Genomic DNA, 454,098 nt, shown 5'->3' with positions numbered 1-454,098 from the left:
TGGACACCTACACCCCGCAGGGCATCGCCACCTGGTACAGCTGGGACGGCGGCGACGACCTGCTCGTCATCGGTGCCTACCGCGCCGGGCACGACGCCCACCTGATCGGCATCGACGCGAAGACCGGCAAGCACGTCGGCACGGTCGCGATCGCCGCCACCCACGCCGGCGGCGTCGCGATCACCCAGGGCTGGGCGTTCGTCTCCGGCGAGGGCGACACGATCCGCAAGTACAAGCTCTCCGAGCTGCAAGGCGGCGATGAAGAAGTCCGGCACGCCGTACCTCAAGCAGGTCGGCGAGGCCCGCAAGGTCTACGGCGCGTCGTTCCTCACCAGCTACGGCGACAACCTCTACGCGGGCAAGTTCAGCGAGACCGCCCGCGAAAAGATGTACCGCTACAAGGTGGGCACCGACGGGTCGCTGACCACGCAGTCCGGCGCGTACGAGGTGCCGACGAAGACGCAGGGCCTGATGGTGACGCGGTCCCACTTCGTGTTCAGCACCTCGTACGGCAACGACAACCGCGGCAACCTCTACGTCGTCGACGCCGGTGCGCGTGACATCGACAAGTCCTCGACCCGGTGCTACCGCACGCCCAGCATGAACGAGGGCATCACCGAGTCGGGCGGCTACGCGTACCTCGTCTTCGAATCGGGCGCCGCGCAGTACGTCGCGAAGAACCCGCGCAACATCATCCGGAACCTGCACAAGGGCAAGGTTTCCGGGCTGTAGGGCTCAGGCCGGGGACGTCGCGCGCCGCCGTCCCCGGCCGCGCTCCAGCCACCACTGGGCGACCAGCAGTGGCACCACCCAGCCCGCCCACGTCGTGATCCCGGCGATCGCCTGGCCCATCGCGACCTCGCTGCCGCCGAACGTCGTGTCCAGCTGCGGCGCGAACACGAGCGCGCACACCACACCCCAGACCCGGTTGCTGATGATCGACATGCAGAGCGCGAAGCTGCGGATCATCCACCGCCGGTGGTCGCCGAACCGCCGCGCCCGCGCCATCCGGTAGCCCTGCACGGTGCAGCCGAACCACAACGTCGCCAGCAGGACGTTCGAGACGGCCCCGACCGGGCCGAACGGCGCGGCGAGCGCGATGGCGAACCCGGCGATCGACGCCGGGATGGCGCCCGCGAAGACGTACACGCGCCCGGTGCGGCGGTGCACCACCGGGTGCTTCTGCCGCAGCCACGGCCAGATCTGCAGCGCGCAGGTGACCATCGCGATCGTCGCGAACCCGATGTGTGTCACGAGGACCGGGTAGTACCAGGAGGCGGTCGCGGGGATCCGCGATTGCGCCGGGTCGAGCCCGAGGTAGGGCGGCAGCGAGTACACCAGGAACACCGTGACGAGCAGGCCGAGCGGGAACATCCACGGGCGGCGCCACCACGGCGTCGCGCGCCGGGTTTCGCCGGGGCTCGACGGAGTTTCGGTCGTGGTCATCGGATCCCCCTGTTTCTCTTACGCTGTATCGGCACCGTATGGACCAGCGTGATCACCAGGCAATCCCGCGTGACGACAATGGGGGAGTACCCTGAAACCGTTCTAGGTCTCCGGGGGAAGTGTTCTAGTACGGATCGAGGTGTTCGTGGCCGAGCCCGCGCCCTACCTGCGGATCGCCGCGGACGTCCGGCGCCGGATCACCGCGGGCGAGCTGCGGCCCGGCGACCGCGTCCCGTCCACCCGCGCGCTGGTGCGCGAATGGGGAGTCGCGATGGCGACCGCGGCGAAAGCGCTCTCCGTGCTCGGCGAACAGGGCTGGGTGCGGGCGGTGCCGGGCAGCGGCACGGTCGTCGCCGACCGGACCCCCGCGAAGCCACCGCTGGGCCGCGCCGCCCTGGTCCGCGCGGCCATCGCGCTCGCCGACGCCGAAGGCCTCGCCGCGCTGTCGATGCGCCGCCTCGCCGCCGAACTCGGCGTCGGCCCGATGGCGTTGTACCGGCACGTGCCCGACAAGGACGAGCTGCTGCGGCTGATGGCCGACGTCGCGCTCGGGGCGGCCGAGCTGCCGGAACCGGGCCCGGCGGCGTGGCGGCCGCGGCTCGAGCTGGCCGCCCGCGCGCAGTGGCGGGCCTACCGCGCGCACCCGTGGCTCGCGCCGATCCTGCTGAACTCCCTGGTCCGGCCGCCGGTGCTGGCGGCGGGGCTGCGGCTGGTCGACTGGTCGCTGCGCGCGCTGGCGGGCACCGGCCTGCGGCGGCGGGTGAAGCTGCAGGTGGTGATGACGGTCAACGGCTGGGTCGGTGGTCTCGCCGCGAGCAACGCGTTCGAGGTGCAGGCCGAGCAGGACACCGGCATTTCGGGCGACCAGCGGCTGTCCGCCGACATGGCGCTGCTCACCGGGTACCTCGAATCGGGCCGGTACCCGGTGCTCACCGAGGTGATGACCGGCGTCGAGGACGTCGGCCTCGACGAGGCGTTCGAGTTCGGCCTGCGGCGCCTGCTCGACGGCATCGGTGTCCTGCTCGGCGAACAGCCGCCGCCCGCCTAAACTGATGGCGGTGCTGATCACCACGGAACGCCTCACGCTGCACGCGTGGTCCGAAGACTTCTTCGACGACTTGTTCGCACTGGCCCAGCTCCCGGAGACGGTCCGCTACGTCGGCACCGGCGAGCCGTGGACCCGCGAGTACACCTTGGCCAAGCATCGCGCGACGCTGGAGCACTGGGCCGCGCACGGGTTCGGCTGGTTCGCGGTGTCCGCGGCGCCGGGCTCGTTCGACGGTGTGGTTTCCCTGGTCCGCCGCGACGCGACGGAGTCGGGCCTCGGCCGTCCGGCGGTGGAGATGGGCTGGTGGATCGCGCCGTCCGGCTGGGGCCGCGGGTACGCGACGGAGGCGACGTCGGCGGTGCGCGACCGGGTCTTCGAGGCAGGCTGGGCGGATTCCCTGCTGGCGGTGTACGAACCGGTGAACAAGGCCTCGGCGCGGGTGGTGGAGAAGCTCGGGTTCATCCCGCACAGCAAGTTCACCCTCGACGGCCGGGTCGAGCAGCGGGCGGTGCTGGACCGCCCGCGCTGACCCCGCTCAGACCGGCACCGGGACGTCGCCGACCCAGCGGTGCAGTGCCGCCGCCAGTCCGTCGTCGTCCGTGCCGGTCGTGACCCAGGCGACGTGGCCGTCGGGTCGCAGCAGGACCGCGCCGATGTCCGAAGTGGACGGACTGGTCGCGGAGACCACCTCGACCCCGGCCGACCACGCGTCGAACGAGCGCGACGGCGTCAGGTCCAGCAGCACCGGCCGTCCGGCGTGCAGCAACGCGGCGAGGTGCGTCTCGCGCCCGGCGACCGTCAGCGGGACGTCGGGGGCGAGGCGGCCGAGCCACGGGTGCCCGTCCGGCTCGTACCGGGCGTCCAGTCCGGTGATGATCTCGGCGAGCGCGCGGTTGCCGTCCGGGTGCGTGGCGACGCGACGCATCAGGTCGGCCAGCGGTTCGTCGCCCGCCTCCTCGATCGCGACCTGCGCGCGCGTGTTGGCCAGGATCCGCTCGCCCGCCGCGTGCCGCTCGGCGTGGTAGGTGTCGAGCAGGCCGTCCGGCGCCGTCCCGCGGACCGTCGCCGCCAGCTTCCAGCCGAGGTTGAACGCGTCGTCGAGCGCGACGTTCACGCCGATCGCCCCGGCGGGCGGGTGGATGTGCGCCGCGTCGCCCGCCAGCAGCACGCGACCGTCGCGGTAGCGCTCGGCCAGCCGCGCCGCGTCGCCGAAGCGGGTCAGCCAGTGCGGCGCGCGCAGCTCGACGTGCCTGCCGAGCACGGCGTCGACCTGCGCTTGGAGCCGCTCGAGCGTGACGGGCTCGTACTTGTCGGCGGGCGGGTCGTCTTCCCGGACGACGACCCGGACGTAGCCCGGCCGCGGGATGACGAACAGCGTCCGGCCGTCCGGTCCGGCCGAAACCCCGTACGGCAGCTCGCATTCGACGTCGCCGAGCAGCGCGAACCACCGCGCGTCGACGCCGGGGAAGCCGATCCCGGCCTGCTTGCGCACCGTGCTCCGCCCGCCGTCGCAGCCCACCAGGTACCGCGCCCGGATCTGCTGTCCATTGTGGATTGTCGCGGTCACGCCGGAATCGTCCTGGGTGAAGGACCGCAGCTCGTGGCCGCGCCGGATCGAGACGCCCAGCTCGAGAGCCCGGGCTTCGAGGACTTCTTCGACGCGGGTCTGCGGGATGCCCAGCGAGAACGGGTGATCGGTCGACGTCCCGGCGAGCAGCAGCGGCCCGGGCAACCCGGTCGCGGGCGCGTGCGGCACCTGGTGCCCTTCGGCGACCAGACCCTCGGCGAGGCCGCGGCGGGCCAGCAGGTCCAGCGAACGCGCGTTGAGGTTGAACCCACGGCAGTACGGCGGCCGTTCCGCGTGGCGCTCGACGATCGTGGTGCGGACGCCCGCCAGCGCGAGCTCCGCGGCGACCAGCAGACCGGCCGGGCCGGCCCCGGCGACGAGGACTTCGGTTTCGAGCACGGTCTTCCCCTCAGAAGTGTTCGGGCCACGGCAGGGAGCCGGAGCGGATTTCGGCGGCGGTGGCCCGGGCCCAGTCGAGCTCGGCCTGCCACGCGTGCCGGACGAACTCGACCTCGATCATGAACAGCCGCGGCGCGCCCTTCCCGACGGTGTCGGCCAACGCCGTGTCGGCGCCTTCGATGCGTTCGGCGAGGTGGCGGGCGCGTTCTTCCAGCGCGTCGGCGGCGCGCTCCGGGCCGAGCGCGCCGAGGTAGCTCACGGCCGCGACGAATTTCGGGTACTCCGCGACCGGGACGCGCACCAGCTCGTCGAGCCAGGCGACGAACTCCTGGCGGCCCAGCTCGGTGTGCGCGTAGACGGTCCGCTCGGGCCGGTTGCCTTCGCGGACCGTCTCGACCGGCTCGATCCAGCGGTGCTTCGCCAGCGACTCCACGGTGTCGTAGAGCGAGCCGGGATTGATCTTGAAGCTCGTGTCCTTGGAGCGCTCGCGGAGCGTGGACGCCATCTCGTACGGGTGCATCGGGCGTTCCAGCAGCAGGCCCAGCAGAGCCAGCGCGAGCGTGTTGCGGATCTTGCGTGGTGGCACTAGTCGCTCCCTATTAGTCGGAACCGACTATACGGCAAGCCGTGCCGTCTCAGAAGCGGGTGTGCTCCCGCCAGTGCCGCAGCAACCCGGCGTCTCCGGAAATCGACAACGCGGGGTCGTCGGCCGCGATCCGGCCGGTCAGGGCCAGGAGCAGGTCGGTGGCGTGCCCTTCGACGACGACGTCGGCGGTGGTCCCGGCGGGCGCCTCGCTCACCTCGACCGCCGACGGTGTCCGCCGCGCGAGCCAGCGGCGCCCGGGCTCGGTGGCGTGGAAGAGCAGGGTCTGGCCGGTGCCCCGCAGCGACGTCCGGTCGAGCGCGGGGTGGTTTTGCCGGGAAAAGACCACGACCAGGTCGAGGCCCTCGGCGATCCCGTCCGCGGCCAGCTCGGGGTCGGCTTCGTACGGCGTTCCGGTCGCGAAGGCGGCGTCCGCGCGGTGGACGACGGTCTCTTGCGTCAGCCGCCGCGTCCAGAACCCGGCGCGGCGGTCGGGCGTCCACGTCGACGTCGGCGTCTCGGCGCCGACGTCGGCCACCGCGGCGACCAGCCGCCGCGCGCCGTCGACGAGCCAGCCGCCGAGTTCGCCGAAGCCCGGCGGGTCGTCGACGGTGACGGCCTCGAACGGCACGTACCCGGTCGGCCGGCTCGCGATGATCGCCGCCGACTTGTGGTAGGCCAGCCCGACATGGCAGGTCAGGTCACGCAGGGTCCAGTCGGGACAGGTCGGGACGCGCAGCTCCGGATCGGCGCCCGCGATCACCGTCCCGAACCGTGTCGCTTCCGCGACCAATGCCTCGGCCAGCCGCTCGTGGCTCAGTGCGCGCACCAGCCCACGGTAGGCCGCGCGACGGCGGACGTGGGGTCATGATCGGCTGCCCCGAAGACCGCCTCCTGGGGCTGGAGCGGCCTGCCGGAGCCGGGCCGCGCGGGTCGTCAGGTACTGCCGTTCGGCGGTGTTGGTGGTCCGCGCGGCCGCCGTGTCGTAATTCTCGACAGCGGCGGCCGCGTCCCCGGCCAGCGCCAGCAGGTGCGCGCGGACGGCGTCGAGCCGGTGGTGGCCGGCCAGCCCGTCGTCGAGCGTCGCCAGCAGGGCGAGCCCGGCGGCGGGCCCGTGGACCATCGCCGTCGCGATCGCGCGGTTGAGCGACACGACGGGGTTGTCGGTCATCCGCTCGAGCAGCCGGTACGTCCGCAGGATCCGGTCCCAGTCGGTGTCTTCGACACGCAACGCGACATCGTGCGCCGCGGCGATCGCGGCCTGCAGCACGTACTCACCGGCGTCGCCGCGCGCGAGCGCTTCGGTGACCAGCGCGACGCCCTCCCGGATCAGCGCGCGGTCCCACTTGGTCCGGTCCTGCTCGGCCAGCGGCACCAGCTCACCGGACGGCCCGGTCCGCGCCGGGCGCCGTGCGTCGGTGAGCAGCATCAGGGCGAGCAGCCCGGCGACCTCGCCGTCGTCCGGCAGCATCCGGTGCAGCAGGCGCGTCAGCCGTGTCGCTTCCGCGGACAATGCGGTGCGGTGCAGGCCGGGGCCCGCGCTGCGCGTGTAGCCCTCGTTGAACACGAGGTAGAGCACGTGCAGCACCGACCGCAGCCGGGCCTCGCGCTCACCGGGCTCGGGCAGCCGGAACGGCACGGCCGACGCCTTGATCCGCGCCTTGGCCCGGCTGATCCGCTGCGCCATGGTCGCCTCCGGGACCAGGAACGCCCCGGCGATCTCGGCCGTGGTCAGGCCACCGACCGCGCGCAGCGTCAGCGCGATCGCCGACGCGGGCGTCAGCGCCGGGTGCGCGCACAGGAACAGCAGCACCAGGGTGTCGTCGGTTTCCGCGACACACGACGGCGCCGGCTCCCGCGCCGCGGCCTCCTCCCGGCGACGGCGCGCCTGGTCGCTGCGGAGCCGGTCGGTCAGCCGGTGCGAAGCGGCCTGGACCAGCCACCCGCGCGGGTTGTCCGGCACGCCGCCGGACGGCCAGTCCCGCGCGGCCTCCAGCAGGGCGTCCTGCACGGCGTCCTCCGCGGCGTCGAAGTCGCGGAACCGCCGCGCGACGACCCCGAGGACCTGCGGCGCGAGCGGGCGCAGCAGGTCCTCGAGCCGGTTCCCGGACATCAAGCCGGCGCGCTCATCACCTGGCGGACCTCGATCGGCTGCTGGATCGGCACCCCGGCCGGCCCGGGCGCGGCCGAGGCCTGCGCCGCGATCTCCAGCGCGCGTTCCTCGCTCTCGACGTCGACGAGCCAGTAACCGGCCAGCAGCTCCTTGCCCTCGGGGTAGGGCCCGTCGGTGACGACCGGGCTGCGCCGCCCGTCGGACACGACGGTCTTCGCCAGGTCCGGTCCGGCCAGGCCCTGCGAGTCGACCAGCTCGCCCTTGTCCCGCAGCTCGGCGTCCAGCGCGCGCTGGAACTCGATGTGCGCCCGGATGTCCTCCGGCGGCCATTCGCCCATCGGCAGGTCGCACGCGGTGCCCCCGGTGTAGCTCTGCAGCAGCATGTACCTCGGCATGATCAGCTCCTTCCCGCGCCGTCGGGTGGCGCGCTCACGAGTAGGGCGGAGCCCGGCCCGCGTTCTCTACATGCTGTGTCGCTTTTCGAGCCAATTTTTCGCCAGCAGCTTCGGCGCCCGGCACAACCACGCCTCGACCGCCGGGAAGCCCCGGAAGTGCGGTGTCGTGAAAAACGACACGGGGTCGTCGGCGATCAGGGCGTCCATGATGCCGACGTCCGGCACGTAGGCGCACAGCATCGGCCCGGCGGGCGCCCGCGCGCTGAGCGCCCGCGCGCCGAGCGCCTCGAGGTCGTCCTCGGCCACCTCGGGCAGCCCGCGCGCGATCCGGCCGACGTCGTCCCAGCTGGCCACGGAGATCAGGATAATCCGAGGGGTGACGGGGGAACTGAAACGCGCACGGCTCGGGGTCTCGGTCGTGTTCGCGGTCTGCGGGGCGGCGTTCGCGACCTGGCTGGCCCGCGTACCGGCGGTGCAAGGGCAGCTCGGACTGACCACGGGGGAGCTGGCGACCGGGCTGTTCGGCCTCGCGGCCGGGTCAGTGCTGGCCCTGCTGGGCGCGGGGGCGCTGCTCACCCGGATCGGCAGCCGCGCGGCCGTCGTGCTGGGCGCGATCGTGCTGTGCGGCGGGCTGCCGCTGGTGGCGTTCGCCTGGTCGGCGCCGGTGTTCGTCGCCGCGCTCGTCGTGCTCGGCGTCGGCAACAGCCTGCTCGATGTCGCGATGAACGCCCACGCCGCCCGTGTCGAGGAAGGGTACGAACGTCCCATCTTCGCGGGGTTCCACGCGTTCTGGAACATCGGCGGCCTCGCGGGCTCGGGTGTCGACGCCCTGATGGAGGCCGCGCACGTCCCGGTGTCGGTGCACTTCCCGATCGCCGGCGCGGTGCTGCTCGCGCTCGCGCTGTGGGCGGCCCGGACGTGCTTCCTCACCGGCGCCGACCGCGGCCAGGGCGAGGCGGCGTTCGCGTGGCCGAGCCGGGCGCTGGTGCCGCTGGGCGTGATCGCGTTCTGCGGGTTCGTCGCCGAAGGCGCGGTCAACAGCTGGAGCGCGGTGTACCTCGCCGACGTCACCGGCGCGACGCCCGCGCTCGCCTCGCTGGGCTATTTCGCTTTTTCGGCCACGATGATCGCGGTCCGCCTGGTCGCCGACCGCCTGGTGGCGCGAACCGGCGCCGTGTGCTTTGTCCGCGTGGCGACCACGGTCGCCGTCCTGGGGTTCGCCGTCGTGCTCGTGGCGCCGTGGCCGGTCGCGGGCGTGGCGGGGTTCGCGGTCGTCGGGCTCGGCGTGGCCGGGATCGTGCCGATCGCGTGGAGCGTGGCGAGCCGCAAGCAGGCGGACGCGCCGGGTCGCGCGGTCGCGGCCGTCGCCGCCTGCGGCTACCTGGGTTTCCTGGTCGAGCCGGTGCTGGTCGGGGCGCTCGCCACGCGGATCGGGCTGCACTGGGCGTTGTCGTCGGCGGTCGTCGTGACGCTCGGGATCCTGGCGCTCGCGCCGTCGCTGCGGGTGCGGGAGGAAGCCGTCACCCGCTGATCCGTTCGCGCAGCAGCCGCCGGACGGCCTTGTGGTCACCTTCGACGACAATCCGTTTGTCGCCGATCGCGACATCGAGGTCGGCGGGCCGCTCGAGCAGCGCGTTGAACGTCACCGGGTCGGTCCGGAGCACGGCGTCCGGCGCGGCGGGTTCCGCCGGCTCGACGGTCAGGCGGCCGGGCTCGGTCCGGACCGTCCAGACGCGCGCGTCCAGTTCGACGCGGAAGCAGGCGGTGCCGCGCGGACGGGCCGAGCCGCGGAGGAACAGCAGCACCGACGTCGCGCCGAGCGTCGCGGCCCGGGGGAGCGGGATGCGGGAGCCCCACGAGCCCAGCGCCAGCACGACCGGCTCCAGCTCGCGCCCCCAGTCGGTCAGTTCGTAGACGGTCGAGCCCGCCGGCGGCGGCAGCTTCCGCCGGGCGACGACGCCGTGGCCTTCGAGCTTCCCGGAGCCGGTCGGTGACCAGGTTCGTGCTGGCGCCCGGCAGCGCGCGACGCACGTCGGAGAACCGCTGCGGTCCGAGCAGCAGCTCGCGCACGACGAGCAGCGCCCACCGCTCCCCGACGACGTCCAGCGCGCGGGCGATGGTGCAGGCGTCCCCGTAGCTGCGGCTCGTCGGCATGGTTCGAATGTACGACTCCGAGGTTGTTTTTAACAACCACAACGGCGTACCGTGGCCGAAAAGCGGACATCGACGCGAAGGAGCGGTCATGAGCCGACCGGTCGTCCACTTCGAGATCATCGGCACCGACCCGGCGCGGCTGCGTGGGTACTACGGCGAGCTGTTCGGCTGGGAGTTCGACACGTCGGGACCCGTGTCGGAAAAAGTGTCAGAGCCGGGCAACTACGGGTTCGTCGAGACGGACGGCATCCCGGGCGGCGTCGGCGGCGGCGCGGGGCACGAGAGTCATGTCGTTTTTTACGTCGGCGTCCCGGACGTGGCGGCGGCACTGGCGGAGGCCGAACGCCTCGGCGGCACCCGCCGGATGGGCCCGGACCGGGTGAGTGGACGCGACCTCGTGGTCGCCCACTTCGCCGACCCGCAGGGCAACGTCGTCGGCCTCGCCGGACCGGCCTGACACGGTCAGACGTCGGTGGCGGCCGCGTGCGCCCGGTCGATCGCCGCCATGTTCTCCTCGGCCCAGTTCCGCAGCGCGGCGAGCGGGACTTCAAGGGAGCGGCCCAGGTCGGTGAGCCGGTAGTGCACCTTCGGCGGCACGGTCGGCTCGACGCGCCGGGCGACCAGGCCGTCGTGGGTGAGCGAGCGCAACGTCACCGACAGCATCTTCTGCGAGACCCCCGGCATCCGGCGTCGCAGGTCGGCGAACCGCACCTCATCCGGGTCCGCCTCGGCCAGCACCTTGACCACCATCGACGTCCACTTCGTCCCGATCCGGTCGAGCAGCCGGCGCGTCGGGCAGGCGGGATCGAACAGATCGCCGCGCGGCGAGGGGGTCACCTGGAGCTCACCACCTGTCGGGAAAGTGCCGTCTTGGCCGGGCTCTGGAAGTTACCTACGGTTTTCAAGTAACCAATGGTAACCACCCCGGGAGGCATGGTGCGGATTTCCGCCAACGGCATCGAGATCAACGTCGAGGTCGCCGGGGAGGGGCCCGCGGTCCTGCTGCTGCACGGCTTCCCGCACACCTGGCGGCTGTGGACCGAAGTCATCCCGCCGTTGGCGGCGCACTTCCGCGTCATCGCCCCGGACCTGCGCGGCCTGGGCGAGACGGCCCGTCCCTCCGACGGCTACGACGCGGAAAACCTCGCCGCGGACGCCGAAGCGCTCCTCGACGCGCTCGGCGAACCGACGGCGGCGGTCGTCGGCATCGACGCGGGCACGCCACCCGCGTTCCTGCTGGCGATGCGCCGTCCCGAGCGGGTCCGGCGGCTCGTCGTCATGGAGTCGTTGCTGGGCCGCCTCCCGGGCGCCGAAGACTTCCTCGCCGGTGGACCGCCCTGGTGGTTCGGGTTCCACGCCGTGCCCGGGCTGGCCGAGACCGTCCTGATCGGACACGAGGCGGACTACGTCGACTGGTTCCTCGACGCGGGCACCCGGGGCCGCGGGGTGCCGCGGGAAATCCGCGACCACTTCGTCGCCGCGTACACCGGCCGCGACGCCCTGCGCGGCGCGTTCGCCCACTACCGCGCGATGCCCGAGTCGGCCCGGCAGATCGCGGTCACCGTCGCGAGTGGACGGCTCACGGTGCCGACCTTGGCGATCGGCGCGCACCCGGTGGGCGACATCCTCGCCCGCCAGCTCGCCCCGGTCGCCGACGACCTGCGCGCCCACGTCGTCGAGGACTGCGGCCACATCATCCCGCTGGACCGGCCGGAAGTCCTGGTGCCGCTGCTGAAGTCGTTCCTTGACCTCGACCTTGGTCGAGCTCCAAGACTGGCGTCATGACGATCTGGATCTGCGGAACCTGCGGGGTCGAACACCCCGACACCGATCAGCCTCCGGCGGGCGAGTGCGCGATCTGCGCCGACGAACGGCAGTACGTGCCCACCTCGGGCCAGGCGTGGACGACGCTGGAGAAGCTCAACGCCGACGCGCACCGCGTGGTCCACGAGGAGCTTCGAACCGGGCCTGCACCGGTTCAACCGCGAACCGGAGTTCGGCATCGGCCAGTGGACGCACCTGGTCCGGACCGAGGAAGGCAACCTGCTCTGGGACCCGCCGAACCACCTCGACCCGGCGATGGTGACGGCGATCGAGCAGCTCGGCGGCGCCGCGGCGATCGTGGCCAGCCACCCGCACATGTACGGCTCGCAGGTCAGCTGGAGTCACCGGCTGGGGCGTGTCCCGGTTTTCGTCCACGCCGCCGACCGGCGGTGGGTGCGCCGCGAGGACCCAGTGATCCGCGAGTGGTCCGGCACCGAGCGGGTCTTGCCCGGCGTGACGCTCGTCGAGGCGGGCGGCCATTTCCCCGGAGCCGCGGTCGCCCACGTCGCGAACGGCCGGGGCGCGTTGCTCGTCGGCGACACGATGCTTCCGGTGCCGGACAGCGGCTGGGTGACGTTCATGCGCAGCTACCCGAACCGGATCCCGCTGTCGGCCGGGCTGGTGCGCAAGATCGTGGACCGGCTCGAACCGTACGAGTTCGACAACCTCTACGGCCTGACCGGCGGCACGATCCTCGGCGACGCGAAAGGCGCGGTGCGACGGTCCGCCGAGCGCTACATCGCCTGGGTCAGCGGGGCGAACGACTACCTCGGCTGACCATCCGGTGCGTGGCGGCTCCGAGCCACCACGCACCGGACGTCTCAGGCGGCTGGCTCGCCGAACCAGCGGGCGAGATGCTCGTCCAGGTCCCGCTGGTCGTCGCCGATCCAGGCGACATGACCGTCGGGGCGGAGCAGGAGCCCCGGCACGTCGAGGTCCGCGGTCGGGTCGGCGAGGTGGTCGACCCTGTCCGCCCACCCGCCGACGGTCAGGCGTTCGGTGCGGTCCACCAGCAGGCCGCGGCCGCGACCGAGCAGCCCGTAGAGGCGGCCCTGCTTCACGTCGAGGTCGGGCAGGCGGCGCCCGAGCAGGTCGGGGCCGTCACCGAAGTCGTAGCGGATGTCGATGGCGGTGATCTTCCCGATCAGGTGGCGGTTGACCTCGTCGAAGTCCATCAGCTCGGCGAGCAGCCGGCGCACGGCCCGTGCGCCCGGTTCGAGCGACTGCAGCTCCATCTGGGCGCGCGTGTTGTCCAGGACGTCCTCGGCGACGGGGTGGCGTTCGGCGTGGTAGGTGTCGAGCAGGGTCGTCGGCGCCCAGCCGCGGACCTGGGCGGCCAGCTTCCAGCCGAGGTTGACGGCGTCCTGGACACCCAGGTTGAGGCCCTGCCCGCCGGTCGGCGGGTGGATGTGGGCCGCGTCGCCGGCCAGCAGCACCCGCCCGACCCGGTAGCTTTCGGCCAACCGGGTGGCGTCGCCGAACCGCGACAGCCAGCGCGCCGAGTGCACGCCGAAGTCGGTTCCGGCGACAGCGCGCAGCCGCTGCCGGAACTCCTCGAGCGTGGGCGGCGCCGTGCGATCGCTGACTCCGGCGGCGGGCACCACGACGCTGTACGAGCCCGCCCCGAACGGCCGGAGCCAGAACGGCCGGTGGGTCTCACCGACCTCGGCCACCTTGGCGGCGACCTCCGCCGGCGGCACGCCCACCTCCATCTCACCCATCAGCGTCTCGGTCCGCGAGGGTTCGCCGGGAAAACCGACACCGAGCAGCTTGCGGACCGTGCTGCGCGCGCCGTCGCAGCCGACGAAATAGCGCGCACGCAGCCGGTGGCCGTCGGCCAGCTCGACCGTCACGCCGTCGTCGTCCTGCTGGAAACCGGCCACCGCGTCACCGCGCCGGACGTGCGCACCCAGCTGGACCGCGTGTTCCTCGAGCAGACGCACGATGACCGGCTGCGGGATTCCCAGCAGATAGGCGTGCGCGGAGTCCAGGCCCGGGGGCACGGGCTTGTCGATGGCGGCGAAGAACCCGCGCGCCGGACGCTGTCTCCCATTTTCGAGCAGACGGTCCAGGAGCCCGCGCATGGCCATGATCTCGAGGCTGCGGATGTGCAGGCCGACGATGCGGACGAACGACGCGGGCTCGGTGTCCTTTTCGAGGACAAGGACCCGCACGTCGTGCAGCCGCAGCTCGGCGGCCAGCATGGCGCCGGTCGGGCCGCACCCGGCGATGATCACGTCGAAGTCGGACGGCGAAGAATCCATGGTGGTGCCTTTCGGGAGTGCCTGGTTCGAGGCGCTCCCGGCGACACCTGCGTCAGTCGCCGGCCGTGACGGGCGGGGAGAGCACCCACGTCGATACAGCGTTCATGGGTCTCACCTCCTCGGGCGGGTCACGGTCCCCCGCAAGCTACAAGCCCGGGCGGCGCCGCGTCCAACCATTTGTCCGTTCAAGCGACACGAGCCGCGCGGACGCTCACGCCGTCGGCCGCCCAGCGCCCGCGTAGTCGTCGCCGTCCCTGCGGTAGGAGTGCACCTGCACGGCCTGGCCGGTCTGCGGCGCGTCGATCATCTGCTGGTTGCCGATGTAGAGGCCGACGTGGTGGATCTTCGTCGTCGGCTCGCCGTAGAAGATGAGGTCGCCCAGCTGCGGCTCGGTCACGTGCGGCACGCTCCGGTACTGCGTGTCGGCCGTGCGCATCAGCTTGACGCCCGCGCTCGCGTACGCCGCCGTCGTCAGGCCGGAGCAGTCGAAGCCCGGGTCGTTGCCGCCGGTGCCGTTGCCGCCCCAGATGTAGGGCAGCCCGATCTTGTCGATGGCGAAGTTCACCGCGCTCAGCACCGCCGGGTTCGGCGCCGCCGAGCCCTGGCCGACCGTGCCGTAGACGTTGACCGTCGCCAATGTCCGATGAAGGAACAACGGCGCCGGCTGCAGCTTCGCGACCGCGTCCCACCACGGCTGGCCCTGCGACAGGTCCGTGCCGCCGTCGCACAGGGCGCGGCCCGTGGTCAGCGCGGCGTCGTCGATGTTTTGGACATCGGGCTTCCCGCCCGCGTAGCTCGCCTGGTACTTCGCCCAGATCGACGGCGCCAGCTGCATCGGCCCGGCGGCGTTCGCCGTCGAGACGACCTTGTCGTAAAAATCGCGCACTTCGATCGTGCCGAGTGGCTTGTCCAGCACGCCGGTGGTGCCGAACTGCCCGCCCCGGGCACGGCCGTGGTCCGTGGTCACTTTTCCGACCGCGGCGAGCGTGACCCAGGAAAGGTGGCAGCCCGGGGCGTCCTTGGCCAGCTTCGTCGTCGCTTTCGCGTAGCCGACCATCGCGCGCAACGGCACGTCGAGCCACTGGCTGGTCTTGGACGCCCAGGCGTCGAACTCGCTCGCCTCCGGCACCTTCGGCTGGGTCGGCGGCGGCGTGGTCGTTTTCGCGACAGACGTCGGCGGCGGCGTCACCGTGGCGGCGGCGTTCGTCGTCTCCTGCTGCTTCGGCGCGAACTGGACGCCGACCACCAGCGCCGCGGCGACCACGACCACCGCGGCGACCACGACGGCGGCCTTCCGGCGGCGGGGTTCGGGGGCCTCGTCCTCCTGCGGGACGACCTCGGGCTCCTCGCTCACCGGGCGGCCCCGGTCAGCCGATCGAGGACGAAGCCGCGCAGGCCGTCGAGGTCGGTGTCCATCGCGACCTCGATCGGGCGGCCGGGCGTGAACTGCGGATCGTCTTCGCCGAGCCGCCGCCGGTCGACCAGCGTCTGCCCGCGCGCCGGACCGAGGCCGCAGTCGACGTCGACGCGGTAGGTCTCGGTGCGCAGGATCCCCGGCGAGATCGCCTCCGCGACGGCGACGGCGTCGTGCATGACCATCCGGTCTTCGCCGAACACGCGCGTGTAGTGCTGCCGGTAGGTGGCGGTGAGGCCTTCGAGCGTGGCGCCGACCGGGCCGGACGCGGCGAGCTTCGCCAGCCACTCGCCGTCGACGGCGCAGCGGTGCGTGAGGTCCAGCGGCACCAGCACCACCGGGACGTCCTCCTCGACGAGCACCCGGCGGGCCGCTTCGGGGTCGCTCCAGATGTTGAACTCGGCGGCCGTCGTGCTGTTGCCGAAAGTGACACCGCCGCCCATGATCACCAGCCGCGCGATCTTCTCCGCCACGCCCGGGTGCGCCGCGAGCAGCGCGGCGATGTTCGTCAGGGGCCCGATTGGGGCGATGGTCACCGGTTCGTCGGACGCTTCGAGCAGGTCGAGCATCAGCCGGACGGCGTCGCGCTCGTCGAGGGGACGGCTCGCCTCCGGCAGTGTGTAGGAGTGGCCGGACAGGCCGTCGCCGCCGTGGACCTCTTTCGCGTCACGCGGCTTCGAATACACCAGCGGCCGCGCCGCCCCGGCCGCCACCGGCACGTCGGTGCGGCCGAACAGTTCGAGCAGGCGGCGCGCGTTCGACGTCGTGCGCTCGATCGGCACGTTGCCGAAAACCGACGTCACGCCGATCAGGTCGACGTCGGGGGACAGCGCCGCGAGCGCGATCGCCAGCGCGTCGTCCACGCCCGGGTCGGTGTCGATGATCAGCTTCGTGCCCATCCGCTCCCCTTGCCTGTGAACCCGTCCCGCACACAGGTTACGGTCACGGGCATGACGTCGATGTGGGGTGCGCCCGCGCTTTCGCGGGTGCGGGCCTGGCGGCGCGCGCGGCGCGACCCGCGGCAGGCGAAGTTCCTGACCGCCGACTCGCTGCGCTGGGTGCTGCGCAACCGCGCGTACACGCCCTGGTACCTGGTCCGGTACTACCGGCTGCTCAAGTTCCGGCTCGCCAACCCGCACATCATCCTGCGCGGGATGCTCTTCCTCGGCAAGAATGTCGAGATCCACTGCCGCCCGGGCTACGGGCGGCTGGAGATCGGCCGCTGGGTGCACATCGGCGACGGCAACGCGATCCGCTGCCACGAGGGCTCGCTGCGGATCGGCGACAAGTCGGTGTTCGGCCGCCAGAACGTCATCAACTGCTACCTCGACATCGAGCTCGGCGCGGCCACGCTGGTCGCCGACTGGGTGTACATCTGTGACTTCGACCACGTCATTTCGGACATCCACGTGCCGATCAAGGACCAGGGCATCGTGAAGTCGCCGGTCCGCATCGGGCCGGACACGTGGCTCGGCACGAAGGTCAGCGTCTTGAAGGGCACGCGCGTCGGCCGCGGGTGCGTGCTCGGCGCGCACGCGGTGGTCCGCGGCGACATCCCGGACTACTCGATCGCGGTCGGCGCGCCGGCCCGCGTGGTCCGCAACCGCGAAGACGACTACGCCGCCGACGCTGCCCGTCGCGAGGCCGTCGCGGACATGGCGCGGAAGGCGAACAAGGCCCTGCAGAAGACCCTCGGCGAGGCGTAGTTCGTCGTCGCTTTTCCGGACATACTGGCCGGGTGGGGGAGCTGCGGACCGTCTGGTCGTCGATCGTCCTGGCCCTGTGCGCGGTGGGCTTGCTGCTCGTCGTCCCGTTTCTGGTGCTGCTCGGCTTCCTGGCGAGCGTCCCGGTGTTCGGCGAGGTCGGCGACGCCGCCGGCGGCTACCTGACCTGGGCGGCTTGGCTCGGGGCGGGCCTGCCCGTGGTGGGCGTGGTCGTTTCGGCGACAACGCGGCGTCGCGGGTGGACGTGGTTCTTCGGGATCTGCCTCGCGCTGGCGGCGGTCGTCGTGGCGACGGAGTGGGCGCACGACGTCCGGCACGCCCCGCCGCCCCCGCCGGGGCCGCGCCACTGCGTCGAGCGCAGTGGCGGCGGCAACGACTGCCCGGGCGGCTGACCTACTCCTCGAAGCTCATCTCCGGCGGCGGCCGCCGGAAGCCGCGGGTGATCGCCGCCAGGACGACGACGCCGATCGCCAGCCAGACCAGGCCGAACACGAGCGCGATGCCGTCGAGGTTGACCAGCAGCCACAAATCGACCACGGCGCCGATCAGCGGGAAGACCACCCAGGTCAGCACGCGTTTCCCGGTCCGGTCGCGCAGCCACGTCGCCAGCACGCTGACGTTGACGAACGTGAACGCGGTGAACGCGCCGAAGTTGATGAACGACGTCGAGGTGCTCACGTCCAGCGCCAGCGCGACCAGCCCGACGAGCCCGGTGAGGACGATGCCGAACACCGGCGTCGCGAACCGCGGCTGCAGCTTGCCGAAGACCCGCGGCAGCACGCCGTCGCGGCCCATCGCGAACATCAGCCGCGACGCGCTCGCCTGCGCGGCGATCCCCGACGCGAACTGGGCGACGACCAGACCGGCGAGGAAGAACGACGCGAAGAGGTTGCCGCCGATCGTGGTCGCGATTTCGAACGCGGCCGACGACTCGTCGCCGAACGCGCTGCCCGGGTGGGCGAGCTGGGTGAAGTAGGCGAGGACGACGAAGATGCCACCGCCGATCAGCGCGGTCAGCAGGATCGCGCGGGGGATCGTCTTGCGCGGCTCTGTCGTTTCTTCGGTCAACGTCGTCACGGCGTCGAAGCCGAGGAAGGAGTACGTCGCCAGCGCGGCGCCGCCGGAGATCGTGCCCAGGGTGCTGCTGGGGTGGAAGAAGGGCTGGGTGCTGGCCAGCGAACCGCCGACGTGCAGCACCTGCTTGACCGAAAGAACGACGAAGAAGCCGATCACCAGCAGCTGGAAGGCCATCAGGACGAAGTTCGCCTTCTCGGCGATCTTGATGCCGAGGACGTTGAGGACCGTCGTCAGCGCGATGAACGTGATCAGCCAGACCCAGCTCGGGACGCCGGGGAACTCGGCCGAGAGGTAGGCGCCGCCGATCAGCCAGATCACCATCGGCAGGAAGAAGTAGTCGAGCAGCACCGCCCAGCCGACCAGGAACCCGGCCCGCGCGTCGACGGATTTCCGGACATAGGTGTAGGCCGACCCGGCGACGGGGTGGGTGGCGGCCATCTTCCCGTAGCTCGCCGCCGTGAACAGCATGGCGACCAGGGCGAGCAGGTAGGCCGACGGCACGGTGCCCGCGGTCGTCGTCGCGACGATGCCGAAGGTCCCGAGCACGATCAGCGGCGCCATGTAGGCGAGCCCGAACAGGACGACGCCGGGCAGGCCGAGCCGGCGCTGCAGGGCGGCCGGGGCCGCGGCGGCCGTGGTGGTCATCGGTCGTCTCCTTTTCGTGGACACCAGCGATCCGGGTCGATCCGGCCCTGGTAGAGCGGCAGGTTGAGCGGTGCGTCGGCGGGGGTGAACTGCGCCCACATGCGGTTGGTGCCGGCGGTGCCGTCGCGGCGGACGCGGGCGACGTCGTCGAGGTCGATCGTGTGCGTGAGCACGCCTTGTTCTTTTCCGGGCAACGCCGCGAGGACGTCGCCCTCGGGGCCGACGAGCAGGCTGTCGCCCATGCCGAGCGGCCCGGCCGTGTTCACGCTGGCGACGAAGACCTGGTTGACGATGGCGTTCGCCCGGGCCAGGACGAGCTCCTGGGCGCGGTCGGGCGTCGTGGTCTGCACGGGGTTGAGCACGAGTTCGGCACCCATCCACGCGAGGTGCCGGGTCACTTCGGGGAACCAGGCGTCGTAGCAGATCGAAAACCCGACACGGCCCGCGTCGGCCAGGTCGGCGACGACGAAGCGGTCGCCGGGGTCGTACGGCTCGTGCGGCCGCCACGGGAAGACCTTGCGGTACCAGCCGGCCAGCTCGCCACGCGGCGAAAAGACGAGGGCGGTGTTGAACAGCTCGCCGTTGTCGCCTTTTTCGCACACGGTGCCCGGCGCGAGCCAGATCCCCAGGTCACCGGCCAGTTCGGCGAGCTTCCCGCGTCCGCGGCCCGTGCAATGGCTGGGCGGCGGCCCGCAGCTGCTCGGTGCGCTCGTCGCCTTCGCCGTCGACGCCGCAGAGGTGCAGTTCGGGGAAGGCGGCCAGGCGCGTGTCCGGAAAACGGCGAAGGACCGCCTCGGCCTCGCCCGCGAACCCGGGGTCACCGGCCGGCCGGGGCGGTGCTTGCACGAGGGCGATCGGCAGTGGTCGCGGCATGGACGAAAAATAGTCCATCTTGAACACTTAAACAAGAGTGCTCAAGATGAGCACTTTGTGCGGTACGGTCGGTTCCATGGCGACCGCAGACCTCAGCGCGCCGGCCCTGACCGGCATCCGACGGCTGTCCGCGCTGGACACCGTCCGCGCGCGGATCGCGCTCGCCGTCGAGCTCGGGCTGCTGAAGCCGGGGGAGCGGCTGCCGTCGAACGGCGAGATCGCGCGGGCCCTCGACGTCGCGGAGATCACCGTCCGCCGGGCCCTGGAGTCCCTGGCCGAGGATGGCCTGATCGAGCGACGCCGCGGCCGGGGCGGCGGGACGCTCGTGTCCGAAAATCCGCCGGCGGAGCGCGTGCGGGAAGTCGGCGCCTACCGCGAGTCGGCCGCCGAGGTCCGGGAGCTGATCGACCACCGGCTGGTCCTGGAGGCCGGGCTGGTCCAGCTGGTCGCCACCCGCGAACCCGACGTCGAGCACCTGCGCGGTTTGGTCGCCCGGATGGACACGGCGGCGGGCTGGGCCGAGTTCCACGAGCTCGACGCCCAGTTCCACCGGGCCGTCGCCGAATCCGGGCCGCCGGTGGCCGTCGGGCAGTACGAGGTCGTGCTGGCCGAGCTGTACCGCTTCTACCTGCCCTATCCGATGGCGAAGCTGCGGGAGTCGAACCGCGAGCACGCCCGGCTGGTCGACGCGCTGGCCGACGGCGACCCCGACGCCGCGGCGCGGGTGACGCGGGAGCACGTCGGCGGCCTGCACCGGACGATGTTCGTCGGCCTCGGCTGAGGACACCGTTGTTCATTTTTGCGACACAGCCCGACGGCTCCGGCCGATCGGCGGTGATCATCGGCTGATCGGCCGATCTCCCGGCGGGCGGCGCCCGGCAGCCTGGGCCCATGTCGATCAGCCGGTTCGCCGTTCCCTTGCTCACCGCCGCGGCGTTGCTGCCCGCCGTCCCCGCGGTCGCCGCCGCCGACGGGCTCTCCTGGCACCTCTGCTCCGCGGTCGCGAAGGACTGGGATCCCGCCGACCAGCGCACCGAGTGCACGATGGTCCCGGTCCCGCTCGACTACGCCGACCCGGATGGTCGGAAAATCGACATCGCTGTCAGCCGGATCCGCGCGACCGGCGAACGGACCGGCGCCGTCTTGCTGAACCCGGGTGGCCCCGGCCAGTCCGGTCTCGACATGCCCCGCAGCATCGCCGACAGCCACGCGGGTGGCATCGGCGTCCACCACGACCTCATCGGCTTCGACCCGCGCGGTGTCGGTTATAGCGACAACCTGCCCTGCACCATCGCCTTCCCGGAGCCGGACCCGGGTGTCCCCGACAAGGAGAAGGCTCGCCAGGCCGCGGAGCGCACGGCTCGGGCGAACCGCGAGTGCGTCGACGCCCATCCCACCTTTGTCCGAAATCTGACCACGCCGACGATCGCCCGCGACCTGGACTGCATCCGCGTCGCCCTCGGCGAGGACAAGATCGGCTACTACGGCGTCTCGTGGGGCACCGCGCTCGGCGCGCAGTACCGGACGCTCTTCGACGACCACGTCGACAAGATGCTGCTCGACTCCGTCATGCCGCCGGACCTGAGTGTCACCGCGATGGACGACGGCCAGGCGGCCGCGGGCGAGAACACCTTCCACGACTTCGCGTCGTGGATCGCCCGCTACGACGCCGTGTTCCATTTCGGGACAACCGAGCCCGTCGTCGCGAAAGCCCTGCTCGACCTGCGGGCCGAGCTCACCGCGCACCCGCGTGGCGAGATCGACGGCGCCACCGTGAACGGCATGCTCGCCAACCCGCGCCGGGACTGGGCCGCGCTGGCCAAGCAGCTCGCGGAGATCCGGGACGGCGGCACAATTTCACCCGATCGTGCGACGGCTCAGACCGGGGCCCTCGGCTGGGACGGCGAGGCCCACGCCTTCAACCACGCCCAGCAGACGGCCCTGCTCTGCAACGAGTCGCCGAGCCCGCGGGACTTCGAGACCGTCTGGCGGCACCGCCTCGACCGCATGAAGCGGCTGCCGGTCGCGGGCGGCTACGGCTTGTACGAACCGATGTGCATCGGCTGGCCCCTGCCGGCGCGACCCTGGGCGTTCGCGGCGGGCAAGAGCCCGCTGGAGCTCGTCGGCCACGCCTACGAGCCGGTCACGCCCATCGGCTGGGCGATCGCGATGCGGCAGCGGATCGGCGGCGCGCTGATGACGATCGAGGACGACGTCCACGGCTCCCTGTCGTCCCTGACCTGCGCGAACGCCGCTGTCACTTTTTTCGACACGGGCCGGACGACGTCCGCGTCCTGTGCCGGGGCGCCGATCCCGGCCCCTTGAATCACATGCGGGCGCGCAGCTGGTCCCGAACCTCCATGAGGGCGAAGCCGAGCAGGTTCAGCCCACGCCAGTAGTCCGGCTTGGTCGCGTTCTTCTCCTCGCGCGCGAGTCCGCTGCCCCAGACGAGGTCCTTCTTGGACGCTTCGACGAGCACGGCGTCGCCGGTGCCGAGCAGGAACCGGCGGAGGTCGCGGTGGGCCCGGAACTTGGCCAGGTTGCCGTCGACGGCGATGTCGAACCGGTGCCGCTCCCAGACGTCCGCGTCGAACCCGGCGACCTCGCGGCCGAGCACCTTCGCCGTCTTAGGGTCGGGGGCGGCGAGGATCAGCGCCGCCTTCTCGTGGTCGCCGAACAGCTCGGCCTTGCCGGCCATCATGTAGTGCTCGGCGGTGGGGTAGCGGACACCGTCGGCCTCGAACGGGTCGAGCCACCACTGGCTCAGGCAGCTCGCCGTCACACGGCCGGACTTCGACGGCGTGTGCCCGTAGAACAGCAGGTATTCGGGCTCCGCACCCTCGTGGACTTTTTCGCGCAACGCCTCGACACTGCGGACTCCGTCAGTCATCCACCCAGTGGACCACGACCTCAGAGCAGGAAGTGGAACAGGGGGCTCCCCGGCTCGATCCGCTCGACCTGCAGTGGGCTGGCGTCCATCCGCGCCAGCAGTCCCGGGAGGTCGCTTGATCGGGCGATCTCGATGCCGACCAGCGCCGGGCCCATCTCGCGGTTGGTGCGCTTGACGTACTCGAAGCGGGTGATGTCGTCTTCCGGCCCGAGCACCTGCTCGAGAAAGCGACGCAGCGCGCCCGGCTCCTGCGGGAACCCGACCAGGAAATAGTGCTTCAGCCCTTCGTGCATGAGCGAGCGTTCGAGGATCTCGCTGTAGCGGCTGACGTCGTTGTTGCCGCCGGAGACGAGGACGACGACCGTCTGCCCCGGCTCGACCTGGACGACCGAGCCGAGCGCGGCCGCGGCGAGCGCGCCCGCGGGTTCGGCGATGATGCCGTCGGACTGGTACATCGCCAGCATCTCGGTGCACACCGCGCCCTCGGCGACGGCGGTCAGCTCGGCGCCGCTCTCGCGGATCAGCGGGTAGGTGACCGCGCCGGCCTCGCGCACGGCGGCGCCGTCGACGAACGAGTCGAGCTCGGGCAGCCGCACCGGTCGTCCGGCCGCCAACGCCGCGGCCATGCACGCCGCGCCCGCGGGTTCGACGCCGACGATCCGCACCTCGGGGTGCCGCTCGCGCAGCCAGCTCCCGACCCCGGCCAGCAGTCCGCCGCCGCCGACCGGGACGACCACGACGTCGGGGACGAATCCGAGCTGGTCGATCACTTCCAGGGCGACCGTGCCCTGCCCGGCGACCGTGCGGACGTCGTCGAACGCGGGCACCAGCGTCGCGCCGGTGCGCTGGGCGTCTTCGTTGGCCGCGGCGAAGGCGTCTTCGTACGTTTCCCCGACAACGATGACCTCGATGTGCGCGCCGCCGAGCGTCGCGATGCGTTCGCGCTTCTGCCGCGGCGTTGTCCCCGGAACGTACACACGGCCGTTCGCGCCGAGCCGACGGCACGCGTACGCCACGCCCTGCGCGTGGTTGCCGGCGCTGGCGCAGACGACACCGCGGGCCCGCACGTCCTCGTCGAGCTGGACGATGAAGTTGTACGCACCGCGGATCTTGTACGACCGGACGGTCTGCAGGTCTTCGCGTTTCACCCAGACCTGGGCGTCCACCCGGGACGACAGCCGCGCGCTCGGCTCCAGCGGCGTGCGGGTCACCACCCCGGCCAGCCGCTCGGCGGCCTTCTCGATCGTCGCCGCGGTCACCGTGTCGATGTCGTGCACCCCGATGAATCTACGACTCGCGCGACTCGGGCAACCGTTCGGCCCTCCGGGCACATCAAAGGGGTGACGAACAGGACAGGGGGCGCCGGTGGACGACTTCACCGAGTACGTGACCGCACGGTCGGGCTGGTTCCGCAAGGTCGCGTACCTGCTCTGCGGTGACTGGCACCGGGCCGACGACCTGGTCCAGTCGGCGATCACGCGGCTGTACACGAACTGGCCACGGGCGGTCCGCGCCGACAACCTGGACGGCTACGCGCGCCGGACGCTGGTCAACACGTTCCTCGCCGAGCAGCGGACGTCCTGGTGGCGACGGGTGGACCTGCGCGGCACCGACCACGACCGCCCGGCGCCCGGTCCGGACGTCGAAGCGGCGCTCGACCTGCGGGCCGCGCTGGACCGGCTGCCCGCCCGGCAGCGCGCGACCGTCGTGCTCCGCTACTTCGGCGACCTGCCGGTCGCGGACACCGCACGGGCGCTGGGCTGTTCCGAAGGGACTGTCAAAAGCCAGACCGCGAAGGCCGTGGACACGCTCCGCGAGCTGCTGGGCGAGCCGATCCGGGAGGGACGGGCATGACCGACCACGAGCTCACCACGATGTTGAAGGACCTGGCCGACGAGCCCGCGCCGCCGTCCCGGATCGACGTCGACCGCGCGCGCCGGGCCGGAGGACGTCGTCGCCGCGCGCGCACCACGGCCCTGGTCGTGGGCTGCGCCGCGGTGGTGGCGGCCGGCGGCGTGACGGCCGTGTCGGTTTTCCGGCACACGTCCGTGCCGCCGCCGGTGGCTGTCGCGCCCCAGCCCGCACCCGTCGCGCCGGTGCCCACCGACAACCCGCTGGTGGCGAAAGCGAGCTTCGGCTGGCTGCCGGAGCAGGTCGAGGGCGTCGAGTACGGCGCGGGAGGTCACGGCGACTACGCGCTGGCCATCGGCCGCGGCGAGCTGCCGCCGATGATCTGGCTGTCGGTCGCCGACCGCGAGCCGCCCGTCCCGCGTGACCTGAGCGGCACGCCGAAGCGGGTCCCGCAGAAAGTCGGCGACCGCGACGGCTACTGGCTGACGGCCGACGCGAACGACCCGCTCAACCACGGTGACAGCTACCTGCGCTGGCCGACCGCGGACGGTCGCTGGGCCCAGCTGCACGCCTACTACCTCGCCGCGCTCGACCTGCAGCGGATCCTGACGCGCGTGGCGGGGGAAGTGACGTTCGCGAACCGGGCGGTTCCGCTGCCGCTGCACGTCTCGAGCCTGCCTTCGTCGTTCCACCTGGCCGACGCCGGTCTGTGGCGCCGTCCCGACACCGACGGTGTGCCCTGGCGGGTGGTGCTGCAGTACTCGTCGAACGGTGCGCTGGTGACGATCACGGTCTCCCTCCCCGGCGGCCACGCCGACGGCCTCGGCAAGCCCGAATGCGTGACGAAGAGCGGGCTGCAGGCGTGCGTCGCGATCGACAAGGCCCAGGCCGCGGGCGTCACGGCGCACGAGCTGTTGAGCCGGATCACGCTGCTCGGCCCGGACGAGGCGAAGTGGACCCCGCACGTGATCGGCTGATCAGCCCTTCGGCACCGCCGGGTAGGGGACGAAGGTGCTGGTGTTCTCGTCGACGGTGAGCTGCTTGCCGATCGTCGGGAACGCGCGCTGCGAGCACGCCGGGCGTTCACAGACTTTGCAGCCCATCCCGATCGGCGTCGCCGCGGCGGGCTCGTCCAGGTCGAGGCCGGTCGAGTAGACGAGCCGCCCGGCGTGCCGCAGCTCGCAGCCGAGGCCGACGGTGAACGTCTTGCCCGGGCTGCCGTAGCCGCCGATGTTGCGCGACACCGTCCGCGCGATCCAGAAGTAGCTCTTGCCGTCGGGCAGGGTCGCGATCTGGGTGAGGATCTTGCCCGGCTGGGTGAACGCCTCGTAGATGTTCCACAGGGGACAGGCCCCGCCGACGCGGGAGAAGTGGAACCCGGCCGCGGACTGCCGCTTCGACATGTTCCCGGCCCGGTCCACCCGCACGAACGAGAACGGCACGCCGCGCTGCTTGGGCCGCTGCAGCGTCGACAGCCGGTGGCACACGGTTTCGAAGCCGACGCCGTAGTGGTCGCACAGCCGCTCGATGTCGTAGCGGAACCGCTCGGCCGCCGCCAGGAAGGGGCCGTAGGGGAGGATCAGCGCCCCGGCGAAGTAGTTCGCCAAACCGACCCGGGCGAGCGACCGCGCCGCCGGCCCGGAGAACGCCCACGAGTCGGCCAGCTCGGTGATCAGGTCGTCGTACTCGATCAGCGCGATCTGCGAAGCCATCCGGAACGCCTGCTGCCCGACCCGCAGGCTGGGCGCCAGCCGCAGCACCCGCGTCGCCGGCTCGTAGCGGTGCTGCTGCCCCGACGACTCGTCGATGCCTTCGCTGGTGACCTCGACGCCGTAGCGCTGCGAAAGCCGTTCCTTCAGCGCGCTGAGCACCTGGCCGCGCTGCAGCGGGATGTCGGCGGCCATCTTCTCGGCGCGTTCGTCCAGTTCGGCGACATAGTTCTCGCGCTCGTAGAAGAAGTCGCGGACCTCTTCGTGCGGCAGCGGCGCGGCGGCGCTGCCATGCAGGCCCAGGCCGTTTTCGGTGGTCAGCGCGGCGGTGTTCTCGACGGCGTTGCGGTAGCTGCGGTGCAGCTTGACCAGCGCCTGCGCGATCGCCGGCAGGTTCGTCGCCAGCTCGTTGAGCTCGCTCGTGGTGACGTCGACGCCGAGGGACTCGTCGAGCAGGGCCTCCTTGACGTCGGCGACCAGGCGCGACGTGTCGTTGTTGGCGAAGAACTCCGTGTCGACGCCGAAGGCCTGCGTGATCCGCAGCAGCACGGGGACCGTCAGCGGCCGCGAGTTGTGCTCGATCTGGTTGAGGTAGCTGGGTGAGATCTCCAGCACACGGGCGAGGTCGGCCTGGCTCATCGCCCGGCTTTCGCGAAGGTGCCGCAACCGCGCGCCGGCGAAAGTCTTCTCCATTCGTGCCCTCCTTCCCGGAAGGTTTCCGGCCCTGAACGGTTACGTGAACGGTCAAGAACGCGGATTTTCGATCACTTGCGAACCGGCGGATTCGCAAGCTTTGCAAACAGGGTACGGACCCTTCGCACAAATTGGCAAATTGGACAACTGGACCGGATTTTGCCTGCCATGCAAGGGTCAGATCAGGCAAGGCGAGCAATCGCAAACTTCGCAACACCGGGAGAACCGATGACGGAACAGGCCAAGCAGGCGGCCGCGGAGCTGGCCGCGCAGTGGGCGAACGACCCCCGCTGGGCGGGCGTGCAGCGCTCCTACTCGGCCGAAGACGTGATCAAGCTGCGCGGCAGCGTGGTCGAGGAGCACACGCTGGCCCGTCGCGGCGCCGAGAAGCTGTGGAACCTCCTGCACACCGAGGACTACATCCACGCGCTGGGTGCGCTGACCGGTAACCAGGCCGTCCAGCAGGTGCGCGCCGGTCTCCAGGCCATCTACCTGTCGGGCTGGCAGGTCGCGGCCGACGCCAACCTGGCCGGCCAGACCTACCCGGACCAGAGCCTCTACCCGGCCAACTCGGTGCCGGCCGTGGTCCGCCGCATCAACAACGCGCTGGGCCGCGCCGACCAGATCAGCTGGGCCGAGGGCAACACCGACATCGACTGGTACGCCCCGATCGTCGCCGACGCCGAAGCCGGCTTCGGTGGTCCGCTCAACGCGTTCGAGCTGATGAAGGGCATGATCGCCGCCGGTGCCGCGGGCGTGCACTGGGAAGACCAGCTCGCGTCCGAGAAGAAGTGCGGTCACCTCGGCGGCAAGGTCCTCATCCCGACCAAGCAGCACGAGCGCACGCTGAACGCCGCCCGGCTCGCCGCGGACGTGCTGAACGTGCCGACCCTGGTCGTCGCCCGCACCGACGCGCAGGCCGCGACGCTGCTGACCAGCGACGTCGACGAGCGCGACCAGCAGTTCCTCACCGGCGGTCGCACCGCAGAGGGCTTCTACGAGGTCCGCAACGGCATCGAGCCCTGCATCGAGCGCGGCCTGGCCTACGCCCAGTACGCCGACCTGCTCTGGATGGAGACCTCCGAGCCGGACCTCGAGGTGGCGCGCAAGTACGCCGAGGCGATCAAGGCGAAGTTCCCGGACCAGATGCTGGCCTACAACTGCTCGCCGTCGTTCAACTGGAAGAAGCACCTGGACGACGCGACCATCGCGAAGTTCCAGCGCGAGCTCGGCCACATGGGCTACAAGTTCCAGTTCATCACGCTGGCCGGCTTCCACGCGCTGAACTACTCGATGTTCGACCTGGCGCACGGCTACGCCCGCGAGGGCATGACCGCCTACGTCGACCTGCAGGAGCGCGAGTTCGCTTCGGAGAGCCGCGGCTACACCGCGACGAAGCACCAGCGCGAGGTCGGTACCGGCTACTTCGACCAGGTCGCGACCGCGCTGAACCCGGAGAGCTCCACCACGGCGCTCAAGGGCTCCACCGAGGAAGCCCAGTTCCACTGATCCCGGCCGCGGCCTGACGGCGGCACCCCCTCCGCCGTCAGGCCGCGTCCCTCCCTTCTTTCCTTCCCTGCACAGCTCGTGGAGGCACCCCATGGTTGATCGGCTGAACTACCGCATCGAGGTCACCGGCCCGGTCGAGGGCCGGTTCGCGGAGATCCTGACCCCGGCGGCGCTCGACTTCCTGGCCAAGCTGGACAACACGTTCGCCGGCCGCCGGCGCGAGCTGCTCGACGCCCGCCGCACGCGGCGCGAGGAACTGCAGTCCGGGGAGAAGCCGCTCGGGTTCCTGCCGGAGACCCGCGCGATCCGCGACGACGAGTCGTGGCACGTCGCCCCGACCGCGCCCGGTCTCGAAGACCGCCGCGTCGAGATCACCGGCCCGACCGACCGCAAGATGACGGTCAACGCGCTCAACTCGGGTGCGAAGGTGTGGCTGGCGGACTTCGAGGACGCGACGTCGCCGACGTGGCACAACGTCATCGACGGTCAGATCAACCTCTACGACGCCATCCGCCGCAACATCGACTTCACCACCGAGGCCGGCAAGCGGTACACGATCGGCGACGAGCCAGCGACGATCGTGGCGCGCCCGCGTGGCTGGCACCTCGTCGAGAAGCACATCCGCATCGACGGCCGCCCGGTGTCGGCGAGCCTGGTCGACTTCGGCCTGTACTTCTTCCACAACGCGCGCCAGCTGCTGGCCCGCGGCGTCGGCCCGTACTTCTACCTGCCGAAGCTGGAGAACCACCTCGAAGCGCGGCTGTGGAACGACGTCTTCCTGATGGCGCAGCGCGAGCTCGGCATCCCGCGCGGCACGATCCGCGCGACCGTGCTGATCGAGACGATCACCGCCGCGTTCGAGATGGACGAAATCCTCTACGAGCTGCGCGAGCACGCCGCCGGTCTCAACGCCGGGCGCTGGGACTACATCTTCAGCCTCATCAAGAACTTCGCCGCGCACGGCGCCGACTTCGTGCTGCCGGACCGCGCGCAGGTCACGATGACCGTGCCGTTCATGCGGGCCTACACCGAGCTGCTGGTGCGCACCTGCCACAAGCGCGGCGCGCACGCGATCGGCGGCATGGCCGCGTTCATCCCGAGCAAGGACCCTTCGGTCAACGAGATCGCTGCCGAGAAGGTCCGCGCGGACAAGGAACGCGAGGCCGGCGACGGGTTCGACGGCTCCTGGGTCGCCCACCCGGGCCTGGTCCCGATCTGCCGCGAGGTCTTCGACGGCGTGCTCGGCGGCTGGCCCAACCAGCTCGGCAAGCTGCGCGAAGACGTCCACGTCACCGCCGAGGACCTGCTCGACGTGGCCAGCGCGGGTGGCGAGGTCACCGAGGCTGGCGTCCGCGCGAACATCAACGTCGCGCTGCGCTACGTCGACGCGTGGCTGCGCGGCACGGGCGCGGCGGCGATCCACAACCTGATGGAGGACGCGGCGACCGCGGAGATCGCGCGGTGCCAGGTCTGGCAGTGGATCCGCAACGGCACGAAGCTCGAGGACGGAACGGCGCTGACCCGCGAGCTGGCGGTCGAGTACCTGAACGACGAGCTGGCGTCGGTGCGCGCCGAGCTGGGCGAGGGCAACCGCCTCGACGACGCGTACGAGATCTTCACCGAAACCGCGCTGGGCGAGAAGCTGCCGAGCTTCCTCACCACGGGTGCCTACGCGCGGTACCTCACGGACGCCCGGTAGCAGGGGCCCCGGCCTCCCCTACCTGACGAGGGGAGGCCGGATCCACACTGGTTGGGATGGTGTGGTCCGGACCGGTCCGGTGGCGGCGGCTCCCCGCCACCGGACCGGTTCATTTTTGTCCGGTCAGCAGCACCTTCGCCGCTTCGCGCGCTGTACGCGCTTCGCCCGGTTCGCCGGTGATCGCGGCGAGCACGGTCGCGCCCTCCACCAGCGAAAACACCTGATCGGCGACGCCTTGGCCGGAAATGAGACCACGGAGGTACGCCCGCACCTCGGCCTTGTGCGCGCGGATGGCGGCCGCGATGCCCGGCGCGGGTTCGCCGAACTCGCCGAACGAGTTGATGAACGCGCACCCGCGGAAGCCCGGCTCGGCGAACCAGTTCTCCAGCCACTCGAACACGGCCAGTGGGTCGTCGCCGCGGGCGTGGACGAATTCGCGCAACGACCTCCGCCAGCGCTCGTCCCGGCGCCGCAGGTAGGCCTCGACGAGGTCGGTTTTGGCCGGGAAGCACTGGTAGAGCCGTTTGAGGGAGACCCCAGAGCGTTCGCGGACGGCGTCCATCCCGACGGCTTGCACGCCGTGGGCGTAGAAAAGGTCCTCGGCGGCCTCCAGCAGCCGGTCGGTCGCCTCGGTGGAATTCATGTCACCTGCCTCTGGCGCGGAGAATGATCGTTCTCTAGTCTATCGGAAGCGCCGGAGAACGCACGTTCTCCGTGTCCGGAAGGAGACATCCCATGAGCCCACGCCCGCCGTTCCCGCCGTTCGACGAAGACACCGCTCGCCAGAAGGTCCAGGCCGCCGAGGACGCGTGGAACACGCGCGACCCGGAGCGGGTGTCGCTCGCGTACACTGAGGACTCGGTGTGGCGGAACCGCGACCAGCACGTCGTCGGGCGGGCGCAGATCGTCGAGTTCCTCACCCGCAAGTGGGAGCGCGAGCTGGACTACGCGTTGCGCAAGGAGCTGTGGGGCTTCCGCGGCAACCGCATCGGCGTCCGGTTCCAGTACGAGTCCCGCAACGCCGACGGCCAGTGGTTCCGCAGCTACGGCAACGAGCTGTGGGAGTTCAGCGACGAAGGCCTGATGCGACGGCGCGAGGCGAGCATCAACGACGTCCCGATCGCCGAGGCCGACCGCCGCATCTTCGGCCCGCGTCCGGAATCCGAACACGGCGTCCTGCTGCCGATCTTCTGATCCGCCCTGAGCGGAACCGCACCCGGGCGCGCGCCGGCGTGGTCATCATCGCGAAATGACCCAAGTGGCGTTCGGCGGCGAAGTGAGCCAGTTCTACCAGCGGTTCCGCCGCGGCTACCCGCCCGAGGTGGCCGACGTGCCGGCCGTGTCGTTCAAACTGACACGCGACGACGTCGTGCTCGACCTCGGCTGCGGCACCGGCCAGCTGACCCGCGCCTTGGCGCCGCGGGCCGGGGCGGTCCTCGGCATGGACCCGGAGGCGGCGATGCTCGCCGAGGCGCGCCGGGCGACGACCGAGCCGAACGTCAGCTGGCTGCTCGGCGCGGACACCGACGTCAGCGCGCTGTCGCCGATTTTCGGCGACAGCCGCCTGGCCGCGCTGACAGTCGCGCAGGCGTTGCACTGGATGGACCACGAGCGGCTGTTCGAGGCGGCCCGCCCACTGCTGCGCCCCGGCGGCGGCGTCGCGGTGGTGACCAACGGCGAGCCGCTGTGGCTCCAGGACGCGGCGTGGTCGGCTGCGCTGCGCGACGTCCTCGCCGACTACCTAGGCACCCCTCTGCACCGGACGTGCGGCACCGACGCGGCGAGCCAGGCGCGCTACGCCGACGCGCTGTCGGCCGCCGGATACGCCGTCGACCTGCGCGTGGTCGAATACGCGACCACGCTGACCGTCGAGGAGATCGTCGGTGGCGTGTTTTCGGCGATGAGCCCGGAGCAGCTGCCCGCCCCCGACGCGAGGCCGGCGTTCACCGAGCGCGTCCGGGCGGCGGTCGCTCCGCACGGACCACTGCGCGAGCAGGTCCGCGTGCGGATCCTCACCGGAACCCGGTGAACGGGACGAACCGATCACGGAAGGCGAATACGTACCGGCCCCTACTGTTCCGCTTATTGTTTCCCCGGGACGCGGCGCGGATGCTCGCTGGCGAGGCGCCTGTCGCGCCGTCGCCCCCGAGGAGTCCCCATGACCAGCAGGTTGAGAGCTGTCGTCGCCGCCGCGTTCGTCGTGTTTTCGTTCTCTTTCGGCACCGTCGTGACCACGGCCGTGCCCACCGCGGCGCAGCCGGAGTGCGTCCGGCCCTGCCGCTTCTGAGCCGTCCGCTACCTACAGTTCCGGGATCCCGGCCGCGACCGGCTCGAACGCGTTGCCGGTGGCGATCTTCGGCCGCGGCAGCTCGACGGGCTCGCCCGGCTTCGCGCGCCGGTAGACGGCGGCGGTCGCCTCGGCGATCCGGCCCCAGTCGAAGTCCGCGGCCAGCCGCGACTGCGCGGCCCGCGCCCGCTTCGCCGCGGCGTCGGCATCGCTGAGCACCGCCGTCACGGCGTTGGCCAATTCCGCGACATCGCCGGGGCTGAACGCCAGCCCGGTCTCGCCGTGGACGACGACCTCCCCGAGCCCGCCGGCGGTCGAGGCCACCAGTGGCGCCTTCGCGGCGGCGGCCTCCAGGGCGACGATCCCGAACGGCTCGTACCGGCTGGGCAGCACGACGGCGTCGGCCGCGGCGAGCGCCGCACGCAGGTCGCGGTCGGAAAGGTGCCCGACGAAGTCGACGGCCCGCCGCACCCGCAGCTTCCGCGACTGTTCGACCAGCTCGTCGAAGTGTCTCCCTTTTCCGGCCACGACCACACGCGTGCCGGGGTGCCGGCGCCGGATGCGGGGGAGAGCGGCCAGGAGGTCCTGCACGCCCTTCTCCCACTCGAGTCGTCCGAAATAGAGCAACAGCGGCGCCCCGGCCGGGCCGTAGACCTCGCGGGCGCGCGCGATCTCCTTCGCGGGCACCTGCCAGCCGCGTTCCTCGATGCCGTTGTGGATCACGGTGACGTCGTCGGCCTCGACCTCGAAGAGGTGCGCGACCTCGCGGCGCATGGCCTGCGAGCAGGTGATCAGCGCGTCGGCGCGGTTCGCCAGCCACCACTCGACCGAGTGAACTTGCTGGTTCAGCGGGTGCGACAACCAGCCGGAGTGCCGCCCCGCCTCCGTCGCGTGGATCGTGCCGACCAGCGGCACGCGCGCGGCCTCGGCGATCGCGATGGCCGGGTGCGCGACGAGCCAGTCGTGCGCGTGGACGACGTCGGGCTGCCAGCCGCGCAGCAGGTCGTTCGCGGCGCGGACCATGGCGTGCCCCATGGCCAGCGTCCAGGCGACGAGGTCGCGTTCGAAGGTGACGTGCATCGGGTCCTCGGCGACCCGGATGATCCGCACGCCCTCGACGACGCGGTCGGTGCGCGGGTGCGTCCCGGCGTCGGTGCCCGCGGCGTGCCGGCAGAGCACGACGACGTCGTGGCCCTGTCGGGAAAGGTGACAGGCGAGCGCGTGCACGTGCCGGGCCAGGCCCCCGACGGCCACGGGCGGGTACTCCCAGGACAGCATCAGCACACGCATGGGCAGAGGTTACTCGCGAGTCGGAAGGTGTCGGCGGCCCCCGTACTAGCCGACCGGCTAGGCACGCCGGCGCTGTGACGCGAATCACTGGCGGGCCGGGGGATCTCTGCCACCATCGGCGGGGATGACTTCTCCCGAGGACACCGGCTGGCGCCGGCTCGACCCGCCCCTGCCGACGCCGTGGTCCGCCGAGGTCGGCCCGGACGCGCCGCCGCTGCCCGAGTACCCGCGGCCGCAGCTGACCCGGCCGCGCTGGCTGAACCTCAACGGCGTCTGGGAGTACGCGGGCTGGCCGTCGTCGCCGGATGAGCCACGCCCGTCCGGTTACGCCGAGCGGATCCTGGTGCCGTTCCCGCCCGAGTCGGCGTTGTCCGGAATCGGGAGACGCGACGAGATCTGCTGGTACCGGCGCCTTTTCGAGGTCCCCGACGACTGGCTCGGCTCCCGGGTGCTGCTGCACTTCGGCGCGGTCGACCAGATGGCGAAGGTGTGGGTCAACAACCAGCTCGTCGCCACGCACGAGGGTGGCTACACGGCGTTCAGCGCGGACATCACCGACGTCCTGCGTTCATCGGGGCCGCAGGAAGCTCACCGTGCGGGCCGAGGACCGGACCGACATCGAGCCGTTCCCGGTCGGAAAACAGCGCAACGCGCCCGGCGGAATTTGGTACACGGCGTCGTCCGGCATCTGGCAGACGGTGTGGCTCGAGCCGGTGCCCGAGACCCGCGTCGAGCGGCTGGAGCTGACCCCGGACCTCACCGGCGCGACGGTGTTCCCGCAGGTCACCGGCGGTACCGAGGTCGTTGTCAGTTTTTCGACCACGGACGGCGAGGTGGCCCGCGCGTCGGCCCCGGCCGGGACGTCGGTGCGCGTGGACGTCCCCGAGCCGCGCCTGTGGACACCTGGCGACCCACATCTCTACGCACTGAACGTCAAGCTGCTCGACCGGCACGGGACGGTCCTGGACGAGGTCGGCAGCTACGCCGGTCTGCGGACGGTCGGCCTGGTCCCGGACGAGCGCGGCCGCCCGCGGATCGCCCTCAACGGCCGTGTCACTTTTTTGCACGGCCCGCTCGACCAGGGCTATTGGCCGGACGGCATCTCGACCGCGCCCACGGACGACGCCCTGCGCTTCGACCTCGAGAAGACGAAGGAGCTGGGGTTCAACTTCGTCCGCAAGCACGTCAAGGTCGAACCGGCCCGCTGGTACTTCTGGGCCGACAAGCTGGGCTTGGTCGTCTGGCAGGACATGCCGTCGCTGACGGCGACGTTCGACGGCCCGCCGGGGATCGCGCCGGACCCGGTGCCGCAGGCCCGTGCCCGGTTCGAGGCGGAATTGGCCGAAATGGTGACACAGCTGCGGGCGGTCCCGTCGATCGTCGGCTGGGTGCCGTTCAACGAGGGCTGGGGCGAGTTCGACACGGCTCGCATCGCGGAGCTGGTGAAGACCCTCGACCCGACCCGCCTGGTGATCGCGAACAGCGGAGTCAACTGCTGCTTCTCCCGCCCGGACAGCGGCGCGGGTGACGTGTACGACGACCACACGTACGTCGGCCCCGGCGAGCCCTCGGTCGGCGACGGCCGGGCGGTGGTCGACGGCGAGTACGGCGGCCTCGGCCTCGTCCTCGACGGCCACTGCTGGCCGGGCCCGCCGAACGCGTACGAAATGACGACAACGCGCGAACGCCTCACCGAGCGCTACGCGGAGGTGAGCGCCGCTCTGGAGCGAGTGGTGGCCGAGCGCGGTCTGTCCGGCGCCGTCTACACCCAGACGACCGATGTCGAAAACGAGGTCAACGGCCTGCTGACCTATGACCGCCAGGTGGTCAAGGTGGACCCGGAGGTCGTCGCGAAGTGCGTGCGAGCGGTGATCGAGGCGGGCTCGGCCCCAGCTGTCTGAGGTCGCGCTGGCCGTGGTCAATTTTCGGAGACGGCCCTGACCAGGCCATCGCGCCCGTGGTCGAGCGCCGACAACAGAGCGCCGCGCAGGGCGGCCGAGTCCGTCACCCGCCCGGCCTCCACCCTGACCGGCCCGGGCGCGACCTCGCCGACCGTTCTCCGAATTTCGGCCACGAGCCCCGGCCTGGTCCCGGCCGGGCCGCCGAGCAGCACGAGATCCGGGTCGACGATCGTGCAGATCGCGGCCACCGCCCGGCCGAGCGTCGTGCCGAGCAGCCGTAGCCGATCCGCGGCCACGGCGTCCCCGCTCGCCGCCGCGTCGAGCGTGTCCAAAATCGCGACAACGTCGAGCGAGGGCGCGTCGGCGCGGCCGAACCCCTGCCCGGCCAGCGTGTCGGCGAGCGTCGAGCCCGAGCTGTCCAGGTAGCCGATCTCGCCCGCCAGGCCGTGCGCGCCCCGGACCAGTTGGTCGCCGACATAGAGGCTGACGCCGAGCCCCGCGCCGATATAGACGTACGCGAAGCTCTTCGCCGCCCGCGCCGCGCCCTCCCGGCGTTCGGCCAGCGCGGAGAAGTTGACGTCGTTGTCGAGCAGGACGTCCCGGCCGAGTTCACCGGCCCGCAGCGTCCCCTCGGGAAACGGCGACCCCGGCAGCGCGACGACTTCGTGCGTGACCGGGTCGACCGGGTTGGCCACCGAGATCGCGGTCGCCCGCACCGGACCCGACCCGGCTCTGCCCGCGACGGTGACGGCGTCCCAGACGGCCGCAGTCATCGGCCGCCCGTCCGGTGGGTGCCGCTCGGTGGCCAGGACCGTCCCGGTCAGGTCGGTCGTCACCGTGCGGATGCCTTCCTGGTTCACCTCCGCGGCGACCACCCGGCCGGCGTCGGCGGCGAGCTCGTAGAACGTCGCGATCCGGCCGCGGCGGCCGGTCTGGTCGGTGCCGGTGGCCCGGAGCGCGCCCGCCGTCTCCAGCCGACGGACCGATTCGGAGATCGTCGGCTTCGAGATCCCGGTGGTAGCGGCCAGTTCGGCGCGAGTGGTCCGGCCGTGGACGAAAACGTGGTCGAGCACCGCGCGGTCGGTCATGGCCCGCAGCATCGCCAGGCGCGGGAGCGGCCGGTCGGGGTCGGACATCGCACCTCTTGTCGCGGGGGACGGACACGGGTTACCGTAGCCGGGCCATTCTAGTAAGGAGTCCTAACCAAAACGCGGAGGACACCGATGACCACCACAGAGCTGCCCGCGAACATGTCCGAGGCCATCTCGCGGAGCAAGCAGGAGCTGCGGGCGCGGATCGGCGACGTCGCCGGCGTGTTCGCCGAAGTCCGGGAGTGGATGCGCCGGGAGGTGGACGCGGTCGCCGCTGACCAGGACGCTTTCCCCGTTGTCCGCTTTCGCGACATCGCCGACGGGACGGTCTCGCCGAAGACGAGCGACGCCATCCGTCGCCGCGGGTGCGCCGTCGTCAAAGGCACCTTCGCGCGCGAAACGGCCGAAGCCTGGGACGCCGAGCTGGCCGCGTACCTCGCCGACAACGACTTCGCAGGCACCTACCAGGGCCCGGCCGACGACGTCTTCGCCGGGCTCGCTTCCAGTCAGCCCCAGATCTACCCCGTCTACTGGTCGAAGCCGCAGATCCAGGCCCGTCAGCACGAGAACATGGTCGCCGTCCGCCGGTTCCTCAACTCCTTCTGGCGGCACGAGTCCGAGGGCCGCGTCTGGTTCGACCCCGATCGCGACACGGCCTACCCGGACCGCATCCGCCGCCGCGCGCCCGGGTCGGCGTCGCTCGGCCTGTCCGCCCACACCGACTCAGGCTCGGTCGAGCGCTGGCTGCTGCCCGCCTACCAGCAGGTTTTCCGGCACGTCTTCGCCGGCGACTGGCATGCCTACGACCCGTGGGACGGCGCCTACCGCACCGAAGTGGACGAATATCCGTCCACGGTCATGTGCTCGGCCTTCCGCACCTTCCAGGGCTGGACGGCGTTGTCGGAAATGCGGCAAGGCGACGGCGTGCTGCACGTGGTGCCGATCCCGTCGGCAATCGCGTACGTCCTCCTTCGCGCCCTTCAGGACGACATCCCCGACGACGATCTCTGCGGCGCGGTCAACGGCCAGGCGCTCCCGGTCGGCGACAAGTACCACGACGTCCTGCTGCCCGCGCTGACTTCGATCCCGGATGTCGAACCGGGCGACACGGTGTGGTGGCACGGCGACGTCATCCACGCGGTCGCCGACGGCACGAATCCGGAGCGCTGGGGAAACGTCATGTACATCCCCGCGAGCCCGCATTGTGCGAAGAACGCCGCGTATGCCGAACAATGCGGCCGCGCGTTCCTGGCCGGCAAGAGCCCCGGCGATTTCGCGCCCGAGGACTACGAGGTGAACTGGACCGGCCGCGCCACGCTAGACGACCTCAACGCCGTCGGCCGCGAGCAGTTCGGCCTGTGACGGTGCCGCGCCGGGTGCGGGGCCCGGCGCGACACCGGTCGGCTCACGCGGGCAGTGCGGCTTCGATCGCCTTGACGACCGCCTCGTCCTCCGGCTCGGTGCGCGGCCGGAACCGGGCGAGGACCTCGCCGTCGGCGCCGACGAGGAACTTCTCGAAGTTCCACTGGACGTCGCCTGCCGCGCCCTCGGCGTCGGCCTTCTCGGTCAGCTCGGCGTAGAGCGGGTGGCGGTTCTCGCCGTTGACGTCGATCTTCTCGAACAGCGGGAACGTGACGCCGTAGGTCGTCGAGCAGAACGTCTGGATCTCCTCCGCGCTGCCCGGCTCCTGCCCGGCGAACTGGTTGCACGGAAAACCGACAACGGAGAAGCCCTGGCCGCCGAAGCGTTCCTGCAGCCGCTCGAGGCCGGAGTACTGCGGGGTCAGGCCGCACTTCGACGCGACGTTGACCACGAGCAACGCCTTGCCCGCGAGCGAGCCCAGCGTCGTGTCCTGGCCGTCGAGCGTCTTGAGCGGAATTTCGTGGATCCCCATCGCGTGAGTCCCTTTCAGTCGTGCTTCAGTGCCCGGGCGTCGAGGTGCCCGAACGGTCCGTCGTCGGCGCGGTAGGCGGCGGCCAGCTCCTCGGCCCGCGCCCGGTCGCCGCTGCGCAGCAACCGGGCCAACGCGTCGAAGCGCTCGGTGTGCACCGCCGCGCGGCGCCGCGCGTAGTCCGCCGCCGAGTCCTTCGTGACCATGAACGCCCAGTCGCTCTCCAAAGCGAGCATCGCCTCGGCCACCGCCTGGTCGGCGACGGTGTCCCGGGCCGTTGTCGGCAAATCGGCCACGAGGTCGAGGAGCCGTCGCTGCAGCGCCGCGTTGGCGTCGACCATGTCCTTGACCTGCTCGCCGTCCCAGACGCGCCAGTCCTTGCCCGAGCCCCACGAGGAGGACGGCAGGTCGATCGGCTCGCCGACGTGCCCCGCTTCCGCCGCGCCCTTCAATGTCGTCACCCGGACGCCCGCCTCGGGCAACGCGCGCAGCACGCCTTCGAGCCAGGCCGGTCCTTCGTGCCACCAGTGCCCGAACAGCTCCGTGTCGTACGCGGCGACCACGAGCGCCTTGCGGCCGTGTCGCTTTTTCAGAGAACGCAGCCGCGTCACGACCGTGTCGACGAAGTCCTTGACGTGCAGCCCCAGCACGTCGGCGGCGAGCGACGGGTCGTACGGCGCCTTGTCCGGCGGCTCGACCGTTTTCCCGGTGACGCGCGACGCCTTGAGCCCGACCTCGTGGGCCCAGGTGTGGAAGTCGCGGTAGGCGGCGTGCCCGGGGTATCCGGCCTTCGGCGACCAGACGCGGTACGTGACCTCGAGGTCCCGGCCGAACGCGAGCACGTCGGTTTCGCCGACAGGCCGCGCGGCGAACGTCTCGCCGCGCAGCGACGGGCCGTCGACCAGGAACCGCCGCACGCCCGCCGCCGCGTAGTCCTTTTCCATGCCAGGCGCGTAGCCGCACTCGGGCGCCCAAATCCCTTCGGGGCGCGACCCCAGCCGCAGTGCCGTGTCGGCGAGCCCGTGGTCCAGCGCGAACTTCCGCACCCGCGGGTCGAGCAGCGGCTGGAACGGGTGCGCCAGCGGCCCGCCGAGCAGTTCGATGGTCGAATTGTCGACCAAGGACCGCAGGATGGGGGAGAAGCCGTGCCGCCACCGGGTGCCGAGTTCCTCGGCCGCGCGCACGGCGGTCCGGTGCTCGGCCGCCGCCAGCTCGCGAAGGATCGGATCCTCCCGCCAAAGCGTCGACGCGTGCTGGGCGCGCAGCTGCCAGTGGCCGAGCCAGTCGTGGAACGCGCGGATGCTGTACGGGTCGTCGAGCTGCGCGGCGAGCACCGGGGTCACCCCGAGCGTCAGGACGTCCCGGCGTCCTTCGGCGGCGAACCGTTCGAGCAGCTCGACCATCGGCAGGTAGGAATGCGCCCACGCCTGGTAGAGCCATTCTTCGCCGACCGGCCAGCTCCCGTGGTGCGGCAGCCACGGCAGGTGGCTGTGCACGACCAGGCAGAAGGTCCCCTCGCTCATCGGCGCACCGCCACGGCGACCAGGTCGAGGCTCGCGTCGAGGTCGTCGCCGTGGATGTCGAATCCGTGGACATCGATCGCGGCGACGTCGGCCAGCAGCGCCTCCGGCCAGACGGCCTGCCCGGGCAGCTCGCCCATGACGACGTCGAGCTGGGCGTCGATGATCGACCCGCCGTAGCGTTCGTCGAGTTTTCGGACAGGCGCGCCGTGGTGCAGGCCGTGCAGGGTCTCGACCTCGAACCCGGCGTCGGTGAGCAGCCCGGCCAGCTCGGCCGGCGCCAGCTCACGGGTGTGGAACGGGTTCAGCGGGGTGTCGCTGTCCGGGGTGAACGTCAGCCGGTTCGGCGTCGTGACCAAAATCCGGCCACCCGGCCGCAGCACCCGGTGGCACTCGGCGAGGAACCCGGATTGATCCCACAGGTGCTCGATGACCTGGAAGTTCGCGACGACGTCGATCGCGGCGTCGCGCACCGGCAGGTACGCCAGGTTTGCTCGCGAAACGGACACGCCGGGGTAGCGGCGGGCGACGTGCTCGGTGGTCGGCACGTCGTAGTCGAGCGCGAGCACCCGGCGGGCCGTGGTGGCGATGAGCCCGGCGCCGTAGCCCTCACCGCAGCCGGCTTCGAGCACCGTCGCGTTCGCGCAGTACGGGAGCAGGGCGGCGTACGCGGCTTCGTGGCGCCTGAACCAGTAATTTTCCTCGGGGATGCCGGGGACGGTCCGTTCGCCGGTCAGGTGCAGCGCCTCGGCCCGGGTGGCTGGGGTGGTCACCTGCGCGACCATAGCGGGTGTCACGTCCGGCGCGGCCGTCTCGTTCCGTGGTCATGCAACGGACAATCACCCGCGTACTGCTCGTCGTCTTCGGGTTGGTCGAGGTACCGGTCGGCTTGTGGCCGCTGATCACGCCGACCGGCTTCTACCAGGACTTTCCCGGCTTCCGCACGGGCTGGGTCTCGATGGACGGCCCCTTCAACGAGCACCTCCTGCGCGACTTCGGCAGCCTCACCCTGGCCCTCGCGGCGACGCTGATCGGCGCCGCCGTGATCGGCACCACAGCCGCGGCCCGGCTGGCGTCGGTCGCAGGTCTGCTCTACAGCGTGCCGCACTTCGTCTACCACCTCGGGCACGTGTCGCATTTCGCGACAACCGACCAGGTCCTGATCATCCTGGCGACGGGGCTCACCGTGGTGGTGCCGCTCGTCCTGCTGGTCATTCCCGGGCGCCGGGTCAGTTCACCGGCGACACCGTGATGCCGAGCGCGCCCGGGCCGAGGTGCGCGCCGATGACCGTGCTCGCTTCGACGACCATGCTCTCGGCCATCGCGGGCACCCGGCGTTCGATCTGCCTGCCGATCTCGAGCTCGTGGTCGCTGGCGCCGAACCGGGTCACGGCGATGTCGGCGCGGAAGCCGCCGGACTTCTTGACCGCGAGGTCGACCATCTTGGCCAGCGCCCGGCGCGTGCCGGGGACGCGGGCCAGCGGCGCGACTTCGCCGTCTTTGACCGTGAGCAGCGGCTTGATCGAGAACGCCGTGCCGAGCATCGCCTGCGCGGCGCCGATCCGCCCGCCGCGGCGGAGGTACTCCAGCGTGTCGACGTAGATGAACTCGGTGCTGGTGGCGCACCGTCGTTCGGCGGCTTCGATGACGCGGCCGGCGTCCCCGCCGGCCGCGGCCGCCCGGGCCGCCGAGATCGCGGCGAACCCGAGGCTCATGCCGGTGGTGCGGCTGTCGAGGACGTGCACGGGGATGCGGACCTGCTGCGCGGCTTCCCGCGCGGCGCGGACGGTGTCGGACATGCGGCCGGAGATGTGGATGCTGACGATGGCGGTCGCGCCCGAGGCGGCCGCTTCCTGGTACGTCCAGAAGAACGCCCCCGGATCCGGGGGCGAAGTGGTCAGGACCTGTCCGGCTCTCAAGGCTTCGATCACGTCACCGCGGTCGAAGCGGTTTTCGTCGTCGAAGTGACCACCCAGGTTCAGCTGGATCTGGACGACTCCGATGGCCCAGCGGGAGGCGACGAGGTCGGGCAGGCAGGAGCTCGAGTCGGTGATGACGGCGATGCGCGCGGGCATGGTGGGGGAGGTTAATGCCTGACACCCACTGCGAGTAGGCCGTGGTTGGTCCGATCGGACGAACGGCAGTTCGGGTGGGGTAACCGGTCGACTACCGGGACGATGGTCCCACTAAATTGCGCATCCAGGTGAATGGCGTCACCTCGGCGGGTCCTGCGCGCCGATTGGCCCTAATCTACCGGCCAGTAGAGCACTGACCCGTGGTCGTCCGCGGGCCATGAACCGGGAGGTCGAAGCAGACCCATGACCAACATCGTTGTCCTGGTCAAGCAGGTACCGGACACCTACTCGGAGCGGAAGCTCAACGGGTCCGACCACACCCTTGACCGCGAATCCGCCGACGCCGTGCTCGACGAGATCAACGAGAAGGCCGTCGAAGAGGCGCTGAAGATCAAGGAAGCCGGCGAGGGCGAGGTCACCGTGATCTCGGTGGGCCCGGACCGCGCGACCGACGCCATCCGCAAGGCCCTGTCCATGGGCGCCGACAAGGCCATCCACGTCTCCGACGAGGCGCTGCACGGCTCCGACGCGATCGCCACCGCCAAGGTGCTCGCCGCCGCGATCGGCAAGGTCGAGGGCTACGACCTGATCATCGCCGGCAACGAGTCGTCCGACGGCCGCGGTGGCGCCGTCCCGGCGATCCTCGCCGAGCTGCTGGGCCTGCCGCAGGTCACCTACGCCCGCGAGGTCACCGTCGAGGGCTCGACGATCAAGGCCGTGCGCGAGACCGAGGACGGCCTCACCCACCTCGAGGCGAACCTGCCCGCCGTGGTCAGCGTCGGCGAGAAGATCAACGAGCCGCGCTACCCGTCCTTCAAGGGCATCATGGCCGCGAAGAAGAAGCCGGTCGAGACGTTCACCGTCGCCGACCTGGGCATCGACGCGGGCGAGGTCGGCCTGGCCAACGCGTGGTCCACGGTGACCGAATCCTCGCCGAAGCCGCCGCGCACCGCCGGCGAGAAGGTCGAGGACGAGGGCGACGGCGGCACCAAGGTCGCCGAGTACCTGGTCGGCCAGAAGCTCATCTGACAACGGTTCGAGGAGGAAGTAGAACAATGGCTGAAGTACTCGTCCTCGTCGACCACGTCGACGGTGAGGTCAAGAAGGTCACGCTCGAGCTGCTGACCGCCGCCCGCGCGCTCGGTGAGCCGTCGGCCGTCGTCGTCGGCCCGACCGGCACCGCCGCCAAGGCGAAGCAGGCGCTGGCCTCGCACGGCGCCGCCAAGGTCTATGTCGCCGAAGGCGACGACGCCGCGAACTACCTGGTCACGCCCAAGGTGGACGTGCTCGCCGCGCTCGCGCAGCAGGCGTCCCCGGCCGCCGTGCTCGTCACCGCCAGCGGTGAGGGCAAGGAGGTCGCCGCCCGCCTGGCCGTGCGCCTGGGCTCCGGCCTGATCTACGACGCCGTGGGCGTCAACGGCGACGGTGTCATCGACCAGTCCATCTTCGGTGGCGCGTTCTCGGTCAAGTCCAAGTCCGCGAAGGGCGCGCCCGTCGTGTCCATCCGCCCGGGCGCGGTCGAGGCCGAGCCCGCCGAGGGCGCAGCGGCCGAAGAGACCGTCGAGATCCCCGCCGTCGACGCGGCGAAAGCCACCAAGATCACCGGCGTCGAGCCGGTGACCGGCGGTGACCGTCCGGAGCTCACCGAGGCCTCGATCGTGGTCTCCGGTGGCCGCGGTGTCGGCTCGGCGGAGAAGTTCGACGTCGTCGAGAAGCTGGCCGACTCGCTCGGCGCGGCCGTCGGCGCGTCGCGTGCGGCCGTCGACTCCGGCTACTACCCGGCGCAGTTCCAGGTGGGCCAGACCGGCAAGACCGTGTCGCCGCAGCTGTACATCGCGCTCGGCATCTCAGGCGCGATCCAGCACCGCGCCGGCATGCAGACGTCGAAGACGATCATCGCCGTCAACAAGGACCCGGAGGCGCCGATCTTCGAGATCGCCGACTTCGGCATCGTCGGCGACCTGTTCAACGTCGCGCCGCAGCTGACCGAAGCGGTCGAGAAGCGCAAGGGCTGATTTCCCGTTCGAAGGGCCTCCCGGGACTTCCCGGGAGGCTCTTCGCGCGTTTCCGGGACCTGAGAGAAGCCTGAGAACCCGCCATTAACTGAACGTGCACTAATCGGTCATCGGATGGCACTCTCCGCGGCTTCCAACGCGCGGGTACACCTTGACCATGACGACGTCACAGCTCCTCGTCAGCACTGATCAGGCGGGTGTCGAGCTCCCCGCGGACGCTCCCCGGTACTCCCTTCTCGTCGCCCACGCGAACGAAGAAGTGGTCGCCGCGCAGAAGCTGCGTCACCAGGTTTTCGCCGAGGAAATGGGCGCGCGCCTGCACTCGCCGCGGCCCGGACTCGACGTCGACGAGTTCGACGAGTTCTGCGACCACCTTGTCGTCCGAGACGACAACACGGGCGAAATCGTCGGCTGCTACCGGATGCTGCCGCCGGAGCGGGCCGTCCAGGCCGGGAAGCTCTACGCCGACAGCGAATTCGACCTGAGCGCGATCGAGGGTCTGCGGCCGTCACTGGTCGAGACCGGCCGTTCGTGCGTGCACCAGGACCACCGCAGCGGCGCCGTCGTCAGCCTGGTCTGGGCCGGGATCGCCCGCTACATGCTGCTTTCCGGCCACCGCTACCTCGCCGGGTGCGCGTCGGTCCCCCTGGTCGACGGCGGATCCTTCGCCGCCGGCGTGTGGGACGTCCTGCGCACCAAGCACTACGCGGACGAGGCCACGCGCGTCTCCCCGCTGATCCCGTGGGACGCCTCGGGCGTCGAACGCCCGGCGCGCGCCACGCTGCCGCCGCTGATCAAGGGGTATGTCCGGCTCGGCGCCAAAGCGTACGGCCCGCCCGCGCTGGACGTCGACTTCGGCGTCGCGGACTTCTTCGTCGTCCTGGACCTGCACAACGTCGACGAGCGGTACCTGAAGTTCTTCCTCGGGGTCCAGGGATGAGCCACGCGTGGATGCCCGCGTCGCCGTGCGGCGACGGCTGCCTGACCGACGGCGACCCGACGGTCGGCTTCCCCCGGCGGGTCCTGCGCTTCACCGCGGCGATCGTGGTCGTTTTTTCGGCCATGCTCGCGACGCCGGTGCTGCTGGTGGCGCCCGTCCGGCAACGTCTGGTCCGGCTGATCTTCCGCGGCGTGCTGCGCGCGTTCGGCGTTCGGCTCGACGTCCACGGCGGCGACGACTTCCTGACCGCGCCCGCCGGGCGTGGCGCGCTGGTGGTCAGCAACCACATCTCGTGGCTCGACATCGTCGCGATCAACGCGCTGCGGCCGATGCGTGCGCTGGCCAAGACGGAGATCGCGGGCTGGCCGGTGCTGGGCGGCCTGGTCCGCCGCGGCGGCAGCATCTTCCTCGACCGCGAACGGCTGACGACGTTGCCCGCGACGATGGCGTCGCTGGCCGACGCGCTGCGGACGGGCTCCCTGGTGAGCGTCACGCCGGAGGGCACGACGTGGTGCGGCCTGGCGTCCGGCCGCTTCACGACGGCGACGTTCCAGGCGGCCATCGACGGCGGCGTCCCGGTGCGCCCGATCGCACTGCGGTACCGCCTCGCCGACGGCCGCGAGACGAGCCGCCCGGCGTTCATCGGGCCGGAGTCGCTGATCGCGTCGCTCCGCCGGGTCGCGGCGCTGCGCGGGCTGGTCCTGGAAATCCACATCTGCCCGGAAATCGCTCCCGGCCGCGCGGAGACCCGCCGCGAGCTGGCCGACCTCGCCGAGGCGGCGGTCCATTCCGCGCTGGGCACGGTGCGGATCCCGGCTCAGCGGCGCCGTCGGGCGCCGCGCCGCCAACTGGCTTCGCCTCCCGCGAAGTGATCCGGGCCCGGTCGCCGCGATCCGGCGACGGGCCCGGGTTGCGGGCCTGCCATCTTCCTGCCGATGACCGGCCCTTACCCGTGTGTTCGGTTTTGCGACACGTCAGCTGACGGCGATCGTGAGCTTCCCGCCGGGGTGCCCGTTCTCGCTCTCGATCTGCGCGGCGGCCGCCTCCACCAGCGGATAAGTCTTGCCCTGCGCGATGCCGACCCCGCTGTCGGTGACCCAACCGGCGATCCCGGTCAGCACCTCGCGCGTCTGCTCACCGCCACTCGAGAACGGGACGCCCAGCTCGAAGGCGGCACCGTCGGCGATGGTGACAATCCTGTCCTTGCCGCCCCGCAGCTCGATCGACCCCGGCAGCACCCCGTGCCCGGCGGCGTCGAAAACGGCGTCGATCGGCCCGGGCGCGGCCTCGCGCACCCGCTCCACCCAGCCGTCGCCGTAGAGCACGGGCACGACACCGAGCGCCTTGAGGTCATCGAGGCTGCGGCTGCCCCCGGTCCCGACGACGGTCGCGCCCTTCGCGACGGCGACCTGCGCGGCGAACCGGCCGACCGTGCCGCTGGCGCCGTGGATCAGCACCGTGTCGCCTTTTCCGACATCGAGCAGACCGAGGACGCGAAGCGCCGTCTCCCCGGCGACGGGCAGCGCCGCCGCGTCCGCCCAGGACAGGTTCGCGGGCTTCGGCGCCACCGTCTTCGCCAGGGCGTACTCGGCGTACGCGCCGGTCTCGGACCAGCCGAAGACCTCGTCCCCGACGGCGACGTCCGCGCCCTCGCCGACGGCGTCGACGACCCCGGCCATCTCGAGACCGGGGATGTGCGGAAAAGCGACCTGGAAGTTCTGCTGCATGAAGCCGTTGCGGATCTTCCAGTCGATCGGGTTGACCCCGGCGGCCCGCACGGCCAGCCGCACCTGTCCCGGGCCCGGTTCCGGCACCGGAACCTCGGACAGCTCCAGGACGTCCGGCCCGCCGTATGCGGAGAAGGTGATCGCTCGCATGGTTGTCTCTGCGCTCCTCGGATTCGTGACCTTCGGTGTTCGAATGTCCTCTCCCCAGAAGTCAACCCGCCGGGCGGGACCGCCGAACCACCCGGACGAGCAGTGTTCACTAGCCGGACGAGCAGGCCGCCCGACCGGCGACGCGCCTACCTTGGACGCCATGGATGCCTCGTGGTCGAATCCGCGACACGTGCTCGACGTCGTCGAGCGGCTGCTGTCGGCGCCGCGCCCGCGGGTGCTCGGCCAGTTCTCCGCCGAGCTGGGGAAGCTGATCCCGCACCACGCCGCCGCCATGCAGTCCGGCGACTGCCCGCGCAGCCCCCTCAAGGTCGTCGGCGACGAGGCGATCACCAGGACGGTCACGAGCGCCGAACTGCAACGGCTGGCCGACCGCGGCGAGCCGGGCAAGGCCCTGGTCGTCGACGGTGTCCTGGGCGGCGTCGAGCGTCGGCTGGTCCTGCTGGCGTCGATGCCACCCGTCGGCAAGGGCTCCGTACTCGTTGTCGTTCCGGAGAACACAGAGCCGCCGCGCGCCGAGCTGGAGCTGGCGGCGCGGCTGTGGCACGTCCTCAGCACCGACGCGGGCCAGCGCGCGATCGACCCCGGACCGGACATGCTGGCCAGCAACCTCGCCGCGGCCACCGCCCGAGCCCAGGCGATCACCGACCTCGGCCAAACTCACGCGGCGACCTTGACGACTCTCCTGGCCGTCCTCCGCTCCGGACGCCTCGCCGACAACGTCGCCCGCCGCACGGCCGTCGACCTCGCCGCCGACGCGCTGCTCGAGCTGAAGGGTGTCGTCGACCGCGACCAGGCCCTGTCCGAAGAACCGACAACGGCCGCGTTCTCCCTGCTCAAGACGCAGCTCGCCGACCTGGTGCGGCACACGGAGGTCGACGTCGACCTCGTCGACCCGGTCGGTGATGTGTCCCTCCCGCAGGACATCGCCCACACGGCGCGGACCTTGACGCGCGGCCTGGTGCTCGCCGCCTTGGACCGTTCCGCGACCACGCGCCTGCGGGCGTCATGGCGCGTCGACGGACCGGTCCTGCGGATCACCGTCCGCGACGACTGCCCCGAGGTCGCCGACGCGGTCCCGGCCCGCGGACTGACCGAGCGCCTCACGACCCTCGGCGGCCACTGGGAGGTCGACGCGGTGCCCGGCTGGGGCACGACGATCACCGCCGTCCTCCCGCTCGGCGTCGCCGAACCGCCGGAGCTGCGTCCCCTCGACCGGCTCAACCCGCGCGAGCTCGAGGTCTTGTCGGGAATTTCGCAAGGCCTGCGCAACCGGCAGATCGCCGAGCAGCTGCAGCTCAGCGAGCACACGGTCAAGTTCCACGTGCGCAACATCCTCGACAAGCTGGACGTGAGTTCCCGCGGCGAGGCCGCCGCGCTCGCCCGCGACCTGCGGCTGGAACCGGTGGCGCACCGCACGGCCTGAATTCGCTTGACCTCCAGGGGGCTCGAGGTTGCACGCTGTCGATCATGACCTCGACGATCGACTCGGCCCCTCGTCGCCGAAGTGTCCTGTGGAGCGCGGAACACCGGCTGACGACGATCGCGGTGCTGCTCGTGGTCACCTTGGTCGCTTTCGAGAACATGGGTGTCGCGACGGCGATGCCGACGTTGGTCGCCGACCTCCACGGCTTGTCGTTGTACTCGTGGCCGTTCACGATCTTCCTGATTTCGAGCGTGGTCGCGACGGTGCTTTCGGGCCGGGTCGGCGACCGTCGAGGCCCGGCACCGGCGCTGCTCGTGGGTCCGGTGCTGTTCGCGGCCGGCCTGGTCGTCGCGGGGACGGCGAACGGAATGCCGACGTTCCTCCTCGGCCGCGCAATGCAGGGCTTCGGCTCCGGGCTGCTCCTGGTGTCGGTCTCCCTGCTGATCGCGTTGACATTCACCGACCGGGAACGCCCGGTGATCTACGCGGCGAACGCGGCGGCCTGGGTGTTGCCGGCGGTCATCGGGCCGTCGGTGGCCGGAGTGCTGACGGTCAGCGTCGGCTGGCGCTGGGTGTTCCTCGGGCTGGTCCCGCTCGTGGTCGTCGGCCTGGTCATGCTGGTGGTCGTCGTCCGCCGGTTGCCCAGGCACGCGCCGTCCTCGGGCGGCCGCCGCGCGGGCGTACCCCAGGCGATCATCGCCGCGCTCGGCGTCGCCGCGTTGACGTGGGCGGCCCAGCACCAGTCTCTCCTTTCGTTGGCATACGGCACGGCCGGGCTCGTGGCCTTGGGCTTCGCCCTGCGGACGCTCCTGCCGGTCGGGACGCTGTCGTCGCGCCGTGGCCTGCCGACGGTCGTCGCCTCCCGTGCCTTGATCGCCGGCGCTTATGCCGGGATGGAGGCCTATCTGCCCCTGACGATGAGCGCGGTCCACGGCTACAGCCCGGCGCTGGCGGGCCTCCCGCTGACTATCACGGCTTTGGGCTGGTCGGCGGCGTCCGCTGCGCAAGGCCGGTTTCTCAACTGGTCGAGGGAGGCGTCGCTGCGCACGGGATTTTGGCTGGTCGCGGCCGGGTTGGTCTGCTTCGGGCTGGTCTCGCAACCGTGGTTCCCCGCCTGGCCGGCATTCGTGGCTTGCGCGGTCGGGGGCGCCGGTATGGGGATCGCGATGCCCGCGATTTCGGTCCTCCTGCTCCGGTATTCGCCGGAAGGCGAGCGCGGGTTCAACACCTCGGCGGTGCAGCTGGCGGACTGGGTGGGGTCCGCGCTGCTCATCGGCCTGGGCGGGGTTCTGCTCAGCGTGGTGGGCTCGGTGCTGGCCCCGTCCCCGGCGATGGCCCTGCTCACGGTGGCCTTGGTGGCGCTCGCGCTGCTGGGCGTCCGGCTGACCGGCCGGTGGCCGACGAAGGTGTGACAGCCCACTTCGAGGGCCAGGGTGGGCTTCGTCACGCGGTGGAGCGGACTACCCTGAGAAGGCGATGACCTATCTCGACCACGCGGCAACCACTCCGATGTTGCCCGAAGCCATAGCGGCGATGACCGAGGCGCTGTCCACCGTGGGCAACGCCTCCGCGCTGCACTCTTCGGGCCGCCGCGCCCGGCGGATGGTCGAGGAAGCGCGCGAAACGATCGCCGACGCCTTGGGCGCCCGGCCGTCCGAGGTGATCTTCACCGGCGGCGGCACGGAGAGCGACAACCTCGCGGTCAAGGGCATCTACTGGGCCCGGCGTGATGAGCAGGAGCAGCGTCGCCGCATCCTGTGCGGTGCGGCCGAGCACCACGCCGTGCTCGACACGGTCGAATGGCTCGAGGCCCACGGCGGCGCCGAGATCGTCCTGCTCGACGTGGACAGCCAGGGCCGCGTTTCGCCCGACGTCCTCCGTGCGGCCATCGCCGAGAACCCCGACACGGTGGCCCTCGCGACGGTGATGTGGGCCAACAACGAGGTCGGCACGGTCAACCCGATCGCCGAGCTGACCGCGGTCTGCGCCGAGTTCGACGTGCCGTTCCACACGGACGCGGTTCAGGCGGTCGGCGCCGTACCGGTCGACTTCGCGGCCAGCGGCGCCGCAGCGCTCACCCTTACCGGGCACAAGCTCGGCGGCCCGTTCGGCGTCGGAGCCCTGTTGCTGGGCCGCGACGTGCCTTGCGCGCCCCTGCTGCACGGCGGCGGACAGGAACGCAGCATCCGCTCGGGCACCCTCGACGTGCCGGCGATCGTCAGTTTCGCAACGGCCGTGCGGTCTGCCGTCGCGACGCGCACCGAATACGCGAAGCGCGTCGAGGAACTGCGCGACGGTCTCATCGAAGCCATCCGACGCGAAGTGCCGGACGCGGTCCTCAACGGCGGCGACGGCGAGCGGCTGCCCAGCCACGCCCACTTCACGTTCCCCGGGTGCGCCGGCGACAGCCTGCTGATGCTCCTCGACGCCAAAGGCATCGAGTGCTCGACGGGCTCCGCCTGCACGGCGGGGGTGGCCCAGCCGAGCCACGTGCTGCTGGCCATGGGTGCCGACCCGGCCGCGGCCCGGGGCTCCCTCCGGTTCTCCCTCGGACACACATCCACCGCCGAAGACGTCGAGGCATTGGCTGCCGAGATCGGCGGTGTCGTCACGCGCGCCCGTCAGGCCGGCCTGGCTGGGATGCGCAAGCAGACCCAGAAGCAAGAGGTGTAAGGCAATGCGGGTTTTGGCCGCGATGAGCGGAGGAGTGGACTCGGCGGTCGCCGCGGCACGCGCGGTCGACGCCGGACACGACGTCGTCGGCGTGCACCTGGCGCTGTCGGCCAAACCGGGCACCCTGCGGACCGGCTCGCGCGGGTGTTGCACCATCGAAGACTCGCATGACGCCAGGCGGGCCGCCGACATCCTGGGAATCCCTTTCTACATCTGGGATTTCGCGGAGCGCTTCACCGAAGAGGTCGTCGAGACCTTCGTCGGCGAGTACGCGGCCGGCCGCACTCCGAATCCCTGTGTCACCTGCAACGAGAAGATCAAGTTCGAAGCCCTGCTCGAAAAGGCGATGGCGCTAGGGTTCGACGCGGTCGCGACGGGTCACTACGCGCGCCTCTCCGTCGTGGACGGCGTGCCTGAGCTGCGCCGTAGCGCGGACAGTGGCAAGGACCAGTCCTACGTACTTGCTTCCCTTACCGCGGAACAGCTCAGCCACGCGATGTTTCCGCTGGGTGACTCGTGGAAGACCGAGGTGCGGGCGGAGGCGGAGCGTCGAGGCCTGTCCGTGGCCAACAAGCCGGACAGCCACGACATCTGCTTCATCCCGGACGGGGACACCAAGAAGTTCCTCGAGAACCGGCTGGGGCAGCGGCCCGGCGAGCTCGTCGACGCGGAAACCGGTGCGGTCCTTGGTCGCCACACCGGGGTGCATGGCTTCACTGTCGGGCAGCGGAAGGGCCTCGGGATCGACGCCCCGGCGCCGGACGGCCGTCCTCGGTACGTTCTGTCCCTCGAGCCGGTGTCCGGTTCCGTCAAGGTCGGTTCCGCATCCGGGCTCGGCGTAAAGGTGATCGAGGCCGATCGCGCGATCTGGCCCAGCGGTCGCCCGTTGACCGAGCCGACCGAGTGCGTGGTCCAGGTCCGGGCCCACGGCGGAATCGTCGACGCGGTCGCCGACGTGGACTCCGACGCCATGACCGTCCACCTTCGTGAACCGCTTCGGGGAGTCGCGCCTGGCCAGGTCGTCGTTCTCTACCGTCCGGACGCCGAGGGCGGCGACATCGTCCTGGGCAGCGCGAAGATCGCGGGTACGCGCTGACCTTCCGTCATGTCCGAGGCCTGATGCGGAGACGGTTCGTTCGCTTGTGGCAAAGGCGCATCGACGGTGGTGTCGTCGAGTGCACCCGGCCGGCCGGTGTCGTGACGTTCACCGTGCCGTCGGACTTGGCCGTGTAGTCCCAGCCAGGCTGGCCTTTTAGCTTGCGGTGACGCGAGCAGAACGTGACCGGCTGATCCGCGGAGCTTGGCCTCGCCTTGTGCCCGGGTCGCCTCGACCTTGCACCTCAACGCGGGACGAGTGCACCCGGGCTGTCGGCATTCCTGGTCCCTGACCCGGATGAACTCGTCGTGTGCCGGGTCGAGGGGGTAACGCGAAGGGGACAGCTCGATCGCCTGACCGGTCCGCGGATCGGTGAGAACTCGCCGCAGTGTCGTGTCGGACCCGCTGATGATGCGGCGGGCCACCGAAGCCGTGACGGGTCCGCGGCCGACCAATAGCGTCGGGAAGTCGTTCAGTCCGAGGTACGTGTCGAGGTCGATGTGCAGGAACACCTCAGTGCGCTCGCTCGGGCCGCCCGTGCCGCTGAGCAGCAGGTCCATCGCGACGTCCGCTCGGAGCTGGTCCAGAGTGCGCGGCTCGTTCAGGGTCTTCAACGTCCGAGCCGCCTGGTCGATTCGGGTGTAAGCCGCAGTCGCCTTCTCCGTCGGGATGTTGGTGATCGACAAGCGAGTCACGCTGGTGTCGTGGTGGTGCAGAGCCAGACGTCGTTCGGCGAGCCGTTCCTCGGCGCGAAGCGCGGCTCCCTCCGGATCGACCTGCGCGGCCGCATACCTCGCCGCTCGACGGACCTGGGCCGCGTTCCGTCCCGGCACGCGGTCTTCGAGTGTCGTGTCGACGATTCGCGCATGGTCGCCGGAGAGCCATGCCGTCGCGTCCGTGACTTTCATGGCACGGTAGAGGTCGAGCTTGCCGTCGCCCATGAGTTTGAGCATCCGAGGAAGCCGGTCGGTCAGCGCCTTGGCCGCGGAAACTATTGCGCTGGCACGGTGTTCGGTGACAGACAGCGCCAGTGCGACCTCCGATGCGGTGTCGGGCGCCCGTCTCCGGCGCACGCTCAGATCCGCGATCGCTCTTAGCTGAACAGCCTGCAGCTTCGAAATCTCCGCTTCGGCCTCGCGGATGAGGGTGACTATCTGTTCGTCTTTCATGCGCCGCAACGCATCCGGGTCGCTGCGGGCACCTGTGAGTGTCCGCCCGCCCTTGGTGTTCCGGGCGGCGGTCGCCGGAGTGAGCTTGCGGAGTGCTTGTGAGGATGCCATGAGCGCGACCGTACGTGCCTCGGCCAAGGAAAGTCACCGAGATTCAGAAGATTGGGTGACGAAGCGTCGCGAACGGTCCTTTCGCTACGCTCGCGACTTGACTCCCGGCGATTGTTTGGGAATCGTACGCGGGTGCGTGTACGCGCGCCACAGATCCGGGGAGGGATCCTTGAAACGTCATACGTCCTATATGGATAGACGACGATGCGTGAGGTGTCGAGTTGGTCAGCAGTCAGAGCTTGAGCTTGAAACCCGTGTGGCTCGGCACGAATCCGAGGCGCTCGTAGAACCGGTGCACTCCAGTCCTGGAGGTGTCCGACGTGAGCTGGACGAGCGCGCATCCGCGTCGCCGCGACTCTTCGATCGCCCAACGTATGAGTTCGGCGCCGAGCCCGGAACCTCTGTGGTCGGCGTGGATCCGCACTGCCTCGATTTGACCGCGGAGTGCGCCGCGCCTGGCGAGACCGGGAATGATCGTCAGCTGCAACGTGCCGACAGGTTCGTCCTCGGACACGACGACCACCAGGAGCTGATGCGGGTCCGCGTCGATCTCGTCGAAGGCGAGCAGGTATGGCTCGAGGTCGGCGGGATCGTCTCGCGTGGCGCCGAGCTGGTCGTCGGCGAGCATGCGCACGATCGGGCCGATGTCTTCGCGTCGGGCTCTGCGGATGGAGTAGTCAGGCACGGGGCCAGTATCACAGGGCGCGAGTGAATCCCTGGTAGCTGTGCTCGAAACCGAAGCGTGCGTAGAAGTCGCGGAGATCGGCGCGAGCGAGGCCGGAATCCAGGTGGAGACGGGTGCAGCCGCGTCGGCGGGCTTCGTCGATGCCCCAGGTCAGGAGTGCGCTCGTGACACCGCGCCGGGCGGCGCGGATGCCTTCGAGGAGCCCGCGGGTGGCGCCGTCCCAGGCAAGTCCTCGCAGCACGGTCAGCTGGGCGGTACCGGCGACACCGTTGTCGTCTTCGGCGACAACGAGCGTGACGTGCGGGGTGGTCATGAGTTCGCGCAGGGCGGCTGCCAGTGGTTCGCCGGGTGCGCCGAACAAGCGCACGAGCGCCTCGATGTCCGTTGCCCTGGCACGCCTGATGACATCCATTTCACCCAGTATGCAGGACTGCGGGTGGTGGTCATAGCCGCCACGAGGCGACTACTCGCGGTGTCTGATCGGAGGCGACGTCACGGCATCGTGTAGTGGCGCACCCCGTCGACGACCTGGATGGTCAATTTCCCCTGCGACGCCAACAGGTCGAGGTGTGCCGCTGTCTCGAGTACGGCGAGCATCTGGTTGAAGGAGTCCATTTCGGACAGTTTGCGGTTGCGTCGCGTCCAGCCGACGCGATTCGCCGCCTCGTATGCGGTGCTCGCGCCGGCCGCGATTTGCGAGCCCATTGTCTCGAGGCGTTGCCGGTGGTGGTCCAGCAGCTCGTCGACTCGTGTGTGCACGCTTTCCGACACGGGACCGTGTGCGGGAAGCATGCGGCGATCCGGCATCGCGCGTACCAGGCGGAGCGAGTCGATGAAGTCGTTGAGCGGCAGCTCGGCCGGGACGGGCTGGAAGCCGATCGAGGGCGTGATGTGCGGCAGCACGTGGTCGCCGGAGAACAGGAGGCCCGCTGTGTCGTCCACGAAGACGACATGGCCCGCTGTGTGCCCGGGAGTGGCGACGACGTCGAACTCGCGACCCGGCAGGATCGGACGCGGTCCCGGCGTCAGCCATTCGTCGGGCGCTTCCCAGAGGTCGGCTTCGGTGTGTCGCCGGTCCGTGCCGAACTCGCGGGCCAGTGCCTCGACGACTTCACGGGCGCCGGCTTGGTACAAGAGGTCGACCTGGGCCTCCATGGGAAGCCGGTCAGGGTTGTTGGACGCCTTGAGCGACGGCTCTTCGTCCTGGCCGAGCGCGATCCTCGAGCCGAACTCGCGGCGGAGGACCACGGCCTGCGAATAGTGATCCCGGTGTACGTGGGTCACGAGAAACTCGCCGACGTCGGCGAGCTCGGCGCCGATCCCGGAAAGCGCGTTCGCGAGCTGTTCCCTGGCCACGGTCAACGCCCAGCCCGAGTCGACCAGGACCAGCTTCTCGCCATCGGTGACCGCGTAGACGTTTACCGCGCGGAGCGCGTCGTTGGGCAGCGGCAACGGGATCCGGTAGACGCCGGCCGAAACCTCGTAGATTCCGGGCTCGGTCCAGTTCCTGTCGCTGCTTTCCGGCAACGGTTCCACGGTGACCTCCGTCCCGGCGAGACTGCGGTGTCCCGGCCTTCATTCACCCTGAGCCGTGCCGGGCCCGCTGTCCACCTGGAGGAGATGAGACACCGGTCACTCGATTCAGTCGGTGTCCTGCTTCAAGGCCGTGTCGATCGTGAGGGCCGCGGCGACCACCATGCTGGCCAGCGGATCCGGCAAGGGGCGCGGGATCTCGACGACGTAGTTGTCGGCTGTGGTGAAGGCGGCTTTGAGGAACCCGCCCCACGTCTTGGTCACCCGCGCGACCTCGGCGCCGGTGTGGTCTCGGATCGAGAAGTTCCAGGCCCGCCAGTTCTCGGCGAAGATCCCGCCGACCGAACGGCCGTCGACGACGAAACCGAACCGGATCTTGCCGAAGACGTTCTCCTGGACGATCTCGCCGATCGGTGTCTCGTCCGCCCTCGTCACGAGGAAGCGCGACTTGAACACCTTGGCCGGCCGCGTCACCTTGAGCACCGTGCTGTGGTTCGCGTCGCGGACCTCGAACTTGTGGGTCAGGAACTGGTCGTAGTTGGTCAGCAGCCGGATCGCCTTCTTCAGCGCGCTCTGGCCGACCTGGACGACGCCGCCGAGCCGGTTGCCGTGCTGGTCGAAGACGCCGAACTCGTTGGCCATCTCGATCAGCTTGGCGCGCTGGTTGACCACCAGGACGGGCTCGGTGAACAGCGTCCCGCCTCCGCCGTGCGCGCCGCCGCGGCCGCGGGTCGCGCGGCCGACCTGGGCCTGGATCCGCGCCGGATCGTGGCCGCGCTCGATGTCCAGCTCGATCGGGGCCGAGTCGCTCGGTGGCGGCACCTGCTGGGCCGGTCGGGTGTTGGCGGTCCAGGCGTGGCCGTCCCACCAGCGGTGCAGGCGCGGGTCCCGCGCGTCGGGGTACCAGCCCGGTTGCGGCGGCGAGCTCGTCATGGCCGGTCAGCCTATCCGCGCGGACCCGCTCGTGGTGCCGTTGCAAGGAAATGCGGCGAATGTCGGCATTCCACCACTCCACTGGGGTGGCCCGCCCGGCGTCGTCGGCGGGTGGTCGACCAGAATCGGTGGTCGTGAACGAGCGACTTTGGCCCAGCGGTGCCGCGACGGCGATCGGTTCGATGCCGGGCACGGACCCCGCGGAGGCCGCGGCGGTCGTGTTCGGCGAGCTGCCCGACTTCCCGCACCTGCCCGAGCTGCCGGCTCGTGGCGTCGGGGCGGACATGCTCGGCCGGACCGCCGCGGTACTGGTGGACCTGGCCGTCGACGTCGTGCCGAGCGGCTACCGGGTCGCGGCCCGGCCCGGGCACGACCACCGCCGGGCCGTCGACCTCCTCCGCTGGGACCTCGACGCCGTGCAGGAAGCGCGCGAGAAGGCGGGTGCCACGCCGCCGGTCTTCAAGATCCAGCTGGCCGGGCCGTGGACGCTCGGCGCCGGCATCGAGCTGCCCCGCGGCCACCGCGTGCTCACCGACCGCGGTGCGCTGCGCGACTTCACGTCGTCGCTGCTGGACGGCCTCGCCGGGCACGTCGCCGAAGTGCGGGCCCGGACCGGGGCGCCGGTGGTCGTCCAGTTCGACGAGCCGTCGCTGCCCGCGGTCTTGGCCGGCGGGCTGTCGACGCCGTCGGGATACGGGAGCGTCCCGGCCGTGCCGGAACCCGAGGCCCGTGACCTACTCACCACGGTGATCGAGGGCGCGCGGGCGATCACGGAACAACCGGTGATCCTGCACTGCTGCGCCGCCAAACCGCCGCTCGGTCTCCTGCGCAAGGCCGGCGCGGACGCCCTCGCCTTCGACCTCAACGCGCTCGACGGCGCGTCCGCCGAGTTCCTCGACGAGATCGGCGAGGTCTGGGACGGCGGCGCGACGCTGTTCCTCGGCGCGGTCCCGTCGACGGCACCCGCGTCCCCGCCCAGCCTGAAGGACGTCGGCGAACCGGCGTTCCGGCTGGCCGACCGGCTCGGCTTCAACCGCGCCATCCTCGCCGAACGCGCCGTGCCGACCCCCGCGTGCGGACTCGCCGGTGCGACGCCGGACTGGATGCGCCGCGCCCTCTCGCTGTCGCGCGACCTCGGCAAGGCCTTCGTGGAGCCGCCCGAGGGCTGGTGACCGAATCCGGCGACGTCGACCGCGCCCGGCAAGTAGCGTGTCGGGAAAGCCGACCAAACGAGGATCCATGCGCCTGTTCCGCCGCAAGAACACCGACACCGACCCGCCCGACCCGCGCACCGCGTGGCCCGAGCAGCACGTGCCGGACGACCCGGCGGCGGCCGCGGAGGCGTTCTGGGTCGGCTGGTTCGACCTGCTGCCGATGGTCAGCGCGGCACTCGGCGAGGGTGAGCCGCACCGGGTCGAGCACGAGCTCTGCCAGCTCGTCGAGGCGCTGCACCCGCGTTTGCACTTTTCGCTCGAACGGGGACGGCAGTCGATCTACGCCCTGGTCGTCACCGGGCAGGAGGACCCGGAGGTGCGGCCGTTCACGGACGCGTGGCGCGCCACCGCGCCGCCCGACGACGCGATCTGGGAGTACCACGACTCGGTTCCGCCGGTGCCCGATCCGACCGAGGTCACGGTGAACCTCGGCGAGCACCGGATCTCGCTGGCCGACATCCGCGTTGTCGCGCAAGTCGACGAAACCGAGCACGTCGTCGACGTCGCCGTCTTCCACCCCGGCTTCGGTGAGCTCGACGACGCCACCCGGCAGACCATGACGTTCCTGCCGCTCGACGCGACATTGGGTGAACGGCTCGCCGCCGAACGACTACGGCGCGTGGAGACCGCGGCGGTCGAACCGGCCGAGGCGATCACCCTTCTGGAGTTCCGTGAACTGGTCCGCGGACTGGACGCCGGCGGGCACGAAAATGTCGGTGCCCCCGACTAGGGTTACCACCCGTGAGCAGCACCGAACTCCCCCAGGACCAGGTCGCGGCGGTCGCCGCACCGGTGGCCGCCGAGGACGTCACCGACGTCCCGGCCGACGTGCGCGAGCGGCACGGCGCGCTCGCCGAGGAACTGCGCGACCACCAGTTCCGCTACTACGTCCTGGACTCGCCGATCATCTCCGACGGGCAGTTCGACGAGCTGCTCGGCGAACTGCAGCGGATCGAAGACGAACACCCGGCGCTGGTCACGCCGGAGTCGCCGACCCAGCGTGTGGGCGGCACGTTCTCGACCGAGTTCACCGCGTACGACCACCTCGAGCGCATGCTCAGCCTCGACAACGTCTTCGACACCGACGAGTTCCTGGCCTGGTTCGAGCGTGTCGAAAAAGAGGTCGGGCGCACCGAGTTCCTCGCCGAGCTGAAGATCGACGGCCTGGCGATCAACCTGCTGTACGAAAACGGACAGCTCACGCGCGCTCTCACTCGGGGTGACGGCCGGACCGGCGAGGACGTCACGCTGAACGTCCGCACGCTCGACCAGGTACCCGAGAAGCTCACCGGCACCGACCGGTTCCCGGTGCCCGCGCTGGTCGAGGTGCGTGGCGAGGTCTACTTCCGCGTCGAGGACTTCCTCGAGCTGAACGCGAAGATGGTCGAAGCGGGCAAGCCGCCGTACGCGAACCCGCGCAACACCGCGGCTGGTTCGCTGCGGCAGAAGGACCCGAAGATCACCCGCGAACGACGGCTGCGGCTGATCTGCCACGGGCTCGGCAAGCGCGAGGGCTTCGAGCCGCAGCGCCAATCGGAGGCCTACGAGGCGCTGGCCGCGTGGGGCCTCCCGGTGTCTCCGCACAGCAAGGTCCTGACGTCGGCCGAGGAGCTAACCGCGCACATCGCGTACTGGGGTGAGCACCGGCACGATGCCGAGCACGAGATCGACGGCGTGGTCATCAAAGTCGACGAGGTCGCGTTGCAGCGGCGGCTGGGCACGACGTCACGCGCGCCGCGGTGGGCGATCGCGTACAAGTACCCGCCGGAAGAGGCCATCACCACCCTGCTCGACATCCAGGTCGGTGTCGGCCGCACCGGACGGGTGACGCCGTTCGCGGTCACCGAGCCGGTCAAGGTCGCGGGGTCGACCGTGGCCAGGGCAACGCTCCACAACCAGGAGGAGGTCAAGCGCAAGGGTGTGCTGATCGGCGACCGGATCGTCATCCGGAAGGCCGGTGACGTCATCCCCGAGGTCCTCGGGCCGGTGGTCGACGCGCGCACGGGCGACGAGCGCGAGTTCGTCATGCCCACCCACTGCCCGGAATGCGGCACCTTGCTCGCCTACGAGAAGGAAGGCGACAAGGACATCCGCTGCCCGAACACGCGGTTCTGCCCGGCGCAGCTGCGGGAGCGGCTCTTCCACCTGGCGGGGCGCGGCGCCTTCGACATCGAGGTCCTCGGGTACGAGGCGGCGGTGGCGCTGCTCGACGCGCGCGTGGTCGCCGACGAAGGCGATGTCTTCGATTTGACCGAAGACAGCCTCGCCGAGGTCGAGCTGTTCCGGACCAAGGCGGGCGAGTTGTCGGCGAACGCGCGAAAGCTGCTCGCCAACCTGGACGCCGCGAAGGACCGGCCGTTGTGGAAGGTGCTGGTCGCGCTGTCGATCCGGCACGTGGGGCCGACCGCCGCCCAGGCGCTGGCGCGCGAGTTCGGGTCGATCGAGCGGATTGAGCAGGCGACCGAAGAGGAGCTGGCGGACGTCGACGGCGTCGGCCCGACCATCGCGCGCGCGACGCGGGAGTGGTTCGAGGTCGGCTGGCACCGGGAGATCGTCGAAAAATGGCGACGTGCCGGCGTGCGGATGGAAGAGGAACGCGATGAGTCGATCCCGCGCAACCTCGAAGGCTTGTCGATCGTGGTGACGGGCTCGCTCGACGGGTTCTCCCGCGACGAGGCCAAGGAGGTCATCATGGCTCGCGGCGGCAAGGCCGCCGGGTCGGTGTCGAAGAAGACCGCGTTCGTCGTCGTCGGTGACTCGCCTGGTTCGAAATACGACAAGGCGGTGCAGCTGAAGGTGCCGGTGCTGGACGAAGCCGGTTTCCGCGTCCTGCTGGAGCGGGGCCCTGATGCGGCGCGGGAGGTGGCGCTGCCCGCCGGCGACGAGACCGCCGAAGAAGAGACTGGGGGTTCGGATGGTTGATGTCGAGATCCGGCCGCCGCGGCCGGAGGAGTACGCCGCGGCGGGCGAGGTCACGGTGCTGGCTTATGACGTCGATGGTCACCTGGCCGGTGACGTCGGGTATGACGCGCAATTACGCGACATCGCGCGGCGGGCCGAGGAGGCCGAGGTGCTTGTCGCCGTGGACGACACGGGTGAGGTGCTCGGCACGGTGACCGTCGTGCTGCCCGGGTCGCCCTACGCCGAAATCTCGCGTCCCGGCGAGCTGGAGTTCCGGATGCTCGCGGTGGCGCCGTCGGCTCGAGGGCGCGGCATCGGCGAAGCGCTGACGCGGGCCGTCCTCGATCGGGCGCGGGCCTTGGGCATCGGCAAGGTCGTGCTGAGCAGCCTCGACGGGATGCGCAGCGCCCATCGGCTCTACGAGCGTCTCGGGTTCGCGCGTCTGGCCGAGCGGGACTGGCGGCCGTTCCCGCACATCAGCCTGATCGCCTACCAAATCGACGTCTGACCTGGCGTTCGTCGAAAAAGGGACACGCCCCACGCGGGCGTGTCCCTTTTCCCGACACGAGGCTTCTAGCCGTCGAGCACGACCGCGACGATGCCCGCGAGGTGCGCGAGCCGGGCGACCTCGGCGGCGCGGAAGTTCGGCCCGCCCGGGCGGGCGACGAGCAGTGCCTTGCCCGGCTTGCCGAGCGGCGTGGCCGCCAGTTCGGTGCCGAGTCCTTCCACGTCTCCGGGATCCAGGCTTCTTCGCTGTCGAGGACCGTCGCGCGCTCGAGCGGCAGCCAGGGCAGGTCCGTGATCGGCGTCTCGGGCGCCGCGCTGGAGGAAGCCAGCCGGACGGCGCCGGTTTCGGCGTGTTCGACGATCATCGCCCAGCCGGCGCGCACGATGCGGGGGACGCCCTCGGCCAGGATGTCGAGGCCCGACTTCGGCTGCGCGGCGATTTCTTCGACGAGTTCGAAGCTCACGGTGCGTGTCCAGGACGCCCGCGTACGGCCGGACCGCGTCCACTTCGACGCCTTCGACGCTCTCCGCCGCCGTGATCAGCGCGTCGGGCAGGCGGCCCGACGGCAGCTCGACCACCAGGTCGTCGACGGCGACGCCGCCACCGCGTTCGACGACGTCCACGCTGAGGATGTCGGCGCCTACCGTGCCGAGCGCCGTGGCGACCGCGCCGAGGGTCCCCGGGCTGTCCGGAAGGAGGACCCGGATCAGGAACGACACCACGCGCCCCTCTCACCTCTGGCGTCCCAGCCTTGCCGTGGGACGCTCGATGCCGGTCGCCGATTGTGACAGACCCACCCGGCTCGCGGGACCTGCTGTCCGCCGGGCGGGATGCGAGCGTCGCCGGACGGCACCCGGCCTGCGCCGGGCGTAACCCAGTCGAGTCCGCCCGCGCCGTCACCATAGACTTGCAGCTTCCGAGACAACCCGCACAGCACAACCCGGGAGTCACCCGCGTGCCCAACATTTCCCGAGACGAGGTCGCGCACCTCGCGAAGCTGGCCAGGCTGGCCGTGACCGACGACGAAATCGACGTCTTCGCCGGCCAGCTCGACCAGATCCTGGACTCGGTGGCCAAGGTGAGCGAGGTCGCCGCCGACGACGTGCCGCCCACCTCGCACGCCGTGCCGCTGACGAACGTCTTCCGGCAGGACGTCGTCCGTCCCGGGCTCACGCAGCAGCAGGCGCTGGCCGGGGCGCCGGCCGCCGAAGACGGGCGTTTCCGGGTGCCGCGGATCCTGGGGGAAGAGCAGTGACCGAGCTCATCAAGCTGACCGCCGCGGAGCTGGCGGAGAAGATCCACTCGCGCGAGGTGTCCGCGGTCGAGGTCACCCAGGCCCACCTGGACCGGATCGCCGAGGTCGACGACCACATCCACGCGTTCCTGCACGTCGACACCGAGGGCGCGCTGGCCGCGGCCAAGAAGGTCGACGAGGGCATCGCCGACGGCAAGGCGCCCGCGTCGCCGCTGGCCGGCGTGCCGCTCGCGCTCAAGGACGTCCTGACCACCGAGGGTGTGCCGACGACCTGCGGTTCGAAGACGCTCGAAGGCTGGATCCCGCCGTACGACGCGACGGTGACGCGCAAGCTGCGCGAGGCCGGTGTCGTGATTCTCGGCAAAACGAACATGGACGAGTTCGCCATGGGCTCGTCGACCGAGAACTCGGCGTACGGCCCGACGCACAACCCGTGGGACCACGCCCGCATCCCGGGCGGGTCGGGTGGTGGCTCTTCGGCGTCGATCGCGGCGTTCGAAGCGGCCATCGCCATCGGCACCGACACCGGCGGGTCGATCCGGCAGCCGGGTGCCGTCACCGGCACCGTCGGCGTGAAGCCGACCTACGGCGGGGTGTCGCGCTACGGGCTTGTCGCTTTTTCGTCCTCGCTCGACCAGGCCGGGCCGTGCGCCCGGACGGTGCTCGACGCCGCCCTGCTCCACGAGGTCATCGCCGGGCACGACCCGCTGGACTCGACGTCCATCGACGCGCCGGTGCCGCCGGTGGTCGCCGCCGCCCGCCAGGGCATGACCGGTGACCTCAAGGGCGTCAAGGTCGGCGTCGTGAAGGAGTTCGCCGGGGAGGGCTACCAGGCCGGGGTCGAGCGGTCGTTCCAGGCCGCGGTCGAGCAGCTGCGCGCGCTGGGCGCCGAGGTCGTCGAGGTCTCGTGTCCGAATTTCGTCTACGCGCTGCCCGCGTACTACCTGATCGCGCCGAGCGAGTGCTCGTCGAACCTCGCCCGGTTCGACGCCATGCGCTACGGCCTGCGCGTCGCCGACGACGGCACGCACAGCGCCGAAGAGGTCATGTCGCTCACGCGTGAGAAGGGCTTCGGCGCCGAGGTCAAGCGGCGCATCATGCTGGGCACCTACGCGTTGTCGTCCGGCTACTACGACGCCTACTACGGCTCGGCGCAGAAGGTGCGCACGCTGATCACGCGTGACTTCGACGCCGCGTTCGAGAAGGTCGATGTCCTCGTTTCGCCCACGACGCCGACCACGGCGTTCAAGATCGGCGAGCGCGTCGACGACCCGATGGCGATGTACCTCGCCGACCTGTGCACGATCCCGTCGAACCTGGCCGGCAACGCCGCGATGAGCGTGCCGAGCGGGCTGTCCGACGAGGACGGCCTGCCGGTCGGGCTGCAGATCATGGCCCCGGCGCTCGCCGACGACCGGCTCTACCGGGTCGGCGCCGCCTACGAGGCCGCTCGCGACGCCGCTGCCGGCGGGGCGCTCATCCACAAGGTCCCGGAGCTGGGAGGAACGAAGTGACTGCCGTGGCCGAGTTGATGGACTACGCCGACGTCATCGAGCGCTTCAACCCGGTGCTCGGGCTCGAAGTGCACGTCGAGCTGAACACGAAGACGAAGATGTTCTGCGGCTGCCCGAACGAGTTCGGCGGCGAGCCGAACACGAAGGTCTGCCCGACGTGCCTCGGCCTGCCCGGCGCGCTGCCGGTCGTCAACGGCAAGGCCGTCGAGGGCGCGATCCGGATCGGCCTGGCGCTGAACTGCGAGATCGCCGAGTGGTGCCGGTTCGCCCGGAAGAACTACTTCTACCCGGACATGCCGAAGAACTTCCAGACGTCGCAGTACGACGAGCCGATCGCCTTCAACGGCTACCTCGACGTCACGCTCGACGACGGCGAGGTCGTGCGCGTGGAGATCGAGCGCGCGCACATGGAGGAGGACACGGGCAAGTCGCTGCACGTCGGTGGCGCCACCGGCCGGATCCACGGCGCCGAGCACTCGCTGCTCGACTATAACCGCGCCGGCGTGCCGTTGATCGAAATCGTGACCAAGCCGATCGAGGGCACCGGCGAGCGGGCTCCCGAGGTCGCGCGCGCCTACGTGACGGCGTTGCGGGACCTGCTTCGCGCGCTCGACGTGTCCGACGTCCGCATGGACCAGGGCTCGCTTCGCTGCGACGCGAACGTTTCGCTGATGGCGAAGGACGCGACCGAATTCGGGACACGCACCGAGACGAAGAACGTCAACTCGCTGCGCAGCGTCGAGCGCGCGGTGCGCTACGAGATGACGCGCCAGGCGGCGATCCTCGCCGAGGGCGGTTCGATCAAGCAGGAGACGCGGCACTTCCAGGAGGCCGACGGCACCACGTCGTCGGGCCGGACGAAGGAGACCGCCGAGGACTACCGGTACTTCCCGGAGCCCGACCTGGTCCCGATCGCGCCCTCGCGCGAGTGGGTCGACGAACTGCGCGGCACGCTGCCGGAGCTGCCGTCCGAGCGACGGAAGCGGATCCAGACGGAGTGGTCGCTTTCCGACGAAGCCCTGCGTGACCTGCTGAACGTCGGCGCCGTGGACCTCGTCGCGGCGACGGTCGAGGCCGGCGCGTCGCCGGACGAGGCCCGTGGCTGGTGGGTCAACACCCTGGCCCAGGAGGCGAACGCCCGCGAGGTCGAGCTGGCCGACCTGCCGATCACGCCGAAGCAGGTGGCCGAGGTCATCGGGCTGGTGTCGTCCGGCGAGCTGACGAACAAGCTGGCCAAGGAGGTCGTCCAGGGCGTCCTCGCCGGCGAGGGCGAGCCGCGTGACGTCGTCGATAAGCGCGGGCTGAAGGTCGTCTCGGACGACTCGGCCCTGCTCGCGGCGATCGACGAGGCCCTGGCGGCGCAACCGGACGTCGCGGACAAGATCCGCGGCGGCAAGGTCGCCGCGGCGGGCGCGATCGTCGGTGCGGTCATGAAGGCGACCAAGGGGCAGGCCGATGCCAAGCGGGTCCGCGAGCTGATCATCGAGCGCGTGGGTTCCTGACCGTTTTCATGACACAGCCGTTCTCCGTCAAGAGCGTCACCTGGCGCGAGTGGCTCGGCCTGGTGGCCGGGCTGCTCGCGCTGGGTTCGACGTTCCTGCCGTGGACGATCCTGCGCGCCAGCAAACCGGACATCGAAAACATCTTGTCGCAGCTGCCGCACAGCGACGTCGTCCGCGACGCTTGGCACTCGAGCTTCTTCGCCTGGTGCCCGCCGCTGCCGTTGTTGCTGGCCGGGCTCGTCGTGGTCGTTTTCGGGAGAATCCGCACCGCGCGGGTCAGCGGCCTGCCGCACCTGTGGCTGGTGGTCGCCGCGGCGTCGCTGCTGCTGATGGTGCTCGGCTGGTTCACCCTCGACTGGGAGTTCGACGCCGACCAGCGCGGCATCTTCGAGGCCGCCGGGATCGGCATCCTTCCCGGCTTCGGGCGGTTCCTCGGGCTCTTCGCCGCGCTCCTCTCGGGCGTGGCTGCCTTTCTGGACATCCGGGCCGCGCGTGCAGAGAGCAAGCAGCCGCGGAAACGTCAGCTGCGCAGCAAGAACCGCTGACTGCCTGCCGGGCGGGTGACGCCTGGCCTGACAACGTTGACAGCGACTGCGGGCGTTGCGCGAGAAAGCGCTTTCTGAGACGGTCGGAAGCGCGTGACGATTGCACGGACGAGGCGCGAGAGCGGTCGGTCGAACTCGTGGCGGCAGAGATGTTGCTGACGTGGGAAGGGATCGCGGCGAGACGGAGGACCTGGAGAACCGCAGGGCGCCGCACCGGGGGCGATGGGCGAGAAGGAGGTCGGGTGTCGGCTCTTCGAGCACGCTTGCGGGTTGCCGTCGTCGGGGCTGGGGCCATTGCCGACAGCCATCGGGCCGCCTACCTGGCTCACCGCGACGATGTCGATCTCGTGGCCGTCGCCGACGTCGATGAAGCTCGGGCTGTCGCTTTTTGTGCACACACCGACCACGCCAAGCCCTACCTCGATCTCGGCACTCTGCTCGCCGAGCAGGAACCCGATCTCGTCTCGATCTGCACGCCGCCGGGGCTGCACGTCGAGCAGACCAAAGCCGTGCTCGCGGCCGGGGCCTGGGTTTGGTGCGAAAAACCGCCATGCCGGTCTCTGGCCGAGTACGACGAGATCGCCGCCGCCGAACGCGACGGTGGTCCCTATGTCTCTTTCGTCTACCAACAGCGGTCCGGCTCGTCCGCCGCGCACTTTCGGGGCCTACTCGCCGCTGGTGAGCTCGGGCGCCCGCTCGTCGCGCACTGCCAGACGACCTGGTACCGCGATGCCGCCTACTACTCCGTCCCGTGGCGCGGGCGGTGGGACACCGAGGGCGGCGGCCCCGCCCTGGGGCACGGCATCCACCAGATGGACCTGCTGCTCCACCTGCTCGGCGAATGGGACGAAGTGCGCGCGATGACCGCGCGGCTCGTGCACAACGTCGAAACCGAGGACGTCTCCACCGCGCTCGTCCGGTTCGAGTCCGGGGCGCTGGCGACCGTCGTTAACAGTGTCCTCTCGCCGGACGAAGTGAGCCGGATCCGGATCGACTGCGAACGGGTCACCGTCGAGCTCACGCACCTCTACGGCTACGTTGCCGAAAATTGGACATACACCCCCGCGTCGCCCCTGACCAGCGATGATGCTCGCTGGCGGGCGACAGCTGAGGACGTCGGCAGCTCGCACGCCGCCGCGTTGACGCCCGTCCTCGCCGCCTGGCGGGCGGGGGCGCGGCCTCCTTGCAGCGGGGCTGATGGGCGGCGTGTTCTCGAGTTTGTCGCTTCTTTGTACAAGGCCGCCGCCACCGGGCTCGGGGTTCGCCGCGGGGAGATCGGGCCTGGCGATGTCTTCTACCGGTCCATGGCCGGCACCCCTGCGGGAGCAGTGCGGTGAGCGCGCCCATCACCGTTACCCATCGGCATGGTGACCACGTCGCCGTCGAGGCCGGTGGGGTCCAGCTGATGTCCTATGTCTACAAACCCGACCCCGTCGCCTACGAATCGCGCAAGCCCTACACCCACCCGCTGCGCACCCTCCGCGGCCGGCGCGTCAGCGGCTACCGGCCCTCCGACCACCGCTGGCACAAGGGCCTGCAGATGACGTCGAGCCACCTGTCCGGCCAGAACTTCTGGGGCGGGCACACCTACGTCCCCGGCCACTGGTACCAGGACCTGCCCGACCGCATCGGTTCCATGCGGCACGAGCGGTTCGAAAACTTCGCCGTCGACCAGGGCCGGCTCGCCTTCTCCGAAAATCTGACATGGGTCGCCAACGGCGGTGACGCGTGGGCGCGGGAGCGACGCGACATCGTCGTTCACTCGGTCGAGCCCGACGAAGGGGCCTGGGCCATCGACTGGGCGATCGAGCTGACGAACGTCCGCGACGTCCCGCTCGTGTTCGGCAGCCCGACCACGGCCGGGCGGGAGAACGCCGGGTACACCGGGCTGCACTGGCGCGGCCCGCGTGACTTCGGTGGCGGCCGCGTCTTCGGGCCCGGTGACCTCGGCGGTGACGCCATGATGGGCGCGCGGGCGCCGTGGCTGGCCTTTGTCGGCGAACACGACGACGTCGACGCGCACTCGACGCTCGTCTTCGCCCATGCCCCCGAAAACGACACGGCCATCCACGAGTCGCACTGGTTTGTCCGATCGAACGACACGCCCATAGTCGCCTTCTCGTGGGCCTTCTTCGAGGAGTTCGCCCTGCCGCCGGGGGAGACGTTCCGCTACCGGTACCGGGTCGTCGTCGCCGATGGGGCCTGGGACCGCGGCCGGGTGTCGCGCTATCTCGCCACCCACGGATTCTGAGAGGCACGGCATGGACGATTTCGCGCTTCCGGGCGGCATCGGCGTCTCGCACCTGCGGGCCTACGACTGGGCGGCCGAAGACGGCGTCCGCGGGGGCAGCCCGCACCTGCATCTCGCCTGCACCGAGGCCTATGTCGTCACCGGCGGACACGGCGCCGTCCAGACGTTGAGCGTCGGCGGCTACGTCGAGACGCCGCTCGAAGCCGGGGTCATCGCGTGGTTCGCGCCCGGGACCGTCCACCGGATGGTGCAGGGCGGCAGCCTGCGCGTCACCGTCCTCATGCAGAACAGCGGGCTGCCCGAGGCCGGGGACGCCGTGTTCACTTTTCCGACAGACGTCCTCGCCGACGCGAGCGCGTATGCCGAGGCCGCCGCGTTGCCGAAAAACGAGCACGCCGCCCGGCGACGTCGTGACCTGGCGATTCGTGGCTATCTCCCGCTGCGGGAGGCCCTGCGGGACGGCGATCCGGAACCGCTGAGGGCGTTCCACCGCGCGGCCGTCGCGCTCGTTTCGCCGAAAATCGGAGACTGGGTGCCGCGCTGGGAGGCCGGTGCCCTGAAGGCCGCCGAGCTGACTGGCGTGCACCTCAAAGCCCTCGCCGTCGGGGACGGGCGCCACCTCGAGCACGCCGGGGTGCGCGTCGCGACTCCGTCCAATCCCGACGGCTTCGGCATGTGCGGCCGTCGCGCGGAATACGACATAGCAGGACGAGTCGACGACCAGGAAGGTCACCGATGAACCAGACCAGTCTCGGAGTGCTGCTCAACGGGGTCACCGGCCGGATGGGGTACCGGCAGCACCTGCTCCGGTCGGTGCTGGCCATCCGCGAACAGGGCGGCGTCGAGCTGCCCGACGGCCGTCGCGTGCAGCTCGAACCCGTCCTCGCCGGGCGCAACGCCGCGAAGCTCAAGGACCTCGCCGACCGGCACGGGCTGACCGCCTGGACCACCGACGTCGACTCGGCGCTGGCCGACGTCCAGATCTACTTCGACGCGCAGCTGACGTCGGCGCGGGAACCGGCCGTGCGGGCGGCGCTCGCCGCGGGCAAGCACGTCTACGCCGAGAAACCCCTCGCCGAGACGCTGCCGTCGGCGCTCGAGCTCGCCGGGCTCGCGCGCGACGCCGGGATCTGCCACGGCGTCGTGCACGACAAGCTGTTCCTGCCCGGCCTCCGGAAACTCCAGCGGCTGGTCGAAGGTGGGTTCTTCGGACGAATCCTCTCGGTGCGCGGCGAGTTCGGTTACTGGGTCTTCGAGGGCGACTGGCAGGAGGCGCAGCGCCCGAGCTGGAACTACCGCGCCGAGGACGGCGGCGGCATCGTCCTCGACATGTTCTGCCACTGGAACTACGTCCTCGAGAACCTCTTCGGCCGCGTGTCGGCGGTGACGGCGAAGGCCGTGACGCACATCCCGCGCCGGTGGGACGAAAAGGGAGACGCCTACGCGGCGACCGCGGACGACGCCGCGTACGGCATCTTCGAGCTGGAATCGGGGATCGTCGCGCAGATCAACTCGTCCTGGTCCACGCGCGTTTTCCGCGACGAACTGGTCGAGTTCCAGGTCGACGGCACCGAAGGCAGCGCCGTCGCCGGGTTGCGCCGCTGCCGCGTCCAGCACCGCTCGGCGACGCCGAAGCCCGTGTGGAACCCGGACCTGCCCGCGACCGAGCCCTTCCGGGACCAGTGGCAGGAGGTGCCGGACAACGCCGAGTTCGACAACGGATTCAAGGCGCAGTGGGAGGAGTTCGTCCGGGACGTGGTCGCCGGACGGCCACACCGCTACGACTTCTTCTCGGCCGCCCGTGGGCTGCAGCTGGCCGAGGCCGGGTTGACGTCGTCGGCGGAAGGGCGCCGCGTCGAACTCAAGCCGCTGTCCTAATCCTTGCCGTTGCCGCCGCCGGACGTGGACGGCGTGATCAGCACGACGCGGTCGTCGCTCGACACCGGGGAGCCGCCGTCCTTGTTGACCGTGCCGGCGACCGCGAGCTGCGGGTTGATCATGCTCATCCCGGCGAGCCGCCCGTAGGTCACCGGCGGCTTGCCGGTCTTGCCGTCGAGGCTGACCGTCGGCTTGCCGCTGACCGCGCCCTCCGCCGTCACCGGCAGGCTCTGCAGATTTCCGGCCAGGGATGTCCCGACCGTCACCGAACCGTTCGCGTCGATGAAGTCGGCGCACCCGGCGACACCCGGTTTGTCCGGCCACGTCCACGCCGGCGTCGTCAGCGGCTGCCCGGCCTGCACGCGGTAGAGGGCGTCCTTGTCGGCGAGGCGGTCGGTGACCCAGACGCGGCCGCCGTCGGCGGACGCGCACAGCCCGCCCGGCGCGTGCAGCCCGGCGGCCACCGCCAGGGAGCCGTTCGGGTTGCCCGCCGCGGCTTTGCCGGACGTGTCGATCCGCAGGACCTTCCCGGCGAGGGAGTTCGGGTCGGCGGCGGCGTTCGGGTTCCCGCCGTCGCCGGTCGCGACGAGCAGGGCGCCGCGGTTGTCGACGCTGATCGTGCCGCGGTTGCCGGTCGCGCCCTTCGGGATGCCCGTGAGCACCGGCTTCGCGGCTTGTCCCTTCGCGAAGCGCACGACGCGGTTGTCCGTCGCCGTGGTCACATAAGCGAACACGAGCTGGTCCTCGACGTACGACGGTGAGACCGCGAGGCCCGTGAGCCCGCCGTCGCCGGCCGCTTGGACGTCGAGCTTCGCGAACTCCGTCGCGTCCTTGCCCGCTGTCGCGAGCAGCACGCGGCCGCTCTTGCGCTCGCCCGCCAGCGCGCTCGGCGCGGAACCGTCGCCCGGCAGGCCGGCCACCGCGGCGACCGTGTCCAGGCAGGTCGCGATCACCGACGAGTCGAAGTCCTTGCAGCCCTGCGGCGGCGGCACGGGCGTGGCCGACTGGCCGGGCCGCGCCTGCTTGCCGTCGCCGCCGGAGTCCGCGCCGGGGCCCTGGACCTCGGGCGGCGACTCGGGGCTGGGCACGGGCGCGGGGCTGAACGTCTGGCCCGCGGCCGTGTCGTCGAACCGGGCACACCCGGCGGGCAGCAGGACGCCGCAGGCCAGGATCGCCAGCAGGGCCGACCGGTACCGAGTGCGCATGATCCCCCAGCCTAGGACCCGGTGCGTGAACCATGGGTGAGTACTCCTGGATTACGTTGGAGATCATGACGCTGACCGTGCTGGTGCCCGACGACGAGGGCATGTCCGTGCTCGCCGAGGTTCCGCGGGTCCTGCCCGTGCGCTACCAGTGGGGCGAGCCGGTCCCGCCGGAGGCCGCGAAGGCCGAGGTGCTCATCCCCGGCAAGCACCCGCCGGGCGAGCAGTTGTGGCGCACGCTGCCGAACCTGAAGCTGATCCAGCTGCTGTCCGCGGGTGCCGAGGACTGGGTCGGCAAGGTGCCCGACGGCGTCCTGCTCTCGACGTGCCGGGGCGCGCACGGCGGGAGCACCGCGGAATGGGTCGTCGCCGCGCTGCTGTCGATCTACCGGAAACTGGACACGTTCGCCGAAGGGCAGCGAGAGGGCCGTTGGGAGCGGCAGAGCACTGACACGCTGCAGGGGAAGCGCGTGCTCATCGTCGGGGCGGGCGACCTCGGGCAGCACCTGCGGCGACGGCTGGAGCCGTTCGACGCGCGGTGCACGATGGTCGGGATGACCGCGCGCGAGGGCGTGCACGGCGTGCGCGAGCTGCCCACGCTGCTCGGCCTGCACGACGTCGTCGTGCTGATGGTGCCGCTGACGTCGCGCACGCGCGGGATGGTCGACGCTGAGTTCCTCGCGGAGATGCGCGACGGCGCGGTGCTGGTGAACGTCGCGCGCGGCGCCGTCGTGGTCACCGATGCCCTTGTCGCCGAATTGACCACGGGCAGGCTGCGGGCCGCGCTGGACGTCACCGACCCCGAGCCACTGCCCGCCGGGCACCCGCTGTGGACGGTGCCGGGGCTGCTGCTGACCCCGCACGTCGGCGGGGCTGTGCGCGGGGTGCGGGGCCGGTCGTACGCCGTGGCCGCGGCGGAAATCGCGCGGTACGCCGGGGGCGAGCTGCCGGACAACCTGGTCCACGGCGAGTACTGAGCTCGCCAGGCCGTCGCGGATCCCCTAACCTTCGCGCGTGAGCAGTGGAGACGACTTTTCGCAGCAGCCCACCAGCCTCCTGTCGGGCGTCGAGGACGACACGGCCGACGACACGCCACGCCAGGGCGGGCTGGGCTTCGGCCTGCTGATCCTGCGGCTGGCGCTCGGCGTGACCATGGGCGCGCACGGCCTGCAGCACCTGTTCGGGCTGTTCGGCGGGCCGGGCATCGGCGGGTTCGCGCGGATGCTGGAGACGTTCGGCTACCACAAGCAGACGACGCTGCTGTCGTGGATCGCCGGCGTCGCCGAGCTGGGCGGCGGGGTGCTGGTGGTCGTCGGACTGTTCACGCCGCTGGCCGCGGCCGCGCTGCTCGGGGTTGCGGCGAATGCTGTGTATGCGAAGTTCCACGGCGGGTTCTTCGAGCAGCAGGGGCAGGGGTTCGAGTTCGAGCTGCTGCTCGCGGCTTCGTCGTTGAGCTTGCTGTTCACCGGGGCCGGGCCGATCTCGCTGGAGCGGAACACCCCCTGGCGGAAGCGGCCGTTGCCGTTGGGGCTGGTTTCGCTGCTGCTGGCCGCGGCGGCTGCCGTGGTGGTCATCGTTTTGACGCGGTAGGCGGCTGGGGACAACTTGGCGGCCGGGCGGGGCCTGTGGACAACTTCCGTGCGTGGGTCCGGAACTGTCGGTGGCCGCCGGTAGCGTTGAAACCGGGGGTCCCCCCGGCGGGCTGGGAGTCTGGGCGGGGCGATTCGGGCTCGCGCGGTGGTTCCGGGGACGGCTCGGTGGCCGCGGCGGGCTTGGGACAGTTCGGCTTCGGGAACCGGGGTCTGGGCTGAGGCAACTCGGCCTCACGCGGGGGTTCTGGGCTAAGGCCGGCCGGCTTCGTGCGGGGGTTCTGGGGTTGAGGCCGGTCGGCTTCGCGTGGTGGTTCTGGGGTCGAGGTAGCGCGGCGGTCCTGGGGCTGAGGAAGCTCGGCCTCAAGCGCTGGTTTGGGCGAAGCTCGGCCCGGCCCGGAACTTGCGGCGGGGCCGAGCCTGGGCATCCCGGACTCGCGAGCTGGGGCCTGGGGACAACTCGGCGGCCAGGGCGGGGCCTGTGGACAACTCCGGCTCGCGGGCCCGGAACTGTCGGTGGCCGCCGGTAACGTTGAAATCGGGGGTCCCCCAAGCGGCGCGGGGTCCTGGACGCCGAAAAGGCCGCCCCGGAGCGGGACGGCCTTCGCGGCTGAAGCGGGAACTACTTGTTCACGTCGCGAACCGCACCGGTGTCGGCCGACGTGGCCATCCGGGCGTACGCGCGCAGGGCCGCCGTCACCGGGCGCTGGCGCTCCTTCGGCTGCCACGGCCTCTCCGACGCCTCCATCTTCGCCCGGCGCTCGGCCAGGACCGCATCGTCGACCAACAGCTCCAGCCGCCGCTCGTGGACGTCCAGCAGGATGCGGTCGCCGTTCTCGACCAGGCCGATCAAGCCGCCCGCCGCCGCCTCCGGGGAGATGTGGCCCACCGAAATGCCCGATGAGCCGCCCGAGAAGCGGCCGTCCGTGATCAAGGCGCACTTCTTGCCCAGGCCCGAGCCCTTGAGGAATGCCGTCGGGTGCAGCATCTCCTGCATGCCCGGGCCGCCTGCCGGACCTTCGTAGCGGATCACCAGGACCTCGCCCGGCTGGATCTCCTTCTTCAAGATCGCCGACACCGCTTCCTCCTGGCTCTCCAGCACCCGCGCCGGGCCCTCGAAGTGCCACAGGTCCTCGTCGATGCCCGCGGCCTTGATCACCGCGCCGTTCTCCGCCAAGTTGCCGCGCAGGATCGCCAGGCCGCCGTCCTTCGTGTACGCGTGCTCGACGTCGCGGATGCAGCCCCCGGAAGCGTCGGTGTCCAGCGAAGACCAGCGGTTCGAAGTCGAGAACGCCTCCGTCGTGCGGACGCCGCCCGGTGCCGCGTGGAACAGTTCGAGAGCAGCCTCGGAAGGTGACGAAGCCCGGATGTCCCAGGCGGAAAGCCAAGAGTCGAGATCGGGGGAGTGCACCGACCACACGTCCGTGTTCAGCAGCCCGCCGCGGTGCAGCTCGCCCAGGATCGCCGGGATTCCGCCCGCCCGGTGGACGTCCTCCATGTGGTAGTCCGAGTTCGGCGCCACCTTCGACAGGCACGGCACGCGGCGGCCGATCGCGTCGATGTCGGCGATCGTGAAGTCGATCTCGCCCTCCTGGGCCGCCGCCAGGATGTGCAGCACCGTGTTCGTCGAACCGCCCATGGCCATGTCCAGCGCCATCGCGTTCTCGAACGCCGCCTTCGACGCGATCGAGCGCGGCAGGACCGAGGCGTCGTCCTCCTCGTACCAGCGGCGGCACAGCTCGACGACCGTGCGCCCGGCCTCCTCGAACAACGCGCGGCGCGCCGCGTGCGTCGCCAGCGTCGAACCGTTGCCCGGCAGGGAAAGGCCCAGCGCTTCGGTGAGGCAGTTCATCGAGTTCGCGGTGAACATGCCGGAGCACGACCCGCACGTCGGGCACGCCGAGCGCTCGACGATCGCGAGCCCGTCCTCGTCGACCTCCGTGCTCGCCGACGCCGCGATCGCCGTGATCAGGTCCGTCGGGGCCTGCGCGACGCCGCCCACGACGACCGCCTTGCCCGCCTCCATCGGCCCGCCCGACACGAACACCACCGGGATGTTCAGCCGCATCGCCGCGTTGAGCATGCCCGGGGTGATCTTGTCGCAGTTGGAAATGCACACCAGCGCGTCGGCCTGGTGCGCGTTGACCATGTACTCCACCGAGTCGGCGATGATCTCGCGCGAGGGCAGCGAGTAGAGCATGCCGGAGTGGCCCATCGCGATGCCGTCGTCGACGGCGATCGTGTGGAACTCGCGCGCGACGCCGCCCGCTTCCTTGACCGCGTCCGCGACGATCTCGCCGAGGTCCTTCAAGTGCACGTGGCCCGGCACGAACTGCGTGTAGGAGTTGGCGATCGCCACGATCGGCTTGCCGAAGTCGCTGTCGGTCATGCCCGTGGCGCGCCAGAGCGAGCGCGCGCCCGCCGCGTTGCGGCCGTGGGTGGTGGTCCGGGAACGGAGAGGCGGCACGGGAACTCCCAGGTCAAAGGGTGGCCGGGCAAACTGGTTCTACCAATTTACTCTTGAGGTGCCGACCCAGCTGCGCCGGGCTTGATGTCCTCGGCGTCCAGCAGTCCGCTGGGATCCGCGATCAGCCCTTCACTGACCAGCGACAGCACCGGCAGGTGCCGGGTCCGGACCGTCGGCAGCGGCACCTTCGTGTCGTCCTTCAGCACGGCCTGCACGCGTGCCTTCTTCGTGATCGCGAGGCCCTTCAACGCCGACCACGGGATGTCGCGGTGGCCGAACATCGTGCGGACCGCCAGCCCCGAACGCGTCGCGACCGTGCGCGTCCGGATGACGAACACCGCGAGCGCGATCGGGAAGATGTAGAGCCACTGCAGGTACGGGATCTCCCCGAGCGCGATCGGCGTCACGCAGATCGTCAGGAGGGCGATCGCCATGAAGGACGTGCGGGGGACGCGGAAGACGGCCTTCCGGCCCTCGTCCTGCTCTTTTTCGGCCACCCCGAAATGGTGCACCGCGGCGCGGACCGGCCCGGAGGCGGGTCGCGCGCGTGTGACGCGCGTCCACGATGCGGACACGTCGTCCCGCAGAGTTGACACCCGCGCGGCCTTCGGACTAGCGTCATCGCCGTGACACCGCTGACCGGCCTCGTACTTCCCAAGCGCGTCGACGCTTAGGGAAGTCTTTCCGCTGCGTCGACGCGCGAACCCTCGTGCGACCTTACGGTCGGCGAGGGTTTTTTGTTGCCCTAGGGAAGAGATTCCCCGCCCCACCGCACAAAACCGACCCGAACGAGTGACACCGAGACCCACGAGGCAGAACCGATGACCAGTGCCACAAATCCGACGAAGCCGGGCCCGGCACCCGGCGCTCCCGGAGCACGTCCGAAGCCGGCGCCGCCGGCGGGAACCCCGGTGCGCGTCACCGGCGCGCAGTCCCTCGTGCGCTCGCTCGAGGCGGTCGGCGCCGAGGTGGTCTTCGGCATTCCGGGCGGCACCATCCTGCCCGCCTACGACCCGCTGCTGGACTCGACGAAGGTCCGCCACGTCCTGGTCCGTCACGAACAGGGCGCCGGCCACGCGGCCACCGGCTACGCGCAGGCCACCGGCAAGGTCGGCGTCTGCATGGCGACGTCGGGGCCGGGCGCGACCAACCTGGTCACCCCGCTCGCCGACGCGAACATGGACTCCGTCCCGGTCGTCGCCATCACCGGCCAGCAGTCCCGCGCGCTGATCGGCACCGACGCGTTCCAGGAAGCCGACATCTGCGGCATCACCATGCCGATCACCAAGCACAACTTCCTCGTCACCGACCCCGCGGACATCCCGCGGACCATCGCCGAGGCGTTCCACCTGGCCGCGACCGGCCGCCCCGGCCCGGTCCTGGTGGACATCCCCAAGGACGTGCTGCAGGAGATGACCTCGTTCTCCTGGCCGACGGAGCTGCGGCTGCCGGGCTACCGCCCCACGCTGCGCCCGCACGGCAAGCAGGTCCGCGAAGCCGCGAAGCTGATCGCGAAGTCGCGGCGCCCGGTGCTCTACGTCGGCGGTGGCGTCATCAAGTCGGGCGCGCACGACCAGCTGCGGGAACTGGCCGAGCTGACCAACATCCCGGTCGTCACCACGCTGATGGCGCGCGGCGCGTTCCCCGACTCGCACCCGCAGCACCTCGGCATGCCGGGCATGCACGGCTCGGTCGCCGCCGTCGCCGCGATGCAGCGCGCCGACCTGCTGATCGCGCTCGGCGCCCGGTTCGACGACCGGGTCACCGGGCAGCTGTCGTCCTTCGCGCCGGACGCCGCGGTCGTGCACGCCGACATCGACCCGGCCGAGATCTCCAAGAACCGCAAGGCCGACGTCCCGATCGTGGGCGACTGCAAGGAGATCATCGGCGAGCTGATCGCCGCCGTGAAGACGGAGTTCGACCACGGCGGCCAGCCCGACCTGGCCGACTGGTGGACGCAGGCCGACGACTGGCGCAAGACCTACCCGGCCGGCTACGAGTGGCCGGACGACGGTTCGCTGTCGCCGCAGTACGTCATCGAGCGGATCGGCGAGCTCGTCGGCCCCGACGCGGTGTACGCCGCCGGTGTCGGCCAGCACCAGATGTGGGCCGCGCAGTTCATCAAGTACGAGAACCCGCGCACCTGGATCAACTCCGGCGGCCTCGGCACCATGGGCTACGCCGTGCCCGCCGCGATGGGCGCGCAGTTCGGCGTCCCGGACACGCCGGTGTGGGCGATCGACGGCGACGGCTGCTTCCAGATGACCAACCAGGAGCTGGCCACCTGCGCCATCGAAGGCGCGCCGATCAAGGTCGCCGTCATCAACAACGGCAACCTGGGCATGGTCCGGCAGTGGCAGAACCTCTTCTACTCGGAGCGGTACTCCAACACCGACCTCGGCACGCACAAGCACCGCATCCCGGACTTCGTGCTGCTGGCCGAGGCGCTGGGCTGCGCCGGGCTGCGCTGCGAGACCAAGGAAGACGTCGACGCCACCATCCGCCGCGCGATGGAGATCAACGACCGCCCCGTCGTGATCGACTTCGTCGTGGGGAAGGATGCCCAGGTGTGGCCGATGGTCGCCGCGGGCACCGGCAACGACGAGATCATGGCGGTCCGGGGCATCCGGCCGCTGTTCGACGACGACGAGGTTTCGGTCGAGCAGGCCGACGCCGCCGCGGAAGGTGAGCGCTGAGATGAGCGTCCACACGCTGAGTGTCCTGGTCGAGAACAAGCCCGGTGTGCTCGCGCGCGTGTCGGGGCTGTTCTCCCGCCGCGGGTTCAACATCGAGTCCCTCGCCGTCGGGCCCACGGAAAACCCCGAGGTGTCCCGCATGACGATCGTGGTCGCCGTGGAAGAGCTACCGCTCGAACAGGTGACGAAGCAGCTCAACAAGCTGGTCAACGTGATCAAGATCGTCGAGCTGGAGCAGTCGACCGCCGTGCAGCGTGAACTGCTGCTCGTGAAGGTTCGCGCCGACAACACCGTGCGCAGCCAGGTCCTCGAAACCGTCCAGCTCTTCCGTGCGAAGGTGGTGGACGTGTCCCCGGAGGCGCTCACCGTCGAGGCGACCGGGACGTCGGACAAGATCGGTGCCCTGTTGCGGATGCTGGAGCCCTATGGCATCCGCGAGCTGGTCCAGTCCGGCATGGTCGCGGTGGGACGTGGCGCCCGCTCGATCACCGCAACCTCACCGCGCTAGAAACTTTGTAAGTCAGGAAAGGAAGCAGTAACCCCCATGGCAGTGGAAATCTTCTACGACGACGACGCCGACCTCTCGATCATCCAGGGGCGCAAGGTCGCTGTCATCGGCTACGGCAGCCAGGGCCACGCCCACTCGCTGAGCCTGCGCGACTCCGGCGTCGACGTCCGCATCGGCCTGCCCGAGGGGTCCAAGTCGCGGGCGAAGGCCGAGGAGCAGGGCCTGCGCGTGCTCACCCCGGCCGAAGCGTCTGCCGAGGCCGACCTGATCATGATCCTGGCGCCGGACACCAAGCAGCGCTTCATCTACGAGCAGGACATCGCGCCGAACCTCAAGGACGGCGACGCGCTCTTCTTCGGGCACGGCTTCAACATCCGCTACGACCTGATCAAGCCGCCAGCCAACGTCGACGTCGCGATGGTCGCCCCGAAGGGCCCGGGCCACCTGGTCCGGCGTCAGTTCGTCGACGGCAAGGGCGTCCCGGCGCTCATCGCCGTGGAGCAGGACGCCTCCGGCAACGCCCAGGCGCTCGCGCTCTCCTACGCGGCCGCCATCGGTGGCGCCCGCGCCGGTGTCATCAAGACGACGTTCACCGAGGAGACCGAGACCGACCTCTTCGGCGAGCAGGCCGTGCTCTGCGGTGGCGCGTCCGCGCTGGTGCAGACCGGTTTCGAGGTGCTCACCGAGGCGGGCTACGCCCCGGAGATCGCCTACTTCGAGGTGCTGCACGAGCTGAAGCTGATCGTCGACCTCATGTACGAGGGCGGCATCGCGCGCCAGCGCTACTCGATCTCCGACACCGCCGAGTACGGCGACCTGACCCGCGGCCCGCGCGTCATCTCGCCGGCGGTCAAGGAGGAGATGAAGAAGATCCTCGGCGAGATCCAGGACGGCACGTTCGCCCGCGAATGGGTCGCCGAGGACGAGGCCGGCCGGCCGAACTTCACCAAGCTCGAGGAGCAGGGCAACCAGCACCCGATCGAGGCGACCGGCAAGAAGCTGCGCGACCTGATGTCGTGGGTGGACCGGCCGATCACCGAGACCGCCTGACGCTTTTTCCGACACACCCCGAAGGGGACGCCCGCACCGGGCGTCCCCTTCGGTGCGTTCGGTGCCCGCCTCGCTACGCTGGTGACATGAGTGAGCAGCCGGTCGACGACAAGGCGCACATCCGGCACCACCTGGACTTCACCAAGGCCGAGTGGATCCGGGCCGAGCCCGAGGGCGTCACCCTCGACGACTGCGTCGAGTACGCGTTCATCGAGCACACCGACGGCGTCACCTACACCGCGATGCGGCAGTCGTCGAAGCCGGACGGCGTCATCCTCGTCTTCACGCCGGGGGAGTGGGACGCGTTCGTCAAGGGCGTCCGCGACGGCGAGTTCGACCTGCCCGAGGACCTCGCGGAGGCCTAAGCCAGCTTCGCGGCCAGCTCGGGGATCCGGCCGAGGTCGCCCGCGATGCCCAGGTGGTCGCCGTAGTCGCGGGATTCGGCGATCAGGCCGTCGCGCACGCGCATGGCGAAGATGTTCGCGATCCGGACCGGACGGCTGGCGTACTCACCCTGGTAGGCGAACTCGCCGATCAGGACCTCCGGGTCGGTGCCCTGGTGGATGACGACGTCGGCGACCGTGAAGCGCGGATCCAGGGCCTTGCCCGCCGCGAAGTGCTCGCGCAGCTCGTCGCGGGTTCGCACCACCGGTGCGCCCGGCAGGAACGGGTGCGTGACGTGTGTCGGTTTGGCGTACAACGCGGGCAGCTCGTCCCAGCGGCCGCCCGCCACGCCGTGGACCAGCCGCTCGAAAACCGTGCCCGCGCTCTCCGGGGTGACCGGCGACAGCTCGCGCGGCGGCGCCTGCGCGTAGGCCTGGGCGAGCTGGTCGACGCCGCCTCGGATCGCCGCGAGCCGCAGGTAGTCGTGGTAGTCGCGGGAATGGACGATCAGGCCGTCGCGGACGCGCAGCACCTGGATGTTCGCCGCCGTTGTGGTGCGGCCGGTCTCCACCGACTCGGCGTCGTAGTCGTATTCGGCGACAATCACCTCGGGGTCGGTCGTTTCGTGGACGACGACGTTCTTGCGCTCGAGCCGCAGCGTCGCCGCCAGGGCTCCGGTGAACCGCTCGTGGACCGCCGCGCGGCCGCGGATCCGCGTCGGCCGCGGCACGGCCTGGGGGTGCTCGACGACGGTGTCCTCGGCGTAGAGCGCGGAGAGGTCGCCGAACCGGCCTTCGCTGATTCCGTCGGACAACGCGGTGAAGACGTCGCGCGGGGTGCTCATGGGTCCTCCCAGAAGACAAAACGGAGTCTGTAGTCCGTCTTGGACGATACGGACTACAGACTCCGGTTGTCTAGCGCAGCAGCTCGAGGGCGGCCGGCTGCCCGCACACCTCCGCCCAGGTCGCGGGGGTCGTGTCCCAAATTCCGTCACGCGCGCCGCGGTCGGCGCCGCCGTCCAGGAGGGCGCGGATGACGTCGAGGTGCCCCGACTGCGCGGCCAGGTGCAGGGCCGTGGCGCCTTCGCCGTGGTTCGGGCCGCCGAAGGTGCCCGGGTGGTTCACGTCGGCGCCGAGGTCCAGGAGCGCCCGGACGGCGTGCACCTTGCCCTGCGCCGCCGCCCACGCCAGCGCCGTGCCGCGGTAGACGTCGGCGTCCGGGTCGGCGCCGTGGGCGACGAGGGTGCGCAGCGCCTCGACGCGGTCGTTCCGCGCCGCCCACGAGAGGGCCTCGTTCTTCACTTCGGCGGGATCGTCCGTCGGCTGCCACCGCGGGAAGCCGCTGTGCGGGCGGTAGAAGCCGCGGTGGGCACCGGCGGCCGGGTGACCCGGCGTCAGCAGTTCGCCGAGGAGCCCGGCGTCGCCGAGTCCGGCCGCGACGCGCAGGTTGCCCGGCGCGAGGCTGTGCCGGGCCAGTTTCTCCGCGGCTTCGCGGTGACCCCAGAACAGGGCGACGACCAGGGGCGTGCCGCCGTCGCCGCGCGCGGAGACGTCGACCGGCGCGCCCGCGTCGAGCAGCAAGTCGAGCAGCGGCGGCAGGTTGCCGTACGCGGCCTGGTGCAAGGGTGTCCAGCCGTGGATGTTGCCGCGGGCCGGGTCCGCGCCGTGGGCGAGGAGGATCCGGCAGAGGCGCTCGTCGCAGGTCGCGCCCGCCATGCCGAGCAGGTCGTTGCCGTTGGTGCCGCGGGCGGTGACGAGCCCGGGGAACTCGCCGAGCAGCCGCTCGAGCGCGTCGAGGTCGCGGGCTTCGACGGCCCGGTACGCCCGCGCGAATGGCTCGCCACTGTCCACAAGGGACGTGACATGCGCGCGAAGTGCTTTCCAGGAACCGAATCCGTGTTCCCGGGCGACGACCGCGCGGGCGCCGTCCCGGGTGAGCGGCTGACCCCAGCGCTCGAACGGCTCCCGTGCGCCGGGTGTCTCGTCCTCCGCCGAAGCGAGCAGGCCGAGCGCGCGCTCGGCGTAGTACTCGACGTCCTGGTGGTAGGGGTGCTGCAGGGTTTCGCCGTGCTCGGTGACGCGCCGGACGTACGCCTGGAGCTTCGGCCAGCTCGGGAAACCGTGCTCCCGCGCGATCCGGAACTGCGCTTCGGACAGCTTCACGGCTTCGGCGCGCGCGAGGTCCTTCGCGCGCTTGCGCAGCTGGTCCAGGCTGGGTTTGGCGGGCAGCGTGCCCATGGTGCCTCCTTCCCTCGTCGCCCGTGGTCCGCCGGCACCGGGCAGGAAGAAGGTGCGGAGCTGGTGGTGCGGTACTGCGGGGGTGGGCTCGGCCCTTTCCGCGGACGGGACGCGGCCCTCAACCGCGCCCCGCCAGCCTACCCCGGTCAGGGCAGCAGGTCGGCCAAGCGGCGGTAGGACTCGTCCGTGCGGGCCAGGACCTGGACACAGACGTGGTCGGCGCCCGCGTCGAGGTGGGCCCGGATCCGGTCGGCGGCCGCCTGTTCGCCGGTCGCCACGACGGCGTCGACCAGGCGGTCGCTGCCGCCGTCGGCGAGGTCGTCGTCGGTGAAGCCGAGGCGGCGCAGGTTCGCCTGGTGGTGCGGGGCCTGCCGGACGTACGGGCCGACGTGCTCCCGGGCCACCTCGGGTGCCGCGTCGAGCACCACGGCCTGCTCGACGGCGAGGTACTTGGCCGGGCCGAGCCGTTCGCGGGCGAGCGCGGTGTGGTCCGGCGGGACGAAGTACGGGTGGGCGCCGTCGGCGCGTTCGGCCGCCAGGTCCAGCAGCTTCGGGCCCAGCGCGGCGAGCACCCGCCGCGGGCGCGGGTCAGGCTGCGGAAGTCCCGGTAGCTCGGCCGCGTCCATGCCGTCGAGGTACTCGCGCAACGCCGTGAGCGGCCGCGCGCCGGGCCGGTGCCCGCCGAGGCCCGCGATGAACCGGCCGGGGTACGCCTCGCCCAGCGCGCGGATGGCGCCCTCCGCCGCGAGGGGAGAACGCTGGTCGAACCGCGCGACGCCGGTGGCGACCGTGAGCCGCGACGTCGCCGCGAGCAGCAGGGCGGCCTGCGTGAACGCCTCGCGGCCCGCGAATTCGCCGAACCAGATCGCGTCGAAGCCGAGTTCTTCCACTTCGGCGGCCGTTTCGCGCAGCTCGGTGATCGGGTTGCCGTCGAAGAACCGCCAGATGCCGACGCTCATCGGAGCACCTCCGGCGCCAGCTCGACCAGGGCGTCCACAGTGGACTCGAAGGTGGCCGCGGACGGGGTGAGCAGCACGTGGTCGGCTCCCGCGTCGAGGAGTTCGCCGAGGCGTTTCGCGATGGTCGTGGCGTCGCCCCACAGGACGAGGTCGTCGACGAACCGGTCGCTCGGCCCCGCGATGTCGGCTTCGGTGTAGCCGAGCCGTTTCCAGCCCGCGAGGTAGACGGTGACGGAGTACTCGCGTGACTGCGCGACCCGGCGCCGCACGCTCTCGCGAGCGTCCTCCCGGCTGCCGAGCAGGACGGTCTGCTGGGGGATCAGCAGCTTGTCCGGCCCGAGGATTTCGCGGGCATACGGCGTGTGCGAGACGGGTTGCGCGAACGGGTGCGCGCCGTCGGCGTGGTCGCGCGCCAGCGCCAGCATGCGAGGCCCGACGGCGGCCAGCACGCGGGGAAACGCGACCGGGGAAGGGTTTTCCGCCGCGGCGGTGTCCATTTCGGACAGGTAGGCGCGCATCCGGTCGATCGGCCGGTAGTCCTCGCCGAGCTTCGCGGCTTGGAACGCGTGCCCGGCACCGATGCCGAGCACGAACCGGCCGGGGTGGGCTTGGGCGAGCGTTGCCGCGCCCTTGTACGCGGTCGTCGCGCGCCGGGCCCAGACGTTCGCGATGCCGGTGCCGAGCACGACGTCCGGTACCGAAGCGAGCAGATCGCCGAAGTGGGCGAACACCTCGCGGGTGCCGGGTCCTTCGCCGCTCCAGATCGAGCGGTAGCCGACGTCGGCGAGCCGTCGCGTCGCCGCGCGCTCGACGTCCGGCCGGGGTCGCAGGGGGGCGCTGGGCAGCCAGGCGCCGATCGCGCCGAGCCGGGCGCGCGTGTCTTCGAGCAAGGTCATCCTCGTCCCTCCAGTAATGTGAGGCTGCCTCCGGTTAATATACGGAGGCAGCCTCCGATTGGCTAGCCGGTAAGGTCGGGAGGGCGATGACCGACGTGAAGCCGATGCGCGCGGACGCCCGCCGCAACTACGAACGCCTCCTCGAAGAGGCCAAGCGCGCCTTCGCCGAACACGGCGTCGAGGCGTCCCTGGAAGACATCGCGCGCCGCGCCGGGGTCGGCATCGGCACGCTCTACCGGCACTTCCCGACCCGCGACGCGCTGCTCGAGACGCTCCTGCGGGCCCGCTTCGACGCCCAGGCCGAGCGGGCGCGCGAACTGCTGGAGCACCCCGAGCCGCTGAACGCGCTCCAGGGCTGGCTCGCCGGGCTGGGTGACGCCACCGGCACGTTCCGCGGCCTGGTGGAGCTGACGGCGGACGCGCTCAACGACGAATCGTCCCGTTTGTTCGCGTCGTGCCACGCGATGCGCGAGGCCGGTTCCCATCTAGTGGAACGTGCGAAGGAAGCGGGCGAGCTGCGCGCGGACGTCACGACGCAGGAGCTGCTTTTGTTGCTGCACGCGGCATCCTGGGCGGGTCGGCACCTGCCGGGCGAGGAGGGCATGCACCGGCTCCTGGCTCTTGTTTTCGAGGGATTGCGAGCGAGTTAACACCGTGAGAAGCCAGGGGGCGCCCCAGCGGGTTAAACTCCGGCTCGACCGGGGCACAACGACGTGCTTTGACCGTTTGTCGACACAGAGCGTCCTGGAAATGACCAGATAGTGGGAGCCGCATCGTGAGCAAGCCCAATAAGCCCGTCGTCCTCATCGCGGAGAAGCTCGCCCCCTCCGTGCTGAGCGTCTTCGGTGACGAGGTGGAGGTCCGGCACGTCGACGGCACGGACCGGTCCGCGCTGCTCGAGGCGGTGAAGAGCGCCGACGCGCTCCTGGTCCGCTCCGCCACCCAGGTCGACGCCGAGGTCCTCGGCGCCACCACCCAGCTCAAGGTCGTCGCCCGCGCCGGCGTCGGGCTGGACAACGTCGTGGTGCCCGCCGCCACCGAGCGCGGGGTCCTGGTCGTCAACGCGCCGACGTCGAACATCGTCTCCGCTGCCGAGCACGCCGTCGCCCTGCTGCTGTCGGTCGCGCGCCGCGTCCCGGCCGCCGACCAGAGCCTCCGCGGCGGCGAGTGGAAGCGCAGCTCCTTCTCGGGTGTCGAGCTGCAGGGCAAGACCGTCGGCGTGGTCGGCCTCGGCAAGATCGGCCAGCTGTTCGCCCAGCGCCTGGCCGCGTTCGACACGAAGCTGATCGCCTACGACCCCTACGTCTCGGCCGCGCGCGCCGCGCAGCTCGGCATCGAGCTCGTCACCCTCGACGAACTGCTCTCGCGTGCCGACGCGATTTCCATCCACCTGCCGAAGACGCCGGAGACCAAGGGCCTCATCGACGCCGAGGCGCTGAAGAAGACCAAGCCGGGCGTCATCATCGTCAACGCCGCCCGCGGCGGGCTGATCGTCGAAGAGGACCTGGCCGACGCGCTGCGCTCGGGCCACGTCGGCGGCGCCGGCATCGACGTCTTCGCGACCGAGCCGACCACCTCCAGCCCGCTGTTCGAGCTGGAGAACGTCGTCGTGACGCCGCACCTGGGCGCGTCGACGGCCGAGGCGCAGGACCGCGCGGGCACCGACGTCGCGAGGTCCGTGCTGCTGGCCCTGCGCGGCGACTTCGTGCCGGACGCGGTGAACGTCTCCGGCGGCGGCGCGGTCGGCGAGCACGTCCGCCCGTACCTGTCGCTGACCCAGAAGCTCGGCACGCTGCTGACCGCGCTGAACCCGAAGGCGCCGACGTCGGTGACCGTGCAGGTCAAGGGCGAGATCTCCAACGAGGACACCGGGGTGCTGCAGCTGGCCGCGCTGCGCGGGGTGTTCACCGGCGTGGTCGAGGACCAGGTCACGTTCGTCAACGCGCCGCAGCTGGCGGAGAAGCTGGGCGTGCAGGTCGAGCTGGAGACCGAGTCGGAGAGCCCGAAGTTCCGCAGCCAGGTCACCATCCGCGCGGTGCACGCCGACGGCCAGGTGCTGACGGTGTCCGGTTCGGTCACCGGCAAGGACGAGGTCGAGAAGCTGGTCGAGGTCAACGGCCGCGGCTTCGACCTGCGTGCCGAGGGCACGGTCCTGCTGGTCGAGTACGGCGACCGCCCGGGCGTGATGGGCCGCGTCGGCACGCTGCTCGGCGAGGCGGGCATCAACATCGAGGCCGCGCAGATCAGCCAGACCACCGACGGCTCCGACGCGGTGATGCTGCTGCGCGTCGACCGCCACATCGACGCGCACCTGCTCGACCCGATCGGCGCCTCGGTCGGGGCGCACACGATCCGCGCGGTGGACTTCAACTGACGTAACGCTTCGAAAGCCCCCGTCGATGGATGACGGGGGCTTTCGCATGCGGCAATCACATTCGAATAACGGAGTCCTTTGCCTACGTTAGTAGGTGTTTTGGGGCATTAGGTTCTCCCCGCGAGGTCGAACCACGCGCCGTCGAGGGCACGGCGCGGTGCCGTGCTTCACCGTCGGGGGTGCCAGGAGCGGCAGGCAGGTTCGGGTCCAGGCCTCGAGTAAGGGGACGACTCATGAGCAGATCCCGCTTACCCGCGCGCATCACCACGGCGGCCTTCGCCGTCGTGCTGGCCGCCGCGCTGGGGGCGCCGGTCGCGAGCGCGGCCGACGCACCGCTGGCCGACGGGATCGCGCCGGCGAAGATCGACGACGCGAAGCTGCAGGGGAAACTGTCGCCGCGCCTCGGTGCCGCGCAGGGCCGCGTCACCGCGTTCGTCGAGCTGGCCAAGAAACCCGCCGTGGACGCGTTCACCGACGCGCAGCCGCAGGGCAAGGAACAAGCCAAACGGGCCGCCCGCGCGGCCAAGGACGACACCGCCGCCGCCGTGGACTCCGTCCTGGGCCAGTTGCGCTCGGCCGACGCCAAGCCGCAGGTCGTCACCCGGACCGCCAACGCCGTTCCCGGCGTCGTCGTCACCGCGGACGCCGCGAAGCTGCGTGACGTCGCCAAGCGCGCCGACGTCGTTTCGGTGCGGACGGTCGTGCCGAAGACCCGCACCAACGCCAGCGCCGAGCAGCTGACCAACACGCTCGCCGCGTGGCAGCAGACCGGCAAGTTCGGCGACGGCGTCCGCGTCGGCGTGATCGACGACGGCATCGACTACACCCACGCCGACTTCGGCGGACCCGGCACGCAGGCCGCCTACAACGGCGTCGACCGCACCAAGCCGAACCCGCTCTTCCCGAGCGCCAAGGTCGTCGGCGGCACCGACCTCGTCGGCGACGACTACGACGCCGCGACGGCCGGCAAGACCACCCCGAAGCCGGACCCGAACCCGCTCGCCTGCGGTGAGCACGGCACGCACGTCGCCGGCACCATCGGCGGCTTCGGCGTCACCGCCGACGGCAAGACCTTCAAGGGCGACTACAAGAAGCTCACGGCCAAGAAGGTCGACGAGATGCAGATCGGCCCGGGCACGGCGCCGAAGTCGCTCCTCTACGCCATCAAGGTGTTCGGCTGCGCGGGCTCGACCAACGTCACCTCGCAGGCGCTCGACTGGGCCCTCGACCCCGACGGTGACGGCGACTTCACCGACCACCTCGACATCGTCAACCTCTCGCTGGGCTCCGACTTTGGCGCCCCGGACGACCCGGACTCCCTGTTCGTGCGCAAGCTCGCCGCGAACAACGTCCTCCCGGTGATCTCCGCGGGCAACGGCGGCGACCTCAACGACGTCGCCGGGTCGCCGGGCAACACCCCGGAGGCGCTCACCGTCGCCAGCACGCGCGACGCGGGCATCCTGCGCGACGCCGCCGAAGTCAAGGCACCCGCGGGCGTCGCGGGTCAGAAGACCGGGCAGTACAGCCAGAACTACACCGGCTACGACACCCTGGACGTGACCGCACCGGTCGTCGCGTTGTCCGCGGCGAACAACGCGGGTTGCGCGCCGTACTCCGCCGAGGACAAGGCGAAGGCCGCGGGCAAGATCGTCTGGCTGGAGTGGGACGACAACGACTCGACCCGCGCCTGCGGTTCGGCCGCCCGCGCCAACAACGCGCAGGCCGCCGGGGCGAAGGGCGCGCTCCTTTCGTCCACTTTGGAGCACTTCAGCGCCGGCATCGCGGGCAACGCGGCGGTCCCGATGTTCCAGTTCACCGGTTCCGCGACGGCGCCGCTGCGCCCCGCGCTGACCGCGGGCACGCTGCAGGTCCGGCTCTTCGGCGCCGGGCGGGCGTCGATCCAGACCTACGACAAGACGATCGTGGACACGCCGAGTCGTTCACCTCGCGCGGCACCCGCGGCCCGGCCGTCAAGCCGGACGTCGCCGCCCCCGGTGACACGATCACTTCGGCGTTCCGCGGCAGCGGCAACGGCCGGACCGTGCTTTCGGGCACGTCGATGGCCGCTCCGCACACCGCGGGCATCACGGCGCTGGTCCGCCAGTCCCACCCGGACTGGTCGGTCGAGGAGGTCAAGGCGTCGGTCATCGACACCGCGGGCCACGACGTCACCGACGGCGCGGGCCACACCTACGCGCCGCAGCGCGTCGGCAGCGGCCGGATCGACGCGAAGGCGGCGCTGGACAACCAGGTGCTCGCCTACGTCCAGGACGACCCGGGCGCGGTGAGCGTCAGCTTCGGCACGGTCGAGGCTTCCGGGCCGGTGACCCTGTCGAAGACGATCAAGCTGGTCAACAAGGGCGTCACGCCGGCCGAGTACTCGGTGGCCTACCAGGCGGTCAACGCGCTGCCCGGCGTCGAGTACACAGTGGACAAGCCGACGGTGAAGCTGACCCCGCGCGGCACCGCGAAGGTCAAGGTGACGCTGAAGATCACCGACCCGAAGGCCCTGCGCAAGGTCATGGACCCGACCATGCAGGCCACCCAGGCCGGGCTGGCTCGGCAGTTCGTCGCCGACGCCTCCGGGCGCGTCGCGTTCACGCCGAAGAGCGGAGCCAAGGTGCCGCTGCGGGTTTCGGTGTACGCCGCGCCCAAGCCGGTTTCGACGATTTCGACGCCGCCGTCGGTGAAGTTCACCCCGGACGCCACCCAGGCCGTGCTCAACCTGACCGGCAAGGGCGTCGACCAGGGCGCCGGCGCGCAGCGCTACCGTTCGCTGATCAGCGTGCTCGAGCTGCAGGCGGAGTCCCCGCAGCTGCCCGAGTGCGACGCGGACGTCGTCACCGACTGCACGGTGAACAACACCGCGAAGGGCGGCGACCTCCGCTACATCGGCGCGGCTTCCACCGCACCGCTGGCGAAGGCGCAGGGTGAGCCGGAGAACGCGATCCTCGCGTTCGGCCTGTCCACCTGGGGCGACTGGGCGAACATCGGCAGCAACACCTCGCCGTTCGTCGACATCGACACGACCGGAGACGGGCAGCCGGACTTCGAGACCTACGTGACCAAGGCGACGTCCACGGACGTGCTGCTGGCCGTCACGGTCGCGCTGAAGACCGGGTTCCCGACCGTGGACGTCCAGGCGGTCAACGGCCAGCTCGGCGACGTCGACACCAACGTGTTCGACACGAACGTCGTCACGCTGCCGGTTTCCCTGGCGGCGCTGGGCATCGACGCGAACGCCGACAGCCACCGCATCTCCTACACGGTCGGGGTGAGCGGTTTCTACGTCGCGCCGGGCACGACGAACGGGCTGATCGACTACGTCGGCACGCCGCTTTCGTTCGACGCGCTCGCGCCGGGCTACTCGGTGCAGGGCGGCGGCGACGCCGCGCTGGGCTACGTCGCGAAGCCGGGCACGGCGCTGGTCGTGACGCGCAACGCGGCGTCGGCCACGGCCGACAAGGCGCTCGGCCTCCTCGCCATCGAGCACCACAACGCCGCGGGCAACCGGGCGAACGTGGTCAAGGTGGACGCGGCGCAGGGCGCCCGGCCGGGGAATGAGCGTCAGCCGATCGGGGCTGGTCGCGGCTAGGTCCCGGCAAGATCGATTCGTGCAGGACCAGGGGCGTCTCCGGCGGTTCTCCGCCGGGGGCGCCCCTCTGTTGTTCCCCCGATCGGGTGTCTCACCCTGCGGGAGGATGCGGCATAAGGGTGGTGCGGCTACGGCCGTTTGTCTACGGCCGGTAACCTTCCGGCTGCTGGCGTTTTGTTGCGGTGGGCCATCGGTGCGGCCGGTGGTCCGGTCGACGGAGGTGTGTGGATGCGGCTCGCGGTGATCCCAGGTGACGGGATCGGGCCCGAAGTGGTCTCCGAGGCGCTGAAGGTGCTCGGCGAGGTAGTACCGACGGCGGAGATCACGAACTACGACCTCGGCGCCGCGCGGTGGCACGCGACCGGCGAGCTGCTCCCGGAGTCGGTGCTGGGCGAACTGCGCCAGCACGACGCGATCCTGCTGGGCGCGGTGGGCGACCCGACGGTGCCGAGCGGCATCCTCGAGCGCGGCCTGCTGCTGCGCCTGCGGTTCGAGATGGACCACCACGTGAACCTGCGCCCGGCGCGGCTGTACCCGGGAGTGCGCGGCCCGCTGGCCGACGCGGGCGACGTCGACATGGTGGTGGTGCGCGAAGGGACCGAAGGCCCGTACGCGGGGACTGGCGGTCTGCTGCGCAAGGACACGGAGCACGAGATCGCGACGGAGGTCAGCGTCAACACGGCGTTCGGCATCCGCCGCGTCGTCGCGGACGCGTTCAACCGCGCCGAGGCCCGGCCCCGCAAGCACCTGACGCTGGTGCACAAGACCAACGTGCTCGAGTACGCGGGTTCGCTGTGGTCGCGGATCGTCGAAGAGGTCTCGCTGGAGCACCCGGAGGTGACGGTCGCGTACTCCCACGTGGACGCGGCGACCATCCACCTCGTGACGGATCCGTCGCGGTTCGACGTGATCGTGACGGACAACCTCTTCGGGGACATCATCACGGACCTGGCGGCCGCGGTGACCGGTGGGATCGGGTTGGCGGCCAGTGGGAACCTCGACATCACTCGGCGGAATCCGAGCATGTTCGAGCCCGTTCACGGGTCGGCGCCGGATATCGCCGGGCAGGGGCTTGCTGACCCCACGGCTGCCGTGTTGTCGGTTTCGCTGCTGCTCGACCACCTGGGGCAGAAGGAGGCCGCTCGGCGGATCGAGGCTTCGGTGGCTTTCGATCTTGCTACTCGGGACCAGTCCTCGCCTGGGGCTACTCAGGCCATCGGGGACCGGCTTGCCGCTCTTGTGTCTTCGAATGTGCGGACCGCGGGCTGAGGTTTCTTCTTCGGGACGGCCCCGTACCCCTTGGGGGGTGCGGGGCTTTTTCGTGGCTGGGGCCGTGGCTGGGGCTGGGTGCTCGGCTTGGCTTGGTCGCGAATGACTCATTCGGGGCTTTGGCGGTCTCGAATGAGTCATTCGCGACGTTCCGCGGGGGTGGGCATGCTGCACCGGTCGCTCTCCCGGCAGCCGTCGCGCCTGCCGTGCCCGTGCCTTGGTCCGCACCCGCCGCTCCGCCGCGCCCGCGGCTTGGTCCGCGGTGCGTGCCGCGCTTGCTGCTTCCGCTGCGCCCCGGGCCTGCCGCGACTGCGCCTTGGGCCGGGTCGGCGGCGCCCGCCGGGCTTGCTGCTTCCCCAGCATCTGCCACTCCCGCCACGGTCCCGCCACCCGTCGCGCCTGCCGCTCCGCAGCACCTGCCGCACCCCGGGGTTTCGTAGCCCGGGTCCGCGGCGGCGCCGTGAATGACTCATTCACCTCATCCGAAGACCTGAATGACTCATTCAAGACGCGCGACGAGCCGCCCACCGGGAACTTGTCCCCAGCGCAGCCGTGATGTGGACAGCCAAGCCGCCGAACGGCTTTCCGGCCGGGTTTGTCGGCCGCCGCCGATAGACTGGACCGGGGTCAGCCCCCAGGGAGCGGTGGGGCTTGGTTGGTGGAGGTTCCCGGATGGTGGGAGCTTGACCCAGCTTGTGGACTTCCCCCGAAGCCCTGTGGCATGATGCGACCGTGACCAGCTTCGCGATCATTATCGACGAGCGCGCCGGACGATAGCTCCACAAGAGCCCCCGGCGCGCAACCTCTCGCACCCCTGCGGGAGGTTTTTTTGTTGCCTCGAAACGCTAGGAGAAGACCGTGACCCGCCAGGAGCCCGCCGATACGCCGCTGGGCGATGCCTTCCACCTCTACGACACGACCCTGCGGGACGGTGCGCAGCGGGAGGGCATCACCTACTCGGTGCAGGACAAGCTGGCGGTCGCGCGGCTGCTCGACGAGCTGGGTGTCGGCTTCATCGAAGGCGGCTGGCCCGGGGCTCTTCCCAAGGACACGGAGTTCTTCGCCCGCGCCGCGAAGGGGGAGCTGAAGCTCAAGCACGCGGCACTCGTCGCGTTCGGGGCCACCCGCAAGGCCGGGACCACCGCCGATGCCGATCCGCAGGTCCGGGCCCTTCTCGACAGCGAAGCCCCCGTCATCACGCTCGTGGCGAAGTCGGACTTGCGGCACATCGAACGCGCTCTCCGCGTCGACGTCGACGAAGCCTGCGCCATGGTCCGCGACACCGTCGCGTTCCTCACCAAGGAAGGCCGCCGGGTCTTCCTCGATGCCGAACACTTCTTCGACGGCTACGCGTTTTCGCCCGAGACCTCGCTCAAGGTCCTCGACGCCGCCGCCCACGCGGGTGCCGACGTCCTCGTCCTGTGCGACACCAACGGCGGCCAGCTGCCGCTCGGGCTCGCCGAAACCGTCAAGGAGATCAAGGAAAAGACCGGGTTCCGCCTCGGGATCCACTGTCAGGACGACACTTCCTGCGCGGTGGCGAACTCCGTCGCCGCGGTGCAGGCCGGCGCGACGCACGTCCAGTGCACCGCCAACGGTTACGGCGAACGGGCCGGCAACGCCGACCTCTTCGCCGTGACAGGGAACCTCGTGACCAAGCTCGGCATGGACGTCCTCCCGACCGGAGGAGCGGCCGAGCTGACCCGGGTCTCCCATGCCCTTGCCGAAATCGCCAACCTCGCCCCCTACACCCACCAGGCTTACGTAGGGGCGTCGGCCTTCGCTCACAAGGCGGGGCTGCACGCGAGCGCGATCAAGGTGGATCCGTTGCTGTACAACCACATCGATCCGTCTTCCGTCGGCAACGACATGCGGGTACTGGTCACCGAGATGGCCGGCAGGGCCAGCCTCGAGCTGCAAGGGACGTGAGCTCGGGGTCGACCTTGCCGGCCGGCCCGAGGCGCTGACCAACGCCATCACCAAGGTCAAGCGGCTCGAATCCGAAGGCTGGTCCTTCGAGGCCGCCGACGCCTCCCTCGAACTCCTCCTGCGCCAGGAGGCCGACGTGCCCGCCGAGGCGCCGTTCGAGCTTCGAGTCCTACCGCGTGGTCCTCGACCACCGCGCCGACGCCGAGGTCGTGTCCGAAGCCACGGTCAAGGTGCACGTCGGGGGCCAGCGCGTCATCGCCACCGCCGAGGGCATCGGGCCCGTCCACGCCCTCGACGCCGCTCTGCGGAAAGCCTTGAGCCCGCACCTGTCCTGGTTGGACAGTGTGGAGCTGGCCGACTACAAGGTGCGCATCCTGCAGGGCCATCCGGGCACCGACGCCGTGACGCGCGTGCTGGTCGAGAGCACCGACGGCGAACGCGAGTGGACCACCGTCGGCGTGCACGGCAACATCGTCGAGGCCAGCTGGCTGGCCCTGTGCGACGCGCTCGTCCACAAGAGCACCACCGTGGCCCCGGTCACGGAAACCGCGGACGTAGACTGACGCCGTGCGCCTAGCCCGTATTGCTCATCCCGGTGGTGTCGCGTTCGCCTCGATCGAAGGCGACGGTGACGACGCCCAGGTCCTCGAAATCGCCGAGCACCCCTTCGGCCAGCCGAACTTCACCGGCAAGCGGTGGCCGCTGGCCGACGTCCGGCTGCTCGCGCCGATCCTGCCGTCCAAGGTGATCGCCGTCGGCCGCAACTACGCCAAGCACGCGGCCGAGTTCGGCAACGAGGTGCCCGCCGCGCCGATGCTGTTCATCAAGCCCTCGACCACGGTCATCGGCCCGAACGCGCCGATCCGGCGCCCGTCGGACGTCGGCCGCGTCGACTTCGAGGGCGAGCTGGCCATCGTCATCGGGCAGCCGGTGAAGAACGTGCCCGCCGCCCGCGCCGCGAGCGCCATCCTCGGCTACACGGTCGCCAACGACGTCAGCGCCCGCGACCTCCAGAAGTCCGACGGCCAGTGGGGCCGCGCCAAGGGCTTCGACACCTTCTGCCCGCTCGGGCCGTGGATCGAGACGTCGCTCGACGCGTCCGACCTCTCCCTCAAGGCCGAGGTCGACGGCGAGCTGAAGCAGGACGGCCGCACGTCCGACCTCGTCCACAAGATCCCCGAGCTGGTCGAGTTCGTCTCCGGCGTGATGACGCTCCTGCCCGGTGACGTCATCCTCACCGGCACGCCCGAGGGCGTCGGCCCGATCGAGGGCGGCCAGAGCGTCTCGATCACCATCGAAGGCATCGGCACCCTGACCAACCCCGTCGAGAACGTCTAATCCCTCGCCACCGGCTCCATCGGCCGCCGGGCGAACGCCGGAGCGTGCTCCGGCCGCAGCCCGAGGCCGAGGAGCCGGGCCGGGAGGTACGACAGCCGCGGGAACCGCGCGAACGCCTTGATCATCGGCGCGGGCGGGCCGTTGCGCTTGCCGTTCATCACCGCGCGCACGACGCCGCGGTGCAGCAGCCGCTGCAGCCCCTGCACCAGCAGCGTCGGCGCCAGCCGCCGCGCGCGGACCTTCGCCAGGTCGGCCTGCGTGGGACGCCCCCGGCGCAGCGGTTCGGCCAGCAGCGTCGCCGCCGCGACCGCGTCCTGCACCGCCAGGTTGATGCCGACCCCGCCGATCGGCGACATCGCGTGCGCCGCGTCGCCGACGCACAGCAACCCCTCGACGTGCCACTTGGGGAGCAGGTTGAGCCGCACGTCGAGGAACTTGACGTCGTCCATCGTCTCGAGTTCGTGCACGCGGTCGGTGAACTCGGGACAGATCTGCGTCACGTTCTCCCGGAACGCCTCGATGCCCTGCTCGCGCAAGTCCTCGCCCTTCGGCGCGAGGTAGGCGACCTGGTAGAAGTCCGGCCGGGGGAGCGGCACCGCGAACCGGCGGTCGCGCATCTTCGGCAGCAGCATGCCCCCTTCCTCGCCTTCGCCGCGCGAGAGCCGGAACCACCAGACGTCGAACGGGCAGTCGTACTCGCGCGGCACCAGCCCGGCTTCCCGGCGGGCCAGCGACCACCGGCCGTCGGCGGCGATCACCAGGTCGGCGCGCAGTTCGCCGGTCTCACCGGCCGCCGTGCGGTAGGTGATGCCCGCGACGCGGCCGTGTTCGCGGACCAGCCCGGTGCATTCGGTCTCCATCCGCAGGACGAACGTCGGTTCCTTGCGCGCGCTCTCGGCCAGCAGGTCGAGGAAGTCCCACTGCGGCACCATCGCGATGTACGGGTGGGGGACCTTCAGCCGGGTGAAGTCGGCGAGCTTCATCATGTCGCCGTTCTCCTGCGGGAAGCCGGCCGCGCGCAGCTCGCTGTGCGGCAGCGCGTGGAAGCGCTCGCCCAGCCCCAGCTCGTCGAGCAGCGTCAACGTCGACGGGTGGACCGTGTCGCCGCGGAAGTCGCGCAGGAAGTCGGCGTGCTTCTCCAGCACCGTCACCTCGACGCCGGCCCTGGCCAGCAGGAGTCCCGCGACCATCCCGGCCGGTCCGCCGCCGATGACGACGCAGCCCGTGCGCTCGGTCATCTCCACCATCTCCCCATCTATTCATCGCCTGTTGAATAACTTGAGGATGCACCCGGCCGGTCCCTGCGTCAAGCGATGTGGCGGCGGATACGCTGATCGGGCTATGAGTGAGAATTCGGTGGTTCGCGCGCGCTTCTGTCCCTCGCCGACCGGCACCCCGCACGTCGGGCTGATCCGCACGGCCCTGTTCAACTGGGCCTTCGCCCGGCACAACCAGGGGCAACTGGTCTTCCGGATCGAAGACACCGACGCCGCGCGCGACTCCCAGGAGTCCTACGAGCAGCTCCTCGACGCCCTGCACTGGCTCGGCATCGACTGGGACGAGGGCCCCGAGGTCGGCGGGCCGTACGGGCCGTACCGCCAGAGCGAGCGCCGCGCGGTCTACGCCGACGTCGCGGCGAAGCTCCTCGAAGCGGGCGAACTGTACGAAGCGTTCTCGACGAACGAAGAGGTCGAGGCTCGGCGCAAGGCGGCCGGTCTCGACCCCAAGCTCGGCTACGACAACTTCGACCGCGACCTCACCGAAGAGCAGCGCGCCGCCTACCGTGCCGAGGGCCGCGCGCCGGTGCTGCGGCTGCGGATGCCCGACACCGACATCGGCTGGACCGACCTGGTCCGCGGCGACATCACGTTCCCGGCCGGCACCATCCCCGACCCGGTGCTGGTGCGCGCCAACGGCGAGCCGCTGTACACGCTGACCAACCCGGTCGACGACGCGCTGATGAAGATCACGCACGTGCTGCGCGGCGAGGACCTCCTGCCCTCCACGCCCCGCCAGATCGCGCTGTACGCGGCGCTCGAGCGCGTCGACGTGGCGGAATTCACTCCGCGGTTCGGCCACCTGCCCTACGTCATGGGCGAGGGCAACAAGAAACTGTCCAAACGCGACCCTTCGTCGAACCTCTTCAACTACCGCGACCGGGGCTTCATCCGCGAGGGCCTGCTCAACTACCTGGCCCTGCTGGGCTGGGGCATCGCCGACGACCGCGACGTGTTCGGCGTCGACGAGATGATCGCCGCGTTCGACGTCACGAAGGTCAGCGCCAACCCGGCCCGCTTCGACGTCAAGAAGGCCGAGGCCATCAACGGCACCCACGTGCGGGCGCTGCCGGCGGCCGAGTTCGTTTCGCGCGTCACGCCCTACCTCGTCACCGCGGGTGTCCTGCCGGAATCGCCGAGCGAGGAGCAGCGGGCCCGGCTGGCCGCGATCGCGCCGCTGGTGCAGGAGCGTGTGACCGTCCTCTCCGACGCCGCTCCGATGGTGCGCTTCCTCTTCGTGTCCGAAGACGCTTTCGCGCCGGAGGAAGACGCCGCGGCGAAGAACCTCGGCGAGGCTGCGCAGCCGGTGCTCGCGGCGGCCGTGGCGGCGCTCGAGGCACTGCCGTCGTGGGAGACCGCGGCCATCGAGCAGGCGCTCAAAGACGCCCTTGTGGACGGTCTGGGTCTCAAGCCCCGCAAGGCTTTCGCGCCGGTTCGCGTCGCCGTGACCGGACGGACGGTTTCTCCTCCGCTGTACGAATCGATGGAGCTGCTCGGCCGGGATGTCTCGTTGGGACGTCTCCGTCGCGCATTGGCCGGATAACCGAAAGAAGACGGTTCGCCAACTGGGAGTAGAACCGGTGAGCCGGAACAGGGGAGCGGCAATCACCTCTTTGGCAGCGTCGCGAACGCGGCGGTTGCCCTAGCCTCACTGGGTGGATTTCGCCCTGGCACCCCGGACCCCGTCGCGAACCGCCCCGCCCGCCGCGGCGGCGCCCGAGCCCTGGGCGCCGCCCGAGCTCCGGCTGGTGTGCCTGGACATCGACGACACCTTGATCGACTGCACCGCCGCGATCCGCCGCAGCCTCCACATCCTCACCGGCCGGGGCGACCTGTGGCCGCTGTGGGACCTGATCACCGAAGAGCACGTCGCGCTCGTCGTCGCCGGTGAGCTCGACTACGCGACCATGCACCAGCGCCGCACCGACTGCTTCCTCGCCGAGATCGGCATCCTCGCCGACGCCGAGCAGGTCAGCTCGTTCGAGCGCCGCCGAAGAGAGCTGCTCGACCACTCGTGGCAGCTGTTCGACGACGTCCTCGACTGCCTGGAATGGCTCCGCGCCGCCGGCCTGATGCTGGCCGCGGTGACGAACGCCTCGGGCACCCACCAGCGCAAGAAGATCGCCGACCTGGGCCTGGCACCGTTTTTCGACCACGTCGCGATCGCGGGCGAGCTGGGCGTGGCCAAACCCGATCCGGTGATGTTCCACACGGTCTGCCTCGGCCTGGGCTGCGCACCCGCCCAGGCGGTCCACGTGGGCGACAAGCTGGACACGGACGCGATCGGCGCGCACGACGCGGGCCTCGGCGCGGTCTGGCTCGACCGCGACGGCATCGGCGAGCGCGCCCCCGAGGGCGTCCACACGGTGGCCGGCCTCGCCGAGCTGCCTGAGCTGCTGGTTTCGGAGTACGCGACGATCGGCGTCCCCGCCCAGCGGCGCAGTGGCACCCCCGCGTACACGGTCCGGAACGGCGTGCTCTAGTATTTCTCCTCGTGCGGTGCTGAACCGGCGAGCCGGGGATGTACCTCACTGGGGTATGGTGTAATTGGCAGCACGACTGGTTCTGGTCCAGTTAGTCTAGGTTCGAGTCCTGGTACCCCAGCTGCGGAGAGTGACCCCCCTGCGGAGCGAGAAATCGCCTCTGGTAAGTTCTCTCCAGCAAGAAAAACAGAAAAGCCCCTGGGAAACCAGGGAAAGATCCTAAGCCCCCGTCGTCTAGCGGCCTAGGACGCCGGCCTCTCACGCCGGTAGCGTGGGTTCGAATCCCATCGGGGGTACTTCACGAAAACGGCATCGACTTCGGTCGGTGCCGTTTTCGTTGCGCGGGGTTCGGGAGCCCGGGCTCGGGTGGTGCCGGGCCGCTGCGCGCTGCTGCTTCGACGCGGGGAGCGGGGGCGGGCGATGGTGTTGCCCGAGTCGCGGCGGGGGGCCGCCGGGAGATGCTGTGCCAGGCGGCTGCGCGCTGCGTCGGTGCTGTGAACGGGGCGGGCGATGGTGTTTGCCCGAGTCGCGGCGAGCGGCCGCTGGAGGACGCTGCGCCAGGCCGCCGCGCGCCGCCCCGATGCGGTCGACAGGCCAGGCGATGGCGCTGCCCGGGTCGCTGTGCCAAGCCACCGCGCGCGAGGCACCGCCGCCGCGGCCTTGCCAGGCGGCTACTCGCTCGCCTCCAGCAAGCGGTGCGCCAGCGTGCGGAGGTGGTCGCGCAGCTCGGGTGGTTCCTCGACCACGAACCGCGCGTCGAGTCCGATGAGGACTCCCGGGACCCACTCCCACCTCTCCGCCTGGAACCGCACCCGGACCCAGCCGTCCTCGGTGGCGTTCACCCGGGCGATTCCCGGCGGCAGGCGCGACCGGATCCCTTCGGCGTCGCCGCGTACTCGGACCGATACCTGGTGGCGCCACGGTGTCCGCGCCAGATCCTCCAGGAGGTGGGCCGCCGGGTCGAAGCCCTCCGGTACCTCGAACGCTCCCTCGCGGGCCGCCGCGCGCGTTATGCGGTCCACGCGGAACGAACGCACCTCGCCGCTTGCCGAATCCGCTCCTGTCACGTACCACTTGCCCGAGTGGGCGACGATTCCGTACGGGTGCACGACCCGTTCGCTGCTTCGCCCCTCGCGGCCCGTGTAGCCGATTTCGACGGGGCGGCGGTCGCGCATGGCGTCGGCCACCCGCAGCAGCACCTCGGTCTCCGGGTGCGTCGCCGGGCGGACCGGGGCCGTGAAGTCCGCGTTGTCCAGCAACGCTTCGAGCCGCGCCGCCAGTCGCTTCGGGAGCACCCGGCGCAGCTTGGCCGTCGCGCTTTCCACCGCCGTCGCCGACGCCGTCACCACTCCCGCGCGGCGCCCGGCCACCAGCCCGAGCAGGACGGCCACCGCCTCTTCGTCGGTCAGCATCAACGGCGGCATCCGGTAACCCGGCGCCAGACGGTAGCCGCCGTAGCGGCCGCGCACCGAGTCGACCGGTACGTCCAAGTCGACCAGGTGCTCGATGTAGCGCCGCACCGTGCGCTCGTCCACCTCGAGCCGTTCGGCCAGCTCGGCTGTCGGGCGAGTCCCGCCGCCCTGCAGGATCTCCAGCAGGGCGAGCACGCGAGCCGCGGGTCGGGGCATGGAGTTCCTTGCTACCGGGCGGATTGTGACCGGTATCGACTCTAGCGCCGCCGTCACATCCCGGCGCGCCGTCCGCGGATGACGTCCGCGAGGTTCGCCACCACCACGTCGAACACCGGGTCGTCGTAGTACGCGCTGTGCCCGCGCAACGGCGACTTGGGCCGGTCGTCGTGGTCGGCCGCGAACTCGGGATCGCGCAACCGGATGTCGTGCCCGAGGCGGAAGGCCATCGCCGTTTCGACCGCGCCGTTCTCGCCCTCGTGCGGTTCGCCCGCGACCACCACGCCGGATTCCAGCGGCCCCGGGGTGGGGAAACCGGTCCACCGAACCTCGTCCGCCGGCCACGTCCGGCCGGTCGCCGGCCAGGTCAGCACCGGGCCGCCCAGTGGGTCGGTCCAGCGGAAGACGTTGTACCACCGCTGGTCGAGTTCGCTCCACACCCGCTCGATCCGTTCGTAGCCCAGGTAGGCCGGGAACACCCGCGGGTACGCCCACTGCAGCTGCGAGCCGTAGCTGACGAAGCCGATCTTGCGCAGGGACGTGCCTTCCCGCCGCAGCACGGAAAGCGCGGCCGCGCAGACGACGCTGCCCTGGCTGTGACCGGACAACACGACGGCGTCGGCGACGTTCTCGCCGAGGTACTTCGCGCGGTGCGCCGTCTCGAGCACGGCGCGGCCGCCGTAGGGCGGTGGGCAGATCGGGTGCACCAGCCGGGGCCAGAACGCGAGCAGGTCCCACACGACGCCGACCGCGGTCCGCAGCTTCGCCCCCTGCCAGGACCGGAGGCCGAGCAGCAGCAGGGCGCTGAGCAACCCGGCGAGCACCCACGCGCCGATGGTGGTCAGTTGCGGGGATTCCACGTGCTCCAGCGCCGAATCCAGCTCGTCCCGCCACGACACGACGAACGTCCGCAGCAGCGCCACGACCCCGGCCAGGCCGACGAGCACGCCGCCGCCGACCGCCAGGACCGTCAGCCCCCAGTGGTACCGGTACTTGGTGAGCGCGAGCCGCCAGACCGTGCTGACCCGGCGGACCACCCGGGGATCGGGCGGAACGTCGGCGGGGTAGTCGGCCGCGGCGCGCTCGGCGAGCCCGTCGTGACCCCACCCGCGCCACCACGCGACTCCTCCGGCGGCGAACAGCAACCCGGCCGTGGGCAGCGCGGGTGGCCAGGCTCGCCCGGTCCAGAAGAACGCCAGGGCCGCCGCACCGAACGCGGCGCCGCCGAGGAAGAGCGCGGCCGCCCGGCGCTGACCGCCGAGCGCGGCGGCCAGCGGGAGCAGGAACAGCAGGAGCCCGATCGCGAAGACACCCCAAAGCCACGCGCTGGTCCAGTAGCTCACGCCGAGCTGGATCGGCCATTCGACGTCGCGGCAGCCGCACGCCTCGGCGACGTCGGGGACGTCGCCGCGGGTGCGGACCGGCTTCCCGAGCAAGTCGGCGACGCGGAACGCCAGTCCACCGCTGAACCCCGCGGCGAGCAGGGTCGCGACGGCGGCGAGCACCCACGTGCCCCACCCCTTCCACAGCGGCCGGAAGGCGTCTTCCGTGGCCATGAGCCGCTTGCCGGCGGAGGAGACGCGCAGCCACGCACAGGCGATCGTCAACCCGATCAGCAGCAGCACCATGGCCGAAACGGCTTCGATCCGGGGCGCCGCTTCGAACCCGGCGAGCGGCGCCGGGTCGAGGTGCGTTTCGGACCACAGCGCGGCCGTCGTCCACGCGCCGGTGCCGAGCAGGTATGCGGCGCAGAGCCAGCGAAGCGGGGTCACGAACACCGGCAGCTCGACCGCGTCCCGGCCCCGGGGATCGGCTTTCAGGTTCTTCGGTTCCGGTCCCCACGCGACGACGACCAGCACGGCGAGCAGCAAGACCGAGCCGACGCCGAGCACCACGAGGTGGAGACCGTCCTTGAGCGCGAGGAAGGCGTTGAAGAGCAACCCGAGCACGGTGCAGGACGCGGCGACGTGCATCGCCCGCAGGGTCGGGGCTTTCGGGGACGTGTGCCAGAACGCGGCGTCGCCGAACGTGCCGTTCGGGCTGGCCCACGCGCGCAGGGTGCCGCGTGGTTCGTAGAGGAACGACTGGCGGCCGAACCACCAGAAGAGGAGCACGACGGCCACGGGCGGTGCCGCGCCGAGCAGCAGCCGCGGCCCGACCTCCGCGCTGGTGACCTTCGCCAGCCACGGGTTGTCCTGGAGGCAGACGACGCTGGCGGCGCACTGGTGCATCACGATTTCGAGGGACACGTACGCGACGTTCGTGACGAGCATCGAGGTGAGCACCAGGCCGAGCAGCCGCAGCACGGCGTCGGCGAACCGGGCCCCGCCGGTGCGCTTGCCGCCGGGCAGGAGCAGCGCGTAGCGCGAGAGGTTCAGCAAGGCGAACGGCGCGAGCGCGAGCCACAACGCGCGGCTGGGCGAGCCGGAGGTGAAGCGTCCCCAATGGAAGGCTTCGACGATGCGCCACCTGCGTGCCGTACCGCCCACGGGTGGCGTCGCCAGGAGCTGGCGCCTGCGGAAGAACCGGGCCATGTCGTCCCCGGCGACCCGCCGGGGCTCGGGATCGCCGAGCATGACCTCGGGTGGTGTCCCGTGCACGCCGTGGACGCGCAGTTCCACCACAACGGGTGCTGGGGTTCCGGTCATCGGCACTCCCGCTCGTCGAGCGTCGTGCCGGTAAGTCGGGGAACCCGCCCGGGACCGTTACGGCCGTGTCCGTTTCGAAAGGTTCAAAGAAAAAGGCACCGCCGGCGGTCGAGGTGGTTCTTCCTCGCCGCCGGCGGGCCCGGTTCCGCGTTGTCTCCCCAGTGTTCTGACAGCCACCGCCGTCACTTCTTGGCGGCGGCCACCTTCTTGCGCGGCGCCCGCTTGCGCGGCGCGGCGGCGGGGGTTTCGGCCTCCGCCGCCTGTGCCGTCTCGTAGGCCGCGATCACCTCGGAAGAAAGGCGGCCGCGCTCGGAAACCTCGTAGCCGTTCGCGTTGGCCCAGGCGCGGATCTGCTGGTTGCGTTCCCGGTCCGTGGTGCTCGTCGTGGTCGACTGCCCGGTCGCGACGCGGACCTTCCGGCCGCCGATGCGCCGCCCGGCGGCGATGTAGCGGGCCAGCTCGTCGCGCAGGGCGGTCGCGTTCTGGTCCGACAGGTCGATTTCGTAGGTGACGCCGTCGAGACCGAACTGAACGGTCTGGGCGGCGGTGCTGCCGTCGATGTCGTCCAGGATCTCGACGAGGACTTTCTGGGCCACGTGAATGCTCCTCAAGCTGGATGTGCGTCCGGGAACGCGACGTGTGACAACTTGCACAATGGTCGTCGTTCTTGGGTGGAGTGTATCCAGCCGGGGATCGCCGGGGCAATTTCCTGTGACCACCGGCGCCGCGGAGATCCGGGAATTCACAAGGCGACGGTAAAAAGGCGGCGCGGAAACTAGGTTCCCGACGGTGTCGTGCCCTGTTCGCCGTGGTGGTACGGCGGGTCCGTTTCGAGTGCCTCGTCGGCCATCCCTTCGGCCGGATCGGCGAGATCCGCCTCCTTGGCGGCGTCTTTGGCTTCCTGGATGTGCTGCCGGGACCGGGCGAGGTCCGCCTCGGGATCCTGGTTCTCGTTCGCGGTCATCACCACTCCTTGCCGGGGGACGTCATTTCCGACGACTACCCCGCGCGGCCCGGCGGCAACCGTCGGCGCGGTCCGGCCCCTCACCCCATCGGGTGGGGCGGGACCGGTTCCGGGTGGCTTGAACGCCGTTCTCCGCGCCGGAAACGCCGAAGGGCCCCGCACCACGTGGGTGCGGGGCCCTTCCGAGGTCGCCGGTGTTACTTCTTCTTGGCGGCGGAGGTGCGCTTGGCCGGAGCCTTGGCCGCGGTGGTCTTCTTCGCGGCGGCGGTCTTCGTGGCGGCCGGCTTGGCGGCGGCCTTCGCGCGGGTGGTGGTGGCCTTGGCCGCGGTCGCCTTGGCGGGAGCCTTGGCCGCGGTCTTCGGGGCCGCCTTGGTGGCGGTGGCCTTGGCGGCCGGCTTGGCCGCGGCGGCGCGGGTGCGCGTCGTGGTCGAGCGCGTGGTGGCCGGCTTGGCGGCGGCCGCCCGCGAGGTGGTGGCCCGCGTGGTGGTGGCCTTCGCGGTGGTCGCCTTGGCGGCGGTCGCGCGGGTGGTGGTCGAAGCGGTGGCCCGCTTGACCGGGGTGGCCTTCGGCAGCTTCTTGGTGCCGGAGATGACGTCCTTGAAGGTGGTCCCGGCGCGGAAGGCGGGCACGTTGGTCTTCTTGACCCGCACGGCCTCGCCGGTGCGCGGGTTGCGCGCGGTGCGAGCGGCGCGGGCGCGCTTCTCGAACACCCCGAAGCCGGTGATGTTGACCTTTTCGCCCTTGTTGACCGTCCGGATGATGATGTCGACCAGACCGTCAACGGCCTGCGAAGCCACCTTCTTGTCGCCCAGACGCTCCGACAGCGCCTCGATCAGCTGGGCCTTGTTCGTCATTCCAGTCCTCCATAGTGGAACTACTAGTCACGGCCCATCTCGGCCGACACTGCACACGGTATTACCAATACCGCACAAAATCCAACCGGGGGTCGAAATATTTCCTTGCGAGGGCGCTGGTTCCGCCTCCCGAGGGACCGCCGCCGGACGCCGCCCGGAACCGGCCCCGGACTTCGACCATGGCCCTGAGCAGGCAAAACTCTCCTCCCGCGCCGTCCACAGTGGTCGTCCATATAGGACCCGAGGGGTCCGCGGAGACTTTTTCCGCGACACGCCGGTGAGGGTGGCCCCGGCGTGTGTCCCCAGCCACGCCGGGCCCGATCCCGCGCAGCGATCGGGGATCGCGGCCCGCCGCCGGGGCCCTCCGCGGGCCGCCTCGGGGTCGCTCTCCGGGGTCCGCGGCGCCGCTTCGCCGTGGGGCAAGGCGGAAGTGTCCCCGGGGGCCGGGACGGAAGGCGTTGGCGGGCCTCTGGTGGGCGCGGCCGCGGCGCGAGGCCGCCGTCGACGCAGGGAAACCGGACGTGCGGCGTTCGCCGTGGCGGCAGGCGGAAGCGTCTCCGGGGCGGGGACGGGAGGTTCCGGTGGTCGCGTCCGAGGGAGGCGAACGAGGGAGCCGCCCGGGTGCGAGGCCGTCGTCGGCGCGGGGAAAGCCGAGCGTGCGGCCTTCGCTGTGGCGCAGGCGGAAGCGCGCTGGGGGCCGGAACGGGAGGCACCCGTGGCCGAGGTAGGCGGACGGGGACCGGCCTGGAGCGGGAGGCCGTCGTCGGCGCAGGGAAAAGCCCGGGCGTGCGGCGCTCGCTGGGCGCGGGCGGAAGCCCGGAGCCCGGCCGCGTCGCTTCGCTGTGGTGCGGGCGGAAGCGCCCGCGGGGGGCGGCCGGGGGCCGTTGCGGCGCAACGGCGGAACGCCGGGCCGAGCTCGGAAAGATCTTCCCCGTGGGGTGAACTCACTCGTTCGGCGCAGCCGTGGCCTGCGGGGACGGCTGCGGCGCCCCGGGCCGGAACGCCGTGTTGGGCGCGGGACTGTCGGACCGGCGGGCTAGTCTGCGGCGGGAGGAAGCCCCGGGCGGACAGGGAGAACCGTGGACCAGGAGACGCTCACCACCGTGGTCGGACGGGTGGCAGGCACCGAGGACTCGACGCCGCTGCAGTTCCACGTCGCCATCGACCCCGATGCCTATCTGCAGCTCGACGACGTCGTCGTGACCCGGCGGGAACTCCCCGGGCTCGGCCAGGTCACCTCCTACGGTGTCGTGACGCAGGTCAGCGCGCGGCACGAAGGCGCCAGCTTCGGCAGTGACGTCTTCCTGATCTCCGACGGCGTCCTGCCCGCGCAGGTGCAGGAGATCGCCGAGATCGCCACCACCCGCGTCGAGCCCGAGTGCTACGTGCCGCCGAAGCCGGGGTCCGTCGTCGAGCGCGCCGTGGGGGAGGATCGCGCACAGGCGCTGTACTTCGACAACATGACCCGCCAGGTGGCGGTCGGCCTCGGCCGGGACGGCGAACCCGTCTACCTCAACATGGACTTCCTCGACGGCACCCGCGGCGCGCACGTCAGCATCAGCGGTGTCTCCGGCGTGGCCACGAAGACGTCGTTCGCGTTGTTCCTGCTGCACTCGATCTTCCGCGGCGGCGCCCTGCCGAACGCCCACAACGCCAAGGCCCTCGTCTTCTCGGTCAAGGGCGAGGACCTGCTGTTCCTCGACACCCCGAACCGCGCACTCGACGAGAAGCTCAGGGACGAGTACCTCAAGCTGGGGCTGCCCGCCGAACCGTTCGCCTCGGTCGGCTTCTACGCGCCGCCGACACCGTCGGACACCACCGGGAAGCCTTACGTCACCGGGCGGACCTCCGGCGTCGGCGCCTTCTGGTGGACCATCGCGGAGTTCTGCGCGAACGACCTGCTGCCCTACGTCTTCGCCGACGCCGAGGACGAGCGCAACCAGTACACGATGGTCATCCACCAGGTCGCGAACCGGTTGCGGCTGGACAGCACCCCGGCGGGCAAGGACGGCGCCGCGAACGTCGACGGCGAGCTTTGCCGCACCTACGCCGAGCTCATCGACGTCATCTGCGAGCGCGTCACCGACGAGGAAACCCGCGCGAGCTGGGCGGGTGCGGTCACCGGTGCGGGCACGGTCAACGCGTTCATCCGCCGTCTGCGCTCCAGCCAGCGCGCGCTGTCCGGGCTCATCCGCGGCGACCTCGCCGATCACCCGGCGCGCAAGCTGTCCACGGAGAACCAGCAGGTGACCGTGGTGGACATCCACAACCTCGTCGAGCGCGCGCAGCGGTTCGTCGTCGGTGTGACGCTCGCCGCGGAGACCGCGCGCAAGGAAGCCGCCGGCCCGGGCGGGCTGCTGTTCACCATGCTGGACGAGCTGAACAAGTACGCGCCGCGCGAAGGCAGCAGCCCCATCAAGGAGGTGCTGCTCGACATCGCCGAACGCGGCCGGTCCCTCGGTGTCATCCTCATCGGTGCGCAGCAGACCGCCAGCGAGGTCGAGCGCCGCATCGTCAGCAACAGCTCGGTGCGGATCGTCGGCAGGCTCGACGCCGCCGAGGCTTCGCGCCCGGAGTACGGCTTCCTCCCGGCCAGCCAGCGGGTCCGCGCGACGCTGGCCACGCCGGGCACGATGTTCGTGAGCCAGCCGGAGATCCCGGTGCCGATCGCGGTCGGCTTCCCGTTCCCGGCCTGGGCCACGCGGCTTTCCGAGGCGGGGCAGGTGCCGGCCACGACGGCGGCGTCGAAGAAGTCCGATCCCTTCGCGGGCCTGCCCACGCGCGGCGCCGACCCGTTCGACGACGACCCGCCGCCGTTCTGAGACCCGGCAGAAGGAAGGACGAAGGGTGAAGTTCCTGCACACCTCCGACTGGCACGTCGGCAAGACGCTCAAGGGCCGCAACCGGCTCGACGAGCAGCGCGCGGTGCTCGGCGAGATCGTCCGGATCGCGCGGAACGAGCCGTTCGACGCGATCCTCGTCGCGGGCGACCTCTACGAGACCTCGGCGCCCTCGGCCGCGGCGCAGGAGCTCGTCGTGCGCGCCCTGATGGCGCTGCGCGAAACCGGTGCCGAGGTCCTCGCGATCGCCGGGAACCACGACCACGCGGCGACGTTCGAGGCGTACCGGCCGCTGCTGAAGGCCGCGGGCATCCAGCTGACCGGCGATCCGCGCCCGGCGCACGACGGCGGCGTGTACTCGTTCGACGCGCGCTCGACCGGCGAGCGCGTCAACGTCGCGGTGCTGCCGTTCCTTTCGCAGCGCTACGCGGTCCGCGCCGCCGAGCTGCTCGCCGGCACCCCGGCGGACAACGTCGGCCAGTACGACCAGCGCGTGCGCGACATCCTGGAGCACCTCAAGTCGGGGTTCTCCGACGGTGCGGTGAACCTCGTCATGGCGCACCTGACGGTGACCGGCGGCGCGATGGGCGGCGGCGAACGCGCGGCGCAGTCCATCTTCGAGTACCACGTGCCGGCGACGGCGTTCGGCGCCGACCCGCACTACGTCGCCCTCGGCCACCTGCACCGGCGCCAGTCGCTGCCCGCCGCGTGCCCGGTGCACTACAGCGGTTCGCCGTTCGCCGTCGACTTCGGCGAGCAGGACAACAAGAGCGTGGTGCTCGCGGTGGAGGTGACGCCCACGACGCCGGCGAAGATCACCGACATCCCGATCACCGCGGGGCGGCGGCTGCGGACCGTCCACGGCACGGTGGCCGAACTGACCGCCCGCGCCGAGGAGTTCGGCGAGGACTACCTCCGCGTCTACGTCCGTGAGGCGACCAGGGCCGGGCTGCGCGAGGAAGTCCAGGAAGCCCTGCCGAACGCCCTGGAAATCCGCATCGACCCGGAGTTCGCCGCGGCGGTGACGACCTCGGGCGGCGAACGCGCGGTGGCCGACCGGTCACCGGGTGAGCTGTTCGCGTCCTTCTGCGAAGAGCGCGCGGTCGAGGACAAGCGCGTCCAGTCTTTGTTCGCGCGGCTGCACGACGAAGAGACGAGCGGGGTGTGACATGCGGCCTGTGCTGCTGGAGATGACCGGCTTCGCGTCGTTCCGCGACAAGACCGAGATCAGCTTCGAGGACACGGACTACTTCGCGCTCGTCGGGCCGACCGGCGCGGGCAAGAGCACGGTGATCGACGCGCTCACCTTCGCCCTCTACGGATCCGTCGCCCGCTGGGACCACGAAGGCCTCGTCGCGCCCGCGCTCGCTCCGACGGCGAACCGCGCCACCGTGCGGCTGGTCTTCGACGCCGGCGGCGCGCGCTACCACGTCGTGCGGGAAGTCCGGCGCAGCGGCGGGAAGAAACCCACGGTCAGCGTCAAGAACGTGCGCCTGGAACGGCTGATCGACCCCACCGCGCTCGGCGGGCCGGAGGACGACGCCGACCCGGTCGCCGCCGACTCCGAGGTCACCCCGGCCGTCGAACGCCTGCTCGGGTTGACGTTCAAGCACTTCTGCACCTGCGTGGCGCTGCCGCAGGGCGACTTCGCGGAGTTCCTGCACGCCAAGGCCGCCGACCGGCAGAAGATCCTGATCAAGCTGCTGGGCCTGGAGGTCTACGAGCGGATCGGCCGCCGCGCCGGGGTGACGGCGGAGCAGCAGAAGCAGCGCGCCGCCGTGCTCACCGAACAGCTCGGCAGCTACGCCGACGCGACCGAGGAAGCCGTCGACGGGCTGGCCGCGCGGATGACGGCGCTCGCGGAGCTGGACGCGCGCGTGACGGCGGCCCTGCCCGGGTTGAGCGACGCGACCCGCACGCACGAAGAAGCCCGGCAGCTCGTCGCCACGCTGACGCGGGAGCTGGGCGTCCTCGACGCGCTGGAGCGCCCGGACGGCGTCGAAGACCTGGAAACCCGGCGCCAGTCCGCGGCGGATGCGGCGACGGCCGCGCGAACCGGGCTGGAGAAGGCGGAATCGGCGGACGAAACGGCCCGCGCCGCGCTGGCCGCCGCGCCCGCCCGCGCCGAACTCGAGCGGATCCGCGCCGCTCGCACGGAACTCGCCGAGACCGAGTCGGCCCTGCCTGGCCTGGAAGAAGCGGCGAAAGCGGCGTCGCGGGCGAAGGAGGCCGCGGCCGCCGCGGTGACCGAAGCCGTGTCCGCCGTCGAGACGGCCCGGAAGACGCGGGACACGACGGCCCGCGCGGCCGAGGACGCGGCCGCCGAAGCCGCGAAAGCCCGCCGGGACCGCGACCGGCTGGCCGGGGTGCGGCCGCCCGCCGATCTCGGAGACCTGTCGGCGGATTCGGCGCGCGTGGCGAAGCGCACAGCGGACGCCGACGCCCGCCTGCGTGCCGCCGAAGCCGCCGACGCCGAAGCCCGGGCCGCGCTGGCCGCGCAGCCGGACGTCGCCCCGCTCGCCTCGGCGCGCTCCGACGCCCGCACGCTCTACACGGTCTGCGACGCGCAACGGAAAGCCGCGCCCGAGCAGGCCGCTCGCCGCAAGGAGCTCGAAGCCGTGCGAGGAGCCTTCGCCCGCGCCGACGCCGAACTCGCCGCGGCGAAGACCGCGCTGGCCGAAGCCGAACGGACCGGGCAGGCCCTGGTGCTGCGCGCCGGGCTCACCGTCGGGCACGCGTGCCCGGTGTGCGAGCAGGAAGTCTCGACCCTGCCGGACGCCGGTGGTCACGCCCACCTCGCCGAAGCCCGCGAACGCGTGGAGCGGGCCGAACGGGACCGCACCGAGGCCGAGTCCGTGCTGCGCAAGCTGGAACGCGCCGTGGACCGCGACGCCGACTCCGCCGCGTCGGCGGCCGCGCAGGCGGAAGAACTGCGTGTCGTGCTCGCCGGTGTCGACGGCCCACCCGAGTCGGCGGTCCTGCGGCGGCCGGTCGAGGCGTCCTTTTCCGAGCAGGACTACGCGGACCTCGTCGCCGCGGTGCGCGAGCGGGGCGAGTGGCTGTCCGCGACGATCGAGGGCCGCACCCGCGTCGCCGAAGCCGCGCAGGCCGCGGACCGGGAACTGGCGGCGGCCCGCGCCGACCGCGCGGCGGCCCAACGCGAGGCCGATGGCGTGGCGGAATCGTTCGCGGCGGCCAGGGAAGCCCTGCGCGCGGCGCGCGATCCGCTGGTGGAGCTGGGCGCGCCCGCGGTGGACGCCGACGAGGTCCCGGCGGGCTGGCAGCGGCTGACCACGTGGGCGGCGGCCACCCTCGAAGAGCGGCGCACGGCGTTGGCCGCGCTGGAGGCGGCCGCCGAAGCCGCGGGCAAGGAAGCCGTCGTCGCGGCCGACGACCTCGCCTCCGCCGAGCGGACCGCCGAACAGCGGCGGAAACACGCGCAGGAAGCGGCGCTGGCCGAGCAGTCGGCGAGCACCGCGCTGACGACCACGCGGCAGCGTCGCGGCGAACTGGCCGGGATCCTGGAAGGCGCGCCCGCCGCCGAAGTCGTCACCGAGCAGCTGGCGAAGGTCGCCGAACTCGAGAAGGCGACGAAGGCAGCCGACGCGGACCTGCGCACCGCCCGCGCGGCCGCGAAACAAGCCGCGGAAGCCCAGGCGCGGATCGCCGAGGAGGTCGAGGCCGAACGGCAACGGCTGTCGCGGGCGCGCGACCCGCTGGTCGGCCTCGGCGCCCCGCCGATCGACGGCGAAAGCCTCCTGGGCGCCTGGGCCGCGTTGACGGACTGGGCGGCCGCACAGGCGAAAGAACGCCGGGAACGGCTCGCCGTCGCGTCGACGGCCGAGGGTGAAGCGGCCGAAGCGTTGCAGGCGGCCGAACGCGCCGTTTCCGACGACGTCACGGCGTTGGGCATCGAGCTGCCGGACGGGCCGGTGCGCGACCGCGTGCCGGTCGCGCTGGCGACCGCGCGGGCGCGCGCGGAAGCCGACCACACGGAGATGAAGCGGCGCGTGGCGCGCGTGGCCGGGCTGCGGGCCGACATCGCGGCCGCGGAGTCGGAGGCCCAGGTCGCGCGGCTGCTCGCGGACCTGCTGCGCTCGGACAAGTTCCCGCGCTGGCTGATCGCCGGAGCGCTCGACACGCTCGTCGCCGAGGCGTCCGCGTCGCTGCTCGAACTGTCCGGCGGGCAGTTCGAACTGACCCACGACAAGGGCGATTTCCTGGTGGTGGACCACAACGAGGCCGACGCCCGGCGCCCGGTGAAGACGCTGTCCGGCGGCGAGACGTTCCAGGCATCGCTCTCGCTCGCCCTAGCGCTGTCGTCGCAGCTGGGCGCGATGGCCGCGGAAGGCGCGACCAAGCTGGAGTCGATCTTCCTCGACGAAGGCTTCGGCACCCTGGACGAGGCCACCCTCGACGTCGTGGCGTCCACATTGGAGAACCTGGCCGCCACCGGCTCCCGGATGGTCGGGGTGATCACGCACGTGCCGGCGCTCGCCGAGCGCGTCCCGGTGCGGTTCCAGGTGACCCGCGACGGCACCGGTTCGCACATCACCAGGGAGGGCGCATGACGGCCGTGGCCGGGATGCACTTCAGCGTCGATTCGTGGGACCCGGGCTACGGCAGCTCGATGGAGGCCGAAGAGCTGGCGCGCTCGGGTGCCGAGGTCGAGCTGGAGGTCGAGGTGCCCATGGCGGAGTGGGCCCCGATCGACCCGTCGCCGGTGTCGCCGCCCGACGCGGTGTTGTTCGTCGACGGCGTCCGCCGGATCGACGCCCGCGTCTGGATCGACGACCCGGACGGGACGAACTCGGCGTCCATCGGGCTCTGCGCGTCCTACGCGGCCGGGGTGGTCTGCTGCTGCGACGGACGCGCGCACGTCGTCGGGACCGACGTCCGGCGCGGGGTGTTCACGGTGGCGCCGGAAGCGGCCGACATCCCGACTTCGGCGGGGGTGTACCGCGCGTTCCGCGCCGCGGCCAAGGAGGACAAGCCGCTGGCGGTGGTGCTGTCGTCGGCGTTGCAGGAGCAGCTGGCCGAGGCCGAGCTGGACACGGCGACCGCGGCCCGGCAGGCGATCGCCGGCCACGTCGGCAGCGACCTGCTGGTGGTGGACGGCCCGCTGAGCGGCCGCACGCACCTGCCGCGCGCGGTCGGGTTCATCAAGAGCCACCAGACGACGTACCTGCCCGGCGAGCTCAACGCGATGGTCGGGCAGCTCGGCCCCCACCAGCGGACGCCGGTGTTCCTGATGGGCACGACGTGGGTGCGCCACTCCTGGTACCTGCGGCTGCCGTCGGCGGGCGGGCCGCCGTGGTCGGGGGTCGTGCGGGTCGAAGCGGCGCCGCACCTCGGGCGTCCGGAGGTGGCCGAGCTGGCGAACCTCACGCAGTCCGTGCTGGGGCGGTTCGCGTCCGTGCCGTACAAGGACTCGCGGGCGCCGCAGAACCTGTACCCGATCGCGGGCCTGGAGCGCGACCTGCGGCACCGGCTCGGCGACCAGCAGTTCGTCTACCGGGCGCTGCGGCTGGCCGCGGCCCGCTGAGGCCCCGGGGCGGTGGCCTGGGGAAACCACGGCCCCGGGGGGTCCATTGTGGAGAGTGGGCCGCCGTTAGGCCGATCAGGGCTTTCTTCGGCGTCCTTCGTCCCTCGCTTCCGTCACGTCCTCCACGCGTGAGCCGCGGAAATGGTTGAGTCCACAGTCGATTTCATGTACGTGAACGGAAATCGAGTCTATGTTTCGCCGTCACGTATGCGTTAGCTTGGCCGCCGGTGATCCCGTTCGGTGGCGAGGGAGACGCGATGCGCAACGGCCGGCTGGTTCTCGCGGTGGTACTGGGGTTGTCGCTGGCGACCCCGGCGATGGCGGACGCGCAGCCCTGGCGCGACGCCCGGCAGTCACCGGACCGCCGGGCCGCGGAACTGATCGCGGCGATGACGCTCGACGAGAAGATCTCCCAGCTGCACCTGCAACCCGACGCCGAGCACCAGCGGTACGTGCCGCCGATCCCGCGGCTGGGCGTACCCGGCTTCCGGATCGCCAACGGCCCGGCGGGCATGGGCCCGGCCGACGACAAGCCGCAGAAGCCGGCGACCGCGTTGCCGGCCACGATGGCGCTCGCGTCGACGTTCGACACCGGGCTCGCGCGCCGCTACGGCAGGCTGATCGGCAGCGAGACGCGCGCGCTCGCGCACAACGTGTCCGAGGCGCCGGACATCAACATCGCCCGCGTCCCGCGCAACGGCCGGACGTTCGAGGGGATGGGAGAGGACCCGGTGCTCGTCGGCGCGCTGGCCGCCGCCGACATCCGCGGCATCCAGGAGAACGGCACGATCGCCGAGGTCAAGCACTACGCGGCGAACAACCAGGAGACCCAGCGGTTCAGCATCGACGAGCACATCGACGAGCGGACGCTCAACGAGATCTACCTGCCGCACTTCGAGCAGTCGGTCACCGAAGGCCGCGCGGGTTCGGTGATGTGCGCGTTCCCGAAGATCAACGGCGTGTTCCTGTGCGAGAACCCGGAGCTGCTGCAGGGCAAGCTGCGCGACGAATGGGGGTTCAAGGGGTTCATCCAGTCGGACTGGGGCGCGGCGCACAGCACGGTCGGGTCGGCGAACGCGGGCATGAACCTCGAGATGATCGACGGCACGTGGTACGGCGACAAGCTGAAGCAGGCGGTGCTGGCCGGGCAGGTGACCGAGCGGCGCGTCGACGAGCTGCTGCTGCCGCGGTTCCGCACGATGTTCGCGTTCGGGCAGTTCGACCACCCGCCGGTGCTCACCCCGCTGCCGACGGCCGAGCACGACGCCGCGGCGAAGGAGTTCGCCGAGCGCGGCATGGTGCTGCTGCGCGACGAACACGCCCAGCTGCCGCTCGACCCCGCGGTGCGCTCGATCGCGCTGATCGGCCCGTTCGCGACGAAGGCCAAGACCGGCGGCGGAGGCAGCTCTGCCGTCATCCCGACGTCCACAGTGGACCCGTTGCCGGGGCTGCGGCAGCGCGTGCCCGGCGCCGCGGTGACCCTCGACGACGGCAGTGACCCGGCGCGGGCGGCCGAGCTGGCCCGGAGCGCGGACGTCAGCATCGTGATGGTGGGCGACAACGAGACCGAGGGCAAGGACCGGCCGAGCCTCGCGCTGGAGGGCGACCAGGACGCGTTGGTGACGGCGGTCGCCGCGGCGAACCCGCACACGGTGGTCGTGGTGAAGAGCGGCGGGCCGGTGCTGATGCCGTGGGCGTCGAAGGTACCGGCGATCCTGCAGGCGTGGTACCCGGGCCAGCAGGACGGCGCGGCGGTGGCGGCGGTCCTGTTCGGCGACGTGAACCCGTCGGCGAAGCTGCCGATCACGTTCCCGGCGGCGGACGCGGACACCCCGGCGAACACGCCGGAGCAGTTCCCGGGCGTCGACGGCGTGGCGAAGTATTCGGAGGGGCTGCAGGTCGGCTACCGGTGGTTCGACGCGCAGGGCCGGACGCCGCTGTACCCGTTCGGCCATGGGCTGTCGTACACGACGTTCGCGTTCTCGGGGCTGTCGGTGCGGCCGGCCGGGGACGGCGCGCTGGCGACGTTCACGGTGCGGAACACGGGGCGTCGCGCTGGTGCCGACGTGGCGCAGTTGTATCTGGGCTTCCCGGCGGCCGCGGGCGAGCCGCCGCGGCAGCTGAAGGGGTTCTCGCGGGTTTCGCTGGCCCCTGGACAGGCCCAGCGGGTGACGATCCACTTGACCGCGCGCGACTTTTCGACGTGGGACACGCTCACCCACACGTGGCGGCCGGTGCGGGGCGGGTTCACGGTGTCGGTCGGGGATTCGTCGCGGTCCCTGCCGCTGCGGGCGTCACTGACGCGATGATGGCGGGTTATGGTCTTCAACGCACTCGACGAGAACGCATCCCGCCTGCCGCGTCCACCCGCGGTCAGGCTTTGCAGCCGGGCGCCGTCGCCGCCGCGGTCATCAGCTCGGCTGACTCCGTCAGCGGGGCGACCGGGTCGTAGGTGCCGTCGACGTCCTGCTGCGCCTGCTCGATGGCCTGCGCCGCCGGGTCCTGGGACGCCTCGTCGCCGGGCTTCGCGCGGTCGAGCGCGGTTTTGGCGTTCGCGGCGCGGTCGCGGGCCGTGGTGAACTTCGTGACGTACGCCTTCCGCACCTGCTCGGCCAGCGGGACCGGCGCGGGCGGCAGCGCGCTCAGCTTGTCGACGACCTCGCCGGTCCGCGTCGCGATCCCGCCGAGTTCGGCACTGAGGGCTTTCTGCGCTTCGGCGACCGAGCCCGGCTCCGGCTTGCCCGGCCCGGCTTCCTCGTTGGTGCGCTTCCGGTAGCCGTGGATGGCACCGCAGAAGCCGTCCATCCAGCTGACCGTCGCCGGATCGGCGGTGGGTGTCGCGGGCGGCGTCGCGGGCGCGGTCACGGTGACGACCGGCGCACCGGCGCCCGGCCCGCTGCACGCGGCCAGCATCAGGCAGCTGCCGAGCAGCCCGAGCACGATCTTCATGGCGTCCCCTCGCGGTCGTCCTCCGCGGGTACCACGCGCGAGGCCGCCGAATGGTTGCATCAAGCGGCGGCTCGAGCTTCGCCGAGCGCTTCCCGGCCGTCCGCGGTGAGCTCCGCCCGCGCCCACTGCCCGACGGCCACGACGTGCGCGGGCTGGATCAGGCCGGCCCGCGCGAGGGCGTGCGCGGTCGCCTGGTCGCAGCAGGGCAGGCCGTCGACGCGCAGGTCCGGTTCGCAGCTGCAGGTCAGTTCGGCCCGCCCGGCGCCGACGGCGCGCAGCATCGCCAACGCCCGCCGGTTCAGTTCGGTGACCATGTGTCTCCCCCTCCGTGGTGCTGTCCCTGAGGAGACGTGACCGCCGTCACCGAATACGCGGATTTCGCGAGGTTCCCCCGAACGGTGCACGATGACGGCATGACAAACGAGATCGGCGACCCGGCGGTGCGAGCGTTCATCGACGCGCTGAACGCGGGCGACCGCACAGCGTTCCAGGCGGCTTTGACCCCGGACGCGACGATGTCCGACGACGGCACCGACCGCGACCTGGCGGAGTGGACCGAGCGGGAGATCTTCTCCAGCCAGGGCCACCTCGAGGTCGAGCGGGCGGAGGACGAGGGCCGCAAGTTCGTGGCGAGCTATTCGAACTCGACGTGGGGCGCGATGCGGACCCGCTGGCAGTTCTTCATTCGCGACGGCAAGGTGGCGCGCTTCGAGACCGGGCAGGCCTGAACCCCGACCCGGTTCAGAGCCGTTCCTGCAACGCGTCCGCCGCGGCGAGCAGGTCCGCGGCCCAGCGCGCCCCCGGCTTGCGCCCGATCCGCTCGATCGGCCCGGAAACCGACACCGCCGCCACGACCGTCCCCGCGGAATCGCGCACCGGCGCCGAGATGCTCGCCACCCCCGGCTCGCGCTCGGCCACACTCTGCGCCCACCCGCGTCGCCGCACCTCCAGGAGCGTCCGCTCGCCGAAGACCGCGTCCGCCAGGATCGTGCGCTGCGTGTGCGGGTCCGCCCACGCCGCCAGTACCTTCGCGCCCGAGCCCGCCGTCATCGGCAGGCGGGAGCCGATCGGGACGGTGTCGCGTAGCCCACTCGGGGGCTCGGCCGTCGCCACGCACACGCGCTGGACTCCGTCGCGGCGGTACAGCTGGACGCTTTCGCCCGTCACGTCGCGCAGCTTGGGCAGGACGACGCCCGCCGCGTCGAGGAGGGGGTCCGTCGAACCGCCCGCCAGCTCGGCGAGCGCGGTACCGGGGCGCCAGCGGCCGTCCGGGCCGCGGCGCAGCAGGCGGTGCACCTCGAGGCCGACCGCGAGCCGGTGCGCCGTCGCCCGGGGCAGGCCGGTGCGCGTGCACAGTTCCGCGAGGCCGCAGGGGTCGTCCGCGACCGCCTGCAGGACGGCCACCGCTTTGTCCAGTACTCCGATACCGCTATGCTGTCCCACGACCCGATACTAGCGTCCCGCACTTTGGGAAGTCCAGCATCTGGGAAACCCTGAACTCGAGCTGCGCTCCTCCCATCGCGGCTCGCACCCGCTCCGTAAGTGCGCGCCCGAGTTCGACGACGAACCGTGGAAGGAGCCGGAGATGACCAGCCCGACCGGCAAGGCCCGCACGCTGGCGGAGAAGGTGTGGGAAAGCCACCTCGTGCGCCGAGGCGAAGGCGCCGAACCGGACCTGCTCTACATCGACCTCCACCTGCTGCACGAAGTCACCAGCCCGCAGGCCTTCGACGGCCTCCGCCTGGCCGGGCGGCCGGTGCGCCGCCCGGACCTGACCATCGCGACCGAGGACCACAACGTCCCGACCGTCGACATCGAGCTCCCCATCGCCGATCCGGTCTCGCGCACCCAGGTCGACACCCTTCGCCGCAACTGCAAGGAGTTCGGGGTCCGGCTGCACCCGATGGGTGACGCCGAGCAGGGCATCGTGCACGTCATCGGCCCGCAGCTCGGCCTCACGCAGCCCGGCATGACCGTGGTCTGCGGCGACAGCCACACCTCCACGCACGGCGCGTTCGGCGCCATCGCCTTCGGCATCGGCACGTCCGAGGTCGAGCACGTGCTGGCCACCCAGACGCTGCCGCTCCGTCCATTCAAGACGATGGCGATCACCGTCGACGGGCAGCTGCGCCCCGGCGTCACGGCGAAGGACATCATCCTCGCCGTCATCGCCAAGATCGGCACCGGCGGTGGCCAGGGCTACGTCCTGGAGTACCGCGGTTCGGCCATCGAGGCCCTCTCGATGGAGGCGCGGATGACCGTCTGCAACATGTCGATCGAGGCCGGCGCCCGCGCCGGGATGATCGCGCCGGACGAGACGACCTTCGAGTACCTGAAGGGCCGCCCGCACGCGCCGAAGGGCGCCGACTGGGACGCCGCCGTCGAGAACTGGCGGCAGCTGCGCACGGACGAAGGTGCCGAGTTCGACGCCGAGGTGCACCTCGACGCGAACGAGCTGACGCCGTTCGTGACCTGGGGCACCAACCCCGGCCAGGGCCTGCCGTTGGGCGCCGAGGTGCCCGACCCGGAGCAGATCCCGGACGAGAACGACCGCGTCGCCGCCGAAAAGGCCCTGTCCTACATGGATCTCAAGCCCGGCACGCCGCTGCGGGAGATCGCGGTCGACACCGTCTTCCTCGGCTCCTGCACCAACGGCCGGATCGAGGACCTGCGCGCCGCGGCCGAGGTGCTGCGCGGTCGGAAAGTGGCGGACTCGGTCCGGATGCTGGTGGTTCCCGGCTCGATGCGGGTCCGGAAGGCCGCCGAGGCCGAGGGGCTCGACGAGGTCTTCACCGCCGCGGGCGCCGAGTGGCGCCAGGCGGGCTGCTCGATGTGCCTGGGCATGAACCCGGACCAGCTGAAGCCCGGGGAGCGCAGCGCGTCGACGTCGAACCGCAACTTCGAGGGCAGGCAGGGCAAGGGCGGCCGGACGCACCTCGTGTCGCCGCTCGTGGCCGCCGCCACGGCCGTCCGGGGCACGCTGTCGTCGCCGGAAGACCTGCTCACCGCCGCCCGCTGACCCTTTGCGAGGAGCTCCACCATGGAACCGTTCACCCAGCACACCGGCGTCGGCGTCCCCCTGCGCCGGTCCAACGTGGACACTGACCAGATCATCCCGGCGGTCTACCTCAAGCGGGTCACCCGGACCGGCTTCGAGGACGGCCTGTTCGCCGCCTGGCGCGGCGACGAGAACTTCATCCTCAACTCCGAGCCGTTCAAGAACGGGAGCGTGCTGGTCGCGGGCCCGGACTTCGGAACCGGTTCCTCCCGCGAGCACGCCGTCTGGGCGCTGATGGACTACGGCTTCCGGGTCGTCATCTCCGCCCGGTTCGCCGACATCTTCCGCGGCAACTCCGGCAAGGGCGGCCTGGTGGCCGCGCAGTGCGAGCAGCACGACGTCGAGCTGCTCTGGAAGCTGCTCGAGAACGAGCCCGGCACCGAGGTCACCGTCGACCTCGAGACCAAGACCGTGCGGGCCAAGGACTTCACCGCGCCCTTCCAGATCGACGACTACGTCCGCTGGCGGCTGCTCGAAGGCCTCGACGACATCGCTCTCACGTTGCGCCATGCCGGTGAGATCGACCGCTTCGAGTCGGCCCGCCCGTCCTGGAAGCCGACGACCACCCCGGTCGCCGCGAGCTAGCCCGGCCGAGGGGCGGGATCGGTTGTCCCGCAAGCGATCCCGCCCCTTCCGACCGGATTCGGAACCCTCGCCAAACGGCCCTCCCGGCGCCCTCTCCGAGGCTTTCCCGGGAGGCGGAACCCGCCCCGCGCCAAGGGAAAGATTCCGCGTGCCGTTTGGAATTTGTGCTGCCTTGGTAATACCGTGTCGCTAGTCGGCCGGTGCGGCCGTGGACGGGTACTTCCTTCTGGAGGACTGGAATGGCCAACAAGGCCCAGCTGATCGAGGCGCTGACGGAGCGCCTGGGCGACAAGAAGGCCGCTTCCGAGGCGGTCGACGGTCTGGTCGACATCATCATCCGGACGGTCAACAAGGGCGAAAAGGTCAACATCACCGGCTTCGGGGTGTTCGAGAAGCGCGCCCGCGCGGCCCGGACCGCCCGCAACCCGCGCACCGGCGAGGCCGTGCGGGTCAAGAAGACCAACGTGCCCGCCTTCCGCGCCGGGACCACCTTCAAGGACGTCGTTTCCGGCGCGAAGAAGCTGCCGAAGGCGACCCCGGTCAAGCGCGCCGCGGCGAGCACCTCGGCGACGTCCCGCACGGCGGCGGCGAAGCCCGCCACCACGCGTTCGACGACGACGCGCACCCGCGCGGCGGCGGCGAAGCCGGCGACCACCCGGGCCACGGCGACGAAGGCCGCCCCGAAGGCCGCGGCCGCGAAGACGACAACGCGGGCGAAGGCGGCCCCGAAGGCGACGGCGGCGAAGTCGACGACGACCCGTTCGACGGCGGCCAAGCCCGCGGCTTCCCGCTCGACGGCGGCGAAGACCACGGCGGCCAAGACGACGGCCGCGAAGACCACGGCGGCCAAGACCACGACGGCGCGGAAGACGACCGCGGCGCGGAAGACCACCGCGGCGAAGGCCCCGGCCAAGCGAACCTCGGCCGCGGCGAAGAAGTGACCGCCCAAAACTGTCGTACCCCTGCGGTAACGTGAAATCCGGGGGTCCCCCTGGGGGGTGACCTCCGGTCGCTGAGCAGGTTTTCCGGCAGGGCCCCGCGCTGATGGGCGCGGGGCCCTGCCGCGTTTTCGGGCTCGGTGCGGTGGAGGCGATCAGGCGATTGCGGGGATGGCCGGTGCGCTTGCCCGGCGGAGCCGCGGTCCGAGGCGACTCGCGGAGTCCGGCGATCGACGGCTCTGCCACAAGAATGGCTCAGCCGCGCGAATCGGTTTCGAAGGCGACCGGCCGAAACCGATCGTCACCCACCGCCGAGTCCTGCCGTCCGAACGGGATCACCCTCTCGGCCCAACCCCGCGCCCGGGACCGGTTCCGCCCAATTTCGCAAAGTGGCTTGAGCCCCCGGCCGAGTGGTGTCACGCTGCCTTCTTCGGGGCCCGCGTCGGGCGGGGACCCGCCGCGCGCGAGGCTGACCTGGGGGCGACCACCATCGACATCCGGCTGCTCGGCCCGTTCCAGGTGCTCGTCGACGGTTCGCCGGTCGTGCTGACCAGTTCCCGGCAGCGCGCGCTGCTCGCCACCCTCGCCTTGGCCGCCGGGCGGCTCGTCTCCATCGATGCCCTCGCCCGCGGCGTCTGGGGTGAGACCCCGCCCGCGCACATCCGCGGCAGCCTGCAGACCTACGTCATGCGCCTGCGCCGCCTCTGCGGCGAGGACACCGTCGTCACCGAACCCGATGGCTACCGGCTCGTCGTCGACCCGTCCCGGGTGGACGCCCTGCGCTTCCTCCGGACCCTCGACCAGGCCGCCGCCGCCACGGAACCCGCCCGGCGGCGCGAGTTGCTCGCCGACGCTCTCGAGAGCTGGGGCGGTGCGCCTCTCGAAGGCGTCGGCTCGGCCGCGCTCGCCGCCGAATGGGGGCCGCTGCTGACCGAGCGGTACCTCTTCGCCGTCGAACAACGCATCGATCTCGACGAAGGGCTCGTCCCCGACGCGCGGCTCGTCGCCGAACTCACCGACCTCGTCGCGCAGCACCCCCTGCGGGAATCCTTGTGGGAACGGCTCGTGCGCGCACTGGCCCGGTCCGGGCGGCGCGCCGAAGCGCTCGCCCGCTATGCCGGGCTGCGCGCGTTGCTCGTCGACGAACTGGGTGTCGAACCGGGTGAAGAACTGCGCCGCCTGCACGCCGAGCTGCTCGCCGCCGATGCCGGGCCCGCCGTCCACACCGTTCCGCGGCAGCTGCCCTTCGACGTCGCCGGGTTCACCGGCCGCGGTCCCGAGCTCGCCGAACTCGACCGGCTGCCGCCCGGGGGCGCCTCCGGCATCGTCGTCATCGAAGGCACCGCCGGCATCGGGAAGACGTCGCTGGCCGTGCACTGGTCCCACCGCGTCCGCGACCGCTTCCCCGGCGGCCAGCTCTTCCTCGACCTGCGCGGCCACTCGGCCGACACCCCCGTCACGCCGGACGCCGCGCTGGCCGGGTTCCTGCGCGCGCTCGGCGTCCCGCCCGAGACCTTCCCCTCCACTGTGGAGGAACGCTCGGCCCTGCTGCGCAGCAGGCTGGCCGGCAGCCGCACGCTCATGCTGCTCGACAACGCCCGCGACGCCGACCAGGTCCGGCCGCTGCTGCCCGGCCCCGGCAACCTCGTCGTCGTGACCAGCCGCAACCAGCTGCGCGGCCTCGTCGCCCGTGACGGTGCCCGCCGGATCGCCTTGCGCTCCTTCGACGACCGCGACGCCGCCGCGTTGCTCGCCGGCAGCGTCGGGCCGCGGCGGCTCGCCGAAGAACCCGGCGCCGTCGCCGAACTCGTCCAGCTCTGCGGCCGCCTGCCGCTCGCGCTCGCCCTCGCCGGGGAACGCGCGTCGCGCTTTTCCGGCGTCTCGCTCGCCGGGATCGTCGAAGAGCTGCGCGACCAGCGGCTGCGGCTCGACACCCTGCGCGACCCCGAGGACGCCGGCACCGATCTGCGCGCCGCGTTCTCCTGGTCCTACAAGGCGTTGCGCCCGGCCGCCGCGCGGTTCTTCCGGCTGCTCGGCCTGCACCCGGGGCACGGCTTCAGCCTGTCCTCGGCCGCCGCGCTCGCCGGCGCCGACCTGCGCGAGGCGCGGGAGCTCGCCGACCAGCTCGCCGCCGCGCACCTGCTCAACCAGCCCGGCACCGACCGCTACCAGTTCCACGACCTCCTGCGCGTCTACGCCGCCGAGCTCGTCGAAACCGAGACGAGCGCCGACGAACGCGAAGCGGCTCTGCGCCGGCTCGTCGACTGGTACCTCGCGACCGTCGCCGAGGCCAACAAGCTCGTCCGCCCCGACCTGCTCACCGACGACATCACGCTCGACCCCGCGCCGGTGCCCGCCGTCCGGTTCACCCAGCACGAGCAGACCATCGCCTGGTACACCACCGAACGCGCCGCCCTCACCGCGCTCGTCGGCGTCGCCGCGAGCCACGGCTGGACCGCGCACGCCTGGAAGCTCGCCTGGCTCCTGCGCGGCTTCTTCGCCGAACGCCACGACCGCGACGACTGGATCACCACCGCGCGCACCGCCGTCGCCGCCACCCGGGACGCCGGTGAGCGCACCGGTCTCCAGTACAGCGCCAACAACCTCGGCTCGGCCTACCTGCGCACCCTCCAGCCGGACCAGGCCCTCGAAGCCCTCGAGGAAGCCCGCGCCGCGTCGGAGGACGGGGAGGGCACCGCGCTGACCGTCGCGATCCTGTCCAACCTCGCCGGTGCCTACTACGTCCGCGCCGAGTACGCCGAAGCCGAACGCCACGCGCTGCGGGCGGTCCGCCTCGCCCGCGAACACGGGCAACGCACGTTCGTCCCGCACGCCCTGCTCAATGTCAGCGCCAGCCGCATCGGCCTCCACGACTACGACCAGGCCGCCGAAGCCGCGCAGGCCGCCCACGAAGCGTTCGCGGAGCTCGGCGACCGCTACCACGCGGCCCTCGCGCTGGGGAACGTCGCCGAAGCTCTCGAAGGAGCCGGACGGCACGACGAAGCCGAGAAGGCCGGGCTCGAAGCGCTCGCCGAACTTCAAGAACTGAACGCCGACTACGGCACCATCGACGTCCGCATCACCTTGGGCCGGTTGAACCACCGGGCGGGCCGGACCCGCGCGGCGCGAGAGCACTGGGCCGAGGCGCTGACCGTCAGCCGGCGCCTCGGCGACCCCCGCGTCACGGAGATCCGAGCCCTGCTGGCGACGGTGCCGGCGGAACGGCCCCCGGCGCGGGATGCGCCGTACCCCTAGCCCGGCGCAGCCCAGCGGGGACCCGGAGCCAGTACACCAAGGTCCACTGTCACGACGCTGTCGCGAGCCGGGCGCCGGTCACGAACGGCTGGGGGAGGGGGTCGGCAACGCGCTCGCGTGGTAGTCGGCCGCCAGCAGCACCGGGCCCTCCTCGGCCGTCGGCGGTCGGAACGACAGCACCCAGAACGACCCCTTCTTGCTCGGGACCACTCCGCCGCGCGCGGCGGGCAGCTCGACGCCGTCGCGGTCCGCCAGGGCGCTCACCAGGTCCGGGATCACGCCGCCCTGGCTGCACACCACCGGCGTCCCGCCGTCGCCCGCGACCGCCAGCAGCCGCGCCACGCCCAGCACCGGGTCCGGCCAGTAGCCCTCTTCGGAGAACAACGGCTCGTGCCGGACCTCGGCGCCGATGTCGTCGGCGATCGCGTGCACGGTCTGCACGCACCGCAGCCGCGGCGCCGACAGCACCCGGTCCGGCGCGAACAGCGCCAGCACCCGGCGCACCGCCGCCGCCTGCCGGACGCCCGCTTCCGACAGCGGGCGGAGGTCGTCGTCGCCGGTCCACTCGTCGCGCTTGCCCGCCTTCGCGTGCCGCACCAGCAGGAGCGTCGTCAAGCCCACCGGGAAGCTCGCAGAACGCGCGCAGCACCCGCACGTCTTCGGCGCGCGTCAGGAGTTTCTCCGCCGCCGTCGGGTCCAGCCAGCGCAGCTCGTCGACCTCGTCGTTCGGCTCGAACTCCCCGGAAACGGCTTCCGCGGCGAAGTAGTCGACGGTCTTCGGCACCATCCCGTTGCCGGTCCGCGCGGGCACCGAGTAGGAGGTCCGGACCAGGTAGCGGCCCAGGACCGCGGCGAACCCGGTCTCCTCCCGCACTTCGCGCACGGCCGCCTCGGCGATCGTCTCGCCCGGGTCGAGCTTCCCCTTCGGCAACGACCAGTCGTCGTAGCGCGGGCGGTGCACCAGGGCGACCTCCGTCGTCCCGCCGGCAACGCGCCACAGCACCGCGCCGGCCGCCCGTACTTCGTGGGTCATCCGGCGGCCCCGTGCTGCTTCGCCAGCTCCAGCTGGTGGTCGCGGACGCGCGAACCGTCCGCCGGGAACGGCGACCACTCGCCGCTGGCAGTCAGCACCCAGCACCGCGTCGCCGGGTCCAGCGCCGAGTCGAAGATGTAGTCGAGCTGCGCGGTCAGCTTCGGGTCCTTCACCCGCACCAGCGCCTCGATCCGCCGGTCCAGGTTGCGGTGCATCATGTCCGCGCTGCCGATCCAGTGCGTGCCGCCCGCGCGGAAGTGGAAGATCCGCGAGTGCTCCAGGAACCGGCCCAGGATCGACCGGACGTGGATGTTCTCCGAAAGCCCTTCCACACCCGGCTTCAGCGCGCAGATCCCGCGGACGACGACGTCGACCGGCACCCCCGCCTGCGACGCGTGGTACAGCGCGTCGATCACCTGCTCATCGACCAGCGAGTTGCACTTGATCCGGATGCCGGCCTTCTGCCCGGCCCGCGCCAGCTCGATCTCCTCGCCGATCGCGCGCACGATGCCGCGGCGGATGCCGTGCGGCGACGTCAGGATCGTCCGGTAGGTGTCCTGGCGCGAGTAGCCGGTGAGGACGTTGAACAGGTCGGTGATGTCGGCGCCGATGCTCGGGTCGGCGGTCAGCAGCCCGAGGTCCTCGTACAGCCGCGCGGTCTTCGGGTTGTAGTTGCCGGTGCCGATGTGGCAGTAGCGCCGGATCGTCGAACCCTCCTGGCGCACCACCATCGACACCTTGCAGTGCGTCTTCAGCCCGACCAGGCCGTACACGACGTGCACGCCCGCGCGCTCCAGCGTCCGCGCCCAGGTGATGTTCGCCTGCTCGTCGAAGCGCGCCTTGATCTCGACCAGCGCGACGACCTGCTTGCCCGCCTCGGCGGCGTCGATCAGCGCGTCGACGATCGGCGAGTCACCCGACGTCCGGTACAGCGTCTGCTTGATCGCGAGGACCTTCGAGTCGGCCGCCGCCTGCTCGATGAACCGCTGCACGCTCGTGGAGAACGAGTCGTACGGGTGGTGCACCAGCACGTCGCCTTCCCGCAGCGTCGCGAAAACGCTCTTCGGCGTCTCTCGCTCGCCGAACGCCGGGTGCGTCGCCGGGACGAACGGCCGGTCCTTCAGCTCCTTGCGGTCCACAGCGGACAGCTGGTGCAGGCAGGTCAGGTCGAGCAGGCCGGGCACCTCGACGACGTCGGCCGGGTCGACGTCCAGCTCGCGCAGCAGCAGCTCGAGCATGTGCTCGCTCATGTCCTGCGCGACTTCCAGCCGCACCGGCGGGCCGAACCGGCGTTGCGCCAGCTCGCGCTCGAGAGCCTGGAGCAGGTCTTCGTCGCGGTCCTCGTCGACCTCGAAGTCGGCGTTGCGGGTGACGCGGAAGACGTGGTGCTCGGTGACGTCCATGCCGGTGAACAGCTCGCCCAGGTGCGCGGCGATCAGCTCCTCCAGCGGCAGGAACGTCGCGGTGCGGCTGGTGCGCTCGGTTTCGACGCGCATCAGGCGCGGCACGTTGCTCGGCACCTTCACCCTGGCGAAGCGCTCGGTGCCGCCTTCCGGGTCGCGGACCGTCACCGCGAGGTTGAGCGAAAGACCCGAGATGTAGGGGAACGGGTGCGCCGGGTCGACGGCCAGCGGCGTCAGCACCGGGAAGATCTGCTCCGAGAAGTAGCTGGACAGGCGGAGCTGGTCGGCGCCGGCCAGGTCGGCCCAGCCGACGATCCGGATGTCGTGCTCGGCCAGCTGCGGGCGCAGGTTCTTCTCGAACGCGCCGGTCTGCCGCTCGACGAGGTCCTGGTTGCGCTTGGAGATGTAGTCGAGCTGCTCGCGCGGGGTGAGCCCGTCCGCGCTGCGCACCAGCAGGCCGGTCTCGTCGCGGCGCTTCAGGCCGGCGACGCGGACCATGTAGAACTCGTCCAGATTGGACGCGAAGATGGCGAGGAACTTCGTGCGCTCCAGCAGGGGCTGGGACTCGTCCTCGGCCAGGGCGAGCACGCGGGCGTTGAAGTCCTGCCACGAGAGCTCGCGGTTGAAGTACCGGTCGTCCGGCAGCGTCTCGACGGCCGTCGGCGCGGCGGTGACGGCGGGCGGCGCCGACGGGACGGCGCGGAACTCCTCGGCCGCGCGCGCGTTGCCCTGAGCCGAGCTGCGGCGGCGGGTGGTCGACGGGGTCGCGGCCGCGGCCGTCGTCTTGCGGGTCCTGGCCTTCCCGGCGGTGGCACGGGCCGCCGTGTCGCGCGCGGTGGACTTAGACGGCACCTTCTTGGCGGCGGCCGGTTTGGCCGTGGCCGGCTTCTTCGCCGACTCCGAAGATCCGTTCGCCGGGTTCCGTCGCCTCCGCGGTGCGGGCGTGCCGCCGTCGTCTGTGCTCACGGCCCCCATTCTTCACTAAGCCAGGCGGAATTGCGCAGACCGCGGTGAAGGTCGGATGAACAGCTCGGAGGTGTGTTTCCCGACACCCAGCGCGCGGACGTGGGCGAGGTCCTCCGGGGTGTCGACGTCGCTGCGCAGCGTGGGAAGGACACCCTCGAGCGGCTTCGCCCCGGACGCGGCGTGGGCGCGCGCCGAACCGACGCCGAACCGCGGGGCGAGCGGGCGGCCGGGCGCGGACAGCAGCAGCGTGGTGCCGGTGCCCTGGCGGTCGGCGACGAAGGCCCGGGCGCCCGCGGCTTCGGTGATCGCGTCCGCGAGATCACCCGCGCGCAGGGCCGGGAGATCGGCTTGGAGGGCGCCGACGACGCCCGCGGGGTCGGCGGCGCGGAGCAGGGCTTCGCCGTGCCGGAACGCGGCGTTGAGGGTGCGGTCGGGGGGTTCGGCGACGATTTCGACGCCGAGGTCGGCGAGGTCGGCGACGGCCGCCGGGTCGGCGGCGACGAGCAGCACCCGCCGGACCCGCGCGGCCGAGGTGACGGCGGCGAGCGTGTCGGCGGCCAAGGCCAGTACCAGTCCGGGGTGGTGGTCCGCTTCGACGGCGCCACGCAGCCGCGACTTGCCGTCGCGGGGGTGTTTCATCGGTACGACCAGGTCCACGTCCACGTGTCCATCTTTACCCGAAACCGGGGGCGGGGGTGCGGGACCGGGCCTGGTTGTCCACAGGCGACGGGAGGTGTGGACAACTGCCCGGGCGGGCCGGCCCGCGCCGCGAACCCACCCTCCCTGGACCGCCCCGACCCGGGCGCGGCAGGATCTGGGGCGGACTTGACAGCAGAGGAGGAGATCGTGGCCCGGCGTGAGAAGGGCGGCTTCTGGGTGGGGTTGGCCGCCGCCGTGTTCTACCCGCTCACCGCGATCGCGCGGCGGGTCTACGTCGGGAACGAAAAAGTCCCGCGGCAGGGGCCCGCCCTGCTCGTCCTCAACCACATCTCGCACCTCGACCCCGTCGTCGACGCCGTGTTCGTGCACCGGCAGAAGCGCGTCCCGCGGTTCCTCGGCAAGGAGAGCCTCACCCGCGCGCCGATCTTCGGGAAGGTCTTCGTCGGGTCCGGGCAGATCCCCGTCTCGCGCGGCTCGGCCGCCGCCGGGGACAGCCTCAAGGCCGCGCACCAGGCCCTCCAGGAGGGCAAGGTCGTCGTGATCTACCCCGAGGGCACCATCACCAAGGACCCGGCCGGCTGGCCGAAGGAGTCCTACACCGGCGCCGCGCGGCTCGCGCTCCAGAACGACGTCCCCGTGATCCCCATCGCCCGTTGGGGCACCAGCCAGCTCTTCAACGGCTACACCAAGAAGTTCACGCCGTTCCCGCGCAAGACCATCACCCACAACGTCGGGGACCCGCTCGACCTGTCGGCCTACCGCGAAGGCAGCGCGCGCAGCGCCTCGAAGCTGCGGGAGGTCACCAAGGTCATGATGGACGAGGTGACGCGCCTGCTCGGCGAGATCCGGCACGAGGAACCGCCGGCGACGAAGCCGGAGGACCCCGCCTGATGCGCGCCGACGTGCAGCGGGTCACCGTGCTCGGGGCCGGTTCGTGGGGCACCGCCTTCGCGAAGGTGCTCGGGGACGCCGGTCGCGACGTCACCGTCTGGGCGCGCCGCGAGGAGGTCGCCGAGGACATCCGCGAGCGGCACGCCAACAGCGCGTACCTGCCCGGTGTCGTGCTGCCGGAGAACATCACCGCGACCAGCGACGCCACCGAGGCCCTCGACGGCGCCGAAGCCGTCGTCCTCGCCGTGCCCAGCCAGAGCTTGCGCGCCAACCTGACGTCGTGGCGCGCTCTGCTGCCGCCGGACGCGATCCTCGTCAGCCTCGCCAAGGGCGTCGAGCTCGGCACGCTCAAGCGGATGAGCGAGGTGATCGGCGAGATCGTCGGGATCGACCCCGGCGAGGTCGTCGTCGTCACGGGGCCCAACCTGGCCAAGGAGATCGCCGCCGGGCAGCCGTCCGCGTCGGTGCTCGCCTGCGCCGACCACGAACGCGCGGTCGCGATCCAGCGCGCGTGTGCCAATTCGTATTTCCGCCCGTACACCAACACCGACGTCGTCGGCTGCGAGCTCGGCGGGGCCTGCAAGAACGTGATCGCGCTCAGCACCGGGATGGCCGCGGGCCTCGGCCTCGGCACGAACACGATGGCGACGTTGATCACCCGCGGGCTGGCCGAGATGGCCCGGCTCGGCGCGAAGCTCGGCGCCGACCCGCTGACGTTCGCCGGGCTCGCCGGGGTCGGAGACCTGGTGGCGACGTGCTCTTCGCCGCTTTCGCGGAACCGGACGTTCGGCGAGCGCCTCGGCCGCGGCGAGACCCTGGAACAGGCCCAGGCGGCGGCCGGCGGGCAGGTCGCCGAGGGTGTCATGTCGTGTTCGTCGATCCGGGCGCTCGCGCTGAGCCTCGGGGTCGACATGCCGATCACGGACGCGATGCACCGCGTCTGCCACGAGGGCGTCGACCCGCGGCAGGCGGGCGCGGAGCTGCTCGGGCGGTCGCAGAAGCACGAGTGGTCCTGACCGCCCGGATGGTGGGAGCGGCTTGACCAGGGCCGACGCGACTGGGACTCTGGTCGGCATGTTCGCACACGAGACGGCCGAGCCGCGCGCCCTCATGGGCCGCCGCGCTGTCGTGTGCGCGTGTCGCTGTTGTCGGTGAACCCCGCCCCGGCCCAGCTCGACACCCTTATCTTTCCGTGAGGACCCCCATGTTCGCCGTTCCGGACAACACCCTGCTGCGTCCCGAAAACCCCGCCCTGCGCCACCCGGTGCGCGTCGCGCTCGAGGTCGCCGCCGACCGCGACCGCTGGAAGCACCTGCTGCGCTACGACCCCGACGAGCGGTTCGCGACGCTCGTCGAGAAGGACGAGCGGCAGGAGGTGTGGCTGATGAGCTGGCTGCCCGGCCAGCGCACCGACCTGCATGACCACGCGTTCGCCAGCGGCGCGTTCACGGTGGTCAGCGGGCACCTGACGGAGGCGGTGGCCCGCCGCGCGCCGGACGGCCGCGCGGTCACCGAGCTGCACCCGCTGGCCGCGGGGCAGTCCCGGGTGTTCGGGCCGGGGTACGTGCACGAGGTCCGCAACGACGGCCCGGACCCGGCGGTGTCGATCCACGTCTACCGCGACGCTGAGCGCGCGATGCGTACGTACCACCTGGACGCGCTGGGCGGCCCGGTCCTCGACTGACCGCGGCTCCGTTGTTGTCCGGTCGCCAGCACCCCAATGTGGCCTTCGGTGCGTGAGACGCAACCAAGGCCACATTGGGGCGCTTGGGCGCGGCTCAGTCGAGGTCGCCGCGGGCTCGGAACTCGCGCTCGATCTTCGGCCGGTCCGCTCCGCCCGCCAGGAGCGTGTGCAGCAGGATGCGGGACTTGCGGGCGTCGAGCCAGCCCGCCATCGTCGCGCCCAGCGCGATCAAGCTCGACTCCGATCCGTGGAAGCCGTACGTCGAGCGCAACGTCGGGCCCGCGCCTGTCCGCGACGCGACCACCACCGGCAGCTCCGGAACCAGCCGCGAGATCACGTCGGCCGTGGCCGAAGACACGTGCCCCACGCCCGTCGCCGCGACGACGACCCCGCGTACGCCCGGCTGCGAAGCCGCGTGCGCGAGGATCGCGCCCGAGTCGTCGAGACCCGCCTCGATCACCGGGACCAGCCCGGAAAAGTCCGTCCCGGTCAGCACCGGCAGCCGCGGCGGGGACGGGTGGAAGTAGTGCACCGCGTTCTCCACCACCATGCCGAGCGGCCCCGCGGGCGCCGACGAAAACGCCTCCAGGTGGCTCGAATGCGCTTTCCGGACCCAGCGCGCCGCGTGCACGTCGTCGTTCAACGTCACCATCGCCCCGCGGCCCCGGCTGCGCGGGTCGGCCGCGATCGTCAGGGCGTTGCGGAGGTTCGCCGGGCCGTCCGGGCTCAGCAGCCCCGCGTTGCGCATCGCGCCGGTGACCACCACCGGGATCTCCGACGGCCAGCACAGGTCCAGGAAGTACGCCGTCTCCTCCAGGGTGTCCGTGCCCTGCACGACGACGAACCCGTCGGCTTCCTGGGCCAGCCCCCAGTCGCGGCAGCGCAGCAGCGTCGCGAAGTCCATCGACGCGCTGCCGATCGCCGCCAGCGTCTCCGCGCGGACCTCCACCGGCAGGTCGCCGAGCGCGCCGACCAGCTCCGCCGCGCCGAACCGCGGCACCGCGCCGCCGGAACCACCCGCTGCGGTCATCGAAATGGTGCCGCCCAGCGTGGCCACCGCGATCAAAGGCATGCGGCCACCCTAATCAGCCGCCCTTGACCGCCTGGAGCGTGTAGCTCGCCGCGAGCCGCGACGGCGTTTCCTTCAGCCGCCACTCCTCGGTGACGTCGTCGCGGACCATCTGGCCCGGCAACGCTTCCCACGGCACGCTGTCGTGCTCGGTGAGCCCGGTCAGCGTGAGCCCCTGCTCCAGCAGGGCCGTGATGATCTCGCCGAGCGAGTGGTTCCACGAGTGCGTCACGCTGTTCGCGATCGGCCGGTCCACGTTCACGTACGTCCCGGGATCGTCGAACACCAGCGGCTCGGCGTGCTCGAAGTACGGGTACTTCGGGACGGCCGGGGTGGCGTCCTCGTCGAGCGCCCACAGCATCGGGTGCCCTTCGCGGATGTACAGGCGCCCGCCCGGCCGCAGCAGCCCGGCGACCACCGACGCCCACTGCGCGGCCGACGGCAGCCAGCACAACGCGCCGATCCCGGTGTAGACCAGGTCGAACCGCCCGGCGCCGAGCACCTCGACGGCGTCGTACACGTTGGCCTCGTGGAAGTCGATCACCGCACCCGCCGCCGAAGCGAGCCGTCGCGCCTCGGCCAGCGCCGTCCCGGAGAAGTCCAGACCGGTCATGGTCGCGCCCAATCGGGCCAGCGAAACGGTGTCCGTGCCGATGTGGCACTGCAGGTGCACCCCGCGCAGCCCGGCGATTTCGCCCAGGCGCGGCCGGTCGAACCGCACCACCCCGCTCAGGTGCGCCGGGTCCGAGGCGAACCGCTCGAAGGCGTAGTCCGGCGACGCGGCGTGCAGCTCGGCGCGCTCGTTCCAGTTGGCCCGGTTGAGCGCGAACGAGTCCGTCACGACGTCGCCGCCCGTTCGGCCGCGCTGCGCAGCACGCAGAACTCGTTGCCCTCCGGGTCGGCGAGCACGGCCCAGCCGGTGCCGTCGGGCTTGCGCAGGTCGTTCACCAGTGACGCGCCCAGCTTCAGCAGCCGTTCGACTTCCTCATCGCGCGGGATGTCCGGCTGCAGGCACAGGTGGAGCCGGTTCTTCACCGTCTTCGGTTCCGGCACACGCAGGAACAGCAGGTTCGTCCCGTCGTTGAGTTCGAAGCCGACCTCGTCGTCGCCGGGCTGGTCGGTGTCCGGGATCGGCTTCCCGGTGACCTCGCTCCAGAACCGGCACAGCTGGTACGGATCGGCGCAGTCGACGGACACGTTCAGCACGGACGACGGCATGGCGCTCCTCGGGAAATCGGGCACAGCGGACGTTCCCGAGTCTGGCCCACCGCCCCGGGCGGGGCGAGGCGATTTCTCAGGACGCCAGCGCGAGACCCGCCGTCCGGTGCACGCGGCGGCTGTCGTCGACGATGAGGATCTCGCAGTCCGGCCGGTCGGCCGCCCAGGTGATGCCTTCCTCGCCCATCGCGAACGCCGCCGTGGCCAGCGCGTCGGCCGTGACGAGGTCGCCGGCCACGACAGTGACGCTCATCAGCCCGGTCGCGGGCGCGCCGGACCGGCCGTCGAGGATGTGCGAGCCGCGTTCGTAGGCCGCCGACGTCGCGATGGCGCCGTTTCGCGACTCGAGCACCGCGCACACGGCCAGGGGCTGCTCGGGGTGGCGCACGCCGACCCGCCACGGGCGCCCGGGCTCCGGCTCGCCCGCGGTGACGACGTCGCCGCCCGCGTTGAGGCAGAACGTCGTCGCGCCTTCGGCCTTGAGCAGGTCGGCGGCCCGCTGCACCGCCCAGCCCTTCACCACCGCGCACGGGTCCAGCCCGCGCCCGGGCAGCCGCGCGCGGAACGCGCCGCCGGAAAGCTGTTCGTAGTACGCGCACAGCTCGAGCACCTCCAAAAGGTCCTCGCTCAGCGCGTCGGCCGTGAGCTCCGCCGCGGTCGTAGCGGCTGACCTCACTGTCTTCCTTGAAGGGGCTGAACTTCGCGTCGACGTCGCGGAACCACGCGAAGACGTCGTCGACGACCTCGGCGAAGTCGCCCTCGTCCCGCAGGTCGAGGGAGATCGGCAGGCCCATCACCTGTTCGACGCGCGTGGTCATCTGCTGCCCCGCGCGTCGATCGCCGCCTGCAACGACGTCTTGTAGGACTCGCTCGTCTCGGTCGCGCCGGTCACCGTGTCGATGTCGGCGCTCTGCGCCTGCATCGCCTCCTCCTGCAGGCGTGGCAGCGCGGTGAGCGCCCGGCCGCTGTCCGGCGCCTGCAGCAGCGTGATCGCGGTGAGCCGGGCGCCGGTGAACGTCACCTGGACCTGCACCGTGCCGTACGCGCTGGATTCGGGGGTGCCCTGCGTGGTCACCGTCGCGTTCGCACTGTCCGAAGTAGACGGAGTGGTCGTCGGAGCCGGTGCGCTGGTGCTCGGCGGCGCCTGGGCGACGGCGGCGGTGTTCTGCACCGGACCGGGCTCGAACCGCCAGACCGCGATGAACCCCGCGATCGAGAGCGCGACGACGAAAATGGTCTTCTTCACAGCGAATTCCCCCTAGGCCGCGAGGCTGAAGCGTTCGGCGTGGACCTGCGCGCTCGGCACCTTCAGCTCGCGCAGGCTGCGCAGCACGGCCGAGGTCATCCCCGGCGGGCCGCAGACGAACACGTCGCGCTCGTGCACGTCCGGCACCATCATGTGCAGGTTCGCCGGGCCGAGCATCGCCCCGCGCGGCCCGACCGCCTGGTCCGGTCCGGTGAGGACGCTGACGACCGCGCCGCGCGCCTTGGCCAGGTCGTTCAGCTCGGGCAGCAGCACGGCGTCGGCCTGGCTGCGCACCCGGTACAGCACGACGACGTGGCCGTCGATGTCCTCCAGCAGCGCGCGGATCGGCGTGATCCCGACCCCGCCCGCGACGAGCAACGCGTTGGGCCGCCGCTGGTGGATCGTGGTGAACGCGCCGTACGGGCCTTCGGCGAACACGCGCGTCCCGATCTTCAGGCTGCGCAGCGACGCGCTGGAGTCGCCGAGGGCTTTCGCCGTCAGCCGCAGGGAACGGCCGTCGGGCGCGGCCGACAGCGAGAAGGGGTTGGCCTGCCACCAGCGGTCCTTCGTGAGGAACCGCCACAGGAAGAACTGGCCCGCCCGCGCCGGCATCTTGTCCAGGTGCTTGCCGCTCATGTACACCGAAACCACGTCCGGGGATTCGGAAACCACCGCCGTGACGCGCAGCCGGTGGCGCAGGTTCCGCCACAGCGGCAGCACGACGCGCCCGGCGAGCACGGCGGCGCCGGCACCGAGCCAGAGCGTCCACCAATACGCCTTCGCCTGCTCGGAGCCCGCGAACGACTGGCCGAGCGCGATCTGGTGCGTGAACGCCAGCAGGACGGCCGCGTAGGTGTAGAGGTGGATGAAGTGCCACGTCTCGTACGCGAGCCGCTTGCGCGCGAACTTCGCCGAAGCCGCGCCGACGACGAGGATCACGGCGAACGCGACCAGTGCCCGCAGGATCCCTTCGAGCGTGTTGGCCATTTCGACCAGCTCGTCGACGACGCCCTTGTCCGAGACCTCCGCGTAGCCGAAGGTGATGAACACCAGGTGCGCCAGCAGGGTCCACAGGATCGTGAAGCCGGTCCAGCGGTGCCACGACGTCAGCCGGTCCATCCCGAGCCGCCGGTCCAGCCACGGCAAGCGCGCGACGAGCAGCAGCTGGAACGCCATCGCGAGCGCGCCGTACATCCCGGCGAGCCGCCCGATGGTGATCAGCACGTTCTGCGACACCCCGGCCTGGGCGAACAGCCACGTGACGGCGGCCACGTTGGCCCCCAGGAAGAGGAAGAGGCCGGATTTCGCGGCGATCCGGGGGCGGATCGCCGGGCGCGCGGCCTCGGCGGTCTGCGTCATGGTGGTCACACGGATCCCCCTTCGGTTCGGTTCACGAAGGCCAGCCTCGCCACGCAGCCTGTGGCGAGTCTGGGTGCCCGCTGTCGGAATCCTGTCGGCTGCCGGCTCCGCTCGCCCGCCGCGCCCGCGCCGGGAGAAGATGGGGCGGTGCAGACCTCCGACCCCGTGCGCCTGCTCGTCGTCGACGACGAGCCGCACATCGCCGACCTCGTCGCCACCGTCGCCCGGTACGAGGGCTGGCAGGCGGTCACGGCCGGGTCCGGGAAGGCCGCGCTGAGCCGGGCCGAGGAGTTCGGGCCGGACATCGTCGTGCTCGACCTGATGCTGCCCGACCTCGACGGCTTCACCGTGCTCGACCGGCTGCGCGAAGGCGGCAACGCGGTGCCCGTGGTGTTCCTCACGGCCAAGGACGCGACGTCCGACCGCATCGCCGGGCTCACCCGCGGCGGTGACGACTACCTCGTGAAGCCGTTTTCGGTGGAGGAGCTGATGGCGCGGCTGCGCGCGGTCCTGCGGCGCAGCACCGGCGTCGCGCACCAGAGCGCGCCGCGCGGTGCCGTGCTGGCGGTCGGGGACCTGACGCTGGACGAGGACACCCGCGAGGTCCGCCGCGGCGACCGGCTGGCCGAGCTGACGCCGACCGAGTACGAGCTGCTGCGCTACCTCATGCGGCGGTCGCCGTCGGTGCTGACCAAGGCGCAGATCCTCGACCACGTCTGGGAGTACGACTTCGGCGGGCGGTCCAATGTGGTCGAACTCGTCATCTCGCACCTGCGGCGCAAGCTCGACGCGGGCGAGTCGGAGCCGTTGATCCACACCGTGCGCGGCGTCGGCTACGTCGTGCGCCGGGTCCACCGGTGAAGCGCTTCTTCCGCCGGTGGTACGGCGCGTGGCAGCGCACGCGGCTGGGCACGCGGATCACGCTCGGCCTCGGCGCGCTCGCGCTGGTGGTGTTCGCCGTCGTCGGCGTCACGATGGTCGGGATCATGCACGGCTACCTCGACCGGCGGCTCGACGAGCAGCTGTCCAAGAGCCAGAACACCCAGGTGCCGCTGCTGCGCGAGACGCACGGCTCGCCGCAGTCGGTCTACTCCTGGTACTCGGCGCTCTACCACGTGCGCGACGGCGTCGCGACGCCCGAGCCGGGCGGCAGCCTGCCCGGGGACGCCAAGCAGCTGGCGAAGATCGCCGTCGAGGCGGTGAACGGCGACGTCACGCGGAACATCTACCTGCGCGACGACGGGCCGTACCGGGTGCGGGCGTGCCCGGTCGACACCGATTCGGTGTTGCTGAGCGCCGCGCCGCAGAAGGACCTGAACGGGACGGTCCAGCAGCTGATCTGGGTCGAGGTGGGCGCGTTCGCGTTCGCCTTGGCGGTGCTGCTGGTCGTCGGGCGGCTGGTGCTGCGCCGGGGCCTGCGCCCGCTGGCCGACATGGCGGGCACCGCGCACGACATCGCGTCCCACGACCTCACCGCCAACCCCGCCCTGCCGGTGCGCGCGGCGGGCAGCGGCGGCGGAGCCGAGGTGGAGGAGCTGCGGACGGCGTTCAACGTGATGCTCGCGCACATCGACACGTCGCTGGCCGCGAAGACCGAGGCGAACGAGCGGCTGCGCCGGTTCGTCGCGGACGCCTCGCACGAGCTGCGGACGCCGTTGACGTCGATTCGCGGGTACGCGGACCTGTTCCGCTACGCGGCGGCGAACGAGCCCGAGGAACGCGAGGCGCACCTGGCGAAGATCCGCGAGGAAACGGCGCGGATGAGCGTGCTCGTCGACGACCTCCTGCTGCTGGCGCGGCTCGACGCGCGGGCCGCGGAGACGCCGTTGCGGCCCGAGCGCGTCGACCTGGCGGAGCTGGCCGGGGACGCCGCGGACGCGTTCACCGCCGGGCGGCCCGACCACCCGCTGACGACGTCGCTGGCGACGGCGTTCGCCGACGCCGATCCGGTGCGGCTGCGGCAAGTCCTCGACAACCTGCTCGCCAACGCGGCCGTGCACACGCCGCCCGGAACCGCGGTGCACGTCTCCGTGGCGGCTTCCGGTCCTCAGGCGGTGGTGGAGGTGACCGATACCGGGCCCGGGATCGCGCCGGCGGATCAGGAGCGGATCTTCGACCGCTTCTTCCGCGTCGACGATTCGCGCACGCGCGGCAACGGCGGCACCGGGCTCGGGCTGTCGGTGGTCCAGTCCTTGGTGACGGCGCACGGCGGCACGGTCGCGGTGACCTCGGAACCGGCCCGCACGACGTTCACAGTCAGGTTGCCGCTCGCCCGCTCGTGAGTGAATAACAGTGTTAGAACACTGTTATTCACTCACGACCGCGGACGTGCGCCGGGACTTCCCAGCCGGGGGAGAGGTCGGCCGACGGTTCCGGCTCGCCGAAGACCGTCCGGACCGGCAGGACCCCGGCCCAGGCCGCGTCGGCGTCGCGGTCCTCCGGCTCGTCGTCCGGCCCCTCGGCGCGCATCTTCACCGACGCCTCCGCGAGGTCGAGCGCCAGGACGCTGACCGCGGCGAACTCCTTGGCGTTGACCTCGCGCGCGTGCTCCCACGAGCCGGGCGCCAGGTGGTCGGTGAGCACCTTGAGGCCGTGCATCTTCGCTTCGGGCTCGACGACCGGCTTCGCCGTCCCGAAGATGACGGCGCTGCGGTAGTTCATCGAGTGGTTGTTCACCGACCGCGAGTAGACGATGCCGTCGAGGAGCGTGACGGTGACGCAGACTTCGAGGTCGGCGGCGGTCCGGAGGCTCGACGCACCGGTGGAGCCGTGCAGGTAGAGCGTGTCGCCGTCGCGGCCGTAGCCGGTGGGCAGGACGAGGGGAACGCCGTCGCGGACGACGCCGAGGTGGCAGATGAGTCCTTCGTCCAGGACGGCGTGCAGCGCGGAGCGGTCGGTCACGGCGCGGTGCTTCTTGCGGCCGAGCGTCGTACGGGGCGTGGTGGACAGCATGCGACCAGCGTCTCCCGCCCAGTGGCATCGGAAAACGTCCACTTCTCGTACACTTGGGAAGTCCACTTGAGGAGGTCCCGTGACCCACGCCGACACCGCGCTCCCGGTGAGCCTCGACCGTTCAGCCGTGACGCCGCTCGCGGTCCAGCTGGCGGACGCGTTGCGCGAAGCGGCGGCGAGCGGGCACTTGCGCGGCGGCGACCGGCTTCCGTCGACGCGCGCGCTGGCCGGACGGCTGGGCGTCAGCCGCACGGTGACGTCGGCGGCGTACGAGCAGCTGCACGCCGAGGGCTGGATCGCGGGGCGGCACGGCTCGGGGACGTACGTGACGACTCCGCCGTCGGTCACGGCGTCGGAGGTCCCGGCGCCGACGGTCCCGGCACCCGAGGCGGCGACGCCGTCCCTGCTGGACCTCAGCCCGGGCACGCCGTGGGCGGACGGACTGGACCGCGCGGCGTGGCGCCGCGCCTGGCGGGCGGCGGCCGACCCGGACCCCCTGACGAGGGCCCACCGGGCGGGGTTGCCGGAGTACCGCGCGGCGGTGTCGGAGCACCTGCTGCGCCACCGTGGACTGGCGGCGGGTTCGGTACTGGCGACGGGCGGGACGACGGCGGCGGTGGTGGAGCTGGCGGCCGCGGTGCTGGAGCGCGGGGACGTGGTGGCCGTCGAGGAGCCGGGGTACCAGCGGGCCGTGCAGGCGTTCCGCCGGGCGGGCATGCGGGTGGTCGGGGTGCCGGTGGACCTCGAGGGTCTGCAGCCGGAGGCGATCCCCTCGGATGCGAGGGCGGTGTATTGCTCACCGGCGCACCAGTACCCGATGGGCAGCCGATTGAGCGCGGCGCGGCGGGTTTCGCTGGTGGAGCGGGCGCGGGCGTCGTCGATGCTGGTGATCGAGGACGACTACGACGGAGAGTTGCGGTTCGACGTCGCGCCGTTGCCGATGCTGGCTTCGTTGGCGCCGGACGTGGTGGCGCATCTGGGGACGACTTCGAAGATCCTCACGCCGACGCTGGGGGCCGGGTGGATGGTGGCTCCGGAGGCCATTACGTCCGCGGTGCTGGCATATCGCGATTCGACCGGGACGCGGCCTTCGCCCGCGGGGCAGCGGGTGTTGTACGAGTTCGCCCGGAACGGGGATTTGGGGCGTCACCTGCGGAAACTGCGCCGGGAGATGGCCGAGCGGCGGACGTTGCTGGCCGGGGCTTTGGCGGCGGCGGATGTTCCGGTGCGGGGGGATGACGCCGGGGCTCATCTCGTGGTGCCGTTTTCCTCGGCTTCCGTTGAGGCTTCGGTGATTTCGGCGGCTGAGCGGCGGGGGATTCGGCTGGATGGGCTCGCTCGGCATTTCGCCGGGACGCCTACTGCCCATGGGGTGGCCATCGGGTATGCCGGGTGTTCTCGGGAGGCCCTGGTGGCTGCGCTGCCTACTTTGGTGTCCTTGCTGCGCTGAGGTCGGCCCGCGCGCACTGAAGGGGACGTTCATCGCATCTGATGCGCTGAAGGGCGCCTTCGTCTCATCACATGACAGGAAAGGGCCCTTCAGCCCGCTCGCGGCCGGGCCTACGGATCCCTCGACCCACCAGACGCGCCACAGCCGCCGGGGGTTGCGCTTGACGCTTGCTCCCGGCCGTCCGGCGCACGGGGCTCGGTCTTTGTGCGAGGTCACCGGGTACGGTGGCTCACCATGAGCGAGAAGATCCGGGTGGCCGTCGTGTTCGGTGGGCGCAGCAGCGAGCACACCATCTCGTGCCTGTCCGCGGGCAGCGTCCTGGGCAACCTCGATCCGGAACGCTACGAGGCGGTCCCCGTCGGGATCACCCGGGAAGGCCGCTGGGTGCTCGGCACCGGCGACTCCGCCCAGCTCGCCATCCGCGGCCGCGAACTCCCCTCCGTCGACGACGGCCAGTCGCTCGTCCTCGCCGGGGATCCCTCCAGCCGGGGCCTCGTCGCCGTCGAGCCCGGGCGGGAAAGCGAACTGCTGTCCCAGGTGGACGTCGTCTTCCCCGTGCTGCACGGTGCCTTCGGCGAGGACGGCACCATCCAGGGCCTCCTCGAACTCGCCGGGATCCCCTATGTCGGCCCCGGTGTGCTCGCCAGTGCCGCCGCCATGGACAAGGAGACCGCCAAGAAACTCCTTGCCGCCGAAGGGCTTCCGGTCGGCACCTACGCCGCCCTGCGCCGGGGGCAGTCCACTTTGGATCGGGTCCAGCGCGAAAAGCTCGGCCTGCCCGTCTTCGTCAAGCCGTCGCGGGCCGGGTCCTCCGTCGGCATCTCGCGCGTCGCCGACTGGGCCGACCTCGACGCCGCCATCGAACTCGCCCGGGCCACCGATCCGAAGGTGCTCGTCGAGGCCGCCGTCGTCGGACGGGAAGTCGAATGCGGTGTGCTCGAGTTCCCCGACGGGCGCGTCGAAGCGTCGCTCCCCGCCGAGATCCGCGTGCTCTCCGAGGACGAGAACGCCTGGTACGACTTCGAAACCAAGTACCTCGGCGACGACGCCGAACTGGACATCCCGGCCAAGCTCGACGACGCCCTCACCGAGAAGCTCCGCGCCATGGCCGTCAAGGCCTTCCAGGCCCTCGACTGCCAGGGCCTCGCCCGCGTCGACTTCTTCGTCGGCCCGGACGGCGAGCTGACCATCAACGAGGTCAACACCATGCCCGGCTTCACCACGAAGTCGGCCTACCCGAAGATGTGGGAAGTCACCGGTGTGGACTACGCCACCCTGCTGACCACCCTCATCGAAACCGCGATCGCGCGCGGCACCGGCCTGCGCTAGGAGAACCGCAGCGGCCGCGCGGGCAGCTTCGCGGCCACCGTGTCCGACAGCTGCTGCAGCGGCCCCGTTCCGGCGCTGTCCGGCACCGTCAGCGCGGCGTAGACCTCGCGGTCCACCACGTACCACGTCGACGCGCCGTCGCCGGGCACCTGCAGCCACTGGACGCCGTTCACCAGGCGCAGCGACGCCGTCGGCGTCAGCTCGGGGGGCCGGTCCAAGCCGCAGCGCAGCACCAGCGGGTCCTGCTCGCCCCACGCCACCGTCGCCGGCGGGGCCGGGTTCGCCAGCGCGCGCACCTTCACCGCCTTGCCGTTCGACGTCAGCTCCGTCGGGACCGCGGCCAGCAGCGTCGTGCACGCCGGGGAACCCGCGGCCGGTGCGGGCACGGGCACCAGCGGCAGCGGATCGGAGGCGGAGTCCGCTGAGGGCTGCGTCAGCGCGAAGACGGCGACGGCGACCGCCAGCGCCACGGCGAGCGCGGCCGCGGTGACGAGGACCACCTTCGGCGGGGCACCGGTGTCGGAGTCAGGCACGACACCACTACACCACTGCTCAGAGGTGGACGACCGGGCAGGTCAGGGTCCGCGTGATGCCGTCCACGTTCTGCACCTTCGCGACCACGAGCTGGCCCAGCTGGTCCACGTTGTCGGCGGCCGCGCGGACGATGACGTCGTACGGTCCGGTGACATCCTCCGAGCTGGTCACACCCGGGATGCTGGAGATCTCGGCGGCCACCGCGGCCGCCTTGCCGACCTCGGTCTGGATGAGGATGTATGCGTGGACCACGGCGCGCCCTTTCGTCGGGATCGGTCAGCTCAAGGTAGGAACGTATCGCCAGCTCACGGAAAAACATAGGGCATCCGACTATCGGTGATCGACACTTGTCCCGGTAGAGAAAGCAGAGGTGACCGGTGTCACCGAACGACGGAACGGTCGCCGAGACCGGCGAGTTCGCGCTCATCCGCGCCGTCACCGAAGGACGGCGCCAGCCGCCGGGCACGCTGCTCGGCCCCGGGGACGACGCCGCCGTCGTCGCCGCCCCCGACGGGCGCGTGGTCGCCAGCACCGACGTGCTCGTCCAGGGCGTGCACTTCCGGCTCGACTGGTCGGCGCCCGAGCACGTCGGGCGCAAGGCCGTCGCGGTCAACCTGGCCGACATCGCCGCCATGGGCGCCACCCCGACCACCGTCCTCGTCGGGCTCGCCTGCCCGCCCGACACCCCGCGCGCCCTGGTGACCGCGCTCGCCGACGGCATGTGGGCCGAGGCCGAACGCGCCGGCATCGGCGTCTCCGGCGGCGACATGGTCCGCGCCGACCAGCTGGTGATCAGCGTCACCGCGTTGGGGGACCTCGGCGACCGCGAACCGGTGACCCGCTCCGGCGCCCGGCCCGGCGACGTCGTCGCGGTCTGCGGCAAGCTCGGCTGGGCCGCAGCCGGGCTCGCTGTGCTCGGCCGCGGCTTCCGGTCACCGGTCGGTGTCGTCAACGCTCAGCGCTGCCCCGAACCGCCGTACGAAGCCGGTCCGCGCGCCGCGCTCGCCGGGGCCACCGCGATGATCGACGTCTCCGACGGCCTGCTCGCCGACCTCGGCCACCTCGGCGAGGCCTCCGGCGTCGGCATCGACGTCCGCACCGCCGACCTCGAGGTGCCCGCCCGGCTCACCGAGGTCGGCGCCGCGCTGGGCGCGGACCCGCTCGACTGGGTCCTCACCGGTGGCGAAGACCACGCCCTCGCCGCGACCTTCCCGCCGTTCACCGAACTGCCCGACGGCTGGCGCACCATCGGCGTCGTCACGATGGCCGACTCGGGGATCACCGTGGACGGGAAACCGTTTTCGCGAGAAGGCGGCTGGACGCACTGGAGCTGATCTAGGCTCGGAAAGCGTGAGAATCGTTCCGGTCCCCTACGACCACCCCGACGCGGCCAAGCTCATGGCCGCGGTGCAGCAGGTGTACGTCGAGCGCTACGGCGACGAGGACGTCACCCCGATGAGCCCGGCGGACTTCGATCCGCCGCAGGGCCTGTTCCTCGTCGGCTACCAGGGTGACGAAGCCGTCGCCTGCGGGGCGTGGCGCGCCCACGACGGCCCCGAGCCGGACTTCCAGGACGGCGACGCCGAGTTCAAGCGGATGTACGTCGCCGACGCGGCGCGCGGCCGCGGCTTCGCGAGGATGATCCTGTTCGAGCTGGAGCGCACCGCGGCGCTGTGCGGGCGCAAGCGCGCCGTCCTGGAAACCGGGACCAAGCAGCCGGAAGCCATCGCCCTGTACGAATCTTCCGGGTACGTCGAGATCCCGAAGTTCGGTGTGTACAAGAACGAGCCGGAAAGCCGCTGCTACGGCAAGGACCTCACCTCGGCGTGAGCTTCAGCAGGGCCGCCGCGTGCGGGCGCAGGGTCGCCGTGACGCCGGTCCCGACGTCCTGGTGGGTCCACAGATCCCGGACGGTCCACGAGCCGGGGATCGACGCGGACACGGTCGCGGTGGTGCTGCCGGTGTTGAGCAGCACCACCGCGAAACCGCCGCCGGACAAGGGTTTCCCCCACACCTGGTAGCCGGGGCCCGAGTCGAGCCGGCGGCCTTGGCCGCCCGCGAAGTCCTGGTCGACCGCGATCACCTCGGGGTTGGCGAGCGTCGCGAGGTCGGTGTCGCTCAGCTTCGCCGGGTCGGTCCCGGCGAACAGCGGCGCGTTCAGCACCGCCCAGACGCCGAAGTGCGCGCGCGACTCGTCGGCGGTCAGCGTGCCGTTGCCGACCTGCAGCATGTCCGGGTCGTTCCAGCCGCCCGGGGCGCCACTGTGGACGGCGACGGCGGCCTGCTGGTCGATCGTCGCGAGCACCGAGTCCCAGGTCGGGATCAGGTCGTTGGTGGTGCGCCACAGGTTCGCCACCGGCCGGGCCCAGGTCCACGGCCGGGAGACGCCGTACTCGGAGATCGCGTAGACGATCGGGCGGGGGAGCGCGGCCAGCTCGTCGCGCATCTTCTCGAAGGCGGCCTCGCGGTCGAGACCGTCGACGGTGTCGGCGTTGCACCAGTCGTACTTGAGGTAGTCGACGCCCCAGCGGTCGAACGTCTCGGCGTCCTGGCGTTCGTGGCCCAGCGAGCCGATGCCGGACGCGGGGTAGGCGTCGTTGGCCATCGCGCAGGTCCGGCTGCCGGGCACGGCGTAGATGCCGAACAACAGCCCGCGCGAGTGGACGTAGTCGGCGAGGTCGGCGATGCCGTGCGGGAACCGCGCCGGATCGGCCTGGAGGGACCCGTCGGCCGCGCGGGTGGGCGCCTGCCAGCAGTCGTCGACGACGACGTACTGGTAACCCGCGTCCCGCAGCCCCGTGTCGGCGAGCGCGTCGGCCGCGTGCTTCACGACGTCTTCGGTGAGGTCGTAGCAGCGGACCTGGTTCCAGCTGTTCCAGCCCATCGGCGGCGTCCCGGCCAGGCCGTTCGCCAGCGCGGGGCTCGCGACGGACACGCTGAGCAGCCACGTCAGCACGACGAGGAGGAGCACGAGCGGGCTGGTTTTCGGCTTGGCGGCGATGCCGTGATCCAATCGCAGGGCACGTGAAACCGCGGTCACCCGGAGGCGGCATGCCGATCTACGCACTCGGTTCGCTCGAACCGACGATCCACCCCGACGCCTACGTCCACCCGGACGCGACGGTCATCGGCGACGTCCGGATCGGCGCGCACGCGTCGGTGTGGCCGCAGACCGTGCTGCGCGGCGACCACGGCTACATCGAGATCGGCGAACGCTCGAACGTCCAGGACGGCTGCGTCCTGCACTGCACCGAACGGCACCCGACGATCCTCGGGCCGTCGTCGGCGATCGGGCACGCGGTGCACGTCGAGGGCGCGACGATCGGCACCGGCTGCCTGATCGCGTCGGGTTCGGTGGTGCTCAACGGCTCGGTGATCGAGGACGGCGGCATGGTCGGCGCGGGCGCGGTGCTGTCCTACGGCTCGCACGTCAAGACCGGCGAGATCGCGCTGGGCGTGCCCGGGAAGACGCGGGAGAACAAGTCGTTCACCGCGGAAAACATCGCGATGGTCGTCGATTCCTACGTCCAGCGCGCCCGCCGATTCCGGACGGAGCTGCGCCGCCTCGACCCGCTCGGGTGACGTCGGCCACGGCCGGTAGGCTTGCCCGCCGTGACCGCACGACCGCTGCACGAGATCGTCGAGGCAGGCTGGGCGAAGGCCCTCGAACCGGTGGCCGACCAGGTGGCCGCGATGGGGGAGTTCCTCCGCGCGGAGATCGCCGCGGGCCGGACCTACCTGCCGGCGGGTGAGCACGTGCTGCGGGCGTTCAAGCAGCCGTTCCACGACGTGCGGGTGCTGATCGTCGGCCAGGACCCGTACCCGACGCCCGGGCACGCGGTGGGCTTGAGCTTCTCGGTGGCGCCGGACGTCCGGCCGATCCCGAAGAGCCTGGTCAACATCTACAAGGAATACGCGGACGACCTCGGGCACCCGCTGCCGTCCAACGGCGACCTGACGCCGTGGGCCGAGCAGGGCGTGCTGCTGCTCAACAGGTCGCTGACCGTTCAGCCCGGCAAGTCGAACTCGCACCAGGGCAAGGGCTGGGAAGCGGTCACCGAGCAGGCGATCAAGGCCCTGGCGGCGCGGTCGGAGCCGATGGTGGCGATCCTGTGGGGCCGCAACGCGCGGAACTTGCGCCCGATGCTGGGTGACGTGCCGTGCATCGAGTCGGCGCACCCGAGCCCGCTCTCGGCGCACAACGGCTTCTTCGGGTCGCGGCCGTTCAGCCGGGCGAACCAGATGCTGGAGCAGCAGGGCGCGGCGCCGGTCGACTGGAAACTTCCCTAGGTCCGCGTGTCCGGATCGGCGTGACGGCTCCGACCAGGGGTAAACGAACCTCGGAGGACACACCATGAACGTCACCTCGGCCGACGGCACGAGCATTTTCTTCGAGCAGCGCGGCACCGGCGCGCCGGTGATCCTGGTGGGCGGCGCGTTCAACGACCGGACGACCGTCGCCGCGCTGGCCGACGTGCTGGCGCCGGACTTCACGACGATCACCTACGACCGGCGTGGCCGCGGCGACTCCGGCGACACCGCGCCGTACGCGGTGGAGCGTGAGATCGAGGACCTCGCGGCGCTGATCGCGCAGGTCGGCGGCACGGCGTCGGTGTTCGGGCACTCGTCGGGCGCGGTCCTGGCCCTGGAGGCGGCCGCGGCCGGGATCGGCATCGACCGGGTGGTGGCGTACGAGCCGCCGTAAGCGACGGACGAGCACCCGCGGGCCGACGTCGTGGACGAGGTGCGCGCGCAGCTGGCGGCGGGCGACCGCGACGGCGCGGTGGCGACGTTCCTGAAGGTCGCGGGCACGCCGGAGGAGATGATCGAGGGGATGAAGCAGGCGCCGGTGTGGGGCTGGTTCACGGCGCTGGCGCACACGCTGCCGTACGACCTGACGATCGTCGGCCGGAACGCCCGCCCGCGTGACTCCCTGACCCGCATCGCGGTCCCGACGCTGGTGATCGGCGGCGGCGCGAGCGACGAGGCGCTGCAGTCAGGCGCCCGCGCGGCGGCGGAGGCGATCCCGGGCGCCCGCCACGAAACCCTGGAGGGTCAGGACCACGGAGTGCTCCAGTACCCGGAGACGCTCCGCGACCTCCTGACCGGCTTCCTCAAGTAAAGCGCCCCAAGGCGGCCTTGGTTGCGTCAGACGCACCGAAGGCCGCCTTGGGTGCGTCTGACGCACCGAAGGCCACATTGGGGCGCTTGGGGCCGGGCGCGAAAAAATGGCGGGTGCTCTCGCGAGCACCCGCCACCCAAACTTCTCGGCCTCAGCCGCGAACGACCTTGCCCGCCTTGATGCACGAGGTGCACACGTTCAGGCGCTTGCGCTGGGACACACCCACCTTGGCGTGGACGGTCTGGATGTTCGGGTTCCACCGGCGGTTGGTACGGCGGTGGGAGTGCGAGACCGACTTGCCGAAGCCGGGTCCCTTGCCACAGACGTCGCACACGGCAGCCACGTCGAACTCCTTTGGATCTGGGTCATAGAAATGAGCCCAGATGCACTGGGCAACTCGACCATAGTAACTACTGCGTTCGAAGCCCCGAGCACCGGGTCGATACGCTGCCCGAGACCGGTCAGGAGGTTACGGGGTGCGGGTGCTGGACGCGGCGGCGGTGTCGGCCTGGGCGACGGGCTGCGTGCACAGCCTCGCGAGCCTGCGGCCCGCCATCGACGGGATCAACGTCTACCCCGTCGCCGACTCCGACACCGGCTCCAACATGCTCTTCACGATGACCGGCGCCGCCGAGGAACTCGCGAAAGCGAGCCCGGAAGACGCCGCCGAAGCGCTGAAGACCCTCGCGCGCGGGGCCGTCGCCTCCGCCAAGGGGAACTCCGGCGTGATCCTCTCCCAGGTCGTGCGCGGGCTCGCCGACCGCGCCGAGGGCGAGCTGGACGGTGCCTGGCTCGCCAGGGCCCTCGGCCACGCCGACGAGGTCGCCACCGGTGCCGTGAGCCGTCCGGTCGCCGGGACCATCCTGACCGTCCTGCACGCCGTCGCGCTCGCCGTGCGCGGGGACACGGGCACGCTCGGCGAAGTCGCGCGCAAGGCCGCCGAGGAAGCCGCGCTCGCGCTGGAAAAGACGCCGGAGCAGCTGCCCGCGCTGGCCAGGGCCGGGGTCGTCGACGCGGGCGCGCGCGGCCTCGTCGCGGTGCTCGACGCGCTGGTCTGCGTGCTCACCGGCACCGCCGTCCAGCCGGAGCACCCCCTGGAGGTCCACGCGGCCCCGCACAGCGAGGCCTACGCCTGGGAGGTCATGTACCTCCTCGACGGCGTCGAGGAAGCGAGCCTGCCGACCCTGCGCAAGGAGCTGAGCGGGCTCGGCGACAGCGTCACCGTGGCCGGCGACGGCTCCGGCAGCCACGCCGTGCACGTCCACTGCGCCGACATCGGGGCCGCGATCGAAGCCGGGCTCGCGCTCGGCCGTCCGCGCAAGATCCGCGTCGAACCGCTGCTCACGCCCACGCCGATCGAACCGGGCGGCGGGATCGACCGCACGGTCGTCGCCGTCGTGCACGGCGGCGCGCTCGCCGAGCTGCTGCGCGCCGAGAGCATCCCGGTGCTGGCCGTGCCCGAGGGCGAGACGCCCAGCGTCGAGGACATGATCGGCCTGCTCAACGAGGCCGCCGGGCAGCACGTCACCGTCCTGCCCGGCAGCGTCGCCCTCACCGCCGCCGCGGACACCGCGGCCGGGCACGCCATGGCCGCCGACCGGGACGTCGTGGTCATCCCGTGCGCGTCGCCGGTGCAGGTGCTGGCCGCCCTCGCCGTGCACGACGCCGGGCGCCGCACCAACGACGACGTCGTCGCGATGGCCGAAGCGGCCGCCGCGACCAGGCGTGGCGAACTGCGGATCGCGCAGGAGGAGTCGCTAACCTGGGTGGGCCGGGCCCAGTCCGGCGACGTCGTCGGCCTGGTCGACGACGAGGTGGTGCTGATCGAGCCCGCGCCCGCGTCGGAGACCAACCTGGTCGCCGCCGCGATGAACGTGCTGAACCGGATGCTGGCGCTCGGCGGCGAGCTCGTGACGGTCCTGAGCGGGGCCGCCGCTCCGCCCGGGGTCGCCGAAGAGCTCGCCGAGCAGCTGCGGGTCGAGCACCCGGAGGTGGAGCTGGCCGGCTACGCCAGTGGCCAGGCGGACGCGGTGCTGCTGATGGGAGTCGAATAGCGAGATGGCCGGACTGCGCGACAAGCTGCCGCTGCTGCTGGGGGCCAAGACGGCGAAGGCGCTCGCCACGTCGCTGGGCATCGAAACCGTCAGCGACCTCCTGCGCCACTACCCGCGCCGCTACGCCGAGCGCGGCGAGCTCACCGACATCGCCGGCCTCGAGCTCGGCGAGCACGCCACCGTGCTGGCGCGCATCGAAAAGGTGAGCAAGCGGCGGATGAAGGCGCGCAACGGCACCATCCTCGACATGGTCATCACCGACGGAAAACGACGGCTGACCTGTGCGTTCTTCAACCAGGCCTGGCGCGAGAAAGACCTCGTCCCCGGGAAGACCGGCCTCTTCGCGGGCAAGGTGTCCGCCTTCCGCGACACGCTGCAGCTGACCAACCCCGAGTACGAGCTGTTCGAGGCCGACCGCGCCGAGGAGGCGATGGACGACTTCCTCGCCGCGATCATCCCGGTCTACCCGGCGGCCCAGGGCATGCCGACGTGGTCGATCGCCAAGTGCGTCCGCCAGGTCCTCGACGTCCTCGAGGTCGACGACGACCCGATGCCCGCCGAGCTGCGGCGGCTGCACAAGCTGTCCGGCCTCGACACCGCGCTGCACGGCATCCACCGCCCGGAGAACTGGGCGCACCTGGAGGCCTCGCGCAAGCGGCTCAAGTGGGACGAGGCCATGGCCGTCCAGCTGATCTTCGCGCAGCGGCGGTATTCGGCGATCTCGCGCCCGGCCAAGGCGAACCCGCACGTCAGCGGCGGCCTGGTGGACGCCTTCGACAAGCGCCTGCCCTTCGACCTCACCGCGGGCCAGCGGGGCATCGGCGACGAGATCGCCTCGGACCTGGCTTCCGAGCACCCGATGAACCGCCTGCTGCAGGGCGAGGTGGGCTCGGGCAAGACGGTCGTCGCGCTGCGGGCGATGCTGCAGGTCGTCGACAACGGGCGGCAGGCCGCGATGCTCGCGCCGACCGAGGTCCTGGCCGCCCAGCACGCGCGGTCGCTGCGCGAGATGCTCGGCGACCTCGGCCTGGCGGGCGAGCTGGGCGCGGCGGAGAACGCCACGAAGGTCACGCTGCTCACCGGGTCGATGGGCGCGAAGGAACGCAAGAAGTCGCTGCTGGAGATCGTCAGCGGCGAGGCGGGCATCGTCGTCGGCACGCACGCGCTGATCCAGGACCACGTCGAGTTCGCCGACCTCGGCCTCGCCGTCGTCGACGAGCAGCACCGCTTCGGCGTCGAGCAGCGGGACGCGCTGCGCACCCGCGGCTCCGGCGACACCAGCCCGCATGTGCTCGTCATGACCGCGACGCCGATCCCGCGCACGGTCGCGATGACCGTGTACGGCGACCTCGAAGTGTCCGCGCTGCGCGAGATGCCGGTCGGCCGGTCGCCGATCTCGACGACGGTCGTGCCGGTCGCGGAGAAACCCGCGTGGTTCGAGCGGATCTGGCAGCGCGTCCGCGAAGAGGTCGGCAAGGGGCACCAGGCCTACGTCGTGTGCCCGCGGATCGGCGACGAGCCGCCGTCGGACAAGAGCGACAAGCGTCCGCCCCTCGCGGTTCTGGATGTGGCGCCCGAGCTGGAGCACGGCGCGTTGCAGGGCTTGAAGATCGGCGTGCTGCACGGCCGGATGCCGCCCGACGACAAGGACGCCGTGATGCGCGCGTTCTCGGCGGGGAGCCTCGACGTCCTCGTGGCCACCACGGTGATCGAGGTCGGCGTCAACGTCCCGAACGCCACGGCGATGGTGATCATGGACGCCGACCGGTTCGGCGTCAGCCAGCTGCACCAGCTGCGCGGCCGCGTCGGCCGGGGCAGCGTGCCGGGGCTGTGCCTGCTGGTCACCGAGGCCCTCGACGGCACGGCGACGCGCGAACGGCTGGCGGCGGTCGAGTCGACCACCGACGGCTTCGAGCTGTCGCGCCTCGACCTGGAGCTGCGCCGCGAAGGTGACATCCTCGGCGCCGCGCAGTCCGGGAAGCGCTCGACGCTCAAGCTGCTTTCGCTGCTGCGCGACGAAGACGTCATCGCCGCGTCCCGGCAGAGCGCGCAGGAGATCGTCGAAAAGGACCCGGAGCTGAAGAAGTACCGGGGCCTGGCGCAGATGGTCGACGACGTCGTCGACGTCGACCGCGCGGAATACCTGGAGAAGAGTTGATCCGCCCGGCCACGGTCGCCGACGCCGGCGCGATCGGCGAGGTCCACGTGGCATCGTGGCGGGCCGCCTACGCGGGGCTGATCCCGGACGACTTCCTCGCTGGGCTCTCCGCGGAGTCGCGCGCGGCGTCGTGGGCTCGGCTCATCGGCGACGGCGGCCGGGTGCTGGTCGCCGAGGAAGACGGCGTCATCGCGGGGTTCGCCGCGTACGGCGACGGGCGCCTTTACGCGCTCTACCTGCTGCCGGAGTACTGGGGCCGCGGCCTCGGCCGGGCGCTGCACGACCGCGTCGTCGCGGACCTGTCCGGGGACCGGGCCGTCCTGTGGGTGCTGGCGACGAACGAGCGCGCGAAGGCCTTCTACATCCGGCAGGGCTGGGTGGACGACGGCGTCACCCAGACCGAGACGGTCGACGACGGGCGCGTCACGCTGGAGGAACGGCGGTTCAGCCGTCCGTTGCCGTGAACACCCCGGCTCGGGCGGCCGCCGCGGCCGCCGCGGCGGCGATGCCCGCGTCCCGCGGCGTGACGCCTTCGCGGGAGACGAACAGGCGGTAGAAGATCGGCCCGCAGGCCACGCGCACGACCTCGACGCTGTCCGTGCCCGCCGGGACCTCGCCGCGGTCGACGGCTCGCTCGACGATCGCCGCCGACCGGGCGTGGCGGTCGACGTAGAACTCGCGCAGGGCGTCCGCGGCGCGGGCGGAGAGGAACGCCGCCGAGATCGACGCCGTCGGCAGCTCGCGCTCGCCCGGCGAGGTGAAGTAGTGCACCAGCTCCAGGTTGACCTCGCGCAGGTCGCCCTCGAGCGACCCGGTGTCCGGCGCCGTCCACTCCTGCTCGGTGCCCATCAGCAGGGCCGCCGCGACCAGGCCTTCGGCGGACTCCCAGCGGCGGTAGAGCGTCGTCTTGTGCACGCCCGAGCGGTCGGCGACCGCCTCGACGGTCAGCTCCGCGTACCCGCGCTCCCCGAGCAGCTCCAGGGTGGCGTTCAGCGCGGCGAGGCGGGTCCGCTCGGTGCGGCCGCCCGGTCGTTTCGTCCCGGAAAACTCGGTTGCCAACTGCTACTCCTGTTGCGTTAGTGTGCCCAGTATGGCAGAAACCCTCGCCGTCACCGAGATCGCCGAGCTGATCGGCGACGCCGAAGTCGTCGCGATCGGCGAGAACAACCATCACATCCGCGAGTTCTCCGCGCTGCGCGACCGGCTGCTGCGCCACCTCGTCGCCGAGCGCGGGTTCACCGTCCTCGGGTTCGAGGGCGGCTTCCCGGAGGGCCACCGGGTCGACGCGTGGCTGCGCGGCGGCCCCGGCGACGTCGCCGACGTGGCCCGCGACGGCTTCACGTTCGGCCTCGGCGACTCGGCCGAGGTGCGCGGGATGCTGACCTGGCTGCGCGAGCGCGGCGACGTCCGGTTTTACGGCCTCGACGTGCCGAGCTCGGCGGGATCGCCGGTGCCCGCGCTGGAGGCGGTGCGGGAGTGCGCCCTGCGCGTGGACCCGGCGAACGTGTCCCTTGTGGACACGGCATTGGCGGCGGTCGAGCCGTACGCGTCGGTCAGCAGCGCGGTCGCGCCCGCGCGGTACAAGGAGATGAGCGTCGAGGCGCGGGACGCGGCGACGACCGCGTTGACCGTCCTCAAAGGACACGTCGAGGCGCTCGGCTACGGCGACGTCGCCGCGCACCACGCGGCGGGCGCCCTGCGCGTCGACCTCTACCTGCGTGAGCTGGACGCGCTGATGGCGGGCCGCGCGCCCGAGCCGCAGAGTTCGTCGCGGGACACGTACATGGCGGCGACCGTGCGGTTGCTGCGTCGCCTGCACCCGGGCGAGAAGATCGTCCTGATGCTCCACAACGGACACCTCCAGCGCGTGCCGTTCTCGCCGATGCCGGGCATGACGGCGCCGTCGGCGGGCACGCATCTGGCCGCGGAGCTGGGGGAGAAGTACTTCGCGCTGGCGCTCACGGCCGTGTCGGGCACGACGACCGGACTGGTCCCGGACGAGGCCGGGCGGCTCGGGTTCCGCATGTTCGAGCAGAAGCTCGAAGAACCCGCGGAGGGCAGCGTCGAGGCACTGCTGGCGGACCGGGCGCCGTGCGTGGTCGCGCGCCCGGCGGCGTCGAGCATCCGGCACGCCCACATGGCGGTCCCGGTCGACGTCGCCGCCGCGTTCGACGCCGTCGTCTGCCTGAACGGGCAGGAAACCATTTACGCGTCCGCCGCCGAGTAGGTGCGCCCGTTCGGCCGCTTGCCGTAGCGGGCGCGGAGGCGTCTCCTGCTGGTATGGCCGGGCGGAGGCGGGCGTTGATCGTCGCCAACGGCGAGTACGACAACGCGGGGTTGCAGCGGCTGGGCTCCCCCGCGGCGGACGCCGACGCCCTGGCGGGGGTGCTTTCGGACCGGGCGATCAGCGACTTCGACGTCCGGGTGGTGCGCAACGAGACCGCGCACGTCGTGCAGGCGGAGGTCGAGGACCTGTGCGCCGAGGGCCGCCCCGACGACGTCCTGCTGCTGCACTTTTCCTGCCACGGCTTGAAGGACGGGACGGGACAGCTGTTCTTCGCCGCCCGCAACACGCGTCCCGACCGGCTCGGGTCGACGGCCGTGCCCGCGCACTTCGTGCAGCAGTGCATCCGGCAGAGCCGCTCGCGCAGCATCGTGCTGCTGCTGGACTGCTGCTACGGCGGGGCGTTCGGCGAGGGCGTGGCGGTGCGGGCGTCGGGCGACGCGAACGTGCTGGACAGCTTCCGCGGCGGCCGCGGCCGGGCGGTCATCACGGCGTCGAACTCGATCGAGTACGCGTTCGAGGGCGCGCATTTGGCATCGGACGAGCCGGCCCAGCCGTCGGTGTTCACGGCGGCGCTGGTGGAGGGGCTGAGAACGGGCGAGGCGGACCGCGACGAGGACGGCTGGATCGCGCTGGGCGAGCTGTACGAGTTCCTGTTCGACCGGGTCCGCGAGCGCAACCCGAAGCAGACGCCGAGCCGGGACATCGAGATGCAGGGCGAGCTGTACCTGGCGAAGAGCAGGCGACGGCGCATCAAGCCGTCCCCGATCCCGCCGGACCTGTCGGCGGCGATCGCGGCGGAGAACCCGTTCACGAGGCTGGGAGCGGTGGCGGAGCTGCGCAGACGGCTGTCGAGCGACAACCTCGCGGTGGCGATGGGGGCGTTCGAGGCGTTGCGGGGAATGGCATCGACGGACATCCAGCACATCGCGGCGGCGGCCTCGGAGGCGTTGGGATCGGCGTTGGTGCGGACGGACGCGACGACGGTCCGCCTGTCGGCCGGGGCGGGTTCGGTCGCGACGGCGGTGGTGCGGACGCTCGGTCCGCCGGTGGCGCGCGAGGTGCGGTTCGAGCCGTCGCACGCGTGGATCCGGGCGGTGGAGACGGCCGGTGGGGCGGAGCTTTCGGTCACGGCCGGGGAGGCGGGGGTGAGGCGGGGGAAGCTCGTGGTGACCGGGCCGACCGGGGACGCGGTGGTCGCGGTGGAGATCGAGGCGCTCCCGGCGGTGGAGGAGGAGCCGGTCGCACCGCCCGAATCGAAGGCGGCGGCCGACACCACACCGGCGAGCATCGAACCGGCGCCGGGCGCGGTGGAGGCCGCGCCCCAGAAGCGTGCGGAGCCGGAGCCGGAGCGCTTGGTGGCGGCGGAAGCCATACCGGAATCGGCGGATGCCGTCGATGAGACCCCCGAGCCGATCGTGGTGGCCGAACCGGCAGCCGCCCCGATCGCGACCGGCCCGGCGGATCCCGTCGCCGGGGCCGCCGGGATCATCGCCGTCGCCGGGGCCGTCTTCGCTGTCATCGGCCTGGGCCTGCACTACCGCTACGACGAATACACCCTCTTCGACTACCGGCCCGGCATGCCCGTCTTCGTCATCCTCGTCGCGGCCTGCGCCGCCCTCGCCGGGATCCTCACCCTCGCCCCGAGCACTCGCCGCCTCCTCGGCCCGGCCCTGCTCCTCGGCACCGGCTTCGCCGCCCTCTTCGGCCTGCTCCGCTTCCTCGGCGAAGTCGTCACCCTCGCCCAAGACGGCGACTCCGACCTCGACGCGGGCTTCTACTTCCAGCTCCTCGCCCACGTCGCCTTGGTCGTCGCCGCCGCCTTCGCGTTCGCCGCCCTGCGCCGGAACTCCGGCCTCGGCGCCGGCAAGGTGACCGGCTGGGAAGCCTGGGTGGCCGTCGCGCTGGGCGTGGTCGTCGCCGGCGGGTGGGTCGTCCAGCTCGGCGAACTCGTCTCCTACGACGAAAGCGACGCCGGACGGGCCGCGGCCTACTTCCTCCTCGGCGCGGTCATCGCCGTCGCCCTGCCCGTCTTCGCGGCCGTCCTGCGCCCACGGGTGGCCGGGTGCGCCGTGCTCGCCACCGGGACCATCGGGCTGGCGGGCGTGCTCGCGCCCACCTTCGCCAGCCTCTTCGAGCACTCCTCGCTCACCTACGCCGGGCAGGCGTTCGCCGTCGCCGGGCTCGCTTTGCTGGCCGTCGACACCGTCGTCCTGGCCGTGCGGCTCCGGCGGAATCAGCCGAACGGGCGACAACCCTGAGTTGTCGTCCGCTCACCGCCGGGGTACCACGGCGATCATGAACACGCTGACAGCAGTGGCGGCGGCGGCCGTGCTCGCCGGGCAGACGGCGGCCGGTAGCGTGCAGCCCGCCCCGCCCAGCTGGGGTCTCGACCGGATCGACCAGCGCGCCGGGCTCGACCACGCCTACCACTACGCCACCGACGCCTCGGGCGTCACCGTCTACGTCATCGACAGCGGTGTCGACGCCAAGCACCCCGACTTCCAAGGCCGCGTCGCGCCCGGGCGGGACTTCCTCAACGGCGGCTCCGACACCTCCGACACCAACGGCCACGGCACCCGCCTCGCCGGGATCGCCGCCGGCAAGGACTACGGCGTCGCGAAGGGCGCGCAGATCGTTCCGGTGCGCGTGCTCGACAAGGACGGCGGTGGCGCCACCGACCAGATCATCGCCGGGATCGACTGGGTCGCGCAGAACGCCCAGCAGCCCGCCGTCGCCGTGCTCGGCATCGGTGGCGTCCCGAACGACCAGCTCGACGCCGCCGTCAAGCGGCTCGCGGCCGTCGTCCCCATCGCCGTCCCGGCGGGCAGCGAGACGGCCGATGCCAGCGGGTTCTCGCCGGGGCGGGTCGCCGAGGCCCTCACCGTCGGGGCGACCGACGCCCAGGACCAGCCGGACAAGGCGTCGAACTTCGGCCAGGACGTCGACCTCTACGCCCCCGGCGTCGACGTCCCCGGCCCGATCGCGGGCGGCACCGGCGCGGGCCCGGAGTCGGGCACGTCCATGGCGGCGGCGTTCGCGGCCGGGGTGGCCGCCCTCTACCGGGCTCAGCACCCCGAAGCAACCCCTGCTCAGGTCGACGAAGCCCTGGTCCAGGCGGCCACGACGGACGCGCTCAAGGGCGTTCCGGAGGGCACCGCCAACCGGCTCCTTTACGCGCCGCCCGGATCCTGACAGGCTGCCCCGACGGCACTCCGGCGAACCTTCCGCGACGCATGATGTCCATCACTCGGGACGGAACTCCCGCAGAGCGGGAAGAACCGGGTAACGTGCGTTGACTTACCGATCCATACGGGAAGGACCGGGCATGTTCCGCAAGGTGCTGGTGGCCAACCGCGGGGAGATCGCGATCCGAGCGTTCCGCGCCGGCTACGAACTGGGCGCGGGGACCGTCGCCGTGTTTCCGCACGAAGACCGCAACTCCCTGCACCGGCTGAAGGCCGACGAGGCGTACGAGATCGGCGAACCCGGTCATCCCGTGCGCGCCTACCTCTCGGTCGACGAGATCGTCGCCGCCGCGAAGAAGGCGGGGGCCGACGCCGTCTACCCCGGCTACGGCTTCCTCTCGGAGAACCCCGACCTCGCGCGCGCGTGCGAAGAAGCGGGGATCACCTTCGTCGGGCCGAGCGCCGAGATCCTCGAACTCACCGGTAACAAGGCCCGCGCGGTCAAGGCCGCGCGCGAGGCCGGGGTGCCGGTGCTCGGGTCGTCCGAGCCGTCCAGCGACGTCGACGCGCTCGTCGCGGCCGCCGAGGACCTCGGGTTCCCGGTGTTCGTCAAGGCCGTCGCGGGTGGTGGCGGGCGCGGCATGCGGCGCGTCGAAGACCCCGCCCAGCTGCGCGAGTCCATCGAGGCCGCGGCGCGCGAGGCCGAGTCCGCCTTCGGCGACCCGACCGTCTTCCTCGAGAAGGCCGTCGTCGAGCCGCGGCACATCGAGGTGCAGATCCTCGCCGACGGTGAGGGCAACGTCATCCACCTCTTCGAGCGCGACTGCTCGGTGCAGCGGCGCCACCAGAAGGTCGTCGAGCTGGCCCCGGCGCCGAACCTCGACCCCGAGCTGCGCGACCGCATCTGCGCCGACGCGGTCAAGTTCGCCCGGCAGATCGGCTACCGCAACGCCGGCACCGTCGAGTTCCTGCTCGACAAGCGCGGCAACCACGTCTTCATCGAGATGAACCCGCGCATCCAGGTCGAGCACACGGTCACCGAAGAGGTCACCGACGTCGACCTCGTGCAGTCGCAGCTGCGGATCGCCTCCGGCGAGACCCTGGCCGACCTCGGCCTGAGCCAGGACAAGGTCTACCTGCGCGGCGCCGCGCTGCAGTGCCGCATCACCACCGAAGACCCCGCCAACGGCTTCCGCCCGGACACCGGGATGATCTCCGCCTACCGCTCGCCGGGCGGCTCGGGCATCCGGCTCGACGGCGGCACCGCCTTCTCCGGCACCGAGATCAGCGCCCACTTCGACTCGCTGCTGGTGAAGCTCACCTGCCGCGGCCGCGACTTCAAGACCGCCGTCGGCCGCGCGCGCCGCGCCGTCGCCGAGTTCCGGATCCGCGGTGTCGCCACGAACATCCCGTTCCTGCAGGCCGTCCTCGACGACGAGGACTTCCGCGCCGGGCGCGTCACGACGTCGTTCATCGAGGAGCGCCCGCAGCTGCTCACCGCGCGGCAGTCCGCCGACCGCGGTACGCGGCTGCTGACCTATCTCGCCGACCAGACGGTCAACAAGCCGCACGGCGAGCGCCCGAAGACCCCGGACGCCACGCTCAAGCTGCCGAAGCTGGCCAAGGACGCGCAGCCCGCGCCGGGGTCGAAGCAGAAGCTCGTCGAGCTGGGCCCGGCCGGGTTCGCGGAGTGGCTGCGGAAGTCGCCGCACATCGGCGTCACGGACACGACGTTCCGCGACGCGCACCAGTCGCTGCTCGCCACGCGCGTGCGCACGAAGGACCTCCTCGCGGTGGCGCCGGTCGTCGCGAACACGCTGCCCGAGCTGCTTTCCCTCGAATGCTGGGGCGGCGCGACCTACGACGTCGCGCTGCGGTTCCTCGCCGAGGACCCGTGGGAGCGCCTCGCCGCGCTGCGTGAGGCCGTGCCGAACATCTGCCTGCAGATGCTGCTGCGCGGGCGCAACACCGTCGGGTACACGCCGTACCCGACCGAGGTGACGCACGCGTTCGTCCAGGAGGCCACGAAGACCGGCATCGACATCTTCCGGATCTTCGACGCGCTCAACGACGTCGAGCAGATGCGCCCGGCCATCGAAGCCGTGCGCGAGACCGGCTCCGCCGTCGCCGAGGTGGCGCTCTGCTACACCTCGGACCTGTCGGACCCGGGCGAGAAGCTCTACACGCTCGACTACTACCTCAAGCTGGCCGAGCAGATCGTCGGTGCCGGGGCGCACGTCCTGGCGATCAAGGACATGGCCGGGCTGCTGCGCGCGCCCGCGGCGACCAAGCTGGTCACCGCGCTGCGCAAGGAGTTCGACCTGCCGGTGCACATCCACACCCACGACACCGCGGGCGGCCAGCTGGCCACCTACCTCGCGGCGATCAACGCGGGCGCGGACGCGGTCGACGGCGCGGTGTCGTCGATGGCGGGCACGACGTCGCAGCCGTCGCTGTCGTCGATCGTGGCGGCCACCGACCACTCCGCCCGCACCACGGGGCTCGACCTGCAGGCGATCGGTGACCTGGAGCCGTACTGGGAGAGCGTGCGCAAGATCTACGCGCCGTTCGAGGCGGGACTGGCGTCGCCGACCGGGCGCGTCTACCACCACGAAATCCCCGGCGGGCAGCTGTCGAACCTGCGCACGCAAGCCATCGCGCTGGGCCTGGGCGACCGGTTCGAGGACATCGAAGCGATGTACGCGGCGGCCGACAAGATCCTCGGCCACCTGGTGAAGGTGACGCCGTCGTCCAAGGTCGTCGGCGACCTCGCGCTGCACCTCGTCGGCGCGGGCGTCTCGCCGGAGGACTTCGAGGCGGAGCCGAACAAGTTCGACATCCCCGACTCGGTGATCGGCTTCCTGCGCGGCGAGCTGGGCGACCCGCCCGGCGGCTGGCCGGAGCCGTTCCGCACCAAGGCCCTCGAAGGCCGCGCGGCGGCGAAGCCGGTCGTCGAACTGTCCGAAGAGGACCGTGCCGCGCTGGCCGCGGAACCGCGCCGGACGCTCAACCGGCTGCTGTTCCCCGGCCCGACGAAGGAGTTCGAGGCGCACCGCGAGGCCTTCGGCGACACGTCCGTGCTACCCAGCAAGGACTTCTTCTACGGGCTGCGGCCGGGCGAGGAGTACTCGGTCGACCTCGAGCCGGGTGTGCGGCTGCTCATCGAGCTGGAGGCCATCGGCGAGGCCGACGAACGCGGCGTCCGCACGGTGATGTCGACGCTGAACGGCCAGCTGCGGCCGATCCAGGTCCGCGACAAGTCGATCGCGTCGGACATCCCGGCGACCGAAAAGGCCGAGAAGGGCAACCCGAAGCAGGTCGCGGCGCCGTTCGCGGGCGTGGTCACCCTGCAGGTCGCCGAGGGCGACACGGTCGAGGCCGGTGCCACGGTCGCGACGATCGAGGCGATGAAGATGGAGGCGTCGATCACCGCGTCCGCCGGCGGCAACGTCGGCAGGCTGGCGATCAACTCCGTCCAGCAGGTCGAAGGCGGCGACCTCCTGCTGGTCCTGGAGTAACCGGTCGTGAGTGTTCAGGGCGGTTCTAACCGCCCTAAACACTCACGACCGGCCGGGCGGCGGCGATACCCTCGGCGGATGCTGATCAACGCGGTACCGCAGCGGCAGGGCGCGGCCGGACCGCGCGCGGCCGACCTGCCCGACGGCTGTGTGGCCCTGTCCGAGCTGGCCGGGCACGTGCTCGGCCGCCCCGTGCACCACGTCCGCCAGACCCGCGCGGTGTCCGAAGTGGACCGTGGGGTGTTTTCGCGCGCGGTGCTGACGGGCCCGAACCGGGCGGCGCAGCTGGCGGCGTTGGAGGCACCTGGCGGGCCGGTGCTGACGATCGGCGGCGACTGCGGCGTCGAGCTGGTCCCGATCGGCGTCGCGCGGTTCCGGTACGGGCCCGGGCTGGGCGTCGCGTGGTTCGACGCCCACGCGGACCTGAACACCGCCGAAACGTCGCCGTCGGGGGCGTTCCACGGGATGGTGCTGCGGTCCCTGTTCGGCGAGGGCGACCCGGAGTTCGCGGCCGATCCGGCGTTGACGCCCGGCAGCGTGGCTTTGCTCGGGACGCGGGTGTTCGACCCGGAGGAGCGGGCGGCGGTCGCCCGCGGGCTGGCCGTCGAGTCGGTGGAGGCGTTGACCGGCGTGGAAAGGCTGTACGTGCACGTGGACCTCGACGTGCTGGACCCGTCGGAGTTCGCCGGGCTCAACTACCCGGAACCCGGCGGCTGGACGATCGACCGGCTGGTCTCGGAACTGGCGGCCCTGGCGCGGTTCGAGGTCGTCGGCGCGGGCATCACGGAGTGCGTGGGCACGCCCCGCGAGGTCGAGGTGCTGGAGCCGGTCCTGTCCGCGCTGGGTCACCTTCTCGTGAGTGTTTAGGGCGGTTCTAATACTCCAGCTGTAGTTCGTGATCTTGCTGGAGGGGGCCGGTGAGATGGGTGCGGCCACCACGTGATCATGGTGTTTGTGAAGACAACTCAAGATCATGTGGTGGCCGCGGCTGCCAGCGTAGACCCTGCGGGGTGGCAGTCGCTGCTGGGTGAGATGTTCGTGCGGGTGGGGCACCGGTTCGCGCGGGTGGAGTCGCGTCGCCGCGCGGGGCGGTTCGTGCAGGGGCTGCTGGCCGGGCTGGTTCGGGTGAACTGCTGGACCATCGCCGAGGCTGTCGGGGACACGACCCCGCATGGGATGCAGAACCTGCTCTCGCGCGCGAGCTGGGACGTGGACGGGGTTCGTGACGACCTGCGCGAGGTCGTGGTCGAGCAGCTGGGTGATCAGGATGCGATGCTGGTCATCGACGAGACCGGCGACCTGAAGAAGGGCACCGAGTCGGTCGGAGTCCAGCGGCAGTATACGGGCACGGCGGGCCGGATCGAGAACTCGCAGATGTCGGTGTTCCTGACGTATTCCACCCCGGCCGGGCATACGTTCATCGACCGTGCAGCTCTACCTGCCTGAAAGCTGGGCCGAGGACCCCCGGCGCCGGGACCGGGCCGGAGTGCCCGCCGGGACCCGGTTCACCACGAAATCCCGGCTCGCGTTGGCCATGATCACCCGGGCGCTGGACGCGGGCGTGCGGGTGGGGTGGGTGACCGGGGACGAGGCTTACGGCAAAGACGCTGCCGGCCTGCGTGATCCGCTCGAACAACGCGGACAGGCCTATGTGCTGGCCGTGGCCTGCGACCATCGCATTCCCGGGCCCGGCAGGCAGAGCGTGCGAGCTGATGAGCGGGCGGCCGCGCTGCCGAAACGGGCCTGGCAGAAGCTCTCCGCCGGAGCGGGCGCGAAAGGCCGGCGCTACTACCTGTGGGCCCGCATCCGGCTGCACCCCGCGGGCACCACCGGTTATCACTGGATCCTGATGCGCCGCAACCGGCGCACCGGGGAGACTGCGTTCTACCGCTGTTACAGCCCCCGCCGCGTCTCGCTGGCCAAGCTCGCCCGCGTTGCCGGGCGTCGCTGGACGATCGAGGAAACCTTCCAGACCGGCAAAGAACTCACCGGCCTGGACGAGCACCAGGTCCGCACCTGGACCTCCTGGTATCGCTGGACCACGCTGGTCATGCTGGCCCACGCCTTCCTCGCCATCGCCGCCGCCCATGCCCGCCACACAAAACCGCATGAGGGCCTGATCCCGTTGACACGCAACGAGATCAGGCACCTCTACGCCCAGCTCATCCTCAAGCCAGCCCGCCGCGTCGCCGACATCCTGGCCTGGTCCACCTGGCGCCGACGACACCAACATCACGCCCGGCAAAGCCACTACCAGCGACGACACGAAAACCCAGCACCCGATCACGAACTACAGCTGGAGTATTAGAACCGCCCTGAACACTCACGACCAGGCCGCGCGGACCGCCTCCAGGGCCGTGTCCAGGTCGGTGCCGAGGTCGCGGGCCTGGGTCGCGTAGGACGTCGCGGCGGAGCGGAGCACGGCCGTCGGGTCCGGGCGGGTCGGCGGGATCGTGACGACCGTGCCGCGGGCGCGGGCCGTCGCCACCCAGCCCGCCGCCTCCAGCTCGCGGTACGCCCGCGCCACCGTGCCCGACGCCAGCCCGAGGTCGCGCGCCAGCTGGCGGATCGGCGGCAGCCGCGTCCCCTCGGGCAGAGCGCCCGCCGTCGCCGCGCGGACGATCTGGTCGTGCACCTGCCGCCAGGGCGCGACGCCGTTTTCGGTGTCGACGACGATCTTCACGCCGACGCCGGTTGCCGCCGGATCGGGGCGACGACCGCCAGGAACGCCGCCACCCCGGCCGCCACGGCCAGGAACGAGCCGAGGTTCTGCACCGGCCCGCCGATCGCGGCGCAGGTCGCGATGCCCAGCCCGATCGCCACCCGCGCACTGCGGCGGCGCAACGCCAGGTCCGCACGCGGCTCGCCGACCGCCGGGCGCCGCAGCGCCAGCAGCGCGATCGCCCACGAAACGACGGCGGCGCCCGCCGACACGGCCAGCAGCGTCCAGCGGCCGGTCAAGGCGAGGCTCACCAGCGAACCGGCGACGGCCAGCCCGCTCAGCACCAGCGCCCAGGCCGGAACGAGGTCGAGCAGCGTCCGGCGGGTGAGGACGGCTTCGCGGCGCGGGCCGCGGGACGGCCGTTGCGCCAGCAGTTCGGCGATCAGGCCGCCGAGCAGCACCGTCGTGACGATCGTGCCCGCGGTCGTGTCGCCCAGCGCCGGCGGGATCGCCAGGAACAGCCACGGGTACCAGAGCCGTCGCCGCTTGAGGTAGTGGACGGCGAGCGCGATCTCGGCGTCGTCCGGATCAGGCACGCCCCAGCGTTCGAGCAAGCGCTTACCGTGTTTCGCGCCCGGCCAGAGCACGATCAGGATCGCCAAGCCGATCAGCCCCGTCAGGAGCGCCACCCCGAGCACGTTGTCCCATGCCATGCCGGACCTCCTCGCTTGTATCAAGCACATGATACAAGCGAATACCGGTAACCGCCGCGCGGGAGGCTCGTTGAAGCCTTCGTCCCTTCGTACGCATGTGCACGGGCAAACGGCGGGGTACTTGTCAGCCAAGCGCAGCCCGGCCTGGTGAACTTGTCACAAACCTGACAAGAAATCGGTTTCCCTTCGAAGGGGTGACACGTTCGGGGCTACTTTTTCGATGTGTCCGTTGTCACCCCGCTTCAGGTGCGGGGTGCCCGGTCGCTGTGCGGTGCCGGGGTCCCGGGGCGGAGCGAAGGAGCTGCGATGTCGGTGGAGCGCGGATTCGAACACGCCGCCCCGCCCGCCGCCCTGCCCCGCAAGCTCGCCGACATCCTGCGCCCCGAACTGGCCAGCCTCGCGGCCGAGATCGTCGACGAGATCCGCGCGACCATCCCGGCCTACGCGCGTCCGCTCGACGGGCCGTACGGCAAGTCGATCCGGGCCGGCGTCGAGTACGCGATCACGCTGTTCGTCGCGCAGATCGCCGACCCGACGGTGTCGAAGGAGCAGTCCCACGAGGTGCACCACCGCCTGGGGCAGAACGAAATGCGCGAAGGCCGCAGCCTCGACACGCTGCAGTCGGCGTACCGCGTGGGCGCGCGCGTCTCGTGGCGGCGGATCATGCGCGTGGGGCGGAGAAGCGGGCTCTCGTCGGCGGTGATGTCCCAGCTGGCCGACGCGATGCTGGCGTTCATGGACGAGCTCGCCTCGGTCGCGCTCGACGGGTACCTGGAGGCGAAGGCGCGCACGGCGGGAGCGCTCGACACGTGGCGCCGCAAGCTGCTGCACCTGATCCTCGAGACGCCGCCGGCGTCGCCCAAGGCGATCGCGGAGCTGGCCCAGCTGATCGGCTGGCCGGTGCCGACGGAGGCGACCCCGGTGGCGGTCTGCCCGGCCGACGGTGTCGCCCCGGCCCGCCGCCACGCGGGTCTCGACGCCGACATCCTCGCCGAGCTGGACACGCCCGACCCGAAACTGGTGGTCCCCGGCGAGCTCGGCGGCGCCCGCTTGGCGACGCTGCAGGTGGCGCTGCCGGACTGCCGGTTGTCGATCGGCCCGTGCGTCCCGCTGGCTTCGGTGGCGGATTCGCTGCGCTGGGCCCGGAACGCGCTGCAGCTGGCCGAGCGCGGGGTGCTGACGCCGCGGCCGGTGCTGCGGGCCGAGGAGCACCTGGCGACACTGCTGGTCAACTCGGACACGGGCCTGGTCGGCACGCTGCGGCACCGGTTGTTCGCGCCGCTGGCCGACATGACGGGCAAGCAGCAGGAACGGCTGCTGGAGACGCTGCGGGCGTGGCTGGACAGCCAGGGCAACGTGGTGGAGATCGCGGAGCGCCTGGGCGTCCACCCGCAGACGGTCCGGTACCGCATGCGCCAGCTGCAGGCGACCTTCGGCGAGAGCCTCCGCGACCCGGCGGCGCGCTTCGAGATGGAGCTGGCACTGCGCGCGGGGGCGGCTCCGTTGCCGTTGCGGTACCCGGTGAGCGAGCTGCTGCCCTCGCCGCGGTCGGGTGGTTCGCGTCCACAGTGGACGCCCAGCTAGGTCGGGACGCCGTCGATCGGCACGTCCGGCTGGAACCGCCGCCGTCTCGGGGAAGGTCAGCGAGCCATCAGCGCCGGGATCCCCGGAAACGTGCACCGGTACCCGAGTACCGCAGGGCCGCCGCGACGGCCGCTCGCACCTTCGTCGTGCTCCCCCTCAGTTCGGTTTCTTGACCGCCTTCTTCGCCGCGGCGGCCGCCGAGCCTGGCACCGGCGGGTCGGAGCCCGGCGGGCACTGCGTGTGGTCCGGTTCGGTGCACGGCACCAGGTTGTAGGTGTCGACGAACGCCTGGTTGCCGCCGCCCGAGCCCATGCCGGTCAGCAGCGGGCTCAGCCGCTGGCCCCCGGCGCCGCACCCGCGGAACGCGGGCAGCTCGAAGCCCTTCTCCGGGTCGGTGCGGATGTGCCCGACGCTGAACGGGTCGTACGGGCCGCTCAGCTCGAGGGACACCGGCTTCGCCGTCACGCAGTCGGGGCCGAGGTCGAGCGGGACGCCGTTGACCTTCGCGTCGCTCAGCCGGGCCATCACCGTCAAGCTCGTGCGCAGGTACGTCTCGCCTTCGGGCGTGTCGTACAGCGAGCCGCTGATCTCGATGACCTTGCTGTCGCGGTAGTCGAGGGGCAGGAACTCGACCGTCGCGGTCACCGGCACGAACCCGAACCCGAGGAACGTCGTGGTCGCCGGCTTGAACAGCGTCGACCCGGTCACGCGGCGGTCGATGATCTCGAACGTCTCCGAGTCGACCGTCAGGATGAACAGCCCGTTGATCAGGAACGCGGGGTCGCTGACGACCTCGGCGCCCAGCTTGGCCACGGTCGACTTCGTCAGGACGCTGACCAGGCCCAGCGGCGTCGGCGGCAGTTCGAGCGGGTCGGCCAGCGCCTCCTGCGCGGTCACCCCGCCCGGGCCCGGCTTCGGCTTCGCTTCCTTGCCCGGCACGGTCTTGGGCAGGACCAGGATCTTGCCCAGCGTGGCCGGCTGACCGGCGTCGAGGGTGCACGCGATCGGCGGCGCCGCCGGGGTTTCCGCCGCGTCGGGTGCGGGGACCGCCGCGAGCGTGAGCGCCGGGGCGGTGACATCGAGGGTGACCGGGCCGACGGTGTTGATCGCGATGTCCGGCACCGCGCCGGTCGCGGTGAGGGTGACGTCGCCGGTCTCCGGCAGCGCCGTGGGCGCCACCGTCAGCGCGACCGGGACCGTGTCCGCGCGGTCGCTCTGGTGCACGGCGATGGCCGTCTTCACGCCGCCTTGGAGCGACCCGCCGTCGGGAACCAGGGAAAGCGCGACGTCGCGGGGGAGTGTCAGCTTCGCGGAGAACTCGCGGATCGTCGCCGCGGCCCCGGTTTTCGCCTGGGCGGGCAGCGTCGCCGACGTCTCGACGGTCAGCTGCCGCGGGCCGAGCGGATCGGCGAAGGGGCAGGTCACCGAGACCGACGCCGCCGCCTTCGTGTCCGGCGGGACCGCGGGGGCCGGCGCGGCCGAACCGACGCCGGTCAGCGCGCCATTCGCCGCGGACAGGAGGCCGGCGGCCGCCAGCGCGGTCACCGTGACGGAGCGGGGCCGGACTCGACGGGGCATCGGGTTCCCTGGGGTGCGTGCGGAAGCGGGACGGGGGATCCCGGTGCGGGCCCGGAGGCACCCGCACCGGGAATCCCGGTCAGGAAACGGTGATGCTCGGGCTGAACGCGGTGTTCTGCGCCGGGCTGGTCACCTTGAGGGTGCAGTTCATCGTCCACGGCGCCCAGACGCCGGTGGACTTCTTGTGGAACTCCAGGTTCGCCGACAGCGAGCTCGTCAGCGACAGCGTGGCCGAGCCCGCGGTGGCCGGCGCGGTCCAGTCCGGGACGCTGGACGTCGCGACCTGCGAGATGTTCACCGTGATCGGCCCGGTCGGCGGGTAGATCACCTCCGGGATGTTCAGCCCGGTGGCCGCCGGCTGCGACAGCGTGCCCGCGGACGCCGTGACCGGCACGGTCGCCACACCCCGGATGCCGTCGTAGCCGACCGCGGTCAGCAGCGAGTGCACGGCGGCGGTGATCGACGCCGTGCCGCCCACGTTGGCCGGGGTGACGGTGGAGCCCGCCGCGACGACGTCCGGCGCGTCCAGGTGCGCGGTGATCGCGACCGGCTGCGGCGAGATGCCGGGGAAGGTGCAGTTGTAGGTGATCCCGGCGGTCCCGCCGGCGGAGTAGGTGACGGTGGCGGCGGCCGCGGTGCCCGCGGTGAGCACCGCGATGGCGCCGATCGCGGTGGCGGTGGTGGCGATACCGGCGGACAGCCTGCTGAGTCGGGACATACCTGTCATCTCCTTTGATTCAGTTCAGTCTCGGCTTTGGCTGATCGATTTCTCGCCGCCGTTGATCCCCCATCGCGTTCGCCTGGCCCCATTGCCCCGAGCGGCGGGACGCGATTCACCGACGTGCGAGGTGGAGGTCCATCTGCCGAAATCGAGGCTACTCGCCAGTTCAGTACGGAACAAGGCTTCCGGTCCCGCCCGGGTGAGGCCGCGAACGTTCTTGTCCGGATTCGCGCAGGGCCGTCGCCGGATTTGGCGGATCGTGACAAAGAACGGCGGAAGCGGCGATCACCGTCTACCATTTGTGATCTTGCGGGGGCAATCACCGATAACGAATCCGGAGAAATGAGGCTACCGTGCCCGGTTCTGCACGTCGTGGACGAGTGTCATTCGCGTGTGCCGCATTCGCGCTGACCGCGGTCGCGGCTCTTGCCCCGCCGGCGTCGGCGGCCACGGCCGGCGGCGTCGTCGCCTGGGGCAAGCCGGACTACAACGTCACGATCCCGCCGCCCGAGGCGCTGACCGGCGTCACCGCCGTGTCCGCGGGCAGCACGACCGCGCTGGCGCTGAAGGGCGGCGCGGTGCTCGCGTGGGGCGCGAACAACTGGGGCGCCAACGAAATCCCGGCCGCGGCGACGTCCGGGGTCAGTCAGATCGCGTCCGGCTGGGGGCACGAGCTGGCGCTCAAGAACGGCAAGGTCCTGGCCTGGGGCAACAACTGGTACGGCCAGACCACGCTACCGGCGTCGGTGGCCAGCGGCGTCATCGCGATCTCGGCGGCCAACATGCACAGCCTGGCGCTGAAACAGGGCGGCCAGGTGGTGAGCTGGGGCTCGCGCACCGACGTGCCCGCCGCCGCGCAGTCCGGCGTGACGGCGATTTCCGCGGGCGGCGACCACAACCTGGCGCTCAAGAACGGCGGCGTGCTGGCGTGGGGCAGCAACACCTACGGCCAGACCACGGTGCCCGCCGGGCTTTCCTCGGGCGTGACGGCGGTGTCCGCCGGGTTCCAGCACAGCCTGGCGCTGAAGGGCGGCCGCGTCTACGCGTGGGGCCGGAACAACTACCTGCAGGCCGACGTCCCGCCGGAAGCGCTGTCGGACGTCGTCGGCATCGACGCCGGGTTCAACCACAACCTGGCCTACAAGGCCAACGGGGACATCGTGGTCTGGGGTTCGAACATCGTCGGCGAGTCGACGCCGATCACGTGCGGGCCGGTGTTCGCCGTCTCGGCCGGGGACAACGACAGCTTCGTGCTGAAGGAAGACCCGAACGCGCCGTGCTGAGCCGGGCGGGTGGCGGACCGGGGGCCCGCCACCCGCGAACGGTCAGGCGTCGCTGGCCAGGTCGAGCGAAATCGTGTTGCCCGGCCCGGAAACCAGGGCGCCGAGGGCGATGTCGGCGACGAAGCAGTTGGTGAACTCGGGGATGGTGTAGGTGCCGGTCACGGTGATGGCCGGCGCGGTGATGTCGATGTCGTGCGCGGACAGCGTCAGGTCGAGCGGGGTCTTCGTCTTGCAGCTGCCCGGCACGGTGGGCAGCGGGAAGATCGGCACGATCGGGCCGGCCCAGATGTCATAGATCTCCATGGTGGCGGTCGCGTGCGTGGTCAGGTCGCCGTCGGCGATGGTGCCGGTGGCCGGGCCGAGCGGGGTCACCTTGACCTTGGCCTTGATCCGGAAGATGCCCGCCAGCAGGGAGATGTCGGCCTGCGACGGCGGCAAGGAGAGGTCGGCGCTGAGCCCGACCGAGCCGGTCTGGTCGTCGATGAGCAGGTTGCCCTTCAGCGTGCCGGGGCCGAGCTTCATGGCGCTGCCGGTCTTCTTCACCGTGGTGGAGCCGGTGACCTGGTAGGACACCGGGATCGGGATGACCTCGGCCGACGCGGGTGTCACGACGACCCCGGTCAGCGCGACGGCGGCCGCCGACGTGAGCACGGCCAGTCTCCTCAGCTGCGTTGCCACGGACATGGTTGTTCTCCCTTTGCGTTTCCCGTCCGTTCCCGGGTGTTCCCGGAACGGTTCTCGCTGATTCGGGCGTCGGTTCAGCGCGGTTCGAGAGCCGTGATGAACCAGGTGCCGCCGGTGCGTTCCGCGGTCACGGAAAGCTGCGCGGCGGCGCTGTCGGTCGCATTGTTGTCGGCCCGGACGGCTGATTGATCGAGAAAGACGAGTAACCGCGCGTGGTCACCGGCGAGTTCCTGCACGGCGATCGCCGAAACGCGCGAAGTGAGGACGAGTTTCTGTGCGGGCGCCTTCTGCCGGACTTGCGCGAAGAGCTTGTCGTAGGAATCTTTCGCCGAGCCCCGCAGGACGGCGGCGGCCGCCTTTTCGGTGACGTCGGTGCGGTCGTAGGAATAGGAGAAGACGCGGTTGATCGCGAGGGTGACGGCGGAGGTGACATCCGCGGTGGCCCCGACATCGGTGAGGGCCAGGTTCGCGGCGGCCGGGTTGGCGGCGGTGGCGCGGGCTTCGAGGGTGAACCAGGTGCCCGCGCCGGTCAGGAGGATGGCCGCGGCCAGGAGGAGGGTGGGGAGGCGGCGCCAGGCTGGGCGGGGTTTGGCGGGGGAGGGGGCGGGCTCGGCCTCGGCGGCTGCGGGGTCGGGCTCGGCCACCGGTTCGGCTTCGGCCGCCGGGGATTCGGGCTCGGCTGCGGCTTCGCTTCCGGCGGCTGCGGCGGAGGTCTGGGCGCGGGCGGCCGGGTCGCTCGGCTCGGCGGGCTGGCTTCCGGCGGTGGCGGCCGCGGCCGAACCGCCCTCGTCGGCCGCGCGGCCGGGGGTGGCTTCGGCGGAGTCGGGCTCGACCTCGGCCGAGCCTCCCGCTAATTCGGTTCTGCTGCTCATCGACTCCCCACCGCCAGCTGGTCGAGCGCGCTCAGCTTCCACCCCTCGGGCGTCCGGCTCAGCGCCGCCGCGAAGCGGTTCCGCTTCACCGCCGGAGCCGCCCCATCCTTCGCCATCGTGATCTCCACCGAGGCCAGCATCTTCGCCGTCCCGGCGTGCTCGTCCAGCTCACTCAGCGCCGCGTCCAAAACCCGCCCCGTCGACACCGTCGCGTTCGCCGCCAACGCCTGCTTCGTCTGCGCGTCGGTCCGGGCCAGCTGGTCGTGCAGCGGCCCCGTCGACGCCGCCATCCACCGCGCCAGACCGCCGTTGACGTCGTGGTAGTCCAGGCTGTTCAGCTCCGCCACCAGCGTCCGGCCGCTCGCCAGCGCCTCGTCGCGCGCCGCTCCGTACGTCACCGCCGGCTCGTGCGCCGCCGCGTACCAGGACCAGCCTGACCAGCCCGCGAACACCGCCGCCGCCACGCACGCTCCCGCCGCTCCGTACTTCAGCGCAGCCACAGCATCTCCTCGAGGCTCGTCGACGTCGCCTGCGTGCCGATCTCCAGCGGGCCCACCGGCACCGCGTCCGGGACCGGCGGGTGCGGGGCGTTCTGGACCCCGCGCACCGAACTCTCGTCGCCGTACGGCAGCGTGCACGCCGCACCCGTGTTCAGCGGCAACGGCGAGAGGTCCGTGCTCGGGCGGTGCGCCGTCCCCTCATAGCCCTGCAGGCACGGCGGTGGGTTGTCGAAGTTCAGCACCAGGCCCATCCGCAGCTCGTGGCGCTGGTCGTCGACCGCCGACCCGACCGCCGCCACCGCGCGCGGCACCTCGGCCAGCAACGTCTCCTCCGCCGCCGTCCGGGTGCCGAACACCCGCGCCGTCGTCAGCAAGTTGGCCAGCACGATCGGCAGGCCAGGGTCGTTCTCCTTCAGCAGCGCAGAAAGCTCCGTCGCCGCCGGGGGCGCGGCCGCGATCAGGCGCCGCAGGTCGCCGTCCGACTTCGCCAGCTGCTGGGCGAACACCCGGGCGTTGCCGCTGAACGAACGCCACTCCGCCGACGAGTCGACCTGCGTGCGCAGCACCGTCGCGCCGTCGCCGATCAGCTTCGCCGTCTGCGGCAGGTGCGCGTTCGCCTGCTGGGTGAACTCCGTCGCCGAGTCCAGCAGCGTCTGCAGGTCCGGGCCCGCGCCGCGCAGGGCGTCGTCCAGCTCGTCGACCACCGTGCGCAGGTCCTGCGTCGGCACCGACGCCGTGAACGAGTCCAGGTCCGTCAGCAGGCTGTTCACCGGCAGCGGCAACGTCGTCGACTCGCGCTGGATCACCGAGCCGCCGGTCAGGAACGGGCCGCCCGCCGTGCGCGGCTGCAGGTCGACGTACTGCTCGCCGACCGCCGAGCGGTTCGCCACCACCGCGCGGGAGTCCGCCGGGATGGGCGGGGCGTCGTCGTCGATCAGCAGGTCGGCTTCGGTGCCGGTGACGGTGAGCCGCAGCTCCCCGACCCGTCCGACGGCGACGCCGCGGTAGGTCACCTCGCCGCCTGCGAACAGGCCGCCGCCTTCGGCCAGCTCCAGCTTGACCGTGTAGGCGCCGGAGCCGAACAGCCGCCCGAGCCCGGCGTAGTTCGCGCCGACGAACGCCGTCGTGGCCAGCGCGATGACGACGAACAACACCACTTGGACCCGCACCCTGCGCGTCAGCATCATCGGCCTCCCGACGGGATCGGGAGCGGCGGCAGACCCGGCGGCACGCCCTCACCGGGCTTGGGCAGCGGCACGCCGGGCGCCGGGATCATCGACGCGTAGGCGTTGATGTAGTCGCCCTTCACCGCGGGGAGCACCGAGTCCGGGAAGGGGAACGTCGGCAGCATCTGCAGCGACTGCGGCAGGTCCTCCCCGGCCGCGGCCAGCTGCCCCAGGATCGGCGCCAGCGCGCGCAGGTCCGCGACCAGGTCGTCGCGGCTGCGGTCGACGACGTCGGTGGCCACGGTCGAAAGCCGGTCGAGCGCCTGCAGCATCGAGACGAGCTGGGTGCGCTGGTCGGTGAGCGCCCGCAACCCCGGCGTCAGGTCGGTCAAGGCGCCGGAGACCTGCTCGTGGCGGTTCGCCAACGTCGCCGAGAGCCGGTTGAGGCCGTCGAGGGCTTCGGTGATGTCCGAGCGGTGCGCGTCCAGGTCGGTCATCAGGGTGTCCACTCCGGACAGGAACGAGCGGATCTGCTCCTCGTTGCCGTCCATCACCTTCGACAGCTCGCGGTTGATCGTCTGCAGCTGCCCGATCCCGCCGCCGTTGAGCAGCAGCGAAAGCGCGCCGAAGATCTCTTCGAACTCGGGGTTGCGGTTGGTGCGGTCCACGGTGATCGTGGCGCCGTCCGCCAGCCGCGCGGTCCCGGCGGTGGGCGCCGCGCCGTCCGGCGGGGCCAGCTCGACGAACTTCTCGCCGAGCAGGCTGGACTGGCGCAGCCGCGCGATCGCGTTCGACGGCAGGACGACGTCGCCGTTGACCTCCAGCACCGTTTCGGCCGTCCAGCCGTCGCCGCCGAGCCGGATCTCGCGCACCCGCCCGACCGGGACGTCGCCGACCTTCACCGCGGCCTGCGGCACGAGGTCGAGGACGTCGGTGAACTGCACGGTCACCGAGTACGGGTGGTCGCCGACGTCGGCGCCGCCGGGCAGCGGCAGGTCGTAGACGCCCTTGAACTCGCCCGAGGAGCAGCCCGCGAGCAGGAGGCAGCCGACGGCCGCGGTGGCGAGGACCCGTTTCACCGCCCACCCCCGGTGGTGTAGACGTCGCCGGTCACCGGCAGCGGCAGTGGCGTGAGGTAGTAGTCGAGGTTGCCGCGGCCGAGCAGCCGTCCGGTGTCCGGGTCGACCGCGTTGAGCACGTTCTGCACCGCCAGCGGGGCGGCGTCGAGCGTGCCCGCGAGCGCCGCGCGCTGCTCGACGAGCGTCCGGGTGGTCGTCACCAGGTTGTCCACATTGGCCTTGAGCGCGCTCCGGTTGTCGCGGATGAACGCCTGGACGTCGGCGAGCGCCCGGCCGAGGCCTTCCAGGGCCTTCGCCAGTTCGCCGCTGTTGGCGGCCAGGGTGCTCGAGATCTGCGAGAGCTGCTGGTTGACGTCGCCGACCTGCTGGTCGTTGGTGGCCAGCATGGTCGTGAACTGCTGCAGCTCGTCGACGGTGCCGAACAGGTCGCTCGAGTTCCCGGCCAGCGTGCGCGCCAGCTGGGCGAAGTTGCGGACGCTGTCGTTGAAGGCGCGGCCGTTGCCCTGCAGGTTCCGCGCCCCGGTCTTGAGCAGGTCCGACAAAGCGCCCTGGGAGTTGGCGCCGTCCGGGCCGAGGGCCTTCGACAGCGTGTCGAGGCTCGCGTAGAGCTGGTCGAGTTCGACCGGGGTCGCGGTGCGCCGCACGGGGATCGACGCGCCGTCGGGCAGCCGCGGCCCGCCGCGGGCGGGCTTGGCGAACTGGACGTACCGGTCGGCGACGACGCTGGGCGCGATCACCAGCACCGTGGTGTCCTCGGCGATGCCGACCGAGCCGTCGATCGTCATGTCGACCTGCACCTGCTCGCCGCGCGGGGTGACCGCGTCGACCTGGCCGATCCGGACGCCGAGGACGCGGACGTCGGACCCGGCGTAGACGCCGACCGCGCGGGTGAAGTACGCCGTGACGCGGTGCTGTCCGGTGCCCGAGAACACCCACCACAGGGCCGCGGTGACGACGAGGGCGAGCAGGATCGCGGCGGCGACGAACCGGCTCGTCAGGACACCGGCGCGGGTCGTGGTCAGCGCGCTCACTTCGTCCCTCCCGGGTTCTTCGGCACGGTGCACGGATCGTGGTTCTCCGGCAGGAGCCCGCAGAGGTAGGCGTCGATCCAGCGGCCGTTGCCGGTCGTGTTGGTGACGACGCGGAAGTACGGCCCGGCCAGCCGCAGGCCCTTGGTCAGGTTGTCGTTCTGCCGCTTGAGCAGGTCGGTCACCTGGTTCAGCGCCTGCAGCGCGGGTTTGAGCTGGTCGTTGTTGTCCTTCACGAGCCCGCTGAGCTGCTCGGCCAGCCGCGCCGAGCCGGTGAGCAGGTCGTGGATGGCGTCGCGGCGCCGGTTCAGTTCGGTGAGCAGGAGGTTCCCGTCGTCGATGAGCTGTTCGAAGTCGTCGTTCGAGTTCGCCAGCGTCGTGGTCAGCTTCCGCGCGTTGGCCAGGAGTTCGGCGATCTGGCTGTCGCGGCTGGACACCGTCTTCGACAGCTGGGACAGGCCGTCGAGCGCGCTGCGGACGTGCTCGGGGGAGTTGCGGAAGGTGTCCGACAGCGTGGTGAAGCTGTCCGCGAGCTGCTTGGTGTCGATCGCGCCGACGGTGTCGGCCAGTCCGTTGAAGGCGTCGGTGACGTCGTAGGGCGTGACGGTCCGGGTGCGCGGGATCGGCCGGTCCGGGTCCTGGACGCCGTCGCCGGTCGGGTTCAGCGCGAGGAACTTGCGGCCCAGCAACGTCTTGATCTTGATCTCGGCGGACGTGCGGTCGCCGACCCAGGCGTTCTTGACCCGGAAGGTGACGAGCACGTGGTCGTCGGCGAGGGCGACGTCGCGGACCTCGCCGACCTTGATGCCCGCGATCCGGACCTCGTCGTCGGGCTGCAGGCCGGCGGCCTCGGAGAACTCGGCTTCGTAGGTGGTGCCGCCGCCGACGATCGGCAGGTTGTCGTAGTTGAAGGTGACGGTCAGCAGCGCGGCCAGCGCGACGCTGCCGATCGCGCCGAGGACGATCGGGTTGCGCTCCTTGAAGGACTTCACGACTCGCACCTCGGCGTCGGGACGTACACACCGCGCGGGGGCGTGGTTTCGAGCGTGGCGCGGCAGAGGAAGAAGTTCATCCACGTCCCGTAGGAGGCGACCCGGCCGATTTCGGTGAACTTCACCGGCAGGTTGGTCAGGAAACTGTCCACATCGGACTGGTTCTGCACCAGGCCGCCCGCGAGACCCTTCAACCCGGCGATGCTCTCCTTGAGCGGCGGCCGGGCCTGCTCGAACAGCCCGGCGGTGGACTGCGTGAGGGCACCGATCCCGCTGATGGCGTCGCCGATCGCGGCGCGGTCACCGGCCAGCCCGGACACCAGCTGCCGCAGCGTGGAGACGAGGTTCGCCAGCGCGTCGCCCTTGCCGTTGACCGTCTTCAGCACCGAGTTGAGGTTGCCGATGACCTCGCCGATCACCTTGTCCCGCCCGGCGAGGGTGGTGGTCAGCGAGCCGGTGTGGGCGAGCAGGCTCTCGACGGTGCCGCCTTCGCCCTGCAGCACCTGGACGATCTCGCCGGACAGCTCGTTGACGTCGTTCGGCGAGAGCGCCTGGAACAGCGGCTTGAAGCCGTTGAAGAGATCGGTGAGGTCGAGTGCGGGTGTGGTTCGCTCCAGGGGGATCTCGCCGCCTTCCGGCAGCTGCTCCCGGGTGCCGGTGCTGCCGCGTTCGAGCGCGACGTAGCGCTGGCCGACCATGTTGCGGTACTTGATGACGGCCTTGACGTCGGCGGGCAGCCGCCGCCCCTGGTCGAGGGAGAAGCCGACGAGCGCCCGGTTGTGGTCGCTGATGTCCAGGGACTCGACCTGGCCGACGCGGACGCCGGAGATGCGGACGTCGTCGCCGACGTTGAGCGAGGTGGCGTCGAGGAACTTCGCGGTGTAGCGCTCGGTGGCGCCGACGCCGGTGTTCGTGATGGACACCGCCAGCAGCGTCGTCGCGAGGGCGGTGACGGCGATGAAGATCAGGCTCTTGATCAGCGGGGCGGCGACGTTCCTCACTTGAGCTTCACCTCCGTGCCGCGGTAGAGCGGCCCGACGAGCACGCTGCTCCACGCCGGGACGTCGGCGGTCGGCACGCCGATCGACGGCGCCACGAGCGTGGCCAGCAGCTGCTGCTCCTGCGGGGAGTTGGCGACGCCGAGGTCGCCCTGCCCGCCGGTCAGCAGCGGGTGCCCGGTGCTGCCGGGTGCCGCGGCGGCGGTGCCGGTCGTCGGGGCGACGCCGGAGGGGTAGCACCGCGGCTCGCCGCCGCCGGTGAAGCGCGGGTCGTCCCGGCCGGGCAGGTACTTGCCGCTGTCGGCGGTGACGGCGACGTCGGCGTGCAGGCCCGGCTCGCCCGTGCCCGCGCCGAGCACCTTGTCCATCGATCCCCTCAGTGCGTTGAGCGAGGCGAGGGTGCAGGCGAAGCTGGGGGAGTACTTGGCGGCGACCTCCAGCGGCGCGCGGCTGTCGGCGGCCAGGGAGATGAGGGTGTCGCGGTTGTTCGCCAGGAAGGTCGTGACCTCCTGGGACGACGACGTCACCTGCTGGTAGACCCCGGCGAGGTCGGCCTGCTTCTCCTTGACGGTGTTCAGCGTGACGGCGGAGTCGGTGAGCGCGTCGAGGAGGTCGGGCGCGATGTCGCCGTAGAGGTTCGAGACGGTGGCGAGGTCGCGGATGTCCTCGGTGAGCTGCGGCAGGTTCGGATTGAACTCCTTGAGGTAGGACGCGGCGGTGGACAGCGTCCGCCCGAGCTGTTCGCCGCGGCCCTCCAGCGCCGTCGACACCGCGGTCAGCGTCGTCGCGAGCTTCTGCGGCTGCACGGCTTGCAGGACCGGCAGCAGGTTGTCGAAGACCCGTTCCAGCTCGATCGCGTTCGCCGACCGGTCCTGCTGGATGACGTCGCCCGCGCGCAGGTGCGGCGCACGCGCACCGTCCGGAATGGACAGTTGCACGTACCGCTCGCCGAAGAGCGTCTTCGGGACCAGCAACGCCGAAACGTCGCGCGGCAGCATGTCCACCTTGGCCGGGTCGAGAGCAAGCGCTATCTCGGCACCGCGCGGCGTCGCCCGGACCTCGCGGACCTCGCCGACGAGCACGCCGCGGGCCTTGACCTGGCCGCCCGCCTGCAGCTGGTTGCCGATGCGGCTCGCCTCGAGCGTCACCGGGACCGTGCTGACGAAGTCCTTGTCGTACACCTTGATCGAGAGTGTCACGAGCACGCCCATCACCACCAGGAACAGCACGCCCGCGGTGCGGATCCCGGCCTTGCGGCGGGTTTCGCGTCTCATCCGGCCACCTGCACGGTCGTCGTCGCGCCCCAGATGGCCAGGGACAGGAAGAAGTCGAGCACGCTGATCGCGACGATCGCGGTGCGCACCGCGCGGCCGACCGCGACGCCGACCCCGGCCGGGCCGCCACTCGCACGGAAGCCGTAGTAGCAGTGGGCCAGCACCACGACGACGCTGAACACGAGGACCTTCCCGAACGACCACAGCACGTCGCCGGGCGGCAGGAAGAGCAGGAAGTAGTGGTCGTAGGTGCCCGCGGACTGGCCGAAGAACCAGACGGTGATCTGCCGCGAGGCGAGGTAGCTCGACAGGAGCCCGATCGCGTAGAGCGGGATGACGGCGAGGAACCCGGCGATCACCCGCGTCGTCACCAGGTACGGGACGCTCGGGATGCCCATGACCTCCAGGGCGTCGATCTCCTCGGAGATCCGCATCGCGCCGAGCTGCGCGGTGAAGCCGCAGCCGACGGTGGCGCTCAGGGCGAGGCCGCTCACCAGCGGCGCGATCTCGCGGGTGTTGAAGTAGGCGGAGACGAACCCGGCGAACGCCGACGTCCCGACCTGGTTGAGCGCGGAGTAGCCCTGCAGGCCGACGACCGTGCCGGTGGCGACGGTCATCCCGATCATCACGCCGATCGTGCCGCCGATGACGGCGAGCGCGCCGCTGCCGAAGCTGACTTCGGCCAGCAGGCGCACGATTTCCCGCAGGTAGCGGTGGAGCGCGCGCGGGATCCAGGCGATCGCGCGGAGGAAGAAGAGGATCTGGTCGCCGAGGGTGTCGAGGAAGCCGAACCGGCGGTCGACGGCCTCGCGGACTCTCGCGGCCGGGGTGGTCGTCACCATGTCAGCTCCCCTTCGGCGGCACGAGCTGCAGGTAGACGGTGGTGAGCACCAGGTTCAGCACGAACAGCAGGAGGAACGTGATGACCACGGACTGGTTCACCGCGTCGCCGACGCCCTTCGGGCCGCCCTTGGGGTTGAGGCCGCGGTAGGCGGCCACGACCCCGGCGACGAAGCCGAAGAGGACGGCCTTGATCTCGCTGATCCACAGGTCGGGCAGCTGCGCCAGCGCGGAGAAGCTCGCCAGGTACGCGCCCGGCGTCCCGTGCTGCATGATCACGTTGAAGAAGTAGCCGCCGAGCACGCCGACGACGCTGACCATGCCGTTGAGGAACACGGCGACGCCCATCGCGGCGAGCACCCGCGGCACGATCAGCCGCTGGACCGGCGAGACGCCGAGCACCTCCATGGCGTCGATCTCTTCGCGGATGGTGCGCGACCCGAGGTCCGCGCACATCGCGCTGCCGCCCGCGCCGGCGATGAGCAGCGCGGTGACGATCGGGCTGGCCTGCTGGATGATGGCCAGGACGCTGGCGGCGCCGGTGAACGACTGCGCGCCGATCTGCGTGGTCAGCGAGCCGATGTGCAGCGCGATCACCGCGCCGAACGGGATCGAGACCAGCGCCGTCGGCAGGATCGAGACGCTCGCGATGAACCAGAACTGCTGGATCAGCTCACGCAGCTGGAACGGGCGGCGGAACGTCAGCCGGACGACGTCGAGGCCGAGCCCGTAGAGCCGTCCGGTCTGCCGCAGCGCGGCGGCACCGGGGAACGACGCCGACGTCGCCATGCGGTTCCTTCCCAGCGGTTTCGCCGACACGGCGAATACACCCGAGATGAGCAAGGGGAAATGGTCCGAACGGCGTAACAATTGTCGGCCAGTGCACGGTCTCGGGGGTCGCCGTGTCGTTTCCTACTGGTCGGTACGCTAACGACGGCGTTGCTGGGAGACAAGAACTTGCCCGGGATCACGCGGTCACGGGCTGGTAACCGCGCATTTCTTGTCCGGCGCTGACAAACGCACCGGATCTTGTTGTCAAAGAAGGAAAAGAAATCCCGTCCCGCGCGCGGGTCAGGCCGGCCCGCTCGGCCAAGGTGGGCTGAAGGGTCCTTTCCTCGCATGTGATGCGAGGAAAGGACCCTTCAGTGCGCCAGATGAGATGAAGGTCCCCTTCAGCCCGCCCGGGTCGCGAATTCGCGGGCGCGCCGGGGTCAGGACTTGAGGCCGGCGAGGAGCTCGTAGGAGCGGACGCGGTCGGCGTGGCCGTGGACCATGGTGGTGATCATCAGCTCGTCGGCCCCGGTGTCGGCCAGCAGCTGCTCGAGTCCCTTGTGGACGGTCTCGGGCGAGCCGATGATGCTGGACCCGAAGCGGTCGGCGAGGAAGGCGCGGTCCATCTCGGTGTAGGGGTACTCCGCGGCCTCCTCGGGCGTCGGCAGCGCGATCGGGCGGCCGCGGCGCAGGCTGAGGAAGGTGAGCCCGGACGGCCCGGCCAGGAACTGGGCGCGTTCGTCGGTCTCGGCGGCGACGACGGAGACGCCGAGCATCACGTAGGGCTCGTCGAGCACGCCCGGCCGGAAGTTCTCCCGGTAGAGCTGCACGGCAGGGAGGGTGTTCTCGGCCGCGAAGTGGTGGGCGAAGGAGAAGGGCAGCCCGAGGCGGCCGGCGAGCTGGGCGCTGAAGCCGCTGGAGCCGAGCAGCCACACGGGCGGCTGGTTCCCTTCGGCGACGACGGCGTTGACCCCGCGGGCCTCCGAATGGGTGAAGTAGCCGATCAGCTCCTGCAGGTGCTCGGGGAAGTTCTCGGCCGAGAGGCCACCGGGCCCGCGCAGGGCGAGCGCGGTCCGCTGGTCGGTCCCGGGAGCACGGCCGATGCCGAGGTCGATCCGCCCGGGGTGGAAGGCTTCGAGGGTCCCGAACTGCTCGGCGACCACGAGCGGAGCGTGGTTGGGCAGCATGATCCCGCCCGAGCCGACGCGGATCCGTTCGGTGGCGTCGGCGACGTGCCCGATCAGGACGACGGTGGCGGAGCTGGCGATGCCGGGCATGTTGTGGTGCTCGGCCAGCCAGTAGCGGTGGTAGCCCAGCCGTTCCGCGGCGCGGGCGAGGTCCAGGGTGTTGCGCAGCGTCTCGCCGACGGTGTTCCCCTCCGAGACGGGGGACAGGTCGAGCACGGACAGCGGCACGTCAGGCAGTGAGCTGCACAACCGGGGTCAACGCCCCGGTGCCGCCATTGCTTCCCGCGGAGAGGGAACCGAGGAGGGCGGATGTGACGATCTTCACGGTCCCGGCCCCGCGGGGCACGCTGTCGGGTCTCCTGCCGATCCGGGCGCCGCGGGGCCTCCGAGCCGATACGGTGGGCGAACGGAAAAAGGAGGACGGGTGCCGCGGCCGGAGCGACCTTTGGATCCCGGGGACGATCTGCTGCTCGAATTCGCCGCCGATCTCCGGCGGTTGCGGGAGCGGGCCGGGAATCCGACCTACCGCGAGCTGGGCCGCCGCGCGCACTACTCGGCCGGGACCCTTTCCGAAGCCGCCGGAGGGCGGAAACTCCCCAGTCTGGCCGTCACTTTGGCCTACGTCCGGGCCTGCGGCGGGGTTCCCGGTGAATGGGAGGAACGCTGGCACGCCGTCGCCGACGAGTCGCGGCGGGACGACGCGCCCCAGGACCCCGAACCCGGGGAAATTCCGCCGTATGTCGGCCTGGCCGCATTCACCGCCGCCGACTCCGGGCGATTCTTCGGCCGGGAACGGCTCGTCGAAATGCTCGTCGCGCGGCTGGCGAGACACCGTTTTCTCGCCGTGCTCGGCGCCTCCGGCTCCGGGAAGTCGTCGCTGCTGCGGGCCGGGCTGCTGCCCGCCGTGAAGGGCCCGGTCGTGCTGCTCACCCCGGGCGCGCGGCCGCTGCAGGGGTGCGCCGTCAAGTTCGCCGCCGCGCTCGGCGTCGCGCCCGGTGCCCTGCTCGACGACTTCGCCGCGCACCCCCGCAACCTCGGGCTCGCCGCCCGCCAGCTGACCGAAGACGGCGAAGAAGACGTCGTCCTGGTCGTCGACCAGTTCGAAGAGGTCTTCACCCTCTGCCAGGACGAGCAGGAGCGCGCGCGGTTCCTGGCCGCGCTCGTCACCGCGACCACCGAGCCCGGCAGCCGGACCCGCGTCGTGCTCGGCATCCGCACCGACTTCTACACCCACTGCGCGCGCCACGCCGACCTCGCCGAGGCCATGCAGGACGCCCAGGTTCTGGTCGGCCCGATGACCACCGAGGAGCTCCGCCAGGCGATCACGCGGCCCGCCGTCGACGCCGGGTACCGCGTCGAAACCGCGCTCGTCTCCCGGCTCGTCGCGGACGCCACCGGCCAGCCCGGCGTGCTCCCGCTGCTCTCGCACGCACTCTTGGAAACCTGGCGACGCCGTCGCGGCACCACGCTCACCCTCGCCGGCTACGAGTCCACCGGCGGCATCGAACGCGCCGTCGCGCAGACGTCCGAAGGCACCTTCGCGACGCTTTCCGCCCGTCAGCAGCGGCTGGCGCGGCAGATCTTCCTCCGCATGACCGCCCTCGGCGAAGGCACCGAAGACACCAAGCGCCGCATCAGCCGCGCCGAGCTCGACACCGATGACGAGGACACCGCCGTCGTGCTCGACAAGCTGGCCGCCGCGCGGCTGCTCACCCTCGACGACACCGGCATCGAGATCGCGCACGAGGCCCTCATCCGCGGGTGGCCGCGGCTGCGCGAATGGCTCACCCAGGACCGCGAGGGCCTGCGCGTGCACCGGCAGCTCACCGAGGCGACCGACGCGTGGGAGTCCGTCGACGAGGACCCCGGCTGGCTCTACCGCGGCACCCGGCTGGCCATCGCGCGCGAGTGGGCCGCGCGCCAGGACACCGCGCTGTCGCACCGGGAACGGCGCTTCCTCGACGCGAGCCTCGCCGTCGAGCACGCCGAACAGGAACGCGACCGGCGTCGCACGCGGCGGCTGCGGCAGCTCGTCGCGCTGCTCGCCGTGCTGCTGGTGGTCGCCGTGGCGGCCACCGCCTACGCCGTGCGCGCCGAAACCACCGCCACCGACCAGCGCAACAGCGCGCTCGCCCAGAAGGTCGCGGGTCAGGCGCTGGCCATGCGCGCGACCAACCCCGCGCTGGCCGCGCAGCTCGCGCTCGCCGCGTACCGCCTCGACCCGGGCGCCGACGCGCGCAGCAGCGTGCTCGGCATGTTCACGACGCCGTATTCGACCCGGCTCACCGGGCACACCGGCCGTGTCAACACCGTCGCCCTCCGTCCGGACGGCCGCGTCCTCGCCACCGCCAGCTGGGACGGCACCGCGCGCCTCTGGGACGTCCACGACCCGCACCACCCCGTGCCGCTGGGGCCCCTCGCCGGGCACACGGGCAACGTCAACAACGTCGCCTTCAGCGCCGACGGCCGGAGCGTCGCGACCGCGGGCTTCGACGGCACCGTCCGCCTTTGGGACGTCACCAACCCGGCCCGCCCGGGGCCCGGGGTTGTCCTCGAGCGGCACCCGGGCAAGTCCTACGCCGTCGCGTTCAGCCCGGCCGGGCCGCTGCTCGCCACTGGGGACGTCACCGGCACGCTCCGGCTCTACGACACGACCGACCCCGCCCGCCCGCGGCCGGTGGGGGAGCTGACCGGGCACACGTCGTACGTCAACAACGTGGCCTTCAGCGCCGACGGTCGCCTGCTCGCCTCCGCGTCCGCCGACAAGACCGCGCGTATCTGGGACGTCGCGTCGCGGCGACAGCTCGGCGTCGCGAGCGGCCACACCGACGTCGTGCACTCGGTGGCGTTCAGCCCCGACGGGCACGTCCTCGCGACGGCGAGCGGCGACCAGACCGCGCGGCTGTGGGACGTCACCGACCCGGCGAGCCCGGCGCAGCTGTCCGCACTCGGCGCGCACAAGGCGATCGTGCGGTCGGTCGCCTTCACCGCCGACGGGCGCACCCTCGCGACCACCGGTTTCGACCGCACAGCCCGGCTTTGGGACGTCGCCGACCCGCGGCAGCCGCGTGAGCTGCCATCCCTGACCGGGCACATCGGCGCGGCCGTCTCGGCGGTGTTCAGCCGCGACGGCCGGACCCTCGCCACGGCCAGCGACGACCAGACCGCGCGGCTGTGGGACCTGCCGGGCCCGGCCATTCCGGCGCACACGGCGCAGGCGTGCCGCGTCGCGTTCGGCCGCGGTGTGCTCGCCACCGGCGGCTACGACCAGGTGGTGCGGCTGCACGACCTCACCGACCCGGCCGCATCCCGGCGCCTGGCCACGATCGGCGGCTTCGGCGACGCGGTCTGCGGCGTCGCGATCAGCCCGGACGGGCGCACGCTGGCCACCGGCAGCTGGGACCACACGATGACCGTCCGGGACATCTCCGATCCGGCCCACCCCGGGCCGCCGGTGGTGTTCAACCGGCTCCACGACGACGTCGACGCGGTCGCGTTCAGCCCCGACGGCCGGATCCTGGCGACGGCGGGCGACGGCCACACGGTCCGGCTCTGGGACCTCGCCGACCGCCTCCGGCCGGTGGAGATCGCCCGGCTGGACGGCCACGACGACGACGTCCACACGCTGGCCTTCAGCCCGGACGGCCGGACGCTGGCCAGCGCGGGCTGGGACCACACCGCGCGCCTGTGGGACGTCTCGGCACCCCGCGCCCCACGGCCGCTGGCCAAGCTCGAAGGGCACACGGACACCGTCTTCTCGATCGCCTACAGCCCCGACGGCAAGCACGTCGCGACCGCGGGCGCGGACCGCGCGGTGCGGCTCTGGACCGTCACGGACCCGGCCCACGTGCCGCCGCCGGTGGTGCTGGCCGGGCACACCGACAGCGTCCTGTCGGTGGCCTTCAGCGGGGACGGCCGCACGCTCGCGTCCGGCAGCTACGACCGCACGGTCCGGCTGTGGGACGTCGCGACGGCGGCGCCGTACGCGGTCTTCCCCGAAGAACGCGACCGCGTCTACGCCGTCCAGTACGCCCCGGACGGCCACACGCTGGCGGGCGGCGGCGCGGACGGAACGGTACGGTTGCTCGAAACCGATCCTGACCGGGCGGCCGAACGGATCTGCGCGGTCGCGGCGCCCCGCATCACCGAAGCCGAGTGGGCGGCGAGCCTGCCGGGACTCGACTACGCGCCGCCGTGCCCCTGAACAGCCGTCGGAGTTGTTCGGTGTTGTTGTTCGGCGCCGCGGTCGTGACACCGAACAACCGGAATCGGCTAGACATGCCCTCGACGTTCATTTCACCGGGGGTCTGAAGGGCTCCTTCAAGGGCACGGGAACACGCCTCTCCCGCCCCTCGAAGGGGCCCTTCAGCGTTTCGTCCCGCCGGTCCCGAGCGCCCCAATGTGGCCTTCGGTGCGTGAGACGCAACCAAGGCCGCCTTGGGGCGCTCGGGTCAAACCGCGGGGAGCCAGTCCGGGTTCGAGGCCAGCACGGTCAGCTGCTGCGTCGCCCGGGTCAGGGCCACGTACAGCACCCGCCGCCCGGTCGTCGACTCCGTGATCAGGTCCACGGGCTCGACGAGCACGACGGCGTCGTACTCGAGGCCCTTCGAGTCCAGGCTGCCGACGACCTTGAGCCGCTCGTCCGCCTGCCCCGAGAGCCAGCCCGCGACCTCCGGCACCCGGTCCATCGCCGTGATGACGCCGACCGTGCCCTCCACCGCGCCCAGCAGCTCCTTCACCGCCGCCTGGGTCGCGGACGCCAGGCCCGCGGCCTCCACCGGCCGGACCTCCGGCACCACGCCGGTCTGCCGGACGGCCACCGGCAGCTCGCCGGCCTCCGCGTGCCCGGCCACTACCTTCGCCGCCAGGTCGAAGATCTCCGCCGAGTTCCGGTAGTTCGTGCGCAGGGTGAACCGCCGCCGGGTCGTCTTGACGCCGAACGCCTGGTCGCGCGCCGAAGCCGCCTCCTCCGGGTCCGGCCACGAGCTCTGGACCGGGTCGCCGACCACCGTCCAGCTCGCGTACTTGCCGCGCCGCCCGACCATCCGCCACTGCATCGGCGAAAGGTCCTGCGACTCGTCGACGACCACGTGCGAGTACTCGTCGTAGTGCTCGGGCCGGGTCGGCGCGCCGCCCGTGCGGTCCGGCTCCACCTCGATCACCTGGCGGCGCTTGCGCTTCGGCGGCGGGCCGATCAGCACGCGCAGCTCGTCCAGCAGCGCGACGTCGGCGATGGACCAGCCCCGCGAACGGTCCGCGAAGTCCGCGGCCAGCATCGAGATCTCCTGCCGGTTCAGCACGCCCTTCGCCGCCGAGGCCAGCCGCTTCTCCTCGCCCAGCCACTTGAGGATCTGCGCCGGGTACAGCACCGGCCACCACACGACGAGGAACCGGTGGAAGTCGATCCGCTCGCCGAGGTCGGTGATCAGCTCGGCCCGGTCGATCTGCCTGCCGTCGTCCTTCGCGTGCTCCTCGGCCTTCGCGGCGAGGGCGTCGAGCAGCAGCTCGGCCGCCCGGATCCGCGACCGGTTCGGCGGCGCGCCCTGCGTGTGGGCCTTGCGGCGCACCTTCTCCAGCTCCCGCGCGGTCAGCTTGAGGACCTCGCCGCGGTAGACGATCCGCATCTCCTCCGGCGCCTCCGGCGGCGTGTCGCGCAGGGCCCGCAGCAGCACCTTCCGCATCCGCAGCGACCCCTTGACCGCGGCCAGCGGCGCCGCGTCCTGCCGCGTCGCCTCCAGGCCGTCGAGGACCTCGCCGAGCGCGCGCAGCTCGACGTTCGTCTCGCCCATCGAGGGCAGCACGCGCGAGATGTAGCTGGTGAACACCCCGGACGGCCCGATCACGAGCACGCCCGCGCCGCCGAGCTGACGCCGGTGCCGGTAGAGCAGGTAGGCCGCGCGGTGCAGGGCGACGGCGGTCTTGCCGGTGCCCGGCCCGCCGGTGATCTCGGTGACGCCGCGCCACGGCGCCCGGATCACCTCGTCCTGCTCCTTCTGGATGGTGGCGACGATGTCGCGCATCTTCTCGCCGCGCGAGCGCCCCAGCGCGGCCATCAGCGCGCCTTCGCCGACGATCTGCATGCCCTCCGGCACGGCGTCGGCGATCAGGACGTCGTCGTCGACGTCGAGCACGTTCTGGCCCGAGCAGCGGATGACGCGCCGCCGCACGACGTCCATCGGCTCCTCGGCGGTGGCCTGGTAGAACGCCGCCGCGGCCGGCGCGCGCCAGTCCGTCACGAGGTTGTCGAACTCGGCGTCGCGGATGCCGAGCCTGCCGACGTAGGTGCGTTCACCCTCGCGGTCGTCGAGGCGGCCGAAGACGAGCCCCTCGTACTCGGCGTCGAGCGACTGCAGCGTCTGGTTGGCGTGGTAGACCATCATGTCGCGCTCGAACAGCATCGACGCCTGCTCGAAGATCGCCTCGCGCTGGGCGCCCTGGCCGATTTCGTAGCCCTTCGTGCGCATCGCCTCGGCTTGGGTGCGCAGTTCGTCCAGACGGGTGTACACGCGATCGACGTGGGCTTGTTCGATGGCGATCTCGGCCCGTCTGACCCGAGGTTCCGACACGCATGGCTCCTTGACAGCTCTGGATCGCCTCCGAGGGCGAAGAACGACTCTACGCGTTGGGTGCGGCGGGGACACCCGTGTCCCGGTTCTGAGTGCCGAGCGTCATCCCCCCACAATCGGGGGGTGACCAGGATCGTGGCCGGGACGGCGGGCGGCCGGCGGCTGAAGGTGCCCCCGAAGGGCACCCGGCCGACGTCGGAACGCGTGCGGGAAGCCCTGTTCAACGCCCTCGAGACGGCGGGCGAGGTGGACGGCTCCCACGTCCTGGACCTCTACGCGGGCTCCGGCGCGCTCGGTCTCGAAGCCCTCTCCCGCGGCGCGGCCGACGCGGTGTTCGTCGAGTCCGACCGGCGCGCGGTGGACGTCCTGCGCGGCAATGTCGCGGCGCTGGGCCTGGGCGGCACGGTCCGGGCGGGCCAGGTGGAGGCGGTCGTCGCCGCGCCCGCGCCCCGGCCGTTCGACCTCGTGCTCGCCGACCCGCCGTACGCCGTCGACGCGGCCGCGCTGGGCAAGGTGCTTTCCGCGCTGGCCGCGGGCGGCTGGCTGGGTTCGGCGGCCCTGGTGGTGATCGAGCGCGCGGCCCGCGACGGCGCCCCCGAGTGGCCGCCCGGCTTCGCGCCGACGCGCGAGAAGAAGTACGGCGACACGGCGGTCTTCTGGGCGGAGTACGCGGCTGTGGCGTGAGCCACGCGCGGCAGAGCGGGCGTGGCGACCGGCGGCACGGTAGCGTCCGCGCCATGCGGCGTGCGGTCTGTCCCGGTTCCTACGATCCGGCCACCAACGGGCACCTCGACATCATCGAGCGGGCGGCCCAGCTGTTCGACGAGGTCGTCGTCGCGGTGGGGGTGAACAAGAGCAAGAAGGGCCTCTTCGAGATCGAGGAGCGCCTGGAGATGCTGCGGGAGATCACCTCGAAGCTGCCGAACGTGCGCGTCGACTCGTGGGAGGGCCTGCTGGTCGACTACTGCCGCGAGAACGACATCGCGGCGGTCGCCAAGGGCCTGCGCTCGGTCAGCGACTTCGACTACGAGCTGCAGATGGCGCAGATGAACCGCGAGCTCACCGGCGTCGAGACGCTGCTGATGGCGAACAACCCGGCGTACGGGTTCGTGTCCAGCTCCCTGGTCAAGGAGGTCGCGGCCCTCGGCGGCGACATCGAGCACCTGGTGCCGCCGGTGGTCTACGAGCGCCTCTCGGCGAAGTTCCCGAAGCTCGGGCGCTGACCCTCCACAACGGACTTCCCGCAACTCGGGCGGCCGGGTTCCCGTCGATCGGCCCCCTACGATCGTCGGGACTTGCGTGCCGACGTTCCCGAGTTCACGTTCTCGTCTTCTGACGATCATCCGATCGAGTTACGGTCCGAAAATGACCAACTACCGATCTCGCCTGGTCGCGGTCCTGTTCGCGCTCCTGGCCACGCTGTTCACGGGGGTCACCGCCGCCGAAGCGGTGACGAATTCACCGGCGGTCGCCGCGCAGAACGCCTGCGGCGACCTCGCCGGCTTCACCCACACGACGCTCTCGGCCCTGCCGCCCGAGGCGACCACGACGTACCAGCTGATCCAGTCCGACGGGCCGTTCCCGTACCCGGACAACGACGGCGTCGTCTTCGACAACCGCGAAGGCATCCTCCCGTCGTGCGCGTCGGGCTACTACCACGAGTACACGGTGCCGACGCCGGGCTCGAGCAACCGCGGCACGCGCCGCATCGTGACCGGCAGCGGCGGCGAGTACTTCTACACCGGCGACCACTACGCGTCCTTCCAGGTGATCGACATCGACGGCGGCAGCACGCCGGCCCAGTGCGGCGACCTGTCGGGCCTGACCGGCATCGGCTACTCGCAGCTCTCCGCGGCGGCTCGCACGGTCGTCGACAACGTCCGGAGCGGCGCGTCGACGGGCACGACGTACGAGAACCGCGAAGGCGTGCTCCCGGCGTGCTCCTCGGGCTACTACAAGCTGTTCGCCGTCGGCACGGACGACCGCGTGATCTCCGGCGGGGCGGGCGAGCTGGCCTACACGCCCGACCACTACGCGACGTTCAAGCGGATCGACCTGTCTTCCTGACCCCGGATGCAACGCGCCGCGCCCCCTCGTCCGTGAGGTACACCGGAAGACGGACGAGGAGGGCGCGATGCGGGCTGGGGACGACGCGGACTTCCGGGAGTTCGCCCGCGCGCGGGCCCTGGCGCTGAGGCGGACGGCGTACCTGCTCTGCGGCGACTGGCACCTGGCCGAGGACCTGGTCCAGAACGCGCTGGTCAAGCTGTACCGGGTCTGGCCGAAGATCACCCGGCGCGGGCCCGTGGACAACTACGCCCGCCAGGTCCTCCTGCGCTGCTGGCTCGACGAGCAGCGGCGCCCGTGGCGGCACCGGGAACGCCGCGACGGCGTCGTGCCGGAGCAGCCGTCGCCCGCGCCCGACACCGGGATTTCCGCGCAGCTCCTGCGCGCCCTCGCCGAAGTGCCGCCGAAGCAGCGCGCCGCCGTCGTGCTCCGCTATTGCGCCGACCTCCCGGCGGCGGAGGTCGCGGAGGTGCTGCGCTGCTCGGAAGGGACGGTCCGCAGCCAGGCCGCGCGCGGGCTCGAGACCCTCCGGGGCGTCCTCGAGCAGAGCGCCGAGAGGAGCGCGTGATGACCGACCTCGAGACCCGCCTGCGCGAGGTGTCCCTCGCCGAACCCCCGCTGGGCTTCGACCCGGACGAGGTCGCCGACCGCGCGGCGCGCCGGGGTCGTCGCCGGTCCGCCGTGACGGTCCTCGCGGTTTTGGGCGCGCTGCTGTTCTTGGTCCCGGCGAAGCAACCGGTCTCGCCCGCGGCGGGCCCGGTGCCGCCGTCGCTCGCCGAGCAGTCCCGGATCCGCGTGGCGCTCGGCGAAGCGGTCGCGCGGGCCTTGCCGGGCGTCCACGACCTGACGTTGGGCCGCGCGTCGGCGGACAGCATCGGACCGGAGCGGATGAGCGTGACGGCCGAGTTCGTCGACGCGCAAGGACGGCCCGGCAACTTCCAGCTGACCGTGCGCGGCGCGCGAGCCGGTTCGCAGGTCGTCCCGATCGAGCGGCTGTGCACGTCGGCGGGCCCGGAGTCGCACTGCGTCCGGCTGCCGCAGCCCGGCGGGGCCGTCCTGGTGCTGTCCGAACTCGTCTACAAGGACGAAAACGGCGTCCCGGTCCGCGATGGCGTCAACGGGTTCCTGTACCGCCCCGACGGTTCGACGGTGATCGTCACGGGCGGTCTCGGCTACCCGCTGACCGAGGAGCAGCTGACGCGGGTGATCACCGATCCGGCGTTCGTGCTGCCGTAGGACTCCGGCGCCGGGCGTGGGCCAGGGGGACACGCCCGGCGCCGGTCGCGTTCACCGCTTCGGCGCCGGATGCGGGCAGACTGGTCCCAGCGACAGGGGATTGGAGTTGCCGTGTACCGGGTTTTCGAGGCGCTCGACGAGCCGTCACGATCGTCGAAGAGGCGCGCGGCGTCCCGATGACGTCCAGCTGCGTGGTGCCCCGCGGCGACGTGCTCGAGCTCCTCGACGACGTCCGCGACGCGCTGCCGGGCGAGGTCGACGACGCCCAGGACGTGCTCGACAAGCGCGACGACCTGATCCACGCCGCCCGCAAGGAGGCGAGCGAGACGGTCGCGGGCGCGAACGCGGAGGCCGAGCGAGCGATCGCGGAGGCGACGGACGAGGCGGAGCGCATCCTGGCGGACGCGCGAGCCCGCGCGGAGCAGATGCTGGCCGACGCGCACGACCAGGCGGACCGCACGGTGGCGGCGGGCCAGGCGGAGTACCAGAACCTCACGGACCGGTCCCGCGCCGAGTCCGAGCGCATGATCCAGGCCGGCCGAGACGCGTACGACCGGGCGATCGAGGACGGCCGCGCCGAGCAGGCCCGGCTGGTCGCGCAGACGGAGGTCGTCCAGGCGGCGCACGCCGAGTCGGCGCGGATCGTCGACGAGGCGCACGCCGAGGCTGACCGGCAGCGGGCTGACTGTGATGCGTATGTGGACGGGAAGCTGGCCGAGTTCTCGGAGCTGCTGGCTACGACGTTGCGGACGGTCGACTCGGGGCGCAACCACTTGCGGTCGCCCGCGAACCTGCCCAACGGCGGCGGACGGCCGACGCTGTACGACTACCAGGTGTGACGAGTTTCTCAGCCGGGCCGGGCGGCGGCCCGGTCCGGAGGTCTTGAATGAGTCATTCAGGACCTCCGACGCCCTGAATGACTCATTCAAGACGTTCTCTCGGCTGCGCGCGGCCTCATGCGCTCGGGTCGCCGCGGCCGCACGTCGCAGGTCCCGAATGACTCATTCGGGACCTGCGACGTCCCGAATGAGTCATTCGCGACGCTCCGCGGCCCGACCGAGCCGGTTGTCCCCACCCCCGCCGAGATGTGGGCAACCAAACCCCGGCCTGCGGTTTTCCCGCCTTGCCGTCGGCCACCCCCGATAGACTGGCCAGGGGACGCCCCCCAGGGAGTGGCGGGGGCTGGCCGGCCCCGGTCGCCGAAGGGTCCACCCCGAAAGAGGTGGCGACCAGTGCGTACCCTGGACTGGATGTCCGAGAACAAGACCCCCCAGCTCGACGACCGCAGCCCGTGGGTGATCGACACCCGTGAGCTCGGCCGTCACGCCGGCCTCAGCCGCGCCCTGAAGCGCAGCGTGCCGGTGGAGACGCCGCTCGGCGTCCCCGATGTCATCACCATCGAAGCCGGCTCCGAGCTGGAACTCGACCTGCTCCTCGAGTCCGTCGTCGAGGGCGTGCTGGTCAGCGGCACCGCCAAGGCGACGGCGAAGGGCACCTGCGCCCGCTGCCTCGACCCGCTGACCGAAGAGGTCGAGGTCGAGGTCCAGGAGCTGTTCGCCTACCCGGGGTCGGCCACCGAGGAGACCACCGACGAGGACGAGATCCCGCGGCTGGTCGACGACAAGATCGACCTCGAGCCCATCGTGCGCGACGCGATCGTGCTGGCCCTCCCGCTGGCGCCGCTGTGCACCGAAGACTGCGCCGGGCTCTGCACGGAGTGCGGCGTCAAGTGGGCCGATCTCGAGCCCGGACACGGGCATGAGAAGATAGACCCTCGGTGGGCCGCACTGGTCGAGCGATTCGACGAGAACGCGGGCGAAAAGCCTGCGCAGGGCCCCGCTGAGCAAGCCTGACGAGCGCCCAGCTCGTTCCGGAGGAAAGTTCGCTCGCCACCGCGAGCAGACCGTCATAAGGAGATCTACTCGTGGCCGTCCCGAAGCGGAAGATGTCGCGATCCAACACGCGCTCCCGCCGCAGCCAGTGGAAGGCGGCTCCGGTTCAGCTGGTGCCCTGCTCCAACCGCGCCTGCAAGCAGCCGAAGCTCCAGCACGTCGCGTGCCCGTCGTGCGGCCAGCACAACGGCCGCCAGGTCGTCGAGCCCGCCTGATCGGGTAGCCGACATGGGGGGCAAGACGCCCGGGGGACCACCCGCCGATCCGGCGCCGTTGCTCGAAGCGCTCGGGGTCACTCTCGACCCCGAGCTGCTCCGGCTGTCGCTGACCCACCGCTCGTACGCGTACGAGAACGGGGGCCTTCCGCCGAACGAGCGCCTGGAGTTCCTCGGTGACGCGGTGCTCGGGCTGGTCGTCACCGACCACCTCTACACCACGCACCCCGACCTGCCCGAAGGTCAGCTTGCGAAGCTCCGCGCCAGCGTCGTCAACATGCACGCGCTGGCGCGGGTCGCCCGCGGGCTCGGCGAGGGCGGGCTCGGGGCGCACCTGCTGCTCGGCAAGGGCGAAGAGCTCACCGGCGGCCGGGACAAGGCGAGCATCCTCGCCGACGGCCTCGAAGCCGTCATCGGTGCCGTCTACCTCGAGCACGGCATCGAGATCGCCCGCAAGCTCGTGCACCACCTCTTCGACGGCCTGCTCGCCGAAGCCCCGCTGCGCGGTGCCGGGCTCGACTGGAAGACGAGCCTGCAGGAGCTGACCGCGTCGGCCGGTCTCGGCGTGCCCGAGTACAAGGTCGAGGACACCGGGCCGGACCACCGCAAGGAGTTCACGGCCACCGTCCTCGTCGCCGGCCGTCCCCTCGGCCACGGCACCGGGTCGACGAAGAAGGAAGCCGAGCAGAAGGCCGCCGAGACGGCGTGGCGCTCGCTGTCCGCCGAACTCGAAGCCGAGAAGCAGGCCGAGCAACCGGAGTCCTGATCAGCGGGAACCCCCGTTGACGCGTCCGCTCGCCGCTCAGTAGCGTGCTGATCATCCGCCGCGCACGTTCTCGACTGAGAGGTTCCGGCGGATGCGTCTGCTCTTCGTACCCCTGATCGCGGCGGCACTCGTCGTCGTACCCGGACAACCGGCGTCGGCGGCTCAGGTCCGCGTCACGTCGTTGTCCGCGCTGCAGTCCGCGATGGACAAGGCGAACCCCGGCGACACGGTCGTGCTCGCCGACGGCTCCTACTCCGCGGGCTCGACGCTCACGATCCGGCGCTCCGGCACCGCTTCCGCGCCCGTCACGATCGCCGCCGAGCACTCCGGCCAGGCGACCATCACCGGCTCGAAGACGTTCGCCTTCGCCAGTGGTGTGTCCAATGTGGTGCTGCGGGGCTTCAAGTTCCGCAACGGCGCTTCGCTGACCGTCCCGGCCGGCGCGTCGAACAACCGCTTGACCCGCAACGACTTCCAGCTCACGACCGACGGCAACTGGGTGACCGTCAGCGGCGACGACACGGTGGTCGACCGCAACGTCTTCCAGAACCGCACCAGCCAGGGCGTGTTCCTGCAGATCCTCGGGCCGTCCGGCGCGATGGCGAAGCACGTCCACGTGCACCACAACTACTTCTACAACCACCAGTTCACGGGGTCGAACGGCGGCGAGTCGATCCGGCTCGGCCTGAGCGACCGCCAGTCGTACACGGCGAACGCGCTGATCGAGAACAACCTGTTCGAGAAGGCGGACGGCGACTCCGAGGCGATCTCGGTCAAGTCGTCGGACAACGTGGTGCGGTACAACACGATCCGGGACAGCAAGGGCTACATCGTGCTGCGCCACGGCAACCGTTCCCTCGTCGAGGGCAACCTGCTGTTCGGCTCGGGCATCCGGTTCCACGGCAACGACCACAGGATCGTGAACAACTACGTCGCCAATTCGGGTGACCGCGCGATCGTGTTCGGGTCCGGCGACGAAGCCGACAGCGGGCCGACGAGCAAGCTGCACGACCGCCCCGACCGCGTGACGGTCGCGTACAACACGGTGCTGGGCAGCTCCTCGGTGATCGACGGCGACGGCGGGAACTACCAGCCGAAGGACTGCGTGGTCGCGGACAACATCGTGAAGGGGACGTCGGGCACACTCGTGACGCTGCCGAGCGGGTCGACGGTGAAGTACGAAGGCAACATCACCTTCGGCGGCACCGCGGGCATCCCGTCCCGGAACGTCGATCCGAAGCTGGTGAAGGACGCCGCCGGGCTCTACCGGCTGGCGTCCGGCAGCCCGGCGATCGACACCGGCGTGGGTTCCTACTCGTTCGCGGCGAAGGACTTCGACCTGCAGGCGCGGGCGGGCACCTACGACGTCGGCGCGGACGAGTACTTCGCCTCGGGAACGACCCGGGTTCCGCTGACGAAGGCCGATGTCGGGCCGGCCGCTCCGTAAATTGTCGTACCCCACGGGCACAATGACCGCATGCCCGAACTTCCCGAGGTCGAAGTCGTCCGCCTGGGCCTGCAGGCGCACGTGGCAGGCCGGACCATCCGCGAGGCGGAGGTCCTGCACCCGCGTGCGATCCGGCGCCACGCGCTGGGCGCGGAGGACTTCACGCAGCGGCTCGCCGGCAGCCGCGTCGAGGCGGCGCGGCGCCGTGGCAAGTACCTGTGGCTGGAGCTGTCCGACAAGGAGGCGCTGCTGGCGCACCTCGGGATGAGCGGGCAGATGCTCGTCCAGCCCGAGGGCGCGCCGGACGAGAAGCACCTGCGGGTCCGGCTCCGGTTCTACGACGACGGCCCGGAGCTGCGGTTCGTCGACCAGCGCACGTTCGGCGGCCTGGCGCTGGACGACGTGCACGACGTCGGCGACGACGTGCTGCTGCCGGACACCATCGCGCACATCGCGCGTGACCCGATGGACCCGGCGTTCGACCTCGACGCGGCGGTGCGCGCGCTGCGATCGAGGCGCACGGAGGTGAAGCGGGCGCTGCTGGACCAGACGCTGGTGTCGGGCATCGGCAACATCTACGCGGACGAGGCGTTGTGGCGGGCGCGGCTGCACTGGTCCCGGCCGACGGAGAAGCTGACGATGGCGAAGGGGCGCGAGCTGCTGTCGGCGGCGTCGGACGTGATGAACGCGGCGCTGGGCGCGGGCGGCACGTCGTTCGACGCGCTCTACGTGAACGTGAACGGGCAGTCCGGGTACTTCGACCGGTCGCTGGACGCGTACGGCCAGGAGGGCCTGCCGTGCCACCGGTGCGGCACGCCGATCCGGCGCGAGCCGTTCATGAACCGGTCGTCGTTCTCCTGTCCGCGCTGCCAGCCACGGCCCAGGGCCAACTTGCGTAGATAAATGGGGTGTGCCTTTCAGCTAGGATGAATGTGCCTGGCAGCTGAGGGAGTGCATCGTGGTCAAGGAGCCCGGAAAGTCGACGCTGGCCGACAAGATCGACCGGCTGTTCCACGTGGTCCGCAGGCCCGATCGGGAGCCGTACAGCAACGAAGAGGTCGCGAAGGCCTGTCGTGAGGCCACGGGCGAAAGCTTTTCGACGACGTATTTGTGGCAGCTGCGCACGGGCCGCCGCGACAACCCGACGAAGCGGCACTTGGAAGCTTTGGCACAGTTCTTCGGCGTGCCTCCGGCATACTTCTTCGACGACGAGCAGAGCCGGAAGATCGCCGAAGAGCTGGCCCTGCTGGGAGCGCTGAGGGACGCGGGGGTCCGCGACCTGGCCCTGCGAGCGGTGACGCTGTCGGCCGACGGCCTCGACACGATCAGCGACATGATCGACGCGATCGCCCGAAGGGAGGCGAGCCGCGGCGGCACGAAGAGGGAGGGCTGAGGTGGGGTCGGTCAGACGGCGACCGGAAGGCGGCCCGCGGAAGCCGATTCGCCGCGCGGCGGCCGCGCAACAAAGCGGCGGGCCCACGCGATGACTGAAGTGGTATCGGCCGAGCGGCAGCTTCGAGCGGCATCCGTGGGCCGAACGAAGCGTGCGGTCGCTGTTGCCGAGCGGCACCGCCTGGCCGCACCTGCGGGCCGAACGGTGGCCGCATGGTCGTCGTCCTTGCGCGGCGGCGTGGCGAAGGAGGGCTGAGGTGGGGGACCGGGCATCCCGGCGGCAGCCGGGCCGGGAGCTGTGGCGGCGCGCCCGCGAGGTCGCCGACGCCGTCAGCCTACCCGAGCCCTTCGATGCCGAGGCCTTCGTCGCCCACCTCGCCGCCGAACGGGGGCGGCCCATCGAGCTCATGCCCGTCAGCGCCCCCGAAGGCGCTCCGTGCGGGTTGCTGATGAGCACCGAACGCGCCGACTACATCCTCTACCCCACCAACACCACCGCCCTGCACCGGCGGCACATCCTGCTGCACGAGGTCGGGCACCTGCTCTGCGGCCACACCGGCTCCGACGCCGGCGCCGACGGGGTCGCCATCGACGCCGCCGCCGGGCGGCAGCTCATGCCGAACCTCTCGCCCGAGCTCGTCCGGCGCGTGCTCGGGCGGACCACCTACACCGAAGTCCAAGAACGCGAAGCCGAGCTCGTCGCGAGCCTGCTCGCGCAACGCGTCGTGCGGCACCGCGAACCCGCTCCCGGCGTCCCGGACGGCGTGCGCCGCTTCGACTCGCTCTTCGGCGGACGCTCCCGCCGCCGCACGCCGTGATCGAGACCCTCGCCTACCTGCTGTGCGTCGTGGGCTTCGCCGGCTTCGGGTACAAGCTCATCGAAGCGCGCCACAGCCAGCCGGTGCGGACCATGTGGTTCCTCTCCGGCTTCGGCATCTGCATCGCCGCCGGGATCGCCGTGCTGACGCCGGCGATGGCGGCGCTGACCGGCCCCGGCCCGGTCGCCGAATGGATCCTCACCCTGGCCGGTGACGAGTTCAAACTGGGCGCCATCGGCTTCGCCGTCGCCTTCACGCAGACGGTGTGGCGTGGCGAAGGCGCACGTCTCGCGCCACACGCGTTGTTCACCGCGGCGACGATGGTGCTGCTCGCCGTGTGCTTCGCGCTGTCCGAGCCGCGGCGCGTCGGTGACCAGACGGTCTTTTCCGAGGGCGGCCTGCCCTTCGCGCTCGGCGACAAGGCCCTCTTCCTGCTCTACAGCCTGGTCAGTCTCGGGCTGCTGGTCGCGGTGTTCGCCCGCAGCGCCTGGCACGCCGAGCCGGGGCCGCTGCGCGCCGGGCTGTGGCTGCTGGTGGTCGGGGTGGGCGCGGCGTTCGCGTGGACGTTCTGGGACGTCGACGACGTCCGCGACCTCGCCGAGACGGGCCGGATCGGCGCCAGGGAGGATCTGCCGTCGTCGGTGCTCGCGGCCGTGACCATCGGCTTCGTCGCGGCCGGGGCGACGCTCAGCGCGTGGTCCCCGGCGGTGGCGGCGCTGATCGGGCGGGTGCGGGCGTACCGGGCGTACCGGCGGATCGAGCCACTGTGGACGGCGTTGCGCGCGGCGGTGCCGGGCATCGCGCTGGATCCGGGCCGCGAGCTGGCGGGCGGCGCCGAATTCGCGTTGTACCGCAGGGTGATCGAGATCCGCGACGGTCACCTGGCCCTCCGAGCCCACTTCGACCCGGCCCTCCCGGCGCGAGCGGCGGAGGAAGCCCGCAAGGCGGGAGTCCGCGACATCCCGGCGACGGTGGAGGCGGTGACGCTGGCGGCGGCGATCGAGGCGGCCCGCGAGGGGCGCCGATTCGAGCCGGGGGAGGGCACGCCGGGCGACCTCGCCGAGGCCGACGCGGATGTGGCGACGGAGGCGGCGTGGCTGGTCCGGGTGAGCCGCGCCTGGCGACGAGGCGTGGTCAGCGCGGGTAGCGCGCCCCGTTGACCGTCACCCTCAGCGTGTACACCGAACTCGACGCCGTGATGAACAGCTCGTTCCCCCGCGCGCCGCCGAACGTGAAGTTCGAGCAGATCTCCGGTATCAGCAGCTTCCCGATCCGCGTGCCATCCTCGGCGAAGCAGTGCAACCCGTCGTGCGCCGCCGCCCAGACATGGCCTTCGCTGTCCACGCGAACGCCGTCGAAGCCCCCGCAATCACTCGTCGCGAAAATCGAGCCGCCCGTCAGGGAACCGTCCGGACGAACCTCGAACACGCGGATGTGACTCGGATCCTGCCGCGTGTCCGCGATGTACAGCCGTGACTCGTCCGCCGAGAACGCCAGTCCGTTCGGGCGGCAGAAGTCGTCCGCGGCGATCTTCACCTCGCCCGACGGCGAGACGCGGTACACGTGGCACGCCCCGATCTCGCTCTCCGCCCGGTACCCCTCGTAGTCACTGTCGATCCCGTAACTCGGGTCGGTGAACCAGATCGACCCGTCCGAGTGCTCGACGACGTCGTTCGGGCTGTTCAGCCGCTTCCCCTCGAACTCCGACGCCAGCACCGTGATCGCCCCGTCGTGCTCGGTGCGCGTCACCCGGCGCAGCCCCTGTTCGCAGCTGATCAGGCGGCCCTGACGATCCACCGTGTGCCCGTTCGCGTAGTTCGACGGCTGGCGGAACACCCCGACCTGGCCCGTCGTCTCGTCCCAGCGCAGCGTGCGGTCGTTCGGGATGTCGCTGAACACCAGGTAGCGCCCGGCCGGGAAGTACGCCGGGCCCTCCGTCCAGCGGCAGCCCGAGTACAGGCGCCGCGTCCACTCGTCGCCGTTGACGCGGGCGAATCGCTCGTCGAGCAGCTGGAAGTCCGTCTTGATCAGGTCCACGACCAAGATCCGAGCACACGCGGGTGCCGCCGCGACACGCCCGTTCGGCCCCTCACGATGCGCACTACTGCGCAATGCGTGGTACCTTTCCAAGCGTAAGACTGGAGGGTGCAGTGGAGATCAGTCAGCTGCTCAAAGGGGTGCTCGATCTCGCCGTTCTCGCGGTGCTCCGCGAGGAGGACGGCTACGGGTACGACGTCCTGCGAAGACTCAGGACAGCCGGCTTGGACGAGGTGGGGGACGCGTCGGTGTACGGGACCTTGCGCCGGCTCTACAAGGCCGGCCTGCTCACCTCGTACGTGGTGCCCAGCGAAGAGGGGCCGCACCGCAAGTACTACAGCCTGAACGACCCGGGGCGGCTGCGCCTGGCGGAGTCGGGCAAGACCTGGCAGAGCTTCGCGTCGACGATGAACGTGCTTTTGGGAGAGGCAGCATGAGCGACAAGCCGACCGCCGTGCGGGTGTATCTGGCGCGGGTCCGCACCGCGCTCGCCGACCTGCCCGCGAGCGAGATCGAAGAAATCCTCGAGGACGTCCGCCCGCACCTGGCCGAACTGGAGGCCGAGCTGGGGGAGGGCGCCCGCGTCGAAGCTCTCATCGAACGGCTCGGCTCGCCGGAGAGCTACGCCGCCGAGCTGCGGGCGTCCGGTGGGTACCCGCCGCCGTCGGAGGGGGCGACGCAGGTGCTCGCCACGACCACCAAGCCGAGCCTGGTCCGGCCGCGGATCGCGTTGTGGGGCCTGGTGATCTCCGCGCTGGGGCTGGCGCTCATCGCGTTCGGCGCCGCCGTCACCATCGACCCCGACGTGCTGCTGGGCCTCGGGTTCTTCGTGCCGGTGTTCCTCATCAGCCTGGCGCTGCTGCTGCGCGGCGGGGTCGACGCGGTCATGGCGCTGCCGGAGGTCACGTGGCTGCGTGGTCTCCTCGCGAAAGGCCGTGAGCAGGAGGAAACCGGCAAGGTCCTGCGGTGGCTCGGTTCGCTGAAGCCGGCGTGGTGGGTGATCTGCGCGCTCACCCTGCTCGCCTTCGGCCTGCTGCTCATGTTCCGCCAGCGCAGCGCCGTGCTGCTGCTGCCGTTCCTGATCGTCGCCGGCGCCGCGATCGTCTGGGCGGGCCCGCGGGTGCGCTCGGACCGGCGGCTGCTGTGGATCGCCGTGCCCGTCTCGGCGTTCGTCCTCGGGGGCGCGCTCGGCGGGTTCGGGGCCGCCGTCGACCTCATCGGCAAGCGGAACTCCTACTCGGGCGCGACGTCGTACTACCCGACGTCCGACCGGTACGGCAACGACCAGCTGAACTACGGCAACCACGAGATCGAGAACATCTACGCCTTCGACGCCGAGGGCAAGCCGCTCACGGAGGTCTACCTCTACGACGAAGAGGGCCGCCCGATCACGCTCACCCGCTACGGCTGCGAACGCGCGTCGGGCACCAAGCAGAAGATCGGCGAGGACAACCGGTTCCCGCGGCCGCGGATCGACCAGGGCGTCACCGACGACCAGGGCAACTACAACGGCTACTACGGCTACCGCTCGTCCTGCCGCGAGGAGGCGGGCGTGCCGTTCAGCGCCGCGATCCCGAAGGTGACGGCCCCGCCGACGACCTCGGCGTCACCCACGCCGTCGCCGACGACCAGCCCGTCGCCGACGACGACACCGACCAGGTAGGGGGATCGGAAGCGGGGTCGGGGCCGCTTCCGACACGGCGAAGGCCGCCTCCGGGGAATCCCGGGGGCGGCCTTCGGTTCTGGGAGCGTCAGTGGCCGAACGCGCTGCGCGCCGCGAGGTCCGCCAGCAGCGCGCGGCCCTTTTCGGCGTTGCGGGGCTGCGACAGGACGTCGTAGCGCCGCGCGACCAGCTGGCTCTGCGAGACGAAGCCGCGCTTGTTGCGGTTCACGGCGTAGCCCAGCGCGCCGAACAGCAGGTTGAACCCGAGGCCGGCGACGAGGCCGAGCACGATCGGCACCAGCCCGGCACCGGGGTTCAGCAGGCTGAGCACCAGGCCGAGGAACAGGCCGAACATCGCACCGGACGTCGCCGCGCTGCCGAGCACCCGGCCCCACGACATCTTGCCGGCGACCCGCTCGACGAGCAGCGGCTCGACACCCACGATCGTGACGTCGGTGACCGGGAAGTCCGCGCCCGCGAGGTGGTCGACCGCGCGCTGCGCCTGCTCGTAGGACTCGTACGAACCGATCGGCCAGCCGGTGGGCAGGGTCGGCAGCTGCGGCCGCGCCTGCTGCTGCTCGCCGAACGTGGTCTGCGTGAATGCTGTGGTCATCGATCTCACCTCTCCTGCCCCGTTCAACGTGCGGGTACCCCAGTTTCCTCCCGGGGCGCCGAATTCACAGACTCTTCTCAGCCGGGCATCACGGACATACCGGCCGGGGTCGGGACGGGCTGAAGGGGACGTTCATGGCGTCTGATCCGGTGAAGGGTCCTTTCCTCCCGTGTGATGAGAGGAAAGGACCCTTCAGCCCGCCTGGCAGCAGCTCGGCGCCCCTCGCCTCAATGGCTCAAGAAAATACCTTTGCTCCGGTTGACCCGCTCCGCCTCACCGGGTAGGAAGGACCCGCAAAGGAATCGCATCAAACCTTTGGGGCGGCTGATGGCACGCAGGCGAGGCATGCTCACCCTCGACGAGCTCCGGACGCGGGTGGACGCGGGCACGATCGACACCGTGCTCGTCGCGATCACCGACATGCAGGGGAGGCTGCAGGGCAAGCGATGCTCGGCCGAGTACTTCCTCGACGAGGTCGTCGGCCACGCCACCGAGGCCTGCAACTACCTCCTGGCCGTCGACGTCGACATGAACACCGTCGACGGCTACGCGCTCTCCTCCTGGGATAGCGGCTACGGCGACTTCGTGCTGCGTCCCGACCTCGACACGCTGCGGGAGATCCCGTGGCACGAGGGCACCGCGCTGGTGCTGGCCGACATCGAACGCGTCCAGGGTGGCCCGGTCGCCGTGTCGCCGCGGCAGATCCTGCGCCGCCAGCTCGACCGGCTCGCCGAGCGCGGGCTCGCCGCCTTCGTCGGGACCGAGCTCGAGTTCATCGTCTTCGACGACAGCTACGAAACCGCCTGGGACAAGCGCTACCACGGCCTCAAGCCCGCCAACCAGTACAACGTGGACTACTCGATGCTCGGCACCGCGCGCCTCGAGCCGCTGCTGCGCCGCATCCGCAACGAGATGGCCGGGGCCGGGCTCTATCCCGAGTCCGCCAAGGGTGAGTGCAACCCCGGCCAGCAGGAGATCGCCTTCCGCTACACCGACGCGCTCTCCACCTGCGACAACCACAGCGTCTACAAGAACGGCGCCAAGGAAATCGCCGCGCAGGAGGGCAAGAGCCTCACCTTCATGGCGAAGTACAACGAGCGCGAAGGCAACTCCTGCCACATCCACATCAGCCTGCGCTCCACCGAGGGCCGGGCCGTGCTGGCGGGCGACCACGAGCACGGCTTCTCGACGCTCATGGAGCAGTTCCTCGCCGGGCAGCTGGCCGCGCTGCACGAGCTGACGTACTTCTTCGCCCCGAACGTCAACTCCTACAAGCGGTTCGTGCCCGGCAGCTTCGCGCCGACGGCCATCGCGTGGGGCACCGACAACCGGACCTGCGCGCTGCGCGTCGTCGGCCACGGCGAGTCGCTGCGCGTCGAAAACCGCGTTCCCGGCGGGGACGTCAACCCCTACCTGGCCGTCGCCGCGCTCATCGCCGCCGGTCTGCACGGCATCGAGAACGAGCTGGAGCTGGAAGCACCCTTCTCCGGCAACGCCTACAACTCCGACCGCGGCACCGTCCCGACCACGCTGCCCGAAGCCGCCGCCGCGTTGGCGAAGAGCGACCTGGCACGCGCCGCCTTCGGTGACGACGTCGTCGACCACTACCTGAACGCGGCGAAGATCGAGATCGACGCCTACAACGCCGCCGTCACCGACTGGGAGCTGATCCGTGGCTTCGAACGTCTCTGACCCGGTCATCGGTCTCACCAGCTACCTCGAACCCGCGAAGTTCGGCGTCTGGGAGACCGAAGCCGTGCTCCTGCACCGTTTCTACGTCGACAGCGTCGTCGCGGCCGGGGGCATCCCGGTGCTGCTGCCGCCGGTGTCCGACGCCCACGAGCGTCTGGTGTCCACAGTGGACGGCCTGGTGCTCACCGGCGGCGCCGACGTCGAGCCCGCCCGCTACGGCCACGAGCCGCACCCGGCGACCTACACCCGGCCGCGGCGCGACGCCTTCGAATTCGGCCTGTTCGAAGCCGCGCGCGCCGCGGGCAAGCCCGTGCTCGGCGTGTGCCGCGGACTGCAGGTGATGAGCGTCGCCCTCGGCGGGACGCTGGCCCAGCACCTGCCCGAAAGCGCGGGTACCACCGACCACCAGCCCGCTCCGGCGGTCTTCGGCACCAGCACGATCTCGCTCAAGAACGGCAGCCGCGCGGCGGCGATCCTGGGTACGGAGACCAAGGCCCACTGCTACCACCACCAGGCGATCGACCGGCTCGGCACCGGCCTGGAAGCCGTCGGCTGGGCCGCCGACGGCACGATCGAAGCCGCCGAGGTGCCCGGTGAGTTCACCCTGGGCGTCCAGTGGCACCCCGAGCAGGACAGCGCCGACGTCCGGCTGTTCGCCGCCCTCGTCGCCGCGAGCAAGGAGAACCGATGACCAGCAGTTTCGACGTCCTCAACCCGGCCACCGAGGAGGTGGTGCGGACCGTCCCGCTGACCAGCGCGGAGGAGACCGACGCGGCGATCGAGCGGGCGCGGGCGGCGTTCCCGGCGTGGCGCGACGTCGCCCCGGGCGACCGGGCGCGGCTCCTGCGCCGCTTCGCCGACGCCGTCGAGGCCGACATCGAGCACCTCGCGCGGCTGGAAGTCGAGAACTCCGGGCACACCATCGGCAACGCCCGCTGGGAGGCGGGCAACGTCCGGGACGTCCTCAACTACTACTCCGCGGCGCCGGAACGCCTGATCGGCAAGCAGATCCCGGTCCCGGGCGGCGTCAACGTCACCTTCCAGGAACCGCTGGGCGTCGTCGGCGTGATCGTGCCGTGGAACTTCCCGATGCCGATCGCGGGCTGGGGCTTCGCGCCCGCGCTCGCCGCCGGGAACACCGTCGTCCTCAAACCCGCCGAGCTGACGCCGTTGACCGCGCTCCGGCTGGCCGAGCTGGCGCGCGAGGCGGGCATCCCGGAGGACGTCTTCCAGGTGCTGCCCGGCAAGGGATCCGTGGTCGGGCAACGGTTCGTGGACCACCCGGCCGTGCGCAAGGTCGTCTTCACCGGCTCCACCGAGGTCGGCAAGCAGATCATGGCGGGCTGCGCCGCGCAGGTGAAGCGCGTGACGCTGGAGCTGGGCGGCAAGAACGCCAACATCGTCTTCGCCGACGCCGACCTGGAGAAGGCCGCCGCGACCGCGCCGTACGGCGTCTTCGACAACGCGGGCCAGGACTGCTGCGCGCGGTCGCTGATCCTCGTGCAGGCGAGCGTCTACGACCGGTTCATGGAACTGCTGGAACCCGCGGTGCACGGCGTCGTCGTCGGCGACCCCGGTGACGAGAAGACCGAGATGGGGCCGCTGATCTCCGCTGCGCACCGGGAGAAGGTGGCCTCCTACGTGCCCGACGACGCACCCGTCGCGTTCCGCGGGAGCGCGCCCAGCGGCCGCGGCTTCTGGTTCCCGCCGACCGTCCTCACCCCGCCCGACCTGCGGCACCCGGCCGCGGCGGAGGAGGTGTTCGGGCCGGTCGTCGCCGTCGTCCGGTTCGACGACGAGGCCGACGCCCTCCGGCAGGCCAACGCCACCGAGTACGGCCTGTCCGGGTCGATCTGGACCCGCGACGCCGGCCGCGCGTTCCGGGTGGCGCGCGGCGTCGAATCCGGCAACCTGTCGGTGAACTCGCACTCTTCGGTGCGCTACTGGACGCCGTTCGGCGGCTTCAAGCAGTCCGGCCTCGGCCGCGAGCTGGGCCCCGACGCCGCGGCGGCGTTCACCGAAACCAAGAACGTCTTTCTGAGCACGGAGGAGTAATGGTCCAGCGTTTCGAAGGCCGCGTCGCGGTGATCACCGGCGGCGCGAGCGGCATCGGGCTCGCCTCGGCCCGCCGCCTGGCGAGCGAAGGCGCGAAGGTCGTCATCGCGGACCTGACTCCCGCGGAGGGCAAGGCGGCCGCCGACGAGATCGGCGGCGCGTTCATCCAGACCGACGTCACGGACGCCGAGCAGGTCGAGAACCTGTTCCACAGCACGGTCGAGCAGTTCGGCTCGGTCGACGTCGCGTTCAACAACGCGGGGATTTCGCCGCCCGAGGACGACTCGATCCTGACCACCGGGATCGACGCGTGGGAGCGGGTGCAGCGGGTCAACCTGACGTCGGTGTACCACTGCTGCAAGGCCGTGTTGCCGCACATGCAGCGCCAGGGTCGCGGGTCGATCATCAACACGGCGTCGTTCGTCGCGGTGATGGGCGCGGCGACGTCGCAGATCTCCTACACCGCGTCCAAGGGCGGGGTGCTGGCGATGAGCCGCGAGCTGGGCGTGCAGTTCGCGCGGGAGAACATCCGCGTCAACGCGCTGTGCCCGGGGCCGGTGAACACGCCGCTGCTCAAGGAGCTGTTCGCGAAGGACCCGGAACGCGCGGCGCGGCGGCTGGTGCACGTGCCGGTCGGCCGGTTCGCCGAGCCCGAGGAGATCGCGGCGGCGGTGGCGTTCCTGGCCAGCGACGACGCCAGCTTCATCACGGCGTCGCAGTTCCTGGTCGACGGCGGTATTTCCGGCGCGTACGTCACCCCGCTCTAACGCTTGGTCGGTTTCTTGACGCCGTAGACCTCCCGCAGGTAGCTCCAGGCGGCGTTGAGCTTCTTGCGCTCTTCGGAGACGAGCCGTTCGCGGCGGCGCAGCACGCGGACGGCGATTTCGGAGGCGAGGAAGGCGCCGGCGGCGAAGGTCAGTACGCCGACGATCAGGGTCAGGGCGATGACGGTGGTGGTCATGGTCACCAGCGTCGGGCGGACGTGGGCGATTTGTCCCTGCGCAAAGCTAGCGGGTTTCGTTAGTTTTGTGAGGTGACGCACTGGCGCGCCGACGAGTGGGCGGAAGCGGTCCGGACCGGCATCCGTTCTCGCGGGCTTTCCCTGGACGAGGCCGCCCGCCGCATCGGCGTCCCGACGTCGACGTTGCGCAGCTGGATCGAACACCGGCACGCGCCGAAGGTGACGGTGTTCGACCACTGGGCCCAGCTGGCCGAGGTCACCGGGCTCGGGGAGGCCGAACTGCTGCGCGTGGCCGGGGTGCTGCCGGACTCGCTGGCGTCGCCGGTGCACGTCGCGCAGGCGGCGAAGGCGTTGCGGGAAGGCATCGACCAGGCCGGGCAGTTCCTCCGGCAGGCGACGGCGCTGGTGTACTCGTCGCCGGGCACGCAGGTGGCCAACGCGATCGCGGCGTCGCCGATCGACTGGGAGATGCGGATCCGCTCGGCCAGCCGCGGCGACGAGGTCCGCGTCACCTACCACCACTACGTCGGGGTCGTGCCGCCGCGGGACTTCCCGTACTCCGACGCCGAGGCGCGGCGGATCATCGAGCACGACGTCCTCGGCGACCTGTGGCGGCCGCTCGGGCTGTACTGGCGGGTCGCGGAGGTGCACGACTGGCACGAGCCGCCGCGGCTGGTCATCCAGGTGCCCGAGCAGGAGGCGACGCGGCCGCCCGCGCCGTCGCCGGTGGTCGCCGCGCCGCCGGTGGTGGTCCTGTCGCCGATCTGGGGGTACGGCGAGCTGCTGGCGTCGCTGGTCGCCGACGGCCTCGGGTTCGGCAACGTCGACTTCCGCTACTTCGGCCTCCCCGACGCGATGGCCGACCGCGTCCGGATCACCGCGCGCGAGCTGGCCGACCCGGCGCCGCGGCTGGTGCACTCGGTGCCGCCGATCATGCTGCTGCACGGCCTGGCCGTGCCGGACCTGACCGGACGGCTCCCGGTGGTGGTCCGCTACGGGCCGCGCATGCGGGCCCGGGCGGCCCGGATCTACCGGTCGGCGCTGCTCGAAGCGGGGTTCGACGACCCCCTCGACGGGGCACGGGCGATCGAGGAGGCGATCTCGGTCCCGCCGGGGTGCGCCCACTTCGAGGTGACGCTCGCCGACGAGGACATCTTCGACGGCGACCGGCCCTCCCTGGACCGGCTCAACGACTCGGTGGCCTGGCACGCCGAGCAGATCGTCGAGCAGGTCCTGCTGGGCGCGGGCCTGCCGCCGGTCCCGCTGGGCGGGCCGCTGAAGCGCCTGGTCCTGCCCTCCGGCCGGGTCCGCCGCCCACCGGCCCTGGCCGGAAGCGTGGTCCGCCGCGTCGCCGGTACCTAGCGCCCCAAGGTGGCCTTGGTTGCGTCTGACGCACCCAAGGCGGCCTTCGGTGCGTCTGACGCACCGAAGGCCACATTGGGGCGCTTGGGGCCGGGTCGAGGATCACTGTGGCGTTGGCCGGGTGAAGTAGACGCCTCCCGGAAGCGCCGGGTACCGTAACCGCCACAACTGCAGATCGGGCCGTAGAGCCGAGGCGGGAGAGCCCTCACGAAGTCGGTGGGGCACCGAAGGAGCAAACTCCCCGGAATCTCTCAGGTACCTGCTACCGCTTCGCGCGAGGCCACTCTGGAAAGCAGGCGCACCCGCGCCTCACCCAAGGTGAAAGCCGTGTCTCCCACGGTGAAACTCTCAGGTGCCATGACAGAGGGGGAGTTCCAGCGCACCGTTGTGTGCCCGGCCCGAGGAGCTCCCGATCACTTCCACGCAGTTCGACGCCCGCCACATCGGCCCGTCCGAGGCCGAACGCGCGAAGATGCTGGCCGAGTGCGGCTACGGCAGCCTCGACGCCCTCGTCGGCACCGCCGTCCCCAGCGCCATCCGCGCGACCAAGGAACTGACCCTCCCGCCCGCCGCGTCCGAAGAGGACGCCACCGCGGAGCTGCGCGCCCTCGCCGCGCGCAACCGGCCGATGACGCAGATGATCGGGCTCGGCTACTCCGACACCGTCACCCCCGGCGTGATCCGCCGCAACGTCCTCGAGAACCCGGCCTGGTACACCGCGTACACGCCCTACCAGCCGGAAATCTCCCAGGGCCGCCTCGAAGCCCTCCTCAACTTCCAGACCATGGTCGCCGACCTGACCGGCCTGGCCACCGCGAACGCGTCGCTGCTGGACGAGTCGACCGCCGTCGCCGAGGCCGTCACGCTCATGCGCCGCGCTTCGAAGTCCAAGTCGAACAAGGTCGTTCTCGACGCCGAGTGCCTGCCGCAGACCATCGCCGTCGTGCGCACCCGCGTCGAGGCCCTCGGCATCGAGGTCGAGGTCCGCGACCTGCTCACCGGCCTGCCGGACGAGTTCTTCGGCGTCGTCGTCCAGTACCCCGGCGCGTCCGGCGTGCTGCGCGGCCGCGGCTTCTACCAGGCCATTTCGGAGTCGGCGAAGGCCGCGGGCGCGCTGTACACCGTCGCCGCCGACCTCCTCGCCCTCACCCTGATCACCTCGCCCGGCGAGTTCGGTGCCGACGTCGCCGCGGGCTCGACGCAGCGCTTCGGCGTCCCGCTCGGCTACGGCGGCCCGCACGCCGGGTACATGTCCGTTCGCTCCGGACTCGAGCGCTCGCTGCCCGGCCGCCTGGTCGGCGTCTCGGTCGACGCCGACGGCAACAACGCCTACCGCCTCGCGCTGCAGACGCGTGAGCAGCACATCCGCCGCGAGAAGGCGACGTCGAACATCTGCACCGCGCAGGTCCTCCCGGCCGTGCTGGCCGCGATGTACGCGGTCTACCACGGCCCCGACGGTCTGAAGAAGATCGCCCAGCGCGTCCACGGCCTCGCCGCGGGCTTCGCCGACGCCCTCCGCAAGACCGGCGTCGAGGTGGTGCACGAGTCCTTCTTCGACACCGTCGTCGCGCGCGTCCCGGGCCAGGCCGCCGAGGTCCACGCGGCCGCCCGCGAAGCCGGGATCAACCTCGGCCACGTCGACGCCGACCACGTCCGCGTCGCCTTCGACGAGGTCAGCACCCCCGCGATCACCGCGAAGGTCCTTCGCGCGTTCGGGGTCGAGGAAGACGTCCAGGGCGGCGTCGCGCTGCCGAACGGCCTGGCCCGCGAGAGCGGCTTCATGGGCCACGAGGTCTTCGGCACCCACCGTTCCGAGACGGCGATGCTGCGTTACCTGCGCAAGCTGTCCGACCTGGACTACGCGCTCGACCGCGGCATGATCCCGCTCGGCTCCTGCACGATGAAGCTCAACGCCACCACGGAGATGGAGCCGATCAGCTGGCGCGAGTTCGCGGGCATCCACCCGTTCGCGCCCGCCGAGGACGCTTCCGGGTACCACGAGCTGGTCGAGCAGCTGGCGGGCTGGCTGGCCGAGGTGACCGGCTACGACAAGGTGTCGCTGCAGCCGAACGCGGGCAGCCAGGGCGAGCTGGCCGGGCTCCTCGCGATCCGCGCCTACCACCGCGCCAACGGCGACGAGGCGCGCGACGTCTGCCTGATCCCGTCCTCCGCGCACGGCACCAACGCCGCGTCCGCGGTGCTCGCCGGGATGCGCGTGGTCGTCGTGAAGTGCACCGACGAGGGCAACGTCGACCTCGACGACCTGCGGTCCAAGGTGGACACCCACCGCGACACGCTGGCCGCGATCATGGTCACCTACCCCTCGACGCACGGCGTGTACGAGCACGGCATCGACGAGCTGGCCAAGATCGTCCACGACGGCGGCGGCCAGGTCTACGTCGACGGCGCGAACCTCAACGCCCTCCTCGGCCTGGCGAAGCCGGGCGAATTCGGCGGCGACGTCTCGCACCTCAACCTGCACAAGACCTTCTGCATCCCGCACGGCGGTGGCGGCCCCGGCGTCGGCCCGGTCGCGGTGCGCGCGCACCTCGCGCCGTACCTGCCGAACCACCCGCTGCTCGACGCCGCGGGCCCGGAAACCGGCGTCGGCCCGATCAGCGGCGCGCCCTACGGCTCGGCGTCGATCCTGCCGATCTCCTGGGCCTACGTCCGGATGATGGGCGCGCCCGGCCTGACCGCGGCCACGAAGGTCGCCGTGCTCGCCGCGAACTACGTCGCTTCGCGCTTGGCGCCGCACTACCCGGTGCTCTACACGGGCCAGGACGGCCTGGTCGCGCACGAGTGCATCCTCGACCTGCGCCAGATCACCAAGGAGACCGGTGTGACGGTCGACGACGTCGCCAAGCGGCTCATCGACTACGGCTTCCACGCGCCGACGATGTCGTTCCCGGTCGCGGGGACGCTGATGGTCGAGCCGACCGAGTCCGAGGACCTGGGCGAGATCGACCGGTTCTGCGACGCGATGATCGCCATCCGCGCCGAGATCGACGAGGTGGCTGCCGGTCGCTGGACCGCCGAGGAGTCGCCGCTGCGGGGAGCCCCGCACACCGCGGAGACGCTGGTCGGGGAGTGGGACAAGGCGTACAGCCGCGAGCTGGCGGTGTACCCGGCGGGTGTTTCCCGGAAGAACAAGTACTGGCCCCCGGTGCGTCGCATCGACGGCGCCCGCGGCGACCGTAACCTCGTGTGCTCCTGCCCGCCCCTCAGCGAGTACGGCTCGTGAGTGAAAAACAGTGTTAGAACACTGTTTTTCACTCACGACCACCTACGGAAGGCGACAATGTCTCGCGAAACCTCCCTGCACGGAGTCCACAAGGGACTCGGTGCGCTGTTCACCGACTTCGCGGGCTGGTCGATGCCGGTCCGCTACGCCAGCGAGCTGGCCGAGCACAAGGCCGTCCGCGAGGCGGCCGGGCTGTTCGACCTCTCGCACATGGCCGAAATCCACGTCACCGGCAAGCAGGCGGCCGACGTCCTGGACTTCGCGCTGGTCGGCAACCTCACCGGCGTCAAGCCGGGCCGGGCGCGGTACACGATGATCTGCAACGCCGACGGCGGCGTGCTGGACGACCTGGTCGTCTACCGGCTGGCCGACGAGCACTACCTGGTCGTCGCGAACGCGGGCAACGCGCAGGTCGTCGCCGACGCGCTGGCCGAGCGCGTCGCGGGCTTCGACGCGGTGGTCGACGACCGGTCCGAGACGACCGCGCTGATCGCCGTCCAGGGCCCGAACGCCGCGGCCATCCTCGGCGCGGTCACCGACGCCGACCTGGACGCGCTCAAGTACTACGCCAGCGTCCCGGCCTCGGTGAAGGGCCACGACGTCCTGCTGGCCCGCACCGGCTACACCGGCGAGGACGGCTTCGAGCTGTTCGTCGACGCCGACGAGGCACCGGCGCTGTGGCGTCTGCTCATGGACGCGGGCGAGCCGCACGGCCTGGTCCCGGCGGGTCTCGCCTGCCGCGACACGCTGCGGCTGGAAGCCGGGATGCCGTTGTACGGCAACGAACTCACGGTCGAGCAGAGCCCGTTCGAGGCCGGGCTCGGCCGTGTCGTCAAGTTCGAGAAGCCGGGCGACTTCGTCGGCCGCGCGGCCCTCGAGGAGCGGTCCAAGCAGGACGTCCCGCGCGTGCGGGTGGGCCTCAAGGGCACCGGCCGCCGGGCCCCGCGCCACGGCTACCGGCTCCTGGCCGGGGACACCGAGATCGGCGAGGTCACCAGCGGTGCCCTGTCGCCGACGCTGGGTTACCCGATCGCCATGGCGTACGTCGATCGGGCGTACGCCGAGCCCGGCACCGAGCTTCTCCGTCGACATCCGGGGCAGGATCGAGCCCGTCGAGGTCGTCGCCCTGCCCTTCTACTCCCGCGCGTAAAGGACTTTTCCCATGAGCATCCCCGAGAACCTCAAGTACACCAAGGAACACGAGTGGCTGAAGGTCGAGGACGGCGTCGCCACCGTCGGCATCACCGCCTTCGCCGCCGAATCGCTCGGTGACATCGTGTTCGTCCAGCTGCCCGAGGCCGGCTCGACCGTGACCGCGGGCGAGGTGTTCGGCGAGGTCGAGTCGACCAAGTCGGTCAGCGAGCTGTACGCGCCGGTCTCCGGCGAGGTCGTCGAGGTGAACGGCACCACATCGGACACCCCCGAGGTCATCAACTCGGACCCCTACACCGAAGGATGGCTCCTGAAGGTGCGTCTGTCCGGGGACGTGCCGGAACTGCTCGACGCCGCCGCGTACGCCGCGCACACCCAGGAGAACTGATGACGACGTTCGACCAGCACCTGTCCGAAGTCGACCCCGAGGTCGCCGCGGCCGTCGCGGACGAGCTGAACCGCCAGCAGTCCACCCTGGAGATGATCGCCTCCGAGAACTTCGCCCCGGTGGGCGTGCTCGAGGCGCAGGGTTCGGTGCTGACCAACAAGTACGCCGAGGGCTACCCGGGCCGCCGCTACTACGGCGGGTGCGAGCACGTCGACGTCGTCGAGCAGCTCGCCATCGACCGCGCGAAGGCCCTCTTCGGCGCCGAGCACGCCAACGTCCAGCCGCACTCGGGCGCGCAGGCCAACGCGGCCGCCATGTTCGCCGTGCTCAAGCCGGGCGACACCATCCTCGGCCTCGACCTGGCCCACGGCGGTCATCTGACGCACGGGATGAAGATCAACTTCTCGGGCAAGCTGTACAACGTCGTCGCCTACCACGTCGACAAAGAGACCGGGATCGTCGACCTCGCCGAGATCGAGCGCCTGGCCGTCGAGCACGAGCCGAAGCTGATCATCGCGGGCTGGTCGGCCTACCCGCGCCAGCTGGACTTCGCCGAGTTCCGCCGCATCGCGGACAAGGTCGGCGCCCGCCTGATGGTGGACATGGCGCACTTCGCCGGGCTGGTCGCGGCCGGGCTGCACCCGTCGCCGGTGCCGCACGCCGACATCGTCACCACGACCACGCACAAGACCCTCGGCGGCCCGCGCGGCGGCCTCATCCTGTGCCGCGAGGAGCTGGCGAAGAAGATCAACTCGGCGGTGTTCCCCGGCCAGCAGGGCGGGCCCCTCGAGCACGTGATCGCGGCCAAGGCCGTCGCGCTGAAGATCGCCGCGAGCGACGAGTTCCGCGAGCGCCAGCAGCGCACGCTGGAGGGCTCGCGCATCCTGGCGGAGCGCCTTTCGCAGGCCGACTGCGCTTCGGCGGGCGTGCGGGTGCTCACCGGCGGTACCGACGTCCACCTGGTGCTCGTCGACCTCGTCCAGTCCACTCTGGACGGTCAGCAGGCCGAGGACCGGCTGCACGAGGTCGGCATCACGGTCAACCGCAACGCCGTCCCGTTCGACCCGCGGCCGCCGATGGTCACCTCGGGCCTGCGGATCGGCACCCCGGCGCTGGCCACCCGCGGTTTCCGGGCCGAGGACTTCGCCGAGGTCGCCGACGTCATCGCCGAGGCGCTGAAGCCGGGCTACGACGACGGCGTGCGCGCCAAGCTGCGTGACCGCGTCGAGGCTCTGGCGGCGAAGCACCCGCTGTACGCGGACCTTTCGCGATGAGCGCGTTGCCCGAGGGCCGGAAGCTGCTGCGTCTGGAAGTCCGCAACAGTGAGACGCCGATCGAGAAGAAGCCGTCGTGGATCAAGACGCGGGTGCGGATGGGTCCGGAGTTCACCGAACTCAAGGGCCTGGTGCGCCGCGAAGGTTTGCACACGGTCTGTGAAGAAGCGGGTTGTCCCAACATCTATGAATGCTGGGAAGACCGTGAGGCCACGTTCCTGATCGGTGGGGACCAGTGCACCCGCCGGTGTGACTTCTGTCAGATCGACACCGGGAAACCGGCGGCTTTGGACCGGACCGAGCCGCGGAAGGTCGCGGAGTCCGTCCAGGCCATGGGGTTGCGGTACTCGACGGTCACCGGCGTGGCCCGGGACGACCTCGAAGACGGCGGCGCCTGGCTGTACGCCGAGACCGTCCGCCAGATTCACGCGCTGAACCCGGGTACCGGCGTTGAGTTGCTGATCCCGGACTTCAACGCGGATCCGGCGCAGTTGGCGGAGGTGTTCGGGTCGCGGCCGGAGGTGTTGGCGCACAACGTGGAGACGGTGCCGCGGATCTTCAAGCGGATCCGTCCCGGCTTCCGCTACGCGCGGTCGTTGGAGGTCATCACCGCCGCGCGTGAGGCCGGTTTGGTGACGAAGTCCAACCTGATCCTGGGCATGGGTGAGACCCCTGAAGAGGTGGCTCCGGCGATGCAGGACCTGGTCGACGCGGGGTGCGAGATCCTGACGATCACGCAGTACCTGCGGCCCTCTGCTCGGCACCACCCGGTGGACCGGTGGGTGAAGCCGGAGGAGTTCGTCGAGCACTCCCAGGCCGCCGAGGCGATGGGCTTCGCCGGTGTGATGGCGGGGCCGTTGGTGCGCTCGTCCTACCGCGCGGGACGGCTGTACGCCCAGACCAAGCGTTACCGTGGAGAAGAGCTGCCGGGCAACCTGCAGCACCTCGCCGACCAGGGCCCGGCCGCGCAAGAAGCCAGCTCGCTGCTGGCGCGATAGGAAGGGGCGGATCAATGGCGATCAGCGTCTTCGACCTGTTTTCCATCGGCATCGGCCCGTCGAGCAGCCACACCGTCGGGCCGATGCGGGCGGCACGGACCTTTGTGGACGGTCTCGGTGACGACCTCGCCTCGGTGTCCCGCGTCCAGGCCGAGCTGTTCGGCTCCCTGGGCGCGACGGGGTTCGGGCACGGCAGCGACAAGGCCGTCCTGCTCGGGCTTTCGGGTGAGCGTCCCGAAGAGATCGACACGGACACCGTGCCGGGGCGCATCGAGGCGATCCGCGAGTCCGGGCGGCTGCGGCTGGGCGGCACGCACGAGATCGCGTTCGACGAGGACACCGACCTCACCATGCACCGGCGCAAGTCGCTGCCCGCCCACCCGAACGGCATGGTGTTCCGCGCGTTCGACGCGTCGGGCTCGCTGCTGCGGGAGCGCACGTACTACTCGGTCGGCGGCGGCTTCGTCCGCGACGAGTCGTACGAGACGGACACGGTGTTCGTCGAGGACTCGACGCCGGTGCCGTACCCGTTCCGCACTGGCGCCGACCTGCTCGCGCACTGCTCGGAGACCGGCCTCGCGATCAGCGAGATCATGCTGGCGAACGAGCTGGCGTGGCGCAGCCGCGAAGAAGTCCGCGACGGGCTCCTGCGGATCTGGGCGGTCATGGCGGAGTGCGTCCGCAACGGCTGCACGCACGAAGGCGTCCTGCCGGGCGGGCTGAAGGTGCCGCGGCGGGCACGTTCGCTGCACGAGAAGCTGCTGGCCGAGGACGGCGCGGACGACCCGTTGTACGCGATGGACTGGGTGAGCCTGTACGCGCTGGCGGTGAACGAGGAGAACGCGGCGGGCGGCCGGGTGGTGACGGCGCCGACCAACGGCGCGGCGGGCATCATCCCGGCGGTGCTGCACTACTACCAGCGGTTCATCCGGCACTCGACCGACGACGGGATCGTGACGTTCCTGCTGACGGCGGGCGCGATCGGCTCGATCCTCAAGCAGACGGGCTCGATCTCGGGCGCCGAAGTCGGCTGTCAGGGGGAGGTCGGCTCGGCGTCGGCGATGGCCGCGGCGGGGCTGACCGAGGTGCTCGGTGGAACCCCGGCGCAGGTGGAGAACGCGGCGGAGATCGGCGTGGAGCACCACCTCGGGCTGACGTGCGACCCGGTCGGCGGCCTGGTCCAGATCCCGTGCATCGAGCGCAACGCGGTGGGCGCGTCGAAGGCGATCCACGCGGCCCGGATGGCGATGCGCGGCGACGGCAGCCACGTGGTGACGCTGGACAAGGCGATCAAGACGATGCGCGAGACGGGCGCGGACATGAGCGTCAAGTACAAGGAAACGGCCCGCGGCGGCCTGGCGGTGAACGTCATCGAGTGCTGACCCGTCACTTTCCCTACGAAAGCTCCGCTCCCGATGCGGAACTTTCGTAGGGAAAGTGACGCTTTTGTCAGGTGCGGCGGTCCTCCGGGTCCACCGCCAGGCGCAGCCCCACTTCGACGAGGCGCCAGCCGAGCTGCTGTCTCCTCGTCCCCGGGTGGCGGCTCGGCACGGCTCGGCCCGGCGGGCGGTTGCGCACGCCGTGGCGCAGCTCGCTCTCGCGCTCGTGGACCAGGTCCTCGGCCATCAGGAAGTGCACCGGATCGCCCCCTGCGTCGATGTTCGGTGTCCGTGGTCCCATCGTCGCCGACCGTGGCCGTCCGGATCCACCGGTTTTCCGCACCGCGAACACAGTGTGACCGCCGCGCGAGCCCGCGGCCACTCCGAAGGTGCGCCGCGGCCTAAACTCGCGGGATGGAGTCGACCTCGGTGGTGAATGCCGGCGAAGCGCTGTTCCGGCCGGTTCGCGCGGGCAACGCCTTCGAGGAGACCGTCGAGCGGCTGCTGCAGGCCATCCGGCTCGGGGTCGTCGGGGCCGGGGAACGGCTGCCGTCGGAGCGGGAGCTCGCCGAACGGCTCGGGGTCAGCCGCGTCACGCTGCGCGAAGCCATCCGGGCGCTCTCCGACGCCGGTTACGTCGAGTCACGGCGAGGCCGCTACGGCGGCACCTTCGTGCACGACACCCTGCCCGCCCCGCCGGAACCAGGCGGCGAGGTCGACGCCGTCGCCCTCGAAGACGCCCTCAGCCTCCGGTACGTCCTCGAGACCGGGGCCGCGGAGATGGCCGCCGCCCGGTCGCTCAGCCCCGCCGACCGGCAGCACCTCACCGGCACCCTCGCCGAAGCGGCCGGGGCGAGCCTCGACGACTACCGCCGCAAGGATTCACGCCTGCACCTGGCGATCGCCGAGGTGACCGCGTCCGGGTCGCTGACCACGGCGATGGCCGACGCCCGCACCCGCGTCAACCAGCTGCTCGACCGCATCCCGCTGCTGCCGCCGAACCTCGAGCACTCCAACGCCCAGCACGAGGCGATCGTGGACGCGATCCTCGCCGGGGACGCCCCGGCCGCCCGGCAGGCCATGGCGGAGCACATCGAGGGCACGGCGTCCCTCCTGCGCGCCTTCCTGTCCTGACCGGGCGGCGACGGGGTCAGCGGGTCAGGAACTCCTCCAGCCGCAGGGCCCGGCCGACGATCCGGACGTCGCCGATCCAGCCGTGGAACACGTTGTCGAGTGCGCCGCCGTACTCGTGGCCGCCGAGGAGCCAGGGGAGGCCCAGCGAGGCGATGCCGACGGAGTCGGTGGAGGGGTTGTCGGCCACCAGGGCGCTCTCGACGTACAGCTTGGTGTGGTGCCCGTCGTTGACGACCGCGATGTGCCACCACTGGTCTTCGGGCAGGCCGTGGCTCCAGTTGGTGGTCGGGTAGGTCTGGCTGAGCGGGTAGTGGTTGAACTGCACCTCACGGCCGTTGTTCGTGGTCATGAGCTGGGCCACCGGCTCCTTCGGGTCGGTGTTCTTGCCGTGCTTGCCCGCGTCGCCGGCCGCACCCCGGCGGACCAGGACGGGCATGTTGCCGTTGTTGCCGCCGTCCCAGTCGCGCGGGATCTTCACGAACGTCTCGATGGTGTAGCCGCGCTCGAACGTCTCGGTGTTCAGCGGCGCCCGCGGCCCGGTCGTGAGATACGCGCCGTGCAGCGGGTTCTTGCCGCCGGTGAACCGCAAGGCGGCGTGGCCCGGCTGGTCCGGGTGGTGGTCGTCGGTCCAGACCAGCGCGTCGGGCGCGGTGCCGGTGACGGACTGCGGCGTGAGGTCGTTGCCGCGGCCCGACAGGTCGCGCACCCGCTGCCCGGCGGTGACGGGGCTGCCGTTCGCGCCGACGCCGTCGAAACGCCAGTACGCCAGCGTGCCGGGCACGAGCACCTTCGCGGCCGGGCGCGCCGGGCGGACCGGTACCGGGATGAAGCCGGAGAAGCGCTGCTCGAAGTCGAACGGCATCGAGAAGCGGTCGACGGACGTGGTGAGCCGCGACTCCAGCGCCTCCAGGCGGTTGCGTTCCGCGGGGTCCTTCTCGAGGATCCACGGCGAGACCGTCTCGACGTCGATGGTGTTCCGGTCGAGGTCGAAGTGGTAGAGGCGCAGCATGCCGCCGCCGCTCATGTAGCGGTTCTGGTAGTTCGTGATGTGCAGGTGCACGTCGTGGCCCGCGGAGTTCTGCTTCGTCATCCGGCCCGAGGGCCAGTAGTGGCCGTTGAGCGCGAGGAAGATCTGGTCGTTGTCCTTGACCAGCGAGTCCCACACGGTCTGGCCGTAGCCGGTGAGCTCGGCGTTGTTCTCCGGATCGCCCGACTCGTACGGGTAGACCTCGTCGCCGTAGGTCGGCGCGACGATCTCGTGGCAGGTGAGGATCACGGGCAGCCGCGGGTGCCGCTTGATCACGTCGTTCGCCCACGCGAAGCCCGCGGCCGACGTGCGCCAGTCCATGGCCAGCAGCAGCCACTCGCGCCCGGCGGCGCGGAAGACGTGCGCGGTGTTGTAGCCGCTCGCGTCCGCACCTACGAACGACTTCTTGCGGCGGAACCGCTGCGGCCCCATCGTTTCCAGGTACGGCGTCGTGCCGCGCGTGTCGTCCCCGGACACGTCGTGGTTGCCCGCGAGGACGCTGTAGGCGACGCCTGCCGAGTCCAGTGTTCTGAACATCCGGTCCACGGCCTGGAACGACGTCGCGTCCGCGTCCTGCGTCAGGTCGCCGAGGTGGGCGAGGAAGACAACGTTGTCACCTTGCGCACCGCTCCGCTCGATGACGTACCGGAACGACGCTTCCTGCGGCTCCGGGTTGATGCTGTTCTGGCTGCCCCAGTAGAGGTACTGGGTGTCCGGCATGACGGCCACGGTGAACTGGCGGCTCTCGCCGTCCGGGCGCCACCGGCCGCGGTCCTGGCCGGCCGCCGCGGCGGGGACGGCGCCGAGCGCGCCCAGCGCCGTCGCGCCGACGCCGGCCAGTCCCGCCGTACGCAAGAAGGACCGCCGGTTCGGGCCCGCCTGGTTTTCGCGCATGATCTGCCTCATTCGGTTTCCGGGGAGTTCTTCGGCGTCCGGACGCTAATCCCGCCTGCTTGAGACGACGCGAACAGCAGATGGCCCGCAGCGGGGGCGCGTCTTGACAGGATTCGAACAACTCCCGTCAAAGCTCCACCGAACCTTTTCACCCGTCCGGCCGTCATCCGTTCGTGACCTTGCCGACCGAGGAAGAAGCCGAGAAGCCGGACACCCCGCGCCGTCGCCGGTGGCGGCGGATCCGGAAGATCGCCGGGTGGACCGCGGGCGCGCTCGTCGGCGTCCCGCTGATCGCCTTCTGGGTCGCCTACCTCGTGCTCGACGTCCGCAGTCCCCAGGAGGTGCTCGCCGGGCTCGACAAGACCGTCGTCCTGCAGTACTCCGACGGGTCCGAGCTGCTCAAGGTGATCCCGGCCGACGGCGACCGGACGTTCGTGCCCTACGCGCAGATCCCCGCGAAGCTGCGTGACGCGATCATCGCCACCGAGGACCCGACCTTCTGGGACAACGCGGGCTTCGACCCGACCGGCATCGGCCGCGCGTTCCTCACCGGGGTCGGCGGCGGCTCCGGGATCACCCAGCAGTACATCAAGAAGTCCACCGGCGACGACGAAGCCACGCTCGGCCGCAAGTTCGCCGAGCTCGTGCTGGCCACGAAGATCACGCAGGAGCAGAGCAAGGAGCAGATCTTCGAGAGCTACGTCAACATCATCTCCTTCGGCCGCGGCACGTTCGGCCCCGCCGCGGCGATGCACGCCTACTTCGGCAAGAAGCTCGACGACTCGATGACCTGGAGCGAAGCCGCGTTCCTCGCCGGGATGATCCAGTCGCCGTCGGTGCACGACCCGGCCGCCTCCGGCGACGCCCACGCGGCCCGGCGCTGGCAGTACGTGCGCGACAAGCTCGTCGCGCGCGGGTACGTGAAGAGCGACGAGCCGATGGCCTACCCCGGCGCCGAGGTCCAGCCGCCGTCGGAGACGCGCGCCGGCCGCGTCACCTACGACGAGTTCCACCTCAAGCAGCAGGTCCTCGCCGAGCTGGAGCAGGACGGCTTCCCGCTGGGACGGCTCCAGCAGGGCACCATGACGGTCGAGACGACGCTCGACCGCGGCATGCAGGACGCCGCGATGAAGGCGGTGCGGGACCGGCTGAAGAACGAGCCCAAGGAGTTCCGCGGCGCGCTGGTCGCCGTCGACCCGAAGACCGGCGCCGTGCGTGCCTACAACGGTGGTGACCAAGGCGTCCGCGACTACGCGGGCACGCCGCACGCGATCGGGTCGGCGTTCTACCCCTTCACCCTCGCCGCCGCCCTGCGCCGCGGCTACGGTCTCGACCAGCCGATCCCGGCCCCCGAGCGGCAGGAGTTCCTCGGGGAGACGTTCCAGTACCCCGAGGTCTGCGGCCCGAAGTGCTCGCCGTCGACGGCGATGCGGACCCAGGCGGACGGCCCGTTCATCGCGCTGGCGAAGCAGCTCGGCCCGGACGCGCTCAGCGAAACCGCGCGGCAGGCGGGCATCCCGGAGACCGTCGACGGCGTCCCGACCCTGCGCGAGAAGGACGGCTTCCTGATCGGGCCGGGCATCGCGATCGGCCGGTATCCGTTGCGGCCCTTGGACATCGCGGGCGCGTACGCGACCTTCGCCGCCGACGGCCTGCGCGCGACCCCGCACCTGGTCGCGAAGGTGCGCGACGAAAGCGGCACGGTCGTCTGGGAGCACCCGGACACCGCGGCCCCGGCGTTCGGCGACGACAGCCGCCGCATCGCCCGGGACGTCACCACCACGCTGCGCACCTCGCTGCCCGACGGCCGCCCGGCCGCGCTGCGGTTCGGCGCGGCCGAGCACGGCAACTCCCCGGACAACCAGGACGCCTGGGCGGTCGGCTACACCCCGCAGCTGGCGACGGCGGTCTGGATCGGCTCCGACGACGACCGGCGGCTCAAGGACGCCACCGGCGCCAAGCTCACCGGCGACGTCGTCCCGGCCGACATCTGGCGCACGTTCATGACCGCGGCCCACGAGGGGAAGCCGGTCCATCCGCTGGGCGATCCCGAGCCCGGGGTCGAGGCGCGCCCGCCGCGGCGGTGAGGGTCAGCGGACCAGGGCGAGGACGAATCCGTCGTGGCCCTTGGTGCCGACGGTCTGGACGGCGGTCGCGTCCAGCCGCGGCTCGCCCGCCAGCACCTCGAACATCTCCCGCGCGCCGAGGACGTTCGGGTCGGTGCTCGCCGGGTCGGCGACCCCGCCCCGGCGGACCACGTTGTCGACGACGATCGTCGTGCCCGGCCGCGCCAGGTCCAGCGCGGCGCGCACGTAGTTCGCGAGATTGGCCTTGTCGGCGTCGATGAACACGAAGTCGAACGGCCCGGTCAGCGTCGGCAGCGTGTCCAGCGCCGCGCCGACGCGGATTTCGGCGACGTCCTCGCCGAAGCCCGCGCGCGCCAGGTTGGCCTTCGCGACTTCAGCGTGCTTCGGCTCGTATTCGCAGGTCACCAGCTTGCCGCCGGGCGGGAGCGCGCGGGCCAGCCAGATCGTGCTGTACCCGCCGAGCGTGCCGATCTCCAGGATCGTCTTCGCGCCGGCGAGGCGGGCGAGCAGGTTCAGCAGCTTGCCCTGGTTGGGGGCGACGGCGATCGACGGCAGCCCGGCCGCGGCCGAGTCGGCGAGCGCCTCGTCGAGCACGGGATCGGGGGCGAGCAGCGCGCCGGTGAGGTAGTCGTCGACTTCGGCCCAGGTCTTGTCGGTCATGGCACCTCCACCGCCAATCTAGCGAAGGGGCGACGTGGGATCATGCTCACCGGACGGCCGACGGCGGGAAGGTGGACATGGACGACTACCGCGTCGTCGCGGACGCCCTCGCCGCCGACATCGAAGCCGGCCGCCTCCGGCCCGGCGACCGGCTCCCGCCGCAACGCCGCTTCGCGCGCCAGCGCGGCATCGCGAACTCCACCGCCGCCCGCGTCTACGGCGAGCTCGTCCGGCGCGGCCTGGCCGTCGGCGAGGTCGGCCGCGGCACGTTCGTCCGCGCCGCGAAGCCGCCGCCCGAACCCGCGCTCGCCGAACCGGGCGGCGCCCGCGTCGACCTCGAACTCAACTTCGCCGTGCTGCCGGACCAGTCCGCGTTGCTGGCCAAGGCCCTTGAGCCGTTGCTGCGCGACGACGTCCTCACGGCGGCCCTGCACCCGATCGGCGCGGCGGGCACCCGCGCGGCGCGTGAGGCGGCGGCCGCGCTGCTCACCCGCGGCGACTGGCGGCCGGACCCGGCGACGATCCTGTTCACCGGCAACGGCAGGCAGGCCATCGCGGCGGCGATCGCCGCGTTCGTGCCGGTGGGGGAGCGGCTCGCGGTGGAGTCGCTGACCTACCCGGTGGTGAAGGCGGTCGCGGCCCGGCTCGGCGTCGAGCTGGTGCCGATCGAGACGGACGAGTCCGGGCTCGTGCCCGAGGCCCTGGTCGCGGCCGGGCCGGTGCGTGCCCTGTACGTCCAGCCGACCCTGCACAACCCGCTCGGCACGACGATGCCCGAACGCCGTCGCGCGGAGCTGGCCGACGTCGTCGCCCGGCTGGACCTGCCGGTGATCGAGGACGGCATCTACACGTTCCTGCGCGACGACGTCCGGCCGTTCGCCGCGTTCGCGCCGGAGCGCACGGTGTTCGTCGACAGCCTCTCCAAGCGCGTCGCCCCCGGGCTGACGGCGGGGTTCCTGGTGCCACCGCCCGCGTGGACCGCGCGGCTGGCGTCGTCGGTCCGCTCGGGCGCGTGGGCCGCGTCGCGCTTCGCCGTCGAAGCGGCGACGCAGTGGATCGTGACGGGCACCCTGGCCGAAGTCGAAGCCGCGAAACGCCGTGACGCCGCCGAGCGGGCGTCCGTGGTGGCGGAGAAACTGCCGGGCCTGCGCGGCGACGCGGCGTCGTACCACCGCTGGTGGGAGCTGCCGGACCAGTGGCGCGCGGAGACGTTCGTCGCGGCGGCGGCCCGCCACGGCATCGCGCTGTCCCCGGCGGCGGCGTTCGCGGTCCTGCCGGGGCACGCGCCGAACGCCGTGCGGATCGCGGTTTCCGCGCCGCCGGTCGAGACGCTGGCCGCGGCGCTCGACGTCCTCGCCGGGCTGGCGAACGGCAGCCCGGACGACCTGGCGGCCGACTGACAGCCGCGTGCCAGCGCCGTGTGCGCCGCCCGCCAGCGGTCCGCGCCAGCCTTCGAAGGTCACCGAGAATTCGAAGGAGCACAGGGATGCACACCCCAGTCACGATCATCGGCGCCGGGCTCGGCGGGCTCACCCTCGCCCGCGTCCTGCACGTCCACGGGATTCCGGCGGAGGTCTACGAGGCCGAGTCGTCGCCGATGGCCCGGACGCAGGGCGGGATGCTCGACATCCACGACTACAACGGGCAGCTCGCCGTCGAGGCGGCCGGGCTCATGGCCGAGTTCCGCGGCCTGGTCCTGGAAGGCCGTCAGGCGATGCGGATCCTCGACCACGGCGGGACTGTCCTGTTCGAGCAGGGCGACGACGGCACGGGCGGGCGTCCCGAGGTGCAGCGCGGGGAACTCCGGCGGATGCTGCTGGACTCGCTGCCCGAAGGCACTGTCCGATGGGGACACAAGGTCACCGGCGTCCGCGCGCTCGGGGATGGCCGTCACGAGGTGAGCTTCGCCGATTCCGGCGTGGTCGTCACCGAGCTCGTGGTCGGGGCGGACGGCGCGTGGTCGCGGATCCGGACCCTGCTGTCGGATGCGCGGCCCGAGTACATCGGCGAAGCCTTCGTCGAGACGTACTTGTACGACGCCGACACCCGGCACCCGGCCACCGCGAAGGCGGTCGGCGGCGGCTCGCTGATGGTGCCCGCGCCGGGCAAGGGCATCCACGCCCACCGGGAAAGCGGCGACACGCTGCACACCTACGTCTCGCTGACCCGGCCGATGGAGTGGTTCGACACGATCGACTTCACCGATCCGGCGACGGCCGCCGCGCGGGTCGCGGCGGAGTTCGACGGCTGGGCACCGGAAATCACCGCGTTGATCACCGACTTCGACACCGCGCCGGTCCTGCGTCCCCACTACACGTTGCCGATCGGCCACCGCTGGGACCGGACGCCGGGCGTGACGCTGGTCGGCGACGCCGCCCACCTCATGCCCGCCAACGGCGAAGGCGCCAACCTGGCCATGCTGGACGGCGCGGAACTCGGCCGGGCCATCGCCGCGCACCCCGGCGACGTCGAAACGGCGTTGGCCGAGTACGAGGCGGCGATGTTCCCGCGGGCGGCGAAGATCGCCGCGGAGAGCGTCCGGTTCGGCGAGCTGTTGTCCGGCGCCGAGGGCGAGGACGTCGCCCGGACGTTGATCGACGTGTTCAGCACGATCAACGAGGCCGCGCGGGCGTCCTGAGGTCAGGGCACGTACTTGCCCACGAAGCTGCCGCAGGTGACGACGCGGCCCGTCAGCCGGTCCTGGATCGCCTTCTCCAGCCCGAGGTAGGTGAACACCGGCGTGTCGGCCGGAACCTCGGCCGGCACCGGGCCGCCCGTCGCCAGCACCCGCGTCGGCACCGTCTGGAACAGCACCAGGTAGCCGCCTTCGCGGTTGAGCGCGTCGGCTTCGGCGAGCATCCGCTCGGGCGCGTCGCCGACGATCTCCAGCGGCAGCGGCCACTCCAGCGGGAACGGGTTCCGCAGCCCGAACGCGGGGTAGGCGAAGGCGTTGTCCGGCAGGACCGCCGTGCGTGGCGCCGGGAAGCGGTCCAGGCAGCCGCGGATCTGCTCGACGTACCGGAAGGTCGAGGGGTTGGTGCGGATCCCGGCCATCGCCGGGCTGACGTCGCCGAGGTCCGCGGTCAGCCGGTCGTGCCCGAGATCGAGGTAGGCGGCCTGGTCGTGGCGGACGACGACGACCCAGCCGCAGACCGCCACCGCCGTGAGTCCCGCCGTCGCGGTCACCCAGCGCCGCGCCAGGCGGGGCCGCGGCGGGACGACGTGGCTCAGCAGCAGCAACGCCGTCAGGGCGAGGGTTCCGGTGAGCAGCGTCGGCGTGTCGTTGCCCCAGGACAGGCTGGTCATGAACCCGGTGGCGAGCACGAGCAGCCCGGCCCACGGCACCTTCCGCCGCACGGCCGCGTTCACCGGCACGCTCACCGCGACGATCCACCACAGGACGTCCGCCCAGCGCGAGGAGCCGGTGAAGCGGCCGTCGACGACCGTCCAGACCACCGCGGCCGCCCCGGCGAGCACGAGCACCCAGGAGGCGGCGCGCCCGGCCGCGCCGAGCCGGTCGCCGGGCAGCCGCACGGCGAGCAGCACGACGGCGATCGCGGCGAAGAAGCTCAGCTCCCGCACCGGCGCCTTCGTCAGGACTTCGGGGTCTTCCAGCCAGAGGCCGAGCAGGCGTTCGCCGTAGGCGGGCACGCCGCCGGTGAGCTGCTCGACCATCTCCGTGAAGCCGCCGCCGAGGCTGACCCAGGCGACGTACAGCAGCCCGGGCGCGCCGAGCGCGAGCAGGTCGAGGAGCACCCGCAGCGCGCGTCGCGAACCCGCCCGCGTCGCCGGGTGCAGCAGCAGCCAGAGCACGCCGATCACCGCGGCCAGCGCGAAGCTCTGCTTGACGAAGACGGCGCAGCCGAGCAGCACCAGCCCGCCGCGGCGGGCGAAGGCGCGGCCCTCGCGCAGGCCCGCGTCGAGCGCCCAGGCACCGCACGCGGTGAGCGCGATGCCGTCGACGGTGTGCCAGGCCATCAGCGGGAAGGCGTTGAGGTTGATCAGCGACGCGGCCGCGACCATCGCCGTCATGCCCGGACCCCAGTCCAGGACGCGGCGGCGCGTGACGAGCGTGGCGAACGCGATCGTCGCGACGATGATCTCGATCATCGACAGGAAGCTCGACCCGAAGAACAACGGCATGGGCAGCGCGTAGTCGACGACGTGCAGGACGGCGGACCCGAGCGGGCGCGCGGAGATGATGTCGGCGTGCGGGACCTCGCCGTGGAGCACGCGCCAGGCCTGGGCGAGGATGAAGCCCTGGTCGGAGGGGTGGAACCCGAACCGGCCGACGCGGAGTTCGGTGGCCAGCGCCAGCACGACGACCCAGCCGGCGTGCACCGCCCAGAGCCACCGCGGCCGCGCGGGCCGGGCGGCGGCGGACTCGGGCTCGGCGGCGCGCGCAGGACTCGCCACGTCCACGCCTGCCCGCCTTCCGCTCCCGATCACACCCGGAAAGCGATGGTAGCGGCCGCGGCGGCGACGGACATGACGAGCACGCTGGTCCGGTCCAGAGCGCCCCAATGTGGCCTTCGGTGCGTCAGACGCACCGAAGGCCGCCTTGGGTGCGTCTGACGCAACCAAGGCCACATTGGGGCGCTTGCTACCTGGCTGTGCCGATCGCGGCCGTTTCCTCCGCTACGGCGTGGCGTTCCCCAGTGCTGGATCCCATTGCGAACTCCCCAGTTCCCGAGCCCGCTCCGGTGAGCGGGACTCGCGCGAGGGTAGCGCCGCGCCCGCGTTTCGGCGGAAAACGCGGGGATCAAGCACGGCGGCGCCAGAAAAGGCGGGTCACCGCCGCCGCGACCGACGCCGGCGCGGGGCGACGCGGCAGGTCGCGCGCCTCCGGGGCCGACTCCGGCATCGCCCGGTACGCCAGGTGCGCGGCGAAGCGGGCGAGCCGCGGCGTCACGAGCGTCGCCAGCTCGGCGGCGCGGCCTTCGGGCAGGCTGAGGATCTCCGGCCGCTCCTCCAATGCCTTCACGACGAGCGCTGCCGCGCGTTCCGGGCTGCTCGACGGGAGGCCGCGGTAGCCGGTCGGGGCGATCATCGGCGTCCGGACCAGCGGCATCCGGACCGACGTGAACGTGATCCCGTCGGACAGCGTCTCGCGCCCGGCCGCCAGCCCGAACTCCTCCAGCGCCGCCTTCGACGCGAGGTACGCCGAGAAGCGCGGGGTGTCGGTCTGCAGGCCCTGGGTCGTCACGTTGACGACGTGGCCGAACCGGCGCTCCGCCATCGACGGCAGGAACCCGAGGATCAGCCGCACCGGGCCGAAGTAGTTGATCGCCATCGTGCGCTCGAAGTCGTGGAACCGCTGCGTCGACAGCGCGACCGAGCGCCGGATCGACCGGCCCGCGTTGTTCACCAGCATGTCGACCGCGCCGTGCTCGCCGAGGACGTCCTTGACCAGCGCGTCGACGGCGTCGCCGTCGGTGAGGTCGCACGGGAACGCCGTGGCCAGCCCGCCTGCCGCCGTGATCTCGTCGCGGACCTCTTCGAGCTCCGAAGCGCGGCGGGCCACGAGGATCACCTTCGCGCCCTTGCGGGCCACGGCCAGCGCCGTCGCCCGGCCGATCCCGGACGACGCGCCGGTGACCAGCACGGTCCGCCCGGCCAGGCCGTGGGTCCGGCGGGCGCGGTCGGGGTCGAGGTGGGCCCGCCAGTAGCGGTAGAGCGGCGCCGCGTAGTCGCGCAGCTCCGGCAGCTCGATGCCGCTGCCGAACAAGGCCGTCGTCGTGCGCGCGGTGTCGAAGACGACGTCCATCGTCAGGTGCGGCAAGACCTCCAGGGGCACCCCCAGCTCTTCCAGGACGGCGGCTCGGGCGGCCCGGCCGCCGGGCAGGCGGTCGACCCCGGCCGCGGCGGCCTTCGCGACCCGGCCGCCGACGCGCCGCACCACGCCGGACGGCTTGTCCGGCAGCACCGCGCGGATCGTCGGCCCGCCCGCGGCGCGCGCGAAGGCGTTGTAGACGGAGTTGAGCGCCTGCGGCCGGGCGGCGGCGAGGTGGTAGGTCGCCCCGGACGGCGCGTCGCGGTGCATCAGGTACTCCATCGCCTCGACGACGTAGTCGACCGGCACCAGGTTGGTCGCACCGAGGTCCGGGGCGGCGAGCGGCAGGCGCCGGGGCAGCGCCGCCAGCCGCGAGATGGCGGGGAGGAAGAAGTAGGGGCCGTCGACCTTGTCCATCTCGCCGGTGCGCGAGTCGCCGACGACCGCGGACGGCCGGTAGACGCGGTAAGGCAACGGCTGCTCGCGCACGAGCTTCTCGGCCTGGAACTTCGTCGCGTGGTACGGCGAACCGAAGTGCTGGCCGAGGTCGAAGTCGGCTTCGGTGAACCGCCCGGCGTGGTCGCCCGCGACCGCGATCGACGACACGTGGTGCACCAGCCCCGCGTCCGCCGCGGCCGCGAAGGCCAGCAGGTGGCGGGTGCCCTCGACGTTGGCGCGCCGGTTGGCCTCCTCGCCGGCGGTGAGGTCGTAGATCGCGCCCAGGTGGACGACGTGGTCGAGGGGTCCGAGCCCGGCGGGGTCGACGCCGAGGCGGGGTTCGGCGAGGTCGCCGACCACCGCGTGCAGCTTGTCCGCGCCCGCCCAGTCCCGGGCGAGGGTGGCCAGCCGCTCGCGGGACGTCTCCCGCACCAGCGCGTATACGGCGGTGGTCTCCGGCCGCCGCAGCAGGCGCGCGACCAGGCGTTTCCCGATGAAGCCCGTCGCGCCCGTCACGAAGTAGGTCGTCATGGCCGGTCCCTTCCGTCGTCGGGCCGACTCTAACCTACTGGAAAGTAGGAACGGTAGTTGTCAGGTTTCGGCGGTCTCTTCGGCCGTCGCGACGACGGCGTCGCGCAGGGCGGCGCGCAGCCGTCCGACGTCGAGCGGGCCCAGGACGGCCGCCTCGCCCGGCGGCGCGACCAGCACCACCTTGTCGTTGCTGACGAACACCGTCACGTCCCTTCGCCTGCCGGCCAGATCCCGGCAGCCGACCGACCATTCGCCCCGACTCATGGTCGCCGCCTCCGTTTTCCTCGTCGTGGTCGTCTTCGTGCGGGGGTGGGACGGAGGCCGCGGACCGGCTATGACGCCGGTTCACCCGATCTGCCTACTCGCGGGTTTTCTCTTGCGCTTCGCGGATTTCCCGCGTATCCCCCGGTCGTGTCCCGGCCGGTTCGGGAGTAGCGTCCGCGCCAGAGTCGACGTGGGAGGTCACTGATGTCGGAGCCGCGGAAGATCGTCATCGTCGGTGCCGGCCTCGGCGGGGCGTCCGCCGCGGCCGCGTTGCGCGAGCGCGGTTACACCGGGGAAGTCCTGCTGATGGGCGCCGATCCGCACCGTCCGTACGAGCTGCCGCCGTTGTCGAAGGGCGTGCTTCTCGGCAACACCGACGAGCCCGACTGGGTGCACGAGGAGAAGTACTACGCCGAGCACGACATCCGGTTCACCCCCGGCGTCACGGCGACCCGGGTGGAGCTCGGTGCGCGCCTGGTGCTGGACGACGCGGGCGGCGAGCACCGCTACGACCGCCTGGTGCTGGCGACCGGCTCCCGGCCGCGGACGCTCCCGGTGCCGGGCGGCGACCTGCCGGGCCTGTACACGCTGCGCAGCCTCGACGACTCGCTCAAGCTGCGGTCGGCGTTCGCCGAAGCCGAGCGCGTGGTGATCGTCGGCGCGGGCTGGATCGGCTCCGAGGCGGCCGCCGCGGCCCGCACGCACAACGCGGACGTGACGGTGGTGGACCCGGTGCCGGTCCCGCTGGCGAACGTGGTCGGCGAGACGGTCGGCGGCGTGTTCCGCGACCTGCACACGTCGAACGGCGTGCACTACCGCCTGGGCGAGCAGGTCGCGGAGATCACCGGCGGCCCGGACGGCGTCCGCGGGGTCCGCTTGAGCGGCGGCGAAGAGCTGACGGCGGACGTGGTGCTGATCGCGGTGGGCGCGGCACCCCGGGTGGAGCTGGCGCACGCGGCGGGCCTGGAGCTGGCCGACGACGGCGGGGTGTGCGTGGACGCGGGCCTGCGCACGGCGGCCCCGGACGTGTACGCGGTGGGCGACATCGCGGCCCACTTCCACCCGCGCTACGGGCGTCGCATCCGCGTGGAGCACTGGGCGAACGCGAAGGACCAGGGCGCGCACGTGGCGCAGAACCTGCTGGGGGAGAACGAACCCTTCCTGGCGTCGCCGTACTTCTTCACCGACCAGTATGACGAGAACACGGAGGGGCCGCACATCGGGTGTGAGTACCGTGGACTCGCCGACCTGGACCGTGACCGCCTGGTGGTGCGTGGTGACCTTAAGGCTTACGACTTCACGGCGTTTTGGGTGACGCCCGAGAACGAAGTCAGTGCGGCCATGAACGTCAATCAGTGGGACGATGGGGATGCACTCGCACGTCTCGTTGACGAACGTCTCAAGGTCACTGACGACCAACTCAAGACAGGCAACCTTGCCGACATTGGCTAAGCGTCCAGCTTCGTGAGTTCGAGCCTGCGCGACGCCCACTCACTCTCACGCCAAGAGGCAGGCATGGCTGCGATAGCTTCACGCGCCGTCCGGGCAGCTTCCTTGTCGTCGCCGAGAGCGTGTAGGACGAACGCCCGTTGACCGTGGAAGAACGAAGGGACGTACCAATAGGCGGACGCGGGAAGTTCGTCGCTGTCATCGGGGAGTTGGTTCACAAGCTTGTCGGCGTCGTTGAGCGCCCGCACAGCTTCGCTCTTCAAGCCGTCACGTGCCAACACTTCCGCACGCTGAAACTCCGTATATGTGCGAAGTCCGATGTTCACGCGGTCATCGCGCCCGGCCGCAGCGTTCAACGCTTCCGCGCTACGCAGGTTGTTACGGCGCAGGTTGCGATACGCGTTGAATGACAGCGCCATTGCGAGGCGTTCGGGGTCGTCAGCTTCAAGGGCAAGCACAGAGGCGCGGTCAAGGTGCTTGCGCGAGTCGTCCCAGCGCTCAAGCGGGATGCTCAACCAACCTAGGTACTGCTCAAGCTCCGAGAGAAGCCCTACGGCTTCGTTGCGCACATCTCCGCGTGAGTTCTCGGCGAGACGCGAGACCATCGAACGCTGAGCCTGCACAGTCGAGATCACGTCGGCCGCACTCGTGGCATCTTCCAAGCGCCTCACACTGGCCAGCACATCACCGATGGCAGTAAGCGCCTTGCGGTCGGTGTGGACGCGCCCTGAGAGCGCCTGAGAGACGCGCTCAGCGTCCCTGTCGGCCACGAACCCTAAGTCACGCTCTGAGGCGTCGAGGATCGCGCACAGGGCCGCGCGGATGATGGGGGAGGGACGGCGGACGATGCCACGTTCCAATTTTCCAAGGTGATTGCTGTCGAACGCTGAGAGACGGCCCTGAGGATCGTTCGCAGTCACCCACTCACGGACAAGTGCGGCGAGTTCGTCACGGCCCATCTGAGTGCCCGGGTGCAGGCGCGACGGCATGGCCTCACGGGCAAGGCGCAGGCGATCGTTTCCGCTGCTCGGCACACCCTCATCCTACCTTCCCTGAACTTCCCCCACGTCTTCCCTGCACACAGCGTCACTACGTGACGACGCTTGATGTCATGATCAAACTTCCCCACGAAGTGAGCATCGTGATCGTGTTGTTCGGCATGTTTGCTCTCCCCACTGCGGTCCTCATCGTCGGCGCAATTCGGTCACGCAAGGAAAAGAGGCAGGGCCGATGACACTTGTTCGTATCCGGCTTGCCCCTGGAACCGCGCCCGAAAGCAAGCGGGTCGTTCACCTGGTCCTGATGCGGACGTTCAACGAAGCCGTCGAAATCATGCAGGATGGGAACGTGGAAACGCTGTGCGGCGAAACCCTCGTTCTCGAACAGTGTGACGTTCTCATGGGAATTGCTGGGATGCCCTGCTTTCCGTGTCTACAGAACACGCCGAGCGAAGGTGACGACGTTCCCGAACAACGCCAAATCGAGAACGGCTTTCAACGGATGGGAGATCAAGGAACGTTCCGTATGTCCGGTGCTATCCCGTAATTCCACTAGCCCCACGCCGGCCGAAGATTGATGGAAATGCAAAGAGCCCGTCCTATGGAGCAGATAGGACGGGCTCTTTGCTATTTGGTAGGTGGTCCCGTTCCTGCCGGAAGGGAGAGGGCAACAGGAACGAGAACGTAAACGTTGGCGGGCAGGATGGATGGAAGAGGACCCGCCAACGGCGGGTGAGCGCTCAAGCCCTTTCGCGGAGGTGCGGACGCAGGGCGAAAGCTTCAACGCCATCATTACAACTGAACGGCGTTCTCGTTGAAGTGAGCAATTGCAAGCCCCTGGGTGCTCTGCGGGTAACCTGCGGCCTCTTCGGACGTAACCCACTTACCTCCGCTCAACTGAACCCAACCCGAAGCCTGTGCGATCAACGCCGACTCCGTAGCGTGCCTCTCCTGTAGCGACTGAGCGCCGAGGAAGATGTCTCGCTCCGCTAGATACGTCACCATTTCAAGCGACACAAGAGGCGCATTAGCGGGCAACTTCAACTGAGCCAACTTCGGAGACGTCTGTCCCGTGAAGTTGTAGAACGGCTGAAGATTGGCGATCGCGGCCAACTCCCACTTATCCGCAGGGAGTGCAGGGAAGAAGGTGATAGCGATCAGATTCAACAGGTTCACAAGAGGTGCGACGGCCGGAAGGGAGATACGCAGGCGCTTGTACGCGTCGATCGTTTCACGACCCTGACGCTCCCACAGAGCGGGGTTCGCAGCGAACGCATAAGGAACCGCGCACGCATCCGTAGAGATGACGCTGAACTCCTTGTTCACCTTCTTGGCTACGGCGTCGTACAACTCCTCAGCGGAGCCGCGTAGCGTGTTCTGTAGATCCTGATCGAAGTTCCTGCGTAGCTTTCCTAGCGCATCCTGTGCGGTTGGGTTCTGGAACGCAGAGTTGCGCGCGATACGCTCGACAAGGGCCGGAACATCTTCCGGTGTCGCAGCCTCAATCTCAGCCTGCGTGATCTCCTCCACCAAATCATTCAGGTACTTGTCGCGGTTTAGCTTAGCCTGCACGGTAGCGGGGAGCTTGAATCCCAGCGCCTGAGCCTGTGAAATGATGGTGCGGATGTTGTTGCTAATGCTCTGGCCTGTAAGATTGGAAAGGTCGATAGCCATTATGTGTCCTTTGTTGTGTCGTGTGCTTCGTGAAATGACCTTTTCGAGGTCTCATATATTTTCGTAGGAAGTTCGTAGTTCGAGTTCGTAGGCGAAAGGGGTACTGGTGCCCGAATGCTTGTCACAAGCCACGACGCTTGCGTGATCGCGCCTTTTCCTCTTCGGTTCGCGGGTCCAAATCATCGCGAATCCAAGGTGGAGGAACGGTGTCCAACGCCCATTGCCAGCCGTCTACGGGCGCTCCACGATCGAACGCAACGCCCTTGTCCCACTGAGAGCGATATTCGGAAAGCCAAGCGATGCGAGAACACGGAGGGCAAGCGTTCAATGCTCGACCTCGAACCTGTACAACCCGGACGGCCGCTGAGGTGCACTTATCGGTCTTCAGTTCGCACGCCGCCATTACTTATCTCCATTCTTGGGCTTAGCGCGATATGCGCGCATCCGCTCACGCTTGCACGTGCGGCAATGGCGATAATAACGAGAGTCGCGGAGCGTGTTATCTTCCGTGAATTCATGCCCATTCACGCAGGACGTTTCGTGTGCCCAATGACTTGTGCCCGACATTGCAAAATCCAGTTCCGATCCTGTGGCGAAATCTAATTCAAAACCGTACAAAATGAGGCTCCCGCTATACGGGCCGAGTAGGAGGCACCCCCGTGGGGTAATCCCCCCTGGGTGTTTCTCCGAGGTGACGTGCAATTCCTGCGTGTCCTGCACGCTGCAAAACTGCAAAAGCGAAGCGAAAAGCAGAAATGCGAATTGCTATTCTGCACATGTGCCATGCTGATGTGACCATGCAATAGGCAGCGTGTACCTGACGCGCTGTCTCTATTCTCACTCACATTCTCGTGTGCACTTACTGCTATTCCTCACGTGTGCTGTTGTGCCCGACATGTGCACGGTGGGAGGGAGCGGGACACGGGCACAATGAGCAGTGGCCTATGAGTACGTATCTGCTCCGTACGCAATGGCGCGTATTCATGTGCCCGTGAGTCTGCGATGTTGGGGGCTGAGATGCGTAGTGTGCGCCGGGCACTCTCACATATCCCCTACCCCTTTGAGTCGCGTTACTTGATACGTCCACGCTTTGAGGTAGCGATGTACATATCGTAATTGGCGCGACCGTAGTAAAGGTTCTCCAAGCGGGCATCCGTGCTATCGCCGTTCTTGAACTGAACTGACGTTCCCTTAGGGCGCTCTCCAAGGAAGGCGTTGGCGACAAGAACGTGAACCGCTCGCTGTGTCGGCACGCGGTCCTTATAGAGCGTGACCCTTACCCAAGGACGCCTGTCGCGTGGGTTCTTGAATACAGCGGCTGTGATCGCCGAACCGTAGCGACGTACACGGCCCATGTTGCTTACCTCATAGTGGGGGAACTCCGGGATAGAGCGCCACTCTTCAACGGCGTCTGACATGGCTTGCCCCCTTTCATGAGGATATGTTCGGTACCCGGGTATCGATGTTAATAGGAGACTACATTTAGGGGCCGTACTCGAATTTTGTGAATAGGATGCCGGCCTCGGGGTAGTGAAATGTGGTGATGTACGATGCCTGAATGAACAATGCGCCCGCTGTAGATACTGCGCCGTGGTACTTCACGGCCGTAGTCGCTGCAATCACTGCCGGTGCTGCTCTCATCGGTAGCTTTGTCACCGCCTGGATCACGAATAGGGAGGCTAGGAAACGCCTTGAAGCTGACCTCGGTAGCCGCCGAGAAGATGAACGAATAAAGCTGCTCTACGATCGTCGAGTTGCGCTCTACTCGGAAGTTACGAAGTTGCTTGACGAAATATCGACTCTGTACTCGCAAATTGAGAGCGCCTATGTACGCGTTCTGCAAGTCAGCTACATTCCGGACGAGACCAAAGACTCTATCTCCGAACGGATTGCAGATTTAAAGGATATCGGACGTGACTTAGGTGCTGTGATCTACACAGCCTTAATTACAGCTTCAACAGATGTTGTTCAAATCATTCAGCGTATCAAGCGGGATACCTACACCGTCGCAGAACTTATGGAAAGACTGCACTCAGCAAACCGTTGGTCTGAGATGGACTTCGACAAGATTGTGAAGTACCTGACGCATGATCATGGAACGTGCATCGTTTTGATGTCGCGTGACCTGGGTATTGATCGTAGCCAGGAAGACGAGGAGTTGCCGCCCGGGAATACTGCTGACGACAAGGAAGCGATGTTTAAGGCCGCCAAACAGGCAGGCGATGTTTGATGCCCGTGCGATACGATCTTCAGATGAACAACGCGAGCGCTGGGCCATGGTGGTTCACTGCTGTCGTCGCTGGGATCACGGCTGTTACCGCGCTGATCACCGGTCTTACGACGGCTTGGATTACTAATCATTATGCTAGCCGAAGGTCGAACGCCGATCTCCACAACACGCGCTCTCAATTTGAGAAGCAGTTAAATACGCAGCGAGAGCAGTTTGCTGAGCAGATGAGTGCGCAACGCGAGATAGAACAACGTAAGCTTGTACACGAAGCGAGGCAAAAAGCGTACCTAGAGCTTGTTGAATGCTCATATGTCATGTTTAAGTTGACGCGCACCATTGAGTTGAGCGGGGCGCGTGGAATGCCCAGCGAAGACTGGGAGAAGATTGAGCGCTTCCAAAGCGTCACGCTCGCATGTCGTGCGTTAGGCAGTGAACGTGTGCAGAACTTGGCCGACCGGTTGATGAACCGTATTGAACACTTCGGGGAAGCAGTGGGGGAGGCACGCCTAGCCGGGGACCGGCAACCGTTTGATGTGCTTGACGCCTACGAACCTGTCCGGGCTCTCTATGCAGAGGTGGCGAAAGCTGTGCGCGCGGACCTGGGAGTTCTTGATTAATCACGTATCGGCAGGAGGGAGCAGCGGGAGGCCGGCGGGCTGGTGACGCTTTTTCTCTCTGGTGACGCTTTTTGACCCCTCCTGGGAAAAGTCCCTAAGAGTGAACTCTATGGATACTTTTGCTGAGAGGGGTCAAAAAGCGTCACCGATGCCAAAAAGCGTCACCAACGCTCCGTCAGAACTGCTCCGTGTCACGCATCGCGCTCGAACCGCCACCGTCCAGATTGACGCTGATGCCGACGAATCCGCGTCCCTGGGTCTTGTGGCGCTTCTTCTCAAAACCGTTCTCAACCAACAGGTCATAGAACGTATTACGCTTCACGGCCTCACCGCTCATCTCTCGCGAGTCACAAAGGCGCTTGTATGCCGCGTACAACGCAGGGCCTGAACTCCATGCCCCGTCTTCGATCCCCACGAGGTCGCTCTGTAGGAAGTCGTCCAACGGGTTCTGGTCGGCCTTATATTCGCCTGTAGAGTCCTCGATCCCCGGGAGGCTGATCAACGCGCGGTCCCTGTAGAAGTCGACGGAGCCCGAAACCATCCAAGCGAGAATTGCCTTTCGTGCTGCGTCCGACTGCAACACAATAGGCAGCGTCTTGTCCTGCTCATGCGCTCGGAACACACGGTTGAAGCGCACCAATCGCACACGTTCCCACAACGCCAAGCCCTGTGACATGAAACGTGGCTCGTGGTTGGTGACCTGAATGATTTGGAACTGCCTTTCGTACTCAAAAGCCTTGCCGTACAGCTCGCGCCCGACGAGAGTGGTGTCACCGGTCCACTTCTTCAACTCTGCTTCGTCGACACGCATACCCTGATTTGTCTCACTAAGCAAAGCGACACGAACGCCACGCAGGCGGGAGATCTCCGTCTCCTGAGCGTTCCCACCCTGTTCGAGTGCCTGAGTGCGCACGTTGACCATGTACCGGCCGAGTACGGCCTTCACGGCGTCTACGAGCACGCTCTTGCCGTTGCGTCCCACGCCCGCCCACACGGGATAGACATGCACAGACGTTTCACCCGTGATCGCATACCCGAGGAAGCGCTGTAAGTAAGCAGCCATCTCGGGATCGTTCGGGAAGATCTCCCTTAGGAACAGGTCCCAGCGTGAGAACTGCGCATCAGGGTCGTATTCAGTGTCTACGATTCGAGTAAGGTAGTCGTCTGGGCGGTGTGGCAATAGGACGCCCGTGCGCAGGTCGATGGTTCCATTGCGGGCATTCAGGAGGTGAGCGTGGGAATCAAGCTCGCTCATCTTGCGCTTCAAACGGGGTTCTTCTTGGAGCGCAGTTTCCGCCGCAGCCCAAAATGCTGGGCGGTTCCAGTGGTTGACCGTACCCACTTGATCCTTTGAAGGCTCACTGATCAGGCGCAGATCCGACCATGACAGCTTGCACGCTTCCTTGAGTACCCACGTGATCGATTCGACGGACTCCCAAAACGTGCCGTTCCAGACGAACCATCCTGCGGCAGTGTGAATCACCTGTCCGTCAAGCATGTTCGTCAAGCGGTCGATTTGGGCGGCATCGCTTCGTGCCTCTGGCGTTGAGAGGTGATCTCGCGAAGGTGCGTAGTCGAGGTTCACGCGATCATTGATTACGATACGTTCACCGTATGTGCGTGGCTGCACGGTGTTCAACGCACGGTCAATCTTGCCGCTCAGATCCTTGACCGCGAACCCATCGATTGCTGCGAAGTCCCTTTTGATGTCCTGCACGGAGAGGACGTGATCAGGAACGCCGAGAGAAAGTGAAACGCTCGCGAAGATCATGCGTGTTGCTGTGTCATCGCGTTCGCCTTCACTTGCCATTGCTGCCGCTCCAACGTTCTCGCGATGCCAGCGCTGAACGTCTGCGTAGCGCGAAGGGTGCGTCTCGGCAAGAACGCTCGCGGTAGGAACCATATTCTTGGCGGCCGTGACTCCAACCCAAGCGGCAAGAACAGCAGCAGGCAGTTCGACGGGTTCGACGTCATAAATGACATCGTATGCACCCGCAGGCTTCTTTCCTTCGGCTTCACGAACGGTCGTCGGCGCCGCCACGTAACAACCCTTCGAGAGGAAGTCAACGCCCGGCACAAGCTTACCGATCACCTTTGCCAAGGGCTCGACCCCGGCAGGCAATGTGAAGTACAAATGCGTCCCGCCGCTGGGAGTTGCGACAGTGAACGTGTGAGGTAAGTGCCCGAAACGTTCCTCAACGGCTTCAATACTCCCGCCGTTCTGCGGGTCAATGTCGATGACGGCGAGCCCGGAGTGGTCGAGCACAACACCCACTCCGCTCGCCTGAGATAGTCGCTCATGCTCGTAGTCGCCGTGCTTTGTGTTCTGCCACTCCTTTGGCCGTACCTGTCCGTTGATGGGGAACATTGCCCACGCGTGGGCGTCGCTGAAGTCAAGGAACGTCGTGCGATCTGTCGCGGTTGTAGTCATTGATATAGTCTCTCTATGAAAGTGCGCGGAGTCAGTCCGTGCGCGTGTCGTTGTTCGTGTCTCGTAAAGGGCCGTTGTCACTTGGTATTCGTACCGCGTGACAACGGCCCTCTTGTGTTCATGGTTTGAGCCGTCTCATTCATCGTCTTCACAGTCCTCGCATACGGTGTGTTCGTCATCGGTAGTGCCGCTCTGTCCGTACGCGTCGTACGTTCGATATGTCTCGTAGGGATTCATGTCTATGCTCGTGTCTCAATTTGTGTATCTTCGGCCGGCATCGGCCTCAAGGAATTGCAGAATGTGTTCGTGTTCCTGCGCTTCACTTCAACGAGGTACAGCAATACGAAGCAAAGCCCTAATAGTGTGATCATGCGTGCCTACCGGTCAGGCAGTGTTGTAGGGCTTCACGTAGTCGTAGGATCTCGGATTCAAGTTCGCGGGTGCGGTTCCTCGAAGCTTCACGACTTCGTCGCATGGATTCGTCGTGGCAGGTCTTGCAGCGTGTGCGGCTCGCTCCATTCCTGCGCAAGTTGTCCGGGGACTTGGGATGTCCGCAGGCAAAGTTGTTCATGTCTTCTCGATTCTGTGTTGGGTGACACTCGATTGGTAAAAATGAACCCTGCCGTGTGTCAGGCAGGGTGTCTGGTGACATAGATAAACTACATGTCCGGGTACAAATTGTTTGGTGTGCCGAACTTTGGCCCGTGATCAGGCACGATTCCGCGCCGTGGTTCCATTCACGAACCACGTTCCGCACGCGGACACTCTCTCGGGGGCTTGCGCCAACGCTGCCGTCCTTTATCGTCTCGGTTCACGATGCGCTCAGTCATGCCATCACCTCACGCATTACCCGCAACCGCTCAAGAACGGCGGTCACGTCTTCAAGCGCTGTAATCGCTTCGTTCAAGTACTCCGTGGTGATGACGGGAATGCCCTCATCGTTCATCGCCTCAATGGCGCGGCCGAGGGAAACCCGGACGCTGTGCGCCGAGCTCCGGACCTGTTGCATTTCGATGATGAACGTGCGTTCCCGCGTCGTCTCTTCGTAATGCCGCACTTCGTCCGCGATGCCCTCGGGAAGTGATTCACATGAATCATCCCCGTCATCGTGAAGGTCACGGCTTACGGTGCTCTGACTGCTGCCCGTGCTCCGCGCAATCTGCCGCTGTGACATGCCCGCATCACTGAGAGCGCGATGCACTGCGGTTCGCGTGTGGACGTCTCGGATCTTCGTCAGGACGTCGCCGAACTCCTGCTCCCTGTACTCGTCCCACGACGCGTATCCGAGCGTGCGCCAATCCTCTTCCGCGAACGCCTGCGCAAGCTCTTCGTAAGCCGTGCTGAGGCTCAGTTTGATGCGCTCAGCGCGTGCCCGTGCCGACAACACGGGGCTCGGTTCCATGCTCATGTTCGTGTGCTCCCTTCCTGTCTCTGCTCCCTTCCGTGGAGCGCCGTCACCTCTTACTTGTCATTTACGGGAAGGTCACGGAGCCTGGTGAGCGCCAGGGAACCACGTGTGTTCGCTGTGTCACGTACCGTTGCCCGTTGGCCTGCCGGTGATCAGAGACTCCATTGCCGGACGATGTATGTACATGCATGGAAATATGAGCTGGGAGTATGCCGATTGGGAAATATGGTCGAACGCTGATGCATCGCCGTGACGTGGGACGATGCCGTAAATGTGAACTGCGTCACATATGCTGATGCGTTGCCTGTCTACGTATCGCCGATCCCAGTCCGTACAAACGGCGTGGGGTGATCTTGCGAAGCACGTCTCACGGGCCGCGTGAGGGGCGTTCCGGTCGTAACCCGTACCGAGTGTCAGGCGGCGATGTCCGACTGTCCTACGGGCACGACAGAGCCCCGCCGACACGTGCTCTCAGCGGGGCTCTACGTCAAGTCTCAGGCGTCGCGCTTCGGGCGGTTGGGCTTGGGTGCCTCGCCGGAGATCCTCACAACAACACCGTTCACGGTTCCTGCGTTCCCGGGCTTGGTCCACCACGGCCGGTAGGAGTCCCCAATGGCATCCCAACCCGTACGCGGAATGATCTGCAAAGTCGCAGGGTTCATGACGTCCACTCGCTTATTTGAAGGCGTGCGGTTCAGCGTGATGGTGAACCCATCTTTCAACCACCTGCGCCGTGTCGGAAGCTCGGCGGATTCGAGCATCTCCCGTGCCGTCTCGACGATGTGATCGTGAAATGTCATCGTGACGACGAGCGGTGTCATGTCACGGCGTTCGGTATCGAACTCAAGACGCGCCAACTCCAAAGCTTCAATCCGTGCCTTGACCTGTTCCGTCAAGGGGTCCGCTTCACGAGTCTGTGTCTTCGCCAACGCTTCCACTTTGCGCTGTGCGCTCTCCACGTTCTCTTCGTAACCTCGCAATGTGGCGACGACTGCGGCAGGGGTAAGGCCGCTCTTCGCTGCCTCGCTTTGAAACTCCGTCATCGTGTCCCGTGCTGCTTGCAGTTCCTTTTGTGCCCGCTCGAACTCCTCGGCGTTCGTCACTGCGGGATCGTAGCCGCGAATCTCGCTCGACATTTCGTCACGAATCTTGGCGCACAGTAGGGCGTTCAACGCTTCAACGGCTAAGGTGTCGCACCAATCGCGGCTCTTCATTACACAGTTGCTCTTACGGCACGTGTAATACTTGTCCTTCGTGCGCAGCCTCTCGCCGCAAACGCCGCACACCCCAATGGCGGCAAGCAGTGTGTTACTTGTCGGTCCCGGAGACGTTCGACGCTCGGAGTCTGTGAGTGTGGCGTACAGGGCGTAGTAGAGCTCTTCGCTGAGAATGCCCTCCCAGTTGCCTTGCACGGTGTCCTTGCCGACCTTGCGCCTGCCAATGAGTGCGGGGTTCATCAACGCTTTGCGGACACTCTGCCTGTTCCACTTGTTGCGGCGTTCGATCGCCCGGACTCGCCGCGTGTACTCGCGATCCGTTTCGCTCCACTTGTTCAGCTTCGCAAGCTCAGCAAGCTTCACCATCTCTTGCTTGCGATCCTCTGCGGCAAGCGCGTTCCACTCACGCTCAATGTCGCCGAGGTTCTTGTCTCCGGCAACGATCGCTTTAGCTGCGGCCTCAACGGCCTTGGCGTTGCGCTCATGCGGGTATTGAGTGACGGGCTCGCCAGGGTCACGCGGGGGACGATAGAAGCCAAACGGCACGCGTCCGGCGGGGGCGCGTCCGTTACGGATGGAACCTGCGATGCCCTTGCGTGAACGGTTGGAGATGCGGCGCGCCTCTTGCTGAGCGAGGAGTACTTCCAAGCCCAATTGGAAATCGTCCGCAGCGTCTTCCGGGTCGAAGTTGCGGCCCTTTACGTTGATTACAACATTGTGACGTCGGCACGCCTGCGCCAGGTTTTGGTACTCGACCTGTTCACGAGTGCCACGACTCATCTCCGACAGGATGACCATGTGAATGGTTGCACCCTCGCGGTTCAGGGTCGCAATCATGCGGTCCCAATCGTCCCGAACTACGCCACGCTCAATACCGAAGATGCTCGCGCTGTCGGTGTCCTGGAACTCATCGGTAGGCGCAATGGTCACGCCTTCACGGACGGCTGTTTGGTGCGCCTCGCCCTGCTGACGTTCGATGCTCCGTCCGCTCTCGCTGGGGTCATCTGAGATCCGGTAGTACGCGAGCGCGCGTGTCCGCTCCGACGTGACGTCGTCAGGTAGCGTGTTCATGGTCGAGTCCTCGTTTCGCCTGCTCAGAGCACCTGTGTCAGCGTACCCCTGTTCGGTTCTTACAAGGACCAGTACGACCTGGGCTGCGAGTACCGCGGCCTGGCGGACCCGGCGAACGACGAGCTGGTGGTCCGCGGGGACCTGGCGTCCCGCGAGTTCACGGCGTTCTGGCTGCGCGACGGCGAAGTGGCGGCGGCGATGAACGTGAACATGTGGGACGACGGCGACGCGCTGGGAGCGTTGGTGGACGGCCGCGCGAAGGTGACGGCGGAGCAGCTCAAGACGGCGGACCTGGCGTCGCTGGCCTGAGTCGTTCGCGGATCAACGCGTCGAGCCGCCGCCACGCGGGGGACGACGCGTTGACCGCGCCCTGCACCAGCCCCGGGATCGCGGAATCCGGCTCGTACGCGGGCAAATCCGCGCCGTACCGCGCCCGGGTCTCGGCGACGATCCGCGCGGCCAAGGCATCCACGTGCGGGTCGTCCGGTGGCACGTCGTGCAGCCGGTCGTAGGCCAGGAAAACCGCGCGCAGCTCCGGGTCGGCCAGCATCGCCGCCTGGTCGTGGAACGACGCCAGAGCCGTTTCCGGGTGGGTGGCGAACACCAGCGTCCACAGGTCGTTCTGCAGCGCCACCCAACGCTCGCTGAACCCCCAGCCGGGCAGCTCCTCGAGATGGGCCACCACCGGCGGCGGCAAGGGGGAGAGGGTGCCGCTCGCGAGCTGACGGAGCCGCTCGCGGGTGGCCAGCAAGCCGTCGATGCGGGCGGACAGGTCCGCTTCGATCCGCCGCAACGCTTCCCGGTCGCCGTCGCGGAGTTCGCGGATGCGGGCCAGCGGGACGCCCGCCTCGGCGAGCGTGCGGATCTTGATCAGCTCGACCGCGTCGGCGGCGCTGTAGCGGCGGTAGCCCGACGCGTCACGCGGGGGCTCGGGCAGCAGCCCCTTCGCGTGGTACACCCGGATCGCCTTGGTCGTCACCCCGACGTACCCGGCTAGCTGTCCGATGGTGAGCACGCGCCCATCGTCGCACTTGACCTTGCCCCAGGGGCAAGGTCGCACGATGGGGGGCATGACCGACCGCGAAACCCTGCGCGCGCTCGCCGACGCGGGCAACGAGACGGCCCTCGACCGCCTGGCCGACCTCGCCGACGCCCACGGCGACATCGCCGAGCTGAGCGCGCTGCTCGACGAAGGTTCCGAACACGCCGGAGAGCTGCTGACGCGCCGCGCGGTGGCGGCCGCGGACCTCCTGGAGCTGCAGCGAATCGCCGACGCGGGCTACGAGCGCGCGGCCGACGAACTCAAGCGCCTGCTGTCGTCTCCCTCGTGAGTGTTTAGGGCGGTTAGAACCGCCCTAAACACTCACGACAACTCGCGCCGGACGGGTCAGGGCCGTGAACGCCAACAGGGCCAGCAGCGCGAAGCCCGCCATCGTCGCCGCCATCGGGATCGCCGTGCCCGGCCCGCCCAGGCCGACCAGCGGGGTCGCCGCCGCGCCCACCACGAACTGCAGCACCCCCAGCAACGCCGACGCCGAACCCGCCGACCGCGCGTGCGAGGCCAGCGCCAGCGAACTCGCGTTCGGCATCACCAGCCCGATGCTCGACACCAGCAGGAACAACGACACCAGCAGCAGCGCCAGCGGCGCGTGGAAGACCGCCGCGGCCAGCACCGAAATCCCGCCGACCACGCCGAGCAGCAGGCCGGACCGCAGCAGCACGCGCTCCCGGACCCGCCCGACGAGCCGCCCGTTGAGCTGGCCCGCCAGCACGATGCCGACGCCGTTCGCGCCGAACACCACGCTATACGCCTGGGGACTCAGCCCGTACACGCCCTGCAGCGCGAACGACGACCCCGAGATGTAGGCGAACATCGACGCGAACAGCAGCCCGGACGCCAGCGCGTACCCCGCGAACGACCGGTCGAGCGCCAGCCGCCCGTAGGTCCGCATCACCTGGCCGAGCCGCGCCGGGGACCGCGAATCCGACGGCTCCGGCAGGAAGAACGCCACCACGGCCAGCAGCAGCGCGCCGAACGCCGTCAGGACCACGAACACGCCGCGCCACGACGTCCAGTTCAGCAGCTGCCCGCCGATCAGCGGCGCCAGGATCGGGGCCAGCCCGCTCACCAGCATCAGCGTCGAGAAGAACTTCGTCATCGCGGTGCCGGAGAACAGGTCCCGCACGATCGCCCGCGCGATCACGACCCCCGCCGCCGCGCCGAGCGACTGCACGAACCGCGCCGCGACGAGCAGCCACGCGTCCGGGCTCACCGCGCACAGCACCGAACCCACGACGTACAGGACCAGGCCCACCAGCAGCGGGCGGCGGCGCCCGAACGCGTCCGAGAGCGGCCCCAGCACGAGCTGACCCAGGGCCAGCCCGACGATGAACACGCTGAGCGTCAGCTGGACCGTGCTGTCCGCCGCGTGGAGGTCGCCCGCCATCCGGGGCAGCGCGGGCAGGTACATGTCGATCGACAGCGGCCCGAACGCCGTGAGACCGCCCAGGACCAGGACGAACTTCAGCTGCGCGCGCCGGCCGGGCGCGGTACGTTCCGCCGTGGTGGTCATCGGCCTCCTCCGGTCCCTGACCTCGACCAGCGGCCCCGGCCGCGGGACTATTCCGGCTGTGATCGGTGACACGCCGTGCTCGAATGAGCGTGAACCGATACTGATCCGACCAATTTTCCGACAATTCGCCGCTGGCTCTGGATCGAGGCCTGCGACTGCGATATACATCGGATGTCTGGTCGATGTGGGTGAAGGGGATATCCGTGCAGCTTCTGCGCCTCGGGGAACCGGGAAGTGAGCGTCCGTTCGTGCGTGCCGGCGACGGCACGACCTACGAGCTGAGCGGGCTGACCGCCGACATCGACGGCGGCTTCCTCGCCGCGGACGGGATCGCGCGAGCCACCGCCGCGCTCGCCGCCGGGGAACTGCCGAAAGCCGACGTCGAGGCGCTGCGCGTCGGCTCGCCGATCGCCCAGCCCGGCAAGGTCGTCTGCATCGGCATGAACTACCGCCGCCACGCCGAGGAGACCGGCGCGACGCCGCCCACCGAGCCCGTCGTCTTCATGAAGGCGCCGGACGTCGTGGTCGGCCCGGCCGACGACGTCCTCATCCCGCGCGGGTCGGTCAGCACCGACTGGGAGGTCGAGCTGGGCGTCGTCATCGGCAAGACCGCGCGCTACCTGGAGAGCGTCGAGGAAGCCCTCGAGTACGTCGCCGGGTACGTCGTCTCGAACGACGTCTCCGAGCGCGCGCTGCAGTTCCGCACCGCCCAGTGGGACAAGGGCAAGTCCTGCGAGAACTTCAACCCGCTCGGCCCGGCGCTCGTGCCGGCGAGCGAGGTGCCCGACCCGCAGGACCTCGGCCTGCGGCTGTGGGTCAACGGCGAGAAGAAGCAGGACTCGTCGACCAAGGACATGATCTTCAGCGTCGCCGAGATCGTCCACCACCTGAGCCAGGTGATGGTGCTGCGGCCCGGCGACCTGATCAACACCGGCACCCCCGAAGGCGTCGCGCTCGGCCAGCCCGACCCGAAGCCGTACCTGCGCGACGGCGACGTGATCGAAGCTCGAGATCGACGGCCTCGGGCGGCAGCGCCAGACCGCGAGGCAGGCCTGACCATGGCGAAGATCATCGGCATGGAGGTCCTCGACGTCCGGTTCCCGACCTCCCGGGAACTCGACGGCTCGGACGCGATGAACCCGGACCCGGACTACTCGGCCGCCTACGTCGTGCTGCACACCGACGGCGGCCCGGACGGCTACGGCCTCGCGTTCACCATCGGCCGCGGCAACGACGTCCAGGCGGCGGCGATCCGCGCGCTCGCCCCGCACGTCGTCGGCCGGGACGTCCCGGAGGACGCGGCCGCGCTCGGCGACCTGTCCCGCACGCTCGTCGGCGACTCGCAGTTCCGCTGGCTGGGCCCGGAAAAGGGCGTCGCGCACATGGCCGTCGGGGCGATCGTCAACGCGGCGTGGGACCTCGCCGCGCGGCGCGCGAACCTGCCCGTCTGGCAGTTCGCCTCCCGGATGACGCCGGAAGAGCTCGTGTCGCTCGTGGACTTCCGCTACCTGACCGACGCGCTCACCGAAGCCGAAGCCCTCGACATCCTGCGGGCCGCCGAGCCCGGCCGGGCCGAACGCGCGAAGCAGCTCGAAGCCCGCGGCTACCGGGCCTACAGCACGTCCCCCGGCTGGCTCGGCTACGCGGACGCGAAGCTCGTCCGGCTCGCCGAACAGGCCGTCGCGGACGGCTTCGAGATGATCAAACTGAAGGTCGGCGGCAACCTCGAGGACGACGTCCGCCGGATGAAGCTGGCCCGCGAGACCGTCGGCCCGGACATCCGGATCGCCGTCGACGCCAACCAGCGCTGGGACGTCTCCGCCGCGGTCACCTGGATGACCGCGCTGGCGCCGTACGACCCGTACTGGATCGAGGAACCGACGTCGCCGGACGACGTCCTCGGCCACGCGGCGATCGCGAAAGCGCTTGCCCCGATCAAGGTCGCCACCGGCGAGCACGTCCAGAACCGCGTGGTGTTCAAGCAGCTGCTGCAGGCGAACGCGATTTCGGTGCTGCAGCTGGACGCCGCCCGCGTCGGCGGGTTCAACGAGAACCTCGCGATCCTGTTGCTGGCGGCCAAGTTCGGCGTCCCGGTGTGCCCGCACGCGGGCGGGGTCGGGCTCTGCGAGCTCGTACGGCACCTGTCGATGTTCGACTTCGTGGCCGTGTCCGGCACCGACACCGACCGCACCATCGAGTGGGTCGACCACCTGCACGAGCACTTCACCGACCCGGCCGTCGTCGAGCGCGGCCGGTACCTCGCCCCGACCGCACCCGGGTTCTCCGCGCGCATGCACGACGCCACGCTGCGCCGGTTCCGCTTCCCGGACGGTCCCGAGTGGACGGAGACCGCAAGTGAGTGAATTCGAGGGCCTGGTGGCCGCCGTCACCGGAGGCGCCTCGGGCATCGGCAAGGCCGTCGCGGACTTGCTGGCCGAACGCGGTGCGCAGGTGGCGGCGCTCGACCTGAAACCCGGCGACGACGGCATCCGGTGTGACGTCTCCTCCGACGACGAGGTCCGCGCGGCGATCGACGCCGTGATGGAACGCTTCGGGCGCCTCGACATCCTCGTCAACAACGCGGGGATCGGCGCGCAGGGCGACGTCACGGCCAACGACGACGACGAGTGGCACCGCGTGTTCGACGTCAACGTCGTCGGCATGGTCCGGCTCGCCCGCGCCGCGCTGCCGCACCTGAAGAACTCGCCGTCCGCGGCGATCGTCAACACCTGCTCCATCGCGGCCTGGGCCGGGCTGCCCAACCGCGCGCTCTACTCGGCCAGCAAGGGCGCGGTGCTCTCGCTGACCCTGGCCATGGCGACCGACCACCTGCCCGACCGCATCCGCGTCAACTGCGTGTGCCCGGGCACGGCCGACACCCCGTGGGTGGGCCGGCTCCTCGACGCGGCCGACGACCCGGCGGCCGAACGCGCGGCCCTCGCGGCCCGCCAGCCGATGGGCCGCCTGGTCACCGCCGACGAGGTCGCGAACGCCGTCGCCTACCTCGCCAGCCCGCTTTCCGCGTCGACCACCGGCACCGCGCTCGCGGTCGACGGCGGCATGTACGGCCTGCGCCCCCGCGGGCCCGTCCACCACGACTAGAAGACTTCGTTTCCGCTGTCATCAAGGAGGATGCGGTGCGCGCAGTGTCATTCAAAAGCAGGGTGATCCAGGTGGCCGCGACGGCCGCCGTCTGCGGCCTCGTGCTGAGCGCCTGCGGGTCCACAAAGGACAACGCCGCGGCCCCGGCCGCCGGTGGTGGCGCGGGCGGCAAGATCGGGGCCACGGTCCCGCTGCTGACCTCGCCGTTCTGGCAGGCCTACAACAACTACGTGCCGCAGATGGCCAAGGAGGAGGGCGTCGACGTCCTCCCGACGGTCAACGCGGACAGCGACCCGGCGAAGCTGATCACCGACATCGGCACCTTCCTCAACCAGGGCGTCAAGGGCCTGGTCGTGACGCCGCTGGACTCCGCGGCCGTCGTCGCCGGGCTCAAGCAGGCCGAGAACAAGGGCGTGCCGGTGGTCGCGGTCGACGTCGCCCCCGAAGGCGGCAAGGTCGCGATGGTGGTCCGGGCCGACAACAAGGCCTACGGCACCAAGGCGTGCGACGCGATCGGCGAGAAGGTCAAGTCCGGCAAGGTCGTGCAGATCCAGGGCGACCTGGCCTCGGTCAACGGCCGCGACCGCTCGGAGGCCTTCAAGTCCTGCATGGCCTCCAAGTACCCGGGCATCCAGGTGCTCGACATCCCGGCCGAGTGGAAGGCCGACAAGGCGTCCTCCGGCCTGGACAGCATGCTGACGGCCAACCCGGACATCAAGGGCGTCTACATGCAGGCGGGCGGCGTCTACCTGGCCCCGACCCAGCAGGCGCTCAAGCGCAAGAACATGGCGTTCCCGGTCGGCGACCCGAAGCACGTCGTGCTCGTGTCCAACGACGGCATCCCGCAGGAGCTGGCCGCGATCCGCGCAGGCGAGCTGGACGCCACCGTGTCCCAGCCCGCCGACGCCTACGCGAAGTACGGCCTGTACTGGCTGAAGAAGGCCATGGCCGGCGAGACGTTCAAGCCCGGCCCGACCGACCACGGCAGCACCATCGTCGAAGTCAGCCCCGGCATCCTCGAGGACCAGCTGCCCGCGCCGGTCATCACCAAGGCCAACGTGGACGACAAGGCCCTCTGGGGGAACCAGCTGTGACCCCCGTCGTCAGCGCCCGCGGCGTGGGCAAGCGCTACGGCCCGACCGTGGCGCTGCACGACGTCAGCCTGACCGTGCGGCCCGGCGAGTCCCACGCGCTCGTCGGGCGCAACGGGGCCGGCAAGTCGACGCTCGTCTCCATCCTCACCGGGCTGTCCGCCACGGACACCGGGCACGTCGAGTTCGGCGGCGAACCGGCCCCGCCGCTGTCCAAACAGGACGAGTGGAAGGCGCGCGTCGCCTGCGTGTACCAGCACGCGATGGTCGTCCCGCAGCTGACGGTCGCGGAGAACCTGTTCCTCAACCGGCAGGCGGGCGGCGGCTTCGCGATCGGCTGGAAGTCGTTGCGGCGCAAGGCCCGCGAGCTGCTCGACTCGTGGGACGTGCACGTCGACGTCGACACCCCGGCCGGCGAGCTGTCGGTGGAGGACCGGCAGTTCGTCGAGATCGCCCGCGCGCTGTCGTACGGCGCCCGGTTCATCGTCCTCGACGAGCCGACCGCGCAGCTCGACAGCCAGGCCATCGAGCGGCTCTTCGAGCGGATGCGCCAGATGCAGGCGGGCGGGGTGACGTTCCTGTTCATCTCGCACCACCTGCACGAGGTGTACGAGGTCTGCCAGGCCGTGACGGTCCTGCGCGACGCCAAGCACGTGCTCACCGCGCCGGTCGCGGAGGTCGGCCGGGCGGAACTGGTCGACGCGATGACCGGTGAGCCGGGCGGCCTGTCCGTCCGCGACGCCGCCTCCCGCGAGGCGCTCGACGACGGCGCGGCGGAGATCCTGAGCGTCGACGGCCTGTCCGGCGACGGCTTCCACGACGTCTCCTTCCGGCTCCGCCGCGGCGAAGTCGTGGGCCTCGCGGGCAGTAACGCCAGCGGGAAACACCAGGTCGCGGAGACGGTCTACGGGCTGCGGACGCCGTCGGCGGGCACGATCCGCGTCGACGGCGCGCCGTTGCGGCCGGGCGACATCCCGGCGGCGCTGAAGGCGGGGATCGGCTGCGTGCCGCGCGACCGGCACCACGAAGGCCTGGTCCTGGAGCACTCGATCGCCGACAACGCCACCCTGTCCATTTTGGACAAGCTGGGCCGCGGCGGGATCGCGTCGCCGGGCACGCGGTACGCGAAGGCGTCGCAGGCGCTGAAGGACTACGACATCGTGGCCGCGGGCGCCGACCAGCCCGTGTCCGACCTCTCCGGCGGCAACCAGCAGAAGGTCGTGCTGGCGCGGGCGCTGCTGAGCGACCCGCGGGTGGTCGTGCTGATCAACCCGACCGCCGGGGTGGACGTGAAGTCGAAGGAGGCGCTGCTCGCGGTCGTCGACCGGGTGCGCGCCGAGGGCAAGGCGGTGCTGATCGTCAGCGACGAGCTCGACGACCTGCGCCTCAGCGACCGCGTCCTGGTGCTGCGCGCCGGGGCCGTCGTCGCCGAACACCAGGCCGGGTGGTCCGACGGCGACCTCGTGGCCGACATCGAAGGAGTCGAGCTGTCGTGACCGACGTGATGACCGATCCGAAGACGGCGCTGCCCGCGCCACCGCGGCGCCGGAAAGCGGGCTGGCTGCGGGAACTTGCGCTGCTGCCCGCGCTGGTCGTGGTGTTCCTCATCGGCGGCCTGGTCGACGGCAGCTTCGTCGGCTGGAGCAACATCGTCAGCATCCTGACCGCCTCGGCCGCGCTGTCGCTGGTCGTGCTCGGCGAGTCGCTGGTGCTGATCACCGGCAAGTTCGACCTCTCGCTGGAATCGACGATGGGCCTGGCGCCCGCGCTGGGCGCGATGGTCGTCATCCCGGCGGCGTCGGCGGGCTTCGGCTTCGAGCTGCCGGCCGCGGTCGGCCTGCTGGTGATCCCGCTGTGCGGCGCGCTCGTCGGGTTCGTCAACGGCTTCCTGATCGTGAAGCTCAAGCTGAACGCCTTCATCGTCACCCTGGCCATGCTCACCGTGCTGCGCGGCGTGCAGGTCGGCTCGACCGACGGCAAGACGCTGTTCGACCTGCCCGACTCGTTCACCAACCTGGCGACCACGACGTTCGCCGGGCTGCCGATGTCGGTGTGGCTGGCGGCGGTGCTGTTCGCGGTCGCGGGCTGGGTGCTGCGCTACCACCGCGCGGGCCGCGCGCTGTACGCGATCGGCGGCAACCGCGAAGCCGCGCGGGCGGCGGGCGTGCGCGTCGACCGGATCGCGTGGGCGGTGTTCGTCGTCGCCGGGATCCTGGCGGCGATCGGCGGCCTCGCCTACACCGGGTACGTCGGCGCGCTGGGCGCGAACCAAGGGTCGGGGATGATCCTGCAGGTCTTCGCGGCGGCGGTGATCGGCGGCGTGTCGCTCGACGGCGGCAAGGGCACGCTGGTCGGCGCCCTCACCGGCGTCCTGCTGCTGTCGTCGGTGTCGAGCCTGCTGAACTACGCGCACGTCACGGCGGTGTGGCAGGGCGCGATCTACGGCGTCATCATCCTGGTCGCGCTGATCATCGCCCGGTACGCGGGCGGAAAGCCCCAGACCTGACCCCCACCCGGTGATCATCCGACGTGTCCGGTATCCGCGCGGCCGGTCGTGAGTGAATAACAGTGTTAGAACACTGTTATTCACTCACGAGGGGCGAGGAGGTGAGTGCGTGGTGCTACGAAGCTTCTGCGGTGAGGTCGGGGGCCGTCGGGTCGTCCGCGGTGCCCAGGGCGTTGCGCAGCCACTGCTCCACGCCCGCGACGTGCACGGTCGCCCACGAGCGCGCCAGTTCCGGCTCGCGCGCCGCGATGGCCTCGTAGATCGCCGTGTGCTGTTCGCGGGTCTTCGCGACCGCGCCCTCCTGGGTGAGGCCGCGCCAGATGCGGGCGCGGGCGGTCGGCCCGGAGAGGCTGTCGAGCAGGGAGCAGAGGACGGGGTTGCCGGAGCCGTCGGCGATCTTGCGGTGGAACTGCAGGTCGTTGGCGACGAGCGCCTCGACGGTCGGCGAGTCCTCCAGCTCGCCGAGCAGCTCGCCGAGCTCGGCGATGTCGGCGTCGCTCATGTGCAGCGCGGCGAGCGCGGTCGCGGCCGGCTCGAGGATCCGGCGCACGGCCAGGAAGTCGAGCACGGTGTCGTCGCGGTGGAAGTCGACCACGAACGTCATCGCGTCGAGCAGCAGGTTCGGCTCGAGGCTGGTGACGTAAGTGCCGTCGCCCTGCCGGACGTCGAGCACCCTGATCAGGCACAACGCCTTCACGGCCTCCCGCAGGGAGCTGCGCGAGAGCCCGAGCCGCTGGGCCAGCTCGGCCTCCTTCGGCAGCCGGTCGCCCGGCGCCAGCTCGCCGGAGATGATCATGTCCTTGATCTTGTCGATCGCGACATCGGTGACGGGCATCGTGACCGCCCTCCCTGCAACAGACCTCGGATGTTTCGGTACCCAGCGTGCCATGTCCCGGCGAAGGAGTGGTGATGACCCACGGACCCGCACCGCAAAGAGTGGCGTTGCATACCCGGCTCAAGCCCGGCAAGGAGGCCGAGTACGAGTCGGTCCACGCCGTCATCCCGCCCGAGCTGGACACCGCGCTGCGCGAGGCCGGGGTCCGCACGTGGCGGATCTGGCGTAACGGACTCGACCTCTTCCACGTCGTCGAAGTCGACGACTACGCGGCGATGCGCGCGGCACTGCGGGACCACCCCGCGAACGTGCCGTGGCAGGCCCGGATGGCCGAGCTGCTGGCCGTCGAAGACGACTACTCCGGCGACGACACCGGCATCGGGCTGGTCTGGGAACTGCCGGTGAAGGAGTGACGGCGTTGGAAATCCCCCTGTCCCCGCTGGGCCTCGGCTGCGCACAGCTGGGCAACCTCTACCACGCGATCAGCGACGAGACCGCCGCGGCGACCGTGCGGCGCGCGTGGGACGAGGGCATCCGCTACTTCGACACGGCGCCGCACTACGGGCTGGGCCTGTCCGAAACCCGCCTCGGCGCGGCACTGCGGGCGTTCCCGCGCGAGGAGTACGTGCTGTCCACGAAGGTCGGGCGCGTGCTGGAGCCGAACCCGGGCGGCGCGGGCGCGCGCGACGACCAGGGCTTCGCCGTCCCGGCCGCGTACAAGCGCCGCTGGGACTTCAGCCGCGACGGCGTCCTGCGGTCCTTCGAGGACAGCCTGACGCGGCTCGGGCTCGACCGCGTCGACATCGTCTACGTCCACGACCCCGACGACCACTTCGAAGAGGCGCTTTCGGGGGCGTTCCCCGCGTTGCGCGAACTGCGGGACCAAGGGGTCGTCCGCGCGTTCGGCGCCGGGATGAACCAGGCCCCGATGCTGGCGGACTTCGTCAAGCGCACCGACCTCGACGTCCTGCTCGTCGCCGGGCGGTACACGCTGCTCGACCAGCCCGCCCTCGACGAGCTGCTGCCGCTCTGCCTCGACCGCGGTGTCCGGGTGGTCGCCGGGGGCGCGTTCAACGGCGGCATCCTGGCGACGGCCGAGCCGGGCGGCTTCTACGACTACGCCGAGGCGCCGCCCGAACTGGTCGAGAAGGCTCGCCGGATCGCGGCGATCTGCGCGCGGCACGGCGTCGAGCTGCCGGAAGCCGCGCTGGCGTTGCCGATGGCGCACCCCGCGGTGGCGTCGGTCGTCGTCGGCGCGCATGATCCTTCGCAGGTCAGCGTCAACGCCCGGCGCGCGCGGGCCGCGGTGCCGTCGTCGCTGTGGACCGAGCTGGTCGACGCGGGGTTGCTGCGCCCCGACGTCGTGATCGCCGAAGGAGTCGCATGATCGACGCGCACCACCACCTGTGGGACCCGGCGCGGCGCGAGTACCCGTGGATGGCGGGCACGGCGCTCGACCCGATCCGCCGTCCGTACACAGTGGACGACCTGCGCGCGGTGACCAAGGCGGCCGGGGTGCACGCGACGGTGCTGGTCCAGACGGTGTCGTCGCCCGAGGAGACGGCCGAGTTCCTCTCGATCGCCGAGGCCGAGCCGGTGATCGCGGGCGTGATCGGCTGGGAGGACCTCGAGGCCCCGCAGATCGCCGACCGGCTGGCCGGGCTGACCAGCCCGATAGTCGGCATCCGGCACCAGGTGGAGAACGAGCCGGACGACGAGTGGCTGCTGCGTCCCGCGGTGCTGGCCGGATTGCGGGCGGTGGCTGCCGAGGGCCTGGTCTACGACCTGCTCGTGCGTACCTCGCAGCTGCCCGCGGCGGCGACCCTCGCGGGACGCCTGCCGGAGTTGCGGCTGGTGCTGGACCACGCGGCGAAGCCGCCGATCGCGGCGGGGGAGTGGGAACCGTGGGCGTCGGGCGTGGCCGCGCTGGCGGCGCACGAGAACGTCGTGTGCAAGCTGTCCGGCCTGGTCACGGAGGCGGACTGGACCGGGTGGGAGGTCGGGCACCTGCGCCGGTACGTCGACCACGTGCTGGACGTGTTCGGCCCGGCCCGGCTGCTGTTCGGCTCGGACTGGCCGGTGTGCGAACTGGCGGCGTCGTACGAGCTGGTGCTCGACGCGGCGATCTCGCTGACGGGCTCGTTGTCGGACGCGGAGCGCCTGGCGGTGTTCGAGCACAACGCGCGGGCGGTCTACGGCTTGGATGCGGGCGGGGAGACCTCTTCCAGGGGGTAAAAGAGGTGTCCCCGCCCGCCGCTGGGGTGGTCTAGAACTCTTCGTCCCGGATCATTCCGCGCAGCCGGGTGAGGGCGCGGTGCTGCGTCACGCGGACGTTGCCCGCGGAGATGCCGAGCGCCTCGGCCGTCTCGGACGCGGAGAAGCCGACCGCGATGCGCAAGGTGAGGATTTCCTGCTGCACTCGGGGGAGGGAAGCGAGCAGCCGGCCCAGGCGGGCGCCGAGGTCGAGGCTCAGCGCGCGGGTCTCGGGCTCGTTGCCGACCAGCGGGCGCTCGGGGAGCTCGGGGACGGGCTCGGAGCGGTCGCGGGCGACGGCGCGGTAGGCGTCGGCGACCTTGTTGGCGGCGATCGCGTGGACCAGGTAGAGGAAGGAGCCGCCGCGGTCCTGGTAGTCGGGGAGCGCCTTGAGGACGGCGAGGCAGACTTCCTGGGCGACGTCGTCGGCGGAGAGGTAGGAGAGGTCGCGGCCGCCCATCCGCGCGCGGCAGTAGCGCACGACGACCGGCTCGATCATCTGGAGCAGCGAGTGGATGGCGGCCGGGTTGCCCTCGCCCGCGTCTTTGACGAGGGGGTCGAGGTCCTCCTTCGTCAGCCGCCCACTCGGCCGGGGCAATGACTCCGGAGTGCGATAATCGCGAACGACGGAGGCGGATTTCTCAGTGGTCCTCGGCGGTGCTGTCATGGTCGTCTCCCCGGCCGACCCTCGACCGTCGCTGCCGGGGGCTCCAACTCTCCGTAGCGGTTTGGTCGCAGATGCTCCGGAAGATCCGAGCTGACCTGCGCTCCGTGCGACGCAGCGTAATCGTAAGCACCTCCCCGGCCGTCAGTCCAGATTTCAACGACTAATACCCCGTTAGCAGCAGCGGTCGTGATGTTCCCGCGACCAGGCGCGGCACATTGCGATTAATCGGTTTCAGGATGTGCCGAGTTCACCCGTCAGTGGAGAACAACCACGGAAGCGGCGGTCACGGTCACGGCGAGCGACGCGACGGCGGGCAGAAGGGGACGCATGGCGGCGGGTTCGGAGGTCCGCAGGGCCCGTTCCCGCCGCGCGGCCACGGCGGCGAGCAGCACGGACGTCCCGGCGGCGAGCAGAACGGGGACGAGCGAGAACCCCCAAAGCCGCTGGGCGGCGGAGTGCAGGAGCAGGGCGGTGCAGGCGGCGGAGGAGAGGGCGGTGCGCCGCCAGGCGAGACCGGTACGTTCGGCTTGGGCGCCGTCGGGTGTGCTCACCGCGGGGTCCGCGCGGGTGTGTCGGTAGTTTTGACGTCACGATAATCGCGAACGGGCGGTATTCGGGGCGAGTTATCGGGCACCGCGGGGCTGCGCCGGTCGGCGGAGGAAGTCGGTCGCCGGGGCGGCTTGGGCCGGATGGGGGGTGCGGCGGTGAGTGCGCTCCGTGGCCATTCGGGTGACCCGGGTGCGGAGCGGGCGGCGACGCGGGTTGCGGCGCGGGCGGCTCGCCGGTAGGGGGCGGGGCGCCGTGTGGCGGTGCATCGACTCGCCGTGACGCCCCAGCGCGCTCTGCTCTCGACGGCCGAGGCGGGTTGCGATTCGGGATCGCGTTCGTCTGGCCTCGTGTCCGCGCTTGCGCCGCTCACGACAGCACCAGCAGCACCGCCGCTGCCACGATCAACACCAGCAGCCCGCCCGTCAGCACCACGATCATCCAGCTCCGCGGCAACGGCTCTCCCGCCCGCATCGCGATCTGCACCCGCCGCCACCGCGGGTACGCCGTCGCCGCCAGGACCGCCGCCAGCACCACGCACACCCCCGCCAGCACCGCGCTCGCCGCCGCGGGTTTCGGGACCAGCTGGTGGACCGCCACCCCTCCCGCCAGCAACCCCAGTGCCGTGCGGAGCCAGGCCAGGAACGTCCGCTCGTTGGCCAGCGTGAAGCGGTAATCCGGCTCGCTGCCGCCTTCGTGGGGCTTGATCTCTTCCGGGGCCACGCCCGCAGACGCTAGCCGGTCCGGGCCGTCGCGGCCTCGCGGTGGGCGAACACCCACCAGCGCAGCACCGCGAACCGGACGAAGCCGCCAACCAGGCTGGCCAGCAGGAGCGTGCCCGTTTCCTCCCAGGACGTCGGGCGGTCGACCAGCGCGTCGAGGATCGCCAGCACCGCCGACCCGTAACCCGCGTAGAACGCGAACGTCAGGATGTCCTGCAGGTGCCGCTTGCCCGCGTTGCTGCGCCGCCCGGCGAACGTCACCCGGCGGTGGAACTCCGTGTTGCCCACCGTCGTCAGCGCGATCGCGACCAGGTTCGCCACCTGCGAGCCGAGCTCGTCGCGCAGCAGCAGGAACAAAACCGCCTGGACCCCGGTTGTCACGACGCCCGCCACGACGTACCACGCCGCGTGCGTGCCGAGTTCGTGGTGGCGGTCCGGGTCGGCGGCGAGCAGCCGGTGCTCCGGTGCGCACCTGGTGGTGGCCATGATGCCAAGCTACCTTGCGTTCACAAACTTGTGAATGTGTTAAACCGGTTGAAGAAATGTGATCCCGGCGACACCGCCGGGGTTTCGGCCCCCGGCACCCCGGGTAGCTCACCGGCGATGACTACTGCCTACGCGCCGGGAGAGACCAGTGAGTGACCGTGACGCGGCCGAACCGGAAAGCTTGTCCCCCAGCGAGGCGCTGGACGAGGACGAGCTGCGCGTGGACCCGCTCGAAGAGGGCGTCGAGCCGCCCGAGCACTGGAGTGCCGCCAACCGCTACGGCACGACGCCCAGCGAGATCCGCGAAGGCGAGCCGATGGGCCAGCGCCTCGCCGAAGAGGAGCCGGACGCCGAACCCGACCCGGTGCCGGATCGCCCGCTCGCCGCTACGCCCGCGGATCAGCTCGACGAGACCGTCGAGGACGCGCCGCCGGACTTCGAGCAAGTGACCCCGGACGACGAACTGCCCCACCGCCACGCCGATCCCGATCCGGGCGAGCGGGCGGACTACGCGGGCGGCTCTGTGGCTGACGCCATACGCGAGGCTCGGCAGGGCTGATCCGCGAAGAACCTTGTTCTGCCGTCGGCCGGCGCGAGCGTCACGGCAGGCGGGTATCCGGCGGTCCGTAGCGCCGGCCTGACCAGAACAAGGTTCTCAGACTGCGCGTCCGAACGGCGGCCCCTAGCGTGGGGCACCAGTGCATCGGACCGCGACGAAGGGAAGGCCGAAGATGCTGACCGTGACCGAAGCCGCCGCCGAGGCGATCACCGCGTTGACCAGCCAGAGCGAAGGGGACGCCGGGCTCCGCCTGGCCGTGCAGAACGCCGAGGGTGAAAGCGCGCAGCTGGCCCTGTCCGTCGCGCCCGCACCCGCGGACGGCGACAGCGTGCTGGGTGCCGACGAAGGCCCGAAGGTGTTCCTCGAACCGCAGGCCGCGGCGTTGCTCGACGACAAGGTGCTCGACGTGCAGGAGGACGAAACCGGCGGGGTCGCCTTCGCCGTCCTGCCGCAGCACACGAGCTGACCGCGGCGGACGGGCCTTTCGCACCGCCGCGGAAGGTCCGTTCGCTAGCGGGACGCCCAGTTCCGCACCAGCTCCGCCGCCCGGGCCCGCAGCAGTTCCGCCGCGTGGGTCCGCGCGTGCTCGAACGACGGCGCGTGGTCGATCAGCGCGCTGATCCCGACGACGCCCAGCTGAGCCAGGCCGGCTTCGTCGAGCCGGACCCGCCCGGCGATCGCCATCAGCGGCACCCCGCGTGGCTTCGCGCGCGCCGCGATTCCCGCCGGTGCCTTGCCGTTCAGGCTCTGCTCGTCGAGCGAACCTTCGCCGGTGATGACGAGGTCCGCGCCGTCCAGCGCGCGGTCGACGCCGGTCAGCCCGGCGATCAGGTCGAACCCGGATTCGACGGTCGCGCCCAGTCCCGCGATGGCTCCGGCCGCGACGCCGCCGCCCGCCCCCGCGCCCGGTACCCGCGTGACGTCCGGCGCGCCCCCGACCTGCAGTGCGTGCGCCCACCGCCCGAGTGCTTCGTCGAGCAACGCGACTTCCGCAGGCCCGGCGCCCTTCTGCGGTCCGAACACGGCCGCCGCTCCCGAAGGTCCGAGCAGCGGGTTCGTGACGTCGGTGGCGACCGCGACCGGCACGCCTTCCAGCCGCTCCCGCACCGGGTTCAGCTCGGTCGAGGCGACCCGCGTCAGCGTGCCGCCGCCCAGCCCGACCGGTGCGCCGAACGCGTCCAGCACGCCGGCGCCGAGTGCGCCGAGCATCCCGGCTCCGCCGTCGGTGCTGGCCGTGCCGCCGACGGTCAGGACGAGCCGTTTCGCGCCGTGCACGAGTGCGTCCATGAGCAGTTCGCCGACGCCCCAGGTGTGCGCGGCCAGCGCCGTTTCCGGGCTGGGCTCGACGAATTCGATGCCGCACGCGCGCGCCGATTCGACGTACGCCGTGCCGTTCAGCACCGCGTACCGCGCCTTGACCTGCTCGTCCAGCGGGCCGCGGACGGTGAGCCGGACGATCCGGGCGCCCGCGGCTTCGAGCACGTCGAGGGTGCCTTCGCCGCCGTCCGCGACGGGACACGTGACGACTTCGGCCTCCGGCAGCGCGTCGCGCACGCCGAGGGCGATCGCGTCCGCGGCCTCGACCGCGGTCAGGCTGCCCTTGAACTTGTCGGGCGCGATGACGACCCTGGTCACGGCTTCACCTCCGTCAACGGGGGCCGCCCGGCGAGCACCGCCACGACGTTGCGGGCGGCCAGCACGGCCATCTCGGTGCGGGTTTCCACCGTCGCGGACCCGAGGTGCGGGCTCAGCACGACGTCGTCGCGGCCGAGCAGGCGCGGCTCGACCTCGGGTTCCTTCTCGAACACGTCGAGCGCGGCGCCGGCGATCTCCCCGGCTTCGAGCGCGTCCGCGAGCGCGGCTTCGTCGACGACCGGGCCGCGGGTCGTGTTCACCAGGTACGCGCCGGGTTTCATGGCGCGCAACGCCTCGGCGTCGATGAGGTGGTGCGTCTCCGGCGTCAGCGGGCAATGCAGCGAGACGACGTCCGAGCGCGCCAGGAGTTCTTCGAAGGACACGTATTCCGCGTCGGTGTCCCGCTTCGACCGTCCTGAGTAGACGATCGACATGCCGAACGCCTCGGCGCGCCGGGCCATCGCGCGGCCGATCTGGCCGTACCCGACGATGCCGAGCGTCTTGCCCTGCAGCCCGGAGCCGAGCAGGAAGCCGAGGTGGAACGACCACGGCGTGCGCGAGCGCAGCAGCCGCTCGCCCTCGCCGATCCGCCGGGTGACGGCCAGCAGCAGGCCGAAGGCGAGGTCCGCGGTGGCGTCGGTGAGCACGCCCGGCGTGTTCGTGACGACGACTCCGCGGGAAGCCAGCGCCGGGACGTCGACGTTGTCGTAGCCGACCGCGACGTTCGCGACCACCTTCAGGCCGGGGCCCGCGGCGTCGGCCAGCGCGCCGTCGAGCCGGTCGTGCAGCATGCCGACCACGGCAGCGGCGCCGTCGACGAACTCGTGCAGTTCTTCGCGGGTCAACGGGCGGTCGGCGGGCGACACCACCACGTCGCCCGCCTCGGCCAGGAGCTTCACCGCGTCATCGGGAATCCATCGGGTCACCGCGATCTTGGGCACGCCGACAGCCTAGTTCACCGCACCGACAATTCAGCCTCGCTGGATCGCTTCGAGGACGATCTCCGACTGCGCCGCGGCACCCGCGCCGTTGGGGTGGAAGGGGAAGGCGAGCAGCAGCGGGTTGCTCACCGAGATCGGGATCAGGCCTTCGACGTAGCGGACCGTGGGCGCCTGGCACGCGTCGTGCCCGACCGTGGGCGTGTAGGTGTCGACGAGTTCGACGTCCTCGGCCGCGGCGACCCGGGCGAGCATGGCGTTCATGTGCAGGAACTTCTCCTGCAGGTAGGCGACGTCGCCGTCGGCGACCGGGATCACCGGCCAGCAGCCCTTGCCGGACGCGGGCAGCCCGGCGAGGTAGTTCACCAGCAGGATCCGGGCCAGCGGCGAACGTTCCTTGATCTGCTGGAGTGCCTTCGCCACCTTCGGCTCGCTCGCCGTGATCGCGGTTTCCAGCTGGTCGACGCCGCCCGCGGTGAACTTGGCCTTGCAGGTGCTCACCGGCAGCAGGTTGAGGCACTTCGTCACGGCCGACGCGAGCCCGATGTCGTTGCCGCCGATGCCGACGGTGACCAGGTCCGTGGTCGGCGTGAGCCGGTCGAACTGCGGCGGGTTCGTCCCGCCCAGCGGGAGGCTCTGCGGCTGGGTGAAGTCGGTCGTCGTGGCGCCGCCGCAGCTGGCGTCGCGGAAGGTCTCGACGTCGAGCGCGCCCGCCACCTCGTGCGGGTAGTCCGAAGTGGACTGTGCGCAGTCGAGCGGCGTGTACTCGGTGGTGGGCGGGAAGGTGACGAAGACATCGGCGGTCCAGGAGTCTCCGAGCGCGACGTACTCGTGGTACCCCGTGCTCGCCGACGCCGGGGCGGCGAAAGCGAGCATGGCGAGCGCGGGCACGGCGAGCAGGGCGGACAGGCGCTTGCGCATGCTGCCTCCGGTGGCGAGCGTGGTGAAGGACTTTCACATTCAGCTCGCGGCCGGCGAAAAGTCAATCGCCCTCACCCGCCCCGGTCACGCCGATCGGCGTGGGTAATCAGACCCTGGTCAGCCGCACGACCGCGCTCGCGTAGCCGCTGCCGGGCAGGTCGACGTCGAGGCCGTGGCTCAGCAGGACCGCGCCGTCGTGCACGACGCCGTCCTGGTCGCGGTAGCGCCCCGCCGGGTCGAGCCCGGCGAGCCGCGGCGGGGTGACCGGCCGCGCGAACTCCGTCGGCCGCCGCCACAGCAAGACGACGACTTCGCCGCCGAGCACGTACTGCACCGCGGTCAGCGCCGACGTCGCCGGATCGGCCAGCCGGTACAGGTCGCCGTGCTGCACCACCGGCCGGATTTCCTTGTACAGCGCCACGAGTGCCGCCGCTTCGCCGAGTTCCGCGGCGGACCAGCGCGGCAGATCGCCGCCCAGGCCGAGCACGCCCGCCATCGCGACGTGGAACCGGAAGCTCAGCGGAGCTTCGCGGCCGGTGGTCGGGTTCGGGCTGTCGGTGACCCAGGCCGCCATCGTGCCCGCCGGGTAGAGCTGGCCGTAGCCGTGCTGGATGGTGATCCGGTCGGCGGCGTCGGTGTTGTCGGACGCCCAGATCTCGTCCGTACGCGCGAGGATCCCGAGGTCGGTGCGGCCACCGCCGCCCGCGCAGCCCTGGATCCGCAACGCCGGGTGGTCGGCGCGCAGCCGGTCCAGGATCCGGTGCACCGCGCGGACGTGGTCGACCCAGACGCGGCCGCCGTCCCCGCCCGGCCAGCCCGCCTCGGTGAACGCGCGGTTCATGTCCCACTTGAGGTAGTCGATGCCGTGCTCGCCGACCAGCCGGTCGAGCCACTTGTGGGCCCAGTCGGCGACGTCCGGGCGCGCGAAGTTCAGCACGAGCTGGTTGCGCAGCGTCGTCCGCTGCCGATGAGCCATGTGCAGCACCCAGTCCGGGTGCGCGCGGTAGAGGTCGCTGTCGGGGTTGACCATCTCCGGCTCGACCCAGAGCCCGAACTTCATGCCGTGCGCGTGGACGGCGTCGACCAGGGGTCGCAGCCCGTTCGGGAAGCGCTGCTCGTTGGGCGTCCAGTCGCCGAGCCCGGCGGTGTCGCCAGTCCTGGCGCCGAACCAGCCGTCGTCCATGACGAACAGCTCGGCGCCGAGTTCCGCGGCGGCCGCGGCGAGTTCGGTCTCGGTCCGCTCGTCGACGTCCCAGCCGGTCGCTTCCCAGGAGTTGTAGACGATCGGCCGCAGTTCCCCGGGGTGCGGCTGGACGAACTCGCGGACGTAGGCGTGCCAGCGGCGGCTGGTGCCGCCGAAGCCGTCGGCCGCGTAGAGTCCGGCGAACACCGGCGTCTCCCAGGTTTCGCCGGGCCGCAGCGTCCAGCCGACGTGGTCGTGCCCGAACCCGCCGGTCCACGTGACGCGGCCGGTGTGCGTGCGCTCGACGGTGATCCGCCAGCTCCCGCTCCACGCCAGCGCCGTCGACCACACCTCGCCGGACGTCTCGGTCGCGTCGCCCGCGTCGAGCATCACCCATGGGTTGACCTGGTGGCTGGAGACGCCGCGGCGGCTGGTGAGCGTGGTTTCCCCGACCGGCAGCGGTTCGCGCAGCACGCCGTACTCGGCGCTCCACGCGCCGGACGTCCGGCTCAGCCGCGCGCCGTCGCGCCGGGGGAGTGTCCACGACGCGGAATCGGTGCGCAGCAACGAAATCGGTGTCTCCCCGGTGTTGCGCAGGGTGGTCCAGCGTTCGACGACGTCGCCGCGGACGCGGTAGTGCAGCGCGACGTCGAGCGGGTAGTGCCGGTCGGTGAGGCGCACGACGAGCGCGTCGTCCTCGAGCGAAAAGCCGTCGTAGCGCCACTCGAGCGCCGACGTCCCGTCCTCGTACCGCACGGCCAGTGCCGCGACGCCGAAGAACGCGCCGCCCTCGGCCGGGAGTTCCTGCCGTTCGTCGCCCGGTTCGTCGAAGCTGCTGTCGGCCGGGTTGCGCCGCGCCGCGACCCGCGTGGCCTGGGCCAGCGTCAGCGGCGGGCCCCAGTGGACGTGCCGCGGCCGGTCGTCGCCGTCGAGCCGGAAGGCGTACGAGCTGTCCGGGGTGCGCAGCAGCCAGAGCCGGTGTGCGGGGTCGTGTTCCACGAGCGACATGGCCCCGAGCGTAGGGATGATCAGCGGAAAAATAAATTCTTGACGAAGTTAATTAATCCTGCCTACCCTTCCGGCCATGCCTCGCAGTGCTCCGGCAAGGGCGCCGATCACCAGTCCCGCGGCCGCGACCGTGTTCACCACGGTCCTGACCGAAGGGCCGGTCTCCCGCGTCGACGTCGCCCGGCGCACCGGCCTCTCCTCGGCCGCGGTGACCAAGGCGGCGCGGCCGTTCATCGACGCCGGTTACCTCGAGGAACTCGCCTCGGAAGGCCGCACCACGCCCGGCGCGGGCCGCCCGGCGAACCCCCTGGCCATCCGGCCGGACCGCGAGTACTTCGTCGGCGTCAAGATCACCGGCGACGACCTCATCGGCGTCGTGACCGACCTGCGCGCCGACGTCCGCGCGAGCGCCCACCACGCCTTGACCAGTCACGACGTCGACCACGTCGTCCGCGCGCTGGCCGACCTCGTCGGGGAGCTGCTGGCCGGGCCGACCCCCGACGGCACCAGCAACCTGCGTGACCGCGCCTATTGCCTGGGTGTGGCGGTGTCCGGCGACGTCGACCGCGCGTCCGGCGTCGTCCGGTATTCGCCGTTCCTCGGCTGGCGCGACGTGCCGCTGGCCGAGCTGCTGGAGGACGCGACCGGTCTCACCGCGACGCTGGAGAACGACGTCAAGGCTCTCGCGGTCGCCGAGCAGTGGTTCGGCGAAGGCGTTGGCGCGTCGTCGTTCGCGCTGGTCACCGTGGGGACGGGGATCGGCAGCGCGCTCGTCGTCAACGGCGACCTGGTCCGCGGCGCGCACGGCGTCGCGGGCGAAATCGGGCACGTCCCGGTCGCCGACGGCGGCCCGGCCTGCCACTGCGGCGGCCAGGGCTGCGTCGAGGCGATCGCCTCCACCGAAGCGATCCTGACGCGGGCCCGGCAGGTCACCGGCGATCCCGCGTTGTCCATGGACGACGCCGTGACGCGCGCCCGCGGCGGTGACGAGCCGCTGCGCGAGGTGTTCGCCGGGGCGGGCCACGCGATCGGGCTGGGGCTGGCCGCGCTGGTCAACCTGTTCGGCCCGGAGCGGGTGGTGGTCTCCGGCGAGGGCGTCGCGACCTACGACCTGTTCGAGGAGCAGATCCGCCGGACCTTCGCGGTCCAGGCGTTCGGCAGCGCCGCCCGGTGCGGCCTGGTCATCCGGCCGCTGCCGTTCGAGGAGTGGGCACGGGGCGCCGCCGCCGTCGCCGTCCAGAGCCTTTTCGTGTCCGACAGCGTTTAAGGAGAATCCCCGTGAGCCCCATGAATCGCCGAAGCTTCCTGGTCGGTTCCGTCCTCTTCGCCGGGGGAGCGGCCCTCGCGGGCTGCACGAGCGACCCGCTCAACAAGAACGCGGGCGCCGCCTCGGGCGCGAAGGTCACGTTGCAGCAGTGGTACCACGCCTACGGCGAATCCGGGACGCAGCAAGCGGTCCAGCGCTACGCCCAGGAGTTCACCAAGGCCAACCCGGACATCGCGATCAACGTCAGCTGGATCGCCGGCGACTACGAGACGAAGCTCAACTCGGCGATGCTCACCGCGCAGGCGCCGGACCTGTTCGAGCTGGGCGACTTCCGGTACCAGAACGTCAAGAACGGCCTGCTCGCGCCGCTCGACGACATCGTCGACCCGGTCAAGGGCGACTTCAGCCAGGCCGCGCTGGACACGGTGACCGTCGACGGCAAGATCTACGGCGTCAAGATGATCGACGACGTCATGATGCTGTACTACCGCAAGAGCGCGCTGCAGGCCGCGGGCGTCCAGCCGCCGCAGACGTTCGCGGAACTCCTCGAAGCGACGCGGAAGCTGAACACCGGCAAGCAGAAGGGCCTATACGTCGGCACCGACGGCGTCGGCGAGGCGGCGACGCTGCTGCTCTGGTCGTCCGGCGGGGACTTCTTCGACTCGAGCGGCAAGAAGGTCGCCTTCGCCTCGCCGGAAGCGATCGCCGCGATCGGCGGGCTCAAGCAGCTGCACGACACGGGCGGCCTGCTCCAGGGCTACCCGACCGACTGGTCCGACCCGGGTGCGTTCGCCAACGGTGCCACCGCGATGCAGTGGGGTGGCCTGTGGTCGCTGCCGGACATCAAGAAGGCCCTCGGTGACGACTTCGGCGTCGTCGCGTGGCCGAAGTTCGGCGACGCGGGCAAGCAGGTCGCGCGCGTCGGCGGCTGGTACCAGCTGGCCAACGCGAAGTCGCCCAATGTTGCAGCCGTCAAGAAGTTCATCGACTGGCTGTGGATCAAGAACGCCGACCTGCAGAAGGACTGGTGCGTCAAGTACGGCTTCCACATCCCGGCCCGCAAGGAGGTCGCCGCGCAGACGACCGAGTTCTCCAGCTGTCCGGCGAAGGACGCCGTGACGATCTCGCAGCAGAACGGCAAGTCGTACTCGGGGCTGTGGAACAAGGCTTCGGCGACGCTGTTCCTGCAGGCCGCGACCAAGATCGCGAACGGGCAGGCCGACCCGGCCGCCGAACTCGGCGACGCGGCGAAGAAGGCGCAGGCCGAAGTCGACAAGCAGCTGGCATGACGGCCTTGGTGGAGGCTCCGGCGGCCCCGCCGGCGGCGGCCGCGAAGAAGCGCCGCCGCCGGCGGGACTGGCGGGCGATCGGGGCGTTCGCGGTGCTCACCGGGCCGGTCGTGGTCGGGCTCGGGCTGTTCAAGTACGTCGCCATCGGCTGGAGCTTCCTGCTCAGCTTCAACGACGCCCGCGGCACGATCACCATCGGCCACTGGATCGGCCTCGACAACTACGCGTTCCTGCTCGGCGACGACGCCTTCCGCACGTCGCTGGTGACGATCGCGGTGTTCACGGTGTTCATCGTGCCGATCACGTTCGTCGCGTCGCTCGGGCTCGCCGTGCTGATCAACAGCATCAAGCGGGGCAAGGCGTTCTTCCGGACGGTGTTCCTGATCCCGGCCGCGGTGTCCTACGTCGTCGCGGCGCTGGTGTGGAAGATGGCGCTGTTCAACGGCCTCCCGTCCGGCGTCGCGAACGTGATCGGCGGGCTGTTCGGCGCCGACCCGGTGCCGTGGCTGTCGACGACGAGCCCGCCGGTGTACTGGGTCGCGGTGGTGACGCTACGGCTGTGGCTGCAGGTCGGGCTGTACATGATCCTGTTCCTGGCCGGGCTGCAGGCGATTTCGCCGTCGCTGTACGAGGCCGGGGAGCTGGACGGCACGACGAAGTGGCAGGCGTTCCGGTACATCACGCTGCCGCAGCTGCGGAACACGTCGGTCGCGGTGCTGCTGCTCATCCTGATCGCCGCGTTCCAGGCGTTCGACGAGTTCTACAACCTGTTCGGCACCGGGCTGTCCGGCACGGCGACCGCGCCGGTGAAGCCGCCGCTGGTGTACCTGTACGACTCCGCGCTCGGCGACCAGAACTACGGCGTCGGCTCGGCGGGCGCGTTCCTGCTCACCGTGATCATCGTGGTGATCACCCTGCTGCAGGGCCGGTTCGTCGGCTTCGGGAAGAAGGACTGATGGCCGTCCTGCCGGTGTCCCGGAAAGCACCGAAGTACGTCCTGGCGACGGTGCTGTCGGTGATCTTCCTGCTGCCGTTCTACATCATGCTGCGCAACGCGCTCATGACACGCCAGCAGGTCAGCTCGCCGGACTGGTCGTGGCTGCCGGACCCGCTCTCGTGGGTCAACTTCGGCGACCTGTTCGCCGACGCGTCGGTGCCGATGGCGCACTCGCTGTGGAACTCGTTCCTGGTCGCGGTCGTCACCGCGCCGGTGGGCACGCTGTTCGGCTCGATGGCCGGGTACGCGCTGGCCCGCATCAACGTGCCAGGCCGCCGCGCGGTGTTCACGTACGTGCTGGTCACGCTGATGATCCCGCAGTCGGTGACGTTCGTGCCGACGTTCGTCGTCGTGGGTTCGCTGGGCGGGGTCAACACGGAGTGGGGCATCATCGCGCCGAACCTGTTCAGCGCGTTCACCGTGATCCTGTTCCGCAACTTCTACCTGCGGTTCCCCGCCGAGATCGAGGAGGCGGGGCGCCTCGACGGCCTCGGCTACCTCGGCGTCTACCGGCGCCTGGTGCTGCCGAACTCGGGGAGCATGATCGCCTCGCTCGGCGCGCTGATGTTCATCGAAAGCTGGAACGCGTTCCTGTGGCCGCTGGTGATCGGGCAGGACCCGTCGTCGTGGACCGCGCAGATCGCCCTCTCGACGTTCCTGACCGCGCAGTCGGTCAACCTGCCCGCGCTGTTCGCCGGTGCCCTGGTCACCATCGCGCCGCTGGTCGCGATGTTCCTGGTCGCGCAGCGGTTCATCGTCCGCGGCATCGCGGCGAGCGGGCTCAAGGAGTAATCCCCTCTGGAGGAGTGTCCGTGAAGCGCTTCCTTTCCGTTTTCCTCGCCGTGCTCGGCCTGCTTTCCCTGGTGGTTCCGTCCGCCGAGGCGCGGACGCCGTTCGTCCAGCCGTTCATGGGCTGGAGCAGCTGGAGCCTCGAGTCGTCGACCCGCGCGGGTTACGGCACTTCGTGGCTCAACGAGTCCCACATCCGCGACGCCGCGGCCGCCATGGCTTCGAAGCTGAAGTCGGCGGGCTACACCTACATAAACATCGACTCGGGCTGGAACGCATCACTCGACTGGGTGTTCCACACCGACGTCAACGGCATCCCCGACCCCGACCCGGCGCGGTTCCCGTCCGGGATCCCGGCGCTGGCCTCGTACGTGCATTCGCTCGGGCTGAAGCTCGGCCTGTACGCGGTGACCGGGCTGGAGAAGGAGGTCTACACCAAGAACGCGCCGATCCTGGGGACTTCGTGCGACGCGCAGGACATCGCGTACCAGCCGCTGACGCCGTCGAACATGTGGGGCGGCAACTGGAAGGTCGACTTCTCGAAGCCGTGCGCGCAGCAGTACTACGACTCGATCGTCGCGCGCTTCGCGTCGTGGGGCGTCGACTTCATCAAGGTCGACGGCACGACCGAGGACAACGTCGCCGACATCGCGGCGTGGTCGAAGGCGATCGACCACTCGGAGCGGCCGATGTGGCTGACGGCGAGCGCGTGGCCGGTGCCGCGGGCGGCCGGGCCCGCGCTGGCGCCCTACGCGAACGGGGTGCGCGTCGACACCGACGTCGAGTGCTACTGCGAGACGGTGTCCACCTGGGACAGCTCGGTGAAGGCGCGGTGGGCGGACCTGCCGGACTGGCAGGGGGTCTTCGGGCCGCGGTACCGGCCGGACCTGGACTCGATGCCGATCAGCAACAACACCGGCAGCGGCATCCAGGACGGCATCTCCGACGTCGAGCGGCAGAGCGTGATGACGTTCTGGTCGATGGCGTCCTCCCCGCTGTACGTCGGGGGAGACATCTACTTCCTGGACGCCTCGGCCGTGTCGATCCTGACGAACCCCGAGGTCATCGCGGTCGACCGGTCGGGCAGCTACCCGAAGCAGGTGACCGGCGGGGACCACCAGGTGTGGAAGAAGCAGGCCCCGGACGGCAGGTGGTACGCGGCCGTCTACAACCTGGGGGCCACGCCCGCGGACATCACCGTCGACCTGGGGCTGCCCGGCGCGCGGCCGGTGCGTGACCTCGTTGCCCGGAAGGACCTCGGCCGGTTCCGCGGCTCGTGGACGGCGTCGGCCGTGCCGCCCCACGGCTCCCGGCTGGTCCGGATCGGCTGAGCGTTCTCCGCGAAGGGGACTTTTCTCGCTGCTCACGCGAGGAAAGTCCCCTTCGTCGTACCTGCGTCATCCATTGGGTGGAAGACATCTGGTCCCCGGGCCGCGCGCCGTGCTATGTTCGGGTGCAGAACGAGTGTGCGTGATGCGAACAGTTTGGAGCACGTGATGGCGGAGCTGCTGTCGCTGGAGGAGGCCGTGGCCCGGCTGGTGCACGACGGGGACACCGTCGCGCTCGAGGGCTTCACGCACCTCATCCCGGTCGCGGCCGGGCAGGAGATCATCCGACAGGGCAAGCGTGACCTGACGCTGGTGCGGATGACCCCGGACATCGTGTACGACCAGCTGATCGGCGCGGGCTGCGCGCGCAAGCTGATCTTCTCGTGGGGCGGCAACCCCGGCGTGGGGTCGCTGCACCGCTTCCGCGACGCGGTCCAGCACGACTGGCCGGTCCCGCTGGAGATCGAGGAGCACAGCCACGCGGGCATGGCGAACCGGTACGTGGCCGGCGCGTCCGGCCTGCCGTTCGCGGTGCTGCGCGGCTACACCGGCACCGACCTCCCGGCGCAGACGGCCACGATCAAGCCGATCACCTGCCCGTTCACCGGCGAGCGGCTCACCGCGGTGCCCGCGCTGAACCCGGACGTCACGATCGTCCACGCGCAGCGCGCCGACCGCGCGGGCAACGTCCAGATGTGGGGCATCACCGGCGTCCAGAAGGAAGCGGTGCTGGCGGCGAAGCGCTCGATCGTGACGGTCGAGGAGATCGTCGACGAGCTGGAGCCCCGCCCGGGCGCGGTCGTGCTCCCGGCGTGGGTGGTCACCGCGGTGGCCGAGGTCCCGGGCGGCGCGAGCCCGTCGTACGCGGCGGGGTACTACGAGCGCGACAACGCGGCGTACCAGGCGTGGGACGAGATCGGCCGCGACCGCGAAGCGTTCACGAAGTGGCTGAACGAGCTGACCGGGGTGAAGGCATGAGCCCGGCCACCGGCACGCCCGGGGTCCGCACCACCGATCCCGCGCCGTCCGGCGCCCGACCCGTCGTCCGAACCCGCACCGCGGAGGTTGCAGCGTGACCACCGACTACACCGCCGACGAGATGATGAGCATCGCGGCCGCCCGCGCGCTCGCCGACGGCACCTCCTGCTTCGTCGGCATCGGCCTCCCGAGCAAGGCGGCGAACCTCGCCCGCCGCGCGCACGCCCCGAACCTCACGCTGATCTACGAATCCGGCTGCCTGGGCGCGAAGCCGTCCCGCCTGCCGCTGTCGATCGGGGACGGCGAGCTGGCCGACACCGCCGACGCCGTGGTCAGCGTGCCCGAGGTGTTCAACTACTGGCTCCAGCCCGGCCGGATCGACGTCGGCTTCCTCGGCGCCGCCCAGCTCGACAAGTTCGGCAACATCAACACGACCGTGATCGGCTCGGACTACCACGACCCGAAGGTCCGCCTGCCGGGCGCGGGCGGTGCCCCCGAGATCGCGGCCTCCTGCGGCGAGGTGTTCATCGTGCTGCGGCAGAGCCCGCGCGCGTTCGTCGAGAAGGTCGACTTCGTGACGTCGTTCGGCCACGGCTCGGGCAAGGGCGACCGTGAGAAGCTCGGCCTGCCGGGCAAGGGCCCGACCCTGGTGGTCACCGACCTCGGCCTGATGCGCCCCGACCCGGAGACGGCGGAGCTGACCCTCACCGAGCTGCACCCCGGTGTGGAGCTCGAGCAGGCGATCGCGGCCACTGGGTGGAAACTGAAGGTGGCGGACGACCTGAAGACCACGCCCGCCCCGACCGAGCAGGAGCTGACCGTGCTGCGAGAGCTGGAGAAGGCATGACCGACGTCTACGTCCTCGACGCGATCCGCACCCCGTTCGGCCGCTACGGCGGCGCACTGGCCGGGGTCCGCCCCGACGACCTCGCCGCGGGTGTCCTCAAGGCCCTCCAGAGCCGCAACGACCTCGACCCGTCCACAGTGGACGAGGTGACCCTCGGCGACGCGAACGGCGCGGGCGAGGACAACCGCAACGTCGCCCGCATGGCCGCGCTGCTCGCCGGCTGGCCGACGAGCGTGCCCGGCAACACCGTCAACCGGCTCTGCGGCTCCGGCCTCGACGCCGTGATGCAGGCCAGCCGGGCGATCCAGGTCGGTGACGCCTCCCTCGTCGTCGCCGGCGGGGTCGAGTCGATGACCCGCTCGCCGCTGGTCATGCCGAAGCCGGAGAAGGCGTTCCCGGCGGGCAACCAGACCCTCTACAACACCGCGCTCGGCTGGCGCATGGTCAACCCGGCGATGCCGTCGCAGTGGACGGTCTCCCTCGGCGAGTCCACCGAGCTGCTCGCCGAGCGCTACGGCATCGGCCGCGACGAGCAGGACGCCTTCGCGGCGCGCAGCCACGTCAACGCCGCCAAGGCGTGGGACGAGGGCTTCTACGACGAGATGGTCGTCCCGGTCGAGGGCGTGGACCTGGCCCGCGACGAGGGCATCCGGCCCGACTCCAGCCCCGAGAAGCTCGCCAAGCTGAAGCCCGTGTTCCGCAAGGAAAACGGCACGGTCACCGCGGGCAACGCGTCCCCGCTCAACGACGGCGCCTCGGCGTTGCTCCTCGGTGACGAAGCGGCCGCGAGCCGGCTGAACAAGACCCCGCTCGCCCGGATCGCCGGTCGCGGCGCGGCCGGCGTCGACCCGGACGTCTTCGGCATCGGCCCGGTCCGCGCGGCCGAGATCGCGCTCGAGCGCGCGGGCATCGGCTGGGAAGACCTGGCCGCGGTGGAGCTGAACGAAGCCTTCGCGGCGCAGTCGCTGGCGTGCCTGCGCGACTGGAAGAAGCTCGACCCGGAGATCGTCAACACCCACGGCGGCGCGATCGCCATCGGCCACCCGCTCGGCGCGTCCGGTGGCCGGATCCTCGGCACCCTGGCGCACGACCTGCACCGCCGCGGCGGTGGCTGGGGACTCGCCGCCATCTGCATCGGCGTCGGCCAGGGCCTGGCTGTCGTCCTCGAAGGCCGGTAAGGGAGAAGCACCGTGGTCACACCGACCGAACTCAAGCTGCCGCGCTACGGGGAAGAGCCCGAGGGCACCCACCCGCCGCTGGACTACACCGGGTACCGCTCGACGGCGCTGCGGCACCCGAAGCAGCCGCTCGTGCTGCTGCCGCAGATGCTGACCGAGGTCACCGGGCCGCTGCTCGGGCCCGGCCGCCTCGGCGAGCACGACAACGACCTCACCCGCCAGCACGCGGGCGAACCGCAGGGCCAGCGGATCATCGTCACCGGGCGGCTGCTCGACGGCGACGGCCGCCCGGTGCGCGACTCCCTCGTCGAGATCTGGCAGGCGAACGCGGGCGGCCGCTACCGGCACACCGGCGACCGCTGGCCGTCCCCGCTCGACCCGAACTTCGACGGCGTCGGCCGCACCCTGACCGACAGCGACGGCCGCTACACCTTCACCACCATCAAGCCCGGCGCGTACCCGTGGAAGAACCACGACAACGCCTGGCGCCCCGCGCACATCCACTTCTCGGTGTTCGGGTCGGCGTTCACCCAGCGGCTGGTCACCCAGATGTACTTCCCGGACGACCCGCTCTTCTCCCAGGACCCGATCTTCAACTCCATCCCGGACGAGAAGGCCCGGCAGCGCATGGTTTCGCGCTACGACCACTCGATCACGCAGTCGGAGTGGGCGCTCGGGTTCCAGTTCGACATCGTGCTGCGCGGGCGCGACGCGTCGGTGTTCGAAGAGGAAGAGGACGACGACGAATGACCCAGCTGCTGCCCACTCCTTCGCAGACCGTCGGTCCGTACCTGTCGATCGGGCTGCCCTGGCCGGACGGCCCGTACGTGGTGCCCGAGGGCACGCCCGGCGCGTTCTGGATCCGCGGCGTCGTCCGCGACGGCAACGGTGACCCGGTGCCGGACGCGATGATCGAGACCTGGCAGGCCGACTCGGACGGCGGGTTCCGCCACCCGGACGACCCGCGCGGCGCGGCGTCCGGCGAGTTCCGCGGCTTCGGCCGCTGCCCGACCGACCAGGACGGCACCTACGGCATCCTCACCGTGCTGCCCGGCCCGGTGCCGGGTCAGGACGGCGCCACGCAGGCCCGCCACATCGACGTCTCGGTGTTCGCGCGCGGGCTGCTCAACCGGGTCGTCACGCGGATCTACTTCGCCGACCAGGACAACTCCGGTGACGCCGTGCTCGCGTCGGTGCCGGAGGAGCGCCGTGAAACGCTGATCGCGACGAAGACGGCGGACGGCTACCGCTTCGACGTGCGGCTCCAAGGCGACGGCGAGACGGTCTTCTTCCGGGTATGACAGGCGCGAACGGAGGTGACGGCGTGGGTGCCGTACGGCTGCACCGGGTCGAGGAAGGGCCCGAAGACGGGCCGGTGGTGGTGTTCGGCGGGTCGCTCGGCAGCGACCTCCGGATGTGGGAGCCGCAGGTCGCGCCCTTGGTGGAGCACGGGTTCCGAGTGGTCCGCTACGACGCGCGCGGGCACGGCGGCTCGCCGGTCCCGCCCGGGCCGTACGAGCTGGACGACCTGGGCGGCGACGTCCTCGCCCTGCTCGACGACCTCGGCGTCGACCGGGTGCACTTCGCGGGCCTGTCGCTCGGCGGGATGACCGGGATGTGGCTCGGTGTCCACGCGCCGGACCGGATCGCGAGCCTGGTGCTCTGCTGCACGTCGGCGAAGCTCGGCCCGCCGTCGATGTGGGCGGACCGGGCGCGCACGGTCCGCGCGGAGGGCACGGCGGCCATCGCCGAGGCGGGCGTGAGCCGGTGGCTGACGCCTGGCTACCTCGAGCGGCACCCGGACCGGGCGGAGTTCCTGCGCGCGATGATCGCCGCGGTCCCGGCCGAGGGGTACGCGGCCTGCTGCGGCGTGATCGAGCGGATGGACCTGCTCGACGTGCTGCCGAAGATCTCCGCGCCGACGCTGGTCATCGCGGGTGCCGAAGACCCGGCCACCCCGCCGGCCGGGCACTCCGACTTGATCGCCGAGGGCATCCCGGGCGCGCGTCTGGAGGTCGTGGCGGACGCCGCGCACCTGGGCAACTACGAGCAGCCGGAAGAGTTCACCCGGCTGATCCTCGACCACTTGGAGCGAGCGTGACCGACCGCCACGAGCAGGGCATGAAGGTGCGCCGCGAAGTGCTCGGCGACGAGCACGTGGACCGCGCGGTCGCGGGCACGACGGACTTCAGCCGCCCGTTCCAGGACTACATCACCGAAGGCGCGTGGGGTTCGGTGTGGGCCCGCGACGGCCTGGACCGCCGGACCCGCAGCTGCGTGACGCTGGCGGCGCTGACGGCGTTGCACGCGCACAACGAGCTGGCGATGCACGTCCGGGCGGCGGTCCGCAACGGGCTGACGGCGGCGGAGATCGGCGAAGTCCTGCTGCACACGGCGGTCTACGCGGGCGCACCGGCGGCGAACGCGGCGTTCGCGATCGCCCAGCGCACGCTGGCCGAGCTGGGCGAGCCGAGCGCCCGCCCGGACGACGCCGGATAGGCTGCCGGGCATGGACGTCACGAGGCCGCCCGTGGAGATCGAGGTCGACGGCGAGCCGGCGCACCGCGGTGCCCACCACGTGCAGTCGCTGGAGCGCGGGCTGGCGGTGATCAAGGCGTTCCACGCGGACGCGGCGGAGCTGACGTTGAGCGACGTGGCCCGCGCGACGGGCCTGACCCGCGCGGCGGCGCGGCGGTTCCTGCTGACGCTGGCCGACTTGGGGTACGTCCGCACGGACGGCAAGTACTTCTCGTTGACGGCCCGGGTGCTGGAGCTGGGGTATTCGTACCTGTCGAGCATGACGTTGCCGGAGGTGGCGCAGCCGCACCTGGAGCACCTGTCGGCGGACGTCCACGAGTCCAGCTCGGTGTCGGTGCTGGAGGGCACGGACATCGTGTACGTGGCGCGGGTGGCGGTGTCGCGCATCATGACGGTGAGCATCAACGTGGGAACCCGCTTCCCGGCGTACGCGACCTCGATGGGGCATGTGCTCCTGGCCGGGCTCAGCAAGGCGGAGCTGGAGGCGTACTTCGTGGTGGCGAGCTTCGACCGCCTGACCGACCGCACGGTGACTTCGCCGGACCGCCTCCGCGCGGAGCTGGCGAAGGTGCGGGAGCAGGGCTGGGCGATGGTGGACCAGGAGCTGGAGGAAGGCCTCCGCTCGGTGGCGGCCCCGATCCACGACCGAGCGGGCCGAGTGGTGGCGGCGGTGAACCTGTCGACGCACGCGAGCCGCACGACGGCGGAGTCGGTGGAGACGGAACTGGTGCCCCCATTGCTGGAGGCGGCCCGAACGATCGAGGCCGACTTGGCAATAGCCGCCCCGGGCCGCGCGCGTGCTTGACCGGCTGCGGACGGCCGAGGCCGGGGGAGGAGCCGCGCGGGCTCGAAGCGCGACGCCGCCCCGCCCGGCCAGCTCGGCGGCGGGCGAGTGGTCGCTGCCACCGGCGGCCGCGATCGCGGTGGCGCCTCGCACGGCGGCACCCGCTGCCGAACGGCGCCCGCCAGCCGCGATCGCCGTGCTAGCCCGAGTCGCCGCGCCCGCCGCCAGGCGGCCCGCCGCCGCGACTTCTGCGGTGCCGCGAATCGCGCCCGTCGCCAGGCGGCCCGCCGCCGCGACTTCTGAGGGGCCGCGAGCCGCGCCTGCCGCCGCGACCTCCGAGCCGCCGCGAGCCGCGCCCGTCGCCGAGCCGCCACTCCCCACCGCGCCACCGACCGAGGCGCGCCCATGACCCTAACCTCACCACCCGTCGCCGGGCTCTTGCTCGCCGCCGGGGCCGGGCGCCGTTTCGGCGGCCCCAAGGCCCTCGCCGATCTCGATGGCCAGCCGCTCGTCCTCCGCGCCCTCCGCACCCTCACCGACGCGGGCTGCACCCCGATCCGCGTCGTCATCGGCGCGGCCGCCGAAGAAGTCCGCGCCCTCCTCCCGGACCCGGCTCAAGCCGTCCAGGCCGACGACTGGGCGACCGGCATGGGCGCCTCCCTCCGCGCCGGGCTCGAAGCGCTCACCGCGACCGAAACCCCCGTCGCCGCACTCGTCCACCTCGTCGACCTGCCCTGGGTCGGCGCCGACATCCTCACCCGCGTCCTCGCGAACGCCACCGAAGACACCGTCGCCCGCGCGGCCTACGACGGCCTCCCCGGCCACCCCGTCCTCCTCGGCCGCCGGTGGTGGCGCGAAATCGCCGAATCCGCCCAAGGCGACCGCGGCGCCCGGGACTGGCTCGCCACCCGTGATGACCTCCGGCTCGTCGAGTGCGGCGACCTCGGCAGCGGCCGGGATGTCGACCGCCGCCATGATCTTCCCCGGCGGTGAGCCGCGAATGTGGCTCCGGCCGCTTACGATCGACACTGTGACCGACTTGCTCGACTCGCCTGAAGAACTTGCCGACGCGCTCGACGCGACCGGCTACCTCGCCGATGACGGGCTCGCCACCGCCGGCTTCCTCGCCCTGCGGATGGGCCGCCCGCTCTTCTGCGAAGGCGAGCCCGGCACCGGCAAGACCTCACTCGCCCTGGCCCTCGCCACCGCGCTCGGCCGCCCCCTCGTGCGGCTCCAGTGCCACGAGGGCATCGACGCCGCCCAGGCGCTCTACGAGTGGGACTTCCCGCGCCAGCTGCTGCACCTGCGCGCCCTCGAAGCCGCCGGGGACGGGCGGGTCGACGTCGAGACCGCCGAACGCTCGCTCTACACCGAGCGGTTCCTGCTCGCGCGGCCGTTGCTGCAAGCGCTCATCAGCGCGCCGTGCGTCCTGCTGATCGACGAGATCGACCGCGCCGACGACGAGTTCGAAGCCTTCCTGCTGCAGCTGCTCGACGAGCACGCCGTCACCATCCCCGAGTACGGCGAGGTCCGCGCGGAGGAACCGCCGCTGGTGGTGCTCACCTCCAACCGGACCCGCGAGGTGCACGACGCCCTCAAGCGCCGCTGCCTCTACCACTGGCTGGAACACCCCGACTTGGCGCGCGAAGTCACGATCCTGCGTCGTAGGATCCCGGAGATAGGCGAGCTCCTGGCCCGGCAGATCTCGGAAGCGGTGCACCGGCTCCGCGAGATGGACCTGCTGAAGCCGCCGGGAGTGGCGGAGTCACTCGACTGGGCACGAGCCCTGCTGGCTCTGCGACGCGACGAGCTGGACGCGGCATCGGCGGCGCGGACGCTCGGTGCCGTCCTGAAATACAGCGAAGACCTCGACCGGGTCCGGGCGAAACTCGACGCCTTGTTCGCCTGACGCCGGTTCCGGGGCGACGAGGCGGGGAGCCTGCGGATGAGCGTGGCGACGACCGGAACGAGACCAGCGTTGTCCCCGGACAGCCCCGACCCGCCCGCGGCCCGGCGGCGCCCCGGCAAGCTCGCCGCCGTGGCCGCGGTCCTCGGTGGCACCGCGATCATCGCCGTCCACGCGTCGTTCTACGGCCACTGGCTGATCGACGACGCCGCCATCACCTTCGCCTATTCGCGCGACCTCGCCGACGGCCACGGCCTGGTCCTGCAGCCCGGCGCCGCCCCGGTCGAGGGATACTCCAACCCGACCTGGATGGTCCTGCTCGCGCTCGGCAAGCTCGTCGGCCTCTTCGACCACGGCACCCTTTTCGGCGTCAACGACCAGGTCCTCTTCCCGAAGGCGCTCGCCCTCGCCTGCTGCCTCGGCATCCTGGTCCTGTTCTACTTCGGCGCGAAGACGCTCAGCCGCCGCCCCGCACTCGTCACGTTCGTCGCCGGGGCCTCGCTCGCCGCGATCCCGTCGTTCGTGATCTGGTGCTTCTCCGGGCTGGAGAACTCGTTCTACGCGCTGACCGTCGCCGCGCTCGCCGTGCTCCTCCTGCGTGCCGTGCAAAGCGGCAGGCTGCTGGCGCACCGGGTCGCCGCCGGAACCGGGTTGATCGCCGCGGCCGCCGCGCTGACCCGGCCCGACGGCGTCATCTACGCCGGTGCGTACGCGATCACCGTCGCCGTCTTCCTGAAGCGGGACGTGCTCGGCCGCAGCGTCCGCACCGCCGTCACGTCGGTGGTGGCCTTCGCCGTGCCGTTCGGCGCGTACGTTGTTTTCCGCTGGTTCGAGTTCGGCAGGCTGGTGCCCAACACCGCCGTCGCGAAGGGGCAGGAGCCGCCGACCCTCGACGACCTCGCCGCGCCCGGCCAGATCGTCGATTACGCGGGCTGGCTGGTGGTCGCGGTCGCCGTCGCGTGCCTGGTCGTGCTGCTGGTCCGGCCGTCGCGGCTGCGGACCGGCCTGATCGCGCTGCTGGTGCCGTTCGGGCTGGCCGTGGTCGCGTTCATCGTGCTCGAGTACGACTGGATGGGGCAGCTGCGGTTCGCGACGCCGGTGTGGACGCTCGGCGCCTTCGGCGGCGCGATCGTCGTCGTCGAAGCGCTGTCGGCCGTCCGGGTGCGCGGCCGGGTCGTGCTGGCGTGCCTGCTGGTGGTCGGGCTGGTCAGCTCGGTGAACGGGCTGTACGCGCAGGGCACGGACTACCGCGCCAACACGAAGACCGCCATGTGCCTCGTCGCCGAGCGCGACGCCCAGGCCGTCAACGGCTTCGCGGACCTCCTCCGGCTGCCCGATTCCGCGCAGGTCGGCCTCATCGACCTCGGCGGGACGTCGCTGGGCAGCCGGATCCGGGTGCTCGACCTGGCCGGGCTCGGTGACAAGCCGATCGCCGACTACCTGCACCGCGCCGACCTGAAGGGCTTGCGCGACTACGTGTTCACACAGGCCAAACCGGAACTGATCACGTTCATCGGGTCGTGGATCACGACGCTGCGGTTCGACAAGGACCCGCGGTTCGACCGGGACTACGCGACGATCTTCGTAAACCAGCCGACCGGGAACCTGACCGTCGACTCGCGCAACTGGGTCAGCTACCACGTCCGCCGCGACCTCGTCGACCCCGCGAAACTCGCGGAACTCCAGGCGTACGCGCAAAAAACGCTGCCGCCGGTCCTGGAGCTGAACAAGACGGCGGGTTTGCGCGGCTGCGCGCCGATCCAACCGGGAATCAAGGCCGCCTGACCGTTAATTGCGTTGCCCCGGCTTCGGCCGTGCGGCATCCTTTTCCCAGCACAGCAGGCAATCACCCCGAGAGGAGGAGATCGTGACCGAAAACCGGCAATACCGATGCGGCACGATCTCCCGTGCCGTTCGCTGAACATTCTTCCTGAAAGCTCTTCGCGCCCACCCGCCGCTACCTTGGGTCGGCCGCGGCGAAGAGCGCGGTCTGCGCCGTGCCCGGGGAGGGGCGCGTGCGCAGGCCGCCTTGTCCCGGTAGCTCAGCTGGACAGAGCGCGGCACTACGAATGCCGAGGTCCGAGGTTCGAATCCTCGCCGGGACGCCGACAAGCGCACAATGGAACCCATGACCACGGTCTCCGATCCGGTAGCCGGCTACGCGGGCTTCGCCGCCGCGCTGCGCGAAGCCGGTGTCGCCTGCGACGCGCACCGCGTGCAGGCGTACCTGGCGGCCGTCGCCGAGATCGACGTCGCCGAGCCCACCCAGCTGTACTGGGCGGGCCGCGTCACGCTGTGCTCGAGCCCCGACGACCTCCCGTGCTACGAGGAGGCGTTCAGCCAGTGGTTTTCGATCGAGGCCCCGGCGCCGCAGCGCGCCAAGGCCGCCGCGCCCAAGAAGGCTCGCATCGCCCCGCTCGCCGAGACCGACGGCGGCACCGGCGAGGGGACTGACGGCGCGGACGAGCTCAAGGTCGCCGCGAGCGACCAGGAAGTGCTGCGCCACCGCGATCTCGCCGGGCTGACCACGGCCGAACGCGAGCACCTCCGCGAGCTGCTCGCCACCCTCCGCCCGGCGCCGCCGAAGCGGCCCGCGGCCCGGAAGACGCCGTCGCGGCGCGGCCGGCTCGACCCGTCGCGCACGCTGCGCGCGATGCTCGCCAGCGGCGGCGAACCGGTGCGGCTCGCGCACGTCCGCCGCGGTTCGCGCCCGCGCCGGGTGGTGCTGCTGATCGACGTCTCCGGCTCGATGAGCCCGTACGCCGACGCCCTGCTGCGGTTCGCGCACGTCCTGACGCGGGCCGCGCCGCAGGCCGTCGAGGTGTTCACGCTCGGCACGCGGCTGACGCGGGTTTCGCGCCAGCTGCGCCAGCGCGACCCGGAACGCGCGATGCTCGCCGCGGGCTCGGCGGTGCCGGACTTCGCCGGCGGCACCCGGCTCGGCGAAACGCTCCAGGCGTTCCTCGACCGCTGGGGACAGCGCGGGATCGCGCGCCGCGCCGTGGTCACCGTGTTCTCCGACGGCTGGGAGCGCGGCGACACCAGCCTGCTCGGCGAGCAGCTCGCCCGCCTGCGCCGGCTCGCGCACGCCGTATTCTGGGTGAATCCGCATGCCGGCCGTGCGGGGTACGCTCCGGTCCAGTCGGGCATCGTGGCCGCGCTGCCCCACATCGACCGGCTGCTGGCCGGGCACACCCTGGCCACTTTGGAACGACTCCTCGGGGAGATTGCCGATGCGTGACGTACTGGACGACGTGTTCCGCCGCTGGTCGGCGGGTGAGACGGTCGGACTCGGCACCGTGGTCGCCACGTTCTCCTCGGCGCCGCGCGCGCCGGGCGCCGCGATGGTCGTGGCGCCGGACGGCACCGTCGCCGGCAGCGTGTCCGGCGGCTGCGTCGAAGGCGCGGTCTACGAGCTGGCGCAGGAGGTCGTCGCGGAGCGCAAGCCGGTGCTGCAGCGCTACGGCGTCTCCGACGACGACGCCTTCGCCGTCGGCCTGACCTGCGGCGGGATCATCGACATCTACGTCGAGCACGTCGACCGGCGGTCGATGCCGGAGCTGGGCGACGTCGTGGCGTCGGTGCGCGGCGGCGAGCCGGTCGCGGTCGTGACGATCATCGAGCACGAGCGCGAAGGCCTGGTCGGCGAGCACATGATCGTGTGGCCGGACCGGACCGCGGGCTCGCTCGGCTCGTCCCGGATGGACGACGCGGTGGCCGACGACGCGCGCGGCCTGCTGGCCAGCGGCCGCACCGGCACGCTGCACTACGGCCCGGACGGGCAGCGCCGCGGCGAGGGGATGGCGGTGTTCGTCAACTCCTTCGAGCCGCCGCCCCGGCTGCTCGTGTTCGGCGCGATCGACTTCGCCGCGGCGATGGCGCGCATGGGCGCCTACCTCGGCTACCAGGTGACGGTCTGCGACGCGCGCCCGGTGTTCGCGACGACCAGCCGCTTCCCGGACGCGCACGAGGTCGTCGTCGACTGGCCGCACCGCTACCTGAAGGCGGAAGCCGACGCGGGCCGCATCGACCAGCGCACGGCGATCGCGGTGCTGACCCACGACCCGAAGTTCGACGTGCCGCTGCTGGAGGTCGCGCTGCGCCTGGACGTCGGTTACGTCGGCGCGATGGGCTCCCGCAAGACGCACGACGACCGGTTCGCGCGGCTGCGTGAAGCCGGGATCACCGAGGCTGAGCTGGAGCGGTTGTCCTCGCCGATCGGGCTCGACCTGGGGGCCCGGACCCCGGAGGAGACGGCGGTGTCCATCGCGGCGGAGATCATCGCTCTGCGGTGGGGTGGTGGCGGGAAACGGCTCGCCGAGTTGTCGGGGCGGATCCACGGCTGACTACTCCGGGTGGCCCACAAAAGTTCACCCATCCGGATATCCGCAAGTTCGGGTCTTCTCAGCGGTTTTCCCCGTATCCGCGGAACAAGTAGTTGAACGTGTGACATTAGGACTTGTCCGCGCGAAGGTCGCGTAGCACGCTCGGGTCTGTGAGCCCGATCACGGTCGGGCCTGGCCGTTCCCGAACCGGCTCGCCGCTGCCCCACCCCCGGCGGGCATCCGCTTTTTTGGAGGCCTGATGCGCATCACCGTCACCGTCGACGGGACGAAGTACACCGACGAAGTCGAGCCCCGCACCCTGCTCGTGCACCACCTGCGAGAAAAACTCGGGAAGGTCGGCACCGTCGTCGGCTGCGACACCAGCAACTGCGGCGCCTGCACCGTCCACCTGGACGGGCACAGCGTGAAGTCCTGCTCCGTGCTGGCCGTGCAGGCCGACGGCTGCGAGGTCACCACGATCGAAGGTCTCGCCCGCGACGGCAACCTGCACCCCGTGCAGAAAGCCTTCAACGACAACCACGCGCTGCAGTGCGGGTTCTGCACCCCCGGCATGATCATGCAGTCGATCGACCTGCTGGCCGACAACCCGGACCCGGACGAAAAAGCCGTCCGCGAAGGGCTCGAAGGCAACCTCTGCCGCTGCACCGGCTACCAGAACATCGTCCGCGCGGTCCGCGACGCCGCCAAGAACATGAGTCCCGGCGCCGGGCCCGAAGCCGAGCGCATCGCCGAGAACAAGCACGTCGGCGTGGGTGGTGACTGATGACCGCGACGCTCGAGCCGGAGGTCGGCAAGTCCCGCCGCCGCAAGGAGGACGAGCGGCTGATCACCGGCCGCACCCGCTGGACCGACAACATCACGCTGCCCGGCCTGCTGCACATGGCCGTCCTGCGCAGCCCGTTCGCGCACGCCAAGATCGTCTCCATCGACACGTCGGCGGCGAAGAGCGCGCCCGGCGTCATCGCCGTCTACACCGGCAAGGACCTCGACCCGGACGGCGCGATCGGCATGCCCTGCGCGTGGCCGATCACGCCGGACATGAAGGCGCCGCGCCGCCCGGTGCTCGCCTCCGACCAGGTCAACTTCGCCGGTGAAGGCGTCGCGGTCGTCGTCGCCCGGTCGGCCGCCGAGGCGCACGACGCGCTCGAGGAGATCGACGTCGAGTACGACGAGCTGCCGGTCGTCCTCGACATGGAAGCCGCCATCGCCGACGGCGCCCCGCTCGTCCACGAGGAGCTGGGCACCAACACGAGCGCGGTCTGGAAGTTCGACTCCGCGGAGGCCGGCACCGGCGGCAACGTCGAAGAGGCGATCAGCTCGTCGGAGGTCGTCCTCAAGCGCCGTTTCCGCCAGCAGCGGCTGGTCCCGGCGTTCATGGAGCCGCGCGCCTGCGTCGTCGACCCCACCGGCACCCAGATCACCATGTGGTCGGCCACCCAGGTCCCGCACATCCTGCGCGTGATGTCGGCCCTGACGCTCGGCATCCCCGAGCACAAGCTGCGCGTGATCGCCCCCGACGTCGGCGGCGGCTTCGGCGGCAAGATCGGCGTCCTGCCCGAAGAGATGATGTCGCTGCTGGTCGCGCAGAAGCTCGGCAAGCCGGTCAAGTGGAACGAGACGCGGTCGGAGACCATGCTCGCCGCCCACCACGGCCGCGACCAGATCCAGGACCTGACCATCTCCGCGACCCGCGACGGCAAGGTCACCGGCCTCAAGGTCGAGCTGCTCGCCAACCTCGGCGCGTACAACGGCCTCGTCGGACCGGGCGTGCCGATCCTCGGCGCGTTCATGTTCAACGCCATCTACAAGATCCCGGCGTACCACTTCGCGTGCACCAACGTGTACACGACGACGACGCTGACCGACGCCTACCGCGGCGCCGGCCGCCCGGAAGCGACGTTCGGGATCGAACGCATGATGGACGAGCTCGCCGTCGAGCTCGGCATGGACCCGATGGAGCTGCGCGAGAAGAACTGGATCAAGCACGAGGAGTTCCCGTTCACCACGGTGTGCGGGCTGACCTACGACTCCGGCAACTACGAGGCCGCCACCGAGAAGGCCAAGCAGCTCTTCGACTACGACGGCCTGCGTGCCGAACAGAAGCGCCGCCGCGAGTCGGGCGACAAGGTCCAGCTCGGCATCGGCATCTCGACGTTCACCGAGATGTGCGGGCTCGCGCCGTCACGGGTGCTCGGCTCGCTCGACTACGGCGCCGGCGGCTGGGAGTACGCGTCCATCCGGATGCTGCCCACCGGCAAGGTCGAGGTCACGACCGGCGCGTCCGCGCACGGCCAGGGCCACGAGACGGCGTGGAGCCAGATCGTCGCCGACCAGCTGGGTGTCGCGTTCGAGGACGTCGAGATCCTGCACGGCGACACCCAGTCGTCGCACAAGGGCATGGACACCTACGGGTCGCGGTCCCTGGTGGTCGGCGGCATCGCCGTCATCAAGGCCGCCGAGAAGGTCGTCGCCAAGGCGAAGCCGATCGCGGCGCACCTGCTCGAATGCGCCGAGGACGACCTCGAGTTCGCCGGCGGCAAGTTCACCGTCAAGGGCACCGACACGTCCACGACCATGGGCGACATCGCGCTCGCGGTGTTCGCGGCGCACAACCTGCCCGACGGGGTCGAGCCGTCGCTCGACTCGGACGCCACGTTCGACCCGGAGAACTTCTCGTTCCCGCACGGCACGCACCTGTGCGCCGCCGAGGTGGACACCGAGACGGGCCGGATCAAGCTGCGTTCCTACGTCTGCGTCGACGACGTCGGCGTCGCGGTGAACCCGCTGATCGTCGAGGGCCAGGTGCACGGCGGGCTCGCCCAGGGCATCGCCCAGGCGCTGTTCGAAGGCACCGAGCACGACGACAGCGGCACGCTCACCACGGGCACGTTCGCCGACTACCTGCTGCCGTCGGCGGCCGACCTGCCGTCGTTCACCACCGACCGCACGGAAACGCCGTCGACGACCAACCCGCTCGGCGCCAAGGGCGTCGGCGAGGCGGGCACCATCGCGTCCACCCCGGCGGTGGTCAACGCGGTGATCGACGCGGTGCGCCACTTCGGCGTCAACGACATCGAGATGCCGTTGACCCCGATGCGGGTGTGGCACGCCATCCAGCACGGCACCACCGACGCGGGCGGCCCCGGCCGCGAAGAAGCCGGCGGTGGGCTCGGTTCGATCGACGCCACCGGAGGTGCGCAGTGATCCCGGCTCCCTTCGAGTACGTCCGCCCGTCCACAGTGGACGAAGCGGTGCAGGCACTGGCGTCGGCGGGCGAGGACGCCAAGGTCATCGCGGGCGGGCAGAGCCTGCTCCCGGTGCTGCGGATGCGGCTCGCGGCGCCGACGACGCTGGTCGACCTCGGGCGCGTCGCGGAGCTGCGCGGCGTGCGCGAGGACGGCGACGAGCTGGTCGTCGGCGCGATGACGACGCACTACGACGTGCAGCGCGACCCGCTGGTCGCCTCGCACGCCGCGTTGCTCAAGGAGGCGACGGACACGGTCGCCGACCCGCAGATCCGCCACCGCGGCACGTTCGGCGGCGCGATCGCGCACGCCGACCCGGCCGGGGACCTGCTGGCGCCGGTGCTGGCCCTGGACGCGTCGCTGGTGGTCGCCGGGCCATCGGGACGCCGGACGGTGCCGGCGGCGGAGTTCTTCCAGGACCTGTTCACCACCGCGCTGGGCCCGGACGAGCTGCTGGTCGAGGTCCGCATCCCCAAGCACACGGGGTGGCGGGCGCACTACGAGAAGTTCAACCGGGTCGCCCAGGCGTGGTCGATGGTCGCGGTCGCGGTCACCGTCCGCACCGAGGCGGGCGTGATCGAGGAGGCCAGGGTCGCGCTGACCAACATGGGCTCGACCCCGGTCCGCGCGACGGGCGTCGAATCGGCGCTGGTCGGGGTCCAGGCTTCGGCCGACTCGATCCGCGCGGCGGCCGAGCACGCGGCGGAGGGCACGAACCCGCCGGTGGACAGCAACGCCGACGTCGAATACCGCCGTCACCTGGCCCGTGTCCTGACGGGCCGCGCGATCGCGGCGGCGGCCGGGGCCTGAGTCCGGAGTTCGTCCACCCTGGCCGTCGCCCCGGCGGCGGCTAGGGTGGGCACCGGACACCCAGGTCTGGCAGAAAGGAGGTCGGCCCGTGCGGCTCGACCACGAATTCACCGTCCCGGCTCCGATCGGCGAGGTCTGGCAGGCGGTAGTCGACCCCGAGCGCGTCGCCCCGTGCATGCCGGGCGCGACGCTGACCAAGGTCGAGGGGGACAAGTTCAGCGGGACGGTGAAGGTCAAGCTCGGACCGATTTCGTTGCTGTACAAGGGCAACGGCGAGTTCCTCGAAAAGGACGAAGCCGCCCACAAGGTCACGATCAAGGCATCGGGCAAGGACTCCCGCGGAGCGGGCACGGCGGCGGCGACGGTGACGTTGACGCTGACGGAGGCCGAGGGCGGAACCCGCGGAGCGGTGGCGACCGACCTGGCGATCACGGGCAAGCCCGCCCAGTTCGGCCGCGGGTTGATCAGCGAGGTGGGCGGCAAGATCCTGGACACGTTCGCGGGGTGCTTGTCGGGCAAGCTGGGCCCGGCTGCCGCTCCCGAAGCCGAGCCGGAGGCCACGGCTTCGGCTTCGGCCGAGCCGGTGGCCAAGGAGGAGCCCCCGGTCAAGACGGCTCCGACGACGCCGGAGATCAACACGGACCCGAAGCCCGCGGCGGACCGCCCGCCGTTGCGCAGCGTCCCGGCGGCACCGGAGACCGAGGCGATCGACCTGCTCGACTACGCGGGGCAGTCGGTGGCGAAGAGGCTGGCCCCGGTGGCGCTGGCCATCGCGGCGGTGATCGGCCTGGTGGCGATCATCCGCGCGCTGCGGAAGTAGCCGTTGCGGCCGGACTGATCTCGGGCACGCTCGGTGGGGGATCCCGCACCGGGATTCCCCCACCGAGCGGCCCGCAGGCGCTTCCCGTCGCGGCGACCCTCGACCGAGGCCCTGAACTGCGCGGACCCACCCTGAGCAGATTTCCGAGCAAGTGGCGTGCCCGCAAATCCCCCGGACCGGCGACGCGGCTCGCCGGAACGGCTACGCTGGGCTACCTCGTCGGCCGAACTTCGCGCAAGGGGTACGTCACGATGCCGGTCCGTCACTTCTGTGGCTTCGGTTCTTGAGGGTCCGGGCCGCCGTGCGCCGGGAAGCGTTTTCCGCCTGGCCGGGCTGGCCTGCGCGGTGGGACATGTGGGCCGCGGCCAGACCGCGCTGGATCGCCTACGCCCTCGCGTGTGAACTGGTCGCCGTCGTGGCGACCGTCGCGGCGCTCGCCGGCGGGTTCGGTGGGGCGGTGCGGCCGGTGTGGTTCGCCGTGCTCGTCGCGCTCGGTGTCGCCCAGGCCGAGATGTCCCGCCGCATCGAACGGCTGCGGCGGTGGATGAGCGGGCAGACGCACATCAACGTCACCTCCGTCTGGTACCTCGCCGGGGTCGTGCTGCTGCCGCCGGCTTGGGTGGCGCTGCTGGCCGTCGTGCTCTACACGCACCTCTGGGTGCGCGTGTGGCGTCAGGTGCGTACGCGGCCCGCGCACCGCTTCGTCGCCAGCACGGCGTGGGCGATGCTCTCGTGCTTCGCCGCTTCGTCCGTTCTCGCGGTGACGGGGTTGCACGGGTCGCCGGTGCAGACACCGCGCGGGCTCTTCGCACTCTGCCTCGCCGCGGCTGTCTTCGAGCTGGTGAACGTCGGCCTCGTCGCGGCGGGGATCTACCTCTACACGAGCCAGCGCTCGGCGGCGGACCTGATCGGCACCTGGGAGGACAACGCGTTCGAGCTGGCGACCCTCTGCCTCGGCGGGCTCGCCGCGCTGGCGCTCGTCGCGCAGCCGGTGCTGGTGGTGTTCGTCGTGGCACCGTTGCTGCTGCTGCACCGTTACCTGCTGCTGAAACAGCAGCTGCAGGTCGCCGCGGTCACGGACGAGAAGACGGGGTTGCTGAACACGGCGGGCTGGCACGAGTCCGCGGTCCGCGAACACGCCCGCGCGCTGCGGCGCGGCAGCACCGGAGGTTTCGCGGTGCTGATGATCGACCTGGACCACTTCAAGCGGATCAACGACACGTACGGCCACCTGACCGGCGACGACGTGCTGGCCGCGGTCGCGGTCGCGATCTCCGGCTCGGTCCGCCAGGGCGACACGGTGGGCCGCTTCGGCGGCGAGGAGTTCGTGGTCCTGCTGCCGGGGATCGGCCGCGCGGACGTGCTCGGCATCGCCGAACGCGTCCGGGTGGCGGTGGGGGAGCTGACCGTGGTGATCTCGACGGGCGGCGGCACGGTCCGGGTGAGCGGCCTGTCGGTGTCGATCGGCGTCGCCCGCCACCCCGACGCCGGTCCGACCCTGGACGACGTCCTGCGCTCGGCGGACGCGGCTCTGTACCGGGCCAAGGAGGCGGGCCGCAACCGGGTCGCGGTGTGACCCACGGCGCGAAATACCCCGCGCCGCCAGCCGTTGCACCCCACATGAGCGGCGCTGATCACGAGACGGACGTGGTGGTCGTCGGCGCCGGCCAGGCCGGCCTTTCGGCCGCGTACCACCTGCGCCGGGCCGGGTTCGCCAACGAGTCCGGGTTCGTCGTGCTCGACCACGGGAAGCGGGCCGGGGGCGCGTGGCAGTACCGGTGGCCCTCGCTGGTGCTCGGCAAGGTGCACGGCATCCACGACCTGCCGGGAATGGCCTTCGGCAGCCCCGACGTGACGCGTCCGGCTTCCGAAGTCGTCTCGGAGTACTTCGCCCGCTTCGAAAGCGTTTACGACCTCCCGGTGCATCGGCCCGTCGACGTCCAGTCCGTGACGCGCGCCGGGGACCGCCTGGTGGTCTCCAGCCCGGCCGAGTCGTGGGCGGCTCGCGCCGTGATCAGCGCGACCGGCACCTGGGACCGGCCGTTCTGGCCGCGCTACCCCGGCCAGGAGACGTTCGCCGGGCGGCAGCTGCACACCGCCGACTACCCCGGGCCGGAGGAGTTCCGGGGCCGGCGGGTCGTCGTGGTCGGGGGCGGGGCCTCGGCCGTTCAGCTCCTGATGGAGTTCGCCCCGCTCGCCCGCGCGACGGCGTGGGTGACCCGGCGCCCGCCCGTGTGGCGCGACGAGCCGTTCAGCGAGGACTGGGGCCGCAGCGCCGTCGCCAAGGTCGACGAGCGCGTGCGGGCCGGGCTGCCGCCGAAAAGCGTCGTCAGCGTGACCGACCTGGCGGTGACGCCGGAGGTGCGGGCCGCGCGCGCCGCCGGGATCCTGGACCGCAGGCCGATGTTCGAGCGCATCACCCCGGACGGGGTCGTCTGGGCCGACGGCTCGCGGTTCGACGCCGACGTCATCCTCTGGGCGACCGGGTTCCGCGCGGCGATCGACCACCTCGCGCCGCTGCACGTGCGCGAGCCGGGTGGCGGGATCCGGATGGACGGCACGCGCGTGGTGCGCGAGCCGCGGCTGCACCTGGTCGGGTACGGCCCTTCGGCGAGCACGGTGGGGGCGAACCGGGCGGGGCGCGCCGCGGTCGCCGAGATCCGGAAGCTGCTGCACCCGGACGGTTAGTGCGTCAGCTTCCGACGCCCAGTGCCGCGAGCAGCACGAGGACCACGGTGGTGACGGCGACCAGCCCGTGCGCCCCGACCACCACGACCGGGAAGTGCTGCTCCGGGGCCGCGACACCGCTCGGCGACGCGGTGCGGGCGCGGTAGCCGGGGATCCAGCGGGCCAGCATGGTGAAGCCCAGCGCCGCCACGGGCACGAGCAGGACGAACGCGATCCACGCCAGCACCGCCCCGCCCGCGACGAGGTAGACGATCCACAGGACCAGCCCGGCCGCGGCGAGCGCGAAGTGGCCGAAGACCAGGCCGGGGGAGAAGCGGCTGCGGCCCGGTTCGCGGGTGCCGCCCTTGGCGATCCAGGTGCCCAGCATGACGAAGCCGCCGACGGCGGTGACCAGCCAGGCGATCAGCGCGGCGATGTCCATGACCTGCCTCCTCGAGGTGGTGGGGTTCAGGAACCGTGGCGGGCCGCCGACCGGTAGCCCGCTGCCTGGGTGGATTCGGCGGCGACGCGGACGCCGTAGTGGTAGGCCAGCTTCCCGCCGAGGTAGCCCGACGCGCCCAGCACGGCCAGCGCGACCACCGAGAGCACCAGCGGGCCGATCCCGACCGGCCCCTCGGCCGCCGCGCGGCGCCAGAAGAACCCGGCGACGTAGGCGGCCGTGACGACGAGGTTGAGGCTCATGTGCGTCAGCCCGGTGCGGAACGCGGGCGTGCCGGTGGGGATCGCCAGCAGGTCCAGCGTGCCGATCAGGGCCGCGGCGAGCGCCCCGACGACGCCGATCGCGATCAGCCACACCGACCCCTTGGCCAGGAACCCGGGGTCGTCGACGAGTCGCGAACCGATGTCGAACACGAGGCTGGAGACCCAGGCGCCGATCGGCACGGTCACCAGGATCGGGTGGAAGGGGTGCCTGTACGGGCCGGCCAGTACCGCGTTCACCGGCCGCTTCGCCTGCTCGATGTCCTCGGCCATGTCGCCTCCTTTTTCACCAATGAAGTTTGGTCTTATTGCGCGCGCCGGTCAAGGTTGCCTCGTCGGCGGTACCCGATCGGAGTTCCGGCCAGCGGGTTCGGTGTAATCTGCGGGCATGGACGCGGAGCCGATCAGTGCGCTCGCCGCGCTGGACGACTCGCTGCGGCGCGGCATGTACGAGCACATCCGGCGCGTCCGGCACCCGGTCACCCGGGACGAGGCCGCCGAGGCGGTCGGGATCTCGCGCAAGCTGGCGGCGTTCCACCTGGACAAGCTGGTCGCGGCCGGGCTGCTGCGGACGCGCTACGAGTTCGCCGGCGGGATCCGGAAGGTCGGGCGCGCCCCCAAGGTGTACGAGCCCTCCGAGCTCGAGGTGCGGGTGAGCATCCCGCCGCGCCAGCACGACGTCCTGGCCGGGATCCTGCTGGACGCCGTCCTCGACGAAGGCGACGACGAGACCGCGCGCGAAGCGGCGCTGCGGACCGCGCACCGCCACGGCGAAGTGCTCGGCGCGACGGAACGCGACCAGCTCCGCCCGGGACGCCTCGGCACCGAGCGCGCGCTGACCCTCGCCTCGGCCGTGGTCGAGCGCCACGGCTTCGAGCCGGACCGGGAGACCCCGACCTGCCTGCGGCTGCGCAACTGCCCGTTCCACCCCCTGGCCGCGAAGGCGCCCGAGCTGGTGTGCGGCCTGAACCAGGCCTTCCTCGGCGGCCTGCTCGACGGGCTGCGCGCCACGACGGTCGAAGCGGTCCTGGATCCCCGCGCGGGCGAGTGCTGCGTGGAACTGCGGCCCGCCGCACCGGCGTCGTCCTGAGCCACGCGCCCGGGTCCCGCGCCCCGGGGCGGTGTCCCGCTCAGCGACACCCACGCTGAACAGCGGAAACCGCCGAAAACTCACCCTCTTGACCGATTCAACGACCGGACACGTCTTGTCAGCGGAAACCGCTCGTCGATACAGTCTGCTTTGTTAGGAAAGTTTCCTAACAGTTTCACTCCCGTTCACGAACGCCGCAGCCCACCAGCCACCGCCAAGGCCCCCAAGGAGCGCGACGTGCCGTCAAGCCGACTACGACCCTTCCTCCGCCTCGCCCCCGTCGTCGCCGCCGTGGTGCTGCTGCCGTCGGCCATCGCCGCGGCCGCCACCACCGAAGCCGCCGATGTGCTTCTCTCGCAAGGGAAACCCGTCGCCACCTCCAGCATCGAGAGCTCCTCCTACACCGGTGCCAAGGCCGTCGACGGCAGCACCACGACCCGGTGGGCCAGCGCCGAAGGCTCCGACCCGCAGTGGCTGCGGATCGACCTCGGCCAGTCCGCCGCCATCCACCGCGTCCTCCTGAACTGGGAAGCCGCCTACGCCAAGAAGTACCGCATCGAAGTCTCCGAAGACGGCACGTCCTTCACCACCGCCGCCAGCATCGACACCGGGGACGGCAAGATCGACGACCTCACCGGCCTCAGCGCCCACGGCCGGTTCGTGCGCTTCGTCGGCCTCACCCGCGGCACGAGCTACGGCTACTCCTTCTGGGAGATGCAGGTCTTCGGGACCACCGACTCCTCCGGCGACACCCAGGCCCCGACCACGCCGACCGCGCTCACCGCCGGCACCACCACCGGCACCAGCGTCGCCCTGTCGTGGAGCGCCGCCACCGACAACGTCGGCGTCGCCGGGTACGACGTCCTCCGCAACGGCGTCGCCGTCGCCACCAGCGCGACGACCTCCTACACCGACACCGGGCTCACGCCGGACACCACCTACACCTACGCCGTCCGCGCGCGCGACGGCGCGGGCAACCTCTCGCCGGCCAGCACAGCCATCACCGTGAAGACCGCGGCCGGTGGTGGCGGCGCCTTCGTGCTCGCCGCCGCCGGGGACATCGCCGAACGCTGCACCGCCAGCAGCTCCAGCTGCGCCCACGTCAAGACCGCGAAGCTCGTCGAAGGCATGAACCCCGCGGCCGTCATCACCATGGGCGACAACCAGTACGACGACGCCCACCTCTCGGACTTCAAGTCCTACTACGACACGACCTGGGGCAAGTTCAAGAGCAAGACCCACCCGATCCCCGGCAACCACGAGACCTACGACGACACCCCGTTCAAGGGTTACGAGGACTACTTCGGCGCCATCGCGAAGCCCCAGGGAAAGCGTTACTACAGCTGGGAAATGGGCAACTGGCACTTCATCGCCCTCGACTCCAACGACTTCGCCACCCACGAGTTCGGCCCGGACGAGCAGCTTTCGTGGCTGAAGCAGGACCTGGCGAACAACACCAAGGGCTGCGTCGCCGCCTACTACCACCACCCGCGGTGGAGCTCCGGTGACCACGGCGACAACCCGGACAGCACCGACCTGTGGAACACCCTGGTCGCCAGCAAGGTCGACCTCGTCCTGAACGGGCACGACCACAACTACGAGCGGTTCGTGCCGCAGAACGCCGACGGGAACGCGGACCCGAACGGCCCGGTCGAGATCGTCGGCGGCACCGGCGGGGCGAACCTCTACGACCTGAGCCCCGCGCACGACACGACCGCCAAGCTGCTGAAGACCTTCGGCGTCCTCAAGCTCTCGATGACCGACACCAGCTTCCAGACACAGCTGTTCGGCGTCGACGGCAAGGTCCTCGACAGCAGCCCGACCTACACCTGCCACTAGGAGGGACGGGCATGTACATCGCGGCAAGCCGGACCTCGGACCTCGCGGCGGGCACCGACCGGAAACCCGGGCTGAAGCGGGTCTCCGCCAACGTGGTGGCGCTCGGGATGGTCAGCCTGGTCACCGACGTCTCCTCGGAGATGGTGACCGCCGTCCTCCCGCTCTACCTGGTGCTCGGCCTCGGCCTGAACCCGTTGCAGTTCGGGTTGCTCGACGGGCTCTACGCGGGCGCCACGGCGGTCGTGCGGGTGCTCGGCGGGCACCTCGCCGACCGGTGGCGGCGGCTCAAGGCCGTCGCGGGGTTCGGGTACGGCTTGTCCGCGGTGTGCAAGCTCGGCCTGGTCGCGGCCGGGTCGTCGGTCGCGGCGATCGGCGTCGTCCTCGCCGCCGACCGCACCGGCAAGGGCGTGCGCACCGCCCCGCGCGACGCCCTGATCTCGCTGTCCAGCGAGCCGGACACCCTCGGCCGGTCGTTCGGCGTGCACCGCGCGCTCGACACCGTCGGCGCGTTCCTCGGCCCGCTCGTGGCGATGGCGGTCCTCGCGGTCAGCCTCGGCAGCTACCCCAGCGTGTTCGTCACCAGCTTCTGTATCGCGGCCGTCGGCGTGCTGCTGCTCGCCCTGTTCGTCCGCGACCGCCCCGGCGGCGTCGACCGGGCCGCCGTCTCCGCCAAGGCGGCGCTCGGCCTCCTGAGGCAGAGCGACTTCCGGCGCGTCACGCTGTGGGCGGCGCTGCTGGGGCTGGTGACGGTCGGGGATTCGTTCGTCTACCTCGTGCTGCAGCGGAAGTGGGAAATCGCGGCGACGTACTTCCCGCTGCTGCCGCTCGGCACGGCCGGCGTCTACCTGGTGCTGGCCGTGCCGCTCGGCAAGCTCGCCGACCGGGTCGGCCGGTGGCCGGTGTTCCTCGGCGGCCACGCCGCGCTGTGCCTGGCGCTGGTGCTGCTCTGCGGCCCGCAAACCGGGCTGTGGCTGGCCGTCGTCGCGCTCGGCCTGCACGGCGTCTTCTACGCGGCCACCGACGGCGTCCTGATGGCCGCAGCCGGCCCGCTCGTGCCGCGGGAGCTGCGGGCCACCGGGCTCGCGGTCGTGCAGACCGGGCAGGCCGTCGCCCGCATGCTCTCGTCCGTCCTCTTCGGACTGGCCTGGACGCTCTGGGACCTGCGGCCCGCGGTGCTCGTCGCCGCCGGGTGCCTGGCCGCCGTCGCCCTCGCCGCCGCCCTCGTGAAACCGGTGCGCCCGTGAAGAAACTCGTCCTCGCCCTCGCCGGCACGGCGGTGCTCGCCGCCGCGGCCGTGACCTACACCGTCAGCGCCCGCCACGACACCGCGGACGCCGAACCAGCCGCCCAGCTCTCCCTCGCGCCCGGGCAGCTGCTGTTCCGCAGCCTGCCGACGGGCCGCGTCGGCGCCGTCCCGCTGACCGGAACCGACGCGAAACCGCAGCTCAGCGGCCTGAAGTGCGACCGGTTCGCGGTGGCGAGGCAGACCGCGGTGTGTCTCGCCGTCAAGCCCGGCACGCTCCCGCCGGTGACCGACGTCCTGGTCCTCGACGACCACCTCGCCGTCCGCCACACCCAGACCCTGCCGGGAACGCCGAGCCGCGCCCGGGTCTCGCCCGACGGCAAGCGCGTCTACTGGACGCTGTTCGTCACGGGTGATTCCTATGCCGCCACCGGGTTCTCGACCCGCGCGGGCATGTACGAAGTGGACAGCGGGCGGCTGGTCAAGACGATCGAGGAACTCCCCGTGTTCGTCGGCGGCAAGCGGTACTTCGCCCCCGACGTCAACTACTGGGGCATCACGTTCGCCGCCGACGGCAACCGGTTCTACGCCACCCTCGGCAGCAAGGGCAAGACGTACCTCGTCGAAGCCGACTACGGCCGCTACCGCGGGAAGGCCCTGCGCGAGAACGTCGAATGCCCGTCGCTGTCCCCGGACGGCAAGCGCGTGGCGTTCAAGAAGAAGGTCGGCGACGGCGTCTGGCGGCTCTCCGTGCTGGACCTGGCCACCATGGCGGAGACGGCGTTGGCCGAGCAGCGCAGCGTCGACGACCAGGCGCTGTGGCAGGACGACCACACTGTCCTCTACGGACTGGACAACGCCGTCTGGGCGGTCCCGGCCGACGGCTCCGCCGCACCCCGGAAGCTCGCGGGCGACGCCGCGTCGCCCGCCGTCACGGGGTGACGCCACAGCCACGGCAGACCTAGGACCGCAGGTAACGCACCTGCCCGCCCTTCCCGCGCTCGTACCCGTCCCGGCCTGCGAGGTGCTCCGGAACGCCGACTTCCCACCAGGCCCCGGCTTCGGTCCACGTCGACGGCTGCGTCTTCACCACGACCACCGCCGGGCGCCGCTCCGCGACGGCAGCCTCCCGGGCCGAACCGTAGGCCGCCCGCAGGGAGTCCACAGTGGACGCCTCGAACACCACGCACCCCAATGACTCCGCATGACGCGCGAAGTCGACTCGCGGCGGCGAGGCGTGCGAAGTCGTGCAGTCCGCGTAGAAGTTGTTGAACGGCTTCCCGCCCTGGCCCTCCTGGAGCCGCGCGATCACCGCGTAGCCGTCGTTGTCGCACACGACCGCGACGAACGGGTGGCCCGCGAAAGCCGCCGAGAACAGCTCCGAGTTCAGCATCAGGTACGAGCCGTCGCCCAGCAACGTCGTCACCAGGCCGGGCCACGCGATCGCCGCGCCCCACGCCCCCGACAGCTCGTAGCCCATGCACGAGAACCCGTACTCGACGTCCATCGACAGCGAGCCGGACCCGCGCCAGCCGCCGATCAGCTCGCCCGGGAGCCCGCCCGACGCCGTCATCACGTAGTCGTCGGCCGCCGACAGGTCGTTCACCACCCCGACCACCTGGGCGTAGGACGGAACCTCCGACTCGGGAGCACGCAACGAGTCGATGTGCGCGTCCCAGGAAGCCCGCTCGGTCGCGGCCCGCGACGTCCACGACGGGTCCACGCGCCAGCTCTCCAACTGGGCACCAAGGTCGGCCAGGCCCGCGTCGGCGTCCCCGACCACCGACAACGCCCCGTGCTTCACCGCGTCGAAGCGCGCCGCGTTGAGCGTGACCAGGCGGACGTCGGGGGAGAAGACCGTCCATGACGCCGTCGTGAAGTCCTGCAGGCGTGTTCCGACTGCCAGCACCACGTCGGCCGCGGCCGCGACGGCGTTCGCCGACGTCGAGCCCGTGATGCCCAGCGGTCCCGCGTGCAGCGGGTGCGTGTGCGGCACCAGCGTGCGGCCCGCCGTCGTCTCCACGACCGGGATCCCGTGCCGCTCCGCGAAGTCGAGGGCGCGCTGCCCGGCGCCGGAGTACCGGACGCCTCCGCCGAGCACCAGCAACGGACGCCGCGACGCGCGCAGCACCCCGGCCGCCTCGGTCACCGAACGCCGGTCCGGGCGCGGGCGCAGCGGCCGGTGCAGCACCGGCGCGAACAGCGGCTCCGGGAAGTCGTACGTCTCCGCCTGGACGTCCTGCGGCAGCGCCAGGGTCACCGGCCCGGCCTCGGCCGGGTCCGTGAGCACCCGCGCGACCTGCGGCAACGTCGAGAGCAGCTGCTCGGGCCTGCTGATCCGGTCGAAGTAGCGCGAGACCGCGCGGAAGGCGTCGTTGACCGTCGCGGTCGCGTCGCCGAACGGCTCGATCTGCTGCAGGACCGGGTCCGGCGCCCGGTTGGTGAACGTGTCGCCCGGCAGCAGGAGCACCGGCAGGCGGTTCGCGTGCGCGACCCCGGCCGCGGTGACCATGTTCAGCGCGCCCGGCCCGATCGACGACGTCACGACGCCGACCTGCCGCCGGTGCGTCGCCTTCGCGTAGCCGACCGCCGCCAGCGCCATGCCTTGCTCGGTGTGCCCGCGCCAGACCGGCAGCTCGCCGCGGTGCTCCTCCAGCGCGGTGCCGAGCCCGAGCACGTTCCCGTGCCCGAAGATCGCGAAGACGCCGGGGAAGAGCGGGACTTCACGCCCGTCCAGGGTTTCCGAGCGCTGCGCGAGGAGCCAGCGGACCAGCGCCTGAGCCGTCGTCAGCTTCACTGGACACGCCCTTCGTGACTCGTGACGGGGCACCGCGGGTCGAGTTCCTGCGCCGCCCACGTGTCGCGGACCCAGCCGTGCGCGGGGTCGTCACAAAACGCCATCGACCGTTCGGAGGCCGGTCCGGCCAGGACGTTCAGGTAGTACATCGGGTAACCGGGCGCGGCCACGCACGGGCCGTGGTAGCCGCGCGGGATCAGGAAGACGTCGTGGTCGCGCACGGCCACGTCCTCGTCCAGCTCGCCGTCCGAGGTGTAGGTCCGGTGCAGGCCGAAGCCTTCGCGCGACGGCGTCACGCCGTCCCGCCCCGCGATGCGGAAGTAGTAGATCTCCTCGTTCACGACTTCGCATTCCGTTGCTTCGTCGTGCTTGTGCGGCGGGTACGACGACCAGTTCCCGCCCGGCGTGATCAGCTCGCACGCGTTGAGCTTGTCGGCGTGGTCCCACACCCCGGGGACGCCGAAGTTCGTCACCTGCCGCGTCGCCTGCCCGGCGCCGCGCACCTCCACCGGCACTTCCTCGGCGGGGCCGTACTTCGCCGACAGGCGGCGGGTGCAGCGCGCCATCGGCAACGCGACCCCGAGACCGTCCTTTGTCGACAACTCGACTTCGGCGTCACGAGGCACGTAGGCGAAGTCCGTGACGCGCGTGAAGACCGACGAGCGGCCGGTCAGCTCGAAGACTTCGCCGTCGACGCGGACCGTCGCGGAGCCGGACAGCGGCAACACGAACGCCTCGAACTCGCCGGTGTGCAGGACCCGCGTCTCGCCGGGCGCCAAGGCGAGGACCCGCAGCCCGGTGTACGTCCAGCCCGCGCTGTCCGGGGTGAGCCGGACCGGATCGGCGTCGTCGGACAATGTCCCCAGTGGACGGTGCAGCTTGCTCACTTCGCGGCCTCCAGAACCTTCGCGGCGGCTTCCACGGCGGCGCCGACGTCGCCGTCGGGCGGGTAGAGCAGGGTGCGGCCGACGACCAGGCCGCGCACGACGTCGTGGCGCAGCGTCCGGCCCCAGGAGGCCAGGTCGGCGGCCGGGTCGCCGGAGGGCACCCCGCCGAGCACGACCACCGGCAACGTCGTCGCGCCCAGGACTTCCGGCGCGTCGGTCGAGGGCAGCTTCAGCCAGGTGTGCGCGGACGTCGTCCCGAGGCCGGACGCCACCGTGACGGCCCGCGCGAGCGACACCGGATCCGTCCGCAGCACCAGCTTCCCGTCCGACTGGGCGTAGGGGAGGGGTTCGACCATCGCCACCAGCCCGTACGCCGCCAGCTCGGTGACGGCGTCGGCGCAGGCCTGCAGGGTCGGCGCGGTGCCGGGGTCGGTGTCGACCAGCCGGAGCAGCATCTTGCCGCCGTCGAGGCCGCAGTCGACCAGGGTGCGGGCGTCGTAACCGGTGAACCGGTCGTCGATCTCCCAATCCGCGCCCGCCAGACCGCCGCGGTTCATCGAGCCGAAGACGACCTTGTCGTGCAGGGCGCCGAGCAGCAGCAGTTCCTCGATGACGTCGGGGGTGCCGAGGATCCCGTCGACCGCCGGGTTCGCCAGCGCGATCAGCAGGCGTTCCAGGAGGGTCCGGCGGTCGGCCATGGCGAGCGGGTCGTCGCCGACGGCCAGCGCGCCGCGGGCCGGGTGGTCGGCCGCGACCAGGAACAGCGTGCCCTGGTCGGACAGGAGGTGGGGACGCCGTCTGCGGGTCGCGTACGCCTGCCGGATCGCGCCGGGGTTGGTGGCGCGGGTGTGCAGGAGTTCGCGCCAGCGGTCATCAGTGAGGATCACAGCAGCTCCTCGATCTCCTCGGCGGTCGGCATGGCGTCGGCGCAGGCCAGGCGGGACGTGACGAGCGCGCCCGCCGCGTTCGCGTACTCGGCGATCCGGACCGGGTCCCAGCCGGACAGCAGCCCGTGGATCAGCGCGCCGCCGAAGCCGTCGCCCGCGCCGAGCCCGCAGACGACCTCGACGCGCTGGGGCGGCACGGTCCACCGCCCGTCCGGGGTCGCCACGAGCACGCCCTCGGCACCCTTCTTGATCACCGCCAGCCGCAGACCCCGTGAAAGCATGCGGTCCGCGGCGGCGTCCGGGTCCGCGGTGCCGACGGCGACCTCGACCTCGGCGCGGTTGCCGACCGCGACAGTGACGTGGTCGAGCATCCCGCCGATCTCCTCCCGCGCCTGGTCGGCCGAAGGCCAGAACATCGGCCGGTAGTCCAGGTCCAGCACGGTGTGCTCCCGGCGGCCCCGGGTTTCGAGGATCTTCCGCTGGGTGGCCCGCGCGGGTTCGGCGGAGACGCCGGTGCCGGTGACCCACAGCAGCGGCACCGACTCGACGACGTCCCAGGGCACGTCTTCGTCGGTGAGCGTGAGGTCCGGTGCGATGGGGGAGCGGTAGAACAGCAACGGCGGATCCGCGGGTGGGTTCAGCTCGCAGAACACCACCGGCGTCTGGAGATCCGGTGAGGTGCCCACATAGGACGGTGAGACGCCGAAGCCGTCGAGGGCCTGCCGGACGTAGTCGCCGAAGCCGTCCGGGCCGACTTTGGTCAGCACCGCCGTCGACCGCCCGAGCCGCGCGGCGGCGACCGCGACGTTGGTCGCGGTGCCGCCGAGCGACTTGGCGAAGGTGCTGACCCCGGCCAGCGGCACGCCGCTCTGCTCCGGGTAGAGGTCGACCCCGACCCGGCCGATGGTCAACGCTTCGAGACTCACGCCTTCTCCACCTGCCGCAGCTCGTGTTCGAGGGCGTCCAGTTCCGCACCGCCTGCCATCTGCCGCGTCAGTTCGTTGATGTCGATCTCGGACTTCTCGTAGTGCCCGAGCGAGGCACCCCGCTTGAGCAGCAGGAACCGGTCGGCGACGGGGTAGGCGTGGTGCGGGTTGTGCGTGATCAGCACGACGCCGAGCCCGCGATCCCGCGCCTGCGCGACGTACTTCAGCACCACCCCGGCCTGCTTGACGCCGAGCGCGGCGGTCGGTTCGTCGAGGATCAGCACCTTCGCGCCGAAGTACACCGCCCGCGCGATCGCGACGCACTGGCGTTCGCCGCCGGAGAGCGTCCCGACCGGCTGCTCGACGTCCCGCAGGTCGATGCCCATGTCGGACAACGCCTTCTTCGTCGTCTCCCGTCCCTTGCGACGGTCCAGCATCCGGAACGGGCCGAAGCCCGTCGTCGGCTCGGAGCCGAGGAAGAAGTTCCGCCAGACGCTCATCAGCGGCACCACGGCGAGGTCCTGGTACACGGTCGCGATGCCGCGATCGAGGGCCTCGCGCGGGGACGCGAACCGCACCGGCTCGCCCTCGACGAGGAACTCGCCGCGGTCGTGCTGGTGCACCCCGGCCAGGATCTTGATCAGCGTGGACTTCCCGGCGCCGTTGTCGCCGAGCACGCAGGTCACCTCGCCCGCGTTGACCACAGTGGACACATCGCGCAGCGCGATCACGCTGCCGTAGGTCTTTCCTATGTCGCGTACTTCCAGCAAGGTCATCGGCGTACCCTCTCCGCGCGGCGCCGGAAGGCGTTGTTCACCAGGACCGCGGCCAGCAGCATGATGCCGAGGAACAGCATGAACCAGTCGCTGTTCCACTGCGCGAACACGATGCCCTGGCGCGCCATGCCGAAGATCAGCGCGCCGATCGCCGCGCCCACCGCCGAGCCGAACCCGCCGGTGAGCAGGCAGCCGCCGATCACCGCGGCGATGATGTACTGGAACTCCAGCCCGATGCCCTGGTTCGCCTGGACGCTCGCGAACCGCAGGATGTTGATCGAGCCAACCAGCCACGCGCCGAGCGCGGTGCCCATGAACAGCAGGATCTTCGTGCGCACCACCGGCACGCCGACCGAGCGGGCCGACACCTGCGACCCGCCGACCGCGAAGATCCAGTTGCCGAACCGGGTCCGCACCAGCAGCCACGCGGCGATCGCCGTGACGACGATCCACCACACGATCGACGACTGGAACTCGGTGCCGCCGATGTTGAAGGTCGAGGCGAACAGCGCGCCCGCGGACTCGTAGCCGCTGGTCGAGCGCATGCCCGAGACCTGGACGGTGTTGGTCACCCAGCGCGTCACGCCGAGGTTGAGCCCCTGCAGGGCCAGGAACGACCCCAGCGTGACGATGAAGCTGGGCAGTCCGGTCTTCATGACCAGCCAGCCGTTGAACGCGCCGACGCCGAGCGCGAACACCAGCGACACGAGCAGCGCGAGCCAGACGTTCCAGCCCGCCTGCGTCGCGAGGATCGCCGTGACCAGCGACGTCGACGCCGTCATCACGCCCGCGGACAGGTCGAATTCGCCGCCGACCATGAGCAGCGCGACCACCACGGCCATGATGCCCAGCGTCGAGGAGTCGTCGAGCCAGGTCGCCACACCCAGCGGGCTGAGGAACTGGCTGGTCACGACCGAGAAGAAGACGAACACCAGCACGGCTCCGAGGAGCGCGCCGATCTCGGGCCGGACGACCAGGCGGTCGGTCAGGCTCTTCTTGGCGACGCGCTCGTCGGGCTGCGCCTGGATCTCACCCGCCTTTGGGGGGCCCAGGGGGGCTTGCCCCCCGGCTGGGGTCTGGGGCTCGGCCCCAGATGATGGAGCAGTCATCGCGTGCCGCGCTGGGCGTAGGGAGCGATGGTGTCGATGTTGGTCTTGTCGACGAAGCCGGGGCCGGTCTGCACGGGCTTGCCGCCGCCGATGGTGTTGCCGTTCTCCTTGTACAGCTTGAGGAACACGATCGGCAGGTAGCCCTGCTCGTACTGCTGCTGGTCGACGGCGAAGAGGATGCTGCCGTCCTTGATGGCCGCGACGACGTCGGCGTTGAGGTCGAACGTGGCCACCTGCGCCTTGGAGCTCGCCTCCTTGGCCGCGCTCACCGCGCGGGCCGCGACCTGCGAGTTCAGTGCCAGCACGGCGTCGATCGACGGGTCGGACTGCAGCGCGCCGCGGATGCGGGCCTGCGCGTCGGTCGGGTTGGAGATGTCGACCTGCAGCGTGGTGACGTTGCCGAAGGTCTGCTTCGCGCCGTCGCAGCGCTGGTTCTGGCCGATGTTGCCGGCTTCGTGGATGACGCAAAGCAGCTTCGTCTTGCCCGCCGCCTTGAGCCGCTGCCCGGCGCCCTGGCCCGCGAGGCCTTCGCTCTGCCCGACGTGCGCGATCGCGCCGAACTGCGCGCTGGAGTCCTCGCCGGAGTTGATCGTGACGACCGGGATGCCGGCCTTGACCGCGTTCTGGATCGACGTCTGCAGGGCCTGCGGGTTCGCCATGGAGACGACCAGGCCGCCGACCTTCTGCGCGACGGCGTTGTCGATCAGCCGGGCCTGGTTGCCGGGGTCGCCGTCGGCGAAGTAGTCGACGCCGATGTTCAGGTCTTTGCCCGCCTGTTCGGCGCCGTTCTTGACGACGTTCCAGAACGCGTCGCCCGCGGTGCCGTGGGTGACCACGGCGACCTTGAACGGGCCGCCCGTGCTCGGTGCCGCCGCGGCCGATGAGCTGGAGGTGTTCGAGTTGTCGGCGGCCGGGCCGCTGCAGGCGGACAGGACCAGCCCGGCGGCGGCGAGCGCCGCCACTCCGGCCAGCTTCTTGATTGAGAACACAGTCACTCCTTTGGGACCAGGGTTTTCAGAGGGAGCCGATGATCTTCGCGAGGTGGGCCAGGCTGCGCTCGGTGTCCCGCCGGGGTAGGTCGTCGGGGCTCGAGTCGCCGAGGGCGGTGTCCTGTTCGAGGACGTACCAGCCGTCGTAACCGGCCGCCTGGACGGAGCGCACCATCGCCGCCACGTCCACGTCCCCCTCGCCGAGCGGGGTGTAGATGCCCCGCCCGACCGCGTCGGTGTAGCCGAGCCGGCCCGCGCGGACCTCGGCCGCCAGGTCTTCTCGGACGTCCTTGAGATGCACGTGCCCCACCCGTTCGGGATACCGCTGCGCCAGCTCGACCGGATCCGTCCCGCCGATCATCAGGTGCCCGGTGTCGAGGCACAAGCCGAGATCGGTGTCGGCGAGGAACCGCTCGACCTCGGCCCGCTGTTCCACGTGCGTCCCGACGTGCGGGTGCAGCACCGTGCGCAGGCCGTGGGCGGCGGCGATGTCGCGGATCTTCCCGGCGGTGTCGACGAGCGTCGCCCATTCGGCGTCGGTGAGCTTCGGGCGTTCGTCGTAGCCGTCGAGGCCGGTCGCGGCGGCGAGCACGAGGACGTCGCCGCCGCACGCGGCGAACAGCGCGGCCGACTCTTCGGCCTGCTTCAGCGCGTCTTCCTGGTTCTCGTGCAGCACGACGGCGAGGAAGCCGCCGACGAGCCGCAGGTCGTAGCCGTCGAGCAGGGCCCGCAGCTCGGCCGGGTCGCGCGGGAGGTACCCGGGCGGGCCGAGCTCGGTGGCCTGGACGCCCAGCTCCCGCATCTCGCCGAGCACGGTCGCCGCGTCCAGCACCCGCCCCCACCCCGGCACTTCGCACACCCCCCAGGAGATCGGGGCCGCGGCTACTCGGATCGTCGCTGTCATCGGGACTCCGTTGCTCTGATCGGGTGCGTTGGAGCGCTCTATTGATTAGAGCGCTCTAATCTTGTAGCGTCCGTCACACCAAGTCAAGGCCGAGTTTCCGGTGATCAGGGGAGGTGCCGCATGCGTCCGACGATGGAGGATGTCGCTGCCCGAGCGGGAGTTTCGCGCGCCCTCGTGTCACTGGTGATGCGGAATTCCCCGAAGGTCTCCGCGGCCCGGCGCACGGCGGTGCTGCGCGCGGCCGAGGAACTGGGCTACCAGCCGCACGTGATGGCGCGTTCGCTGGCCAGCCGCACGTCCACGGTGCTCGGCGTGATGGTCAACGACCTGCGCAACGCCTTCTTCGCCGACGTCGTCGAGGGGCTGGACGCGGCCGCGCAGGCCGCGGGCTTCGACCTCATCCTCAACACCGGCGGCCGCAGCCCCGCGCGCGAGGCGAACGCCCTGCGCAGCCTGCTTTCCTTCCGCCCGGCCGGGGTCATCCTGCTCTCGCCGGTGGTGCCCGCGTCGGCCATCGAAGCCGCGTCGCGGCAGTGCCCGGTGGTGCTGGTTTCGCGCACGTCGCGAGTGTCCGGTGTGGACACCGTGAACGACGACGGCGAGGCCGGGTCCGCGCTGGCCGTCGACCACCTCGTGGGCCTCGGGCACCGGCGGATCGCCCACCTCGACGGCGGCGGCGCGGCCGGGGCGGCCCAGCGGCGCCGCGGGTTCCAGGCGGCCATGCGGCGGCACGGCCTCGAGCCGGTCGTCGTGCGCAGCGAGCACACCGACACCGGCGGCGAGAAGGCGGTGCGGGAGCTGCTGGCGACGTACTCGCGGGCCGAGCTGCCGACGGGGTTGGTGGCGGGCAACGACTTCAACGCCGTCGGCGCGATCTCCGCGTTGGAGGAGGCCGGGCTGCGGGTGCCGGAGGACGTCTCGGTCGTCGGCTACGACAACACGTCGCTGGCCGCGCTGCGGCACCTCTCCCTGACCACGGTGGACCAGCCGCGCACCGAAATGGGGCGGCTGGCCTTCGAGGCGTTGATCGAACGGGTGCGGGGCGAGCGGACCGAACCGGTCCGGCACCTGCTGCACCCGTCCCTGGTGGTCCGCGCGACCACCGCCGAGGTTTCCGCGACAGGAGGAGCACCACGATGAGGTTGGGACTGGCGGGCACCGGCCGGATCGGCACCGCGCACGCGGAGACGCTGAAGGGCTTCGAAGAGGTCGAATCGGTCGTCGTGGCCGACGTCGACACCGCGCGCGCCGCGTCCGCCGCCGCGAAGCTCGGGGTCGAGGCGGCGCCTTCGCTGGACGCGTTGTTCGCCGCGGGCTTGGACGGGCTGGTCGTCACGGCGGCCACCGACGCGCACCCGGGCCTGATCATCGCGGCGGTCGACGCGGGGATCCCGGTGTTCTGCGAGAAGCCGGTCGCCGCGGACATCCCCGGCACCCTCGCGGTCATCGACCGCATCGGCGCGTCGGACGTGCCGGTCCAGATCGGGTTCCAGCGCCGGTTCGACGCGGGCTACGCGGCGGCGCGGGCGGCGGTCGCGTCCGGCGAGCTGGGCTGGCTGCACACGCTGCGGGCGACGACGTTCGACCCGGCGCCCCCGCCGGCGGAGTACGTCGCCCACTCGGGTGGCCTGTTCCGCGACTGCGGCGTCCACGACTTCGACATCATCCGCTGGGTGAGCGGCCGCGAGGTCACCGAGGTGTACGCGATCGGCGCCAACCGCGGGGAGCAGTTCTTCGTCGACGCGGGCGACGTCGACACGGCGGCGGCGACGCTCACCCTGGACGACGGAACCTTGGCGACGGTGTCGCTGACCCGCTACAACGGCGCGGGCTACGACGTGCGGCTCGACGTCCTGGGCTCGGTGTCCGGCGTGGTCGTCGGCCTGGACGACCGGTCGCCGCTGCGCTCGGTCGAGCCGGGAGTGGCGCCCCTGCCCGGGCCCGCGTACCCGGGGTTCATGGAGCGCTTCCGGCCCGCGTACACGACGGAACTGCGGGCGTTCCTGGACGTCGTCGCGGGCCGGGCGCCTTCGCCGTGCGTCGCGGCGGATGCGCTCGAGGCGTTCTACATCGCGGAGGCGTGCGAGGTCTCGCGACGCGAAAGGCGTCCGGTGGAGCTGGCGGAGGTCAGGCGCTGAGCAGCTTCCGGACGGCGCGTTCCACGAGGGTGACGGCCTTCGGCGGCGGCGTGCGGCCGGTGGACAGGTAGCGGTGGACGACCGCGCGGGGGATCTCGACCAGGGCCAGGACGACGTCTTCGCCGGTGCAGCCGGTGAGCGGCGGCAGGTTCACGGTGGCGGCCTTGAGGGCCTTGCGCAGGTCGGTTTCGCCCTCGGCCACGGCTTTCCGCGCTTCCGGTGACCAGTCGGCGGGACCGAAGGCCTGCTTGCCCGCGTCGAGGACGCGGCCGCCGTCGGGGTGCTTGCGGCACCAGTGGACGACGCTGGTCGCGGCCTCGACGGCGGCGTCGAGCGTCGTCGCGTCGCCGAGGGCCTGGGTGAAGGTGTCCTGGAAGTCGCCGACGGTGCTCAGCCACAGCGCCGACAGCAGGGCCGGGCGGTCGGGGAAGCGGTGGTAGATCGAGCCGTTGGGGGCGCCGGCGGCCTTGGCGGTGGCGGCCATGGTGACGGCCCGCGCGCCGCCGTCGGCGAAGAGCTTCGTGGCGGCGTCGAGGAACTGCTGCGTGGTGTGCGTCGCGGGACGGCCCATGTTGTAGAGACTATCCTCTACTATGTTCTGGAGGACAGTCTCCAGAACGGGAGGGCTCGACGATGGTCCGCAACGTCCACACCCGGCGGTTCCCGGTGGCTTCGGACGCCTTGGTGCCGCTGCTGGAAACGCTCGGCACCCCGGAGGACCGCCTGTGGCCGGTCGCCGACTGGCCGCCGACCCGCCTGGACGGCCCGCGCGTCCCGGGCACCCCGGCCGGTCACGGCCCGGTCCGGTACGTGCTGGAGGAGGTGACGCCGACACGGCTGCGGTTCCGCTTCACGGCGCCGGCGGGCGTCCACGGGCACCACGAGTTCCTGATCGCGGACGGCACGCTGACGCACGTGCTGGAGGCGACGCTGCACGGCTCGGCGCGGCTGAGCTGGCCGTTGTTCTTCCGCCCGATGCACGACGCGCTGCTGGAGCAGCTGCTGGACCGGGCGGAGCTGGCGCTGACCGGAGCGGTGGCGCGGCCGGTGCGGTGGTCGCCGTACGTGCGGTTCCTGCGGGCACTCGGCCGGCCGCGGCGGTCCCGGGTGCGCGCGGAGGTTTAGGCGACCGGCGGTTGCGGAACGGTTCCTGCTACCGCTCGCACCCCCGCCGACCGCGGCGGTCCTGGGCGCGCGCCGGGTCTAGGCGACCAAGACGATCACCAGGACCACGGCGACGAGGACAATCGCGCTCGCGATGGCGAGCACGACTTTGGTGTTCTTCCCTGGCGCGGGCGAAGTCGGCTCAGGCGGCCGCGTGCCCGGCGGGAAGTGGACCCAGGCCGCCTCTCGCCCGCCGCACTCGACGCACGCCGAACTCATCGAGAGGATCTCCTCGGTGCGCCCCTGGTTCGCGGCCGTTCCGCCCACCCGGCGTCCCTCGCGGGCCAGGTCGCGCAGCTGGAGGACCTGGTAGGAGTACCGGAAACCACAGCTCAGGCACCACAGTTCGGTGCCTTCGGCGGCCGCCGCGAAAGCCGTGTTCTCGTCCAGGCGCCGCTTGAGCACGTCCCACAGCCGTTCGACGTGGTCGAGTGCCGAGACGGCGTCGAACGGCGTCGCCAAGACCGCGATCCGGCTGTCGAGGACGTCCGCGCCGAAGTCCGCGAAGTCCTGCCGGACCGGGTACGCGGCACCGCCGATCGTCAGCTCCAAGACGGCCTCCCGGCGCGTGGCGGATCGAGCGCGCCGAGTCTAACCGTTCCGGTGGGATCCGGCCGCCGCCAGCCGCGGGAGGATCTCCGTCCGCACGTACTCCCGCGCGTCCCGCGACGGCAGGATGTGCGGCCCCTGCACCCACACCACGCCGTGCCGCACTGCCGCAGCCGTCACCCGCTCCCGCAGCTCACCCACCACTCCCGCGCCCAGCACCAGCGCGTCCACCAAGCCGAGGCGGGACAACGCCGCCTCCTCCGAAACGACGCCGTCCGCGGCGAGACCCGCCGCGGACAGCGCCGCCGTCACCCTCGAGACCGTGGCCGGGTTGCGGCCGAACAGCAGCACCTTCATGCCGCCCAGGCTCACACCTCAAGGGCACTCGAGGTCAAGCGAGCTCGAGCGTCGGGTGGTACATCTCCAGCCAGTGGTACAGGTCGAGCAGCCGGTCCAGGCCGACGCGGGCCGCCGGTGCCATGGTCGCCGGGTCCACTTCGGACACCCGGTGCGCCCACGCCTTGTCCACCAGGCCGAACACCTCGTGGCCCGGCTCGGCGAGGACCTCCTTGACCTGCTGCTGCAGCGCCGCCGCGTAGCCGGGGTCCTGCGTCGACGGGTACGGGCTCTTCACCCGGTCGCGCACCGAGTCCGGCAGCACGTGCTTGGTCGCGTGGCGCAGGAGGCTCTTCTCGCGGCCGTCGAACGTCTTCAGCGACCATGGCGTGTTGTACACGTACTCGACCAGCCGGTGGTCGCAGAACGGCACGCGGACCTCGAGCCCCACCGCCATCGACGCGCGGTCCTTGCGGTCCAGCAGCATCCGCACGAACCGGGTCAGGTGCAGGTGGCAGATCGTCCGCATCCGCGCCTCGCGCTCGGACTCGCCGTCCAGGTGCTCGACCGACGCGACCGCCGTGGCGTACTGGTCGGCGACGTACGACTCGAGGTCCAGCTTCCGCCGCAGCTCGGTCGTGTACAGCGAGGCCCGCTCGTCCATCATCGACGTCCGGAACGCCAGCCACGGGAACGTGTCCGCGTTGACCGCCTTCTCGTCGTGGAACCAGCGGTAGCCGCCGAACACCTCGTCGGCCGACTCGCCCGACAGCGCCACCGTCGACTGGCCGCGGATCGCCTTGAACAGCAGGTACAGCGACGTGTCCATGTCGCCGAGGCCGGCCGGGATGTCCCGGGCCCGCAGCACCGCGCGCCGCACCTCGGGGTCGGTCAGGTCGCCCGGGTTGAGCATGACGTCTTCGTGCGCGGAGTTCACCAGGCGGGCGACGTCCCGCACGAACGGCGAGTCCGCGGTGTCGCGCATCTCGTCCGGCTTGAAGTTCTCCTCCTGGCCGAAGAAGTCGACCGAGAACGTCCGCAGCTGCTCGCCCTGTTCGGCCAGCCGCGCGGCCGCGAGCCCGGTGACGGCGCTCGAGTCGAGCCCGCCCGACAGCAGCACGCAGCGGGGCACGTCGGCGACGAGCTGCCGGTTGACGATGTCGGTCATCAGCTCGCGCACGCGCGCGACCGTCGTCTCCTGGTCGTCGGTGTGCTGCTTCGCGTCCAGCTTCCAGTACGTGCGAGTGCGGATGCCCTCGCGCGAAACCGTGACGATCGTGCCGGGCTGGACCTCTTCCATGCCCTTCCACAGCGACCAGCCGGGCCGCTTGGTGAACGCCATCAGCTCGCGCAGGCCCTCGGTGTCGACGACCTTCTTCGCGATCGGGTTGGCCAGGATCGCCTTCGGCTCGGAGCCGAACAGGACGCCGTCGGGCGTCGGGTAGTAGTAGAACGGCTTGATGCCCATCCGGTCGCGGATCATGACGAGCCGGTCGTCGCGCTCGTCCCAGATCGCGAAGGCGTACATGCCGTTGAGGTGGTCGACGACCTCGTCGCCCCACTGCAGGTAGCCGTGCAGCACGACCTCGGTGTCGCTGTCGGTCTCCCACGTGTGGCCGAGCTTCGTCAGCTCTTCCTTCAGTTCGGTGAAGTTGTAGGCCTCGCCGCTGTAGACCATCGCGACGTCGCCGTTCGGCGTGCGCACCGTCATCGGCTGACGGCCGCCGGGCAGGTCGATGATCGCCAGCCGACGGTGGCCCAGCGCGACGTGCGTGCGCACCCAGGTGCCCGAGTCGTCCGGCCCGCGGCAGGCCATGGTCCCCGTCATGGCGTCGACCACGTCCTGGCGGCGGGTGAGGTCGGCGTCGTAGGAAACCCAGCCGGTGATACCGCACATGGGAAAACCCCTCTCCCAACGATTTGCTTAGCCGATACAACTATCGGTAACACAGGTGTAACACGGTATGACGATCTTGTCTGCCCGAATTGCACGTTCCGCACTTGTTCGGTCACACGGTGTGTTGTGAGTCACTGACCAACCGCATGCGGTGACAACCGGGCAAACGTTTGCGTGACGGCCGCCACCAGCCATAAAGGCGGCGTTAACGCGTGTCAGGAACGCATCAAGAGGCCGTCAGCCGCGGGCCGGACGGCGCTCTCGCCCCCGCACAGTGAACGCGTCCGGTCACCGAACCCGGTGACCCGTCTTGAGAGGTGCCTGTGGCCGACTTGCTTTACGCCGTCCTGCTGATCGGCGTTTTCGTGGTGCTGGCGTTGACGCTGCGCGGCTTGGAGAAGCTGTGAGCGGCGCGGGCACCGTGGCCGACGTCGTCGGCGGGCTGCTGGCGCTGGGCCTCCTCGGCTACCTGTTCGTCGCGCTGATCCGGCCGGAGAAGTTCTGATGTCCGACACGACGGCCGGGCTCATCCAGCTCGGCCTCCTCCTCGCCGCTCTCGCCGTGGTCTACAAGCCTTTCGGCGACTACCTGGCGCGCGTCTTCACGACCGAGAAGCACCTGAAGGCCGAGAAGGGCCTGTACAAGCTCTTCCGCGTCGACCCCGGCTCCGAACAGCGGTGGCCGACCTACGCCGCGGGCGTGCTCGGCTTCTCGTTCGTCTCGATCGTCCTGCTCTACCTGCTGCAGCGGCTGCAACCGCTGCTGCCGTGGAGCCTCGGCCGCGGCTCGGTGAGCCCCGGCGTCGCGTTCAACACGGCGGTTTCGTTCGTCACCAACACGAACTGGCAGTCCTACGTCCCCGAGACGACGATGGGCCACTTCGTCCAGATGGCCGGGCTGACCGTGCAGAACTTCCTGTCGGCCGGGGTCGGCCTGGCCGTCGCGATCGCGGTGGTCCGCGGGTTCGTGCGCGCGGAGACCGACCGGCTCGGCAACTTCTGGGTGGACCTCACGCGCGGCACCGTCCGCGTGCTGCTGCCGATCGCGTTCGTGTTCGCGCTCGTGCTGGTCGCGCTCGGCGTCGTGCAGAGCCTCAAGGCGGGCGTCGCCGTCACCAACCCCGACGGCGGCTCCGGCACGCTCGCCCTCGCCCCGGCGGCGAGCCAGGAGGCGATCAAGGAGGCTCGGCACCAACGGCGGCGGCGTCTTCAACGCCAACTCCGCCCACCCGTTCGAAAACCCGAACGCGTGGAGCAACCTCGTCGAGCTGTTCCTCATCCTGGTGGTCCCGGTCAGCCTGACCCGCGCGTTCGGCAAGCTCGTCGGGAAGCCGAAGCAGGGGTACGTCCTGCTGGGCGTGATGGGGCTGCTGTGGGCGGCTTCGCTGGCGATCATCTGGCTTTCCGAAGCCCACGCGAGCAACCCGGCCGCGCTGGCCGCCGGCGCGAGCATGGAGGGCAAGGAACAGCGGTTCGGCATCGGCCTGACGTCGCTGTTCGCCGACACGACCACGGGCACGTCGACCGGCGCGGTGAACGGCGCCCACGACAGCCTTTCCGGCCTCGGCGGCGGGGGACCGCTGCTGAACATGCTCTACGGCGAGATCTCGCCGGGCGGCGTCGGCACCGGCCTCTACGGGATCCTCGTCCTCGCCGTCATCGCGATGTTCCTGGCCGGGCTGATGGTCGGGCGCACGCCGGAGTACCTGGGCAAGAAGCTCGGCAAGCGCGAGGTCACCTGCGCGGCGATCGCCATGCTGGCGATGCCGACGGTGGTGCTCCTCGGCTCCGGCATCGCCCTGCTGCTGCCGGGCACGGCGGGCGCGCTGGGCAACCCGGGCGCGCACGGCCTGTCCGAGGTCCTCTACGGCTACGCGTCGACCGGCAACAACAACGGCAGCGCGTTCGGCGGGCTGACCGCGACGAGTGACTGGTTCCAGTCGTCGTTCGCCGTCGCCATGCTGATCGGCCGGTTCGTGCCGATCCTCGCCGTGCTGTGCCTGGCCGGTTCCCTGGCCGCGCAACGGAAGGTGCCCGAAACCGCGGGCACGCTGCCCACCACCGGGCCGCTGTTCGCCACCATGCTCACCGGCACGGTGGTGCTCGTCGCGGCCCTCACGTTCATCCCGGCGCTCGCGCTCGGGCCCATCGCGGAGGCACTCGCATGACCCTCACCCAGGAACGGAGTCCGGCGGTTCCGGTCGGGCGACCCGGCCGCGTCGGCGCCGGGGTGTTCAGCCCGCGCCAGCTCTGGACGTCGCTTCCGGAGGCCCTCCGGAAGCTCCACCCGAAGCACCAGCTCGGCAACCCGGTGATGTTCGTCGTCTGGGTCGGCTCCGCGCTGACCACGGTCTTCGCGGTCACCGACCCGAGCGTGTTCACCATCCTGATCGCCGGCTGGCTCTGGTTCACCGTGGTCTTCGCGAACCTCGCCGAGGCCGTCGCCGAAGGCCGCGGCAAGGCGCAGGCGGAAAGCCTGCGGCGGGCGAAGAAGGAGACCGTCGCCCGGCGCCTCACCGAAACCGGCGTCGAGGAGCAGGTACCCGGGGTGGACCTGCGCGTCGGCGACCTGGTCGTCGTCGAGGCGGGCCAGGTGATCCCGGGCGACGGCGACGTCGTCGAGGGCATCGCGACCGTCGACGAGTCGGCCATCACCGGCGAGTCGGCCCCGGTCATCCGGGAGTCCGGCGGCGACCGCAGCGCCGTCACCGGCGGCACGACCGTGCTGAGCGACCGGATCGTCGTGCGCGTCACGACCAAGCCGGGTGAGTCCTTTGTGGACCGTATGATCGCCTTGGTGGAAGGCGCTTCGCGGCAGAAGACGCCGAACGAGATCGCGCTGACCATCCTGCTCTCGACGCTGACGATCATCTTCCTGCTCGCCGTCGTCGCGCTGCAGCCGATGGCCCGCTACTCCGGCTCCGAGCAGTCCGTGATCGTGCTGACGGCCTTGCTCGTGTGCCTGATCCCGACGACGATCGGCGCGCTGCTGAGCGCCATCGGCATCGCCGGGATGGACCGGCTCGTGCAGCGCAACGTGCTGGCGACCAGCGGCCGCGCGGTGGAGGCCGCGGGCGACGTCTCGACGCTGCTGCTCGACAAGACCGGCACCATCACCTTCGGCAACCGCCGGGCCACCGAGCTGATCCCGGTCGGTTCGTCCACTTCGGACGAACTGGCGCGGGCCGCGAGGCTGGCCAGCCTGGCCGACGAGACCCCCGAAGGCCGCAGCGTCGTCGAACTCACCGAGGACTACGCGGCCCAGGACGAGCGCGGCGAGTTCGTCCCGTTCACCGCGCAGACCCGGATGAGCGGCCTGGACGTCGGGACCAGGCGGATCCGCAAGGGCGCGGCGAGTGCCGTCCGCGCGTGGGTGCGCGAGAACGGCGGGGAGTTCCCGGACGAGACCGAGCGCGTGGTCGACGAGATCAGCGCCCAGGGCGGCACGCCGCTGGTCGTCGCCGAGGACACCGTGGTGCGCGGCGTGATCCGGCTGTCCGACGTCGTCAAGCCGGGCATGAAAGAGCGTTTCGAAGAGCTGCGCGCGATGGGCATCAAGACGGTGATGATCACCGGCGACAACCCGCTCACCGCGAAGGCCATCGCCGCGGACGCGGGCGTCGACGACTTCCTCGCCGAAGCCAAGCCCGAAGACAAGATGGCGCTCATCAAGCGGGAGCAGGAAGGCGGGCGGTTGGTCGCGATGACCGGCGACGGCACCAACGACGCGCCCGCGCTCGCGCAGGCCGATGTCGGCGTCGCGATGAACACCGGCACCTCGGCCGCCAAGGAAGCCGGGAACATGGTCGACCTCGACAGCGACCCGACGAAGCTGATCGAGATCGTGGAGATCGGCAAGCAGCTGCTGATCACCCGCGGCGCGCTGACGACGTTCAGCGTCGCCAACGACCTGGCGAAGTACTTCGCGATCCTGCCCGCGATGTTCACCGGCATCTACGCCCAGCTCGGCGGGCTGAACATCATGCACCTGGCCACCCCGAAGTCGGCGATCCTCTCCGCGGTCATCTTCAACGCGCTGATCATCGTCGTGCTCATCCCCCTGGCCCTGCGCGGCGTGCGGTACAAGCCGTCGTCGGCCTCGGCCCTGCTGCGCCGCAACCTGCTCGTCTACGGCCTCGGCGGGATCGTCAGCCCCTTCCTCGGGATCTGGCTGATCGACCTGCTCGTCCGTCTCATCCCCGGAATCGGGTGAAGCGAAGTGCACACGCTCGTCAAGCAGACCTGGGCCGGGCTGCGCGTCCTGCTCGTCATGACCGTCCTGCTCGGGGTCCTCTACCCCCTCGCGGTGTGGGCGGTGGCCCGGATCCCCGGGCTGGAGTCGAATGCCGAGGGGTCGATCGTCACGCGGGACGGCCAAGCCGTCGGGTCGTCGCTCATCGGCGTCGACCCGGTGCCCGCCGACCCCGAGCACGACCCGTGGTTCCACACCCGCCCCACAGCGGTCGGCCCCGGCCTGCCCTCCGGCGCGTCCAACAAGGGGCCGTACAACGAAGACCTCGTGAAGACCATCGAGGAGCGCAAGGCCGCGATCGCCGAGCGTGAAGGCGTGACGCCCGATCAGGTGCCGCCGGACGCCGTGACCGCGTCGGCCTCGGGGCTCGACCCGGACATCAGCGTGGCCTACGCCGACCTCCAGGCCGCGCGCGTCGCGAAGAACACCGGCCTGCCGCTCGACCGGGTGAAGCAGCTCATCGCGCAGAACACGAGCGGTGCGGGGATCGGCGTCCCCGGGGTGACTGTGCTCCCGCTCAACTTGGCCGTGCGCGCCGCGGCCGGAGGGGCACACTGACACCGTGACCACGGAGAACCGGCCGCGCCGAGGGGAGCTGAGGATCTACCTCGGCGCGGCCCCGGGCGTCGGCAAGACCTTCGCCATGCTCGGCGAAGCGCGGCGGCGCCTGGACCGCGGCACCGACGTCGTCATCGGGCTCGTCGAGACGCACGGCCGGGAGAAGACCGCCGCGCTGCTCGACGGCCTCGAGGTCGTCCCGCGGCGGCACGCCGAGCACCGCGACCGCGCCTTCGAGGAGATGGACGTCGACGCCGTCCTGGCCCGCGCGCCGGAGGTCGCCGTCGTCGACGAGCTCGCGCACACCAACGTGCCGGGCTCGCGCAACGCCAAGCGCTGGCAGGACGTCGAGGAACTCCTCGAAGCCGGGATCGACGTGCTGTCCACGGTCAACGTGCAGCACCTCCAGAGCCTCAACGACGTCGTCGAGCGGATCACCGGCGTCACCCAGCAGGAAACCGTGCCGGACGAGGTCGTCCGCCGCGCCGAACAGCTCGAGCTGGTCGACATCACGCCGGAGGCGCTGCGGCGGCGGCTCGCGCACGGCAACGTCTACCCGGCCGAACGCATCGACGCCGCGCTCGGCAACTACTTCCGGCCCGGCAACCTCACCGCGCTGCGCGAGCTGGCGCTGCTGTGGGTGGCCGACCAGGTCGACGTCGCCCTGCAGCGCTACCGCGCCGAGCAGCGGATCACCGACACCTGGGAGGCGCGCGAGCGCGTCGTCGTCTCGGTGACCGGCGGCCCGGAGAGCGAGACGCTCATCCGCCGCGCCAGCCGCATCGCCACGCGCGCCGGCGCCGAACTGCAGGTCGTGCACATCCTGCGCGGTGACGGGCTCGCCGGGCCCGGGCCGGCCGCGATCGCCCGCTGCCGGACGGTGGCCGAAGAGGTCGGGGCGACCTTCCACACGGTCGTCGGCGACGACGTGCCGACCGCGCTGCTGGACTTCGCCCGCGGCGTCAACGCGACGCAGCTGGTGATCGGCACTTCGCGGCGCTCCCGCGTGGCGCGGCTGTTCGACGAGGGCATCGGCGCGTCGGTGGTCCGCCGGTCGGGCCCGATCGACGTGCACATGGTCACCCACGCCGAGGCGGGCGGCCGCCTGCGGGCCCGGCTCGCCGCGAGCCCGCTCGGGTTCTCGCGGCTGGTCGCGGGCTGGGTGCTGAGCCTGCTGCTGCCGGTGCTGGTCACCGTCGTCGGCTACACCGTGCCGGCCGGGCTCGACTTCGCCACCGACGTCATCGCCTACGTGCTGGCCACGGTGGTCGTCGCGCTGGTCGGCGGGCTCGGCCCGGCCCTGGCCGCGGCCGTTCTCGGCGCCGGGCTGCTGAACTTCTTCTTCACCCCGCCGCTGTACACGCTCACCGTGCACACGCCGCAGAACCTCGTGACGCTGATCGCGATGGTCGTGGTCGCCGTGCTCGTCGCCCTGGTCGTCGACCAGGCCGCGCGGCGGGCCACCCAGGCGGCGCGGGCCCGGACGGAAGCGGCGTTGCTCGCGTCCTACGCCAAGACCGTGCTGACCCACGCGAACCCGATCGAGCGGCTGCTGGCGAAGGTCCGCGAGAACTTCGCGCTGACTTCGGTGACCCTGCTGGAGAAGCGGGACGGGAGCTGGCACCGGGTCGCGACCGTGGGGGAGCACCCGTGCGCCGACCCGGACGAGGCCGACGCCGACATCGCCGTCACCGCCGACGTGCACCTGACCCTGCGCGGGCGCGCCCTGCGCGCGGCCGACCGGCGGGTGCTGGAAGCCGTGGCCGGGCAGGCCCTTCTGGCCCTGCGGCAGCAGCGGACGGCCGCCGCCGCGGCCCGCGCCGAGCGCAAGGCCGAGGCGACCGAGCTGCGCACGACGTTGCTCTCGGCCGTCGGCCACGACCTGCGCACCCCGCTGACCTCGATCAAGGCGTCGATCGGCAGCCTGCGCGCGCCCGACCTGCGGCTGTCCGAAGAGGACACCGCGGAGCTGATGGAGGCCATCGAGCTGTCGGCCGACCGGCTCGCCGGGCTGATCGACAACCTGCTGGACTCCTCCCGGCTGGCCACCGGGGCGGTCAAACCGCACCTGCGCCCGGTCGGCTACGACGAGGTCGTCGCGCACGCGTTGTCCACTGTGGACGGCTCGGCGGCGGTGCGGGTCGCGGTCGACGACCAGCTGCCGTCGGTGCTCGCCGACCCGGGGCTGCTGGAACGCGTGGTGGCGAACGTGCTGGACAACGCCCTGCGCCACGGCGGCGCCCCGGTGTCCGCGCGGGCTTCCACCCACTCCGGGCAGGTCGAGCTGCGGATCGTCGACCACGGCAAAGGGTTGCGCAAGGGCGCGGCGGACTCGGCGTTCGCGCCGTTCCAGCGCCTCGGCGGCGACCGGGACACCACGCCCGGCGTCGGGCTGGGACTCTCGGTGGCGAAGGGGTTCACCGAGGCGATGGGCGGCACCATCCGCGCCGAGGACACCCCGGGCGGTGGGCTCACGATCGTGGTCTCGCTCCCGGCTTTCAGCGTCGAGCTCGAAGAAGAGGGGGTGCGATGAGCGACCCGGGCGCCACCGTGCTGGTGGTGGACGACGAGCCGCAGATCGTGCGGGCACTGCGGATCAACCTCAGCGCCCGCGGCTACAAGGTGATCACCGCGCACGACGGCACGGCCGCGTTGAAAGCCGTCGCCGAGACGAAGCCCGACGTCGTCGTGCTCGACCTCGGGCTGCCCGACCTCGACGGCACCGAGGTGATCGCGGGCCTGCGCGGCTGGACGACGGTGCCGATCATCGTGCTGTCCGCCCGCGGCGACTCGGCCGACAAGGTCGAGGCCCTCGACGCGGGGGCCGACGACTACGTCACCAAGCCGTTCGGGATGGACGAGCTGCTGGCCCGCCTGCGCGCGGCGGTGCGCCGCTCGGCCGTCGCCGGCGCCGACGGCCCGGAGGCGGTGGTGGACACGGCGTCGTTCAGCGTCGACCTGGCGGCGAAGAAGGTCCGCCGCGCCGACGGCGTCGAGGTCCACCTGACGAAGACCGAGTGGGGCGTGCTGGAGCTGCTGGTGCGCAACCGCGGGCGGCTGGTCGCGCAGAAGCAGCTGCTGCACGAGGTGTGGGGGCCGTCGTACGAGACGGAGTCCCACTACCTGCGCGTGTACCTGGCCCAGCTGCGGCGCAAGCTGGAGCCGGAGCCGTCGCGGCCCCGGCACCTGCTCACCGAACCGGGCATGGGCTACCGCTTCGAGGTCTGAGCGGCACTTTCACGTGAAAGTGCCGCCTAGAACCAGAAGGTCGGCTGGTCGATTCCGAACCGGAGCTTCGCGTAGCGCTTGGAGGCCGCCGCGGAGAAGTAGATGTGCTGGGAAGCCGCGTGGACGTCTCGGAAGCAGCGCTGTACCGGCTGGTCGGCGTGCAGTGCGCCCGCGCCCGCGAAGCCGAACGCGATGTTGACCGCGCTCAGCGAAGCACGCATCGCCTGCTGTGTCGCCAGCAGGAACTGCCCGCGCTGCTTGACGTCCGGGACGTCACCCGCCTGCGCGGTCGCCCAGAGGTCGCCGAGGGCGTCGAAGACGAACGAACGGGCCGAGCGCAGCCGTCCCTCGGCGCGGGTCAGCGCGATCTGGACGTCGCCGTCCTCGGCGATCGGGCCGGGCCCCGGCGGGCGGATCTTGGCCGGGGCGAACGCGGTGAACTCGTCGAGCGCGCGGCGCGCGATGCCGAGCGGGACGCCGGCCATCAGCGTGCCGACGAAGGTGAAGAACGGGAACCGCCACAACGGCCCGTCGTGGCGCGCCGGTTCGGTGAACGGCGAGACGGTGTGCTCCTCGCGGACGACGGCTTCGACGGTGACGTCGTGGCTGCCGGTGCCGCGCAGGCCGGTGACGTCCCAGTTGTCGAGCACCCGCACCTGCGCGGCGGGGACGACGGCCAGCCGCCAGTCCGGCCCGCGGCCCGGCACCATCCGGGGCGCGGTGCCGTCGAACACCATGGCGCCGTTGAAGAAGAGGTCCGAGTGCGGGCTGCCGCTGCAGAACGCCCAGCGGCCGGTGAGCCCGAACTTCCCCTCGCCGTCGGGGGTGAGGCGTCCCATCGGGGCGAAGACGCCGCCGCCGATCGGGTCCGGGACGCCCTTGACGAGGTCCGCGGCGACGGCCGGGTCGAGCCAGGCGAGGAACGCCGAGCCGTTGCCGATGGTGATGGTCCAGCCCGCGGAGCCGTCGGCGCGCGAGAGTTCTTCGACCACCTCGACGATTTCGGCGGGCGGCAGCTCCAGCCCGCCGAGCGCGCGGGGCGTCGCCAGCCGGAAGAGCCCGGCTTCCCGGGCCCGCTCGACGAGGTCGCGGGGCAGGGTCTGGAGCTGTTCGGCTTCCACGGCGCGGGCGCTCAGTTCCGGAGCGATGTCCCGCGCGGCGGTGACGGCGGCGGTGGTGGCTTGTCCCATCATGGTCAACGCCCCCTCAGGGTGTCATGATAGATGGACGTCTATTCGATAGAGGAGTCTCTACCTAAATGACCGGCCCTGTCAAGCGGCGTTATGACACTTCGCGGCGCGCGGAACAGGCACGCGAGAACCGCCGCCGCATCCTGACCGCGGCGTCGGGGCTCTTCCGCGAGAAGGGGTACGCGGGCACGGCGATGCCCGAGGTCGCGAAGACGGCGGGCGTTTCGGTGCAGACGGTGTACAAGGCGTTCGCGAACAAGGCGACGCTGCTCAAGGCGGTCTTCGACGTGACGGTCGCGGGCGACGACGAGGACGTCCCGATCGCCGACCGCGACTTCATCGCGGCGATCCAGGCGGAACCGTCGGCGGCCCGCAAGATCGAGATGTACTTCGCCCACCTGGCGGGGGTGGGCCCGGCGGTGTTCCCGGTCCAGCTCCTGGCCCGCGACGCGGCGGCGGCCGACCCCGCGGCGGCCGAGGTGTGGGCCCAGATGCGCGCGGAGACGCTCACGGCGATGACGTACTTTTCGGCCGACCTGCTGGACACGGGAGAGGTCCGCGCGGGGTTGTCGGCCGAGGACGTCCGCGACGTGTTGTGGACGTACCACGGGCCGGAGCAGTACGAGCTGCTGTGCCAGGAGCGCGGCTGGAGCCCACAGCGCTACGGCGAGTTCCTCCGCGCCGCGGTGACGGCGGCGGTCTTGGACTGACCGGCCCGAGCGCCCCAATGTGGCGTTGGGTGCGTTGGACGCACCCAATGTGGCGTTCGGTGCGTTGGACGCGCCCCAATGTGGCCTTCGGTGCTCCGCCCATGCCCCCACCGCCACCCTCAACGGAGGCGCTTCGCGCCGCAGTGCCCATTCAACGCAACCAAGGCGGCCTTCGGTGCGTGAGACGCAACCAAGGCCGCCTTGGGGCGCTTGGGTCTACGGGGTCGGGCTGGTGCCGGTCGTCGAGGCCGACGGGGCGCCCGCGGAGCTGGAGCCGCCGCCGGTCGGGGTCGTCGGCGTCGTCGGCGTGGTCTCCGGCGGGGGAGTCGTGGTCGGCGGTGTGCTCGTCGGCGGCTTCGGTGTGCTCGTCGGCGGCTTCTGGGTGGGCGTCGTCTGCGGGGGCGGGTTGCCGCCCGTGTCGCTGCGCGGTGGGGGCGGTGGGGCCTGGGTGACCACCGTCGTCGTGGTCTTGCCGTCCGGGCTCACCGACACCACCGTGCTCGGCGGGGCCGAGGACGTGGCCGACGACTCCGACGTCGGGGCGCCGACGGTCGACGGCCCGCTCGTCGGGGTGCTCGGCAGCGTCTGCAGGCCGGCCTGGGAGGTGCCCTGGCCGCCCGTCCCGCCGGTGCCGCCCGCGGTGCTCGCGGGGTCGGGCCCGGCGAGCTCGGCGACGGCGGCGAACGCCGTGGCGACCACCAGCCCGGCGACCCCGAGCACGACGTACCCGGTGCGGTTCGGTTTGCTGCTCTTGGGCGGCGCGGTGTCGATCCTGGTGATCCCGTCGGGGCGGGGCATACAGGCTCTCCTTGGGGATGGCGGGGAGGCGCGGTCGAGGTCGTGACTCGGGGCGTGCCGCCCGCGGCGGGGGAGCGACCTCGGCGGGGAGGTTATCACCGGCGTGCGGGTATTCGCCCAGGTAGTGGCCTTGATCCGTTACTGTGCGCGGTCGGTTGACCCGGAAGGGAGAAAACGCGTGGGTGAGGAACAAACGAACACGCGGCTGACGGCGTGGGTCCGCGGCCGGGTGCAGGGGGTCGGTTTCCGCTGGTGGACGCGCAGCCGGGCGCTCGAACTGGGCCTGGTCGGCAGCGCCGGCAATCTGGCCGACGGCCGTGTCGAGGTCATAGCGGAGGGTAGCCGAGACCACTGTGAGCGGTTGTTGGCCGCGTTGCGGTCGGGGGAATCACCCGGTCGTGTGGAGCACGTCGCCGAGCGCTGGTCCGACCCGAAAGGGGGACTCACCGGCTTCGTCGAGCGGTGACGCGTGGGACTCATGAGGTTGCCGGGACGACGTCGCCTGTGCTAGGGCGCGCCGAGGAGGGGGCGCGTCCGGCGGTCCCCGGAGGCCCCCAGGTAGCCTGGGACGATTGAAACGCCAGTTTTAGCGGCCAGAGGGGTCAGCACCACGTGCACCTGAAAAGCCTGACGCTCAAGGGCTTCAAGTCCTTCGCCTCGGCCACCACGCTGCGCTTCGAGCCGGGCATCACCTGCGTGGTCGGGCCGAACGGCTCGGGCAAGTCCAACGTGCTGGACGCGCTGCGCTGGGTCATGGGCACCCAGGGCGCGAAGGACCTGCGCGGCGGCAAGATGGAGGACGTCATCTTCGCCGGCACCGCGGGCCGCGCCCCGCTCGGCCGCGCCGAGGTCACCCTCACCATCGACAACGCCGACGGCGCGCTCCCCATCGAGTACTCCGAGGTGTCGATCACCCGCCGGATGTTCCGCGACGGCGCGAGCGAGTACGAGATCAACGGCGACCGCTGCCGCCTGATGGACGTCCAGGAACTGCTGTCGGACTCCGGTATCGGCCGTGAGATGCACGTCATCGTCGGGCAGGGCCAGCTCTCGGCGATCCTCGAGTCCAAGCCCGAAGAGCGCCGCGCCTTCATCGAGGAGGCCGCCGGCGTCCTCAAGCACCGCAAGCGCAAGGAACAGACCCTGCGCAAGCTGGCCAACATGCAGGGCAACCTCGACCGCCTCGGCGACCTCACCACCGAGCTGCGCCGCCAGCTCAAGCCGCTGGGCAAGCAGGCCGAGATCGCCCGCAAGGCGCAGTCGGTGCAGTCCGAGCTGCGCGACGCCCGCCTCCGCCTGCTCGCCGACGACCTCGTCACCCAGCGCGAGGCGATCGCCCGCGAGGAGGCCGACGAAAAGACGGCCCGCGCGCGCCGCGCCGAGGTCGAGCAGACCCTCGAGATCGTCTCCGCCGAAGAGACCGAGCTGGAGGCCTCGCTCGCCGAGGACGCGCCGCTGCTGCAGACCGCCCAGGAGACCTGGTACAAGCTCTCCGCGCTGGCCGAACGCCTCCGCGGCACCGTCCGGCTCGCCATCGAGCGTCAGCGGCACCTGTCGGCCGACGTCTCGACGTCGACCGGCGGCCGCGACCCGGAAGAGCTCCTGGAGGAAGCCGAGCGCGTCGCCGAGCAGGAAGAGGAGCTCAACGAGGCCGTCATGGAGGCCCGGGAGCTGCTCGCCCAGACCGTGCTGCGCCGCGAAGACCTCGAACAGCGCGTCCAGGCCGCCGAACGCGCGCACTGGGCCGCCGTCCGCGCCATCGCCGACCGCCGCGAGGGCATGGCCAAGCTGACCGGCCAGGTCGAGGCCCTGCGCAGCAAGAACGGCGCCACGTCCGACGAAATCGACCGCCTCAGCGTCTCCCTCGAAGAAGCCGCCGAGCGCGCCGAGATCGCCGTCGAAGAACTGGAAATGGCCAAGGCCGAGGGCGGCGCGGAGGAATCCGACGACGCCGGGCTGATGGACCGTCACGACCGCGCCGTCGAAGCCAACAACGCGGCCAAGGCGCGCGTCGAAGAGCTGGTCAAGGCCGAGCGCGCGGCCGAGCGCGAGATCGCATCGGAGAAGGCGCGCGTCGAGGCGCTGTCCATGGGGCTCAAGCGCAAGGACGGCGCGGGCGCCCTGCTCGGCGCGTCCCACGAGCTGCCGGGCCTGCTCGGCTCGGTCGCCGCGCTGCTGACCGTCGAGCCGGGCCACGAGGTCGCGCTGGCCGCGGCGCTCGGCCCGGTGGCCGACGCGGTCGCGGTCTCGGGCGGCGAAGAAGCGCTGCGGGCGCTGAAGTACTTGAAGGACACCGATTCCGGCCGCGCGGGCATCCTGCTCGGCGGCCCGGAGTCCACTGTGGACACGTACTCCTGGCCCTCGTTGCCGGAAGGCGCGCGATGGGCCCGCGAGGTCGTCACGGCGCCGCCGCAGCTGCGGGCCGCCGTCGAGCAGGCCCTCGACAAGCTCGCGATCGTCCGCGACCTCGACTCGGCGCGGCACCTCGTCGCGGCGCACCCGGACGTCCGGGCGGTCACCGCCGAGGGCGACGTCTTCGGCACCCGCTGGGCGATCGGCGGTTCCGGCAAGCGCGAGAGCGTGATCGAGGTCCAGGCCGCCGTCGACGAGGCGGCCGAGCGGCTCCGCCTGGCCGAGCGCTCGCTGGAGCGGTACGCGGCCGAGCTGGAAGGCGCCCGCGCCGAGCAGCAGGCGCGCCGCGAAGAGGTGTCGCAGGCCAAGGACGCCCTCGGCGAGGCGAAGGTCCGCAAGGCCCGCTCGTCGGAGCGGCTCAACCGGCTGCAGCAGGCCGCCCGCCAGGCACAGGCCGAGGTCGAACGGCTGTCCGGGCAGCGCGCGAAGGTCGAGCAGAGCCGCGTGCAGGCGCTGGCCCAGCTCGCCGAGCTGGAGGAGCGGCTCGCCGCCGTCGCCGAGCAGCCGGTCGAGGACGACCCGGACACCGCCGAGCGCGACCAGGCCGTCGAGGAGCTGGCCGTCGTCCGGCAGGAGGAGATGGAGGCGCGGCTCGCGCAGCGCACCGCCGAAGAGCGGGCGCGCAGCATCGCGGGCAAGGCCGAAGGGCTCCGCCGCGCCGCGCACGCCGAGCAGCAGGCCCGCGAACGCGCCGAGCGCGCCGCCGCGGCCCGCAAGCGCGGCGCCGAGATCGCCAACGCCGTCGTCAACGGCGGCGAGATCGCGCTGGAGCGCATCGAGCACTCGGTCCAGCGCGCGGCGCAGGAGCGCGACGAGGTCCAGGCCCGCCGCCAGACCCGCGAGCAGGCGCTGACCGGCGTCCGCGCCAAGGTCCGCGAGCTGACCGGCGAGCTGGAGAAGCTGACCGACGCCGTGCACCGCGACGAGGTCCTGCGCGCCGAGCAGCGCCTGCGGCTGGAGACGCTGGAAGCCAAGATCGCCGAGGACTTCGGCATCGGGCTCAACGATCTGGTGCAGGAGTACGGCCCGGACGTCCCGGTCCCGCCGAGCGCGGGCGAGATGGCCGAGTACGAGGCGGCCAAGGACCGCGGCGAGGACGTCACCCCGCCGCCGCCGATGCCGTACGACCGCGACACCCAGGCCCGCCGCGCCAAGCGCGCCGAGAAGGACTTGTCGTTGCTGGGCAAGGTGAACCCCCTCGCGCTGGAGGAGTTCGCGGCGCTGGAGGAGCGGTACAAGTTCCTCTCCACCCAGCTGGAGGACCTCAAGGACACCCGCAAGGACCTCGAAGCCGTCATCAAGCAGGTCGACGAGAAGATCCTCGAGGTCTTCGCCTCGGCGTACGCGGACGTCTCGCGCGAGTTCGAGACGGTGTTCGGCGTGCTCTTCCCCGGCGGCGAAGGCCGGATGGTCCTCACCGAGCCGGACGACCTGCTCAGCACCGGCGTCGACGTCGAGGCGCGCCCGCCGGGCAAGAAGGTCAAGCGGCTGTCGCTGCTCTCCGGTGGCGAGAAGTCGCTGGTGGCGGTGGGCATGCTGGTCGCGATCTTCCGCGCCCGCCCCTCACCCTTCTACGTGATGGACGAGGTCGAGGCGGCGCTGGACGACACGAACATGCGCCGGCTGATCGGGCTGCTGGAGCAGCTGCGCGACTCGTCGCAGCTGATCATCATCACCCACCAGAAGCCGACGATGGAGATCGCCGACGCGCTCTACGGCGTGAGCATGCAGGGCGACGGCATCACGAAGGTGATCTCGCAGCGCCTGCGCACCAGCGAGGAAGAGCCGGTCCCGGTCAGCTGACCCGTCACATCTCGTCTTCCCGCGGCGCGCGCTCGTCGGGTCGCGCCCGGGGGTCGAACGTGGCGAGGTCGTTGCCGACCCAGCGTCCGTCGTCGATCCGGGCCCGGCGGCCGCGCGGGGTGATGAAGCCGCGCTTCACGCTCCGCTTCCGGTCGGCGCGGTCCATGACCAGCGCGACGGCGATGACCACGACGAGCACCACGCCGATGCCGATGAAGAACCCCATGTGATCCCCTCCGGCGCCCAGGTTACGGGAAAGCGCCCCAAGGTGGCCTTGGTTGCGTCCGACGCACCCAAGGCGGCCTTCGGTGCTCCTCCCATGCCCCCACCGCCACCCTCAACGGAGGCGCTTCGCGCCGCAGCGCCCATTCAACGCACCGAAGGCCGCATTGGGGCGCTTGTCAGCCCGCTACCCAGAAGGCGTAGTCCGCCGAGTAGGGCACCGCCGTCTGCGCGCCGTCCGCGCACCTCCCCGCCGGGGCCACGCCGCCGCGTGTGTGGAGGCGCTGGATGTAGGTCACCTTGCCGAAGACGCCGTCGCCGGTGTTGAGGTTCGCCTTGAGCAGCAGTTCCGGGATCGCGCCCTCCCGCGGCGAATTGGCCACCGCCGCCGCGCCGACCGTGCTTCCGTCCACAACGGACGTCCACACCGGACCCTTGCTGTGCAGCGCCACCGGCTTGCCGTGCCGGGTCAGCACCGCGGCGGGCTGGAGCAACGTCCACGCGCCCGCGGTGCACCCGTAGATCTGCACGCCTTCGGCGGGGTACGAAGCCAGCGGCCGGTTGCCGTCCGGGACCTTGATCGCGTCGGGCACCTTCGCCGGTGCCGGGGTGGCCGAAGCCGTCGCCGCGCCGCCCAGGAACAGGGCACCGATCGCGAGCGCCACCGTCATCCGCTTCATGAAGTCCACCTTCGCTGTCCTCCCGCCGCTTCTCGGCGGGCTCCCGCAACCCGACACGGGCGCCCGCCGGAAACGGTTCAGACGGATCAGGCGGCGGTGACCTCCTCGGCCGGCGGCGCCTCTTCGGCTTCGGCCGCCTTCGGGTCCGGCGTCCGGTGCCGCAGCGAAAGCAGCCCGCCGACGACCAGCGTGATCACCACCCCCAGCAGCGTGTACCAGGGGTAGGCCAGCGCGACCTTGTCCCCGGCCGCCTTGCTGAAGTCGACGCCGATCAGCGAGCCGGTCTTCGCGCTGAACTTCACCCCGAGGATGACGAACGCCATCACCACGACCGTCGTGACGAACGCGATGACCGCGTCCGCCTGCCGCGCCTTCTTGATCAGCAGGCCCAGCAGGAACGAGCCGAGCAGCGCGCCGTAGGTGTAGCCGGTGATCGCCAGCCCGAGTCTCGATGACCGAGTTCTTCGTGGTGGAGAACAGCGACGCGAACACCGCGAACACCACGGCCCAGATCAGTGTCCACATGCGACCGTGCCGCAGCAGCTTCGAATCCTCGGGCGAGCGCTTGGTGAACCGCTGGTAGAGATCGGCCACCGTGGACGTCGACAGCGCGTTGAGCGCCGAGGCCAGCGCGCCCATGGTCGAGGCGAGGACACCGGCGATGAGCAGCCCCGAGACGCCGACGGGCAGGTCGTCGATGATGAACCGCGAGAACACGTCGTCCGGGCTCTGCAGGCCCAGCTGCGCCACCGACTTGCGGCCGTTGAACACCCACAGCATCGCCCCGACCAGCAGGAACAGCGCGAACTGGATCGTGACGATGATCCCGCTGCCGATCAGCGCCTTCTGGCCGTCGCGCAGGCTGCGCGTGGCCATCAGCCGCTGCGCGATCAGCTGGTCCGCGCCGTGCGAAGCCATCGACAGCGCCGCGCCGCCGAGCACCGCCGTGACGAACGCGTACGGGCTGGTCAGCAGGTTCTTCGTGAAGTCGACGAGCATGAACTTGCCGTCCGCCGACGCCTGCGACGCCCAGTCACCCGGCAGCTTGTTCAGCAGCACGATCGCGGCCACCGCCGCGCCGCCCAGGTAGAGCGACAGCTGGATGACGTCGACCCAGACGACCGCCTTGATCCCGCCGATGTAGGCGTAGATCAACGTCAGCGCGGTCAGGATCACCACGATCACCCAGTAGTCCAGGTGGATGTTGTAGTGGCCCAGGATCACCTTGATCGGGATCGCGCCGGCGAACAGGCGCACGCCCTCGGCGAGCAGCCGGGTGATCACGAACGTCACCGACGCCGTGCCCTGCAGCCCCGAGCCGAACCGCTTCCCGAGGAACGCGTACGCGCTCACGAGGTTGCCGCGGAAGTACCGCGGCAGCAGCACGAACGCGGCGACGGTCCGGCCGATGATGTAGCCGAACGCCAGCTGCAGGAACAGGAACGCGTTGCCGAACACGAGCCCGGGCGTGCTGATCACGGTCAGGGTCGACGTCTCCGTGGCCACCACGGACAGCATCACCGCACCCCAGGGCAGGCTGCGCTCGCCGACGAAGTAGTCGGCCGCCGACCGTTGCTTCCGGCCGACGAGCACGCCTATCAGCGGCATCGCCGCCAGGTAGACCACGATGATCGCGAGGTCAACACCGCGCATGGACATCTCCTACTGTCATCCGGCCTTCTCCGCGACTCGCAACCGCGTCACGGTGCCCCCCAGCGGGGCGGGAAGGATCAGGGGCCCGGCGCCCGGGACGAGCGCGCCGAGCAGGCGCGGCCCGCGGGCCCCGGTGGCCGACGGCACCGTACCGGGCACGCCGCACCAGGTGAGCCAGCCGAGCAGGGCGGTCAGGTACGCCTCCTTGCCCGCTCCGGGCAGGCCGAGGTCGTCGCTGGTCTTGAGGACCACCGACGGCAGGTGCCCGGCCAGCGCGGCCATCACCGCCGGGTTCGCGACGCCGCCGCCGGAGGCGATCACCGTCGTCACACCGTGGCGCAGGCACTGGTCGGCGACCGTCACCGCGGTCAGCTCGGTCAACGTCGCCAGCAGGTCGGCGGGCTCGACCGGTTCGAGCCCGGCGAGCGCCGCGTCGAGGTAGGGCGCGTTGAAGTGCTCCTTGCCGGTGGACTTCGGCGGCGCGGCGGCGAAGTACGGGTCGGCGAGCAGCCGGGCGAGCAGGTCGGAGCGGACCGTCCCGGCGAGCGCGAGCCGCCCGTCGACGTCGCTGTGCCGCCCGGTGACGCGGTGGGCCGCGAGGTCGAGCAGGGCGTTGGCGGGGCCGGTGTCGTAGGCGATCGCGGGTTCGCCCGCGGCGACGACGGTGATGTTCGCGATGCCGCCGAGGTTCAGCGCGGCGACCGGCCGGCCGGTGTCCTCGGCCACGCCGCGCAGCCACAGGTGGTCGAGCGTGCCGGCCAGGGGCGCGCCGTGCCCGCCCGCGGCGACGTCGCGGGCCCGCAGGTCGGCGAGCACCGGCAGCCCGGTGCGCTCGGCGATCCAGGCGGGCTGGCCGAGCTGCAGCGTGCCGCGGACCTCGCCGTCCTCGACCCAGTGGTAGACGGTCTGGCCCAGCGACGCGACCAGGTCCGCGGTGCCGCCGGCCAGTTCCCCGGCCCCGCGGACGGCCGCGTCGGCGAACGCCTGGCCGACGCCGGTGTCGAGCCGGGTCAGCTCGCCCGCGGTGCAGGGGTTCGGCGGCAGGGCGGCGAGCAGGCGCTCGCGCAGCGGCTCGGGATACGGGATCTCCAGCTCACCCAGCGGCGTCAGGACGATCGTGTCGTCCTCGGCGTGCAAGTCGGCGGCGGCCACGTCGATGCCGTCGACGGACGTGCCCGAAAGCAACCCGATCACGCGGAAGCCGTGCGTCCCCATCCGGTGGGGTTTAGTGCAGGCCCCGGGGTGACGCAACCCACGTGGTGAAGTCTTGGCCCAATCGGGACCAACGTCGTTACGAATTGCCTGTGCGGACGGGGTGTCCGGGACCGGACGGCGCGGATGAAAGGATGGGCGCGTGTCGAGCACCTGGTTCCTGTTCGTGGTCATCGCCGTCGTCGTGCTGGTCGCCCTGCTGGTGACCGGCCTGCTGGTCGCGCGCAAGCGCCGGATCAGCCTGGACGCCCAGCGCGAGGTCGAGGAGAAACCGAAGGGCGGCACGTACGCGGCGAGCGGCGGCATCGCGCTCGCCCCCGGCGGCACGGCCGAAGCCCCGGAAGTCGAGCACCCGGTGGAAGACCGGCCGGAGGTCGACGGCCAGCCCGCGGTGGGCGACGACGCGGCGGTTCCGCGCGACTCGGCCCAGCGCACGGTCACCGACGTCAAGCTGCCCGACGAGCCCGCGCCGGCGCCGGACGTCGAGGAGATCGAACCCGCGTCGGGCCGCATGGAGCGGCTGCGCGGGCGGCTGTCGAAGTCGCGGTCGGTGTTCGGGACGAGCCTGCTGGGCCTGCTCGGCGCCGGTGACCTCGACGAGGACTCCTGGCAGGACGTCGAAGACACGCTCCTGCTGGCCGACCTCGGCGCGGCGACGACGAACCAGATCGTCGAGCGCCTGCGTGACGAGCTGTCCCGCCGCGCGATCCGCTCGTCGGCCGAGGCGCGCGAAGTGCTCCACGAGGTGCTGACGGCGCAGCTGTCGACCGACAGCGAGCGCGCGGTGCGGGCGCTGCCGCACATCGTCGACGGCAAGAAGCAGCCGGCGGTGGTCCTGGTGGCTGGCGTGAACGGCACGGGCAAGACGACGACCACGGGCAAGCTCGCCCGCGTCCTGGTGGCCCAGGACAAGACGGTGGTGCTGGGCGCGGCGGACACGTTCCGCGCGGCGGCGGCCGACCAGCTCCAGACGTGGGCCGAGCGCGTGGGCGCGGAGGTCGTCCGCGGCAAGGAGGGCGCGGACCCGGCGGCGGTGGCGTTCGACGCGGTCAAGCGCGGCGTGGACACGGGGGTCGACGCGGTCCTGGTGGACACGGCGGGCCGTCTGCACACGAAGACGGGCCTGATGGACGAGCTGGGCAAGGTCAAGCGCGTCGTAGAGAAGCAGGCGAAGGTCGACGAGGTGCTGCTGGTCCTCGACGCGACGACGGGCCAGAACGGGCTGATGCAGGCCCGCGTGTTCGCCGAGGTCATCGACGTGACGGGCATCGTGCTGACCAAGCTGGACGGCACCGCCAAGGGCGGCATCGTGTTCCAGGTCCAGAAGGAGCTGGGGGTCCCGGTGAAGCTCGTCGGGCTCGGCGAGGGGCCGGACGACCTGGCCCCCTTCGAGCCGGGCGCCTTCGTGGACGCCCTGCTCGGCTAGCCGATCCGGCGGCCGCTGAGCCTGTCGTAAACGGGCTGCCCTCGCTTCAGAGCGTCCTCGTGGGCTCGACGCGGCCTGGCGCGGCCTGGCCCTGCCGGTTGTCCAAGGCCGCCAGCTCGTGCCGCCGCGGCGGAGGCGGCGGCACGACGACCTGCCTGCGGTTCCGCCAGCTCGGCGAACCGTCCGACGAAGGCGGCGCCCGCCGTCTGCCCCAGCCAGCTGAGCGACAGGCTCCGGCGCCGGGATTTGATACCGCGATATTCGGGTGACTTGCGGTGGGCACCGGCGCACAATCCGGACATGCCCGGTTGACGCCCGTCCGCGCGTGCCCCTCCTCGTGACCGACGCCGCCAAGCCGTCGCCCGTCACGAGAGGAACCGCCATGACCACCATCCACGGCGACCGGGTCCTGCTGCGCCCGATCGCCGAAACCGACCGGGCTCGCGTGCGCGAGATCCTGGGCACCCCGGAAGTCGCCCGCTGGTGGGGCGAGCCGGACCGGGAAACCGAAGGCCTCTTCGCCGTCGAGGAGGGCTTCGCCAGCTACGTCATCGAACTCGACGGCGTCGCCGTCGGGGTGATCCAAAGTTCCGAAGAGCTGGACCCGCTCTACCGCCACGCCGGGATCGACATCGGGGTGCACCCGGACTTCCACGGCCGGGGCCTCGGCACCGACGCCCTGCGCACCCTCGCCCGGCACCTGTTCGCCCGCGGCCACCACCGGCTGACCATCGACCCGGCGGCGGCCAACGAAGCCGCGATCCGGGTCTACACGAAAGTGGGATTCCGGCCGGTCGGCGTCCTGCGCGACTACGAACGCGCGCCGGACGGCACCTGGCACGACGGCCTGCTCATGGACCTGCTGGTCGGTGAGCTGGCCTAGACCGTGACCGCGGCCTGGGAGAGGCTCGCGCCCAGCGCGTCGGCCACCCGCTGCACCGCCGGGGCGATGTGCGCCACCGCCTCGGCGGTCAGCCGCCCCGACGGGCCCGACACCGACACCGCCGCCGGGACCGGCGCGCCCGGGACAGCCACCGCGACGCACCGGACGCCCAGCTCCTGCTCCGCTTCGTCGAGCGCGTAGCCCTGCGAAGCGATCCGCGACAGCTCGACGGCCAGCGCGTCCGGGTCGGTGAACGTGTGCTCGGTGTAGGCGGGCATGCCCGTCCGCGAGAGCAGTTCGCGCACGTCGTCGAGCGGCAGGTGGGCCAGCATCGCCTTGCCGACGCCGGTGCCGTGCGGCAGCAGCCGCCGCCCGACCTCGGTGAACATCCGCATCGAGTGCTTCGAAGGCACCTGGGCCACGTACACGACTTCGTCGCGCTCCAGGACCGCCAGGTTCGCCGTCTCGCCGACCTCCTCGACCAGCTCCGCCAGCAGCGGCCGCGCCCACGCGCCGAACTGCATGCTCGCGTTTTCGCCCAGCCGGATGAGCCGGGCGCCCAGCGCGTAGCGGCGGTTGGTGTTCTGCCGGACGTACCCCAGGTCGACCAGCGTGCGGATGAGCCGGTGGATCGTCGGCATCGGCAGCCCGGACAGCGTCGCCAGCTCGGACAGGCTGGCCTCGCCACCGGTGTCCGCGAGGTGTTCCAGCAGCTCGAAGGCGCGCTGCAGGGACTGGACGCCGCCGTCGCGACCGTTCTTCTCCGCCGGCACGGTGGCCCTCCTTACGTCGGCGTTGAGCTTCCGCTATGCAGAAACTATAGTCCGGCTGGTAGAAAACCGTAGGGCCGTTATCCAAAGATCCGAACCCTCGAGGTGTTTCCCCATGTCTTCTGAAGTCCAGGTGCTGGGCGACCCGGTCGAGCGCGGCGACGAGATCCTCACGCCGGAGGCGCTCGAGTTCCTCGCCGGCCTCCACGACGCCTTCGCCGGCCGCCGCGACCAGCTGCTCCAGGCGCGGAGCAAGCGTCGCGAGGAGGCCCGGACCACCGGCAGGCTCGACTTCCTGCCGGAGACCAAGGAGATCCGCGAAGGAGACTGGCAGGTCGCCGGTGCGCCCGCCGCGCTGCGGGACCGCCGCGTCGAGATCACCGGGCCGACCGACCGCAAGATGACCATCAACGCGCTCAACTCCGGCGCGAAGGTGTGGCTGGCCGACCTCGAGGACGCGAACACCCCGCACTGGGCGAACGTCGTGTCCGGCCAGGTCAACCTGTACGACGCCATCCGCGAGACGATCACGCTGGAGAGCGGCGGCAAGAGCTACGCGCTCTCCGGCGACGTCGAGCACGCCACGATCGTGGTCCGCCCGCGCGGTTGGCACCTGCCCGAAGCCCACCTGACCTTCGGCGGCCGCGAGGGCGTCGGCGCGCTGGTCGACTTCGGCCTGCACTTCTTCCACAACGCGGCCGAGCTGCTCAAGCGCGGCAAGGGCCCGTACTACTACCTGCCGAAGATGGAGAGCCACCTCGAAGCGCGGCTCTGGAACGACGTCTTCACCCACGCCGAGAAGACCCTCGGCATCGAGCACGGCACCGTCCGCGCGACCGTGCTGATCGAGACCATCCCGGCCGCGTTCGAGATGGAGGAGATCCTCTACGAGCTGCGCGAACACGCCTCCGGCCTCAACGCGGGCCGCTGGGACTACCTGTTCAGCGTGATCAAGTACTTCCGCGACGCGGGGGAGAAGTTCGTGCTGCCGGACCGCAACTCGGTCACCATGACCGCGCCGTTCATGCGGGCCTACACCGAGCTGCTCGTGCGCACCTGCCACAAGCGCGGCGCGTTCGCGATCGGCGGCATGGCCGCGTTCATCCCGAGCAAGGACCCCGAGGTCAACAAGGGCGCCTTCGAGAAGGTCCACGCGGACAAGTCCCGCGAGGCCGGCGACGGCTTCGACGGCTCCTGGGTCGCGCACCCGGGCATGGTCGCCCTCTGCAAGGAGGAGTTCGACAAGGTCCTCGGCGACAAGCCGAACCAGCTCGAGCGCACCCGCGACGAGGTCAGCGTCACCGCCGACCAGCTGCTGGACGTCGCTTCGACGCCGGGTGGCGCGACGGCGGCGGGCCTGCGTGCCGCGGTCGACGTCGGCGTCCGCTACATCGCGTCCTGGCTGGGCGGCAACGGCGCGGCGGCCATCCACAACCTGATGGAGGACGCGGCGACGGCGGAGATCTCGCGGTCGCAGGTCTGGCAGTGGGTCAAGAACGGGACCACTTTGGACACCGGCGACGTCGTGACGTCGGAGCTGGTGCGCGGGGTGCTGGCCGACGTCCGCGGCGAGCTGGCGGGCGAGCTCAAGCCGGAGCTGCTGGAGCCGGCCGTGGAGCTGTTCGAGCAGGTCGCGCTGGCCGACGAGTTCCCGGACTTCCTGACGCTGCCCGCCTACGAGCGGATCAAGTAGGTGCGTCTTCCCGAAGACGTCTACACCGCCGCCGACGCGCGCCTGGCTTCGGCCGACGCGCGCGTCGCGGCGGCGTACCCGGGCGAGCGGCCGGGGCGGCAGCCGGTGCACACCGTGTACGTCCCGGCGTCGCAGTACCGGACGCGCCTGGTCGCCGACTGGGGCAAGCAGGCGATGCGCGTGTTCATCGAGCACGCCGACCTCCTCGACGTCGATGCCGACGTCTACGAGCGCGTGCGGGCGAAGCTGCTCACCGAGCCGATCGAGGACCTGCGGATCGACTTCGAAGACGGCTACGGCCGCGTGCCCGACGACGTCGAAGACGCGGCCGCGCTGGCGGCCGGGCAGACTCTGGCGACCACGGGCGGGACGCCGTTCTGCGGCATCCGCTTCAAGAGCTTCGAGGCGGCGACGCGCCGTCGCGGGATCCGCACCCTGGACTTGTTCCTGGGCTCGCTGCTGGACAACGGGCCGCTGCCGCCCGGCTTCGTCGTCACCCTGCCGAAGGTGACGGCGGTCGAGCAGGTCTCGGTGGCCGCGGAAGTGTTGGCGCACTTGGAATCGGCGTACGGGCTCGCTTCGGGTGTCCTGCGCTTCGAGGTCCAGATCGAGACCGCTCAGTCCATTGTGGACCTCGACGGGACGTTGTCGGTGGCGCGGATCGTGCACGCGGCCGAGGGCCGGTGCGCGGGCCTGCACTACGGGACGTACGACTACAGCGCCGGGCTCGGCATCGCGGCGGCGTACCAGAGCATGGAGCACCCGGCGGCGGACCTGGCGAAGGGGCTGATGCAGGTCTCGGCGGCGGGCACGGGCGTCCGGCTGTCGGACGGCTCGACCAACCGCCTCCCGATTGGCGACGCGCTGCCGTCGGCGTGGGCCGAGCACCTGCGCCTGGTCCGGCGGTCGTTGGAACGCGGCTTCTACCAGGGCTGGGACCTGCACCCGCACCAGCTGCCGACGCGCTTCGCGGCGACGTACACGTTCTTCCGCTCGGGATCCGCCGCCGCGGCGGAGCGGCTGACGGCATACGCGTCGAAGGTGGCCGGGGGAGTGCTGGACGAACCGGCGACGGCCCAGGCCTTGGCGGTCTACCTGCTGCGCGGGCTCGACTGCGGGGCGCTGGACGAGGGCGAGCTGCCGTTCGGGCGGCCGGAGCTGGAGAAGTACGCCCGGCGCGAGGGGTGAGTCACCTTCCCGGCGGCCGGGCCGTCGGGAAGGCATGCACACCACGTTCATCGTCATCACGATCGTGCTCAACGCCGCCGTCGGCCTCGCCGACCTGGCCAAGGCGAAGTTCGTCCTCGCGACATCGGCCGCGGTCGACGTCCCGCCGAGCTGGCTGCCCGCGCTCGGGGCGCTCAAGCTCGCCGGAGCCGCCGGTCTCACGCTCGGCCTGCTGGGCGTGCCGCTGATCGGCGTCGCCGCGGCGGTCGGCCTGGTCCTGTTCTACGTCGGCGCGATCGTCGCCCACATAAGGGCGCGCAAGTTCGCCACCGGCGTCGCCCCGCTGTTCTTCCTCGGCCTGGCCGCGGCGGCGATCTAACGCAGCCGCGGCAGGGCGTCGCGCGCGAAGTGGCTCAGCGTCCGCAGATCCGCCGCGAACCGCTCGCGGTGCTCCGGCGGCAGCGGCTTGAAGAAGAACTGCTCGATGTTCTCCACGTGCACGCGGCTGGCCCGCACGGTGGTTTCGTCGCCCAGCGCGGTCAGCCGCACGAGCTGGACGCGGCCGTCGTCGGGGGAGACCGTCCGGGTCACCAGGCCCATGGCCGCCATCCGGTCGACGAGCCGGGTGGCACCGCCGGAGGTGAGCACCTGCTCCTGCGCGATGGACCGCATGGTGAGCCCGGCATCCCCCGCGCGGCCGACGATCAGCAGCACCTCGTACATCAGGTGCGTGATCCCGCATTCGCGTTCCAGGGCCCGGCCGAGCAGGTACTCCAGCCGGTTCGCCGCGCCCTGCAGCCGTCCGAAGGCCAGGATGCGGGGGTCGTACCCCGCCTGCTTCGCCGAGGTGATCTCGGGGTCCACTTCACTCCTCCACGCGCAACGCGAGGTAGACGTCGAGCTGGTCGGTGAACTCCGTGAGGTCCGCGCCGAGCAGCTCGCCCGCCCGGCCGATGCGGTAGCGCAACGTGTTCACGTGGACGTGCAGGGCTTTCGCCGCCCGGGTCGGCGATCCCGAGCACTCGAGGAACACCCGGACCGTGTGCACCAGGTCCGTGTGCTGCTCGGCGTCGTAGTCCAGCAGCGGCCCGAGGACGCGTCGCCGCACGGCCGCGCGCAGGCCGTCCGGGGCACCGGCCAGGAGCAGCTGGTGCACGTCCACCTCGCCCGCCGCCACCACCGCGACCCGCCCCGAACGCCGGGCCGCCACGGACAGCGCGTAGTGCGCGGCCTCCCGGGCCTCGTCGCGCGAGCCGGGATCGCTGACCCCGCACAGGATCCGCTTCGCCTGGAGTAATGGCTCCACAGTGGACAGTTCGGTCGCGGACGGCCGCAGGGCGGTGGCGGCGTACGACGTGTCCCCGGCGGAGTCGAGCAGCACGCCGTCGGGCAGCAGTTCTCGCAGGACGTCTCGGCTCTCATCGCTGCCTTCGGTCCGCAACGCGACAACGCGCGCTTCGCCGGGTAGTTCGGCCTCGGGCGGAATCGACCGCGCCCGCGTGACGCCGACGAGCCCGGCCAGTTCCTCGGCCAGCTCGGCCTGCGCCGTGCTCAACGGCCCGCCGACGGCGACCAGCCACGGCACCGCGTGCCGCCCCTCGACCGGGACCAGCGTCAGCGACCCCGGCTCGCGCGCGGCGTACCGGCGGACGACGTCTTCGCCCGGCGTCGGCAGCGGCGACGTCCCGGCGACGACCCGGCCGAGTCCCGACAGCACCCAGCAGGGCAGCCCCAGCTCCGCCGACGCGCGCTCCAGCAGCGTCTCGACCGGCGCGTCGGCGGCCGCCTGCAAACGCTTGCGCGCGCTGTCCGAGGCCGCCGCCAGTGCCAGCACCACCTGCTCGGTGATCACCGAGAACGACAGGTCGGCCGGCACCTCCAGCAGCGGGATCCGGTGCCGGACGCAGGCGTCGACGACATCGTCCGGGATCCCGCCCGAGTCGGCGCCCGACGCCGCCAGCGCCGCCGCGCCCGAGCGGGCCAGCGCGGCCACGAACGGCTCGGCGTCGCCCGGCGCGCGCCACCAGAGCAGGCCGGAAAGCACCAGCTCACCGGCCGACAGATACCGTCCGGGGTCGGACAGCTCCGTGACGTAGATGCGCGTCACCGGCCGGTCGAGCAGGTCGGCGCCGGCGCGCGGGCGCAGCCGCAGCCCGGGCAGGCCCAGCAGAGTTTTCACGGTCGTCATCAGGCTTGTAGGAAAGCACAAGCCGGGCCCGTTCCGCTGCCGTGCGTTTCATGCTCGCTGCCGTTGCCGCCCGCTCCCGGTTGGGCGTCTACTGGTCTATCGCCCGCACGCGAAGGAGCAAGAGTGGACTTCCTGCGTCCCACGACGCTCGCCGAGGCCCTCGCCGTCAAGGCCGAGCGGCCGGACGCCGTGCCCATCGCCGGGGGCACCGACGTCATGGTCGAGCTGAATTTCGACCACCGGCGCCCCGACGCTCTGCTGGACCTGACCAGCGTCCCCGAGCTGGCCGAGTGGTCCACATCGGACGGCACGGTCCGGCTCGGCGCCGGGGTCCCGTACAGCCGCGTCATCACTGAGCTGGGTGAATCCGTCCCGGCGCTCGCCATGGCCTCGCGCACGGTCGGCTCGCCGCAGATCCGCAACCGCGGCACCGTCGGCGGCAACCTCGGCGCCGCCTCGCCCGCCGGCGACACCCACCCCGTGCTGCTCGCCCTGGACGCGCGGGTCGAGGTGGCCTCCGTCCGGGGGAGCCGGATCCTCCGTGCGGAGGATTTCTACGTCGGCGTGAAACGCCACGCCCTCGCGCCGGACGAGCTGATCACCGCCGTCCACCTGCCGGACAACGCCGGGCCGCAGCAGTTCGCCAAGGTCGGTACGCGCAACGCGATGGTCATCGCGGTCTGCTCCTTCGCACTGTCCCTCCGGGACGGCCGGGTCGGCGCCGCGGTCGGGTCCGCCGCGCCGACGCCCCGCCGCGCTCCGGCCGCCGAGGAGTTCCTGGCCGCCGAGCTGCCGTGGGGCTCGACGGACGCGCTGCCCGACTCGCTGAAGCGCCGCTTCGGCGACCTGGTGGCCGAAGCGGCGTCGCCGATCGACGACGTCCGGGGCAGTGCCGCGTATCGGAAGCACGCGCTGGGGGTACTCGCGCGGCGGACGTTGACCTGGGCTTGGGACGAACACCGGACGGGGGAGCGCGCATGCGCCTGAATGTCACGATCAACGGCGAAAATCGCCAGACGGACGACGTCTGGGAGGGCGAAAGCCTGCTCTACGTGCTGCGGGAGCGACTCGGCCTGCCGGGCTCGAAAAACGCCTGTGAGCAGGGCGAATGCGGCTCGTGCACGGTCTACCTCGACGACGTCCCGGTGTGCGCCTGCCTGGTCGCGGCCGGGCAGGCCGAGGGCCGCGTCGTCCGCACGGTCGAGGGACTGGCCGACGGCGACACGCTCGACCCGGTCCAGCAATCCTTTGTGGACGCGGGTGCGGTGCAGTGCGGCTTCTGCACGCCGGGCCTGGTCGTCGCGGCGCACGACCTGCTGAACCGCGTCCCGGACCCGTCCGACGAGGAGATCCGCGAGGCACTGGCGGGCAACCTCTGCCGCTGCACCGGCTACGAGAAGATTCTCGACGCGGTGCGCGCGGTCGCGAAGGGCGGTGTCGCGTGAAGACGCTCATCAGCGGCGCGGCGATCGCCACGGTCACCGGCGAGGAGTACGCGAGCGGGCACGTCGTCATCGAGAACGACCGGATCGCCGCGGTCGGCGAGGGCGTGTACACCGGCGAGTTCGACGAGCGCGTCGACGCCTCGGGCTGCCTGGTCACGCCGGGCCTGATCAACACGCACCACCACCTCTACCAGTGGGCGACCCGCGGGCTGGCCGCCGACCACACGCTCTTCGAGTGGCTGGTCGCGCTCTACCCGGTGTGGGGCCGCCTCGACGACGAGATCACGCACGCCGCGGGCACGGCCGGGATGGCCCGGCTGGCCCTGACCGGCTGCACGACCGTCGCCGACCACCACTACGTCTTCCCGCGCGACGGCGGCGACCAGGTCGCGGCGCTGGCCGCGGCCCGGCAGCGGATCGGCGTCCGGCTGCACGTCGTGCGCGGCTCGATGGACCGCGGCGAGTCCGACGGCGGCCTGCCGCCGGACAACCTCGTCGAGTCGACCGAGGACGCGCTGACCGGCACGGAGGCGGCGATCGACCGCTTCCACGACGACTCGCCGGAGGCGCACCTGCAGATCGCCGCGGGCCCGTGCTCGCCGTTCTCGGTCACCGAGCGGCTGATGTCCGGCGCGGCCGAGCTGGCGCGGCGCAAGGGCGTCCGCCTGCACACGCACCTCGCCGAGACGCTCGACGAAGAGCGGCAGTGCCTGGCCGAGGTCGGCTGCACGCCCGCCGAGTACGCCGACAAGCTCGGCTGGCTCGCCGACGACGTCTGGCTCGCGCACACCATCCACCTCGCGCCCGAGGCGATCCGCCGCTTCGGCGCGACCGGCACGGGCTCGGCGCACTGCCCGACGTCCAACGGCCGGATCGGCGCGGGCATCGCCCCGGTCCGCGACCTGCTCGACGCGGGCGTGCCGGTCGGCCTCGGCGCCGACGGGGCCGCGTCCAACGAGTCCGGCGGCCTCGGCGAAGAGCTGCACCAGGCGTTGCTGCAGGCCCGCCAGCGCGGCGGGCCACGCGGGCTGACCACACGCGAAGCGCTGTGGATGGGAACGATGGGCGGCGCCCGCTGCCTCGGCCGCGACGGCGACCTGGGCTCGCTCGAGCCCGGAAAGCTCGCCGACCTCGCCGTCTGGGACCTGACCGGGCTGAACTACGCCGGGATCACCGACCCGGTCGCGGCGCTGGTGCTGGGCACGACGCCGCCGTTGCGCCGGCTGTTCGTCGGCGGCAAGGCCGTCGTCGAGGACGGCACCCTGCGCGAAGCCGACGAGTCCGCCATCGCGGGCGAGCTGGCGGCCGCGAGCGCCCGGCTGAGGGAGGGCAGATGACCACGACTTCCGTCACGACGCCGACCGCGAACGGCGTCGGCGCGTCGCCGCGGCGGCCCGACGGCACGGTGAAGGTACGCGGCGAGTTCGCGTACTCCTCGGACCTGTGGCACGAGGACATGGTGTGGGGCGTGACGTTGCGCAGCCCCCATCCGTACGCGCGGATCACGTCGATCGACATCGCCGATGCCCTTGCGGTGCCCGGTGTTTACGCGGTGCTGACGCACGAGGACGTCCCCGGCGTCAACCGCTACGGCCTCGAGCACGCCGACCAGCCGGTGCTCGCGTCGGACGTCGTGCGGTACCAGGGCGAACCGGTCGCGCTGGTCGCCGCCGACCACCCGGAAACCGCGCGGCGGGCGATGAAGCGGATCGTCGTCGCCTACGAAGAGCTTTCGCCGGTGACGGACTCCGAAGCGGCTGTCGCGGGCGAAGGGCCTTCGCTGCACGACGGCGGCAACGTCGTGCGGCACGTGAAGATCCGGCGTGGTCCGCAAGATCTTGCCGCCGACGTCGTCGTTTCGGGCGTGTACGAGGTCGGCATGCAGGACCAGGCGTTCCTCGGCCCGGAGTCGGGGCTCGCCGTGCCGGACACCGAGGGCGGCGTCGACCTGTACGTCGCGACGCAGTGGCTGCACGTCGACCAGCAGCAGATCGTCGCCGCTTTGGGATTGCCCACGGAGAAGGTGCGGCTGACCCTGGGTGGTGTCGGCGGCGCGTTCGGCGGCCGCGAGGACCTGTCGATGCAGGTGCACGCGTGCCTGCTGGCGTTGCACACCGGCAAGCCCGTGAAGATGGTCTACAACCGCGAAGAGTCCTTCTACGGCCACGTGCACCGCCACCCGGCGAAGATGTACTACGAGCACGGCGCCACTCGCGACGGACGTCTCGTGTACGTGCGCACGCGGTTGTTCCTGGACGGCGGCGCGTACGCGTCCTCGACCGGCGCGGTGGTCGCGAACGCGGCGACCCTCGGCGTCGGACCGTACAAAGTGGACAGCGTGGCGGTGGACTGCTGGGGCACTTATACGAACAACCCGCCGTGCGGCGCGATGCGCGGCTTCGGCGCCGTGCAGGCCGCGTTCGGCTACGAGTCCCAAATGGACAAACTCGCTCTTGCCTGTGGCCTCGATCCGGTCGAGATCCGCGTCCGCAACGCCATGAGCGAAGGCGACCTGATGCCGACCGGCCAGGTCGTCGACTCCGCGGCACCGGTCGCGGAGCTGCTGACCCGCGTGCGGGAGATGCCGATGCCGCCGGAGCGGCCGTTCGACCTGCGGCACATGCCGGGCGGGGTGTCGAACACGACGCACGGCGAAGGCGTCGTCCGCGGAGTCGGGTATGCCGTGGGCATCAAGAACGTCTGCTTCTCCGAGGGCTTCGACGACTACTCGACGGCCCGGGTGCGCCTGCAGCTGGTCGGCGGCGAACCGGCGGCGACCGTGCACACAGCGGCGTGCGAGGTCGGCCAGGGCCTGGTGACGATCATGCAGCAGATCGTGCGCACCGAGCTGGGCGTCGACCAGGTGACGATCTTGCCGATGGACACGTCGATCGGCAACGGCGGCTCGACGTCGGCGTCGCGCCAGACCTACGTCACCGGCGGGGCGGTCCAGGCGGCGTGCGCGGCGGTCCGGGCGCGGCTGCTGTCCCGGTTCGACCACCGGGTGCGCGTGGTCGGCGGCAAGCTCGTCGCGGCCGACGGGCAGGTGCTCGCCGACCTGGTGGACGTCCTCGGCGACGACGTCTACGACGAAACTGTGGAGTGGCGGCACCGGCCGACGTCCGCGCTGGACCCGGAAACCGGGCAGGGCACCGCGCACGTGCAGTACGCGTTCGCGGCGCACCGGGCGGTCGTCGACGTCGACACGGAACTGGGCCTGGTCAAGGTGGTCGCGCTGGACTGCGCACAGGACGTCGGCAAGGCGCTGAACCCCCAGGCCGTAATGGGCCAGATCCAGGGCGGCTCGGCGCAGGGGCTCGGGCTGGCGGTGATGGAGGAGATCCAGACGTCGGGCGGCAAGATCCGGAACCCGTCGTTCACCGACTACCTGATCCCGACGGTGCTGGACATGCCGCCGATGAGCATCGACGTCCTGGAGCGCCCGGACCCGCACGCGCCGTACGGCCTGCGCGGGGTCGGCGAGCCGCCGACGATCTCGTCGACCCCGGCGATCGTGGCCGCGATCCGCGCCGCGACCGGGCTCGCGCTCACGCGCGTCCCGGTGCGGCCGGAGCACCTGACCGCTACTTGAGCCGCCAGTTCTGGTTGGCGTCGTCGTTGCAGCCCCAGAGTTCGAGCTGCGTGCCGTTGACGTTGCCGGCGGGCTTGTCGCCGCCGGTGACGTCGACGCACAGGCCGGTCTGGGTTCCCGTGATCGAGCCGTCGGGGTTGAGCTTGAACTTCTGGTTCGCGCCGCCGTGGCAGGTCCAGACGATGAGCTTGGTCCCGGCGGTGGTGCCGCCCTCGGCGGCGTCGAGGCAGAGGCCGTTGGCCTTCAGCTCACCGGCGCCGGTGAAGGTCCAGGTCTGGTTGGCGCCGCCGTCGCAGTCCCAGATGTCGACCTTGGTGCCGGGCGTGGTGACGTTGCCGTTGATGTCGACGCAGCGTGCCGAGGACGCGCCCTGGAGGGGCCGGGCGGTGCTGCTGCCGGTGGCACCGGCCGTGACGCGGTAGACGACGGTGCTGTGCGAGGGGACGTTCGCGCTGATCGTGCCGGTGCTGGTGGTCTGCTCCTTGGACCAGAGGTTGGTGAGCCGGTAGGTCGAAGCGGCGGGCAGCCCGGCCGCGGCGGCTGTCGTGGAGATGGTCTTGGTGGTGCTGTTTTCGTTGAACAGCACGACGGCGACGTCGCCGTTTTGGAGGGGCTTCTTGAGGACGTCCAGACCGTTGCCGGTGGCGATCCGGGTGGCCTGCTTGCCGAGCGGGTCCTGGTCGATCGCGATGACGTCGGCGTTGAGGTAGGTCGAGAAGGTGGCGACGCTGGCGGAGCGGAGGTCGGCGCCCGCGATGAGCGGCGCGGCCATCGCGGCCCAGAGCGTGAAGTGGGCGCGGTCCTCCTGGAAGTCCATGCCGTCACCGACTTCGAGCATGTCGGGGTCGTTCCAGGCACCGGGCTTCGCGGCGGAGGCGAGGCCGACGTTCTGGCGGTAGATGGAGTCGATGCTGCCCCAGTTGTTGGTGATGTCCCCGGTGGTGCGCCAGAGGTTGCCGACGTCCGGCGCCCAGGTGGACGGGCTGAAGTTCCCCCATTCGCAGATGCTGTAGGCGATCGGGCGGCCGGTGGCCTTGAGCGCGTCGCGCATGGCGGAGTAGCGGCGGACGTAGTCCTGCTGGGTTTCCCCGGCGGGGCTGCCGCAGTTGTCGTACTTGAGGTAGTCGACGCCCCAGCTGGCGAAGAGGTTCGCGTCGGCCTGCTCGTGGCCGAGGCTGCCGGGGTAGTGCTGGCAGGTTTCGGTGCCCGCGCTTTCGTAGATGCCGAACTTCATGCCGCGGGCGTGGATGTAGTCACCGAGGGCTTTGAGGCCGCTGGGGAACTTCGCGGAGTCGGCGACGAGGTTGCCGTTGCCGTCGCGGGTTCGCGTCATCCAGCAGTCGTCGAGGTTGACGTAGGTGTAGCCGCGGTCGCGCATTCCGGAGCTGACCATGAGGTCGGTGGTCTGCTTGACGAGCGTCTCGTTGATGTCGCACTCGAAGGTGTTCCAGGTGTTCCAGCCCATCGGGGGTGTGCGGAGAAGCCCGTTTTCGAGGGCTTGCGCGGGCGGGCTGCTGAGTGCGGCGCCCGCCAGGACGGCGGCAAGGACGGCGAAGACTCGACGCATGGCGGCTCCCAACCGGACGGCGGTGTGAGGCAGGAGGACTAGACCACTGGGCAGCATCCGTGTCGGGTGCTGCGCGGTCAAGCGCCATTTTGAGTATTCGTGTTGGATTCCCGACTAAAGTTGTGCGTTCTCGTCGAGTAGACGCCGGGCCACGTCCACGGTGGCGGCCCCGGCGACGGCCATGGCCTCGGTGTCCCGCAGCGAGCGGCAGAGGACGAACGCGCCTTCGAGGTTGTTGACAGCCGTGATCGTCAGCGTCCGCGCGGCGGTCCGGCCGAGCCCGAACTTCCCGAACTTCTCGGTCCCGGCGTCGATCCAGGCGGTGAAGACGTCGGCGGTGGCCTGCCGCAGCGGTTCGTTGGTGGCGGCGACTTCCAGGGCGACGGTCGCGATCGGGCACCCTTCGACGTAGTCGGTGGCTTCGAGGGTGGCGATCCCGGCGGCGAAGAAGGCTTCGATCCCGCTGATCAGGTCGGGAGCGGGCGCGATGAAGAGGTCGAAGAGCTGGATGTAGGCGAGCCCGGAAGCTCCGGATGACCTCCTGCCCGAGCTGCTCCTTGCCCCCGGGGAAGAAGTGGTAGAGCGACCCGAAGGGAGCGTTCGCTTCCGAGACGATCTGCTTGAGCCCGGTGCCGGTGTAGCCGTTGCGCCGGAAGAGTTCCGCGCCGGCGGCCATGATGCGTTCCTTGGTCCCTGCCACCACGTCACGATACGCCCGGATTGATAGAGCGTTCTATCAATCCGGGCGCGGTGGCTAGTGGAGGTCCCAGGCCGGGCCCGCGTCCTCGGCGTCGTCGCGCAGGATGGTGCCCTCGATCAGCCCGTACGGCCGGTCCGCCGCGTAGAACACCTCGTTGTCGTTCTTCAGCCCGAACGGGCTCAAGTCGACCAGGAAGTGGTGCTTGTTCGGCAGCGACAGCCGTACCTCGGCCACCTCTTCGCGCGCCTTCAGCACCGCCTCGCCCATCGCGTACAACGTCTGCTGCAGCGAAAGGCTGTGCTTCGTCGCGAACGTCTCCAGCATCAGCCGCCGGATTTCGCGGTGGCTCTCCGCCCAGTCGATGTCCTCGCCCTCGTAACGCCAGCGCGCCGTGACCGCCGTCGCCAGGATCCGGTCGTCCGTCTCGGCGAGCGTCGTGTACTCGTCGCGCGGGAAACCGTGGAACTCCGAGCCCGTCGACTTGAGCAGCGTCAGGCCGTCGATGCCCGACACCACCCACGCGCGGTCGCCCTGCAGGGAGACGGCAGTCGTGCGGCGCTCGTCGCCTGAACGGCTGAACGCGTGGTCGTGCGGCTCGCCGCCCACCGCGATGCGGTCCCAGCCGTGCTCGTCGATCTTGATCCGCGCGCCCTTGATGTTCTCCTGCGTGCCGACGAAATGCCGGGCCAGGCGGAGCCCGAAGTCCTCGATTTCGCCGACCGGTGCCTCCTTTGCGAAGGCGTACACGGTGTTCTTCTGCGTGTCGGTCGCGAGCACGCCCGCGTTGTCGCCGGTCAGGTGCGTCGCGGCCAGCTCGCCGCGCAGCGACGTCGACACGGTCAGGTCCTTCAGGTGGTGCACGGGGCCGTCGCGGCGCACCGTCACCAGGCGGACCTCCGCCTTGCCGTACTGGTTGGGGCCCAGGGTGATGGCCACGGTTCAGCTCCCTCTGTAGGTCGAATAGGCGAACGGGCTGAGCAGGAGCGGCACGTGGTGGTGCGCGGTGCCGTCGGTGATCCGGAAGGTGAGCGCCACCTCCGGGAAGAAAGCGTCCGGGCCCAGGTAGGCGCCGGTGTCGAAGACCAGGCGGTAGGCGCCGGGCTCGAGGGTTTCCGGGCCGAGGTCGCGGATGCGGCCGTCGTCGTCGGTCTGTCCCTCGGCGATCGGCTTGCCGTCGGCCGTCTCGAACCGGACGGCGATCCCCGGCGCGGGACGGCCCTTCGCCGTGTCCAGGACGTGGGTGGTCACGAGGCTCACGCGGTCACCGCCTTGGCCAGCCGCAGTTCGGCGATCTTCAGCAGTTCTTGCCCGGCCACGGCCAGCTCGGTCGCCGGGTCGTTGTCCAGTCGTTCGCGCAAGATCTTCAGCAGCTCTTCGCCGCTGCGTCCGCTGGCGCAGACCAGGTAGACGTGCCCGAACTTGGCTTCGTACTCGGCATTCGCGGCGGCGAACGCGTCGGCGTTGTCCACACCGGACTGTTCGCTGCGAGACCAGTCGGCCTCGGTTCCTTGCTGCTTCGGCTTTTCGCCGATGCGGGGATGCGCGGCCATGGCCTGCCGGATCTCGTCGTCGCGCAGCGGCAGCTCGGCGGCGGCCAGCAGCGCGTCGCGGCTTTCGTAGGGCCGCCGGTCGAGCAGCGCGTCCACCCAGCGGGGGACGGCGAGGCAGGCCGTCAGCGCCGGACGGACGTCGTCGGCGGTGGCGGTGTTGAAGTCGGTGAGGGTGAGCGGCACGGGGAACTCCTCGTGAGTGGCGTCCCGCTGACCGTACGTCGCCCCCGGAGTTCCGTCAACATTTTGTTGAAAGTGCTGGTCAGTCGGCTTCCCGGTTGAGGTAGTTGTAGACGGTGAAGCGCGTGACCCCCAGCGCGTCGGCCACCGACGAGACGGATTTCCGCAGGCCGAAGGCCCCGCGCTCGCGCAGCAGCCGCACGGCCCGCTGCTTCCCCGCGCGGTCGAGTTCGCCGAGTTTGGCGCCCAGTTCGCGCTCGACGTCGGCGATCAGCCGGTCGAGGGCGTCGTTGAGCGCGACCGGCCCGCCGGACTTCACCCCGGCACGTCCCGGCTCGGCTTGGCGGACCTGCAGGGTCACCTGCGTCGCGCCCGCGTCGAGTGCCGCTTTCGCGATCGCTGGAAGGGCGTCGTAAAGCTCCTTCGCCTCGCCGCGCGCCAACGTCCCGAGCGGCCCGAAGTCCGTCTCCAGTCCCGCTTCCGTCGCGGCGTCGCGCGCCGCGATGGCATGCTCGGGCGGCGAACCCTCGCCGCGGAACGGTTCGCTGGTGAACTCCGCTTCAAGCCGCACGAGGATGACCGTAACGCGCCGCGTCCGTCGTTGACGAGCGGCGCGCGCCGTGGTTACTGTCGTTGTGCGAAACCGCCTTTCCGTACTGTGAAATCGGCGGTGGTCAATCCTCCCGGAGAAGGGTTTTCGGATGGATCTTGTGGTGCGTGCAGCCCGGGCCGTGACGGCCGAGGGCGAGGTTCCGGCGACCCTCGGCGTCGACGGCGGGCGAATCGTCGCGGTCGAACCCGGCGGCGCGTCGCTGACGGGCGACCGCGTGGTCGACCTCGGTGACGACGTCGTGTTGCTGCCGGGTCTGGTCGACACGCACGTCCACGTCAACGACCCCGGCCGCGCCGAGTGGGAGGGCTTCGAGACGGCGACCCGCGCGGCCGCCGCGGGCGGGGTGACCACGATCGTGGACATGCCGCTCAACAGCCTGCCCCCGACGGTGAACGTCGCGGCGTTGGAGGTCAAGCGCAAGGCGGCGGCCGGCCGGGTGCACGTCGACGTCGGCTTCTGGGGCGGCGCGATTCCCGGCAACGTCACGGATCTGCGCGCGTTGCACGAAGCCGGGGTGTTCGGCTTCAAGTGCTTCCTGCTGCACTCGGGCGTCGACGAGTTCCCTCCCCTCGACCCGGACGGGCTCGACGAAGCGTTGCGGAAGCTGAGTTCCTTCGACGCGCTGATGATCGTCCACGCCGAAGACGCGCACGAGATCGACGAAGCTCCGGAGCCGCACGGCGGTCGCTATGTCGACTTCCTCCGCTCGCGGCCGCGGAACGCGGAGAACCTCGCGATCACGCACGTGATCGAGGCGGCCCGGCGCCACTCGGCTCGCGCGCACATCCTGCACCTGTCCTCTTCGGACGCACTGCCGCTGATCGCTTCGGCGCGCCACGACGGCGTCGCGCTGACGGCGGAGACCTGCCCGCACTACCTCAGCTTCATCGCCGAGGAGATCCGCGACGGCGCGACCCAGTTCAAGTGCTGCCCGCCGATCCGGGAGGCGGCCAACCGCGAGCAGCTCTGGCAGGGGCTCGCCGACGGCGTGATCGACTGCGTCGTCAGCGACCATTCGCCGTGCACACCGGAGCTGAAACGCTTCGACAGCGGCGACTTCGGGTTGGCGTGGGGCGGGATTTCGAGCCTGCAGCTGGGGCTCCCGGTGGTCTGGACGCAGGCGCGGCAGCGCGGGTTCGCCCTCACCGACGTCGTCCGCTGGATGGCCGAACGGCCGGCGGCGCAGGCCGGGATGCGCCGCAAGGGGCACCTGGCCGTGGGCTACGACGCCGACTTCTGCGTGTTCGCGCCGGACGAGGCCTTCGTGGTCGACGTCGCGAAGCTGAAGCACCGCAACCCGGTCAGCGCCTACGACCGGCGGCCGCTCGCCGGCGTCGTGCGCTCGACGTGGTTGCGGGGCACCGAAATCACCGGCGACGAGCCTCGTGGCGCGTTGCTGAACCGGGGGGACTGCTGAAATGGAGGCCGCTGTGTCCGACCGTCCCGAGTGGACAGAACTGCCCGACCTCGCGTCGCGCCGCTTCGGCGGGACCGTGATGTGGGCGACCGACGAGCTGTTCGCGGAGAAGGAGAACCTGGTCAACCCGTGGACGCCGGCGCACCGCGCCGAGACGTTCGGCCCGAAGGGCCAGGTCTACGACGGCTGGGAGACCCGCCGCCACCGCGAGCCGGGCGACGACCAGGCGATCCTCCGGCTCGGCCTGGCGGGCACGGTCGCCGGCGTCATCGTCGACACGGCGTTCTTCAAGGGCAACTACCCGCCGTTCGTGTCGGTCGAGGCGACGTCGGTGCCGGGCTACCCGTCGGCGGCGGAGCTGCGGGAGGCGGACTGGGACGTCCTGGTCGACCACGCCCCGGCGGCCGGCCACACGGAGAACTTCTACGCGGTCAACGGTTCGCGCCGGTACACGCACGTGAGGTTGACGCAGCACCCCGACGGCGGCGTAGCCCGCCTGCGCGTCCACGGCGCTCCGATCCCGGACCCGGACCTGCTGGACCTGGACGCGCTCGACCTGGCGGCTCTGGAGAACGGTGCGGTGGTCACCGGTTGCAGCAACAAGTTCTATTCGTCGCCGAACAACCTGCTGTCCCCGGGGTTGGCGGCGCACCAGGCGGAGGGCTGGGAGACGGCCCGCCGCCGCGACGACGGCAACGACTGGGTGACCCTCCGCCTGGCCGGCGCGGGCATCATCCGGTTCGCCGAGCTGGACACGAGCAACCTCAAGGGCAACGCGCCCGGCTGGGCATCGGTGAGCGGCCGCGACACCTACGGCGAGTGGGTCGACCTGCTCCCGAAGACCCGCCTGCAGCCGGACACCCGCCACCGCTTCGCGCTCAAGGACGGCCCGGAGGTGACGGAGGCCCGCCTCGACATCTACCCGGACGGCGGGCTGGCGAGGCTCCGGCTGTTCGGCAGGCTCACGGAAGCGGGTCGGACCAACCTCAAGGCCCGGTTCTCCAAGACGCGGTGAGGTGCCGCGAGCCGCCGGTCTTCTCGGCGGCTCGCGCTCACTTCGCGTCGGGACGGTGGGCCGCGCGTGGCTCGCCCCAGGTCGCCCCGGGCAGTTCGGGGAGACGCAGGCTCGTGCCTGGGCCCGCCGCCGAACTGCTCAGCTTGCCCGCAGCCCGCAGCCCGCAGCCCGCCTGCTCCCCGGCCCGTGCGCGGTCGCTGCCGGAACGCGCCCGACTCGGGGCGCGCCGAGCGGTGTCCGGCCCCGGCGGAGTCAGTTCGCGTCGGGACGGTTCAGGTACGCGGAGGCCAGCGACAGGACGCAAGCGCAGCCGATGATCGCGCTGACCCACCACGGCAAGCCGGCCACGATGCTCCACACGAAGCCCGCCGCCGCCAGGAGGGCGACGAGGATGTTCCGGAGCTGCAGCGGGGTCGGTTTGGCCATGCCGCCAGCCTCTCACGGGCCTCCGTCAGACCTCCGCGCGCTCCCCGGGTTCGAGCAGCACGAGCTGGTCGGCCAGACCGGCCGCCTCGAACTCCTTCCGCAGCTCGTCCGGGCCCTCGCTGAAGTGCTGCCAGCCCCGGAAGTGCAGCGGCACGACCTTCGCCGCGCCGAGCACCTTCGCCGCCTCGACGGCGTTCGCGCTGGTCAGCGTCAGGGGAGCGCCGTCGAAGAAGACCGTCCGGGCCGCACCGGCGAAGAGCACCGCGATGTCGACCTCGAAGCGCGAGGCGATCTCCCGCACCAGCTCGACCGACGCGTTGTCCCCGCTGACGTACACCGTCGGCAGGCCTTCGCCGCGGAGCACGAACCCGGTGACCTCGCCGGTGAACTTCTCGGCGCCTTCCGGTCCGTGCAGTGCCGGGACGGCCGTGACCGTGAGCGGTCCGACGCGCGTCTCCTCCCACGGCGCCAGGCCCTTCGCGGTCCCGCCCAGCCGCTCGGCCCCACTGGGCGTGATCAGGGTCAGCGGCACCGACCCGAGGTACGCGCGCCCCCGGTCGTCCAGGTTGTCCGGGTGCTGGTCGTGCGACAGCAGGACCGCGTCCACCACGCCGACGGCGTCTTCCGTCAGCACCGAGTCCTCGGTCTTGACCAGTACGCGGTTGCCGACGGGGTGGTCGCCGGGAGCGTCGAAGGTCGGGTCGGTGAGCAGCCGGACGCCGCCCAGTTCGAGGAGCGCGGTCGGGCCGCCGGACAACGTGATCCCCAGTTTCTCGGTCATACCCGGGGACAACAGCGGGAACGGGCCCTCTCTTCCCCTAGGGTCCAGTCTGCCTCCGCGAACTGATCACGCCGGTGTTGAACCCGGCCAGGTGCAACCCGCCCGCGAACCGTGCGTGCTCGATCTTCACGCACCGGTTCATCACGACGTCCAGCCCGGCCTCGCGCGCCCGGTCCGCCACCGGCTCGTGCCACAGGCCGAGCTGCAGCCACAGGGTCCGCGCGCCGGCGTCGATCACCTCTTCGGCCACCTGGGGCAGGTCGTCGTGCTTCCGGAACACGCTCACCAAGTCCGGCTTTCCCGGCACGTCCTTGAGCGAGGCGTACACCGGCTTCCCGAACAGCGTCTCCAGCCGCGGGTTGACGAAGTTGATCTCGTAGCGTGTCGACGAGAGCAAGTACGTCGCGACGAAGTAGCTGGGCCGCGCCGGGTTGTCCGACGCGCCGACCAGCGTCACCGACTTCGTCCGGCTCAGGATCGCGCGCCGCTCGACGGCCCCCACCTCGTGCGTCATCCGGCCACCGCCTTGCCGAGGGCCTGGTCCAGGTCCCAGAGGATGTCGTCGATGTCCTCCAAGCCGATCGACAGCCGGATGAGGTCCGGACCGACCCCCGCCGCCGCCAGCTGGTCTTCCGACAGCTGCGCGTGCGTCGTCGACGCCGGGTGGATCACGAGCGTTCGCGCGTCCCCGACGTTCGCCAGGTGCGACAGCAGTTCCACCGAGTCGACGAACTTCTCGCCGGCGGCGCGGCCGCCGTCGATGCCGAACGAGAACACCGCGCCCGGGCCCGCCGGCAGGTACTTCTTCGCCAGCTCGTGGTCCGGGTGCGACGGCAGCCCGGCGTAGGACACCCACGCGACCCGCGGGTCCTGCTCGAGGTACTCCGCGACCGCCCGCGCGTTCGCGACGTGCGCGTCCATCCGGTGCGGGAGCGTCTCGACCCCTTGCAGCAACAGGAAAGCCGAGTGCGGTGAGAGGACCGCGCCGATGTCCCGCAGCTGCTCGGCGCGCAGCCGGGTGCAGAACGCGTACTCGCCGAAGTTCTCCCAGTACCTGAGGCCGCCGTAGCTGTCGACGGTCTCGGTCATCCGCGGGAACTTGCCGTTGCCCCAGTCGAACCGCCCGGACTCCACGACGATCCCGCCGAGCGTCGTCCCGTGGCCGCCGAGGAACTTCGTCGCCGAATGCAGCACGATGTCGGCGCCGTGCTCGATCGGACGGCACAGGTACGGGGTCGCCAGCGTCGCGTCGACCACCAGCGGGATGTCGTGCGAGTGCGCCAGGTCCGCCAGCGCGGCGAGATCGGCGATGCCGCCGCGCGGGTTGCCGATCACCTCGGTGTAGAGCAGCCGGGTCCGGTCGGTGATCGCCGCCGCGTACTCGTCGATGCCGCCGCTGACGAACGTCGTCTCCACCCCGAACCGCCGGAGCGTGCCCGTGAGCTGGGTGACCGTGCCGCCGTAGAGACCGCTCGCGGACACGATGTGGTCGCCGGCCTCGGCGAGCGCGCTGAAGGTGAGGAACTCGGCGGCCTGGCCGCTCGCGGTGGCGACCCCGCCGATCGCGCCTTCGAGGCTGGCGATCCGCTCCTCGAACGCCGCCACAGTCGGGTTCCCGATGCGGCTGTAGATGTTGCCGTACTTCTGCAGGGCGAACAGGTTCGCCGCGTCGGCCGCGTCCTCGAAGACGAAGCTGGTCGTCTGGTAGATCGGCACGGCCCGCGCGCCGGTCGCCGGATCGGGGGTGCCGCCCGCGTGCAGTGCGCGGGTGCGGAAGCCCCAGGTGCGTTCACTCATCGGTTCTCACCGTAACCGTCCTCCCCTCCGGGTGGCCACGCTTCCCAGGAGGTGGGCGAGGCCATTTCGTGCTGTCGAGGGCAGCACGGAATCGAATTGCGTGCGCTACACTCGAAAGTATGAACTGTGCTTTCTGTGGCAAGCCGCTGCCGCACAAGCGCGGAGCCGGGCGAAGCCGCTTGTACTGCGACGCCACCTGCCGGAGTGCCGCCCGGCGGGAGCGCGACCGCGTAAAGGTCGACTCGACATTTCCATCGCGTCAATGCAGGGTTGACATCGTGCCGCACGAGGGGCCGCTGACCGCGGTCGAGGAGGCGTTGCGGAAAGTCCGCGTCGCCGAGGCGGCGCTGCGCGAGGCCGTGGACACGGCCCGGGCGGCCGGGCACACCTGGCAGGAGATCGGCGATCTGCTGGGCACCAGCAGGCAAGCCGCCTTCCAGCGGTTCGGCAGGCCGGTGGACCCGACCACGGGCCGGTCCATGACCGAACTGAAACCGCCGGACGTGATCCACCGGGCCGAAGGCTCGTGACCGAGCTCGTCGACTGCCGGTGGCACGAGGTGTGCCGGGACTTCGACGACCGCATGCGCGAGGCGGTCGGTGAAGAGCAACTGCGGCTCGCCTGGGCTCAGGTGGCCGGCTCGGTCGGCCGGTACGAGGGGCGGGGGGAACCGTATGCGCGGTCCACGGGCGAGTACACCGTCGTCCACATGCCGCTGTCCTTCGAGGCGGGGGAGCGGACCGTGCTGGTGACCTACCGCGAAGACGGCCAGGTGGCCGGGCTGTGGATCCGGCCGCCCGAGGAGTAGCCGGACCAAGGGGGAAACGATGGAACAACGGGGGGAACGATGAAAACGGCGATAGCGGGTGTGCTCGCGGTAGTGACGTCGCTGGTGGCTCCGGCCGCCGACGCCGCCGAACCGCCGACGGCGACCGACCAGCTCGGCTGGGTGGTCGACGCGTCCGGGCGCGTCCCGGTGTCCGATGCCGAAGTGCGGCAGCACATCGCGGAGGTGCTGCTGACCGCGGCCGGGGGCACGGCGGGGGTCAACGCCGCCCTCGGCGGGCTCGGCCGGCTCGAGGTGAAGCGACTCGTCACCGAGACACCGGACCACGTCGAGGCCGCGGTCCACGGCACCACCGACGACTACCTGCTCGACCTGCACGTCGACCAGGCCGGGCTGATCGACGGGCTCCGCTCCACTCCGGACGACCCGGTGCCGGCGTCGTGGCCGGAGCTCGACGCGCAACTCGCGGCGCTCGGCGGCCGCGTGTCCTTCGGCGCGTCGGAGATCCTGCCGGACGGGCGCTGCCGGGACGTCCACGGTGTGCGCGACGACGTCCAACGGCCCCTGGGGTCGGCGTTCAAGCTCTACGTACTGGGCGCGCTGGGCAAGGCGGTCGCCGAGCACAAGGCGTCCTGGACCGAGCAGCTGGCGATCCGCGACGACTGGAAGAGCCTGCCGTCGGGCGTGCTGCAGAACGAGCCCGCGGGCACGCGGCTGCCGTTGTCTGCCTACGCGGACAAGATGATCTCGATCAGCGACAACACCGCCACCGACCACCTGATCCACCGGCTCGGCCGGGACGCCGTGCAGCGGCAGGTCACCGCGTTCGGCAACCAGCGGCCGTCGGCGAACGTGCCGTTCCTGACGACGAAGGCGTTCTTCGAACTCAAGGCGGCGCAGTACCCGGCCCGCGCCGACGCCTACCTGGCGTTGCCGCGCTGGGCGCGCCCGGCGGCGGTCGCCGGGCTGGAACGGCTGCCGCTCACCGGGCTCGCGGGCTGGACAGCACCCGAGAAGATCGACGACATCGAGTGGTTCGGCTCGCCGGACGACATCTGTCGCGCGTTTTCCGGGCTGAAGAAGGAGAACCAGCCGGAGATCGCGCACGCGTTGTCGCTGAACGACGGCGGACTGGGGCTCGACCGGGCGAAGTTCCCGGAGGTCTGGTTCAAGGGCGGCAGCGAACCCGGCGTGCTGACCTTGAACTACCTGGCGCGCACCGCGGACAGCCGGTCGCTGGTCACCAGCGTCATGGTGTCGGATCCGGTCGCCCCGCTGAACGAGAACCACGTCGCGGCGCGGGGAATCGCCGTCGCCAAGGGTGCGGTGGCCCTTCTCGCGGCTACGCTTCGTCCGTGACAGTGCGGTGGAGCCTGACGATCGACTGCGCGAGTCCCCGCGCGCTGGCGAGGTTCTGGGCGGTGGCCCTCGGCTACATCGAGCGGCCACCCCCTACCGGGTTCGCGAGCTGGGAGGCCTGGTTCACCCACCACGGCGTTCCGGAGGCGGAATGGGACGACGGCGCGTACCTGGCCGACCCGGAGGGCGTCCTCCCGAACCTAAGCTTCCTCAAGGTGCCCGAGGGGAAGGTGGTGAAGAACCGCCTCCACCTGGACGTCCAGGCCGGGGGCGGGCGGGAGGTGCCGTGGGACACCCGCTGGGAGCGGGTCGTCGAAGCGGTCGCCCGGCTCACCGCGGCGGGCGCGAAGGTCGTGCGCGAGTACGACCTCGACGGCCGCCCGGACCACATCCTGATGGCGGATCCCGAGGGCAACGAGTTCTGCGTGCTCTGAGCCGTCGATCCGGGCGCCGCCCGTTCGTGTGGTGGGTGGACCCGGACCACGAAGGAGCTGCCATGGCGTTCACGGCCGAAGAGATCGAGTACCTGCGATCCCAGCCGCTCGCCCGCGTCGCCACGCTCGGCGCGGGTGGGCAGCCGGACCTCGTCCCGCTCGCCTTCGAATACGACGGTGAGTACTTCTGGGTCGGTGGCGTGGGGGCGGCGGTGGCGGCGACGCGGAAGTTCCGCAACGTCGCCGCGGGCCGCCGGAAGGTCGCCCTGCTCGTCGACGACCTGGTGTCGCTCCAGCCGTTCATCGCGCGGGCGATCCGGGTGTACGGCGTCGCGGACGACCCCGTGGAACGGACCGGCGTGGTCGGGCCGGGGCTGTACTCGCGGATCACGCCCCGCGTTTCGTGGAGCTGGAACATGGCGGGCGAACCCGCGGGGGAGACCTGGTACGAGCCGAGGAAGGCGGTGCACGACTGATCGATCGATCGCCGGGATGACCGGGATCACGTGCGGGATGGGGGCGTTCGTGTCACATCGGCCGTCGTCGCGGGATCTACTCCTACGACGCCGAGGGGAAGGACCGGGACACGGTGGACGCACTGACCGAGCGTTTCGAGCACGAGCGGCCGAGGCTGCGGGCCGTCGCCTACCGGATGCTCGGTTCGGCGAGCGAGGCCGACGACGCCGTCCAGGAGGCGTGGCTGCGGTTCGACCGCACCGACACGACCGAGGTCGGGAACGTCGGGGCGTGGCTGACGACCGTCGTCGCGCGGGTGTGCCTGTCCATGCTCCGGGCTCGTCGCAACCACCGCGAGGAGCCCTTGGACGGCCGGCCCGAGCCGGGTGAGGAGCGCCGGGACCCCGAGCAGGAGGCGGAGCTGGCCGACTCGGTCGGGCAGGCGCTGCTGGTGGTGCTCGACGCGCTGGGGCCCGCCGAGCGGGTCGCGTTCGTGCTGCACGACATGTTCGCCGTGCCGTTCGACGAGATCGCGCCGATGATCGACAAGACCCCGGCCGCGACGCGGCAGCTGGCGAGCCGTGCCCGCCGCCGGGTCAGGGGCGGCACCGCGGCGGACGCGGACGTGTCCCGGCGGCGCAAGGTCGTCGAGGCGTTCTTGGCCGCGTCGCGGGGTGGCGACTTCGAAGCACTGCTCACCCTGCTCGCCCCGGACGTGGTGCTGCACGCCGACCGGTTCGTCGGGCCGAGCGCGGCTCCGATCGTCCTTCGCGGCGTCGAGAGCGTGCGCAAGGGCGCGATCCTGGCGTCCGAGCGGGCCCGCGCCAGCGAGCTGGCCTTGGTCGACGGCACGCCCGGCCTGCTTTTGGTGCGCGAGGGGCGGCTCGCGGTGGTCCTGGCGTTCCAGGTCGACGGTGACCGCATCACGGGCATCGAGGTCATCGCCGACCCGGACCGGCTGCGAGGGCTGGAGCTGGCCGTCCTGGACTGATCAGCCGAGGGCGGCGCGGAGGCGAGCTTCGCGCTCCGCGGGGGTCTGACGCGGACAGCTCACGCACTTGGGGTTGCCGACTTCGTAGATCAAGCAGCACGAAGCCCGGCGCACGGCGGGTGTGCGGCCCACGTGCACGAAGCGGGGCTTCGGCAGGTCCAGCCCGATGGCGGCGACGAGCGGCTCGGCCAAGGCCATCGCCCGCTCCGGGTCGGGAGTCCACAGGAGCCGGTTGCCGATCGAGTCCGTGGCGATGGCGCCGAGGGCGCGTTCGCGGGCCCCGGTGACGGCGGAGATCGTGGCGATCGCGGTCCCGAGGGCACCGGCCAACGCGGCGCCCAGCTCGCGCAGCCCGCCGGAGAGCGGCCGGGTGGACCGGGCCCCGAGGAAGCGGCCGTCGGCGACGAGGTCGAAGCTCCATGGCCTCGAGCGACGGGTCGGCCAGCGACGGGTGGCGAGCGGCGTCCGGTGCGAGCTTCCCCCGGCGGTCGGTGGAGACCGAGGCCGGGTTCGCGTTCGTCGGGTGTCGATCAACCGGTTCCGTGTCGCCCGGCCACCAGCTGACCAGGCTTTCCACCGCGGGCGCCACCAGCACCGACGAGAGGGAGTACCACCAGATCGTCCCCAGCACCTCCGGCCGCGCGCAGCCGTAGAGCTTCGCCGCGCCGCCGACGCGGGCCCGGACCCACTCCGCGTCCGCGAGCAGGCTCGCCGGGGCCGTCCAGTCGGGCTTCACCCCTCCAGCCTTCCAGACTCACACGCGGCGGTACGTGGAGACGGTGAACGACACCGTCACCACCTGGGGCTCGGTGAGGGCGTCCAGGCGCTCCCGGCGGCCGCCACGGTCCAGGTGGAAGGCCGTCGGTCCCATCTCGACCGCCTGGCGGACCTGCTGCGGCGTCAGCTCCACGCGCTGCCGGACCGACGTCCGGTTGGTCCGGGTGAAGTAGGCGCCGAGCGTGGCGTCGAGGCGTTCGTCCTTGCGCTCGTCCACCGACAGCACCAGGTCGCCCAGCTCGTCCAGGTGGTCCGGGGCCGGGGCCGCCACCGTCAGCAGGCCGCCCGGGCGCAGGACGCGGTGGAACTCCGGGCCGTTGCGGGGCGCGAACACGTTCAGCACCGCCGACGCCACCCCGTCGCCCACCGGCCACCGCTCCCACAGGTTCCAGACCGCCGCGCCCAGCCGCGGATGGGCGCGGGCCGCGCGGCGCAGGGCCACCGCCGACACATCCAACGCCAGGCCCGTCGCCGCTGGGGCCGCGTCGAGCACGTGCGCGAGGTAGTAGCCGGTGCCCGCGCCCGCGTCGATCACGAGACCGTCCGCCGATGCGCACACGCGGGCCAGCTCGTCCGCCAGCGCCCGGTAGGCACCCGACGCCAGGAAGTCCGCGCGCGCCGCGACCATCGGGGCGGTGTCCGCCGTGCCGGCCGGGATTCGCGCGTGCAACAAGTTCACGTAACCCTGTCGCGCTAGATCGAACGAGTGGCCCTGGTCGCAACGCAGCGTGCGACCGGCTGCCCCGATCGGGTCGCCGCACACCGAACACCGCAGCGCCGCGACGACGTCGGGTGGCAGTGAGTCATTACCGCGGCCGCTCGAAGTCATGGCGGTATTCGACCACGACGTTTCGCAACCGGACACTCCAGCACAGGTCCCGGGAAACCTGCCCGTAACAACCGGGCGCGGACAGTTCACGCGGGTGAAACGTCGCGCGCCGCCCCGTGAAACACCGCGCGCCAAAACTGCCAACGCACCAACCCAGGGCACGGGAGGACGATGTGCTGAACGCAGGAGACACCGCGTGGGTATTGGCCAGCGCCGCGCTGGTCATGCTCATGACCCCAGGACTGGCGTTCTTCTATGGCGGCATGGTCCGCGCGAAGAGCGTCCTGAACATGCTGATGATGAACTTCATCGCGCTGGCCGTCGTGGGGGTGCTGTGGGCCCTGTACGGGTTCACGATGTCCTTCGGCGACGATGCCTTCGGCGGCTTGCTCGGTAACTTCCACTTCGCCGGCCTCGAGAACACCTTCGGCAAGCTCGCCGGGTTCGCGACGGCCGCCACCGACACCAGCCCCGCCGTCGCCTGGCCCGGCTCGGACGGCCTGCCCGTCCTCGCGTTCGTCATGTTCCAGCTGATGTTCGCGATCATCACCCCCGCGCTGATCTCCGGCGCCATCGCCGACCGCGCGAAGTTCTGGGGCTGGACGCTGTTCGTCGTCATCTGGGTGACGATCGTGTACTTCCCGGTCGCGCACTGGGTGTTCTCCTTCAACGGCTTCGTCGGCGAGAACTCCGTCGGCGGCTGGATCGCCAACAACTTGAAGGCACTCGACTTCGCCGGTGGTACCGCGGTCCACATCAACGCCGGTGCCGCGGGTCTCGCCCTCGCGATCGTGCTCGGCAAGCGCAAGGGCTGGCCGAAGGACACCGGCCGCCCGCACAACGTGCCGTTCGTGCTGCTCGGCGCGTCCCTGCTGTGGTTCGGCTGGTACGGCTTCAACGCCGGTTCGGCGCTGGCCGCCAACGACCTCGCCGCCGTCGCGTTCACCAACACCACCGTCGCCACCGCGGCCGCCGTCCTCGGCTGGCTGGTCGTGGAGCAGCTGAAGTTCGGCAAGCCGACCACCCTCGGCGCGGCGTCCGGCGCGGTCGCCGGTCTGGTCGCCATCACCCCGGCGTGTGGTTTCGTGAGCCCGCTCGGGGCCATCGCGATCGGCCTCATCGCCGGTGCGCTCTGCGCGCTCGCCATCTCGCTCAAGTTCAAGTTCGGCTTCGACGACTCGCTCGACGTCGTCGGCGTCCACCTGGTCGGCGGCATCGTCGGCACGCTGCTCATCGGCTTCTTCGGCACCACCAGCGTCAACTCGCTCGGCGCCGACGGCCTCTTCTACGGCGGCGGGTTCACCCAGCTGGGCCGTCAGGCACTGGCCGCGGGCGCGGTGCTCGCGTACTCCTTCGTCCTGTCCTTCATCATCGGCTTCGTGATCAAGAAGGCGGGCGGCTTCCGCGTCAGCACCGAGGACGAGGTCAGCGGCATCGACGAGGCGCAGCACGCGGAGAGCGCGTACGACTTCACCGGAACCGGCGGTGGCCTCGGCCACCCGACGACCATCCCGGTCAAGTCCACCCCGGCCGCGAAACTCGAGGAGAGCAAGGCATGAAGCTCATCACGGCGATTGTGAAGCCGTTCACGCTCGACGACGTCCGCTCCGCGCTGGAGCAGCTGGGCGTGCTGGGCATGACGGTCAGCGAGGTCCAGGGTTACGGCCGCCAGAAGGGCCACACCGAGGTCTACCGCGGCGCGGAGTACTCGGTGGACTTCGTGGCCAAGCTGAAGATCGAGGTCGTCACCGACGACACCAACGTCGAAAAGGTGCTCGACGCCATCACCACGGCCGCGCACACCGGCAAGATCGGCGACGGCAAGGTGTGGGTGACGCCCGTCGAGACGGTCATCCGGGTACGGACCGGCGAGCGCGGCACGGACGCCCTATAGGCGACCGGGACATGGCCGACGGGGGCGAACTGGTCAAGGCCACCGAGCGACTGCTCGAGGGCAGGCACGGGAGGCTGGGGGCGTCCGCTTTGCGGGCGGCCCTGGTCGACCTCTACGAGTTCTGGCTGGGCAGGGGAGCCTCGGCGGCCGGCGTCGACACCGCGGAACCGGGTGTCGCGCTGGTCGCCGTGGGCGGGCTCGGCCGCCGGGAGCTGGTGCCGTTCTCCGATCTCGACCTGCTGCTGGTGCACAACGGCAACAGCGGCGTCGGCGAGATCGCGGACGCGCTCTGGTATCCCTTGTGGGACGCGAAAGTCGGGCTGGACCACTCGGTCCGCACGCCCGGCGAAGCGCTGAAGGTCGCTTCCGAGGACCTTCGCGTGGCCATGGGGCTGCTCGACGCCCGGCACCTCGCCGGGGACGCCGAGCTGAGCGGGCGGCTGGTTTCCGCGGCGCGCGACCAGTGGCGTCGCACCGCGCGCAAGCAGATCCCCGACATGACGGCGTCGGTCCGGCAGCGCTGGGCCCGCAGCGGGGAGATCGCGCAGTCCGCCGAACCGGACCTCAAGCACGGCCGGGGCGGGCTGCGGGACTTCGCCGTCCTGGAAGCCTTGGCCGCGGCGCAGCTCACCGCGCGCCCGGGTGAGGAACTGTTGGAGGCCAAGGGACTGCTGCTCGACGTCCGCACCGAACTGCGGCGCGAGATCCGGCGCGAACGGGACGTCCTGTCCGCCCCGGAAGCCGAGCTGGTCGCCGCCGAGCTCGGGTTCGGCGACCGGTTCACGTTGGCGCGCAAGCTTTCCGGTGCGGGCCGCACGATCGCGTACGCGCTGGACGTCGCGCTCCGGTCCACTGTGGAGCCGCCGAAGGCGCGGTTCGGGCGGCGCCCGTCGCGGACGCCGCTCGCGGAAAACGTCGTCCTGCACGGCAACGAGGTCGCCCTGGCCCGTGACGCCGTCCCGGCGAAGGATCCCGCGTTGCTGCTGCGGGTCGCCGCGGCGTCGGCGCGGACCGGCAAGCCCATCGCGCTCGGCACGCTCAAGGCGCTCGCGGAGTCGGCGCCGGAGCTGCGCGCGCCGTGGCCGCCCGAGGCGTTGAACGCGCTGGTGGAGCTGCTGGGCGCGGGGGAGGGCCTGGTCGACGCGGTCGAGTCGCTCGACCGGACCGGGCTGTGGTCCAGGCTGTTCCCCGAGTGGGGCGCGGTCCGCGACCTGCCGCCACGCTCGCCGGTGCACCAGTGGACGGTCGACCGGCACCTGATCCGCACCTGCGTCGAGGCGGCCAAGCTGACCACCACGGTCTCGCGGCCGGACCTGCTGCTGATCGGCGCGCTGCTGCACGACATCGGCAAGGGCCGCGACGCCGACCACTCGGAGCTGGGCGCCAAGATCTCCGCGCAGGTGGCGACTCGGCTGGGCCTCGCGCCCGCCGACGTCGCGACGGTATCGGCGATGGTCCGCCACCACCTGCTGCTGCCGCACACGGCGACACGCCGCGACATCAGCGAGCCGGCCACGGTGGCGCGGGTGGTGAAGACGCTCGACAGCGATCTGGTCCTGGTCGAGCTGCTGCACGCGCTGACGCAGGCCGACTCCCTGGCGACGGGCCCCGGCGTCTGGACGGACTGGAAAGCGCGGCTGCTCGCCGAGCTGGTCTCCGGCTGCGAGGAAGTTCTGCACGGCAAGGGGTTCACGGCCCCGGAGCCGATGGACGCCGAACAGCGCGAGCTCGTCGCGGCGGCGGTGGCGTCGGGCACGGGCGAGATCCGGATCAGCGCGCACGGCAAGGTCGTCACGGTGCTGCTGGCCGTCCCGGCCCGAGCGGAGCTGCTCGCCCCGGCGGCGGGCGTGCTGGCGCTGAACTCGATGGAGGTGCACTCGGCGGTCCTGCGCGGCCACGACGGCGGGCGCGCGGGGGTGTTCACGGCGTCCCCGAAGTTCGGTTCCCTGCCGGACGCGACGCTGCTGCGCGAGCAGTTCGCCCGCGCGGTGGCGGGAACGCTGCCACTGACCCAGCGCCTGGCGGCGAAGGAACGGGACTACGGCACGCTCGACGCGCCTCCGGTCGCCCCGAAGGTCCTCTGGTTCGACGACGAGACGAGCGGCCCCGACACTGTGGTCCTCGAGCTGCGCGCAGCCGACCGGATCGGGCTGCTGTTCCGGGTGGCGGGGGCGTTGCGCCGCTGCGACGCGGAGGTCCGCTGGGCGAAGGCGTCGACGCTCGGTGGTGCGGTGGTGGACTCGTTCGCGGTCACCCCGCGGAGTGGCCGCATCGAGCCCGGCTGGCGTCGTGAGGTGGAGCAGGCTGTGCTGGCTGCCGCTTCCTAAGCGGTCGTTCGAAGCCGCGGGCATTCCGCGGCTTCGAACGATGCGGTAACTCCTGTAACAAAGTGCACTTGCTCACCGAGATCTCCCGCATGGCCGGGACCAAAATCCAAGCAGCGGAGCATCCCGTCGTCGAGATCTTCGACGACCCTTATCAATTCACCATCCCTCGCTACCAGCGTCCCTACGCTTGGACGACGGAGCAGGCCGGGGAGATGTTCGACGATCTCCTCGCCGCCTCCCAGGCGAAAGATTCGCTGTCCGAGTCGGATCCGTACTTCCTGGGGAGCATCGTCCTCGTCAAAGCGGAGAAGCATCCGCGTGCCGAGGTGGTCGACGGGCAGCAGCGCCTCACAACCTTGACGGTGCTCCTCAGCGTCCTCCGCGACTACGTCTCGCCGGGCTTCGCCGCGTCCCTCGAGAAACGAATTTTCCAGGAGGGCGACCCGGTCAAGGGCACCGCCGATCAACCCCGCCTTCGGCTGAAGGATCAGGACCAGGGGTTTTTCGAAAAGTACATCCAGGAGCGAGCGGGCAACGATTTGCTGTCCGGGCTCCAGGACGTGAGGCCGGACAGCCGCCTCCGACTGGTCGAGAACGCGCTCGTGTTCAAGTCCCGATTGAGCGCCTTGCCGAGCGCCGACCGCGAGCGACTGGTCTCGTTCATCTACGGGTACACGTACCTCGTCGTCGTGGCGACTGCCGACTTCGAGTCCGCCTACCGGATCTTCTCCGTGCTCAACGAGCGCGGCCTGGATCTCACGCACACGGACATCCTGAAGTCGGAGATCATCGGCAAGATCCCGGAGGCCGACCAGGACGCCTACACCAACAAGTGGTCTCACGAAGAAGACGACCTCGGCCGCAGCGACTTCGGTGACCTCTTCTCCCACATCCGCATGGTGTACGCGAAGACGAAAGCCCGGGAGTCGATCCTCAAGGAATTCCGGGCGTCGGTGCTGCACCGCGTACCCGACGGGAAGAAGTTCATCGACGACGTGCTGGTTCCCTTCTCGGATGCCTTCGAGGTGGTCACGCGCGCGAGCTACGCCGGGGGACCGGGCGCCGAGGAGATCAACTGGCTCCTGGGCTGGCTGAAACAGTTGGACAACACGGACTGGGTTCCCCCGGCGATCAGCTACTTCAGCCGGCCGACCGCCGATTCCGCGGCGCTGCTCCGTTTCCTGGTCGACCTCGAAAGACTCGCAGCCAGCATGCTCGTTCGCCGGGTCGACATCACTCGGCGGGTCGAGCGGTACGGCCGCGTCCTGGACTGGATGGAAAAAGATCACGACCTCTACTCCGCGGAGTCCCCGTTGCAGCTTTCCGGAGAAGAGCAGACGGAAACCCTCGCGAAGCTGGGCGCGGAGATCTACACGGTGACGAGGATCCGCTTATACGTGCTGCTGCGCCTCGACTCGGCCTTGTCGGACGGCGGAGCGGGCTACGACGGCTACCCGTTGATCAGCGTGGAGCACGTCCTCCCGCAGTCCCCGGCCGCGGGCAGCGGGTGGACCAGCACGTTCACCGCGCAGGAACGGGCTTACTGGGTGCATCGGCTGGCGAACCTCGTCCTGCTTTCGCGACGGAAGAACTCCCAGGCGAGCAATCTCGAGTTCGAGGCGAAGAAGACCAAGTACTTCGAGAAGACGAGCTGGCCACCGTTCGTGCTGACTTCCCAGGTGCTCGCGACGGATGGGTGGACCCCGGCCGTCCTCGAAGAGCGTCAGGAGATCCTCCTGAAGGTGCTCAGCAACCTCTGGCGGCTGGACGCGGCCGCGTCCTAGGCGGTCGCCGTGCCGTCGACCACCTGGTTGCGGCCCGCGTCCTTCGCCCGGTACAGGGCCTTGTCCGCGGCCTGCAGCAGGCGGTCGACGGCCGTGCCGCCGTCGGGGTACGTCGCCACTCCGATCGAGGCCGACAGGTCGCCGATCACGCGCGTGCGGCTGCCGTCCTCGTACTCGACCTTCAGCTGCTCGATCGCCGACCGGATGCGCTCCGCCACCGCCAGCACCGCCGCCGGGCCGATGTCCGGGAGCAGGACCACGAACTCCTCGCCGCCGAAGCGGCCCACCGAGTCGTAGTCGCGGACCGCGGTCTTGATCGTCGCCGCCACCGCGCGCAGCACCGTGTCGCCCGCCAGGTGGCCGTGCTCGTCGTTGATCAGCTTGAAGTAGTCCAGGTCGATCATCAGCACGCCGAACGTGCTCCGCGTGCTGCGCTGGGCGCGCGCCAGCTCACGCGAAGCGAGCAGGTGCCAGCCCGTCGTGTTGAACAGGCCCGTCTTCTCGTCGGTCGTCGCGGCGATCTCCAGCTGCTTGATCAGCACCGCGCGGTGCAGCACCAGCAGCGGCGGCACGATCGCGAGCGTGAGCGCGGGCAGCGTCGCCAGCGTCAACGCCGTCAGCATGCCCAGGCAGAGCGTCGCGACCTCGAGGAGGTTGTCGCCGAGGCCGCCGAAGAACGCCTTCACCGACCGCGTCGTGATCGTCAGCGCCGGGAGGATCGTGATCGCCGCGACCAGGAAGTACGTCACCGCGGCCAGCGCGATGGCCGTGACGCCGCGCCAGCCCGCCGTGAGCGCCGCGTACATGTCGCTGACGCCGAGCCTGGCGAGCACGAAGTCGGCCGAGTAGCAGGTGACGACGACCAGCGTCGCGTTCAGCGTGGTCCGGAACGGCGGCACGCGCTTCATCCGCGCCAGGCTGCGCGTCGCCAGGTGCACGTACAGCACGGCGATCAGGGCGGTGCCGAGGGCGGGCGGCAGGAGCAGCACGCCGGCGAACGTCCAGACCGACGTCAGGTTGATGTGCGGGGTGTCCGACACCAGCCGCCGGACGCGCTCGACCTGCCTGCCCAGCTCCGCCTGCAGCACGCCGAGCCCGGCCAGGACGCCGAAGACCACCAGGTCCCAGGCCCGCACGGGCACGACCGCGGCCGTCCAGACGGTCGCCACGAGCGCGACGGATTCGACCAGGAAGCAGTAGAAGACCAGCGACGGGCGCTGCTTCCACAGGGTCCAGTGAGCAGGGTCGAGCACCCCACGGATCCGGCCCACGCGGGGCTCGGCCGGCCGGGCGCCGTCCATACTCAAGGCGGTGCAACTCCCCTGGGTGATCCGACGATCCGCGTCCACCCCATCACACCGGGCGGCCGCGATCGATGATTGCCACACGATCGGAGCAGTGAAGGGAGGCCGTCGCCATGCGCAACCGCGAGTCCTGAGCCGTCACCGCCGGTCCGAACGCGGGAAGGGAGCCGTGCCGTGCGCAACCGCGAGTCGTGAGTCCAGTGCCGCCTGTCCGCTTCGCCCGGAAGGAGAGCCCCGTGCGCAACCGCGAGTCCTGAGCCCCCGTGCCCCGTTTTCGTCCCATTACGAGAAGGGATCGTCACCATGCGCAACCGTGAGTCGTGAACGGAACCGCCGGCCCGGGTGGGACCGCTCAGGCGGTCGCCCCGCCGTCGACCACGAGGTCGTGCCCGACGGTGAAGGCCGCTTCGTCCGAAGCGAGCCACAGCACCGCGGCCGCCACTTCGGCGGTGGCACCCACCCGGCCCAGCGGGATCGCACCCTTCAGCCGCTCCGCGCGGTCGGCGTCCGTCTCGCCGGGTCGCCGTGACATCTTGGTGTCGGTCGCGCCCGGGCTGACCGCGTTGATGCGGATGCCTTCGGCGATGTGGTCGCGCGCCGCCGTGCGGGTCAGCGCGCTCACCGCCGCCTTCGACGCCGCGTAGGCCGCCATGCGCGGCAGCCTGCCGTGCGCGCCGATGTTCGACGCGATGTTGACGATCGCGCCGCCGCCGTGCGCCCGCATGTGGGCGACTTCGTGCTTCAGGCACAGCCAGGTGCCGGTGACGTTCGTGGTCAGCACCGCGCCGAAGCCGTCCTCGTCGAGGTCCGCGGCCGCCGCGGGCGACCCGAGGATGCCCGCGTTGTTGACCGCGACGTTCAAGCCGCCGTGCCGCGCGACGACCGTCTCGACCATCCGCGCCACGCTCGCCGAGTCCGTCACCTCGACGGTGACCGCGCTCGCGTCGCCGCCGATCTCCTTCACCGCGGTCGCGAGCCGCTGCTCGTCGCGTCCGGCCACGACCACCGTCGCGCCCTCGGCCGCGAACGCCTTCGCCGTCTCGCGGCCGATGCCCGAGCTGCCGCCCGTCACCAGGACGACCTTGCCTGCGAAACGTGCCCCCATCGAGTGCCTTCTTTCTGGTCCGATCAGTCTTGAATGAGCCGAAGAGCCTGCGAGACGGCCGCGTGGAGCCGGTCCGCCGCGTCGCTGCCCTTGCCCAGCACCCGCAGGCCCTGGAGCACGGTCAGCAGGAACCGGGCGATCGTCGCCGGGTCGCTGTCCGCGGACAGCTCGTCCTGCGCCTTCGCGCGCTCGAGCGCCATCGTGAGCGCGACTTCGAGGGTGTCCCAGCTGCGTTCCACGACCCGGGCGACCGCCGGGTCGTGGGGGAGCAGCTCGATCGCCGCGTTGACTACGAAGCACCCGATCGGCCCGGCTTCTCCCAGGATGTCGGCGACGTAGCCGTCGAGCAGCCGCTTCACCGCCGCGACGCCCGATCCCGGCTTCGACAGCTCGGCCACGACCCGCGCGTCCGTCTGCTCGGCGTAGCGCTTCAAGGCCGCGACGTACAGGTCGTGCTTCGTGCCGAAGGTGGCGTACAGGCTCGCCTTCGCGACGCCCAGGTGCGTGACGAGATCGCTGACCGACGTCGCCTCGTAGCCCTGACGCCGGAAGAGCGCGAGCGCCGCTTCGCACGCTTCGCCGACGTCGAACTCCTTCACCCGGGACATGATCGAAACCCTAGCTCTTTCGAGAACGGTCGGTCAAATAAGCACCCGGCGGTGTGTCGCGTCCGGTGACGGCGCGTGCGGTGGCACTATGGCTGCTCTGACCGGCCCGAGGGGGTGAGCGATGCAGGATCGGCTGACGCTGCCGCCCACGGTCGTCGCGACCCACCTGCGCTCCTGCGCCGACGAACTCGCCGCGAGCCTGCGGTGCGGCGGCCCGGGCGCCACGACGACCGAGCTCACCGACGTCGTCGCCCAGCTCGTCGCCGGGCAGGAGGCCATCTCGCACGCGCTCGCCGGCCTCGCCGCCCGCGTCGAAGCCGGGTCGAACGCGCTCGCCGCGGCCCCGCCGCTGGACGTCGAGGTGGTCACCGAGGTACTCCGCGCGGCCGCCATCGCCGCCCGCTGTTCGGCCGAAGCGCTCGACGAAGTCACGCCGTCGTTCGAATGTGTGAGCGAATCCGTCGCGCCCGACACCCGTTTGTAGCTGTCGGCGCGCGCGACCGTCCCCCTAGCCTGGAGCTGCGGAGGTGGCCCATGCGCGCGGTGTGGACGGGCACGATCGGGTTCGGCGGCTACGCCATTCCGGTGAAGGCGTACAGCGCGACCGAAGAGCGCGAGATCCCGCTGCACCAGGTCCACGAGGCCGACGGCGGCCGCGTCCGGGTCAAGCGGGTGTGCGAGGTCGACGGCGAAGAGGTGCCGCCCGGCGAGATGGTCCGCGGCTACCCCGTCCCCGGCGGCGACGTCGTGCTGCTGTCGGACCACGAGCTCGCGTCGCTCCCGATGCCGGGGCGCACGATCGCCATCCGCGGGTTCGTCCCGCTCACCGACGTCGACCCGATCTGGTTCGCGAAGAGCTACTACCTCGAACCCGAGCCGAAGGGCACGAAACCGTACGTGCTGTTCAGCGAAGCGCTGCAGCAGTCGGGCCGGATCGCGCTGGTCACTGTCGCCCTGCGGCGCCGCGAGACGCTCGGCGCGCTGCGTGTGCGCGACCAGGTGATCGTGCTCGAAACGATGCTGTGGCCCGAGGAGATCCGCGAACCCGACTTCCCGTTCCGCCACGCCGACGTCGACATCCGGCCCGGCGAGCTGCGGCGCGCGGTGAACCTCGTCGAGGAGCTGACCGGCGAATTCGACCCCGGACGGTACCCGGACCGGTACCGTGCGGCCTTGGAGTCGTTGATCCGCTCGAAGATCGACGGCGCCGAGGTGGTCCAGCCGACGGCCGCCGAGCAAGCCGAGGGCGTCACCCGGCTGCTGGCGGCGTTGCAGGAGAGCGCTGGGGAAGCCGAAGACGCGCGCAACGCGGCCGTCGCGAAGGCCAAGGCCGCCGCGGCGCGAGCGGCGAAGGCGCGTACGACGGCGAAGCGGGCCGCGAACCGCGGCCGCACGAAGACGCCTTGAGTATTACTACCCACGGGTAATTGAGGGTTCTCACACTCAACCCGCCGCCTCCGGAGCGGCAGACTTCGTTCTGCCAGCGGGTACCGGATCGCTGGTGAGGGGGGAAGTCCGGACGGCCCCTGGGGAGGTGAGCCGTCCGGGCACCAGGGTTCCGGGGCGGGCCGGAGGAGGAGCGGTCCGTGCCCGGAACCCGTCTCGCACCGCGGGGAGGCGGCGCGAGCAAGGGGGTGTCTCGAACGCCGCCGCGGAGGGATCGAGGGGTCTCCGCGGCGGCTTTCAGGCGTCCTGAGCTGGGCGGAGTTACGCTTGCCCACTCGGTGCGGGAGGTGCGGTGACGTCTTCGGTTTACCTGCTCGGCTCGGGGTTCAGTCGTGCGATCAGCGAACACATGCCGACGATGGACGGCCTTTCCGCGGCCATTCGAAGCGATCTACGCGCCAGAGGACGGCCGACCCTGCCTGGGGAGGACACCCCACTGGCGGACAACTTCGAACAGTGGTTGAGCTACCTCATCGAGGACCCGCCATGGCTGGACGACGGGCAAAAGTTTCGAAATCGCGCTGCCTTCAGCGACGTGGCCGAAAGTCTGCACTCGGTCTTGTCGGCACTGCAGGCACTGGCGGCAGAGGACGCGCCGCCGGGCTGGTTGCCCCAACTCGTTCGATATTGGCAGGGAGTCGGGGCCGTTGTGATTACTTTCAACTACGACCTTCTCGTCGAGAGGACGCTGCTGACCGAGGCCGCAGGTCTCAGATGGACGGGAATCTATCCAGTTCCGATTGCTCCGTTGGGCATCCGTACGAGCGGTATCTTGGGTAGCAGGAAGAACACGGGCGGACTACGCCTTCTGAAGCTGCACGGGTCACTGGGTTGGTGGTATTCCGGACCAGCGAGTCCGCCAGGGGATCAGCTATATGGCACGCGGATCGATCCGTGGGGTCCGGCCAGTTCGACGCCACCGATCGTCGGTGTCGACGAGTTGAGCGTCGACAAGGTGCCCATGATCGTTCCACCCGCGGCGGTGAAGAGTCCGTACTACGTGAACAACACGATCCGGGCCATGTGGCGTCAGGCCGCGGAAGCGCTCCGCGAGGCGGAGGAATTGGTGATCATGGGATTCAGCCTGCCGCCGTCGGACCAGATAGTCAGCTCGATGCTGGCGACGGAGCTGAACGCGAACGCAAAGATCATCCCCGTCGACTACAGCGACGCAGTCGTACGCAACCTCGAGCGGATCTTCCCCGCCGAACGGATCGTCACCGAGTACGCCGGTCTTGGCGACTCGGCGGTGCCCAAGTGGGTCGCGACCAGGGCGAACCTCGCGGACTGACCTCAGGCGTCCGCGACGCGCACGAGCAGGTCCGAAGCCAGCTTCAGCAGCTGCCGCTCGGTCGGTGAGAGCGTCGCTTCCAGCGCCGTGGCCAGCCACCGTTCCCGTCGCGCGCTGTAGTCCCGGAGCACCGCCAGCCCGGCCGGCGTGATGCTGATCAGCGAGCGGCGGCCGTCCTCCGGGTCGGGCGTGCGGGTGACGAGCTCGCGTTCGGTCGCCCACGCGAGGATCCGGGTCAGCGACTGCGGTTGCAGCCGTTCCGCTTCGGCCAGCTCGGTCGGCGTGTGCGTGCCCGCGCGGTAGAGCCTGCTCAGCACCGCGAGCACGGCCGGGCCCGGGCCGCTCGGGTCCCGCTCCGCGCGCATCCGCCAGTTCAGCCGCCCGACGCCTTCGCGGACCCGCCGGGCCAGGTCGGCGAGCTCGGCGTCGGCGCTGACCGGGGGAGCGACGTCGGGTTCGGGGTGCATGCCCCCAGGTTAGGCGGTTCCGCGCACCAACTTCGCGTAGCGCCCGTCGCGGGCCAGCAGCTCTTCGTGCGTTCCCCGTTCGACTATCCGGCCTTCGTGCAGCACGACGATCTGGTCGGCGTGCTCCACTGTGGACAGCCGGTGCGCGATGGTCAGGGTCGTGCGGCCCGCGGCGAGGCGGTCCAGCTCGGCCTGCACCGAGCGTTCGGTGCGCGTGTCGAGCGCGCTGGTCGCCTCGTCGAGGATGAGCACCGGCGGGTTGCGCAGCAGGATCCGCGCGATGGCCATCCGCTGCTTCTCCCCGCCGGAGAAGCGGTAACCGCGCTGGCCGACGACCGTGTCGTACCCCTCGGGCAGCGCGGCCAGTGTGTCGTGGATGTGCGCGGCCTTCGCGGCCCGCTCGATCTCGTCGTCGGTCGCGTCGGGCTTGGCGAAGCGCAGGTTCTCCCGGACGGTGTCGTGGAAGAGATAGGTCTCTTGCGACACCAGCCCGACGCCCGCCGCGAGCGACGCGAGGGTGACGTCCCGGACGTCGACGCCGTCGATCGTCACCGACCCGCCGCTCACCTCGTACAGCCGCGCCACCAGGTAGGCGAGCGTCGTCTTGCCGGAGCCGGTCGAGCCGACGAGCGCCGTCGTGGTGCCGGCCGGGACGTCGAGGTCGATGTCCGCCAGGGTCAGCGGCCCGGCGGTGTCGGACTCGTCGTAGCGGAAGGACACCCCGCGCATCGCGACGTCGCCGCGGCGCACCTCGAGCACGCGCGCGTCCGGCTTGTCGGCGATCTCCACCGGCAGGTCGAGCACCTCGAAGATGCGGCCGAACAGCGCTTTCGACGTCGCCACGTTCTGCCCGATCGTCTGCATCGCGGTCGCCGGGGCGACCAGCCGGTTGAGCATGCTGGTGAACGCCACGACGGTGCCGAGCGAGAACGGCGTCGCGCCGCCGGCCAGCGCGAGCCCGGCGATCCAGTAGACCAGCGCGGGGATGACGGTCAGGCTCATCCCGCGCGACGCGATCTGCCAGCGTCCGGCCAGCGCGGCGGCGCGTTCCAGCGCCGCGATCTCCCGCGACTCCGCGCCGAACCGCTCGCGCACCGCCCGCTCGTTGCCCATCGTCTTGGCGAGCAGCACGCCGGTGACGGACAGGGACTCCTCGACCATCGTCGTCAGCCGGGCCATCCGCCGCGTGCGGCCGCGGGCCAGCGTCCGGCGCTTCTTGCCGAGCCGCAGCGTGAACAGCAGGAACAGCGGGACGACGATCAGCGACAACGCGGCCAGCTGCCAGTCGAGCGCGATCAGGGCGACGGCGATCGCGATCGTGGTGGTCGCGTTCTGCACCACCGAACCGGCCGTCGTGGTGATGACGTTGTCGACGCCGCCGATGTCGTTGAAGACCCGCGAAAGCACTTCGCCGCTCTTCGTCCGCGTGAAGAAGCCGAGCGACATCCGCTGCAGGTGGCCGTAGACGGAGACGCGCAGCTCGTTCATCACGCGCTGCCCGATCGTGTTGGAGAGCCCGGTGGTCGCGACGCCGAGGGAGCCGCTGCCGACCGCGCAGGCGATCATCCCCGCGGCCAGCAGGCTGATCAGCAGCGTGTCGCGGTGCGGCAGGGCGTCGTCGAGGATCGCGCGCAGCAGGAACGGCGAGACGACGCCGAGCCCGGCCTGCAGCACGATCAGCGCGAACAGCGCGGTGAGGGGCGCGCGGTGCGGGTGGAACAGCCCGGCGATCCGCCGGAGCGGGACCGGTTCGTCGGCGTCGGCGGCCGGTTCGCGGAGGACGGGCACAGAAGTCATACACGTATGTTTACTAAATCCGTGCGGGTAATCGACCGATTTCGGCTTGGTAAAGCGGACGTCAGGAAACGCGGTAGTTACCGTATGTTGAGCAATGTCCGCGTACCCGCGAGGAGAACCACCCGGAGCGACTACCCTCGGAGGGGCCGGCCTCGTCCGGCGCGCCACTCTCGACCCAGCTGGAGCGTGCACACCCGTGTTCGACACCCTCTCCGATCGGCTCACCGCCGCCCTGCAGACGCTCACGCGCAAGGGCAGGCTGTCCGACGCCGACATCGACGCCACCGCGCGCGAGATCCGCATCGCGCTGCTGGAGGCCGACGTCGCCCTCGGCGTGGTCAAGACCTTCATCGCGAGGATCAAGGAGCGGGCGAAGGGCGCCGAGGTCTCCCAGGCGCTCAACCCCGCGCAGCAGGTCGTCAAGATCGTCAACGAGGAGCTCGTCGGGATCCTCGGCGGCGAGACGCGTCGGCTGAACCTGGCCAAGACGCCGCCGACCGTCATCATGCTGGCCGGTCTGCAGGGTGCCGGTAAGACGACGCTCGCGGGCAAGCTCGCGCTGTGGCTGAAGAAGCAGGGCCACGCGCCGATGCTGGTCGCCTGTGACCTCCAGCGCCCGAACGCCGTCACCCAGCTGCAGGTCGTCGGCGAGCGCGCCGGGGTCGTCACGTTCGCGCCCGAGCCGGGCAATGGCGTCGGCGACCCGGTCGACGTCGCCCGCCGCGCGATCGCCGAGGCCAAGCACGCGCAGCACGACGTCGTCGTGGTCGACACCGCGGGCCGCCTGGGTGTCGACGAAGAGCTGATGAAGCAGGCCGCCGACATCCGCGACGCCGTCGAGCCGGACGAGGTCCTGTTCGTCGTCGACGCGATGATCGGCCAGGACGCCGTCACGACGGCGCAGGCGTTCCAGGACGGCGTCGGCTTCAGCGGCGTCGTGCTCACCAAGCTCGACGGCGACGCCCGCGGTGGTGCCGCGCTGAGCGTCCGCGAGGTCACCGGCCAGCCGATCCTCTTCGCCTCCAACGGCGAGAAGCTCGAGGACTTCGACACCTTCCACCCGGACCGGATGGCGTCGCGCATCCTCGGCATGGGTGACGTGCTCACCCTGATCGAGCAGGCCGAGCAGGCCTTCGACCAGAAGCAGGCCGAGAAGGCCGCCGAAAAGCTGTCCAGCGGACAGCTGACCCTGGAGGACTTCCTCGAGCAGATGCTCGCGGTCCGCAAGATGGGCCCGATCGGCAACCTGCTCGGCATGCTGCCCGGCGCCGGGCAGATGAAGGACCAGCTGGCCCAGGTCGACGACAAGCACCTGGACAAGCTGCAGGCGATCATCCGCGGCATGACTCCGGCCGAGCGCGACGACCCGAAGATCATCAACGGGTCCCGCCGGCTGCGCATCGCCAACGGCTCCGGCGTCACCGTCCGCGAGGTCAACGACCTGGTCAACCGGTTCTTCGAGGCCCGCAAGATGATGGCCCAGATGGCCGGGCGCTTCGGCTTCGGCGGCGGGGGCGGCGGCTCCAAGTCGCGCAAGGGCAAGAAGGGCAAGAAGGGGCGCGGACCGACCCCGCCCAAGGTCCGCGGCGGCTTCCCCGGCGGCATGCCGATGCTGCCCCCCGGCGGCATGGGCGGCGGCGGGATGCCCGACCTGTCGCAGCTGGGCGGCATGAACGACGTCCCGGGCTTCGACCCGTCGAAGTTCAAGCTGCCGAAGAACCCGAAGGACAATTGAGCACCGCGCTCCACGCCGCCGGGGTGGTCCTGCCCGGCGGCGAGTCCCGCGACCTGTGGATCACCGACGGCCGGATCTCGTTCGAGCCGGTCCGCGGCGCCGAGACGCTCGGCCGGGACGTCTTCCTCGTGCCCGGCCTGGTCGACGCGCACTGCCACCCCGGCATCGGCGTCGGCGGGCCGGTCTCGCTGGAAGAGGCGACCGAGCAGGCGCTCGCCGACCGCGCGGCGGGCACGTTGCTCATCCGCGACTGCGGTCTGCCGATCGACGTCCGGCCGCTGCAGCGGCGGGCCGACCTGCCGACGATCATCCGCGCCGGGCAGCACCTCGCCCTGGCCAAGCGGTACATCCCCGGCCTCGGCATCGAGCTGGAGGACCCCGCGCAGCTGCCCGCCGCCGTCGCCGAGCAGGCCCGCGACGGCGACGGCTGGGGCAAGCTGGTCGGCGACTGGATCGACCGCGGCGCCGGCGACCTCGCCCCGCTCTGGCCGGACGACGTCCTCGCCGAAGCCGTCAAGGTCGCGCACGACCACGGTGCCCGCGTCACCGCGCACGTGTTCGGCGAAGCCGCGATGCCCGGGCTGATCGCGTCCGGCATCGACTGCCTGGAACACGGCACCGGGCTGAGCGCCGACCAGCTCGCCGAACTCGCGCGCAACGACGTCGCGCTCGTCCCGACACTGATCAACATCGACAACTTCCCCGGCATCGCGGACAAGGCGGGCAAATACCCGGCGTACGCGGCGCACATGCGCGCGTTGCACGCGGGCGTCGGCGAGATGGTCGCCACGGCGATCGAAGCGGGCGTACGCGTCTTCGCGGGCAGTGACGCGGGAGGCCTGGTCGAGCACGGCAGGCTCGTCGACGAGATCGAGGCCCTGCACCGCGCGGGCATGACCCGCGAGCAGGCCCTCGCGAGCGCGTCCTGGGCGGCCCGCGACTGGCTCGGCCACCCCGGCATCGCCGACGGCGCCCCCGCCGACCTGCTCGTCTACCCGAGCGATCCCCGCGAGGACCTGGGCGTCCTCCGGCATCCTTCGCACATCGTCCTCGGCGGCGTGGTGTACGCCTAGACCCCGCCGATTTCCTTGCGGGGGCGGCACTTTAGCGTGGGGCGCGTGACGGACGACGACGGCGCACGGCGCGTGCTGGGAGCGCACTGGTGTTTCGTGGCGTTCTTCATCGGGATCGCCGGCTACTACCTCGCCAACCTGATCATCGCCGCCGCGGTCAACCGCAACGTCGGCGAGTTCGACCCCCTCGAACTGCGCGACGTCGGCCCGCTCCTGCTCCTGGCGTTCGTCCCGAACCTGCTGCTCGGCCTCGGCCCGGCGGCGGGCTCGTGGCTCTGGGGCCACGGCCTGCGCGCGGACTTCGGCCTCAAGCCGACGTGGCGCGACGTCCGGATCGGCCTCGCCTGCGGCGTGCTCGCGCTGGTCGTCGGCTACCTGCTCAACCTGGTGCTGATCGCGGTCTACGGCGCCGACGACGTCTCCGACAGCCCGCTGACCGACCTCGCCGACACCTACGACGGCGACACCGTCTGGCTGGTGCTCGCCGCGGTGATCGTCATCGCGGGCGCGCCGATCACCGAAGAGCTGCTGGTCCGCGGCACGCTGTGGAACGGGCTGTCGGCGCACCGGATCCCGCCGTGGGTGGTGCTGGTGGTGACGGCGCTGGTGTTCGCCCAGCTCCACGGCGAGCCGACGCGCACGATCGCGCTGTTCGGCCAGGGCATCGCGATCGGGCTCGCGCGGCACCTGTCCGGCCGGGTCGGCGCCGGCGTGATCGCCCACGCGGCGAACAACCTGCCGCCCGCCGTGCTCCTGTTCGTCGCGCACTGAACGTTGCGAAGATCGATGGACAGTAGTGGGACGGATACTGTGCGATCACATCCCGGCGGCTAGGCTCGGAGGCTGGAGCCGACCGAGCGCGGAGGGCAAGGCGTGACCACTTCCCAGCCCCGGGACCCGGCTCCGGACGCGCTGCCGGAACGCGAGGAGCCCGCCGCGACCGCCTTCCTCCCGCCCGCGCGGCGGCACCGCTGGGGCTTCGGGGCCTTCCTGCTGGTCGAGGCGGTGCTGCTGGCCTCGGCGGCGTTCGTGTCCGTGCTGGTCGGCGACACCGGCCCCGGCCCGCTGCCGATGCGGGTCGTGCTGCTGGGCACCATGCTGCCGACGATGATCGCGGCCGGGGTCGCGGTGCTGATCACGTACGTGCGCGGCAACGGCCCGGTCGCCGACCTGCGGCTGGAGTGGCGCTGGGCCGACGTGAAGACGGGGTTCCGCTACGGCTGCGTCGGGCTCGTCTTCACCACCCTCGGCGCCTACCTCTGGACGCAGATCGTCGGCAACGCGAACGCGACGTCGGCGATCAGCGCCCTGGTCGAGGACCGGAAGATGTCGGTCTCGGCGGCCGTCGTGATGTTCGTCTACCTCTGGCTGCTGGGGCCGATCTGCGAGGAGATCATCTACCGCGGCCTGCTCTGGGGCGCCGCGGAACAGCTGCAGTGGCGCAGTGAGCAGTGGGGCCGCGTGGCGGCGTTCCTGCTGTCCACGGCGGTGTTCGCGGCCAGCCACCTCGAGCCGCTGCGCACGACGTTGCTGCTGGTCATCGCCATCCCGATCGGCCTGGCGCGGCTGGTCACCGGACGGCTGCCGGGCAGCATCGTCGCGCACCAGGTCAACAACTTCCTGCCGGCCCTGACCATCCTGCTCGGGGCGCTCGGCGTGGCCTCTTTCTGAGCCTCTTGCCGGGTCCGCGCGGGCCGTCTGGCAGAATGGTGCACTGCCTGCTTCCGCCGGACCCTCTCACCGTGCGAAAGCTCCTGACCTTCGGGTGCCCGCGTCCGTGTCCCCACTCGGCCCGCGTGCGCCCAGCCCAGCACCAGAGAGATTCGAGGAGAACCCACACCCGTGGCCGTCAAGATCAAGCTGCAGCGCCTCGGCAAGATCCGTGCGCCGTACTACCGCATCATCGTCGCCGACGCGCGCACCCGCCGGGACGGCAAGGCCATCGAGACGATCGGCAAGTACCACCCGAAGGAAGAGCCGAGCCTGATCGAGGTCGTCTCCGAGCGCGCCCAGTACTGGCTGGGTGTCGGCGCGCAGCCGACCGAGCCGGTCCAGCGCCTGCTGGAGATCACCGGTGACTGGCAGAAGTTCAAGGGCCTGCCGGGCGCCGAGGGCACCCTGAAGGTGGCCGAGCCGAAGCCGTCCAAGCAGGACCTGTTCAACGCGGCGCTGGCCGCGGCCGGCGAGGAGCCCTCCACCGAGGCCACCACGCCGAAGAAGAAGTCCGCCCCGAAGAAGGCCGAGGCCGAGAAGGCGGAGGCGGCTGAGGGCGAGAAGTCCGAGTGAGTTTCCTCGCGGACTCCCTCGAGCACCTGGTGCGCGGGATCGTCGACAACCCGGACGAGGTCCGGGTCGAGCTGCTGACCACGCGTCGTGGCCGCACGCTCGAGGTGCACGTGCACCCCGACGACCTCGGCAAGGTGATCGGCCGGGGCGGTCGCACGGCGACCGCCCTGCGCACCGTCATGGGCGGCATCGGTGGCCGCGGCGTCCGCGTGGACGTCGTCGACACCGACCGCTGAGCGCCTTTCGGAAACGGTCAGGATGGACGTCGTAGTCGGCCGCATCGCCAAGGCGCACGGCATCCGCGGGGAACTCGCGGTGGACGTGCGCACGGACTCGCCGGAAGAGCGGTTCAAGGTCGGTGCGGCGGTCACGACGAAGCTGCGTGACGGCAGCTCAAGGGAACTCACCATCGCAGCCGCCCGCGAACACAGCGGGCGGCTGCTGGTGCGTTTCGAGGAGGTCCTGACCCGCGACGTCGCCGAGACGCTGCGGGGCGCCCTCCTGCTCGCCGACACCTCGACGCTGCCGCCGACGTCGGACCCGGACGAGTTCTACGACCACGAGCTGGCCGGCCTGCGGGCCGAGCTGGCCGACGGCACGGTCGTCGGCAAGGTCGTCGAGGTCGTCCATTCCCCGGCCGGTGAGCTCCTCGAACTCGACGTCGAGGGCCGCTCGGTCCTGGTGCCCTTCGTCCGCGCGATCGTCCCCACGGTGGACGTCGCGGGCGGCCGGGTCGTGCTCGACCCGCCGGAAGGGCTCCTGGACGCCTGACATGCGGATCGACGTCGTCACGATCTTCCCCGAGTACCTCGACCCGCTGCGCGCGGCGCTGCTGGGCCGGGCCATCGACCGCGGCCTCATCGAGGTCGGCGTGCACGACCTGCGCGACTGGACCCACGACGTCCACCGCGCGGTCGACGACGCGCCGTACGGCGGCGGCCCCGGCATGGTGATGAAGCCGCAGATCTGGGGCCCGGCCCTGGACGACGTCTGCACGTCCGAGACGCGCCTGGTCGTGCCGACCCCGGCCGGGAAGCCGTTCACCCAGGAGCTGGCCCACGCCTACGCGGCGGAGAAGCACCTGGTGTTCGCCTGCGGCCGCTACGAGGGCATCGACCAGCGGGTCGTCGACGACGCCGCGCGCCGGATGCCGGTCGACGAGGTGTCGATCGGCGACTACGTGCTGGTCGGCGGCGAGGCTGCGGTGCTGGTCATCGTCGAGGCCGTCGTCCGGCTGCTGCCCGGCGTGCTCGGCAACGCGCGTTCGGCCGCCGAGGACTCGTTCTCCGACGGCCTGCTCGAAGGCCCCAGCTACACGCGCCCGGAGGTGTGGCGGGACCTGGCCGTGCCGGAGGTGCTGCGGTCGGGCAACCACGCCCTGATCGACCGCTGGCGGCGCGACCAGGCCCTGGAACGCACGGCCCGGCGCCGCCCCGATCTCCTCGCGCGGCTGCCGGAAGGTAGTCTCGACAGGCACGACCTCGGGGTCCTGGAGGGCTTGGACCCCGAGCAGACCTAGGGCCGGGTCATCGGGCCCGATCTCGGTCTGTAATACTTGACTCTTGCGGTGGGCAGGAATCAAGCCCACCACCAGCCCCCTGGTCGCCCGCAGCGGCACCGTTGCGCGCCCGGGATCTGTACGCAAGCCATACCGAAGACGAGGACGGACCACCGATGAACACCCTGGACGCGCTGGACAAGCAGTCGCTGCGTTCCGACATCCCGGACTTCCGCCCGGGCGACACGCTCAAGGTGAGTGTCCGCGTCATCGAGGGCAACCGCGAGCGCAACCAGGTCTTCCAGGGCGTGGTCATCCGCCGTCAGGGCGGTGGCATCCGGGAGACCTTCACCGTGCGCAAGGTTTCGTTCGGCGTCGGCGTCGAGCGCACCTTCCCGGTGCACTCGCCGAACATCGCCTCGATCGAGGTCTTCAAGCGCGGTGACGTCCGCCGGGCGAAGCTGTACTACCTGCGTGACCTCCGCGGCAAGGCCGCCAAGATCAAGGAGCGCCGCGAGAACCGCGAGACGGCCTCGGCTAACTGAGTCACAACCCGGTTACCGGTAGCCTGACGACGTGGCCGAACCCGTGTCCCAGAACGCTCCTGAGGATGACCCCGATCGCTCCGAAGAGGACAAGCCTCGGCTGTCCCGCTCCGAGGAGCGCGGGGGATCCCGCCGGCGGCGTGCCAAGCCCGCCAAGAAACGGTCGTTCTGGAAGGAACTGCCGATCCTGCTCGTGATCGCCCTGGTGCTCACGATCCTGATCCAGACATTCCTCGCGAAGGTCTTCATGATCCCCTCGGGGTCCATGGAGGCCACGCTGCACGGGTGCCCGGGGTGCACCGGTGACCGGATCCTCGTCGACCGGGTCACCTACGACTTCACCGAGCCCTCCCCGGGCGACGTGATCGTGTTCAAGGGCCCGCCGGCGTGGATCAACAACGAGATCCCGCCGCAGGAGTCCGGCAACATCATCGTCCGGGGCCTGCGCGGGCTCGGCTCGCTGGTCGGGTTCGCCCCGCCGGACGAGCGCGACTTCGTCAAGCGGGTGATCGCGGTCGGCGGCCAGACCGTCCAGTGCTGCGACCCGCAGGGCCGCATGATCGTGGACGGCAAGGCACTCGACGAGCCGTACATCTACTGGGACGACCCCTCGAACCAGCAGCAGAAGACGTTCGAGCCGGTCAAGGTCCCGGCCGGGACCGTCTGGGTGCAGGGCGACAACCGGAACAACTCCGACGACTCGCGGTTCCAGGGCGGCGGCGGCGTGAACGGCGCGGTCCCCGTGGACAACATCATCGGCAAGGCGCGGATCATCGTCCTGCCGCCGAGCCGGTGGGGCGGGATCACCGACCACAACCCGCAGGAGTCGGCCCAGCCGGTGGCGCTCGGCGCGCCGGCCTGGCAGAGCGGGATCCCGCTCGGTGCCGGCGTCGCGGCGGCGTGGCCGGTGCTGTTCCTGGGGCGCAAGCTGAAGTCGGGCATGCGCCGGGCGGCCGGGCGGAAACGCTAGCCACCCGAACCGTTTCCGGCAGACGGGTGATCCAGCCTTGACTCTTCCCGTTCCCCTCACCGCGGCCGAGCCGATCCGGCCACCGCGGGCCGTGGTGCGCGGCGACCTCTTCTGGGGTCTGCAGGGCGCCCTCGACCGCCGTGGCCTCGGCCCGGTCGCCGGTGTGGACGAAGCAGGCGCCGGCGCGTGCGCCGGCCCGCTGGTGGTCGCGGCCTGCGTGCTCAAGCAAGGCGACGCGAAGCTGACCGAGCTGACGGACTCCAAGCTGATGACGGCCAAGGCGCGCGACCGCGTCTACGACCTGATCCTCAAGCGAGCCGTCGACTATTCGGTGATCGTCGTCCCGACCGAAGAGGTCGACCTCTACGGCATCCGGGTGATGAACCTGGAGGCGATGCGGCGCGCGGCGGCGGCGTTGCGCGTGTCCCCCGGCTACATCCTCACCGACGGGTTCCGGGTCCCGGGCCTCACGACCCCGAACACGGCGGTGATCAAGGGCGACCGGTCGGTGGCGTGCATCGCGGCCGCGTCGGTGCTGGCGAAGGTGACGCGCGACCGCATCATGGCGGGCTACCACGACGACCTCCCGCACTACGGTTTCGACGTGCACAAGGGTTACAGCACGACCGACCACCTGGCGGCGCTGCGCGAACACGGCCCCAGCGACGTCCACCGCTGGTCGTACACGAACGTCGCCACGGCGGCCATCAAGCACGGCATGCGCCCCGCGCGGCCGGTCCTGCTGACCTACGCGGCGCTGGAAAAGGCGATCGAGACCGGAGCGTCCGCGGGGCTGGCCGCGGTCCTCGACGAGGCACTCGAGCCACAACTCAGCCTGCCGCTGCATGCCCCGGCCGCGGGTGTGGGTCACAATGAACGCTCCGCCGGCGGAGCAGCAGCACGAACCCGAGGAGGGGCGCGGATTTCATGAGTGCGGAGGATCTCGAGAAGTACGAGACCGAGATGGAGCTCTCGCTGTACCGCGAGTACCGCGACATCGTCGGCCAGTTCTCGTACGTGGTGGAGACCGAACGCCGGTTCTACCTGGCGAACGCGGTGGACGTCCAGGTCCGCGACGGCGGCGGCGAGGTGTACTTCGAGGTCCGCATGTCCGACGCGTGGGTCTGGGACATGTACCGCCCGGCCCGGTTCGTCAAGCACGTCCGGGTGATCACGTTCAAGGACGTCAACGTCGAGGAGCTCGACAAACCCGACCTGCGCCTCCCCGAGGACGGCCCGTTCTCGGGCTGACCAGCGGTTTCCACCGGCCCATCCGCCACGGATGGGCCGGTTCTTTGTGCGCGCCCGCGCCCTAGCACAACGGACCGACGAAACCGGCCCGTCCCGGGCGACCGGTGGACCGGTTGTCCCCATCCCCCAGGTTGTCCACAGCCCGGCGATCCGGCTCTGGATCGGCCGTCCCGCCCCCTGGCATCGTCGAACGCACACGCACCGTGATCCCCGGGACCGCCCCGGTGACGGGCGCGGAGGAGGGGGCGAACAGATGACGGGCACGGACCAGCTCGCCAGACACCGGCGCGACCTGGGTGCCTGGGGCGAGGACCTGGCGCTCCGGCACCTGCGCGAGCAAGGCCTCATCCTGCTGGGCCGCAACTGGCGCTGCCGCGAAGGCGAGCTGGACCTCGTCCTCACCGACCGGGCCCGAGTGGTGTTCTGCGAGGTGAAGACCCGCACGGGCACGGAGTTCGGCCTGCCGTCGGAGACGGTGACGGAGGAGAAGGCGGGCCGGGTGCGCCGGGCGGCCCAGCGCTGGCTGCGCGAGCACCGCATCGGTTGGTGCCCGGTCCGCTACGACGTCGTGACGATCCTGGCGGAGCCGGGAACCCGGCCCCGGATCCAGCACATCGAGGCGGCGTTCTGATGCCCATCGCCAAGGCTTGGTCGGCGGCGCTGCTCGGCATCGACGGCCGGGTGATCGAGATCGAGGCCGACCTCGGCGGCGGGCTGAGCCGCGTCACGCTGGTCGGCCTCCCGGACGCCGGGTTGCGGGAGGCGAAGGACCGCGTCCGCTCGGCGGTGCGCAATTCCGGGCAGCCCTGGCCGGACGGCAAGGTGACGCTCGGGCTGTCCCCGGCGAACCTGCCGAAGATGGGCTCGGCGTACGACGTGGGCATCGCGGCAGCGGTCTTGGCGGCATCGGGCGCGGTCCCGGCGACGCGCCTGCTGGGCACGGTGCTGCTGGGCGAGCTGGCGTTGGACGGCCGCATCCGCCCGGTCCGCGGCATCCTCCCGGGCCTGCTGGCGGCCCGCGCGGCGGGCTACGGGCGGGCGGTGGTGCCGACGGAGTCCCTGGTCGAGGCGGCGCTGGTGGAGGGCATCGACGTCGTCGGCGCACCGCACCTGCGAGATCTGGTGGCGTGGCTGAAGGCCGAAGCCGACCTGGCGAGCCCGCGGCCACCGGGCCCGGCAACCCCGCCGGAGGTCCCGGACCTGGCCGACGTGGTGGGCCAGCCGGAGGCGAGGTGGGCGCTGGAGGTCGCCGCGGCGGGCGGGCACCACCTCCTGCTCACGGGTCCGCCCGGGGTGGGCAAGACGATGCTGGCGAAGAGGCTGCCCGGCCTGCTGCCGCAGTTGTCACCGGAGGAGTCGTTGGAGGTCACGGCGGTCCACTCGGTCGACGGCTCGCTGTCGAAGTCGTCGCCGTTGGTGATCGTGCCGCCGTTCGTCGCACCGCATTATTCGATCTCGATAGCGGCCCTGATCGGCGGCGGAAGCGGAATAGCGTCGCCAGGCGCGATCAGCCGGGCGCACCGTGGCGTGCTGTTCCTGGACGAGGTCTGCGAGTTCGGCGCGCAGTGCCTGGAGTCGCTGCGAACGGTGCTGGAAGAGGGCGAGGTCCGCATAGCGCGCGTGAAGGGTTCGATCACGTACCCGGCGAGGTTCCAGCTGGTGCTGGCAACGAACCCGTGCGCATGCGCACCACCGAAGGACACGGACTGCGTGTGCTCCCCGGCGGCCCGCCGTCGCTACTTCGGCAAGCTGTCCGGCCCCTTGCTCGACCGAGTGGACCTCCGAGTGAGGCTGCGCCCGTTGAGCGCGATCAGCGCCCACGACACGGGAACGGCGGAGTCATCAGAGGTGGTCCGCACCCGGGTGATCGAGGCCCGCGAGCGAGCGGCCCACCGCTGGCGCGACCACGGCTGGCTGTCGAATTCAGAGGTCCCGGGCCCAGCGCTGCGACGCCAGTTCCCCTTGCCCCCGAACGCAACGATCCTCCTCGACCGCGCGATGGACCGCGGAGCCTTGAGCGGCCGCGGCGCGGACCGATGCTTGCGCATTGCCTGGACCCTGGCCGACTTGGACGGCGAGACCCGCCCGGGCGCCGAGCAGGTGGGTTCGGCCCTGGCGTTCCGTGAGCGGGTGGCGGCATGAGCGCCGACGACGTCCGGCGGGCCCGCGCCTACCTGCTTCGCGTCGCGGAGCCACCCGCGCCCGCCCTGGTCGCCTTCGTGGCCGAGCATGGTCCGGTCGATGCGGCGGCGCGGGTGCGTCGCGGTGACTGCCCGCCCGAAGTGATCAAGGCGACCGAAGCCCGCCGGATCTACGACCTCGTCGACCAGGACTTCGCGCGGGCCGCTGCAGCGGGCGCTCGGCTTGTCATCCCGGAGGACGATGAATGGCCGTCCTGGCCGCTCCTCGCCCTCGATCTCGCCGGTCGGCGGGGTGTCGCCGAGGCCGTTCCTCCGCTCGCCTTGTGGGTCGCCGGTGGTCGTGCTCTCGGTGATGCCGCTGATCGGGCCGTTGCCGTCGTCGGCGCTCGGGCCGCCACCGGCTATGGCGAACACCATGCCGCCGAAATCGCCTACGGGCTCGCCAACCGGGGCGTGCCGATCTTCTCCGGTGCCGCCTACGGCATCGACGGCGCCGCCCACCGCGGTGCGCTCGCCGCCGGTGGGGTCACCGTCGCCGTGCTCGGCTGCGCCGTCGACGCCGGTTATCCCGCCGGGCACGTCGGCCTGCTGAACCGGATCGTGCGCGACGGCGGTGCCGTCGTCAGCGAGTACCCGCCCGGCACTCCGCCCGCGCGGCACCGCTTCCTGGTCCGGAACCGGCTCATCGCCGCCCTCACCGAGGGCACCCTGGTGGTCGAGGCCGGGCTGCGCAGCGGTGCCCGCAACACCGCGAGCACCGCCGGGGCGCTCGGGAAAGTCGTGATGGCGCTGCCCGGACCCGTCTCGTCCGCCACCTCCGCCGGCTGCCATGAGCTGATCCGGGACTCCCGGGCGACGCTGGTCTCGACGGTCGACGAGATCCTCGAGGCCGTCGGCCGCTTCGGCATCGCCGAAGACCCCTCGGCGCGGCCGAAACGCCCCACCGACCGGCTGGGACCCGAGGCCTTGCGGGCCTACGAGGCCCTGACCGTGCGATCCGACCGGTCCGACGCCGAGATCGCGACCGAATCCGGCCTCCCCTTGCGCAAGGTCCGGGCACTGCTGCCGGCCTTGGAGATCGACGGATTCGCCGTCCGCGGCGACGCCGGCTGGCGACGACGGAGCAAAAGCGCGTGACCACCACGAATTCCGGGAGAAATCGTCGAACGCGTTCGGCCGGTCCGGTGGGCCCGCGTGGCGATCCTTGACCGGAGGCACTTGTTCGCGCAGCGTGACATCCATGCCGCCACCACGCTCCGGCCGGACGCGTCGTCCGGACCTGCGCGCGCTCCGGGCCGCGTTGCCCGAGTCCGTCCAGGCCGTCGTCACCGGCTACGAACGGCACCTCGGGCTCGAACGGGGCCTGTCCGCGCACACCGTCCGCGCGTACGTCGGCGACGCCGTCTCGCTGCTGGGGTTCGTCGCGGAGGGCGGGGGCGAGCTCGGCGACCTCGACCTCGCGCGGCTGCGGGCGTGGCTCGCCGCCCAACAGTCCGGTGGGGCGAGCCGCACCACGCTCGCGCGGCGGGCCGCGTCGGCCCGGACCTTCACCGCCTGGGCGCACCGCACCGGCCTGCTGGCCGGTGACCCCGGTGGCCGGCTCGCCGCCCCGCGGGCGCACCGCACCCTGCCCGGGGTGCTGCGCGCCGGCCAGGCGGACGAAGTCATGCGGGCGTCGGCGGCCGGTGCGGCCGAACGCGATCCGATCGCGCTGCGTGATCGCGCGATCGTCGAACTGCTCTACGCCACCGGCATCCGCGTGTCGGAACTGTGCGGGCTGGACGTCGGCGGGGCCGACTTCTCCCGTCGTGTCGTCACGGTGCTCGGCAAGGGCGGGAAGGAACGCGTCGTCCCGTTCGGCGTCCCGGCCGCCGAGGCCTTGACCGACTGGATCGAGGAGGGACGGCCGAAGATCGTCGCCGAAACCGCCGGTGACAGCGTCGAGCCCGCGCTTTTCCTCGGTGTCCGGGGCAAACGCGTCGACCCGCGCGCGGTGCGGCGGGTGGTGCACGACGCCGTCACGGCGGTGCCGGGAGCGCTCGACATGGGCCCGCACGGCCTGCGTCATTCGGCGGCGACGCATCTGCTCGAAGGGGGTGCCGATCTCAGGAGCGTTCAGGAACTGCTTGGTCACGCTACGCTTGCCACGACGCAGCTCTACACTCATGTGACCGTCGACCGGTTGAAAGCGATCCATGACCGAGCGCATCCCAGGGCCTGAGGCGGCCCCGGGAGCCTCACCGGGGTCGTCACCAGCGGGCCCGGCGGCGCACGCGCATCCGCACGAGCACGGAGACGACACTGAGCCGCATGCCGAGAACGACTGTGCAATGACCGCAGGACCGCACGTGACCGAAGCCGCCGGAGTGACCACTCACGGTGACGCCGCCGCGCCCGCCGAAACCCGGGCGGGCTACGACGTCGACGCCGGGATCGCGGCGCTGTGGCGGCAGTTCGCCGACAGCCCCGACCAGGCGTCGCGCGATCGGCTCGTGCTGCACTACGCCCCGCTGGTCAAGTACGTCGCCGGCCGGGTCGGCACCGGCCTGCCGACGCACGTCGACGTCGGCGACCTCGTGCAGTCCGGCATCTTCGGGCTCGTCGACGCGATCGAGAAGTTCGACCCCGAGCGCGGCCTGCGGTTCGAGACGTACGCGATGCAGCGCATCCGCGGCGCGATCCTCGACGACCTCCGTTCGCAGGACTGGGTGCCGCGCGCGGTCCGCAGCAAGGCCAAGGAGGCCGAGCGCGCGATGGAGCGCCTCGGCGCGCGCCTGAACCGCACGCCGACGGACGCGGAGCTCGCCACCGAACTCGGCATCGGCCTCGACGACCTTCGCGACTTCTACGGCCAGCTGCAGCTCACGAGCGTCGTGGCACTGGAGGACCTGGTCGCCGCGGGCAAGGACAGCGGCTCGCTGGTGGACACGCTGCCCGACGACGACGCCGTCGACCCGGTCGCGGTGCTCGTCGACCAGGACAACCGCCGCCAGCTCGCGCAGGCCATCGCGCAGCTCACCGAGCGGGACAAGATCGTGGTCAGCCTCTACTACTTCGAGAGCCTGACGCTCGCCGAGATCGGCAAGGTCCTCGGCGTCACGGAGTCGCGGGTGAGCCAACTGCACACGCGGGCGGTCATGCGGCTGCGCGCCAAGCTGGTCGAGCAGACCGGCAGCTGATCACGAACCACCTCCCCACGGCTTGAGCCGGTATTCGCCGACCTCGCCGACCAGGGCGAGCGGGTCGGCGTACTCCTCGCCGCGCCGCACGCCCCAGTGCAGGCAGGCGGCGACCGAGCAGCCGGGGTGCCCGGGGAGGACGGTGCCGAGCACCTGACCTCGGTAGACCTGGTCGCCGACGGCCACCTTCGGCGCGACGGGCTCGTAGGTGGTGCGGAGGCCGCCGTCGTGGTCGACGGAGATGACCGGCCGTCCGGCGACGGGCCCGGCGAACACGACGACGCCCGCCTCCGCCGCCAGCACTTCCTGCCCGGGCACGGCGGCCAGGTCGACCCCGCGGTGCCCGGCGCTGTAGGGGGTTTCGGGTGCGTCGAAGTACTTCACGACCACCGGATCGGGTGATAGAGGCCAGGAGAGCCGCGATTGCCGCACGGTGGGATCGGCACGGGACGCCGCCGACGGACCGGGTGAGATCGGCTCCGCCATGGGGGCGGTCGCCCAGACGAGAGGGGTGGACGGCGCCGGTCGGAGGGCGGCCGCGGATGCGAGCACCGGCGCGGGCGCCGAGGTCGGCTGCGGTCCGCTCGCCGCTGCGGGCAGGGAAGGTGGCCACGACTCGCCTGGCGCGGGCAGGGCGGATGGCAGCGGCTCGCTCAGCGCGGGCACGGATGGCCCCGACTCGCGCGGGGCGAGGGCGGGCAACAGCCGCTCGCTCGGCGTGGGCACGGATGGCCCCGACTCGCGCGGGGCGAGGGCGGGGGACGGCCATGATTCGCGCGGGGCGAGTGCGGGGGACGGCGACGACCCGGGCGAGGCGAGTGCGGGGAACGGCCACGACTCGCGCGAGGCGAGTGCCGGGGACGGCCACGACATGCGCGGAGCGAGTGAGGGCGATGGCTGCGGCTCGCTCGCCGAAGGTGACCACCGCCCTTTCGCTGATGTCGGCGCCGCACCGATTCGCCACCCGCTGGCCGCCGCCTCCAACGGCGGCGGCCAGCGCCCTCTCGGCGGCGCGGGCAGCAGCAGCGACCCCGGCGGTGGCACCCGATCGGCCACCGGATCGCGAGCTGTCCCCAGCGTCGCGGACCCCGCGGCCGCGGCCCCCGATGCCGTCTCCGGCACCTCTGACACCGGCTCACGCCCAGGCGCGATCGCCGTCCCAACCGCACCTCCCCACCCCACGAACACCGCCGCTACCAGGGCGAACACCACCCCGGCCCAGCCCCACACCCGAGGACCGCCACGCTTGATCGACTCCATGGCTCCAGCGTGCGACACCCGGAACCCCCGTGGGGCGCCGTCGGGGAATCTGTGGACAACCGGAGCCCTTGTGGACAACTGCGGGCCTCCGCGGCCGCCGGTGGGGGAGGGGCTGGTGGCAGGGGGTAGAATCTTCTGCGCGGTCCGCGTCAGCGGGCTGACTTCGCGTGCACGTGCGCGCTCCCCGGCGGCCACTGGCCCGGCGGGCGAGTCGCACGGTGTCCGGCGGTCCCCGGTTTTCTCTCCCGGGGTCCGGGCACCGGCACGGGCACCAGGGCGAACGGCCACCCCGGCCGCGAGCGACAAACCGAGCAGCGCGTCAGCGGAACGCATGGCGCGCACGACACAGAAGAGGTGTGATTCCGGCAATGGCCGTCGTCACCATGAAGCAGCTGCTCGACAGCGGCGTGCACTTCGGGCACCAGACCCGCCGGTGGAACCCGAAGATGAAGCGCTACATCTTCACCGAGCGCAACGGCATCTACATCATCGACCTGCAGCAGACGCTGACCTACATCGACCGTGCGTACGAGTTCATCAAGGAGACCGTCGCGCACGGCGGCACCATCATGTTCGTCGGCACCAAGAAGCAGGCCCAGGAAGCCATCGCCAACGAGGCCGCGCGCGTGGGCATGCCCTACGTCAACCAGCGCTGGCTCGGCGGCATGCTGACCAACTTCCAGACCGTGCACAAGCGCCTCCTGCGCCTCAAGGAGCTCGAGGCCCAGGAGCAGACCGGCGGCTTCGCCGGCCTCACCAAGCGCGAGATCCTGACGCTGACCCGCGAGAAGGAAAAGCTGGAGAAGACCCTCGGCGGTATCCGCGACATGGCCAAGGTGCCGTCCGCGGTGTGGATCGTCGACACGAAGAAGGAGCACATCGCCGTCGGCGAGGCTCGGAAGCTGAACATCCCGGTCGTCGCGATCCTGGACACCAACTGCGACCCGGACGAGGTCGACTACCCGATCCCGGGCAACGACGACGCCATCCGCTCGGCCGCGCTGCTGACCAAGGTCGTCGCCGAGGCCGCGGCCGCCGGCCTGATGGCCCGCTCCAGCCGCAACGGTGCCTCCGCCGACGCGAAGCCGGAGCCGGGTGTCGCCTCCGACGAGCCGCTGGCCGAGTGGGAGAAGGAGCTGCTCGCCGGCTCCGAGACCGCCACCGAATCGGACGCAGCCGCAAATGCCGCCGCCGCGACCGAGGCCGCCACCGAGCAGGCGACCGCCTCCTCCTGATGTCCCACCGCCCGTGCGGCCGGCCCTCCGCGGGCCGGCCGCACCGGCGTAGCAACCCACAGATTTCCTGCAAAGGACGGATTTACCAGAATGGCGAACTACACCGCCGCTGACGTGAAGCGCCTGCGCGAGATGACCGGCGCCGGCATGATGGACTGCAAGAAGGCGCTGGAGGAGAACGACGGCGACTTCGAGAAGGCCATCGAGTTCCTCCGCATCAAGGGCGCCAAGGACGTCGGCAAGCGCGCCGAGCGCGCCACCGCCGAGGGCCTGGTCACCGGCGACGGCGGCGTCCTCATCGAGCTCGACTCCGAGACCGACTTCGTCGCGAAGAACGCCGACTTCCAGGCGCTCGCCGCGAAGATCGTCGACGTCGCGAAGACCCTCAAGACCTCCGACGTCGACGCGCTCAAGGGTGCCGAGCTCGACGGCAAGACCGTCAACGAGGTCGTCCAGGAGCTCTCGGCCCGCATCGGCGAGAAGCTCGAGCTGCGCCGCGTCGTGGCCTTCGAGGGCAAGACCGCGACCTACCTGCACCGCCGCGGCTCCGACCTGCCGCCGGCCGTCGGCGTGCTCGTCGAGTTCACCGGTGACGACGTCGACGCCGCCCGCGGTGCCGCCATGCAGGTCGCCGCGCTGCGCGCGAAGTACCTGACCCGCGAAGAGGTGCCGGCCGAGATCGTCGAGAACGAGCGCCGCATCGCCGAGCAGACCGCCCGCGAGGAAGGCAAGCCGGAGCAGGCCCTGCCGAAGATCATCGAGGGCAAGGTCAACGCCTACTACAAGGACAACGTCCTGCTCGAGCAGCCGTCGGTCAAGGACAACAAGAAGACCGTCAAGGCCCTGCTGGACGAGGCCGGCGTCACGCTGACCAAGTTCGCTCGCTTCGAGGTCGGCCAGGCCTGAGGCCAGGCCCGGGCGTAGGTTTCACCCAGTGCCCCGTCTCCGTCCATCGGGGACGGGGCACTGTCAGGTCTGGATATGACAAAAAACGGTCGAGGGGCGTAGGAGGCGACATAGATGGGTGACCGGGTCGAAGGTGGCTACCGGCGGGTGCTGCTGAAACTGGGCGGCGAAATGTTCGGCGGTGGTTCGATCGGCGTCGATCCGGATGTCGTCCACTCGGTCGCGCAGCAGATCGCCGACGTCGCCCGCACCGGCGTCCAGGTCGCCGTCGTGATCGGCGGCGGCAACTACTTCCGCGGCGCGGAGCTTCTCCCAGCGCGGCATGGACCGCGACCGCGCCGACTACATGGCGATGCTGGGCACCGTGATGAACTGCCTGGCGCTGCAGGACTTCCTGGAGAAGGAGGGCCTGCCCACCCGCGTGCAGACCGCCATCACGATGGGCCAGGTCGCCGAGCCCTACATCCCGCGCCGCGCCGAGCGGCACCTGGAGAAGGGCCGCGTCGTGATCTTCGGCGCCGGGGTCGGCATGCCGTACTTCTCCACCGACACCGCGGCCGCGCAGCGGGCGCTCGAGCTGGGCTGCGAAGCCGTGCTGATGGCGAAGGCCGTCGACGGCGTCTACACCGCGGACCCGAAGGCCGACCCGACCGCCGAGATGTTCCGCGAGATCACCCACCGCGAGGTGCTGGAGCGGGACCTCAAGGTCGCCGACGCGACGGCGTTCAGCCTCTGCATGGACAACAACATGCCGATCATCGTGTTCAACCTGCTCACCGAGGGGAACATCGCCCGCGCGGTCAGTGGTGAAAGAATCGGCACGTTGGTCAGCACCCCCGCCGAAGGGGTGCCGGCCTAGACCTGCTGGGATCAGCAAGCGCCACCCATCACAACAACGGGAGTGACCGTGATCGACGAGACCCTCCTCGATGCCGAGGAGAAGATGGAAAAAGCGGTGTCCGTCGCCAAGGACGAGCTGCAGTCGGTACGCACCGGCCGGGCTTCGTCGGCGATGTTCTCGCGGATCGTCGTCGAGTACTACGGCGCGCCGACCCCGCTGAACCAGCTGGCCAGCGTGAACGTGCCGGAAGCCCGCATGGCGCTCATCAAGCCGTACGACCAGACCCAGCTCGGCGCCATCGAGAAGGCGATCCGGGAGTCCGACCTCGGGGTCAACCCGAGCAACGACGGCCAGGTCATCCGCATCGTCATCCCGCAGCTCACCGAGGAGCGGCGCAAGGAGATGGTGAAGGTCGCCAAGGGCAAGGGCGAGGACGCGCGGGTGTCGATCCGCAGCGTCCGGCGCAAGGCCAAGGACGAGCTGGACCGCATCGCCAAGGACGGCGAGGCCGGCGAGGACGAGGTCGCGCGCGCGGAGAAGGAACTGCAGAACCTGACCGACACCTACGTGCACAAGGTCGACGAGCTGGTCAAGCACAAGGAAGCCGAGCTGCTCGAGGTCTGATGGCACAGGTGAGCGAGGAACGCGAGGACCGGGTGGACGCCACCGGAGACCGACCGGCCGGCGTGTCCGGGACACCGGAGCCGGGTGACGCCGGTGCTCCGGCCGCACCCGGGTTCCCCGGGACGGCGGGAGCGCCGGTCGTGCCGGAGGGGGCGCCCTCGGGGACGGGTGCGGCGGAGACGCCGGCGCCGCCGGAGGTCGTCAAGAAGGCCTCCAAGGCCGGCCGGAACCTGCCCGCCGCCATCGGGGTCGGCTTGCTGCTCGGGGCCGCCATCATCGTTTCGCTGCTCACCGTGCGGTTCCTGTTCATCGGGATCATCGCGATCGCGATCGCGGTCGGCACCTTCGAGTTCGCCGGGGTGCTGCGCCGGGTCGCCGACATCCGGGTCGCGATGATCCCGGTGCTCGTCGGCGGGCAGGCGATGATCTGGCTCGCCTGGCCGTTCGGGCGGGAAGGCGCGCTCACCGCGTTCGTCCTCACCGTCCTCGCCTGCCTGCTGTGGCGGCTGCCCGGCGGTGCCAAGGGCTACCTGCGCGACATCAGCGCGTCGACGTTCGCCGCCGCCTACCTGCCGCTCTTCGGGGCCTTCGCCGCCATGCTCGTGCCGCCGCACGACGGTGTCGGGCGGGTGCTCACCTTCCTCATCGGCGTCGTCGCGTCGGACACCGGCGGCTACATCGCCGGGGTGCTCGGCGGCAAGCACCCGATGGCGCCCACCATCAGCCCGAAGAAGACCTGGGAGGGCTTCGCCGGTTCGCTGGTCGGCGGGGTCGTCGCCGGGGCCCTGACGCTGAGCCTGCTGCTCGACGGCCACGTCTGGCAGGGCGTGATCTTCGGCATCGCGATCGTGCTGACCGCGACCCTCGGCGACCTCGTCGAGTCGCTGATCAAGCGCGATCTGGGCGTCAAGGACATGGGCACGCTGCTGCCCGGGCACGGCGGGATCATGGACCGCCTCGACTCGCTGCTGCCCTCAGCCGTCGTGTCCTGGCTGCTGCTGTCGGCCTTCGTGCCGCTCGGCTGAGACCGCGTCCCACCGCATCGTCGCCCGCAGTCCGAGCACCCGCTCGACGACCACGGCGACCTCCGGCCGGTCGTCGTCGCGCCGGTGCACCAACGACCACGGCCAGCGCGCCGGGGTGCTCACCGGGCGCCGCACCAGGCTCGGCGGGAACGGGGCCGTGTGCCGCTTCGGCGACTGCAGCACCGGCACCCGCAGCCGCGTCACGTGGTCGAAGAACGCCTGGCCCGTGACCCCGCCGTCGTCGATGTGGACGACGCGCGCGCCGCTGGCCGCCGCGTAGTCCAGCGCGAACTCGTTCCACGCCAGCCACGACGACTGGTCCGAGTCCACCAGCACCGACACCGCCGACGCGGGCACGGCGTCGGCCCGGGCCAGGCGGTGGTCGCCCGGCAGGACCGCGGGCATCGTCTCGACGCGCACGAGGTGCGCGGTCAGGTCCAGGGCGTCGAGCCGTTTCCGGTCGACCCACGCCAGCGCCAGGTCGAGCGTCCCTTCGGCGACGCGGACCACCTGCGTGTGCGACGGCAGCACCCACTCGTCGAGCCGGACGACGTCGCCGAGCAGCTGCGTCAGCTCCGCGGGCAGCCAGCTCACGTGCCCCAGGCGCAGCTTGGTGTGCGCGGTGCCGCGGACCCGCCGCGCGGCCGCGTCGGCCAGGTCCAGGATCTGCCGGGCGTCGCCGACCAACGCCGCTCCGGCGCGGGTCAGCTCGACGTGCCGCCGGTCGCGGACGAACAGGGCCGCGCCGAGCTCGCGTTCGAGCTTCTTGATCTGCTGCGACAGCGACGGGCTCGCGATGTGCAGCCGTTCCGCGGCCCGCGTGAAGTGCAGCTCCTCGGCCACCGCGAGGAAGTACCGCAACTGCCGCAGTTCCATGGGAGCACGGTAGACCTGCGGTGGGAGGTTCCGCCTAACAGAGGTAGGCGATGGTTCGTGGACCGCCGAAGCGTCCGGCGGTTTCACTCGGAGCATGCTCACCGAAACGCGCGCCCCGGCGCGGCTGGCGCTCACCGCCGTTTGCCTCGGCTTCGTGATGATCACGCTCGACGCGACCATCGTGAACCTGGCGCTCCCGGCGATCGGCGAAGACTTCGGCGAGCCGTCCACCGCCGCGCTGCAGTGGGTCGTCGACGCCTACACCGTCACGCTCGCCGCGTTCCTGCTCACCTGGGGCGCCGCCGGGGACCGGTGGGGGTCGCGACGCGTTTTCGAAGCCGGCGTCGCGGTCTTCGTGCTGGCGAGCATCGGCTGCGCGGTGGCCGGCTCGGCGCCGTGGCTGATCGCGGCGCGGGCGGTGCAGGGCGCGGGCGCCGCCGCGCTGCTGCCGTCGTCGCTCGCCTTGATCGTCCACCAGTTCCCGGACGCGCGCGCCCGCGCCCGCGCGCTCGGCGTGTGGGGTGGGATGAGCGGCGTCGGGCTCGCGGCCGGGCCGGTGCTCGGCGGCCTCGCGGTCGGGCTCGCCGACTGGCGGCTGGTGTTCGCCGTGAACGTGCCGGTCGGGATCGTCGCCATCGTCCTGACGCGGCGGGCGGTCACGGAACCACCGCGGCACGAGGCCCACCTCGACCCGGCCGGGCAGGTTTCCGGCACGGCGTCGCTGGCCGCGTTCGTCGCCGGGTTCATCGAAGCCGGGCACGCGGGCTGGCTCGCGCCCGCGACCCTCGCGCTGCTCGCCGGGGGAGTGGTGGCCGGGGTGGTGTTCGTGGTGGTCGAGAAGCGGGTCGCCGAACCCGTGCTGCCGCTCGGGATCCTGAAGATCCGGAACTTCGCGGTGGCGACCGGGATCGGCGGCCTGTTCAACTTCTGCCTCTACGGCACGCTCTTCAGCCTCGCCCTGTCCCTGCAACGCGACTGGTCGCTCGGCGCGCTCGCCGCCGGGCTCGCCCTGGTGCCGCTGACGATGGTCGTCGGGCTCAACGCTTTCTTCAGCGGACGCCTCACCGGGCGGTTCGGCCCGCGCGTCCCGATGGTCGCGGGGGCGATCGCCGGGCTCGGCGGCTCGATCGGCTTCGCCTTGCTGCCCGCCGAACGCGCGCTCGTGCCGTTCGTCGTGGTCTCGGTCGTCTTCGGCTGCTGCTCCCTGGCGATGCCCGCGATGACGTCGCTGGCGATGAACTCCTTGCCGGGCAAGGCCGGGCTGGCCGCGGGCGTGCTCAACGCGGCTCGCCAGACCGGCGGCGCGATCGGGGTCGCGCTCGTCGGCGCGCTGGCCCCGGCCGCCGGGATGTGGCTGGTGGCGGCCGGGTACGCGCTGGTCGCGGGGCTGGCGTTCGCCGAGCGTCAGTCGTCGTAGGGGTCGTCGACCTCGGCGCGGCCCCAGTCCTCGGAGACGCGCGAGTGGTCGATCACGGCGAAGACCGCGCCTTCCGGGTCGGCCAGGATCGACATCCGGCCGAACGGGGTGTCGTAGGGCTGGATGACGACGGTGCCGCCGTGCATCAGCGCCTCGCCCGCGACCGCGTCGGCGCCGCGGGCCGGGTCGATGTCGAAGTACACGAGCCAGTGCGGCGGGGTGTCCAGGCTGTACTCCGACCCCATCACGTACCGGTACAGCACCGGCTCGTGCTCGATGAGCCATTCGACGTAGTCCAGCGACTCGCCGTCGCCGATCTGGTGGCTCGAGTAGGTGAAGAGCTTGGTGTAGAAGTGATCCGCCGCGACGCCGTCGTGGGTGTTGAGGTCCGCGCCGCTGAAGGTGTTGGGGATCCCGGTGACGAACTCCCAGTCCGGCGGCACCTCCCAGAACACCACCGGCGCGCCGCACGCGTCGTAGGCGTGCAGGATCGTGCCGCGCCGCGGGATCGGCATCGGGCCGAGCGTCAGCTTGCCGCCGAGGTGTTCCACCCATTCGGCCGCACTGGCGGTGTGCGGCACGGACAGGTGCGGCATCCAGCCCAGCGGCGCGCCCTGCGCGGCGCGGTAGAGCCCGCCGACCGGGAGGGTGTTGAGCGACGCGATCGCGTAGCGCCCGTCGGACGTCGCCGGATCTCGCTGAGTGGTGTACTCCCAGCCGAAGAGGGCACCGTAGAATCTCTCCGCGATGGCCGGCTCGCGGCAGGCCAGCTCGATCCAGCACGGAATTCCGGCCGGGACCGGGGATGGGGTACTGGACGGGCCGAATGCCATGTGTGCTCCTCCCGATACCCACCGCATTCTAGGCGTGATCCGTGAGGTTTCGGCCAAGATTTTGCTGCCGGGAGATCACTGAGGACAGCGGGAGGAGCAGCGGGTGCGGTGGCCGTCGCGGCGCGCGGAAGTCGTGCCGAGTCCGAACATCTGGTACTACCAGGCCGATTACGAGCTGGAGAACCGGGCGCAGGACAGCCGTGGCGAGATCTGGCGCGTGCTGCGCGAGGAGTTCGACTGGGCCGGCAAGGACGTCTTGGACGTCGGCTGCGGTGACGGGTTTCACTTGCCGCGCTTCGCCCGCGAAGCGCGTTCGGTGCTCGGGGTGGAGCCGCACGAGCCGCTCGTGCGCGACGCTTTGAAGCGCGTGCGGGGCCTGGCGAACGTCGATGTCAAGCTCGGGCGGGCGCAGCGGCTGCCGGTCCGCAGCGCGAGTGTCGACGTCGTCCACGCGCGCACGGCGTACTTCTTCGGGCCCGGGTGCGAGCCGGGGCTGGCGGAGGCCGAGCGGGTGCTGCGGCCGGGCGGGGCGATCCTGATCGTCGACCTCGACGTCACCAGCGAGCCCTACGGCCGCTGGATGCGCGCCGACCTACCGCACTACGACCCTGCCGCGGTCGAACGGTTCTTCGCCCGCGCCGGGTTCGGCTGCCGTCGCGTCGCCACCGAGTGGCGGTTCGCCACCGCGGCGGACCTCGAAGCGGTGCTGAAGATCGAGTTCAGCAAGCCCGTCGCCGAACAGGCGATCGCGGAGTCCTTGCAGCGTAACGGGAATCGCGAACGGGACCTGACGCTGCCGGTGGGCTACCGCGTCCACGCGCGGGTCAAGCCCACCGGCCTCGTCCTGCCAGGTCACTCGGCCGCCGCCTCGCCGGAGGAGGACTCGTCTTCGTCCTCGCCGAGGATGCCGTAGAGCGAGCGCCGGGCGTCGTTGAGCACCTCGGCCGCGCGGGCCTGCTGGCTCTCGGTGCCCGCGCGCATGATCTGCACGACGGCCGCGGCGAGGTTCTTGCCCGCCTTAGCCAGGCCGACCTCGGCCGGGTCGACGTCCTGGGCGATCTGCTCCCACGGCGGGGTGCTGTCCTGCTGCTCCGCGGCGGCGCGGCCGGCGTCGGTCAGCTCGAACAGCTTCTTGCCGTGCTCGTCCTTGCTGATGACGAGGCCTTCGTCGGCCAGCAGCTGCAGCGTCGGGTAGACCGAGCCGGGGCTCGGCCGCCAGAAGCCGCCGGAGCGCTCGCCGATCTCGCGGATGATCTCGTAGCCGTGCCGGGGCTGCTCGGCGAGCAGCGCCAGGATCGCGGCGCGGACGTCACCGCGGCGGCTACGCCGTCCGCCGTGACCCCGCCGGCCCGGACCGTGGCCGCGACCGCGTCCACCGGGGCCGAAGCCCGGGGGAACTCGCCGAAACCACCGAAGGGCCCGAAAGGTGCGCGCCCACGTTCGTGGGCGAAGGGGTGTCGTTGCCTACGCATGTCTGTGTTCCTTTCTCGAACTGTTGCGACACGTTCACGATATATCGGAAACGGTCGCCTCGCAACCCGATGGCGGTGACACCGCTCACGGAACTTGAGCCCTCAAGTTCCGGCGAACTAGGGTAGGCAAGCCTAAAGACCTGTTAGCAGAGGTAACGACCAGTGCGGACCCGAACGCTCCCGCTCACGGCCGGGCTGGTGGTCCTCACCGCGGCCGTGGCCGCCGCCGTGCTCCTCAGCATCGCCGTCGGCACCCGCGGCCTGAGCCCGGCCACCGTGCTGGACGCGCTCTTCCACTTCGACGCCGCGAACCCCGACCACCTCGTCGTCCGCGAACTCCGGCTCCCGCGCACGCTCGCCGGGGTGCTCGCCGGGGTCGCGCTGGCCCTGTCCGGCGCCGTCATCCAAGGGGCGACGCGCAACCCGCTCGCCGATCCCGGCCTGCTCGGGGTCAACGCGGGCGCCGCGCTCTTCGTCGTCCTCGGCATCAGCACGTTCGGCATCGCGAGCATCGGCGGCTACGTCTGGTTCGGCTTCCTCGGCGCCGCGGCCGCCGGAGCCGTCGTCTACGGCGTCAGCTCGCTGGGCCGGGCCGGGGCGACGCCGGTGAAGCTCGCGCTCGCCGGAGCCGCGGTGACGGCGGCACTGGCGTCGGTGACGAGCGCGTTGCTGCTCACCGACCAGACGACGTTCGACCAGTACCGGTTCTGGCAGGTCGGCTCGCTGACCGGCCGCGACGCGGCGACGATCATCCAGGCCGTGCCGTTCGTGGTCGCGGGCGTGGTGCTCGCCCTCGTCGCCGCCCGGCTGCTCAACGCCCTCGCGCTCGGCGAGGACGTCGCCCGCTCGCTCGGCCAGAACGTCCCGGTGGCGCGGCTGGTGTGCGCGCTCGCCGTCGTCGTCCTGTGCGGGTCCGCGACGGCGATCGCCGGGCCCATCGCGTTCGTCGGGCTCACCGTGCCGCACGTCGCGCGGCTCGTCACCGGCCCCGACCACCGCTGGCTCCTGCCGTACTCCGCGCTGCTCGCGCCGCTGCTCCTGCTCGTGTCCGACGTCGTCGGCCGCGTGGTCGCCCGCCCGGCCGAGGTGCAGGTCGGGATCATCACCGCGCTCCTCGGCGCGCCGGTGTTCGTGTTCCTGGTGCGGCGCCGGAAGGTCGTGGCAGTGTGAGCGCCGTCGAGGTGGTCGCCGCCGCGCGCCGTCGCGGCGTGGTCCGGGCCCGTGCCGTATCAGTGGTGCTGGCGCTCGCGATCGTCGCCGTCTTCGCGATTTCCCTGGCGGTGGGCGACTTCCCGGTGCCGCTGGGCGACCTGCCGGGCCTGCTCTTCGGCGGTGACAGCGTCGGCCGCGCGGCTTACGTCGTCACGGAGCTGAGGCTGCCGCGCGCGATCACCGGCGTCCTCGTCGGCATCGCCTTCGGGACGTCCGGCGCGCTCTTCCAGCGTCTCCTGCGCAATCCGCTGGCCAGTCCGGACGTCATCGGCGTGACGCAGGGCGCGAGCGCGGCGGCGGTCGTCGCGATCGTCCTCTTCGGGGCCGGGGGAGCGGTCGTCTCCATCGCGGCGTTGGCCGGCGCGGTGCTGACCGGCGCGACGATCTACCTCCTGGCCCGCCGCGGCGGCGTCCACGGCTACCGGCTGGTCCTCGTCGGCGTCGGCGTCGGGGCGGTGCTGACCAGCGTCATCTCGTACCTGATGACCTGGGCCGACGTCACCCTCGCGCAGCAGGCTCTGGTCTGGCTGACCGGCAACCTCAACGGCCGCGGCTGGGACCACGCCGGGCCGCTGGCCGCCGCGCTCGTCGTCCTGCTGCCCGCCGCGCTGCTGCGGAGCCGCGCGCTCACCGGGCTGCAGCTCGGCGACGACACCGCGGCGGGGCTGGGGCTGAGAGTCGAACGCAGCCGCCTGGTCCTGCTGCTGATCGCCGTCGCGCTCGCCGCCTTCGCGACGGCGGCCGCGGGACCCGTCGCCTTCGTCGCGTTCGTGGCCAACCCGATCGCGACGCGGCTCGTCGGCGGCGCCCGCGCGGGTCTCGTCCCGGCCGCCTTGACCGGGGCGCTCGTCGTGCTGCTCGGCGACTTCGCCGCCCAGCACCTGCTCGGCCACCAGCTGCCGGTCGGCGTCGTCACCGGCGCCGTGGGCGCGCCGTACCTGCTGTGGCTGCTGGCCACCGCCAACCGCGCCGGGCGAGTGTGAGAGGAACGCCGTGACACTGCACACCGAGAACCTCGACCTCGGCTACGGGCCGCTGCGCGTGGTCAAGGACCTGTCCGTGCGGATCCCGCCCGGCAAGGTGACCATGATCGTCGGGACCAACGCGTGCGGGAAGTCGACGCTGCTGCGCGGCCTCGCCCGGCTGCTCACGCCGACCGCGGGCGCGGTCTACCTCGACGGCGAGGGCATCACGACGCTGCGCAGCAAGGACGTCGCCACCGTGCTCGGCCTGCTGCCGCAGTCGCCGACCGCGCCCGAGGGCATCACCGTCGCCGACCTCGTCGGCCGCGGCCGCTACCCGCACCAGGGCATGTTCCGCCGCTGGAGCGCCGAAGACGACGACGCCGTCGCGAAGGCGATGGTCGCGACCGACACCGTCGAGCTGGCCGCCCGGCCGGTCGACGAGCTGTCCGGCGGGCAGCGCCAGCGCGTCTGGATCGCCATGGCGCTGGCCCAGCGGACGCCGTTGCTGCTGCTCGACGAGCCCACGACGTTCCTCGACATCGCCCACCAGGTCGAGGTCCTCGACCTGCTGTCCGAGCTGAACGCCGAGGACGGCCGGACCATCGTCATCGTCCTGCACGACCTCAACCTGGCCGCCCGCTACGGCGACCACCTCATCGCGATGAAGGACGGCCGGATCGCCGCCGAGGGCGCGCCCGCCGACATCCTCACCGCCGACCTCGTCGCCGACGTCTTCGGCATGCCCTGCCGGGTCATCGAAGACCCGGTCTCCGCCACGCCGCTGATCGTCCCGATCGGCAAGCGGCGGGCCACCCCGAAAGGAAACCCCGATGCGTCCTAAGTGGACTCGACTGACCGCCGCCCTCGCCGCGGTCACCCTCCTCGCCGCCTGCGGGCAGCCCGAGAAGCCGAGCAGCTCCGGCGTCGGCGACCAGGAGGTCGCCACCGGCGGACGGCTGTTCTCGACCGCGGACAGCGAGACCGCGAAACTCGGCGCCGACGTCGGCCCCGGCGTCTTCCCGCGCACCGTCACCCACGCGCTGGGCAAGACGAAGCTGGAGAAGAAGCCAGCGCGGGTCGTGGTCCTCGACAGCGGCGAGCTCGACGACGTCCTCGCGCTCGGCGTCACCCCGGTCGGGATGGCCACCACCGCCGGGCAGAGCGGCGTGCCGTCGTACCTCGCCGACCGCGTCAAGGGCATCCCGACGGTCGGGGAGATCAACAACCTCAACCTCGAGGCGATCGCCGCGCTGACGCCGGACCTGATCGTCGGCAGCAAGCTGCGCGCCAAGGACCTCTACCCGCAGCTGTCGAAGATCGCGCCGACGGTGTTCAGCATCCGGCCCGGGTTCCCGTGGAAGGAGAACCTGCTGCTGGTCGGGGCCGCGCTGGGTGACGAGACGAAGGCCGTCGGGCTGCTGAACGACTACCAGAAGCGCGCGAACGAGGTGAAGGCTTCGGTGAAGGGCGCGCCGAAGATTTCGCTGCTGCGGTTCCTGTCCGGCAACATCCGGCTCTACGGCAACCTGTCGTTCATCGGCGTGATCCTCAAGGACGTCGGCCTCGCGCGGCCGGCGAACCAGAACATCGACGAGCTGGCCGCGCAGATCTCCAAGGAGCGCATCGACGAAGCCGACGCCGACTGGATCTTCTACTCCAGCTACGGCGCGGGCCCGAGCGCGGACGAGAAGGCCGTCACCAGCAGTGGGCTGTGGGCGGGCCTCGGCGCGGTCAAGGCGAAGCACGCGATCCCGGTCGCCGACGAGGTCTGGTTCCTCGGTCTCGGTCCGATCGGGGCGATGAAGGTCCTCGACGACCTCAAGAAGTACTTGGGCTGAGAAGATCGGCAGGTGCCGGAAACCATCGACGAGATCGACGCGCGCCTGCTCGAGGCGTTGCGGGAGGACCCCCGGTCCACCGCGGTCGCTTTGGCCGAGCGGCTGGGCCTGTCCCGGAATACGGTGCAGGCCCGGCTCGCGCGGCTCGACCAGCGCGGCGTCCTCGGGTCGTTCGAACGCCGCATCGACCCGGCGCGGCTGGGCTACCCGCTGCGCGCCTTCGTCAACGCCATGGTCGACCAGCGGCGCCTCGCGGAGGTCGCCGAAGCGCTCTCGGCCATCCCCGAGGTCACCGAGGTCTGCGGGCTGACCGGGGCGAGCGACCTCATGGTGCAGGTCGTCGCGGTCGACGCCGACGACCTCTACCGCGTCGCCGGCCACATCCTCGCCTCGCCCGGGGTGGAGCGGACGAACATCTCGCTCGTCATGCGCGAGCTCGTCCCGTACCGGCTGACGCCCCTGCTGGAGCGCGTGCATTCTGCGCACCCGGAGACCTGAGCCGTCCGATTCCGGTGGGCATTCTGCTCACTCGCCACGACATCGGTTGTGCGATGCGTGCACCAGTGCTGTTCTGGTGTGCGCTTCCTGCACGAAAGGTGTCGACGATGACTCAGGCCTCCCCGACGGCTCCGGCGACCGGCTCCGCCGAGCTCGCCGCGATCGAACGGCGGGTGCTGTGGCTCGCCACCGCGATCGTGCACCAGGCCAACCGCGTCCGGCCGAACCCGTCCGGGCTCAAGGTCGGCGGGCACCAGGCTTCGTGCGCGTCGCTGGTCTCGATCATGACGTCGCTGTGGTTCCGGCACCTGCGGCCCGAGGACCGCGTCTCGGTGAAGCCGCACGCGTCGCCGGTGCTCCACGCGATCAACTACCTGCTCGGCGAGCTCGACGAGGCCTACCTGCCGACGCTGCGCGAGTTCGGCGGCCTGCAGAGCTACCCGAGCCGCGCCAAGGACCCCGACCCCGTCGACTACTCGACCGGCTCGGTCGGCATCGGCGCGACCGCCCCGATCTGGGGTGCGCTGGCCCGCCGCTACCTGACGACCCGGGGTTCTTCCGCCGGGACCGGCCGCCAGTACTCGCTGGTCGGCGACGCCGAGCTGGACGAAGGCGCGATCTGGGAGGCGATCCTCGACCCGGGCGTCGCCGAGCTGGGCGAGATCGTCTGGATCGTCGACCTCAACCGCCAGTCGCTCGACCGGGTCGTCCCGAACATCGCGGCCGGGCGGCTGCAGGGCATGTTCGACGCGGCGGGCTGGCAGGTGCTGACGCTCAAGTACGGGCGGCTGCTGGAAGAGCTGTTCACCCGGCCCGGCGGCGCCGAGCTGCGCGCCCGCATCGACGCGATGCCGAACCCCGAGTACCAGCGGCTGCTGCGGTGCGACGCCGCGCAGGTGCGCGACCGGCTGCCCGCGGGCGACGCGGCGCTCGCCGGGCTGGTGGCGTCGCTCGACGACGAGACGCTGCTGGCCGCCATCCGCAACCTCGGCGGCCACGACCTCGGCTCGCTCGACGAGGTCTTCGCGTCCATTTCGGACAGCCGGCCGACGGTCATCTTCTGCTACACCGTGAAGGGCCGTGGGCTGCCGACGCAGGGGCACCCGCAGAACCACTCTTCGCTGCTGACCGTCGCACAGATGGAAGAGCTCGCCGCTTCGCTGGGTACGGACCTCTCGTCGCCGTGGGAGCGCTTCGCGGACGGGTCCTCCGAAGCCGCGTTGTGCGCTGAAGTCGCTTCGCGCCTTCGCCGTCCTGAAGTTCCTTCGCTGCCTTCGGTGGAACTGCCGGTCGACATCGGGCGTACGCCGTCCGGGACCGCGACGACGCAGGCGGCGCTGGGACGCGTTCTGCTCGACCTGACGCGCGAAGCGCCCGAAGCGGCGAAGCGCGTCGTGACGGTCAGCCCCGACGTCAGCTCGACGACCAACCTCGGCGGCTGGGTCAACAAGGTCGGCGTCTGGTCGGCGACTGAGCGGCGCGACTGGTTCGAGGACGACCCTGAGACGATCATGCACTGGCGCGAGAAGCCCACCGGCCAGCACCTCGAGCTCGGCATCGCCGAGACGAACCTGGTCGGCCTGCTGGGCGAGCTGGGCGCGACCTGGAGCCGCTGGGGCGAGCCGCTGCTGCCCATCGGCGTCATGTACGACCCGTTCGTCGAGCGCGCGCTGGAGCCGTGGTCGTTCGGCATCTACGCGGGCGGGCAGTCGATCCTGATCGGCACGCCGTCCGGCGTCACGCTCGCCCCCGAAGGCGGCGCGCACCAGTCGATCACCACGCCGTCGATCGGCATCGAGCAGCCCGGCTGCGTCAGCTACGAACCGGCGTTCGCGATCGACACCGAGTGGACGCTGCTCGCGGCGCTCGGGCGGCTCGGCAAGCCGGGCGGCACGTCGTCGTACTTCCGGCTCTCGACGCGCCCGGTCGACCAGACCCTGGCCGCGGTGCCGACGGACCCGGCGGCGCGCGAACGCCGTCGCCGCCAGGTCGTGGCGGGGGCTTACCTGCTGCGCCGCGCCTCGGCGCCGGCGGTCACGCTGGCGGCGATGGGCGCGCTCGTGCCGGACACCCTGGCGGCGGCCGAGCGGCTGGCACAGGTCGGCGTCGAGGCCGACGTCGTCTGCGTGACGAGTCCCGGCCTGCTGTTCGAGGCGGTCCAGGCGCGGGGCGGCCGGGGGAGCGGCGAGTCGTGGATCCTCGACCAGATCTTCCCGGCGTCACGGGCGAAGCCGCTGGTCACGGTGCTCGACGGACACCCGCACACGCTGGCGTTCCTCGCCGGGATCAACCGGGTCCCGTCGGTCGCGCTCGGTGTCACGGGCTTCGGCCAGTCCGGCTCGATCGAGGACGTCTACCGGTACCACGGCATCGACACGGACGCGATCATCCGCGCCGCGCTCGACGTGACGGCCTAGGCGGTCGTGCCAGGGGTGTGCCAGCGCCGTGTGCGCGGCCTGCCAGCGCGGCCCGGCAGGGTTCTGGAACAAGATTCCAGACCTTGAGGAGCTGCCATGCACACCCCAGTCACGATCATCGGTGCCGGTCTCGGCGGGCTCACCCTCGCCCGAGTCCTGCACGTCCACGGCATCCCGGCGGAGGTCTACGAAGCCGAGTCGTCGCCGATGGCCCGCATGCAAGGCGGGATGCTCGACATCCACGACTACAACGGGCAGCTCGCCGTCGAGGCGGCCGGGCTCATGGCCGAGTTCCGCGGCCTGGTCCTCGAAGGCCGCGAGGCTATGCGGATCCTCGACCGCGACGGGACCGTCCTGTTCGAGAAGGCCGACGACGGCACGGGCGGGCGTCCCGAAGTCCAGCGCGGCGAGCTGCGGCAGCTCCTGCTCGACGCGCTCCCCGAGGGGACCGTCCGGTGGGGACGCAAGGCCACCGGCGCCCGGACGCTCGACGACGGCCGCCACGAGGTGACGTTCGCCGACGGCGGCACCGTCGTCACAAGCCTGCTGGTCGGCGCGGACGGGGCCTGGTCACGGGTGCGGCCGCTGCTGACCGACGCCGTCCCCGAGTACGCCGGGACCGCGTTCGTCGAGACGTACCTGTACGAAGCCGACACCCGGCACCCGGAGGCGGCGAAGGCGGTCGGGGGCGGGTCGATGTTCTCGAACGGCCCGACGCCCGGCGACGCCATCAACGCGCACCGGGAAACCGGCGACACGCTGCACACGTACGTGCAGCTGTCCCGGCCCCTGGAATGGTTCGAGGCCCTCGACCTCACGGACGCGACGCCGATCGTGCGGGAGTTCGACGGCTGGGCCCCGGAACTGCTCGCCCTGATCACCGACGGCGACACCCCGCCGGTCCTGCGTTTGCACCACGCGTTGCCGGCAGGACAGCGGTGGTCGCGGGTCCCGGGCGTGACCCTGGTCGGCGACGCGGCCCACCTCACCGCCCCCAACGGCGAGGGCGCCAACCTGGCGATGCTCGACGGCGCCGAGCTCGGCCAGGCGCTCGCCGCGCACCCGGACGACGTCGAGGCGGCGCTCGCCGAGTACGAGCAGGCCATGTTCGTCCGCGCGGAGACCCCGACGGACGAGGCGGCGCTGCTCGAGAGCCTCTTCGGCGGCGAACCTCCCCAGCACCTGCTCGACCTGATCGCCGAGCAGGAGAAATGATCAGGTGAAGGTGGCGCCGGCGAGCAGGTTGTCCATCTTCGCGTCCCAGCCGGGGAAGGCCCCGTACTGGACGACGAGGATCTTGCTCGTCGGCAGCCACCACATGCGGACCTGGCTGTTCTGCGCCGAGTCCGCGCACGTGACCTGCCAGCGGCCGTACTCGGCCTTCTTCGGGCCGACCGGCGCGAACCCGGACTCGAGCAGGGTGCTGCCCGTGGCTTCCGCGCCGGCCCCGGGCGGTGCGGCGGGCGTGATGCACAACGGCACGTCTGTGCCCGTGTACCAGCCGAAGGGCCGCTTCGCGCTCGGGACGTTGAAGGGCGCGTTGGGGTCCGAAGTCGTTTCGCGCAGGTCCAGGAGCCGTGCTTCGCAGACGACGGTGCCTTCGCTGATGCAGCCGTCGAGGAGGCCGTCCTGGCTGTGTTCGGTGTACTCGGCGCCCAGCGGCAGGGTCACGCGCATGGTCCCGACGGCGATCTGCGGGCCGGCGGCCGAGGTCGGCACGGGCTGGGCCTGTCCCGCGGTCGACGTGCTGCACGCGGCGGCACCCAGCACCACCGCGACGGCCAGGACGCTGCGCCGGAAGATCACGGGCTCACCTCTTTCGTCCGGGGTTGGACTCTTCGACGGCCGTCCCGGTTTCGCCGGTGACCTGGCCTACATCCGGCGAGGGCGGCCCGGGCGGCGCTGGTGGGCGCGTGGGACACTGGTCAGGTTATGACTGCCCTCCCGCTCGTCTTCGACGCCCCCAAGCGTGGCCTGCCGCCGCGCCACCTCGCCGACCTCTCGGTCGCGGACCGGGCGGCCGCGGTCGCCGAGCTGGGGGAGAAGCCGTTCCGCGCGAAGCAGCTGTCGAACCACTACTTCTCCCGCCTGACGGTCGACCCGGCGGAGATGACGGACATCCCGGCGGCTTCGCGCGCGCGGCTCGTCGAGTCGCTGATGCCGACGCTGCTGACGGAGGTCCGCGCGCTGGCGGCGGACAACGGCGCGACCCGCAAGACGCTGTGGCGGGCGCACGACGGCACGCTGCTGGAGAGCGTCCTGATGCGCTACCCGGACCGCGCGACGCTGTGCATCTCGAGCCAGGCGGGCTGCGGCATGGCGTGCCCGTTCTGCGCGACGGGCCAGGGCGGCCTGGACCGCAACCTTTCGACGGCGGAGATCGTGGACCAGGTCCGCTCGGCGGCGGCGGTCATGCGCGACGGCACGATGCCGGGTGGCCCCGGACGGCTGTCGAACATCGTGTTCATGGGGATGGGCGAGCCGCTGGCCAACTACAAGCGCGTGGTGGCGGCGGTCCGGCGGATCACGGATCCGGCGCCGGGTGGTCTGGGGATCGGTCAGCGGTCGGTGACGGTGTCGACGGTGGGTCTCGCCCCGGCGATCCGGCGTCTCGCCGATGAGAAGATGCAGGTGCGGCTGGCGGTGTCGCTGCACACGCCGGACGACGAGCTGCGGGACACGCTGGTGCCGGTGAACAACCGGTGGTCGGTGGACGAGGTGCTCTCGGCTGCGCGGTATTACGCGGACACGTCGGGTCGGCGGGTGTCGATCGAGTACGCGTTGATCCGGGACATCAACGACCAGCCGTGGCGGGCGGAGTTGCTGGCTCGCCGGTTGCGTCAGCACCTGGGTCAGCTGGTGCACGTGAACGTGATCCCGTTGAACCCGACGCCGGGGTCGAAGTGGGACGCGTCGCCGAAGCCGGTGGAGCGGGAGTTCGTGCGGCTGGTGAACGCGGGCGGAGTAGCGTGCACGGTGCGCGACACGCGGGGCCAGGAGATCGCCGCCGCGTGTGGGCAGCTGGCCGCTGAAGGCTGAGTTTTCGTTTCTGTGATGGGAAGTTCGTCGTGATGTATGCCCCCAGCCTGTTGGACCCGGCTGCGGAATCGTTGAAGCTCGCGGATTTCGGTGGTGCGACGGACGTCGCCCGCGAAGCGCGGACGTTGCTGGGCGAGCGGTTCAGCTCGGTGACGTTCATGTACGTGCTGATGCGGGCGTTCGAGGTCGAGTACGCGGCGGCCTGCGATGCTGCGCGATGGCACGAATTCCACGGTGGGCCTCGGGCGCTTTCGGATGCCGATCTGGAGAAGCTGCTCGCTCCGTGGCTCGATCGCTGATCATTTCGATCACGGTCGGTCATGCATCGGTCGCCTGGTGACGTACTCCGCAGCCGCCGTGTGGATGACCACGAGAACTGTACGAATCTGCTTGCTGACCTGCTCGTCGGCTGAGGCTTGACTCATCGCGGCTCGTGGAAGTTCGCTGCAACGCGTTTGCCGCGGCTAGACTCCGAGGTGCACAGATAGAGGGCACAACGTCGCTCAACGAGGGCATATGGGAGGCCCGGTCGGCTGTCGGCAACGTGCGGTTTCACCGGCTGTCATCAGTGAACGGGGTTGCCGTTCGTGCCTCCGTCGTCGGTCTCGAGGGTCCGATCCCGGCCAGCGCATCGGTCGTTGCTGCTGTGTGCTTTGGGTCGTAGGTCAGCGCAGCTCGGCGGCCCAGTCGGCGAAGAAGGCACGTACGGTCGCGACATCATCCGTGGCTACGGGAATGGCATCGTCTGGGAACCGGTCGAGGCTACCGATCATCTGGCTGAAGATTGCCTTGTCGAACCCGCGATCGAAGTCTGCGGCGAGGGTGAGAAGAAGTTCTTTCGGATAACGCTTGGACAGCGCGTACACGTCGGCGAAGTCGCGGGCCTCGGCCCGGTCGAACAGGGCGACGACTTTGCGGCCGGCGAGTTCTTCGAGGTTGAAGGTGGGCCCGGCGACGCTGATCGTCGGAGGTTGATGGGGCGGGGAATCTAAGGCGATGTCGACGAGCAACTCCTCGTCCGCGCTGACCATCAGCCGACAGAAATCTGGGCTGTCGCGGAGCCGGTGTGAGGACCAGCCAGCGGCCCTGACCGCCGCTTCGAGTTCATCTCGCGCTGCCGCGACGTCGCCGCACTGTTGACTGGCGAAGAAGTCCAGGTCTTGAGTCGGGCGTTCGGTGAGGTGCTGTGCGATCAGTGCGGCGCCGCCCGCGAGCAGGAATCCCTCGCTCGCGGGCAGCGCGAAGAACATGTGTGCAACTTGCAGCTGGAACTGGGTGAGAGCTGTAGAGCTTCTCGTTGGGATCTGGATCAGGCACTACGCAGCGACCTCACCAGCTTCAGTGACCACCGGTTGCCAGGCTTCGCGGATGTCCCTCGGCAGCACCATCTCGTCCCACAGATCAACCAGCAAAGCGCCGTCAATGTAGGTCAGGATGTCTTCATGCCCGCCTTCGCGGAGCACGATCTCGTAGACCCATGCCCGCTCACGTCGATCCCGCAGGTGGAAGGTGCGGCCTGGAGCGGACCAGTTCAGATGCAACGGCAGAGTTACGCTGGCCAATGCTTCCCGGACGCTCAGTCGCGGCAACACAGAAGGCACTGTGATCGTCCGGCCGCGCGAGGTCTTGACCTCAGAAAACGTCACGCGAGGTCGGGTGGTCAGCTCGAACCCGGCCGCTGCGAGCACCCTGCCTGCTGTCTCTAAGGTCGGTGACTTGTGACCATGTTCGTAGGCGGATATCGCCGTGTTGGATGTCTGTGCGCGGTCTGCTAGTTCCTCTTGGCGCAGGCCGGCCGCCTGGCGGGCTTCCAGTAGCAAGTTCGTCATCGCGGCACCTCCTTGGTCACTTATCCGAAAGGATAACCTGCGAGGGAGCGGCTTGTCTTCCATCGTTGAGCATGGCCGATGTCTTTGGAGGCCTGTACCTGACGGTTCTGGGTGTATGACGGCGGAAGTTGCAGGTCAGAGTCATATAAGAGTGTTGTGGCTGCCTGTGGTGTCGTCTTGCGGTGACCGGTTTCATAGGGTGGTCAGGCAGTCATGTATCAGGCCGAGACGGGGCCGGGGAGTGCGCCGGACACGGTCGGCGCAACCCGGCTCTGACCAGGCTGGGGTCTGCTGCAGCAGTCACGCTCGAGTGCTGGTCATCTGAGCCCCGAATCGGTCCTGGCTCACCCGCAGTGTGACCCAGGGCGGGGGAGTGGTTGCTACCTGCGGTGACAACAGACTCCACGCTCGCTGGTCGTGTCAACCCGCGGGTCTGGGGCGAGCGTCCGCACGTCGGCCCATAACTCAATCCATCCCATGGCTTGGTTGCTGACCAGCTGGAGCGCAGGTGGTGCGACGGACGTCGCCCGCGAAGCGCGGACGTTGCTGGGCGAGCGGTTCAGCTCGGTGACGTTCATGTACGTGCTGATGCGGGCGTTCGAGGTCGAGTACGCGGCGGCCTGCGACGCCGCGCGGTGGCACGAATTCCACGGTGGGCCTCGGGCCCTTTCGGATGCCGATCTGGAGAAGCTGCTCGCTCCGTGGCTCGATCGCTGAACATCCGGCGAGCCGTGCCGTACCGCCGACCGTCTCTCACTCCCGCTCAGTCCCCGTCGATGGGCCGCAGGCGCACGGCCGGAGCCCGTCCATCAGGAGGTTCAGCAGCCGGGCGGCCATGGCCTGGTGCCGGGGTGCGCCCGTCACGGTGAAGATGCCGATGAGTGCGGCAGCGATGTCTTCGGCGGGGACGTCGGCCCGCAGTTCCCCGCTCGCGCGGCCGGCTTCGAGGATGTCGTCGATGGCCGCGAGCAGCTCGGTCCGGGTGTCGGCGTGGGCGATCTCGCCCGACTCGACCATCGCGAGCAGCGTGTCGAGCATTCCGTTCTTGGTCGCGATCCACTCGCCGAACAGGTCCATCCAGCGTCGCAGTGCCGCGGGCGGGTCGAACCGGGCCAGCAGCTCCCGGGCACCGGCGGTCAACCGCGAGACCTGGTCCCGGTAGACCGCGTCCACCAGGGACTCGCGCGTGGGGAAGTGCCGGTAGAGCGTGGCGATGCCGACCCCGGCTTCGTGGGCGATCGCGCGCATCGACGGCTCGTCCTCGGCCGCGGCGAACATGCGGGTCGCCACGTCCAGCAGCTGCCGGCGGTTGCGGGTGGCGTCCGCGCGCGGTCGGCGGGGCTCTGCGTCGGCCAAAACGGTTCACGCTCCACTTGTGCTCGGGTCACTCGCGTAAACGAAGCATAGTCCGTTTACGGTGGGCTGGGACGTCCGCGCCGGGAGGGCGCGGTTCGGCCGCCGGGCGTCGATCGCGCCAGCCCCGCCGGACGTCCCCGATCGGCGGATCTCCGCGGTCGTCAAAACGGATCGCGCTCCACTTGTGCTAGCTTGAAGTGACTAACCGAAGCGTAGTCCGTTTACGGTGCTTCGCGAGCCGCCGCAGGAGGCAGAGTGAGCATGACTGAACCGACCGTCACCACGGCGGCGACCACGGGCCGGGCGGTCCGGTTCGAGGCGTTCGGCGGACCGGAGGCCTTGCGCGTCCACGAAGTGCCCGTTCCGCAGGCCGGCCCGGGGCAGCTCCGCGTGTGCGTCACCGCGGCCGGACTGAACCCGATGGACTGGTTCATGACCTCCGACGCGGAGACCGCCGCGCGGTTCGGATTGAGCCTGCCGTGCGGGTTCGGCACCGACTACGCCGGCGTGGTGGATCAGGTCGGGGACGGCGTGCGCGAGTTCGCGGCCGGCGACCGGGTGTTCGGTGGCGCCCTCTCCCGCGCGGTCGCCGACTACGTCGTGGTGGACGTGGCGGGGACCATCGCGGTGGGCGGCGAGGCGCACCGGACCCCGGACGGTCTCGACGATCGCACCGCCGCGACCCTGGCCATCGCGGGGCGGACGGCGGCCGCGGCGTTGGCCGTGGTCAAGCCGGGACCGGGCGACACGGTGCTCATCGGCGGCGCGGGCGGCGGGGTGGGCGTGTTCGCCGTCCAGCTCGCGCGGCTGGCGGGTGCCCGGGTGATCGGGACGGGGTCGGCGTCCTCGGCCGGTGCCCTGCGCGCGCTGGGGGCCGAGCCGGTTGCCTACGGCGACGGCCTGGTCGACCGGGTTCGTGCGCTCGCTCCCGGCGGAGTCACCGCGGCCCTGGATCTGCACGGGACGGACACGGTGCGGGCGGCACGCGCACTCGGCGTGCCGGACGAGCGCATCACCCTCATCGCCGGCCTGATGGACGGGATCACGTCGGCGAACGGCGCCAACGCGACCCGGGGTGAGGTGGCGGAGATCGCGGGCCTGGTCGCGGCGGGCCGGCTCCGGGTGCCGATCGCGGCGAGCTTTCCGGTCGAGCGGATCCGCGCCGCGGTGGAACTCCAGGCCGGGCGGCACGTGCACGGGAAGGTCGTCATCGAACTCCAGGGGGACGGTAGGACCCGGAGCCGCTGATCGCTCCCTGGCCGGGCCGCTGACGAAAACCTCCTGCCACGGCGCGACGACCGCGTGTCACAACTCGGGCCGCTGTCCGGTCTCAGCTGGCACACCCGTCGACCGAGGAGGTCTTTTCATGGCGCTGACCGTGCTGCAAGAGGTGGCTCCGCCGTTCGTGCCCGAGGGGGCGCACGCGATGACCATCGTCATCGAGTACCCGCCCGGTGATCCCGGCACCCCGCCGCACCGGCACCCCGGACCGGCCTTCGGCTATGTGCTGGAGGGCGAGATGGTGTTCGAGCTCGAAGGCGCGCCGCCGCGGGTGGTGCGGGCCGGGGAGGCCTTCTGGGAGCCCGGTGGGGATGTCATCCACTACCAGGACGGCAACAACCGCGACGATGTCCCCGTGCGGTTCACCGTCACCATGCTCTGCGAACCCGGCAAGCCGATGGTCGATCTCGTGAGCGAGGACGAACTGCGGGCCAAGGGCTGGTCGCGGACGTGACGGCCGGGGGCCCGTCCGCCGGGCGGGCCCCCGCTCACCTCCGGTGCCAGCCGCCCAGCTTGGCCGGGTTGAGCACGATCCAGAGCGCCGTGATCTCGCCTCCCGCCGTCTCGACGCCGACCACCGCTACCGCACGGGAAAACCGGCGCACCGCCAGCCCGGAGCGGCCGTTGACCGACTCGACCGCCAGCTCCGTGTCCGCTCGCCCGCCCAGCGTCGCGAGCACCAGCCGGGCGACCTCCTCCGCGCCGCGCACCGGCTTCTCCGGGCCGGGCACCAAGCCACCGCCGTCGCACGTGGCCACCGCGTCGGTGCCGAGGAGCGCCGCCAGTGCCCTGCCGTCCCGGCGTCGGCACGCCGCCGCGAACCGGCGCACTACCTCGTCATGCCGGTCGTGGGTCATGACCGGGTGGGCCGCCGGTCCGTGACCACCGCCCGGTTCTTCTCCGGGTTGACCAGCCACAGCACCTGCTCGATGCCTTCGGCCGACGCGCTGATCGTCAGCAGGCCGTAGACGTCGCCGTTCTGCCGCAGCACGGCGGCGGTCCGGCCGTTGATCCGGGCCCAGCGCACCGCGACGTCGTCCCAGAACCACGTGGAGATCGCCCGCAGGAACTTCACCACCCGGGCCGAGCCCACGATGGGCCTGCGGGCGACGCCCTTGCGCCCGTTGCCGTCGGACAGGACCGTCACGTCCGGGCTGAACAGCCGCTCCAGCGCCGCCATGTCGCCGGACCGGGCCGCCGCGACGAACGTCGTCAGCAGCTTCCGCTGCTCGGCCGCGGGCACCGGGGCGCGTCGCTCGCTCGCCAGGTGCTTGCGCGCCCGGCTGACCAGCTGCCGCACCGCGGGTTCGGTCGAGGACAGCACTTCGGCGATCTGCGCGTAGCCGTAGTCGAAGGCCTCCCGCAGCACGTAAGCCGCGCGCTCGCCGGGCGTCAGCTTCTCCATCAGCAGCAGGGCCGCGAACTCCAGCGCCTCGCCGCGTTCGGCGCCCAGGTACGGGTCCGCGCTCGTGTCGACCGGCTCGGGCAGCCACGGCCCGATGTAGGTCTCACGCCGGACGCGCGCCGACTGGAGGACGTTGATCGCCAGCCGGGTGGTCGTCGTCGCCAGGAACGCCGCCGGGGCGGCCACGGTGGACCGGTCGTACGCCTGCCACCGCAGCCACACCTCCTGCACCAGGTCCTCGGCCTCGGTGACGCTGCCGAGCATCCGGTACGCGATGCCGAACAGGCGCGGCCGCGCGCTCGTGAAGGCCGCCGCGGCCGCCTCGAGATCGTCCGCGCCGCCGGTCATTCGACCAGCTTGCCCGCGGTCGACACCTCGCGCATGAGCGCCGCGATCTCGTCCGGGATCGGCGGAAGGGCTTCGCGCACGACCTGCCCGGGCCCGGACCAGACGAGGTTCACCCGCGACGCCTCGTCGAGCTCGGGATAGTCCGCGCGGTTGTGGCAGCCCCGCGTCTCCCGGCGTTCGAGCGCCGATTCGAGCGTGGCCCGCGCGGCCAGCGCCGCGGCCTCGAGGTCGAACGCGTGCGCCAGGTCCTGGAACCCCGCCGTATCGGGATGCACGCCGACGTCGCGCATCCGTTCGGCCAGTTCGTCCAGTTCGGACAGACCGGCGCGCAGGCCCGCCTCGTCGCGGACCACGCCCGCGTGCTCGGTCATCGTGTTCCGCAAGGTGCGTTGCAGGGCGCGCACGTTCTCCGGGCCGTCGGCCGCCAGCAGCGCGTCGACTTCCGCCCGCGCTTCCGCCGTGGCCGACGGCGACCGCCGTTGCGCGGTCAGCTCGCGCGAATGACGGGCGGCCGCCTCGCCGACGATCCGGCCGTAGACCAGCAGCTCGATCAGCGAGTTCCCGCCGAGCCGGTTCGCGCCGTGCAGGCCGCTCGCCGCCTCGCCGAGGGCGTACAGGCCCTCGACGCCGGTGCCGTGGTCCTCCGGACGCACCCAGACGCCGCCCATCGAGTAGTGCGCGGTCGGCGCGATCTCGATCGGGTCCTGGGTGATGTCGAGCATCTGGAGCTCCAGCAGGGTCTGGTAGACCCTCGGCAGGCGCCGCATGATCGTCTCGCGGGGGAGGTGGGAGACGTCCAGCCACACGCCGCCGCCCGGCGTCCCGCGGCCCTGCTTGATCTCGGTGTACGCCGCCAGCGCCACTCTGTCGCGAGTGGACAGTTCCATCCGGTCCGCGTCGTACCGGGCCATGAACCGCTCGCCGAGCGCGTTGCGCAGCACGCCGCCTTCGCCGCGGGCCGCCTCCGAGACGAGCGTGCCCGCGGCGTTCTCCGGCGCGATGAGCCCCGAAGGGTGGAACTGGACGAGCTCGGCGTCCCGGATCCGGCCACCGGCCAGCACGGCGAGCCGGAAGGAGTCGCCGGTGTTCTCGTCGCGGCGCGACGAGGTGCGGCGCCAGATGCGGGTGTGCCCGCCGGCCGCGAGGATGACGGCGTCGGCGTGGATCACGTACCGCGTTCCGTCGCGCAGGTCGAACCCGTAGGCGCCGAAGACGACGTTGTCCCGCACGAGGATCCGCGTGACGTACACCGTGTCCAGCACCGGGATGTCGAGCTGCGCCGCCCGGTTCACCAGTGTGCGCTGGATCTCCAGGCCGGTGTAGTCCCCGGCGAACGCGGTCCGGCGGTAGGTGTGGGCGCCGAAGAACCGCTGGGAGATCTTGCCGTCGGCCTCGCGCGCGAACGGCATCCCGTAGCGCTCGAGGTCTTCGATGCCCCTGGCCGCGTTCTCGGTCACGATCCGCACGGTCTCGGGATCCGCCAGGAGGTAGCTCTCCTTGAGCGTGTCCGCCGCGTGCTGCTGCCAGGAGTCTTCCGGGTCCACTGTCGCGAGCGCCGCGTTGATGCCGCCCGCGGCGAGCGTGGTGTGCGCGTCCGCCTTCGGCCGCTTGCCGACCGCGAGCACGTCGACGCCGCGTTCGGCCAGTTCGATGGCGGCGCGCAGCCCGCCCCCGCCGGTTCCGATGACGAGGACGGACGTCGCGATCGTGCGTTCGCCGGCCATCGTCACTTCGCCGGCGGCGGGTTGAGGGGCAGCCAGTCGGCGAACCGGGTGCCGGCCAGCCGCGCGCCGGGACCCGGCAGGAGCGTGTCCTTCTCCAGCAGGGCACCGAAGTAGCGCGCACCCCGGTCGGTGACGACCTCGCGCGGGTCGCCGCGGAACGCCAGTCCCCGGCGGATCAGCTCGTCGAGGCCGAACCGCTCGGGCCCGGCCACCTCGACGACGCCGCCGACCGGTTCCCCGACGGCGGTGCGGCCGACGGCGGCGGCCACGTCTTCGGCCGCGATCGGCTGGATCAGGGCGTCGGACAGGCGCACGGTCGTGCCCTCGGTCGCCGCCTGGGCGATGCTCCCGACGAACTCGAAGAACTGCGTCGCGTGCACGATCGAGTACGGCCGTCCCGACTCCCTGACGAGCTGCTCCTGCGCGATCTTCGCGCGGAAGTACCCGCTCTCGGCGAGCCGCTCGGTGCCGACCACCGACAGCGCCACGTGGTGCCCCACGCCCGCCCGCTTTCCGGCGTCGAGAAGGTTTCCGGTGGAGGTGCGGAAGAAGTCCAGGACGGCGTCGTCGGCGAACGAGGGCGAGTTCGAGACGTCGACGACGACCTGCGCGCCGTCCAGCACCTCGGCCAGGCCTTCGCCGGTGAGGGTGTTGACCCCCGAATCGGGGGACGCGGGGACCGCGACGTGCCCGTGGTCACGCAGCTTGCCGACGAGCTTCGAGCCGATCAGCCCGCTGCCGCCGATCACGACGATCTTCATGCTGTGCCTTCCGTCTGCGTCCCGGCCCGTCCGGGAACGTCGGTCGGCAGTACAGACAGGACGGGCGCCCGGTTTGTGACAGCGCCGTGTCACAAGCGGCGGCGGTGCCTTGTCTCGACTGCCGACACCGGACCGACGAACCGAGGTAGGACCATGGCCACCATCGACACCGTGGACGATCTCCGCCGCCACCTGCAGTGGGCGATCGAGCTCGAGCACGCGACGATCCCCCCGTACCTGTGCGCGCTGTATTCGCTGGACGCGGCCCGCAACCCCGAGCCGGCGCAGGTGGTCGGCACCGTGCTCGCCGAGGAGATGCTGCACCTGGCGCTGGCCGCGAACCTGCTCAACGCCGTCGGCGGGGAGCCGAGGCTGGACACGCCGGAGCCCTGCCGCCGTACCCGCACCCGCTGCCGCACGGCGACCGGTCGGTGCACGTCCAGCTGGTCCCGTTCGGCCCGGAAGCCTTGGAGCTGTTCCTGCGCATCGAACAGCCCGCGTCGGCGGACGACCCGCCGGAGGGCGAGGAGTACCGGACGATCGGGCAGTTCTACGCGGCCATCGAGGCGGGCCTGCGCGCGCTGTGCGACAAGCTCGGCGAGGACGCGGTGTTCACCGGCGACCCGAAGCGGCAGGTCGGCGCGTTCCACCTGCGGGGCGGCGGCGGCGAGGTCATCGCGGTCCACGACCTGAAGACGGCGTCGGCGGCCCTGGCGGAGATCGTCGAGCAGGGCGAAGGCGCGGCCCGCACCGACGTGTGGGACGGGGACCGCGATGTGTTCCACCCCGAGCGCGAGGAAGTCGCGCACTACTACCGGTTCCAGGAGCTGCGGCTCGGCCGCCGTTACCGGACCGGCGACACGCCCGCCTCCGGCCCGACCGGCGAGGAGATCGAGGTCGACTTCGACGGCGTGCTGCCGATGCGGCCGAACCCGCGTACCGCCGACTACCCGGAGGGGAGCCCGGTGCGCGTGGCGCAGGAGGAGTTCAACCAGACGTACAGCCTTTTGCTGTACCAGCTGGAACAGGCGTTCACCGGCGAGCCGGGGCAGCTGAAGGACGCCGTCGGCACGATGTTCGGGCTGCGGAAGCAGGCGGTCGCGTTGATGAAGATGCCCAGTGGTGACGGGACGACGACCGCCGGGCCGACCTTCGAGTACGTGCCGCCGGAGCGGCGGAACTGATCAGCGAGACGGCGGCGGCCCGCCGTTCGGGGGTGCGCCCGCGGACGGCGTCGTCGTCGTGTCCACGCCGACGTTCAGCGTCACCGTGTACCCGCTCTTCACGTCTCCCGTCACCGTGGCCAGCTGCCGCGCCCCGCTGTCGTCGCCGAATACGTTGTCGCTGCTCAAACTCACCTTCTTCAGGTTCGGTTGCGACTGCTCGTACCCTGATTCCGCGTACACCGTCTCGCACACGTTCTGCGGCAGCGCCACCTGGGACGTCGCTATCGCCTTCGCCGAGTCCGTGATGCTCGCCTGGTCCGGGTACACCTCGAAGTGGATGTGCGGCCAGCGGCCGTCGTAGCAGGCGGGGAACACGCTCGTGAACCGGACTCGGCCCGAGGTGTCCGCCAGCTGGACGCCGCGCAGGTAGTTCTCGTTCTCGATTCCTTGCGAATACAGGGAATACTGGCCCGCGCGGTTGCAGTGCCACACGTACACCGCCACCCCGGCGAACGGGGAACCGCCCTTGGCCAGGTCCGCGATCACCAGCTCCAGCGTCATCGGGACGCCCTCGGCCGTGCCGCTGCCCGTGCCGAAGCTGGTGCGGAGGTCGCTGCGCACCACTCCGCTCTGCTCCAGCACGTCCGGGCCGTTCGACCCGTCGCCCGGGTACGGGCCCGCCGTCTCGTCCGGGATCTCGTTCGAAGTGGCCGAAGACGACGTCGAGGAAGTCGGCGAAGTTCCGCACGCCGTCAGGACGGCCCCTGCCGCGCCCAGGCCCAGGAACCGCAACGCCCGGCGGCGGTTCAACAACGTCTCGATGTCGAAGCCCAGACCCTGGTCCACGACCTCGTCGCGCGGCCGGGGCAGCGGGCGGCCTTCGTACGTCAGTTCAGGTTCGCTCATGACCCGAACTCTGCCGCGACAACGTGTGCGACCGCTGTGAGCGCGCTGTGGAAATGTCCCTTATGCACCCCTCACCAGGGCACCGGGCCTTCGTCGTCGAAGAAGCGGCCCGTCGGGGCGTCGTCGCCCACCGTCGCCCAGTGCACCGACGCGCGGGCCCCTTCGTCCGGCGTGCGCACCCCCTGGAAGTCGTTCAGGTCCGTCGCCACGTAGCCGGGTGTCACCGCGTTGACCTTGATGTGCGCCAGTTCCGGGTCGTCGAGGAACGCGTTGGCGTACTTGACCGTCAGCATGTTCACCGCGGCCTTCGTCGCCGAGTAGACGAACGAGTCGTGGGACCGCGCGAACATCGAGCCCGGCTCCGTCGCCTTGGCGAACACCGCCGAGTTGCTGGCCACGTTCACGATCCGGGCCGAGCGCGACGCGCGCAGCAGCGGCAGCATCGCGTGGATCACGCGGACCAGCCCGAACACGTTGGTCTCGAACTCCGGTCGCATGTCCTCGGCCGTCACCGTCACCGCCGGTTTGCGGATGAGCGTTCCGGCGTTGTTGACCAGCACGTCGAGGCGGCCGAAGTCCCGCTCGATCAGCGCGGCGGCCTCGCGCACGGACGCCTCGTCGGTGATGTCGATGCGCACTGGCCGGACCGTGAGGCCGTCCTGCGCCAGCTCTTTCGCCGCCTGCTCGCCCTTTTCGGTGTCCCGGGCGCCGAGCAGCACGGTGAGGCCGCGTTCGGCCAGCTGCCGGGCCGTGGCGAGGCCGACGCCCTTGTTGGCGCCGGTGACCAGCGCGATGGTTTCCGTCGGCATGGTGCTCCGTATGATGAGAAGTGAAAGTACCCCTACACTTTAACCGTAGGGTTCCTACGCTTGTCAATGTCGGAGGCGAGATGGTGCTGGAGCTGCCGAGCCGTCGGCCGAAGCGCGCCGACGCCCGGCGCAACTTCGACGCGCTGGTCGCCGCCGCGCGGGATGCCTTCGCCGACCAGGGGGCGCACGTCTCGCTGGAGGACGTCGCGCGCCGCGCCGGGGTGAGCATCGCGACGCTCTACCGGAACTTCCCCACGCGGGAGGACCTCGTCGCGGAGGTGCACCGCGACGAGGTCGAAGCCCTGTGCCGGGCGGCCGACGACGTCGCGGACCTCGAGCCGTGGGAAGCGTTCGCCGCCTGGCTCGAGCGCTTCGCCGAGTACATCGGCACCAAACAGGCCTTCTCCGAGGCGCTCAACCGCACCACCGAAGGGTTCCAGGCCTGCCGCCGGGCGATGCGCGAAGCGGGCGAGCCGCTGCTGCGCCGCGCGCAGGAGGCAGGCGCGGCCCGCCCCGAGGCGACGATCGACGACGTGCTGCGGCTGATCTCCGGGGTGTGCGCCGTCGAGTACGTCGACGAAGCCCAGCGTCGGCGGGTGTTCGGCTTCGCACTGGCCGGGCTCCGCGGGCGCTGAACCGCCCGCGGAGCGAAACGCCCGTCAGGCCGGGTTGTCCAGCGTTAACGCCGTGCAGCGGACTCCGCCGCCGCCCTTGCGCAACTCCTGCGTCTCCAGCTCCACCACCGTCAAGCCCGATGACCGCAAGTCCGCCGCCAGGCGCGGGGCGCCGCTCGTCATCGTCACCGTGCGGCCGTCGCTGATCAGGTTCAACGCGAACGCCGCCGCTTCCTCCGGTGCCACCTCGATCAGCTCCATGCCGAGGCCCCGCAGCGTGCGCAGGCTCGGGGCGTCCAGCGCCTCGGGGTTGTACGCCAGCACCGCGCCCGGGTGGACGACCGCCACCGCCAGGTCGAGGTCGTACCAGCGGGCACTGGTTGTGCGCAGGCCGACGACCTCGCAGTCCAGGTGCCGGGCCAGCGTGCGGAACGCCCGGGCGTCGGTGCGCTGGCCGTGCGCCGCCAGCAGGAGGTCGCCACACGCGAGCGCGTCTCCCTGGCCGCTGAACGCGTAACGCGTCTCCGCCACCTCGAAACCGTTGTCCCGCAACCACGTCCGGTGGTGCGGGGTCTCCGCGGCGCGCTCCGGCGGGAGCGTGGCGAGCACCGCGCGGTTCCCGCGGACGACGGCCGCGTTCGCGGTGTAGGTCATGTCGGGGCACGCCGGGTCCGCGTCGACGAACTCCACCTTGCGGCCCGCCGCGAGGTGCGCCTCGACGATCGCCTCGTGCTCGGCGATCGCGGCGTCGAGGTCGGGCTGGACGCCGACGTGCATGTACGGGTTGATCTCGTAGTCGATCCGGAAGTACTTCGGCGGGCACATCAGCAGCCTGCGGTGGGAAGCCGGGGCTTCACCGGCGCCGGACGGGTCCGCGAGGGAGACGGTGCTGGTCATGGTCACTCGATTCGTCGGAGCGGGCGGGACGGCGGGGCACCCGCGGCGGTGGGGGCGCCCGGCCGTGGACCGCGGCGAATCGAGCGGGCCCGCTCAGCCCAGGCCGCGCAGGCGGAACAGCTCGATCGTCATGAGGTAGTCCGGCCGCGAGCGGGCCGCGTCCAGGCGCTGGGCGACGTCGGTGGCCGACCGGACCGGGCGCAGCGCCGCGGACACCGCGCGCACCATTTTGCTGATCATCGGTTCTCCATTTCCTCTTTTCCCCGGCCGGATTCGCGGGCCGGGGGACATCAGGGTGCCGGGGCGCGCGGTCACGCGTCTGGCCAAATCCGGACAGCTTCGCCGCGGCGGCGGCAGCGAGGAGGGACACGGTGGCGGTTCCCGTCAGCGGTTCGCGTTCAGGAAGCCGATGACGACCGCGCCCCACCAGCACAGCTGCGACACCGCGGTGGCGAGGCCGCCGCGGATCAGCAGGCCCGCCGGCACCGGGCCCTCGACGCCCGACATCCGCTTGCCCAGCCCCATGACGTGCACGCCGTTGACGGTCAGGGCGGCCACGAGCCCGAGCTTCACGACGGTCGCGGGGGAGCCGAGGTCGGCCTCGAGCAGCGCGCCGCTCGCGACGAGCCCGGTCAACCCGGCCCACACCAGCAGGTGCAGCCGCGACGAACTGCGCACGGCTTCGGCGAACGTCGTGCGCCGGAACGCCCACAGCGCGAAGAACCAGTCGGCGACGAGCACCGCGCCGAGCCCCACGACGAGCGAGGCGAGGTGGGTGAACAACGCGATGTCGTGCCACAGCGGGCTCGGGCGCAGCCGGCTCGACAGCCAGAACGCGCCCAGGAGCAGCATGATCGAAGCAGCCATCGTGAGCAGCGCCGGGTAGGGTCGGAAATCGCTCGGCTTCGTCACCACGCGCGACGGCCGTTCGGGTTCCGGGATCCGTACGGGGGTGCCGTTGTCGAGCATGTCCTGTCCTTCCAGCGAAAACCGGGTTCTCCGCTGATTACAGGTGATCGCGCGGTTGGCTGGGACCCTTGTCCGGAAAGGACAATCAAAAACCCGCAGCCGGGGAGACGCGGAACCGCGAAAAACCGTTTGCGGGCAGCAAAAACGGGACGGTGGCGTCATTGCCGGAACCGTCCCGTCGAGAGCGTCAGGCGGACACGGGCCCGGCCATGGCCGAGAAGTCGTGTCCGCGGGGCTCGACGACGCCGAGCACGAAGTCGCGCACGGGCGGCGGCAGGCCGTGCCCGTCGAGGTACGGGTCGCCGTGGGTGAGCAGACCCGCGTCGGCGATTTCCTCGGCCAGCTCTTCCTGGTCCGCGGGCAGGCAGTCCAGCGCGCCGTCCGGGGAGCGGGCCAGCTCGGCCAGCAGCTCGCGCGCGGGCGGGCTCAACGTGCGGTAGGCGGACTCCAGCGACTGCCGCAGGGACAGGTCGCCGACGCACAGCCAGTCGACGGTGTTGCGGTTCAGGCGCCACTCCTCGACGACCCGCCGCAGCGTCAGCCGGGGCCGCGAAGCGATCTTGCGGACCGCGAGGTCGAGCGCGAGCGGTAGGTCGCCGCACAGCTCGGCGAGCCGGTCGCAGTCGTGGCCCGCGGTGGTGGCCAGCTGTGGCAGCGCCGCGGTGATCATCGCGATCGAATCGCCGCGCGACAACGGTGTCAGCTGCAACCGCTCGACGTCGCGCAGGCCCAGCAGGCGCTTGCGGCTGACGAGCAGGGTCGTGCTCGTGGTCGTCTCGCCGAGCAGGGGCCGCACCTGGTGTTCGTCTTGGACGTTGTCGAGCAGCACCAGGAGCCGTCGTTCGGCCAGGAGCGTGCGGTAGAGCCCGGCGCGGTGGTCGAGCGTGCCGGCGAGCTGGTCCTCGCCGACGCCGAGGGCGCGCAGGAAGCCGTCGAGGACGTCGGCGGCCTCGGGGGTCGGGCGGACCCCGCCGCCGTGGCGCAGGCCCCCGAGGTCGGCGTAGAGCTGCCCGTCGGTCATTTCCGCGGCGATGGCGTGGGCGTGGAACAACACGAGGTCGCTCTTGCCGACCCCGGCCGGTCCGCTGATCACCCGCGGCGTGTCGCCGGGGGCGCGCAGCCACGCCAGTTCGGTCAGCCGCCCGGTGAACCCCCGTGGCCGCGGCGGCAGCTGGTGCGGCGGTGCCCCACCTCGCCGCTGGAACAGCGACGGTCTTCGCGGGCGCCCTCCCGGCGGGGAGGGCTGCGCATAGCCGCTCGTGGCGGCGTGCCAGTGCCTTCGCCACGCCTCGTCGTCGCCCCCGCACGCGGCGACGAACGCCAGTGTCACCTGCAGGGACGGCATCCGGTTGCCGCTGGCGTCACTGGAGAGCACCGACGACGAGAACATGGCCGATCGGGCCATTTCCCGGTAGGTCGGGTTTCCGGCCCGCGCGCGCAGCTCACGCAATTCGCGCGCGAACTGGGTGGCGACGCCGCCGGAGCTGTTGACGGGTTTTTCCGGTCTGCCCATGGTTGACTCCCCTCACTCACTCAGCGTCGCTGATTCCGGCGGGTGCCTCTTCCGCTGCATGGCGGTCTCGTTGCCCCGTTCGGGTTGCATTTATGACGCATTGTCGATCAATTCAGGGTGCTTATTTACGGCACTGGAGTGAATCGTGGAAAAAGCTCGACCGGCCACGGGTGGGGCGGTCCGGCCGACGCGGGCTGAAGGGTCCTTTCCTCCCACGAGGTGCGAGGAAAGGACCCTTCAGCGCGTCAGACGAGAGCAACGTCCCCTTCAGCACGGCCGGCCGGCGGGCTGGGGCGGTCAGGCGGCGGGGCGGGGCCTGGGTGCGGTCATCCCGAGCAGCGCGCACAACGCCGCCACCAGGCCGAGCGCGCCGCAGAGCCACCAGACGCCGTTGCCCAGCGCGACCCACGCGGCGACGCCGAACAGCGGGCCGAGTGCCATGCCCAGGCCGAAAGTCGCCTGGTGGGCACTGATGTAGCGGGCTTTGACGGGCGCGGGGAACGTCGACGGGTAGGCGAACATCGTCGGCCCGTTGACCATGATCCCGAAGACGAACACCACCGTGCACACGACGAGCGCGACGGCCGAACCGCCGCTGAGCCCGAAGCCGGCGACGCCGAGGCCCATCAGCACCGTGCCCGCGGTGGCGGCGACGTGGCCCGGCCAGCGCGTGACGTAGGCGGTGATCTTCAGCTCGCACAGGATGAGCACGGCCGACGCGGTCACGAGCACGGCGCTGTAGAGCCAGGTCGGGTGGCCTTCGGCGCTGATCTTCAGCGGCAGCGCGACGGTGTACTGGACGTAGATGACCGACCCGATCAGCACCGAGGCCAGGAAGAACCAGAACCGCCCGTCCCGCACCAGGGTCGCGTACGCGCCGCGCGTGCGGCCCTCGGCCGGGGCTTCCCGCTCGACGCGGTGGTCGGGCAGCAGCCGGATCGCCAGCACCGCGTAGAGCAACGCGGTCGCCGCGTCGAACCACAGCAGGAGGTTCCAGTCGAGGAGGATCAGCCCGGCCGCGACCAGCGGGCTGAGCGCCGCGCCGAGGTTGAGGGCGATCCGCATCATCGAAAAGCCCATCACGCGGTCGCTGTCGGGCATCAGTTCGCTGAGCAGGACGGCCGCGGCGGGCCGGTAGCTCTGGGTCGCGAGCCCGGCGAGCAGCAGCGCGGCGGCCAGCGGGACGAGCATCCCGGGGCGGGCGAACAGCGGGACGACGGCGAGGACCGCGGCCGAGCCGAACATGGCCGTGACGATGGTGGCGCGCGGGCCGATGCGGTGCACCAGCTCCCCGCCCGCCAGGCCGCCGAGCACCGAGCCGACGCTGTAGGCGGCGATGGCGATCCCGGCCTGTCCGGCGGAGAACCCGCGGAAGACCAGGTACAGCACCATGAACGTCTGCACGAACGCGCCGAGCTGGTTGACGAGCACTCCGCCGAGCAGGGAGCGCACCGGCGTCGGCGTCCGGCGCAGCACGGCCAGTACGCCGGCGGGTTTTTCGGTGGTGGTCACGGCCGAGCCTCCAGGTGGCTTGCGAAAGGGAGCGCGGCACCGTGATTCGCCGGTGCCCGCTTCTCCATTGCAGCGGCCTGGCCGGTTGACCGGGAGAGTTGTCCCCGCCGGAAAATCAATTCGGGGCACGTCACAGTTCGGAGAGTGACGCGGTTGTCGCGGAATCGGTGATACCCGCGCCCGGCCGGACGCAGCCGTTGCTGCATCCGGCCGGTTTCGCGGAAATCAGTGGCTGACGACCAGCTCGTGGTCGATTTCCACGAATTCCGTGATCAAGTCGGCGAACCGGCCCGAGATCAGTTCCCGGTACGCGGCGGAACCGGTGTGGGCGTCGTAGGCGGCCTGGTCGGCGAAGTGCTCGACGAACAGCAGGTAGTCCGGCTTGGCGGGGTCGCGGTAGACGCGGAAGGACACGGTGCCGTCCTCCTGCCCGGGGCCGAGCGGCGCGAACTCGTGGACGAGCCGCTCGGCCTCGGCCTGCTTGCCCGGCTTGAGGGGGATCGGGAACACCTTCGCCAGCATGGGGAAACCTCTCTGTAGTGCGGTGCGCGCTCGGCGCGCCGCCGGTCGGGACCCACCCTGCCGGGCGTCCCCGGCGACGTCCGGCCAGATCCGGACACGTCTTCTCGCCAGGTGCGCACCTGCCGCGGTCATGTCCGGATCTGGCTAGCGCCCGCCGCACCCGATCGCCTACACCTGGGGCATGACGACTTTTTCGGCCGTGGTCACGACCGGTATCTACTGTCGTCCCGGGTGCGGGGCGAAGCCGCTCGCCGAGAACGTGCGGACCTTCGAGCTGGCCGCCGAGGCCGAGGCGGCGGGGTTCCGCGCGTGCCTGCGCTGCCGCCCGTACCGGGTGGCGGGCCCGGTCGGCGCCGACGCGCCCGACCTCGTCTGCCGCGCGGTGCAGCTGATCATCGCCGGGGCGCTGGACACCGGCACCGAGGCGGCGCTGGGCCAGCGGCTGGCGGTGTCGCCGCGGCACCTGCGCCGGCTCTTCCACGACCACCTCGGCGTGACGCCGGACCAGCTCGCCCGCTCCCGGCGCGCCCACTTCGCGCGCCGCCTGCTCGACGACTCGGACCTGACCGTCGCCGACGTCGCGTTCGCCTCCGGGTTCGGCAGCCTCCGCCAGTTCAACCGGGACATGAAGCTGGTCTTCCGCGCGTCGCCGGTCGAGCTGCGCAACCGGCGCCGCAAGGCCGACCGGCTCGCCGCGGACGGCGGCCTGGTGCTGCGGCTGCCGTTCGCACCGCCGTTGCACTGGGAGGCGCTCAGCACGTTCCTGGCCGAGCGCGCGGTGCCGGGTGTCGAGTCGGTGCGCGACGGCGTCTACCGCCGCACGGTCAGTCTCGACGGCGAGGCCGGGGTCATCGAGGTGTCCCGCGGCGGGGACGACCACCTGCTGCTGACCGCGCACATGCCGTTCTGGGAAGGCCTGATCCACATCGTCGACCGCGTCGGGCGCATGTTCGGCGTCGACGCCGACACGGCGCCGGCCGAGACCGCGCTCGCCGACGATCCGGTGCTCGGGCCGCTGCTGCGGGAACGTCCCGGGCTGCGGGTGCCCGGCGCGTGGGGCCACTTCGAGGTCGCGGTGGAAGCCGTGCTGAGCCAGCGGTCGGCCCGTGACCGCGTCCGGCGGCAGCTGGCCGCGCTCGTGACGACGGCCGGGCAGCCGGTGCCCGGCCTCGAGCACGGCCTCACCCACCTCTTCCCGTCGGCCGAGACGCTCGCGCGGGCCGATCTCTCGGCGCTGCCCGCGGCGACCGCCCGGACCCTGCAGGGCTTCGCCGGCGCGGTGGCCGAGGACGCATCGCTGCTCGACCCCGGAGTCAGCCTGGCCGACTTCACCGCCGCCCTGACCGCGTTGCCCGGGATTGAGCAGAGCACCGCGCAGCAGATCGCGTTGCGGCTGGGCCACCCGGACGCCTTCCCGGCCGCCGACCGGACGCTGTGCACGACGTTGCTGGCGAACGGCATCCTCGACGACAGCGCGCAGCTGGCGGCCGCCTGGCACCCGTGGCGCGCGTTCGCCGCGTCCCACCTGATCGCCGCCGGCGTACCCGCGCTGGCCGCTTGAAAACCGGAGGAGAACCCATGGACAGTGCCCAGCGAGCGCGCGCGGTGAAGCTGCGCGCCCTGCACGAAGAGAGCACGCTGGTGCTGCCGAACGCCTGGGACGCCGCCAGCGCGGCGATCATCGCGCGCGCCGGTGCCGCGGCGATCGCCACGACGAGCGGCGGGGTCGCCTGGTCGGCGGGCCGCCCCGACGGCCACGGCCTGACGCGCGCGGAGATGGCCACGCTCGTCGATCGGATCGTGCGCGTGGTCGACGTGCCGGTGACCGCCGACATCGAGGGCGGCTACGACGACGTCGCCGCGACCGTGACGGCGATCGTCGAAGCCGGTGCCGTCGGGATCAACCTGGAGGACTCGACCGCGCCCGGCGGGCCGCTGTACGACGTCCCGGCCCAGGCCGAGCGGGTCCGCGCGGCCCGCGACGCGGCGACGGCAGCCGGGCTGCCCGAGTTGTGGGTCAACATCCGCACCGACGTCTTCCTGTTCGGCATCGGCGAGCCCGAGGGCCGCTTCGACGACGTCGTCGCGCGGGCGAAGGCCTATGCCGACGCGGGCGCGGACAGCCTCTTCGTGCCGGGCCTGATCGACCTCGAGGTGCTGGCCACGCTCGTCAAAGAAAGCCCGTTGCCGGTCAACGTCATGGTGTGGCCGGGCGCCCCGACCGTGGCGGAGCTGGAGGCGGTCGGCGTGCGGCGGGTGAGCGTCGGAACGGCGATCGCCCAGTCGGCCTACGCCGTCGCCGAGCGCGCGGCGAAGGAACTGCTGGCGCACGGGAGCTACACCGCGCTCGAAGGCGGGCTCGACTTCGGCGCGGTCAACAGCGCCGTGACCCGCTGAACCACCCCGGGAGACAGGCCGTGGCGGACCCGGGTCCGCCACGGCCTGTCTACTTCATTTTCCGCGCCCTTTGATTTTCCTTGGCGGACAATGGTTTCCATCAATTAAACCGATGGCTTGAATCACTTCCACGCGGCCGGACCGACTCCGCGATCCGCGAGTAGACCCGCAAGGAAGTGATGTGATGACCGTCGTCGAGCCGTTGCCAGTGCGCCCGCCCGGTACCGCCGCGGACATTCTCGCCCGGGCTCGGGCACTCGCCCCCGTGCTCCGCGACCGCGCCGAAGAGATCGAACGGGCCCGGCGGCTGCCCGCGGACGTGGTCGAGCTGCTCCGGGACACCGGCGTGTTCCGGATGGGCTTCTCCCGCGACCGCGGCGGCCCCGAGCTCACCTCCGCCGAGCAGACCGAAGTGATCGAAGCCCTCGCCTACGGCGACGCCGGCGCGGGCTGGTGCGCGATGATCGGGTCGGACACCGGCCTGTACGCGTCGTTCCTGGACCCGGCCGTCGCCGAGGAGATGTTCCCCAGCCTGGACATGGCGACCGCGGGGCTGCTGTTCCCCAACGGCCGCGCGGAAATCGTGCCCGGCGGCTACCGCCTCACCGGCCGCTGGCAGTTCGGCAGCGGCGTCACGCACGCCGACTGGGTGGTCTCCGGCGCGTTCCTCTACCGCGACGGCAAACCCGAACCCGGTGCCGACGGGTCGCCGCACGACTCGATCCTGCTCATGGTGCCCAAGGCCGACGTCGAAGTCCTCGACACGTGGCACACCACCGGGCTCGCGGGCAGCGGCAGCTGCGACTACACGATCACCGACGTGTTCGTGCCCGCGGCGCACACGCTGACCTTCGCCGAGGTCCGCGGCGGCTCGGGCCCGCTGGCCCAGCCCGAGGTGCACATGCGGAACATGCCGGGCGTCGCGCTCGGCGTCGCCCGCGCCGCCCTCGACCACGCCACCGACGCCGCCGTCGCCGCCGGCCGCGAGGACGACTACCGCACGCAGACCACCATCGCCGAGTGTGAAGGCGACTTCGCCGCGACCCGCGAAGGGGTCTACGGAGCTCTGCGCCGCCAGCACGAAGTCCTGTCCGCGGGCGGCACCCTCGACGACCTGACCGCACGGGAACGCGCTGCGCTGCCCCTTTCGCGGCGGCACGCGTTCCGCACCGCCCGCTCGATCGTCACCCGGCTCTACGACCTGGTGCAGACCACCGCGATCTACCGGCCCTCGCCGCTGGACCGCTGGCTGCGCGACACCACGACGATGTGCCAGCACATCGTGGCGCAGGACCGGATCCTGCAGACCGCCGGCGCCCACCTGCTCGGTGGCCGCCCCGCGTTCCCGCTGGCGCTCGGGATCACCGCGGCCCGGCGCTGAGTTTCCCCCACCCACCGAAGGAAGTCACCCATGAAGAAGCTCAAGGCCGCCGTGTGCGCGGCCGCCGTGCTGGCCGTGACGCTCAGCGCGTGCACCGCCCCGGGCGGCACCACCGCCCCGACCCCGGACGGCGCCGCCGCGCCCGCCGCGAACATCGACCGCGACGCCGTCATCAGCTACAGCGAGACCGAGCCGTCCAACCCGCTGGTCCCGGGCAACACCACCGAGGTCGGCGGGATCAGCGTGCTGGGCACGCTCTTCCGCGGGCTCATCGAGTACGACGGCAAGACGGCCGCGCCGCGCAACGCCGTCGCCGACTCGATCAGCACGACCGACTCGAAGACGTGGACCATCAAGCTCAAGCCGGGCTGGACGTTCCACGACGGCACGGCGGTCACCGCGAAGAGCTTCGTCGACGCGTGGAACTACACCGCGTACTCGCCGAACCTGATGGCCGGGGCGAGCTACTTCTCGCACGTCGAGGGCTTCGCGCGGGTGAACAACGCGACCGCGGACGGCAAGCAGCCCGCGGCGCTGCCCGCCGCCAAGGAGCTGTCGGGCCTGAAGGTCGTCGACGACAAGACGTTCACCGTGACGCTCGACGCGCCGTTCTCGGAGTTCGGCGTGCAGCTCGGCTACGCGGCGTTCTTCCCGCTGCCCGCGAGCTTCTTCGCCGACCGCAAGGCGTTCGAGGCCCACCCGGTCGGCAACGGCCCGTTCCGGTTCGCCTCCTACACGGCGGGCAAGGACCTGCTCGTCAAGCGTTTCGACGGTTACGCCGGCACGCAGAAGGTGAACATCGGCGGCATCGACTTCCGCTTCTACACCGACCTCGACCAGGCCTACGCCGACGTCCTCGCCAACAAGCTCGACTTCCTGTCGTTCACGCCGTGGACGTCGACCCAGGGCGGCAAGATCAAGAAGGACCTGCCCGACGACCGGCGCAAGACCTACACCTACCTCGGCTACCAGGCCATCGCGTTCCCGCTGTTCGACAAGCGCTACGACAGCCCGCAGTTCCGGCAGGCGATCTCGATGGCCATCGACCGGAAGGCCCTGATCCAGCAGGTCTTCAACGGCGGCCGCACCCCGGCCGACGGCCTGGTCGCCCCGAACGTCCAGGGTCACCTCGACAACCAGTGCGGCGAGCTGTGCACCTACTCCCCGCAGAAGGCCAAGCAGCTGTTCGACGCCTCGGGTTTCCAGGGCGACATCGAACTGACGTCGAACATCGACTCCGGCAACCAGGAGTGGATGGAGGTCATCTGCCGCCAGATCCAGGCGTCGCTGGGCCGCACCTGCAAGTTCACCCCGCAGACGACGCTGGGCGACTTCCGCAAGCAGCTCAACAACCGCACGGTGACCGGCATCTACCGCTCGGCGTGGGTCGCGGACTACCCGTCGATCGAGAACTTCCTCAACCCGCTGTTCCGCACCGGGGCCGCCTCGAACGTCGGGCAGTACTCGAACCCCAAGGTCGACGAGCTGCTCAAGCAGGCCGACGCCGCGCCGTCGCAGCAGCAGGGCCAGGCGCTCTACCAGCAGGCCGAAAAGCTCGTCCTGCAGGACATGCCGACCATCCCGATCTGGTGGCAGTCCGGCACCGCGGCGTGGGCGCCCCGCCTGCACAACGTCCAGCCGACCCAGTTCCGCGAGCTCGACCTCTTCAGCGTGACCGTCAGCAAGTAGTCCCGCGTGCGGCGCGCCGCGACCCGGCGCGCCGCACGTCGACCCGGAAAGTGGAGATGACATGACCGTCCACGAGGTGGATGTCCTGATGATCGGGGCCGGCCCGGCGAACCTCGCGCTGGCCGTGGCCCTGGAGGAGTGCGGCCGCTCCGGCGCGGCCCGCGGCGCGATGATCCTCGAACAGCACGAGGACGTGAAGTGGCAGCGCAACCTGATGCTGCCGTGGGCGCGCAGCCAGGTTTCCTACGTCAAGGACCTGGTGACCCTGCGCAACCCGCGCAGCCGGTTCTCGTTCCTCAACTTCATGCACGAGCGTGGCGAGCTCGACGAGTTCGTCAACCTCGGCACGTTCAACCCGTTCCGCTGGCAGGTTTCGGCGTATCTGCAGTGGGTCGCGGACTCCCTCGAGCAGGTCCGGGTGCGCTACCAGGCCCGCGCCGAGCGGATCCTGCCGATCCACTCCGAGTCCGGCGCGGTGCTCGGCTTCACCGTCCCGCTGTCCGACGGCGACACGGTGCTCTGCCGCGACCTGGTCGTCGGCGGCGGCCGGGACGCCCACGTGCCCGAGGTGTTCCGCGGGCTGCCCGCCGAGCGCGTCGTGCACAGCACGGAGTACAGCACCCGCGTCGACGCCACGGCGAAGCTGGCCCGGCCCGGCAAGCCGCTGCGGCCGGTCGTGGTCGGCGGGGCGCAGAGCGCGGCCGAGATGTTCATGGCCCTGCACCAGCACGCGCCGGGCTCGTCGCCGACGATGCTGATCCGCTCGATCGCCCTCAAGGACTACCAGACCAGCAAGTTCGTCAACGAACTCTTCTATCCGTCCTTTGTGGACGAGTTCTACGCGATGACCGACGAGGTCCGCGCGAAGGTGCTGGGCGAGATGCACCTGACCAACTACGCGGGGCTCGCTGCGCCGTTCCTCGAAGAGCTGTACACGATGATCTACCGGCAGAAGATGCTCGGCGAGCCGGTTTCGACGATCCGCGGCCTGACCGAGGTCGTCGGCGCGCGGACGGAACCGGCGGCCGGCGGCGAGGAAGTTGTGCTCGACGTCCGCGACCTCAAGCGCGGCGGCGTCGAGCACGTCCGCTGCGACGCGGTGTTCCTCGGCACCGGCTTCGACCAGCGGATGCCGTCGATGGTCCGCGAGCTGGCCGAGGCGATCGGCCTCGACGAGGTCACGGTCAACCGCCAGTACCGCGCCGACCTCGGCGAGGACGCGCACGGCGCGTTGTACCTGCAGGGCGTCAACGAGGCCACGCACGGCATCTCCGACTCGCTGATCAGCGTACTGGCCCAGCGCTCGGCCGAGATCGCGGGCGACATCGTCGAGCGCCGCGGCCCGGGCACCGGCCCGGACGGCGGGCGGCGCAAGTCCGGCGACTCCGTGGTGGTGGCGGCATGATCGACGTCCACCGCCTCGACCGCGAGAACCTGGAGCGCGCCTACGGGCTCGACTCGCAGCGCCTGCTGCCCTGGCCGGAGCTGAACGCCCCGTTCGAAGGCGCGTGGTGCGTGCTGCGGCCGCACACGACGTCCACCCCGCACGCCCACCACGAGTACGAGATCTTCATCGCGGTCTGCGGCACGGCGACGCTGATCGTCGACGGCGAGCCGCACCCGTTCACCGAGGGCGACGTCGTCCGCCTGCCGCCGGGCTCGACGCACTGCGTCACCAACGACGGCGACGAGGACTTCGAGTACTACGGCGTCTGGTGGGACGCGGAGATGTCGGCCCAGTTCACGGCCCGCCACGAAGCGAGCACGTCGTGAGCGCCCGGACGGTGGTGATCTCCCCGGCCCCGACGGCCAACGGGGACCTGCACCTCGGGCACATCGCGGGCCCGTTCCTGGCGGCGGACGTGCACACCCGCTACGCGCGGTCCCAGGGCCGGGAAGTGGTGCTGGGCACGGGTTTCCAGGACACGTCGACGTTCGTGGTGACGACGGCCCATCGTCGCGGGGTCACCCCGGCGGAGCTGGTGGCGACGTCGGCGGCGCAGATCTCGGCGAGCCTGGCCGCGATGGGCATCGGCGTCGACGGGTACACCGGCGACGACGACCGGTTCACGAAGTGGGTCGTCGACTTCATCGGCAGGCTGTACTCGGCGGGCAAGCTGGAACTGCGCACGATGAAGTTCCCGTACTCGTCCCGGACGGGGCAGTTCCTGGTCGACGGCTTCGCGTCCGGCGGGTGCCCGGAGTGCCTGGCCGAGTGCTGCGCGGGACTGTGCGAGAGCTGCGGCCAGCTGGTGGCGGCGGGCGACCTGCTGGACGTCCGGTCCACATTGGACCCGACGGAGCCGGTGGTGCTGCGCGAGGCGGACGTGCTGGTGCTGCCCGTCGAGCGGTACCGGTCCCAGCTGCGTGAGCACTTCGCGGCGCACGCTTCGGGGCTGCGGCCGCACATGGCGCAGGCGCTGGAGCAGATGCTGGCGCGGCCGTTGCCGGACTTCCCGGTGACGTACCCGATCTCGTGGGGCATCGAGGTGCCGTTCCCCGAGGTCGCGGGGCAGCGGGTCAACCCCAACGCCGAGCCGATGGCGTGGAGCATGCACTGTTCGGCGTTGTCGTCGGAGGCTCGGGGTGCTGCTGCGGGCGCGGAGGACGCGTTGTGGCTCGCCGGGGCGGGTTCGGAGATCGTGTACTTCCTCGGGTTCGACAACATCTACCCGTTCGCGATCGCCGGTCCGGCCATGTTGCTGGCGTCGGAGGGGCGGTACGACCTGCCGGCGCGGTACCTGACCAACGAGTTCTACGAGCTGGACCACCGGAAGTTCTCGACGAGCCGCGGACACGTGGTGTGGAGCCGCGAGCTGGCGGCGGAGGTGCCCCGCGACCTGATCCGGTTCCACCTGGCCGCGACGAGCCCCGAGCACCAGCGCACGAGCTTCGGCCGCGAGGCGCTGGTGCGCGTGACGTCTTCGCGGCTGGTGGAGCCGTGGAACGTGGTGGCGGACAAGGTGAATCGTTGGGTCGGGCGGGGACCGTTGCCGGTGTCTTCGCGGTCCCGCCGCGGGGCGGCGCGGATGGCCGAGCGCTTCGCGGCTTCGTACGAGCTGGCGGGGTTCAGCTTGAACCGCGCGGCGGAGACGATCGCGGACCAGCTGGCCCGGCTGGCGAGCCGCGAGGTGACTGCGGCCTCCGCTGGTGACTTCTGTTTCGAGGTGGACCGGCTGCTGCGCGGAGCGGCGCCGATCCTGATCGACCTGGCGGCGGAGGTGCTCGGCGAGGACGGCGGCGCGGAGGCGCGGAGTTTCACGCCGGTCGCGTTGCCGCGGCTGCGCTCGGCGGAGGTGCGGTCATGAGCGCGAGCCTGCGCGAGGAGATGGCGACCCACGCGGCGGCTGCGCTCGGCGGGGCTGCGGCCCTCCCGGGGGTGGATGGCGGCGCGGCCACGCCGCTGGGCAGCGGAGGCACCACCTCGCTCGGTCAGGCGGCGGCCACCCCGGCCGGTGCGATGTCGGGCGGGGCCGCCATCCCGCTGGGCGGGCCGGGCGCATCCGGCACCGCCACCTCGCTCAGCGCGGCGGGTGCCGTGCCAGGCGGAACCGCGGTCCTGCTCGGCGGCGCCCCCACTCCCGGCGGCGCCGCATCCGCCACCCCGCTGGGCGGTCCGCCGTCCGGCGGGGCGACCGCCCTCCTGGGCGCCACCCCGGCCACCGCGACCCAGGCCACCACCCGCACCCGCCGCGGCGGCCTCCGGGTCGTCGTGGTCGGCGGCGGGATCACCGGCCTGCTCACCGCGATCCGCTGCATCCTCGCCGGACACCACGTGGTTCTCCTGGAACGCGGCCCCGTCCCGCACCCGGGCTCGACCTCGTTCGACCAGCACCGCGCCCTCCGCGCACTGGTCGTCGGGGACCGGGCCGCCACGAGGCGGGCCGCCGAGCTGCACCGGAAGTGGCGGGAACTCGACGCCCTCCTCTGCGATCACCTGCCGGGCGCCGGACTCTACCGGCGGGTCGGCGTGCTGCAGGCCATGCCGCCCGGGCAGGTGCCCGCCGCCGTCGCCACCGCCGGGGCCGCCGGCGTGCCCCTCCGGATCGTGCACCCCTCCTCCTACCCGCTCGTCGGGTTCCCGCGGGGGAGCGGGGCCGTCCTCGAACCGCACGCCGGGACCCTGCTCGCCGACCGGGTCCTGCACGCCGCCGCGCGGTGGCTTCGGCACCACCCCGATGCCGAGCTGCGGCCTGGCCGGGAAGCCGTCGCGATCGACGCTGACCGGGCTCGCGTCGAGCTCGCCGACGGCACCGCCGAGACCGGGGACGTCGTGCTCGTCGCCGCCGGGCCGTGGACCGGTGCCCTGCTGCACCGGCGCGTGGCCCTGCACCGGCAGACCATGGTCTACCTGCGCCCACCCGCCGCGCTCGCGCACGCCTGGGCGGCGACGCCCACCGCCGGCGGGCTCGGCACCGACGGGCGGGCCTGGCTGCTGCCTTCGGTCGCGGGCACCCTGCTCAAGGTCAGCACCGACGCCGTCCGCCGGGAGGTCACCACCCTCGCCGGTCCCGACGACGACGCGGGCTGGGCCGCGCGGGTGCTCGCCGCCGGTGTCGTGTCCGATGTGGACGGTTACGACGTGGTGCGGGTCAAGCACTGCCACTACGCCACCGCCGAGGGCGGCGACACCGGCTTCGTCCGCGTCGGACCCGCCGCGTGGGCCCGCCCGGCCAGCGGCCCCGACGGCTTCCGCACCGCTCCGCTCGCCGCGGAAGCCGTGGTCACCGCCCTCGCCCCGCACTCCGGAAAGGACTTCCTCAGATGACTCCGAACCCGCGCGCGCTGCTCGTCATCGGCAGCGGCCTCAAGCTCTACCGCGAATACCTCGTCCGCAGTGTCGCCGAGCGGGCCCGCGAAGCCGGGCTGCGGCTGGTGCTGATCAACAACCTCAAGCCGACCTGGCAGCACGAGTACTTCGACGACATCACCGTCGTCAACGTCTTCGACCACCAGGTGCTCCTCGACACCGCCCGCGAGCTGGCCGCCGAGTACACCGTGGCGGGCGTCCTCTGCTGGGACGAGCCGCTGGTCATGCCCGCGGCCGAGCTGGCCGCCGAGTTCGGCGTGCCCGGCCTGAGCATCCCCGGCGTGCACGGCTGCCGCGACAAGCACAGCTGCCGCACCCGCCTCACCGCCGCCGGCCTGCCGCAACCCGGCTTCCACCTGGCCGCGGACTTCGCCGACGCCCGCGCGGCCGCCGGACGGATCGGCTACCCGGTGATCGTCAAGCCGCGCGCGCTCGGCGCCAGCATGGGCGTCTCCCTCGCCCGCGACGAAGCCGAGCTCGACGCCGCCTACCGCGTCGCCCACGAGGCCAGCCTGGTCGGCGACGAGCCCTACCGTGGCGGCGCGATCATCGAAGGCTTCGCCGACGGACCGGAGATCAGCGTCGACGGCGCCGTCCACAAGGGCGAGTACCTGCCGATGTTCGTCGCCCGCAAGAGCACCGGCATGCCGCCGTTCTTCGAGGAGACCGGCCACGTCGTCGACTCGGCCGACCCGCTGCTGCGCGACGACGAGCTGATGGGCGTGCTGGCCGAGGCCCATCGCGTCCTCGGCATCGAGAACGGGATCACCCACACCGAGGTCCGGCTGACCGCCCGCGGCCCGGTGATCATCGAGGTCAACGGCCGCCTCGGCGGGGACCTCATCCCGTTCCTCGGCAAGACCGCGACCGGCATCGACCCGGGCAGCGTGCTGTTCGACGTCGGCACCGGGCAGCGCCCGGACGTCTCGCACAGCCGCGCGGGCACCGCCGGGATCCGCTTCGGCTACCCCGAGCACGACTGCGTCGTCCACGCGGTCGACGTGCCTGCCGAGGCTCCGGGGCTGGTGACGGCGTCGCCGATGGTCGAGCCGGGCACCACGCTGCGGCTGCCGCCGGGCGGCTACATCGCGCGCCACTCCTTCGTCGTGTGCCAGGCGGCCGACTCCGAGACCTGCGTCGAACGGCTGGCGCACGCGGCTTCGCTGGTCGAAGTCGACGCCGAGGAGATCGCGCCGCCGCCCGCCGGCACGACGCTGGCGATGCCGGCCGGACTGCTGGACGTGGACGAATGAGCCTCCACTACGACGGCCGCCGGTTCCGCGCCCTGGGCGGCGGCGACGGCACGCATGCGGAGTACCGCCAGCACGGCGACCTGGTCTGGGCCGAGTTCGAGGGCGGTCACGTCCGGCGCGGCACGGTCACCGGCACCTGCGACGCCGCCGGCGTGCTGCGCCTGGCCTACACGATGGTCCTGGCCTCCGGCGAGGTGATCGCCGGGCACAGCACCAACACCCCGCAGTGGCACGGCGGCACCCTGGTGCTGCGCGAAGTCTGGGAACGCTACGGCGAGCACGCCGCCACCGGCGTCTCCTACCTCGAAGAGGTCGCGTCATGACGGCGTGGGACGGCCTGCGCGGCTTCGGCGAACTCCGGTTCCCCGGTGACCCCGGCTTCGCCGCCGTGGCGCCGGTGAACCGGCGGTTCGCCGCCACCCGGCCCGCGGCGGTGCTCTCGGTGCGCGACACCGCCGACGTCGCCGGGGCGCTGGCGTGGGCGCGGGACGAGTCGGTGCCCGTGGTGCCGCGCGGCGGCGGGCACAGCTACGCCGGGCACTCGGCGGGCCTGGGCCTGGTGCTTGACCTCCGCGGGCTGTCCGGCATCCGCGTCGACCGCGGCACCGGGCTGGTCACCGTCGGCGGCGGGACGCCGATGAAGGCGCTGTACGCCGGGTTGCGGCCGTGGGACCTGACGTTCCCGCTCGGCAACTCCGACACCGTCGGCATCGGCGGTCTCACCCTCGGCGGCGGCGTCACGACGATCTCCCGCGCGCACGGCCTGACGTGCGACGCGCTGGTCTCGACCGACGTCGTGCTCGCGTCCGGCGAGGCCGTCACGGCGTCCGCCACCGAGCACCCGGACCTGTTCTGGGCGTGCCGCGGCGGCGGGGGCGGCCACTTCGGCGTCAACACGAGCTTCACGTTCCAGGCGCGGCCCGCTCCGGCCGGGTCGACGTGCCTCGTGCTGTGGTCGTGGCCGCACGCGGTCGAGGTGCTGGCCACGATGCAGGAGATCATGCTGGCCGCGCCGGAGGAGTTCTCCGCTCGCATCGGCATCGCCCGCGCGCCGGGCGGTGACGGCGTCGTGTCCGTGGTCGGCCACCACCTCGGCCCGGCGGCCGAGCTGCGCGAACTGCTCGCCCCGGCGTTCGCCGTCGCGGCGCCGGACCGCGCGGACATCGAGGACCGCGATTTCTGGGCAGCCGCGCGGTATCTGCACCACGCCAGCGAAGGCGGGGCGTTCGCCGTCCGCACGCGGTGCACGCCGCACGCGATCGGCGACGCCGGGCTGGAGGCGCTCGTCCGGGCCGTCGAGAAGTGGCCGGGCAGCGGCAACCCCGACGGCGCCGGGGCCGCGTTGTTCGCCTGGGGCGGGGCGATCGGGCGCGTCCCGGTGGCGGACACCGCGTTCCCGCACCGGGACACGAAGTTCCTCCTCAGCCTCGACACGTCGTGGACGGAGGAGGACGCGCCGGACGTCGTCCGCGCCAACCTCGACTGGCTGCACGCGCTGCACGCCGAGACGGGGGAGTTCGCGCCGGACGCGTCGTACGTCAACTTCACCGATCCCGACCTCGACGACTGGCGCGGCGCCTACTACGGCCCGAACGCGGCGCGGCTCGCCGAGGTCAAGCGCCGGTACGACCCGGACCGGTGCTTCTCGTCCCCGCAGGGGTTGTGATGGCGCCCGATCTCCGCGGTGTGATGCGCACCTTCGCGACCGGCGTGTGCGTCGCCACGACGTACCGCGACACCCCCGGCGGCCGTCGGCACGACGCCGTCACGGTCAACTCACTGGGGTCGGTCTCGCTCGACCCGCCGCTGGTTTCGCTGGCCTTCCGCAAGGAGTCGGCGTTCCTGGCGGACCTCCTGGCGACCGGCCGCTGGGTGGTGTCGATCCTGCCGGCGGGCGCGCGTGGCTCGCCCGCCGGTTCGCCGGGCCGCGTGCCTCGCGAGCCGCCGGGATCGCCTGCCTGAACGCGGAACCGGGGGAGCGGACGGGTGCGCTGGTGCTCGACGGCGCGAGCTGGCTGGAGTGCGACCTGGCCGAGAAGTTCGACTTGGGCGACCACACGCTGGTGGTCGGCGAAGTGCTGGCCACCGGCCACGACCGGACCGCCCCCGCGCTGGTCTTCGTGCACGGCGGCTACCACGCGGTCACCGATCCGCGGCACGTTTCCGGGCCGGGGCAGTGGGGTGAGGCGCTCTGAAGGGTCGTGTCCGAATCTGGCTAGCCGCGCCCGCCGCGCGTCGGCCATGCTCGGCCGGTGAGTGAAGAAGGGATGCGCTGGAGCGGGCAGCGCACGGACCGGGTCGACACCGGCGCGTTGCCCGGTCTGGCGCGGTTGACCGGGTTCGTGCGCAGCGTCCGGACGCCGGAGTTCCGCGGGGTGACGTTCCACGAGGTGCTGGCGAAGAGCGCGCTGAACCACGTCCCGGCGGACGCGCGGATGCTGCCGGGCGAGTACACGATCAACCCGTACCGCGGCTGCACCCACGCGTGCCAGTACTGCTTCGCGCGGCCCACGCACACACGCCTGGGCCTGGACGTCTCCGGCGACTTCGACAACGAGATCATCGTCAAGACGAACATCGTCGAGGTGCTGCGGACCGAGCTGGCCCGCAAGCGGAAGCTGCCGCCGCGGGTGGCGTTCGGCACGAACACCGACGTCTACCAGCGCGCGGAGGGCCGCTACGAGCTGATGCCGGGGATCATCGACGCCCTCGCCGGGCACCGGATCCCGTTCTCGATCCTGACGAAGGGACCGCTGATCCGCCGCGACCTCCCGCGGCTGGCCCGCGCGGCCCGTGGCGCGACAGTGCACCTGGGCGTGTCGCTGTCGATGCTGGACGAGGATTTGCAGCAATCGGTGGAGTTCGGCACCGCGACGACGTCGGCGCGGCTGGCGACGGTCCGCGCGATCCGCGACGCGGGCCTCGAGTGCACGGCGTTCCTGTCCCCGATCCTGCCCCGGTTGTCGGATTCGCCGGAGCAGCTGGAAGAACTGGTGGCGGCGGTGGCCGCGGCCGGGGCGACCGACGTGCTGTACCACCCGCTGTACTTGTCGTCGGCGGTGAAGGAAGTGTTCTTCGCGTGGCTGCGGCGCGCGCACCCCGGGCTGGTGGCGGAGTACACGAAGCTGTATTCGTCGGGCTCCGAGACCGCGTACCGGCACGAGATCGGCGCCCGGATCCGGCCGCTGATCGCGAAGTACGGGTTCCCGGAGCCGGACGCGACGATCGAGGACAAGTTCGCCCTCAACGGGCGGCGCGGGCAGCCCGCCGAGGAACCCGGCCAGCCGACGCTGTTCTAGGGCCACCGGTACAGCGATTCGACCTCCGCCACCACCGTCGGGTACCGCGCCGCCACCGTGTCGACGTCCTCTTCCGGTGGGTTCAACCCCGCCGCCCGCAGCAGGGCCGGGACCGGACTGCCCGGCGGCGTCGGCTCCGCCCGCACCGGCATCGGTTCCGGCGCCACGGATCCGGCCACCGGGGCCGGAACCCGCCGGTGCCAGTCCGTCCGCAGCTGGAATGCGTGGCCCGCCTCGAGCACCAGCTCGTCGGCGTGGTGCCGCCCGATGATCTGCAACCCCAGCGGAAGCCCGCCGGAGGTGAACCCCCTCGGCACGGACAACGCCGGCTGGCCGGTCGCGCTCCACGCCGGGGTGTGCAGGCCCTCGATGGTCCGCAGCCGCGGCAGGTCGCGCAGAGCCGGGGCCGGACCCGTCGTCGTCGGCGTCACCAGCAGGTCGACCGACTCGAACAGCTCCGCCACCGCGCGCCGCCCCGCCGCGCGAACCTCCAGCAAGCGGGCGAAGTCGCCGCCGCTGAGGAGCGCGCCCGTCGCCAGCGCCAGGCGGGTCTGCGGCGCGTACGCACTCCACTGCTCCCGCAACATCTCGCGGTGCACGGCGAAGCCTTCCGTGACGTAGCCGAGCCTGGTCGTGGTGGTCAGCGCCGCATACCCGGGCACCTCGACCGGCCGCACCTCGGCGCCCGCGGCACGCAACACGTCCACCGCCTCGGTGAATTCCGTGCCGAAAGCCGCGAAGCCCACCCGGACTCCCGAGAGCGACCCCCGCAGTGGACCGATGTCCCGTCCGGTCAGCGCGGACAGCAGCAGGGCGCAGTCTTCGGCGGTCCGCGCCATCGGGCCGACGGTGTCGAAGCTCGGTGCCAGCGGCACGCTCCCGGCCACCGGCACCAGCCCGTACGTCGGCTTGAACCCGGTGATCCCGCAGTACGCGGCGGGCCCGCGGATGCTGCCCGCGGTGTCCGAGCCGAGCCCGCCCGGGAACAGCCCGGCCGCGACGCCGTTCGCCGTGCCGGAACTCGAACCGCCCGTCCAGTGGTCCGGGTCCCACGGGTTGCGGGGGACCGGGAAGCCGGTCTGCCCCACCGGGCCGCCGACGCCGAACTCCATCGTCGCCGTCTTGCCGAGCAGCACCGCGCCCGCGTCCCGCAGCCGGGTGACGGCCTCGGCGTCGACGCGGACCTTCCGCCACCGGTGGCGGACGCCGCTCTGCGCGGTCGTCGGGCCCTCCCGCGTCGGCAGGAGATCCTTGATACCCAGCGGAATCCCGTGCAGCGGGCCGCGGTCCCGGCCCGCCGCCAGCTCCGCGTCGGCCGCCGCGGCCGCGGCCAGTGCCGAGTCGAACCGCGTCACGTACGCGCCGATCTCATCAGGCTGGGCCAGCAGCCGCGTGACGACCTCGACGCTCGTCGTCTCGCCGGAGCGCAGTGCGGCGCCCAGCGCGGTGATCGTCTCGGCCACGGTCAGATGTCCAGGTGCTCGAGCTGGTCGAAGATCTCCGTGCGCCGGCCTTCGAACTGCGACGGCAGCTGGAAGCGGGTGCCGAGCTCCTTCGGGGACTCGTCGATCGTCCAGCCCTCCTCGGCCGAGACCGCCATTTCGAACAGCGCGCCGCTCGGTGAGCGGACGTACACGGACCTGAAGTACTTGCGGTCCTTCACCTCCGAGATGTCGGTGTAGCCCGCGCCTTCCAGCTCGTTCTTGATTTCCGCCTGGTTGGCCAGGGTCTCGACGTTCCACGCGAAGTGGTGCACGGTGCCTTCGCCGTAGGTCCAGGTCCCCGGGTCGTCGGCCCGGTTGACGACCAGCTCGACCGCGCCGCCCTGACCGGGTGCGCCGATCCGCGCCGTGATGCGGTCGCCCTCTTCGGCCGGTTCGCCCGCGTGGAGGTGGCCGGTCACGAACTCGACCATGTTCTCCGGGTGGCTGACGTGCACGCCGACGCCGAAGATGCCGTGGATCGCGTACTCGGCGGGCACGCCGCCGCCGGTGAAGCCGCGCCGGGTGTCGCCGTCGACCTCGACCAGCGCGTACTCGATGCCGGTGGGGTGGCGAAACAGCAGGCGGCGCGTCTCGAGCACGTCGGCGTGCGTGGTTTCGACACCGCGTTCGCCGAGGCGTTTCGCCCAGTAGTCCAGGGATCCGGCGGGCACGGCGAGCAGCACTTCGCGCGCCTGGTTCGTGCCGCGGCGCCCGGCCCAGCCCGCCTTGCGGAAGGGGAACGTCGTCACGACGGAGCTCGGGTCGCCGTCGGCGTTGCTGTAGTAGAGGTGGTAGATCGGGAGCACGCCGTCGAAGAGCACCGTGCGCTTGATGAACCGCATCCCCAGGGTGTGGACGTGGAACTCCGCGTCCTCCTGCGCCGAGCCGACCGACAGCGTGATGTGGTGGCTGCCGTGGACGTGTGTGGGCATCGTCGCTCCTTGGTCACCTATCGGTGATAGTCACCAATTCTTACTACCTTGGGTCCAGTGTGGCACAAGGACAGCGCCGGGTGGTAGTAATGCCCGGTGACCAAAGAGCTGTCCTTCGGGTTCTCGCTGGTGCCGACGCTCGACGTCGAGGGCCACCGCGCGCTGGCCGCCGCGGCGGAGGAGTGCGGCCTCGAGCTGCTCGGCATCCAGGACCACCCGTACGTCCCCGACTACCTGGACACCTTCGTCCTGGCGGGCACGCTGCTGGCCGCGACGAGCCGGATCCGGGTCTTCCCGGACGTCGCGAACCTGCCGCTGCGCCCGCCCGCGATGCTGGCGAAGACCGCCGCCGCCCTGGACCTGGTGTCCGGCGGCCGGTTCGAGCTGGCCCTCGGCGCCGGCGGCTACTGGGACGCGATCACCCGGATGGGCGTCGAACGCCGGTCGCCCGCGGAAGCGAACGCGGCGCTGGAGGAGGCGTTCGCGGTGCTGCGCGCGATCTGGGGCACCGGCGGCCCGATCCACCACCACGGCACGTACTACCCGGTCGACGGCCTGAAACCGGGCCCGGCGCCGGCGCACCCGATCGAGCTGTGGACGGGCGCGCAGGGCCCGAAGGCCTTGGCGCTGACCGGCCGCATCGCCGACGGCTGGGCCGCGCCGATCCCGTCGTACCTGCCGTACGAGCAGTGGACGGCCGCGAACGCGCGGATCGACGAGGGGGCGGTGGCCGCCGGACGCCGGCCGTCCGACGTCCGGCGGATCGCGCAGATCGTCGGCGAGATCACCGACCGTCCGGGCGACGTTCGGGTCGAGACCGGGAACGAGCCGGTGCGCGGCACCGCGGAGCAGTGGGCCGAGTTGCTGGCGCGGATCGCGCACGAGCAGCCGTTCACGAGTTTCGTGTTCTGGCCGGAGCACCAGTCCCTGGAGCAGGTCACGGCGTTCGGCCGCGAGGTGGTGCCGCGCGTCCGGGCCGCGGTGGTCTAGGACACGCGACGCCGCTGGGAGCGCGTGATGTCGATGAGCGCGGACTTGAACAGCGCGTAGATGTCGCGGCCGAGGCGGCGGGCGTGCCGCTCCTGCATCGCCGCCATGATCCGGCCGCCGGCCCGCATCTCCGCCAGGCCGCGCTCGGTCGGGCAGACCAGCTTCGCCCGCCGGTCGGCCGGGTCGGGGCGGCGCTCGACGTAGCCCAGCTCCTCCAGCTCGTCGACCAGCTTGCCGATGACCTGCTTGTGCTGCCCCGAAAGCCGGGACAGCTCGGTCGCGCGCACGCCGTCCTTGTCGAGGTAGGCCAGCACCGCGCCGTGGCGGGGGTGCAGGTCGTCGAAGCCTTCGTCGGCGAGCTTCGTGAAGAGCTCCTCCTGCACGGCGAACAGCAGGCGGCCGGCGAGCACCCCCAGGTCCGGGTCGGTTTCGTTCTTCTCGGCCCGACTGACCACCTATCGCCTCCTCACGCGGACAACGGGCAGTCTAAGACTGCCCCGGCGCCCACAGCCCGTCCGCGTCGCCCGCTTCCAGGCGGCCCCGGTAGACGCCGATCTTGCGGTCGATCAGCTTCAGGTTCTCCTGCAGTTCGGCGAGCTTGGCGAGCACGTCGGCGCGGTGCGCTTCCAGCAGCGCGAGCCGCTCGGGCTCGTTGCCGCGCCCGGCGGCGACCAGTTCGGCGTAGCGGCGGATCAGCTTGATCGGCATGCCGGTGGCGCGCAGCTTGGTGCAGATCTTGATCCACTCCAGGTCGAGCTTCCGGTAGCGACGGCGGCCACCGGAGGTGCGGTCCACCTGCGTGACGACCAGGCCCGCGCGTTCGTAGTACCGCAGCGTGTGCGCGCTGACCCCGGTGCGGCGCGCGGCGTCGGCGATCGTCAGCCCCTCCGCGGGGATCGGTTTGACTTCGAGCACGCTCTAAATCCTAGCGTCGATGACATGAACGTTCCGACCTCGCGCCGCCCGGCGCTCGTACTGGCGACCTGCTGCGCCAGCATCGTCGTGGTGGTGATGGACATCTCCATCGTCACCGTCGCCCTGCCGTCGTTGCGCCGTGACCTCGGCGCCTCCGTGTCCGGTCTGCAGTGGACGGTCGACGCCTACACGCTGGTGCTGGCCGGTTTCCTGGTGCTCGCCGGGTCGACCGCCGACCGGTTCGGCCGCAAGCGCGTCTTCATGACCGGCCTCGCGGTCTTCGGCCTGGGCTCGCTGCTGTGCAGCGTCGCGCCCGGCATCGGCTGGCTGATCGCGGCCCGCGCGGTCCAGGCGGTCGGCGGCACGATGTTGAACCCGGTCGCGCTGGCGATCGTGGCGACGGTCTACCCGGAACCGGCGGCGCGAGCCCGCGCGATCGGCGTGTTCGGCTCGATGTCCGGCTTGGCGCTGGCGCTCGGCCCGATCCTGGGCGGCGCGCTGGTCGACGGCCTGGGCTGGCGCGCGGTGTTCTGGGTGAACGTCCCGATCGTGGCGATGGCGCTCGCGGCGACGGCGGCGTTCGTCCCCGAGTCCCGCGCCCCCCGCGCCCGCCGGTTCGACCCGGTCGGGCAGGTGCTGGTGGTCGTGGTGCTCGGCGGGGTGGTGGCGGCCATCATCGAGGCGCGGTGGCTGGGCTGGACGTCACCGGTGATCGTCGGGCTGCTGGTCGTGGCCGCGCTCGGAGTGCTGGGGTTGCGGCGGTACGAGCCGCGCCGGGCCGACCCGCTGCTCGAACTCCGGTTGTTCCGCAGCGTTTCCTTCAGCGCGGCGATCCTGATGGCGATGTTCGCGTTGTGCGGGTTCGGCGCGTTCTTGTTCGTGACGACGCAGTACCTGCAGGACGTCCGCGGTATGACGGCGCTGGCGGCGGGGTTGTGCCTGTTGCCGGTCGGGGTGCTCGTGCTGGTGCTTTCGCCCCGGACGGGCCGGGTGGTCGGCACCCGCGGCCCGCGGTTGCCGTTGGTGGTCGCCGGAGTCGCCTTGGGTTCGGGAGGTGCGGCGTCGGTGTGGCTGGAGGCGACCACGCCGCTGGTCGTGGTGCTGGCGGTCTACTTGCTGTTCGGGGTGTTCCTGGGGACGGTGAACCCGCCGATCACGAACACGGCGATTTCGGGCATGCCGCGGTCGATGGCCGGGGTGGCGGGATCGCTGGCCTCGGCGGGGCGCCAGACGGGCACGACGCTGGGGGTCGCGCTCGCGGGGACGATCGCGGGGTCGGGCGCTGGTGGCGCGGTCGGGGTGTGGTGGCTGGTGGCGGCGCTCGGGGCGGGGGTGCTGGTGTTGGCGGTGCTGAGCACGGGCCGCCGCGCTTTGCTGACCGCGCACCGGGCCGCGGCGTTGTTCGAGGAGGTCGAGCGGGTCCCGGTCAGCCCCCGGCCACCGAGGGGATGATCTGCACCTCGCCGCCCGCGCGCAGCTCGGCCGCCGGGCCGCCGCGGTGGCGGCACTCCTCGCCGTCGACGTAGAAGTTCACGTACCTCCGCAGCCCCGCCTGCTCGTCGCGCAGCCGACGCTCCAGTGCCGGGTACCGCTCGGCGAGCGCGTCGAGCAGCGTCCCCAGCGTCGCGGGCTCGGCGACCTCCACCTCCAGGTGGGACTCGCCGCCCGTCTTCTCCCGCAGCGTGCCCGGCACCAGCACCGTGATCCGCACGGTCACACCGTCGCGGCGCGGACGCACAGCACGTCGGGCAGGTGCGCGGCGACCAGGCGCCAGCTGTCGCCGTCGTCGCGGCTCGCGTAGACGTCGCCCGTGCGCGAGCCGAAGTACACCCCGGCCGGGTCGGCGTCGTCGGCGCACATCGCGTCGCGCATCACCCCCGCCCAGTACCCGTCCGGCAGGCCCGTGCCGAGCGCCTCCCACGACTTGCCCGCGTCCTCGCTGCGGTAGACCCGGCACCGGCCCTCCGGCGGGAACCGCATCGCGTCCGCGACCAGGGGGAACGTGTAGATCGTCTCGGGCCGGTGCGGGTGCACGACCATCGGGAAGCCGAAGTCGCTGGGCAGCCCGTCGGCGATGGACTGCCACGTCGCCGCGCCGTCGTCGCTGCGGTACACGCCGTGGTGCACCTGCGCGAACAGCCGGTCCGGCGCGCTCGGGTGCCGCGCGACCTTGTGCACGCACTGCCCGTACTCGGGGTACGGGTCGGGCACGTGCACCGCCTTGATGCCGGTGTTGCACGCCCGCCACGACTCGCCGCCGTCGTCGGTGCGGTAGACCCCGCCCGTCGACATCGCCACCGTGACGCGGCCCGGGTCCGGGAGCACCGTGTGGATCGCCTTGCCGCCGCCGCCCGGCGTCCAGTGCTCGCGGTGCGGGTGGTCCCACAGGCCGCGGACCAGCTCGTAGGTGCGGCCGCCGTCGTCGGAGCGGAACAGCGCCGACGGCTCGGTGCCGGCGTAGACGACGTCCGGCTCGTCCGCCGGTCCCGGCACCAGCTGCCAGGCCCGGACGAGGGACTCGCCGGTGTCCGCCGGGAACGCGATCGGCGCGTGGTCGGGTTCGGCCCAGGTCGCGCCGAGGTCGTCGCTGGTCGCGACGCTCGGCCCGTAGTGCTCGCTGGTGACCCCGGCCAGCAGCCGCGGGGTCGCGCGGCGCGTGTCGATGCCGATCGCGTACACCTCGGTCATCGGGTGGTGGGGGCCGGTCACCTCCCAGCTCGCCCGGTCATTCGTGCTGGTCGCCAGCCACAGACCTTTGCGCGTGCCGATCGCGAGCAGGACGGACATCGGGCCCCTTCCCTCGGGTGACGGGCGTCACACTACTCTGCCGGAAAAATGTCGGGGAAAAATGTCGAGTGCCGCGCGCGGCCGTTCGACGCGGGGGTGAAGGCCGGTCCTCGCACCCGGAGCGAACCGGGTCCCGGCCCAGAAAACCAGGGAGCAAGACCATGCGTTTCCTCATGATGCACCGGATCGACGAGCGCGACCCGCAGGCGTGGAACCCCAGCCCGGAGTTCATCGAGAAGATGGGCGCGTTCGTCCAGGAGTCGGCGGAGAAGGGCATCCTGATCACGGCGGAGGGCGTGCACAAGACGGACAAGGGCGCGCTGGTCCGCAAGCCGCGCGGCGCGGCGATCCGCGTCACCGACGGCCCGTTCGCCGAGGCCAAGGAGGTCATCGGCGGGTTCGCGCTGATCAACGCGGCGGACCGGGCGGAGGCCGTCGAGTTCGCCAGCCGCTACGCCGAGCTGTTCGATCTCGAGATCGAGGTGGAGGTGCGCCAGGTCGTCGAATTCGAGGACCTGCAGCAGGGCTGACGCGGGCGCCGGTGGCGCTACGCTGGCCGGGACGAACTGGGGGTTCGACGATGTTCCTGGTCACGGGCGCCACCGGCAACGTGGGCGCGGAAGTGGTTTCGGCACTCGCGGGAGCGGGCGAACCGGTGCGGGCGCTGGTGCGCCGCCCGGACGTCGCGCTCCCGCCCGGCGCCGAAGCGGTGGTGGGCGATCTCAACGACCCGGGCAGCCTCGGCGACGCGCTCAAGGGCGTCGAGGGGATCTTCCTGCTGTCCGGGTACGACGACATGCCGGGCATGCTGGCGCGGGCGCGCGAGGCGGACGTCCGCCGGATCGTGCTGCTGTCCGGCGGTTCGGCGGCGTTGGCGGACATGGACAACGCGGTGTCGGCGTACATGACGCTGGCCGAGCGCGCGGTCCGGGAGTCCGGGCTGGACTGGACGTTCCTGCGGCCGCGCGCGTTCATGTCGAACGCGCTGCGCTGGCTGCCGCAACTGCGCGAAGGGGACACGGTCCGGGCGCAGTTCCCGGAAGTGGTGGTGGCGTGCGTCGACCCGGCCGACATCGCGGCGGTGGCGGCGCGGGCGCTGGCGGGCGGGCACGAGGGCCGGGTGTACGACCTGACCGGGCCGGTGGCGCTGCGGCCCGCCGAGCAGGTCGCGGTGCTGGGCGAGGTGCTGGGGCGGGAGCTGGAGTTCGTGGGCCTGTCGGACGCGGAGACGCGCGCCGAGCTGGAGGCGAGCATGCCACGCGAGTACGTCGAGGCGTTCTGGGACTTCTACGTGGTCGGGACATTGGACGAGGCGACGGTGCACCAGGACGTACCCGAGGTGACCGGGCGCCCGGCCCGCACCTTCCGCGAGTGGGCGTCGGCGCACGCGGACGCGTTCCGCTGAAAATTCTGCGAGGGTGTGTCCAAGGGACCGGCCGTCGTTCGTAGTGATCTCGTACGGCAACCGAGCCACTGGAGGATCCCGTGAAGTACCTGATGCTCATCAACGCCAGCCTCGACGCCGACGGCGAGGTCACCGGCGGGTGCACGCCCGAAGGCTGGCAGCTCTTCTACAAGGAGATCCAGGAGGCGGGCGTCTACGTCTACGGCAGCCCGCTCGCCGACTTCACCACGGCCACCACCGTCCGGGTCGACGACCGCGGCGAGCGCGTCGTCACCGATGGGCCCTTCGCCGAGACGCGGGAGGTGCTCGGCGGGTACTTCGTCGTCGACGTGCCCGATCTCGACGTCGCGCTCGACTGGGCCGCGCGGTGCCCCGGCTCGCACGACGGTGGGTCCATCGTCGTGCGTCCGCTCGCCGACTTCGAAGGCTGAGCGGCGTGGCGGGGCGGGCGGCCGCGTCGGTCGAGGCCGTCTTCCGGGAGGAGCGGGGGCTGCTGCTCGCCGCGCTCGTGCGGCGGTTCGGCGACCTCGACCTGGCCGAGGAGGTGACGTCGGAGGCGATCGAGGCCGCGCTCGTGCACTGGCCCGCCGAAGGCGTGCCGCCGAAGCCGGGCGCCTGGCTGATGACCACCGCGCGGCGCAAGGCCGTCGACCGGCTGCGGCGCGACCAGGCCTACGCGGCCCGGCTCGCGGTGCTGCAGGTCGAGGCCGAACGCGCGCCCGCCCCGCCGCCGTCGCCCGGTGACGACCTGCCGGACGAGCGGCTCCAGCTGTTCTTCACCTGCGCCCACCCGGCGCTGCCCGCCGAGGACCGCGCGGCGCTGACGTTGCGCTACCTCGCCGGGCTGACCACGCCGGAGGTGGCGCGCGCGTTCCTCGTGCCGAGCGCGACGATGGGCAAGCGGATCGTGCGGGCGAAGAACCGGATCCGCACGCTGCGCATCCCGTTCCGCGTCCCGGACGCCGACGAGCTGCCCGCGCGGCTGCCCGGCGTGCTCCAGGTCGTCTACTCGATCTTCACCGAGGGGTACGCGGCCAGCTCCGGCCCGGACCTGCAGCGCCTCGACCTGGCGGAGGAGGCGATCCGGCTGGCCCGGATCCTGCGCCGGCTGCTGCCGGGGGAGCGGGAGGTCGCGGGCCTGCTGGCGCTGATGCTGCTGGTCCACGCGCGCCGCGACGCCCGCACCGGCCCCGACGGTGACCTCGTCCTGCTCGACGACCAGGACCGCGGCCGCTGGGACCGCGCGATGGTCGACGAGGGCACGGCGCTGGTCGAGATCGCGCTGACCGGCGGCCCACCCGGGTTCTACGGGGTCCAGGCGGCGATCGCGGCCTTGCACGACGAAGCCGCGGACGTGGCGAGCACGGACTGGCCGCAGATCGTCGCGCTGTACGACGTCCTGCGCGGGCTGGCCCCGTCCCCGGTGGTGGAGCTGAACCGCGCGGTGGCGGTGGCGATGCGCGACGGCCCGGCGGCGGGCCTGGCCCTCCTCGACGCCCTCGCGGACGAGCCCCGCCTGCGCGGCTACAGCCCGTTCCCGGCGGCGCGCGGCGATCTGCTGACCCGCCTCGGCCGTCACGTCGAGGCGGCGGAGGCGTACCGCGAAGCCCTGTCCCTGGCCGGAACCGAGCCCGAGCGCGCCCACCTGCGCCGCCGCCTCGCCGAGTGCCCTTCATGACGTCGGAACTGTCGGTGCCCCCGGGTAAACTGGCAACCGGGGGGCGGAGGCCTACGCCGCGCGCAGAGCGGCGACGGCCGGGGCGAACATCGTCGCCTTGATCGCGCCCAGCGTGCCGCGGTCCTTGCCCGCCAACGCACCCACCCGCTCCGAAGCCACCTTCACCAGCTCCGATTCGGCCGCGATTTCGTCCACCAGACCGGTTTCCAAGGCTGCCGCGCCGCCGAACCGCCGTCCGGTCGTCATCGACGCGATCGCTGCCGCCGGGGTCAGCTTGCCCTGGATCAACGCCGCCATCCCCGGCGTGAACGGGATGTTGATGTCCGCCTCCGGGAAGCAGAAGTAGCCGCGGTCGGCGCGCATCACGCGGAAGTCGTGCGCCATCGCCAGCATCGCGCCCGCGCCGAACGCGTGGCCGTTGACCGCCGCGACCGTCGGCACCGGCAGCGTCAACACCCGCGCGAACAGCTCCTGCACGTCCGCGACGTACTTCGCCGCCTCATCCCCGTGCGCCATCAGCCATTCGAGGTCGAGGCCGTTCGAATAGAACCTCCCGCCGCCGGTGGTCACCAGCACGTCGTCCACTTCGTCCAAAGTGGAATGGACGCGCTGCAGCCACTCCGGGGAGAAGCGGTTTTCGTCGTCGCCCAGGTGCAAAACGGTCACGTTCGGTCCTTTTCTCGGGGTGGCACGGTCAGCACGGCCCGCACCGCGGCGGCCAGGCGTTCGCGCACCAGTGGATCGGTGATGTCGCGCCGGAAGAACGCCGTCGGCAGGTCGACGACGCACGTCGTGATCACCTCGACGGCCAGCCCGTCGCCGCGGTCCCATAGCAGCCGCGCGAGCCGCACGAGCAGCGCGACCAGGCGTTTGTCCACCGCGTGCAGGGCGTCGGCCAGCTCGTCGGGCAGGTCGGGCCCGAAGAGCCGGTCGCCGCGGACCTTGAGCAGCATCCGCGCCCCGTCGGGCCGCCGGGAGGCGAACACCGCGGGCGTGTCGGCCGCCGCGACGACGGCGTCCACCGGGGACGCGGCTTGGTCCACGAGCGACGTCTGGAGGTCGAGGAACTCCGTCGCCGCACGCAGCCAGACCCGCGCCAGCAAGGCGTTCAGCGACCCGAACGCGTGGTAGATCGTCCCGTTCGGGACCCCCGCGGCCGCGGCCAGGCCACGCACGGTGACGTCCGCCGAGGAGGCGACCAGCCGCTCGGCGACGTCGAGCAGCGCGTCGAGGTCGTGGACGCGGGGCCGGGGCATGCCGCGACGGTAACAGAACACGTGCTCCAAAACCAAGGCGGTAGGCTGCCGCCCGTGGAGATCTGGGTCAACCCGGCGTGCTCGAAGTGCCGGTCCGCCGTGTCATTGCTGGACGAAGCCGGTGCCGAGTACACCGTGCGCCGCTACCTCGAGGACCCGCCGACGCCGGCGGAGCTCGAAGCCGTGCTGGAGCGCCTCGGCCTCGAGCCGTGGGACATCACGCGTACCGCGGAGCCGGTCGCGAAGGAGCTCGGTCTCAAGACGTGGGGCCGCACCGCCGCCGACCGGCCGAAGTGGATCGAGGCACTGGCCGCGCACCCGAAGCTGATCCAGCGCCCGATCATCACGGCCGACGACGGCACGACGGTCGTCGCCCGCGACCCCGAAACCGTGCGCTCGGTCCTTTAAGGAATGCGGCCGTCCCGGGGGAGCAGCGGGACGTCGAGCGGCACCGTCTCCGGGTACTTGATCCCGGCGCCGGTGTTGAGCACGACGACGTCTTCGTCGCCCTGAAGCCAGCCTGACTCGCGAAGGTGCCGCAACGCGGCGAAGCACGCTCCGCCCTCGGGACAGACGAAGGTGCCTTCGCGTTCGGTGAGTTCGCGTTGCGCCGCGAGCAGCTCTTCGTCGGTGACGGCGACGGCGGTGCCGCCGGTCGCGTACACGGCGTCGAGCACGAGGAAGTCGCCCAGCGCCTTCGGCACGGTGATGCCGAAGGCGACGGTCCGCGCGTCGGGGAACGGTTCGCTTTCCCGCGCGCCCCGCTCGAACGCGGACACGATCGGCGCGCACCCGGTGGCCTGCACGGCGACGAGCCGCGGCAGGTCGCCGGTGATCCAGCCCAGCTCGCGCATTTCGAGCAGCGCCTTGTGAATGCCGATGATCCCGACGCCGCCGCCGGTGGGGTAGAGGATGACGTCCGGCAGCCGCCAGCCGAACTGCTCGGCGATCTCGTACCCCATCGTCTTCTTGCCCTCGATGCGGTAGGGCTCTTTCAACGTCGAGACGTCCTGCACGCCTTCGCGGCGCCCGACGGCGTCGGCGACGAGCTTGCCCGCGTCGCCGATCAGACCGTCCACGCGGTACAGCTCGGCGCCCGCGGCGACGCACTCCCGCATGGTGATCGACGGCGCGTCGTCCGGCATCGCGATCAGGCTGGTCAGCCCGGCGCGGGCGGCGTACAAGGCCCACGCCGCGCCCGCGTTGCCGTTCGTCGGCATCGCGATCCCGCGCACGCCCAGCTCGGCCGCCCGCGAGACGCCGACCGCGGCGCCGCGCGCCTTGAACGTGCCGGTCGGGACCAGGCCTTCGTCCTTCATCCACAGCCGAGACAACCCCAGCTCACGGCCGTAGCGCGGCAGGCGCAGCAACGGCGTCATGCCCTCGCCGAGGCTGACGGCGTGCTCGGGCGACCGCACGGGCAGCACCTCGTGGTAGCGCCACAGCGTCGGCTCTCGCCCGGCGATCTCCTTCGGCGTCACGGCTTCGCGGACGCCGTCGAGGTCGTAGCGGGCGAGCAGCGGCGCGCCCGACGGCGAGAGGCCCTGGACGACGTCGGCGTCGAAGCGCTCGCCGGTGCGGGAGCAGTCGAGGTGGCTGAGGAACGAGTACGGCACGGCGCCTCCGGTCAGAAACGGCGGGTTCAGAAACGGCGGGTGAAGGGGAGTGGCTTGCGCATCCGGACCAGCAGCAGGAGCGGCACCAGGACGTAGGGCAGGTTGAAGGCGAGGAACTTCGCCGGGTTGCCGGTGCGGGTGGCCGGGTCGCCGAAGAACTCGACGCCGAACACGACGACGCCGGTCAGCGTGACGATCATCGTCGCGTAGACCACCGACGGCAGCTGGATCCAGTTGCGGCCGGTGAGCAGCGCGAAGACGAGCACGACGTAGAACGGCATGTAGACGAACGCCGAGAGCCCGGTGACGATCCGCATCCAGTCCGGCGGGTGCATGAACAGCGGGTCGGCGTCGTGGGCGTACCAGTAGTTCGAGTCGACGAAGAAGTTCCCGGTCGGCCGCGAGAAGTCGACGCCGACGGTCGGCAGCAGATCGCTGATCAGGGACGTCACCGTGAAGGCCGAGAACAGCACCGCGAAGAAGACGTCGATCTTCCGTTCCCGCAGCGGCAGGTTCATACCACCGATCCTAGGTCCTATTGTGGCGCTATGGACGCGCTGCGGGTGTGCCTGTACGTCTTCGCCGGGGTGACGCTCGGCACCTGGCTGGTCTCCGTGCTGACCAGGGAATACTCCTGGGTGGACCGGATCTGGTCGATCGTCCCGGTGGGGTACGTGGGCGTTTTCGCCGCGTTCGCCGGGTTCGCCGACGCCCGGCTCGACGTCATGTTCGCGCTCGTGTTCCTCTGGGGCGCGCGGCTGACGTTCAACTTCGCCCGGAAGGGTGGCTACGCCCGCGGCGGCGAGGACTACCGGTGGGCGGTGCTGCGCGAGCGGATGAAGCCGTGGCAGTTCCAGGTGTTCAACTTCTTCTTCATCTCGCTGTACCAGAACGCGATCCTGCTGCTGATCACGCTGCCCGCGATGACCGCGTTGGACCACCAGGGGTCGTTCGGGGTCGCGGACGTCGTCGTGGCGGTGCTGTTCCTCGCGTTCCTGGTCGGGGAGACGGTCGCCGACCAGCAGCAGTGGGAGTTCCACCGCGAGAAGCACGCGGGCCGCGCGCCGACGCGGTTCCTGCAGACCGGGCTCTTCCGGTATTCGCGGCACCCGAACTTCTTCTTCGAGCAGGCCCAGTGGTGGGCGGTGGCGGCGTTCGGCGTCGTGGCGGGCGGTCTGCAGTGGACAGTGCTCGGCGCGGTGCTGCTGACGCTGCTGTTCGTCGGCTCGACGCGGTTCACCGAGAGCATCAGCAAGTCCCGGTACCCGGAGTACGCGGACTACCAGCGGCGGACGTCCGCGGTGGTCCCGTGGCCGGTCCGCGGATGACGGTCGTCGCCGCCCTGCAGGTCGGGACGGGTCTCCCGGTCGAGCGGATCCTGGCGTACGAGGACGAGATCCGCGGCGCGTCCCTGGTGGTCCTGCCGGAAGCCGTCCTCGGCGGCTACCCCCGCGGCGGCCCGTTCGTCGAGTACTTCCGCGCGTCGGTGACGGTGCCGGGTCCCGAGACGGCCGCGTTGGCGGAGCTGGCGGCCCGGACGGGAGCGACGCTGGTGGTGGGCGTCATCGAGCGCGACGGCTCGACGTTGTACAGCACGGCGGTGTTCCTCGACCCGCACCTCGGCCTGGTGGCCAAGCACCGCAAGCTGGTCCCGACGGCCCGCGAGCGCCTGGTCTGGGGCCGCGGCGACGGGTCGACGCTCCCGGCGGTCCCGACGGCGGCGGGCCTCGCGGGCGCGGCGATCTGCTGGGAGAACCACATGCCGCTGTTCCGCGCGGCGATGTACGCGAAGGGCGTGGAGATCTGGTGCGCCCCGACGGCGGACGACCGCGAGGTCTGGCAGGCATCGATGCGCCACATCGCCGACGAGGGCCGGTGTTTCGTGATCTCGGCTTGCCCTTACGAGACGTCGGGGGACGACCCGTTCCGGGGCGGGAGCGTGATCGTCGGGCCACTGGGGGAGGTGCTGGCGGGGCCGCTGCGGGACGCGGAGGGGTTGATCACGGCGGAGATCGACCTCGACGACGTCGTGGCGGCGCGGCACAGCCTCGACGTGTCGGGCCACTACGCGCGGCCGGACGTCTTCTCGCTGACGGTGGACGAGCGGCCCCGGGACGGCGTCACCTTCCTGCGGTGACGCCGTCCCGAACGGGCTCAGACCGCCAGCCGGCCGCCGTCCACCGGCAGCACCGCGCCGTGGACGAAGCTCGCGTCGCCCGCCGCCAGGAAGGCGATCGTCGCCGCGATCTCCTCTGGGGACGCCACCCGGCCCGCCGGGCCCGCCGCCGCCAGCTGGTCCAGGCCGTCGCCGAAGGCCGCCGTGCCCTCCGTGCGCGTCGGGCCCGGGCTCACCGCGTTCACCCTCACTCCCGACGGGCCGTACTCCGCCGCCCACGCCTTCGTCAGCAGCTCCACCGCCGCCTTCGACGAGCCGTACAGGGCCATGCCCGCCATGCCGCGCGTCGCCACCATCGTCGACACGTTGACGATCGCGCCGTGCCCGCGTCCGGCCATCTCCGGGGCCAGCTCGGCCACCAGGAAGAACGGCACCTTCACGTTGGTCGTGTAGACCGCGTCGAAGTCCGCCTCGGAAAAGCCGTCGGTCGGCCCGGTCGGGAAGATGCCGGCGTTGTTCACCAGCACGTCGATCGGCCCGCCCACTTCGCGGGCCCGGGCCGCCAGCACCCGCGCCGACGCCGCGTCCTTCAGGTCGGCCGCCACGAAGTCGGCCTTGCCGCCCGCCTCGCGGATCCGTGCGACGACCTCGGCGCCGCGCGCGGTGTCGCGGCCGGACAGCACCACGTGGGCGCCGAGCCCGGCCAGCGCGACCGCCGTCGCGCGGCCGATCCCGCTCGTGCCGCCGGTCACCAGGGCCGTCCGCCCGGACAGTTCTGCACTCATCGCTCTGCTCCTCGTTACCCGGGGTGCCTCCCCGGTCTAAGGGTGCAAGCGCGAGCGCCCGCCCGGGCTTCCGGCCGCGCGTTCGGTGCTCCTTATGCCCGCGATCGGTGCCGCTGATGGTCTTCCAGCGCCGCGACGAACTCCGCGACGTCACGCCGGTGCGACGTCGCCGGCCACACGGCCCACGTCCGCCGGATGATCGGGGTTCCCGCCAGCGGTACCCACCGCACCGTGTCCGGCAGCGGGTACGGCCACTCCGGCGGGGCGAACGCGTACGCCGTGCCCGCGCTGACCGCCGGGATCTTCAGCTCGACGATCAGCCGCTGCTCCTCCGGGACCTCGGGCCCGACGTCGAGGCCGTGGCCGCGCAGGACCGCCGCCAGCTCGTCGTACCAGGCCGGGCTGCCCGCCCGGGGGAAGGCGAACCAGTCCAGCCCGGCCAGGTCCTCCAGCCGGACCGGCGAGCCCAGCCGCTCGGCGACCTCGGTGGCCAGCAGGACGCCGACGTCCTCCTCGACGACGAGCGCCGCGTCGAGGTCGGGCCCCGTCGGGCGTTCCCGGACCAGCCCGACGTCGAGCTCGTCCGCCCGGAGCGCGGTCACCTGGGCCACCGACGAAAGGTGCCGGGCCTGCACCCGCGTGTCGGGGAAGGCCTCTGCGAGCCGCGCGAGCGCGGACGGCAGCAGCTCCGGCGGCAGTTCGAGGGGGACGCCGACGCGCAGCACGCCGGTGTTCGTGTGCTTGGCCAGCGCGGCGAGCAGCTGGTCGTGCCGGGCCAGCACCGCGCGCGCTTCGGTCAGCAGCGTCGCGCCCGCGTCGGTCGTCCGGACGCCCGTGCTGGTGCGCACCAGCAGCCGGACGCCGAGCCGCCGTTCGAGCGCGGTGATCGTCTGGGACAGCGCGGGCTGGCTCACGTGCAGCCGCCGCGCCGCCTTCGACATCGTGCCCGCCTCGACGACCGCGACGAACGCCCGCATCTCCCGGATCTCCATCAGCGCGACCACCGGATCGGCAGCGACTTGAGGCCGTTCTGGAAGTTGGACCGCAGCCGCACCGGCTCCCCGGCGAGCGTCACCTCGCCGAGCAGGTCGAGCACCGCGGTGAACATCGCCCGCAGCTGCACCCGCGCCAGCTGCGCGCCGAGGCAGAAGTGCGGGCCGTGGCCGAAGGTCAGGTGGTCGTTCGGCGTCCGGCCGATGTCGAAGGTGTCCGGGTCGGGGAACACGTCGGGGTCGCGGTTGGCCGA

General features: G+C 71.2%; 427 protein-coding genes, 3 tRNA genes, 19 pseudogenes and 1 riboswitch (1 of these 450 cut by a window edge). Of the genes and pseudogenes, 266 read left to right on the top strand and 183 right to left on the bottom strand.

Annotated features, from left to right (window positions below; all coding sequences use genetic code 11):
• Positions 1–76: 76 nt before the first annotated feature.
• Entirely contained in the window at positions 77–235 is a 159-nt protein-coding gene (locus tag QP939_RS02815; protein WP_285454933.1) for a hypothetical protein, read from the bottom strand.
• Positions 236–258: 23 nt separating this feature from the next.
• Here QP939_RS02815 and QP939_RS02810 point away from each other — a divergent pair, with 23 nt between their 5' ends.
• Positions 259–732, top strand: coding sequence for a hypothetical protein (locus tag QP939_RS02810; protein ID WP_285454932.1), 474 nt, complete (start codon positions 259–261; stop codon positions 730–732).
• A gap of 3 nt (positions 733–735) precedes the next feature.
• Here QP939_RS02810 and QP939_RS02805 read toward each other — a convergent pair whose 3' ends face one another.
• The gene (locus QP939_RS02805; RefSeq protein WP_285454931.1) at positions 736–1,446 is read right to left on the bottom strand and encodes a DUF2306 domain-containing protein; all 711 of its coding nucleotides are present in this window, start codon (positions 1,444–1,446) and stop codon (positions 736–738) included.
• Between the two features lie 139 nt (positions 1,447–1,585).
• Between QP939_RS02805 and QP939_RS02800 the strand changes: the two genes are divergently transcribed.
• The gene (locus QP939_RS02800) at positions 1,586–2,494 is read left to right on the top strand and encodes a TetR/AcrR family transcriptional regulator C-terminal domain-containing protein (RefSeq protein WP_434219628.1); all 909 of its coding nucleotides are present in this window, start codon (positions 1,586–1,588) and stop codon (positions 2,492–2,494) included.
• Between the two features lie 10 nt (positions 2,495–2,504).
• Entirely contained in the window at positions 2,505–3,023 is a 519-nt protein-coding gene (locus QP939_RS02795) for a GNAT family N-acetyltransferase (RefSeq protein ID WP_285454929.1), read from the top strand.
• Positions 3,024–3,029: 6 nt separating this feature from the next.
• On the opposite strand, the gene QP939_RS02790 is transcribed toward QP939_RS02795, so the two are convergent.
• From QP939_RS02790 to QP939_RS02765, 6 genes are all read right to left on the bottom strand, one after another.
• Positions 3,030–4,460, bottom strand: coding sequence for an FAD-dependent monooxygenase (locus tag QP939_RS02790; protein WP_285454928.1), 1,431 nt, complete (start codon positions 4,458–4,460; stop codon positions 3,030–3,032).
• Between the two features lie 10 nt (positions 4,461–4,470).
• Positions 4,471–5,046, bottom strand: coding sequence for a PadR family transcriptional regulator (locus QP939_RS02785; protein WP_285454927.1), 576 nt, complete (start codon positions 5,044–5,046; stop codon positions 4,471–4,473).
• Between the two features lie 49 nt (positions 5,047–5,095).
• Positions 5,096–5,872, bottom strand: coding sequence for a maleylpyruvate isomerase family mycothiol-dependent enzyme (locus QP939_RS02780; protein ID WP_285454925.1), 777 nt, complete (start codon positions 5,870–5,872; stop codon positions 5,096–5,098).
• Between the two features lie 36 nt (positions 5,873–5,908).
• Positions 5,909–7,156, bottom strand: coding sequence for an RNA polymerase sigma factor (locus tag QP939_RS02775; protein ID WP_285454924.1), 1,248 nt, complete (start codon positions 7,154–7,156; stop codon positions 5,909–5,911).
• A complete protein-coding gene (locus QP939_RS02770; protein ID WP_285454923.1) occupies positions 7,156–7,551 on the bottom strand; it encodes a YciI family protein in 396 nt (131 codons plus the stop codon). The genes QP939_RS02775 and QP939_RS02770 overlap by 1 nt, the downstream gene beginning before the upstream one ends.
• Before the next feature lie 66 nt (positions 7,552–7,617).
• Complete coding sequence (locus tag QP939_RS02765; RefSeq protein ID WP_285454922.1) at positions 7,618–7,905, bottom strand: MmcQ/YjbR family DNA-binding protein; 288 nt, start codon at positions 7,903–7,905, stop codon at positions 7,618–7,620.
• A 22-nt stretch (positions 7,906–7,927) separates the two neighbouring features.
• On the opposite strand from QP939_RS02765, the gene QP939_RS02760 reads away from it, so the two are divergent.
• On the top strand, positions 7,928–9,082 hold the full coding sequence (locus QP939_RS02760) for an MFS transporter (RefSeq protein ID WP_285454920.1): 1,155 nt from the start codon (positions 7,928–7,930) through the stop codon (positions 9,080–9,082).
• On the opposite strand, the gene QP939_RS02755 is transcribed toward QP939_RS02760, so the two are convergent.
• A complete protein-coding gene (locus QP939_RS02755; RefSeq protein ID WP_285454918.1) occupies positions 9,072–9,425 on the bottom strand; it encodes an SCP2 sterol-binding domain-containing protein in 354 nt (117 codons plus the stop codon). The genes QP939_RS02760 and QP939_RS02755 overlap by 11 nt on opposite strands.
• Before the next feature lie 160 nt (positions 9,426–9,585).
• A pseudogene (locus QP939_RS02750) lies at positions 9,586–9,705 on the bottom strand (winged helix-turn-helix transcriptional regulator); the annotation flags it as partial.
• An 88-nt stretch (positions 9,706–9,793) separates the two neighbouring features.
• Here QP939_RS02750 and QP939_RS02745 point away from each other — a divergent pair.
• Positions 9,794–10,162: a VOC family protein gene (locus QP939_RS02745; RefSeq protein ID WP_285454917.1), complete on the top strand. Its 369-nt coding sequence runs from the start codon at positions 9,794–9,796 to the stop codon at positions 10,160–10,162.
• A gap of 5 nt (positions 10,163–10,167) precedes the next feature.
• On the opposite strand, the gene QP939_RS02740 is transcribed toward QP939_RS02745, so the two are convergent.
• Positions 10,168–10,542, bottom strand: a complete 375-nt coding sequence (locus tag QP939_RS02740; protein ID WP_285454916.1) for a winged helix-turn-helix transcriptional regulator — start codon at positions 10,540–10,542, stop codon at positions 10,168–10,170.
• 96 nt (positions 10,543–10,638) lie between these two features.
• Between QP939_RS02740 and QP939_RS02735 the strand changes: the two genes are divergently transcribed.
• Both QP939_RS02735 and QP939_RS02730 read left to right on the top strand, forming a co-directional pair.
• Entirely contained in the window at positions 10,639–11,490 is an 852-nt protein-coding gene (locus QP939_RS02735; protein ID WP_285454915.1) for an alpha/beta fold hydrolase, read from the top strand.
• A gap of 294 nt (positions 11,491–11,784) precedes the next feature.
• Positions 11,785–12,306, top strand: a complete 522-nt coding sequence (locus tag QP939_RS02730) for an MBL fold metallo-hydrolase (RefSeq protein ID WP_285454914.1) — start codon at positions 11,785–11,787, stop codon at positions 12,304–12,306.
• 44 nt (positions 12,307–12,350) lie between these two features.
• Here QP939_RS02730 and rox read toward each other — a convergent pair whose 3' ends face one another.
• The 3 genes from rox to QP939_RS02715 all read right to left on the bottom strand — a co-directional run bounded on the left by rox (position 12,351) and on the right by QP939_RS02715 (position 16,106).
• Entirely contained in the window at positions 12,351–13,793 is a 1,443-nt protein-coding gene (rox, locus tag QP939_RS02725; RefSeq protein WP_285454913.1) for a rifampin monooxygenase, read from the bottom strand.
• Between the two features lie 211 nt (positions 13,794–14,004).
• On the bottom strand, positions 14,005–15,075 hold the full coding sequence (locus QP939_RS02720; RefSeq protein WP_285459622.1) for a C40 family peptidase: 1,071 nt from the start codon (positions 15,073–15,075) through the stop codon (positions 14,005–14,007).
• Positions 15,076–15,143: 68 nt separating this feature from the next.
• The gene (locus QP939_RS02715) at positions 15,144–16,106 is read right to left on the bottom strand and encodes a nucleoside hydrolase (RefSeq protein ID WP_285454912.1); all 963 of its coding nucleotides are present in this window, start codon (positions 16,104–16,106) and stop codon (positions 15,144–15,146) included.
• A gap of 51 nt (positions 16,107–16,157) precedes the next feature.
• On the opposite strand from QP939_RS02715, the gene QP939_RS02710 reads away from it, so the two are divergent.
• Both QP939_RS02710 and QP939_RS02705 read left to right on the top strand, forming a co-directional pair.
• Complete coding sequence (locus QP939_RS02710; RefSeq protein ID WP_285454911.1) at positions 16,158–16,913, top strand: acyltransferase; 756 nt, start codon at positions 16,158–16,160, stop codon at positions 16,911–16,913.
• A 32-nt stretch (positions 16,914–16,945) separates the two neighbouring features.
• Positions 16,946–17,323 (top strand): hypothetical protein, encoded by a 378-nt coding sequence (locus QP939_RS02705; protein WP_285454910.1) that lies wholly within the window; start codon positions 16,946–16,948, stop codon positions 17,321–17,323.
• Position 17,324: 1 nt separating this feature from the next.
• Here QP939_RS02705 and QP939_RS02700 read toward each other — a convergent pair whose 3' ends face one another.
• The 3 genes from QP939_RS02700 to QP939_RS02690 are packed head-to-tail and all read right to left on the bottom strand — an operon-like array spanning position 17,325 to position 19,526.
• Positions 17,325–18,653, bottom strand: coding sequence for an APC family permease (locus QP939_RS02700; RefSeq protein ID WP_285454908.1), 1,329 nt, complete (start codon positions 18,651–18,653; stop codon positions 17,325–17,327).
• Complete coding sequence (locus QP939_RS02695; protein WP_285454907.1) at positions 18,650–19,255, bottom strand: carbon-nitrogen hydrolase family protein; 606 nt, start codon at positions 19,253–19,255, stop codon at positions 18,650–18,652. Before QP939_RS02695 ends, QP939_RS02700 begins: the two co-directional genes overlap by 4 nt.
• Before the next feature lie 28 nt (positions 19,256–19,283).
• Complete coding sequence (locus tag QP939_RS02690; protein ID WP_285454906.1) at positions 19,284–19,526, bottom strand: carbon-nitrogen hydrolase family protein; 243 nt, start codon at positions 19,524–19,526, stop codon at positions 19,284–19,286.
• A gap of 76 nt (positions 19,527–19,602) precedes the next feature.
• Here QP939_RS02690 and QP939_RS02685 point away from each other — a divergent pair, with 76 nt between their 5' ends.
• Positions 19,603–20,307, top strand: coding sequence for a FadR/GntR family transcriptional regulator (locus QP939_RS02685; RefSeq protein WP_285454904.1), 705 nt, complete (start codon positions 19,603–19,605; stop codon positions 20,305–20,307).
• Between the two features lie 110 nt (positions 20,308–20,417).
• A complete protein-coding gene (locus tag QP939_RS02680; RefSeq protein ID WP_285454903.1) occupies positions 20,418–21,851 on the top strand; it encodes an alpha/beta fold hydrolase in 1,434 nt (477 codons plus the stop codon).
• Position 21,852: 1 nt separating this feature from the next.
• On the opposite strand, the gene ybiA is transcribed toward QP939_RS02680, so the two are convergent.
• The gene (ybiA, locus tag QP939_RS02675; RefSeq protein ID WP_285454902.1) at positions 21,853–22,416 is read right to left on the bottom strand and encodes a riboflavin biosynthesis intermediates N-glycosidase; all 564 of its coding nucleotides are present in this window, start codon (positions 22,414–22,416) and stop codon (positions 21,853–21,855) included.
• A gap of 20 nt (positions 22,417–22,436) precedes the next feature.
• Positions 22,437–23,693: a threonine ammonia-lyase IlvA gene (ilvA, locus tag QP939_RS02670; protein WP_285454901.1), complete on the bottom strand. Its 1,257-nt coding sequence runs from the start codon at positions 23,691–23,693 to the stop codon at positions 22,437–22,439.
• Positions 23,694–23,781: 88 nt separating this feature from the next.
• Here ilvA and QP939_RS02665 point away from each other — a divergent pair, with 88 nt between their 5' ends.
• Both QP939_RS02665 and QP939_RS02660 read left to right on the top strand, forming a co-directional pair.
• The gene (locus QP939_RS02665) at positions 23,782–24,270 is read left to right on the top strand and encodes a SigE family RNA polymerase sigma factor (RefSeq protein WP_285454900.1); all 489 of its coding nucleotides are present in this window, start codon (positions 23,782–23,784) and stop codon (positions 24,268–24,270) included.
• Positions 24,267–25,244, top strand: a complete 978-nt coding sequence (locus QP939_RS02660; protein WP_285454898.1) for a hypothetical protein — start codon at positions 24,267–24,269, stop codon at positions 25,242–25,244. Before QP939_RS02665 ends, QP939_RS02660 begins: the two co-directional genes overlap by 4 nt.
• Here the strand turns inward: QP939_RS02660 and QP939_RS02655 are convergent, their stop codons facing one another.
• Positions 25,245–26,669, bottom strand: coding sequence for a short-chain fatty acyl-CoA regulator family protein (locus QP939_RS02655; RefSeq protein ID WP_285454896.1), 1,425 nt, complete (start codon positions 26,667–26,669; stop codon positions 25,245–25,247). It abuts the gene before it with no gap.
• A gap of 228 nt (positions 26,670–26,897) precedes the next feature.
• Between QP939_RS02655 and aceA the strand changes: the two genes are divergently transcribed.
• Complete coding sequence (gene aceA / locus QP939_RS02650; RefSeq protein WP_285454895.1) at positions 26,898–28,178, top strand: isocitrate lyase; 1,281 nt, start codon at positions 26,898–26,900, stop codon at positions 28,176–28,178.
• Positions 28,179–28,269: 91 nt separating this feature from the next.
• Positions 28,270–29,877, top strand: a complete 1,608-nt coding sequence (gene aceB / locus QP939_RS02645) for a malate synthase A (protein WP_285454894.1) — start codon at positions 28,270–28,272, stop codon at positions 29,875–29,877.
• Positions 29,878–29,986: 109 nt separating this feature from the next.
• On the opposite strand, the gene QP939_RS02640 is transcribed toward aceB (QP939_RS02645), so the two are convergent.
• The gene (locus tag QP939_RS02640) at positions 29,987–30,520 is read right to left on the bottom strand and encodes a TetR/AcrR family transcriptional regulator (protein WP_285454893.1); all 534 of its coding nucleotides are present in this window, start codon (positions 30,518–30,520) and stop codon (positions 29,987–29,989) included.
• 92 nt (positions 30,521–30,612) lie between these two features.
• Here QP939_RS02640 and QP939_RS02635 point away from each other — a divergent pair, with 92 nt between their 5' ends.
• The 3 genes from QP939_RS02635 (at position 30,613) to QP939_RS02625 (ending at position 32,164) form a co-directional block, all read left to right on the top strand.
• Positions 30,613–31,071 (top strand): nuclear transport factor 2 family protein, encoded by a 459-nt coding sequence (locus QP939_RS02635; protein WP_285454892.1) that lies wholly within the window; start codon positions 30,613–30,615, stop codon positions 31,069–31,071.
• A gap of 55 nt (positions 31,072–31,126) precedes the next feature.
• Positions 31,127–31,906, top strand: a complete 780-nt coding sequence (locus QP939_RS02630) for a class I SAM-dependent methyltransferase (RefSeq protein ID WP_285454890.1) — start codon at positions 31,127–31,129, stop codon at positions 31,904–31,906.
• Positions 31,907–32,035: 129 nt separating this feature from the next.
• Entirely contained in the window at positions 32,036–32,164 is a 129-nt protein-coding gene (locus QP939_RS02625) for a hypothetical protein (protein ID WP_285454889.1), read from the top strand.
• Positions 32,165–32,176: 12 nt separating this feature from the next.
• Here QP939_RS02625 and QP939_RS02620 read toward each other — a convergent pair whose 3' ends face one another.
• Entirely contained in the window at positions 32,177–33,454 is a 1,278-nt protein-coding gene (locus QP939_RS02620) for a glycosyltransferase family 4 protein (protein WP_285454888.1), read from the bottom strand.
• Positions 33,455–33,578: 124 nt separating this feature from the next.
• Here QP939_RS02620 and QP939_RS02615 point away from each other — a divergent pair.
• Positions 33,579–35,355: pseudogene (locus QP939_RS02615) on the top strand (glycoside hydrolase family 2 protein).
• Between the two features lie 17 nt (positions 35,356–35,372).
• Here the strand turns inward: QP939_RS02615 and QP939_RS02610 are convergent.
• On the bottom strand, positions 35,373–36,491 hold the full coding sequence (locus QP939_RS02610; protein WP_285454887.1) for an ROK family transcriptional regulator: 1,119 nt from the start codon (positions 36,489–36,491) through the stop codon (positions 35,373–35,375).
• An 87-nt stretch (positions 36,492–36,578) separates the two neighbouring features.
• Here QP939_RS02610 and QP939_RS02605 point away from each other — a divergent pair, with 87 nt between their 5' ends.
• Positions 36,579–37,808: a YbiU family protein gene (locus QP939_RS02605; protein WP_285454886.1), complete on the top strand. Its 1,230-nt coding sequence runs from the start codon at positions 36,579–36,581 to the stop codon at positions 37,806–37,808.
• Between the two features lie 43 nt (positions 37,809–37,851).
• On the opposite strand, the gene QP939_RS02600 is transcribed toward QP939_RS02605, so the two are convergent.
• Genes QP939_RS02600 through QP939_RS02590 form a run of 3 tightly spaced genes read right to left on the bottom strand, consistent with a single transcriptional unit; the run spans position 37,852 to position 40,630 of the window.
• Complete coding sequence (locus QP939_RS02600) at positions 37,852–38,340, bottom strand: glutathione peroxidase (RefSeq protein ID WP_285454885.1); 489 nt, start codon at positions 38,338–38,340, stop codon at positions 37,852–37,854.
• 14 nt (positions 38,341–38,354) lie between these two features.
• Positions 38,355–39,860: a 1,4-alpha-glucan branching protein domain-containing protein gene (locus tag QP939_RS02595; RefSeq protein WP_285454884.1), complete on the bottom strand. Its 1,506-nt coding sequence runs from the start codon at positions 39,858–39,860 to the stop codon at positions 38,355–38,357.
• Positions 39,857–40,630, bottom strand: a complete 774-nt coding sequence (locus tag QP939_RS02590) for a class I SAM-dependent methyltransferase (RefSeq protein WP_285454883.1) — start codon at positions 40,628–40,630, stop codon at positions 39,857–39,859. Before QP939_RS02590 ends, QP939_RS02595 begins: the two co-directional genes overlap by 4 nt.
• 53 nt (positions 40,631–40,683) lie before the next feature.
• On the opposite strand from QP939_RS02590, the gene QP939_RS02585 reads away from it, so the two are divergent.
• Positions 40,684–41,109, top strand: a complete 426-nt coding sequence (locus tag QP939_RS02585; RefSeq protein ID WP_285454882.1) for a hypothetical protein — start codon at positions 40,684–40,686, stop codon at positions 41,107–41,109.
• Here the strand turns inward: QP939_RS02585 and QP939_RS02580 are convergent.
• Positions 41,087–41,932, bottom strand: a complete 846-nt coding sequence (locus tag QP939_RS02580; RefSeq protein ID WP_285454881.1) for a DegV family protein — start codon at positions 41,930–41,932, stop codon at positions 41,087–41,089. The two genes, QP939_RS02585 and QP939_RS02580, sit on opposite strands and share 23 nt — an antisense overlap.
• A gap of 243 nt (positions 41,933–42,175) precedes the next feature.
• Between QP939_RS02580 and QP939_RS02575 the strand changes: the two genes are divergently transcribed.
• The 4 genes from QP939_RS02575 to QP939_RS02560 all read left to right on the top strand — a co-directional run bounded on the left by QP939_RS02575 (position 42,176) and on the right by QP939_RS02560 (position 45,759).
• Complete coding sequence (locus QP939_RS02575; RefSeq protein ID WP_285454880.1) at positions 42,176–42,961, top strand: electron transfer flavoprotein subunit beta/FixA family protein; 786 nt, start codon at positions 42,176–42,178, stop codon at positions 42,959–42,961.
• A gap of 26 nt (positions 42,962–42,987) precedes the next feature.
• Positions 42,988–43,947 carry an electron transfer flavoprotein subunit alpha/FixB family protein gene (locus QP939_RS02570; RefSeq protein ID WP_086861595.1) on the top strand — a complete coding sequence of 320 codons (960 nt, stop codon included), beginning with the start codon at positions 42,988–42,990 and terminating at the stop codon, positions 43,945–43,947.
• A gap of 157 nt (positions 43,948–44,104) precedes the next feature.
• Complete coding sequence (locus tag QP939_RS02565; RefSeq protein WP_285454879.1) at positions 44,105–44,887, top strand: GNAT family N-acetyltransferase; 783 nt, start codon at positions 44,105–44,107, stop codon at positions 44,885–44,887.
• Complete coding sequence (locus QP939_RS02560; RefSeq protein WP_285454878.1) at positions 44,884–45,759, top strand: lysophospholipid acyltransferase family protein; 876 nt, start codon at positions 44,884–44,886, stop codon at positions 45,757–45,759. Before QP939_RS02565 ends, QP939_RS02560 begins: the two co-directional genes overlap by 4 nt.
• A 102-nt stretch (positions 45,760–45,861) precedes the next feature.
• Here QP939_RS02560 and QP939_RS02555 read toward each other — a convergent pair whose 3' ends face one another.
• Complete coding sequence (locus QP939_RS02555) at positions 45,862–46,764, bottom strand: NADP-dependent oxidoreductase (RefSeq protein WP_285454877.1); 903 nt, start codon at positions 46,762–46,764, stop codon at positions 45,862–45,864.
• Positions 46,765–46,924: 160 nt separating this feature from the next.
• On the opposite strand from QP939_RS02555, the gene QP939_RS02550 reads away from it, so the two are divergent.
• The 4 genes from QP939_RS02550 (at position 46,925) to mnmA (ending at position 51,977) form a co-directional block, all read left to right on the top strand.
• Complete coding sequence (locus tag QP939_RS02550; protein ID WP_285454875.1) at positions 46,925–48,208, top strand: helix-turn-helix transcriptional regulator; 1,284 nt, start codon at positions 46,925–46,927, stop codon at positions 48,206–48,208.
• A gap of 44 nt (positions 48,209–48,252) precedes the next feature.
• Positions 48,253–49,620, top strand: a complete 1,368-nt coding sequence (locus tag QP939_RS02545; RefSeq protein WP_285454874.1) for an MFS transporter — start codon at positions 48,253–48,255, stop codon at positions 49,618–49,620.
• 64 nt (positions 49,621–49,684) lie between these two features.
• Positions 49,685–50,881 (top strand): cysteine desulfurase family protein, encoded by a 1,197-nt coding sequence (locus QP939_RS02540; protein WP_285454873.1) that lies wholly within the window; start codon positions 49,685–49,687, stop codon positions 50,879–50,881.
• Positions 50,882–50,885: 4 nt separating this feature from the next.
• Positions 50,886–51,977 carry a tRNA 2-thiouridine(34) synthase MnmA gene (gene mnmA, locus QP939_RS02535; protein WP_285459621.1) on the top strand — a complete coding sequence of 364 codons (1,092 nt, stop codon included), beginning with the start codon at positions 50,886–50,888 and terminating at the stop codon, positions 51,975–51,977.
• On the opposite strand, the gene QP939_RS02530 is transcribed toward mnmA, so the two are convergent.
• From QP939_RS02530 to QP939_RS02510, 5 genes are all read right to left on the bottom strand, one after another.
• On the bottom strand, positions 51,911–53,257 hold the full coding sequence (locus QP939_RS02530; protein WP_285454872.1) for a DUF222 domain-containing protein: 1,347 nt from the start codon (positions 53,255–53,257) through the stop codon (positions 51,911–51,913). The genes mnmA and QP939_RS02530 overlap by 67 nt on opposite strands.
• A 232-nt stretch (positions 53,258–53,489) precedes the next feature.
• Positions 53,490–53,942, bottom strand: coding sequence for a GNAT family N-acetyltransferase (locus tag QP939_RS02525; protein WP_285454871.1), 453 nt, complete (start codon positions 53,940–53,942; stop codon positions 53,490–53,492).
• Between the two features lie 10 nt (positions 53,943–53,952).
• Positions 53,953–54,354, bottom strand: a complete 402-nt coding sequence (locus QP939_RS02520) for a GNAT family N-acetyltransferase (RefSeq protein ID WP_285454870.1) — start codon at positions 54,352–54,354, stop codon at positions 53,953–53,955.
• A gap of 80 nt (positions 54,355–54,434) precedes the next feature.
• Positions 54,435–55,478 carry an MBL fold metallo-hydrolase gene (locus QP939_RS02515; RefSeq protein WP_285454869.1) on the bottom strand — a complete coding sequence of 348 codons (1,044 nt, stop codon included), beginning with the start codon at positions 55,476–55,478 and terminating at the stop codon, positions 54,435–54,437.
• A gap of 105 nt (positions 55,479–55,583) precedes the next feature.
• Complete coding sequence (locus QP939_RS02510) at positions 55,584–56,408, bottom strand: LURP-one-related family protein (RefSeq protein ID WP_285454868.1); 825 nt, start codon at positions 56,406–56,408, stop codon at positions 55,584–55,586.
• A 134-nt stretch (positions 56,409–56,542) separates the two neighbouring features.
• Here QP939_RS02510 and QP939_RS02505 point away from each other — a divergent pair, with 134 nt between their 5' ends.
• The 4 genes from QP939_RS02505 (at position 56,543) to QP939_RS02490 (ending at position 61,031) form a co-directional block, all read left to right on the top strand.
• Positions 56,543–57,580: a methionine synthase gene (locus QP939_RS02505; RefSeq protein WP_285454867.1), complete on the top strand. Its 1,038-nt coding sequence runs from the start codon at positions 56,543–56,545 to the stop codon at positions 57,578–57,580.
• Positions 57,581–57,647: 67 nt separating this feature from the next.
• Positions 57,648–58,352: a hypothetical protein gene (locus QP939_RS02500; RefSeq protein WP_285454865.1), complete on the top strand. Its 705-nt coding sequence runs from the start codon at positions 57,648–57,650 to the stop codon at positions 58,350–58,352.
• An 11-nt stretch (positions 58,353–58,363) separates the two neighbouring features.
• Positions 58,364–60,544 (top strand): NAD-dependent DNA ligase LigA, encoded by a 2,181-nt coding sequence (gene ligA / locus QP939_RS02495; protein ID WP_285454864.1) that lies wholly within the window; start codon positions 58,364–58,366, stop codon positions 60,542–60,544.
• On the top strand, positions 60,537–61,031 hold the full coding sequence (locus tag QP939_RS02490) for a GNAT family N-acetyltransferase (protein WP_285454863.1): 495 nt from the start codon (positions 60,537–60,539) through the stop codon (positions 61,029–61,031). Before ligA ends, QP939_RS02490 begins: the two co-directional genes overlap by 8 nt.
• Positions 61,032–61,096: 65 nt before the next feature.
• Here the strand turns inward: QP939_RS02490 and QP939_RS02485 are convergent.
• Positions 61,097–61,750 (bottom strand): annotated as a pseudogene (locus QP939_RS02485) (ACT domain-containing protein).
• 236 nt (positions 61,751–61,986) lie between these two features.
• On the opposite strand from QP939_RS02485, the gene gatC reads away from it, so the two are divergent.
• The 8 genes from gatC to QP939_RS02445 all read left to right on the top strand — a co-directional run bounded on the left by gatC (position 61,987) and on the right by QP939_RS02445 (position 69,976).
• Complete coding sequence (gene gatC, locus QP939_RS02480) at positions 61,987–62,286, top strand: Asp-tRNA(Asn)/Glu-tRNA(Gln) amidotransferase subunit GatC (RefSeq protein WP_285454862.1); 300 nt, start codon at positions 61,987–61,989, stop codon at positions 62,284–62,286.
• A complete protein-coding gene (gatA, locus tag QP939_RS02475; protein WP_285454860.1) occupies positions 62,283–63,800 on the top strand; it encodes an Asp-tRNA(Asn)/Glu-tRNA(Gln) amidotransferase subunit GatA in 1,518 nt (505 codons plus the stop codon). Before gatC ends, gatA begins: the two co-directional genes overlap by 4 nt.
• Positions 63,797–65,302, top strand: coding sequence for an Asp-tRNA(Asn)/Glu-tRNA(Gln) amidotransferase subunit GatB (gatB, locus tag QP939_RS02470; RefSeq protein WP_285454859.1), 1,506 nt, complete (start codon positions 63,797–63,799; stop codon positions 65,300–65,302). The genes gatA and gatB overlap by 4 nt, the downstream gene beginning before the upstream one ends.
• Before the next feature lie 8 nt (positions 65,303–65,310).
• Positions 65,311–65,847, top strand: a complete 537-nt coding sequence (locus QP939_RS02465; RefSeq protein ID WP_285454858.1) for a hypothetical protein — start codon at positions 65,311–65,313, stop codon at positions 65,845–65,847.
• Positions 65,848–66,110: 263 nt separating this feature from the next.
• Positions 66,111–67,184, top strand: coding sequence for a Gfo/Idh/MocA family protein (locus QP939_RS02460; RefSeq protein WP_285454857.1), 1,074 nt, complete (start codon positions 66,111–66,113; stop codon positions 67,182–67,184).
• On the top strand, positions 67,181–68,098 hold the full coding sequence (locus tag QP939_RS02455; RefSeq protein WP_285454855.1) for a DUF6807 domain-containing protein: 918 nt from the start codon (positions 67,181–67,183) through the stop codon (positions 68,096–68,098). Before QP939_RS02460 ends, QP939_RS02455 begins: the two co-directional genes overlap by 4 nt.
• Positions 68,099–68,108: 10 nt before the next feature.
• Positions 68,109–68,837 (top strand): cupin, encoded by a 729-nt coding sequence (locus QP939_RS02450; protein WP_285454854.1) that lies wholly within the window; start codon positions 68,109–68,111, stop codon positions 68,835–68,837.
• Positions 68,834–69,976 (top strand): Gfo/Idh/MocA family protein, encoded by a 1,143-nt coding sequence (locus QP939_RS02445; RefSeq protein ID WP_285454853.1) that lies wholly within the window; start codon positions 68,834–68,836, stop codon positions 69,974–69,976. Before QP939_RS02450 ends, QP939_RS02445 begins: the two co-directional genes overlap by 4 nt.
• Here the strand turns inward: QP939_RS02445 and QP939_RS02440 are convergent.
• The gene (locus QP939_RS02440; protein WP_285454852.1) at positions 69,973–71,181 is read right to left on the bottom strand and encodes a PQQ-dependent sugar dehydrogenase; all 1,209 of its coding nucleotides are present in this window, start codon (positions 71,179–71,181) and stop codon (positions 69,973–69,975) included. The genes QP939_RS02445 and QP939_RS02440 overlap by 4 nt on opposite strands.
• 65 nt (positions 71,182–71,246) lie before the next feature.
• Between QP939_RS02440 and QP939_RS02435 the strand changes: the two genes are divergently transcribed.
• Both QP939_RS02435 and QP939_RS02430 read left to right on the top strand, forming a co-directional pair.
• Positions 71,247–72,155 (top strand): 2-hydroxyacid dehydrogenase, encoded by a 909-nt coding sequence (locus tag QP939_RS02435; protein ID WP_285454851.1) that lies wholly within the window; start codon positions 71,247–71,249, stop codon positions 72,153–72,155.
• A 37-nt stretch (positions 72,156–72,192) separates the two neighbouring features.
• Complete coding sequence (locus QP939_RS02430) at positions 72,193–72,768, top strand: DoxX family membrane protein (protein WP_285454850.1); 576 nt, start codon at positions 72,193–72,195, stop codon at positions 72,766–72,768.
• 621 nt (positions 72,769–73,389) lie between these two features.
• On the opposite strand, the gene ilvD is transcribed toward QP939_RS02430, so the two are convergent.
• Both ilvD and QP939_RS02420 read right to left on the bottom strand, forming a co-directional pair.
• On the bottom strand, positions 73,390–75,234 hold the full coding sequence (gene ilvD / locus QP939_RS02425; RefSeq protein WP_285454849.1) for a dihydroxy-acid dehydratase: 1,845 nt from the start codon (positions 75,232–75,234) through the stop codon (positions 73,390–73,392).
• Positions 75,235–75,281: 47 nt separating this feature from the next.
• Positions 75,282–75,731: a PH domain-containing protein gene (locus QP939_RS02420; protein ID WP_285454848.1), complete on the bottom strand. Its 450-nt coding sequence runs from the start codon at positions 75,729–75,731 to the stop codon at positions 75,282–75,284.
• 414 nt (positions 75,732–76,145) lie between these two features.
• Between QP939_RS02420 and QP939_RS02415 the strand changes: the two genes are divergently transcribed.
• The 4 genes from QP939_RS02415 (at position 76,146) to QP939_RS02400 (ending at position 79,853) form a co-directional block, all read left to right on the top strand.
• On the top strand, positions 76,146–77,930 hold the full coding sequence (locus QP939_RS02415; protein ID WP_285454847.1) for an acetolactate synthase large subunit: 1,785 nt from the start codon (positions 76,146–76,148) through the stop codon (positions 77,928–77,930).
• Position 77,931: 1 nt separating this feature from the next.
• Entirely contained in the window at positions 77,932–78,438 is a 507-nt protein-coding gene (gene ilvN, locus QP939_RS02410; RefSeq protein ID WP_003080760.1) for an acetolactate synthase small subunit, read from the top strand.
• Positions 78,439–78,474: 36 nt separating this feature from the next.
• The gene (ilvC, locus tag QP939_RS02405; protein WP_191309919.1) at positions 78,475–79,488 is read left to right on the top strand and encodes a ketol-acid reductoisomerase; all 1,014 of its coding nucleotides are present in this window, start codon (positions 78,475–78,477) and stop codon (positions 79,486–79,488) included.
• 86 nt (positions 79,489–79,574) lie between these two features.
• Positions 79,575–79,853, top strand: a complete 279-nt coding sequence (locus QP939_RS02400) for a DUF397 domain-containing protein (protein ID WP_155545093.1) — start codon at positions 79,575–79,577, stop codon at positions 79,851–79,853.
• On the opposite strand, the gene QP939_RS02395 is transcribed toward QP939_RS02400, so the two are convergent.
• The 4 genes from QP939_RS02395 to QP939_RS02380 form a co-directional block, all read right to left on the bottom strand.
• Positions 79,850–80,716 carry a nuclear transport factor 2 family protein gene (locus tag QP939_RS02395; RefSeq protein WP_285454846.1) on the bottom strand — a complete coding sequence of 289 codons (867 nt, stop codon included), beginning with the start codon at positions 80,714–80,716 and terminating at the stop codon, positions 79,850–79,852. The two genes, QP939_RS02400 and QP939_RS02395, sit on opposite strands and share 4 nt — an antisense overlap.
• 70 nt (positions 80,717–80,786) lie before the next feature.
• Positions 80,787–82,109, bottom strand: a complete 1,323-nt coding sequence (locus QP939_RS02390; protein ID WP_285454844.1) for an ankyrin repeat domain-containing protein — start codon at positions 82,107–82,109, stop codon at positions 80,787–80,789.
• 146 nt (positions 82,110–82,255) lie between these two features.
• Entirely contained in the window at positions 82,256–83,068 is an 813-nt protein-coding gene (locus QP939_RS02385) for a TIGR03620 family F420-dependent LLM class oxidoreductase (protein WP_285454843.1), read from the bottom strand.
• Entirely contained in the window at positions 83,065–83,964 is a 900-nt protein-coding gene (locus tag QP939_RS02380; RefSeq protein ID WP_285454842.1) for a TIGR03620 family F420-dependent LLM class oxidoreductase, read from the bottom strand. Before QP939_RS02380 ends, QP939_RS02385 begins: the two co-directional genes overlap by 4 nt.
• An 86-nt stretch (positions 83,965–84,050) precedes the next feature.
• On the opposite strand from QP939_RS02380, the gene QP939_RS02375 reads away from it, so the two are divergent.
• The 6 genes and pseudogenes from QP939_RS02375 (at position 84,051) to QP939_RS02350 (ending at position 94,469) form a co-directional block, all read left to right on the top strand.
• A complete protein-coding gene (locus tag QP939_RS02375) occupies positions 84,051–84,614 on the top strand; it encodes a TetR/AcrR family transcriptional regulator (protein WP_285454841.1) in 564 nt (187 codons plus the stop codon).
• A gap of 125 nt (positions 84,615–84,739) precedes the next feature.
• Complete coding sequence (gene serA / locus QP939_RS02370; RefSeq protein ID WP_285454840.1) at positions 84,740–86,338, top strand: phosphoglycerate dehydrogenase; 1,599 nt, start codon at positions 84,740–84,742, stop codon at positions 86,336–86,338.
• A gap of 233 nt (positions 86,339–86,571) precedes the next feature.
• A pseudogene (locus QP939_RS02365) lies at positions 86,572–89,933 on the top strand (S8 family serine peptidase).
• Between the two features lie 228 nt (positions 89,934–90,161).
• The gene (locus QP939_RS02360) at positions 90,162–91,202 is read left to right on the top strand and encodes a 3-isopropylmalate dehydrogenase (RefSeq protein ID WP_285454839.1); all 1,041 of its coding nucleotides are present in this window, start codon (positions 90,162–90,164) and stop codon (positions 91,200–91,202) included.
• An 858-nt stretch (positions 91,203–92,060) separates the two neighbouring features.
• Positions 92,061–93,694: pseudogene (gene cimA, locus QP939_RS02355) on the top strand (citramalate synthase).
• A gap of 4 nt (positions 93,695–93,698) precedes the next feature.
• Positions 93,699–94,469 (top strand): fumarylacetoacetate hydrolase family protein, encoded by a 771-nt coding sequence (locus tag QP939_RS02350; RefSeq protein ID WP_285454838.1) that lies wholly within the window; start codon positions 93,699–93,701, stop codon positions 94,467–94,469.
• Here the strand turns inward: QP939_RS02350 and QP939_RS02345 are convergent.
• A complete protein-coding gene (locus tag QP939_RS02345) occupies positions 94,466–95,716 on the bottom strand; it encodes an FAD-dependent oxidoreductase (protein WP_285454837.1) in 1,251 nt (416 codons plus the stop codon). The two genes, QP939_RS02350 and QP939_RS02345, sit on opposite strands and share 4 nt — an antisense overlap.
• Positions 95,717–95,810: 94 nt before the next feature.
• On the opposite strand from QP939_RS02345, the gene gltX reads away from it, so the two are divergent.
• The 4 genes from gltX to QP939_RS02325 all read left to right on the top strand — a co-directional run bounded on the left by gltX (position 95,811) and on the right by QP939_RS02325 (position 98,525).
• Positions 95,811–97,289, top strand: a complete 1,479-nt coding sequence (gltX, locus tag QP939_RS02340) for a glutamate--tRNA ligase (protein ID WP_285454836.1) — start codon at positions 95,811–95,813, stop codon at positions 97,287–97,289.
• Between the two features lie 205 nt (positions 97,290–97,494).
• Complete coding sequence (locus QP939_RS02335; RefSeq protein WP_285459620.1) at positions 97,495–98,229, top strand: HAD family hydrolase; 735 nt, start codon at positions 97,495–97,497, stop codon at positions 98,227–98,229.
• Positions 98,230–98,278: 49 nt separating this feature from the next.
• Positions 98,279–98,350: transfer RNA gene (locus tag QP939_RS02330), tRNA-Gln, on the top strand.
• Positions 98,351–98,452: 102 nt separating this feature from the next.
• Positions 98,453–98,525: transfer RNA gene (locus tag QP939_RS02325), tRNA-Glu, on the top strand.
• 375 nt (positions 98,526–98,900) lie between these two features.
• Here the strand turns inward: QP939_RS02325 and QP939_RS02320 are convergent.
• The 5 genes from QP939_RS02320 to QP939_RS02300 form a co-directional block, all read right to left on the bottom strand.
• A complete protein-coding gene (locus QP939_RS02320; protein ID WP_285454835.1) occupies positions 98,901–99,857 on the bottom strand; it encodes a helix-turn-helix transcriptional regulator in 957 nt (318 codons plus the stop codon).
• A gap of 53 nt (positions 99,858–99,910) precedes the next feature.
• Positions 99,911–102,505 (bottom strand): hypothetical protein, encoded by a 2,595-nt coding sequence (locus tag QP939_RS02315; protein ID WP_285454834.1) that lies wholly within the window; start codon positions 102,503–102,505, stop codon positions 99,911–99,913.
• A gap of 182 nt (positions 102,506–102,687) precedes the next feature.
• On the bottom strand, positions 102,688–103,101 hold the full coding sequence (locus tag QP939_RS02310; protein WP_285454832.1) for a histone-like nucleoid-structuring protein Lsr2: 414 nt from the start codon (positions 103,099–103,101) through the stop codon (positions 102,688–102,690).
• A 179-nt stretch (positions 103,102–103,280) separates the two neighbouring features.
• The gene (locus tag QP939_RS02305) at positions 103,281–103,469 is read right to left on the bottom strand and encodes a hypothetical protein (RefSeq protein ID WP_285454831.1); all 189 of its coding nucleotides are present in this window, start codon (positions 103,467–103,469) and stop codon (positions 103,281–103,283) included.
• Positions 103,470–103,666: 197 nt separating this feature from the next.
• A complete protein-coding gene (locus QP939_RS02300; RefSeq protein ID WP_285454829.1) occupies positions 103,667–104,323 on the bottom strand; it encodes an HU family DNA-binding protein in 657 nt (218 codons plus the stop codon).
• Between the two features lie 1,079 nt (positions 104,324–105,402).
• Between QP939_RS02300 and QP939_RS02295 the strand changes: the two genes are divergently transcribed.
• From QP939_RS02295 to QP939_RS02275, 5 genes are all read left to right on the top strand, one after another.
• Positions 105,403–107,145 (top strand): ATP-binding protein, encoded by a 1,743-nt coding sequence (locus QP939_RS02295; protein WP_285454828.1) that lies wholly within the window; start codon positions 105,403–105,405, stop codon positions 107,143–107,145.
• A 25-nt stretch (positions 107,146–107,170) separates the two neighbouring features.
• Positions 107,171–108,331, top strand: coding sequence for an exonuclease SbcCD subunit D (locus QP939_RS02290; protein WP_285454827.1), 1,161 nt, complete (start codon positions 107,171–107,173; stop codon positions 108,329–108,331).
• A gap of 1 nt (position 108,332) precedes the next feature.
• Positions 108,333–111,734: an AAA family ATPase gene (locus QP939_RS02285; protein WP_285454826.1), complete on the top strand. Its 3,402-nt coding sequence runs from the start codon at positions 108,333–108,335 to the stop codon at positions 111,732–111,734.
• On the top strand, positions 111,731–112,708 hold the full coding sequence (locus QP939_RS02280; RefSeq protein ID WP_285454825.1) for a hypothetical protein: 978 nt from the start codon (positions 111,731–111,733) through the stop codon (positions 112,706–112,708). The genes QP939_RS02285 and QP939_RS02280 overlap by 4 nt, the downstream gene beginning before the upstream one ends.
• Positions 112,709–112,965: 257 nt before the next feature.
• Complete coding sequence (locus QP939_RS02275; protein ID WP_285454824.1) at positions 112,966–115,017, top strand: glycoside hydrolase family 3 C-terminal domain-containing protein; 2,052 nt, start codon at positions 112,966–112,968, stop codon at positions 115,015–115,017.
• Between the two features lie 64 nt (positions 115,018–115,081).
• Here the strand turns inward: QP939_RS02275 and QP939_RS02270 are convergent, their stop codons facing one another.
• Positions 115,082–115,657 carry a hypothetical protein gene (locus QP939_RS02270; RefSeq protein WP_285454823.1) on the bottom strand — a complete coding sequence of 192 codons (576 nt, stop codon included), beginning with the start codon at positions 115,655–115,657 and terminating at the stop codon, positions 115,082–115,084.
• A gap of 59 nt (positions 115,658–115,716) precedes the next feature.
• On the bottom strand, positions 115,717–115,971 hold the full coding sequence (locus QP939_RS02265; RefSeq protein WP_285454822.1) for a hypothetical protein: 255 nt from the start codon (positions 115,969–115,971) through the stop codon (positions 115,717–115,719).
• Between the two features lie 99 nt (positions 115,972–116,070).
• Here QP939_RS02265 and QP939_RS02260 point away from each other — a divergent pair, with 99 nt between their 5' ends.
• Positions 116,071–116,385: a nuclear transport factor 2 family protein gene (locus QP939_RS02260; RefSeq protein ID WP_285454821.1), complete on the top strand. Its 315-nt coding sequence runs from the start codon at positions 116,071–116,073 to the stop codon at positions 116,383–116,385.
• A gap of 13 nt (positions 116,386–116,398) precedes the next feature.
• On the opposite strand, the gene QP939_RS02255 is transcribed toward QP939_RS02260, so the two are convergent.
• Positions 116,399–117,100 (bottom strand): IclR family transcriptional regulator, encoded by a 702-nt coding sequence (locus QP939_RS02255; RefSeq protein WP_163046815.1) that lies wholly within the window; start codon positions 117,098–117,100, stop codon positions 116,399–116,401.
• Positions 117,101–117,242: 142 nt separating this feature from the next.
• On the opposite strand from QP939_RS02255, the gene leuC reads away from it, so the two are divergent.
• The 4 genes from leuC (at position 117,243) to QP939_RS02235 (ending at position 123,493) form a co-directional block, all read left to right on the top strand.
• On the top strand, positions 117,243–118,676 hold the full coding sequence (leuC, locus tag QP939_RS02250) for a 3-isopropylmalate dehydratase large subunit (RefSeq protein WP_285454820.1): 1,434 nt from the start codon (positions 117,243–117,245) through the stop codon (positions 118,674–118,676).
• Positions 118,677–118,697: 21 nt separating this feature from the next.
• Complete coding sequence (leuD, locus tag QP939_RS02245; RefSeq protein WP_285454819.1) at positions 118,698–119,300, top strand: 3-isopropylmalate dehydratase small subunit; 603 nt, start codon at positions 118,698–118,700, stop codon at positions 119,298–119,300.
• Between the two features lie 239 nt (positions 119,301–119,539).
• Complete coding sequence (locus QP939_RS02240; RefSeq protein WP_285454818.1) at positions 119,540–120,241, top strand: HU family DNA-binding protein; 702 nt, start codon at positions 119,540–119,542, stop codon at positions 120,239–120,241.
• A 540-nt stretch (positions 120,242–120,781) separates the two neighbouring features.
• Positions 120,782–123,493 carry an AfsR/SARP family transcriptional regulator gene (locus QP939_RS02235; protein ID WP_285454817.1) on the top strand — a complete coding sequence of 904 codons (2,712 nt, stop codon included), beginning with the start codon at positions 120,782–120,784 and terminating at the stop codon, positions 123,491–123,493.
• A gap of 78 nt (positions 123,494–123,571) precedes the next feature.
• Here QP939_RS02235 and QP939_RS02230 read toward each other — a convergent pair.
• The 3 genes and pseudogenes from QP939_RS02230 to cofC form a co-directional block, all read right to left on the bottom strand.
• Positions 123,572–124,526 (bottom strand): annotated as a pseudogene (locus QP939_RS02230) (NUDIX hydrolase).
• Positions 124,523–126,904 (bottom strand): RNA degradosome polyphosphate kinase, encoded by a 2,382-nt coding sequence (locus QP939_RS02225; protein WP_285454816.1) that lies wholly within the window; start codon positions 126,902–126,904, stop codon positions 124,523–124,525. Before QP939_RS02225 ends, QP939_RS02230 begins: the two are co-directional and overlap by 4 nt.
• Positions 126,905–126,910: 6 nt before the next feature.
• Entirely contained in the window at positions 126,911–127,558 is a 648-nt protein-coding gene (gene cofC, locus QP939_RS02220; protein ID WP_285454815.1) for a 2-phospho-L-lactate guanylyltransferase, read from the bottom strand.
• Between the two features lie 183 nt (positions 127,559–127,741).
• Here cofC and QP939_RS02215 point away from each other — a divergent pair, with 183 nt between their 5' ends.
• The 3 genes from QP939_RS02215 (at position 127,742) to QP939_RS02205 (ending at position 130,130) form a co-directional block, all read left to right on the top strand.
• The gene (locus QP939_RS02215; protein WP_285454814.1) at positions 127,742–128,446 is read left to right on the top strand and encodes a lysophospholipid acyltransferase family protein; all 705 of its coding nucleotides are present in this window, start codon (positions 127,742–127,744) and stop codon (positions 128,444–128,446) included.
• The gene (locus QP939_RS02210; protein ID WP_285454812.1) at positions 128,446–129,462 is read left to right on the top strand and encodes an NAD(P)H-dependent glycerol-3-phosphate dehydrogenase; all 1,017 of its coding nucleotides are present in this window, start codon (positions 128,446–128,448) and stop codon (positions 129,460–129,462) included. Before QP939_RS02215 ends, QP939_RS02210 begins: the two co-directional genes overlap by 1 nt.
• 188 nt (positions 129,463–129,650) lie before the next feature.
• Complete coding sequence (locus tag QP939_RS02205; RefSeq protein ID WP_285454811.1) at positions 129,651–130,130, top strand: cysteine dioxygenase; 480 nt, start codon at positions 129,651–129,653, stop codon at positions 130,128–130,130.
• A 94-nt stretch (positions 130,131–130,224) separates the two neighbouring features.
• On the opposite strand, the gene QP939_RS02200 is transcribed toward QP939_RS02205, so the two are convergent.
• The 6 genes from QP939_RS02200 to QP939_RS02175 all read right to left on the bottom strand — a co-directional run bounded on the left by QP939_RS02200 (position 130,225) and on the right by QP939_RS02175 (position 135,022).
• Complete coding sequence (locus QP939_RS02200) at positions 130,225–131,202, bottom strand: asparaginase (RefSeq protein ID WP_285454809.1); 978 nt, start codon at positions 131,200–131,202, stop codon at positions 130,225–130,227.
• A gap of 13 nt (positions 131,203–131,215) precedes the next feature.
• Positions 131,216–132,040 carry a class I SAM-dependent methyltransferase gene (locus QP939_RS02195; RefSeq protein ID WP_285454808.1) on the bottom strand — a complete coding sequence of 275 codons (825 nt, stop codon included), beginning with the start codon at positions 132,038–132,040 and terminating at the stop codon, positions 131,216–131,218.
• Entirely contained in the window at positions 132,037–132,417 is a 381-nt protein-coding gene (locus tag QP939_RS02190; RefSeq protein ID WP_285454807.1) for a VOC family protein, read from the bottom strand. The genes QP939_RS02195 and QP939_RS02190 overlap by 4 nt, the downstream gene beginning before the upstream one ends.
• 76 nt (positions 132,418–132,493) lie before the next feature.
• Positions 132,494–133,093: an FAD:protein FMN transferase gene (locus tag QP939_RS02185; protein WP_285454806.1), complete on the bottom strand. Its 600-nt coding sequence runs from the start codon at positions 133,091–133,093 to the stop codon at positions 132,494–132,496.
• A gap of 138 nt (positions 133,094–133,231) precedes the next feature.
• Entirely contained in the window at positions 133,232–133,663 is a 432-nt protein-coding gene (locus QP939_RS02180; protein WP_285454804.1) for an FMN-binding protein, read from the bottom strand.
• Between the two features lie 12 nt (positions 133,664–133,675).
• Positions 133,676–135,022 carry a ferredoxin reductase family protein gene (locus QP939_RS02175; RefSeq protein WP_285459619.1) on the bottom strand — a complete coding sequence of 449 codons (1,347 nt, stop codon included), beginning with the start codon at positions 135,020–135,022 and terminating at the stop codon, positions 133,676–133,678.
• 147 nt (positions 135,023–135,169) lie between these two features.
• Between QP939_RS02175 and QP939_RS02170 the strand changes: the two genes are divergently transcribed.
• Positions 135,170–135,883, top strand: coding sequence for a response regulator transcription factor (locus tag QP939_RS02170; RefSeq protein WP_285454803.1), 714 nt, complete (start codon positions 135,170–135,172; stop codon positions 135,881–135,883).
• Positions 135,880–137,304 carry a sensor histidine kinase gene (locus QP939_RS02165; protein ID WP_285454801.1) on the top strand — a complete coding sequence of 475 codons (1,425 nt, stop codon included), beginning with the start codon at positions 135,880–135,882 and terminating at the stop codon, positions 137,302–137,304. Before QP939_RS02170 ends, QP939_RS02165 begins: the two co-directional genes overlap by 4 nt.
• Positions 137,305–137,332: 28 nt before the next feature.
• On the opposite strand, the gene QP939_RS02160 is transcribed toward QP939_RS02165, so the two are convergent.
• Positions 137,333–137,974, bottom strand: coding sequence for a pyridoxamine 5'-phosphate oxidase family protein (locus QP939_RS02160; protein WP_285454800.1), 642 nt, complete (start codon positions 137,972–137,974; stop codon positions 137,333–137,335).
• 79 nt (positions 137,975–138,053) lie between these two features.
• On the opposite strand from QP939_RS02160, the gene pdxR reads away from it, so the two are divergent.
• Both pdxR and QP939_RS02150 read left to right on the top strand, forming a co-directional pair.
• Positions 138,054–139,424 carry a MocR-like pyridoxine biosynthesis transcription factor PdxR gene (pdxR, locus tag QP939_RS02155; protein ID WP_285454799.1) on the top strand — a complete coding sequence of 457 codons (1,371 nt, stop codon included), beginning with the start codon at positions 138,054–138,056 and terminating at the stop codon, positions 139,422–139,424.
• 234 nt (positions 139,425–139,658) lie between these two features.
• Entirely contained in the window at positions 139,659–140,753 is a 1,095-nt protein-coding gene (locus tag QP939_RS02150) for a D-alanine--D-alanine ligase family protein (protein WP_285454798.1), read from the top strand.
• Here QP939_RS02150 and QP939_RS02145 read toward each other — a convergent pair.
• Together QP939_RS02145 and QP939_RS02140 are read right to left on the bottom strand one after the other, a co-directional pair.
• Positions 140,750–141,286 (bottom strand): DUF3515 domain-containing protein, encoded by a 537-nt coding sequence (locus QP939_RS02145; RefSeq protein WP_285454797.1) that lies wholly within the window; start codon positions 141,284–141,286, stop codon positions 140,750–140,752. The genes QP939_RS02150 and QP939_RS02145 overlap by 4 nt on opposite strands.
• Before the next feature lie 19 nt (positions 141,287–141,305).
• Complete coding sequence (locus QP939_RS02140; RefSeq protein WP_285454796.1) at positions 141,306–141,539, bottom strand: Lrp/AsnC family transcriptional regulator; 234 nt, start codon at positions 141,537–141,539, stop codon at positions 141,306–141,308.
• 125 nt (positions 141,540–141,664) lie between these two features.
• Here QP939_RS02140 and QP939_RS02135 point away from each other — a divergent pair, with 125 nt between their 5' ends.
• Both QP939_RS02135 and QP939_RS02130 read left to right on the top strand, forming a co-directional pair.
• The gene (locus tag QP939_RS02135) at positions 141,665–142,621 is read left to right on the top strand and encodes a thiamine-phosphate kinase (RefSeq protein ID WP_285454795.1); all 957 of its coding nucleotides are present in this window, start codon (positions 141,665–141,667) and stop codon (positions 142,619–142,621) included.
• A gap of 16 nt (positions 142,622–142,637) precedes the next feature.
• On the top strand, positions 142,638–143,117 hold the full coding sequence (locus tag QP939_RS02130) for a GNAT family N-acetyltransferase (RefSeq protein WP_285454794.1): 480 nt from the start codon (positions 142,638–142,640) through the stop codon (positions 143,115–143,117).
• Here the strand turns inward: QP939_RS02130 and QP939_RS02125 are convergent.
• A complete protein-coding gene (locus tag QP939_RS02125) occupies positions 143,104–144,300 on the bottom strand; it encodes a glycoside hydrolase family 27 protein (protein WP_285454793.1) in 1,197 nt (398 codons plus the stop codon). The two genes, QP939_RS02130 and QP939_RS02125, sit on opposite strands and share 14 nt — an antisense overlap.
• A gap of 38 nt (positions 144,301–144,338) precedes the next feature.
• Between QP939_RS02125 and QP939_RS02120 the strand changes: the two genes are divergently transcribed.
• The 3 genes and pseudogenes from QP939_RS02120 to QP939_RS02110 all read left to right on the top strand — a co-directional run bounded on the left by QP939_RS02120 (position 144,339) and on the right by QP939_RS02110 (position 146,409).
• Positions 144,339–144,869: a gamma carbonic anhydrase family protein gene (locus QP939_RS02120; protein ID WP_285454792.1), complete on the top strand. Its 531-nt coding sequence runs from the start codon at positions 144,339–144,341 to the stop codon at positions 144,867–144,869.
• A gap of 30 nt (positions 144,870–144,899) precedes the next feature.
• The gene (locus tag QP939_RS02115; RefSeq protein ID WP_285454791.1) at positions 144,900–145,577 is read left to right on the top strand and encodes a uracil-DNA glycosylase; all 678 of its coding nucleotides are present in this window, start codon (positions 144,900–144,902) and stop codon (positions 145,575–145,577) included.
• Positions 145,578–145,641: 64 nt separating this feature from the next.
• A pseudogene (locus tag QP939_RS02110) lies at positions 145,642–146,409 on the top strand (alpha/beta fold hydrolase).
• Positions 146,410–146,560: 151 nt separating this feature from the next.
• Here the strand turns inward: QP939_RS02110 and rpmB are convergent.
• Positions 146,561–146,752 (bottom strand): 50S ribosomal protein L28, encoded by a 192-nt coding sequence (rpmB, locus tag QP939_RS02105; RefSeq protein ID WP_003091970.1) that lies wholly within the window; start codon positions 146,750–146,752, stop codon positions 146,561–146,563.
• Positions 146,753–146,885: 133 nt separating this feature from the next.
• On the opposite strand from rpmB, the gene QP939_RS02100 reads away from it, so the two are divergent.
• Genes QP939_RS02100 through QP939_RS02090 form a run of 3 tightly spaced genes read left to right on the top strand, consistent with a single transcriptional unit; the run spans position 146,886 to position 151,085 of the window.
• Positions 146,886–148,463 carry a DAK2 domain-containing protein gene (locus QP939_RS02100; protein WP_285454789.1) on the top strand — a complete coding sequence of 526 codons (1,578 nt, stop codon included), beginning with the start codon at positions 146,886–146,888 and terminating at the stop codon, positions 148,461–148,463.
• A 4-nt stretch (positions 148,464–148,467) separates the two neighbouring features.
• Positions 148,468–150,621 (top strand): ATP-dependent DNA helicase RecG, encoded by a 2,154-nt coding sequence (gene recG / locus QP939_RS02095; protein ID WP_285454788.1) that lies wholly within the window; start codon positions 148,468–148,470, stop codon positions 150,619–150,621.
• A complete protein-coding gene (locus QP939_RS02090; RefSeq protein ID WP_285454787.1) occupies positions 150,618–151,085 on the top strand; it encodes a GNAT family N-acetyltransferase in 468 nt (155 codons plus the stop codon). Before recG ends, QP939_RS02090 begins: the two co-directional genes overlap by 4 nt.
• On the opposite strand, the gene QP939_RS02085 is transcribed toward QP939_RS02090, so the two are convergent.
• On the bottom strand, positions 151,066–151,680 hold the full coding sequence (locus QP939_RS02085) for a TetR/AcrR family transcriptional regulator (protein WP_285454786.1): 615 nt from the start codon (positions 151,678–151,680) through the stop codon (positions 151,066–151,068). The genes QP939_RS02090 and QP939_RS02085 overlap by 20 nt on opposite strands.
• A gap of 31 nt (positions 151,681–151,711) precedes the next feature.
• Between QP939_RS02085 and QP939_RS02080 the strand changes: the two genes are divergently transcribed.
• The 6 genes and pseudogenes from QP939_RS02080 to QP939_RS02055 all read left to right on the top strand — a co-directional run bounded on the left by QP939_RS02080 (position 151,712) and on the right by QP939_RS02055 (position 161,919).
• Positions 151,712–152,848: an erythromycin esterase family protein gene (locus QP939_RS02080; protein WP_285454785.1), complete on the top strand. Its 1,137-nt coding sequence runs from the start codon at positions 151,712–151,714 to the stop codon at positions 152,846–152,848.
• A gap of 53 nt (positions 152,849–152,901) precedes the next feature.
• Positions 152,902–155,166, top strand: coding sequence for a caspase family protein (locus QP939_RS02075; protein ID WP_285454784.1), 2,265 nt, complete (start codon positions 152,902–152,904; stop codon positions 155,164–155,166).
• Between the two features lie 37 nt (positions 155,167–155,203).
• Complete coding sequence (locus QP939_RS02070; protein ID WP_285454782.1) at positions 155,204–156,100, top strand: S8 family peptidase; 897 nt, start codon at positions 155,204–155,206, stop codon at positions 156,098–156,100.
• A 133-nt stretch (positions 156,101–156,233) separates the two neighbouring features.
• Positions 156,234–159,611, top strand: coding sequence for a pyruvate carboxylase (locus QP939_RS02065; RefSeq protein WP_285454781.1), 3,378 nt, complete (start codon positions 156,234–156,236; stop codon positions 159,609–159,611).
• Positions 159,612–159,689: 78 nt separating this feature from the next.
• Positions 159,690–160,478: an arginase family protein gene (locus QP939_RS02060; RefSeq protein ID WP_285454780.1), complete on the top strand. Its 789-nt coding sequence runs from the start codon at positions 159,690–159,692 to the stop codon at positions 160,476–160,478.
• A gap of 165 nt (positions 160,479–160,643) precedes the next feature.
• Positions 160,644–161,919, top strand: a pseudogene (locus QP939_RS02055) (IS701 family transposase).
• 15 nt (positions 161,920–161,934) lie between these two features.
• Here the strand turns inward: QP939_RS02055 and QP939_RS02050 are convergent.
• Entirely contained in the window at positions 161,935–162,294 is a 360-nt protein-coding gene (locus QP939_RS02050) for a GntR family transcriptional regulator (protein WP_285454779.1), read from the bottom strand.
• On the bottom strand, positions 162,291–162,986 hold the full coding sequence (locus QP939_RS02045; protein WP_285454778.1) for a hypothetical protein: 696 nt from the start codon (positions 162,984–162,986) through the stop codon (positions 162,291–162,293). The genes QP939_RS02050 and QP939_RS02045 overlap by 4 nt, the downstream gene beginning before the upstream one ends.
• Before the next feature lie 306 nt (positions 162,987–163,292).
• Here QP939_RS02045 and QP939_RS02040 point away from each other — a divergent pair, with 306 nt between their 5' ends.
• Positions 163,293–164,570, top strand: a complete 1,278-nt coding sequence (locus QP939_RS02040) for a PucR family transcriptional regulator (protein ID WP_285454777.1) — start codon at positions 163,293–163,295, stop codon at positions 164,568–164,570.
• A gap of 156 nt (positions 164,571–164,726) precedes the next feature.
• Here QP939_RS02040 and QP939_RS02035 read toward each other — a convergent pair whose 3' ends face one another.
• Positions 164,727–166,148 carry a DUF6801 domain-containing protein gene (locus tag QP939_RS02035; RefSeq protein WP_285454775.1) on the bottom strand — a complete coding sequence of 474 codons (1,422 nt, stop codon included), beginning with the start codon at positions 166,146–166,148 and terminating at the stop codon, positions 164,727–164,729.
• 79 nt (positions 166,149–166,227) lie between these two features.
• Positions 166,228–166,866, bottom strand: coding sequence for a DUF6801 domain-containing protein (locus tag QP939_RS02030; RefSeq protein ID WP_285454774.1), 639 nt, complete (start codon positions 166,864–166,866; stop codon positions 166,228–166,230).
• 383 nt (positions 166,867–167,249) lie between these two features.
• Between QP939_RS02030 and QP939_RS02025 the strand changes: the two genes are divergently transcribed.
• Positions 167,250–168,152 (top strand): RCC1 domain-containing protein, encoded by a 903-nt coding sequence (locus QP939_RS02025; RefSeq protein WP_285454772.1) that lies wholly within the window; start codon positions 167,250–167,252, stop codon positions 168,150–168,152.
• A gap of 42 nt (positions 168,153–168,194) precedes the next feature.
• Here QP939_RS02025 and QP939_RS02020 read toward each other — a convergent pair whose 3' ends face one another.
• The 12 genes from QP939_RS02020 to QP939_RS01965 all read right to left on the bottom strand — a co-directional run bounded on the left by QP939_RS02020 (position 168,195) and on the right by QP939_RS01965 (position 179,771).
• Positions 168,195–168,836 carry a hypothetical protein gene (locus QP939_RS02020; RefSeq protein ID WP_285454771.1) on the bottom strand — a complete coding sequence of 214 codons (642 nt, stop codon included), beginning with the start codon at positions 168,834–168,836 and terminating at the stop codon, positions 168,195–168,197.
• 74 nt (positions 168,837–168,910) lie between these two features.
• Complete coding sequence (locus QP939_RS02015) at positions 168,911–169,708, bottom strand: hypothetical protein (RefSeq protein ID WP_285454770.1); 798 nt, start codon at positions 169,706–169,708, stop codon at positions 168,911–168,913.
• Entirely contained in the window at positions 169,705–170,208 is a 504-nt protein-coding gene (locus tag QP939_RS02010; RefSeq protein ID WP_285454769.1) for an Rv1363c family protein, read from the bottom strand. Before QP939_RS02010 ends, QP939_RS02015 begins: the two co-directional genes overlap by 4 nt.
• Entirely contained in the window at positions 170,196–171,392 is a 1,197-nt protein-coding gene (locus tag QP939_RS02005) for an MCE family protein (protein ID WP_285454767.1), read from the bottom strand. Before QP939_RS02005 ends, QP939_RS02010 begins: the two co-directional genes overlap by 13 nt.
• Positions 171,392–172,453 carry an MCE family protein gene (locus tag QP939_RS02000; protein WP_285454765.1) on the bottom strand — a complete coding sequence of 354 codons (1,062 nt, stop codon included), beginning with the start codon at positions 172,451–172,453 and terminating at the stop codon, positions 171,392–171,394. Before QP939_RS02000 ends, QP939_RS02005 begins: the two co-directional genes overlap by 1 nt.
• On the bottom strand, positions 172,450–173,484 hold the full coding sequence (locus QP939_RS01995) for an MCE family protein (RefSeq protein WP_285454764.1): 1,035 nt from the start codon (positions 173,482–173,484) through the stop codon (positions 172,450–172,452). The genes QP939_RS02000 and QP939_RS01995 overlap by 4 nt, the downstream gene beginning before the upstream one ends.
• On the bottom strand, positions 173,481–174,473 hold the full coding sequence (locus QP939_RS01990; RefSeq protein ID WP_285454763.1) for an MCE family protein: 993 nt from the start codon (positions 174,471–174,473) through the stop codon (positions 173,481–173,483). Before QP939_RS01990 ends, QP939_RS01995 begins: the two co-directional genes overlap by 4 nt.
• Positions 174,470–175,474, bottom strand: a complete 1,005-nt coding sequence (locus QP939_RS01985) for an MCE family protein (RefSeq protein ID WP_285454762.1) — start codon at positions 175,472–175,474, stop codon at positions 174,470–174,472. Before QP939_RS01985 ends, QP939_RS01990 begins: the two co-directional genes overlap by 4 nt.
• Positions 175,471–176,745: an MCE family protein gene (locus QP939_RS01980; protein ID WP_285454760.1), complete on the bottom strand. Its 1,275-nt coding sequence runs from the start codon at positions 176,743–176,745 to the stop codon at positions 175,471–175,473. Before QP939_RS01980 ends, QP939_RS01985 begins: the two co-directional genes overlap by 4 nt.
• Positions 176,742–177,587 (bottom strand): MlaE family ABC transporter permease, encoded by an 846-nt coding sequence (locus QP939_RS01975; RefSeq protein WP_285454758.1) that lies wholly within the window; start codon positions 177,585–177,587, stop codon positions 176,742–176,744. The genes QP939_RS01980 and QP939_RS01975 overlap by 4 nt, the downstream gene beginning before the upstream one ends.
• A 1-nt stretch (position 177,588) precedes the next feature.
• Positions 177,589–178,374: an MlaE family ABC transporter permease gene (locus QP939_RS01970; protein WP_285454757.1), complete on the bottom strand. Its 786-nt coding sequence runs from the start codon at positions 178,372–178,374 to the stop codon at positions 177,589–177,591.
• Positions 178,375–178,796: 422 nt separating this feature from the next.
• Positions 178,797–179,771 (bottom strand): LLM class flavin-dependent oxidoreductase, encoded by a 975-nt coding sequence (locus QP939_RS01965; RefSeq protein WP_285454756.1) that lies wholly within the window; start codon positions 179,769–179,771, stop codon positions 178,797–178,799.
• 196 nt (positions 179,772–179,967) lie between these two features.
• Between QP939_RS01965 and QP939_RS01960 the strand changes: the two genes are divergently transcribed.
• Positions 179,968–183,747 (top strand): nSTAND1 domain-containing NTPase, encoded by a 3,780-nt coding sequence (locus QP939_RS01960; protein WP_434219627.1) that lies wholly within the window; start codon positions 179,968–179,970, stop codon positions 183,745–183,747.
• A 247-nt stretch (positions 183,748–183,994) separates the two neighbouring features.
• Here the strand turns inward: QP939_RS01960 and QP939_RS01955 are convergent, their stop codons facing one another.
• Positions 183,995–186,109, bottom strand: coding sequence for a HelD family protein (locus tag QP939_RS01955; RefSeq protein WP_285454755.1), 2,115 nt, complete (start codon positions 186,107–186,109; stop codon positions 183,995–183,997).
• 123 nt (positions 186,110–186,232) lie between these two features.
• On the opposite strand from QP939_RS01955, the gene rsmD reads away from it, so the two are divergent.
• The 14 genes and pseudogenes from rsmD to QP939_RS01885 all read left to right on the top strand — a co-directional run bounded on the left by rsmD (position 186,233) and on the right by QP939_RS01885 (position 197,102).
• Positions 186,233–186,793, top strand: coding sequence for a 16S rRNA (guanine(966)-N(2))-methyltransferase RsmD (rsmD, locus tag QP939_RS01950; protein ID WP_285454754.1), 561 nt, complete (start codon positions 186,233–186,235; stop codon positions 186,791–186,793).
• Positions 186,794–186,846: 53 nt separating this feature from the next.
• Positions 186,847–187,332, top strand: coding sequence for a pantetheine-phosphate adenylyltransferase (gene coaD / locus QP939_RS01945; RefSeq protein WP_285454753.1), 486 nt, complete (start codon positions 186,847–186,849; stop codon positions 187,330–187,332).
• 142 nt (positions 187,333–187,474) lie between these two features.
• A complete protein-coding gene (locus QP939_RS01940; RefSeq protein ID WP_285454752.1) occupies positions 187,475–188,176 on the top strand; it encodes a ribonuclease domain-containing protein in 702 nt (233 codons plus the stop codon).
• 67 nt (positions 188,177–188,243) lie between these two features.
• A complete protein-coding gene (locus QP939_RS01935; protein WP_285454751.1) occupies positions 188,244–188,744 on the top strand; it encodes a SigE family RNA polymerase sigma factor in 501 nt (166 codons plus the stop codon).
• On the top strand, positions 188,744–189,412 hold the full coding sequence (locus QP939_RS01930) for a hypothetical protein (RefSeq protein ID WP_285454749.1): 669 nt from the start codon (positions 188,744–188,746) through the stop codon (positions 189,410–189,412). The genes QP939_RS01935 and QP939_RS01930 overlap by 1 nt, the downstream gene beginning before the upstream one ends.
• 111 nt (positions 189,413–189,523) lie before the next feature.
• Positions 189,524–190,251: pseudogene (locus QP939_RS01925) on the top strand (DivIVA domain-containing protein).
• 411 nt (positions 190,252–190,662) lie between these two features.
• Entirely contained in the window at positions 190,663–191,265 is a 603-nt protein-coding gene (locus QP939_RS01920) for a YceD family protein (RefSeq protein WP_285454748.1), read from the top strand.
• A gap of 71 nt (positions 191,266–191,336) precedes the next feature.
• A complete protein-coding gene (gene rpmF / locus QP939_RS01915; protein ID WP_003090635.1) occupies positions 191,337–191,519 on the top strand; it encodes a 50S ribosomal protein L32 in 183 nt (60 codons plus the stop codon).
• A gap of 13 nt (positions 191,520–191,532) precedes the next feature.
• Positions 191,533–192,285: a ribonuclease III gene (gene rnc, locus QP939_RS01910; RefSeq protein ID WP_285454747.1), complete on the top strand. Its 753-nt coding sequence runs from the start codon at positions 191,533–191,535 to the stop codon at positions 192,283–192,285.
• A 91-nt stretch (positions 192,286–192,376) separates the two neighbouring features.
• The gene (locus tag QP939_RS01905; RefSeq protein ID WP_285454746.1) at positions 192,377–193,732 is read left to right on the top strand and encodes a polysaccharide lyase 6 family protein; all 1,356 of its coding nucleotides are present in this window, start codon (positions 192,377–192,379) and stop codon (positions 193,730–193,732) included.
• Between the two features lie 30 nt (positions 193,733–193,762).
• Positions 193,763–194,635, top strand: a complete 873-nt coding sequence (gene mutM, locus QP939_RS01900) for a bifunctional DNA-formamidopyrimidine glycosylase/DNA-(apurinic or apyrimidinic site) lyase (protein ID WP_285454745.1) — start codon at positions 193,763–193,765, stop codon at positions 194,633–194,635.
• Between the two features lie 55 nt (positions 194,636–194,690).
• Positions 194,691–195,125, top strand: coding sequence for a helix-turn-helix domain-containing protein (locus QP939_RS01895; RefSeq protein ID WP_285454744.1), 435 nt, complete (start codon positions 194,691–194,693; stop codon positions 195,123–195,125).
• Positions 195,126–195,420: 295 nt separating this feature from the next.
• A complete protein-coding gene (locus tag QP939_RS01890) occupies positions 195,421–195,942 on the top strand; it encodes a hypothetical protein (protein WP_414641939.1) in 522 nt (173 codons plus the stop codon).
• Positions 195,939–197,102, top strand: a complete 1,164-nt coding sequence (locus tag QP939_RS01885; RefSeq protein ID WP_285454742.1) for an MAB_1171c family putative transporter — start codon at positions 195,939–195,941, stop codon at positions 197,100–197,102. Before QP939_RS01890 ends, QP939_RS01885 begins: the two co-directional genes overlap by 4 nt.
• On the opposite strand, the gene QP939_RS01880 is transcribed toward QP939_RS01885, so the two are convergent.
• Positions 197,077–197,979 (bottom strand): SMP-30/gluconolactonase/LRE family protein, encoded by a 903-nt coding sequence (locus QP939_RS01880; RefSeq protein ID WP_285454741.1) that lies wholly within the window; start codon positions 197,977–197,979, stop codon positions 197,077–197,079. The genes QP939_RS01885 and QP939_RS01880 overlap by 26 nt on opposite strands.
• Before the next feature lie 113 nt (positions 197,980–198,092).
• Here QP939_RS01880 and QP939_RS01875 point away from each other — a divergent pair, with 113 nt between their 5' ends.
• Together QP939_RS01875 and QP939_RS01870 are read left to right on the top strand one after the other, a co-directional pair.
• The gene (locus tag QP939_RS01875; protein WP_285454740.1) at positions 198,093–198,416 is read left to right on the top strand and encodes a PadR family transcriptional regulator; all 324 of its coding nucleotides are present in this window, start codon (positions 198,093–198,095) and stop codon (positions 198,414–198,416) included.
• The gene (locus tag QP939_RS01870; protein ID WP_285454739.1) at positions 198,413–199,642 is read left to right on the top strand and encodes a DUF1700 domain-containing protein; all 1,230 of its coding nucleotides are present in this window, start codon (positions 198,413–198,415) and stop codon (positions 199,640–199,642) included. The genes QP939_RS01875 and QP939_RS01870 overlap by 4 nt, the downstream gene beginning before the upstream one ends.
• An 88-nt stretch (positions 199,643–199,730) precedes the next feature.
• On the opposite strand, the gene QP939_RS01865 is transcribed toward QP939_RS01870, so the two are convergent.
• Positions 199,731–200,255, bottom strand: a complete 525-nt coding sequence (locus QP939_RS01865) for a YflT domain-containing protein (protein ID WP_285454737.1) — start codon at positions 200,253–200,255, stop codon at positions 199,731–199,733.
• 327 nt (positions 200,256–200,582) lie between these two features.
• On the opposite strand from QP939_RS01865, the gene QP939_RS01860 reads away from it, so the two are divergent.
• From QP939_RS01860 to QP939_RS01845, 4 genes are read left to right on the top strand one after another with little or no spacing between them, the layout of a single operon-like run.
• Positions 200,583–201,947, top strand: a complete 1,365-nt coding sequence (locus QP939_RS01860) for a glutamine synthetase family protein (RefSeq protein ID WP_285454736.1) — start codon at positions 200,583–200,585, stop codon at positions 201,945–201,947.
• Positions 201,928–202,638, top strand: a complete 711-nt coding sequence (locus QP939_RS01855; protein ID WP_285454735.1) for a gamma-glutamyl-gamma-aminobutyrate hydrolase family protein — start codon at positions 201,928–201,930, stop codon at positions 202,636–202,638. Before QP939_RS01860 ends, QP939_RS01855 begins: the two co-directional genes overlap by 20 nt.
• Positions 202,635–204,002, top strand: a complete 1,368-nt coding sequence (locus tag QP939_RS01850; protein WP_285454734.1) for an aldehyde dehydrogenase family protein — start codon at positions 202,635–202,637, stop codon at positions 204,000–204,002. The genes QP939_RS01855 and QP939_RS01850 overlap by 4 nt, the downstream gene beginning before the upstream one ends.
• The gene (locus tag QP939_RS01845) at positions 204,002–204,769 is read left to right on the top strand and encodes a 3-oxoacyl-ACP reductase (RefSeq protein WP_285454733.1); all 768 of its coding nucleotides are present in this window, start codon (positions 204,002–204,004) and stop codon (positions 204,767–204,769) included. Before QP939_RS01850 ends, QP939_RS01845 begins: the two co-directional genes overlap by 1 nt.
• Here the strand turns inward: QP939_RS01845 and QP939_RS01840 are convergent.
• Entirely contained in the window at positions 204,766–204,963 is a 198-nt protein-coding gene (locus QP939_RS01840; protein WP_285454732.1) for a hypothetical protein, read from the bottom strand. The genes QP939_RS01845 and QP939_RS01840 overlap by 4 nt on opposite strands.
• Positions 204,964–205,035: 72 nt before the next feature.
• On the opposite strand from QP939_RS01840, the gene QP939_RS01835 reads away from it, so the two are divergent.
• The 7 genes and pseudogenes from QP939_RS01835 (at position 205,036) to QP939_RS01805 (ending at position 214,763) form a co-directional block, all read left to right on the top strand.
• Positions 205,036–206,325, top strand: coding sequence for a helix-turn-helix domain-containing protein (locus QP939_RS01835; protein WP_285454731.1), 1,290 nt, complete (start codon positions 205,036–205,038; stop codon positions 206,323–206,325).
• A 184-nt stretch (positions 206,326–206,509) separates the two neighbouring features.
• A riboswitch (glycine riboswitch) is annotated at positions 206,510–206,603 on the top strand.
• Positions 206,604–206,737: 134 nt separating this feature from the next.
• The gene (gcvP, locus tag QP939_RS01830) at positions 206,738–209,569 is read left to right on the top strand and encodes an aminomethyl-transferring glycine dehydrogenase (RefSeq protein WP_285459616.1); all 2,832 of its coding nucleotides are present in this window, start codon (positions 206,738–206,740) and stop codon (positions 209,567–209,569) included.
• 57 nt (positions 209,570–209,626) lie between these two features.
• A pseudogene (gene gcvT, locus QP939_RS01825) lies at positions 209,627–210,719 on the top strand (glycine cleavage system aminomethyltransferase GcvT).
• Positions 210,720–210,731: 12 nt separating this feature from the next.
• Positions 210,732–211,109 carry a glycine cleavage system protein GcvH gene (gcvH, locus tag QP939_RS01820; RefSeq protein ID WP_285454730.1) on the top strand — a complete coding sequence of 126 codons (378 nt, stop codon included), beginning with the start codon at positions 210,732–210,734 and terminating at the stop codon, positions 211,107–211,109.
• On the top strand, positions 211,109–212,383 hold the full coding sequence (glyA, locus tag QP939_RS01815) for a serine hydroxymethyltransferase (RefSeq protein ID WP_285454729.1): 1,275 nt from the start codon (positions 211,109–211,111) through the stop codon (positions 212,381–212,383). Before gcvH ends, glyA begins: the two co-directional genes overlap by 1 nt.
• Complete coding sequence (gene lipA, locus QP939_RS01810; protein ID WP_285454728.1) at positions 212,380–213,381, top strand: lipoyl synthase; 1,002 nt, start codon at positions 212,380–212,382, stop codon at positions 213,379–213,381. The genes glyA and lipA overlap by 4 nt, the downstream gene beginning before the upstream one ends.
• 14 nt (positions 213,382–213,395) lie before the next feature.
• Positions 213,396–214,763, top strand: a complete 1,368-nt coding sequence (locus QP939_RS01805; RefSeq protein ID WP_285454727.1) for an L-serine ammonia-lyase — start codon at positions 213,396–213,398, stop codon at positions 214,761–214,763.
• Positions 214,764–214,830: 67 nt separating this feature from the next.
• On the opposite strand, the gene QP939_RS01800 is transcribed toward QP939_RS01805, so the two are convergent.
• The gene (locus tag QP939_RS01800; protein ID WP_285454726.1) at positions 214,831–215,061 is read right to left on the bottom strand and encodes a hypothetical protein; all 231 of its coding nucleotides are present in this window, start codon (positions 215,059–215,061) and stop codon (positions 214,831–214,833) included.
• A gap of 113 nt (positions 215,062–215,174) precedes the next feature.
• Here QP939_RS01800 and QP939_RS01795 point away from each other — a divergent pair, with 113 nt between their 5' ends.
• Positions 215,175–215,894, top strand: coding sequence for a FadR/GntR family transcriptional regulator (locus QP939_RS01795; protein ID WP_285454724.1), 720 nt, complete (start codon positions 215,175–215,177; stop codon positions 215,892–215,894).
• Positions 215,895–215,910: 16 nt separating this feature from the next.
• Here QP939_RS01795 and QP939_RS01790 read toward each other — a convergent pair whose 3' ends face one another.
• Positions 215,911–217,815: a LamG-like jellyroll fold domain-containing protein gene (locus tag QP939_RS01790; RefSeq protein WP_285454723.1), complete on the bottom strand. Its 1,905-nt coding sequence runs from the start codon at positions 217,813–217,815 to the stop codon at positions 215,911–215,913.
• 173 nt (positions 217,816–217,988) lie between these two features.
• Between QP939_RS01790 and QP939_RS01785 the strand changes: the two genes are divergently transcribed.
• A complete protein-coding gene (locus tag QP939_RS01785; protein ID WP_285454721.1) occupies positions 217,989–219,902 on the top strand; it encodes a transglycosylase domain-containing protein in 1,914 nt (637 codons plus the stop codon).
• 3 nt (positions 219,903–219,905) lie between these two features.
• Here QP939_RS01785 and QP939_RS01780 read toward each other — a convergent pair whose 3' ends face one another.
• Positions 219,906–220,562 (bottom strand): O-methyltransferase, encoded by a 657-nt coding sequence (locus QP939_RS01780; RefSeq protein ID WP_285454720.1) that lies wholly within the window; start codon positions 220,560–220,562, stop codon positions 219,906–219,908.
• 77 nt (positions 220,563–220,639) lie between these two features.
• Between QP939_RS01780 and QP939_RS01775 the strand changes: the two genes are divergently transcribed.
• Complete coding sequence (locus QP939_RS01775) at positions 220,640–221,962, top strand: aminotransferase-like domain-containing protein (RefSeq protein ID WP_285454719.1); 1,323 nt, start codon at positions 220,640–220,642, stop codon at positions 221,960–221,962.
• Between the two features lie 86 nt (positions 221,963–222,048).
• On the top strand, positions 222,049–223,200 hold the full coding sequence (locus tag QP939_RS01770) for an FAD-dependent oxidoreductase (protein WP_285454718.1): 1,152 nt from the start codon (positions 222,049–222,051) through the stop codon (positions 223,198–223,200).
• A 2-nt stretch (positions 223,201–223,202) separates the two neighbouring features.
• Here QP939_RS01770 and QP939_RS01765 read toward each other — a convergent pair whose 3' ends face one another.
• The 3 genes from QP939_RS01765 to QP939_RS01755 all read right to left on the bottom strand — a co-directional run bounded on the left by QP939_RS01765 (position 223,203) and on the right by QP939_RS01755 (position 227,568).
• On the bottom strand, positions 223,203–224,984 hold the full coding sequence (locus QP939_RS01765) for a hypothetical protein (protein ID WP_352250059.1): 1,782 nt from the start codon (positions 224,982–224,984) through the stop codon (positions 223,203–223,205).
• 340 nt (positions 224,985–225,324) lie between these two features.
• A complete protein-coding gene (locus QP939_RS01760) occupies positions 225,325–227,304 on the bottom strand; it encodes an SDR family oxidoreductase (RefSeq protein ID WP_285454716.1) in 1,980 nt (659 codons plus the stop codon).
• A 60-nt stretch (positions 227,305–227,364) separates the two neighbouring features.
• Complete coding sequence (locus tag QP939_RS01755; RefSeq protein WP_285454715.1) at positions 227,365–227,568, bottom strand: hypothetical protein; 204 nt, start codon at positions 227,566–227,568, stop codon at positions 227,365–227,367.
• Positions 227,569–227,772: 204 nt separating this feature from the next.
• On the opposite strand from QP939_RS01755, the gene QP939_RS01750 reads away from it, so the two are divergent.
• The gene (locus QP939_RS01750) at positions 227,773–229,020 is read left to right on the top strand and encodes an NAD(P)/FAD-dependent oxidoreductase (RefSeq protein WP_285454714.1); all 1,248 of its coding nucleotides are present in this window, start codon (positions 227,773–227,775) and stop codon (positions 229,018–229,020) included.
• Here QP939_RS01750 and QP939_RS01745 read toward each other — a convergent pair.
• Entirely contained in the window at positions 229,017–230,051 is a 1,035-nt protein-coding gene (locus tag QP939_RS01745; RefSeq protein ID WP_285454713.1) for an NsdA family TPR-like regulatory protein, read from the bottom strand. The genes QP939_RS01750 and QP939_RS01745 overlap by 4 nt on opposite strands.
• A gap of 59 nt (positions 230,052–230,110) precedes the next feature.
• Between QP939_RS01745 and QP939_RS01740 the strand changes: the two genes are divergently transcribed.
• Together QP939_RS01740 and QP939_RS01735 are read left to right on the top strand one after the other, a co-directional pair.
• Positions 230,111–230,251, top strand: coding sequence for a hypothetical protein (locus QP939_RS01740; RefSeq protein WP_285454712.1), 141 nt, complete (start codon positions 230,111–230,113; stop codon positions 230,249–230,251).
• Between the two features lie 68 nt (positions 230,252–230,319).
• The gene (locus QP939_RS01735; RefSeq protein WP_285454711.1) at positions 230,320–230,562 is read left to right on the top strand and encodes a hypothetical protein; all 243 of its coding nucleotides are present in this window, start codon (positions 230,320–230,322) and stop codon (positions 230,560–230,562) included.
• A 245-nt stretch (positions 230,563–230,807) separates the two neighbouring features.
• On the opposite strand, the gene QP939_RS01730 is transcribed toward QP939_RS01735, so the two are convergent.
• Both QP939_RS01730 and QP939_RS51750 read right to left on the bottom strand, forming a co-directional pair.
• Positions 230,808–231,689, bottom strand: a complete 882-nt coding sequence (locus QP939_RS01730) for a hypothetical protein (RefSeq protein WP_285454710.1) — start codon at positions 231,687–231,689, stop codon at positions 230,808–230,810.
• A gap of 1,070 nt (positions 231,690–232,759) precedes the next feature.
• Complete coding sequence (locus QP939_RS51750) at positions 232,760–233,107, bottom strand: HNH endonuclease (RefSeq protein ID WP_352250053.1); 348 nt, start codon at positions 233,105–233,107, stop codon at positions 232,760–232,762.
• Between the two features lie 140 nt (positions 233,108–233,247).
• On the opposite strand from QP939_RS51750, the gene QP939_RS01725 reads away from it, so the two are divergent.
• A complete protein-coding gene (locus tag QP939_RS01725; protein ID WP_285454709.1) occupies positions 233,248–233,919 on the top strand; it encodes a hypothetical protein in 672 nt (223 codons plus the stop codon).
• Between the two features lie 23 nt (positions 233,920–233,942).
• Positions 233,943–234,536 (top strand): hypothetical protein, encoded by a 594-nt coding sequence (locus QP939_RS01720; RefSeq protein WP_285454708.1) that lies wholly within the window; start codon positions 233,943–233,945, stop codon positions 234,534–234,536.
• A gap of 175 nt (positions 234,537–234,711) precedes the next feature.
• Here QP939_RS01720 and QP939_RS01715 read toward each other — a convergent pair whose 3' ends face one another.
• The 3 genes from QP939_RS01715 to QP939_RS01705 all read right to left on the bottom strand — a co-directional run bounded on the left by QP939_RS01715 (position 234,712) and on the right by QP939_RS01705 (position 240,663).
• Positions 234,712–236,967 carry a phage/plasmid primase, P4 family gene (locus QP939_RS01715; RefSeq protein WP_285454706.1) on the bottom strand — a complete coding sequence of 752 codons (2,256 nt, stop codon included), beginning with the start codon at positions 236,965–236,967 and terminating at the stop codon, positions 234,712–234,714.
• Between the two features lie 826 nt (positions 236,968–237,793).
• Entirely contained in the window at positions 237,794–238,375 is a 582-nt protein-coding gene (locus tag QP939_RS01710) for a hypothetical protein (protein ID WP_285454705.1), read from the bottom strand.
• A 494-nt stretch (positions 238,376–238,869) separates the two neighbouring features.
• A complete protein-coding gene (locus QP939_RS01705; RefSeq protein ID WP_285454703.1) occupies positions 238,870–240,663 on the bottom strand; it encodes a recombinase family protein in 1,794 nt (597 codons plus the stop codon).
• Between the two features lie 60 nt (positions 240,664–240,723).
• Between QP939_RS01705 and QP939_RS01700 the strand changes: the two are divergent.
• Positions 240,724–240,972: pseudogene (locus QP939_RS01700) on the top strand (oxidoreductase C-terminal domain-containing protein); the annotation flags it as partial.
• Here QP939_RS01700 and QP939_RS01695 read toward each other — a convergent pair.
• The gene (locus QP939_RS01695) at positions 240,941–241,678 is read right to left on the bottom strand and encodes a MerR family transcriptional regulator (protein ID WP_285454701.1); all 738 of its coding nucleotides are present in this window, start codon (positions 241,676–241,678) and stop codon (positions 240,941–240,943) included. The pseudogene QP939_RS01700 and the gene QP939_RS01695 overlap by 32 nt on opposite strands.
• Positions 241,679–241,733: 55 nt before the next feature.
• Here QP939_RS01695 and QP939_RS01690 point away from each other — a divergent pair, with 55 nt between their 5' ends.
• Positions 241,734–241,994 carry a hypothetical protein gene (locus QP939_RS01690; RefSeq protein WP_285454700.1) on the top strand — a complete coding sequence of 87 codons (261 nt, stop codon included), beginning with the start codon at positions 241,734–241,736 and terminating at the stop codon, positions 241,992–241,994.
• 24 nt (positions 241,995–242,018) lie between these two features.
• Here QP939_RS01690 and QP939_RS01685 read toward each other — a convergent pair whose 3' ends face one another.
• Positions 242,019–243,236: a multidrug effflux MFS transporter gene (locus tag QP939_RS01685; protein WP_285454699.1), complete on the bottom strand. Its 1,218-nt coding sequence runs from the start codon at positions 243,234–243,236 to the stop codon at positions 242,019–242,021.
• Positions 243,237–243,439: 203 nt separating this feature from the next.
• Between QP939_RS01685 and QP939_RS01680 the strand changes: the two are divergent.
• From QP939_RS01680 to QP939_RS01655, 6 genes and pseudogenes are all read left to right on the top strand, one after another.
• Positions 243,440–244,292 (top strand): annotated as a pseudogene (locus QP939_RS01680) (fumarylacetoacetate hydrolase family protein).
• Between the two features lie 2 nt (positions 244,293–244,294).
• Entirely contained in the window at positions 244,295–245,599 is a 1,305-nt protein-coding gene (locus QP939_RS01675) for an enolase C-terminal domain-like protein (RefSeq protein WP_285454698.1), read from the top strand.
• On the top strand, positions 245,592–246,338 hold the full coding sequence (locus tag QP939_RS01670) for an SDR family NAD(P)-dependent oxidoreductase (RefSeq protein WP_285454697.1): 747 nt from the start codon (positions 245,592–245,594) through the stop codon (positions 246,336–246,338). The genes QP939_RS01675 and QP939_RS01670 overlap by 8 nt, the downstream gene beginning before the upstream one ends.
• Before the next feature lie 62 nt (positions 246,339–246,400).
• On the top strand, positions 246,401–247,432 hold the full coding sequence (locus tag QP939_RS01665) for a sugar ABC transporter substrate-binding protein (RefSeq protein ID WP_285459615.1): 1,032 nt from the start codon (positions 246,401–246,403) through the stop codon (positions 247,430–247,432).
• Complete coding sequence (locus QP939_RS01660; protein ID WP_285454696.1) at positions 247,429–248,925, top strand: sugar ABC transporter ATP-binding protein; 1,497 nt, start codon at positions 247,429–247,431, stop codon at positions 248,923–248,925. Before QP939_RS01665 ends, QP939_RS01660 begins: the two co-directional genes overlap by 4 nt.
• The gene (locus tag QP939_RS01655) at positions 248,922–249,935 is read left to right on the top strand and encodes an ABC transporter permease (RefSeq protein WP_285454695.1); all 1,014 of its coding nucleotides are present in this window, start codon (positions 248,922–248,924) and stop codon (positions 249,933–249,935) included. The genes QP939_RS01660 and QP939_RS01655 overlap by 4 nt, the downstream gene beginning before the upstream one ends.
• Before the next feature lie 115 nt (positions 249,936–250,050).
• Here the strand turns inward: QP939_RS01655 and QP939_RS01650 are convergent, their stop codons facing one another.
• Positions 250,051–250,770 carry a FadR/GntR family transcriptional regulator gene (locus tag QP939_RS01650; protein WP_285454694.1) on the bottom strand — a complete coding sequence of 240 codons (720 nt, stop codon included), beginning with the start codon at positions 250,768–250,770 and terminating at the stop codon, positions 250,051–250,053.
• A gap of 74 nt (positions 250,771–250,844) precedes the next feature.
• On the opposite strand from QP939_RS01650, the gene QP939_RS01645 reads away from it, so the two are divergent.
• Genes QP939_RS01645 through QP939_RS01635 form a run of 3 tightly spaced genes read left to right on the top strand, consistent with a single transcriptional unit; the run spans position 250,845 to position 253,005 of the window.
• Positions 250,845–251,183: an L-rhamnose mutarotase gene (locus QP939_RS01645; RefSeq protein WP_285454692.1), complete on the top strand. Its 339-nt coding sequence runs from the start codon at positions 250,845–250,847 to the stop codon at positions 251,181–251,183.
• A 5-nt stretch (positions 251,184–251,188) separates the two neighbouring features.
• Positions 251,189–252,157 carry an aldo/keto reductase gene (locus tag QP939_RS01640; protein WP_285454691.1) on the top strand — a complete coding sequence of 323 codons (969 nt, stop codon included), beginning with the start codon at positions 251,189–251,191 and terminating at the stop codon, positions 252,155–252,157.
• Positions 252,154–253,005: an amidohydrolase family protein gene (locus QP939_RS01635; protein ID WP_285454690.1), complete on the top strand. Its 852-nt coding sequence runs from the start codon at positions 252,154–252,156 to the stop codon at positions 253,003–253,005. The genes QP939_RS01640 and QP939_RS01635 overlap by 4 nt, the downstream gene beginning before the upstream one ends.
• A gap of 31 nt (positions 253,006–253,036) precedes the next feature.
• Here QP939_RS01635 and shbA read toward each other — a convergent pair whose 3' ends face one another.
• The 4 genes from shbA to QP939_RS01615 form a co-directional block, all read right to left on the bottom strand.
• Positions 253,037–253,690: an RNA polymerase sigma factor ShbA gene (gene shbA / locus QP939_RS01630; RefSeq protein WP_285454689.1), complete on the bottom strand. Its 654-nt coding sequence runs from the start codon at positions 253,688–253,690 to the stop codon at positions 253,037–253,039.
• A gap of 254 nt (positions 253,691–253,944) precedes the next feature.
• Entirely contained in the window at positions 253,945–254,241 is a 297-nt protein-coding gene (locus QP939_RS01625; protein ID WP_285454688.1) for a DUF202 domain-containing protein, read from the bottom strand.
• Between the two features lie 364 nt (positions 254,242–254,605).
• The gene (locus tag QP939_RS01620) at positions 254,606–254,959 is read right to left on the bottom strand and encodes a YidH family protein (protein ID WP_285454687.1); all 354 of its coding nucleotides are present in this window, start codon (positions 254,957–254,959) and stop codon (positions 254,606–254,608) included.
• Positions 254,960–254,970: 11 nt separating this feature from the next.
• Positions 254,971–255,444 (bottom strand): GtrA family protein, encoded by a 474-nt coding sequence (locus QP939_RS01615; protein WP_285454686.1) that lies wholly within the window; start codon positions 255,442–255,444, stop codon positions 254,971–254,973.
• Between the two features lie 148 nt (positions 255,445–255,592).
• Here QP939_RS01615 and QP939_RS01610 point away from each other — a divergent pair, with 148 nt between their 5' ends.
• Positions 255,593–256,003 carry a hypothetical protein gene (locus QP939_RS01610; protein ID WP_285454685.1) on the top strand — a complete coding sequence of 137 codons (411 nt, stop codon included), beginning with the start codon at positions 255,593–255,595 and terminating at the stop codon, positions 256,001–256,003.
• A gap of 172 nt (positions 256,004–256,175) precedes the next feature.
• On the top strand, positions 256,176–256,469 hold the full coding sequence (locus QP939_RS01605; RefSeq protein ID WP_285454683.1) for an iron-sulfur cluster biosynthesis family protein: 294 nt from the start codon (positions 256,176–256,178) through the stop codon (positions 256,467–256,469).
• A gap of 44 nt (positions 256,470–256,513) precedes the next feature.
• Here the strand turns inward: QP939_RS01605 and QP939_RS01600 are convergent, their stop codons facing one another.
• From QP939_RS01600 to QP939_RS01585, 4 genes are all read right to left on the bottom strand, one after another.
• A complete protein-coding gene (locus QP939_RS01600) occupies positions 256,514–257,638 on the bottom strand; it encodes a glycerate kinase (protein WP_285454681.1) in 1,125 nt (374 codons plus the stop codon).
• Positions 257,635–258,579 (bottom strand): 2-hydroxyacid dehydrogenase, encoded by a 945-nt coding sequence (locus tag QP939_RS01595; protein ID WP_285454680.1) that lies wholly within the window; start codon positions 258,577–258,579, stop codon positions 257,635–257,637. The genes QP939_RS01600 and QP939_RS01595 overlap by 4 nt, the downstream gene beginning before the upstream one ends.
• A gap of 30 nt (positions 258,580–258,609) precedes the next feature.
• Positions 258,610–259,497, bottom strand: a complete 888-nt coding sequence (locus QP939_RS01590) for an SGNH/GDSL hydrolase family protein (RefSeq protein ID WP_285454679.1) — start codon at positions 259,495–259,497, stop codon at positions 258,610–258,612.
• A 106-nt stretch (positions 259,498–259,603) separates the two neighbouring features.
• Positions 259,604–261,688 (bottom strand): alpha-galactosidase, encoded by a 2,085-nt coding sequence (locus QP939_RS01585; RefSeq protein ID WP_285454678.1) that lies wholly within the window; start codon positions 261,686–261,688, stop codon positions 259,604–259,606.
• Positions 261,689–261,764: 76 nt separating this feature from the next.
• On the opposite strand from QP939_RS01585, the gene QP939_RS01580 reads away from it, so the two are divergent.
• The 25 genes from QP939_RS01580 to QP939_RS01460 all read left to right on the top strand — a co-directional run bounded on the left by QP939_RS01580 (position 261,765) and on the right by QP939_RS01460 (position 287,498).
• Positions 261,765–262,955, top strand: a complete 1,191-nt coding sequence (locus QP939_RS01580; RefSeq protein ID WP_285454677.1) for an ROK family protein — start codon at positions 261,765–261,767, stop codon at positions 262,953–262,955.
• Positions 262,956–262,975: 20 nt separating this feature from the next.
• Positions 262,976–264,244 (top strand): ABC transporter substrate-binding protein, encoded by a 1,269-nt coding sequence (locus QP939_RS01575; RefSeq protein ID WP_285459614.1) that lies wholly within the window; start codon positions 262,976–262,978, stop codon positions 264,242–264,244.
• Positions 264,241–265,200 carry a carbohydrate ABC transporter permease gene (locus tag QP939_RS01570; protein ID WP_285454676.1) on the top strand — a complete coding sequence of 320 codons (960 nt, stop codon included), beginning with the start codon at positions 264,241–264,243 and terminating at the stop codon, positions 265,198–265,200. Before QP939_RS01575 ends, QP939_RS01570 begins: the two co-directional genes overlap by 4 nt.
• Positions 265,200–266,033 carry a carbohydrate ABC transporter permease gene (locus tag QP939_RS01565; protein WP_285454675.1) on the top strand — a complete coding sequence of 278 codons (834 nt, stop codon included), beginning with the start codon at positions 265,200–265,202 and terminating at the stop codon, positions 266,031–266,033. The genes QP939_RS01570 and QP939_RS01565 overlap by 1 nt, the downstream gene beginning before the upstream one ends.
• Before the next feature lie 20 nt (positions 266,034–266,053).
• Positions 266,054–267,361, top strand: coding sequence for a glycoside hydrolase family 27 protein (locus QP939_RS01560; RefSeq protein WP_285454674.1), 1,308 nt, complete (start codon positions 266,054–266,056; stop codon positions 267,359–267,361).
• A 165-nt stretch (positions 267,362–267,526) separates the two neighbouring features.
• On the top strand, positions 267,527–268,336 hold the full coding sequence (locus QP939_RS01555) for a CoA transferase subunit A (RefSeq protein WP_285454673.1): 810 nt from the start codon (positions 267,527–267,529) through the stop codon (positions 268,334–268,336).
• A gap of 121 nt (positions 268,337–268,457) precedes the next feature.
• Positions 268,458–269,183, top strand: a complete 726-nt coding sequence (locus tag QP939_RS01550) for a CoA-transferase subunit beta (RefSeq protein WP_285459613.1) — start codon at positions 268,458–268,460, stop codon at positions 269,181–269,183.
• A complete protein-coding gene (locus QP939_RS01545; RefSeq protein ID WP_285454672.1) occupies positions 269,180–270,361 on the top strand; it encodes a thiolase family protein in 1,182 nt (393 codons plus the stop codon). Before QP939_RS01550 ends, QP939_RS01545 begins: the two co-directional genes overlap by 4 nt.
• A gap of 12 nt (positions 270,362–270,373) precedes the next feature.
• Positions 270,374–271,111 carry a protocatechuate 3,4-dioxygenase subunit beta gene (pcaH, locus tag QP939_RS01540; RefSeq protein ID WP_285454671.1) on the top strand — a complete coding sequence of 246 codons (738 nt, stop codon included), beginning with the start codon at positions 270,374–270,376 and terminating at the stop codon, positions 271,109–271,111.
• Complete coding sequence (pcaG, locus tag QP939_RS01535; protein ID WP_285454669.1) at positions 271,108–271,662, top strand: protocatechuate 3,4-dioxygenase subunit alpha; 555 nt, start codon at positions 271,108–271,110, stop codon at positions 271,660–271,662. The genes pcaH and pcaG overlap by 4 nt, the downstream gene beginning before the upstream one ends.
• A gap of 23 nt (positions 271,663–271,685) precedes the next feature.
• Positions 271,686–272,462: a 3-oxoadipate enol-lactonase gene (pcaD, locus tag QP939_RS01530; RefSeq protein WP_285454667.1), complete on the top strand. Its 777-nt coding sequence runs from the start codon at positions 271,686–271,688 to the stop codon at positions 272,460–272,462.
• Positions 272,459–272,860 carry a 4-carboxymuconolactone decarboxylase gene (gene pcaC / locus QP939_RS01525; protein WP_285454666.1) on the top strand — a complete coding sequence of 134 codons (402 nt, stop codon included), beginning with the start codon at positions 272,459–272,461 and terminating at the stop codon, positions 272,858–272,860. The genes pcaD and pcaC overlap by 4 nt, the downstream gene beginning before the upstream one ends.
• A gap of 10 nt (positions 272,861–272,870) precedes the next feature.
• Positions 272,871–273,704, top strand: a complete 834-nt coding sequence (locus QP939_RS01520; RefSeq protein ID WP_285454665.1) for an IclR family transcriptional regulator domain-containing protein — start codon at positions 272,871–272,873, stop codon at positions 273,702–273,704.
• A 384-nt stretch (positions 273,705–274,088) separates the two neighbouring features.
• On the top strand, positions 274,089–274,676 hold the full coding sequence (locus QP939_RS01515) for a nucleotidyltransferase family protein (protein ID WP_285454664.1): 588 nt from the start codon (positions 274,089–274,091) through the stop codon (positions 274,674–274,676).
• A 7-nt stretch (positions 274,677–274,683) separates the two neighbouring features.
• Positions 274,684–275,592 (top strand): AAA family ATPase, encoded by a 909-nt coding sequence (locus tag QP939_RS01510; RefSeq protein ID WP_285459611.1) that lies wholly within the window; start codon positions 274,684–274,686, stop codon positions 275,590–275,592.
• Positions 275,593–275,628: 36 nt separating this feature from the next.
• Positions 275,629–277,374 carry a hypothetical protein gene (locus tag QP939_RS01505; protein WP_285454663.1) on the top strand — a complete coding sequence of 582 codons (1,746 nt, stop codon included), beginning with the start codon at positions 275,629–275,631 and terminating at the stop codon, positions 277,372–277,374.
• Between the two features lie 246 nt (positions 277,375–277,620).
• A tRNA-Arg gene (locus tag QP939_RS01500) sits at positions 277,621–277,694 on the top strand.
• A gap of 23 nt (positions 277,695–277,717) precedes the next feature.
• The gene (locus QP939_RS01495) at positions 277,718–278,830 is read left to right on the top strand and encodes a vWA domain-containing protein (RefSeq protein ID WP_285454662.1); all 1,113 of its coding nucleotides are present in this window, start codon (positions 277,718–277,720) and stop codon (positions 278,828–278,830) included.
• A complete protein-coding gene (locus QP939_RS01490; RefSeq protein WP_285454660.1) occupies positions 278,823–279,935 on the top strand; it encodes an XdhC family protein in 1,113 nt (370 codons plus the stop codon). The genes QP939_RS01495 and QP939_RS01490 overlap by 8 nt, the downstream gene beginning before the upstream one ends.
• Before the next feature lie 238 nt (positions 279,936–280,173).
• The gene (locus tag QP939_RS01485) at positions 280,174–280,698 is read left to right on the top strand and encodes a (2Fe-2S)-binding protein (protein ID WP_285454659.1); all 525 of its coding nucleotides are present in this window, start codon (positions 280,174–280,176) and stop codon (positions 280,696–280,698) included.
• The gene (locus tag QP939_RS01480) at positions 280,698–283,139 is read left to right on the top strand and encodes a xanthine dehydrogenase family protein molybdopterin-binding subunit (RefSeq protein WP_285454658.1); all 2,442 of its coding nucleotides are present in this window, start codon (positions 280,698–280,700) and stop codon (positions 283,137–283,139) included. The genes QP939_RS01485 and QP939_RS01480 overlap by 1 nt, the downstream gene beginning before the upstream one ends.
• Positions 283,136–283,990, top strand: a complete 855-nt coding sequence (locus QP939_RS01475; RefSeq protein WP_285454657.1) for an FAD binding domain-containing protein — start codon at positions 283,136–283,138, stop codon at positions 283,988–283,990. The genes QP939_RS01480 and QP939_RS01475 overlap by 4 nt, the downstream gene beginning before the upstream one ends.
• Positions 283,991–284,078: 88 nt before the next feature.
• Complete coding sequence (locus QP939_RS01470) at positions 284,079–284,810, top strand: SRPBCC family protein (RefSeq protein WP_285454656.1); 732 nt, start codon at positions 284,079–284,081, stop codon at positions 284,808–284,810.
• Positions 284,811–285,162: 352 nt separating this feature from the next.
• Positions 285,163–286,386, top strand: a complete 1,224-nt coding sequence (locus QP939_RS01465) for a GGDEF domain-containing protein (RefSeq protein ID WP_285459609.1) — start codon at positions 285,163–285,165, stop codon at positions 286,384–286,386.
• Positions 286,387–286,430: 44 nt separating this feature from the next.
• Entirely contained in the window at positions 286,431–287,498 is a 1,068-nt protein-coding gene (locus tag QP939_RS01460; RefSeq protein ID WP_285454655.1) for an NAD(P)-binding domain-containing protein, read from the top strand.
• Between the two features lie 4 nt (positions 287,499–287,502).
• On the opposite strand, the gene QP939_RS01455 is transcribed toward QP939_RS01460, so the two are convergent.
• On the bottom strand, positions 287,503–287,919 hold the full coding sequence (locus QP939_RS01455) for a hypothetical protein (RefSeq protein ID WP_285454653.1): 417 nt from the start codon (positions 287,917–287,919) through the stop codon (positions 287,503–287,505).
• A gap of 26 nt (positions 287,920–287,945) precedes the next feature.
• A complete protein-coding gene (locus QP939_RS01450) occupies positions 287,946–288,470 on the bottom strand; it encodes a DUF2231 domain-containing protein (protein ID WP_285454652.1) in 525 nt (174 codons plus the stop codon).
• A 115-nt stretch (positions 288,471–288,585) separates the two neighbouring features.
• Here QP939_RS01450 and QP939_RS01445 point away from each other — a divergent pair, with 115 nt between their 5' ends.
• From QP939_RS01445 to QP939_RS01430, 4 genes are all read left to right on the top strand, one after another.
• Complete coding sequence (locus QP939_RS01445; RefSeq protein WP_285454651.1) at positions 288,586–289,287, top strand: helix-turn-helix transcriptional regulator; 702 nt, start codon at positions 288,586–288,588, stop codon at positions 289,285–289,287.
• Between the two features lie 237 nt (positions 289,288–289,524).
• Positions 289,525–291,126, top strand: coding sequence for a discoidin domain-containing protein (locus QP939_RS01440; RefSeq protein ID WP_285454650.1), 1,602 nt, complete (start codon positions 289,525–289,527; stop codon positions 291,124–291,126).
• Positions 291,127–291,137: 11 nt separating this feature from the next.
• Positions 291,138–292,370, top strand: coding sequence for an MFS transporter (locus QP939_RS01435; RefSeq protein ID WP_285454649.1), 1,233 nt, complete (start codon positions 291,138–291,140; stop codon positions 292,368–292,370).
• The gene (locus QP939_RS01430) at positions 292,367–293,311 is read left to right on the top strand and encodes a TolB family protein (protein ID WP_285454648.1); all 945 of its coding nucleotides are present in this window, start codon (positions 292,367–292,369) and stop codon (positions 293,309–293,311) included. Before QP939_RS01435 ends, QP939_RS01430 begins: the two co-directional genes overlap by 4 nt.
• A 19-nt stretch (positions 293,312–293,330) precedes the next feature.
• Here the strand turns inward: QP939_RS01430 and iolD are convergent, their stop codons facing one another.
• The 8 genes from iolD to QP939_RS01390 form a co-directional block, all read right to left on the bottom strand.
• On the bottom strand, positions 293,331–295,166 hold the full coding sequence (iolD, locus tag QP939_RS01425) for a 3D-(3,5/4)-trihydroxycyclohexane-1,2-dione acylhydrolase (decyclizing) (protein ID WP_285454647.1): 1,836 nt from the start codon (positions 295,164–295,166) through the stop codon (positions 293,331–293,333).
• Positions 295,163–296,053, bottom strand: a complete 891-nt coding sequence (gene iolB, locus QP939_RS01420; RefSeq protein ID WP_285454646.1) for a 5-deoxy-glucuronate isomerase — start codon at positions 296,051–296,053, stop codon at positions 295,163–295,165. Before iolB ends, iolD begins: the two co-directional genes overlap by 4 nt.
• On the bottom strand, positions 296,050–296,940 hold the full coding sequence (locus QP939_RS01415) for a Cgl0159 family (beta/alpha)8-fold protein (protein ID WP_285454645.1): 891 nt from the start codon (positions 296,938–296,940) through the stop codon (positions 296,050–296,052). Before QP939_RS01415 ends, iolB begins: the two co-directional genes overlap by 4 nt.
• Entirely contained in the window at positions 296,937–297,866 is a 930-nt protein-coding gene (gene iolC / locus QP939_RS01410) for a 5-dehydro-2-deoxygluconokinase (protein ID WP_285454644.1), read from the bottom strand. The genes QP939_RS01415 and iolC overlap by 4 nt, the downstream gene beginning before the upstream one ends.
• On the bottom strand, positions 297,863–298,642 hold the full coding sequence (locus QP939_RS01405) for an ATP-binding cassette domain-containing protein (RefSeq protein WP_285454643.1): 780 nt from the start codon (positions 298,640–298,642) through the stop codon (positions 297,863–297,865). Before QP939_RS01405 ends, iolC begins: the two co-directional genes overlap by 4 nt.
• Positions 298,639–299,580 (bottom strand): ABC transporter permease, encoded by a 942-nt coding sequence (locus QP939_RS01400; RefSeq protein ID WP_285459608.1) that lies wholly within the window; start codon positions 299,578–299,580, stop codon positions 298,639–298,641. Before QP939_RS01400 ends, QP939_RS01405 begins: the two co-directional genes overlap by 4 nt.
• Positions 299,581–299,747: 167 nt before the next feature.
• On the bottom strand, positions 299,748–300,740 hold the full coding sequence (locus QP939_RS01395; RefSeq protein ID WP_285454641.1) for a sugar ABC transporter substrate-binding protein: 993 nt from the start codon (positions 300,738–300,740) through the stop codon (positions 299,748–299,750).
• A 25-nt stretch (positions 300,741–300,765) separates the two neighbouring features.
• Complete coding sequence (locus QP939_RS01390; protein ID WP_285454640.1) at positions 300,766–301,644, bottom strand: TIM barrel protein; 879 nt, start codon at positions 301,642–301,644, stop codon at positions 300,766–300,768.
• A 120-nt stretch (positions 301,645–301,764) separates the two neighbouring features.
• On the opposite strand from QP939_RS01390, the gene QP939_RS01385 reads away from it, so the two are divergent.
• Together QP939_RS01385 and QP939_RS01380 are read left to right on the top strand one after the other, a co-directional pair.
• Positions 301,765–302,784, top strand: coding sequence for a LacI family DNA-binding transcriptional regulator (locus QP939_RS01385; protein WP_285454639.1), 1,020 nt, complete (start codon positions 301,765–301,767; stop codon positions 302,782–302,784).
• Complete coding sequence (locus tag QP939_RS01380) at positions 302,781–303,782, top strand: Gfo/Idh/MocA family protein (RefSeq protein ID WP_285454637.1); 1,002 nt, start codon at positions 302,781–302,783, stop codon at positions 303,780–303,782. Before QP939_RS01385 ends, QP939_RS01380 begins: the two co-directional genes overlap by 4 nt.
• On the opposite strand, the gene QP939_RS01375 is transcribed toward QP939_RS01380, so the two are convergent.
• Positions 303,772–304,353, bottom strand: a complete 582-nt coding sequence (locus QP939_RS01375; protein ID WP_285454636.1) for a TetR/AcrR family transcriptional regulator — start codon at positions 304,351–304,353, stop codon at positions 303,772–303,774. The two genes, QP939_RS01380 and QP939_RS01375, sit on opposite strands and share 11 nt — an antisense overlap.
• A 62-nt stretch (positions 304,354–304,415) precedes the next feature.
• Here QP939_RS01375 and QP939_RS01370 point away from each other — a divergent pair, with 62 nt between their 5' ends.
• Complete coding sequence (locus QP939_RS01370; RefSeq protein ID WP_285454635.1) at positions 304,416–304,907, top strand: SRPBCC family protein; 492 nt, start codon at positions 304,416–304,418, stop codon at positions 304,905–304,907.
• Positions 304,908–304,985: 78 nt separating this feature from the next.
• On the opposite strand, the gene QP939_RS01365 is transcribed toward QP939_RS01370, so the two are convergent.
• From QP939_RS01365 to asnB, 3 genes are read right to left on the bottom strand one after another with little or no spacing between them, the layout of a single operon-like run.
• Positions 304,986–305,498 (bottom strand): hypothetical protein, encoded by a 513-nt coding sequence (locus QP939_RS01365; protein WP_285454634.1) that lies wholly within the window; start codon positions 305,496–305,498, stop codon positions 304,986–304,988.
• 39 nt (positions 305,499–305,537) lie between these two features.
• The gene (locus QP939_RS01360; protein WP_285454633.1) at positions 305,538–305,852 is read right to left on the bottom strand and encodes a hypothetical protein; all 315 of its coding nucleotides are present in this window, start codon (positions 305,850–305,852) and stop codon (positions 305,538–305,540) included.
• Positions 305,853–305,886: 34 nt separating this feature from the next.
• Positions 305,887–307,728 carry an asparagine synthase (glutamine-hydrolyzing) gene (gene asnB, locus QP939_RS01355; RefSeq protein ID WP_285454632.1) on the bottom strand — a complete coding sequence of 614 codons (1,842 nt, stop codon included), beginning with the start codon at positions 307,726–307,728 and terminating at the stop codon, positions 305,887–305,889.
• 403 nt (positions 307,729–308,131) lie between these two features.
• Between asnB and kdpF the strand changes: the two genes are divergently transcribed.
• From kdpF to QP939_RS01325, 6 genes and pseudogenes are all read left to right on the top strand, one after another.
• Positions 308,132–308,233: a K(+)-transporting ATPase subunit F gene (kdpF, locus tag QP939_RS01350; RefSeq protein ID WP_285454631.1), complete on the top strand. Its 102-nt coding sequence runs from the start codon at positions 308,132–308,134 to the stop codon at positions 308,231–308,233.
• Positions 308,233–309,895 (top strand): annotated as a pseudogene (gene kdpA, locus QP939_RS01345) (potassium-transporting ATPase subunit KdpA). Before kdpF ends, kdpA begins: the two are co-directional and overlap by 1 nt.
• Positions 309,892–311,940, top strand: coding sequence for a potassium-transporting ATPase subunit KdpB (kdpB, locus tag QP939_RS01340; RefSeq protein WP_285454630.1), 2,049 nt, complete (start codon positions 309,892–309,894; stop codon positions 311,938–311,940). The pseudogene kdpA and the gene kdpB overlap by 4 nt, the downstream one beginning before the upstream one ends.
• Before the next feature lie 6 nt (positions 311,941–311,946).
• Positions 311,947–312,537: a potassium-transporting ATPase subunit C gene (locus QP939_RS01335; RefSeq protein WP_285454629.1), complete on the top strand. Its 591-nt coding sequence runs from the start codon at positions 311,947–311,949 to the stop codon at positions 312,535–312,537.
• A gap of 4 nt (positions 312,538–312,541) precedes the next feature.
• Positions 312,542–315,070, top strand: a complete 2,529-nt coding sequence (locus tag QP939_RS01330) for a sensor histidine kinase (protein ID WP_285454628.1) — start codon at positions 312,542–312,544, stop codon at positions 315,068–315,070.
• Positions 315,067–315,765: a response regulator gene (locus QP939_RS01325; protein ID WP_285454627.1), complete on the top strand. Its 699-nt coding sequence runs from the start codon at positions 315,067–315,069 to the stop codon at positions 315,763–315,765. The genes QP939_RS01330 and QP939_RS01325 overlap by 4 nt, the downstream gene beginning before the upstream one ends.
• A 26-nt stretch (positions 315,766–315,791) precedes the next feature.
• Here QP939_RS01325 and QP939_RS01320 read toward each other — a convergent pair whose 3' ends face one another.
• Complete coding sequence (locus tag QP939_RS01320; RefSeq protein WP_285454626.1) at positions 315,792–316,958, bottom strand: acyl-CoA dehydrogenase family protein; 1,167 nt, start codon at positions 316,956–316,958, stop codon at positions 315,792–315,794.
• A 65-nt stretch (positions 316,959–317,023) separates the two neighbouring features.
• Between QP939_RS01320 and QP939_RS01315 the strand changes: the two genes are divergently transcribed.
• A complete protein-coding gene (locus QP939_RS01315; protein ID WP_285454625.1) occupies positions 317,024–317,665 on the top strand; it encodes a TetR/AcrR family transcriptional regulator in 642 nt (213 codons plus the stop codon).
• 216 nt (positions 317,666–317,881) lie between these two features.
• Here QP939_RS01315 and QP939_RS01310 read toward each other — a convergent pair whose 3' ends face one another.
• The gene (locus tag QP939_RS01310) at positions 317,882–318,463 is read right to left on the bottom strand and encodes a hypothetical protein (RefSeq protein WP_285454624.1); all 582 of its coding nucleotides are present in this window, start codon (positions 318,461–318,463) and stop codon (positions 317,882–317,884) included.
• A gap of 178 nt (positions 318,464–318,641) precedes the next feature.
• On the opposite strand from QP939_RS01310, the gene QP939_RS01305 reads away from it, so the two are divergent.
• Together QP939_RS01305 and smc are read left to right on the top strand one after the other, a co-directional pair.
• The gene (locus tag QP939_RS01305) at positions 318,642–318,929 is read left to right on the top strand and encodes an acylphosphatase (RefSeq protein WP_285459607.1); all 288 of its coding nucleotides are present in this window, start codon (positions 318,642–318,644) and stop codon (positions 318,927–318,929) included.
• 146 nt (positions 318,930–319,075) lie between these two features.
• Positions 319,076–322,678, top strand: a complete 3,603-nt coding sequence (gene smc, locus QP939_RS01300) for a chromosome segregation protein SMC (RefSeq protein WP_285454623.1) — start codon at positions 319,076–319,078, stop codon at positions 322,676–322,678.
• Positions 322,679–322,682: 4 nt separating this feature from the next.
• Here smc and QP939_RS01295 read toward each other — a convergent pair whose 3' ends face one another.
• From QP939_RS01295 to QP939_RS01280, 4 genes and pseudogenes are all read right to left on the bottom strand, one after another.
• Positions 322,683–322,904 carry a hypothetical protein gene (locus QP939_RS01295; protein ID WP_285454622.1) on the bottom strand — a complete coding sequence of 74 codons (222 nt, stop codon included), beginning with the start codon at positions 322,902–322,904 and terminating at the stop codon, positions 322,683–322,685.
• A 175-nt stretch (positions 322,905–323,079) separates the two neighbouring features.
• Complete coding sequence (locus QP939_RS01290) at positions 323,080–323,571, bottom strand: DUF3455 domain-containing protein (protein WP_285459605.1); 492 nt, start codon at positions 323,569–323,571, stop codon at positions 323,080–323,082.
• A gap of 95 nt (positions 323,572–323,666) precedes the next feature.
• A pseudogene (locus QP939_RS01285) lies at positions 323,667–325,233 on the bottom strand (sodium:solute symporter).
• 15 nt (positions 325,234–325,248) lie between these two features.
• Complete coding sequence (locus QP939_RS01280; protein ID WP_285454621.1) at positions 325,249–326,448, bottom strand: anhydro-N-acetylmuramic acid kinase; 1,200 nt, start codon at positions 326,446–326,448, stop codon at positions 325,249–325,251.
• A gap of 139 nt (positions 326,449–326,587) precedes the next feature.
• On the opposite strand from QP939_RS01280, the gene ftsY reads away from it, so the two are divergent.
• Positions 326,588–327,871, top strand: coding sequence for a signal recognition particle-docking protein FtsY (gene ftsY / locus QP939_RS01275; RefSeq protein ID WP_285454620.1), 1,284 nt, complete (start codon positions 326,588–326,590; stop codon positions 327,869–327,871).
• A gap of 382 nt (positions 327,872–328,253) precedes the next feature.
• Entirely contained in the window at positions 328,254–328,754 is a 501-nt protein-coding gene (locus QP939_RS01270) for a GNAT family N-acetyltransferase (protein WP_285454619.1), read from the top strand.
• On the opposite strand, the gene QP939_RS01265 is transcribed toward QP939_RS01270, so the two are convergent.
• Entirely contained in the window at positions 328,751–329,527 is a 777-nt protein-coding gene (locus QP939_RS01265; protein ID WP_285454618.1) for an IclR family transcriptional regulator, read from the bottom strand. The two genes, QP939_RS01270 and QP939_RS01265, sit on opposite strands and share 4 nt — an antisense overlap.
• A gap of 112 nt (positions 329,528–329,639) precedes the next feature.
• Here QP939_RS01265 and aceB (QP939_RS01260) point away from each other — a divergent pair, with 112 nt between their 5' ends.
• The 3 genes from aceB (QP939_RS01260) to QP939_RS01250 are packed head-to-tail and all read left to right on the top strand — an operon-like array spanning position 329,640 to position 332,763.
• Positions 329,640–331,217 carry a malate synthase A gene (gene aceB, locus QP939_RS01260; protein WP_285454617.1) on the top strand — a complete coding sequence of 526 codons (1,578 nt, stop codon included), beginning with the start codon at positions 329,640–329,642 and terminating at the stop codon, positions 331,215–331,217.
• Entirely contained in the window at positions 331,218–332,405 is a 1,188-nt protein-coding gene (locus tag QP939_RS01255; protein ID WP_285454616.1) for a DUF6986 family protein, read from the top strand.
• Positions 332,406–332,439: 34 nt separating this feature from the next.
• Positions 332,440–332,763, top strand: a complete 324-nt coding sequence (locus QP939_RS01250; RefSeq protein ID WP_285454615.1) for a DoxX family protein — start codon at positions 332,440–332,442, stop codon at positions 332,761–332,763.
• On the opposite strand, the gene QP939_RS01245 is transcribed toward QP939_RS01250, so the two are convergent.
• Positions 332,760–333,248 (bottom strand): MarR family winged helix-turn-helix transcriptional regulator, encoded by a 489-nt coding sequence (locus tag QP939_RS01245; protein ID WP_285454614.1) that lies wholly within the window; start codon positions 333,246–333,248, stop codon positions 332,760–332,762. The genes QP939_RS01250 and QP939_RS01245 overlap by 4 nt on opposite strands.
• Position 333,249: 1 nt before the next feature.
• Positions 333,250–334,572 (bottom strand): PucR family transcriptional regulator, encoded by a 1,323-nt coding sequence (locus QP939_RS01240; RefSeq protein WP_285454613.1) that lies wholly within the window; start codon positions 334,570–334,572, stop codon positions 333,250–333,252.
• A gap of 123 nt (positions 334,573–334,695) precedes the next feature.
• Between QP939_RS01240 and QP939_RS01235 the strand changes: the two genes are divergently transcribed.
• From QP939_RS01235 to pucD, 4 genes are read left to right on the top strand one after another with little or no spacing between them, the layout of a single operon-like run.
• Positions 334,696–335,559, top strand: coding sequence for an FAD binding domain-containing protein (locus QP939_RS01235; RefSeq protein ID WP_285454611.1), 864 nt, complete (start codon positions 334,696–334,698; stop codon positions 335,557–335,559).
• A complete protein-coding gene (locus QP939_RS01230) occupies positions 335,550–336,017 on the top strand; it encodes a (2Fe-2S)-binding protein (protein ID WP_285454610.1) in 468 nt (155 codons plus the stop codon). Before QP939_RS01235 ends, QP939_RS01230 begins: the two co-directional genes overlap by 10 nt.
• The gene (locus QP939_RS01225; RefSeq protein ID WP_285454609.1) at positions 336,014–337,354 is read left to right on the top strand and encodes an 8-oxoguanine deaminase; all 1,341 of its coding nucleotides are present in this window, start codon (positions 336,014–336,016) and stop codon (positions 337,352–337,354) included. The genes QP939_RS01230 and QP939_RS01225 overlap by 4 nt, the downstream gene beginning before the upstream one ends.
• A complete protein-coding gene (gene pucD, locus QP939_RS01220) occupies positions 337,351–339,609 on the top strand; it encodes a xanthine dehydrogenase subunit D (RefSeq protein ID WP_285454608.1) in 2,259 nt (752 codons plus the stop codon). Before QP939_RS01225 ends, pucD begins: the two co-directional genes overlap by 4 nt.
• On the opposite strand, the gene QP939_RS01215 is transcribed toward pucD, so the two are convergent.
• From QP939_RS01215 to QP939_RS01190, 7 genes and pseudogenes are all read right to left on the bottom strand, one after another.
• The gene (locus tag QP939_RS01215; RefSeq protein WP_285454606.1) at positions 339,602–341,176 is read right to left on the bottom strand and encodes a glycoside hydrolase family 27 protein; all 1,575 of its coding nucleotides are present in this window, start codon (positions 341,174–341,176) and stop codon (positions 339,602–339,604) included. The two genes, pucD and QP939_RS01215, sit on opposite strands and share 8 nt — an antisense overlap.
• A gap of 114 nt (positions 341,177–341,290) precedes the next feature.
• Positions 341,291–341,611, bottom strand: a complete 321-nt coding sequence (locus QP939_RS52160; protein WP_434219667.1) for an LmrA/YxaF family transcription factor — start codon at positions 341,609–341,611, stop codon at positions 341,291–341,293.
• A gap of 163 nt (positions 341,612–341,774) precedes the next feature.
• Positions 341,775–341,852 (bottom strand): annotated as a pseudogene (locus QP939_RS52155) (TetR/AcrR family transcriptional regulator); the annotation flags it as partial.
• A gap of 78 nt (positions 341,853–341,930) precedes the next feature.
• Positions 341,931–342,812 carry a factor-independent urate hydroxylase gene (gene pucL, locus QP939_RS01205; RefSeq protein ID WP_285454605.1) on the bottom strand — a complete coding sequence of 294 codons (882 nt, stop codon included), beginning with the start codon at positions 342,810–342,812 and terminating at the stop codon, positions 341,931–341,933.
• A 3-nt stretch (positions 342,813–342,815) separates the two neighbouring features.
• A complete protein-coding gene (gene uraH / locus QP939_RS01200; protein ID WP_285454604.1) occupies positions 342,816–343,133 on the bottom strand; it encodes a hydroxyisourate hydrolase in 318 nt (105 codons plus the stop codon).
• Positions 343,130–343,609 (bottom strand): 2-oxo-4-hydroxy-4-carboxy-5-ureidoimidazoline decarboxylase, encoded by a 480-nt coding sequence (gene uraD, locus QP939_RS01195; RefSeq protein WP_285454603.1) that lies wholly within the window; start codon positions 343,607–343,609, stop codon positions 343,130–343,132. Before uraD ends, uraH begins: the two co-directional genes overlap by 4 nt.
• Positions 343,610–343,688: 79 nt before the next feature.
• A complete protein-coding gene (locus QP939_RS01190; protein ID WP_285454602.1) occupies positions 343,689–344,177 on the bottom strand; it encodes a helix-turn-helix domain-containing protein in 489 nt (162 codons plus the stop codon).
• 130 nt (positions 344,178–344,307) lie between these two features.
• Between QP939_RS01190 and allB the strand changes: the two genes are divergently transcribed.
• Both allB and alc read left to right on the top strand, forming a co-directional pair.
• Positions 344,308–345,636, top strand: a complete 1,329-nt coding sequence (gene allB / locus QP939_RS01185) for an allantoinase AllB (RefSeq protein ID WP_285454600.1) — start codon at positions 344,308–344,310, stop codon at positions 345,634–345,636.
• A 1-nt stretch (position 345,637) separates the two neighbouring features.
• Positions 345,638–346,651, top strand: a complete 1,014-nt coding sequence (gene alc, locus QP939_RS01180) for an allantoicase (protein WP_285454599.1) — start codon at positions 345,638–345,640, stop codon at positions 346,649–346,651.
• A gap of 252 nt (positions 346,652–346,903) precedes the next feature.
• On the opposite strand, the gene QP939_RS01175 is transcribed toward alc, so the two are convergent.
• Genes QP939_RS01175 through QP939_RS01160 form a run of 4 tightly spaced genes read right to left on the bottom strand, consistent with a single transcriptional unit; the run spans position 346,904 to position 349,655 of the window.
• Positions 346,904–347,077, bottom strand: coding sequence for a hypothetical protein (locus QP939_RS01175; protein ID WP_285454598.1), 174 nt, complete (start codon positions 347,075–347,077; stop codon positions 346,904–346,906).
• A gap of 25 nt (positions 347,078–347,102) precedes the next feature.
• The gene (locus QP939_RS01170) at positions 347,103–347,858 is read right to left on the bottom strand and encodes an MBL fold metallo-hydrolase (protein ID WP_285454597.1); all 756 of its coding nucleotides are present in this window, start codon (positions 347,856–347,858) and stop codon (positions 347,103–347,105) included.
• A gap of 37 nt (positions 347,859–347,895) precedes the next feature.
• On the bottom strand, positions 347,896–348,372 hold the full coding sequence (locus QP939_RS01165; RefSeq protein WP_285454595.1) for a CoA-binding protein: 477 nt from the start codon (positions 348,370–348,372) through the stop codon (positions 347,896–347,898).
• Positions 348,369–349,655 (bottom strand): O-acetylhomoserine aminocarboxypropyltransferase/cysteine synthase family protein, encoded by a 1,287-nt coding sequence (locus QP939_RS01160; protein WP_285454594.1) that lies wholly within the window; start codon positions 349,653–349,655, stop codon positions 348,369–348,371. Before QP939_RS01160 ends, QP939_RS01165 begins: the two co-directional genes overlap by 4 nt.
• 278 nt (positions 349,656–349,933) lie before the next feature.
• On the opposite strand from QP939_RS01160, the gene QP939_RS01155 reads away from it, so the two are divergent.
• The 6 genes from QP939_RS01155 (at position 349,934) to QP939_RS01130 (ending at position 353,682) form a co-directional block, all read left to right on the top strand.
• Complete coding sequence (locus QP939_RS01155) at positions 349,934–350,185, top strand: hypothetical protein (RefSeq protein WP_285454593.1); 252 nt, start codon at positions 349,934–349,936, stop codon at positions 350,183–350,185.
• Positions 350,182–350,463 carry a DUF3887 domain-containing protein gene (locus QP939_RS01150; protein WP_285454592.1) on the top strand — a complete coding sequence of 94 codons (282 nt, stop codon included), beginning with the start codon at positions 350,182–350,184 and terminating at the stop codon, positions 350,461–350,463. Before QP939_RS01155 ends, QP939_RS01150 begins: the two co-directional genes overlap by 4 nt.
• A 39-nt stretch (positions 350,464–350,502) precedes the next feature.
• Positions 350,503–351,801 carry a serine hydrolase gene (locus QP939_RS01145; protein ID WP_285454590.1) on the top strand — a complete coding sequence of 433 codons (1,299 nt, stop codon included), beginning with the start codon at positions 350,503–350,505 and terminating at the stop codon, positions 351,799–351,801.
• Positions 351,798–352,235 carry a VOC family protein gene (locus QP939_RS01140; protein WP_285454589.1) on the top strand — a complete coding sequence of 146 codons (438 nt, stop codon included), beginning with the start codon at positions 351,798–351,800 and terminating at the stop codon, positions 352,233–352,235. Before QP939_RS01145 ends, QP939_RS01140 begins: the two co-directional genes overlap by 4 nt.
• Positions 352,236–352,297: 62 nt before the next feature.
• Entirely contained in the window at positions 352,298–352,711 is a 414-nt protein-coding gene (locus QP939_RS01135) for a PPOX class F420-dependent oxidoreductase (protein ID WP_285454588.1), read from the top strand.
• Between the two features lie 113 nt (positions 352,712–352,824).
• Entirely contained in the window at positions 352,825–353,682 is an 858-nt protein-coding gene (locus tag QP939_RS01130; protein ID WP_285454587.1) for a sigma-70 family RNA polymerase sigma factor, read from the top strand.
• Here the strand turns inward: QP939_RS01130 and QP939_RS52150 are convergent.
• Both QP939_RS52150 and QP939_RS01115 read right to left on the bottom strand, forming a co-directional pair.
• Positions 353,683–354,418, bottom strand: a pseudogene (locus tag QP939_RS52150) ((2Fe-2S)-binding protein).
• An 18-nt stretch (positions 354,419–354,436) separates the two neighbouring features.
• Entirely contained in the window at positions 354,437–355,288 is an 852-nt protein-coding gene (locus QP939_RS01115; RefSeq protein ID WP_352249991.1) for a putative RNA methyltransferase, read from the bottom strand.
• Between the two features lie 173 nt (positions 355,289–355,461).
• On the opposite strand from QP939_RS01115, the gene QP939_RS01110 reads away from it, so the two are divergent.
• The 4 genes from QP939_RS01110 to QP939_RS01095 all read left to right on the top strand — a co-directional run bounded on the left by QP939_RS01110 (position 355,462) and on the right by QP939_RS01095 (position 361,293).
• Positions 355,462–356,847: an ammonium transporter gene (locus QP939_RS01110; protein WP_285454585.1), complete on the top strand. Its 1,386-nt coding sequence runs from the start codon at positions 355,462–355,464 to the stop codon at positions 356,845–356,847.
• Positions 356,844–357,182 (top strand): P-II family nitrogen regulator, encoded by a 339-nt coding sequence (locus QP939_RS01105; protein ID WP_003103060.1) that lies wholly within the window; start codon positions 356,844–356,846, stop codon positions 357,180–357,182. The genes QP939_RS01110 and QP939_RS01105 overlap by 4 nt, the downstream gene beginning before the upstream one ends.
• Before the next feature lie 11 nt (positions 357,183–357,193).
• The gene (locus tag QP939_RS01100; protein WP_285454584.1) at positions 357,194–359,509 is read left to right on the top strand and encodes a [protein-PII] uridylyltransferase; all 2,316 of its coding nucleotides are present in this window, start codon (positions 357,194–357,196) and stop codon (positions 359,507–359,509) included.
• Positions 359,510–359,577: 68 nt separating this feature from the next.
• Positions 359,578–361,293 (top strand): DUF262 domain-containing protein, encoded by a 1,716-nt coding sequence (locus QP939_RS01095; RefSeq protein WP_285454583.1) that lies wholly within the window; start codon positions 359,578–359,580, stop codon positions 361,291–361,293.
• On the opposite strand, the gene QP939_RS01090 is transcribed toward QP939_RS01095, so the two are convergent.
• From QP939_RS01090 to QP939_RS01080, 3 genes are all read right to left on the bottom strand, one after another.
• Positions 361,290–362,594, bottom strand: a complete 1,305-nt coding sequence (locus QP939_RS01090; protein ID WP_285454582.1) for a GGDEF domain-containing protein — start codon at positions 362,592–362,594, stop codon at positions 361,290–361,292. The two genes, QP939_RS01095 and QP939_RS01090, sit on opposite strands and share 4 nt — an antisense overlap.
• A 355-nt stretch (positions 362,595–362,949) precedes the next feature.
• Positions 362,950–363,702, bottom strand: a complete 753-nt coding sequence (locus QP939_RS01085) for a glucose 1-dehydrogenase (protein WP_285454581.1) — start codon at positions 363,700–363,702, stop codon at positions 362,950–362,952.
• Positions 363,703–363,725: 23 nt separating this feature from the next.
• The gene (locus tag QP939_RS01080; RefSeq protein WP_285454580.1) at positions 363,726–364,310 is read right to left on the bottom strand and encodes a TetR/AcrR family transcriptional regulator; all 585 of its coding nucleotides are present in this window, start codon (positions 364,308–364,310) and stop codon (positions 363,726–363,728) included.
• A gap of 121 nt (positions 364,311–364,431) precedes the next feature.
• Here QP939_RS01080 and QP939_RS01075 point away from each other — a divergent pair, with 121 nt between their 5' ends.
• The 3 genes from QP939_RS01075 (at position 364,432) to QP939_RS01065 (ending at position 367,047) form a co-directional block, all read left to right on the top strand.
• Positions 364,432–364,794: a hypothetical protein gene (locus tag QP939_RS01075; RefSeq protein ID WP_285454579.1), complete on the top strand. Its 363-nt coding sequence runs from the start codon at positions 364,432–364,434 to the stop codon at positions 364,792–364,794.
• A gap of 50 nt (positions 364,795–364,844) precedes the next feature.
• The gene (gene ku, locus QP939_RS01070) at positions 364,845–365,717 is read left to right on the top strand and encodes a non-homologous end joining protein Ku (RefSeq protein ID WP_285454577.1); all 873 of its coding nucleotides are present in this window, start codon (positions 364,845–364,847) and stop codon (positions 365,715–365,717) included.
• Between the two features lie 331 nt (positions 365,718–366,048).
• The gene (locus QP939_RS01065; protein ID WP_285454576.1) at positions 366,049–367,047 is read left to right on the top strand and encodes an SIR2 family protein; all 999 of its coding nucleotides are present in this window, start codon (positions 366,049–366,051) and stop codon (positions 367,045–367,047) included.
• A gap of 2 nt (positions 367,048–367,049) precedes the next feature.
• Here the strand turns inward: QP939_RS01065 and QP939_RS01060 are convergent, their stop codons facing one another.
• The gene (locus QP939_RS01060) at positions 367,050–367,514 is read right to left on the bottom strand and encodes a MarR family winged helix-turn-helix transcriptional regulator (RefSeq protein WP_285454575.1); all 465 of its coding nucleotides are present in this window, start codon (positions 367,512–367,514) and stop codon (positions 367,050–367,052) included.
• A gap of 9 nt (positions 367,515–367,523) precedes the next feature.
• The gene (locus QP939_RS01055; protein WP_285454574.1) at positions 367,524–369,311 is read right to left on the bottom strand and encodes an ABC transporter ATP-binding protein; all 1,788 of its coding nucleotides are present in this window, start codon (positions 369,309–369,311) and stop codon (positions 367,524–367,526) included.
• A 196-nt stretch (positions 369,312–369,507) separates the two neighbouring features.
• Here QP939_RS01055 and ffh point away from each other — a divergent pair, with 196 nt between their 5' ends.
• The 17 genes from ffh (at position 369,508) to QP939_RS00970 (ending at position 383,989) form a co-directional block, all read left to right on the top strand.
• A complete protein-coding gene (gene ffh, locus QP939_RS01050) occupies positions 369,508–371,046 on the top strand; it encodes a signal recognition particle protein (RefSeq protein ID WP_285454573.1) in 1,539 nt (512 codons plus the stop codon).
• Positions 371,043–372,119 carry an amidohydrolase family protein gene (locus QP939_RS01045; protein ID WP_285454572.1) on the top strand — a complete coding sequence of 359 codons (1,077 nt, stop codon included), beginning with the start codon at positions 371,043–371,045 and terminating at the stop codon, positions 372,117–372,119. Before ffh ends, QP939_RS01045 begins: the two co-directional genes overlap by 4 nt.
• Before the next feature lie 45 nt (positions 372,120–372,164).
• The gene (locus tag QP939_RS01040; protein WP_285454570.1) at positions 372,165–372,890 is read left to right on the top strand and encodes a CPBP family intramembrane glutamic endopeptidase; all 726 of its coding nucleotides are present in this window, start codon (positions 372,165–372,167) and stop codon (positions 372,888–372,890) included.
• 102 nt (positions 372,891–372,992) lie between these two features.
• Positions 372,993–373,790 (top strand): CPBP family intramembrane glutamic endopeptidase, encoded by a 798-nt coding sequence (locus QP939_RS01035; protein WP_285454569.1) that lies wholly within the window; start codon positions 372,993–372,995, stop codon positions 373,788–373,790.
• Between the two features lie 171 nt (positions 373,791–373,961).
• Positions 373,962–374,405, top strand: coding sequence for a 30S ribosomal protein S16 (gene rpsP, locus QP939_RS01030; protein WP_043780385.1), 444 nt, complete (start codon positions 373,962–373,964; stop codon positions 374,403–374,405).
• Positions 374,402–374,641 carry an RNA-binding protein gene (locus tag QP939_RS01025; protein ID WP_003103110.1) on the top strand — a complete coding sequence of 80 codons (240 nt, stop codon included), beginning with the start codon at positions 374,402–374,404 and terminating at the stop codon, positions 374,639–374,641. The genes rpsP and QP939_RS01025 overlap by 4 nt, the downstream gene beginning before the upstream one ends.
• 22 nt (positions 374,642–374,663) lie before the next feature.
• A complete protein-coding gene (gene rimM / locus QP939_RS01020; RefSeq protein ID WP_285454565.1) occupies positions 374,664–375,176 on the top strand; it encodes a ribosome maturation factor RimM in 513 nt (170 codons plus the stop codon).
• 1 nt (position 375,177) lies between these two features.
• Complete coding sequence (gene trmD / locus QP939_RS01015; protein ID WP_285454563.1) at positions 375,178–375,924, top strand: tRNA (guanosine(37)-N1)-methyltransferase TrmD; 747 nt, start codon at positions 375,178–375,180, stop codon at positions 375,922–375,924.
• A 155-nt stretch (positions 375,925–376,079) separates the two neighbouring features.
• Positions 376,080–376,448 carry a 50S ribosomal protein L19 gene (rplS, locus tag QP939_RS01010; RefSeq protein ID WP_072480952.1) on the top strand — a complete coding sequence of 123 codons (369 nt, stop codon included), beginning with the start codon at positions 376,080–376,082 and terminating at the stop codon, positions 376,446–376,448.
• Positions 376,449–376,479: 31 nt separating this feature from the next.
• On the top strand, positions 376,480–377,418 hold the full coding sequence (gene lepB / locus QP939_RS01005) for a signal peptidase I (protein ID WP_285454562.1): 939 nt from the start codon (positions 376,480–376,482) through the stop codon (positions 377,416–377,418).
• A 91-nt stretch (positions 377,419–377,509) separates the two neighbouring features.
• Positions 377,510–378,349, top strand: a complete 840-nt coding sequence (locus QP939_RS01000) for a ribonuclease HII (RefSeq protein WP_285459604.1) — start codon at positions 377,510–377,512, stop codon at positions 378,347–378,349.
• Positions 378,346–378,669 (top strand): DUF2469 domain-containing protein, encoded by a 324-nt coding sequence (locus QP939_RS00995; protein WP_003096226.1) that lies wholly within the window; start codon positions 378,346–378,348, stop codon positions 378,667–378,669. Before QP939_RS01000 ends, QP939_RS00995 begins: the two co-directional genes overlap by 4 nt.
• Positions 378,670–378,922: 253 nt before the next feature.
• Positions 378,923–379,300, top strand: a complete 378-nt coding sequence (locus QP939_RS00990; protein WP_285454556.1) for a YraN family protein — start codon at positions 378,923–378,925, stop codon at positions 379,298–379,300.
• Positions 379,300–380,811, top strand: a complete 1,512-nt coding sequence (locus tag QP939_RS00985; protein ID WP_285454555.1) for a YifB family Mg chelatase-like AAA ATPase — start codon at positions 379,300–379,302, stop codon at positions 380,809–380,811. The genes QP939_RS00990 and QP939_RS00985 overlap by 1 nt, the downstream gene beginning before the upstream one ends.
• On the top strand, positions 380,808–381,947 hold the full coding sequence (gene dprA / locus QP939_RS00980; RefSeq protein WP_285454554.1) for a DNA-processing protein DprA: 1,140 nt from the start codon (positions 380,808–380,810) through the stop codon (positions 381,945–381,947). Before QP939_RS00985 ends, dprA begins: the two co-directional genes overlap by 4 nt.
• 103 nt (positions 381,948–382,050) lie before the next feature.
• Complete coding sequence (locus QP939_RS00975; protein ID WP_285454553.1) at positions 382,051–383,031, top strand: tyrosine recombinase XerC; 981 nt, start codon at positions 382,051–382,053, stop codon at positions 383,029–383,031.
• Between the two features lie 109 nt (positions 383,032–383,140).
• Positions 383,141–383,989 (top strand): FliA/WhiG family RNA polymerase sigma factor, encoded by an 849-nt coding sequence (locus QP939_RS00970; protein ID WP_285454552.1) that lies wholly within the window; start codon positions 383,141–383,143, stop codon positions 383,987–383,989.
• Here QP939_RS00970 and QP939_RS00965 read toward each other — a convergent pair whose 3' ends face one another.
• Positions 383,990–384,373, bottom strand: a complete 384-nt coding sequence (locus tag QP939_RS00965) for a M23 family metallopeptidase (RefSeq protein ID WP_434219626.1) — start codon at positions 384,371–384,373, stop codon at positions 383,990–383,992.
• A 1,244-nt stretch (positions 384,374–385,617) separates the two neighbouring features.
• Here QP939_RS00965 and rpsB point away from each other — a divergent pair.
• The 5 genes and pseudogenes from rpsB to QP939_RS00940 all read left to right on the top strand — a co-directional run bounded on the left by rpsB (position 385,618) and on the right by QP939_RS00940 (position 389,880).
• The gene (gene rpsB / locus QP939_RS00960) at positions 385,618–386,484 is read left to right on the top strand and encodes a 30S ribosomal protein S2 (RefSeq protein ID WP_285454550.1); all 867 of its coding nucleotides are present in this window, start codon (positions 385,618–385,620) and stop codon (positions 386,482–386,484) included.
• Positions 386,485–386,574: 90 nt separating this feature from the next.
• Positions 386,575–387,390: a translation elongation factor Ts gene (gene tsf, locus QP939_RS00955; protein WP_285454549.1), complete on the top strand. Its 816-nt coding sequence runs from the start codon at positions 386,575–386,577 to the stop codon at positions 387,388–387,390.
• Positions 387,391–387,504: 114 nt separating this feature from the next.
• A pseudogene (locus tag QP939_RS00950) lies at positions 387,505–388,099 on the top strand (uridine monophosphate kinase); the annotation flags it as partial.
• A gap of 198 nt (positions 388,100–388,297) precedes the next feature.
• On the top strand, positions 388,298–388,855 hold the full coding sequence (gene frr / locus QP939_RS00945; protein WP_285454548.1) for a ribosome recycling factor: 558 nt from the start codon (positions 388,298–388,300) through the stop codon (positions 388,853–388,855).
• On the top strand, positions 388,855–389,880 hold the full coding sequence (locus QP939_RS00940; protein ID WP_285454547.1) for a phosphatidate cytidylyltransferase: 1,026 nt from the start codon (positions 388,855–388,857) through the stop codon (positions 389,878–389,880). The genes frr and QP939_RS00940 overlap by 1 nt, the downstream gene beginning before the upstream one ends.
• Here the strand turns inward: QP939_RS00940 and QP939_RS00935 are convergent.
• On the bottom strand, positions 389,830–390,756 hold the full coding sequence (locus QP939_RS00935; protein ID WP_285454546.1) for a LysR family transcriptional regulator: 927 nt from the start codon (positions 390,754–390,756) through the stop codon (positions 389,830–389,832). The genes QP939_RS00940 and QP939_RS00935 overlap by 51 nt on opposite strands.
• A 94-nt stretch (positions 390,757–390,850) precedes the next feature.
• Here QP939_RS00935 and QP939_RS00930 point away from each other — a divergent pair, with 94 nt between their 5' ends.
• Positions 390,851–392,173, top strand: a complete 1,323-nt coding sequence (locus tag QP939_RS00930) for an MFS transporter (protein ID WP_285454545.1) — start codon at positions 390,851–390,853, stop codon at positions 392,171–392,173.
• Here QP939_RS00930 and QP939_RS00925 read toward each other — a convergent pair.
• Positions 392,161–393,006, bottom strand: a complete 846-nt coding sequence (locus QP939_RS00925) for a VOC family protein (protein ID WP_285454543.1) — start codon at positions 393,004–393,006, stop codon at positions 392,161–392,163. The genes QP939_RS00930 and QP939_RS00925 overlap by 13 nt on opposite strands.
• A 103-nt stretch (positions 393,007–393,109) precedes the next feature.
• On the opposite strand from QP939_RS00925, the gene QP939_RS00920 reads away from it, so the two are divergent.
• On the top strand, positions 393,110–393,919 hold the full coding sequence (locus QP939_RS00920) for a class I SAM-dependent methyltransferase (RefSeq protein WP_285454542.1): 810 nt from the start codon (positions 393,110–393,112) through the stop codon (positions 393,917–393,919).
• Here the strand turns inward: QP939_RS00920 and QP939_RS52145 are convergent.
• Positions 393,859–393,996 carry a hypothetical protein gene (locus QP939_RS52145; RefSeq protein WP_285454541.1) on the bottom strand — a complete coding sequence of 46 codons (138 nt, stop codon included), beginning with the start codon at positions 393,994–393,996 and terminating at the stop codon, positions 393,859–393,861. The genes QP939_RS00920 and QP939_RS52145 overlap by 61 nt on opposite strands.
• Before the next feature lie 159 nt (positions 393,997–394,155).
• Positions 394,156–394,248: pseudogene (locus QP939_RS52140) on the bottom strand (PadR family transcriptional regulator); the annotation flags it as partial.
• A gap of 392 nt (positions 394,249–394,640) precedes the next feature.
• Here QP939_RS52140 and QP939_RS00905 point away from each other — a divergent pair.
• The 7 genes from QP939_RS00905 (at position 394,641) to QP939_RS00875 (ending at position 402,623) form a co-directional block, all read left to right on the top strand.
• Positions 394,641–395,648 carry a FecCD family ABC transporter permease gene (locus tag QP939_RS00905; protein ID WP_285454540.1) on the top strand — a complete coding sequence of 336 codons (1,008 nt, stop codon included), beginning with the start codon at positions 394,641–394,643 and terminating at the stop codon, positions 395,646–395,648.
• Entirely contained in the window at positions 395,645–396,673 is a 1,029-nt protein-coding gene (locus QP939_RS00900) for a FecCD family ABC transporter permease (protein ID WP_285454539.1), read from the top strand. The genes QP939_RS00905 and QP939_RS00900 overlap by 4 nt, the downstream gene beginning before the upstream one ends.
• Before the next feature lie 10 nt (positions 396,674–396,683).
• Entirely contained in the window at positions 396,684–397,496 is an 813-nt protein-coding gene (locus QP939_RS00895; RefSeq protein WP_285454537.1) for an ABC transporter ATP-binding protein, read from the top strand.
• Positions 397,486–398,493: an ABC transporter substrate-binding protein gene (locus tag QP939_RS00890; protein ID WP_285454536.1), complete on the top strand. Its 1,008-nt coding sequence runs from the start codon at positions 397,486–397,488 to the stop codon at positions 398,491–398,493. The genes QP939_RS00895 and QP939_RS00890 overlap by 11 nt, the downstream gene beginning before the upstream one ends.
• Before the next feature lie 12 nt (positions 398,494–398,505).
• Positions 398,506–398,991 carry an Lrp/AsnC family transcriptional regulator gene (locus tag QP939_RS00885; protein ID WP_285454535.1) on the top strand — a complete coding sequence of 162 codons (486 nt, stop codon included), beginning with the start codon at positions 398,506–398,508 and terminating at the stop codon, positions 398,989–398,991.
• 107 nt (positions 398,992–399,098) lie between these two features.
• Positions 399,099–401,408 (top strand): thiamine pyrophosphate-binding protein, encoded by a 2,310-nt coding sequence (locus QP939_RS00880; RefSeq protein WP_285454534.1) that lies wholly within the window; start codon positions 399,099–399,101, stop codon positions 401,406–401,408.
• 96 nt (positions 401,409–401,504) lie between these two features.
• Entirely contained in the window at positions 401,505–402,623 is a 1,119-nt protein-coding gene (locus tag QP939_RS00875) for an FAD-dependent oxidoreductase (RefSeq protein ID WP_285454533.1), read from the top strand.
• On the opposite strand, the gene QP939_RS00870 is transcribed toward QP939_RS00875, so the two are convergent.
• Positions 402,624–403,214: a hypothetical protein gene (locus tag QP939_RS00870; protein ID WP_285454532.1), complete on the bottom strand. Its 591-nt coding sequence runs from the start codon at positions 403,212–403,214 to the stop codon at positions 402,624–402,626.
• Positions 403,215–403,340: 126 nt separating this feature from the next.
• On the opposite strand from QP939_RS00870, the gene rlmN reads away from it, so the two are divergent.
• Together rlmN and QP939_RS00860 are read left to right on the top strand one after the other, a co-directional pair.
• Positions 403,341–404,447: a dual-specificity RNA methyltransferase RlmN gene (gene rlmN, locus QP939_RS00865; protein WP_285454531.1), complete on the top strand. Its 1,107-nt coding sequence runs from the start codon at positions 403,341–403,343 to the stop codon at positions 404,445–404,447.
• A gap of 32 nt (positions 404,448–404,479) precedes the next feature.
• Positions 404,480–404,746 (top strand): hypothetical protein, encoded by a 267-nt coding sequence (locus tag QP939_RS00860; RefSeq protein WP_285454529.1) that lies wholly within the window; start codon positions 404,480–404,482, stop codon positions 404,744–404,746.
• Between the two features lie 366 nt (positions 404,747–405,112).
• On the opposite strand, the gene QP939_RS00855 is transcribed toward QP939_RS00860, so the two are convergent.
• Together QP939_RS00855 and QP939_RS00850 are read right to left on the bottom strand one after the other, a co-directional pair.
• A complete protein-coding gene (locus tag QP939_RS00855) occupies positions 405,113–405,697 on the bottom strand; it encodes a nucleotidyl transferase AbiEii/AbiGii toxin family protein (RefSeq protein ID WP_285454528.1) in 585 nt (194 codons plus the stop codon).
• Positions 405,698–405,763: 66 nt separating this feature from the next.
• A complete protein-coding gene (locus QP939_RS00850) occupies positions 405,764–406,276 on the bottom strand; it encodes a helix-turn-helix transcriptional regulator (protein ID WP_285454527.1) in 513 nt (170 codons plus the stop codon).
• Positions 406,277–406,753: 477 nt separating this feature from the next.
• Between QP939_RS00850 and QP939_RS00845 the strand changes: the two genes are divergently transcribed.
• Entirely contained in the window at positions 406,754–406,993 is a 240-nt protein-coding gene (locus QP939_RS00845; protein ID WP_285454526.1) for a hypothetical protein, read from the top strand.
• A 36-nt stretch (positions 406,994–407,029) separates the two neighbouring features.
• Here the strand turns inward: QP939_RS00845 and QP939_RS00840 are convergent, their stop codons facing one another.
• Complete coding sequence (locus tag QP939_RS00840; protein ID WP_285454524.1) at positions 407,030–407,632, bottom strand: TetR/AcrR family transcriptional regulator; 603 nt, start codon at positions 407,630–407,632, stop codon at positions 407,030–407,032.
• A 261-nt stretch (positions 407,633–407,893) separates the two neighbouring features.
• On the opposite strand from QP939_RS00840, the gene QP939_RS00835 reads away from it, so the two are divergent.
• Together QP939_RS00835 and QP939_RS00830 are read left to right on the top strand one after the other, a co-directional pair.
• Positions 407,894–408,880: an NADP-dependent oxidoreductase gene (locus QP939_RS00835; RefSeq protein ID WP_285454523.1), complete on the top strand. Its 987-nt coding sequence runs from the start codon at positions 407,894–407,896 to the stop codon at positions 408,878–408,880.
• A 118-nt stretch (positions 408,881–408,998) separates the two neighbouring features.
• Positions 408,999–409,367 (top strand): cupin domain-containing protein, encoded by a 369-nt coding sequence (locus tag QP939_RS00830; RefSeq protein WP_285454521.1) that lies wholly within the window; start codon positions 408,999–409,001, stop codon positions 409,365–409,367.
• A gap of 34 nt (positions 409,368–409,401) precedes the next feature.
• Here QP939_RS00830 and QP939_RS00825 read toward each other — a convergent pair whose 3' ends face one another.
• Genes QP939_RS00825 through QP939_RS00810 form a run of 4 tightly spaced genes read right to left on the bottom strand, consistent with a single transcriptional unit; the run spans position 409,402 to position 413,151 of the window.
• Entirely contained in the window at positions 409,402–409,770 is a 369-nt protein-coding gene (locus tag QP939_RS00825) for a sigma-70 family RNA polymerase sigma factor family protein (protein ID WP_285454519.1), read from the bottom strand.
• On the bottom strand, positions 409,767–410,666 hold the full coding sequence (locus tag QP939_RS00820; protein ID WP_285454518.1) for an RNA polymerase sigma-70 factor: 900 nt from the start codon (positions 410,664–410,666) through the stop codon (positions 409,767–409,769). The genes QP939_RS00825 and QP939_RS00820 overlap by 4 nt, the downstream gene beginning before the upstream one ends.
• Positions 410,663–412,390 carry an L-aspartate oxidase gene (locus QP939_RS00815; RefSeq protein ID WP_285454517.1) on the bottom strand — a complete coding sequence of 576 codons (1,728 nt, stop codon included), beginning with the start codon at positions 412,388–412,390 and terminating at the stop codon, positions 410,663–410,665. The genes QP939_RS00820 and QP939_RS00815 overlap by 4 nt, the downstream gene beginning before the upstream one ends.
• A gap of 2 nt (positions 412,391–412,392) precedes the next feature.
• A complete protein-coding gene (locus tag QP939_RS00810; protein WP_285454516.1) occupies positions 412,393–413,151 on the bottom strand; it encodes an SDR family oxidoreductase in 759 nt (252 codons plus the stop codon).
• A gap of 153 nt (positions 413,152–413,304) precedes the next feature.
• Between QP939_RS00810 and QP939_RS00805 the strand changes: the two are divergent.
• Positions 413,305–414,335: pseudogene (locus tag QP939_RS00805) on the top strand (ferritin-like domain-containing protein).
• On the opposite strand, the gene QP939_RS00800 reads toward QP939_RS00805, so the two are convergent.
• Together QP939_RS00800 and QP939_RS00795 are read right to left on the bottom strand one after the other, a co-directional pair.
• Positions 414,336–415,223, bottom strand: a complete 888-nt coding sequence (locus tag QP939_RS00800) for a dioxygenase family protein (RefSeq protein WP_285454515.1) — start codon at positions 415,221–415,223, stop codon at positions 414,336–414,338. It lies immediately after the preceding pseudogene.
• Between the two features lie 71 nt (positions 415,224–415,294).
• Positions 415,295–416,032: an SDR family oxidoreductase gene (locus tag QP939_RS00795; protein ID WP_285454514.1), complete on the bottom strand. Its 738-nt coding sequence runs from the start codon at positions 416,030–416,032 to the stop codon at positions 415,295–415,297.
• 80 nt (positions 416,033–416,112) lie between these two features.
• Between QP939_RS00795 and QP939_RS00790 the strand changes: the two genes are divergently transcribed.
• Positions 416,113–416,667 carry a TetR/AcrR family transcriptional regulator gene (locus QP939_RS00790; protein WP_285454513.1) on the top strand — a complete coding sequence of 185 codons (555 nt, stop codon included), beginning with the start codon at positions 416,113–416,115 and terminating at the stop codon, positions 416,665–416,667.
• Between the two features lie 24 nt (positions 416,668–416,691).
• On the opposite strand, the gene QP939_RS00785 is transcribed toward QP939_RS00790, so the two are convergent.
• The 6 genes from QP939_RS00785 to QP939_RS00760 all read right to left on the bottom strand — a co-directional run bounded on the left by QP939_RS00785 (position 416,692) and on the right by QP939_RS00760 (position 422,059).
• A complete protein-coding gene (locus tag QP939_RS00785) occupies positions 416,692–417,543 on the bottom strand; it encodes a dimethylarginine dimethylaminohydrolase family protein (RefSeq protein WP_285454512.1) in 852 nt (283 codons plus the stop codon).
• Positions 417,544–417,636: 93 nt separating this feature from the next.
• Positions 417,637–417,783: a hypothetical protein gene (locus tag QP939_RS00780; protein WP_285454511.1), complete on the bottom strand. Its 147-nt coding sequence runs from the start codon at positions 417,781–417,783 to the stop codon at positions 417,637–417,639.
• Between the two features lie 144 nt (positions 417,784–417,927).
• Entirely contained in the window at positions 417,928–418,512 is a 585-nt protein-coding gene (locus tag QP939_RS00775; RefSeq protein ID WP_285454510.1) for a hypothetical protein, read from the bottom strand.
• Between the two features lie 187 nt (positions 418,513–418,699).
• Positions 418,700–420,025, bottom strand: a complete 1,326-nt coding sequence (locus QP939_RS00770; RefSeq protein WP_285454509.1) for a helix-turn-helix domain-containing protein — start codon at positions 420,023–420,025, stop codon at positions 418,700–418,702.
• Between the two features lie 297 nt (positions 420,026–420,322).
• Positions 420,323–421,537, bottom strand: coding sequence for an MFS transporter (locus tag QP939_RS00765; protein WP_285454507.1), 1,215 nt, complete (start codon positions 421,535–421,537; stop codon positions 420,323–420,325).
• A gap of 225 nt (positions 421,538–421,762) precedes the next feature.
• Positions 421,763–422,059 (bottom strand): putative quinol monooxygenase, encoded by a 297-nt coding sequence (locus tag QP939_RS00760; protein ID WP_285454505.1) that lies wholly within the window; start codon positions 422,057–422,059, stop codon positions 421,763–421,765.
• Positions 422,060–422,240: 181 nt separating this feature from the next.
• Between QP939_RS00760 and QP939_RS00755 the strand changes: the two genes are divergently transcribed.
• The 14 genes from QP939_RS00755 (at position 422,241) to QP939_RS00690 (ending at position 436,888) form a co-directional block, all read left to right on the top strand.
• The gene (locus QP939_RS00755) at positions 422,241–423,620 is read left to right on the top strand and encodes an AlkA N-terminal domain-containing protein (protein WP_285454504.1); all 1,380 of its coding nucleotides are present in this window, start codon (positions 422,241–422,243) and stop codon (positions 423,618–423,620) included.
• A gap of 17 nt (positions 423,621–423,637) precedes the next feature.
• A complete protein-coding gene (locus tag QP939_RS00750) occupies positions 423,638–424,456 on the top strand; it encodes an isocitrate lyase/PEP mutase family protein (RefSeq protein ID WP_285454502.1) in 819 nt (272 codons plus the stop codon).
• Positions 424,457–424,640: 184 nt separating this feature from the next.
• The gene (locus QP939_RS00745; protein ID WP_285454501.1) at positions 424,641–425,837 is read left to right on the top strand and encodes an acyl-CoA dehydrogenase family protein; all 1,197 of its coding nucleotides are present in this window, start codon (positions 424,641–424,643) and stop codon (positions 425,835–425,837) included.
• Between the two features lie 30 nt (positions 425,838–425,867).
• Positions 425,868–427,526, top strand: coding sequence for a peptide ABC transporter substrate-binding protein (locus QP939_RS00740; protein WP_285454500.1), 1,659 nt, complete (start codon positions 425,868–425,870; stop codon positions 427,524–427,526).
• Positions 427,527–427,587: 61 nt separating this feature from the next.
• A complete protein-coding gene (locus tag QP939_RS00735) occupies positions 427,588–428,931 on the top strand; it encodes a SidA/IucD/PvdA family monooxygenase (protein ID WP_285454499.1) in 1,344 nt (447 codons plus the stop codon).
• Positions 428,928–429,299, top strand: a complete 372-nt coding sequence (locus QP939_RS00730; RefSeq protein ID WP_285454498.1) for a cupin domain-containing protein — start codon at positions 428,928–428,930, stop codon at positions 429,297–429,299. The genes QP939_RS00735 and QP939_RS00730 overlap by 4 nt, the downstream gene beginning before the upstream one ends.
• A complete protein-coding gene (locus QP939_RS00725; protein ID WP_285454497.1) occupies positions 429,296–430,834 on the top strand; it encodes a class I tRNA ligase family protein in 1,539 nt (512 codons plus the stop codon). The genes QP939_RS00730 and QP939_RS00725 overlap by 4 nt, the downstream gene beginning before the upstream one ends.
• Positions 430,831–432,294 carry an FAD-dependent oxidoreductase gene (locus QP939_RS00720; protein WP_285454495.1) on the top strand — a complete coding sequence of 488 codons (1,464 nt, stop codon included), beginning with the start codon at positions 430,831–430,833 and terminating at the stop codon, positions 432,292–432,294. The genes QP939_RS00725 and QP939_RS00720 overlap by 4 nt, the downstream gene beginning before the upstream one ends.
• Positions 432,291–433,589 (top strand): ATP-grasp domain-containing protein, encoded by a 1,299-nt coding sequence (locus QP939_RS00715; protein ID WP_285454494.1) that lies wholly within the window; start codon positions 432,291–432,293, stop codon positions 433,587–433,589. The genes QP939_RS00720 and QP939_RS00715 overlap by 4 nt, the downstream gene beginning before the upstream one ends.
• Entirely contained in the window at positions 433,586–433,912 is a 327-nt protein-coding gene (locus tag QP939_RS00710) for an avidin-fold protein (protein WP_285454493.1), read from the top strand. Before QP939_RS00715 ends, QP939_RS00710 begins: the two co-directional genes overlap by 4 nt.
• The gene (locus QP939_RS00705; RefSeq protein WP_285454492.1) at positions 433,909–435,255 is read left to right on the top strand and encodes an FAD-binding oxidoreductase; all 1,347 of its coding nucleotides are present in this window, start codon (positions 433,909–433,911) and stop codon (positions 435,253–435,255) included. Before QP939_RS00710 ends, QP939_RS00705 begins: the two co-directional genes overlap by 4 nt.
• Before the next feature lie 23 nt (positions 435,256–435,278).
• The gene (locus QP939_RS00700) at positions 435,279–435,551 is read left to right on the top strand and encodes a flavin reductase family protein (protein WP_285459602.1); all 273 of its coding nucleotides are present in this window, start codon (positions 435,279–435,281) and stop codon (positions 435,549–435,551) included.
• Positions 435,458–435,784 carry a flavin reductase family protein gene (locus QP939_RS00695; RefSeq protein WP_285459600.1) on the top strand — a complete coding sequence of 109 codons (327 nt, stop codon included), beginning with the start codon at positions 435,458–435,460 and terminating at the stop codon, positions 435,782–435,784. Before QP939_RS00700 ends, QP939_RS00695 begins: the two co-directional genes overlap by 94 nt.
• A 57-nt stretch (positions 435,785–435,841) precedes the next feature.
• Positions 435,842–436,888, top strand: coding sequence for a radical SAM protein (locus QP939_RS00690; RefSeq protein ID WP_285454491.1), 1,047 nt, complete (start codon positions 435,842–435,844; stop codon positions 436,886–436,888).
• Here QP939_RS00690 and QP939_RS00685 read toward each other — a convergent pair.
• A complete protein-coding gene (locus QP939_RS00685; RefSeq protein WP_285454490.1) occupies positions 436,885–438,351 on the bottom strand; it encodes an amidase in 1,467 nt (488 codons plus the stop codon). The genes QP939_RS00690 and QP939_RS00685 overlap by 4 nt on opposite strands.
• Positions 438,352–438,353: 2 nt before the next feature.
• A complete protein-coding gene (locus tag QP939_RS00680) occupies positions 438,354–439,304 on the bottom strand; it encodes a VOC family protein (RefSeq protein ID WP_285454489.1) in 951 nt (316 codons plus the stop codon).
• Positions 439,305–439,400: 96 nt separating this feature from the next.
• On the opposite strand from QP939_RS00680, the gene QP939_RS00675 reads away from it, so the two are divergent.
• Positions 439,401–440,294 carry an LLM class flavin-dependent oxidoreductase gene (locus tag QP939_RS00675; RefSeq protein WP_285454488.1) on the top strand — a complete coding sequence of 298 codons (894 nt, stop codon included), beginning with the start codon at positions 439,401–439,403 and terminating at the stop codon, positions 440,292–440,294.
• Here the strand turns inward: QP939_RS00675 and QP939_RS00670 are convergent.
• Both QP939_RS00670 and QP939_RS00665 read right to left on the bottom strand, forming a co-directional pair.
• Positions 440,291–440,749, bottom strand: coding sequence for a MarR family winged helix-turn-helix transcriptional regulator (locus tag QP939_RS00670; RefSeq protein ID WP_285454487.1), 459 nt, complete (start codon positions 440,747–440,749; stop codon positions 440,291–440,293). The genes QP939_RS00675 and QP939_RS00670 overlap by 4 nt on opposite strands.
• 31 nt (positions 440,750–440,780) lie before the next feature.
• Positions 440,781–441,209 (bottom strand): MerR family transcriptional regulator, encoded by a 429-nt coding sequence (locus tag QP939_RS00665; protein ID WP_285454486.1) that lies wholly within the window; start codon positions 441,207–441,209, stop codon positions 440,781–440,783.
• A gap of 24 nt (positions 441,210–441,233) precedes the next feature.
• Between QP939_RS00665 and QP939_RS00660 the strand changes: the two genes are divergently transcribed.
• On the top strand, positions 441,234–442,661 hold the full coding sequence (locus QP939_RS00660) for an MFS transporter (RefSeq protein WP_285454485.1): 1,428 nt from the start codon (positions 441,234–441,236) through the stop codon (positions 442,659–442,661).
• Here QP939_RS00660 and QP939_RS00655 read toward each other — a convergent pair.
• Positions 442,636–442,920, bottom strand: a complete 285-nt coding sequence (locus QP939_RS00655; protein ID WP_285454484.1) for a ubiquitin-like small modifier protein 1 — start codon at positions 442,918–442,920, stop codon at positions 442,636–442,638. The genes QP939_RS00660 and QP939_RS00655 overlap by 26 nt on opposite strands.
• Positions 442,921–442,922: 2 nt before the next feature.
• Entirely contained in the window at positions 442,923–443,996 is a 1,074-nt protein-coding gene (locus QP939_RS00650; protein ID WP_285454483.1) for a WD40/YVTN/BNR-like repeat-containing protein, read from the bottom strand.
• 161 nt (positions 443,997–444,157) lie between these two features.
• Here QP939_RS00650 and QP939_RS00645 point away from each other — a divergent pair, with 161 nt between their 5' ends.
• The 4 genes from QP939_RS00645 to QP939_RS00630 all read left to right on the top strand — a co-directional run bounded on the left by QP939_RS00645 (position 444,158) and on the right by QP939_RS00630 (position 447,079).
• Positions 444,158–444,526 (top strand): YciI family protein, encoded by a 369-nt coding sequence (locus tag QP939_RS00645; RefSeq protein WP_285454482.1) that lies wholly within the window; start codon positions 444,158–444,160, stop codon positions 444,524–444,526.
• 50 nt (positions 444,527–444,576) lie between these two features.
• Positions 444,577–445,401, top strand: a complete 825-nt coding sequence (locus tag QP939_RS00640) for an NAD(P)H-binding protein (protein ID WP_285454481.1) — start codon at positions 444,577–444,579, stop codon at positions 445,399–445,401.
• Between the two features lie 80 nt (positions 445,402–445,481).
• Positions 445,482–445,832, top strand: coding sequence for a YciI family protein (locus QP939_RS00635; RefSeq protein WP_285454480.1), 351 nt, complete (start codon positions 445,482–445,484; stop codon positions 445,830–445,832).
• Between the two features lie 5 nt (positions 445,833–445,837).
• Positions 445,838–447,079: an RNA polymerase sigma factor gene (locus QP939_RS00630; protein WP_434219625.1), complete on the top strand. Its 1,242-nt coding sequence runs from the start codon at positions 445,838–445,840 to the stop codon at positions 447,077–447,079.
• 51 nt (positions 447,080–447,130) lie between these two features.
• Here QP939_RS00630 and QP939_RS00625 read toward each other — a convergent pair whose 3' ends face one another.
• The gene (locus tag QP939_RS00625) at positions 447,131–447,745 is read right to left on the bottom strand and encodes an enoyl-CoA hydratase/isomerase family protein (protein ID WP_285454479.1); all 615 of its coding nucleotides are present in this window, start codon (positions 447,743–447,745) and stop codon (positions 447,131–447,133) included.
• Positions 447,742–448,335 (bottom strand): TetR/AcrR family transcriptional regulator, encoded by a 594-nt coding sequence (locus tag QP939_RS00620; protein ID WP_285454478.1) that lies wholly within the window; start codon positions 448,333–448,335, stop codon positions 447,742–447,744. Before QP939_RS00620 ends, QP939_RS00625 begins: the two co-directional genes overlap by 4 nt.
• 54 nt (positions 448,336–448,389) lie before the next feature.
• Between QP939_RS00620 and QP939_RS00615 the strand changes: the two genes are divergently transcribed.
• Positions 448,390–448,743 (top strand): arsenate reductase family protein, encoded by a 354-nt coding sequence (locus QP939_RS00615; RefSeq protein WP_285454477.1) that lies wholly within the window; start codon positions 448,390–448,392, stop codon positions 448,741–448,743.
• Here QP939_RS00615 and QP939_RS00610 read toward each other — a convergent pair.
• On the bottom strand, positions 448,740–449,951 hold the full coding sequence (locus tag QP939_RS00610) for a threonine synthase (RefSeq protein WP_285454476.1): 1,212 nt from the start codon (positions 449,949–449,951) through the stop codon (positions 448,740–448,742). The genes QP939_RS00615 and QP939_RS00610 overlap by 4 nt on opposite strands.
• A gap of 26 nt (positions 449,952–449,977) precedes the next feature.
• Complete coding sequence (locus QP939_RS00605; protein WP_285454475.1) at positions 449,978–450,469, bottom strand: EXPERA domain-containing protein; 492 nt, start codon at positions 450,467–450,469, stop codon at positions 449,978–449,980.
• A 30-nt stretch (positions 450,470–450,499) separates the two neighbouring features.
• On the opposite strand from QP939_RS00605, the gene QP939_RS00600 reads away from it, so the two are divergent.
• Both QP939_RS00600 and QP939_RS00595 read left to right on the top strand, forming a co-directional pair.
• A complete protein-coding gene (locus tag QP939_RS00600) occupies positions 450,500–451,279 on the top strand; it encodes a DUF1295 domain-containing protein (RefSeq protein ID WP_285454474.1) in 780 nt (259 codons plus the stop codon).
• On the top strand, positions 451,261–452,088 hold the full coding sequence (locus QP939_RS00595; RefSeq protein WP_285454473.1) for a carbon-nitrogen hydrolase family protein: 828 nt from the start codon (positions 451,261–451,263) through the stop codon (positions 452,086–452,088). The genes QP939_RS00600 and QP939_RS00595 overlap by 19 nt, the downstream gene beginning before the upstream one ends.
• A gap of 17 nt (positions 452,089–452,105) precedes the next feature.
• On the opposite strand, the gene QP939_RS00590 is transcribed toward QP939_RS00595, so the two are convergent.
• From QP939_RS00590 to QP939_RS00580, 3 genes are all read right to left on the bottom strand, one after another.
• Positions 452,106–452,852, bottom strand: coding sequence for an SDR family NAD(P)-dependent oxidoreductase (locus tag QP939_RS00590; protein WP_285454471.1), 747 nt, complete (start codon positions 452,850–452,852; stop codon positions 452,106–452,108).
• A gap of 92 nt (positions 452,853–452,944) precedes the next feature.
• Entirely contained in the window at positions 452,945–453,844 is a 900-nt protein-coding gene (locus tag QP939_RS00585; RefSeq protein WP_285454470.1) for a LysR family transcriptional regulator, read from the bottom strand.
• Positions 453,844–454,098, bottom strand: partial view of a cytochrome P450 gene (locus tag QP939_RS00580; RefSeq protein ID WP_285454468.1) — the 3' portion only. It continues 996 nt past the right edge of the window; 255 of the gene's 1,251 nt are visible here — the last part of the coding sequence; the start codon falls outside the window, past its right edge — the gene reads right to left on this strand; its stop codon occupies positions 453,844–453,846. Before QP939_RS00580 ends, QP939_RS00585 begins: the two co-directional genes overlap by 1 nt.

This window comes from Amycolatopsis nalaikhensis (assembly GCF_030264295.1).
GTDB lineage: Bacteria > Actinomycetota > Actinomycetes > Mycobacteriales > Pseudonocardiaceae > Amycolatopsis > Amycolatopsis nalaikhensis.
This window is presented reverse-complemented; position numbering and strand designations above follow the sequence as displayed.

Excerpts from the sequence above, each read along its gene's own strand:
- QP939_RS02810 (WP_285454932.1), top strand. The coding sequence starts at position 259 with ATGAAGAAGTCCGGCACGCCGTACCTCAAGCAGGTCGGCGAGGCCCGC.
- QP939_RS02805 (WP_285454931.1), bottom strand. The coding sequence starts at position 1,446 with ATGACCACGACCGAAACTCCGTCGAGCCCCGGCGAAACCCGGCGCGCG.
- QP939_RS02775 (WP_285454924.1), bottom strand. The coding sequence starts at position 7,156 with ATGTCCGGGAACCGGCTCGAGGACCTGCTGCGCCCGCTCGCGCCGCAG.
- QP939_RS02770 (WP_285454923.1), bottom strand. The coding sequence starts at position 7,551 with ATGCCGAGGTACATGCTGCTGCAGAGCTACACCGGGGGCACCGCGTGC.
- QP939_RS02745 (WP_285454917.1), top strand. The coding sequence starts at position 9,794 with ATGAGCCGACCGGTCGTCCACTTCGAGATCATCGGCACCGACCCGGCG.
- QP939_RS02735 (WP_285454915.1), top strand. The coding sequence starts at position 10,639 with ATGGTGCGGATTTCCGCCAACGGCATCGAGATCAACGTCGAGGTCGCC.
- QP939_RS02730 (WP_285454914.1), top strand. The coding sequence starts at position 11,785 with ATGGTGACGGCGATCGAGCAGCTCGGCGGCGCCGCGGCGATCGTGGCC.
- rox (WP_285454913.1), bottom strand. The coding sequence starts at position 13,793 with ATGGATTCTTCGCCGTCCGACTTCGACGTGATCATCGCCGGGTGCGGC.
- QP939_RS02715 (WP_285454912.1), bottom strand. The coding sequence starts at position 16,106 with ATGGGCACGAAGCTGATCATCGACACCGACCCGGGCGTGGACGACGCG.
- QP939_RS02710 (WP_285454911.1), top strand. The coding sequence starts at position 16,158 with ATGACGTCGATGTGGGGTGCGCCCGCGCTTTCGCGGGTGCGGGCCTGG.
- QP939_RS02700 (WP_285454908.1), bottom strand. The coding sequence starts at position 18,653 with ATGACCACCACGGCCGCCGCGGCCCCGGCCGCCCTGCAGCGCCGGCTC.
- QP939_RS02690 (WP_285454906.1), bottom strand. The coding sequence starts at position 19,526 with ATGCCGCGACCACTGCCGATCGCCCTCGTGCAAGCACCGCCCCGGCCG.
- QP939_RS02685 (WP_285454904.1), top strand. The coding sequence starts at position 19,603 with ATGGCGACCGCAGACCTCAGCGCGCCGGCCCTGACCGGCATCCGACGG.
- QP939_RS02680 (WP_285454903.1), top strand. The coding sequence starts at position 20,418 with ATGTCGATCAGCCGGTTCGCCGTTCCCTTGCTCACCGCCGCGGCGTTG.
- ybiA (WP_285454902.1), bottom strand. The coding sequence starts at position 22,416 with ATGACTGACGGAGTCCGCAGTGTCGAGGCGTTGCGCGAAAAAGTCCAC.
- QP939_RS02660 (WP_285454898.1), top strand. The coding sequence starts at position 24,267 with ATGACCGACCACGAGCTCACCACGATGTTGAAGGACCTGGCCGACGAG.
- QP939_RS02655 (WP_285454896.1), bottom strand. The coding sequence starts at position 26,669 with ATGGAGAAGACTTTCGCCGGCGCGCGGTTGCGGCACCTTCGCGAAAGC.
- aceA (WP_285454895.1), top strand. The coding sequence starts at position 26,898 with ATGACGGAACAGGCCAAGCAGGCGGCCGCGGAGCTGGCCGCGCAGTGG.
- aceB (WP_285454894.1), top strand. The coding sequence starts at position 28,270 with ATGGTTGATCGGCTGAACTACCGCATCGAGGTCACCGGCCCGGTCGAG.
- QP939_RS02640 (WP_285454893.1), bottom strand. The coding sequence starts at position 30,520 with ATGAATTCCACCGAGGCGACCGACCGGCTGCTGGAGGCCGCCGAGGAC.
- QP939_RS02635 (WP_285454892.1), top strand. The coding sequence starts at position 30,613 with ATGAGCCCACGCCCGCCGTTCCCGCCGTTCGACGAAGACACCGCTCGC.
- QP939_RS02630 (WP_285454890.1), top strand. The coding sequence starts at position 31,127 with ATGACCCAAGTGGCGTTCGGCGGCGAAGTGAGCCAGTTCTACCAGCGG.
- QP939_RS02625 (WP_285454889.1), top strand. The coding sequence starts at position 32,036 with ATGACCAGCAGGTTGAGAGCTGTCGTCGCCGCCGCGTTCGTCGTGTTT.
- QP939_RS02620 (WP_285454888.1), bottom strand. The coding sequence starts at position 33,454 with ATGCGTGTGCTGATGCTGTCCTGGGAGTACCCGCCCGTGGCCGTCGGG.
- QP939_RS02610 (WP_285454887.1), bottom strand. The coding sequence starts at position 36,491 with ATGTCCGACCCCGACCGGCCGCTCCCGCGCCTGGCGATGCTGCGGGCC.
- QP939_RS02605 (WP_285454886.1), top strand. The coding sequence starts at position 36,579 with ATGACCACCACAGAGCTGCCCGCGAACATGTCCGAGGCCATCTCGCGG.
- QP939_RS02600 (WP_285454885.1), bottom strand. The coding sequence starts at position 38,340 with ATGGGGATCCACGAAATTCCGCTCAAGACGCTCGACGGCCAGGACACG.
- QP939_RS02595 (WP_285454884.1), bottom strand. The coding sequence starts at position 39,860 with ATGAGCGAGGGGACCTTCTGCCTGGTCGTGCACAGCCACCTGCCGTGG.
- QP939_RS02585 (WP_285454882.1), top strand. The coding sequence starts at position 40,684 with ATGCAACGGACAATCACCCGCGTACTGCTCGTCGTCTTCGGGTTGGTC.
- QP939_RS02580 (WP_285454881.1), bottom strand. The coding sequence starts at position 41,932 with ATGCCCGCGCGCATCGCCGTCATCACCGACTCGAGCTCCTGCCTGCCC.
- QP939_RS02575 (WP_285454880.1), top strand. The coding sequence starts at position 42,176 with ATGACCAACATCGTTGTCCTGGTCAAGCAGGTACCGGACACCTACTCG.
- QP939_RS02570 (WP_086861595.1), top strand. The coding sequence starts at position 42,988 with ATGGCTGAAGTACTCGTCCTCGTCGACCACGTCGACGGTGAGGTCAAG.
- QP939_RS02565 (WP_285454879.1), top strand. The coding sequence starts at position 44,105 with ATGACGACGTCACAGCTCCTCGTCAGCACTGATCAGGCGGGTGTCGAG.
- QP939_RS02560 (WP_285454878.1), top strand. The coding sequence starts at position 44,884 with ATGAGCCACGCGTGGATGCCCGCGTCGCCGTGCGGCGACGGCTGCCTG.
- QP939_RS02555 (WP_285454877.1), bottom strand. The coding sequence starts at position 46,764 with ATGCGAGCGATCACCTTCTCCGCATACGGCGGGCCGGACGTCCTGGAG.
- QP939_RS02550 (WP_285454875.1), top strand. The coding sequence starts at position 46,925 with ATGGATGCCTCGTGGTCGAATCCGCGACACGTGCTCGACGTCGTCGAG.
- QP939_RS02545 (WP_285454874.1), top strand. The coding sequence starts at position 48,253 with ATGACCTCGACGATCGACTCGGCCCCTCGTCGCCGAAGTGTCCTGTGG.
- QP939_RS02540 (WP_285454873.1), top strand. The coding sequence starts at position 49,685 with ATGACCTATCTCGACCACGCGGCAACCACTCCGATGTTGCCCGAAGCC.
- mnmA (WP_285459621.1), top strand. The coding sequence starts at position 50,886 with ATGCGGGTTTTGGCCGCGATGAGCGGAGGAGTGGACTCGGCGGTCGCC.
- QP939_RS02530 (WP_285454872.1), bottom strand. The coding sequence starts at position 53,257 with ATGGCATCCTCACAAGCACTCCGCAAGCTCACTCCGGCGACCGCCGCC.
- QP939_RS02520 (WP_285454870.1), bottom strand. The coding sequence starts at position 54,354 with ATGGATGTCATCAGGCGTGCCAGGGCAACGGACATCGAGGCGCTCGTG.
- QP939_RS02510 (WP_285454868.1), bottom strand. The coding sequence starts at position 56,408 with ATGACGAGCTCGCCGCCGCAACCGGGCTGGTACCCCGACGCGCGGGAC.
- QP939_RS02500 (WP_285454865.1), top strand. The coding sequence starts at position 57,648 with ATGCGCCTGTTCCGCCGCAAGAACACCGACACCGACCCGCCCGACCCG.
- QP939_RS02490 (WP_285454863.1), top strand. The coding sequence starts at position 60,537 with ATGGTTGATGTCGAGATCCGGCCGCCGCGGCCGGAGGAGTACGCCGCG.
- QP939_RS02465 (WP_285454858.1), top strand. The coding sequence starts at position 65,311 with ATGACACAGCCGTTCTCCGTCAAGAGCGTCACCTGGCGCGAGTGGCTC.
- QP939_RS02450 (WP_285454854.1), top strand. The coding sequence starts at position 68,109 with ATGGACGATTTCGCGCTTCCGGGCGGCATCGGCGTCTCGCACCTGCGG.
- QP939_RS02445 (WP_285454853.1), top strand. The coding sequence starts at position 68,834 with ATGAACCAGACCAGTCTCGGAGTGCTGCTCAACGGGGTCACCGGCCGG.
- QP939_RS02440 (WP_285454852.1), bottom strand. The coding sequence starts at position 71,181 with ATGCGCACTCGGTACCGGTCGGCCCTGCTGGCGATCCTGGCCTGCGGC.
- QP939_RS02435 (WP_285454851.1), top strand. The coding sequence starts at position 71,247 with ATGACGCTGACCGTGCTGGTGCCCGACGACGAGGGCATGTCCGTGCTC.
- ilvN (WP_003080760.1), top strand. The coding sequence starts at position 77,932 with ATGAGCGTCCACACGCTGAGTGTCCTGGTCGAGAACAAGCCCGGTGTG.
- ilvC (WP_191309919.1), top strand. The coding sequence starts at position 78,475 with ATGGCAGTGGAAATCTTCTACGACGACGACGCCGACCTCTCGATCATC.
- QP939_RS02400 (WP_155545093.1), top strand. The coding sequence starts at position 79,575 with ATGAGTGAGCAGCCGGTCGACGACAAGGCGCACATCCGGCACCACCTG.
- QP939_RS02395 (WP_285454846.1), bottom strand. The coding sequence starts at position 80,716 with ATGAGCACCCCGCGCGACGTCTTCACCGCGTTGTCCGACGGAATCAGC.
- QP939_RS02390 (WP_285454844.1), bottom strand. The coding sequence starts at position 82,109 with ATGGGCACGCTGCCCGCCAAACCCAGCCTGGACCAGCTGCGCAAGCGC.
- QP939_RS02385 (WP_285454843.1), bottom strand. The coding sequence starts at position 83,068 with ATGAGCGTCGGCATCTGGCGGTTCTTCGACGGCAACCCGATCACCGAG.
- QP939_RS02380 (WP_285454842.1), bottom strand. The coding sequence starts at position 83,964 with ATGACCTTGCTCGAAGACACGCGCGCCCGGCTCGGCGCGATCGGCGCC.
- QP939_RS02375 (WP_285454841.1), top strand. The coding sequence starts at position 84,051 with ATGACCGACGTGAAGCCGATGCGCGCGGACGCCCGCCGCAACTACGAA.
- QP939_RS02360 (WP_285454839.1), top strand. The coding sequence starts at position 90,162 with ATGCGGCTCGCGGTGATCCCAGGTGACGGGATCGGGCCCGAAGTGGTC.
- QP939_RS02345 (WP_285454837.1), bottom strand. The coding sequence starts at position 95,716 with ATGGTGGAGATGACCGAGCGCACGGGCTGCGTCGTCATCGGCGGCGGA.
- gltX (WP_285454836.1), top strand. The coding sequence starts at position 95,811 with ATGAGTGAGAATTCGGTGGTTCGCGCGCGCTTCTGTCCCTCGCCGACC.
- QP939_RS02320 (WP_285454835.1), bottom strand. The coding sequence starts at position 99,857 with ATGCCCCGACCCGCGGCTCGCGTGCTCGCCCTGCTGGAGATCCTGCAG.
- QP939_RS02315 (WP_285454834.1), bottom strand. The coding sequence starts at position 102,505 with ATGACCGGAACCCCAGCACCCGTTGTGGTGGAACTGCGCGTCCACGGC.
- QP939_RS02305 (WP_285454831.1), bottom strand. The coding sequence starts at position 103,469 with ATGACCGCGAACGAGAACCAGGATCCCGAGGCGGACCTCGCCCGGTCC.
- QP939_RS02300 (WP_285454829.1), bottom strand. The coding sequence starts at position 104,323 with ATGACGAACAAGGCCCAGCTGATCGAGGCGCTGTCGGAGCGTCTGGGC.
- QP939_RS02285 (WP_285454826.1), top strand. The coding sequence starts at position 108,333 with ATGCGGCCTGTGCTGCTGGAGATGACCGGCTTCGCGTCGTTCCGCGAC.
- QP939_RS02280 (WP_285454825.1), top strand. The coding sequence starts at position 111,731 with ATGACGGCCGTGGCCGGGATGCACTTCAGCGTCGATTCGTGGGACCCG.
- QP939_RS02275 (WP_285454824.1), top strand. The coding sequence starts at position 112,966 with ATGCGCAACGGCCGGCTGGTTCTCGCGGTGGTACTGGGGTTGTCGCTG.
- QP939_RS02270 (WP_285454823.1), bottom strand. The coding sequence starts at position 115,657 with ATGAAGATCGTGCTCGGGCTGCTCGGCAGCTGCCTGATGCTGGCCGCG.
- QP939_RS02265 (WP_285454822.1), bottom strand. The coding sequence starts at position 115,971 with ATGGTCACCGAACTGAACCGGCGGGCGTTGGCGATGCTGCGCGCCGTC.
- QP939_RS02260 (WP_285454821.1), top strand. The coding sequence starts at position 116,071 with ATGACAAACGAGATCGGCGACCCGGCGGTGCGAGCGTTCATCGACGCG.
- leuC (WP_285454820.1), top strand. The coding sequence starts at position 117,243 with ATGACCAGCCCGACCGGCAAGGCCCGCACGCTGGCGGAGAAGGTGTGG.
- leuD (WP_285454819.1), top strand. The coding sequence starts at position 118,698 with ATGGAACCGTTCACCCAGCACACCGGCGTCGGCGTCCCCCTGCGCCGG.
- QP939_RS02240 (WP_285454818.1), top strand. The coding sequence starts at position 119,540 with ATGGCCAACAAGGCCCAGCTGATCGAGGCGCTGACGGAGCGCCTGGGC.
- QP939_RS02225 (WP_285454816.1), bottom strand. The coding sequence starts at position 126,904 with ATGGGGGCCGTGAGCACAGACGACGGCGGCACGCCCGCACCGCGGAGG.
- QP939_RS02210 (WP_285454812.1), top strand. The coding sequence starts at position 128,446 with ATGCGCGCCGACGTGCAGCGGGTCACCGTGCTCGGGGCCGGTTCGTGG.
- QP939_RS02205 (WP_285454811.1), top strand. The coding sequence starts at position 129,651 with ATGTTCGCCGTTCCGGACAACACCCTGCTGCGTCCCGAAAACCCCGCC.
- QP939_RS02200 (WP_285454809.1), bottom strand. The coding sequence starts at position 131,202 with ATGCCTTTGATCGCGGTGGCCACGCTGGGCGGCACCATTTCGATGACC.
- QP939_RS02190 (WP_285454807.1), bottom strand. The coding sequence starts at position 132,417 with ATGCCGTCGTCCGTGCTGAACGTGTCCGTCGACTGCGCCGATCCGTAC.
- QP939_RS02175 (WP_285459619.1), bottom strand. The coding sequence starts at position 135,022 with ATGACGCAGACCGCCGAGGCCGCGCGCCCGGCGATCCGCCCCCGGATC.
- QP939_RS02160 (WP_285454800.1), bottom strand. The coding sequence starts at position 137,974 with ATGCTGTCCACCACGCCCCGTACGACGCTCGGCCGCAAGAAGCACCGC.
- QP939_RS02150 (WP_285454798.1), top strand. The coding sequence starts at position 139,659 with ATGAGCGAGAAGATCCGGGTGGCCGTCGTGTTCGGTGGGCGCAGCAGC.
- QP939_RS02120 (WP_285454792.1), top strand. The coding sequence starts at position 144,339 with ATGCCGATCTACGCACTCGGTTCGCTCGAACCGACGATCCACCCCGAC.
- recG (WP_285454788.1), top strand. The coding sequence starts at position 148,468 with ATGGCCGGACTGCGCGACAAGCTGCCGCTGCTGCTGGGGGCCAAGACG.
- QP939_RS02080 (WP_285454785.1), top strand. The coding sequence starts at position 151,712 with ATGGCAGAAACCCTCGCCGTCACCGAGATCGCCGAGCTGATCGGCGAC.
- QP939_RS02075 (WP_285454784.1), top strand. The coding sequence starts at position 152,902 with ATGGCCGGGCGGAGGCGGGCGTTGATCGTCGCCAACGGCGAGTACGAC.
- QP939_RS02070 (WP_285454782.1), top strand. The coding sequence starts at position 155,204 with ATGAACACGCTGACAGCAGTGGCGGCGGCGGCCGTGCTCGCCGGGCAG.
- QP939_RS02065 (WP_285454781.1), top strand. The coding sequence starts at position 156,234 with ATGTTCCGCAAGGTGCTGGTGGCCAACCGCGGGGAGATCGCGATCCGA.
- QP939_RS02060 (WP_285454780.1), top strand. The coding sequence starts at position 159,690 with ATGCTGATCAACGCGGTACCGCAGCGGCAGGGCGCGGCCGGACCGCGC.
- QP939_RS02045 (WP_285454778.1), bottom strand. The coding sequence starts at position 162,986 with ATGGCATGGGACAACGTGCTCGGGGTGGCGCTCCTGACGGGGCTGATC.
- QP939_RS02040 (WP_285454777.1), top strand. The coding sequence starts at position 163,293 with ATGTCGGTGGAGCGCGGATTCGAACACGCCGCCCCGCCCGCCGCCCTG.
- QP939_RS02035 (WP_285454775.1), bottom strand. The coding sequence starts at position 166,148 with ATGCCCCGTCGAGTCCGGCCCCGCTCCGTCACGGTGACCGCGCTGGCG.
- QP939_RS02030 (WP_285454774.1), bottom strand. The coding sequence starts at position 166,866 with ATGTCCCGACTCAGCAGGCTGTCCGCCGGTATCGCCACCACCGCCACC.
- QP939_RS02020 (WP_285454771.1), bottom strand. The coding sequence starts at position 168,836 with ATGTCCGTGGCAACGCAGCTGAGGAGACTGGCCGTGCTCACGTCGGCG.
- QP939_RS02015 (WP_285454770.1), bottom strand. The coding sequence starts at position 169,708 with ATGAGCAGCAGAACCGAATTAGCGGGAGGCTCGGCCGAGGTCGAGCCC.
- QP939_RS02005 (WP_285454767.1), bottom strand. The coding sequence starts at position 171,392 with ATGCTGACGCGCAGGGTGCGGGTCCAAGTGGTGTTGTTCGTCGTCATC.
- QP939_RS01980 (WP_285454760.1), bottom strand. The coding sequence starts at position 176,745 with ATGAGACGCGAAACCCGCCGCAAGGCCGGGATCCGCACCGCGGGCGTG.
- QP939_RS01975 (WP_285454758.1), bottom strand. The coding sequence starts at position 177,587 with ATGGTGACGACCACCCCGGCCGCGAGAGTCCGCGAGGCCGTCGACCGC.
- QP939_RS01970 (WP_285454757.1), bottom strand. The coding sequence starts at position 178,374 with ATGGCGACGTCGGCGTCGTTCCCCGGTGCCGCCGCGCTGCGGCAGACC.
- coaD (WP_285454753.1), top strand. The coding sequence starts at position 186,847 with ATGCGGCGTGCGGTCTGTCCCGGTTCCTACGATCCGGCCACCAACGGG.
- QP939_RS01940 (WP_285454752.1), top strand. The coding sequence starts at position 187,475 with ATGACCAACTACCGATCTCGCCTGGTCGCGGTCCTGTTCGCGCTCCTG.
- QP939_RS01935 (WP_285454751.1), top strand. The coding sequence starts at position 188,244 with ATGCGGGCTGGGGACGACGCGGACTTCCGGGAGTTCGCCCGCGCGCGG.
- QP939_RS01930 (WP_285454749.1), top strand. The coding sequence starts at position 188,744 with ATGACCGACCTCGAGACCCGCCTGCGCGAGGTGTCCCTCGCCGAACCC.
- QP939_RS01920 (WP_285454748.1), top strand. The coding sequence starts at position 190,663 with ATGTCCGAGAACAAGACCCCCCAGCTCGACGACCGCAGCCCGTGGGTG.
- rnc (WP_285454747.1), top strand. The coding sequence starts at position 191,533 with ATGGGGGGCAAGACGCCCGGGGGACCACCCGCCGATCCGGCGCCGTTG.
- QP939_RS01905 (WP_285454746.1), top strand. The coding sequence starts at position 192,377 with ATGCGTCTGCTCTTCGTACCCCTGATCGCGGCGGCACTCGTCGTCGTA.
- mutM (WP_285454745.1), top strand. The coding sequence starts at position 193,763 with ATGCCCGAACTTCCCGAGGTCGAAGTCGTCCGCCTGGGCCTGCAGGCG.
- QP939_RS01870 (WP_285454739.1), top strand. The coding sequence starts at position 198,413 with ATGAGCGACAAGCCGACCGCCGTGCGGGTGTATCTGGCGCGGGTCCGC.
- QP939_RS01865 (WP_285454737.1), bottom strand. The coding sequence starts at position 200,255 with ATGACCACAGCATTCACGCAGACCACGTTCGGCGAGCAGCAGCAGGCG.
- QP939_RS01860 (WP_285454736.1), top strand. The coding sequence starts at position 200,583 with ATGGCACGCAGGCGAGGCATGCTCACCCTCGACGAGCTCCGGACGCGG.
- QP939_RS01850 (WP_285454734.1), top strand. The coding sequence starts at position 202,635 with ATGACCAGCAGTTTCGACGTCCTCAACCCGGCCACCGAGGAGGTGGTG.
- QP939_RS01845 (WP_285454733.1), top strand. The coding sequence starts at position 204,002 with ATGGTCCAGCGTTTCGAAGGCCGCGTCGCGGTGATCACCGGCGGCGCG.
- QP939_RS01840 (WP_285454732.1), bottom strand. The coding sequence starts at position 204,963 with ATGACCACCACCGTCATCGCCCTGACCCTGATCGTCGGCGTACTGACC.
- gcvH (WP_285454730.1), top strand. The coding sequence starts at position 210,732 with ATGAGCATCCCCGAGAACCTCAAGTACACCAAGGAACACGAGTGGCTG.
- glyA (WP_285454729.1), top strand. The coding sequence starts at position 211,109 with ATGACGACGTTCGACCAGCACCTGTCCGAAGTCGACCCCGAGGTCGCC.
- lipA (WP_285454728.1), top strand. The coding sequence starts at position 212,380 with ATGAGCGCGTTGCCCGAGGGCCGGAAGCTGCTGCGTCTGGAAGTCCGC.
- QP939_RS01805 (WP_285454727.1), top strand. The coding sequence starts at position 213,396 with ATGGCGATCAGCGTCTTCGACCTGTTTTCCATCGGCATCGGCCCGTCG.
- QP939_RS01800 (WP_285454726.1), bottom strand. The coding sequence starts at position 215,061 with ATGGGACCACGGACACCGAACATCGACGCAGGGGGCGATCCGGTGCAC.
- QP939_RS01795 (WP_285454724.1), top strand. The coding sequence starts at position 215,175 with ATGGAGTCGACCTCGGTGGTGAATGCCGGCGAAGCGCTGTTCCGGCCG.
- QP939_RS01790 (WP_285454723.1), bottom strand. The coding sequence starts at position 217,815 with ATGCGCGAAAACCAGGCGGGCCCGAACCGGCGGTCCTTCTTGCGTACG.
- QP939_RS01780 (WP_285454720.1), bottom strand. The coding sequence starts at position 220,562 with ATGACCGACAAGACCTGGGCCGAAGTCGACGACTACCTCACCGGCGCG.
- QP939_RS01775 (WP_285454719.1), top strand. The coding sequence starts at position 220,640 with ATGGACGACTACCGCGTCGTCGCGGACGCCCTCGCCGCCGACATCGAA.
- QP939_RS01770 (WP_285454718.1), top strand. The coding sequence starts at position 222,049 with ATGCACACCCCAGTCACGATCATCGGCGCCGGGCTCGGCGGGCTCACC.
- QP939_RS01760 (WP_285454716.1), bottom strand. The coding sequence starts at position 227,304 with ATGACGACCTACTTCGTGACGGGCGCGACGGGCTTCATCGGGAAACGC.
- QP939_RS01755 (WP_285454715.1), bottom strand. The coding sequence starts at position 227,568 with ATGAGTCGGGGCGAATGGTCGGTCGGCTGCCGGGATCTGGCCGGCAGG.
- QP939_RS01750 (WP_285454714.1), top strand. The coding sequence starts at position 227,773 with ATGTCGGAGCCGCGGAAGATCGTCATCGTCGGTGCCGGCCTCGGCGGG.
- QP939_RS01735 (WP_285454711.1), top strand. The coding sequence starts at position 230,320 with ATGCGGACGTTCAACGAAGCCGTCGAAATCATGCAGGATGGGAACGTG.
- QP939_RS01730 (WP_285454710.1), bottom strand. The coding sequence starts at position 231,689 with ATGGCTATCGACCTTTCCAATCTTACAGGCCAGAGCATTAGCAACAAC.
- QP939_RS51750 (WP_352250053.1), bottom strand. The coding sequence starts at position 233,107 with ATGTCAGACGCCGTTGAAGAGTGGCGCTCTATCCCGGAGTTCCCCCAC.
- QP939_RS01725 (WP_285454709.1), top strand. The coding sequence starts at position 233,248 with ATGAACAATGCGCCCGCTGTAGATACTGCGCCGTGGTACTTCACGGCC.
- QP939_RS01720 (WP_285454708.1), top strand. The coding sequence starts at position 233,943 with ATGAACAACGCGAGCGCTGGGCCATGGTGGTTCACTGCTGTCGTCGCT.
- QP939_RS01715 (WP_285454706.1), bottom strand. The coding sequence starts at position 236,967 with ATGACTACAACCGCGACAGATCGCACGACGTTCCTTGACTTCAGCGAC.
- QP939_RS01710 (WP_285454705.1), bottom strand. The coding sequence starts at position 238,375 with ATGAGCATGGAACCGAGCCCCGTGTTGTCGGCACGGGCACGCGCTGAG.
- QP939_RS01705 (WP_285454703.1), bottom strand. The coding sequence starts at position 240,663 with ATGAACACGCTACCTGACGACGTCACGTCGGAGCGGACACGCGCGCTC.
- QP939_RS01690 (WP_285454700.1), top strand. The coding sequence starts at position 241,734 with ATGACCGACCGCGAAACCCTGCGCGCGCTCGCCGACGCGGGCAACGAG.
- QP939_RS01685 (WP_285454699.1), bottom strand. The coding sequence starts at position 243,236 with ATGACCACCACGGCGGAACGTACCGCGCCCGGCCGGCGCGCGCAGCTG.
- QP939_RS01675 (WP_285454698.1), top strand. The coding sequence starts at position 244,295 with ATGGCGAAGATCATCGGCATGGAGGTCCTCGACGTCCGGTTCCCGACC.
- QP939_RS01650 (WP_285454694.1), bottom strand. The coding sequence starts at position 250,770 with ATGCCCGTCACCGATGTCGCGATCGACAAGATCAAGGACATGATCATC.
- QP939_RS01645 (WP_285454692.1), top strand. The coding sequence starts at position 250,845 with ATGACCCACGGACCCGCACCGCAAAGAGTGGCGTTGCATACCCGGCTC.
- QP939_RS01635 (WP_285454690.1), top strand. The coding sequence starts at position 252,154 with ATGATCGACGCGCACCACCACCTGTGGGACCCGGCGCGGCGCGAGTAC.
- shbA (WP_285454689.1), bottom strand. The coding sequence starts at position 253,690 with ATGACAGCACCGCCGAGGACCACTGAGAAATCCGCCTCCGTCGTTCGC.
- QP939_RS01615 (WP_285454686.1), bottom strand. The coding sequence starts at position 255,444 with ATGGCCACCACCAGGTGCGCACCGGAGCACCGGCTGCTCGCCGCCGAC.
- QP939_RS01605 (WP_285454683.1), top strand. The coding sequence starts at position 256,176 with ATGCTGACCGTGACCGAAGCCGCCGCCGAGGCGATCACCGCGTTGACC.
- QP939_RS01590 (WP_285454679.1), bottom strand. The coding sequence starts at position 259,497 with ATGCGCAAGCGCCTGTCCGCCCTGCTCGCCGTGCCCGCGCTCGCCATG.
- QP939_RS01585 (WP_285454678.1), bottom strand. The coding sequence starts at position 261,688 with ATGTCGCTCGTGGAACACGACCCCGCACACCGGCTCTGGCTGCTGCGC.
- QP939_RS01580 (WP_285454677.1), top strand. The coding sequence starts at position 261,765 with ATGCCTCGCAGTGCTCCGGCAAGGGCGCCGATCACCAGTCCCGCGGCC.
- QP939_RS01575 (WP_285459614.1), top strand. The coding sequence starts at position 262,976 with ATGAATCGCCGAAGCTTCCTGGTCGGTTCCGTCCTCTTCGCCGGGGGA.
- QP939_RS01570 (WP_285454676.1), top strand. The coding sequence starts at position 264,241 with ATGACGGCCTTGGTGGAGGCTCCGGCGGCCCCGCCGGCGGCGGCCGCG.
- QP939_RS01565 (WP_285454675.1), top strand. The coding sequence starts at position 265,200 with ATGGCCGTCCTGCCGGTGTCCCGGAAAGCACCGAAGTACGTCCTGGCG.
- QP939_RS01555 (WP_285454673.1), top strand. The coding sequence starts at position 267,527 with ATGGCGGAGCTGCTGTCGCTGGAGGAGGCCGTGGCCCGGCTGGTGCAC.
- QP939_RS01550 (WP_285459613.1), top strand. The coding sequence starts at position 268,458 with ATGATGAGCATCGCGGCCGCCCGCGCGCTCGCCGACGGCACCTCCTGC.
- QP939_RS01545 (WP_285454672.1), top strand. The coding sequence starts at position 269,180 with ATGACCGACGTCTACGTCCTCGACGCGATCCGCACCCCGTTCGGCCGC.
- pcaG (WP_285454669.1), top strand. The coding sequence starts at position 271,108 with ATGACCCAGCTGCTGCCCACTCCTTCGCAGACCGTCGGTCCGTACCTG.
- QP939_RS01520 (WP_285454665.1), top strand. The coding sequence starts at position 272,871 with ATGGACGTCACGAGGCCGCCCGTGGAGATCGAGGTCGACGGCGAGCCG.
- QP939_RS01515 (WP_285454664.1), top strand. The coding sequence starts at position 274,089 with ATGACCCTAACCTCACCACCCGTCGCCGGGCTCTTGCTCGCCGCCGGG.
- QP939_RS01510 (WP_285459611.1), top strand. The coding sequence starts at position 274,684 with ATGTGGCTCCGGCCGCTTACGATCGACACTGTGACCGACTTGCTCGAC.
- QP939_RS01505 (WP_285454663.1), top strand. The coding sequence starts at position 275,629 with ATGAGCGTGGCGACGACCGGAACGAGACCAGCGTTGTCCCCGGACAGC.
- QP939_RS01495 (WP_285454662.1), top strand. The coding sequence starts at position 277,718 with ATGACCACGGTCTCCGATCCGGTAGCCGGCTACGCGGGCTTCGCCGCC.
- QP939_RS01490 (WP_285454660.1), top strand. The coding sequence starts at position 278,823 with ATGCGTGACGTACTGGACGACGTGTTCCGCCGCTGGTCGGCGGGTGAG.
- QP939_RS01485 (WP_285454659.1), top strand. The coding sequence starts at position 280,174 with ATGCGCATCACCGTCACCGTCGACGGGACGAAGTACACCGACGAAGTC.
- QP939_RS01480 (WP_285454658.1), top strand. The coding sequence starts at position 280,698 with ATGACCGCGACGCTCGAGCCGGAGGTCGGCAAGTCCCGCCGCCGCAAG.
- QP939_RS01465 (WP_285459609.1), top strand. The coding sequence starts at position 285,163 with ATGTGGGCCGCGGCCAGACCGCGCTGGATCGCCTACGCCCTCGCGTGT.
- QP939_RS01460 (WP_285454655.1), top strand. The coding sequence starts at position 286,431 with ATGAGCGGCGCTGATCACGAGACGGACGTGGTGGTCGTCGGCGCCGGC.
- QP939_RS01455 (WP_285454653.1), bottom strand. The coding sequence starts at position 287,919 with ATGGACATCGCCGCGCTGATCGCCTGGCTGGTCACCGCCGTCGGCGGC.
- QP939_RS01450 (WP_285454652.1), bottom strand. The coding sequence starts at position 288,470 with ATGGCCGAGGACATCGAGCAGGCGAAGCGGCCGGTGAACGCGGTACTG.
- QP939_RS01445 (WP_285454651.1), top strand. The coding sequence starts at position 288,586 with ATGGACGCGGAGCCGATCAGTGCGCTCGCCGCGCTGGACGACTCGCTG.
- QP939_RS01435 (WP_285454649.1), top strand. The coding sequence starts at position 291,138 with ATGTACATCGCGGCAAGCCGGACCTCGGACCTCGCGGCGGGCACCGAC.
- QP939_RS01405 (WP_285454643.1), bottom strand. The coding sequence starts at position 298,642 with ATGACCTTGCTGGAAGTACGCGACATAGGAAAGACCTACGGCAGCGTG.
- QP939_RS01390 (WP_285454640.1), bottom strand. The coding sequence starts at position 301,644 with ATGACAGCGACGATCCGAGTAGCCGCGGCCCCGATCTCCTGGGGGGTG.
- QP939_RS01385 (WP_285454639.1), top strand. The coding sequence starts at position 301,765 with ATGCGTCCGACGATGGAGGATGTCGCTGCCCGAGCGGGAGTTTCGCGC.
- QP939_RS01380 (WP_285454637.1), top strand. The coding sequence starts at position 302,781 with ATGAGGTTGGGACTGGCGGGCACCGGCCGGATCGGCACCGCGCACGCG.
- QP939_RS01375 (WP_285454636.1), bottom strand. The coding sequence starts at position 304,353 with ATGGGCCGTCCCGCGACGCACACCACGCAGCAGTTCCTCGACGCCGCC.
- QP939_RS01370 (WP_285454635.1), top strand. The coding sequence starts at position 304,416 with ATGGTCCGCAACGTCCACACCCGGCGGTTCCCGGTGGCTTCGGACGCC.
- QP939_RS01360 (WP_285454633.1), bottom strand. The coding sequence starts at position 305,852 with ATGAAGGTGCTGCTGTTCGGCCGCAACCCGGCCACGGTCTCGAGGGTG.
- asnB (WP_285454632.1), bottom strand. The coding sequence starts at position 307,728 with ATGTGCGGTATCACCGGCTGGGTTTCCTACGACGCCGACCTCACCCGC.
- kdpB (WP_285454630.1), top strand. The coding sequence starts at position 309,892 with ATGACCCTCACCCAGGAACGGAGTCCGGCGGTTCCGGTCGGGCGACCC.
- QP939_RS01325 (WP_285454627.1), top strand. The coding sequence starts at position 315,067 with ATGAGCGACCCGGGCGCCACCGTGCTGGTGGTGGACGACGAGCCGCAG.
- QP939_RS01320 (WP_285454626.1), bottom strand. The coding sequence starts at position 316,958 with ATGATGGGACAAGCCACCACCGCCGCCGTCACCGCCGCGCGGGACATC.
- QP939_RS01315 (WP_285454625.1), top strand. The coding sequence starts at position 317,024 with ATGACCGGCCCTGTCAAGCGGCGTTATGACACTTCGCGGCGCGCGGAA.
- QP939_RS01310 (WP_285454624.1), bottom strand. The coding sequence starts at position 318,463 with ATGCCCCGCCCCGACGGGATCACCAGGATCGACACCGCGCCGCCCAAG.
- QP939_RS01295 (WP_285454622.1), bottom strand. The coding sequence starts at position 322,904 with ATGGGGTTCTTCATCGGCATCGGCGTGGTGCTCGTCGTGGTCATCGCC.
- QP939_RS01290 (WP_285459605.1), bottom strand. The coding sequence starts at position 323,571 with ATGACGGTGGCGCTCGCGATCGGTGCCCTGTTCCTGGGCGGCGCGGCG.
- QP939_RS01280 (WP_285454621.1), bottom strand. The coding sequence starts at position 326,448 with ATGGGGACGCACGGCTTCCGCGTGATCGGGTTGCTTTCGGGCACGTCC.
- QP939_RS01270 (WP_285454619.1), top strand. The coding sequence starts at position 328,254 with ATGACCACCATCCACGGCGACCGGGTCCTGCTGCGCCCGATCGCCGAA.
- aceB (WP_285454617.1), top strand. The coding sequence starts at position 329,640 with ATGTCTTCTGAAGTCCAGGTGCTGGGCGACCCGGTCGAGCGCGGCGAC.
- QP939_RS01250 (WP_285454615.1), top strand. The coding sequence starts at position 332,440 with ATGCACACCACGTTCATCGTCATCACGATCGTGCTCAACGCCGCCGTC.
- QP939_RS01240 (WP_285454613.1), bottom strand. The coding sequence starts at position 334,572 with ATGACGACCGTGAAAACTCTGCTGGGCCTGCCCGGGCTGCGGCTGCGC.
- QP939_RS01230 (WP_285454610.1), top strand. The coding sequence starts at position 335,550 with ATGCGCCTGAATGTCACGATCAACGGCGAAAATCGCCAGACGGACGAC.
- pucD (WP_285454608.1), top strand. The coding sequence starts at position 337,351 with ATGACCACGACTTCCGTCACGACGCCGACCGCGAACGGCGTCGGCGCG.
- QP939_RS01215 (WP_285454606.1), bottom strand. The coding sequence starts at position 341,176 with ATGCGTCGAGTCTTCGCCGTCCTTGCCGCCGTCCTGGCGGGCGCCGCA.
- allB (WP_285454600.1), top strand. The coding sequence starts at position 344,308 with ATGGATCTTGTGGTGCGTGCAGCCCGGGCCGTGACGGCCGAGGGCGAG.
- alc (WP_285454599.1), top strand. The coding sequence starts at position 345,638 with ATGGAGGCCGCTGTGTCCGACCGTCCCGAGTGGACAGAACTGCCCGAC.
- QP939_RS01175 (WP_285454598.1), bottom strand. The coding sequence starts at position 347,077 with ATGGCCAAACCGACCCCGCTGCAGCTCCGGAACATCCTCGTCGCCCTC.
- QP939_RS01170 (WP_285454597.1), bottom strand. The coding sequence starts at position 347,858 with ATGACCGAGAAACTGGGGATCACGTTGTCCGGCGGCCCGACCGCGCTC.
- QP939_RS01165 (WP_285454595.1), bottom strand. The coding sequence starts at position 348,372 with ATGACGCACGAGGTGGGGGCCGTCGAGCGGCGCGCGATCCTGAGCCGG.
- QP939_RS01160 (WP_285454594.1), bottom strand. The coding sequence starts at position 349,655 with ATGAGTGAACGCACCTGGGGCTTCCGCACCCGCGCACTGCACGCGGGC.
- QP939_RS01145 (WP_285454590.1), top strand. The coding sequence starts at position 350,503 with ATGAAAACGGCGATAGCGGGTGTGCTCGCGGTAGTGACGTCGCTGGTG.
- QP939_RS01135 (WP_285454588.1), top strand. The coding sequence starts at position 352,298 with ATGGCGTTCACGGCCGAAGAGATCGAGTACCTGCGATCCCAGCCGCTC.
- QP939_RS01115 (WP_352249991.1), bottom strand. The coding sequence starts at position 355,288 with ATGACTTCGAGCGGCCGCGGTAATGACTCACTGCCACCCGACGTCGTC.
- QP939_RS01105 (WP_003103060.1), top strand. The coding sequence starts at position 356,844 with ATGAAGCTCATCACGGCGATTGTGAAGCCGTTCACGCTCGACGACGTC.
- QP939_RS01100 (WP_285454584.1), top strand. The coding sequence starts at position 357,194 with ATGGCCGACGGGGGCGAACTGGTCAAGGCCACCGAGCGACTGCTCGAG.
- QP939_RS01090 (WP_285454582.1), bottom strand. The coding sequence starts at position 362,594 with ATGGACGGCGCCCGGCCGGCCGAGCCCCGCGTGGGCCGGATCCGTGGG.
- QP939_RS01085 (WP_285454581.1), bottom strand. The coding sequence starts at position 363,702 with ATGGGGGCACGTTTCGCAGGCAAGGTCGTCCTGGTGACGGGCGGCAGC.
- QP939_RS01080 (WP_285454580.1), bottom strand. The coding sequence starts at position 364,310 with ATGTCCCGGGTGAAGGAGTTCGACGTCGGCGAAGCGTGCGAAGCGGCG.
- QP939_RS01075 (WP_285454579.1), top strand. The coding sequence starts at position 364,432 with ATGCAGGATCGGCTGACGCTGCCGCCCACGGTCGTCGCGACCCACCTG.
- ku (WP_285454577.1), top strand. The coding sequence starts at position 364,845 with ATGCGCGCGGTGTGGACGGGCACGATCGGGTTCGGCGGCTACGCCATT.
- QP939_RS01060 (WP_285454575.1), bottom strand. The coding sequence starts at position 367,514 with ATGCACCCCGAACCCGACGTCGCTCCCCCGGTCAGCGCCGACGCCGAG.
- QP939_RS01055 (WP_285454574.1), bottom strand. The coding sequence starts at position 369,311 with ATGACTTCTGTGCCCGTCCTCCGCGAACCGGCCGCCGACGCCGACGAA.
- rimM (WP_285454565.1), top strand. The coding sequence starts at position 374,664 with ATGGACGTCGTAGTCGGCCGCATCGCCAAGGCGCACGGCATCCGCGGG.
- trmD (WP_285454563.1), top strand. The coding sequence starts at position 375,178 with ATGCGGATCGACGTCGTCACGATCTTCCCCGAGTACCTCGACCCGCTG.
- rplS (WP_072480952.1), top strand. The coding sequence starts at position 376,080 with ATGAACACCCTGGACGCGCTGGACAAGCAGTCGCTGCGTTCCGACATC.
- QP939_RS00995 (WP_003096226.1), top strand. The coding sequence starts at position 378,346 with ATGAGTGCGGAGGATCTCGAGAAGTACGAGACCGAGATGGAGCTCTCG.
- QP939_RS00990 (WP_285454556.1), top strand. The coding sequence starts at position 378,923 with ATGACGGGCACGGACCAGCTCGCCAGACACCGGCGCGACCTGGGTGCC.
- QP939_RS00985 (WP_285454555.1), top strand. The coding sequence starts at position 379,300 with ATGCCCATCGCCAAGGCTTGGTCGGCGGCGCTGCTCGGCATCGACGGC.
- dprA (WP_285454554.1), top strand. The coding sequence starts at position 380,808 with ATGAGCGCCGACGACGTCCGGCGGGCCCGCGCCTACCTGCTTCGCGTC.
- QP939_RS00975 (WP_285454553.1), top strand. The coding sequence starts at position 382,051 with ATGCCGCCACCACGCTCCGGCCGGACGCGTCGTCCGGACCTGCGCGCG.
- QP939_RS00970 (WP_285454552.1), top strand. The coding sequence starts at position 383,141 with ATGACCGCAGGACCGCACGTGACCGAAGCCGCCGGAGTGACCACTCAC.
- rpsB (WP_285454550.1), top strand. The coding sequence starts at position 385,618 with ATGGCCGTCGTCACCATGAAGCAGCTGCTCGACAGCGGCGTGCACTTC.
- tsf (WP_285454549.1), top strand. The coding sequence starts at position 386,575 with ATGGCGAACTACACCGCCGCTGACGTGAAGCGCCTGCGCGAGATGACC.
- QP939_RS00940 (WP_285454547.1), top strand. The coding sequence starts at position 388,855 with ATGGCACAGGTGAGCGAGGAACGCGAGGACCGGGTGGACGCCACCGGA.
- QP939_RS00935 (WP_285454546.1), bottom strand. The coding sequence starts at position 390,756 with ATGGAACTGCGGCAGTTGCGGTACTTCCTCGCGGTGGCCGAGGAGCTG.
- QP939_RS00930 (WP_285454545.1), top strand. The coding sequence starts at position 390,851 with ATGCTCACCGAAACGCGCGCCCCGGCGCGGCTGGCGCTCACCGCCGTT.
- QP939_RS00925 (WP_285454543.1), bottom strand. The coding sequence starts at position 393,006 with ATGGCATTCGGCCCGTCCAGTACCCCATCCCCGGTCCCGGCCGGAATT.
- QP939_RS00890 (WP_285454536.1), top strand. The coding sequence starts at position 397,486 with ATGCGTCCTAAGTGGACTCGACTGACCGCCGCCCTCGCCGCGGTCACC.
- QP939_RS00880 (WP_285454534.1), top strand. The coding sequence starts at position 399,099 with ATGACTCAGGCCTCCCCGACGGCTCCGGCGACCGGCTCCGCCGAGCTC.
- QP939_RS00875 (WP_285454533.1), top strand. The coding sequence starts at position 401,505 with ATGCACACCCCAGTCACGATCATCGGTGCCGGTCTCGGCGGGCTCACC.
- rlmN (WP_285454531.1), top strand. The coding sequence starts at position 403,341 with ATGACTGCCCTCCCGCTCGTCTTCGACGCCCCCAAGCGTGGCCTGCCG.
- QP939_RS00860 (WP_285454529.1), top strand. The coding sequence starts at position 404,480 with ATGTATGCCCCCAGCCTGTTGGACCCGGCTGCGGAATCGTTGAAGCTC.
- QP939_RS00855 (WP_285454528.1), bottom strand. The coding sequence starts at position 405,697 with ATGTTCTTCGCGCTGCCCGCGAGCGAGGGATTCCTGCTCGCGGGCGGC.
- QP939_RS00850 (WP_285454527.1), bottom strand. The coding sequence starts at position 406,276 with ATGACGAACTTGCTACTGGAAGCCCGCCAGGCGGCCGGCCTGCGCCAA.
- QP939_RS00845 (WP_285454526.1), top strand. The coding sequence starts at position 406,754 with ATGGCTTGGTTGCTGACCAGCTGGAGCGCAGGTGGTGCGACGGACGTC.
- QP939_RS00835 (WP_285454523.1), top strand. The coding sequence starts at position 407,894 with ATGACTGAACCGACCGTCACCACGGCGGCGACCACGGGCCGGGCGGTC.
- QP939_RS00830 (WP_285454521.1), top strand. The coding sequence starts at position 408,999 with ATGGCGCTGACCGTGCTGCAAGAGGTGGCTCCGCCGTTCGTGCCCGAG.
- QP939_RS00825 (WP_285454519.1), bottom strand. The coding sequence starts at position 409,770 with ATGACCCACGACCGGCATGACGAGGTAGTGCGCCGGTTCGCGGCGGCG.
- QP939_RS00820 (WP_285454518.1), bottom strand. The coding sequence starts at position 410,666 with ATGACCGGCGGCGCGGACGATCTCGAGGCGGCCGCGGCGGCCTTCACG.
- QP939_RS00815 (WP_285454517.1), bottom strand. The coding sequence starts at position 412,390 with ATGGCCGGCGAACGCACGATCGCGACGTCCGTCCTCGTCATCGGAACC.
- QP939_RS00810 (WP_285454516.1), bottom strand. The coding sequence starts at position 413,151 with ATGAAGATCGTCGTGATCGGCGGCAGCGGGCTGATCGGCTCGAAGCTC.
- QP939_RS00800 (WP_285454515.1), bottom strand. The coding sequence starts at position 415,223 with ATGAGCGAACCTGAACTGACGTACGAAGGCCGCCCGCTGCCCCGGCCG.
- QP939_RS00795 (WP_285454514.1), bottom strand. The coding sequence starts at position 416,032 with ATGCCGACGGAAACCATCGCGCTGGTCACCGGCGCCAACAAGGGCGTC.
- QP939_RS00790 (WP_285454513.1), top strand. The coding sequence starts at position 416,113 with ATGGTGCTGGAGCTGCCGAGCCGTCGGCCGAAGCGCGCCGACGCCCGG.
- QP939_RS00785 (WP_285454512.1), bottom strand. The coding sequence starts at position 417,543 with ATGACCAGCACCGTCTCCCTCGCGGACCCGTCCGGCGCCGGTGAAGCC.
- QP939_RS00780 (WP_285454511.1), bottom strand. The coding sequence starts at position 417,783 with ATGATCAGCAAAATGGTGCGCGCGGTGTCCGCGGCGCTGCGCCCGGTC.
- QP939_RS00775 (WP_285454510.1), bottom strand. The coding sequence starts at position 418,512 with ATGCTCGACAACGGCACCCCCGTACGGATCCCGGAACCCGAACGGCCG.
- QP939_RS00770 (WP_285454509.1), bottom strand. The coding sequence starts at position 420,025 with ATGGGCAGACCGGAAAAACCCGTCAACAGCTCCGGCGGCGTCGCCACC.
- QP939_RS00760 (WP_285454505.1), bottom strand. The coding sequence starts at position 422,059 with ATGCTGGCGAAGGTGTTCCCGATCCCCCTCAAGCCGGGCAAGCAGGCC.
- QP939_RS00755 (WP_285454504.1), top strand. The coding sequence starts at position 422,241 with ATGACGACTTTTTCGGCCGTGGTCACGACCGGTATCTACTGTCGTCCC.
- QP939_RS00750 (WP_285454502.1), top strand. The coding sequence starts at position 423,638 with ATGGACAGTGCCCAGCGAGCGCGCGCGGTGAAGCTGCGCGCCCTGCAC.
- QP939_RS00745 (WP_285454501.1), top strand. The coding sequence starts at position 424,641 with ATGACCGTCGTCGAGCCGTTGCCAGTGCGCCCGCCCGGTACCGCCGCG.
- QP939_RS00740 (WP_285454500.1), top strand. The coding sequence starts at position 425,868 with ATGAAGAAGCTCAAGGCCGCCGTGTGCGCGGCCGCCGTGCTGGCCGTG.
- QP939_RS00735 (WP_285454499.1), top strand. The coding sequence starts at position 427,588 with ATGACCGTCCACGAGGTGGATGTCCTGATGATCGGGGCCGGCCCGGCG.
- QP939_RS00730 (WP_285454498.1), top strand. The coding sequence starts at position 428,928 with ATGATCGACGTCCACCGCCTCGACCGCGAGAACCTGGAGCGCGCCTAC.
- QP939_RS00720 (WP_285454495.1), top strand. The coding sequence starts at position 430,831 with ATGAGCGCGAGCCTGCGCGAGGAGATGGCGACCCACGCGGCGGCTGCG.
- QP939_RS00715 (WP_285454494.1), top strand. The coding sequence starts at position 432,291 with ATGACTCCGAACCCGCGCGCGCTGCTCGTCATCGGCAGCGGCCTCAAG.
- QP939_RS00710 (WP_285454493.1), top strand. The coding sequence starts at position 433,586 with ATGAGCCTCCACTACGACGGCCGCCGGTTCCGCGCCCTGGGCGGCGGC.
- QP939_RS00705 (WP_285454492.1), top strand. The coding sequence starts at position 433,909 with ATGACGGCGTGGGACGGCCTGCGCGGCTTCGGCGAACTCCGGTTCCCC.
- QP939_RS00700 (WP_285459602.1), top strand. The coding sequence starts at position 435,279 with ATGCGCACCTTCGCGACCGGCGTGTGCGTCGCCACGACGTACCGCGAC.
- QP939_RS00680 (WP_285454489.1), bottom strand. The coding sequence starts at position 439,304 with ATGCCCACACACGTCCACGGCAGCCACCACATCACGCTGTCGGTCGGC.
- QP939_RS00660 (WP_285454485.1), top strand. The coding sequence starts at position 441,234 with ATGAACGTTCCGACCTCGCGCCGCCCGGCGCTCGTACTGGCGACCTGC.
- QP939_RS00650 (WP_285454483.1), bottom strand. The coding sequence starts at position 443,996 with ATGTCCGTCCTGCTCGCGATCGGCACGCGCAAAGGTCTGTGGCTGGCG.
- QP939_RS00645 (WP_285454482.1), top strand. The coding sequence starts at position 444,158 with ATGCGTTTCCTCATGATGCACCGGATCGACGAGCGCGACCCGCAGGCG.
- QP939_RS00640 (WP_285454481.1), top strand. The coding sequence starts at position 444,577 with ATGTTCCTGGTCACGGGCGCCACCGGCAACGTGGGCGCGGAAGTGGTT.
- QP939_RS00620 (WP_285454478.1), bottom strand. The coding sequence starts at position 448,335 with ATGCCCCGGCCCCGCGTCCACGACCTCGACGCGCTGCTCGACGTCGCC.
- QP939_RS00605 (WP_285454475.1), bottom strand. The coding sequence starts at position 450,469 with ATGAACCTGCCGCTGCGGGAACGGAAGATCGACGTCTTCTTCGCGGTG.
- QP939_RS00600 (WP_285454474.1), top strand. The coding sequence starts at position 450,500 with ATGGACGCGCTGCGGGTGTGCCTGTACGTCTTCGCCGGGGTGACGCTC.
- QP939_RS00590 (WP_285454471.1), bottom strand. The coding sequence starts at position 452,852 with ATGAGTGCAGAACTGTCCGGGCGGACGGCCCTGGTGACCGGCGGCACG.
- QP939_RS00585 (WP_285454470.1), bottom strand. The coding sequence starts at position 453,844 with ATGGAGATCCGGGAGATGCGGGCGTTCGTCGCGGTCGTCGAGGCGGGC.